This window comes from Paenisporosarcina sp. P4_B8 (assembly GCF_056402175.1).
Genome location: NZ_JBFUHX010000002.1, coordinates 1 through 356,886, shown reverse-complemented (window position 1 = coordinate 356,886; position 356,886 = coordinate 1). Strand labels below are relative to the sequence as shown.

The following is a 356,886-nucleotide window of genomic DNA, read 5'->3' as shown; positions in this document are numbered from 1 at the left end:
CCAATTCGAACATCCCACACTTCAAAATCCCTTAATCTAATTTTACGTTCAAAATAATCAATCAAACTTATACGTCCCCTTTCAATTTTTTTAACTGCTGATAATCAATCAAATTACATATTCTTATTCAACTATTCTGCCCCGTTAGTTGAAGAAGAATTACTCTAACCTTCGTTAATTAAACCGTATCGATTTTGTTTAAGCAGCTCAGTGAACAGCATCCGTTGAGGATTTTGTTAGAAGGCCTGAACAAAAGGGTATTATATAATTGGATAAAATAACGCATTTTATGTTCCCAATAGAAGAATAAAATAAGTAATTCCGTAAATAGGAAGTGCAATTGTAGTAATTATATACATTGTCATTTCGCCTTTAGAAAGTTTTCTTTTCCACTTAGTTAGCTTAAGTTGCCTATGATAAATAATGCTGGAAATGAATATTAATATAAAAGTTAAATCCTTTATGTTTTCTAAAACGGTAATCAAATAATCTGCTCCTTTAGGGATTTGCAATAATTTGCCCTTTATGTTAAATTACGAAATAACATAAAAAAGAATCTCGTATTTAGATAGCAAAATATGAGGATCCTGAACACCTTCCCCTTTTGTTCAAAAATTTACATATATTAACTTATTCAACAACATTCCAAAAAAGCCTTCTTATTGAACTGACCTGCCCCGTTAGTTTAATAAGAAAAAAGGCTTCACTCCTTATTGAAGTAAAGCACCGGTTAGTTAAAAAGTATTTAGTAGGATTTATTGTTAAAACAATCTTCACAAATGAACTTACCTTCGTTGCTTAAATATGCTTTTATTTCCGTAAAACCTTTTCGCTTTGGGTAACGCATTTTCACAAAAACAACGTCGTCTTCCTTAATCTCTTTATCACAAATAGTACATCTGGGTTTATCCCACAACATCTAAATCACCTCTAAGTAATGTTAATTCCTCTTCATATCTTTACGAATAACTTTTATAAAAGTTTCTTCAACTAACCTGCCCCTTTACTTTAATACGTTTGAAACGAATAAAAGCTCCAACTTTAAATAAATTTTCCATATAAAATTATCAAAAGTCCATTGTTTCTTATTGAACTAACCTGCCTCGTTAGTTCAATAAGAAAAAGGGCTGTTTAAACAGCCCAATGAACTTTAACTAAAGCACCCGTTAGTAAAAAAATTACTTTACTTCTAGAACAAATGCATAAAAAGCATCTCCATGAGATAAGTTCTCTTTCTTATCATCCATCCACCATACGCCATAAGAATAATAATAAACCCCTTTTCGAGTAGGTGCAGAAAAGCTATTTTCTTCCATCAATACTTCATTTTCATTACTTTCACTAACCTGCATAAGTTGGAATTCATTTGGTTTTGGTTCATATTCCATTAAAAAAGATAATTTCTCTCCTGGATTCACTTTAATAGGTACTTTCCCCTTCAATAGTTCAACAGGTCCAGCAGTATCAACACATCCATCTTTCCAACAATAAGTACCTAGCTTTGTTTCAAAATTTTCATTTCCAATATTTATATTGACTTCTGGAGGCTTTTCACCTGATATTCCCTCTTTTGAACAACCCATTATGCTAAAACTAATAAGAATTAACAGTATAAACAGACATTTTTTCATAAACCTTCCCCCTTTAATGTTAAAGACGAACTAGATTTACCCTAATGTTACACATATTTTATTAGTTATTAAGTAAGTTAGATACTTTTTTTGCTGGCTTATTGAGGGTTATAAATCAATTGAAGCCCAAAAATATCAGGCAATATGAAGATTAAAAATAGCCCTGTAAACGAGAAGGTTATAAATCTTTTTCTATCTAAACCAACTCTTAATTCCCAAAGTCCCAGACAAACTAAATACAAACCTAACAGTGTACTAATCATTGGTAAGATTAAGATATTAATATCCATTCCATTTCCCCCTTGATATAAAGCACTCCTTAGAACACCTTCCCCTTTTGTTCAAAAATTTACATATATTAACTTATTCAACGGCATTCCAAAAAAGCCTTCTTATTGAACTAACCTGCTCCGTTAGTTGAAATAGCAACGGGATGGATTCATCCGCAAAACATCGATTCAATCGCTGAATGGGCTTGTATGTTCCATACACAACCAGTTGACATAACCCCCTGAATGGGGGGTATTCAACTAGGTTCATTAAACAAGAGCTTGTAAATATTTCAACTCACATTGTCTCGGTTATTGAATCAATTGGAATTGAAGTAATTATGATTATAAATCCTTGTTCTTGTACCCCTTTATTAGTACCTGAAATATCTAGCTATGATTACTAAAAAAAAGGAAATATCATATCTTGTACAGAACAATATAATAAAGGAGTGGATGCAATTGGAAATTTTGATTTTAGGGGGTACACGTTTTTTAGGTCGATTTTTAGTAAATGCTGCACGAGAACGAGGACACCATGTCACGCTTTTTAATCGTGGAAACAACGGTGATATTTTTCCGGAAATCGAACAGTTAAAAGGAGATCGTGATGGGGATTTACAGGTGTTAAAAGGACGTAAATGGGATGCGGCTATTGACACGTCGGGTTTTATACCTAGAACTGTATCAAAATCATGTAAATTACTTAATCATGTCAATCATTATACTTACATTTCAAGTATTTCAGTTTACAAAGATCCCAGTAAACCAGGTATTGATGAACAGGCAGAGGTACATACATTGGATAGTGAAGAAGTAGAAAAAATTACTCATGGGACAGCTGGACCAATATATGGAGAATATTATGGTCCATTAAAAGCTTTGAGTGAAAAAGCTGCAGAAAAAGAATTGCCTGGGAAAATTTTAGTTGTTCGTTCTGGTCAAATTGTTGGACCCTATGACTATACGGATCGATTACCATATTGGATCAAAAGATTATCAGAAGGAGGAGAGGTTTTATCTCCAGGCCGTCCTAATCGCCCCATACAATTTATCGATGTAAAGGATTTAGCGAGATGGGTCATTCAGTTGATTGAACAAAATGTGACAGGTACGTTTAATGCTGTCGGACCAGATAAAACTCTAACGATGGAACAATTACTTAAAGAATGTAAAAGAGTAAGTAGAAGCGATGCTACTTTCACATGGGCATCTGAAAAGTTTTTACTAGACAACAATGTTGAGCCGTGGGGAGAAATGCCCTTATGGATACCCGAGGAATATCCTTTACCAGGGGCCGAGAAGCCATGGAACGGATTTTTGGCCGTTAATAATAAAAATGCGATGAATACCGGATTAACATTTCGTCCTCTTTCAGAAACCTTAAAAGATATTTTAGACTGGGAACAAAACCGTCCACAAGGGCATGAAAGAAAAACCGGTATAGATAGACAACGTGAAAATAAACTTCTTAAAGAATGGCACGAAACAAATAAATGAACTCAACAGTCCGTAGTGTACTTTTACGGACTGTTCTAAAGCGCCCTTATTGAGGAGCAGAATCGAATGGAATTAAAGATCAGGTACATTCAATTATAAACACCAATGTAACAAAACTTAGGAGTTAATGAACACCCTATATTTACAGTGTTTTGTGAGGGTTAACTCTTTTATTAATGTTCAAGAACTCGTTCAATAATCTAAGTTCAGTAACCTATACGCAACTAAGTATAGGTACACGATTGATTATATTAGATTATTATAAAATATCAATTTTATTTCTACTTTACTATAATAGAGAGATGAGGAGCGTTAAGAGTCTATTTTGAAAAGGAGAGTGATTTTTTGATTGAATTAGGAACATTAGGTGCTTTTGCTCTAGTATCGTTAGGGATGGTCTGTTCACCTGGTCCTAATATGATTTATTTAATATCTAGGACAATTACGCAAGGTAAAAGGGACGGAATTATTTCTCTTTTAGGAGTAATCACGGGTTTTTTGATTTATATAATCGCTACAATGTTGGGCTTATCCTTCTTGTTCGAATTAGTCCCAGTAATGTATGACATTATTAAATGGTTAGGTGTTATCTACTTGTTGTGGTTAGCATGGAATGCAATAAAACCAGGGGCAAGTTCAATTCTGGAGCCACAGCATTTAGCTGTAGAGTCACCAAAAAAACTATATGTTATGGGACTTATGACAAATTTGTTAAATCCTAAAATTGCAATCTTGTATGTTTCACTTTTACCTCAATTTATGGATCCTAATAGTGGTTCACTGCTTCTTCAAACTGCTCAATTAGGAGCAGTGCAAATTTCTGTTAGTTTTGCTATAAATTTACTAATTATTTTATTTGCTGGGCAGGTCTCGGATTGGGTTGGAAGAAGACCTTTTTGGGTTAAAGTTCAAAGCTGGTTCATGGCATCTGTTTTAGGTGCCTTAGCAGTAAACTTAGCTTTTAATGAAAAAAAATAATCCTTTGAAGAGTGTTTTTTTAGCTACTCTTGCTTTTATCACGAAATAAATTTTTTTATTCAACCTAACCTCAATCAGACAAGTAATAGCTTTGGTGAACTTGAAAATACACTTGCCTATCCTAGGGATAAGCAGGTTTTTTTATTTACTAGTGTAAACTTCCTTTTTTATGTATTTCAAATACAAAGTAGGTTGACATAACATCCGGATGAGGAAGTTAATCAACTTCAGATCCATAAGAAAAAGCCGCCTTAAGGCAGCCGGTTGTTCAACTAAAGCACCCGTTAGTTTAATAACAATCTTGCGATTAATACTTTCCAAATGTGGTGATACCACGATGGGTACAATAATTTCGATGACTTAAATCTTCTATCCACTTTTTTAAATTTAATTGATATAAACCATAAATATCTCGGTATGTATAACTTCCCACATTTACTTCAATTGGCTCAGGATTTTCTTGCATATTTTGTTTGTACTTTTCAAATGCGTGTTGATTCGGTACTTCGTAAATTTCTAAGACATCACCTATATCCATATAGTTTTCAATGTATTTTAGAAACAATTTATTACCTACTCCATTTGCCTCGTAGATATAGGGCAAAGAAAACAAACCGTCAACCTCTTTCTCCCAATAATCTCCTATCTCTTCAACATAGAAAGATATAACATCTTCTTCACGTTCAAAAATTGTTCGATTATTGTGATCTTCAATTTCATCAGGTATTTCAAATGGCTTGGATGAAGCTAAAAATGTGATTTCTGTCATCTTTATAAATCCTCCTTTTTGAAAGCTACTAGGAATATTCCGTTAAAATTAATCATTTATATGAATTATTTCTTTAGGGAGATTGATAAATACCTGCAAAAAGCTAGGACGTATATTTCTACTTTCATTTCTCATACTAAAGAAAAAAAGGAGTGATATCTATGGCGAAACGGACTAAGAAAAATGACGCAGAACAAAAGAATAAACAAGGGTTTGACTCCAGCAAAACAGATTCTGAATTCTCCAAAGAATTTGGCAGTGCAAATGCTAATCGAGCGAAAAAAGAAAAGGCGAAAAAAGAAAAAGCATCCAAAAACCAAGGGGAATGGAAAGGAATGCATTGATTGTTTTATCAAGATTTGAAAGAACACCCCTCCCTCATAGGATGTATGGCGTTTCCAAAGAACAGGATATAACTCTTTTGATTTACAGCGTGGATTTTTTTATAAACTTTCCACCACATCATCTCCACTCTCAAAATCTGATAAATCTATCATTTCTTCAAAGAAAACCAATATAATGAACTGCACCTCTAATTGTTAGTTGTGTCTAACGATTGAAGGTGCAGTTTTTTGACCCCCGCAAGTTCAATAAAAAATGGTTTTACTCCTTTTTGAAGTAAGCACCTGTTAGTTTAATAAGGAAATTACAGATGATGAATATTTATTGCATCTATAACGTTCTCAGGCTTGATTGACTATTCTTTGCACTGCACCTTTCTTCTTCAATCGGTTTAGAAAGTCTTAATCCGTTCATAAGCTTCCGCATGTCTTATCTAAGCGCAAATTTCCGGTTAATTATTTTGGGTTCGGATGCTTTTCAACTATTCGAACCTAAAAATCATGTGGTATAATTAGCCATTAATAATGAGAGGGGAATTATAATGGACACAGGCGGTAAAGTAACCATAACGGTAGAAACAATAGTTCATGCACCAGTTGAAAAAGTGTGGGAATTTTGGACAGAACCACAGCATATAACGAAATGGACGTTTGCTTCTGAAGACTGGCACGCACCAATTGCCGAAAATGATTTAAGGGTTGGCGGTAGATTTCATACAAGAATGGAAGCAAAGGATGGAAGCTTTGGATTTGATTTTGGTGGAGTTTATGATGAAATTAGAATAAATGAATTTATTTCTTACACTCTTGGAGATGGTAGGAAAGTTACGATCACGTTTGTTAGTCAAGAAAACGACACTAAGGTAATTGAAGTTTTTGAAGGAGAAGCCACTCATTCCATTGAGCAGCAAAAAGCAGGCTGGCAGGCGATTCTAGAAAATTTCAAAAGATATAGCGAACTTTCTAAAGAAAATTAAAAATAATTTGTACTTGAGATTGAATAAAAATTATACAAAAGTTAATTGTTACCTTCCTTTGGGAAGGTTTTTTTATGTTAACCATTTTTAAACTTACTAAGAGGAATAACGTCTGGGAACGTATCATAAACCTCTATTTTCCTTTCTTATTCTTCAACTAACCTGTCCCTTTAGTTGAACAAGAAGAAGAGCCGTCTATACTGCTCATTGTTCTTCTACTAAAGCCCCCGTTTGCCATCCATGAAGCTCAAAATTAGCGCTTCACCACAGAAAATGAAACTGTGTACAACTGAACAATACCCATCCCCTCAAGGATTGAGGGGTTGATTGAAGGGGGTCTGGGAAAGGGTCTTCCAGTGGATTTAGACAAAGCACAAGGTCTTTATTGGGCTTGCCGAATCCTGGATAGGCTACACTTAGTTGGACAATCAAATTAAGGGCAAGTAAAACAAGTTGAGGAGAATCTACTATGTCCCAAAAAAGAAGAACGTTTTCAACAGAGTTCAAGAAACAAGTGGTAGCTCTATATGAAAACGGAAAAAGCCGCCAAGAAATTGCCCGCGAATATGATCTAACAGCTTCTGCATTAGATAGATGGATTACACAATTCCGTCAGTCTGGATCTTTTAAAGAAAAGGACAACAGACTACCAGAAGAACAGGAATTAATCGAGTTACGTAAAAGAAATAAGCAGCTAGAAATGGAAGTAGATATTTTAAAGCAAGCCGCGCTGATCATGGGACGAAAATAGATGTAATTCAGAAAAATCGCCACACCTATTCGGTATCAGCAATGTGTAAAGTCCTGAAAATAGCTCGCAGTACCTTTTAMTATGAAACGGAAATATCGGCCAAAAAAGCGCAAGAAAAAGTCGATGAGGAACAAGAAATAAAAGAGAAGATTCTAACGATCTTCAATCAGAATCGCTACGTGTATGGTACCCGGRAAATAAAAGAAGAACTTCGAAAAACGGGACTTACCGTGTCTAGACGCCGTGTTGGACGTCTGATGGCGGAGCTTGACATCCAGTCAAAATACGCACAACCATCTTATAAACCAATGACCTCTGCGCCAAACGAAGAATCCTATCGCAATGTACTCAATCGTGACTTCAGAGTTGARGAAGAGCTTTCAGTTTTAGTGAGCGATCTTACATATGTGAAAGTAGGTCAACGCTGGAATTACATCTGTTTCTTAATCGATTTATACAACCGTGAAATTGTTGGGTACAGCGTCGGAGAGCGCAAAGACTCAGCGCTAGTTCAACGTGCTTTCAAATCGGTCAATCGAGATTTAGGAGCTGTGAAAATCTTTCATACRGACAGAGGTTCAGAGTTTAAGAATGTAGCAATCGACGAGCTRTTACTTACACACAAGATCGAAAGATCCTTAAGTCGAAAAGGTAACCCCTATGACAATGCCGTGGCAGAAACCACATTTAAGATTTTAAAGACAGAGCTCATCAACGGGATGCACTTTCCCACCCTTTCCCAGCTCGCACTTGAACTATTTGATTACGTGAATTGGTACAACAATAAACGGTCGCATAGCTCATTAAGCTATTTAAGTCCAGTTGCATACAGAAACTTAGCCCTTAAAAAAATTGTATGATTTAGTGTTGACGTACCATCCCCCGTAGGGGCAAGGGGGAGTTCACTAACTACAACATTAAAAAACGTCAAACCTTCTTCGATCAACAAACCGATGCGAAGCTAATTTTTAACATCTTACATGTTTTCGTTTAAAACCCAGCCTCCCTTTATCAATTTCTTTTTGAATACTTTCGTAAGCGTTTAGGATACTGCTTTTTTTCTTGTCCCGTTTGACTTCTACTTTACCTACTGCCTTTGCGGTCTCGACTGCCTTTTCATGGTGAGGCAAATATGAAATCCCCACAGTGTATAGAAAATTATTCATAGCTGATTTCGTTCGTTCCGGGGAATCGTGAATCTTATCTTTTACAAGATCAAGCATATTGGATATCTTGCTTTCGGAAAATTCATTGTCTATGCGATTACCTAAAAGCCAGCAGTAGCAGCTCCAGCCCGCTGACATTCTTAGCTCTTCACCGCTTGCGATCCATTTATCAGCAACTTCTTGTGCAATATCTGACTCTGATAAAGTTACGGCCACTACAAAATCGGACAGCATATAAAAATATGCTGCATCGATCCAACGATCAAAATCCGCCTCAGTCATGGCTTTTGGGTCTGCAATAATGCCTCCAAAGTACATTGCATCGTAGTTACCTGTGGAATAAAGCTCTTCAGCTAAACGTTGATTTATTCTTATCTTCTTTGCAATTGGTTTCATAGCGCCTGTAGCTACACCAAAAAGAGGCTCGTGCGCACCATTAGATAAGTATATTTTTTTAGTTCGTTCCTTGCCTAAGGCTTCAAGCTCCTGCATAACTGTTTTGAAATCCATAGTTTTGCACTTCCTTCCTTATTAATAATTTCATTGTAACAACTATTTACTGAAATATTAAATCATATAAAAATAAGGTCAACCTTTAAAAACTGGTTGACCTTATAATACGAAAGCACCTTTTAGTTTGTACAATACTTCACAATCTTGCATCCTTGGATAAATCACTATTACTGTTTGATATGTAAAAAAAAGGAACCCTACTAACCAGGTGGTTCCCTTTTTTATTCGTGAGATAAAAATACAACATAACGTTTGGAAAAAAACAGGCTGAGGTTTGGGTTTCAAGCTTTTTTCAACCGACAATTGTTACATTACCTATATGAGTGCATTGAAAGAATATTGTTGGTAACCAGTATCTAAAACAAAAAATGTAGGAGTACTAAAACAGCAGAATTACAAAAACACTCCAGAATTAATAATAGATCCTAGACAACTTAACCCCTATATACACTATCACATGATCCAGCTGCTGGTTCGTAATAACAATGATTTTTATATTGACCAGCGAAAGGTTGATCGTACCATGTTGGAGGGCAAGGGGCATATGGATTAAAATACCATAGTGCATATTTCCCTGGGTGTTGACTCCAATAATCCAAATTCTTTTTTGCTAATCTTTTTTCAACAGATCTCGCTCTTTCATAAAATAAATTACCTTTTTGAACAGCTTCAAAAGAATAATTTCCTCCTTGTACATGAAAAATGACATCTGAAATTGTTCTTAAATCTCTAAAGTCTAAACAATCGGCTTTAAGACGATTAACAATTACATTTCCAACATATAACATTCCTTGCTGTCCTTCACCTTCGGCTTCTGCCCTCATCATCCTTGCCATTAAGTCAACGTCTGAACTTTTGTATTTTACTCTTGGCATTTATTCACCCCAACAATATTGTATGAAAAAAAGCCAACATTGTGTCATTGTTTACTTAGTTTTAATGCTTACAGTTTCTAAGTAATATGAAAACTAAGACAAACCTTTTCACAATGTTTGTAAAATACCCATTCAGCTTGGCGGATTTTCCCATTATAAATACGATGAAATTCGATATATTCAATTCTTCTGGCAATGCCGGTTTAGTTTTCCTCTTTAATGCAGGAAGGTGGCAAAAAAGGGTATGTTCAGAAATCACTTTGAACATACCCTTTTTGATAATTTRTCATTTTATTTGATGGATATCGCTTTATGCAAATCTATTCTTCCAGCAGTTTAATTTCTACCAGTAATCTTTTTAGCATGACTGCTGTTTCTGCCCTTGTTGCAGATTCTTTTGGTTGCAATTCATTTGCMWTGTTTCCTTGAATTACRCCAAGTTGTATAGCTAATGCTACGTCTGCTCTGGACCATGCACTGATAGATTTACGATCGMTATATTTYGCCAATACTTGATCCACATCCACTKTTGGTGCTTGTTTCTCTATGATTTTGTATGCACGACCCATTAATGCAGCCATTTGTTCACGTGTGATGTACATACTTGGTTTAAATGTATTATCTTCGTAACCATTGATTAATCCTGCTTCAACAGCTGATTGTAGTTCCGAAACATACCAATCCGTTGGTCGGACATCTGAAAAGTTTTCTTGCTCCGTTGCTTTTGGCAAGTCGAGAGCACGCGCAAGTAGGGCTGTGAATTCTGCACGTGTAATATCTTTTTCGGGTGCAAATAAACCATTTTTCAGTCCATTAATAATGCCTTTTGTTGCTAATAATTCAATATCCTCTTTTGCCCAATGTTCTGAGATATCAGCAAATGTTATTGGCTCTGGAGTTGGTGTTGGGTTTGGTTCTGGATTTGGCGTTGACCCGTTAATCTTAATGACTTCTCTCTCGACAAGATTGCTTTCTGTAGTTACTTGAACTGTAAAGGATACATTGTTGGTCAATGCTTCTTTTGTTTTATACGTATTCGAATACTTTCCTGCTTCGTCAGCTGTGAATTCATCGATATACATCAAATTTTCGGATGTAAGAACATTTCCTTTGAAAACTGTAATCGTCATTACTTTATTGGCATATTTTGCATCATGTCCACTAGTTGTAAATGTGCCATCTTCATTATTAGTTGTTGCAGCAAGTGTTAATAATGGGATACATAGGCTTATTACAACTGTTGCGATGAACATACATATTAATTTTTTCATCCTTAACCTCCATCTAACTTCATTCGTACTTTGAAAGTTATCAGCGAGAAGATTACTTCCCGCTGAACAGAACAATTGATTATTTTAATACAGGACGTTTTATTGTTTCATCCCATTTCCAAACCGTTTCAAAATCCCAACCTAATAACTCCCTGTACGTCTCAATCGTTTCTATTTCTTCTTTTGTTTTACTTAATCCTGACACACTGGATCCAGCATTTTCTTTTGTTTTTTCCACATCAACAATCGTTCCATTATAGGCAAAGTTATTTTCCAATATTGCCGTATGTCCGCTTAATATACGACCTACGACTCTATTCGCATAAGGAGATGTTACAGTTCCATTTAATGCAATCGTATTTTTCACAGCTGTATTGTTGTAACCATATCCGGAAATACCACCTGCATTACTCTTAGAGGCACTCACTTTACCAGTAGCATACACATTCTCTGTCAAACTTCCAGAATTCGTGATACCTACCAGTCCACCAGCTTGACTCCCAGTTGCCGATACATCTGCGTTGGAGTAACTATTTCGTATTACAGCATTTGAGTACCCAACTAATCCCCCTACTGTATTGGCCCCAGTAACTTTACCTGTCGAATAACTATTTTCGATTGTTCCATTGTTAAGATTCACTAGTACACCAGTTTGAGAAGCGCCGATTTCTCCGGTTACATCTACATTCACCATCGCGATGTTATGGATAGTTCCACCATTTAAATGAATAAGCGCACCTGAAGTTGATTTGAAATTGATCAGCTTTTTCCCGTTACCATCAAGTGTTCCCATAAATGGTGCATCAACAGCAAATGGTGTTAATACTTCTCCTGTTAAATCAATATCATTTTCCAAAGTATACTTTTCATTTAAATGATCATCTATTTGCTTAAGGTCTTCCACCGTTCTGATCATGTAGAATCCATTTTCATCCTGATCCAACGATGGTTTTCCTGCCCCATTGTTTTCCGTAAGTTCTTTATTCCCTATTAATATAGGTCGATCTGCGTTTTCATCCCACGTCCATACGTGATTAAAATCCCAGTCAAGATCTTCAAACGTTGCTTGATCTTTAATGGCATCTTCACTCTTACCAAGACCTTTTTCATTATTTGGATCTTCCTGAGTGATTGCCTCTTTGCTGACAATCATCTTCTCTTTTGCGATGTTATTTTCTAATTCCGCCTTTTCACCAGCCAACACTCTTCCTACAATTCTATTAGCTGCGGTAGTCGTAATTACTGAAGTATTCAATGCAGCACTGTTCTGTATCACTGTATCACCATAGGCGTAACCACTCAGTCCACCTGCATTGCTTGCTCCTGCTGTTACAGTACCAGTTGCATATACATTTTCTGTAATACTTCCACGGTTTGTAATCCCAACCAAACCACCCGCTTGTTTTTCATTTGCTTTTACATTGGCGGTTGAATAACTGTTTCTAATTATTCCGTTTGAATAGCCAACCAGGCCACCGACAGTCGACTGTCCCTTGATAGCACCTGTCGTGTAGGAGTTTTCAATCGTCCCATTATTTACATCTACCAGAATTCCTACATCATTCGTTCCTGTAGCAATGTTCACATTCAAAACAGCGATATTTTTGATCGTGCCGTTATTGATCCGGAATAATCCAGCACCATTTGTTGAAATATCAACACCTGTTATAAAATGTCCATTTCCATCAAAAACTCCACTGAATGGGGTGGCATCGGATCCAATTGCAGTAATTACATCCTGGTTTCCAATGATATCTTTTGTCAGGATAAAATGTTTATCCGGATAATATTGGATTTTCTCCAAGTCTTGCACTGTATCAACTTTATATGGATTTTCTGCAGTACCTTCTCCATCCATCGCTTCTCTTACAATTCTAGAAGGGAAAATAGGATTTTGATTCGTCAAATTGTCCCAAACAAAAAGTTTTACCGTATTTTGATCATTATAAACAAGCGGTTTGTCGAAATTAATGATTTGTTCACGGCCAAGTCCCTCTAATGCTACCTCTTTAATCTGTGCATCGATAAGCTTTGTTCCTGTTGCATCATAGGTAGCACCAATCACAGTAACTTGATTACTTGAATTCGGATAGTTTAATAATCCAACTCCATTAAACTCTCCATTCTCCACATCTACACTTGATAATTCCATATGGCTTTCCGGCGGCGTCAATGTAAATTCATCAATAACAGTTCCGGCATTATTGTAGGCTTTAATCGTTAAGGAATCTTCATTAGCTTCCAGAATCACGCCAGTCTGAACATTTTCATCGTAAACTACGTTATCCCAATCATAGACTTCATTGTCATAGAATTTAGGACCAGATGAACCCATTGTAATAAACGTAGTCCCTAAGTTCATCGCGTCTTGGTTATTATTCATGACACCGTCTCTAATGGTTGTACGTTTATATACATGGTCATGCCCGCCAATATAAAGGCTTACTCCCAATTGTTGAAGTTTCTTAGATATTTGTGCTCTACCTGTACTCATCCCAGCATCATCGCTATGTGAACCACCATAATACGGGAAATGCCCCATCACAATTTTCCATTTCTTATTGGTTGCTCTCATGTCTTGCTCAAGCCACTTTAATTGCTTATCCGTGAAGTCCATCGAGTTTAATACAGCGATGTGTGCGTCTCCATAGTCAAACGAATAATTCCCTTCTTTTTTCGTACCTTTCCCATTTTCAGGTAAGTTGAAGAAATTCGTGTATGAGCTTGCATCAACATCTTGTATGACTTCATGATTCCCAATCATGTTTGCTGATAACAAATTCAGGTCTTTGTAGATATACTTCATTACATCCGTCCAAGCATCAGTCATACCAGCTGAATTCACCAAGTCACCAACTTGGATCATTAGCTTGCCGTCTGCATTTTTTTGTTTCAATACATCCAGCATGTCAGTATAAAGCTTAAAGCTTTCTGGATTTCGGTCCGGAACTTGGAGATCCCCCATAAGATAAATCGTTGTATCCTCTGATTCAGGAGCTGTTTCAAATGAATACGCTTGTCCCCATGGACCTTCCGGAGTCAGGCCATATCGGTATTGATAAGTTGTCTCTCTTTTTAAATCCGCTAAATCTGCCTCATGTGAAGCTAGTACTCTATAACTACTATTGTCTATATTTTCCCCATATGCAGATTCAAAATAAGAAACCTTTGTTTCAATGACACTTGCATTGCTCCAATCTTTTTCGGAAGTAGGCATATACTGAACATGGGCTTCCTTCAGAACACTGTCCGTAACCAGTGTTATGCCTACTTCTTCTTCCGTTGCCCCAACATTTACAGTTGGTGTAAATTCATTTAAAATTTTGTCTCCATCTAGACTAGTATCATCAACCAATATTCTGACTGTGTTAACCCGTGAATTTCCCGCTGAATCCGTCGTATAGTATCTAACAAAGTATTCGCCGTATTCCTCTACCACGAAATGATTATCCACTATTTCCGCCATGCCTTTAGAATCGAAAACTTCTGCTTTCACATTAGGAGTATCACCACTATCATCAATTGATGTTGCAGCAGGAATTTCCACTGTATCCCCTAACTGAACAGTAGAAGGCAATTCCCCGTTTATGACGATATCAGGAGCGTAGTCAGTTCCTTTCGTTACCTCACCAACCCAGATCGGTGCACTAAGTATTTCATCTCCATCTTTCTGGAAAGTTCGAACGAAGAAATACTCCCCATCACTGGATGGAATCGACTCATCTATTTCAAACTCATTGTTATTAATATCCTTATATTCTTTTACAATCTCACCGTTGTTAGTATAGATGGTGACATTGTCAATAAAATCCTCTGGGTCTGGATCTTTCAATAAAACATTAAGATTAAGTTCTTTTGTGTCTCCAGAGAGTATAGAACCCATTATATTTCCATTAGCTGAGTAACCTAATTCAAAATTTTCATCGAAAGTAACATACGTACGGCGGTTCGCCATTGCATCGTAAATACTTTCTCTCGTTAATTCATCTGTCCAAACACCTGTTAAAGCAGGATTTCCGCTTCCCCAATTGGCACTGTGTTCATCCCCTCCATAGGAAGGAGAAAGGTGCCACCCATTATCCAAAGCTTGGACGAATGTGTCAAAATAACGTGAAACTTTATATTCAAACAACGTAACGTTATCATCTATGTCTTTATTTAAATGACCAAAGCCATTGAAATTGCCTTTACTATTTGGATCGGGATGATTGAATTGTGCAATTGCACCTTCTTCTTCTGCAAGACGACCATAAAATGTTGGAAGATCATACATTAATTCGCCCATTCCAAATTGTCCTGTTGCCCCTTTTCCATATGTTCTAGGAAACCATTCTGTATTGAACAAATTGATATGCCCCGCATCGTCATACCAAGTTACTTCAACACCAGGTATTGTTACAAGACTGTCAGAATTCAATCTATCAAGCTCTGATCGAGAAAACTTGTATTCATCCGAGTAAGAATCTGTGTAGCTTTCCAGATAGTCATTACCAGTAGTTATATCAAACGTTACATCATGTTCCGACGTACTGTAAAAATCAAGATTCGTATTTTCCGCCACATGATTAACAGCATCCTCCGGGAACAACACACCATCACTAATGGAAGTATGCGAATGCAACTCCCCCGTATATAACTTCAGATCTAAATACTCTGCCCGTTCACTGTCCTGTGCACTCTCATCCCCTGCAGCATAGGCAGGAATCGTTTGCAACATCAAAGCTAACGGCATTAACAAAGCTATGCCCTTTCCCATTAGAACACTACTCTTCTTTCTCACTTGTAAACCCCTTTCTTTTGGTCGTGCAATCACTCACGCAATTCTCACACAATCTAATATTTATCATATTAATGCTTTCATTTTCCATATTTCGGATAATTCTTAACGAAATTTACTATAAGTTAACAATACTTAGTATGTTTTCAACAAAATCATTTATCCAAACCCAATAATAAAAACACTCCTTCTAGCTTTTCAGGCGGAAGGAGTGTTTTGTGATTTTCTATCATGTGCTGTACAATTGAGAAAAATTATTCTAGTCTTTCGGTAACTCCGGGCTGATCGGATCATTCACATTGGTATGCGACTGATTGATTAAATCAATCCTTTTGAAAAGAAAAGGATGTATCGGAAAACTTGGATTCGATTAATTGTATTAAATCCTGAATGTCCTGCTTGGTGGCTGGTTGTTTATTAGCGTTCAACTTATAACCAAGTTCTCCATTAACCTCTATTGTTCCCCACTCAAGATCACCTATTGTGTAAATTCCAACTTGGCGTAATCGCATTTCAAGATTGTCAGTAGTAAGTCGCATTTTTTTCATGTTTTCTTCATTTATGGTTCCATTTTCAATTACTAATACTGATTTTCCTGTAAGAAGTGTTTCTACCCCTGCAAACTTTATTTTAAGATACTGGATAACAAACACTGTAAATATGAGAACAAAAGCAACACCAAATGTGTTCCAAAGCCCTTGGTTCTCGATAGGGCGACTAAGTAAAGGTCCAATCGTAATCATTATAACAAGTTCGGAGACAGTCATTTGAGAAATGGAATTTCTTCCAGCTAGTCTTAATATGAGCATTCCCACTGCAACAATGAGAACTGCATCCCAAATCAAATTTAATTGCATATTACCAACCCTTTTTTGATTAGTTTGCCCAAAGGTCTATATAATATACATTTAATATAGAGGGTGTAGGGATTAAAACGAGAATTTCCATTTGGAACGGAAGATGCTGTAAATCCTGGAATTCCCAGATTTTGTGGTGAAACCCATAAAAATGGAACAGCTAAAGATTAACAAACCAAATAATTGATCCGATCCTTATTGAAGTAAAGCACCCGTTAGCTTAAGTATATTTGTTCACAAAGCATGTGTTATGAATCATGTTTTCTGAGGCGATAATTAGAATATTTTACGAATTAAATTTTTCTCCAAACGGAATATCCGACCTTTTCAAAAGCATTCCTCATTGGTAAGTTGTTAATATCTGTATCAGAAAATATTCGCCACACACCAATAGATTTTAGAGTTTCAGTCGCTTCTTATAGAAGGTCAATTATATATCCTTGACCTCTATGTTCAGGCAATACTCCAATGTAGTGGATTGTCCCTTCCACCAATCCATCTCTTTCGCTACCTTTATAGACTACTGGTTGAGTAATTCCGACCACGGTACCTTCCAAGTATGCTATCTTCCACCATTCCTCCTTATATACGAAGTGATTCTCATCCACTGACCAATATTCATCCACTAATTCTTCAATTGTTGCTTGTTTATCAACCAATCTTTGGTCCATAGAATCTAAAGATCCTATTATAATCTTTCCGATATTTTCTTTAAATTCTCCCTCTAAATCTTTAGTTACCTTCTTAAACTGTAATCTGCTTGTTGTATGTTTTATAGGTTCTTGTCCCTCTAGAAAATATGGGATTTTTTTATAATCTCTTTCCATTTAACCATCCTTTTCTATTAACAATGTTTTAGCTTGGTACATATAGTAATTCTTCTCTACTCCCTAGGAAAAAACCCCTATCAATGTGTACAGATTATTAATTAATCTGCCCCTTTAGTTCAATAAGAAAAAGGCTTTACCCCTTCTTGAGATAAAGCACCAGTTAGTTGAATAATGTATACAATTAATAACTAATATTTTCACACTTTTCCGAGTTTAGAACCTTAGGCCTAGCCTAGGGTTTTCATTTCTACAACAAAAGCAGAAACAGTTTTTAAACTGCTTCCGCTTTTTTCACTTTCTTACTTTTTCTTATTGATAAATAGTTTACCAGTCGCTATTTTTCTTGTTTCATTTCCATAACCATCTGAAACCATTACTTCTACTTCTGCTCCGGCTACCTTCACATTGGAAGTTGCCGTGTAATAGCCCACATAATGACCAGGGGATGTTTCCATCATTGGAAATTCAGTTGAAGCACTTGACAATTTATTTGTTGTATTTTTTGTGGTCGTTAACATTCTAAGCGCGAATACAGGTTTTAAGCCAGCCTCACTGTCAAATTCCACCTTTACTTTTTCACCTGATTTCAAGTACTTGTCTGTTGCTGGTTGTAAATTTTCTATAGAAGGAGCAGATAGTTTGGCATCCACCAATACCGATTTTTTCGTTTCATTACCTGCTTTATCATGGGCAATGACATGAATTGTATTTACTCCTTCTGATAAAAGGACTCGATGAGAGTATTTGCCGTTTGTAACTTCTGCTTGTTGACCATTTACTTTCACCCAGTCAAGGTGTTGATCTGATACTATTCCTTCTACCGTCACAGCCTCTTTATTGGTTTTTACATTGTTAACTGGCTTGTCAATAGAAAGCTCTGGTTTCGTTTTGTCATAGACTACTTTAACAGGAGCCGACGCATCCGTAGTACCACTTTCAGATGACGCTTTAGCAGTAATAGTGTTCTCTCCTTCATTTAATTGGAGTTCTGCTGAGAAGCTGCCATTTTCAGTTGTTTGCACAGATGTAGATTCCACTTCCTTATTATAAATCTTAACTGTAGTAGTCGGGGCTGATTTTCCTTCAACGATGACTGAACCTTGATTTGTAAAGAATCCATCAGCAGGTGATGTAATGACTGGTGCTTTAACTTCGTAATTAACCGTCGCCCGAATCATGTAGTTTCCTTCATCCTCAGGTGTTGGAGTAAATTCACCTCCAAAATAAGACCAGCTGCGACCAGAAAACTCACCATTCTCATCTGTTGCAAGTCCAGGAATATTCGGACTATCCCCACTTTGAATATAAACCATGTAGAAATCGCCACTGACCATAATTCCTTTTGAACTTAAATCTACATGTGTCCACTCACCATTTCTTTTGGCGGTTCCATTAAATGGTCCTGCTATTTTTTTACCAGGTCCACCATCTTTCCCACTGGCGTCATAAACAGCCACCTTGAAATCCGTTCCACCAGGCTGCGGCCAATCATCTCCCCAAAATCTGAATAATCCTCCTGTTACCATTGCACTTGTTTCGCCTTCAACTAAAGACATCTTGACAGCCCAACCATTACCGCCGGTATAGAACCCTTGTGCGTTTTCAAGCGTACCATCATCGTAGCCAATTTCTCCCGGATACCCGATAAAAGGTTTTAACTGCATGTCTTGTTTGAAAGATCCCGCGTTTACTTTAACGGTTAATTCTTTACCATAGTAGGATGGGGATGCCACTTTTAAAGTATAACTTCCTTCGTAAGCAGTAATGCTATATTCCCCTTTTTCATTTGTTTGGACAGGTTGAATCTGAGCATCTTCCATTAAAAACAGTGTAGCATTTGAAACTGGTGCTCCCGTCACTTCATTTGTGACTAATCCTGAAATCGTTCCTTTTGGAATTTCCTCCAAAACCAAGTTCGCTGTTACATCTTCGTTAGCTGAAACTGTAACAGACTGCGATGCTGAACGATGCCCGTATGCCTCTGCCTGAACTGTGAATGTTCCTGTTGCATTAGTTAATTGGTAACTGCCATTTTGCGGGTTTGTAAAGGTTGATCTACCTGTTTCCAGTACACTTACCTCTGCATCAAGCGGTAAGATTGACGGAGAAGCTCCCTGTTCTAAGTTATCTTTAGAAATCTCCTGCTTAACCGGAGTTATTTTGCTTGGATCCACTTTTACCTTTGTAGCCATTGTTACGGAATCTTTTTGATTATGGTCTTTAACAACCCCTAATGAGGCCTTGTTAGTTGCTTGAATAGGTTGATTAGATAGACGAACGTCGTCTATATACCATCCTCGATCATTAAAAAGTATGTCTGAAGTTGCATTAAAAGCAACAAAAATTCTTTGACCAGCATACTCACTTAAATCAACTTCTCCATCAATATAACTACTGGACTCTTGACCAGTGACGCGGAATTTTTGCGTCCAGTTTTCCATATCTGTTGAAACTAATACATGGCCAAAATCATAATTTGTTTCAAAATCATACCATTGTTTAAATTGTAAGTATGCCTGCCCATCTGGAAGGTCGATTGGCGGCATCAGTAACGTCATATTTGACCCATCTGGATAAAGTCCATCCAATTTTGTCGCATAAACTTTCTCACCTGATACGGCTTTTTGAGGTCCCGAAGTTGGTACTCCCCATTCCCAAACATTATTTACCCCGAAGGAACGCCAACCATCAGGCTTTGTTTCAAAGTCTTCTAAATAACCGATGCCAATTCCTGGTTTTACAAAGATGTTATACGAATCAGTTATAACTTGATTTCCAACATAATCGGTTATTTTCCATTTGTAAGTGAGAGTAGGTTCTTTAATGTCTTTTCCTGAAATTGTTACCATATATGAGCCATTTTTATGGTCTCCTGAGACTCTTTTAGCTTGAAGTGTATCCCAATTCCCATCTACTTTTAAGTAGTGTAGTTCAACATTCGTTACGCTGATATTATCTGTTGCCTGAATATCTAAATCTAAATCCATGCCCGAGAATGTTTTTTGTGGAGCACTATGCTCATACTTTGGTTGCTCTGCGTCCTCTCCTTCTACACTAACTTGTCCTTTTATTTTGCCAAGTCCGGTAGTAATGGAAGCCACAGCTTCATACGCATTAACTAGTCCGTATCCGTACCCATTATTAGGGGTATCCGGGAATGTTGAGTCCGTTAAAGGTGTAGAGGTTGATAATAATATTCCCTCTAATTCGTCTACTGTTAAGCTTGAATCCACTTGACGAAGAAGGGCCACAACCCCAGCAACATGCGGTGCTGCCATTGACGTCCCATTATTAGATGCATAACCACTGCCTGAAACGGCTGATCGGATAGCAACTCCGGGTGCTGCAACATCTGGTTTCACCTCATCATATGGGGAAGGCCCTTGAAGTGAAAATGAAGCTAATTTATTATTAATATCAACCGCGCCTGTTGCAAATGATTCTGGATAATTGGATGGACTGGCAGCTGATCCGGGTCCACCAGGATTCCAGAAATTTATATTTCCTACAGCAAACTCAGGGAAAATTTCTGCCGCACGCCAAGCTTCCACCATTGGACGGTACCATTCATCAAGCCCAGGACCTCCGCCCCATGAATTATTGACAACGTCAGGTGCTTTTTCAGGGTGAGGATTTCCATTTTTATCTTTTGGAGCTAAAATCCATTCACCGGCTGCTAATAAACCTACATCCTCTCCACCTTCTTCAGAGAATGCCTTAACAGAAATCCATTTTGCTCCCGGTGCAACACCAATTTGATTTTCACCGTTTGGTTCAGCACCAACCATTGTTCCTGTTACATGGGTTCCATGGCCAACATCATCATAAGGCGTCGATTCATTTGATACTGGATCATACCAATTGAATCCATGGTCTACATTATTCGGATTAGCTGGATCATATCCTCGGTATTTTTCTTTTAAAGCGGGATGATCCCACTGTACTCCTGTATCAATGGAAGCTACGACTGTCCCGGAGCCATCAATCCCCGATTTCCATACAGAAGGGACACCGATATTTTTAAGATTCCATTCTATAGAATCCTTTTGGTTATTTACACTAGCCTTCGCCTGGGAAGTTTCTTGTGATTTTACCGCTTTATGAAGCTGCCTCGTTTCATTTGGTAGAATCTTTTCAACTTCAGGAAATGCTGCGATTTGTTCCATGACCTCTTCCGTAGCTGTTACGGCCATTGCATTAACAATATAAAAGGATTTAGTATTTTTTGCTTTACCGGCTTTTTCTTGTTTCTTCAAATAATCTTTAACATTTACTTGTGTTTCGCTTGCTGTTGACCTTAAAGAAGAAACAACAGCAGATCTTTTCATATACTTTGCCTTTGCAGGAGAAGCCTTTTGACTAATTGCATTTTTCCCTGCTTCCGTAGCTATTTCAAGTGTATTTGCTTGTTGCTTAAATTTAATTAAGAAGGTTACTTCTTTCTGTTTATCAAATTGTTTAGTTAGCTTACTATTAATCTTACTTTTATTGGATGTTAAAGCAGCTTCTTTAACAGACGTGTAAGGCTTATTATTTGTTTCTGCCATACCCATTCTAGGCAACATTAATGAAAGGACTAAAAATGTACTTAAAATTACATACAACCATTTGAAGCGAGCACTCATTTTTCTTCTCAAAACTTCTCCTCCTTAGTTCATTCAGTTGAAATAGTGATGCAATTCATCCAATTACCAAAAGATCAAATCACCTCCTAAAATTGAAATCTCTTAGATGAGTAAATTTTCCAGTTAATGTAACCATAGCAAAAAAATAGATCATCAGATATCGGAATGTGTAGAAAATGAATGCGCTTTCATAAAATAATACTTTCGAATTAGGATAAATACTACATACGCTTGTAACCATTTATCCAGCATGGAGAACACCAAACACCTACTTGCATATTTAAACATAATCATTTATGTTTTTACGCTTTTCCTCTCCGTCCTCACTCTTGCATCCACCTCCTTTGTTGAATAATTACATTCATTTTCTTTTGATTTACGTATTTGAATCTATTGAATATTCACTTTATTCCTCTTAAACCCAGTGTAGTATACGCACATTTTTTTGGCAATGTTTGTTAAGGAAAATCATTCCATATGCTCATTTGTTATTTTTTGTATATGATTTATGTAGTATAAGCACATTTTTTTGGCAATGTTTGTTAAGGAAAATAGTTCCATATACTCATTCTTCATTTTTGCTATGAGTTATTTAATGATAAATCACTCCATAGAATTGACTATCATTCACCCTTTGCTGGAAACCGATAGCTTAAGTACAAACCATTCATCTCTTCTGATCATCACCATAACTTCCACTATATCTCGTAAGTATGTTTTTCTAACTACTCAACCATTTCTATGAATAAGAAGTGTATATTAAGATCAATACTCAATCCTTTTCTCTAGTTTCTCAAACTATTTTTCCTTGGATCACCTCTCTATCTAATCAGCTATTATCCTACTTTCATAAAGAAAGAATCCCCCTCACAATAAGAACTTTCGTTCTCAGCGTGAGGGGGATTCGATTAGTAAAAGATAGAGGTGAGATGATATTAATCAAACTTTTTTAGAAATGATCAAACTATTTTAGAAATTATCGAACTTTGTTTTAAATGATCAAACTTTATTTCAAAGCTACATTTACTGCAGAAAAAAATGCTAATTCACATTCTTTAGCGGTCTATTATTTTGAAATAACGATATATTTTGTTTAATTTCTCGTCATGCTTTCCCTTCAGATTTTCCATATTCCCAAATTCAAAAAACTTCACTTTTTTTATCCCAACATAATTAAACAAGGCTTTCTTCATTAATACTTTGTGCGCATTATTCAACCAGAACAAAGGATAAAGCGTTGGCCCCTTCATCGTTGAAATACAAACAACAGACTTCCCCTTCAAAAGTCCTTCTGGCAGAAGTCCGCCCTTGTCTTTGTAGGCAAATTCTGAAGCAAACATTTGGTCAATATACCCCAAAAGCATAGCTGGAGGCCGTCCCCACCAGATCGGATATATGAAAACTATTTTATCGGCCCAAATAATTTGTTCTCTATACTTTTCAAGTTGGGGATCGGAGTGCATATCCCTTCTGCGTTTTTTCTCATTGAAAACTAGGATCGGATTAAACTCCTCATCATATAAATCCAGCACCTTTATCTCCGCTTTATTGGGGTTTTCACTGCTTCCTTGAATAACCTTTTGAAAAAATGCATAACTTAGGCTCTGATGATTTGGATGCGTATATATAACAAGCGTTTTCATTGTGCCACCTCTTTACTTATCATTTGACAAACAAATCGTAGCACATTCTTTTTTAGTTATCAAATGATAATTGTATTTTAACAACTATTTTGTTATATTATCATTAAGAGGTGATCCTTTTGGAAAAAAAAGCTTTATTTCATAAATTTGTGGCCTTTACTACTTCTGTACATCAAGTGACGCATGAAATTACAAAAGATGTTAAATCCGATACCATTACCCCCGTTCAACATAGTATTCTTGAATATATAGCGGTTAGTCAGCCCGTTACCCTTAGTCAAATTAGTGATTGTCAGAATATGTCCATGCCTAACACGAGCCGTGAACTGAAAAAACTAAGCGAAAAAAATCTATGCGAAAAATTTGCCGTTGCCGAAGATCGACGAAAGCAATATATCCGTCTTTCCAAAGAAGGCGAAGTCATGATGAACGAAGCCTTTAACCATATAGAAGCCCGTTTCCTGCAACGGATAAAGGAAGCGTCCAATGATGATTTGGAAGAAATTAATCGGTCGCTGGATGTGCTTCACACAAAAGTATTTTATTCAATTAAATCCTTGTGAAGGTGAAATGCTGTTCCTAAACTTATACGTTGATTGGCTTGTGCTACCCCTAGAACAGAAAAAGGCTAAATCATAAGATTTAACCTTCTCCCTATTAGGAATTTATTTTTATCAAATAACTTAATCCTACTCAGTCCATTGCTATTAAAAATTATAAAAAGCAAAAGACGATTTAACCTTTTTAGAGGCTAAATCGTCTTTTTTTATTAAATCGCCCCGAAGTTTTTTAAAAATAAGAAGTCATTCCAATTATCGAATCCACTTCTAGAGCAGCGTCGGTTCCGCAAAGGGCAACGATTTTTGATCGTATTTATTTATTTTTGAGCCCCATCATACTTAAATTCCCACTTTAAAGTCATTGGTTCATAGAACTTTTCAACATCTTCAGCGTGACGAGATAAATCAGGTTCGCTGATTTGAAAAGTTAATTCGTAATTTCCAGGTTCAGGTAATAAAACATTAGACGCATAATGTGGGTCACCTGCTACCATTTGATACAATTGCCCTTGATCTACATCTTCATCTGTATCAAGATTATGTATCTTATAGCCAATTGTTAGATATGGAATCCATTCACCTTCATGAAATCCAAAAGAATTGTCTTTTGCTGCATGAATGTCGGCTTCTAAGTGAATGTTTCCTTCTTTTCCTCCACGCTCAACAGGAGCTACTTCAACTGAATGGGGCAGATAAACAGCATTAATCTCCATTCCATTTTTAATTACCTGACCAATCATTACATCTTCTCCAGCTTGACCTTCATGTTCAGAACCATGTTCTTTCTGATTAGTGCAAGCCGATAATACTAGAATTACTAATGATGCCAAAAATAAGATAAGTATCTTTTCACAAGCTATCCCTCCCCATATCGATTTTATTTATCATTTCTAAACTTTGTTCGAACTGCTCATTTTAATTCCAGAGTTTTTTCAGCGGAACTCGGAATTTCGTATGTCTAAGTCTGTTAATAGTTAAGGAAAATAAATGATCTATTTTGAAGTATTGATCCAAGCTTAAACTATAAATCTGTCTTTCTCTTAGTAACAAGCAAAATGCGCTTGTATAAAGGGTAAGGCTCATTACATTGATATTACCTGAGAGAAGAAAATTTATATGCATAAAGAGACAAGTCAGAATCGATGGAAGTATCATAAATCCTGCGATGAGGAACAAACCAAGCATCATTTGAGCGATGGGAATGGAATAATTTAAACCCATCACGTGCTTTAAAGCTACCTCGTCAATAAGAAATTTGTAAAAATCTGGTACATTAGGTTTATCTAATGCTTTTACCAGATAATCACTAAGAAATACCCCGGGTTGAGCAAACCACGAATGCCCTGTGGAACCTCCTTTTCCCAAAATCTTCGTAACTCCCGCTAAAAGCCAACCTAACCCAAATAGAATACGCATTAAAACGACTAAAGATTGAAACACGTGTTTTCCAAGTTTGTTTTGATCTGTAGTATGGAATATATCTTTAGCAACTACTTCATTTTGCATCATAAAGTCCTCCTGAATATTTTTAGAACGAAGTAGAATCAGTACTGATAATCATAAGAAAAGTTCATCGACAATCCGAAACTATTTTTTGTAAAACAACCGATTAATAAACCTATACCTACCAATAGTTTCCCCAAGGTACTAAAAAGTTAAATGTGTGATTTGGAATAGCTAAATTTTTCAGAAATATCACCCGCCAACCATGAAACATGTTTACTCGAGTTACACACGTAACACAGCTTCGATACCATGTTTTCCTCCTATTTTTCAATATAAAAAGCACAAAAGATATCATAACATAATTGATAATGATTTTCATTGTCAATTAATGTGTAAAAAATCTCTTGCAACAAACAGAGGAAACATAGTCCCTGTTTTGAAAATAGGTTACCGAAAACCTTGCATTATTCTGGAAACACTTGATCTAAAATCGTGTGAAACTGTAGCTTAGCCTCCATTTACATATTCGTGACAATCTTCTGTTGTCTCGAAAGATTTCTAAGATTTAAGAGTTGGATTGCTCTGTTTTTATGAGGTTCAAAAGCTCCTACCCTGGCTACTGATATCTTAAATCCAATAAAAATAAGGTCAACCAGTAAAAACTGGTTGACCTTATAATACGAAAGCATCCGTTAGTTTAAGTGCAATCCTTCACAATCTTATATCCTGACCATTTAATGACAAAAATACTGCCTAAATGACGCACTAGGTCTTTAACTCAAGCACTCTTAATTTGCAGTTGAAAGACCTCTCTTAGTTATTAATTATCTCAATAATTTTTTGTTGAGCATCTTTAGCTTCAGGGATTGGCATTACAACAAACGCATGGTTCATTTTTGGATAAACAAATGTATTGTTCTCAATTCCTTGCTCTGTTAGTTTTTCATCAAGTTTTATAGCATCTGGATATAAACCTTCGTGTGTTCCAATAAAGTGAGTGATTTTCCCAAGTCCTTTAAAGTTACCGTAGATTGGACTAATTAATGGGTCATCTATTTTCTTATCAGCTGCCCAAATCTTTGTAATCACTTCCATTCCTCCAATAGCCAACATTGGGTCCTTTTTTTCATATTCAGGTATAAGAGGGTTATCAAGTCCCATATCAACACATGCAGATAGCAAAATGATATCTTTTGGTTGAGGTATATTATTCGTCATTAAAAGATGTGCCAAACCAAGTGATATATTTCCGCCTGCCGAATCCCCCATAATGGTCAATTGTTTAGGACTTTCGACGGTTCCAAGGATTTCTTTATATAGGTTTAAGAGTTTTGGGTAGGTGTGCTGATAATTAAAATTAGGTACTTTAGGATAAATAGGAGCAATAATTTTTGCATTTAATGATTGAGCCATTTTATCCATGAACCTCCAATGAAAAATTAAAGGTTGATTAGTCCAGGCCCCTCCATGTATATAAAGAATTACTTTTTGTTCCAAAGATTTTTGGTCATTTAATGTGAAAACCTTTATGTCCTCTATCACTTGCTCCTTAATATCACTGGAAAATTTAGCATTCCCTATAACATATGGCTTAATATTTTCAGTTCCCCTTTGTTTTACGAACTTCGAGGTGTTTTCAATAGTGGAAAACCCCTTTTTTGTATTTCGCAAAGTTAGATATTTTTCAAAGAGATAACTTTGTATGGAACGTTTTTTGCTGTAAATTTGTAAACTCATTTTTATATCCCCTTTCATAAACCTCTTTTTTATTGATCATTCTGTTCAGTTTATGAAATAACGGTTATAGTTATTTTTCTCTTCATCAGAAGTTTTTAACAAATTTGAAAGCATGTTTTGAATAGAACGTAGGATTCTAATCTTCTTTTCAAGTTGTTATTCACAACACCCTTTAAAACGCCAATCCTCATTTTAATTTACATATATTAACTTATTCAATACCATTTCAAAATACTACTTCTTGAAGTAAAGCACCCGTTATTTGAATAAGAGTAAGACAATTATCCAACTGAATACGGTAATACCTAAAATTGGATTTCTAATTTTACTTCGTGTTTCTTTAGTACAACTATTTAAGTATCGACGAGTTCCTAACCCAATCGACCAAGCAACTATAAGCATTAAAGACAAAATAATGATAAATTTTGCATTAGGGAATGTATCGTTTAATACAGCTACAATTAAACCATTCAAACCAAAATATAAAAGTGAAATAAGTGCTAAACCATAACCACATAAAAACCACGTACTATTTTATTCATCTTGTCCCTCCTATTAACTACAATAAAACTCCATTTCCTTGTTCAACTAAACTGCCCCTTTAATTGAATAAGAAAAAAGAGCTGTCTAGGCAGCTCTCTCTTATCGTTCGTAACTCTATTCTATAGCACCAGTTCTCGACGCTTTATTTTTTTTTATTCTCCAAAAAAGTGAAAAAACAAGGAGAATAAATCCAACAACAACTCCTACAATTTGATCTAACAAAAGTTCTTCAGTTCTAAAGTAACGAAGAATAAAAGTTCCACCAAAAATTAAGAGAATCATACAAGCCAATTGAATAAGATAAGTGTTAATTTTCATCAGCTACCCCCTCACCCTCAATAAGTTATATAAATTAAAATTAAAATAAAACCAGAAACAGCTACCCTCAAAGGATAGCTGTTTTTCAACACAAGCCCCCGTTACTTCGTATATTACCTTGAACGAAAAGAATCCGGATTAAATGGGTTAAACTTTTTGTTTTTTTGTTTTATCCAATAAATAGAAGGCTATCGCTGCTATGAATAAACCCGTACTTAGCCATAAAGCTATTCCATTCCAATTCCCATTAAAAAGGGTGATATTGGTAAGCGTGATGAGATGCATTAAAACAATTAGAATTAATAAACCAGTTGACGTTTTCAAATTACCACTCCATTCTGTGTACTAATTCATTTCTTACTTAGACTTTTAATTCCAACATCGAGATATAAAAAGTAAAAACTCATCTTATTAAGCTACAAGTAATGTTTTTATTAGTTGATTTAAATTACTTCAGTTTAAAAGTTCAGCAAATTCATACTCAAAACATAGCATAAGCTTAACATTAAAAATCCCTTAGTTGGATATATTTAGAATAATTTCTTTTGAACTAACCTGCCCCGTTAGTTGAATAAGGAAAAATCCATCCCCATCAACTTAGATACAGCTTTACTACTCATTTGTTGAATATTGGAGCACCCATGCAAGTCATTCAATGTCTTCTTGGACTCGGGAAGAACGCGGAAGACTAAGGAAAGAGTATTATCAGAAGTACTTTTAAATGTAAAAAGGGCAACGACTTAATTGACATTGCCCAAATTGACTAAAGCACCCTTTAGTTGAAGAAGGAATATTAGCATGCTCTAGTTACATAGGTTAATTTTAGTAATAGTAATAAAAAATTGAACGATTTATCTTCTTATAACAGCTTTAATCGATTATTTAAATATCGAATTACATTGGAGAGTGAAACATGGGGGCTATTAATGGAGAAGATTATATTAACCGATTAAACCAGCTTAACAATGATATTTGGTACGACGGTGAAAATATTGAGGGGTTGCTCTCGGAACATCCTGCATTCAAAGGACTTATTCAGTCAAAAGCGGCTCTTTATGATTTGCAACATGACCCAGAAATAAAAGATGAGATGACTTTTATTTCCCCAGTATCGGGTGAACGTATTGGTCTTTCCTTTTTGCAACCAAAAACGAAAGAGGACTTAATAAGAAGAAGAAAGATGATTGAACATTGGGCTAGGTATTCAGGTGGTATCATGGGAAGAACCCCAGATTATTTGAACACAGTTTTAATGAGCTTTGCCTCTTCGGTATCCTTTTTAAAAAATAAGGACAAATGTTTTCCGAATAATCTGCAAGCATTTTATGAACTGGCTAGGGAAAATGACCTGTCGTTTACACATACCTTTGTTTCACCACAAGTGAATCGTTCTGAAATCTACTTTGAAGATACCGATGAGCCACCAATCGCCGCAAAAGTTATTGATACAAATGAAGAAGGAATCATCATTAAAGGAGCCCGTCTTCTTGCTACGCAAGGTGGTTTAACAGATGAGTTATTAGTATTTAGCGTTGGTAAATTTCTATTTAATGAAGATGAAGCTTTTGCTTTTTCGATCCCTTCTAATACGAAAGGAATAAAGTTTATTTGTAGGGATTCATTCATCGGAGGACAATCTTCTTTTAATCATCCATTAAGCTCGCGGTTCGAAGAAATGGATTCTATTGTTGTCTTTGACAATGTATTAGTACCTTGGAATAGGGTATTTTATTACAACAATGCGGAAGTAGCCGAAGAATTCCCAATTCACAGCTCTTTCAGTCCCTTTACTAAGCACCAAGTTTTGATTAGACAAATTGTAAAAACAGAGTTCGTCTTAGGTATTGCTGAGCTTCTTATCGAAACGATTAATATTAACGGATATCAACATATTCAAGAAAAGATGTCAGAAATCATCATTGGTCTAGAAACGATGAAAGCGTTGTTAGAAAAATCGGAGAATAACGCAAAATTAGATGAGTGGGGATATATGCGTCCAGATATTTTCCCGCTTCAAGTTGCTGGTAACATTTTTCCTAAAATTTATCCTCGTTTCACTGAAATTATCCAGTTAATCGGAGCTAGTGGAATGATTACATTACCTACTGAAAGAGCATTTCATTCTATTATAAGAAAGGACTTAGATATTTATCTTCAAGGAGCAAATAAGACCGCAGAGGAACGTGTAAAAATATTTCGTTTAGCTTGGGATCTAACAATGAGTTCATTTGGAACTAGACAAACCCAATATGAGCGATACTTTTTTGGTGACCCAATTCGATTATCAAGCGATTTATATAAGAAATATCCAAAAAATGAATATGTAGAGGTAATTAGTAATTTCTTAAATCTATAATAAGAAGAAGAAGTTTAAATATTCCTTTTAGGATCAAAATAGAACGCCCAATCTTTTTATAGATTGAGCGTTCTGTTATTTTTTTCTGGGATTCCATGAACTTTTAACCATATTTTTTCCGATGATAAGGATGCATAAATAAATCGTATTGAATTCTACGTTCCTCATGAGATTTTCTTAAATAATTTATATCTGTTCCTCTTTCAAAAACCTCTCTTTTACTCCTTCTCATCAACTCGGTTTCTCCATCCGTATATAAGTAAACTTTTAGATTGAACAAATTGGGATCTGTAAAGGCCACGCTCATGCCTTCAACCTGCCCCTTTAGTTCAATAAGAAAAAAGGCTTTACCCCTTCTTGAGGTAAAGCACCCGTTAGTTGAACAAGACTTTTATGTGAAGTGAATAAAAGAGACGTCTAGTAGTATAGAACGTCTCTCTTTCAAAAATTATTTGGGTAAGGGACTTAAATGCTCGTGAATTAAAAGCCAGATATCGGATTCTTTGACGAATCTACTCTTCTGTTTCATTCAATCTTGATTTAGTTAAGTTTTACTTGACATACACTTTACCAGCGGCTGTTCGACGAGATTCATTTCCATAAGCATCTCTCATCACCACTTCGATCACAGCACCGTTGATCCTGTCTTTTGGTGCCTTCCAGGTACCAACATAGTGACCTTTTCCTTGTTCTGTTAATGGTATTTCAACAGAAGCGGCGGTTGCGGATGAAAAGGCTGAAGGTACGCTTAACGAGAAGAAACCACTAATTCCTGGCTCACTATCTAGTTCGACGGTCAACGTCGTACCCCTTTTTATCACCACATCTTGAGCTGGTTTCAGATTTGTGATTTCAGGTGCATTAAACTTGGCGTTAACAGTGACTTCCTTGCTAGTTTCGTTTCCAGCACGGTCCTTTGCAGTGACAGTAAATTTATTTTCTCCATTATTGAGCAGTACATCTAGGGAGAAGGAGCCATCTTCTGTGACATTCACTTTTTGACCATTTATAGTGACTTCTGTTAGATATGGATCGGTCGCTTTTCCTTCGATCGTAACCGCTTTCTGATTTGTCTTGAAGCCTTCAGCAGGTTTGGTGATTAGTTCTGGTTTTGCTTGGTCAAGGGTGATCTTCACTGGCTCGGACAGATCCGTACTGCCTCGATCAGTTGAAGAGGAAGCTGTCAGCACGTTTTCACCATCTTGAAGGGTAACATCTACAGAGAAGGTACCATCCTTTTTAGCTGTTGTGGTAGCTACTTCTTCGCCTTTATTGAAAAGATGAACTTGAGTAGTTGGTGAAGCTTTCCCTTCTACTGTGAAAGTAGATTGATTGGTGTGGTCTGCATCTTTAGGCGTTGTGATCACTGGAGCCGACGCTTCATATTTTACCCGTGCCCGAATCATTACGTTTTCGTAACGGTCTGGGGAGAAAACTCCGTCAACCAGTTGCCAGCTGTGAAGAGTGCTTGGACTGCTTTTATCAACACCGAGTCCTGGTGTATTCGGGTAGGAGCCTACTTGGATATAGACCATATAGAAGGTGTCGGTTACCACTACTCCTTCGCTTTCCAGATCGACAACCGTCCATTCTCCATTACGCAGAGCAGTCGCATCAAATGGACCCGCAATTTTTTTACCAGGAGTATTATTCGGTCCATTATCATAGATGGCAACCTTAAAGTCTGTTCTACCTGGATCCGGCCAGCTTTCATCCCAGAAGCGGAAGAGACCAGCGGTGACTAAGGCGCTTTTTTTACCTTCAGGTAAAAACATTTTTACAGCCCAACCATCTCCAGCAGTAAACGAAGCATTATGATTTTCTGCTGTCCCATCATCATAGCCGATCTCATCAGGATAGCCGACAAATGGTTGTAACGGAACATTTTGTTCGATATTTCCGTTTGCTGGGATGGTGATCGTGATATCTTGGCTATGATAGAAAGGCGCGGATACATGCAAGGAATAGGTTCCTTCATAGCCAGTGATGGAAAAGTGTCCGTTTTCATCTGTTTGTACAGGTTGAATGAGCGCGTCTTCGATCAGAGAGAGTGTTGCGTTAGCTAGCGGCTGACCTGTTTGCTTATTTGTGACAGTTCCGCTAACCGTTCCTTTCTGGATCGGGTTTAAGGTAAAGTTGGATTCTACTGTACCATTTTTAGGAATCGTCACTCGTTGATCTGCAGATTCATATCCATATGTTTCAGCACGTAAGGTGAACTCACCAGAAGGATGACTATTAATAACATAGCTACCATCAATTGGGTTGGTAGTAACAGAACGTCCTGATTCGAGCACGCTTACTGTAGCTCCAAGCGGCAGGGACATAGGTTGGACTGCTGTCGGCGTGATCGTTGCGGTGGGTGCCATCACGTTTTGTATTTTTGTTGGTTGGATGGTATCCGGGTTGACTGCTTTTTTATTGGTTTGTGGCTCATTTTCCAGTTGTTTAGCTAACAGTTTTTGTTGTTGTACTTCTTCTAGTTCTACATTGGCTGTGGTATGTGGTGTATTGCTTAAGGCGACATCATCGATATACCAACCTGCGCTCCCATAAGCAGCGTCTGTAGTGACGTTAAAGGCGATATAGATTTGTTGACCAGCATATGCGGATAGATCGATTTGGCGCTCCGTCCATGTGTCAGATTTACCAGTGAAGCGGGACAGCTGTTGCCAATTTTGTTTGTCTGTCGACACAAGCACATGACCATAGTCGGCGAAGCCGTCCGCTGTGTCGTTGTCAAGTCGATACCAGTCTTTAAACTGTAGATAGGCGTTACCTTCAGGCAAGTCGATTGGAGGCATCATCAAGTTCATATTGGCATAGTTGGCATAGTTGCCATTTAATTTGGTTCCGTATACTTTTTCACCAGAAGCGGCCATTCCTGGTCCACCGGTAGGTACTCCCCACTCCCAGCTGTTGTTGGTACCGTAGGAGATCCAACCACTTGGTTGAGATTCAAAATCTTGATTGTACCCGGTGCTGATTCCAGATTTGACTGGTACTGCGTAATTGTCAGAAGTAACCACATGTTGCCCATAGTCCGTGATGCGCCAATGATAGGTAAGGGTTGGGACCTGTACGTCATCAGCCGGAATCACGGCTTGGTACGTTCCGCTCTTATAGTCACCTGCTGTACGAGTTGCCGCTACAGTTTGCCATTCGGCAGATTCGCTTGCACGATATTGTAGCTCAACACTTCTTACATTGACATTGTCTTGTACTTGAACAGTAAGAGGTAATGTCATATTCGAAAATATTTCAGTTGGAGCGGTATGCTGATAAGTTGGAGTCTCTGTATCTTGACCTTCACGAACCACTTGCCCCTGAACTCGGCCTATTCCGTTGACAATGGTGGAGACAGCGTTATAGGCGTTTACTAGACCATAACCATAACCATTGTTTGGTGAAGTTGGATAAATGGAGTCAGTTAATGGTAGTGCCGAATTCATTAAAATTGTTTCCATTTCATCAACGGTAAGAGAGGCATTCGCCTGCTTCATCAAAGCAACGACTCCAGCAACGGCTGGTGCAGCCATCGAAGTTCCTTGCATGCCTTGATATTTACTACCTGGTACGGAAGATCGGATGGCCACACCTGGAGCGGAAATGTCTGGCTTCCCTTCTCCATATGGCGAAGGACCGCGTGAGGAGAAACCAGCAATCCGATTCCCACTATCCGTTGCGCCAACAGCGAATGATTCCGGATAGTTGGCTGGGACGGAGATACTTCCATCAAGCGGACCGGTATTTCCAGCAGAGAAATTAGGGAAAATATCAGCTGCACGCCAGTTTTGCACCATTAGGCGGTACCATTCATCTATTCCCTTTCCACCGCCCCAGGAGTTGTTCACCACGTCAGGTGCTTTTTCTGGATGTGGGTTGCCTTCTGCATCTTTTGGAGCTAGAATCCATTCTCCAGCTTTCAGTAGATCTTCGCCGGTTCCACCAGCCGAGGTAAAGGCTTTCACCGCGATCCATTTTGCACCTGGAGCGACACCGATTTGGTTCGTGCCATTAGGCTCAGAACCCACCATCGTACCCACGGTGTGAGTTCCGTGACCAAGATCATCAAAAGGTGCAGATTTTCCAGTAATAGCGTCATACCAGTTGTAAGTGTTATCAGGTTGATTTGGATTGGCTGGGTTGTAACCCCGATACTTTTCTTTTAAAGCAGGGTGATTCCACTGGACTCCTGTATCGATACTAGCGACTACAGTTCCCGTACCATCAAAGCCCATATTCCAGGCTTGTGGTGCGTCGATTTTTGCAATATTCCATTCGATTGAAGTGGTGTCTGCTTGGGTATCAGCTGTTGGTTGGCTGGATGTTTTACTGCTTTCATTTGAGATCAGCTGTACCGTTTCGTTGGGCTGGATTTTTTCGACTTCAGGGAAGGCAGCAAGCTTCTCCATCACTCCTTTGGTTCCTGTTACCGACATACCATTGACGATATAGAAGGATTGAAACTCTTTGACATTTCCCTTCTTTTTTTCTTGATCCAGATAGGTTTTAATCGAGTATTGAGTTTCGCTAGCTTTAGCGCGAAGGGAAGAAACGACAGCAGAGCGTTTCATCAATTCGGTTTTGGCAGCCGTTTGTTTTTGAGCTTTAGCCTTTTTAGCTGTTTCGGTGGCAACTTCTTTTGTATCCACTTGATCTTTTAATTTTACTAAAAAGGTAACCGTATTATTCTCACTAAACTGATCATTCAGTTTTTTATCTACCTTTGCTTTCACGTTTTCAGATGCTACATCCGAACTTTCAAGAAGAGAAATACTTTCTTTGGAGTTGGAATTAGCAAAGGTGAGTTGAGGTAGAAAGGTAGAGAGCAACAATAATGCACATAAAATAAAACTAAATGCGACGCGGTTATGTCTGTTCCTTTTTATCAATTTGATTCCCCCCTAAAATTTGCTTGCATTAAGACTTCATTTTAGAATCATCTTTCACCTTTCGCTTAAAGGGTAAGTGAAAGATGATTCTATTGTCTTCATTCAATCTATCAATCTATGATTTAGTTAGGTTTTACGTTGACATACACTTTACCAGCGGCTGTTTGACGAGATTCGTTTCCATAATCATCTCTCATCACCACTTCGATCACAGCACCGTTGATCTTGTCTTTTGGAGCCGTCCAGGTACCAACATAGTGACCTTCTCCTTGTTCTGTTAATGGTATTTCAACAGAAGTTGCGGCTACCGTTGCGGTTGCATAGGTTGAAGGTAATCGGACCAAGAAGAAGCCATTAAATCCTGGCTCACTATCTAGTTCGACGGTCAACGTTTTACCCGTTTTTATCACCACATTTTGAGCTGGTTTTAAGTTTTCGATCGCAGGTGGATTAAACTTGGCGTAAACAGTGACTTCCTTGCTAGTTTCGTTTCCACCACGGTCCTTTGCAGTGACAGTAAATTTATTTTCTCCATTATTGAGTAGTACGCTTAGGGAGTAGGAGCCATCTTCTGTGACATTCACATTTTGACCATTTATAGTGACTTCTGCTAGATATGGATCGGTCACTTTTCCTTCGATCGTAACCGCTTTCTGATTTGTCTTGAAACCTTCAGCAGGGTTGGTGATGGTTAGTTCTGGTTTTGCTTGGTCAAGGATGATCTTCACTGGCTCGGACGGATCTGTACTACCTGCGACTTGATCAGTAGAAGAGGTAGCTGTCAGCACATTTTCGCCATCTTGAAGGGTAACATCTACAGAGAAGGTACCATCCTTTCTAGCTGTTGTAGTAGCTACTTCTTCGCCTTTATTGAAAAGATGAACTTGAGTAGTTGGTGAAGCTTTCCCTTCTACTGTGAAAGTAGATTGATTGGTGTGTGCTGCATCTTTAGGCGTTGTGATCACTGGAGTCATCGCTTCAAAGTTTATCCGTGCTCGAATCATAAAGTTTCCGCTCGTTGTACCCCATGGTCCATTCACCTTTTGCCAGCTGCGACCCGCGCTTGGACTGCTTTGATCAATAGCAAGTCCGGGTGTTTTCGGGGTGACGCCTACTTGGATATAGACCATATAGAAGTCGCCGTTTACTTCAACTCTTTCGTTTGCCAGATCGACAACCGTCCATTCTCCATTACGCAGAGCAGTCGCATCCAATGGACCCGCCAATTTCCTACCAGGAGCACCATTCGGTCCACTGGCATCATAGATGGCAACCTTAAAGGCTGTTCCACCTGGATCCGGCCAACTTTCATCCCAGAAGCGGAAGAGACCAGCGGTGACGTAGGCGCTATTTTGGCCTTTAGGTAGAGACATTTTTACAGCCGCAACGTTGTCTTCTGCATTAGGAGCAACGAAAGTGCGAGCGTTTTCCGCTGTCCCATCATCATAGCCGATATCACCGGGATAGCCGATAAATGGTTGTAACGGAACATTTTTTTCGATATTTCCATTTGCTGGGATGGTGATCGCGATATCTTGGCTGTAATAGAAAGGCTCAGATACATGTAAGGTATAGGTTCCTTCATACGCAGTCATAGAGAAGTGTCCGTTTTCATCTGTTTGTACAGGTTGAATGAGCGCGTCTTCGATCAGTGAGAGTGTTGCGTTAGCTAGTGGCTGACCTGTTTGCTTGTTTGTGACAGTTCCGCTAACCGTTCCTTTTGGGATCGGGTTTAAGATAAAGTTGGCTTCTACTGTACCATTTTTAGGAATCTTCACTCGTTGATCTGCAGATTCATATCCATATGTTTCAGCACGTAAGGTGAACTCACCAGCAGGATGAGTCATACCATAGCTACCATCAATTGGGTTGGTGGTAACAGAACGTCCTGATTCGAGCACGCTCACTGTAGCTCCAAGTGGCAGGGACATGGGTTGGACTGCTGTCGGCGTGATCGTGGCGGTAGGTGCCATCACGTTTTGTATTTTGGTTGGTTGGATGGTATCCGGGTTGACTGCTTTTTTATTGGTTTGTGGCTCATTTTCCAGTTGTTTAGCTAACAGTTTTTGTTTTTGTACATCTTCTAGTTCTACATTGGCCGTGGTAAGTGGTGCATTGCTTAAGGCGACATCATCGATATACCAACCCGCTCTCTCGCCAATCTGGTCTGTGGTGATGTTAAAGGCGACATAGATTTGTTGACCAGCATAGGCGGATAGATCGATTTGGCGCTCCGTCCATGTCAGAGAGTTACCAGTGAAGCTCGACAGCTGTTGCCAGTTTTGTTTGTCTGTCGACACAAGCACATAACCATAATCGTAGCCGCTTTCAATTTGATACCAGTCTTTAAACTGCAGATAGGTGTTACCTTCAGGCAGGACGATTGGAGGCATCATCAAGCTCATATTGGCATCGTTGTTATAGTTACCATCTAAATTGGATCCGTACACTTTTTCACCAGAAGCGGCCTTTTCCGGTCCATTGTCAAAGGCAGGCACTCCCCACTCCCAAGTGTTTTTGGTACCGTAGGAGATCCAACCAATTGGTTGAGATTCGAAATCTTGATGGTACCCGGTGCTGATTCCAGATTTGACTGGTACTGCGTAATTGTCAGAAGTAACCACGTGTTGCCCATGGTCCGTGATGCGCCAATGATAGGTAAGGGTTGGGACCTGTACGGCATCAGCCGGAATCACGGCTTGGTACGTTCCGCTCTTATAGTCACCTGCGGTACGAGTTGCCGCTACGGTTTGCCATTCGGCAGTTTCGCTTGCACGGTATTGTAGCTCTACACTTCTTAAACTGACATTGTCTTGTACTTGAACAGTAAGAGGTAATGTCATATTCGAATATGTTTCAGATGGAGCGGTATGCTGATAAGTTGGATCCTCAGTATCTTGACCTTCCCGAACCACTTGGCCCTGAACTCGGCCTATTCCACTGACAATGGAGGAGACTGCGTTATAGGCGTTTACTAGACCATAACCATAACCATTGTTTGGTGAAGTTGGAAATTCGGAATCAGTTAATGGCATTGCCGTATCATGTAAAATTTGTTCAATTTTATCAACAGTAAGAGATGGATTCGCCTGCTTCATCAAGGCAACGACTCCAGAAATGTGTGCTCCACCCGGACTAGTCGCAGTCACTCCTTGATAGCTGCTACCTGGCCAGGAAGAGCGGACGTTCACACCTGGAGCGGAAATATCTGGCTTCATTTCTCCATATGGCGAAGGACCACGTGGGGAGGAAACACCACGCTTATTATTACTATCCGTATAGCCAACAGTGAACGATTCTGGATAGTTGGCTGGGTTCCAGATGCGTCCCCCACTCAAACCTGCTCCATTTCCAGCAGAGAACACAGGGAAAATCTCAGCTGCACGCCAGTTTTGCACCATTGGACGGAACCATTCATCGATTTCTGCTAGATACTTCCCCCAGGAGTTGTTCACTACGTCTGGTGCTTTTTCTGGATGTGGGTTGCCTTGGGCATCTTTTGGAGCTAGAATCCATTCTCCAGCTTCCAGTAGATTGACTTGGGTTCCGGTTGAACCTAAACTACCGTTAAAGGCTTTCACAGAGATCCATTTTGCACCTGGAGCAACCCCAATTTGATTTGAACCATTAGGTTCAGAACCTACCATGATTCCTGTGACGTGGGTACCTTGTGAACCGTCATCATATGGAGCCGACTTCCCATTAACAGCATCAAACCAGTTGAAGGTATTGTCAGGTTGATCTGGATTGGCTGGGTTGTAACCCCGATACTTTTCTTTTAAAGTAGGGTGATTCCACTGGACTCCTGTATCGATACTAGCGACTACAGTTCCCGTACCATCAAAGCCCATATTCCAGGCTTGTGGTGCGTCGATTTTTGCAATATTCCATTCGATTGAAGTGGTGTCTGCTTGGGTATCAGCTGTTGGTTGGATATCAGCTTTTGGTTGGATATCAGCTTTTGGTTGGATATCAACTGTTGGTTGGTTGGATGTTTCACTGCCTTCATTTGAGGTCAGCTGTACCGTTTCGTTTGGAAGGATTTTTTCGACTTCAGGGAAGGCAGCAAGCTTCTCCATCACTTCTTTGGTTCCTGTTACCGCCATGGCATTGACGATATAGAAGGATTGAAACTCTTTGACATTTCCCTTCTTTTTTTCTTGATCCAGATAGGTCTTGATCGAGTATTGAGTTTCGCTAGCTTTAGCGCGAAGAGAAGAAACGACAGCAGAGCGTTTCATCAATTCGGTTTTGGCAGCCGTTTGTTTTTGAGCTTTAGCTTTTTTAGCTGTTTCAATGGCAACTTCTTTTGTATCCACTTGATCTTTAAATTTCAATAAAAAAGTAACCGTTTCATTCTTACTAAACTGATCATTCAGTTTTTTATCTACCTTTGCTTTCATGTTTTTAGATGCTACATCAGAACTTTCAAGCATAGAAATACTTGCTTTGGAGTTGGAATTAGCAAATGTGAGTTGAGGTAGAAAGGTAGTGAGCAACAATAATGCACATAAAATAAAACTAAATGCGACGCGGTCATGTCTGTTCCTTTTCATCAATTCGACTCCTCTCTGAAATCGCTTACATTAAGACTTGCGTTACAAGGATATTTTTTATTGTTGTAGATGACCACCGACTTTCTATGGATAAATTTGATCTTTTTCCTTTGCTCTCTTTTCCCCCCCTTGCATGATAATGAATACAATTCGAAGTGTACATCCGCCTTAAAAAATAGTAAATTGGGGGATTTCACTTGAAACTATTAATATATTTTTTGAAGATTCAATAATAAAAAATGTTATTTAAGTCCTTATTTCAAAAGAATTTTCAGTTATTTTGTAGAAGAATGTTGTGAATATTGTCTGAAATTTAAGTTTTTTTAATGAGCTTAGTTTTAAAATTTGGGGGAATATAGAAATTTCTCGTAATTTTTTAGAAATACATTTAACAATAATATATTAAAACAGGAAAAAAGTTCTATTTGTTGATATTCCAGACAAATAAAAAAACCTTGATAACATATTGTTTACCAAGGCTCTGTATATAGTGGTTCACCCACATGTTAATTAGAAAAATCAAAGTAATTTCGCTTTAATAATTTTGGCAAGCTCATTAAATCTTCAAATGAAATCTTTTTCCCAATTTTCTTCGTATCAATTAGGAATAATTGGTCTTCAATTTCTTTCGTGATTTGTTCACTTTGGTAGCTCATTTCACAATCCACGCATTTGACAGAAGGTGTTCTCTCTATTTGCATGGCTCTCGATCCGTCTGGAAGTTCCCAATAAACATCATCATAATCCTCTTCAACTTGAATCGCAGATATGAAAAACCTTAATAGAATGTTTCATGACGGAACTTATGGATCACCTTTCGATATGATTGGAGTTACTCATAAATCAGCTGGCGAAAATATTGCTCAATGTCAAACAACCCCTGCAGCAGTCATGAAAGCTTGGATGAATTCTCCTGGTCATAAAGCTAACATCTTGAGTAAAAATTTTACGCATATCGGAGTTGGCCATGTAGCGAGTGGAAACTATTGGACTCAACAATTTATAGGAAAATAAGAGAAAGAAGTGTGGTTTATTCCATGCTTCTTTTTTTATCTGCCTTATTATATTGTCAAAACATTTTAAATAATTTTATCCTTTGAGGGTAGCGTTTTCTTATTGCTTATAAGAGTTCGTAAAAGTGGCGTTAAAAAGTGAACGTTCATTAAAAGGGATTATAGTATTGCGAACTATGAAATGACTATATAGGAGCAATTCAAAGCAGTTCGTAAAAGTGTACTTTTGCGAACAGTTATACTTGAAAAGAACTGACTTCCATCCTGAAACACCCGTGTTTATTATCTTCTTTTTGAAACACAAAAAAAGACCGGATTATCCCGATCTTTTTTATATGATACTAAAACTTACTTATTCAATATCTGATTTTGGAACAAAAGTACTTACCCTAACTGGCGTTTAAATACTTTAATGGCGAAGAAGTAAGCGATGACCATGATGCCGACGCACCAGGCAAGCGCGATCCAGATATCGTTGCCAACAGACCCTTCATACAAGAGGGCACGAATCGCATTTACGATTGAAGTCACGGGCTGGTTCTCAGCGAACGCACGGACAATTTTAGGCATGGTTTCGGTGGGGACAAAGGCCGAACTGATAAACGGCAGGAAAATCAGCGGGTACGAGTAGGCTGTCGCCCCTTCCATAGACCCCGCTGTCAATCCGGGAATGACCGCCAGCCATGTCAGCGCCAGCGTAAACAGCCCGAGTATCCCAGCTACCGCGAGCCAATCCAGGATATCAGCGCTGGAACGGAAGCCCATCAAGAGCGCGACGAGGATAACCACCACGATAGTAAGCGCATTGGAAACAAGCGAGGTCAACACGTGAGCCCACAATACCGACGAGCGCTTGATGGGCATGGTAATGAAACGCGCCATCAGCCCGCTCTTTACGTCCGTAAATAGCCGTACCGAAGTGTAAGCGACGCCGGATGCGATAGCCATCAGCAAGATTCCCGGCAATAAATAATTGACGTAGTTGTCCGTGCCTGTCTCTATGGCGCCGCCAAATACGTAGACAAACAGCAGCAGCATCATAATCGGCGTAATCGCCACCGTGATAATCGTATCCGGGCTGCGCATGATGTTGCGCATTAAACGCCCTAGTAATACCCCTGTTTTGCTTTTCATTTACATCTCCTCCTTTTTGCCGATGATCGCGAGGAAAATTTCTTCCAATGTCGGCTGCTTCTCGATGTACTCCACTTTCGCTGGCGGGAACATCTCCTTGAGTTCGGTAAGGGTACCGGTCGTGATGATTTTTCCGTCATGCAGGATGGCGATACGGTCCGCCAATTGTTCGGCTTCCTCCAGGTACTGGGTCGTCAGCAAGATGGTCGTGCCGCCGCCGGCAAGCTCCTTGACGGTATCCCAAACTTCAATCCGCGCTTCGGGGTCAAGCCCTGTCGTCGGTTCGTCGAGAAAAATGACTGCTGGCGTCCCGATCAGGCTCATGGCGATGTCAAGCCGGCGCTTCATCCCGCCGGAATATTTGTCCGCCCGGCGGTTGGCCGCATCGGTCAGGCTGAATCTTGCTAGCAGATTGTCGGCGACTTGAGCGGGATTGGAAACTCCCCGCAATTTGGCGATCATCATCAGGTTTTCCCGCCCGGTGAGCATGCCGTCTAAAGCTGCGAACTGCCCTGTCAGGCTGATGCTCTGGCGAACATGATCCGGTTGACGCTGGACGTCAAAGCCGCAAATACCTACTTCGCCGCCATCGGCCTTCATCAGTGTCGAGAGGATGTTGACTATCGTCGTCTTGCCCGCTCCATTTGAGCCCAGCAGTGCGAAAATTTCGCCACGCCGTACCTCAAAGTCCACCCCCTTTAAGACTTCCTTGTCTTTAAAGGATTTTTTTAACCCTTTTACAGAAATCGCTGCAATGCTCATACTTTTTTCCTCCTTATAAAATTCTCTTCTATTTAGTCTGACTGATAATCTGTATAACTTATTACTAAGTGAAAATATAACTGAATAGCGAAGGTGGTAATTCACATTTGTAACCAGCTATTCAGTCGGTATTATCTATTGAATTTATTTTTTCCCAATCGCTTCATGATACTCTGATTCAAATCTTCACGATACTTGGCGACATAGGTTTTAGCGTTTGCCACTAGTTCGTCGGCAAAGGACGCCACGTCGTCCCCAGTGATCTCCAGCACTTGTCTGCCTTCCGCCGCACCGGCTTCGAACAACTCGATTAATTCATACTGTATGTGCAGCATATCCATCCCGTTGCCCGCTGAGAAATTCCACATGTAGTTTTGAATTTTCTTAAATATAAACTGGTAGTCCTCCGGCAGGGCTTCAACCCGTGCCATCATCATCTTGTATTCTTTTTTATCACCAATCATTTTTTTGAACATTTCCATCATGTTATTTTTCCTCCTTTTTTCTTAACTGAATAAGACACTCCAAAATATTGTACGGAATATCTTATGAAGCTAGATTGACTTTAAGACGTTGATTTTTGATGATACAAAATCCCATTTTTTCCAAAACAATTCAAGTTCCTAGCGGCCAGACTCATTAAGTGAGTAAAGCTTGCAGGGCGACCCCATATCTGACGGCTAGATTGCCTATACTCTCCTATTTAGTCTGACTGATAATCTGTATAACTTATTACCGAGTGAAAATATAACTGAATAGCGAAGCTGGTAATTCACATTTGTAACCAGCTATTCAGTCGGTATTATCTATTGAATTTATTTTTTTCCCAATCGCTTCATGATACTCTGATTCAAATCTTCACGATACTTGGCGACATAGGTTTTAGCGTTTGCCACTAGTTCGTCGGCAAAAGACGCCACGTCGTCCCCAGTGATTTCCAGCACTTGTCTGCCTTCCGCCGCACCGGCTTCGAACAACTCGATTAATTCATACTGCATGTGCAGCATATCCATCCCGTTGCCCGCTGAGAAATTCCACATGTAGTTTTGAATTTTCTTAAATACAAACTGGTAGTCCTCTGGCAGGGCTTCAGCCCGTGCCATCATCATCTTGTATTCTTTTTTATCACCAATCATTTTTTTGAACATTTCCGTCATGTTATTTTTCCTCCTTTTTTATAAAGCTGAACAAGATACTCCAAAAAAATCGTAAGGAATATCTTATGAAGCTAGATTGACTTTAAGACGTTGATTTTTGATGATACAAAATCCCATTTTTTCCAAAACAATTCAAGTTCCTGGCGGCCAGACTCATTAAGTGAGTAAAACTTGCGGGGCGGTCCCATATCTGACGGTTTCTTTTCTATGCACACCAGTTTTTTCTTTTCTAATCGCACGAGGATGGTGTAGACCGTCCCTTCCACGACTTCAGTAAACCCAAGCTCGTTCAGGCGGCGGGTAATCTCGTAACCATAGGTTTCATGGCGGCTGATGATTTCCAGCACGCAGCCTTCCAGCGAACCCTTCAGCATTTCAGTTAAATTTTCCATGTTCAGATCCTCCTCTATTTTGTCTGACTTATATTCAGTATAACTTAGTACTAAGGAAAATTTTTACTGAATAGCTTTTGGGAAATCATGCTATTCAGTATTGCTTATTACATGTATATCGTAACACCGAGTAGCAGAGGTGTCAACTATTTTCCTTCATAATATTTTTGCAACCTCACTATTCAGTGATGTCGGTATCCAGTGTGACCTACTACAGGTATATCGTAACACGTAGTAGATGGACTGTCAAACGGATTTTCTAAATATTTATAAAACCAGCTATCCCCATTGGATACAGCCGATTTTCTTTATTTTAAGCGTAATAACTAAAGTGTAACCAATGACGTTGTGCAAGTTCTCAGAGTCGTCTACATTCTCACGATTGAAAAGAGAAATGGTGACTTTGTATTTAAAATGGCTTCGAAATGTAGCTTTTTAAAAAAGTTTGATCAAAAACACTTCGCAAACCCATATTTCACGACAGACATAAAGAAGCCATTTTGAAAAAAGTTTGATCATGTGCTCTCACCTTTAGGTGAATTTATAAATATTATTCAAAAATTTAAGGTTCTTATTCAACTAACCTGCCTCGTTAGTTGAATAAGAAAGAAGAGCTTTTCATTGCAACCCAATTATCTTTAACTAAAGCACCCGTTTGATTCCACATAATAATTATTTATTCGGTGTAATGTTTTACACTTTTCCAAAAGGACTCTGAATCATCTATTTTTTCCAAACTTGCCCTTTTTAACATGTTTTTTACAAGTGTAAAAAAACCGGAAAATAATTTTTAAAATTCGTTTACATGAATATGACTTCGAAAGACAAACTAATACGAAACTATATTAAGAAAGGATGATGTAATGTGGGCAGAGATGATAATAAAGCTACAAGTAATAACAAAAACAGTTTACCTCAAACGCCAAAAAGCTTAAAAATCCCACAAGGTCTTGTAAAAGAAGAAACAGCTAGTGAATTTGCAGAAATAGGTTCCAAAGCGTTGAAAGTTCTAAACACATCCACTCATCAAAAAATTGCACCAGATCGTATTAGAGCAGAACTCGCTAGTGAATTTGCAGAAATAGGTACCCGAGCGTTAAGAGGTAAAAACACATCCATCCTATACACAACAAAGAAAGAGTAGCCTTGAGGTAGTAATACTCCAAAAATTTGTCGTGGTGTAAACCTATTATTAATTAACGATAAATAAACCTTTTTCCTTTAATATTCTCATTTAAAAAGCGACCGAATATGTAAATTCGGTCGCTTTCTGATTCTTCTATGTCATTATTTAGTGTTCCTTTAAACAACATCATTAGTAAATCGATCAATATCACTACATAACGCGTTTGAACATTTTTTCAATTTCGTACGTAGAGAAATGAACAATTACAGGGCGGCCGTGCGGACATGTAAATGGATGCTCGGCTTGTTTAAGATCTTCCATCAGTTTAACCATATCTTCTCTCGTCAAATAGTGATTGGCTTTAATGGAACGTTTGCAACTCATCATAATGGCTGCATCTTCGCGTAATTTCTTGATGTCTGTTTTACGGGTTGTCAGTACTTGTTCAACGAGTTCTTTTACAATCTCTTCTTCGAACCCTTTCGGAAACCATACGGGGTACTCCCGCACAATAAACGTTGTCGGGCCGAACTCTTCGAGAAAAATCCCAACTTCTTCAAGTTCATTTGCCGATTCTTTTAATCGAAGTGCTTCGTCAGCAGAATAATGCATGGACAGAGGGATGAGCAGAGATTGTCTTTCATTCGCCTGCACATCGCCTACCTTCTCACGGAAAAATTCATATTTAATCCGTTCCTGTGCCGCATGTTGATCGATTAAGTAAAAACCATCAGCGCTTTGGGCGACTATATATGTTCCGTGGATTTGTCCGACGATATCAAGCTCTGGAAAAGGTTCCTTGTGTGATACTGGCTCAAGATAATTAATCGATGACTCTGATGATGATTGTACTGGTTCCGATGGTTCTTTCACCATTAACGATTCTGGACTTTTATTGAAAGTCTGCATCGGTTGGAATGGAGCAGACGTTGTTGGTGTTGGTCTTGATTTCCACAAATCCATTTGTTCGCTTGGCGCAACCATCTTTTTCGGTTTTTCCGCAATTTCAGGTGCCCGCATAACGGATCTCAAACTCTTCCGAATCGTTTCTTCGACTAACTGTTGCAACTCTTTTTCTTTGCTCAAACGAATTTGTTGTTTCGAAGGATGAACGTTAACATCTGTTAAATATGGATCGCCTTCTATATGAAGGATAACCAGTGGAAACCGTTCAATCGGTAAAAACGTGTGGTAGGCATTGACGATTGATTGTTGGACACTATAATGTTTTACCCATCGTCCATTGACAAATAGAGTCAGGTAATTTTTCGACGCGCGTGTGATTTCCGGTAATGAAGCATAGCCATGGATTCGGTAATCTGCTGATTCCCCTTCAAAAGGAATCATTTTTTTAGCGATGGCCATGCCATAAATAGCTGCAACGACTTGTTGCAAATCACCCCGACCATTTGTATGAAGAAGCACTTGTTCTCCATGTGTCAGTTTAAAAGCGATAGACGGATAACATAGTGCAAGTCGATTAAGCAAATCAATGATATGCCCCAGTTCCGTCTGGATTGTTTTCATATATTTCAAACGGGCCGGAGTATTAAAAAACAACTGCGACACTTTAATATCTGTACCTTTACGAAGTGCGCCTGCCTGGTGTTTTTTTAAGTGACCCCCTTCTATCTCGATGCTTGTCCCAGTGGAAACACCGTCTGAAGTCCATAAAGACACTTTGGATACCGATGAAATACTGGCCAGTGCTTCTCCACGGAATCCGAGTGTTCGAATTCGGAACAGGTCATGTTCATTTGAGATTTTGCTCGTCGCATGTCGTGAGAATGAAAGAAGTGCATCCTCTCCATCCATCCCGCTTCCGTTATCCGTTATTTGAATGGTCTGCAGTCCCGCTTCTTCCAAATACACATCAATGGAAGTGCTGCCAGCATCAATTGCGTTCTCAACGAGTTCTTTCACGACGGAAGCAGGTCGTTCCACCACTTCTCCCGCAGCGATTTTATTTGATAAAGGTTCGTCCATTAATCGTATTTGTCCCATAGGGTCCGCTCCTTTCTGAATCGTTTATTTACCGATTTTTTGTTGCAATTCATATAAGAACTGAAGTGCCTTCATCGGTGTTGTTCCGGAAATATCCAAATCTCTTATGGTTGTCAGGACATCCTCTTGCTGAGGTTCTTTTGAAATATTCTCAGCATCTTTCTTCGTTTCTTGGAAGAATGTTAATTGTTCATTTACAGAAGACTGTGTATCTTTAAGATTATGTTCCTTACCAGTTTCGAGCTCTTGAAGAATGTCTCTTGCCCTAGCAAGAATCGGTTCAGGTAACTGAGCCAGTTCCGCCACATGGATCCCGTAACTCTTATCTGCTGGACCATTTTTCACCTTGTGTAAAAAGACCACTTTGCCACTCTGCTCGACCGCAGCTACATGAACATTGCGTAATTTATCCAGCTGTTTTTCGAGCTGCGTCAATTCATGGTAGTGTGTTGAAAATAAGGTATTTGCACGAATTTCATGATGAATGTATTCCATCATTGCTTGAGCGAGAGCCATCCCATCGTAAGTGGACGTACCCCTACCAATTTCATCGAACAGCAAGAGGCTGCGTTCAGTCGCATGTGTTATTGCGTATGTGGATTCTAACATTTCGACCATGAAGGTACTTTGACCAGCTGCTAAATCATCTGCTGCACCAATACGCGTAAATATTTGATCGGTCACTGGCAGCAAGGCTTGTTCTGCCGGCACGTAGCAACCCATTTGCCCCATAATGACCGTAATAGCCACTTGTCGCATGAATGTACTTTTACCCGACATATTGGGCCCAGTAATGAGCAACATATTCTCTTCGGATGTCAGGGCACAATCATTCGGTACATAATGCTGTTTGTTCATCATTTTTTCAACTACAGGATGACGTCCGTTGACGATATTCAGTTCCAAACCGTCATGAAACTTCGGTTTAGTCAGTCGATATTGGTCAGACACTTCAGCAAAACTCGTAAATACATCGAGTTCACTTACCTTGGCTGCCAGTTGCTGAACTTGTGGAATGTATTGTTTCACTTGTTCACGTATGTCGACGAAAAGAGAATACTCCAATGCTAAACTTTCTTCTTCTGCTGTTAAAATCAAAGACTCTTTTTCTTTCAGTTCATCTGTAATATATCGTTCCGCATTAGCTAACGTTTGTTTTCTTTCGTAGCGTGCCATATCAGCCAAATGAATATTTGATTTCGTGATTTCAATGAAATACCCAAAGATACGGTTATAGCCTATTTTAAGCCCTTTGATACCAGTCCGTTCCCGTTCCTTCAACTCGAGAGCAGCAATCCAGTCTTTGCCGTTCTTCTTCGCATAGCGGAGCTCATCCAAGCGTTCGTGAAAACCGTCACGGATGATATCCCCTTCTTTAACAGAAAGAGGTGGATGATCAGCGATTGCTTCTTGCAGCAAACTCAGAAGCTCTCCACACTCATCTAACTGATCAGCCGCTTTTTTAAGCGCAGGTTTACCACTTTCAATCAATTGGGTTTTAATCAATGGAATTTGAAGAATCGATTGTCTTAATTGACTTAAGTCCCGGCCACTAGCAGTGCCAAAAGAAATGCGACCAATCAAACGTTCCAGATCATATACTTCTTTTAAGCTTTCTCGAATATCCGCTCGGGAGAAATAGGCTTCAAGCATTTCAGTGACGATATCCAAGCGTTCTTCGATTTTCATACGATTTGCTAAAGGTTGGTGCAACCACTGCTTTAATTTGCGTCCACCCATAGCGGTCATTGTTTCATCGAGCAACCAATATAGTGAACCTTTTTGATCGCCACCACGAATGGATTGAACCAGCTCTAAATTGCGTTTGGAATGAAAATCTATCGTCAAAAGCTCCTCGCGTTCCTGGAATTGGAATGCTTGAATATGCTCAAGTGAACGTTTTTGTGTGCGGTGTAAATAGTTCACCAATCGTCGACAAGCTCCACGCACCTCGATTGGATTATGTTCCGTAAAGGATTCATCAGCTTGTGCTTCGAGTTGGGTCTCTTCGATGGATAATAAAATGGAATGCACGTCAGCCAAATCTGACAAAAGCACAAACAGTTGCTCGGGTACAACGAGTTCCCGGATGGATAACGTTTGCAACTCTTGTATTAAATTCTTTTCAGTGCCTGTTAGTATCGCGCTAGTACCTTCGCCTGTCGATAAATCCAAATAAGCATAAGCAAAGCGATTTTCATCCAGTTCTTCTGCCGAAGCGATAAAATGATTGCTTTTGCCATCCATATTTTTACCTTCAATAATCGTACCAGGTGTAATTAAACGAACAACTTCACGCTTTACGACTCCTTTGGCTTGTTTAGGATCTTCCGTTTGCTCACAAATTGCCACGCGGTGCCCTTTTTGAATGAGTGTTTCTATATAATTTTGCGCTGCGTGATGTGGCACGCCACACATAGGAATGCGGTCTTTACTTCCTCCATCACGACTCGTCAGAGTGATTTCAAGTATTTGTGATGCATTGATGGCATCATCGAAAAATAATTCATAAAAATCGCCTAATCGGAAAAACAAAAAGGCGTCTGTATATTCGGATTTAACTTGTAAGTATTGTTGAATCATAGGTGTATAGGTGTTCATGTCAAAACCTCTTTCAAATACTAGCGATTCTTTCATTATAACTTAACTTTCACAGTGGTTAAACAACCATGATCTTACAAAGGAACGTGCATATGTATAAAGTGAAGAAAAAATTATCGGCAATCTCTAAAAAGTGCAATCAAGTTGTGAATTTAAAATTAATAGCGAAGTGACTGCGTCACCTCGCTAATGTTTTATTTCTTATGTTCAACGGAAAGTAGATGAAGTCCAAAAGGTCATAAAAAAAAGCCGGATTTCGTGCCCCGGCTTAAGAGAATGATGAGGACTCTTTAGCATCACTAAATGTTGAAGTTGAAGATGACGATGAACTTTCGTCTTTATATGACCATTCTTCCTCGTAATCGCCTGGTTGAACTTGAATAACAACAGTTGTTTCACCAACAACTTCTGCATGCAATTCTCTTTCTACTGTTACTTTAAATTGCTCGCCATCCGGTGTAATGATGGCTTCCGTGCAATTCGGTTGTTGTATGACACGTACATGTACGTCCTCAACACCTTGTGAATCATCTTCACGATAATGAAGTTTAATACGCTCTCTGTATGGAACTGTTTCTGAAAATACAGAGGTTTTAGAATGTTCGTGATGTGCATACCACACATTGATGTCGTACTTTCCAGACACTTCCACAAATTTACCCTGTTTCTTCGCCTGGTGAGTGTGATTAATAACCCAACACCCTAAAATGCTAGAAGGGTTATTTGGTGGACGTAACGTTTCACTAGCTTCTGCTCTCTTTTTACCTTTCGCCACGACTGCTTTCGTCACGATTTGACGGGTATATTTCAAAGCCATCCTCCTTCGTTCGATTCCTTTTCATCATATGCAGGCTGTGCCCATTAGGTGATAGGAATTGTGGAAAGCGCCAATTTTCTCGATACCGCTTGTTTCTGCTTGAAGGCTTGAAGCTTAGGAGCGTGCTGGCGCTTCGCTTGGAACTAGACATTATGAAAGGATGATTAAATAATGATTGAAACCATCGATGGAAAAGAAAAACTGCTCCCTCTTATATAGAAGGAACAGTTTATTTGCTTTTTATGAGCAGCTGCCTGGTTTAGTATTGTGTACTCTTGAACCTGTTTCTCCGCGAAGTAAATCGCCTTCCGTTGATTCGATGATTTGGTTTGTTACATTGTTGGCAATAGTATTTGCCACTAATTGAAGTAAATCATTTACATCCCCTTGTGATTGCTTGAATTCTTGAACAATTGGGATTTCATCAATTTCTTCTTCGATTTTCTCGATTTTACCTTCAATTAATGTTAATGCTTTTTCTTTACCGTAATGTTGGAAATTAACTGCTTGTTTTTGAAGACTCTTCAAACTCGCAATTTTTTCACGGATTTTTTGATTTTCATTAATTTGCGCTTCCGCACGTTTGAAGAAATCCACTTCTTCTGTTTGTGCAATCATATCTGCGATTTCTTTAGCTTTTGCAATAATATCATCTTTTGTATATTTCGTTGTCATAAGACACCCACTTCTTGGCCTGATAGAACTTCGATTAATTCGCCTTCTAGAGACCATGTTTTTGTATTTGTAATCTTCACGTGAACCAATTTACCGATAATATCATTCGGACCTTCAAAATTCACTAGCTTGCTTGTTCTTGTATAACCCGCAAGTACCGCTGAATTTTTCTTACTTTCACCTTCAACCAATACTTCAACAATTTGGCCATCATAAGCCTGCATTGTCTCTGCTGATAATTTGTTGACAAGATTGTTTAACCTTTGCAAACGTTGTTTCTTCACATCCATCGGAACATTGTCTTCCATTTTGGCAGCCGGTGTCCCTTCACGAGGTGAATAGATATACGTATAGGCATGTTCAAATCCAACTTCTTCATATAAAGACATGGTTTCCTCAAACTGCTCGTCCGTTTCGTTTGGGAATCCGACAATAATATCCGTAGTCAATGCCGCATCAGGAATCGCGACTTTAATTTTGCGGACCAATTCCAAATATTGTTCACGGTTATATTTACGGGCCATTAGTTTTAGCATACTGGAGGAACCTGATTGGACAGGTAAATGAATATGTTCCACTAGATTTCCACGCTTCGCGAGCACTTCAATCAAGTGATCGTCAAAATCTCGTGGATGGCTTGTTGTAAAACGAATGCGTGGCATATCGATTTGACGAAGATCATTCATTAGATCACCCAGTCGATATGTAAGATCGTCGAAATCTTTCCCATATGCATTCACATTTTGCCCAAGTAAAGTGACTTCTTTATATCCTTGTGCCGCTAATTGTCTGATTTCCTGTATGATATCTTCAGGTCTGCGGCTCCGTTCTTTTCCTCTTGTATATGGAACAATACAGTACGTACAGAATTTGTCGCATCCATACATAATATTGACCCACGCTTTAATTTCGCCACGTCGGACTTTAGGCAAACTTTCGATGACGTCTCCTTCTTTTGACCACACCTCAATGACCATTTCTTTTGACAGATATGCTTCATTTAAAATGTGCGGCAAACGATGAATATTGTGAGTACCGAAAATCATGTCGACTTGATTATAAGTTTTTAATATTTTATTGACAACTGATTCCTCTTGAGACATGCAACCACAAACACCGATCAACACATCTGGATTATCACGTTTAATCTTTTTGTAGTGGCCAAGTTCACCAAACACCTTATTCTCGGCATTCTCACGGATGGCACATGTGTTCAGCAAGATGACATTTGCTTCTTGTACACTCTGAGTTGGCGTATAGCCCAATTGCAGGAATATACCTGCCATTACTTCTGTATCGTGTTCATTCATTTGACATCCGAATGTCCGAATGAAAAACTTACGACCTTGTCCCATTCCCAAAAATTCAGGTTGAATCGCAAAATCTTTATGGTAAGTTACTTCTTCTTTTCCACGTTTCTTTGCTTCTTTCAAAGATGGTGCCACATAAACTGATTGGAAATACTGACTGTAGTCTTTTTCAGTTTTATTCGTTTCTTTTACTTGTGAATTATGTAAGCGTTGCTCTTCGTTCATAAAATTGCTCCTTTCATCCTGTACACCCATCAGACGAAAACTTCATTCCTCTATTATACTGATACGGCATGTGTTCCTACAAGATGTCAGCTGCAATTGTCGGTGTTTCGACAAAAAAACTGCCGATTTTCACCGGCAGTTCAATTCTTACATAAATTCTTTTACAAGTTCATCGAAATCTCTTTGGCTCATCATTAAATCTTCTGTTGATAATGGCGTTTCAGCGTAGCCTGACACCATTTCCTGATAAGAAGGTTGTTCGTTGTTTTGATAGATGATGCCTGTTACAAGGCTATCATGTTCCATTAACGTTGCCATTGCTTGTGGACGGTTGGATGAATCGTATCCTTCGACAGTTGAAAGTTTTGTGATACGTTCCTTGAACCAATCATATGTGTTTATTTTGTTGTAAGTAACACATGGACTGAACACGTTGATGAACGAAAATCCTTTATGGTTAATTCCCGCTTCAATGATACTTGTCAATTCTTTTAAATCGGAAGAGAATCCTTGTGCTACAAATGTTGCACCGGACGTTAAAGCCATTTCCAGTGGAGCAAGAGAAGGTTCAATCGCACCTCCAGGCGTAGATTTCGTTTTGAAACCTGCAGCTGAACGAGGAGATGTTTGCCCTTTTGTCAGACCGTAAATCTGATTATCCATGACGATATATGTGATATCGATATTTCGGCGAATCGCGTGAATTGTATGTCCCATCCCGATCGCAAAACCATCTCCATCTCCACCTGAAGCAATGACGTTCAAATCACGATTAGCCATTTTCAAACCTTGAGCAATCGGAAGTGCACGACCATGAATCCCGTGGAATCCGTATGAATGTATATAACCAGAAATTCGACCTGAGCAACCAATTCCGGAAATAACCGCTAAATCTGTTGGTTCAATCCCTACATTAGCTGCTGCACGTTGAATAGATGCCTGTACGGAAAAGTCGCCACAGCCTGGACACCAGTTGGGTTTTACATTATTGCGAAAATCTTTAAATGTTACCATCTGACAGCAACTCCTTTACGCTATTCGTTAATTCTCTTGGCAAGAAAGGTGTTCCATCATATTTTAATACGTTCACGATCTTGTCATGTGCGCCAACATTCATTTTAATAATATTTGCCAGTTGACCAGTTGCATTATTTTCAACGACCAGTACTTTTTTCGCAGCCTCAATAAGTGGTGAAACATGTGCAGTCGGGAAAGGCTGGATTAAACGGATATGTGCATGATTAGCACGAATACCTTGTGCATTTAAATTCGCCTGAACTTCTTCTAGTACTCCTCGAGTCGAATTGAAGCCCACTAACAGGACATCCGCTTCTTCATGAGGTGCATATACATGAACAGGGTTCGGGAAATTGACATGCTCCATTTTTCTCATACGCTTGTCCATTTGCAGTTGACGATTTGCAGCCGATTCAGAAGGCTTGCCAGTTTCGTCATGTTCAACACCAGTAACGTGGTGAATTCCATTTTTCATTCCAGGAATGACACGAGGAGACACACCGTCTTCCGTCACTTCGTAGCGTTTAAAGTATGATTTATCTTCGGCAGCTACTAATTCTTCTTCCACTTGTAGACGGCCTCTGCGAAGTGCCACTTTGCTGTAATCAAATGGTTCCACCGTTTGTTTACCTAACGAGAGCTGTAAATCGGATAAAATAATAACCGGCAGTTGTAATTCTTCCGCAATATTAAACGCTTCAATTGTATCGAAAAATGCTTCTTTGCCCGTACTTGGAGCGATGACCACTTTCGGGATCTCCCCGTGTGTACCATAAATCATCTGCATTAAATCGGATTGTTCTTGTTTCGTCGGTAACCCTGTTGATGGGCCACCACGTTGTGTATCAACAATGACGAGCGGCTGCTCGGTCATACCTGACAAACCGATTGCTTCCATCATTAAAGATAAACCAGGACCCGCAGAAGCAGTAAATGAACGAACCCCACCGTAGTTTGCGCCAATCGCCATGGTTGCTGCGGCAATTTCATCCTCAGTTTGAATTACTGCCCCACCAAATTTTGGCAATTTCTTAATCAAGTATTCCATTATTTCAGATGCAGGAGTAATTGGATAGGCTGCCATAAATCTTACACCAGCAGCAAGTGCACCTAAAGCGATAGCATCGTTTCCAATCATAAACAAACGATGTTTCCCATCTGCCGGCTCAAGTTCCCACTCACCAATCCGATCGCCCAAATGTTGCGCCATCACTTCATAACCTTGTTGGATAGCTTGCATGTTTTTTTCAACAATTGCCTCGCCTTTGCGGCCGAAAATTTCATCGACTACGCTTTGGAAAACAGTTTTATCCAAATTTAACAAAGCGGATGTAGCACCAATTGCCACCATGTTTTTCATTAAAGACGTGCCGAGTTCAGATGCAATTTCCGTAAACGGAACGCTGTACATGGTCGCAACACAATCTTCTGGGTGTTCGGGATTGAATTTCGTATCAGCCAAAATGACGCTTGAAGCTGTCAGTTCTTTATAGTTTACATCAATTGTTTCTTGGTCAAATGCAACTAAAATATCTAAATCATCTGGTATTGTGCGAACTTCTGTCGTTCGTACACAGATTTTATTATTCGTGTGTCCACCTTTAATACGTGAAGAAAAGTGACGATAGCCGTACAAGAAATACCCTAAGCGATTCATCGCCATTGAGAAAATTTCTCCGGTACTTTCGATTCCTTCCCCTTGTTGCCCACCGACTTTCCATGAAAGCTGATGTAACATTTGCAAACAACTCCTTAATAAATCAGGTATTATCCTCTATTTTCCTACATAAGTTTATCACTTAATTGCTTCATTCACTATAAAAATTGCGGTAGTTTTTTGAAATTCAGTCCTTTGGAGGAACCCAAATTAGTAATTTGTCCTGAAAATACGTAAAAACCCAACCTCTTTTGAGATTGGGTTCGTTTACAATTAAGTAAGAATAGCGCTTTACGCTTTTCTTATTGTGCTCTTGTACGTTTTTCAACTAAAAGCTTAATAGCTGTCCGGTCTTCCCCAGAGATCACAATATCTGTAAATGCCGGAGAACAAATTAAATCGGTGCCACTCGGCGCGACAAAGCCACGTGCAATTGCAACTGCTTTTACCGCTTGATTAAGTGCTCCTGCTCCAACTGCTTGCATTTCTGCATACCCTTTTTCACGGATGACTGCAACTAATGCACCTGCAACTGAGTTTGGATTAGATCTTGAAGATACTTTTAATGATTCCACTACGATTCCTCCTTGTCCTTGCTGACCGTTGGACGATTAAGATGTCCTTAAGTCACTGTATGCAAGATAAGAGAAAGATAGAAGAAGTTATCCTCTGAAAGGATAATCTTCGTTGATATAAATACGTTCAAACGAAGTGGCTTTTCCTGTTTGGTTATCCAACTCTACGAAAAATGCGCTGAGTACAGATCTTCCTGACTTTGGTACTTCAAAACGAGCGGGCATATTCGTCTGGAAACGATACAGTACATCTTCTTTCTTCATCCCAAGTACGCCGTCATAAGGACCTGTCATCCCGACGTCCGTGATGTACGCTGTTCCATTTGGATAGATGCGGGCATCTGCTGTCTGGACATGCGTATGCGTACCAACAACGGCGGAAACTTCCCCATCTAAATGCCAACCCATCGCTATTTTTTCACTCGTTGCTTCTGCATGAAAATCAACAAAAATCAGTGGAGATATTTGCTTTGCTTCATTTACAAGCTCAGTCGCTTTTTTGAATGGATCATCATGTGGCGGTAAAAATGTACGGCCATGCAAATTAATCACAGATAACGTTTGACCGTTTTTTGTAATAGTCGTCATGCCCTTACCCGGTGCTTCATCTGAAAAGTTTGCCGGTCGAATTAAATAATCCGTATCATCAATGAAATCAAAAATTTCTTTTTGATCCCATGTATGGTTCCCCATCGTCACAACGTCGACTCCCATATAAAGCAAATCTTGAAATATCTTTTGAGTTATTCCTCGACCTGCTGCAGCATTTTCGCCATTTGCAATGACCACGTCTGGTTGATATTTTCTTTTCAATCTTGGTAAATAATCTTCTACTGCATCGCGACCAATCGATCCAACGATGTCTCCAATAAATAATACTTTCATTTTCATTCCTTCTTTCATTTCCATTGGCTCTGCTGTTGGTTGTTGATATTCCACAAAACAGCTACTATCATAAAAAGTAAAAAAAGGCTTCAGATCGAAGCCCTTTTTACTTATTTAGCGTATTCAACGGCGCGAGTTTCTCGAATGACCGTTACTTTAATATGACCAGGGTAATCCAGTTCTTCTTCAATTCGTTTACGGATATCACGCGCCAAACGATGTGCTGTAATATCATCAATTTGTTCCGGACGAACCATAATACGAATTTCGCGACCTGCTTGAATGGCAAATGATTTCTCAACACCATCATAAGACTCTGAAATTTCTTCCAGCTTCTCAAGACGACGAATGTAATTTTCTAACGTTTCACTACGTGCACCAGGACGTGCTGCTGACAATGCATCGGCTGCGGCTACTAACACCGCAATGACAGATGTTGCTTCTGTATCCCCATGATGGGAAGCGATACTGTTAATGACGACTGGATGCTCTTTATACTTCGTAGCAAGTTCCACACCGATTTCAACGTGGCTACCTTCCACTTCGTGGTCGATTGCTTTCCCGATATCGTGTAGAAGTCCTGCACGACGTGCAAGCGTTACATCCTCGCCAAGTTCAGCTGCAAGCAATCCAGCTAAAAATGCCACTTCTTTTGAATGCTTCAGGACGTTTTGACCATAACTCGTGCGGTAACGCATCCGACCCATGATTTTAATTAAATCTGGATGTAAATTATGAATGCCAATATCAAATGTCGTTTGTTCACCGATTTCACGAATTTGTTCATCAACTTCTCGTCTTGATTTTTCGACCATTTCTTCAATACGTGCCGGGTGAATACGTCCATCTTGCACTAATTTTTCAAGTGCGAGACGTGCTGTTTCACGACGGATCGGATCAAAACCAGAAAGAATAACTGCTTCAGGTGTGTCATCGATTATTAAATCGATACCTGTCAATGTTTCGAGAGTTCGAATATTTCGACCTTCTCGTCCAATGATGCGGCCTTTCATTTCATCATTTGGCAAGTTTACGACTGATACAGTCGTTTCTGCTACATGGTCTGCCGCGAAGCGTTGTAGAGCTATTGACAAGATTTCACGTGCTTTTTTGTCTGACTCTTCTTTCGCACGCGTTTCGGATTCTTTCGTCATAACTGCGATGTCCGTTGCTAATTCATTTTCTACTTGCTGTAGAATGATGCCTTTCGCTTCTTCACGTGTTAATGCAGAAATGCGTTCAAGTTCTGTTTGTTGTTTGGCAACTAATTCTGCCACTCTGCTTTCCATCTGCTCGATATGCTGTTGTCTCTCAGTCAGAGCGTCATCTTTACGCTCTAGACCCGCTTCTCTTTTGTTAAGAGCATCATCCTTACGGTCAAGGTTTTCTTCTCTTTGCAAGTACCGATTTTCCTGTTTTTGCAGTTCAGATCGGCGTTCACGGATGTCAGATTCTGCTTCAGATCTCAATTTGTGAGTTTCATCTTTTGCTTCTAGTAATGCCTCTTTTTTAAGAGCTTCCGCTTCTCGCTTCGCTTCGTCTACGATAAGCACCGCAGACTGCTTCGCACCAGTCACTTTTGAATCGTTCACATTTTTAATTAAAATATAGCTAACAACGGCACCGACGATAAGACCAAGCAAAGCGGAGATGAGTACTGTTTCAATCATTTGAACACCTCCTCTTGCTATTTCATTTTCATGTTCAGTCGGCTCATATATGGAGTCATCCACAATACTGCCAAATGGTTTCATTTAAGAGATTATACAAGTTTAATTGTATAGATGTAAAAATACTCTGTCAAGGATTCACGAGTGTCCTTAAAGGAAAATAGCCTGCCGATTATTACGGCAGGCTACTACTTAAATCTTATTTTTCATCTAGTAATAACTCAAACTCTTCATCTTCTTCTTCCTCATGAGCTGCAATTGTGTAAGCTGTGGCCATCATGCCATAAGCTGCACGGATTTTTTGAGCAATCTCATTACGTGTTGAAGGATTATCTTTAAGGAATTGTTTTGCATTTTCGCGTCCTTGACCTAAACGATCATCGTTATATGCATACCAAGAACCGCTCTTGTTCACGATATCCATTTCGACTCCTAAATCAACGATTTCACCTTCACGTGAAATCCCTTGTCCATACATAACATCGACTTCCGCAGTACGGAATGGAGGTGCTACTTTGTTTTTAACGACTTTAATTTTCGTTTTGTTCCCCATGAAATCGTTACCCGACTTGATGGCTTCTGCACGACGGACTTCTAGACGCACTGAACTATAGAATTTAAGTGCGCGCCCACCAGGTGTTACCTCCGGGTTACCGAACATAACGCCGACTTTTTCACGAATTTGGTTGATGAAGATTGCCGTAGTTTTTGACTTGCTGATTGCACCAGACAATTTACGTAAAGCTTGTGACATCAAGCGCGCTTGAAGACCTACGTGAGAGTCACCCATATCGCCTTCAATTTCAGCTTTAGGTACAAGTGCAGCAACTGAGTCAATAACAACGATATCAACTGCACCACTACGTACAAGTGCTTCACAAATTTCTAATGCCTGTTCACCTGTATCTGGTTGTGATAATAATAATTCATCTATGTTTACGCCTAAATTTTGTGCATAAATTGGATCAAGCGCATGTTCAGCATCGATGAAAGCTGCTTGTCCACCAGCTGCTTGTGCTTCTGCAATCGCATGAAGTGCCACAGTTGTTTTACCTGAGCTTTCAGGTCCATAAATTTCGATAATACGTCCTCTTGGATATCCGCCCACACCAAGTGCCACGTCAAGTGCAAGAGATCCGCTGGAAGTAGTCAATACTTCACGATCAGTTTTTTCGCCAAGTTTCATAATAGAACCTTTGCCGAATTGTTTCTCAATTTGTTTTAACGCCATGTCTAACGCTGCTTTACGATCGCTCAAGAATGGTTCCTCCTTTAATTTAAACGCTAATTTAACTTCTGTCTCTACTATACTTGGTTTATGAGAAATATACAAGAAAAAAGCGAACGTTTATTCGGTTTATTTTTTTATCATATTTAATGACAAGCTCATCATTATTCAATAGGCTCTATAAAACTATTAGTGTAGATTATTAAAAAATATAGAAGGAATCGGTTCCCTTTTCGTGTACGAGCATTGAGTCCAACATGCCGCTAAAGCGTGAAGCTGGAGATCCACATGTATGTGGTTTTCATACTTGTTGGCTAGTGAGGAACAATCTTTTTACAATGCCAATCAAAAAAGGAGCAATCTTTATGAGAATGATTGCTCCTTTACAAATCTATTATTGTGCTTGATTGTTTGATAGCAATTGAATCAAATAATGGAACGTCCTCATCACTGCTCTCAGACGATTGGTATTACGCATATCGCTTAAATGCAGTTCGTGAGTCACCACATCATCATTCGGAAGGTTAATTGCGATCCACACAGTGCCTGCTGGCTTATTATCATGAGAGTTAGGACCAGCTGCACCAGTCAGTCCGACGCCTATATCCGTCTGGAACATTGCTTTCACCCTACTGGCCATGGCAGTCGCACATTCAGCACTCACAACTCCGTATTGGTCGATGATGTCTTTTGAGACTCCGAGCTGATTCATTTTCGACTCCGCTGTGTATGTAACCACACCACCAACCAATGTTTGACTTACACCCGGGATGGCAGCCAGTTCTGATTGGAATAATCCGGCAGTCAAACTTTCAGCTGCCGATATCGTCAATCCTTGCTCTATTAATAATCTGCTTGCACTTGATGCAAGCGAGTCATCGTTGTAGCCGTATAAATAATCTCCTACGCGGGAAAGTAATACTTGTTCAGTTTCTTGAATCAATTTTAGTGCTTCTTCTTCGGTAGAAGTTTTGGCGGTAATCCGCAAAGTGACTTCCCCATCGGAAGCTAGCGGCGCAATAGTTGGATTAGTTTGGGCATCCAGTAAATCCATAATCCGTGTTTCAAGCTCCGCCTCACCGATTCCATAAAAACGAAGGACGTGTGAAATAATCACTTCTCCTTGATTCAGCCATCTTGCCAAAACGGGCTTTGCTTCTAATTGAAACATTGGTTCCATTTCTTTAGGTGGTCCAGGCAGAAGGATATACACATGGTTTCCTTTTGAATAGAACATCCCCGGAGCCATACCGTTATGATTAGCCAACACTTCACAGCCATCAAGTACAAGAGCCTGCTTCTTGTTGTTTTCAGTCATCGGACGGTTTATACGGTTAAAGAATGCTTCAATGGAAATCAGTGCGGTCTCGTCCATAACGAGGTCGGTTCCTACGTGCCTTGCAATAGTTTCTTTCGTCAAGTCGTCCTTGGTTGGACCAAGTCCTCCAGAGAATACAATTAGATCCGCTCGTGTTTCAGCCAATTCAATCGCTTGTTTTAAACGCTCCGCGTTATCACCAACTACCGTATGATAATAGACATTGACACCCAGTTCAGCCAGTTGACTCGAAATATAGCGTGCATTTGTATTTGTGATTTGTCCAAGTAACAGTTCAGATCCTACTGCAATAATTTCAGCATTCATCTTCATTCACGCCCCTATTTTGAGTCGAGTAACACACGGCGGTTTGCATAGAAGTAATCCCATCCAGACCAAACCGTAAAGAACAATGACACATACAACATGATTGAAGCGAATGGAATAGAGAACATTTCAAAGATAATATTGTGAAGTAGCAATGCGGAAATCGCGACAATTTGAGTCCACATCTTGATTTTCCCCAATTGTTTCGCTGCCACAACTTCACCTTCTTCTGCAAGAATTAAACGAAGTCCCGTAACAGCAAATTCGCGGCTGATTATTATGATAACAATCCAAGCAGGTGCGAATCCAAGTTCTACAAGGATGATCAAGGCTGCAGAAACCAATAATTTATCAGCGAGTGGATCCAGGAACTTACCCATATTCGTTACCAAGTTATGTTTACGCGCATAATATCCATCAATAAAGTCCGTTACTGATGCAAAAATAAAAATGATTGCGCCAATTAAATGTTCAACTGGTATAGTTGATCCTAAAAATGTAACATCACCCCAGCCAAAATCAACTAACATGAAAACAACAAATATAGGGATCATGATGATTCTTGAAACCGTAATTTGATTTGGTATATTCATTTTTGTCTCCTCTCGATTCAAAGAAAATAGCCATCTTGTTAGAGATGACTATTGCTGTTTTGAAAATTGAATCATCATATTTTGAACAACTTTTTCTGCTGGTGAAATTCCATACTCCACTTTTTCGTCATTGACAAAGACATCTATTTGCGATGCTGATCCAACTCGAATACGCGCCGAAGGTAAATCACTTAGATCTAGGTTAACCGTTTCTCCCACGGCTAATTCACGACCCAGCATTTCTACACCGGATGGATTTTTAACACCAACCCATGTTCTGCCTCGTGCAACAATTTTCACTGAAAATGTTTCGGCTCCTGTAACCGTATAATTAGTTGTTTCACCATCAATTGCACCCATTTCAATTTTCTGAGTCGGTACTGGCTCCACATCTTCTGGTTCTTCCGGCTCTTCTTCAACCGGAGTTTCATCTTCTGTCGGAGTTTCATCTTCGGTCGGAGGTTCAATAGACACTTCGTCCTTGACAGCGTCCTCAGATGGGTCATCATTTTTCGCTAAATTTTGATAGGAAAACCAAAAAATTACGATACCAATAATAATGAATAGTGCCACTACGATCATCGGAATCATCTCGTTCATACTATTTGATGATCTTCCAATCGGTCGGCGTCTAGAAGGTGCAGACGTCATCGTTTGACGCACTTCTTCACTCGTGGAAGAAGGTACTTCCTGCTTATACGACTCTAGCAATTCATCAGAATTCAATCCAACTGCATCAGCATATTGCTTAATAAATGCTCGAACATAAAACGGACCCGGCATCATGCTGTAGTTGCCTTCTTCGATACCGGCAAGATAACGTTTTTGTATTTTCGTCATTTCCTGCAAGTCGTCCAAACTATATCCTTTTGCCGTTCTCGCCTCTTTAAGACGAGTTCCTAATTCAGTCAACTAAAACACCTGCCTGTTAAAAGTTAAAACCACCGAAGCCGTCCAAGTTACCTCTTTCAGACATCATCTGGTTTTTTTCCATCATTTCGTATGTTATTTCTTCATCTGGTTCGTGTCGCAATTCAATAATGTAATCAAAGTCTTCAATCGTGTAATCTGATTGTTGAACGAACATATCAGGATGTTCAACTACTTTAATTGACGGGAGGCGCATCATTTCACGCACCAACTGTAAATGACGTTCATCTGTAGATTGTCTCGTCACGATTCCGTCCAGGATAAAAATATTGTTATCACTGAATTCGTCTCCTGCCAATTGGCTTCGGACGGTTTGTTTAATCATGGTTGAAGATAAGAACACCCATTTTTTATTTGCACTGACGCTAGCAGCAACAACTGATTCGGTTTTTCCTACTCGAGGCATTCCACGAATCCCGATTAATTTATGTCCTTCTTGCTTAAACAATTCTGCCATAAAATCGACGAGTAGACCTAATTCATCCCGAACAAAACGAAATGTTTTGCGATCATCCGCATCTCGTTGTATGTATCGACCGTGTCTGACTGCTAAAATGTCACGTAGTTTCGGTTCCCGGAACTTTGTAACTTTAATCGTCTCCATCGTTGAAACAATCAATTCAAAACGTTCAATTTGCTCATCATTCTCTGCACGAAGCAACAACCCTCGTCTGCCCTGGTCTACACCGTTAATTGTCACAATGTTAACACGAAGCATACCGAGTAAAGAGGCAATATCCCCGAGCAATCCTGGACGGTTTATTTGTATTTCATATTCAAAATACCATTCGCGCATAATGTAACGACCTTTCCGCCTAACTTATTGAAGGAGCAAGTCTTTTTCAACAAAAATCCTCCTAATGCGACACCTTTCAAGTCTTTCTCAATAGATGACGTTTCCAAACTACTCTAGGTTCTATCATAGCTGATTTATGTACGTAAGAAAAGGAAAAAAGAAAAGAAGGAACAATGTCCTTCTTTTCTTTTACTGTACAGTTTTTTGTTGAACTAATTTGACGACCATGTTCGCCAATGCATGTTGTTCATCTTCAGTAGCAACTGACCATAAATCCGACAAAACACGCTCTTGTTCGTTCTTAGGATCCACATTTTTGGCTAAGTAATCGCCGATTTCATAAGCTGTTGATTGGATGGCTTTTTTAGTCATCCCAGTTGATTCGGCGTTCATTACATTTACACCCAGAAAGTGTGTCCATTTTTGCCAGTTTTCAAGTAAGGCCATGTCCATTCCTCCTTTTCACAAACAGTATGTGCAAAAAAAGAAATTATATGTACCAACCGCCATTTACCCGGAGCACTTGACCCGTTATATAATCCGCATTTCCACTGGTTAAAAAAGTTACAAGATTAGCTACGTCCTGCGGTTTACCAAAAGTTTGAAGAGGAATCTCATCTTCAAGCGCTATTCTTTCTCCCGCATCGAATGCTTCATTCATTTTCGTATCAATGATTCCTGGGGCAATGACATTGACTCGAACTCCAGACGACCCTGATTCCTTTGCATAAGCTTTTACGAAAGCATGCTGCGCACCTTTGACGGCTGAATAAACAGTTTCTCCAGCCGCTCCAGTTTCTCCCCATATCGAGCCGATAAAGTTGATATAAGACCGGTCATGCCGTCTTAATTTAGGAGCTAGCTGACCGATGATTGTCATAGGTGCTTGCACATGCGTTCGCCACACCATTTCCATTTCTTGAGGTGTGGTCTCTTCAAGTAATTTATACAAAGCCTGACCAGATGCAAAGACAATCGTTTGAACTTCAAAAAGTTGTGTACAAATAAAATGGATTGCTTTATTGTCAGCAAGGTCTCCTTGAATGACATGAAATTCTTGGTTCGGATAAAGATCTTGTAAATGTGATATTAATTGATCAATGGACTGTTTGTTTTCATTGAAATGTAAATACAAACTCCAGCCATGTTTGGACATGTCATATGCAATGGCTTGCCCGATTTCACCCGATGCCCCAAAAATGCAGGCAAATTTCTTCATGATGCCGATTGCTCTTTCTTCGGAAGAACAGAAAATACAGTCTGTTGTTCTTCACCTTGTATGGATTCGAAAGCTTGTTGCAAGTCCTCAACAGTCATCTTCTCAAGAGAAGGAACAGCATCAAATAAATCCATATCATTAAATGCGTAACGAGTAAATTGGTTCGCAATAAATTCCACTGAGTTTAAGGCACGAAGGAAATATCCAATTTTTTTCTTGCGGACACGGTCTAAATCGCTTTGTCCAAATGGCCATTTCTCTTCAACTTTTTTCAGTTCTTTTTTAATTGCTTCAATTAATTCTTTCGGCATTGAAGTGTCTGATCCAATCAAAGCAAAGCCATAGCCTTTTTCCAATGTGAAATCAAAAGCATACGATTCATCGATCCAGCCTTTTTCATAGGCTTCCACATAGAAGTCCGAAGATCGGCCAAAAATCAATTCCAATGCAAGTTGAATCCCCAGCTCGTGTTTCATCATGGCATCGCCTTGCAGAGAAGTTTCTTTCGCTTTTAGTCCAATATATACTTTTGGTTTCTGAACATCCATTAACAATTTATTTTCATGTTTTGCAACTTCCAACGGTTCTTCAGGAAAAGCGCGTTGGATCGGTTGTGGTTCGGCAAATTCTTTTTTAGACTGATTTACTCTGATATAAGTCATCATTTTTTCCGGATCTACTGCGCCAACAACGAACAATAACATATTTGACGGATGGTAGAACGTTTCATAACAAGTATATAAATGCTCAGCAGTAATTTTATCGATCGAATCGATTGTTCCAGCAATATCGATTTTCACGGGATGATCTTTGTACATATTTTCAATAGTGCCAAAATACAATCGCCAGTCAGGTTGATCATCATACATCGTGATTTCTTGACCGATAATCCCTTTTTCTTTTTCAACAGTTGCTTGTGTGAAGTAAGGCTCCTGCACAAAATTCAAGAGGGTTTCCGTGTTTTCATACAAGTGATCCGTTGAGGAAAATAAATACGCTGTACGGGTAAAGGATGTAAATGCATTGGCAGATGCCCCATATCCACTAAATTTCTGGAATACGTCGCCGTCTTCTTTTTCAAACATTTTATGTTCCAGGAAATGAGCAATTCCATCCGGGACAGTAATAGGCTCTGACTCTCCTAACGGCACGAAAGTACGATCAATTGCCCCATACTTTGTTGTAAAGGTCACAAATGTTTTCGAGAAGCCTTTTTTAGGCAAGATATATACTTCCAGACCATTATTCATTTTTTCATGGTACATTTTTTCATCCAATTGTTTAAAGTGAAGCTCCTTCATGCGACAGCTCCTCCTTTCCAGACAAGAAATAAACAAGTTCTTTATTAATTGATTTTGCCATGTCCTGAATATCCTCTTTCGTGACTGATGTCCACTTTTCAACCCATGAATCAACTGAGAATTTTTCATCAAGGTCTTTGTATTGATCATAAATCTCGATTTGTCCTCGAGCAGAATCAAGCGCTTCTTTTAATTGATTCTTCAACATGGCAACAGTTTGATCGATTTCATTTTTTGAAATCTCCCCATTTTTCATTGCCTCCAATTGTTCATCAATTAAACGCACCGCTTTTTCTTGTTTACTCGCATCAATTCCAGCAAGAACAAATAATAATCCATATGCTGAAGAGAATGTACTTGACACATAATAAGCCATGCTCTCTTTTTCACGAACGTTCAGGAACAACTTCGCATGAGGATATCCACCGAAAATGCCATTCGTAATTTGCATTTTTGGAAAATCAGGATGCGTAAACGTAACGGGTGTACTGTAACCAATATGCAATTTCCCTTGCTTCATTTCTTGTTGTTCGTTGACCTTATTTTTCTCAGCGGTTTTATGCTCAATGTTTTCATGAACATTTTTTTGCTTTTTCGATCGTGCTTTGAAAGGAAATGCTTGTTTCAGCTTGGCAGTCATTTCTTCTACATCCACGTCACCCACAACATAAATATCCAACTCATCTTCTTCAAGCATTTTCTTGTAGGCATTAAATAAGGATTCCTTGGTAATCGCATTAACATCATTGATGGTCCCGTTTGCACCAATAGAAGCTGGGTGATTTGGTCGCATTAATTCAACCAGTCGCTGTTGTGCATATCGTGTTTTATCATCGTATATTGACTCAATACGTTGAATGACTGTATCTTTTTCACGTGTTACAATCGATTCTTTGAACGTTCCCTGCTCCAGATTTGGACGGAAAAGAACCGTTTGCATAAGATTAATTACTTGATCCAACACTCCGCCAGTAGACAAATATTGATCATTGACAGACTCAGCAAGCAAAGTGACAGAATGATCACTCCCCTTTTTGCTTGAGTCTAAATACATAATCGTCCCGTAAAGCTCATCTAAATGGCTTCGGAAAGCTGAATTGGATGGGAAAAGCTCATTACTATGCATCAATACATTTGAAAGTACTGAACGTTCTGAAGCAGATTGATTAGTCAATAATTGTTTGAATTTAAATGAAAAGTTTACAGTTTTAAATTGATCTGTAGGCCTAATATGTAGATGGATGCCTGGTTGTAACTCGATTGTTTGAAACATCGAAATCCCTCCTATTTCATTAATATGCCATACCATATCTTTCACTATACATGGTGCTGGTAAATGATTGCAAATAGCTCGTGAAAAAATATAAGTCTTACGTCCCATAAATACCTCTTGCTAGGGATTCAAATATCTGTTGTCAATTAATTCCTGAATCTTAATCACCGGTGAACAAAAGAATTATTCTTTGTAAAAAATGTAAATCCAGTGAAACTTTCCTATTAGCTATTCGTAGTTAAATTAGGAGGTGTTTTATTATGGAGTTTCATTCAAAAATAGATAAATTTTTCGTTGGCATCATATCAATCACAGTATTTATTATCCTTAGCGTATTTTTGATTCCTCTGCTTTTAGATTATGATAGAACGAGTATTGATACCATTACTGTACTTTCCTTATGTGTGTTATCAATTGGGATATTATTGTGGTCTGCTTTTTCTATTAAATACGTCCTATATAATGACCATTTGTTTGTAAAAGGTGGGTTATTTAAAAGTCGAATCCCATATGAAGATATAACAAGGATTTCACCCACAACAGAAATCTTTACAGGTTACCGCTTGTTATCATCAAAACAAGGTATTGAATTATTTTATAAATCAGCAACTTTAGGAAGTGTGAAGATTTCACCTAAAGACATTGACCTTTTCATTTTCGAATTAGAGAAACGTGCGCCAAATATACAAATTGATAAAATAACTCAGTAAATTATTATTAACTAAATGTGTAAACAAAAAAAGAAAGGACCAGGCAAAATGCCCGGTCCTTTTAAGATCAATTTTATCGTTTCCCTTTTATATAAGGTGTTCCTATAGCCTTTGGTGCATTTGCTTTACCAATGAATCCTGCTAAAGCAAGGATTGTTAAGACATAAGGTAAAATTAACAAGAAGACACTAGGAATTTCACTAATATACGGCAATGATCCACCGACAATACTTAACGCTTGAGCAAACCCAAAGAACAGAGCTGCCCCCATCGCACCCAGGGGATGCCACTTACCAAAGATCATTGCAGCAAGTGCCATAAATCCTTGTCCATTGATTGTTGAATGACTGAAGTCCAATGAAATCGACTGTGAATAAATCGCGCCACCGATACCGGCTAAACCACCTGAAATCATGACAGCAATATAACGCATACGTGTTACATTTATTCCCATTGTATCAGCGGCCATTGGATGTTCACCTACAGCACGAAGGCGCAGACCGAATGGAGTGTAATACAGGACAACCCATGCTAGAATAGCAATCCCAATTGCTAAAACAGAAGTCCAATAGACGTTCTGGAAAAACATAGGGCCTAAAATCGGAATATCTTTTAAGAACGGAATATCGTCACGCAAGAATCGCTCTTGAACAAAATCAGTTTGACCTTTTCCGTAAATCATTTTTACTAGGAACAAACATAGCGCCACTGCCAATAAGTTAATCGCTACACCAGAAACGACTTGATCCGCACGGAACGATACAGAAGCCACGGCATGCAGTAATGAAAATAATGAAGCAACAACCATAGCAGCAAGAAGAGCCATCCACTCTGTACCTTGTCCAAATATATGAACGAAAGATAAGTTAAATAGAATACCAATGAAAGCACCCATGACCATGAGTCCTTCCAATCCAATGTTTACTACACCAGAACGCTCAGAGAAAACCCCACCAATAGCGGTTAAAATTAGAGGCGCTGCATAAGCAATGGCTGCAGGGATTAGAAAATATAATACTTCCAAGAAACTCATGTTACTTCGCCTCCTTTTTCTTGCTGAAGCGTTCAACAAATAATCGAATGATGTAGCCTGAAGCTACGAAGAAAATGATAATCGCAATAACAATAGATACGATTTCGGTAGGAATACCCGCTTCATTTGGCATATTTAAAGCTCCATATTTTAATGAACCAAATAATGCTGCCCCGAAAATAACGCCAAGTGGCGTATTAGCACCAAGTAGTGCAACCGCAATACCATCAAAACCAATACCTGTAAAGCCGCCTTTAACAGAAGCATATTCAAACGTACCTAATGCTTCCATCGCTCCACCTAGACCAGCAAAGGCACCAGAAATGACCATTGCTAGAATGATATTTTTATTGACGTTCATTCCCGCATATTCTGAAGCATTTTGGTTTAAACCAACTGCTTTCAATTCAAATCCGCGAGTTGTTTTCTCTAAAATTAACCACATTACTAAAACCATGGCTAGTGCAATTAGAATTCCGTAATGAAGACGTGAGTAATCTGTCATGTTTTCAAGGAATTCTGAACGAAGTGACGCCGTTGGGTGAATTGCACCCGTATTGTCTCCTCCATTAGAAAACGTTTTCACTAATGCGTTTGTTGTGTGAAGAGCTATATAGTTCATCATGATTGTGACAATTACTTCATGGACTTTAAAGCGAGCTTTAAGAAGTCCAGGAATGAAGCCCCATAATGCTCCCGCTCCAGCTGCAGCAATTAACGCAAGTGGCAAGTGAATGTATTTTGGTAAATCAAAGGCAACTCCTACATACGCCGCTGCAAACCAGCCAACGATTAATTGTCCTTCAACACCAATGTTAAATAGTCCTGTACGGAATGCAAATGCAACCGCTAAACCAGCAAGAATGTATGGTGTAATTTGTCGGACGGTTTCACCCATCGTATAAACATCACCAAAAATTCCGTTCCATAATGCTGCATAGCCAGCGACTGGATCGTATCCACTAACTAACATAACAATTGCCCCTACAAGTAATCCCAGAATAACGGAAATGACAGGAACAAGAATATTAACTAAACGATTAGACATGGGAGCTGCCCTCCTCTTTCACTTGATTTGTCATAGCGCCTTTTTTCGATTGACCCGCCATTAACAATCCAAGTTCTTGTTCGTTTGTTTGAAGAGGATCCAATGTATCCACGATTTGCCCATCATATATGACCGCAATACGATCAGATACGTTCATGACTTCATCTAATTCAAATGAAATTAACAAGACAGCTTTTCCTTTATCGCGTTGTTCGATTAAACGCTGATGAATAAATTCAATCGCACCGACGTCCAATCCGCGGGTAGGCAGAGCGGCAATCAGTAAATCCGGATCCCTATCAATTTCACGGCCGATGATGGCTTTTTGTTGATTACCACCTGATAATGCACGTGCAGGTTCATGATCTCCCTGAGTACGCACATCGTATTTTTGAATGATTTCATTCGCTTTTTTCGAAATGGTCGAATAATTCATAAAGCCATTTTTTGAATTTGGGCTTGTATAATACGTTTGCAAAGCAATGTTATGACCAATTGGGAAATCAAGGACAAGACCATGTTTATGACGATCTTGAGGAATATGACCAACACCAGATTCCGTAATCTTGCGTGGTCGTTTACCTGTAATATCTTGACCATTCATGAAAACTTGTCCGCTTTTCACTTTACGTAAACCAGTGATTGCTTCAATCAATTCCGATTGACCATTTCCGTCAATACCGGCAATTCCGACAATTTCACCTTTACGAACATTTAAGTTAAGGCCTCTTACTTTTTCAATCCCACGGTAATCAGTAACCACTAAATCTTTCACGTCCAGAACATCTGTCGTAGGGTTAGCAGGACCTTTGACTGTTTTAAATTCCACTTGGCGTCCAACCATCAGGGAAGCAAGTTCATTTGGGTTTGTCTCAGCAGTCACCACTGTACCGATGCCTTGCCCTTTTCGAATAACCGTCACACGGTCCGAAACATCCATAATCTCTTTTAATTTATGAGTAATTAAGATAATAGATTTTCCTTCTTCGATTAAGCGACGCATAATCTGAATTAATTCCGTAATTTCTTGTGGAGTCAGGGATGCAGTCGGTTCATCAAAAATTAATATTTCAGCGCCACGATACAATGTTTTCAAAATCTCAACACGTTGTTGCATACCAACAGAAATGTCTTCAATTTTTGCATACGGGTCGACGTCTAATCCATAAAGTTCAGACAGCTCTTGTACTTTTTTGGCAGCAGTTTTCACAGAAATCATACCAAACTTAGTTGGCTCACTACCTAAAATGATGTTTTCTGTAACAGAAAAATCTTCAACTAACATGAAATGTTGGTGAACCATCCCGATTCCGAGGTTATTCGCAACATTTGGATCCGTAATCTTAACTTCTTGACCACGAACACGGATTTCTCCGCCCTCTGGCTGGTAAAGGCCGAAGAGTACGTTCATCAACGTCGATTTCCCTGCACCATTCTCACCGAGAAGGGCATGAATTTCGCCTTGTTTAAGTTGAAGGGTAATGTTGTCATTTGCAACAAAATTTCCGAACTCTTTTCGGATATTCAGCATTTCAATAACGTGTTCCAATATATTCACTCCCTTAGGCACTTTTTAAATGAAAATTAAATTAACACAGGAAAGGCTTTATCTATAAAACCTTTCATCTATTAATTTATAAAGAGCAATAAAAACATCATAAAGACCGGAAATCCGGTCTTTATGATGACTTATTCAAGTGTTAAATTACTCTACAGTTTCAGGAACTGTTACTTCGCCATCAGCGATTTTCTTAGCATACTCATCGATTTGAGCTAAAACATCATCTGGAATTGCTCCACGAGAATCCGCTAAGCCAACTCCATCTTCAGCTAAACCGTAAACTGTTGTTTCGCCACCTGGGAATTTATCTTCTGCAGCCAATTTAGAAATGTTTTGTACAGCTACGTCAACGCGTTTTAACATTGAAGTTAATGTTATGTTATCGTCGCCAACAGCACCTTCGTCATATTGGTCAGAGTCAACACCAATTACCCACACGTAAGCATCTGGATCTTTAGTTTTCAATTCTTTAGCTTCTGCGAATACACCGTTACCAGTACCACCTGCAGCGTGGAAAATAATATCTACGCCTGAAGAGTACATACGGTTAGCAGTTGTTTTACCAAGTTCAGCTTTGTCAAACGCACCTGTGTACTGAACATCAACTTTGATGCTTGGATCGACAGCTTTTACGCCTTCAAGGAATCCAGCTTCAAAACGTTCGATTACAGGGATATCCATACCACCAACGAAACCGATTTTTTTCGATTTAGTCATTAATGCTGCAGCAACACCTGCAAGGTAAGAACCTTCTTGCTCTTTGAATAATACTGAAGCAACATTTGGTTGATCTACTACTGCATCAATAATAGCAAGATTATTATCAGGTTTTTGAGTTGCGATTTCATTTACTGATTTCTCCATTAAGAAACCAATTCCGAATACTAAATCAAAGTTACGACGTACTAAGAGATTTAAGTTTGTGTTGTAGTCAGCGTCCGATTGTGATTGTAAATAATCGATTCCACCGTCGCCTTTTTCAAGACCATTGTCTGCACCAAATGCTTGTAAACCTTCCCAAGCTGATTGGTTGAATGATTTATCGTCTACTCCACCAACGTCAGTTACCATTGCTACTGAGAAATCAATTGCTTCTTTTTCTCCAGCAGAACCGTTACCTTCATTCTTATCTTTGTCAGTACCACATGCTCCTAGAATTGTGCTAGCAGCTAATACCATCGATAAAGCTAAACCAAATTTACGCTTTGTCAATTTGAGACCCCCCAAAAAATGTTTTTTCTTATTAGCAGGAAGTTTGATGTTTTACACCCTTTTACGGACTACATGGAAACTGAATTTGTCAGCTCTAAAATAGTTTTTTGAATATAATACTACTTGATCTTTGTCATTATAATGTAATTGCTTCAGAACTAGTAACGCCGTTTCAGGTTCACACTCTAAAATCGGAGATGCCACTTCGTGGTAGCCTGTTGGGTCGATAAAAGTAACAGCATAAGTTACCCGGATTTCCCCGGATTCTTCAATTGCTGTGAAAATCGATCCTTCTTGCCTACTTAAAAAATCAGAAGGCAAATACTTTGCGGGAACTTTGTCCACACAATACACAACTGGTTCACCATTTGCTGTCCTTACACGTTCAATTGTAATGACTGATTCGTCTATTTCGCAATGAAAGCGTTTTATATCATCTTCAGACGGAAGCGCTTCCATAGAACTCAAATAAATAGTACCTGGTTCCATGCCTGCTTTCCGTATCATAGAGGAGATACTTGTTAAATGTTCGATACCAGAAGTGAAAACTGGTTTCGAATTAACAAATGTACCTACACCATGACGTCTTACGATAACATTTTCTTCTTCCAACAGTCTAAGTGCTTCACGAAGTGTCGCACGACTGATTCCAAGTGATTTGGCGAGTTCAAATTCTGAAGGCAATTTTTCCTTCTCTTTGAATACACCGTTTGCTATATCGTCTTTAATACGATCGATCACTTGAAGATACAAATGACGATGATCTGTTTTTATTGACATACATTTCACCACCAACAGCAGAGATCAGACATCTGATGTAAAACTTTCCTACTAATCAGACATACTATACCACTTTTATTTGTGTAAATAAATAGATTTTTGGGTATTAACGAAAAGTTTCGTAAAAAACTTAATTTTTTTGTAATGCTTTTGTCATATAAAAAGATCTTATGTTATGTCATCTTGCTTGGATTGGAGAACTTGTCTTGGCTTGCTACCTTCATAAGGCCCAATCACTCCGCGCATTTCCATCTGATCGATAATTCGTGCCGCTCTTGAATAGCCGACTCGGAATCTTCGTTGCAATAAAGAAACCGATGCTGTTTGCATATCCGTAACGAGTTGCACAGCTTCATCATATAAATCATCCGTCTGCTCATCCACTGATACTTCTTCAATTTCGGTTGGAATCATTTCTTCTTGATATTGTGCTTTTTGCTGAGCAATTGCAAAATCAACTACTTTTTCTACTTCCTGGTCCGATAAGAAAGCGCCCTGTACGCGGACTGGTTTCGATGCACCGGCTGCTAAAAATAACATATCTCCACGGCCCAGTAGTTTCTCTGCTCCCCCCATATCCAAAATCGTACGGGAATCAATGGAAGAAGAAACAGCAAACGCAATTCGTGAAGGGATATTCGCTTTAATTACCCCTGTAATAACATCCACACTTGGACGTTGCGTCGCAATAATTAAATGTATCCCAGCCGCCCGAGCCATTTGTGCAAGTCTTGTAATTGAATCTTCCACGTCATTGGACGCGACCATCATCAAATCTGCCAATTCGTCTACAATGACAACAATATAAGGTAACTGGGGATGTTTTTCATCGTTCTCTTCATTCCACTTACGAATGTGATCGTTATATCCTTCTATATTGCGTGTACCTGTATGAGAAAATAAATCATATCGACGTTCCATTTCTGACACCACTTTTTTAAGTGCCTGAGATGCTTTTCGAGGATCTGTTACGACAGGTGCCAACAAATGAGGGATTCCGTTATAAACATTCAACTCGACCATTTTCGGGTCAATCATCATCATTTTCACTTCGTGAGGTTTCGCACGCATAATGATACTAACAATAATGCCGTTAATACATACACTTTTCCCGCTTCCGGTCGAACCGGCAACAAGTAGATGAGGCATTTTATTTAATTCCGCAAGAACAGCTTGTCCGGTAATATCACGTCCAAGTCCGATCATCAATTTCGCATCTGGTTTATTGTTTTCTTTTGCTTCCAGCACTTCACGTAAACTTACGATGGCTACTTCCTGATTCGGTACTTCTATTCCGATTGCGGATTTCCCAGGAATCGGGGCCTCAATTCGGATATCCCGAGCTGCAAGAGCTAATGCCAGGTCATCACTGAGACTGACAATCTTACTTACTTTCACACCAGTGTCAGGCAAAACTTCATATTTTGTAACTGCAGGACCTAAATGCACTTGCGTCACACGAGCTTTGACACCAAAGCTGTTAAACGTCTGCTCCAGTTTTTTTGCATTGGCTTGAATGATTGTATATTCACCGCTTTGGTCACTATGTGGTGGTGCATTCAAAAGAGAAGCAGCAGGAAGTTGGTAATCTTTATTTTCCATCACTGCTTCAGATACGGAATCGAATACTTTTTCATTTAATTCTTCATTTTGCTCTATTTCTGGCTCCGGCTTTATTTCAACAACTTTCTCTGCACGTTCGGAAAAGGCAGATATAATTGGCGAAGTATGAACGGGTTCAGGTTCTCTGAGGGTTGTAGCGACTTCTAGATCTTGTGCAACTGGAGGTGTACTCTCGGATTTTTTCCGTTTGTCACTTCTTCGTTGCACTTTTGGAGCAGCAGCTTTTGTTTTTCTCTTTTGTGTCATCATGGCCGACCAATTCTTTTTCCAAATCGGTGCCTTGCTGGCTAAATAAGGAACGAGTGCTTTACCAGACAGCAGAATAAAGCCAATCATGACTAGCAGCCATGCGGCAATAGTCGCCCCACCAGAATCAAACAGGACATGGAATGTGGCAAAAAGAAATGCCCCCAATATCCCCCCGCCCAACGATTGGTCACGGTTAACAATTCCTTCGCTTTCAATCAATATTCGCCATGTTTCACGAAGAACAGAATCGCTTATAAGTGCGCCACCTTGATACAATTGTTCAAATAATGCTAAGTGGCTGAAAAGTGTCAAGCTACCTAAGATACTGAATAGTCCTAAAACAATTCGATTATTCATTCCAGGTACGGCTCGGTTAATCATCATCATGAGTGCAATGACAATACATAATAATGGAACTGCAAAATGCCAATTTCCAAAGAAAAACCTGGCGATTGACGAAAAAATGAAGCCAACAGCTCCTAATTCAAAAAAAGTAATGATGCCGAGTCCGATTATCAGTAAGCCAGCAATTTCATACATGAGTGGATGTATAGAAGTGGGCTTTTTCTTTTTAACAACCTTTTTCTTTCTTCTTGTCACTTCGATCACCTTCTTTGGTTAGTTAATTAGTGAAAAGCATTTAAAGCGATATACATATGAAGACTACTCCACTGTTCAAAGCTCGGTCGTCTTAAGTGCTTTCATCTTTATGTGAAAGAAAAAGGATTTCCTGCCGCTACAAATAGCGAGGAAATCCTTCCGTTTTTTCACCTTAATATTCCATAATAATCGGGATGATCATCGGACGTCTTTTCGTTTTTTGGTATAAGTACGAATTTAAGGTATCACGTATTTCTTGTTTTATGTTTGTCCATTCGAACGTTTCTTTGCTGACATATTTCTCAACGATTTTCTTCACTAACTCAGCAGATTCATCCATAAGCTGTTCAGACTCACGCACGTAGACAAATCCACGGGATAAGATTTCTGGACCAGATGCAATTTTCTTTTGTGCGCGGTTTAAGGTAACGACTACGATAAAGATACCGTCTTGTGACAGAAGTTTTCGGTCACGTAGAACAATGTTCCCAACGTCTCCTATGCCAATACCATCGATTAACACGTTACCTGCCTGAACGCGTCCGCTCATTCGCATTTTACCAGCTTTATATTCGACAATATCCCCTTTATCTGCAATAAAGATTTGTGACTTGGCCAAACCAGTAGCCTGGGCAAGTTTTGAGTGAGCCATCAGCATGCGGTATTCACCTTGAATCGGGATAAAGAATTTAGGTTTCATCAAGTTCAGCATCATTTTTAAATCTTCTTGACTGCCATGTCCGGAAACATGCACTTTTTTACTGGCAGTTAAAACTTTTGCGCCAGTTTTTGCTAAGTGATTCATTGTTTTAAACATCGCAACTTCCATACCTGGTGACGGAGTGAATGTAATTAACACTGTGTCTGTATCTTTGATTTTCACATCTTTATGATGTTTTCTAACCATTTTTTCAAGCGCTTCAAGAGGTTCCCCTTGGTTACCCGAAACGATAATAACTACTTCATCATCTGCATAATTGCCGATTTCTTTGATTGAAATTAATGTTTCTTCATCAATTTTCAAGTATTCGAGACGTTTACCAACATCAAAGACGTTTTCCAATGTTTTACCTACAACCGCTACTTTGCGTTTTGACTCAATTGCTGTGTCAAACACTTGTTGGATACGAATGAAGTTAGAAGAATACAAGGAAACTAGAATACGGCCTTTTGCACCGTGGAAAGTTTCCGAAAGTTGTTCTTCAATCACCGATTCAGGTGTTGTGTACCCAGGTCGCTCCGCTTCAGTAGAATCAGACATTAAAATAAATACCCCTTCTTCACCAAGACCAGCCATTTTAGCGATGTCTGGACGGTAGCTCCCTTTAGCAGATTGGTCGAATTTAAATTCTCCCGTATGCACAATCGCGCCCTCAGATGTATGAAAGACAATCCCTAAAGAATCGGGAATACTATGTGTTGTATGGAAAAATGTAACATGAGTCGATTTGAAGTTCATGCGACTTTTGTTAGTCACTTCAAAGAATTTTACAGGCTGTGCAGCCGGCAATTCTTTCAGATGCTCTTTTGCTAAGGCAATCGTCAAACGAGAACCGTAGACTGGTGCATGAATCTTGTTCAACAAATACGAAATTGAGCCGATTGCATCTTCATGTCCGTGTGTTAAAAAGATTCCTTTTACGCGCGCTTTATTTTCTTCTAAGTATGTTACGTCCGGAATGACAATATCAATTCCAAGCATTTCGTCTTCAGGGAACATGAGTCCACTGTCTACGACAAAGATTTCTTCATCTATTTCTACTACGTACATTGCTTTTCCGATTTCCCCAACTCCACCGAGGGGGATAATACGGATGGTTTCATTTATTGTTTTAGTCACTTGCTTTCCTCCTAAAAATTACCCGATCAATACCCACTAGTAATCATTATACGGGACGTATGACAACAGTACAAACAAAAAAAGGTCAGTTGAACACTGACCTTTCAAAATTTATTTAAAACTTTTTCTTTTTGCTTCATATTTCGCCCAAGCTTGATCGAAATCTTGCTTCTCATCGCTCGTCATATCAACAAGCGGAAGTCGAACTGATCCAACATCTAAACCCAGTTTAGATAATGCATATTTCACTGGCACGGGATTCGGTTTTGCAAAGAGTGCACGAATGAGTGGTAACATCGCATGGTGTATTTCCGCTGCATCAGTGTGTCTGCCTTCTTCAAAAGCACGAATTAACTTTTGCATATCTTCGCCTACAATATGAGAAGCTACAGACACTACACCTGCACCTCCGATTGAAAGCAATGGCAATGTTAATCCATCATCCCCACTATAAACTGCGAAATCTGCCTGGCATTCTGAAATAATATCAGACATTTGCTCCAAATTCCCGCCAGCCTCTTTGATTGCTTTGATGTTTGAAATCTTACTTAATGCCAGAACAGTCTCTGGCAACATATTAACTACTGAACGACCCGGTATATTATAAAGTAGTACAGGCAATTTCGTTTCATTCGCGATCGTTTTAAAATGCTCATACATCCCTCGTTGATCCGGCTTATTGTAATACGGAGTAACGAGCATAATGCCATCCACTCCAGCGTCTTCAGCGAGTTTGGTCAGTTCGATTGAAGCTCTCGTGCTATTGCTACCGGTACCTGCATAGACTGGGATTCGTTTGTTAACTGACTCTACAGTAAAACGGATTAAGTCTGCTTTTTCTTGATTCGTTAATGTAGGAGATTCTCCCGTTGTTCCACAGACCACAATCGAGTCTGTGCCAGTTGCGATTAAATGTTCGATAAGTTTTGCGACCATTTCAAAATGTATGGAGCCATCTGGTAAGAATGGTGTGACCATCGCAGTAGATACGCGACCGATATTCATTAGAATCTCCCCTTTTAAATAATTCCGTCTTCAATCATTGCTTCAGCTATTTGGATTGAGTTCAATGCTGCACCTTTTAATAAATTATCTGCAACAATCCACATGTGGAACCCTTTGTCATTTGACAGATCTTTTCGTATGCGACCAACGAAAACTGCATCTTGACCTTCTGCAAACAAAGGCATAGGGTATTGTTGATTCGCAGGATTATCAAGTACTTCAATCCCCTTTGCCGCTTCTAAAATGGACCTTATTTCAGCAACGCTTACGCCCTCTTTATCGACTTCAATAAAAACAGACTCAGAGTGGCCAGATACAACCGGCAATCGTACACATGTAGCTGCAACCGATAATTCCGGAGCATGCATGATTTTCTTCGTTTCATTAATCATTTTCATTTCTTCCAGCGTAAAGCCATTATCATCAAATGTATCTATTTGAGGAATAGCATTGAACGCGATTGGATAATGTGTCTCAGCACTTTTAACTGGTAATACTTGAGCCACTGCATTTTTAGTTTCCCCAAATGTAGCACTTTGGGCTTCGAGCTCATTAATCGCAACAGCTCCAGCACCTGAAACAGCTTGATACGTGGAGACGATCACATTATTTAAACCAAACGCTTCTTTAATTGGTTGCAATGCACAAACCATTTGAATCGTCGAACAGTTTGGGTTGGCTATGATGCCATTGTGCAATTTAAGATCTTGACGATTTACTTCAGGCACCACGAGTGGAATATCTTTTTCCATTCGGAATGCACTTGTGTTGTCGATAACGACTGCCCCACGTTTAGCCGCTTCTGGCGCAAGGACTTTCGAAACTGAACCTCCTGCGCTGAATAATGCAATATCAACACCCTCAAATGCCTCAGGTGTCGCTTCTTCAATCGTATAAGATTTTCCTTTGAATTCAATGTTTTTTCCGGCTGAACGTTTTGAAGCCAGGAACTTTATATGTTGAATTGGAAAATTTCGTTTTTCGAGTTGTTCCATCATTTTCTCTCCAACTGCACCGGTTGCACCGACAACAGCTACTGTGTAACTTTTAGCCATGACACTCACTCCCTCTAGCCAACTAATTGGTCATAATGACGGTATTGTATCATAAACTTGCGTGATTGTGCATGAAAATTAATCCGATTGCCCGTGTTGGATAAGTAAGGGTTGAAGTTGTTGATGTTCTAGAGCTTTGACAATCGTTGGTAGAATCTGATTGAAATCGGAGATGAGGGAGTTCGGTTTTTTATATGGATCATCCTGACCGAATGGAATGAAGTAAATATGTTTGGCATTTATTAATCTCATGACGTTTACGCCATTTAATCCAAGTGCATCATTAGTTGAAATGCCAAGGACGACAGGTCGACCGATTCGCATGGTTGCTTTGGCAGCCATCAAAACAGGTGAATCCGTTATTGCATTAGCTAAGCGACTGATTGAATTGCCCGTTATTGGTGCAATGACCATGCAATCAAGTGGCGCTTTTGGTCCGAGTGGTTCTGCATCGGCAATTGTGGAAATTACTTTTGCCCCAGCAGCATCCTCTATTTTTCTTACCCATTCATCCCCTGTGCCAAAGCGAGTGGCAGCTACTAGCACGGAATGTGAAACGACTGGTACAACCACTGCACCCTGTTCTCTCAAAATAGTGATTTTCGGAACTACTTCTTCATACGTACAATGTGATGCTGTTATACCGAAACCAATTCGTTTACCTGTTAGCACACCGTTCCTCCTTAGATATCTTTAGCTGATTCTGTCAAACATTTAAACAATATTTTTGATGCATCTTCTTTCAAAAATTGCCCTGGCAAAGAAGTACAGAGTCGATAGCATTTAGAATAATCGCCCTCCAACTCTAAGCAGCCAGGAGCAGATGCAATATCATAAAACCGTTTGCTGGTTTTTAGTAACGATTGATAATCTTCTGTTAACCATTTTGCAGGAATTGTGTTGATGAATATTGACTGTTCACACGAAATTCCTTTTTCTAATTTTTTCACTTCGTAGCCCATCGCCTGAGCTTCAGCCAATTGGACTGGTGAGCGTACGACTATCAGTGGATATGCATCCATCCGTTTAAGCTGTGTCGCCAGCAATTTTGCTACTCGCCCGAAACCGGATATCATAAATTGTTTGCCTGCAACGGTTTCATGTTCTTCTAGATAATAGGCAGCAATAAATCCTTCTGCCGTTAACTTTGCATTCAACCAAATAAATTGTTCATCTTCAAGGTAGGCTACGGTATTCAGTTCACTTGCTTCAAAAAAGCGTGTCCACTCTGGAGATAATTTTCCGATGAAACATTTTTTTACGTTTTGAAAAAATTCCATTCCAATCGTATCGGTTACAATTTCAAGTGGCTGAATAGGTAAGACCATGATTTCTGGTTGAAAAGACAACAAATCCCGTTCCACTTGATAACTCCATGCTTTGGATGGGATATATAATACTTGCTCGTCAATGTTTTTCAACAAAGTAGCAAGCTTTTCCATGCGAGGATCCGTACCTATGACACACCACTTTCGGTTCGTCATATGGATTGATCCGCATGTAGATGAGACGTCTTAGTGAAGAGTATCCGATGTTCACCGATAAGGACGATATCTTCCCAAGCAATGTAGACATTTTGACTGGTTGATTTTGATTTAAAGGGCCGATTGCCTTGTTCTTTTAATACGAGAAATCCAATGATTTTTCCACTCGTTGGCTCAAATAGTAATTCAGTATCAGCAAGCAATCCAAATCGTTTGCCGTCCTCAACTTGGATTAATTCTTTTACCGCCAATTCTGATAGCAACATATGACTCCTCCTCCATGTTCATCTCCTTAAATATATGCAAAAAAAGACCACATGTTCACAAGAAAAGCAGAAAGCGCTACTTTAGCTCGACTCCGACGGTGGAAGAATCGAATCGGAAACCTGTTTCCGAATGAGGTTCTGAAGCGGAGGTGCGAGTTGGCGCTTGGAGCTAGACATCACGAAATGTGAAGAAGGCCGATTTAGACCGACGCCGGCGCAGTAAGGGCCGATTTGAAAGCTTGCTTTCGAAAGAGGACCTGAAGCTTAGGTGCGGTCTGGCCTTCGGAACTAGACATCAAGAATAAGTACGAAGGCTAAATTCCCGACATCGTGTCGGAACGCCTTCATGATCCACATCCTGTGGACCCAAGCGCTACTTTAGCTCGAATCCGGCGGTGGAAGAAACGAATCGGAAACCTGTTTCCGAATGATTTTTAGGAGGGCAGGCGAAAGCGCGACATCGTGTCGCTCCGCCTTCATGACCCACATCCTGTGGGCCCAAGCGGAGGTGCGAGCTGGCGCATGGAGCTAGACATCAAGAATAAGTACGAAGGCTAAATTCCCGACATCGTGTCGGAACGCCTTAGTGATCCACATCCTGTGGACCCAGCGCTACTTTAATCTTTCCTACAAAGCAGTGCAGCAATGTAGGAGCACGGGTTTTAGCAAATTCCCTACATATTTCATATCTAAATCAAATTAAAAAGACTGCAAACAAACTCAAAAATAAGAGTTAGTCTACAGTCTGAGACAATTACAAAGGATTAGTCTTTTGGCGTAATGATTGAGATGGCTGGTTGAATGGTGAAAATATCCGTTACGAGTTTCTGTACTTGATGGATATGCACTTCATCAATCGACTGCAATACTTCATCATACGTTTTATGTTCATTGAAAATTAATTCATTTTTCCCATTGCGATTCATTCGAGCGTTCGTGCTCTCTAAACCGAGCATTAAATTTCCTTTTAATTGCTCTTTTGCATTGTTCACTTCTGTATCGGTAACCCCTTCATCCACCACTTTTTGAATGGTTTCATAAATGGTTTCCTGGAGTTTCTGCAATTGATTGCTGGAAGTGCCTCCATAAATAGCAACGGATCCTGCATCTTCATATGAAGAATGATACGAATAGATGGAGTAGGCCAACGCTTTTTCTTCACGGACTTCTTGGAACAGACGGGAAGACATATTTCCACCCAGAATATTATTCAATACAACAAGATCATAAATATGCTTATCTTTCACGCTTAGTCCAGGATAGCCAAGACATATATGCCCTTGTTCCGTTTCGCGTGATTTACGTGATTCACCCGGTTGGAAAACTGGTGTGTCAAACGATGGACGAGCAGACATTGCAGTACTTGATCTGAATTGACCGAATAAGGAATCAGTGTAATCGATCAAGCCATCCGGAATATTCCCCGCGATAGAAATCACAATATGTTCAGGTCGATAATGATGATCCATAAATTGATGGATGGAATCTTTGTTGAACGTTTCGAGTGATTCTTTAGTACCCAAAATCGATGCACCTAGCGTCTGGTTCGGATACATCACATTCCATAATTGTTCATGGACATCATCATCAGGTGTATCTTCTACCATCAGTATTTCTTCCAATACCACTTGGCGTTCTTTCTCTAATTCCTGTTCATCAAACTGAGAATGGAAAAACATATCTGCCAATACCGAAATGGCATGCTTCGCATGATGGTCTAATACTTTTGCATAATAGCAGGTTTGTTCTTTTGATGTAAATGCATTGACATGACCACCAATACGATCGAACTCTTCAGCAATCTGACGAGCAGACCGAGTAGCAGTTCCTTTAAAAAGCATATGTTCGATAAAATGAGTTAAGCCATTTTCTTCAGGTTTTTCATGTCTAGATCCAACATCAACCCATACTCCGACAGCAACTGATCGGACATGTGGGATGTGTTCATAGACAACACGCACACCGTTTTGACTTGTTCTTTTTTGTAACACACTAAAAGCCCCCAAACTTTAGAAAAAAGGTTGCCATTCACTGATTGGCAACCTTTTTTCTTTGTTTACTATTAAGAAAGAATAAACTTTTTTTCAGTTGTTTTCTTTTTTCAAGTTTAGCTATATCTAAGCTCCAAACGTCTGTCAGGATTACGTGACGTTTCTCGCTTTTCTTATATTATGCTTGCTCTTTTTCTGCCGCTTCTTTTTCTTCTTTTACGACAATTTTACGCGACAAGTTCACGCGACCTTGGTTATCAATTTCAATAACTTTGACGAACATTTCATCGCCAAGTTTTAAAACATCTTCAACTGCTTTCGTACGTTCTTCCTGGATTTCAGAAATATGAAGTAGTCCATCTTTACCAGGGAAGATTTCTAGGAATGCACCGAATTTTTCAATACGTTTCACTTTAGCCATATAGTATTCACCAACAGCTGCTTCGCGCACGATATTTTCAATGATTTCTTTTGCACGTGCATTCATTTCCTGGTCAATAGAAGAAATGTAAATCGTACCATCTTGCTCTGTATCGATTTTCACGCCAGTTTCATCGATGATTTTGTTGATTTGCTTACCACCCGGTCCAATAACGTCACGGATCTTATCAGGATTGATTTTTATCATGATAATTTTCGGAGCATATTGAGACAAATTCGTGCGTGGTTCAGAGATTGTTGCCATCATACTATCTAAAATATGCATACGGCCGATTTTTGCTTGTGTCAATGCCTCTTCTAAAATGCTGCGAGACAAGCCATCAATTTTAATATCCATTTGTAGTGCCGTAACACCTTTAGCAGTACCGGCTACTTTGAAGTCCATATCACCTAAGTGATCTTCCATTCCTTGAATATCCGAAAGAACAGAATAATGCTCACCGCGCTTGATAAGACCCATAGCAATACCTGCAACTGGTGCTTTAATTGGAACACCCGCATCCATCATGGCAAGAGTTGATGCACAAATACTTGCTTGAGAAGTAGAACCGTTTGATTCCAATACTTCAGAAACTAAACGAATTGTGTATGGGAAATCTTTTTCATCAGGAATAACAGCAACAAGTGCACGCTCACCTAAAGCACCATGACCGATTTCGCGACGACCTGGTCCACGGATAGGTCCTGTTTCCCCAACACTGAATTGAGGGAAATTATAATGATGCATGAAACGTTTCGATTCTTCGATTCCCAAACCATCGATGATTTGAACATCGCCTAATGCACCTAAAGTAGCAATACTAAGTGCTTGCGTTTGCCCACGAGTAAACAATCCAGAACCATGAGTACGAGGCAAAATCCCTGTCTCAGATGATAATGGACGGATCTCATCTAATTTACGGCCATCGGGACGAACTTTATCTTCTGTAATTAAACGGCGAACTTCTTCTTTCACCATTTTATCTAAAATTTGGCGAACTTGTTTTAGTGTTGCTTCATCAGCTTCACGTTCAACGTAGATCGCTACAACTTCTTCTTTAACTTCAGTGATTGCTAATTCGCGAGCATGTTTTTCATACACTTGAATGGCACTGTTTAATTTTGTTTCGCACATTTCACTAATTTCGGCAGAAAGTTCAGCATCAAGCTCGTAAAGTTTGATGTCCGTTTTCTCTTTACCCATAACCGCGACTACTTCTTCTTGGAATGCGATTAATTTTTTGATTTCTTCATGGCCGAACATAATCGCTTCCAACATTACTTCCTCAGGAACTTCAAGTGCCCCTGCCTCAACCATGTTGATTGCCTCTTTTGTACCAGCAACAATTAAATCAATTGTACTAACTGCCAATTGTGCTTGATTAGGGTTAATGATAAATTGACCCTCAATCAATCCTACTTGTACGCCTGCAATCGGGCCATCGAAAGGAATATCAGAAACAGATAATGCTAAAGAAGAACCTAACATCGCAGCCATTTCAGTCGTGCAATCTTGATCTTTAGACATAACGATTGAAATAACTTGAACTTCATTACGGAATCCATCAGGGAATAACGGACGGATTGGACGGTCAATTAGGCGACTCGTCAATACTGCGTTTTCTGATGGGCGTCCTTCACGTTTAATGAAACCACCTGGAATTTTCCCTGCTGCGTAAAGACGCTCTTCATAGTTACATGTAAGAGGGAAGAAATCTAATGGCTTCGGATGTTTTGAAGCAGTAGCTGTTGAAAGAACTGTAGAATCTCCGTAACGAACCATAACAGCACCGTTAGCTTGTTTTGCATATTTGCCTACTTCTACTTGCAATGGACGACCTGCCCATTCGAAATTAAAAATTTGTTTTTCTGTCATTGAATGAACTCCTCTCGCACTAAAAATCCTATTAAATTTAGTTGTATGTATCATTAGTAGTGTATCAAAAAAGCGTTTATCATGCGATAAATTATAAAATTGTCATTGAGAGTTGGTTCTATACAAAGAAATCTTTTTGAACATAAAGAAAAAGCGGGACGAATCCCGCTTTCACTAAAATGCATCTTATCGACGTAAACCAAGTTTAGCGATCAAGTCACGGTAACGTGATACTTCGTTTTCACGTAAGTATTTTAACAAGTTACGACGACGTCCTACCATTTTGAATAGGCCACGACGTGAGTGGTGATCTTTCTTGTGTGTACGTAAATGCTCGTTCAAGTTATTAATCTCTTCTGTTAACACAGCGATTTGAATGTCTGCAGAACCAGTGTCGCTTTCATGAGTACGATACTCAGCGATAAGTTCATTTTTACGTTCTTGTGTAATTGCCATCCGGTTCACCTCCAATACTCTCATAATATCCCCAATTACCGAGCAAGCGTTGGTGAATCGCCTTGCCAAGCAACGGTTAAGCATATCTCTATGCACTTAAAAATAGTAGCACAGTTTAGATGGATATGCAACTGTTACTTCAACTCTTGAAAAAACGAAATGGCCGTTTGTTTATCCTTTTCAATTTGTTGTTTCAAGGAGTCAATACCATCAAATTTGCGTTCATCCCGGATATGATGATACCAATCCAAGGATACTTCTTCTCCATAGATGTTCTTATCAAAATTAAACAAATGGACTTCAATCGTTAATTTTTTTTCATCCGGGTTTTTAAAAGTCGGTTTATATCCTACATTACAAACGCCATCCACCCATTCGTCTTGAATGAACATGCGTACGGCGTAAACACCCGTTGCTGGAATGTACGACCCTTCTTTTGCCTGTATATTCGCTGTTGGAAAACCGATTGTACGACCTCGTTTATCCCCATGAACGACGACACCCGGAATTTGGAATGGTCTACCGAGTAATTCATGGACTTTTTCCATATCTCCCTCGGTCAAGGCTTGGCGAATTCGTGTGGAACTGATTTTTTCCTGTTCATCCGATTTTTTCTCCACAACCGAAACGTCAAAATCATCATTCGCCAATTGAGTCATCACATTCATATCACCTTTTCCGAATGCACCGAATGTGAAATCAAAACCTGCGGTGACGTGTTTTACATGCAATTGACGAATGAACGTTTGAACGAATTTTTCTGGAGTCAGCTGAGCGAAATCTGAAGTGAACCGAACAACGAATGCTGTATCGACCCCCATGGATTCAAGCAATTCCATTTTTTGATCCAAGGGCGTTATATAAAATACTTTCTCATTACGCTTACCTAGAACAATGGAAGGATGCGGGTCGAACGTCATGACCGCTAATTTAAGTCCCCGTTCAGTTGCGATTTTCTGAGCATGTCCAATCACTTCTCGGTGACCTAAATGAACGCCATCAAAAAAGCCAATCGCTAATGAAAAAGGACCAGTTATTACTGAATCATTGAGATGATGTGGATATGATAAGTGCACAATGTTCATTCTGTATCTCCTCCGAATCGATTAAACATTTTTTCTGGTTTCATCTTGCCTTCTTTGGTCGGATGGTTGACATAAACAGCAACAGCCTTTTCCTCCACGGTAAAGACAATACGGTCATGATTCTTCAGTGCATCAATGGCATCCAATACCTGACCATTCTGAACCGATTTCATCAAAAACGGTGGTACTTCAAATTTCGGCATATCTTGAAGTGCATAATCCAAGTCATACAATTTCTCAGTCAATATGTTGTTTTCGACCAGTTCCTGTACTTGATTCAGCGTTAGACAATCTTCAGCGGTGAATGTACCAGAAGCCGTGCGAACTAGTTTTGACATATGTGCTGGATAGCCTAGTTTTTCACCAATTTGTACAGCCAGCGTTCGTATATACGTACCTTTGCTGCATGATACACGAATATTGAAGGTAACAAGTTCTCCAGAAAAAACATCCTCTTCACTAAGCAGAGATAATTCATAAATCTTTACTTGTCTGCTAGGTCGTTCAACGGATTGACCGGCTCTAGCATATTCATATAGTTTTTTTCCATTCACTTTTACTGCCGAGTACATCGGTGGCGTTTGCTCAATCGTACCAGTCAAGGAAAGTAAAGAATCAAGGATTTGCTGTCGTGAGAAATGCTTGCTGGATTCATCCGCCTCTACCACTTCACCGTCTGCGTCCTCTGTGGTGGTTGACGTACCAATTGTCACTTCTGCTTCGTATATTTTCCCTGCATTTGTAAGATACTCCGCTACTTTGGTTGATTCCCCTAAACAAATGGGCAGGACTCCTTCCACACTTGGATCGAGAGTTCCTGTATGACCGATGCGTTTCATTTTTAAAATTTTTCGTAACTTAAAGACGCAATCGTGTGACGTCATCCCTTGTTCTTTCCATAGCGGAAGAATGCCGTTTTGCATTCGTTCCCACTCCTTTAATTATGTAATTTAGAAAAAGCCTGCTTATAAAAAGCAGACTTCTTTTTGTTACTCAGTTTCTTCAGTTGTATCATTAATCTGTCTAAGTAAAGTGTCAATTTTGTTTCCGTAAGCAGATGACTCGTCAAATTCAAACATAAGTTCAGGTGTCTTACGTAATCGAATTCGTTGGCCAATTTCAGTACGGATAAATCCTTTAGCTTTAGCTAAACCTTTTAATGTTTCTTGACGTTTTCTATCGTCACCTAGAACAGTAATATAGACCGTCGCTTGTTGTAAATCACCAGTAACTTCTACGTCAGTTACAGTAACAAACCCAATGCGGGGATCTTTAAGTCTACGAGCAATAATTTCGCCTAATTCTTTCTTCATTTGTTCTGCTACTCGATTTGAGCGATTCGCCATGATGGCTTCACCTCTGTTCTATCTATAAATGTTCACGGATGGTTTCCGTTCGTTCCCATTCTGGATTTGACTCCAAGTAATGTATGGCGTGGGTCAACTCACGGTCGCTTGCATCAATTGATGAAGCTACACAAACAATCGCAATACGCGTTCTTTGCCATTTATCTTGATGATCTACTTCAGAAATAGATACGTTAAACTTTTGCTTCGTTCGAGTAAGCATGCGCTGTAGAACAGCGCGCTTCTCTTTTAACGAGTGCGACGTCGGAATGATGAACTCGCATTCCGCGTAGGCAATCATTTGCGTTTAATTTCTTCCATTACGAATGCTTCAATAATGTCGCCTTCTTTAACATCATTGTAGTTTTTCACAGTGATCCCACATTCATACCCACGAGCGACTTCTTTTACATCATCTTTGAAGCGTTTTAGTGACTCTAACTCACCTTCAAATACAACGATGCTGTCACGAATGACACGAACGCCACTATCTCGGCTGATTTTTCCTTCTGTTACATAACTTCCGGCAATCGTACCGATTTTCGTAACTTTGAACGTTTCACGAACTTCAGCCTGACCGATAATTTTTTCTTGGAATTCAGGATCAAGTAAGCCAGTCATTGCTGCTTCAATTTCCTCAATTACTTTATAAATTACACGGTGCAGACGAATGTCTACGCCTTCAGCCTCAGCTGCACGTTTTGCATTGGTATCAGGTCGTACGTTGAAACCAATAACAATTGCATTGGAAGCTGCAGCAAGTGAAATATCTGATTCAGTAATTGCACCAGCACCAGTATGGATGATGCGAACGTTAACGCCTTCAACGTCAAGCTTCATCAAAGATGCGGCCATTGCTTCAACAGATCCTTGTACGTCTGCTTTCACAATCAGATTTAATTCTTTCATTTCACCTTGTTTCATTTGGTCAAATAAGTTATCAAGCGTCACACGTGTTTTTTCAGAGCGTTGAGCTTGAAGCGCAGTGGATGCACGTGATTCCCCTACTTGACGTGCTGTTTTCTCGTCTTCGAATACTACAAAACGGTCACCAGCTTGAGGCACATCATTCAATCCTGTAATTTCAACAGGTGTACTTGGACCTGCTTCTTTCACACGACGACCTAAATCATTGACCATTGCACGTACGCGACCGAAAGTATGACCGACTACGATTGGGTCTCCAACTTTAAGCGTTCCATCTTGCACTAGAAGTGTAGCAACTGAACCGCGACCTTTATCAAGTTGAGCTTCAATTACTGTTCCAATTGCACGACGTTTAGAATCCGCTTTTAGTTCTGCAACTTCTGAAACTAATAAAACCATTTCAAGTAAGTTGTCAATTCCCTCACCTTTTAGTGCTGAGATTGGTGCGAAAATTGTATCGCCGCCCCATTCTTCAGATACTAAACCATGTTCAGTCAATTCTTGCATTACACGTTCAGGATTAGCAGATGGTTTATCCATTTTATTCACAGCAACGATAATTGGCACTTCAGCCGCCTTGGCATGATTGATTGCTTCAATCGTTTGAGGCATTACACCGTCATCTGCTGCAACTACTAAAATGGTAATATCGGTTACTTTGGCACCACGAGCACGCATTGTTGTGAAAGCCGCGTGACCAGGAGTATCCAGGAAAGTGATTTTCTTGCCGTTTTCAACAACTTGGTATGCACCAATATGTTGTGTAATCCCGCCAGCTTCGCCAGCTGTAACTTTTGTATTACGGATAGAATCTAGAAGTGTTGTTTTACCATGGTCAACGTGACCCATAATTGTTACAACTGGTGGACGTTCTTTTTGAACGCCTTGTTCTTCTGCTTCACCTTCGAAATAGCCTTCTAAATCCGAAATATCAACGCGGATTTCTTCTTCTACTTCAACACCATAATCGGTACAGATCAATTCAATTGCATCTTTATCTAATTCTTGGTTGATTGTTGCCATCACGCCAAGCAAGAATAATTTTTTGATAATTTCAGATGGCTCTCTGCCTAATTTTTTTGCCAGTTCAGCCACTGTCAATGATTCATAGAATGTGATTTTTTCAGGTAATTCTTTTTCTTTTCTTGGTACTGGAGGAGCAACTGGTTGACGGTTTTGTTTCCCTTTGTTTCTTCCAGCGCGATTACCAGTGCCTGGACGGTGATTTCCGCCGCCACCTGGACGTCCACCAAATCCTGAACCTGCAGGACGGTTTTGTCCAAAGACTTTCTTTTCTTTTGATTGAGTACCTTGTTCTTGTTTACGGCTATCCCCTGTAGAAGTTACTGCAGGTTTTTGCTTGTCACGTGAAGGTGTATTCGTCATTCCACGGCTTTGACCAGATGATGGTTTAGCTGGTGTACTTGGTTTATTTCCTTGATAACCACTTCCTGCAGGACGATCCCCTTGTGGACGATTTCCTTGATATCCACTACCTTGTGGGCGGCTGCCTTGTGAACCAGACCCTTGTGGACGATTGCCTTGAGGACGGTCACTTTGTGGACGGTTGCCTTGAGAACCTGAACCCTGTGGACGGCTACCTTGTGAACCTGAACCCTGTGGGCGATTTCCTTGATAACCAGAACTTTGGGGACGGCTGTTTTGAGAACCTGAACCCTGTGGACGATTGTTGCTTTGTGGTGCAGTTTTGTTAGCAGGAGCAGACGGTTTCTTGTAGACAGAGTCCAACTTCGAAACTGCGTCGCCTTCTAATGTCGACATATGATTCGTCACTTGTACGTTCAACTTACTTAATTGCTCAATAACTTCTTTACTCGTTTTATTTATTTGCTTTGCATATTCATGGACGCGTAATTTGGTCATTTGGTCACCCCCGGTTAAATTCGTTGAGAAGTCCGGACAGTTTTTTAGCAAAACCGTCGTCAGTAATTGCGAGTACCACGCGGGCCTCTTTTCCTGTAGCATGTCCGAGATCAGAACGATCACCGAAAACATGTAACTCAACGTTGTATGTGTTGCATTTATCTTGAATTTTTTTCATTGTATTGTCTGATGCATCTGATGAGATGATAACGAGTTTCGCACGGTTAGTACGAATATCTTTGACTACAAGCTCTTCTCCAGATATCAACATTCTTGCACGCACTGCCAGACCAATCAATTGTAAGATTCGTTGCTGTGTATTCATGTAATTTGCTCTCTTTCTATCACAGTTAACAATTCTTCAAAAATGCTTTCTGGTATTTTTGCTTCCAATTGACTATCCAGCACTTTGCGTTTTTTAGCGATTTCTACTGCCTGCTTGGTTTTGGAGACATACGCTCCACGACCAGACTTTTTGCCAGTTAGATCGACTGAAACTTCGCCTTCTTTTGATCGTACAACTCGAATCATTTCTTTTTTAGGAAACATTTCGCCTGTTGCCACGCATTTTCGTAAAGGTATTTTCTTTTGACTAGACATCAAAATTCACCCTCTTCGCTTATTCTTCGTCATCTTTATATAAATCAAAATTGTCATCGATATTTTCTTCATACTCTTCATCTTCAAGGTCGAAGTTTTCAGAAGCATGGGCAGATGGGTAAATGCCTAATTCGCGAGCATCTGTTTCACTCTTGATATCGATTTTCCATCCTGTCAATTTAGCTGCTAGACGTGCATTTTGTCCACGTTTACCAATGGCTAAAGATAATTGATAGTCAGGTACTACCACTGTTGTAGATTTCTCTTCTTCATGGACTTGAACATCTAATACTTTAGATGGGCTAAGTGCATTGGCAACAAATACCACTGGATCTTCAGACCATTCCACAATATCAATCTTCTCACCATTCAACTCATTAACGATTGTTTGAACGCGAGAACCTTTTGCACCTACGCAAGAACCTACTGGATCTACATCATCATTATGGGCAACAACTGATATTTTCGATCGATCGCCAGCTTCACGAGCGATTGATTTAATTTCTACGATGCCATCGTATATTTCAGGAACTTCCATTTCAAATAGACGACGAAGTAATCCAGGGTGTGTACGAGATACAAATACTTGTGGTCCACGAGTTGTACGTTCTACTTTCGTGATATACACTTTAATGCGCTCATGCGGACGGTATGTTTCCGTTTGAATTTGTTCATTCACCGGTAATACCGCTTCAACTTTACCAAGTCCTACATAAATATTACGAGCATCCAAACGCTCAACAACACCATTTACGATATCTTCTTCGCGATCAACATACTCTTCATATATCAATCCACGTTCTGCTTCACGAACACGTTGTGTAACCACTTGTTTAGCAGTCTGTGCCGCGATACGTCCGAAGTTTCTAGGTGTTACTTCTTGTTCCACAATATCTCCCAGTTCAAACGCAGGATTTACTTGTTTCGCGTCCTCTAATGAAATATGTAGACGGTCATCCAACACTTCTTCCATTACATCCTTGCGTGAGTAAACCTTCATCGAACCATTATCCAGATTCAAATCAACACGTACGTTTTGTGCTTGATTAAAATTGCGTTTATACGCTGTAACAAGCGCCGCTTCAATCGCTTCAATTAGTACATCTCGTGAAATTCCTTTTTGTTTTTCAAGAGCTATTAAAGCATCCAGCAACTCATTTGCCATTATTTTTCACTCCTACATTCACATTATGCAGAGAAATTAATCGCTAAACGCGCGAATGCAATTTTCTCTTTTGTAAGTTGAACTTTAATTTTTCTAGTTTTAATTCGAACTTCCATTTCTAAGCCTTGATCACTATAAGCAGTCAAAAAGCCTTCAAACTCTTTTTCTTTCAGGCCATTCACCAGTTCATATGTTTTCACATGAATGAATTGACCAACTGCACGTTCGAAGTCACTCTCTTTTTTCAATGGACGTTCTGCCCCAGGTGAAGAAACTTCTAAAAAGTAGTTTTGCTCAATTGGATCATTTGCATCCAACACTTCGCTGATACGCTCGCTTACAAGCGCACAATGCTCAATGTCAATGCCACCTTGAGGAGTATCTACATAAATACGTAAAAACCAATTACGACCTTCTTTTACGAACTCCGTATCAACGAGCTCCAAATTCAACTCTTCAACAATGGGCGTCACAAGCTTTTCTACTTCGGTTAATATTTTGCTCATATATGCCTCCCGCTGCAACTTATTTTCGACATAACAAACAGAAAAGAGCGGGAAATCCCACTCTTTTGCCGTAAATCTATCAACAACTTGTTATACAAATGATACCATACGAATGCTCGCAGTGCAAATCAGGCCTAGAATAGCGACAATTGATTCGCATCTGGCATACCTTCGAGACAACCAAGTTGATCCATGTATTCAATCAATGTTTTGGAAACACGTCCACGTTGTCCTAAATCTTCTTTCGATAGGAACTCGCCATTTTTGCGTGCTTCCACAATCGTTTTGGCTACGTTTGTTCCGAGTCCAGGAATCGCATCGAAAGGCGGAATCAATCCTTTGCCATCAATGACAAATTCAGCCGCCTTTGATTCGTAGAGATCCACTTTTTTAAAGTGGTAACCACGTTCACACATCTCCAAGGCAATTTCCAGAACCGTCAATAAGCTTTTTTCTTTCGGAGCGGCATCCAATCCTTTGGCATTGATCTCATCGATTTTTGCACGGATCGATGCAGAACCTTTCGTCATAGCATGCAAGTCAAAATCTGCTGCGCGTACTGTGAAATATGCTGCGTAGTAGAGGATCGGGAAATGTACTTTGAAATATGCAATTCGAACAGCCATTAATACATAAGCGGCAGCATGGGCTTTCGGGAACATGTATTTAATCTTTTTACACGCTTCGATATACCATGCAGGAACGCCATTTGACTTCATGTCTTCTTCAAATTCCGGAGTTAACCCTTTCCCTTTACGCACAGATTCCATGATTTTAAATGCCAGAGATGGTTCAAGACCCTGGTAAATTAAATACACCATGATATCATCTCGGCAACCAATTACATCCGAAAGCTGACAAGTCCCATTTTGAATAAGTTCCTGTGCATTTCCAAGCCACACGTCAGTACCATGAGATAGTCCTGAGATTTGAACAAGTTCAGAGAAAGTGGATGGTTTCGTTTCTTCCAACATTTGACGAACAAAACGTGTACCAAACTCAGGAATCCCGAGTGTACCCGTCTTACAGCCAATTTGTTCCTGTGTTACTCCAAGTGACTCCGTGCCACTGAAAATCTTCATTACTTCAGGGTCATCCGTTGGAATCGTTTTTGGATCGATACCAGACAAGTCCTGCAACATCCGGATAGCTGTCGGATCATCGTGTCCCAGGATATCAAGCTTCAATAAGTTATCATGGATGGAATGGAAGTCAAAGTGAGTTGTTTTCCACTCGGAGTCCTGTGCATCAGCAGGGAACTGAATCGGTGAAAAATCGAAAATATCCATGTAATCCGGGACAACAATGATTCCCCCTGGATGTTGTCCTGTCGAACGTTTAACTCCAGTACACCCTTGAACAAGCCGGTCGATTTCAGCGCCACGGATTGTTAAGTTGTGATCATTCGCATAGCCACGGACGTAGCCGTAAGCTGTTTTCTCAGCAACCGTTCCAATCGTACCTGCACGATAAACATTATCTTCACCAAAAAGTACTTTCGTGTAGTTATGTGCAATCGGCTGATATTCTCCACTAAAGTTCAAATCGATATCGGGTACTTTATCCCCTTTAAATCCAAGAAACGTTTCGAAAGGAATATCTTGTCCATCTTTTTTGTAAGGTATTTCACAGTGCGGGCAGACTTTGTTTGGCAAATCAAAGCCTGAACTGACGGAACCATCATCAAAGAATTCAGCATGCTGGCATGAAGGACATACATAATGTGGCGGCAATGGATTCACTTCCGTAATTTCCATTAACGTCGCTACAAGAGAAGATCCAACGGAACCACGGGAACCTACTAAGTAGCCGTCATCCAAAGATTTCTTTACTAGCTTGTGAGAAATCAAATAAATAACTGCAAATCCGTGTCCAATAATGGAAGTAAGTTCTTTTTCAATACGGGCTTCCACAATTTCCGGCAATGAATCTCCATAAATTTGCCTTGCCATCGCATAGCTCAATTCTCGAACTTCTTCATCAGAACCTTCGATTTTCGGCGTATACAAATCATCTTTAATCGGTTTGATGTCTCCGATTCTCTCCGAAATTTTATGGCTGTTTTCCACAACAATTTGTTTCGCGGTTTCTTCACCCAGGAAGGCGAAAGCGTCCAACATTTCATTTGTAGTACGGAAATGAACTTTCGGTAACTTGTGGCGGTTCAGTGGATTTGCTCCACCTTGCCCTCCAATTAGAATCTGTCTAAAAATCGCATCGTTCTCGTTTACATAATGGACATTTCCAGTTGCGACTACCGGACGTGCAATTTTTTTGCCCAGTTTAATCATTTTTCGAATGATGTCTTCAAGATTCCATTCATCTCTTACAAGCTCGAGTTCAATTAAATGTGCGTAAACTTCTTTCGGATGGACTTCCAAGTAATCATAGAATTTTGCAATTTCCTCGACTTCTTCAGGCGATTTTTGCATTAACCCTTCGAATACTTCCCCTTTATCACACCCGGAACCAATCAACAGCCCTTTACGATGCTTGACTAGAACGGAACGCGGGATCCTCGGAACGCGGAAAAATGTGTTCATATGGGAATACGAGACTAGTTTAAACAAGTTTTTCAATCCGTCTTCATCCGTGGCAAGAAGCGTGCAGTGAGATGGACGTGCCCTCTTGTACGACTCTCCATTACCTGTTTGATGGTTGAACTCATCGTGATAGTGAATACCTTTTTGTTCAGCTTCTTTCAACAAGTTCAACAGTAAGTAGCCCGTGGCTTCCGTATCATAGATTGCCCGGTGATGCTGGGTGAGCTCGATATTGAACTTTTTGGCCATCGTGTTTAATCGATGGTTTTTCATTTCCGGATGCAGGAAGCGTGATAATTCCAAAGTATCGATGACAGGGTGGACAGTTTGTTCCAGACCGACTTTCTTATAGCCTACGTACAGGAAACCCATATCGAATGACGCATTATGTGCAACCATAATGCTATCGCCGATCCAATCATGGAAGCGCTTGATGACGTCTTCAATATCCGGTGCATCACGCACCATATCATCGGTGATACCCGTCAAATCGATGGTAGTAGCAGACAATGGATGATGCGGATTGGCAAAACTTTCGAATTTGTCGATGACCTGACCATCTTTGATTTTCACAGCCGCAAGCTCAATAATGGTATCGTAAACCGCAGAAAGGCCTGTCGTTTCAACGTCGAATACGACATAGGTTGCATCCGCTAGTGCTCGATGCTCCTCTTCATAAGCAATGTTTACACCGTCATTGACCATGTAGATTTCCAATCCATAAATGATTTTAATACCATGTTTTTTTCCGGCTGCATAAGCATCCGGGAAGGATTGGACAACAGCATGATCCGTAATTGCGACAGCGGGATGTCCCCATTTTGCTGCCTGACTGACCAAGGCATCTACAGAAGAGACAGCGTCCATCTGACTCATTGGTGTGTGTAAATGAAGTTCAATCCTTTTTTCATCTTCTGGAGCAGTATCTTTTCTGGAATCCACTTTAATTTCCATAATATCCTGTGCCATTATGATCAAGTCTCGAACGAATGTATCGTTCTGTACTGAACCACGGACTTTTAGCCATGTACCTTTTTTCAGCAGACCCATAAGTTCTGCATCTTCTTTGTCCCGAGAAAACATTTTAACAAGAATCGAGTCTGTGTAATCCGTAACTTTGACTGTTAATAATGAGCGGCCGCTTCGAAGTTCTTTTACCTCAACATCAAAAACAAAGCCTTCAATCGTAATGCGTCTTTCTTCATCCTGAATTTGCTTGATTTCCATAATTGGCTCGTCCGCTTTAATCGGGGTACCCAGTTGAAAGGGTCCATTCAAGGTTGCCCCAGGATTTGATGCACGATCTTTTTCACGTTTCTGCATATCAGCCAATGCTTTCTTGCCCAGCTCTTCTTCTTCGATTCTTCGTTGCTCCATAAACGCTTGCTGTGCTTCTGCCAGTTCTGCCTCTTGTTCGATCAATTTAAAATCAATCGGTAAGATTGGGAAACCATACGAAGCATAAACATCAGCAATTTTAGACGCATATTTGCCTTTCAGTGTACGGAATTCAATTTCCTGTGCACACGTAAAATGGACGGTCTGACCATTGAAAGATGGAATTTGTACATGTAGAAGATTTCGTAGAGGAGGCGACATATCATCAATTTCCTGCAATACAAACGGCCAGTAAGAAGCGATTAACTCAGCATCGACTTGAGGTGATTCACAAGTAAGTGATAATTTTATATCCGCAATGCCAGCAAACTTTTCACGTAACCGCATATTAAATAGGTGAAACATGTTATAAGGCAATAGTTTCTCTACTTCTATAGTAAAACGCCATACACGCTCTTTTTTATGAACCGTCATACGACTTAGGGAAGCCGATTCAAAATGAGTCATGTATTCATCAGCGGTAAGTTCCAATTGTTGTAATAATAGTTGTAACCTTTTTTTGGCATCTTGTTCGTTACTCATACTCTATGCCTCCTTTCTTTCATAAGAAAAAGAAAGGAAGACCCGATTTCAAGGTCTTCCTTTTGATTAATCGTTTAATGACGAAAAGAAAGCTTGAAGATGGTCAACTACCTCTTCTTTTTTCCATTCAAATGTTTCGCCGGTTTTTCTTATTTTCACTTCAACTAAACCTTCGGCTGCTTTTTTACCGACTGTTATTCGGATCGGTAAACCGATTAAATCTGAATCGGCAAATTTCACACCCGCACGTTCAGCACGGTCATCATATAACACATCGTAGCGATATGATTTCATTAATTTATATAATTCATCAGAAAGAGCAACTTGTGCTTCTTCCTTTGTATTTACAGGTACTAAATGTACATTATATGGCGCGATTGCACTTGGCCAGATAAATCCTTTATCATCTTGGAACTGTTCCGCAACAGCAGCCATGACACGGGAAACTCCAATACCGTAACATCCCATAATATAAGGCTGTGAACGGCCATTATCATCAAGGAAAGTTCCGTTCATCGGTTCAGAGTAGGTTGTACCAAGTTTAAAGACGTGTCCTACTTCAATTCCTTTAGCGAAAACGATTGTTCCATTGCCGTCAGGAGAAGGGTCGCCTTCCATGATGAAACGTAAATCTTCATATTGGTCTACTGCAAAATCACGTTCTGGATTAACATTCGTTAAATGGAATCCAGCAACATTTGCTCCACATACGCCATTACGAATCGATTCTACAGCATTATCAGCTATGACTTTTACACCTAATGGAATTTTTACAGGACCTAGTGACCCAACTTCACATTGAAGCAAGTTTTGTACCTCTTCTTCAGTTGCAAACTCTACCACTTTTGCCTGCAATGCATTTTTTACTTTTATATCATTGATTTCGTGATCTCCGCGAGCGAGAACCAATACTAATTCCCCATCCACGTTAAACACCAACGTTTTGATACATTGTTGAGCATCTAGATTCAGGAAGCTCGCTACTTGCTCAATCGTTTTTTGGTCAGGGGTAGCTACTTTCTCGACCTCTTTTAGCTCATCTGTTGAAGCTTCATATGAAACTTTAACTTCAGCCATTTCAATATTAGCAGCAAAGTCAGATGCGTCAGAATATGCAATCGTATCTTCCCCGATTTCAGAAAGGACCATGAATTCATGCGTATCTTTCCCACCGATTGCTCCTGAATCCGCAATAACCGCACGGAAGTTCAATCCTAATCTAGAGAAAATATTTGAATAAGCTTTGACCATGTCTTCATAAGTCTGATCTAAACTCTCACGTGTAGCATGGAAAGAGTAAGCATCTTTCATAAGAAACTCACGGCCACGAAGCAAGCCAAAACGTGGGCGTTTTTCGTCACGGAATTTCGTTTGAATTTGGTATAGTGTCAAAGGTAATTTTTTATATGACTTGATTTCGTCACGAAGCAAAGAAGTAATGACTTCTTCATGTGTTGCCCCCAAAGCGAAATCACGATTGTGTCGATCTTTTAAACGCATTAATTCCGGACCATATGAATACCATCGTCCAGTTTCCTGCCAAAGTTCAGCTTGTTGCATCGCAGGCATTAATACTTCAACACCATTGATAGCATCCATTTCTTCCCGAACAATGCTCTCTACTTTTTGAAGAACGCGTTTTCCAAGAGGTAAGAAAGAATAAATGCCACTTGTATTTTGACGAATAAACCCTGCACGAAGTAGCAGCTGATGCGACTTAACGTCTGCATCAGCTGGAGTTTCACGAAGTGTAGGGATGAATGTAAGACTTTGTTTCATAAGTTAAAAGCTCCTCATACCATCCGTAGATTAAATTTTAAAAGAAAAATCTTTGTATATCATTCCATGTAACAACAACCATCAGCACCATCAATAACATTATGCCGACAAAATGGACCATTCCTTCTTTTTGTCGATCTATTGGTTTCCCTCGAATCGCTTCAAATAAGAAGAATAATAATCGTCCACCATCCAATGCCGGAAGTGGTAGTAAATTCATGATACCTAAGTTAATACTTAGAATAGCTGCCCAATTCATTAGATTGAAAACACCAGTTTGTGCCACTGCTTCGGTTGCTTTATAAATTCCTACCGGACCTGACAAAGCATCAATTGTAAACTGACCAGTTACCAACATGCCAAGGAGTTCAAAAATTTTCACAATCCAAGTGATGGTTTGATCAGCACCGAAAGCTAACGCCTTCAAAGGATTTTTTTCAACTGGACTTTCATATAAAACTCCAATTTGTCCAAACTTTTCACCGTCTTGTTCTACGGTTTTTGGTGTGATAGTTGAAGAAATGGTTTCACCATCTCGTACGTATTCAAACGTTAATTCTTCTCCTGCACTAGCTTGTACCTTTTCAGCGAGATCTTGCCATTTATTAATGGGCTGACCATCAATTTTAGTAACTAAATCTCCGTCCTGCATACCGGCTGCAAGGGCAGGGCTATCATCAGAGACTCCCGAAATGACAGGCTCGTAAGTCGGAACCCCTTGCAACAGACCAATTGCCAAGAAGATGAAGAAAGATAAAATAAAGTTAAATAAAGGACCAGCAAAAATGGTCATAGCACGCTTGCCAAGTGATTTCGAACCAAACTGGCGATCATAAGGTGCTATTAATGTTTCTTTGCCATTCTCTACGATTACGGCTTTGCGTGAAACATTATATCGTACTAAACGTTCATCTTCATCGTATCCTTCAATCCAGAGTTCTTTTTCCAAATCGGAACGTTCAGTTTCCAAAAACAACATGTCTTGTTGTTGTTTATTATGATTGAGGACGATTTTACGAACTTCTTCTTTTGAGTTTAACATGAGTCCGACACGGAATCCTGGCTGTAATTCAACCGAATCCATATCTTCTCCAGCCATTCGCACATATCCACCAAGAGGCAGAAGACGAAGGGTATAAAGAGTTTCCCCTTTTGTGATTCCAAGTATTTTTGGACCAAAGCCAATTGCAAATTCACGTACCATGATTCCGGCACGTTTGGCAAAAATAAAGTGACCTAGTTCATGAAAAAATACTAGTGAACCAAATATCAGGATAAAAGCAATGGTTGTCTCCATAAAGTCCCACCTTTTTTACAGCATTTCGCCGTCATCATTCTTTCATCATTTTATCATGTTTCTAACATCTTTTCTCGTAATTGCATCCACATGCAATATCGTTTCCAAATCTGGAGTACTAATAAGCGTATGTTTGTCCATAACTCGTTCAATACATTCTTCTATTTGGAGGAATCGAATCTCTCCATTTAAAAACAAGGCAACGGCTGCTTCATTTGCAGCATTCAAAACTGTGGTCATTGTACCACCCGCGCGGCCTGCATCGTATGCAAGTTTTAATGCATGAAAACGTTCCATATTCATTTCTTCAAAATGCAGTTTGCCTATTTCAACAAGATTTAAACGTTTTGCACTTTTTCTTGGAAGCCTGTCCGGATAAGAAAGAGCATATTGAATGGGAACACGCATATCTGGTGTCCCAAGTTGTGCCATTACACTTGTGTCATGGAATTCCACCATTGAATGAATGATACTCTCCCTATGCAAGACAACTTCAATATCATCATAAGGCATGTCGAAAAGCACTTGTGCTTCAATCACTTCTAAACCTTTGTTCATCATAGTTGCAGAATCAATCGTAATTTTAGCGCCCATGGACCAGTTAGGATGACTCAATGCATCCTGAACTGTTACGTTCTCCAATTCTTTCCGCGTACGGTCACGGAAGCTACCTCCGGATGCCGTTAAAATCAACCTGCTTACTTGGCTTCTCTTTTCACCATTCATCGATTGGAAAAGAGCTGAATGCTCGCTATCAACCGGTAAAATAGGTGCTTTGTATTTCTCTGCCGCATCCATCACCAAATGCCCCGCTGTAACCAGCGTTTCTTTGTTTGCGAGAGCAATTGTCTTTCGTTGTTTTATTGCCTCTAACGTCGCTTCAAGACCAACACTTCCCAGAACAGCATTTACTAAAATGGTCGCATCTGGGTGAGTCGCAACGTCGATCAACCCATTGCTACCATATGCAAGTTCAATGCTCGGAAATTCCTTTTTAAGTGAAATTGCATCTACTTCATCTAGAACAGATACAAGTGTAGGATTAAATTCACGAATTATTTCTCTAGTCTTTTCAAGATTGCGTCCAGCAGAAAAAGCCACTAGTTTAAATTGATGTGGATGTTCTCTTATGATGTCAATCGTTTGAATACCGATAGAGCCTGTTGCTCCCAATAAACTAATCAGCTTTGTCATAAACGTCAAATCCCCTTAACCAGCAAAATGCAAGAAATGTAAAAGTGGTAACACAAATAATAAGCTATCGAATCTGTCTAAAATTCCTCCGTGTCCAGGTAAGATATCACCTGAATCCTTAACGTTGTAGTGGCGCTTAAGCGCCGATTCAACCAAATCGCCCATTTGACCAAAAATGGAAGCTAATATCGTCACAATGACCAGAATCGTATAGGACGAACTGATTGGGTAAATCCATTGGAAAAGTAAAGCAAAAATAATAGCCGTCAAGATTCCTCCGATAAATCCTTCAATGGTTTTATTAGGAGAAATATCAGGCCACAATTTCTTTTTACCAAATTTTTTCCCAGTAAAATAAGCTCCTGAATCGGTTGTCCAAATAACCAGCAAGGCATAAATGACATATTCAATGCCATCCATACGCGTTTCAATGAAATAGAAAAATCCGATTCCAATATACAATACGCCCATAATAGAAAATGCAGCATCTTCAAAGGTGTAGCGATTCTTCACGACAACGGTGTAGATAAGTAATAAAAGTACAGCAATAAGTGCTAAATCTATTTTGGTATACCCCGTTGTTTCCATTAATGGTATCGACCATTGATTAGGCATTAGAAAAACAAATAATGCACTAAGAGCGATTGCTCCATGAACTGAAAAAATGGTATGACCTTTCATACGTAATAATTCAAATAATCCGATTGCCGCCATTGCGTAAACGAGAAGTGTAAAAGGAAGACCTCCTAGCCAAACAATCGGAATGAATAATGCAGCTCCAATTACTGCAGTGATGATGCGTTGTTTCAATTTGTTTCTTCTCCCTTCAATCCACCATAACGGCGATTTCGGTTTTGGTAACTATCCACTGCGTCGAGCAAGCAGCTTTCGTCAAAATCTGGCCACAGCGTTTCCGTAAACCAGAACTCTGTATAGGCCAATTGCCAAAGCATAAAGTTGCTGAGACGAACTTCTCCGCTTGTGCGGATAAGTAAATCAGGTTCGGGTAAATCACAGGTCATTAAATGCTGTGAAATCAAATCTTCCGTTACGTCGCTATAGCTAAGCGAACCTTCTTCAACGAGTTGTGCAATTTTTTGCATCGCTTGTGCAATCTCTGCACGACTTCCATAATTCAAAGCAAAATTCAATATTAGTCCCGTATTATCTTTAGTTGCTTCCATTGCTTTACGAACAGCATTATGTGTATGTCGAGGTAATGTTTCACTTTCACCCATCATGACCACACGCACATTTTGTTCGATCAGCTCGGGTAGATAAGTACCTAAAAACTCTTCGGGTAATCGCATAATAAAATCAACTTCAAGTTTTGGACGTTTCCAATTCTCGGTCGAAAATGCATATACGGTTAAAACGCCTACACCTAAATCATTGGCAAGTCGAGTAATTTTCCGAACCGTTTTCATGCCTTCATGATGACCGGCTACTCGTGGAAGAGCCCGTTTCTTCGCCCATCTCCCATTGCCATCCATAATTATTGCAATGTGTTCAGGTATTTGTTCTTTTTTAGAATGCGAAATACGCTCCGCCAGCGATTGATTTTGTCGTTCGGGTTTTCTCCGAATGAGTTTATGTAACATGCTGAATCCTCCACTTTACGCGCTTATCGGAATGTCGTCTTTCCTATCATATCAAAAATCGATGGAATTTTCTTCTTTCCCATAAAAAAAGACGTCCTATGAAATAGGAACGTCTTAATTGAAAAAAAGTTCAAAAGCTTAAACTTCCAAAATTTCTTTCTCTTTATCTTTGGCAACTTGATCAATTTGAACAATATAATCATCAGTTAGTTTTTGGACATTTTCAGAAAATCCGCGTAAATCGTCTTCTGTGATTTCGCTTTTCTTCTCTAATTTTTTCAATTCATCATTCGCATCACGGCGGATGTTACGAATGCCGACTTTTGCTTCTTCTGCTTCTTTTTTGACTAATTTCACTAAGTCTTTACGACGTTCTTCTGTCAAAGCTGGTATAGCAATACGGATTACTGTACCATCATTTGATGGGGAAATCCCTAAATCTGATTTTTGAATTGCTTTTTCGATGTCACCAAGAGCAGTCTTGTCATAAGGTTGAATTGTCAGCAAGCGTGCTTCAGGTGTCGCGATTCCGGCAATCTGGTTGATTGGCGTCGGTGCACCATAATAATCAACAAAGATTTTATCCAATAAAGAAGCACTCGCACGACCAGCACGAATGGTTGAAAGTTCACGACTTAAAGCTTGAATCGCTTTTGTCATTCTTTCTTTTGTTTGATCAATCACTTGTTTTGACATTACATATTCCTCCTAACGATCGTACCAATTGTTTCACCTAAAACGGCACGTTTAATATTTCCATTCTCCATAATTGAGAATACTATGAGCGGGATATCATTGTCCATACATAGTGTTGAAGCAGTCGAATCCATTACTTGCAAGCCTTGTTGAATGACATCGAGGAATGAAAGAGTGTCATACTTAATGGCATCGCTGTTTGTTTTCGGATCAGCTGAGTAGACGCCATCCACATTGTTTTTGCCCATTAAAATAACATCTGCCTCAATTTCTGCAGCACGAAGCGCAGCTGTCGTATCAGTAGAGAAGTAAGGATTCCCTGTTCCAGCAGCAAAAATAACGACTCTTTTTTTCTCTAAATGGCGGATTGCTTTTCTACGAATATAAGGTTCAGCTACTTGACGCATTTCAATTGATGATTGAACGCGTGTTTCAATGCCTGATTTTTCAAGTGAATCTTGCAGTGCTAAAGAATTCATAACAGTAGCTAACATGCCCATATAGTCCGCAGTTGCACGGTCCATACCCATTTCACTACCTACTTTACCACGCCAGATATTTCCGCCACCAACTACAACAGCAACTTCAACACCTAACTCTACAACTTCTTTCACTTGATCAGCTACGGATTTAATGATTTGAGGAGAAAGTCCAAAACCTTGTTCTCCAGCTAAAGCTTCTCCGCTTAATTTTAACACGACTCGATTGTATTTAGTCTCGCTCATGGGTAGCCTCCATTACACTTTTTTCTCGAAAAATAGGGAACACAAAATCGTGCTCCCCGGAGTAATAATATATTCGTTTAGTATTAACCTTTGTTAACTTGGCTCATTACTTCTTCAGCAAAGTTATCTTGGCGTTTTTCGATTCCTTCACCAACAGCGTAACGTACGAATTCAGTAACAGTACCGCCCGTAGATTTCACGAACTCACGAACTTTTTGATCTGAATTTTTAACGAATGATTGATCAAGCAAACAAACGTCTTCGAAATATTTACCAAGGCGGCCTTCAACCATTTTAGCTACGATGTTTTCTGGTTTGCCTTCGTTTAGAGCTTGCTCAGTCAAGATTTTGCGCTCGCGGTCAACTTCTTCTTCAGACACTTCGTCACGAGAAATATAAGTTGGGTTTAAAGCTGCAACGTGCATTGCAACATCTTTAGCTGCTTGAGCATCAGTAGATCCTTCAAGAGTTACAAGTACGCCAATGCGGCCACCCATGTGTAGGTAAGGACCAAAAGCATCGTTGTCTGTTTTTGTGCGAACAACAAAACGACGTAATGTAATTTTTTCACCGATTTTTGCAATCGCATTTGAAATGTGATCTGCAACAGTTAAACCGTTAGACATTGTAGAAGCATTTGCTACTTCAACTGTTTCTGGTTTAGTAGCAAGCAAGTGCTCAGCCAATTCTTTAACTAATGTTTGGAAACCTTCGTTTTTAGCAACGAAATCTGTTTCAGCATTAACTTCAAGAAGAACAGCGTCATTACCTTGCTCTAAAATGTAAGTAGTACCTTCTGCAGCGATACGGTCAGCTTTTTTAGCTGCGCTAGAAAGACCTTTTTCACGTAAAAAGTCTACTGCTGCATCGATATCTCCGTTTACTTCTACTAACGCTTTTTTACAGTCCATCATACCTGCGCCTGTTTTTTCGCGTAATTCTTTAACCATTTGTGCTGTAACTGCCATTGTTGTTTCCTCCTATTCAAGTATCAACTCTGTGTTATTTCTCAAAAAAAGGTGATAAGGGGTTTAGCCGCTTATCACCTGTAACATGCGTGGGGATTACTCAGCAGCTTCAGCTGGAGATAGATCTTCACCTTGTTTTGACTCAAGTAACGCATCAGCCATTTTACCAGTTAATAATTTAACGGCACGAATAGCATCGTCGTTTGCAGGAATTACATAGTCGATTTCATCTGGGTCACAGTTTGTATCAACGATTCCAACTAGAGGGATGTTTAATTTAATAGCTTCTGCTACAGCAATACGCTCTTTACGAGGGTCTACTACGAACATTACGTCCGGTACACCTTTCATGTCGCGAATACCGCCTAAGAATTTAACAAGACGTTCGTGTTCTTTTTTAAGTTGAACAACTTCTTTTTTAGGAAGCACAGTGAAAGTACCGTCTTCTTCCATTTTTTCGATCGCTTTCAAACGGTTTACACGTTTTTGGATCGTACCGAAGTTTGTTAATGTACCACCTAACCAACGTTGGTTAACATAGTACATACCTGAACGTTCTGCTTCTTCTTTGATAGCTTCTTGTGCTTGTTTTTTCGTACCAACGAAAAGAACTTTACCACCGTCTGCTCCAACTTGGCGCATGAAGTCATATGCTTCTTCTAACTTCTTAACCGTTTTTTGTAGATCGATGATGTAGATTCCGTTACGTTCCACAAAAATGTATTTCTTCATTTTCGGGTTCCAACGGCGAGTTTGGTGACCAAAGTGTACACCAGCTTCAAGTAATTGTTTCATAGAAATTACTGACATGTTTTGTTTCCTCCTGATATGGTTTTTTTCCTCCGCATTCTTCAACTAGAGCTCAAGACCTTAACTTTGTTAAGGACCACTTGTCACTATCCAAATGCGTGTGTGATAACACCATTTGATAATATACCATATCTAGACTAACCTCGCAAGTGTTTCTAACAAAAATCAACAAACAATAATGGTTTGGTTTACTAATCGCCTTTTTTGAATACAGTTAGAGTCTGACGTAGGCTTGATTTTAATCGATTCCAACTAAGTTCGCTATTTTCCCCTTCATATTTTCCAACTATGGCTCCAATTATTCCAATTAAACTTCTTCTCCCTTTAAAACTACAAAAAACGACCACAAAGGCTSAGCCTTTGTGGTCGTTTGGTTTTACTTATTTTAATTTTAATTGAGCTAATTCGTTCAAGAATTTATCATTCAATACTTTGATGTATGTTCCTTTCATTCCTAAAGAACGAGATTCAATAACACCAGCACTTTCCAATTTACGTAAAGCATTAACGATTACAGAACGAGTAATACCGACACGGTCAGCAATTTTTGATGCTACAAGCAAACCTTCATTTCCGTCAAGTTCTTCGAAAATATGTTCAATAGCTTCTAATTCACTGTATGACAAAGAGTTAATCGCCATTTGTACGACTGCTTTGCTGCGAGCTTCAACTTCAATTTGTTCTGATTTTTCACGTAGGATTTCCATCCCAACAACAGTTGCACCGTATTCACCAAGAATTAAATCATCATCATGGAATTCAGCTTTCAAACGTCCAAGAATTAATGTTCCAAGACGTTCCCCACCACCGATGATTGGAACGATTGTCGTTAAACCTTCTTTGAATAACTCACGATTCTCAACAGGGAATACTGTATGTTCGCTGTACACATCCAAGTTAGAAGATGTTTCATTTACGTTAAAAAGGTTTTTCGTATATTCTTCAGGGAATTGACGCTCTTCCATCATTTTGATCATGCGCTCGTTCTCAATTTGTTGATTGATGTCGAATCCTAGGAGCTTTCCTTTACGGCTAACGATAAACACGTTACATTCGATTACATTGCTAAGAGTTGTTGCCATTTCTTTAAAGTTTACTGGCTTACCAGCAGACGCTTGAAGCATCGAGTTAATTTTTCTTGTTTTTCCTAATAAATTCATTAATGTGGCCTCCTATATTGGGTACTGCTATTTATTAAATATTCTAAAGGTTTTTAATTGTTTTGGGAATAGATATAACTTACATTACAAAATAAATTGTGACAAATCTTTGTTTTTTACGATATTTCCAAGTTTTTGGTCGACATATGCAGGAGTAATGTCGATATGCGCGGGAGCAATATCAGAAGCCTCATAAGAAAGCTCTTCAAGTAACTTCTCCAAAATCGTATGCAATCGACGTGCACCTATATTATCGGACTCTTGATTCACTTCTGTTGCAATTTCAGCAATTCGCTCAATTGCACTGTCAGTAAATTCAAGCGTTACCCCTTCAGTTTCAAGCAAAGATTTGTACTGGCGTATCAATGAATGATCTGGTTCTTTCAAAATACGAACAAAATCATCTTTTGATAATTTTTCAAGTTCCACACGGACGGGGAAACGTCCTTGTAGTTCCGGTATTAAATCCGAAGGCTTTGCTGTGTGAAATGCTCCAGCAGCTATGAAAAGCATGTAGTCAGTTTTGACTGCACCATACTTCGTCTGAACGGTCGATCCTTCTACAATCGGTAATATATCACGTTGTACACCTTCACGCGAAACATCTGCAGATGAACCGTTGCCCCCCTTGCTAGCAATCTTATCGATTTCATCAATAAAAATGATTCCCGTTTGCTCGGCACGTTCGATGGATTTTTGAGCCACTTCTTCTGAGTCGATCAGCTTGTGAGCTTCTTCTAGAGTTAAAACTCGTCGTGCATCTTTCACTTGCAAGCGGCGCTTTTTCTTTTTCTTCGGCATCAGGTTGGATAATGCATCTTGCATATTCTGCCCCATACTTTCCATCCCAGAGCCTTGGAAAGCATCAAACATGGAAGGAGCTTGTTCTGTTACTTCCACGTTTACCCATTCATCTTCCAATTTCCCGTCTCTTAAGTCTTCGGCAATTTGGGAGCGTTTTAAACGAATGTCTGTATCGTCATTTGCAGGTTCTTCCTGTTCTGCTTTTTGACCAAATAACATTTCAAATGGATTTTGCGTATTATGTTTCTTTTTCAAGGATGGCACGAGAAGACGGACGATGGCATCATTCGCCAATCGCTCAGCTTGTGCTTTTACGCCTTCAGTCATTTCTTCTTTGACTATACGTACAGCCGCTTCTGTTAAATCACGAACCATTGATTCCACGTCACGGCCAACATAGCCAACTTCTGTAAACTTGGTGGCTTCTACTTTGATAAACGGTGCGTTCGTAAGTTTAGCTATTCTTCTCGCAATTTCCGTTTTACCGACACCAGTAGGACCAATCATCAGTATATTTTTCGGTATAACTTCATTTTTCATCTCATCAGACAACAAACTTCTACGATAGCGATTTCGCAACGCTACAGCTACTGATTTTTTAGCTTCTTTTTGTCCGACAATAAAACGGTCTAAGTGCTCGGTTATTTGTTTTGGTGTTAACTGTTGTTTATTCATTCACTTAACGCCTCCACAATAATTTGATGATTGGTAAATACACAAATATCAGCTGCAGTTGTAAGTGCTGCTTTGGCAATTTCGGCGGCATTCATTGTTTCACCAGCATATTGTTTCAGTGCACGCCCTGCTGCCAATGCAAAATTCCCACCAGAACCGATTGCTAAAATGCCATCATCGGGTTCAATTACTTCACCAGTACCTGAAACCAATAAAAGTGTTTCTTCATTCATCACGAGCAACATCGCTTCAAGTCTTCGTAACATTTTGTCGCCTCTCCATTGTTGGGCAAGTTCGACTGCAGCTCTTTGTAAGTTGCCATCGTATTCCATCAATTTCGCTTCAAACATTTCAAATAACGTAAAAGCGTCTGCCACTGATCCAGCAAAACCTGCAAGCACTCGACCGTTGTATAAGCGTCTTACTTTTTTTGCTGTATGCTTCATGACAACTTGATTTCCTAAAGTAACTTGACCATCGCCAGACATTGCAGATTTTCCTTTATGCTGAATCGCAAAAATCGTGGTTGCATGTATTTCTCCCATGAAGTTCACCTCTCGTATAGCTCATCCTTCATTATGCTCTAGGATGTGCATTCATATAAGTTCTTCGCAAATGTTCTTTTGTTACGTGTGTATAAACTTGTGTCGAAGACAAATGACTATGCCCAAGTAATTCTTGGACTGTACGCAAGTCGGCTCCATTGTTCAGTAAATGTGTTGCAAATGTATGCCGCAACATATGCGGATAGATTTTAGTATGCAATGCTGCTTTTTCCACTAAGTCGCTCAGTATATATCTAACACCACGCGGAGTCAAAGGCTGACCACGCATATTTGTGAATACAAAATTGTGTTTAGCTTGTTTCATTAATTTAGGACGCGCTTCGTCCATATAGAGTTCCAACGCATCTTGAGCAAACTGTCCAAATGGTACATATCTCTCTTTTCTGCCTTTACCCATTACGCGCATGATGCCGAGACGCTTATCAATATCGCGTTCTTCCAAAGATGTTAACTCACTTACCCGAATTCCGGTTGCATACAACATTTCAAGGATTGCCCGATTGCGAAGCACCATGGGTTCTTCGCCTTCAGTTGCCTGGAATAGTTGTTGTAATTCTTCTTCATAAAAAAAATGAGGAAGTCGTTCCTCTTTTTTTGGATGATATAACGAGCGAAATGCATCTTCTTTTAAACCGAATTCCCGGTTGCCAAACTTGAAGAAAGAACGGATCGCAGATATTTTTCTGGAAATCGAAGTACGTGAAAGTGATTCATCGTACAGTTTTGTCACAAACAGTCTAGCGTGAATATATTCGACATCATGTAAGCTTGTAATACCTTCTGATTGTAAAAAATCAAAAAAGTACAGTAAGTCCGATTCGTATTCTCGAACAGTGTGTTCTGAATAGTTCTTTTCAAGCTGGATATAGCTTTTAAATTGAGACAAAGCTTCTAACGGAGTCATAGGTGTCTGCACCTCCAAATAGTCAAAGCGCCAGGAACCGTCCCGTCTTGAAACAGCCGGAGCAGCTGGATGGCAAAACACGTGAAAAATGAATTGTATACGAATTTATAAATATGACAAAGTAAAAAGCCTCTAAATTATAACAATAATAAGAGGCTTTCAGCAATTAAATCGAATATGAATTCATAAAATTTTGAATTGTGCCGAGTGCACGTTCAGCTTGCTTCTCCCCACGCTTTTCTTTCGTTTTGTAACGTTGCGGCAAAGTAGGGAATAAACCAAAGTTGACGTTCATCGGTTGGAAGTTTTTCGGATCAGCTTCTGTAATATAGCGAGCCATACTGCCTAGTGCGGTAGCTTCAGGGAACACAAGCAATTCTTCCCCCAAAGCTAATCTTGCAGCGTTTATCCCTGCTATCAAGCCACTTCCGGCTGATTCAACATATCCTTCAACACCTGTCATTTGTCCCGCAAAGAACAATTGATCATTTGTCTTTAGTTGATATGTAGGTTTCAAAACTCTTGGTGAATTGATGAACGTATTACGGTGCATCACGCCGTAGCGGACGATTTCCACATCTTCCAAACCTGGAATTAACTGCAAAACTTGTTTTTGTGGACCCCATTTTAAATGTGTCTGAAATCCGACAATGTTGTACAAAGTGCCCGCTGCATCATCTTGTCTCAACTGGACAACGGCAAAAGGAACCTTGCCAGTTTTCGGATCTTCCAGTCCAACTGGCTTCATTGGACCGAATAATAAAGTCTTTTTCCCACGTTCAGCCATCACTTCAAACGGCATACAACCTTCAAAATAGATTTCTTTTTCAAATTCTTTTAAAGGAACTACTTCAGCAGAAATCAGAGCTTCATAAAAACGGTCAAACTCTTCTTCTGTCATCGGACAATTGATGTATGCTGCCTCCCCTTTATCATAACGGGATTTCACATAAACCTTGTCCATGTTAATACTGTCTTTTTCAACTATTGGGGCAGCTGCATCATAAAAGTATAAATAATCCTGACCAGTTAGTTGTTGTATCTTTTCAGCCAATGCCTGAGAAGTTAATGGTCCTGTAGCAATAATGGTAATGCCTTCAGGAATTTCAGTTACCTCCTCATTGATGACTTCAACAAGAGGATGATTTTTCACTTTTTCTGTTACATACCCCGCAAATTCATGACGATCTACCGCAAGAGCGCCGCCCGCAGGGACAGCACATTGATCTGCAGCACCCATAATAACGGAGTCCAGCATTCTCATTTCTTCTTTAATGACGCCGACAGCATTGGTTAATGTGTTCGCACGTAAAGAATTTGAACATACCAACTCTGCGAATTTATCCGTGTGATGAGCAGCTGTTTGTTTAACCGGGCGCATTTCGTACAATCGAACCCGTACACCTCTTTTGGCGATTTGCCACGCAGCTTCACTTCCTGCAAGACCTGCTCCAATTACATTGACGATTGTCAATTCCTACACCAACCTTTTCTATACAATCTGAGAAAATAGAAACTTTCACAGATTTTTATTTCTTTACTATGTACAGCTCCAAACATCAGTCCAGTTAGCCCAACTAAGGACCAACTGGACTGACACTTGTCGCTTATCTTTTTTATGCTTGTGTATCTTCCTTGTAATCACAAGAAGTACACTGGATTTGAATACCTTTTTTCAGTTTCTTCTCTACTAGCAATTCGCTACATTTCGGACATGGGCGGCTGATTGGCTTGTCCCATGAAACGAATTCACAAGTTGGATAGCGATCGCATCCATAAAAAATACGTTTCGTTTTACTTTTACGTTCAACGACTTCGCCTTCCTTACAGCTTGGGCACGTCACTCCGATATTTTTAACGATTGCTTTTGTATTACGGCAATCCGGGAAGTTGCTACATGCCATGAATTTTCCATATCTGCCTAATTTAAAGACCATTGGAGATTCACATTTTTCACAATCTTCTCCTGCAGGTTCATCCTTGATTACGACTTTCTCCATCTCTTTGTCTGCGTGTGTTACATGCTTCTCAAAGTCTCTGTAGAACTTATCAATGATGTGAACCCATTTTTCCTGTCCTTCTTCGACACTGTCCAAATCTTTTTCCATCTGGGCAGTAAACTCGATGTCAATAATGTCCGGGAAAAACTCCAACACAAGCTGGTGGACAATGCCACCAAGTTCAGTTGGCACAAAACGCTTTGCATCAAGTGATACATATCCGCGCTTTTGTATTGTATCAAGCGTAGGTGCATATGTCGAAGGACGGCCTATCCCAAGCTCTTCAAGCGTTTTTACAAGTCGGGCCTCCGAATAACGTGGAGGTGGTTGTGTGAAATGTTGCTTCGGCTCAATTTCAAGCTTCTTCACAAAATCGCCTTTTTCCATTTCCGGTAATATACGATCTTTTTCTTCTACTTGATCATCGTTGCCTTCTACATATAATTTCATGAAACCAGGGAATTTCACTTGTGAACCATTCGCACGGAATACAACATTTTCATTCGTTAAATCAACCGTCACAGTATCTAATACTGCTGAAGACATCTGGCTCGCCAAGAAACGTTCCCAAATCAACTTGTAGAGACGGAATAAATCTTTTGAAAGAATTGATTTCAGCTGATCAGGAGATCTCAATACGCTCGTAGGACGAATCGCTTCATGGGCATCCTGAGATTTGCTCGATTGTTTAGTCGGTCCTGTTGAAGTGGTGACATATTCCTTGCCATATTCCCCTTCTATAAAACTGTGTGCATCTTTCTTCGCTGTATCGGAAATCCGGGTAGAATCTGTACGCATATACGTAATCAAACCGACAGTACCTTCTTTTCCAACATTCAAACCTTCATATAGCTGTTGAGCAAGCATCATTGTTTTTCGTGCTCGGAAGTTTAACTTGCGTGCCGCTTCCTGTTGAAGGGATGATGTAGTGAACGATGGCGCTGGGTTGCGTTTACGTTCTTTTTTAACAACGCTTGTGACTTCGAACTTGTCACCTTTAAGTTGTTTCAAGATTTCTTTTACTTGGCCTTCGTTTGTCAACTTGACCTTTTCGTTTCCATTGCCGAAGTACATCGCGTCAAATGATTTTTTGCCTTTTTCAAAGCTACCTTCGATTGACCAGTATTCTTCAGGCTGGAAATTCTTAATCTCGTTCTCACGGTCAATGATTAGTCTTAACGCAACGGATTGCACGCGACCTGCAGATAGACCTTTTTTGACTTTCTTCCATAGAATCGGACTGATGTTATAACCAACCAACCTATCCAAAATACGACGGGCTTGTTGTGCATCTACTAAGTCCATATCGATGGGACGGGGGTTTTTAAACGATTCTTTAATTGCGTCTTTTGTAATTTCATTAAAAACGACGCGACAATCTGATTCAATATCAATGTTCAATGAATTCGCTAGATGCCAAGCAATTGCTTCGCCTTCGCGATCGGGGTCAGCCGCGAGATAAATTTTCTTCGCTTTTTTGGCTGCTGATTTCAGATCCTGCATAACTGGGCCTTTACCACGAATCGTGATGTACTTTGGTGTGTATTCATTTTCTACGTCTACACCCATTTGACTACGTGGCAAATCACGAACATGACCAAGTGATGCTTTTACTTTGTACTTTTTGCCAAGATAACGTTCAATCGTTTTCGCTTTGGCTGGCGATTCCACAATCACTAAAAAATCCGACATGTATGTGCCTCCTCATAGAGGTTCCTAATAAATCAATAAAAGAAATACCTGTTGCAAAATGTATAACAGATTTTACTATAATGCAACCATTTTTCATTACATTGTTCAATTTTGAATAGACAATCCTTGAAAATCTTCTACAATTTGATAGCCATTCCAGATTGGTTTAGCTCCATCTAATAGAGACCGGTTGGGTCCGAGTGACAGCATTGAGGTGATGGGACCAGGGACACAATAGACATCTTTTCCATTGTCCAAAGCATGTTGGAGGGTACTGACTGTTCCACTTTTTTCTTTTGCCTCTGTTACAACCAGCGCTTGAGAAATACCGCTGATTAGTCGGTTTCGCATAGGAAAATACCATTTTTGTGGGGTGACGTACGGTGGATACTCCGTCAAAGTTAAATGATGCTTTTCCATGATCGTATATAACTGGGCATTCTCTTTGGGATAGCGGGTGAAGTGACCATGACCAAGGATTCCGATGGTTTTTCCACCAAGATTATGAGTTGCCTGATGAGCCATTGCATCAGCACCTTTCGCCATGCCACTGACAATGACCATTTCATGCTCAATAAGTGGAGGAAGAATCAATGACATCGCAGCTCTCGAATAGTCCGTTGCGTCTCTCGCACCAACGACGGACACGTAATATTTCATCGTTAAATAATCAATATTGCCTTTCGCGTAAAGAATTGTTGGCGGGTCATAAAGTGTTCTTAATTGTTTGGGATAATTAGGATGGTTAAATGGGATTGGGGTAATGTTATTCGAGTTATATGCTTGTATAAGGGGGGTTTCAAGCACTTTTGCATATGCATCTTTAAATTTCCTGGCTCGTTCAGGTGTCAGTCTCAATAATTTCGAAAGCTGATAGATATCCATTCCCTCGCATGAGGCTAATTCAGAATCTACTTGAAGTAGGGGATCCAAGCGATTTAGAGGGATAGGCAAAACATAGTGAAGCGCCAATAAACGATGATGAAATGATAGATTGATCATGCATTTCCTCCTTTTTTATAGAAAAAGAAACGAAACATCCGACGATGCGTCGCTTCCTTTTATATTAATCTGTTATTTATAAATTGACCAGTTTTCGACTTCTTTCGACTTCTACTTTTCTGAGTTTCTTCTATATAAATTAGATGTTAGATTCCTAGTAGCTTGGTAAAATAGAATTATACTATTAGACAAATAAATAAAGCTCGAAACGTTGAATTAACAACATTTCGAGCTTTCATACTGTAGACAAAGAAAAAAATGAGTGAATATAACTGTATATTATTGAAAAAGAGCCTTTGCAAGAATATGTTGATTTCCATTGCGGCGGGCACGGCTTCAGTCGCCGCCTCCACTCCAATCAAAAGAAATTGCTTCTGTAAGCGTGTTTCTGCAAAATATTTAAGTTGGAAGGTGGTTGGCTATTTCTGAAGACTCCTGCGGAAAAACGAAAAAAGCTAGACCCCACAGGCTCAGCTGTCGTAAACAGCTGAACCGAGGAGGCTAGCGTTTCGTCCGCGGAAAGCGAAAGAAATAGCCGACCACAATCTTTTTCGATAGAGTGCAAAAAATAAGAACTCAATTTTTATACTTTTATATTAATTATTATCTCTTTTGTCAAAAAGCTGAAAGCTCGAAACGTTGAATTAACAACGTTTCGAGCTTTTATTTTAGATTAATGTGTTTTACATTGATCGTACAAGCCTTTTTCTTTAATCACTTTGATTAAAGTTTCACCAATAACAGATGGAGTAGCTGCAACTTCCATGCCAGCTTCATTCATCGCTTTGATTTTGTCAGCAGCTGTACCTTTACCACCAGAGATAATCGCACCGGCATGGCCCATACGTTTACCTTCAGGAGCTGTTTGTCCACCAATGAATCCTACTACAGGTTTAGTCATGTTAGCTTTGATCCACTCAGCAGCTTCTTCTTCAGCTGTTCCGCCGATCTCACCAATCATTACTACTGCATACGTATCTGGATCTTCATTGAATGCAGATAATGCATCGATGAAGTCAGTTCCGTTTACTGGGTCTCCACCAATACCTACAGCTGTACTTTGTCCAATACCTTCTTGAGAAAGTTGGTGTACTGCTTCATAAGTTAGTGTACCAGAACGAGAAACTACGCCTACATGGCCTTTTTTGTGAATGTATCCTGGCATAATACCAATTTTACATTCTTCAGGTGTAATAACACCTGGGCAGTTCGGTCCGACTAAACGAGTTTTCTTGCCTTCCATATAGCGTTTAACTTTTACCATATCAAGAACAGGAATGTGTTCAGTAATACAAATCGCCATATCCAAGTCAGCATCTACTGCTTCAAGAATAGCATCTGCAGCGAATGGAGCTGGAACATAAATAACGGACACGTTAGCGCCAGTTGCTTTCACAGCTTCTTCTACTGTATTGAAAACAGGTACGCCTTCAGCTTCAGTTCCGCCTTTACCTGGAGTTACACCAGCGACGATTTTTGTACCATATTCAAGCATTTGCTTTGTATGGAAAAGAGCTGTTGATCCCGTAATACCTTGCACGAGTACTTTCGTATCTTTGTTAATATAAACGCTCATCTTTTGTCCCTGCCTTTCTTAGCCTACAAGTTCAACAATTTTTTGCGCGCCATCAGCCATAGAGCCAGCCGCAATAATGTTTAAGCCAGATTCATTCAATAATTTCTTCCCAAGTTCTACGTTTGTACCTTCCAAACGAACAACTAAAGGTACTTGCAATCCAACTTCTTTCGCAGCTGTGATTACGCCTTCAGCGATAACGTCACATTTCATGATTCCGCCAAAGATGTTAACGAAGATCCCTTTAACATTTTTGTCTGAAAGAATGATTTTGAATGCTTCCGTTACCTTCTCAGCTGTCGCACCGCCCCCAACGTCAAGGAAGTTAGCGGGTGATCCGCCGTAGTAGCTGATTGTATCCATTGTTGCCATAGCTAGTCCAGCACCGTTAACCATACATCCGATGTTGCCATCCAATGAGATATAGCTTAAGTCATATTTAGAAGCTTCGATTTCTTTTGCATCTTCTTCGTCATAGTCGCGTAATTCCAAGATGTCTTTATGACGGTATAAAGCATTAGCGTCGAAGTTAAACTTCGCGTCAAGTGCCATAACGTCTCCTCCACCTGTTACAACTAGTGGATTGATTTCAACGATTGCCGCATCTTTTTCAACAAACACTTGGTAAAGACCAAGCATGAATTTCACAGCTTTGTTTACAAGCTTAGCTGGAATGTTCATGTTGAAAGCCATACGACGAGCTTGGAAGCCTGTTAATCCAATAACTGGATCAATTACTTCTTTGAAGATTTTTTCAGGAGTTGCTTCAGCAACTTCTTCAATGTCCATTCCGCCCTCTTCAGAACCCATAAGAGTTACACGTGAAGTTGCACGGTCAAGTACTAAACCTAAGTAGTACTCTTTCTTAATGTCGCAGCCTTCTTCAACTAGAAGACGCTTGATTTCTTTTCCTTCAGGACCTGTCTGATGAGTGACAAGGACTTTACCAAGAAGTTCCTTCGCGTATGTACGAACTTCATCCAAGTTCTTCGCGATTTTAACACCGCCAGCTTTACCACGACCACCTGCGTGGATTTGAGCTTTCACCACGACAACTTCAGTGCCTAGTTCTTTTGCAGCTTTTACTGCTTCTTCAGGAGAAAAAGCAACTAAACCGTTCGACACTGCGACACCATATTGTCTGAGGAGTTGTTTACCTTGATATTCATGGATATTCATTTTACATCCTCCAATCAAACTTCTGTCAAGTAATTTACTACCTTAACCATTGTATAAAACCTGTCATACAATGTCCACACTTGTCCTTAATATTACTGAAACATCGAATATTCTGTGCTTTTTTGTCGGAAAAAGAGTTTTTCTATTTATTCATGCCATGAGACTTATCAATCCGGTAAATAAATGCAAACACTTCTGCAACCGCTTGATACAACTCTTCAGGAATCGATTCATTAATATCCAATTGGCCAAGCAGCGACACTAAACTAGGATCTTCTTGTATGGGAATTTTATGTTCCTGTGCTTTTTTTATTAGATTTTCAGCAATTACACCTTTGCCTTTAGCTATGACTGTCGGGGCATTTTCTACATTCTGTTTATATGTCAATGCGACAGCTTCTTTGATGGTTTTGTTTTCTTCCCTCATATTAGAACATCCACTCCCCATTTGCTTACTTGCGCCTCTGTCAATATGGGATTGGGCTCCGGTTGCTTTATATAACTTTTCATAAATACGCCTGATAATTGATAATTTAACGAGCTAAGACCTTTTTTAAGCGCTTCTCTAAATTGTTCTGCATAAGGCATTAATGCATCACTTTCGTTAAAAATATTAATTGTGATGACACGATTTTGTATTTGCATATCAATTACAGTCTCATTCAAAGAAGCTAAGTCCAGATAAAACATGACCCGGGCATAATTTGAATCGAGTTTCCCATCCTCTTTCATTCGACCATTCCATTGCAGTGAGGCATCCATGCGTTTTCCGAGAAAATCCAGTGGAACTTGCATAAGAAACTGATGTTGAGGACCATTTTCACCCGATAATATTTGCATCCCATTCAACCGGGAAACAATCATTTCTGCTGTTTCTTTCAACGTGGCTGCAATCGCTTGATTTTGTAGTAATGCTAGCAATTGCGGTTTAAGTGAATCACTTAATTGGCTCAGATTCGCTCCTTTCGCTAATTTTGCTTCGTAAGCAAATCCGATATTGCCAAGTATTTGTTTCATTGCTTGTTCGATCGCTATGCTGTTTATGCCAGATTGAATTGTAGATTCTGCTGTAATATAAGCTTGCTGAACGGGTAGTTGATTGGATTTACTAGATAGCAGTGTTAATTGTTCAAATACCTTTGCGTCCAACTCTTTTCCGTTCAAGGAAGTTAATATGGACAACACATAATCCTTTGGTGTAAACAATTTCTGGTCAGTGTGAAATGGTTGGGATTGACTTGCTTCGGCAAATGCCTTTATTACTTCATTTATTAAAGACTTTATAGCCGCATTCCATTCTCGCGTTTGAGGTGCTATCTGCACTACTTTTTGAATCAGTTGTTGGATTTCATCTTTTCCTTCAACTGATAGAAGTTGGTTTTGTTGAATCATGTTTTGAAGAAATTTCAATAGTTCCTGAGCTCGTTCTGGATTTTGCAATTGAAGAAGTAGTTGTCCAACTTGCAAACTTTGCCCATCAACTGGCGATTCAATGGATGTTACTTGTGAACTTAACCAGTTGGCAAGTGTTGCTTGTTTTGGGACAAGTCCAACGTCTTTCAACAAATTCAACAATGCCAGCTTGTCATTTTCGCTTGTATTCTGTGATTGTAATCGTTCAATCACTTGTCCGAGTATTGCCCCGCCAAGTTCATTTGAGAAAGGTTGAGATATTTTCGCTAATGCTTTATCTAGGTTTCCCTTTTGACTGGATGGAATGGACGTATCATTTTGTAACGCTATTTTAAATGCATCCAATAGCTGGTGTAAGCCATTTTTATCTTGTCCGCTAATTAACGTGCGAAAGTTTTCATTCGTAAATAATAAATTGAGTTCACTCAGTTTCTGAATCGCCAACAAACCTTCTGCCATTTTAACCTGTGGTGGGATTTCTTTCAGCCATTGTTCTGCCAATAGTAACTGTTCTTTAGATAGAGGTATTTTCTCTTTGACCATCTGTTGCACAATACTCTGCATTTCGGTTGTTTTCGGCAACTGAAGGGAGTCCATTAACTGCTTCGTTTGACTGGATGTGGCTTTGGAAGAGTTTAGAGCATCTGTCACTACCTTTAATTGCAAAGCTGCTTTATCACCTACTACTTGAAAGTAATGAGTATCTCCGGCTTTTAAAGGAACTTCTAATATCGCCATCATTTTTTGATTTCCCACTTGAACTTCGGCTCTTTGGTCAGGAAATAATTTTTTCACACTCCCATGAACTACTTGACCGTGTTTTAACGAGAAAACCTGTTCACTTGTGACTGCGGTTCGTATAGAAGGCTGTATAGTGGATGACATGCTCAAACCTCCTTTATGAAGTCATGGATTTTATAGGTTCAAATGATTTTCTATGAATGGGCGTTGGACCAAACTCACTCAAAGCTTCCAAATGTAAAGCTGTTCCGTACCCGGCATTTTTCGCAAAATGATATTCTGGATAGATTTTATCAAACTTATCCATTATTTCATCACGCGTTGTTTTTGCTAATATCGATGCTGCAGCGATGGCCAGACTCTTGGCATCCCCTTTAATGATCGAATGTTGTGATGTTGTTGTAGGCAGCTTCATGGCGTCAACCAGTAAGACGTGCGGTTCAATCGACAAGTTGTCAACTGCTTGCATCATGGATAACCGTGTGGCTTCGTAGATATTTAACGTATCAATTTGTTCTACTTCTTGAATATGTATGGAATAACAATGTGCATGTTTTTTAATGACTTCTGCGAAACTCTGTCTTTTACTGCGTGACAGCTGTTTGGAGTCATTTATCCCAAAAAGTTCGCTCGGGTAATCCTTGAAAATGACAGCCGCAGTTACGACAGGACCAGCAAGAGGACCTCTCCCTGCTTCATCTATGCCAGCTACCAAATCATTCATCGATAGCTTGTGACTATTGTCAAAATGAATCTTTTCTTCATGTTCAAGTTGAACTTTTTTCTGCATTTCCAGTCGCTTTAGCCAGGACGCAACCAGCTTTTGAACACCCGTCCGTTGATCGTTCATGAGTTCATTCGTCCAGTCATTAGGTTCTGATGTGTTCCTAAGTTGTTCTGAAATTGCCTTTATTGTTAGCATTCCGCTTCACCTCTTTGTCTGTGTTTTGCTATATATGTATGAATGTTGATGATATTGAATATAAAACGAGAGCGCATTTGCTCATATCGTGCCGCAAGAAAGAATATGGTCAAAGGTAGTTTGACCATATTCTTTGCGACGAGTAACCGCAGGAGCAATCTTCTAGGCGGCGAGTAACCGCAGGAGCAGCACTTTTAAAACCTGAGACCCAAAAGTCTGCATTTTTCATACTTGTTGGCTCGTCCGGAACTTGTGGTTAACCGATAGATACAATAAACAACCAGATTATTTAACAACGCCTGTGTTTATAAAAAAACCTTTTTTACCCGAAGGTAAAAAAGGTTACTGTAACTGTTCAGGTTCTGATACCAATTCATCCACAATATCAAACGTCAATTTACCGAGATGTTGCCCACGGATATCACGTACAATAAGTTGCGCAACTTGATCATAATCGATTTCCCCACCACCTGCATAGGCACGTCTAAGTTTCCCGATATGGTCAAATGTGACAACTAAGTCCTCATTTACTTCAGATAATTTGTAACGTTCTTCCATACGTTTTGGATAATGTGCAGCTAAGAAATTCAGACCATATACGGCCAAGTCTTCCATATTGGTTATGGTGTCTTTGATTGCACCTGTCAATGCCAGTTTGTAACCTACAGCCTGGTCTTCAAACTTCGGCCACAGGATACCTGGTGTATCCAAAAGCTCTAGTTCTTTCCCTACTTTTATCCACTGTTGGGCTTTCGTGATACCAGGCGTATTGCCCGTTTTAGCTAGATTCTTCTTCGCGAGACGGTTGATTAACGTTGATTTACCAACGTTAGGAATCCCAACGATCATCGCACGAATAGCTCGTGGTTTGATTCCACGAAGGCGCATGCGCTCCCACTTTTCGAACAACAGCTCACTTGCTGCTTTGGTCACAACTTGTAACCCTTTGCCTTCAAGCGAATTGATGGCAACAGCACGGTGCCCACGTTCTTCAAAATATTGAATCCACTTTTTCGTTTGAAAATCATCAGCCATGTCCATTTTATTTAAAATCAAAAGACGTGTCTTCTGCCCGATCACTTCATCAATCATCGGATTTCGTGAAGACAGTGGCAATCTTGCATCAATTAATTCAAATATAATATCGACTAATTTTAATTTTTCCGTAACTTCACGACGAGCTTTCGCCATATGACCCGGAAACCATTGAATGGTCATCTTCTAATCTCCTCCTGTGTTACTCAACAAGTCCCATTTCAGTTGGTGGCCAGAAAATAACTTTCGTACTGCCTATTATTTCATCCATTGGCACCACACCGATAATTCGGCTGTCTTTACTGTATCTTCGGTTGTCCCCCATGACAAATACATGCCCTTCAGGAACAACTTCCATTTGAATCAGTTCTTCAAGTGTAAAATCTTCTGTTAATGTACCTTCAATAATCTCTTTTTTATAGGCGTCCAAATATGGTTCCGGTAGAGGTTCCCCATTAATATAAAGCTGATCATTTTTATAAGCGATATGATCTCCTGGTACACCGATGACACGTTTAATGTAATCCTTCTTCTCAGGTGCATGGAACACGACGATATCGAAACGGTCTGGTTCCCCCACTTCATAGCCGATTTTGTTGACAATCATCCGATCTCCGTCTTCAAGAGTCGGCATCATCGATTCCCCATCAACTACGATTGGTGTAAATAAAAAATAACGAATAAGCCAGGCTAGTCCAAATGCGATTAGCAAAGCTTTTGACCATTCCCATAACTCATTTTTCTCTTTTTTCGTCTGTTCCATTTTGTTGCCCCCTTGCGTCAATTACTTATATTGTACAAGTATTTATAAAGACAAGCAAAAAGAAAGAGAGCTTGATAGCCAAGCTCCCTTTCTGATTTGATAATTATCGAATTTCTTTAATACGAGCTGCTTTACCACGTAATTCACGTAGGTAGTACAATTTCGCACGACGTACTTTACCACGACGAAGAACTTCTAAACGAGCAATTTTTGGTGTGTGTACAGGGAATGTACGTTCAACACCTACACCGTAAGAAATTTTACGAACTGTGAAAGTCGAGCTTACACCGCCACCGCGACGTTTAATAACAATACCTTCATACATTTGAATACGTTCGCGAGTTCCCTCAACGACCTTAACGTGTACACGTACAGTGTCACCAGGACGGAATTCAGGAAGATCCGTACGAAGTTGTTCTTTAGTGATTTCAGTAATAATGTTTTGCATGGTTTTCTCTCCTTAGACAGATGCTCATGCCAGCGACAATGGCTGCAGCGGAACACCGTAATTCAGCACTTCACATAGAAGTACAGAATAGATGATACCACAATTCATCGAAGCTAGCAAGCCAAATTAATTGTTTTTTTCATTCTCCCACCGTGCGATGAGCTTTTGCTCAGCAGCTGTCAATTCATGATTGGACAACAAATCTGGCCGTCTGCTCCACGTACGATATAAAGACTGTTCACTGCGCCATTGATCAATGTGTGCATGATTTCCTGAAAGTAATACGTCTGGCACTTTCAGCCCTCTGAAATCGGCAGGACGTGTATATTGTGGATGTTCAAGAAATCCAGTTGAAAATGAATCCTGTACGGGTGACTCTCCATTTCCAAGTACGCCAGGTAGCAATCGCACAACACTATCGATGACAGTCATTGCACCAAGTTCTCCACCGGTCAATACAAAATCCCCAATCGAGATTTCATCCGTCACCAAGTGTTCGCGAATTCGTTCATCATAACCCTCATAATGTCCACACAAAAACACTAACTCTTCTTCAAGCGCCAATTCTTCAGCTTTCGCTTGAGTAAAGCGCTCCCCTTGAGGACACATCAAAATGATGCGAGGTTTCTTGGAGCTAGCGGTAATTGCCTCCACGGCTTGAAATAAAGGCTCTGGCTTTAACACCATGCCTGCACCGCCACCATATGGATAATCGTCCACCTGGTTATGTTTATTGCCCGAATACGTGCGGAAATCGGTTACTGCCAGTGAGACTGCCTGCTTTTCCTGTGCTTTTTTTAAAATCGAAGATCCGAAGACACCATTAAACATGTCTGGGAATAACGACAACACATGAATACGCATCATGACAATAAGCCGTCCAATACATCAATGACGATTTTCTTTTCATCGACATCAATTTCTTTTACTACATCTTCAATATAAGGAATGTAATGAGCTTTCCCTTTTGCAGGCGTTACGGTCCAAACATCATTTGCTCCCGTTTGCAAAATATCCGTCACCACTCCAATTTCCTGTCCATCCTGGCCAAACACAGTACAACCTAGGATTTCATGGAAATAATACTCGTCCCCTTCTAAATCGGACAACTGATTTTCAGACACTTTTAAAATGCCGTCGCGGAACTCTTGCACCATTTCAATCGTCAAATAGCCTTCGAACGTCAATAAATCAAAGTTCTTATGTTGACGGTGACTTGCAACAGTTAACACTAGAGGCGATTTTCCATCTCTGAACAAAGACAGCTTATTTCCTACTGCATAACGCTCTTCAGGAAAATCTGTACTTGAAATGACGCGCACTTCTCCACGAATTCCATGTGTATTAACAATTTTACCGACGTTATACCAATTCATTAAAATCACTCCCGATTTAAAGTGCAAAAAAGGAAGGAACCATGAGCTCCCTCCTTTTCGTCTTAATCTAAAATGTCGACATACGTCTTCTTTTTGTGGTGACTGCTTGCTGCTGAATAAACAATGGTACGGATCGCTTTCGCAACACGACCTTGCTTACCAATAACTTTCCCCATATCTTCAGCATGGACAGAAAGTTTGTAGACAATACGGTTTGCATTTTCGTCTAATTCAACACGAACTTCTTCCGGATAATCAACTAATGGTTTAACAATTGTTTCAATCAGCTGCTTCATTATGCTGCCCCCGATTACTTAGCGTTTTTTGCGTTATGGAATTTCTCCATGATGCCTTGTTCAGAGAACAAGTTACGTACTGTATCAGATGGTTTAGCACCAGTTGATAACCATTTCAACGCTAATTCTTCGTTGATTTTAACTTCAGCTGGTTTTGTTAATGGGTTGTAAGTACCAACTGTTTCGATTTGACGGCCGTCACGTGGAGCGCGAGCGTCAGCAACAACAATACGATAGAAAGGAGATTTTTTAGCTCCCATACGTTTTAAGCGAATTTTAACTGCCATGTTTAATAGCACCTCCGAATAGTTTCACACAAGATAGTATATTATCAAGGATTTATTTGTTTGTAAAGTGTTTTTTCTTAACACCTAATATTTTGCCTGAAAAATCACTTGAAAAGGGAATCCAAGCCAGGCATTTTCATCTTTTTCTTGCCTTTTTGTTGTTGCATGTTCGACATTTGCTTCATCATTTTCTTCATGTCTTCGAATTGCTTAAGCAAACGGTTCACGTCTTGAATAGACGTTCCAGATCCTTTTGCAATTCGTTTTTTCCGACTGGAGTTAATGATATCCGGTGTCGTTTTTTCTTGAGGTGTCATAGCGTAAATAATCGCTTCTACACGCCCCATTTGTTTTTCATCAACTTTGGCATTTTCTAGCCCTTTGATTTTACCTGCCCCAGGAAGCATTTTAATGATGTCCTCAAGAGGACCCATTTTCTTCACTTGGTTCAGTTGCTCAACAAAATCATCTAACGTAAAGCTTTGAGTTCTGAATTTCTCTTCCAACTCTTTCGCTTTTTCTTCATCTACGTTAGCTTGAGCTTTTTCAATCAGCGACAGCATGTCACCCATCCCTAAAATACGGGAAGCCATACGCTCAGGGTGGAAAGGTTCAAGGGCATCCATTTTTTCACCCATCCCGACAAATTTAATCGGTTTTTGAGCTACTGAACGAATGGAAAGTGCTGCACCACCACGTGTGTCCCCATCAAGTTTCGTTAGGACAACACCTGTAATGCCGATGCTTTCGTTGAAGCTTTGAGCAACGTTGACAGCATCTTGACCTGTCATTGAATCTACCACTAGGAACACTTCATCCGGTTCCTTCAATGCACGAATGTCTTTCAATTCTTGCATAAGGTCCTCGTCGATGTGTAAGCGTCCCGCAGTATCAATGATAATGACATCGTTGTGATCTTCTTTTGATTTCTCAAGAGCTTGACGGACGATTTCAACAGGAGAAACTTCTGTCCCTAATGAAAATACAGGCAACGATAACTGCTTACCAATTGTTTGCAATTGTTGGATGGCTGCTGGACGATAAATATCAGCTGCCACCAATAAAGGATTACGGTTATATTTTTTACGCAAAATATTCGCCAATTTCCCGGTAGTGGTCGTTTTACCAGCACCTTGCAAACCGACCATCATTATAACGGTAGGTGGTTTTTTCGCAAACTGAATCGGACTTTGTTCCCCACCCATCAATTCAGTCAATTCATCTTTTACGATTTTGATGACTTGTTGACCTGGAGTCAAACTCTTCATGACATCCACGCCAACTGCACGCTCACTTACTTTTTTGACGAATTCTTTGACTACTTTTAAGTTTACGTCTGCTTCGATTAAAGCAAAACGGACTTCTCTCATCATTTCTTTGACGTCTGCTTCGGAAACTTTACCTTTACCTTTAATGCGTTGGATGGTTCCTTGCAGCCGCTCGGCTAATCCTTCAAATGCCATGCATGCCGCCTCCTAATCCGATTCTTTTAGCATCTCAATCAATTCAGAAGCTAGTTCTTTATTGACTGATTCCGCTTGAATTACTTGTTGTAATTGATTCATTACAAGTTGGCGTTGCTGAAATTTTTCCAGTAATTTAAGTTTTTCTTCGTATTCTTCTAACATCGCTTCTGTGCGACGAATATTATCATAGACAGCTTGTCTTGAGATTTCGTATTCGTCAGCTATTTCACCCAGTGAGTGATCATCCAGATAATAAAGATGCATATAGCTTCGTTGTTTATCGGTCAGCAAAGACTGATAAAAATCATATAGAAAGTTCATACGTGTCGTTTTTTCAAGTAGCATTGTGATCTCTCCCACCTACAACTTCCTACATGTATCATATCGAGCATTACTTTGAGCGTCAAGTATTTTTACTTGTCTACTTAGTATCTTCCGCTTCTTCCTGCTCCAGACCTTCTGCAAATAAACCGTATACATATTTCTCCGTATCGAAAGGCTGTAAATCGTCCATTTTTTCTCCGAGCCCTACAAATTTAACCGGAATGTGCAATTTATTACGGATTGCCAGAACAATTCCGCCTTTTGCTGTTCCATCTAATTTTGTCAGAACAATTCCTGTTACATTTGTTGCTTCTTTGAATGCTTGTGCTTGGACTAATGCATTTTGACCTGTTGTCGCATCAAGTGCAAGCAACACTTCGTGTGGAGCACCTGGTACTTCACGTTCGATTACGCGATGAACTTTTTGCAATTCATTCATCAAGTTCACTTTGTTTTGCAATCGACCAGCCGTATCACAAATCAATACGTCAATCCCTTTGCTTTTCGCTGAACGTACCGCATCGTACATAACCGCTGCAGGATCTGACCCTTCGGATTGTTTAATTACTTCAACTCCTACGCGGTCTCCCCAAACTTGCAGTTGATCAATTGCACCCGCACGGAAAGTGTCTCCAGCTGCCAGCATGACAGTTTTTCCTTGTTGTTTCAGGCGATGTGCAAGTTTACCAATGGTTGTTGTTTTTCCAACGCCGTTTACCCCTACAAACAAAATAACCGTTAAGCCATCTTCCTGAATAAGGAGTTCGTTTGATTCTTCTTCACCAGATTCGTATATTTCTACTAACTTCTCAGAAATCACAGATTGAATACCAGCAGTGTCTTTCATGTTTTTACGTTGTACTTCAAATCTCAACGCATCCATCAATTCCATTACTGTTTCAACCCCAACATCGGCTTGAAGCAATAAATCTTCCAGTTCCTCAAAGAAATCCTCATCAACTTTACGGTACTTCGCCACTAAATCATTCACTTTGGAAGTAAATTGATTGCGTGTTTTAGATAATCCATCCTTGAATTTTTCGGATATAGATACCGATTCACTCGTTCCTGTTAATTTTTCTTTCATTTTTTTAAAGAAACTCAAGCTCTTTCGCTCCCTTGTGCGACAAGTGTCGGTTGATCTTCTTGCATTTTGACAGATACCAATTTAGAAATACCTGATTCCTGCATGGTAATTCCATATAAAACATCTGCACCTTCCATCGTACCTTTGCGATGGGTGATAACGATAAACTGTGTATCTTGACTAAATTTTTTCAAGTATTGACTGTAACGAATTACATTTGATTCATCCAGTGCCGCTTCAACTTCATCCAGAATACAGAATGGTACAGGGCGAATGTTCAGAATGGCAAACAATAAGGCGATTGCAGTTAGCGCACGCTCTCCACCTGAAAGCAAACTTAAATTTTGTCGCTTTTTCCCAGGTGGCTGGGCAACGATTTCGATGCCAGTTTCCAGCATATCTGAAGGATCGGTCAACACTAAATCTGCTTGGCCACCACCAAACAATTCTCGGAAGACGCGGCCGAATTGCGCCCGAATGGCGTAGAATGTATCACTGAAACGCAACGTCATTTCTTCATCCATTTCTTTAATAGCTTCATGCAATGTTTCTTTTGCATCCAATAAATCCTGACGTTGATCGGTCAGGAAAGCATGACGTTCAGAAACTCGTTCGAATTCTTCAATGGAGGCTACATTCACAGGACCCAACTCTTCAATGGACTGCTTCAGCAGTTTCACTTTTTTTCGTGAAACGTCTTCTTCAAATGTATCCATATCTGGCAGTTCCAATTCATCCAATGTTAGATGATAGTTTTCTTCCAGCTGGGTATGCAGCGTATGCTGTTCAACGTCAAAACGATTCAGCTTCACTTCGGCGGCTCTCAAAGCGTCCAACTGTTGTTTATGCAAATGTTGATTTTTCTTCAGTTGCAGTTCAACCTGTTGTAGTTGGACATGAATTTGTCCACGTTTTTCTTTGCCTATGGTAATACGATCAACAAGTGTTTGCTTTTTCTCTTTCCACTCAATCAGTTGCTGGTCAATTTCTTCCGGAGTTGGACCCATTTGATTGTCACCAGAAACATACCATTGCATTTCCTGTTTGGCGTGATCAAGCTTTTGCGAAACTTTTTGTTGTTTTTCCTGTAAATCGACAACTGCATCATTGGAAACATTCAATTGCTCGGTTAAAACCGCCTGTTTCGAACGAAGTTCAGCCATTTGTTCTGTTAATTGATCCCGTTCATTCAGCGTCTGTGATTTCAGATTGGTTAACCGATTGATTGTATCATTCAGTGTTTCCAGTTCATTCTTTAATTCATGAAGACGTTGCTGAGCTTGATTTTTCTTTTCTTTTGCTTGTTCATGTCGACTTGAAACATCTTTTGTTTCCGAATTGGAAATAAATGCTCGTTCATTAAGACGCTTGAAAGCGGTTTCGAGTTCACGAAGATTAGAACTTAGTTCCAATTCCTGCGCTCTGTGTTGTTCCCCTTCGGTACGCATACTTTCAAGTAATTCAACTTGTTGGTCAATTGACTTTTTCAGTGTGGCCACTTGAGATTCAGCTGTAAGAATGGACTGATCCATCGCTTTTAATTTCATTGAAAGTTCATCCAGCTCGGCTTTCCTTGAGAAGACAGAAGACTGTTGCTTAGTGAACCCTCCGGTCAATGAACCGCCTGCATTGATGATATCTCCATCCAGTGTAACAACTCGGTAGCGATATTGAATGGATTTGGCAATTTGGGAAGCCCCTTGCAAATCTTTGACCACAATGACATTTCCAAGTAAATTTTCGACAATGGATTTTGACGCTGGATCAAAGGAAACGAGTTCATCCGCTGTTTGAACGAAAGAAGGATGACCTCCAATGCTTCTCAATGTATCCGCTTGTATTTTTCTCGACTTCATGACCGTCTTCGGAAGGAATGTAGCACGGCCAGAGCGTTTGTTTTTCAAAAACGCAATAGCTTTTCGCGCATCTTGATCCGACTCGGTAACTATATGCTGCATAGCTCCACCAAGCGCTGTCTCGAGCGCTTTTGTATATTCAGGCTTTACTTGAATAAGCTCTGCTACCGCACCTGTAATGCCGGACAATTCGCCCTTTTCACGCGCAACCAATACTTCTTTGACCCCTTGGAAGAAACCAGAGAAATCCGCTTCCAGTGCTTCTAACGATTCTTTTCTTGCTTTCAACTGTTGCTGGTGTTGATAAGCTTGATATAGCATCGATTGCTTGGAATCAAGTTTCTCTTTTTCTTTTGAGAAAGCCTGTTGACGTTCTTTGTAATCAGTTAGGTTTTTGTCCAGTTCACTTCGAATTTGTGATAACTGCTTATCCACTTGCTTCTTTTGTATCTCGACAGTTGATAAGTCTGAAGTAATCTGTTCATATTCATTCGTCATTTTATCTTTGAATTCATGTTGTTGAAGAAGCTGTTGCTCCAAATGTTTCAGTTCATTTTTGATAGTCGCTTCTTCATTTAACAAATCAATATATGTTGACTTATGATCTTCGATTTCCACTTCAATCTCTGCACTGGATTGTTTCAACAAATGATCCAATTGTTTGACTTCCTGTTGGACATTTCGCAATTCCATTCTTGCTTTCGAGGTAGCGGCTTGCTTTAGTTCCAACTGGGTCGTTAACTGATTTTTCTCTTCTTCAAGTTCATCAATGGTTAAGCGAAGTTTATCGATTTGCTGGTCCATATTTTGACGCTTTTCAGCCATCAATTGTTTACGCCCATCCCAGCGCTCAAGCTCGGAACTGGCTTCAACAAGTGATTCCTGTGAATCATCAATTAATCGGTCCTGCTCTGTCAATTGCTCACGAACCGTATGTAACTCAGTTTCCATTTTAGCTATGAGGTCTTCCAGTTCCTTTTCTTGCTTTTCGAAGACTTCCACTTCCTGCTTAACTTCACCTAAGCGTTTTTCAACACGTACCAAATCAAAAGCAATTAACCCTAAGTCAACGTCCTTTAATTCTTCGGACATGCGTAAATAATCGGTGGCTGCTGACGCTTGCATTTGAAGCGGCTCCATCCGACTATCCAGTTCGTGTAAAATATCAAGCACTCTGTGTAAATTGTCATCGGTTTCAAACAATTTGTTCTCCGCTTTCTTTTTACGCAATTTATATTTTAGAACACCCGCCGCTTCTTCAAAGATAGAACGGCGGTCTTCTGGACGACTGTTGAGAATTTCATCCACTCGTCCTTGTGAAATAATCGAAAAGGCTTCTTTACCTAGCCCGGAATCCATAAATAAATCATTAATATCTTTTAATCTACAAGTTTGTTTATTTAATAAGTATTCACTATCGCCCGAACGAAACACGCGTCTCGTGACACTGATCTCGTTGTAATCCAATGGCAAGCGCTCATCTGAGTTATCAAGTATAAGAGTAACTTCTGCAAAATTAAGCGCTTTTCGTGAGTCGCTTCCTGCAAAAATGACATCTTCCATTTTGGCGCCGCGAAGTGATTTTGCGGACTGTTCTCCCAAAACCCACCGAATGGCATCCGTTACATTACTTTTCCCACTTCCATTTGGACCGACCACTGCGGTCACGCCTGGTACAAAATCAATGCCAATTCGATCCGCAAACGATTTAAATCCAATGACTTCAAGTCGCTTTAGGAACAAATTTAGCCCTCCTGTCTGCTTACAACTTGGCCTTGTATGCGAATAATCGCTACTTGGGCCGCTTTTTGTTCAGCTTCTTTTTTAGACTTGCCTTTACCTTCACCCAACTCGGTGTTGCCTAGTCTCACACTGGAGACAAACGTTCGATTGTGGGCAGGTCCCTTTTCTTCTACAATTTCATAGTTCAATGCACCATTGTTCATTTGCTGAACCATTTCTTGTAACTGACTCTTGTAATCCATCACATGCGAAAAAGCACCGATTTCGACTTTTGGAAACACAACTTGTTCCAAAAACTTCACAACAGGTTGTAAGCCTTGATCTAAATATAGTGCGCCGACAAATGACTCAAACACATCTGCAAGAAGTGCCGGTCTTTCGCGTCCACCTGTAATCTCTTCTCCCTTACCTAAAAGCACATACTTCCCAAAGTTTAATTCATTCGCAAATAAAACGAGTGACGGTTCGCAAACGATCGCCGCACGTAATTTGGTCAATTCACCTTCGCTCATTGCAGTAAACTTTTGAAATAAGTATTGAGAGACAGAGAGTTCAAGAACAGCGTCACCTAGAAATTCAAGTCGCTCATTGTCCGTGTAAAATTTCCGTCGATGCTCATTCACATAAGATGAATGGGTAAATGATTGATAAAGAAGTTCAGGGTTTTGAAATTGAACTCCTAATTCTTGCTGTAATACCGCAAATGATTGCTTGACTGTTTCGGAAAATGTTCCGTTTTTTTGAGGAGTTCCTCTACGTTTACCCGTCATCTATATAATCTGCCTTCCTTTAGTTTCTACGGTCTAGTTTACCCGTTTGTCCTGTAATGTGCAAAAAGAAATAGAGACGCGATAGACCATTCTTAAAGAATGTCTATCGCGTCTCGCAAGTGAATAATTGCTTATCCTTGTTTGCTTTCGATATAAGTAACTGCATTACCTACAGTACTGATCTGTTCAGCATCTTCATCTGAAATCTCCATGTCGAACTCATCTTCCAATTCCATTACAAGTTCAACTACATCTAGAGAGTCAGCACCTAAATCATCACGGAAAGAAGCTTCCATTTTCACTTCGCTCTCGTCTACACCTAAACGATCTACGATTACTTTTGTTACGCGCTCTACTACTGTTGCCACTAAAGTCACCTCCCCTCAATGATTATACAAAAAACCACGCTTACTTCATAGAGGATAATTACATTATCATACCGCCATCGACATGAAGCGTTTGGCCTGTAATGTAGTTCGAATCATCGGAAGCCAAAAATACAACCGCTTTTGCTACATCTTCAGGATTGCCTAGCTTCGCCAACGGAATTTGAGTCAGCATTTGCGATTTCATTTCTTCGGACAGTTCGTCTGTCATATCAGTAGTGATGAATCCTGGTGCAATAGCGTTGACATTAATGTTACGACTAGCCAATTCTTTCGCAGTTGTTTTCGTCAATCCAATAACACCCGCTTTAGCCGCTACATAGTTAGCTTGACCCGCATTACCCGAAACTCCTACAATCGATGCAATATTGACGATTCTGCCAGCACGTTGCTTCATCATTTGACGAGTAACGGCTTTCGTACACAAAAATACACCTTTTAGATTTGTGTTGATCACGTCGTCCCACTCATTTTCTTTCATTCGCATTAAGAGATTGTCGCGTGTAATCCCAGCATTGTTGACTAAAATATCGATACTGCCATAACGGCTCATTGTTTCAGCAATCATTGCAGATACACTTTCTGCATCGCTGACACTTGCCTGAATAGCGAAAGCTTCTCCACCATTTGCAAGTATGTCTTTCACAACTTCTTCAGCTTTTGCTTGGCTGCCGCTGTAGTTCACAGCAATGCGTGCGCCTTCTTTAGCTAAATACTTTGCGATTTCAGCACCAATTCCTCGTGAAGCTCCAGTGACGATTGCCGTTTTTCCCATTAATTTCCCCATTACGCCCACTCCTTTGCTGCCTCAATTACTTGCTCAACAGTTTCGTTATCAAAAGCTGCATAAACGACTGCCGATCGATCAATTTTTTTCACTAATCCACTCAGAACTTTACCAGGTCCACATTCAATGAATGTGTTTACGCCTAATTCCAATAATGCACGGATTGATTCTTCGAAACGTACAGGTGAATAAAGTTGTTCAACCAGTAGCTGTTTCATTTCCTCAGCCGATGTTACAGGTCCGGCAGTAACATTTGAAATGACAGGAACATCTGTATTATGCATGTCCAGTTCATTTAATGCATTCTCCAGTTTCGATGCTGCAGGTCTCATAAGCTCAGAGTGGAACGGTCCGCTGACAACCAGTGGAATCGCTCGTTTAGCTCCAGCTTCTTTTGCTTGCAGGCAGGCTTTTTCAACGCCGGCTTTTGTTCCTGATATGACGATTTGGCCAGGACAATTCAAGTTTGCGAGTTGGACAACTTCACCCTCAGCTGTCACTTGATCCGTTACCATTTTTAGAGCATCAGCTTCCATACCGAGAATAGCAGCCATAGCCCCTAGTCCAGCAGGTACCGCTTCATTCATAAATAACCCACGTTGATGGACAATTTTCACACCGTCTTCAAAAGACATGACGCCTGATGCGACAAGTGCTGAATATTCTCCAAGACTATGACCTATTGTATAATCTGGTTTTAAACCAGCAGCTTGCAGAAGTTCAGATACCATTGTGCTTGTTGTCAAAAGTGCGGGCTGTGCATTATAAGTGTACGTCAATTCTTCGGCCGGTCCTTCCAACATCAGCGTTGAAAGGGCGAACCCCAATTGCTCATCGGCTTTATCATAAAACGCCTTGTTACCTGTATTGGTCTGAACCAATTCATTCCCCATGCCAATCGCTTGAGATCCTTGTCCTGGAAAAATAAATGCAATTTTTGTCATTTAGTTTTACCTCCTTCAATAGTTGAATGGATTGTGCCACACACATCAAATCCAACCATTGTACGTGCCTGGCGGATTGCGTTCATTACGGCATTGGCATTGGAAGACCCATGTGCTTTGATGACAGGTGCTTTCAGACCAAATAATGCAGCGCCTCCGTATTCGGTATAATCCATTTTGTTTTTTAGACCACGTAAATCATCTTTGACTAGATAAGCGGATATTTTTGATTTCGTAGAAGCGCCAAATACTCCTTTTAACATACTGAAAAAGCTAGCTGCAGTTCCTTCTATTGACTTCAATACCATGTTGCCTGTAAAACCATCCGTCACAACAACGTCAGCGACATTCATCAGTAAATCTCGTGATTCCACGTTCCCAACGAAGTTAATCGGTGCTTGTTGTAATTGACTAAAAGCAGCCTTCGTTAATTCATTTCCTTTTGTTTCTTCCGTCCCAATGTTCAGCAATCCAACTCGTGGTGATTCGATCCCACGTACTTTTGCCGCATAAATACTCCCCATAATACCGAACTGAACCAAATGCTCAGGCTTCGCATCAGAATTTGCTCCCAAGTCGAGCATAACAAATCCTTGTCCATCGATTGTCGGCAATGTTGGAGCAAGCGCAGGGCGCTCAATTCCTTCAATTCGACCTACGATGAAAAGTCCAGCAGCCATTAATGCTCCCGTGTTCCCAGCAGATACACACGCATCGGCTTCCCCGGTTTTCACGGCTTCCGCCATGCGAACCATCGAAGCATCTTTTTTCCGACGAATCGCTCTTACAGGTTCATCGTCTGCTTCTATTTTTTCTTCTGTATGTATAAGAGTTAACCGTTCATGAGTTGAAAGAAACGGTTTCACCTTTTCTTCATGACCGTATAAAAGAATATGGATATCTTCGAATTGCTCCAGTGCTTTTAAAACACCTTCCACGATTTCTTTAGGTGCGTGGTCTCCACCCATTGCGTCTACTGCGATTCTCATGATACATCACCTTTACCATGCTCATTTGTTCGATACATTTCAAAATGTCCTTCAAAAACAATTTCATTTTCGACAGTTGAAGTGACTTCGACAAATGTGCGATTTTTATCTTGATCTTTTTTTGTCACTGCTGCTTTTGCAATAACGCGATCTCCAAGTTTGACTGGTTTAACAAAAGACAAATTCGATTTCACAGTCAACGCTAACTCATCATTAATGACAGCCACCGCCAACGAATTGGCCTGAGCGAATAAATGATGCCCACGTGCGATTCGATTTCGTTTGAATACATGTTCCGTTTTAACGTCAAACAATGAAATTGCTCGGACATCCAACTCAATGTCTACCATTTCACCGATTACTTCATTTAACGGCAATGAACGTACCTCATCTTCAAAAGATTTCGAAGCGACATGTTTTATGCGCTCGCGTAACTCGGGAATTGATAATTCCAATCGATCCAATCGTATTGTCTGGACACTTACGCTAAACTGGCCTGCCAGCTCTTCATCCGTGATGAAGGGATTATTTTTTATCGTATCTATTAACAGTTGTTGACGTTCTTTTTTTGAGCGTTTCATATGGTCACCATCCGATATTAGCACTTGGTACTAATATCAGTATATTAATACAACAAAAAGAATGCAAGGATTGTATGAAAGTTCATACTTCAAATGGAGCATCAAAAGAGTGCATTTTCAAAGGCGAGCAATTTTTCGGGCCTTCTAAGAAAAGAAGAAGTTAAAGAATATTTCATACAGACTAATTGATGCATAGCGTTTAATTTTTCTCTTGGTGGCATTGGTGCCATAATAGAGACAAGCAAAAGAAATCGTAACTAAACCAATAAAACACACGATCAACTGCATTGATAAACGTACTAAAGGGGAATGTGAAAAATGAACTGGATGCCGGATAGAAATGCCAAAAAAGCGATTTATAAACAGCTTGCGGAATATATCGAAGCAGGAATTGCGGATGGAACTTTTCCGCATGATGAACCACTTCCGTCGGAAAGGTTCTTGGCTAAGGAATATAACATTAACCGCAGTACAGTTGTGTCTGCATACGACGAATTGGAATCCAATGGGCTTATCCAAAGAAAAAGAGGAAGCGGTACAACAATAAATAAAGACATATGGGGGATTACGAAGAAACGGATTCCGAGTTGGAATCGATATATTGAGGCTGGCTCTATATTGCCTAATTTGGCCGTAACCCAAAAAATCCGAAAAGAAGTGGCTGATCATAAATTGATCAATTTAGCCAGTGGAGAATTGTCGGAAGACCTCTTCCCACAGGCCACACTGAGAAGCATTGCATCAAACAGATCATTTTTCGGAAGTTTGGGCTATGATCACCCTCAAGGGAATGTGATATTAAGAAATACAATTGCAAAACATGTGATTCATCAAAGGAAAATGGAGGGAACAGATCCGTCCTCAATCCTTATTACCTCTGGTGCACAACAGGCTTTGCATTTAGTCATCCAATGCCTGTTAAAGCCGGGTGATGCAGTAGCTATAGAGAATCCATCGTATTCTTACAGTCTCCCTATATTCAAATCTGCAGGCATCAGGACCTATTATTTGCCCATGGACACGGAAGGAATTAATCCGGATGACTTAGTATCCCTATATAAAAAGCATAAAATCAGAATGATTTTCTTGAATCCTGCTTTCCAAAACCCAACGGGAACATTTCTATCCCAGAGTAGAAGAAAAGCTGTTTTGGACATTTCATCTAAGTACGGAATTCCTATTGTGGAAGATGATCCATACAGTTTATCTTCCTTTAGGGGTGATGAAGTCACCACCTTAAAGTCGATGGACACCCAAGGGAATGTCCTGTATATAAGTTCATTATCAAAAATCGTGGCTTCCGGATTGAGGATTGGCTGGATCATAGGTCCAAAAGCGGTGATTGAACGATTGACAGATGCGAAGCAGCAGATTGATTTTGGACATTCGAGTTTCACTCAATGGATTGCAAATGATTTCCTGGAATCAGAAGACTTTCCTGCACATATAAAAATGTTAAACATGCAGTTGAAAAAGCGAAGAAATCAAATAGCCAAAAGCCTTGAATTTTTTCTTGGGAAACAAGTCGATTTTCATGCTCCCGAAGGAGGCATTCATATCTGGTGCAAGCTGAATATAGAATTTAATGAAATGAAACTGCTGGAAGAATCCATAAAAAGAGGGATTATATTTGTTCCTGGAACAACAATGGGTTCAGAAAAGGGATATGTCCGTTTTACATTTGCTAGAGAAAATGAAGGAAATATACATGAAGGAATAAAACGATTTGCAGAAGCCTTGCAAGTGGTTCAAGAGTAATTTATTTTTGAAAACAGCGCAAAAGTGGATGGTATAATTAATACCGAAATGGATGGTCATAAATTTAGTAAATCCTTTATAATTATATGCGATAGGGCAGTAGGAAAAGTAGAAATACATTTTTTATATCATGTGTAATCATTTCAATGTTTGAATGTAAGGATATATTCTAAACAACGTTTACGATAAAGATGACATTCAAGGAGGAAATATGAACATTCTCATTTTATTAATTATCGTTTCCATCATTTTGGTAATCGCTCTGGTAAGTACACTGTTAGTTACAAAAGAAAGAGACGCTGTTTATAGTAGTGAAAAAAGTATGACTAAACTTGGGTTGATGTATAGCGCCTTACTTCCACTAATAATTATTGTAGCGTTGATTTTTTGGTTTTAAAATAAATACCATTTGAATGGTTTGACTATTCAACATGGAGAAATCGCACAGGAAAATGCTCCTGTGCGATTTTTTACGTACAATATTGGTCGCCTCAAGTCACCACGCTAATAATTAATGGCTTTGGCGCATAGCAAGCCGCAAGAAAGAAAATGGTCAAAGGTAGTTTGACCATGCAGACTGTAGACAGAGAAAAARATGAGTGAATATAACTGTATACTAWTGAAAAAGAGCSTATGCAAGAAAATGTTGATTTCCATTGCGGCGGACGCATTTCGCGGGCAAGGCTTCAGTCTCCTCGTCACTACGTTCCTGCGGGGTCTTCAGCTCGTGCTATTCCCGCTGAAGTCGCCGCCTCCACTCCAATCAAAAGAAATTGCTTCTGTAAGCTGTCTCTGCAAAATATATAAGTTGGAAGGTGGTTGGCTTTTTCTGAAGACTCCTGCGGAAAAACGAAACAAGTTAGACCCCACAGGTTCAGCTGTCATAGACAGTTGAGCCGAGGAGGCTAGCGTTTCGTCCGCGGAAAGCGAAAGAAATAGCCGACCACAATCTATTTCGATAGAGTGCAAAAAATAAGAACTCAATTTTGATACTTTTATATTAATTATTATTTTCTTGTCAACAAGCTGCATGGTCAAAGATAGTTTGACCATGTTCTTTGCGACGAGTAACCGCAGGAGACACAAGTTTATCATTAATTAATGTTGTTGATATTAAAAACGAAGAGAGCATTTACGCATAGCAAGCCGCAAGTATGTGGTTTTCATACTTGTTGGCTCATGTGGTACGTGCGGCAAGCGCAAATATACGATAAACAACCATACCATTTAACAGAGGCTAATTAATTAATCAATCCGTTCTCCATCCATGGCACCAGATTGTTCCAAGTAGTTCCGCAAACACTTTGTCTCATCACTTGTCCAAAATTCATCTGAGGAAATAAATCTTTCAGCGTCTTGTCTAGCAGTTTCTAGTGCACGGTAGTCATGGACGAGGTCTGCGATTTTGAACTCAGGCATCCCGCTTTGTTTCCGACCGAAAAAATCACCTGCTCCACGAAGTTCCAGATCTTTTTCAGCAAGTTTGAATCCATCATTGGTTTCTGTCATCGACGTCATTCGTTCTTTACCTTCCTCGGATTTCGGATCAGCCAATAAAATACAATAGGACTGTTCAGAGCCACGCCCTACACGACCGCGAAGCTGATGAAGTTGAGCCAAACCAAAACGTTCTGCATCATAAATAACCATAAACGTCGCATTTGGTACATTCACCCCTACTTCTACTACCGTAGTGGATACGAGAACTTGAACTTCCCCATCACTGAATGCCCGCATGACTTCATCTTTTTCACTCGAATGCAAACGGCCATGCATCAGACCTACCTTATATTTCTGATGGAAAATGGAAGACAATTGTTCGTACACTTCCACTGCATTCTGCACATCCAGTTTATCCGATTCTTCAATGAGTGGGCAAATGACATAGGCTTGTCTACCAGCTTGAAGTTCTACAACCATTCGTTTAATGATTTGATCAAAAAGCTCCTTTTTAACCCAATGCGTTTCAATCTCTTTTCGCCCGGCTGGCATTTCATCAATAATGGATACATCCATTTCACCAAAAGCTGTAATCGCCAGCGTGCGGGGAATCGGTGTTGCCGTCATGAATAATACATCCGGGTTCATTCCTTTGTCCCGCAACACCCTACGCTGTTCCACACCAAATCTATGTTGTTCATCGGTAATGACGAGACCAAGTTTCTTAAATTCCACGTCTGGCTGAATAAGTGCGTGTGTTCCTATGAGCAAGTCAATCTCCCCATTTTGAAGTTGCTCCAGTAAAATTCTTCTTGCTTTTGTTTTGGTGGAACCGGTTAATAGTGCCATACGTATCCCCAGCGGAGACAACCAATCATGGAGTGACGCGGCATGTTGCTCTGCCAAAATTTCCGTTGGAGCCATCATGGCGCCTTGGTAGCCTGCGGTAATCACTGCATATAAACCAATCGCAGCAACAACCGTTTTACCCGAACCAACATCACCTTGAAGCAAGCGGTTCATACGATGTGGCTCTTTTAAATCTTTACATATTTCATTGACTACCCGCTTTTGAGCATTCGTCAGTTCGTAAGGAAGTGCAGAAATTAAGTCTTTTAATTTCTGGACATCATAGGCAATGGAGAGCCCTTTATTTTGTTCTTTACGCGCTTTTTTTATCGCTTGCATTTTCAATTGGAACTGCAATAATTCTTCATAAACAAATCGTCTGCGTGCCTGTTTCACATGTTCGGCAGATTTCGGGAAGTGTATCCCTTCCAGCGCTTCATGCACTGGTAAAAGTTTATAAGTTTCTCTTAAGCTATGTGGCAGACATTCTTCTAAATCATTTGCCACTCCCTGCAAAGCCAGATGCATAAATTTACGGAAAGTTTTTTGATGAAGAGATCCTTTCAGGCTATACATGGGCTCAAAATCCACATTGTCCGTTTTGGGTCCTGGCGAAAAATTGGATACGCTGATCGCCTGACGACCTCGATCCCATTTACCCGTTACCGTTATGATTTGACCGCTGGTTATTTTATTCTTCAAGTATGCCTGATTAAAAAAGACCACTTTAATTAAATGTGGTCCTACGAGAAGTCTAATTTGCATACGAGATTTGTTTTTCCCTAAAAAAAGAACGGAAGGTTCACTTTCGACCCTTCCCTCCACTGTTATCCGTTCATTATGTGGTGTTTCTGCGATGTTTTTTAAACGAAAATCTTCATGACGATACGGAAATGTCATGACTAAATCCAGTAAAGTAACAATGCCCATGTCATTCAGTGTTTTTTCTGTTTCGCCACCAATGCCTTTTAAACTACTGACTGCCTGAAGTGCTCTATCAGACACCTTTTACAAATTCAGCACCAAAGATTCTTTCTGCTAGTGCTCTTCCTGTAGGTGTCGCAGCTAAACCGCCCTGCGCAGTTTCTTTTAATGCAGTTGGCATTGTTTGACCAATTTTAAACATGGCATCAATAACTTCATCACAAGGAATACGGCTAGTCACGCCTGCTAGAGCCATATCTGCAGCAACCAATGCGTTTGCAGCTCCCATCGCATTGCGTTTAACACATGGAACTTCTACTAATCCCGCAACAGGATCACAGACTAGTCCTAGCATATTCTTCATCGTTATAGCAAAAGCTTCCGAACATTGCTGTGGAGTACCGCCGGACATTTCAACAATCGCTGCCGCTGCCATCGCCGCCGCTGATCCTACTTCCGCCTGACATCCTCCAGCAGCTCCTGAGATGGATGCATTGTTAGCTACCACGAATCCAAAAGCTCCTGAAGTGAACAAGTAACGTATCATTTCTTCACGTGTAGGATTCAATTGGTTTTGCACAGCGAATAAAGTACCTGGCACTACGCCCGCTGAACCTGCAGTCGGTGTTGCACAAATCGTTCCCATAGCCGCATTTACTTCGTTAGTTGCTACAGCTTTACTAACTGCATCAATTAATAATGTGCCAGAAAGCGTTTTGCCTTTTTTCATGTAATTTTGAAGTAGCACTGCGTCTCCTCCAGTTAACCCTGAAGTGGATTGAACGCCTTTCAATCCTTTTTCAACTGCTTCTTCCATGACCGTCAAGTTGCGGTCCATTTGATTCATGATGTCTTCACGACTTCTTCGTGTAACCAACATTTCCTGCTCAATCATCAACTCAGAAATCAATTTATTTTCACTGTTAGCCAAAGCGACCAATTCTTTTACATTACGAAATAGAACATTCATTTGTATAACTCCTTTAATCTGCGATTTTCGTTACTTGTGTGATATAAGGCAATTGTGAGATTTGCAATAACACATGATCTTCGATTGGCTCATCCACTTCAATAACCATTAACGCCCTCTGACCTTGCTCTTTTCTAGACACTTCCATATGTCCAATATTGATATTTTGTTCCGCCAGACAGCTTGCTACTTTTGCAATACTCCCCGGTTTATCATCATGTACAACTAAAATTGCAGAATGGTTTCCTGATAAGCGAAGCGGGAAACCATTTAATTCACTGATTTCGATTTTTCCGCCACCAATGGAAATGCCGATTAGTTCCATTTCGCCTGAATCGTCACCAATGACAATACGTGCTGTATTAGGATGCTCAGTATGACCGCTTTCTGGGATGAATTCAAATGTCATGCCAATATCTTTTGCCAGCTCAAACGAAGTTTTGATGCGTTCATCAAACGTGTCAAAACCAAGTAATCCACCAACAATGGCAATGTCTGTCCCGTGCCCTTTGTATGTTTCGGCAAAAGAGCCATATAAATAAATTTTTGCCCACTTCGGCTGTCTGCCAAATAATTCGCGGGTCACCAGACCAATTCTTGCTGCACCTGCTGTATGTGAAGATGAAGGGCCAATCATGACTGGACCAATAATATCAAAGACTGATTTAAACTTCATTTTACTAACCCCTTTGTTTCGAATTTCTACTAACAGTTTACAATATAAGTGCATATTAAACAAAAGTAATAGAATCCGCTTACATTTTTGTGTAATGCCATGTTAAATATTGCTGTTGATATTCCGCAAAACAGCTACGCTTTTCTAGGGCGAGCGTCAAGACTCTTCAGGCCAACAGGATGTTGGTCACGAAGGCGTTGCCACACCAAGTGGCGTACTTAGTCTTCGTTCCTATGTTCGCTTTTGCGGGGTCTCGATTGTCTCGCTATCCCTCAGGAGTCTTCGCTCTTTTGGATCCTGCGGTTACTCGCGCAAAGCGTCCGCCGGTAACCGAAATCAATAGTCTAGTTTAACAGAGCCTTGTAAAAAAAGCAGTGAACCGAATTGATTCACTGCTTTTGTGTATTATTCTACTGAGATGATGTATGGATATAACGGTTGTTTCCCATTATAAACTTCCACATCTGCATGAGAGAATTTCTCTTCTACAAATGCAGCCAACTCGTTGGCATCGACTTCCGTAACGTCTTCGCCGTAAATGATGGTAATGATTTCTGCATCTTCATCAACCATATCGTTGAGAAGTGTTTGCGAAACTTCTTCGAGTGAAGGTGTGGCAAGAATAATCTTCCCTTCTGAAATCGCCATGAAGTCATCCTTCTGGATTTCAACACCATCGATGGAAGTATCACGAACCGCAAACGTTACTTGGCCTGTTTTGACGTGTGCAAAAGCTTCAGTCATTGTTGCTTTGTTGTCTTCAACAGAAGCTTCCGGATTGAATGCTAACAATGCCGCCATTCCTTGAGGAACAGATTTTGTTGGTACTACTGCTGCTTCAATACCCATCACTTCTGCAGCTTGCTCAGCTGCCATGATTATATTTTTGTTGTTCGGCAAAATAAGAACCCTTTCAGCGCCAACAGCTTCAATAGCTTTGACGATATCTTCCGTAGAAGGGTTCATTGTTTGACCGCCTTCAATGACTGCACTTGCACCTACACTTTTCAGAAGTTCGGAAATTCCTTCACCCATCGCAACGGTAACCACTGCATACGGATGTTTTTTTGCAGGAGCGGCAGTCGGTTGATCTTTTTTGTAATCATCTCCAACAATTTCAGCATGCTGCTGACGCATGTTTTCAATCTTGATTTTGATAAGATCGCCGTATTTCTGACCATAGCTTAAACAATTACCAGGTTGTTCCGAGTGGATATGTACCTTTGCAATCTCGTCATCCGAAATAACCAGCAATGAATCACCGAATTGACTCAAACCTTCGCGGAAGTCATTTTCATTGAAAGGATGTTCTGCTACTTTTTCTGGCATGAATTTCACCATGAACTCCGTACAGTATCCAAATTCAATGTCCGATGTATCCATGAAGCCCTGAACATTTTTATGATGTTCCGCACTTACAAGATCATCCATTGAATAAGCAGAGGTCTTCTCAGGTAATTTCTCGCCTTTCATCGAAGCAATGAAACCTTCATAAACGAACACAAGACCTTGTCCACCAGAATCAACTACACCAACTTCCTTTAATACCGGAAGTAAATCAGGCGTACGTGCCAAAGACGCTTTTGCTTCTTTAAGCAACTCGTCCATCACAACAATGACATCGTCTTCATGTTCTGCAACTTCAACCGCTTTTTTAGCAGAATCTTTTGCTACAGTCAGAATAGTTCCTTCCACTGGTTTCATGACTGCTTTATAAGCCATATCCACACCATGTTGGAATGCGTGGGCAAACTCTTTTGCCGTCAAAGATGATTTAGTTTCAACATCTTTTCCGAATCCACGGAAAAGTTGGGATAAAATAACGCCCGAGTTCCCACGAGCCCCCATTAACAATCCTTTTGATAGTGCTTGTGCTGTTTTTCCGATATGAGCAACTGCATGTGCTTCTGTTTCTTTTGCTCCAGAAGACATGGATAAGTTCATGTTCGTTCCCGTGTCACCATCGGGAACAGGAAAGACGTTTAGCGCATCCACATAATCTGCATTCTGAAATAGATGATGGGCACCCATTTTCACCATTTCTGCAAATTGAATTCCGTCTAAAGACTTCATATCCTACTTCCTCCTCTTATGGGTTCGTAACACGAACTCCTTGAACGTAAATATTTACTGATTTCACTGCTAGTCCTAATGTCTTATTTAATGTGTATTTAACTTTCGATTGAACTTGATAAGCTACTTCTGACACTTTAGTGCCGTAGCTGATGATGATGTACATATCTATGTGAAGATCATTGCCATTTTGGCGCACAAGTACACCTTTAGCAAAATTTTCTTTACGTAAAATATCCGTTAAACCATCTCGAATTTGGTGTTTGGTAGCCATTCCTACAATTCCATAACACTCAATAGCTGCTCCACCTGCAATTTGGGCAACGACGTCATTTGAAATATCAATCTGACCGAATTCGTTTTTCAACTCAATTGACATAGAGTATGCCTCCTTATAAGTCCTTTTTGACTACCCATTATTGTACTACACAAAGTCCTTTAATAAAAGAAAACGTTAACATCTCCTGCATTTGTCTGTAAAGGCTTTTTTCTTGAAAGAGGGGTGAAAACTTGTTGCAAAGAAATTTACTATATGTTAAATTATTAAAGTATGTGAAATATCGAACTGAAAAAAATCTTTCAGCTTCTTTTTTGAGGAGGAAAATAGTATGCCAAAAGTATGTGTAATTTCAGGGCGCAAAGCTCGTGCTGGTAACGCTCGTTCTCACGCAATGAACTCAACAAAACGTACTTGGGGAGCTAACCTACAAAAAGTTCGTATTCTTGTAGACGGTAAACCAAAACGTGTATGGGTTTCTGCGAGAGCATTGAAATCAGGAAAAGTTGAGCGCGTTTAATCTTCGCGCCCATAAGTAATGCCAGACTGACATAAGTCAGTCTGGCATTTTTTCGTTCCTCTTCTTCGGTTTATCCTCGGTATTCATCCAACCTAAACACATTCTTACAAACCCACTTACAAATTTCGGTAATCTAAACGTATAAACACGCATGCTTTCACTCCTTCTTATTGATCTGAGCTACGTATTAATAAACATATGCCAGATGTAAAGGAGATAGACCCTTGTTCGTCCAATACTTCATTACTTGTAAACCGGGAAATGCCCATTTCAATCGTCTCATCACCGACATTATATTTCATACCTGCTAACGTCACGTGTTCCACGCTTCCTTGAAAGGCAAAAAAAGATACATATGGAAACTGTCGATCCTTCGTTAACTTGGTTATACCAGGAGTCAACAGCTTCATTTCATTCCATTTGTTGCGTATTGTAAATTGAATGGAGGGATTGTCCGTTTGAAAACGATAAACGCTGTTAAGTACAGCCATAAAGTGATCTAATCGACCACCCGTCACACCTGTCAGTACAATATGATCCGGTTCGAAAGTCAATGATTCATCGATTGCTAAATCGGTATCCGTTTCATTCTTTTCTGCAGGTGCAACTTTCACTGACGCCACTTGGTTTTTCAATTTCGAAAATTCTTCCGGTGACAATGAATCAAAATCACCTATAGCCACGTCCGGAAGAATTCCACTTTCGATTAAATAAATAGCACCTTTGTCTGCACCGATAAAAATAATTTCATCGTTATTTTTTAAGGTTGCAAAATCAGCTAATTCATCAGCTGGTCCACCTGCGCAAATTACGGCTGTCTTCATCCGCGGATTGCTCGTTCGCCTGCTTCTTTAATTTCCTGTAATGCAGCAGAACGATCCGTTTTACTGTAAATTGCTGAACCAGCTACAAAAATCGTCGCACCTGCCTCTGCACAAGGAATAATGGTCTCAGCATTAATACCACCATCAATTTCAATTTCAATATTTAATCCTTTTTCTTTAATTATGTCAGAAAGTTGTTGAACTTTCGGAACGACCGAATGAATGAACTTCTGTCCACCGAAACCTGGATTGACCGTCATGAACAACACCATATCGATGTCTTCAAGAATATGTTGGATGCTTTCAACCGGCGTATGTGGATTTAATACCACACCTGGTTTCACTCCAAACGAACGGATTAATTGAATGGTACGGTGAAGGTGAGTACACGCTTCAACATGAACCGTAATGTAATCAGCACCAGCTTTTGCAAATGACTCAATATACAAATCCGGATTTTCAATCATTAAATGAACGTCTAAAGGTAGATTCGTTACAGGTCTTAAAGCTTCCACCACAATTGGACCCATCGTTATGTTAGGCACGAAATGTCCGTCCATTACATCGATATGGATTAATTCCGCACCGGCTTTTTCGACTTCTATTACTTCTTCAGCCAATTTCGAAAAATTAGCAGCAAGGATAGATGGAGCAATTTTAATCATGTTAATACCTCGGCTTTCGATCGTTTATTTCATCTAAAAACTTCATGTAATGTTTATATCGATAATCTTTAATTTCTCCGGTTTCCAGTGCAGCAAGAACTGCACATTTCGGTTCACTTATGTGTAGGCACCCTCTGAATTTACATTGTTCTGACGCCTTGCGGAATTCAGGAAAACAATCGGATAACTGCTCTTTTTCAATCTCATCGAAATCAAAGGAACTGAATCCCGGAGTATCCGCTAGTAACCCCTCACATACTTCTAAAAGTTCTACATGGCGAGTCGTATGTTTCCCCCGTCCAAGGGCTTCCGAAATAATCCCTGTCTTTAAATTCAACGATGGCAGCACTGTATTTAACAGTGTAGATTTTCCTACACCGGACTGACCTGCCAAAACGCTGATTTTTCCTTTCAGGATCGGAGCGATATTGGACACCAGATCATCATCATCCTTATAGGTTTCAATTATTTCATATCCAATCGCACGATAATCATCCAAATAAGGCTGGATTTTACTCATCTCTTCTTCAGAAAGTAAATCTGTTTTTGTCAGACAAATAATTGGCTCTACATTAAATGACTCCACGACAACAAGAAAGCGATCCAGCAATAATGGATTGAAATCGGGTTCAGTCAGGGAAAACACCAGTAAGGCTTGGTCAATATTGGCAATAGGTGGGCGTACGAGTGCATTTTTACGTTCATGCACCACTGTTATCGTGCCGTCTGAACCGCTTTCCACTTCATAATCGACAAAGTCCCCAACTAGCGGGTTGACACCACGATTTCTGAATACACCGCGTCCACGGCATTGTATAAATTGTTCTCCGTCCTGAACATAGTAAAATCCACTAAGTGCTTTTCGTATTTGTCCTGTTGGCATTGTATACCTCCCTATTCGAAGCTGTCATACTCGATTATTTCATCTACGATGACTTTCGAGTCGACCATTATTCGATATGCTCCTTTTTGTCCTTCTTCAATTTTCAATTGAATTTGTTGCTTTTTGTTTTCTGTGAGTACATATTCCTCTACTGGTTCTGTCAGTGAGTGTGTTTGATCTTGCAGATAAATTCGTACGACCTGCTCAGTGCCCGGATCATCTGGTTCATATGGAATTTCTAATGTTGTCACAAACGTTTTAATTTGTTTGGCGGCAGGGCCTTTTGATAAAACGATTTCAATCGAACTGCCTAGTTCAAGTTTTGTGCCTGCAACTGGATTTTGTGAAATTACAAATCCTTCCGGTATATCTTCAGAATACTCTTCTTTTATGATACGAATATCAAACCCGGATGATCGAGCATAGTCATTCAATGTTTTCTCGTTGTATTGTCTTCTCAAATCAATCACACTTTGCAACTCCGGTCCTTTACTCACAGTGAAAACAAGTTCGGTCTCATCCGGAATGACTTTGGAGAATTCAGATGGGCTTTGAGAGATAATGCGCCCCTCAGGCTCATCCGAGAATACTTTGTCTTCTTTGATGGACTTGAATTTTTGCGAAGCCAGTAATTCTTTCACTACGTTGTATTCACGTCCGACATAGTCTGCAAGCGTCACTGACTCTTTCCCACTTGAAATAATGAATTCAATTTCAGTTGCTTCTTCCCGGATTTTTCCTGCTTGTGGGATTGTCCGAATAACTTGGCCTTCCTCAACTTCTTCCGACGATTCCTGCTTTTCATTTCCTGCAATGAATCCAACTTCTTCCACCTTATCGATTGCTTCACTTAATGGCAAATTCGCTACGTCCGGAACTTCGATTTTTTTGGGACCAAATATCCCTGGAAATGCCACTACAATCACTAAACCTGCAAGCAATAAAAATGCAAGAATGCCCACTATCCATGGCCATTTTTTCTTCTTCTTTTTTTCTTCCACAACGGGCGATACTACCACCGGTTCTTTTTTAAGATGTTTTGTCTTTGCTAATGAATCGTAACTAGCATCTTTGATGATCGGCATTGCTTTTGTAGCCCCATCATCATCTAAAGGAATCTCAAAAGCTTTCTCATTTGCGCGCTCTTCCGATAAAACATTTTGCAAATCTCGCTGCATTTCTTCTACATTCTGATAACGGTTACGTGGATCTTTCGCCGTCGCTTTCATGACAACATTTTCAAGGCTTTGTGGAATACTTGGTACTGCTGCCCGAACCGATGGTGTATCGGTTTGTAAATGTTTCAACGCAATGGATACTGCTGACTCTCCTGAAAAAGGAAGCTTGCCGATAAGTAATTCATACAACACAATACCAAGCGCATAAATGTCCGATTTTTTTGTTGCTGTACCACCACGAGCTTGTTCAGGTGATAAATAATGGACAGTGCCCAACACGGAATTGGTCTGGGTAAATGAAGTTGCACTCAAAGCCATCGCAATTCCAAAGTCCGTGATTTTAACATGATGGGTACCATCCATCAAAATATTTTGAGGCTTGATATCACGATGAATGATTTGATTTTGATGAGCATGTGCAATCGCAGACGTTAATTGCTTCATGATAGTTACAGCTTCATTCGGTGACAAAGGTGCTGCATCAGTAATATATTGCTTCAAGGTCTTGCCTTCAACAAATTCCATGACCAAATAGTGAATGTCCCCATCTTCACCTACATCGAAAATATTGACGATGTTCGGATGAGTCAAACTGGTAGCTGAAAGTGCTTCACGCTGGAATCTACGATGTAAATCATCTTCATTAGAGAAGTCGTATCGTAAGACTTTTATTGCGACATCCCGATCGAGAATCATGTCGTGTGCGAGGTAAACATTGGACATGCCCCCTCCACCGATCATTTCGAGAACTTTATATCGACCGCTGATTCTTTTGCCTAAGAGCATACTACACCTCCTCTTCCGTATTTGTAATTAAAACGAGAGAGATGTTATCTTCTCCACCTTTTTCATTGGCAAGATTCACTAAACGGGATCCTTTTTCACCAACTGAAAGATTGGTCTTTAAAATATTCGTCATGTCATCCATTGATAATTTGTTACTTAATCCATCAGAACATAATAATAAGTAAGAATATGTAGGAATCTGAATTGAAATAAAGTCCGGCTCGATGCTTTTTTGCGTTCCTAATGATTTCGTAATCAAATTTTTCCTCGGATGACTTTCTGCTTCTTCTTCGCTGATTTCTCCACTTTCCACTAAGACATTAACAAAAGAATGGTCTTTTGTTAATTGCTTCATTTTCCCCTCATGCCATTCATAGGCCCGACTATCTCCGATATGACAAAGAATTTTTTCGGCATCTGTTAATATAACTGCCAGGAAAGTAGTACCCATCCCTTGGCAATCCTCGTGTCTTAAGGAATAATCAAAAATGCTACTATTGATTTTCTTTACGGCCTGTAAAAACCACTCTTTGATGGATTCCTCAGTAGAAAATTGATTCAAGGCAGCGCTTTCAAAACTTTCTCCGATTTTTGTGATAGCCATCTCACTTGCGATATCACCAGCATTGTGTCCGCCCATGCCATCAGCAATGACGCCTAAACGGACAAAATCCGATCGCACGAAAACTGCCGCGCGATCTTCATTCACCGATCTTTTTTTACCAATATCACTTAATACCGTGTATTTCATCAATGGTCACTCCGTTTCTTGTTGACGCTTCTCGCAAGAAGTAGTCTGCAAGCCGCATCAATATCAGAGCCGTGTTCACGACGGTTTGTAACTGAAAGTCCGTTGGTGCATACGATTCATACTATAAAAATATGTTGTTATGCATCACTTTACTTCTTTATTTCACTTCTTTTGTAGATAACTCTTTTTTCCGAAAAGCGGCAACAAAGAAACCATCGCTATTGAAATCCTGAGGGAAAATATGAATCATACCATTGCTTGTCAGGTGATGATAGGCTTCTGGTAATACATTCAGTTCATCCAGCATCATGTCTGTGTGGTTAGCAAGAAAGGCTTGAACAGTTCCATTATTTTCAACCTCATCAATCGTACATGTACTGTAGACGATCAGTCCGTTGGGTTTGATTAACTTGTAAGCTTCATCAAGTAATCGAATCTGGATATTATGCAATGAAGCAAAATCTTCCTGCTTCTTTGTATACTTAATATCTGGTTTTCGACGGATGACACCTAAGCCACTGCACGGAGCATCGACAAGTATTCGGTCAAACGATTGTTCTTCATATTCATTTGTCAGTTCACGGCTGTCCCATGTACGGGTTTCAACGTTTTCAAAACCTAGTCTCGTAGCTTGATCGGCTATAAGTTTTACTTTATGTGGATGCAAATCCACAGATACCAGAGATCCTTGACCGTTCAACTTTTCAGCGATATGCATTGATTTCCCACCAGGAGCCGCACACATATCCAAAACTCTTTGCCCTGGTTCAATCTGAAGTGCATAAGTAGGGATCATGGAACTTTCATCTTGAATTGAAACAGCACCATATTGATAAGCTTTCGTTTTGGCAACTTGCCCTTTTTCAATGTGCAAGCATTCAGGAATCACTTCGCTTTGGTGTGCCACAATTCCTTCGTCAAGCAACATATCAATTGCCTCATCCACAGAAATGCGTGTGGTGTTTACGCGAACGGTATGTGCAGGAGGAATATTGTTTTCAAAAGCCATTGTCTCAGCTTGTTCGAAACCAAATTGTTTCACCCATCGTTCAATGAGCCATAATGGATGACTTGCTTCAATTGATAGTCGTTCAATTGGATCCGTAATATCCTCAGTCGAGCGAACTCCTTGTCGTAGAATGCCTCTTAAAATGCCATTAACCAATCCAGCTGTCCCTTTGTGACTGCGTTTCTTGGCAATTTCAACAGCTTCATTGACAGCAGCATGATTCGGAATTCGGTCCAAATAATGAATTTGATAAAGTGAAAGTCTTAATAACTGGCGAACCCAATCGTCCAGCTTTCCTTTGATGAACGGTTGTAGATAGTAATCAAGCGTCATCTTGTGTTGCAGAGTACCATAAGTAATTTCCGTTAATAATCCACGGTCTTTTGGTTCAATATCATATTTTTCTATGGTCTGATGAAGTAACAAATTACTGTACGCTTGATTTTTTTCAATTGCCATCAAGATTGATAAAGCGGCATCGCGTACATTTCCGTTCCACATTCTATAACTTTTTGAGCTCATTCAAACTGATCCCCAATCTGTAATTTAGAACCAGTGCCTCGTAGAAATTCTTCTGCAGACATTTTTTTCTTTCCTGCTGGTTGTAATTCGGTAATTTCAAAAGCTAGTTTATCGCCTGTTTGCACAATCACTCGATCAACTTTCAATTCAACGACTGTACCTACAGGTTCCGAGTAAGTTTGTTGACTCGGTTGACCCCACCATATTTTCACGTTTTCCTGTTTCAACGTGGTATAGGCAACTGGCCAAGGATTGAGACCACGTACCAAATTATAAATGTCCAGTGCCGACTGATTCCAATCAATTCGTTCTTGTTCTCTTGAAATATTTCGGGCAAATGTCACAAGGCTTTCATCCTGAACCAATCTTGCATTTGAGCCATTAATAATGGTCGGTAAAGTTTCTTTTAATAAGTCACGTCCAACGACACTCAATTTTTCAAAAAGATTTCCTGTTGTATCGGATTGTTCAATCGGTATCGATTTTTGTGAAATAATATCACCAGCGTCCAATTTTTGCGCCATATACATGATGGTTACACCTGTTTCTGTCTGACCATCAATCACAGCTTGATGTATCGGAGCACCCCCGCGATATGCAGGAAGCAAAGAAGCATGTACATTCAGACATCCATATTTAGGTGCTTCCAGAATTTCTTTAGGAAGTAACTGACCAAACGCAGCCGTTACCACAATATCCGGTTGTAAAGAAAGAATTTCATCTAGTTGTGGTGAACCTTTTAGTTTTTCAGGCTGAATGACAGGTAGTCCAAGACGTAACGCTTCTTTTTTAACAGGAGTTGGTGTCAATACTTTTTTACGACCTACAGGACGGTCTGGCTGAGTTACAACAGCTAAAATGGAATAGCCTTCTTCATGTAGCATGGTTAGAATCGGTACTGAGAACTCTGGAGTCCCCATAAATACTAAAGAGGTCAAATCAATTCCTCCTCATCAGCTTCAAGCTCAGATGGATCGACGACGCGAATTATTTTCGAATCAAACAATACGCCGTCCAAATGATCGATTTCATGTAGAATGGCTCTTGCTTCATAATCTTCAGCCTCGAGTTCATACCACGTGCCGTCTCTTTCCTGTGCTTTTATCTGTACGAAATATGGACGTTCAACTTCGCCATAAAGTTCTGGGAAACTGAGGCAACCTTCCACTTCTATGGCTTCCCCTTCCGTATCAACTACTAAAGGATTGATCATTTCAATGATGTCTTCCCCTTCTCCTAAGTCTACAATTGCAACGCGAAGCAACTCTCCCACTTGTGGGGCTGCTATTCCTATGCCATCTGACTCAAGCATGGTCTCATACATATCATCAAGTAATGTTGCAAGATTCTGATCGAACTCTGTCACTTCTTTTGTTGGAGTTGTTAATATTTCATTTGGATGTAATACGATTTTTCGAATCGTCAAAGATTATTCCTCATTTCATTTCCGCTCACATGATGGATGAAGGGTTTAAGTCAATGGACATTAAAATCCCTTTTTTTATCCAGTCCGTCCGGTAAATACGCGTTAATTGCTGCAATACTTCCGGGAGCGTCGGTTCTTTTTTGTATTTTATCAAACATTGATAGCGATATCTATTTTGCAAACGACTAATGGACGATGCCGTCGGGCCAATAATTTCAGATTGCGGAGATAAATTGTCACGGAGCCAGTTTGCTGCTTTATGTGCATATTCCGCAGTCATCAAAACATCTTCATGCGTGATTTGAATCAGCACGACATATGTGAATGGAGGATATAAAAATTGTTTCCGGTTCATCATTTCCTGATTGTAAAATGGGACAAAGTCGTGATATTGTGCGAATTGAATGGCATAGTGTTCGGGGGTGTAGGTTTGCACGATGACTTCCCCTGCTTTATCATGCCTTCCAGCTCTTCCACTGACTTGGGTTAATAATTGGAACGTTTTTTCGGCAGCTCTGAAATCCGCTAAATGAAGCGTTGTATCAGCTGACAAGACCCCTACTAATGTGATATTTGGGAAATCAAGACCCTTGGCAATCATTTGCGTGCCAAGCAGAATATCTGCTTTTCCTTCTCCGAACAGATTCAGAATGTGTTCATGTGATCCTTTTTTCCGAGTGGTATCCACATCCATACGCAGTACCCTTGCCGTTGGAAACAGTCGGGCAATTTCTTCTTCTACTTTTTGAGTACCTGTTCCAAAGAATCGGATATGCTCACTGCTGCATTCTGGACAAGTAGTAGGCACTTGGGACTCTTCGCCACAATAGTGACATTTAATCTTTTCCTGATGGCGATGATAAGTCATTGAAATATCACAGTTTGGACATTCCACCACGGTACCACAATCCCGACAGAGAACAAATGACGAGTGACCACGACGATTCAGAAACAACACCATCTGTTCCTGCTTGTCCAGTCTCACATTAATCGCTTCTGCCAGTTCCAGAGAAAACATGGAGCGGTTGCCGTTTTTCAATTGCTCTCGCATATCGACGACAGACACTTCAGGTAATGCCTGTTCTTTTGGTCTGTTGGCCAACGTCAACAAAGCATAATTCCCTTTTTTGGCACGTGCAAATGACTCAAGTGACGGCGTGGCACTTCCTAAAATAACTGGACAGTTGTGATATTCACTTCGCCAGATTGCAACATCTCGTGCATGATAACGAGGTGAATCGTCCTGCTTATAAGTTCCTTCATGTTCCTCATCCAAAATGATGATGCCGACATTTTGAAATGGAGCAAATATGGCTGAACGGGCACCCACGACCACTTTTACTTCGCCGCGTTTGATTTTTCGCCATTCATCGTATTTTTCCCCAGTCGATAATCCACTGTGTAATACAGCCACAAGTGAACCAAATCGTTCTTTAAAGCGATTGGTCATTTGTGGCGTAAGTGAAATCTCAGGTACTAGAACGATGGCTTCCTTATCGTCCATCAATGCACGCTCAATCGCCTGTAAATAGACTTCTGTCTTGCCACTGCCCGTAATGCCGTGGAGAAGAAAAGTTCTAGCATCCTGTTCGGCATATGAATGGATGATTTCACTCAGTGCGAGGTGTTGTTCATTTGTTAAAGCGAGTTTTGTTGTTACATCTATCGTTCTGTCCGCATACGGATCCCGGTAGATTTCTTCCATTTGCATTGATGCTGCGCCTTTTTCTAAAACCGCTTGTAAGACCGCATTTGTCGTACTGAGACGTTTCAATAAATCTGCTGAGACAATTCGTTCTCCTGCGTGATCCATCATCCATTTGACAACATCTTTTTGCTTCTTGGCTTGGTTGGAAATGCTGTCAAAAATCAGGTTCAAACGTTCCATATCAGATTCGATGTGAATCATTCTTACTTTTTTCACGGCTGTTTTTTGTTTGACCGATGTTTCCAGTGCCAAAATGTCTTCCTTCACCAATTTTTTGATGAGTGCAAGCAATTCTTTCGGTTCATCTACTTTTAACTCTACTTGATCTTTTTGCTGAAACAAGGCTTGTACACTTTGCGGAAGCTCCGCATGATGATCAACAATGCGCACTATCTTTTCATACTTCGCACGTAACGCCGAAGGCAACATGACTTGAAGGGCATCAATTTCGTAACATAAAGTATGTCGTTTCAACCATTTTGTCATTTCGAGCATTTCCTGCGTCAATATCGGTTCAATATCGAGCAGTTCACCAATCGGTTTTTGTTTTTCCGCAGGGACATCCGTGTCACTTTTTAGTGCCGTCACAAATCCAAGAACTTGCCGATTGCCAAAAGGAACTTTAACCCGACTGCCACTTTCAATCAGGTCTTGAAACTTTTCAGGGACCACGTAATCAAATGGTCGATCAATGGGATAAGCCGCTACGTCAACAATGACTTCAGCGTACATAATGTAAATCTTTCTCTCGGGCCAAAACGGTCTCGAACAATTTATTAGCCAATTGTTTTTTCGTCATATTGTCAAAATGCTGGACATAATTTTCTTTGCCAATCAGCACAACCGTATTGGTGTCTGTCCCAAAACCGCTATCCTCTTTTGTAACATCATTAGCTACAATATAATCCGCATTTTTCTTTGAAAGTTTTTCTTGTGCATACATCTCGACATCGTTTGTTTCAGCAGCGAAACCGATCAACAGTTGATGAGTTTTCTTTTGCCCAAGTGTCATGAGGATATCGGTAGTGCGTTCAAGTTCTAGGGTAGAGTCACCAGCTTGTTTCTTCATTTTTTGTCCAAATACAAACTTTGGACGATAATCTGCGACAGCTGCCGTTTTCACGACAATATCAGCATCATCAAAATGCTGTAACACGGCTTGCAGCATTTCTTCTGCACTTTCCACATTCTCAACAGCTACCCCTGAAGGAATTGGCAATGAAACGGGACCAGAGACAAGAACCGTTTCCGCTCCAAGTTTTGTCGCCGCTTCAGCCAGCGCATAGCCCATTTTCCCAGAGGAAAAGTTAGTCAAAAATCGTACGGGATCTATTCGCTCACGTGTTGGACCAGCAGTTATTACAACTTTTTTGCCTGTCAACGGCAATTCTTTCGGCTGAAAAAATGCGTCGACCAATGCCACGATTTTTTCTGGTTCTTCCAGTCTTCCTTTTCCTACATACCCACAAGCCAAAAAACCTTCTGACGGTTCAATGAATTCATAACCATCTGCTGCTAGAGTGGAAATATTTCGTTTCACTGCGGGGTGATCGTACATATGTACATTCATAGCTGGTGCAATCCAAACCTTGGCGGTGGTAGCTAACAGGGTCGTCGTCAGCATATCGTCACCAAGTCCATTGGCAAGTTTGCCGATGACGTTCGCTGTTGCAGGTGCCACGATGACTAAATCTGCCCAATCTGCCAGGTTGATATGAGCGATGACATTTGAATCTTTTTCATCAAATGTATCTGTATAAACATCATTACGAGACATTACTTGAAAGCTCAGTGGCTGCACAAACTTTGTGGCAGATTCGGTCATAATGACTTTGACATCCGCTCCTGCTTGCGACAATTTACTAACAAGGGCAACAGCTTTATAAACTGCAATACCACCAGCTACGCACAATAAGATTTTTTTGTTTGCTAGCATGAACAATCTTCCTTTCTCAAACAACAAACTCCCAAAGCATCTGACTGTCTTAGGGAGTTTTTTAAGTAAATACTATTTTTTAAATTTCGTCTTCGTAAATAGTTGCCTCGTCTTGAACTTCTTTTGTTAAAGCGCCTGATGCCACTTCTTCCAATGCTCTGCCTACATACTTCAGGGACACATATGACTCAAGACGCTCTCCGCCTTCTTCTTGTAATTGGCGAGCACGTTTTGAAGCCAAACTCACTAGTGAGTATTTTGAATCGATTTTGCTTTTTAATGAATCTACTGATGGATATAACATTAATATTCCCCTTCCAGCATAGCTAGGTATCTTTTTTCAACGCGTTCTCGACGGCAATGTTCGGCAGTGACAATGGCATTTACACGATCGCAAGCCAATTGCACTTCGTCATTTTCGACGACATAATCATACAAGTTCATCATTTCAAGTTCTTGTCGTGCTGCTAAAATTCGTGAAGCAATCACATCTTCTGTTTCTGTGCCACGACCTACCAGACGTTGTTGCAGTTCCGTTAAACTTGGTGGAGCCAGGAAAATAAATAAGCCGTCTGGTACTTTATCGCGAACTTGCGATGCACCTTGCACTTCAATTTCCAGAAATACATCCCGACCGGCATCCAATGTCTCGTTTACATAATCTAACGGAGTTCCATAATAGTTCCCAACATAAGAAGCGTATTCTAATAAACGGCCTTCTCCGATTAATTGTTCAAAATCCTCGTGGGATTTAAAAAAATAATCGACACCATCGACTTCGCCTTCACGCGGCTTTCTTGTCGTCATTGAAATCGAATATTCATAATTTGTGTCAGGCTGTGAAAACAATTCTTTTCGCACAGTACCTTTCCCGACACCTGATGGCCCTGAAAGGACGATTAATAATCCACGTTCTTTTCGCATTCAATCCCTCTTTTTATCTATTCGGCTTGATCTATCACACGTGTCACCATGGTTTCAGCATGGACTGCAGATAAAACCACATGTTCACTATCCATAACAAATATCGCGCGGGTTTTTTTACCATAAGTTGCGTCAATCAAAAACCCTTTGTCCCTTGCCTCTTGAACGAGACGCTTAATCGGCGCAGATTCAGGCTGCAAGATGGAGATGATTCGTTCAACTGCGACCACACTACCGTTTCCGATATTAATAAACTTAAGATTTGGCACAGTCGTTCCCCCTAAAGAGCTTCAACTTTCTTTGTTACACACTTAGGCAATTATATCACATTTCCTTTGTAAAATGATAAGATAGAGCAAAACGTTTTGAAAGAGGAATACTTATGGCATTTGATGGCTTATTTACAAAAGCAATGACGCACGAACTTCAACAATTGGTATCCGGAAGAATTTCGAAAATACACCAACCTAACTCACAAGAAATTGTGTTGCATATCCGTGCGGCCGGAAAAAACAGCCGCTTACTTATTTCCATCCACCCTTCCTACTCACGCATTCATGTCACGAACGAAGCGATTGATAACCCTTCAGAACCACCAATGTTTTGCATGTTATTACGAAAACATCTGGAAGGTGGATTCATTTCATCCATTTCCCAACTCGAAATGGATCGCGTGATTATTTTGCGTGTGGAAAGTAAAAATGAAATCGGGGACGACATGGTACGGGAACTCCATATCGAAATCATGGGCCGACACAGCAATGTCATTTTGGTGGATCCTGAACGAAATCTAATTTTGGACAGTTTAAAACATCTATCACCTTCTGTGAACAGCTATAGAACGATTTTGCCAGGTCAACCACATATCGCACCACCGAAACAAGATAAAGTGAACCCATATGAAGTGGACGAATCATTGTTGAACGAATTGCTGGATACAGACGATGTTTCCAAAGCCATTCTGTCTCAGCTTGCTGGCTTTTCTCCACTTCAGGCAAAAGAACTCGCTTATCGTCTAGCTGACAGCAACGAATCCAAATATGAAGTGTATCGCAAATTCCTCGATGAATTTAATAATGCCCAACCTAAAGGTACGTATGTGGAAAGTGGCAATAAAGCCATTTTCTCAAGTGTTGATCTTTCCCACATCGAAGGCAACAAAGTACACTATGATTCGCTTGGTTTATTACTAGATAAAGTGTACTTTGCACGCGCAGAACGCGATCGAGTTAAACAGCAAGCAGGCGATTTGGAACGCTGGTTGCAAAATGAACTCGACAAGTTGAAATTAAAAATGAAGAAACTCGCGAAAGAAAAATCAAACGCAGAAAAACTGGAAACGTTCCAACTCCATGGCGAACTTTTGATGGCCAACCTCTATACGCTCAAAAAAGGAATGACCGAAGCTCAAGTGATAAATTATTACGATGAAGAGAATGCCGTCATCACCATCCCATTGAGCCTTAGAAAAACGCCGGTTGAAAATGCACAAAGTTTTTTCACAAAATACAACAAAGCCAAAACTGCTTTATTGAAAACGCAACAACAAATGGATAAGACCAAAGACGATATCGATTATTTGGAAATGCTGCAACAACAAGTCATGCAAGCATCTCCACAGGATATTGAAGAGATTCGCGAAGAACTTGCCGAACAAGGCTGGATGAAAGCCCGCATTTCGAAAAAGAAAAAGAAAGTCGTGAAACCAACACCTGAAAATTTCGTATCCTCTACAGGATTGCCAATTTCGGTAGGAAAAAATAACAAGCAAAATGATTATTTAACATTTAAAATCGCTAATAAATCACAAACTTGGTTCCATACAAAAGATATTCCTGGATCCCATGTCGTCATTCATGACAATGAACCGGATGAAACGTCGATTTTGGAAGCAGCGGGACTGGCAGCTTATTTCAGTAAAGCACGTGACTCTTCTTCCGTGCCGGTGGATTATACAGAAGTACGCCATGTAAAAAAACCGAATGGCTCAAAACCCGGATTCGTTATTTATTTTGAACAAAAGACGGTTTTTGTGACACCAAGTGAAGATTTAGTGAGGAGCCTTCGAAAATAAGATACACGAAAGCCATCCAACAAATTGTTGGATGGCTTTTTCTGATAACTTTTAAAAGCAAAAAACACCATTCTGTAGTATATGATAAGAACGGTAAATTGGAACCAGTGAAAGTGGGAAGTACTCATGTTTCTAACAATATTTTTTATATAATGACCCCCTTGCATGCTATTAACTTTGCAAGAGTAGGAATTCATATGATAAATGGTAAATTTGTTGAGAAAGTAGAACAAACTTTAGAGAAGAATAGTAAACTTCGTTTGCTCAATACAATTTTCATTTTCGGGTTTTTTGTCATTCTTCTCAAAATGATTTCCCCTCTGAAAATGGCCAATATTTTAATAAAAATTATTTATTTCCCTTTGGGAATCTTATTCGTCATATTAGCGTTATTAATGATTACTGAAGGGAATTCAATTATTTCAGAAGTCAGAAAAGATATGTAAGATTAAAAATAGGATGCCTGTGTGCAACAAGTGCACTGGCATCCTATTTTTTAGGGATTTATTTATATGTAACTGAAATTCAGTCCGTCTTTATAGCTTCCCGTATTTCAGTTTTTCATGCCACTCCATCAGCTTAGGTTTGTCTTCGTCAGCGATTTGCTTCGCAAGTGATGCCTCTTCGATTAATGCATCAAAGTTTGTTAAGCTGACATATGGAATTCCTGCTTCTTCAAATAATTCGTCCGCTCGTTTTAAATGATATGTAAAGATACACACCACACCCAGAACTTCGCAGCCTTCCTGTTCCAGCGCACGAACGGCCTCGATGCTGCTGCCACCTGTCGAGATCAAATCTTCCACGACAATCACTTTTTGGCCTGGTACGATTTTTCCTTCAATTTGATTGCCACGTCCATGCTCTTTAGCTTTTGAACGGACATAGACCATAGGCAAATTTAGGACATCACTTACCCACGCAGCGTGTGGAATGCCCGCTGTCGCCGTCCCAGCTACTACTTCTGTTTGTGGGAAAAACTCACGGATATTTGCCGCTAAAGCTTCGGCAATTTGTTTACGTACAGTTGGACTCGACATGGTCAAACGGTTGTCACAATAAATCGGTGAAGATATTCCGGAAGTCCATGTAAATGGATCTTGAGGTCGTAATTCCACAGCACCTATCGACAATAATGCTCCTGCTATTTCATGTTGCTGACTTTTCATTGTAAAACCTCCCATTGTTGTTTCACCAAATGATATGTCTCTACTGGATTTTCCGATTGAGTGATGGCTCGGCCTACTACAATCAAGGAAGAACCTTCTTTACATGCCACATCAGGTGTCGCGATACGGATTTGGTCATGTTCTGAACCATCCGTCAATCGTATTCCCGGTGTTACCCGCAAGAAGTCTTCCCCGCAAACTCGTTTAATGTCTGCCGCTTCCAATACCGAACAAACGACTCCATCGAGACCAGCCTGTTTTGAAAGGCTTGCATAATGCCGAACAGATTCCTGTAAAGTTAAATTGATTTTCTGTTCATTTATCATTTGCTGTTCGCTTGTTGAGGTCAATTGTGTAACCCCGATAAGTAATGGTCGTTGTTTTCCTGTTGCAGTTCCCGCTTCTAGTCCTTCTAATGCACTCTCCATCATTTGCAACCCACCTGCTGCATGGACGTTCACCATATCTGCACCAAGCTTAGCAAGTCCGCGCATGGCGGATTTGACTGTATTCGGAATATCGTGCAGTTTCAAATCCAGGAAAACGTCGTGTCCCATTCCTTTTAAGTCCGTTACGATCGATGGTCCTTCTTGTAAATAAAGTTCCATACCAACTTTGACAAACAGTTTTTCATCGAACGGCTTCAAAAAGTGGATGACCTCATTTTTTGTTGAAAAATCAAGCGCTATTATAGGGTTTTGATTGTTCATCGGTGACTCCTCCCCACTAATTCTGAGATATGATTCAGACCTAACCAATCGAGTTTCTCAGGTAATTGATCAATGATCGTCGGACAAACAAATGGATCAACGAAGTTTGCTGTTCCTACAGCTACGGCACTTGCGCCTGCCGACATGAAATCAATGACATCGTCAACCGTCGCAACGCCCCCCATTCCGATGATTGGAATAGACACTTGTTTGGCAACTTCATACACCATACGCAAAGCTACCGGTTTGACTGCAGGACCCGATAATCCTCCAGTCCCGTTGGCAATGACTGGTCTCCCTGTTCTTGTATCCAATCGCATTCCAATGAGCGTATTAATCATCGTTATGCCATCAGCTCCTCCAGCTTCAACTGCTCGAGCAATTTCACCTATATCGGTTACATTTGGGGATAATTTTACATAAACCGGAACTTCCGAAACTTCTTTTACGGCTGCAGTCAGTTCTGCAGCAACCGACGGATCGGTTCCAAAAGTAATGCCTCCGCATTTTACGTTCGGACAAGAAATATTCAATTCCAAAGCATGGACATTTTTTGCTTTTGATATATGTTTCGCAACTTCCACATAATCTTCCGTCAACGTGCCGGCAACATTTGCAATTATAGGCACATCATATTGCTCCAGCCACTTCAGCTCTTCAGCAATCACTTTTTCCAGACCTGGATTTTGAAGTCCAATTGCATTCAGCATTCCGGATGAAGTTTCTGCAACACGTGGTGTAGGATTTCCTAAACGCGTCTCAAGTGTCGTTGCTTTGATCATAATCGCTCCAAGTTTTGATAAGTCATACAATCGAGCATATTCTTTGCCAAATCCGAAACACCCGGAAGCCGGCATAATTGGATTTTTCAATGATAATCCTGGTAATTCTATCGCTAATCGATTCATACGGACACCACCCCTGCAGGAAATACTGGACCATCCGAGCACACTTTTACATAGTCCACATCTGTTTGATCAGTGGTTTTGCAGACACAAGCGAAACAAGCTCCAAGTCCGCAACCCATGCGTTCTTCAAACGATAGAAACCCTTTTCGATCCGGATACATATTCTGAATAGCCGCAAGCATTCCAGTTGGACCACACGTAAAGTATGATGAAAATTCGGGTTGTAATTCAGATAGCACCGTCGTGACAAATCCTTGTTGACCGTGTGATCCATCTACTGTGACAATATGCGTTTCACCAAGTTCTCGGAAGAAATCTTCGTAAAAGACAGCTTCTTTTGACTGGAAGCCAAGTACATGAATCGGTTTGACACCTTTATCAACAAGTCTTTTAGATAGTTCATATAAAGGAGGAACACCGATTCCCCCTCCAATCAACACAACTGTTTCACCTGGTGATGCTTCCTCAACGGGAAAGCCGTTGCCAAGAGGACCCAAAACATCTATTTCTTCTCCAACCATTTTAAGCGCGAGCAATGAAGTTCCTCGGCCTTCAGCACGATAAATCATTGTGAACTCCAACACATCTCGGTCAATTGACGCAATGCTGATTGGTCTGCGGAGCAAAGGCTCATAGCTATCCGAAACACGGATGTGAACAAATTGACCCGGACTTGTCATGTCCTGTACAAGTTGGCCACTCACCGTCATTTCGAAAATATTTTGAGCGATCTCTTTATGTTTGACGATGCGCATGCGCTCTTGTCTAATCATGCAAAAACCCCCTGTGTCGGCATTTCCTCAGCTTGGAATGTCATCGATTCAATGACTCGTAACATCGCTTCTGCTGTGTCCAGCGATGTTAAGCAAGGAATTCCATTTTCTACAGACTCACGTCGGATTCGGAACCCATCACTCTCCGGCAATTTACCTTTTGTTAACGTGTTAATGACGAACTGGGCGTCACCTTTTTGGATGTAATCCAGTAAAGTCGGACCTTCACTGCCAATTTTATTAACTGTTGTAACAGGTATTCCCGCTTCTTTTAAGGCATTTGCTGTTCCTTCAGTAGCAAGAATTCTGTAACCGATCGACGTGAAGCGATTCGCAATCGATACTGCTTCTTCTTTATCCTTATCGGCGATCGTCATCAATACTGAACCGTGATCTTTGATTTCCATTCCTGCAGCCACTAAGCCTTTATAAAGCGCTTTTTCAAGCGTGATATCTTTCCCCATTACTTCCCCGGTCGATTTCATTTCAGGTCCCAATGTAATATCCACTCGGCGCAGTTTCGCAAAGCTGAATACTGGTACTTTCACGAAAACACCTCTAGGTGAAGGCGCAAGTCCATTTGCAATTCCTTGAGAAGGGAGCGATTGTCCCAAAATTGCTTTTGTCGCAATCTTCGCCATTGGAATATTCGTAATCTTACTTAGGAAAGGAACCGTTCGGCTTGAACGTGGATTCACTTCAATCACATAAACTTCGCCTTTCGAGATAACATATTGGATATTCAGTAAACCAATGATGTTCAGGCCTTTTGCAAGTCGAGTCGTGTAATCCACGAGCGTATTCACTTGTTCGCACGTTAAATTCTGTGGTGGGTAGACTGCAATCGAGTCACCCGAGTGAACACCCGCTCGTTCGATATGTTCCATAATTCCTGGAATGCACACATTTTCACCGTCTGAGATGGCATCGACTTCAATTTCGGTGCCAGTTAAGTAACGGTCGACCAATACTGGATGCTCCGGACTTGCCTGCACTGCATGTTCCATGTAATGAGCAAGTTCTTCTTGATTGTATACAATTTGCATAGCACGTCCGCCTAAGACGTATGAAGGACGGACTAATACCGGATAGCCGATTTCATTACCGATTGCCACTGCTTGTTCTGCTGAAACAGCTGTCTTGCCCATTGGTTGCGGAATACCGATTTCATGCAGTGCACGTTCAAATTTATCGCGATTTTCTGCACGGTCCAGATCTTCCAAAGTAGTTCCCAGGATTTGAACACCACGTTCCTGCAGTTTATCCGCTAAGTTGATGGCTGTTTGTCCTCCGAACTGAACGACAACGCCTTTCGGTTGTTCCAGATCCACTATGTGCATGACATCTTCAATTGTTAAAGGTTCAAAATAAAGCTTGTCCGAGATGGAGAAATCCGTTGATACTGTTTCTGGGTTGCTATTGATAATGATGGCTTCATAACCTGCTTCTTTGATTGCCCATACAGAATGCACGGTTGCATAGTCAAACTCGACCCCTTGTCCGATTCGGATTGGTCCTGATCCAAGCACGATGACACTTTCTTTATCTGTCTTGATTGATTCATTTTCATCTTCGTATGTTCCGTAGAAATAAGGTGTTTCAGATTCAAATTCTGCTGCACATGTATCCACCATTTTAAAGACTGGAATCAAGTTCAGTTCTTTTCTCCAGTTGTAGATGGTCAATTCATCGCTATTCCATAATGCTGCTAGCGTTGCATCTGCAAACCCCATGCGCTTCGCCTTTTTCGCCACTTCGAAATCAAACGGATGGCTAGAAACCACTTCTTCGTACTTCACGATATTTTGAAATTTATTAAGGAAGAATAAATCGATTTGACTCCACTCATGTATGGTGTCAATCGTAACTCCTCGTCTTAAAGCTTCCCCAATGAAGAACAGTCGTTCATCACCTGCACGTCGGATACGTTTTTCAATCCATTCATCTGACATGGCATCCGCATTTTTCAGATCTAAATGGAATTGTCCTGTCTCAAGTGAACGCACAGCTTTCAGAATAGATTCCTCGAACGTTCTTCCCATCGCCATTACTTCTCCTGTTGCTTTCATTTGTGTACCTAAATTGCGTTTAGCCGATTCGAATTTATCAAATGGCCAGCGCGGAATTTTAGTGACGACATAATCGAGCGCAGGCTCAAAGCATGCATAAGTTTTTCCTGTAACGGGATTCATCATTTCATCCAGTGTCAAACCAACTGCAATTTTAGCAGCCAGTTTGGCGATCGGGTATCCTGTCGCTTTTGACGCCAGAGCAGAAGAACGGCTGACCCTTGGATTAACTTCGATGATATAGTAGTTGAAGCTGTATGGATCCAGTGCTAACTGAACGTTACAGCCCCCTTCGATTTTTAGGGCGCGGATAATTTTAAGGGAGACATTGCGCAACATTTGATACTCACGGTCTGATAACGTCTGACTTGGCGCAACGACGATGGAATCTCCTGTATGAATACCTACCGGGTCAATGTTCTCCATATTGCAGACTACGATGGCATTGTCATTGGAGTCTCTCATAACCTCGTATTCTACTTCTTTGAAGCCAGCGATTGATTTTTCAAGTAGACACTGTGTAACAGGACTGTATTTTAGACCACTCGTCACTGTTTCAAGAAGCTCTTCGTCGTTGTGGCATATTCCTCCACCAGTTCCACCAAGCGTAAATGCAGGACGGACGATGACAGGGTAACCGATACGTTCAACGAATGCCTCGGCTTCCTGCATGTTATGAATGATGTCACTTTCCGGAACGGGTTCGTTCAAGTCGTTCATCAGCGTACGGAATAGATCACGATCTTCCGCTTTATGAATGGCTTCCAATTTCGTGCCTAGTATTTCAATGTTCAACTCTTGCAGAATTCCTGATTCGTCCAATTCAATCGCCATGTTCAAGCCTGTTTGTCCACCTAGAGTAGGCAGAAGGGCATCTGGACGTTCTTTGCGTAGAATTCGACTGACGAAATCCAATGTAATCGGTTCGATATAGACTTTGTCTGCAATTTCAGTATCGGTCATGATAGTTGCTGGATTTGAGTTGATGAGAATGACACGATAGCCTTCTTCTTTTAAAGCTAGACATGCTTGTGTTCCAGCATAGTCAAATTCAGCTGCTTGACCGATGACAATCGGACCGGATCCGATGACGAGAATGGTTTCTATATCTTTACGTTTAGGCATGTTTTTTTTCCCCTTTCACATTGGCGTTCATTAATTCGATGAATCGATCAAATAAGTGATTGGAATCTTCTGGTCCAGGTGATGCTTCAGGATGGTATTGCACTGTAAAAGCGGCAGCATCCAAATGTTTTAAGCCTTCCACTGTGCCGTCATTCAAAGCAGTGTGCGTAACTTTCAAACGCGTTACTTTCAATGATTCAGGATCCACTGCATAGCCATGGTTTTGGGAAGTAATTTCCGTTTTGCCAGACTCCAAATCTTTTACTGGATGATTTGCTCCACGGTGTCCAAATTTCAGTTTGAATGTATCTCCGCCACTAGCAAGGGCAAAGAGTTGATGACCGAGGCAAATTCCGAATAACGGAATCTTCCCGATTAAATTCTGTATCATCGTGATTGCTTCTGGAACGTCTTTTGGATCTCCAGGGCCATTTGAAAGCATAATGCCGTCGGGATAAATTGCCATGATTTCTTCAGCAGTTGTGTTATACGGTACAACGACCACATCACAGTCACGTTTGTTCAGTTCACGCAAAATCCCATGTTTCATTCCGAAATCGACGAGTACTACACGCTTACCTCGCCCAGGACTTGGATAAGGACGTTTCGTTGACACTTGTTTCACTTGATCCGTCGGGAATGTCGTATTCTTTAATCGTGCGACTACTTCTTCCACTTGTACATCAGCACCCGCTTCACTGATATGGCCTTTTACCGAACCAAATTCACGAATAATTCGCGTAAGTTTACGTGTATCCACTCCTTCAATGCCGGGAATGTTTTTCACTACGAACAAGTCATTGAGTGTCGCATCGCTTCTGAAGTTGGATGGTGTGTTTGCCAGTTCACGGACAACCATTCCTTTGATTGCCGGTTCAATTGATTCAAAATCATCTCGATTTATTCCGTAATTGCCGATCAAAGGATAAGTCATCGTAACAATTTGACCGCAGTAAGATGGATCCGATAGAGTTTCCTGGTAGCCTGTCATACCCGTCGTGAATACGACTTCTCCTTCACTGGCATTCAAACTTCCGAATGCAGTTCCATTAAATACATCTCCAGTTTCTAAAATGAGGCTTCTTTTCATCATTATTTCTCCTCCTGCCAAATTACATTGCCTTCAAACATCGTCATAACCGGCCAACCGGTACATGTCCAATTTTGGAACGGTGTATTTTTTCCTTTTGACACAAACGTTGCAGTTTCAATATCTTGTTCTCTCGACAAGTCAATGAATACTAAGTCCGCTGATTCGCCCATATGCAGACGACCATAAGGCAGTCCGAAAACATCGGCCGGTTTTCTCGTCATCCATTCAACCAATTGAGCTAACGTCCATTTTCCACTCTTCACAAAATGGGTATACAGCAATGGGAAAGCCGTTTCTAATCCGACGATTCCAAATGGTGCTTGTTCCATGCCGTTGCCTTTTTCCTGTTCTGTATGAGGGGCATGATCTGTGGCGATAAAATCAAGTGTCCCATCTTCCAATCCTTCGATTAATGCTTGCAAATCTTCTTTCGCTCGCAGTGGTGGATTCATTTTCCAGTTCGCATCGTTTCCTGGAATGTCGTCTTCACATAATAGTAGGTGGTGTGGACTGACTTCAGCAGTTACCCGAACCCCAGCCTTTTTGGCATCTCTGATTACTCGAACAGATTCTTTCGTACTTACGTGGCAAACATGATAGTGTGCCCCTGCTGCTTCAGCTAGTAAAATATCTCTCGCAATATGCACAGATTCCGCAATGGATGGAATCCCTTTAAGACCCAATTCTTTATTTTTCGTCCCTTCGTGCATGACGCCAGCGTAAATGAGTGTATTGTCTTCGCAATGGGCAACAATCGGCATATTCAGCTTCGCTGCGTCCTTCATTGCTTCAAACATCATGCCAGCCTGTTGTACACCTACTCCATCATCCGTAAAAGCAAATGCACCATGTTCTTTCAAGGCAGCCAGATCTGTTCGTTCCTTCCCTGCTTCTCGAATCGTAATCGAGGCATAAGGCAGTACGCGAATCACTGCATTCTCTTCAATCAGACGGTTGACATGACTCAGATTTTCTACCGTATCCGGTACTGGTCTAGTATTTGGCATTGCGCAAATGGTTGTGAAACCGCCTTTTGCCGCGGCATGTGTACCCGTTTGAATCGTTTCTTTTTGCTCGCCACCCGGCTCGCGTAAGTGGACATGGACATCGATGAATCCTGCAGAAACGAAATGTCCTTTGCCGTCTATGATTTCATCTGCTTCTGGCGTTACTTTCGGATTCATTTCTATAATGCGTCCATTGTCGATCAGGATGGATCCCTCCATCAATTCGTTATTGTCATTGAGCAATTTAATGTTTTGTAAGAATTTTTTCATCATGATCTCCCCTTCAAAACGGATTCCAGTATGGCCATGCGTATGAACACACCGTTATGCATTTGTTTAAATATGCGTGATTTTTCACTTTCCACTAGCTCGTCTGCTATTTCCACATCCCGGTTAATTGGCGCAGGATGCATAATGATGGCCGTCGGCTTCAATTTTTCATAACGTGATCGAGTCAAACCATAAGTTTGATGATAACTTTCTTTTGAAAAATCCGACTGGGCATCGTGCCGCTCATGTTGCACCCGTAAAAGCATCACTACATCCGCACTCGGCAGTATGTTGTCCCATGTGTTTGCTGCATCGAAGTTGCCTTGCCACTCAGGGGGACAAAGGAACGTGACATGAGCACCTAATCTTGTCAGCGCTTCTGCATTCGATTTGGCTACCCGGCTATGTCCAATATCCCCAACGATTGCTATTTGCAATCCTTCAAACTTTCCAAACTCTTGTTGGATGGTAAAAAGATCAAGCAAACATTGAGTAGGGTGCTGACCCGAGCCATCTCCACCATTGATGATCGCTACGTTTACTCCCGCTAGTAGTCCTTCATAGAAACCATCTTGTTCATGCCTTATGACCACAGCATCCACACCTATTGCTTCTAATGTTTTTACTGTGTCGTATAAAGTTTCACCTTTTAGTGTGCTCGATGTTCCTGCTTCGAATGGAAGTACGTTCAGTCCAAGTTTCCGCTCTGCCATCTCAAAACTCATTTTTGTTCGTGTACTCGGTTCAAAAAATAAATTCGCTACTGTGTATTGTTTAGTCCAATCAGCGGAAACTTGCTGTTGAAATTGTGATGCACGACTTAATATCGTTTGTATGTCCGTATTGTTTAGGTCTTTCATGCTCAATAGATGCTTCACTTTTATAGCCTCCCGTATTTCTTAAAGAAAACCTCTCAACAAGTGTTGAGAGGCTGTAGGGGCACCTTCAAGCAAAGATCCATGTTGTCACGGAACTCTACCAGTTGGTTTCCCTTTTCCTGCCTCTCTGGACTAGGTATTAAAAGGATGTTGTATTTGATTTATCTTCCAATGAATCGATGGCTTCTTGCGGTCTACCTGGAAGGACTAAGTTTAGTAGAACACCCACCAAGGCAGCCAATGCCATTCCACCGACTTCAAACGTTTCGGTGAAGTGTAATTTCGCTCCTCCAATCCCGATTACCAGGATGATGGATGAAATGACCAAGTTACGCTTGTCTCCAAAATCAATCTTGTTATCAACCAACATACGCAGACCTGAAGACGCAATAATCCCGAAGAGTAAAATCGAAATTCCGCCAAGCACTGGAGTTGGAATCGTAGCAATGAGTGCCATGACTTTGCCGAAGAATGAAAAGGCGATAGCAAGAATAGCCGCTCCCCCAATGACATACACGCTGTATACTCGAGTAATCGCTAGCACTCCGATGTTTTCACCGTAGGTTGTTTTCGGAGGTCCTCCCAACAGACCGCTGATGAAAGTACCAAGACCGTCACCGAGCAATGAACGATGAAGTCCTGGCTCTTTTATGTAATTGCGGTTTACGATTTTCCCTAAAACCAATTGATGACCGATATGTTCTGAAATGGTCACAATCGCGATTGGTACCATCAACCAAAGCAATGTCGGTGTGATGATAAATTCATAGTCTACTCCGGGAATCAGGAATTCAGGAGCTGACAACCAGTTTGCTTTTGTTACTGGTTCGAAGTTGACAATACCGATAATCAAGGAGTACACGTATCCAACGATGATTCCGATTAGAACCGGCATTAAGCTGATGATTCCTCTGAAGAACAATGTCGCGACAACAGCTGCAGCCAATGTCACCAAAGCAGCAGAGAAGTGCAACATGCTGTATTCTTTTATTCCGTCCAAATCCGGGTCGATGTTCATCGCCATATCGATGGCAACAGGAGATAATGCCAAGCCGATTACGATGATCACGGGCGCAACCACGATTGGTGGTAAAATTTTCATAATCCATTTATAGCCTGTTTTCCAAATTATCAAAGACACGATAAAGTAGACGATTGCGACGAATAGACTGCCAATCATGGCACTTCCGATTCCACCTTCCTTTGTAGCCATTTGAATCGGCAAGATGAAGGCAAATGAAGAACCTAGATAAGCTGGAACTTGAAATTTCGTTACAAACATAAAGATCAGTGTCGCAATACCGCTAGTCAATAGCGCAATCGCTGGACTTAGACCAACCAATTGTGGAACCAGTATGGTCGCCCCAAACATGGCGAACATATGTTGAATACTTAGTGTTGTCAGCTTACCTGCTGAAGGCCTATCATGTATGTCCAAAACTGTTTGTGTGTTTGCCATCCCATTCTCCCCCAATCACCTATTCGTAAATTGTTACACTGTCTTCATGATCTGTTTCCTGCAAACGGACCACGATTCTTTCCAAGCTTGCCGTCGGGATATTTTTCCCGACATAGTCTGCGCGTACTGGCAATTCCCGATGACCCCGATCGATTAAGACTGCCAATTGAATTTGTGATGGTCTTCCCAAATCCATTACCGCATCCATTGCGGCTCTTACTGTTCGGCCAGTATACAATACGTCATCAACCAAAATCACTTTCTGGTTGGTCACAACATGTTGAATATCCACTTGTTGAACGAGTGGCTCTTTGTTTTCAGTTTTCATGGATAGGTCGTCTCTGTATAATGTAATATCCAGCTCGCCTGCTTTGATTGACTTTCCTTCAATTTTTTCAATTTTGGCAGCCAGCCGATTCGCCAAATAAGCGCCTCTAGTTTTGATGCCGACGAGAATGCAATTCTCTATTCCTTTGTTGCGTTCAATAATTTCATGAGCTATCCGTGTCAATGCACGGTTAATTGCTTGTTCATCCAAAATATTCGCTTTTTCAACCATTTCAGATTCTCCTTTTATTAGAAAAGCGTAAAGCGTCATTCTCGGGCTGCCGCTTGTAGCTAGTCATTATTTTTCGCAAAATAAAAACCCTCTCGTCCGAAAATGGATGAGAGGGTGTGAATGCAGAAAATTAGGCGTATAGGAACACACAGCATGTGTTTTTATACGTTCACTGTTACCTTCTCAGCCTCTCTGGACTGTTTTTAAAGGTGTTCTATTAAATTTTGTATTGTTTAGGAATTTCGAGTATGAGCTTTGAATTGCGCTCTACACTTTTTATAAGTATAGATTTACTTTTCTTTGCTGTCAACATTTGATTTCATTTCTTCTAGCAAAGCCTGGAACTCTGCAGGCAACGGCGCTTCAAATTCCAAGTACTCTTCCGTACGAGGATGAATGAAACCTAGAACCCCGGCATGCAACGCTTGACCGTCAAAATCAATCGTTTTTTTCGGTCCATACTTAGGGTCACCTGCAAGCGGGAAACCAATGTATTTCATATGCACACGAATCTGATGTGTACGGCCTGTTTCCAGACGGCACTCAACCAATGTGAAGTTGCCAAAGCGTTCCAAAACACGGAAATGCGTTACGGCATGTTTACCTTTATCAATGACAGCCATGCTTTGACGATCACGTGCATCACGTCCGATTGGTGCATCAACAGTTCCTTTGTCATGTGGAATATGCCCATGGACTAAAGCTGTGTATTTTCGAGTAACTGTCTTTTTCACCAATTGATCTACTAATGATTCATGCGCTTTATCATTTTTTGCAACCATTAATAAGCCTGAAGTATCTTTATCGATACGGTGTACAATACCTGGACGCATAACACCATTAATACCCGACAAATCCTTCACTTGATACATCAAACCATTTACAAGTGTCCCTGAAGTATGGCCAGGAGCAGGATGTACGACCATGCCGCGTGGTTTATTCACTACTAAAACATCTTCATCTTCATAAACGATTTCAAGGTTTAAGTCTTCTGCTTCGATATCCAGAATTTCTGCATCCGGTACAGTAACATTAATAACATCATTTGGTTTTACTTTGTAATTCGATTTTGCTGATTCGCCGTTGACCAGAACCGCTCCATCTTTCAGCCAAATTTGAATTTGACTGCGAGACCAATCCGCTTCAAGCGTTGCCAATGCTTTATCGATTCGTTCACCTTTTTGTTGTTCTGAAATCTTATACGTAAAATCTTCCATCTATTCACCTTTTCTCTTTGCAGCTTTTTCTGCTTTTTCTTCAAAATACAATACGACGATGAGCATAATCACGCCGATAGTTAATGCTGCATCAGCAACGTTAAAAATCGGGAATTCATAATTAATGACCGGGATAAGAACGTCAGCAAAATCCACTACTTCACCACGGAACAAACGATCAATAAAATTCCCAAGAGTACCACCAAGTAAAACCATCAAACTTAATTGAAAGTATGGCTTTCCTTTTGCTTCTTTATGAAAGTAATACAAAATACCAATGACCACGACGATGGTGACGATTGTAAATAGCCACATCTGCCCTTCCAACATTCCCCACGCCGCTCCACGATTGCGATGGGAAAGTAAAGCAAATGTAGGGTCCATTAAGACAATTCGTTCACCTAGCTCCATATTTTTTACAACTAACCATTTTGTCCATTGATCAATCGCCACAACGGCAATTGCTACTAAATAAAAAATGTACACGTATGTTCCTCCGTTACGCAAGTATCTTAGCTAGTTTAACACATAACATGAACAGACAGAAAGAGCTGCCCGAAAAGGGCAGCTCTTTCAAATGGAGGATTACTTTGCCCGGCTATGTTCGAAAGCCAGCACCTCCTATATTTTATACGTAATATTTTTCTACTACATCTGCACATCGTGGACATAATGTTGGATGTTTTTCGTTTTCTCCCACATTGGAAGAAATCGTCCAGCATCGTTCACATTTTTCACCTTGTGCTTTAGTAACGACAACAGAAGAAACTTCAAGGTTTAAAGCATCCGCTGGTGCATCTTCTTTTGAACCTGCAAGTGTAAAGTCCGACACGATAAAGAATTGTGCAAAGTCCACTTTGCTTGCGTCAAATGCTTCCACTAATTCTTTTTTCACATAAAGCGTAACTTTTGCTTCAAGTGACTTACCGATAACTTTCGCATTACGCGCTTCTTCCAAAGCTTTCAATACATCGTCACGTACCAGCATCAATTGTTGATACTTCGTACGTAAACCTGCAAATGAATCATGAGTTGTCGCTTCAGGGAAGTCAGTCAGTTGTACACTTTCTTCTGTTTCTTGTGTCATGAAGACCCATAGCTCATCCGTCGTATGCGGTAAAATTGGTGTTGTCACTTTCAACAATGCGATCAAAGTATCGTACATGACAGTTTGCATCGCACGACGATGTGAATTGTCTTCACCTTCGATATAAACAACATCTTTTGCAATATCCAAGTAGAATGAGCTCAAATCAGACGATACAAAATTGTTTACAGCATGGTAAACGCTTGGGAAGTCATACTTGTCATAAGCTTTGCGAACTGTTTCGATCAAATCTTGCAGTTTCATGAACATGTATTGATCTACTTCACGTAAATCTTCATAAGCAACGCGATCGGTCTGTGGATTGAAGTCCGATACATTCCCATGAAGGAAACGGAAGGTATTACGGATTTTACGGTAAACTTCAGCAACTTGCTTGAAATTTGAGTCCGTTACGCGAACGTCTGCAGTGTAATCGACAGATGCTACCCATAGACGAAGAATGTCAGCACCTAGTTGATTCATGACTTTAGCAGGGTCGATTACGTTTCCGATCGACTTACTCATCTTGCGTCCTTCTCCATCAAGTGTGAAACCATGACTCAATAATCCTTTGTACGGGGCGTGGCCGCTGATGGCAACACTTGTCGTTAACGAGGAATTAAACCATCCACGATATTGATCCGATCCCTCCAAATATAAGTCAGCTGGATACGAAAGATCTTCACGCTCATCAAGTACAGCTTGGTGAGAAGATCCTGAATCAAACCAAACATCCATAATATCCGTTTCTTTTGTGAAGCGGCCGTTTGGACTATTTGGGTGTGTGAATCCTTCTGGAAGCAAGTCTTTCGCTTCACGTTCGAACCACACCGTTGAACCGTGTTCACGGAACAATTTTGAAACATGGGCAATCGTTTCTTCTGTTAAAATTGGTTCTCCATCTTCCGCATAGAAGACAGGGATTGGAACACCCCATACACGTTGTCGTGAGATACACCAGTCTCCACGGTCACGGACCATGTTGAAGAGACGAGTCTCACCCCATGCTGGAGTGAATGATGTCTCCTTAATTGCTTTTAATAATTGGTCGCGGAATGCTTCAACTGAAGCAAACCATTGAGCTGTTGCCCGGAAAATAACTGGCTTTTTAGTGCGCCAGTCATGAGGTGCAGAGTGTGTAAAGAATGTTAGTTTTTCTAATGCACCAGCAGCATCCAAAGCTTCTGTGATAACTTTATTGGCTTTATCATAGAATAACCCTTCGAAGCCAGGTGCTTCAGCAGTCAATACGCCACGGTCATCGATTGGTGAAAGTACTTCAAGTCCATACGCTTTACCAACTTGGAAGTCTTCTTCCCCGTGTCCAGGAGCTGTATGAACACATCCAGTACCGCCCTCGTCCGTTACATGGTCCCCGAGCATTACAAGCGAATCACGATCATATAAAGGGTGTTTGGCTACCATGCGATCCATTTGTTCACCTTTTAATGTCTGAACAATCTCATAAGAATCCCATTCAAGAGCAGTTACCACAGTCTCCAGTAATGCTTTTGCTACAAGATAGCGCGTTGATGCAACTTCCACAATTACATAGTCGAATTCAGGATTTACTGAAATTCCAAGATTAGCTGGAATTGTCCAAGGTGTAGTCGTCCAAATAATAATTTTAGTACCTTCAGCAACTACGCCTTTACCATCTGTCACTTCAAAACTTACGTAGATAGAAGGAGATTTTTTGTCCTGGTATTCGATTTCAGCTTCTGCTAAAGCAGATTCACTTGATGGAGACCAATAAACTGGTTTTAAACCTTTATAGATATAGCCTTTACGTGCCATTTCACCGAACACTTCAATTTGACGTGATTCATACGCTGGTTTCAATGTCACATATGGATTTTCCCAATCACCTTGCACACCAAGACGTTTAAATTGTTCACGTTGACGGTCAATTTGTTCATAAGCATATGTTTCACACAAGTTCCGGAATTCTGCTACAGTCATTTCTTTGCGATTGACACCTTTATTCGTTAAAGCTTGCTCAATCGGAAGACCGTGCGTATCCCAACCAGGAACATACGGTGCATAATAACCAGTCATAGATTTGTGTCGTACAATCATGTCTTTAAGCACTTTGTTCATAGCATGACCCATGTGAATATCGCCGTTCGCATATGGAGGACCATCATGTAAAATGAAACTCGGGCGGCCTTTGGTACGCTCCAGTACTTTTTCATAAAGTTTCATTTCATTCCATTTTTCTTGCATCGCCGGTTCACGTGTAGGTAAACCACCGCGCATTGGGAACTCAGTTTTTGGCATCAATAACGTATTTTTATATTCCAATTAAAAAACCTCCTCTTAATATGACAAGCGCAATGCTTGCAGGGACAATCAACTTAAACTAAACAAAAAAACTCCTCATCCCAATGAAGGGACGAGAAGTTATAACTCGCGGTACCACCCTAATTGCAACATGAAGAAGTTGCCAGCTTAGATCACGTTAACGGTGTGAATCCGAAATCACTTACAAAATCAAGTTCAGCGATTTTACTCAAGAGTGATTTTCATTTGATTGCCGCCTGTCCGGGCTTCCACCATCCCCGGATCGCTTTTCTGTGCTTTCAAACTACTGTCTCTTTCAGCGTATTAATATAAAATAATGTGTATAGTTTCACTATGTCTAGCTACAAACGCCTGCTATATAGACGTTCTTCGCTTTTCTTATAATATGTAGATATTATAGGGAATGATTCCATAATCGTCAAGCTGTGCTTAGTCTTCTTTTGAATCCATTCTTTCCAGCTGAGTTGTGTCCACTTCATATTGCATCAAGTGATCCCAATCATCAGTGTTAATTAAATCAAGTTGTGCTTCCACCAACATTTTGAAACGGTTACGGAAAACTTTTGATTGCTTCTTCAAATCTTCGATCTCGAGGGCAATGCGGCGAGCTTTCGTCAACGCTTCATTTACGATACGGTCCGCATTTTTCTCAGCTTCTTTAACAATTAACTTTGCTTCTTTTTGAGAGTTTCGACGTACTTCTTCTGCAGCTTCTTGTGCAACCACGATTGACTTCTGAAGTGTCATTTCAATAGTTGTGAAATGGCCAACTCGCTCACTTGACGACTTCAATTTCTCTTCCAATTCTTTTTTATCTTTGATTAGAAGTTCGAAATCTTTAATCACTTGGTCCAAAAATTCGTTGACTTCATCTTCATTATAGCCTCGGAACCCCCGACCAAACTCTTTGTTATGAATATCTAGTGGTGATAGCGGCATTTCAAAAATCTCCCCTTTACTTACTGCATCATTTCCCACTATTATACCGTTCATTGTGGTTGATGACATCAATAATTCGAATTTTCTTGAATATATTTCACGAATTTTGTTCGATTCGCCCTATTTGTAATCGTATTTTGTCTTTCTTTGTACGTCCTTCAATCATGCCAATCCGAATTCTCCCATAGCCCCTAATAGATAGCAAATCGGATTCATGCAGTTCGAATGATGGTTGTTCGCGAACAGTCCAGTTCACTTTCACTTTTCCGCCATGAACCAACAGCGATGCTTTCTGTCTGGAAACATTAAATAGAGAAGCGATGATGGTATCAATTCGCATTGAGCTTACCGTATGCGTTTCCTCCACCCAAACATCCTGGTTTTCTAAATAGGAATGATCAGGTTGCAGTTCTTCAACATGAACTTTGGCTTTGCCAATGGAGGTAAGATGCATCCGCACAAAATCTGCAACTTCCGAAGCTACCGCAAATTCAATTCGATTGTCGTCAACGCGAATATCTCCGAATTTTGATCGATCCAATCCTAATGACATAAGGGAGCCTAAAACATCGGGGTGCTCAATGTTGATGAATTTCGAAGGGTATTTAATCGAAAACATTGTGATGTCATAGTCATCATCAGTCGCAGCGAAATATGAAGGGGAAATAAGCATACGTTTTCTTTCAGCTTCCGGAAATTCACCAAAAGCCGTCGTTAACACATCTCCATTCTGACCGATAAGGGCATGTACGATAAATTGCTGTCTTGGATCTAAAAAATCAGTCAACTTTGGCGCATAGCGATCCTGTGTCTCCCTAAGCCATCCGCTGACTTGTTCGATAAATGATTGTTCGTCTTTACGGAAATGTTGCAAAACTTGTTCCATCTTTGCTCTTCCTTTCAATGGTCAAAAAAAGCCCCACGAAAGTGAGGCAATCTGTTAGACAAGTCCACTTAAAGTTGCCAATCCTCCACGTGCGAGGTTTAAAACAAGTATAGCCACAATTGGCGATACATCAATCATTCCAAAAGGTGGGATAAAGCGTCTGAACACTTCTAAGTACGGTTCGCATATTTTTTCAAACATCCGACCGATACTCGATTCTTTCACACTTGGTACCCAAGACATGAAAATATAGATGATCAGTAAAATTGAATACACATAAATTGCTTCATTAAGTATATAAATTACAAAATCCATAAGTACTAATTACACCTCAATTATTGTATGTCATCATAAAAGTAGTCGGAAATGGCTCCAGCCACTTCAACGGTATCGGGTGCACACAAGAAAATATCGGTGCCAATTCGCTGAATATCTCCGCCTAAAGCATACACGGTTCCACTTAAAAAATCCACAATCCGAATTCCCTGATCTTTATCGATACGTTGTAAATTGACTACAACTGCACGTTTGTTTTTCAAATGCTCCGAAATATCTTGTGCTTCAGCATACACCCGTGGTTCCACCAAGATTACTTTTGAAGATTTTTGTAAGTTTTGGAGGCTCACAATGTTTGGCGTTGTATTTGACTCTGCTTGCACAACTCTTCTTTCCTTTGTCGTTTTGCGAACAGTCGGTTGAGGCATTGGCTGAGACTCTTTTCTGCGTTCAATCGTTGTTGGAATTTCTTCTTCTTCATCTAAGTAAAAAAAGTTTTTGAATTTATTTTTCATACTCATGTAAGATCCTCACTTTCATCTCCGACTAGTGCTGTACCGATTCGGACGTATGTGGCGCCTTCTTCTATTGCGATTTCAAAATCATTCGACATACCCATAGATAATTCTGTACAAGGTGCATGTACATAGCCTTTGCTGGCTATATTCATTTGCATGTCCTTGAGAGATTTAAAGACATTGCGAATCACTTGTTCATCAGACGTATTTGGTGCCATAGTCATTAATCCAATGATGCGTATTTGATGATGGTCACTTAAAGATTCAATGAATGAATGAACATCCCTCAATTCAATTCCATGCTTAGCTTGTTCACCGGAAACATTGACCTGAACAAAGCAATCAATCTTTTGGGTTACCCTTTTTTGAATTTCGTCAGCTAGGCTCATTCGATCCAATGAGTGCAAAACCTGAACATTGTTTATGACTTGCTTAACTTTGCGTGTTTGTAATGAACCGATATAATGCCAGATTGCGGGCGTGTCAATTTCAGCTTGTTTTGCCAGCAAACCCTCCGGACGATTTTCTCCAAGATGATTAAGTCCTGCATATAGGGCTTCCTGCGTTCTCTCTACAGTAACAGATTTAGTGACTGCTATAATATGAACATCGTTGATAGAACGATTGGCACGGGCACATGCCTGACTGATTTGCTGTTGTATTTGTTGAAGTTTACGCTGTATTGGCATTTTTAGAAGTTCCTAACTTTTTGATATGGGTATTGTCTATATATTGTACCAATCAAGCGTTGAATATTCAATGCTTATCCCTGTTCAGAACCTCTGGACTGAACGATGACAACATCTTTACCAATGACTTTAATATCTGATAATCTGATAACAATTGTTGGACGATTGCCTGAAAACAATTCTAGCATCTTTTTCGGTTCTGCCAGGAAAAAAGATTCAATCGTTCCATTTTCTTTTGAAATTCTAGCGTCATTAACGAAGCCGAGCATGCGGCCATCACTTGCCTCAATAAATTCCTTCTGTTGGATATCAGTAAATTTCAACGGTCATTCCCCCTTTCTACAGTTTATGTTCATAAACAAAAAATAAAGCTTTTATTCCAGAAAAGGAATAAAAGCTTTATTGATTCATCTGTAATCAATGTTGTATTCTTCTTTTATGACACGGATGGCGTGTTTCTCCAACCTTGAAATCTGGGCCTGGGAAATTCCCAATTCTTTAGCGATTTCAGTTTGGGTTTCACCATAATAATAACGTTTAGCTAATATTTTTTGCTCCCGAATGTCTAGCTTGCTTATGCTTTCTTTCATAAAAACATAAGTGGACCAGGATTCTTCTGACACTTGCTCATCTTTTAACTGATCGAGCATGAATACCGGGTCTCCCCCGTCGTGATAAATAGGCTCCTGCAACGAAATGGGTTCTTGAATGGCATCCAAAGCAAATAGAATATCTTCATGGGGAATATCAATCATCTCTGACAACTGCTGTAAAGTGGGTTCATGTAAATGTTCTGCGATATACTGCTCTTTGGCTTTCATTGACTTATATGCAATATCTCGCAAAGACCTTGATACACGTACCGGATGATGATCACGCAAATGTCTTCTGATTTCTCCAATTATCATAGGCACTGCATACGTTGAAAAACGCACATTGTGTTTTAAATCAAAGTTTTCAATTGATTTGATCAGGCCTATACAGCCCACTTGAAACAAGTCATCAGCTTGTTCTCCTCTGTAGGCAAAACGCTGGACTAAACTGAGGACCAATCGTAAGTTACCCATCACAAGCTCTTCTCTTGCTAATTCATCTCCACTTTGAAACCTTATAAAAGTTTGTGTCATCACTTCGTTTGATAAAACAGGTAGCTTTGACGTATCTACACCACATAATTCGACTTTTGTACGTACCATCGCTTTTTCCTCCGAACTGTTTAACACTGTGATACATATCAGTGTGTCCGCCTCGTAAGAAACTATGCGTTTTGCAATACGTCCAATTTCATCCATTAAGCTGTTGGTTGATTTAATTCTTCTCTCAAATCATGAATAATTTTCTTTTCCAATCGGGAAATATAAGACTGAGATATCCCAAGCATATCTGCAACTTCTTTTTGAGTCATTTCTTCTTGACCATTTAATCCGAAACGACATTCCATAATATATTTTTCCCTCTTTTCTAATAAATCAATTGCAGAAAACATAAATTGACGTTCAATCTTTTTCTCAACGTCCTCTGCAATAATATGTTCGTCTGTGCCTAAAATATCCGAAAGTAACAATTCATTGCCATCAGCATCCGAGTTTAATGGTTCGTCAAAAGAAACTTCAGATTTTAATCTGCTCGTTTTTCGAAGATGCATCAGAATTTCATTTTCAATACAACGTGAAGCATATGTGGCAAGCTTAATTTTCTTTTCTGTATTGAATGTCTCAATCGCTTTAATAAGTCCAATCGAGCCAATGCTGATTAAATCTTCAATATGTGTACCAGTATTTTCGAAACGTCTTGCAATATAGACAACAAGCCTCAAATTACGCTCAATCAACGTGTCACGAGCAGAAAGACTGCCATTCATAAACGCATCAATCGTTTTTGCTTCTTCTTCACGATTCATAGGATGTGGTAATGACTCACTACCGCCAATATAGTATGTTCCTTTACTACGCCATCGACTCCATAGCTCGATCAGTCTGTTCCAAATTTTCATTAACATAGCATTCGCCCTCCCATGATTAGCTGAATAATGTTGAAGCATGCAAAATAACATCTGTTTGACGTGGAAAATGTTTGCTGTTTTTAGTCAGAACGATATAACACGGTGCCAATGATTGCTCAGTTTTTGCTTTCAAACGGATATGATCAACTTTAATGCCAATTGCCCATGTCGATTCATTTTGAACAGTCTGGAGACGAATCAATCGCAATTGAGAGCGAAATGATAAAGGAACATCTTTAAAATTTTCAGATGAACTTCCTTCAAAATCATAAAGATACTGCCACAAATCCATTGGGAGGTATGATTTCATTTTTTCTGCAGAAATAAAATGAACAGGATTGCCTGACAACGGTTCTATGCATTGGTTGCCAGTGTCTGAATATGAGGTGAGTTGAAATTCTTGTTGAAACAAGCGAATGGTCACTTGACCGACATACGAATCTTTCAAGGCCGTCAGATTGACACGGAACCAATTTTTTCTGACACCCATTAAACTAAACACCAACACACTACCTGCAACCATCAAAACTACATACCAGCTGGCATTGGCTAAAAGTGGCTGTATGACTGTCAGTAGACCACCGGCAAACAAAGCCCCAATTAAAGTATTTGTTGCTGCCAGTATCCAATTGGTGCGATTCATTCCAAAAGCAATTGTCGTCATAACTACAAAGGTTGCAACGATTGAAAGGAAACCACCACCAAACAGGACAACACTTACACCACCCATAAATGCACTGAGCCATAATCGCCAAGACTTTTGATGAAACGAACCCATTTTGTTTGAAAAGGAAAGCAATGAAAAATTAATGAGTGTATTAATCGAGATCAAGACTTCAGCATACATTTTCTCACCTCCTACAAATAAGGTATCACTTGTCCGTCGCAAAACATGTCAGTTCTTGTATCTCTATTAAAAAAATCTACGACAAAAAAAGCCCAACTTAAGTAGCAATTTAAGCTACTTAAGTTGGGCTTCTTTTGTTATGTCTAGTTACAAGCGCCAGCTCGCACTTCCGCTTGGGCCCACAGGATGTGGGTCAGGAAGGCGTCCCGACACGATGTCGGGCCATTAGCCTTCCTACCTAAAATCATGCGAAAACAGGTTTTCGATTCGGACTTTCCACCGTCAGCGTCGAGCTAGATTAGCGCTTTTCACTTTTCTAACTTAGTTTCTCTTTTGACGGTTACGCAAGAACGTAGGAATGTCTAACGTATCTTCTTGATGTGAAGTTTGTTGCTCTCTTCTTGGCGCTTCTTGTTGGTAAGAAGGTGCTTCCTCACGTCTAGATTCACGAGTTGGAACATGTTGTGGTTGTTGAGGAGCTTGAGCTTGTTGAGCACGCCCTGCACTAAATCCACCGCTTCTTGTTGTACGATGAGTAATTTGTTCTTCGTTAAATCCAGTAGCAATTACTGTTACGATAATTTCATCTTTCAAATTATCATTGATTACAGAACCGAAAATCATATTAACATCTTCATCAGACGCAGATGCAACGATATCAGCCGCTTCTTGAACTTCAAATAAGCTTAAGTTTGAACCACCAGTGATGTTCATTAAAACACCCTTAGCTCCGTCAATTGATGTTTCAAGAAGAGGACTTGAAATGGCCTTCTTAGCAGCTTCAGCAGCACGATTTTCACCAGAAGAAATACCGATACCCATAAGCGCAGAACCTTTGTTTGACATAATAGTTTTAACGTCAGCAAAGTCCAAGTTAATTAAACCAGGTACGGCAATCAAATCCGAAATACCTTGTACACCTTGACGAAGAACGTTATCCGCTTCACGGAATGCTTCCAACATCGGTGTGTTTTTATCAACAATTTCAAGTAATCGGTCATTAGGAATAACGATTAATGTATCAACCGCTTCCTTCATCGATCCGATACCGCCAATTGCCTGAGTAGAACGCTTACGACCTTCAAATGTGAATGGACGAGTTACAACACCCACTGTCAAAGCACCAATTTCACGTGCAATTTGTGCAATTACAGGTGCAGCACCTGTTCCAGTTCCGCCACCCATACCAGCCGTAACGAAAACCATATCAGCACCACGTAAAGCTTCTTCGATTTGTTCTTTGCTTTCTTCAGCAGCTTTTTTACCTACTTCAGGGTTCGCTCCTGCACCAAGTCCACGCGTCAATTTCGCGCCGATTTGTAACTTCACTTCTGCTTTTGATAAATTCAATGCTTGTGCATCAGTATTGACTGCAATAAATTCTACACCTTTAACTCCATGTTCAATCATACGGTTTACAGCGTTATTTCCGCCACCACCGACACCAATGACTTTGATGACGGCAAGTTGGTCTACACTTGTATCAAACTCCAACATCGCATTTCCTCCTTCAATTACAAATAGTCTCTAAGTTTATTATTCGAAAAATTTATCGAGGAATTTGCGAGCTTTCCCCATCACGCCTTCTTTGTCTTCTTCTTTTGTCTGTGTTTGCTGTTTTTGTTTTTTGGGAGCTGGTGAATGTTGTTCAGGTTTTTTTGGTTGCCCTAACGCACTGTTTCCACCGAATCGGTTAAAGAATTGATCTTCCATATAAGCGTAGCGTATTAACCCGACTGCTGTAGCGTAACCCGGTTCACGTACTCCGATATACTCAGGTGTATAAAGTCTGACGCGAGTTTGTAAAATATGGCGAGCCAATTGGGAAAGCCCTTCTAATTTTGCAACCCCACCCGTAATGACCACTCCACCAGGTAAATCTTGAAGACCCATACGATAGAATTCTTCTAAGACTAATTCAAATAACTCTTCTAAACGAACGCCAATAATCTCAGATATGTATCTTTGACTATATTGTTCTTTCATTTCTGCACCAATCACAGGAACTTCAAACAATTCGTCGTCAGATGCATCATCATAAAAGGCATGTCCATATTGATGTTTAATTTTTTCCGCTTGTTCAGTTGGTGTTTTCAAGACAATCGATAAATCTTTAGTTAAATGATCCCCACCGACCGGCAATACGGATGTGTGTGTTAAATGACCATCTTGGAAGACAGCAATCGTAGTTGAACCGCCACCAATATCAATGAATGCGGTTCCATGATTTTTTTCATCTTCTGATAATGCAAAATAGCCAGAAGCGAGTGGTTGCAAATATATTTCACGGATTTGAAGACCCGCACGCTCCACACAACGTAAAACATTATGTAAAATCGTTTTTGATGTCGTCATCATTGTTCCATCCATTTCTAGACGGATACCAATCATGCCGCGAGGATCTTTAATTTCATCCAGATGATCCACAATAAATTGTTTGGGTACTAAATTGACTAATTCTCTTTCAGGCGGAATCGACATCACTTGTGCTGAGTCTATCACGCGATCTAAATCATCATCGGTAATTTCACGATTCTCACTATTAACTGCCACCACGCCTTTAACTTGATGCAACATGGCTTGATTTGCAGGAATTCCTAACACGACTTCGTTTATAGACATTCCGATCATTCGTTCAGCTTGGTCGATTGCTTTTTTAATGGACTGCACGGTCGCATCAATATCGACAATTGCACCTTTTCTAATTCCATTTGATTTTACATTCCCAACACCAATAACGTTTAGGGAACCGTTCGTCATCTCTCCGATAAGGACCTTAATTGATGAAGAACCAATATCAAGAGAAACATATAATTCTGTCTGATTCAATCCGTGGCACCTCCTTCAACAACTCTTTACTCATCATTCTATTGCATTCTATCAAGCTTGTCTAAGCAAAATCGTCAAAAGTTGTAAATTTTCCTTCTATTCGACTGTTTTTTAGTCAATAGTCCCTTTTCTTTCCGTCCATCTTGTCAATAATATCCGTCGAATCACTGCTATATTTTGGAATAGTCTTACTCCGAAAGCGAAAATAGCTGCCAAATACAAGTCAACGCCTAAATGTACGCCAAGAAAAGCTAGTCCCGCAGCTAGCGCAATATTGAAGAAAAATCCAGATACGAACACTTTGTCATCATATACATGTTGAAGTTGTGCTCGAATACCTCCAAACAACGTATCAAGCGCTGCTAAAACTGCTATTGATAAATAGTTTTCATACACCGAAGGGATTTGAATATCAGTTAGTAATCCGAGAGATATACCCAAGATTAATCCTAGTAATGGTAGCCACATATGTTAGTCCCCTTTCGATGTATTTTTCAAGTAGTCATTTTCAATGGGCTGATCATAAGCTGGAATACTTATTTGCTCTTTTGGTTCGCCTATCTTTAAAGTCAGATTATCGATAAAGAAGTCGTCCGCAATCATAGAAGATTGTAGATGGTTGTATAGCATTTCAGCGTCTTCCATGGTCTCCGTTCCAATTCTAATTTTAAATGGCGGAGTTCTGACATTTAAACTATTAACTGTCGTCTGCCCATTAATATCCCTGATTGGTGAGGAATGAATAATGCGTTTCCCATCGATTGAAACAGCATGCCCGTTAAAACGGTTAATTTCATTAAGCAAGCGAACGAGTAAATCTGGTGAGATACCCGTTACATTGTCACCAAGTGCAATTCCTTCCAAAGAAGGTTCAATTACCAGTTCCAATCCAGGTCCTGTCACTACGGTCAAACCCGCTTTTGCTCTTAACGTTTCAAGCGTTTCGTTCAATGCTTGCGCAGGGCTCTCGGACTGCAAATTTTCATACTTTGTAATGGTTTCATTAACATCTCTAATTTCTGACAAAAGCTCTGAATGCAGTTGTTTTTCTGCCGACAGCTCTTTCCTGATTTCCCAAATATCTCGCGTATCCCGTGATTCTGGTTTTTGTACCGTATTGTATTGTACCGCAACCATAAAACCTACAATTAATAAGATAAACGTGAAGCGGACATAAACACCTTGTTTCATTGAACCGCTCCTTCCTTTCATGTAAAGAGGTTGTCCATGCCATTCTAAAAGTAGCGGTGGTGTGCTAGAGTGGCGCTTTCCGCTTTTCTAAGTCTAGCTCCAAGCGCCAGCCTGCTCCTAAGCTTCAGACCCTCATGCGAAAGCAAGCTTTCGAATCGGGTCTTCCAGCGCCGGAGTCAGGCTAGAGTGGCGCTTTCCGCTTTTCTATGTCTAGCTCCAAGCGCCAGCCTGCTCCTAAGCTTCAGACCCTCATGCGAAAGCAAGCTTTCGAATCGGGCCTTCCAGCGCCGGAGTCAGGCTAGAATGGCGCTTTCCGCTTTTCTTATAACGCTGGCATTTGTATTTTTGATTTTTCTTCGATTGTTACCACAATATTATCATTAAGCAATTGATCCAGCACACCACCAGTGAGTTTCAATGATGGCATTAATACAGTTGGATCACCTATTGCCTCAATAACGAATGGAGCAGGGAACTGTTTTCCATCAATCGTTATGACCGGACCGTTGCATTTTATGTACGAGTTGGCTTGCAATCTTTGTCCATTGATTGCTATTGCTTGTGCTCCAGATATTTTCAGTTCATTCAGCACCTGGAATACATGACTTTCGTGAACAATATAGTCATTTGGATTGACTGAAGCTGGATCGTACTCGGCATCTTCAAGGTGAACTATTACCCCTTCACCTGTGGAAGGAAGAATTCCTAGAAGTAATCGCAAATCTTCCGCTTCATCTATCAGACTCTCGTACTGCTCTTCACTTCCTGACAGTGATTTTTCAATCTCGCGAACTTGTTGTTGTCTCGCCACTAATTCTGTTTCCAACTCTTTATTTCGTTCTTTTTGCTGAATAAGGTCTTCCCTGTAGCGTTCCTCATGTTCAAAATACTTGCTGCTGGTAGGCTCTCCGCTCAACTTTTTACTGCTCGATAGACTGTAGGAATAGGCTAAAATGAAGCCTAGCACCAGGCACACTAAAGAAAAGATAATGCGTTTATTCACAACCGAACGATTAGGCTTATTCTGGAGTTTCTTCAACTTTCTCCTCCTCCTTTGGCTGTGGATTATACATATCTACATATGTCTGGAAGAAGGATCCCACTTCTATGTCAATGACACCTTTTTCAGATTCACCGATTTGCGCAATGATTGATGGATAATAATTCATTTTTTCGGCAAATGACGGAATTACGGCCCTAACTTCAAATCCGTCATTCATAAATAATCGAATGCGGTAAGGGTCTGCCTTAGATGGAACAGATTCTATCTGTGAAATCATGGACAAAACTTCACCGTTTAATTTGGCAAGTTCCTTCACCATACGAGTCATTGCTTTTGGATTATCAAACGCACTTAATACAGGGGCATCAACCGGCGCTAGGTTTTCCGAGGAATGAAATACAGTTCCATTTTCAAGTACCAAATCAAAGCCATCTTCTGTTTGAACATAGGCTGCTTTTTTCCACTCTTTTAGTTCAATTGTTACCGCCGTTAAACCGCTTCGCTTAACTGTGACATCTTGAATCCAATCATTTTTTTGTAAAATCTCTTCGGCATTCTTTGTCCGGATTTCCCACATGGATTGTCCTTTTTGAATACCACTTCGATCAATATATTCGTCACTTGTCGCTAAATTAGACCCTTTTACGACAATGGTTTGAACGTGACTATACGGAGATTGAAAATAGAGGAGACCAAGTAAAGTTATTAGGAAAATGACGAGCAATAACGTGAACTTGCGATTTGTTCTCTTTTTTCTGCGCTCTCTCAGCGTTGGTATACGGTCTTCAATGTCGATAATTTTATCCACGTTATTCACTCCTTCCTATCTATCAGTCTTTTGAAAATCGTAGAATTAGCCCGACAATGAGCCAGGTTGAAAGTAAAGATGAGCCACCGTAACTAATAAAGGGTAGTGTTACGCCTGTTACTGGGAATAAGCCAATGACCACCCCAATATTCAAAAATATTTGGAAACCAATCATCGATTGAATTCCTGCAATCGCATAAAAACCTTCTTTGGTTGGCGCCAATACGGCTAGTCTATATCCCGTGTACAAGAACAGGCAGAACAGCCCAATTAACAAGAAAGCACCGATAAAGCCCATTTCCTCCACAATGATCGAGAAAATGAAATCATTTTGAGGTTCGGGCAAATATAGGAACTTCTGTCGACTTTGGCCGAAGCCGTGACCAAACAATCCCGATGGTCCGATCGCCATTAAAGATTGGGTACCTTGAAAACCGCTATTCAATGCATCTTCCCATGGATCTAGGAAGGCATATATACGCTTTAATCTGTAAGGTGCTGAAATGATCAAGCCAATGAGTGCCAATACGCCAATGGACCCAATACCAACGAAGAAGCGCACCGGAAAACCCGCGATGAACAACAGGGAAAATCCACCTACAATTAACAGAAAAGCTGAACCAAAATCCGGCTGGACCAATATGATTCCAGCGGGAACCAAACAAATCAGTATGGGCTGAACATAACGTCTTTTGAGTCCAGTAGACTTTTGTGCCAGCATGCAAGCTAGAAATCCAATGACTGAAATCTTGACGAATTCAGCAGGTTGCAGGCTGAAACCGGCGATTTGAATCCAGCTTTGGGATCCATTCCTTACAATCCCTAGACCGGGGATGTAAACCGAAAAAAGCAGAAGAATGGATAAAATATAAGCAATCTTCCAGAATTTCTGATTGCTAAGGAACGTCATTTTCGACATAACAAGTGCACATACCATCCCCAATGTGCCAAACATTGCCTGTTTCCAGAAGAATGGCAAACTGTCTTGGTAATGCACTTTCCCCCAGTAAGATCCGGCAGAGTATACAAAAAAATAGCCAATGACAGTTAATAGTAAACTAGTAAACAGAAAAACATTTGTCGGTCTTTTCTGCAGTTTTGGCATCCCTTCGTCTGTTATTCTTATTAGTTGATTTGAAAGACTGCTTGGATGAAATCATCTCCACGCAACTCAAAGTTTGCATATTGATCCCAACTCGCACAAGCTGGTGAAAGCAAAATGACATCATGTGGTTTTGACAACTCAGTTGCGACATGAACGGCTTGTTGAATATTCTCGACTTTTTCCAAACCTTTAACTCCGCATGATTCGGCAAACTCAATGAGACGATCAGCCGTTTCTCCAAATGTCACGATAACTTTCACGTTCCCCATATACTCACGCATTTCCTCAAATGAATGTCCGCGATCTAATCCACCAGCAATTAATATGACAGGTTCCTTGAAGGCTGCGAGTGCACTCTTGGTTGCTAAAGTATTCGTTGCTTTCGAATCATTGAAGAACTTGCGTTGCTTCCATTCGCGTACGAATTGTGTGCGATGTTTTACTCCAGTAAAGGACGTCAAGACATGCTCAATTGTTTCTTTTGGACAAGACATTAAAATTGATGTAGCAACTGCAGCTAAAATGTTTTCTAGATTGTGTTCTCCAGGCAAAGCAATTGATTTTCTTTCAAGGAATGGTTCGCCGAGCCAATAGATACGTTCAGAATCCGCACTAATTCCATCTTGACGACGTCCTTTAGTTGAAAACGGCAAAAGTTTTGCTTTAGTTTTGCTTGCATAATTAACCACTGCTGGTTGATCTGCATTGTAAATGAAAATATCTTCAGACGTTTGATTTTTGGTAACTGCAAATTTTGCATCGCCATATTCTTCGAAAGATCCGTGATAATCCAAATGAGCTTCATATAAATTAGTCAAAATCGAGATTTTTGGTTTGAATTGATCAATACCCATCAATTGGAATGATGATAATTCTGTTACGATGATTTGGTCCGCCTGTGCCTCTTGAGCAACTGAACAAGCTACCGTACCGATATTGCCGGCGATTAATGGCTTTTGACCACCTTGATTCAATATATGGAAAAGTAAGGTAGTAGTGGTTGTTTTACCATTCGAACCTGTAATGCCGATAAATGGAGCCTCGCTTATTAAATAGGCAAGTTCAATTTCTGTCCAAACCGGTATTCCCCGGGAAATAGCGTCACTGACAATCGGGTTGTGATAAGGAATACCAGGGTTTTTAATTACATATTCGAATCCTTCGTCCAGCAAATCCTCAGGATGTCTTCCGCAAATGACGGTAATTCCTTTACTCAATAAATTCTGTGCATCTGGACTTTCCTCAAATGGTTTCGCGTCATTGACGGTAACAAAAGCACCTAATTGGTGGAGAAGCTCCGCAGCTGCGACACCACTTTTTGCAAGTCCAAGTACCAGCACTTTTTTAGATGTAAATTGTGTAATGCTTTTCATTTATAATACCTCCATCATAACGACAATAAAGGCTGCAAGGAATGCCGTTGACCAAAATACGACGACAACCTTCCATTCAGACCAGCCGGATAATTCAAAATGATGATGAAGTGGACTCATTTTAAATATTCGTTTTCCAGTCGTTTTAAAACTGATGACTTGTAAAATTACGGACAGCGTCTCTGCAACGAATATGATCCCAACAAGCAGCAACAAAAGCTCTTGCTTAACTAAAATCGAAACCATCGCCAGAGCTCCACCCAGTGCGAGCGAACCAGTATCCCCCATAAATAATTTAGCAGGATTTGCATTGAAAATTAAGAAACCAAGAAGTGCGCCTGTTACGGCAAACGCGAAAATCGCAATATCTTGTTGATTGTAATACATGGCCAATACGCCAAATGTCGTAAAAGCAATGGAGGCTGTTCCTGAAACTAAGCCGTCCAGTCCATCTGTCAAATTGACTGCATTCGAGAATCCTACCAGCCAAAACACCATGAATAATACATAGGCAAAGCCAAGATCAACTGACCAGTCCGTGAACGGTATACCTACTGTAGTTTCAAATGGACCTTGCTTTAACAAGAAGAAAGAGGCTACGGCAATAACGATTTGCCCAATCAATTTTTGTAAGGATGTTAATCCTAAATTTCTTTTTAATACAACTTTAATAAAGTCATCCAAAAAGCCAATGACGCCAAAACCGACAAACACGATGACTAAAACAATCGTTTGTGTGGTTAACATTTCCAAATAAAAAGCAACGCCTAGAGTCGTGAGGACAATGGAAACAATAAAAACAAGCCCTCCCATCGTAGGGGTGCCGGCTTTTTTCATATGGGATTGAGGGCCTTCCTCACGGATACTTTGACCAAACTTCATTCGCTTTAATGCCGGAATGAAAAGTGGAGTTAACAGTATCGTAAGGACAAAGCCAATCCCTACAATCATAAGTGTTGTTGCGAGTGTCATATGTATTCTCCTTCAAATAAACGATGGTTGTCGTTATTACTATTATTCACCTAAGTATAAATGAACCGTACCGTCTACAGACAGTAAACTGTCTGCTTTTGGAAGCTGGGAGATGATTTTATTTCCCGTCCCGTGCCATTCAATTCTGAAAGGCTCTTCCATTTTAATCACTTTATTTTTCTCGAGACCTACTAGTTCAGGTACTCGCAATTGCATTGCATCTCCCCAACGATACTCTTTTTCAAGTTGATCTTTGGCAGAATTCTTGAATCCAATAAAAGGAGCACTATCTTCAATGATTTGTCCTACAATCGGTGCAGCAATAACTCCACCGAACTGCAACACGTGTTTTGGATTATCTATGGCGATATATACCACGATTTCAGGGTCGTTAGCCGGTGCAAAGCCAATAAACGAAACAATGTATTGCCCTTCTACATAGCGACCGTTAACAGCCTTTTGAGCAGTCCCTGTTTTCCCTCCAATGCGCATCGTATCGCGGAATGCATTTCGGCCTGAGCCGTTCGCCACAACTGATTCCAATGCTTCACGAACTTGTTTGGATGTTTCTTCAGAAATAACCTGTCTTACTTTCGTTGGTTTGTTTTCCTTTATCACTTCGTTCGTTTGTTCATTGTAAATTCGATTTACAACATAGGGTTGAAACAAAGTACCGCCATTGACAGCAGCTGATACTGCCTGAACTTGTTGAATGGGTGTTGTTGAAATTCCTTGGCCGAACGATGTAGTCGCATGTTCGACAGGTCCATAACTTCCTTTAGAAAACAGAATTCCTGAGGATTCACCAGCAATGGATGATCCTGTTTTTTGCCCAAAACCAAAATCACGTATGTATTGCGACAGCTTGTCACGTCCAACACGTTGACCTAGTTCAATAAAGCCTGGGTTACAAGAGTTTTCAACCACTTCCAAAAAAGTCTGATGCTTATGACCTTCCCTTTTCCAGCATCGCAACCTTGCGCCTTCGACAATCGCATACCCCGGATCATAAAAAGCTTCTTTTTTTAAATCCACTTTCCCTTCTTCAAGAGCAGCTGCAAGCGTGATTATTTTGAAAGTTGAACCAGGTTCAAATGTCATCGACACCGGCAAGTTCTGATTATAAACGCTAGGACTCACTTTGTCATATTGTAAAGGATGGAAAGTCGGGAACGAAGCTAATCCCAGAATCGCTCCTGTTTTTGGATTCATGGCAATTCCCATCGCCTGATCAGCATCATATTTCTTCATTGCCTGGGATAATTCTCTTTCTATCACTTCTTGGACATCTAAATCAATCGTCAAATCGATCGTCGAACCATCCTTTCCTTTCCCCCATTCGTCATTTACATGGGGTAAGGAAGTGCCTTTTGCATCTGTAAATAATCTGAGCGTTGATTCTGTCGATGTCAAAAATTCATTGTATTGATATTCAATACCGGCTAGACCTTCATGATCGTATCCAGTGAACCCCAATAACCGAGACAATATTTCATCATGGGGATAATCTCGAACATAGTCAACCCCTGTATATAAACCAGGAATTTTTAAGGATTGGATTTCAATCGCTTTACCGAGCTCTATATTCTTTCCTGCAGGCGCCAATTTTATTAGGAATGTTTTTTTACTCATCTGCTCAACCAGTTTATTTTCGTCAATATTAAGAGCTTTGCTTAGTTTTGCAGCAGCACTCTCAACATCTTCATTTTGAGCAGGCATAAAATACAGCGTCGGTGAGAGCTTGCTTCCTACAATTAATTCACCATCACGATCGCGAATGTTGCCTCTTGTCTGTGAAAATGGAATTTCACGATCCCAATTCTCTTCTGCTTTCTCAGTAAGCCATTCATATTGAAAAAATTGCATGTAAATCAATTTCCCCAATGATGCAATACTTAAGCAAAAAAAGAGAAGAACCATTGACCGAACTCTGATTTTCAATTGCTGAGGCACTCCTGCCTTCATTTTAACCACACCTTGTTTTTTAACAACGTATGATAGGAATGGAGTGCCTATTCAATATTTAATCTTGCGGAAGTGTTTCTTCTCCATCTTTAACCGGCGGTGGTTCTATTTTTTTATTGGTTTCTTCCGGTGTTTCCAATTTAATAACGATCGGGGTCTGTTCGTTCGCGACCGACCCTTTGGAAACACTTTGACTTACGACATACCCTTCTCCGACGACTTCAATGTTTAATCCGGAAAGCTCTTGGTATACCCAAATATGACGTTTAGACCAATTCGTAAAGTCCGGTATCGTGATAGGACCTTGTGTTTTCAATAGGACCAGACTCCCTGGAAGAATTTCAGTACCAGCAGCTGGAAACTGCTCTTGAACTTTGCCATTTTCTCCGATAGTCACTGCATTCATTTTATGTTCAAGCATGGTACTTTGAGCCATCGCCAAATCTTTATCTTTCACATCCGGCAGTGTCACTGATGGAATGGATTTTACTTGCTGTGGTTTGATGTTCATGTATTTCAAACTATTTTCAGTCACGGATTTGAATATTTCCGAAACAGGAATGGATCCCACTTCACCATCTTTTAATTTCGGTTTGGAAACCGCTACATATACCACCAACTGTGGATCTTCTGCGGGAGCCATGCCAAGAAATGAATACAAATAGTTTTCATACCCTTTCTGATAGCGTCCAAACTCATCCGGAATTTCCGCAGTTCCCGTTTTTCCGGCCACCGTATAATCCGTCAGTTCAAATCTTTTAGCCGTCCCGTGTTCAGCCGTAACCGTAGAGGCCAATAACTCCCGCATTTTTTTTGCAGTTTCCGCAGAAATAGGTTTACCTGCTTGTTCCGGTTTTGAGTCATGCATGACCTCATTGGTAGAGGGGTTTACTATTTTTTCGATAACATACGGTTTCATCATGACTCCATCATTAGCAATGGCTGTTTCGGCTTGAATCAGTTGCATAGGGGTCACAGTGGATCCTTGACCAAACGTAGAAACCAGACGGTCGATCGGCCACTTACTGATAATTTCCCCGCTTGCTTCATTTGGCAGGTCAATGCCTGTTTTCTTGCCAAAGCCAAATTTGTCCAAGTATTCAAGGAAGACGGTGTCACCCAGTCTCTCTAGTAAATAAGCCATGGCAACGTTTGAGGATCGTTGGAATCCTTCTTCAAACGTAATCGTACCCCATCCTGTACGATTGTGGTCACGGATTGTTCGGTCGAGTAATGTATATTGTCCCGATTGGTACCAAGCGTTCGGATCCCATTTGCCTTCTTCCATGGCAGCAGCAACCGTAAACGTCTTCATCGTGGAACCTGGTTCTATCGTATTTTCAATAGTTTCATTCAACCAGTTTGTTGTCAGTCCTTCACGTGTTTCCGGATCGAAAGAGGGACGCTGGCTCATGGCCAGAATTTTCCCCGTCTTCGGATCTGCGACCATCGCTACTATTTTCTCAGGATTATACTGTTCCTCAACACGACTCATGGCATCTTCAAGGAAATTCTGGACTGTTTTATCCAGCGTCAGATGAATGTTATGCCCATCCTGTGCAGGCGTCACCATTTCTTCAGAATTCGGTAGTAGATACCCCCATAAATCACTTTCGTATTGCACTTTTCCATTTTTCCCAGTTAATTGCTTGTTATAAATCGATTCAAGACCCATTTTACCTACTGTCTGGAAAGTGCCATCTTTCTGTTCTTCTTTCACGGCAAAACCAATTAAATGAGAAGCAAATGTCCCATTTGGGTAAAAACGTTTTAAATCTTTGACAAAAACGAGACCAGGCAATTTATGCTCCGAAATTTTCGTCATGACTTCATGACTGATATCTCTGCCAGCAGAACCAAATTCAACTTGATAAACGCCTTCTTTCGATAAACGTTCCATTATTTTCTCTTTTGATAATGGAATGTATTCAGCAAGTACAGTTGCCGTTTTCTCCACATCATTTACATGTTGTGGATTTTTTGCATTTGACGTTGCTTCTGGACTGAGCACCGCTACTAATCGGTAGCTCAATGTATCTTCCGCAATAATTTCACCGTTTTTATCGAGAATTTTACCTCGACTCGAAGTAATCACTTGTTCTCTTTCATATTTGGCGGCTGCTTTTGCTGCAAGCGCTTGCCCATCCGCTTCTCCCGTGACCTGAATAAATATCATCCTTGACAACAATAGAAAAAAGAGCCCTCCGTAGAACAATAACATCAGAAAGGCTCCCCATTGAAATCGAAATTTCTTCTTCATTGTCCCGGTACGACCTTCACATTTTGCTCGTTCAGTTTCAAGCCAAGTGCTTTAGCTTTTTCCCAAACTCGCTCATACTTTGAGAGCTCACTAACTTGAATGGACAAATCTGTATTCTGTTTTTTCGTTTCATCGATTTGTTGTTCAATTGATCGAATGTCTTGAGCAGAAGCGTGAATGCTTGCTTGTGTCTGTAAAATCATCACACAAAACAATGCAATGACTGATACGAAGACTGCAAATAATATTTTCTCACCTTTAGTAAAAATTTTCCGTTCCGGCTTAGTCGACGGATGGATGGCAGGCTGTGGATTAACGACAGGCTGCTTAATGTAAGTTGTTTGTGTTTTTGCGTGCATTGCCATTTAGACACGTCCTTCATCCTTTATTTTTTCAGCGATTCGTAACTTCGCTGATCGAGAGCGATTATTGTGAAGTAATTCTTCTTCACTTGGTAATATCGGTTTTCTTGTTACTAATTTCAACATAGGTTCCATGCCTTCTGGGATGACAGGTAAATTTGGTGGTAGATCCGGGTATGAGGCTGCTTCTTTGAAAATGGTTTTCGTAATGCGGTCCTCCAGTGAGTGGAAAGTGATGACGCTGATACGTCCATTTAATGCAAGCAAATCGAGTGCATCTTGGAGTGATTGTTCAGCAGCTCCTAGTTCATCATTCACTGCAATCCGAATTGCTTGGAAAACGCGTTTCGCAGGATGTCCGCCTTTTCTTCTGGCAGGTGCTGGGATCCCATCTTTAATTAATTCTACAAGTTGTCCCGTTGTTTCGATTGGTGCATGTTTTCTGGCTTCTTCAATCTTGCGAGCGATCTGTTTTGAGAATTTTTCTTCACCATAGCGATAGAAAATGCGGACCAAATCATTGAATTCCCATTCGTTGACCACGTGATAGGCCGAAAGTGGCGCAGAAGTATCCATACGCATGTCCAAAGGTGCATCATGGTTGTAACTAAATCCACGTTCCGGGGTATCGAGTTGTGGTGATGATACACCCAGGTCATACAGGATCCCATCCACTTTTTCGATGCCAAGTTCGTGAAGCTTTTCTTTTATGAAGCGGAAATTCGCATGTACAAAGATTACTTTGTGCAAATGATCTGACAGACGAATTTTCGCATTTTCGATTGCGATTGTGTCTTGATCAAAGCAAATCAATCTTCCTTGATCGTTTAATTGTTGTACTAAATATTCACTATGTCCCGCTCCACCAAGGGTGCAGTCAACATATGTACCGTCTGGACGAATGTTCAATCCGTCAACGGTTTCATGAAGCAATACGGTTGTATGGTTGAACAACTGTTCGTCCTCCTAAATTTTGTTTTGACTAACTCCGAAGCCCAACTTACTCCTAAGCTACAGTCTCTCATGCGAAAGCAGACTTTCGCATCGAGCCTTCCAGCGCCGGAGTTGAGCTTACGTGGACTTCTCCGTTTTGGCCCACTGGATGTGGGTTATGAAGGCGTTGCGAAATTTCTTAGCACTATATTTTGCGACGAGTAACCGCAGGAGCACCACGACGACGCGTTCTTAGACTTCTTTCCCTAGATATCAAAGCCAATCATATTTTCAGCTAAATCGTTAAATGAGTCCTCGGATTCATCAAAATAGGATGTCCAAGAATCTTTTGCCCAAATCTCAATTCGATTTGAAACGCCAAGAACAATACATTCTTTTTCCACATTTGCATGGGATAATAATGTACTTGGGATATTGATTCGACCTTGCTTATCAATTTCAACTTCTGTTGCTCCAGAAAAGAAGAATCGCGTAAATGCACGGGCATCTTTTTTAGTTACAGGCAACGCCTTTAATTTTTCTTCAAGTTTTCGCCATTCATTCATAGGATAGCCGAATAAGCAGTTATCAAGACCTCTTGTAATTACAAATGTCTCTTCAAGGTGCTCACGAAATTTTGCCGGTATAATAAGACGGCCCTTCGCATCAACACTATGTTGATATTCTCCCATGAACATCCTACTCACCCCACTTATTGTCATTAATGTACCACATCCCCCCACTTTCCTCCACCATTTTTATATTTTTTTTTCATTACACGATGAAATGTGTAAATAGTACTTGCTGAAACAGCCTAAAAGCCTTTTACCCCATAGAAAAAAGCCGTCTCATTAACCGAGAAGGCTTCAGCATGTTGACGAAAGAATATTAATCAATATAAAAGTATAAAAATTCGCATTCTTATCTTTTGCACTCTATCGAAAAATATTATGGTCGGCTATTTCTTTCGCTTTCCGCGGACGAAACGCTAGCCTCCTCGGCTCAGCTTATTTCGTTTTTCCGCAGGAGTCTTCAGAAATTGCCGACCATCTTACTAATGAAATAATATGAAGAGATACGCAAACAGAAGCGAAATCCGTTGATTGAAGTATCTAATACATTTCAACATTAATAGTTAACAGACCATAAAAATTAATACGAAATGACTTTATGCTTTCCGTTAAATTCAAACGGTTGAGATAAAAGATCATCAATTAACGTTGGGCCCACTTCATTTAAGAACAATAATGGGCTAAACCAACGTTCCTGTAGCGTATATTCTGGGAAAAGAAACCCTTCAATATGATTGTACTTACGAAGCTTCACTTCATGACGCAACAAATTGGCATCTTCTATTTTACGGCTCAAGTAACTAAATTGGTTGTTATGAATCGCCAAATTTTTCTCCGTCAGAACGGAAAGCGAAGTAGATGATTGTGTTGTGGCTAAATGATTTGTTAGTTTTTCGTAATGCTCAACCAGTGTCTGCTGGATTTCCCGAATCATTTCTTCCGCCACATCATCTTTAACATCATCCATAAAGTCCTGTTTATGCATTTGCATTTGTCCGTTGAAAACACTTTCCAGTGGTAAATCAAGCTCATTCAAATACTGTTTGGACTTTCTGTCAATAATGGTCATAGATAAGCGAGGCACGATGACAGGTAATTCCATATCAAAATGTTCGAACATGGTTTTGAAAGTTGCCCAATACGCCAGTTCACCAGGGCCACCAATGAAAGCTAAGACAGGGAATACCATTTCCTGCATTAACGGACGTGTCACTACATTGTTGCTCAAGCGTTCTGGATAATTTTTTGCAATGTCCAGTAATTCTTTTTTAGTGAAAGAGAGACCCGCAGCTTCATTTTTAAACGTCCCATCGAAGTGCTTTAATAAAAATCGTTCTCCATTTTCTACGATGAATAAGTTACCACTGTCTACGGATGCTTGAATAGGTTGACCGTATCCCGCTTGCTGAAAACGATTTTCCTGTTCGACAACAAGTGATGCAATTTCTTGCGCTTGGTCTATCATCTTCTCAAAATAAGGAGATTCATATCGACGAAGGGGTTCGAATGCTGCATCAACCAGCAACAAGCCTTCATTGGCAAAAAAGTCATGCATCATTACGGTGAAAAATTGACTATAGGTTGAAGCTTGTTCGGCCACTTTCAAATACTTTTGAAGCAATACTTTCGTATAAGCCGTTTCCGTGAATTGTTTAAAGACGTCACGAATAAACGACTGTAATTTTCCGGTCTCTAGCATACTCTCAGATGCCATTTGTTTACGATTAGGTCGAACATTATAGGTTTGTTTTTGTAAAGTCCCCCGTAATGGCGTAAAAGTAGAGTTAATTTCGTCTAAGTCATGGTCTTCTCCCGCAATCCAAAAAACAGGTACGACTGGAACACCTAATGCTTCCCGTTGCTGTTTGGCCAACAGGACAATTGATATCGCTTTATGTACAGAATAAAGTGGTCCAGTAAGTAATCCCGCTTGTTGTCCTCCAATAACGACAAGGGCATTTTCTTCCAATTCTTTCAAATGAAAATCCACTTTTTCGCTATGAGGCAGATTCGACATATAGTCACGGATTACTTTTGTCAGTTGTGTTCGGTCTATACGGTGCGATTTTAATGTCTTCGCACGATTCACAAAAGATGTTTGGTTCGGTAAATTATGAAAATAAGCAGAAAGCTCTTCCTTTTGAGCATAAAAATCAGACATGAAAGAACTGCTATTTGGTTGATCAATTTGGTCAAATTTCATCGTGGTAACTCCTTTTGTTTCTAAATACAAATCGAGTATAACATTTGACGGCACGCCTGGAAAAACAAACGACTTATCAGCATTAATTCATGTATTCTATTACTTTTATCACAAGTCCTCCACACCAGATAATAAAGTAAGAAAAGCTGAGAACTAAAAACAAGAATCTCCAAATTTTACGGAGCAAGGTCATTAATTCTATTTCCTTCTTCGACTTCCATTCCAGTATTGTCAGCAAGACGCTCGTGATTAAGGCCAAACCAACTATAATACCCATCGTTTCAATATGAAACAAAGATTCGAGTGCTACAGGAATTGACATGAACAGAAGAAAGGTTGTTATATCTGCTGCATGGCCAAAAGCTCTGGACGTTTTCTTTGTCAATTTCAATGAAATGATATAAACCACAATGAACATGAATAGAGGCATAACGATAAGGAAACTGATTATTGCTTGAATAATATTAGTCATGAGATTGACCAATTTCATCAATCGCCAACACTAAATTGTATAGCGTTCGCAACACCGGCAAATCTCTATCTCTAGTTGCAGCCATTTGAAGTAGTGCCCCTACGATTGGTTCAATTTCAGTTGTTCGATGATTTAGTCGATCTTGTAACATGGAAGAATTATTTTTGGCTGTTTTTATACAAAGTGCTTTTACTTCCTCAAAAGTCAGCAGTTGCGATATCTCTGCAAAAACACTTTCAATTTCATAAAATATTGTTTTCATCAGGAAAAAGGCATGAGAATTTGTAAGCAGTTCACCATTCGTTATTTGTAAAACCGCAGTGATTGGGTTAATACAGGCGTTTAATATTGCTTTGCGTAATACAATTCCATAAGCATCTTCTGCTAGCTCAATGTGAAATAAAGGACTTTCAAATAAGGTGAAGTCCAAATGGTTTGTTTTCTTTATGTATGGAGCAATCTTTGTGACGCCGATTCCTTTATGGACAACTATAGACGAATCCTCTTTCATGGCGCCGTGTTCAATGGTCGCTATATAAACCGGGTGATTGTTAAATTGGTTAACCCACTGTAAGTGAGCAAGTCCATTTTGAGTAAATAACAATGCTGTTGACTCAGGCAAAGACTTCAAATGGGGTTCAATTGAAGATAAATGGTGGTATTTAACCGCAATTATCCATAAAGCATCTGTAGGAGCTTGGTTGAACTCTGTACTGGCAAACACTTTTGTATGCACAGTTTCACCATCAGGTTGAATGCGAGTAATCCCTTTGGTACAAAGAGTAACTGCTTGTTCATGAGTTCTTGTTATGTAGGTAATTTCATGTTTTTGTTCACTCAAGTATGAGCCAATCAGCAAACCGATTGCACCCGCTCCGACAATAACCACTTTCAATGCACATTCAACTCCCAAATGAAAAGCGCAATGCGCCATTCTAGCTAGTCTGTTTCTATTAACTATCAGAAAAGGCCTACCGACAAACGGCAGACCTTTCGTCTTTCTCATGATTATACTGGATAAACTGGATGTTTACGAGGTGGTTGTGGAATATGTTTCGTACTATAGGCACGGTAACGCATCGCCAGCACTTCACGTAAATTACTAGGCGCCACAATTTCATCAATAATCATTTCTGAAGCTAATTTGTAAATATCAATTTGCTCTTTATATTCCTGATGTTTTTCCTGAACAAATTTCAAACGCTCTTTCGGATCTTCAATGGCTTCTATCTTGTTTGAAAATACAGCATTCACTGCAGCCTCGGGACCCATTACTGCAATTTGAGCGGTTGGCAGTGCGATACACACATCCGGCTCAAATGCAGGGCCAGCCATTGCGTAGAGACCAGCTCCATAAGCTTTACGAACGATAACAGAAATTTTAGGTACTGTTGCTGAGCTCATGGCCATAATCAGTTTCGCACCATGTCGAATAATGCCTGCACGCTCAACTTTTGTACCAATCATAAATCCTGGTACGTCTGCCAGGAACAGCAATGGAATACCAAACGCATCACACAAATTGATGAATTTCGCTGCTTTGTCAGCCGAGTCCACGAATAATACGCCGCCTTTGGCTTTCGGTTGATTAGCGATAATCCCAACGGCCTGTCCCTCAATTCGTGCAAGTCCAGTGATGATTTCAGTCGCAAACAATTTCTTGATATCAAATAATGAACCTTCGTCAATTAATTGATCAATCGCTTCGTACATATCAAATGGTGCATTTTGATTTTCAGGGATTATTGCTTCCAGCGTGCGGCCATCTTTTACCGCTTTTGGTTCAACCACTTTTGGCATTTCCGTAAAATTCGCTGGGAAGTATGCTAAATAACGACGAGCTTCAGAAATGGCTTCTTGTTCTGATGATGCCAAAACGTCTCCGCATCCACTAACTGAACAGTGCATGCGTGCGCCGCCCATTTCCTCCAATGTCACTTTTTCCCCAATTACTTTTTCAGCCATACGCGGCGAACCTAAATACATGGATGCATTTCCTTCAACCATGATGACGATATCGCAAAACGCCGGGATGTACGCACCACCTGCAGCTGATGGACCGAATAGCAAACAAATTTGAGGTACAAAACCAGACATACGAACTTGATTGTGGAAAATCTTCCCTGCTCCACGACGATTTGGGAACATATCTAGTTGATCAGTAATTCGCGCTCCAGCAGAATCGACCAAATATAGCATCGGTACACGGTTTTTCTCTGCAATTTCCTGAATTCGAATGATTTTCTCAACTGTACGTGATCCCCATGAACCCGCTTTTACTGTCGAATCATTGGCCATTACACAAACTTGCTGACCTCCGACCTTACCTGTCGCCGTTACGACGCCATCTGCAGGCAAGTCACCTGCTTCACAATTTGCAAAGCGACCATCTTCTAAATACTCACCATCATCAAAAAGCAATGCTAAACGATCACGAACAAATAATTTATTTTGCTCTTTCATTTTTTCATGATATTTTGAATGGCCTCCCGCAAAAATACCAGTCAGTTTTTCTTCTAAGCGTTCGTTATAAGTTGTCTTAACCGTCATGTATGTTACCCCCTTTGTTTCAATCCCACTTGCCCCATGTAATTTTTATTCGAACGTTACTAGTACATCGCCTTCATTAACGAAATCGCCGATTTGCGCATCAATTTTCGCAATTTTACCTGCTGTTTCTGCTTCAACCGGAATTTCCATTTTCATTGATTCTAAAATCATAACCGTTTGTCCTGCAGTTACTTCGTCGCCTACTGCTACAGTAATATTGAAAACTGTACCGGCCATTGTTGATTGAATTTGTTTCATGTTATTTTTCCTCCTTTTGTTGTTCAAGCCATTGTGGTAACACCGCTGTTGTATATGCGCCGTTCATAAACGCTTCCGCTCCTAAAAATTCCTGGAACAATGCAACATTCGTTTTTACTCCTTCAATCGTAACCGATGAAAAGAATGTTTGCGCTTTTTTTACTGCCTGTTCACGAGATTCAGATTGAATGATGACTTTAGCAATCATTGGATCGTAAAAAGGAGTTACTGTGTTTCCTTCTTCATAACCTGCATCAATGCGAATGTCTTCTTTAGTTCCCCAATCCAGCTTGTTGATTTTTCCTGGTGAAGGGAAGAACGTTTTTGGGTCTTCTGCGTAAATCCGGAATTCTAAAGCATGCCCGGAGGAATGAATGTCTGCTTGATTAGGGATTGGTAAAGCCTCCCCTTGTGCCACTTGCAATTGCCATTCCACTAAATCAAGTCCAGTAACAGCTTCCGTCACCGGATGCTCCACTTGAAGTCGAGTGTTCATTTCCAAGAAGTAGAATTCATTGTTTTCATCCACGATGAATTCCACAGTTCCAGCATTACGATAATTCACCGCTTTTGCCGCATCAACTGCAGCTTGAAGCAGCCGTTCCCGTGCAGGCTGTGGGAAATTCGGTGATGGTGATTCTTCAATTACTTTCTGATTACGTCGTTGTACTGAACAATTGCGTTCAAACAAATGAACAATATTACCATGAGTGTCACCAAAAATCTGCACTTCAATGTGACGCCCGCCGGAAATGTATTTTTCCAAAAAGACCACGTCATCTCCGAAGTAAGCCTTCGCACGCGTTTTCACAGAAACGAAATTCTGACTGAGCGCTTGCTCATCATCACAGCGAATCATGCCAATTCCGCCACCACCACTGCTTGCTTTAAGCATAATCGGATAGCCAATTCTTTGCGCTTCTTCCAACGCCGCTTCCAAAGTAAGCACTCCTTCATCCGTCCCTGGTACTACTGGAACTCCTGCAGCTTGCATCGTTTGACGTGAGCCAATTTTATCGCCCATTTTATCGATAGTTTCTGGCTTGGGACCAATGAAAATCATGCCCTCTTCTTCAATCTTCCTTGCAAAACTTGCATTCTCTGAAAGCAGACCATAGCCTGGATGAATGGCGTCAACCCCTTCACGCTTAGCCAAGGCTAAAATATCATCCACTTTCAAGTAAGATTGTTGAACTTGGCTTGGACCGATCAAGAATGCTGAATCAGCTTCTTTTACATAAGGTAATTCCGCGTCCGCTTCTGCATAAATTGCCACTGTTTCAATATGTAACTTCTTACATGTTTCGATAATTCGTCGTGCAATTTCTCCCCTGTTTGCAATTAAAATTTTCTTCATATGTTGTCCCCCTATGATGTTCGAACATGAAACCCCATCTTTAATAGTCTATACGAAAAATGAAAACGATTTCAACCTTTGAATGAAGAAATATTCAAACTAGACAAACAAATTTAAAAAGACCGCCCCTTTAAAGATACAATCTTCAAAGAAACGGTCGATATTTTATTATTAATTCTTTTGACTAATAAATGGACTTTCCAGACAAACACGCTGAATTTGCTGGACGAATGTTTTAAGTTGCGCATGTTCCTTTTGTAGCCTATCATGCGCTTCCAGCAGTTCATCATAACTGGTCATCGCTTGTTTTAAGTGTGTATGCATTGGATGTTGATATTTTTGTTTTGCATGGTTCAAGTCCTGTCCATAAGTATGTCTCAGCGTTTTATTCCACCTGAAGCCGCAAGCCTGTTTCGTACGAGATAGTTTTTCAGCAGCCACTTCAAATGCATGAATTTGCGTGCCTCCATTTTTGACTATTTCCAAAACAGTAGATGCTAATTTATGGTCATCCTCAGCAGTCCATTGATCTTTTCTTTTAACTTGAGTCATAGATTCTTCACCTCGCGTTTTTTTCTACTATATGCGCAAATAGAAAGAATAGAAGTTGAGGTTTAAAAAGTACAAAAAATGTATCTTTAAAGTAACTTTGATGATCGCAACGATACATTCAATCAATACCATTTCTCAGAGCACAACCATAATGTGAAGTTATTTAAGAACAGGCTCTGTTTTGTTTCTAGTCTTTGCGACGAAGCTAGCGCAGCGATGCAACGTACTTTTATGTTTCGAAGCTAGCGCAGCGATGCAGAAACAGAAACAGGAGCACAGGCTTTTAGGTATTTCTGCAGGAAAGAAGCGGGCCATAGGTTTTGATATGGACCGATTCTTTGCGACGAGTAACCGCAGGAGCACAGGGATTTCCCTTACTATCAACACCATCGTATAACAGAACCTATGTATAAAAATCTAAGTAATACGTTATTTTTTCCGCGATAAGAATTTTTGAACAGCCACGTGATGCTCCTCCGCTTCCCAAAGTAGTGAACAGTTTTTAACTTCTTCATTAATTTGGCTCAGTAGATTTTGACCAATCCATTTACGGATTAACATTTGTTTATAAGCACGGTGAACAGAAGCATCTACTTTTTTCATCTCGGATAGAAAACTCTCCATAGCTTGTTCCTTATCACCTTCATAAACTTGTGTAGCCCACCCCTTAGCAAGTAACACAGCTGCTGAGTAAGGTTTTGATTCACACAGCATATGCATAGCTACATCTTGTCTTGCTAATTTTTCAAATAAATAGGTTCCTCCGCCCCAGCCGCTTGTAATAGCTAGAGAGCCTTGAATAAACCCTGCTTTGGCTTTTGATGAGATTAGCCGGAAATCACATGCGGTAGCAATCTCGCAACCACCTCCTACAGCGTGCCCATTGACAAGTGCGATGACAGGCACAGGAAGAGTGGCAACTCGATAAAGAACATTAGCCATCCGATCAAGCATTGGAAAGGCTTCTTGCGCTGTCTGGAGACCGTGAAAGATGGATAAATCTCCACCAGAACAAAACGCTTCATCCCCTTCACCGGTAATAACGACAAATTGTATAGTTGAATCATTATGTACATTTGAAACTAGTTTCTCAAGACCATCTATGACTTCATGATTGATTGCATTTCGAATTTCCGGGCGTTTAATAGTAAAACGTAGAATATTATCTTCTCGATTAATTGCAAATGTCATGTGAGCTCCTCCTTGAAAATAGAGAAAAAGGCCACCGGAGAGCCATGGTCTCTCTGGTAGCCTTTATAGAACAAATACTGAATTATTTGCTCAATACTTCTTTCCCTTTGTATTGTCCGCATGATTTACAAACATGGTGAGCCAATTTTGATTCACCACAGTTTGGGCAAGCTACCATTCCTGGTAGAGATAATTTGAAATGCGTACGACGTTTTCTTTTTACTGTTTTAGAAGTCTTTCTAAACGGTACAGCCATTGGTGGCACCTCCTTACAGATCGTTTATTCGTCTGTTTGATCAAAATACTTTGCTAAATCAGCAAGTCTAGGATCCGATTTTTTAGGTTCATTCTCTTCTTTAGCAGACAATTCCTCATCAGTTAAGTATGACCAGCTTTTTCCGCCCGGGATTGGTTGATGCTCTGCATCTTCCTTAAACACTTGCATCGGAATTTCGACAAGAATCAATTCTTCAAATACAGGGTCGACATTAACAACATCGCCTTCTACATAATGAATTTCTCCATCGTCTTCCTTATGTGCTTCCGACCAGCTGAAAATCTCATCTGTTTGAATATCAAACGGATACTCAACATCTTCCCACGTGCGAGCACATGGTAAGGTAAGGGTGCCTGTCAGTTGAAAATGACAAGTCATTTGCGCTGCACCAAATGTGCAGTGCCCTTTTACATGAACGGGTGAAATTTTCCGGATGTCCGGGTTACGTTCCATCACTTCATCCAATTGAATCGTTTCATCAATTGGCATCCCGTCATGGCGATATTTAGATAGTTGATGAATTGCCCATTTCATTCGTTTATCACCTCAAGACAACAAAGTTGATTATATAATGCAGAAAATTGGATGTCAAGATAATTTCTTGTCACTCCTTTTTTTGACCCGTATAATCTAGAGTAAATGATATAAGGGGGTCACAAGCTTGAAAGCAACTGGTGTAGTCGTCGAACATAATCCGTTTCATAACGGACACTTCTATCATATCAAAGAATCTCGCAAGAAGACAGCCGCAGATATTATTATTGCTGTTATGAGCGGGAATTTTTTGCAACGAGGAGAACCTGCCCTGGTGGATAAATGGTCCAGGACAGAAATGGCTCTGAAAGCTGGCGTAGATATCGTAATCGAGCTCCCATACGTTTTTGCGACTGCACAAGCCAGTGACTTTGCACGTGGATCAATTACACTGCTGGAAGCCCTTGAATGCGAAGCATTTTGTTTTGGAAGCGAGGAAGGGACAATTGAGCCTTTTACACGCTCATATGATGTCCTTACTACACAACAAGAGGCTTACCAAAATTTGATTAAACAATACATGCAACTTGGTTTAAGTTATCCAAAAGCATTAAACGAAGCTTATTCAGACATCACAACACACTTAAACTTGCCATTAGTTGACTTATCAAAACCAAATAATATTCTCGGTTATCACTATATTGAAGCAGCCTGTCAGATGCAGGCACATATCAAGCCTGTAACCATTCAACGAATCGTGGCGAATTATCATGATGATGTTGATCAAGACCAATCCATTGCAAGCGCTACAGGTATCCGTAAAGCTCTATTCGACGATGGCTCGATTGAAGCATTGGAAAAATTCATGCCACACTCCTCATTGGAACAACTATTGAAGTGGAAAGACTCTATAGGGGTATTTGGCAGTTGGCAACAGTTCTGGCCCCTTCTTCGGCATACGATTATCCGTTCCTCAACAAAAAACCTTGCTTCATATGCTGAAGTAACAGAAGGTATCGAGCATCTAATTCATGAAGCGGCAAGAGACTGCGAAACATTTGAAGATTTTATGGGCCGTGTAAAATCAAAGCGTTATACGTGGACACGCATACAACGAATGCTTACTCATATTTATACAGGCTTTACGTGGGAATCATTGAAAGAACATCAGAAGCCTACTTATTTACGGGTTCTTGGCATGACTCAAAATGGACAAAAGTATTTGAGTGAAAAGAAAAAGAATCTTTCATTGCCACTCGTCAGTCGAGTTGCTGCAACAAAAGATTCTTTATTGGATTTAGACATTCATGCATCTGATTTATATCAATTGGGATTGCAATCACCAAAAATCAAACAACCAGTTGGAATGGATTATCGCAAACCACCGATTATATTATAGTTTATTAATTTTCATAAACATTCGCAATTTATAACCGGGTGCGTTGGGCTTTACCCAACTGCACCATAGCCCTACGAAAAAAACTTGGTGAAGTGACTTTGTCACTTTACCAAGTTTTTAATTGTTCGGTTATGGTATTGCTATGTGCAGACTTATAGAGCAGTTGGAACCTATTCAACTTCACATTAGTGGAACTAGATTACTTTTTCTGTTCTAGCTTATCTAAATAAGCGAGTGCATCATCAACTGTTTTCACAGGCACGATTTTCATCGTCGAGCCTATTTTTTCTGCTGATTCTTTTGCATCCAAATAATTTGATCTCAGTGTAGGATTATTTTTCAATACTTCCTCTGGTAACTCATCGTCAGGTGCAAAGAAAATCTCGATATCTTCTTTATCGGCAGCAATGACTTTCAAGTCAATTCCACCGATCCGTCCCACCTCACCATTTTCCTGCATGGTTCCAGTTCCCGCGACTTTATAACCTTTTGTTAAATCCTCATCCAGTAACTGGTTCAAAATTTCCAATGTAAACATTAGTCCTGCAGATGGTCCTCCGATTTCGTCTGCCTTAATATTTACTTTCGGTGTGGTCGTGATTTCTTTATCATCAGTAAAAGTGATTCCTAAACCAGCTCGACTCTCATCAGTAGGAATCGGCTTCAATTCAACTTCAACTGAATCTTTTTCTCCGTCACGTTCAATATGCAGTGTGACAATATCGCCTAATTTTTTCTGTTTTAAATAATCGATAATCCCTTGTTGATTATCACTCTTGACGTCATCGATTTGCATGATTCGATCTCCCGGACTAAGTAAGCCGTCAGCCGCACCTTTCGGCAAGACATTTAAAACAAAGACACCTTTGGTTGTAATTTCATAAGGTTTACCGGCTTTTTTGAATGCCACTTCTATCGCATTAAATTGTGACTGCGACATAAGATGGAGTTGACGAACATTATATTCTTCGTCATCCTCGTCAGGATTTCTAACTTGATTGGTTTGTAATATCTCTTGTTGGTCGGACACTTTCGCCCATGCATAAGTAAGAGGCGTTGCTTTAGATAAAGCGATGGTCATTAAACTCATCGACCCAGTATCATCCTTATCTCCACCTTCTACATTTACAAGCGGTTCAAGAGGATACGCCCCTCCGGGTTTTGTGATGTAAGCATCGACGGGATAAACTGTCCCGCATATAAGTAAAATACAAACGATGAAAAAGCCAATTGTACTTTTCTTTGGCATGTACCCTCACCTCCATGATGACAAGCTTTCTTTTTGCATATACATAGTGTAGCACTTTCACTTTACTTCTGACAAAACGGTTGAAACGGGGAAATTTCACATGCTACATAAGACCAATTTATTCATTTGTTGGTTTCTCATGATTTTGTTTATCTTCATGCCTGGGATAGCTCATCAAGGTTCACAGCTCGGACTTCAGGTTTTTCTTAAACGTCTTTTACCATATTTATTACCTTACTTAGTCGTTTCTCAATGGCTACTGTATGAACTCTACAAAAAAAATAAATGGCAATCCCACGTTGGCAACAGCATCAAAGTATATGCGATAGGAGCGTTTGGTGGATTCCCTACCGGTGCGGCAACCATTTCGACCTTGTCGCAGGCAAGCATGATCAGTAAGCGTCATGCAAGTCACTTACTTGGAATTTGCCATGCGCCAAGCCCGATGTTTGTGGTAGGCGTGGTTGGGAGTCAATTTCTGTTATCCGCCAACACAGGTATTCTATTAATGGTACTTTTACATACGATCAATTTGTTATTTTTAGTTTTCCTTCATTTATTCATTCCACTTCCAAGCATCTCAAAAAATGATAACATAGCCAAACCAGTTACTTCCCCTTTAAGCGAAGGGATTCACCAAGCTGCCTCCATTTTGCTTTTGGTAGCTACTACGGTAGTCTTCTTCACTACTATCAGTACAGTTATCAGGGAAATCATGGGGGTCGTGTTTAATGGTATCCCTCATCAGGTAACAGTTTTTATTTATTCACTATTTGAGATGACTGCAGGGCTCGAAGTTGCACATCAATTATTTAATATGGCACCCTTTTTTCCTCTTCTGGCAGTAATCATTCTATCTTTCAATGGTTTAAGCATACATATGCAAATCATGGTGTTGGCGAAATCAGCCAAACTATCGTTAAGACCTTATGTCGTATATCGACTGATTCATTTTCTTCTATTTGTTGGGTGTTGTTATTTAATACTTTAAAAGAGAGGGCATTGGATGCAGATGCTCAAGTAAGCTTTCTCCTGAAATCTAAGCTTTATTGAAAAAAGGTGCTTGCAACAGGACATATGAAAAGAATCACGCAAAATCATTGCGTGATTCATTCTAATCCAAATTTCATTTTCAAGGCTTCTTCTACAGGTTTAGGTACCAATTCAGAAATATCGCCACCATATTTCGCCACTTCTTTAACAATGCTCGAACTTAAAAATGAATATTGATTATTCGTCATAATGAAAAATGTTTCGATATTGTCATTTAATACACGGTTCATGGACGTAATCTGCATTTCGTATTCGAAATCGGATACCGCCCTTAATCCACGTACAATGGCATGTGCATTGACACTTTTAGCGTACTCGACAAGTAAGCCAGAAAAAGAATCCACACGGACATTAGGCAAAGTTGCTGTCACTTCACTAATTAATGCCATACGTTCTTCAATCGTAAAAAGTGGTTTTTTAGAGGAGTTATTCAATACGACCACGTGTATTTCGTCAAATACGGAAGCACCTCGTTTGATGATATCTAAATGACCGAATGTAACAGGATCAAAACTCCCTGGTACGACTGCAATTTTAGTCATGGTGTTTTCCTTCTTCCTGTCGATAAATCGAAATGATGGTACTTCCATAAAGTTCTTGTCTTGTTAGAGTAAATGACCCATATGTATTTGGCAAATCTACACCTTTTTCGTGTTCACACAAAATGATTGCATCATCAGTCAATAAGTTTTTTTCCACAAACTGCTCAATCAATTCATAATAGCCAACTTTTTGATAGGGTGGATCTAAAAACAACAAATCCACTCGTACCTGTCTTTTCTCCAATGCTTTAATTGCACGTGTAGCATCTGCTTTGTATACTTCCGAGCGATTATCTAGTTTGCATTTCTTTAGATTCTCATGAATCGTTTGTATCGCACGCGGATCTTTTTCGATAAAAATGCACGTGTCTATGCCCCGACTGAGCGATTCGATACCGAGCCCCCCACTTCCTGCGAATAAATCCACAGCAAGCCCTCCTTCAAAATATGGACCGATCATATTGAAAATTGATTCTTTCACTTTATCAGTTGTTGGTCGTGTACCCGCACCAGGCACCGCTTTTAATGGGAGTCCTTTTTGTTCTCCGGAAATTACTCTCATGACGTTCCTCCTTGTCCGATTCATCGGTTATTGAAAAGCCATTTCTGACTTTATTTTCATATGCTTCATGGTACAAGCCATGATAAGATGGCTATTGAAAGGATGTGTTATTTTCTCATGATTCAACGCTTTATTGAACTAGGAGAAGGTTATAGCGATATTTATGAATGGATTGAATTATTAAAAACAAACGAGCACCGTTTTCATCGTGTATGTATTTTGACATCCGTATCGAAAGACGTCAAAAAATTGAGCATCGCTCTTATATTAAAACCTGTAGATGATAGTAAATTCACGCCGATTTACTTCTGTCGCGAAGGGATTGAATACTCGGAAGAAAAACCGAGCAAACGCATCCAACTAATTGAAAAAACGCTGCAGGAAAGAAATTATTCCCCACACCGTCTCGAAGTTAAGCATTCATCTTATTTTGCTGAGCCCGCTTTGTACCATCAATATTTAATCGGGTTGTTTAGATTGCATCACATTTTGCCGCCATTAAGCTAAGTTATAAGCCCGTTTTATAGTCATATTCTTTTGCTTTGTCCGGTTTAGAATTTTCATATTCAGTTTTGACAAACGGACGGTAGGAAGGACTGACTTCTTTTACAAACGGGAGTTTTTGTAATTTCGTTGAAATCGCTTCAATTTGATCGAGGTCGCAATACATTACGACATACTTTAATTTTCGGGAAATATATTGAACATGTCCATATTTCCTCAGCGACTTCGCTTGTTTTAAATGATGTACATATACAATTAATCCTTGTCGTTCATTCATGCGAGTTCCCTCTTTTCTTACTTAAAAGAATACCATATGAAAGAAAACGTTCGCAACCGCTTGAAGCTGACAGTTTGCTATACTTTCCTTTATAATGGGGAAAGCAAGTTTGCATGAGGAGGAATTAGACATGGGAAAGAAAACGAAAGTAGCATTCGCAATCGCCGCAGCTGGTGCTGCTGCCTGGGCAGGCTCTAAAGCCATCTCAAAACCTCAAAAACGCCCTGATAAAGAAGCACTTCAATATGAACATCCGATTATCTTAGCTCATCGTGGAGGTTCTCTGATTGCTCCAGAAAACTCCATGATAGCTTTCAAAAAAGCAGCTGAACTTGGAGTTCATGGATTTGAAATCGATATTCGCTTGACAAAAGATGAAGAAATCGTGGTTTTCCATGACGAATATGTAGATCGTACCACTGACGGTGCAGGACGTGTTGCAGATATGACACTTTCTGAACTTAAGGCTTTTGATCTGGGTTATCAGTTTATTAATGAGCAGCAAGAATATGAATATCGTGGACAAGGCTTAACTGCTATCACGCTACATGAGCTATTTGAAGCATTCCCACAAATGTTGATTAACATCGATATGAAGGATTCTCCTGAAACGTATGAAGGTAGCTTGATTCCTTCAAAATTATGGCGTTTGATAGAAGAACTTGGTGCTCAAAACCGTGTGGTTGTCACGAGCTTCCATGACGAGCAAATCGATCGTTTCAACTTGTATGCTCAAAATTCGGTGGCACTTGGTGCGGGAGAAAACGAAGTGCGTAAAGCGTATTCTGCCTACACAAGTCAGTTCGGACATTTGTATCATCCTCGTGTAGACGTCTTTCAAATTCCAGTGAAATCCGGTGTTTTCCCACTTGATGGAGAAGGGTTTATCAACTTTCTGAGTAAACTGAATGTTCCCGTTCACTACTGGACAATCAATGATCCTCAAGTAATGCAGCGTTTGTTGCAATCAGGTGCAAAAGGAATTGTTACAGATCGTCCAGATTTAGCCGTTGCGTTACTGGCTGAACATATTGCATAAGAAAATGTGTATAAGCTAAAACTTTCTTTAAGAATAAGAAAAAGGATGTGCACATTAAGCGCACATCCTTTTGTTATGTCCGGCTCAAGAGCAGTTACGCACCCAAGCTACAATCTTTTATTTAAGCTGAACAGCCACAAGAACCACCAGTTCCACAGCTTCCTGTACTACAAGAAGAGGCAGCAGAAGCGAAGAACGGATTGCTGACAGGGACCTTGACAGATTCAGATACAGTTTTTCCTATTAATAAGCTGACTTCATCCAACAAATCTTGCAATTCGTTTTCAGCCAGTCTTAAACTAGCGACACGTTCATTCATATCAAGTGCGCGTTTTTGTACTCGAATAGACTTCATCACGTGTTGATAGTCCGGATGATACTTTCCGAAGCGTTGAACATCTTCATATTGCTCTTTTAAACGAGAAAAAGAAGCAATCTGTCTATTTAATAATTCGTCTGTATAAACGGCGAAATATGCTTCTTTGAAGCGTTCTACTTGCTCGGAGGATAAAATCATCTGTGTTAAACTATCTCCTTCATCCATGATGTTTGCCCATTCTGATGTCATCATCATCGGACATTCCTCCAATCTATTTTAATCATAACAGATTGGACTCATAAAATAAAAGACCTGCATTTGCTAAAAGTTAGGAGAAACAACATGAAAAAATCAGTACATAATCAACTCGAAAACATATTAATTAATGCATCAGCCGAAGATATCTCAACTTTATCAAAATGGTTGGAAGGCTTTGAGAAGAAACAAAGTGGTGATCTTTCCACTTATTTAGGCGCCACTTTGCATATGGAGAAGAAATTAAGCGATGATTCTTGCACGATATCCATCCCAATAACTCCTTATATTCATAACACTCTTCATATCCCTCACGGTGGTATTCTGGCCGTTATGCTTGATACCGCGATGGGTGTCCTCGCAAATCATTCACTATCTGAAGAATTTGCCGCTGTAACCATGAACTTATCCATTAACTATTTGGCGACGGCCACGGAAGGTCATTTACATGCACATGCTACTTTTTCACATAAAGGACGCCAGACGATGGTGGTTACCGGTGAAATTACGGACGACAATGGCAAGAAGCTTGCGATTGGCAATGGATCATTTTTCGTGGTTCCCCGCCATCGGTAACGTCGATAATATTAGCAGAACGGTTTGTTCGTCTGAAAAAGGGATAACTTGATCGCCAATATGCTGAGTGGACTCATGACCCTTCCCTGCTATACAGAGTAAATCTCCAGGTTTGCAATACCGAAGCGCTTGTTGAATCGCAGCTGCTCGATCGACTTCGATATGGATTTTGGAAGTCTCCGGCAAATTTCCAACGATTTGCTGGCAGATTTTCAGAGGATCCTCTAATCGGGGGTTATCTGATGTCACCCACATGCTATGTGAGTAAAATGCTGCAATCTCTCCCATAGCACTTCGCTTCGCTTGGTCGCGATTTCCTCCGCATCCGAATACAACAAGTAATCGTCCTTCAGTAATTCTTGATGCTGAAGAAAGTAGATGTTGCAGAGCTTCTGGTGTATGCGCATAATCTATGACTACTTGAAAAGGTTTTTTTAAGATGAATTGAAATCTTCCAGGGGGTAAAGTAATGTTGGGGAGCAGCGGAATAATTGATGACATCGGAATATCCAATTGACGTATAGTCGCAATTGCAGCCGCTATATTTGAGATATTATAGAGTCCCGTAAAACCAACTTCCACGTCATAGCCATCACAATCTCCTTCATCGAATATTGTCACAATCGTTGATACTGGTTTTATTTCTTTCAGCTGAATGTATTCTTCGCCAAACCAATTCAGTTCTTTCGTGCATTCTTTTCCTTTTTCCAACCAAAAAGAATCGTCTTTATTCACAACAACTTTTCGGCTTATATCCATTAATTTGCATTTTGCTTTTTTATAGGACTCAATGCCTTCATGATCTTCAAGATGATCATGTCCTAGATTTAGAAATACCCCTTGTTGGATTGAACAATGGTCCAGTCGGTGCTGTGCTAATCCCATCGATGAAGCTTCAATGATGACATGTGTAATGTTCATTTTTAATAGTCGGGCAAAGGTTTGATGGAGATGTGAAGCAGACCATGTAGTGAGTGATGGAAAATTCTCATCAACTTTTTTTCCATTTATAAAAAGTCCTAATGTACCGATTACTGCTGTTTGATAGCCAAGCATCGTGAGCATTTGACCTAACATATGACTTACCGTTGTCTTGCCATTGGTTCCAGTCACCGCCACCACGTGCAATTGTTTTGATGGATCCCCATGAACACGGGCACAAGCATGAGAAAGAAAGGTCCTAGTGTTTGGCACGATGCCAAACGCCACCTCTCTACACATTTTTTCATGTTCTCGATCTTCCGCAATAATACAGACCGCCCCGTTTTCGATTGCCTCATTTATATAAGTAGCACCATTGGCATTTTTCCCTTTAATAACTACAAAGACATCACCGGCTTGAATTTCCTTGGAATTTTCTTTGACCCCACATATGATTTCATTAAAGGATCCGTGTAACCACGCACACGGCCAGTCTTTTAATAAATCGGCAATGACCAAAGTCATTGTACCCCTCCTACACAAAATGAAATTGACCGAATACATTACAGTCAAGGTACGTTCATCGTATGTAAGCATGCGGGAAAATGTCACTCATGATTAATAAGGAGCGGGTTTGATGATTGTGCAAAAATTCGGAGGCATAGCGGTGAGAGATGCCGCATCGCGGGCAGTATGTATTCAACATATTAAAGAAGGTTTAGCCAAATATAAATCGGTTCTGGTGGTTGTTTCAGCAATGGGGCGTCATGGGGATCCTTATTCCACCGATACACTGATTCGAATAACGGACGCATTTCAAATTGCACCAGAATCAAAAGATGTTGCCGCTATTTGCGGAGAGCTCCTGGCCTCTTCCGTTCTATCAGCAGAATGTTTAAAGCAACAGATTCCGTGTCAATTAGCGTATGGCGTACAGGCTGGTATCTACACGGATGACCATTTTGGAGATGCTTCAATTATTAAAACATCTAAAAAAGTAATTAAAGAATTGCTCCAACATGTACCATGTGTAATTGTACCAGGGTTTCAAGGAATTACGACAGATCTTCGCTTTACGACACTTGGACGCGGTGGCAGTGATTTAACTGCAATCGTGATGGCCAATTTATTCGATGCCGAGGCGGTTGAATTTTATAAAGATGTACCAGGTGTCATGTCCGGTGATCCAAAAAACTCGGAAAATGTATATAAATTACCGAAGGTTTCGTATGAAAAGCTTCAGCAGCTTTGTGAAACTGAGACACACCCACTGATACAAAAAAAAGCAGTGGACATGGCGGCTAAGCACCAAATTCCACTGCATATTCGTCCTTTCGGTTCTTCAGAAGAAGGAACATGGATAAACTCCGCTGCTCATTGACCTTATCTGACATTCATCTCGCGTTTTACAAAGTTTTGCGTATAATATTTGCCAAATGTTCCTACGCCCAGGTGGGTAAAATCTTCTTTTAGCAAAACTTCTCTATGATCTGAAGAATTTAACCAACCATTTACAACTTCTGCTGCATCATAATAATTTGCTGCAAGGTTTTCAGCTGCACTGTCATAAACAATAAGCGACTCTTCCAAACGGTTTTCCAAATCTCCAAAATCCGGTGACTCATGAGAAAAATAATTTTGCATCGCCATATCTTCACTATGTTTGCTTGCAACAAGTCCAAGAGCGTCATCTTCAATAACTGTATTAACGGAATGACGTGAACGATACACGTTCGTCAATTCAAATATTTGGCGTTCATTTGATGCATCAATAGATTTTTGTAATGTCGTTGAAGGTACTTTAGGTGCTAAGTAGTCACCTTTGTAACTCATTTCATAAGGCTGATGGAGCACAAGTGTCATTGGATCAGTAAAACGAATGGCTTCCACTTCTTGGTCTTCTTCATCCATATAAATTTGGGCAAAAAGCCCATCGAATTTAATTAATAATCGGTTCGTCATATCTTCGTCGTTGATGGTGAATGTATAAACATTCGAATCGATTTGCACGGTTATTTCCGACTCGATTATAGTAAAGCGGTATAAATCATCAATGGATTGCCCAACTTGATAGGGTGAGGCATCGAGGCTTTCTCCTGCAATATATAATTGAGTTATGGTGTCCCCGTTAACGCCTACCATCATATAAGAATCGAGTGACCTATTGTACACCCACCATTCATATCCGAAAGCTGAAGGCTCGATTCTGTTAGGTTCCCCAAATGATTCCACCATTTTTTTAGTATGTTGTCCAATAAGCGTAGATAGTCCTTTTTCTGGTCTTGGGACTGAGTCTTCCCCAGATGGGGGTAATAAGTTTTCCTGTGGCAAAGCTTGCCCTGTAGGACCAGGTGCTTCCAATAAATCATTTTCCTGAACAGTTTGGTCGGAATAAAAAATGACAGTCATGATAATAGCTAATAAAATTAAGATTCTAACCAATACTTTCAATAAGACAACTCCTCATAAGGAAAATGATGAGTCTATTATATCAGTGTAAAGCGTATTGACACAATGTTGTCATTGCAACAGATGCAAAATTGCACTATTATAAAATGGAACGCGTTACTTAGGGTAAAGCATGTATAAGGAGGACGATTTTATGTATTTTGAAAACACAGGTATTGAAAATACAGCAGCTGATTTACAATTATTAGATGATATTATGTTAAACCACGGTCTTGTACGTGAAGGTCAATGGGATTACGAACGTGTAACGTATGACAAAAAATACGAAATTAAAGAAGGCACATTCTATTTACGTATTTTCGGCTTCACAAAAGATGGCGATGTTGGCGCTCACGATGCAATCATTACCTTGATGAAACCAGTTGTAGGTAAACATTATTTCCCTCATGGTGTTGAATATGGAGACCAAGAAGTCTTCCCGGCACATTTGGTTAAATCATGTCAGCAAACATTGGCTGCTGTTAAAGCAGATATAAATGCATTTGAAATTCGCGCATAATGGAAACGCCGAGGAATAATATTCCTTCGGCGTTTTTTCAATTGCTTTTCAAATGTGACAATGTTGTCTATACTTATACAATATGGAAAAATGAGGTGCTGCTGATGCCAAAGTGGATTACCAAGAAATTTTTAATAATAGCTTTATTGATTGTATTGCTCATCCTTTTTTTAACCTTTGTACTCCCTCTCGCAGTTCCAATTCTTTTAGCTTTACTTACTGCTTTTTTCCTTGAACCAGTGGTTAGATGGTGTAAAGAAAAGTTTAAATGGAATCGAAAAACTGCCGTTATTACCGTTTTTATATTTTTTTTATTACTCATTACCGCGACCTTATATTTCACTATCACCCAATTAGTTGGTCAGATTATTCAATTGACTAAAATTGCACCCAATTATTTTAATACACTGTCATTGTCATGGATGAATGTCCAAAGCAAATTGTTCAGTTTTACGCAAGGCATGCCCATTGAAGTGGTAACTTCGATTAAAAATGAGTTAGATGAGTTTTTAAACACTATGCAAAAAGCCATTTTGGGGATTGTAAGCTACAATAGTATCAGCAAACTACTGACAGGCATACCAAATTTTTTAGTCAGTTTTATCGTTTACATTATCACGTTATTCCTGTTTATGTTGGACTTAACAGAACTGAAGAAAATGGTATTTCGTCATCTGACGCCTGCAACTGCTGAAAAAGTTCGTTTTATGACTTCCCGATTAAATTCTGTCATTTTTGGTTTTTTGAAAGCCCAATTGCTTGCCAGTTTATTTATTTTAGTAGGAAGCTTTATTGGATTATTATTCATTGCCCCAGAATATGCAATTATAATGTCTATAGTTATTTGGATTATCGATATTATTCCTATACTAGGTTCGATTGCCATTGTCGGACCATGGTCATTGTACCAATTCCTCATTGGTGACATTGCCATGGGAACAAAACTTGCCATACTGGCGTTAGTGTTGCTGGTCATTCGACGTGCTGTAGAACCTAAATTAATGGGATCTCAGATTGGTTTATCTCCTCTTGCCACATTAATTGCCATGTTTATCGGATTACAAATTTTCGGTTTCCTCGGATTAATCATCGGTCCATTTGTCGTCATCATTTTTACTACAGCAAAAGAAGCCGGTATTATCAAAACCAATTTCAAACTATAAAAAATGCCAATTACCTCAATAACAAGGTGATTGGCATTTTTTTATTATCTTTGATTTTTATAAAACGTTCTTAGCGTTCTTAGCCTTCGTTCCATTTTCCTCGCTGCGGGGTCTTGACAGCACGTTTTTCCACAGGAAAGATTAGGGCCAAAAGTTGTTTGGCGCTAATCTTTGCGACGAGTAACCGCAGGAGCAGTTCTAATCTTTGCGACGAGTAACCGCAGGAGCAGATGTTTTTAGCAGATTCTTCTACTACCAACAACATTGTTTAACAGGGTCTTTAATTAAAATCCTAATATCGCTTTAAAAACAGAAGTGGTTTCTCCACCTTCATAGATGATATAAAGCAATAAGTAGACCATTACGCCAGTAATGGCAGTGAAAAACCAAATTATACTTGTAATTGGTCCTAGTTTGCGGTGTCTTTTCAAATTGTCTTTATAGCCAGACCAAATGGTAAAGATACCAAATACCGCACCTGTCGTAGCCAATATAATATGAAAGACTAAAAAAGTAGTATAAAAGATTTTATATTCATCGGGTCCGCCAAAAGCTGTGTTTCCGATAAACAATGTTCGTGAAACATAAATAATAAAGAATGTCAGTGCTGCAATTGCAGCTGCAAACATGGTTTTCTTATGTGCTTCAATTTTTCTTTGTTTTATTAAAGCCCAACCAATCGCAACAAGGACGGCGCTTAACACAATAAAAAACGTACTAATAGTCGGCAATACAAGTGGATTCATCTCTTTTTCTCCTAACACTCACCAATTTATGAAGGTTGATTATTTGTTTGCTGCATATGCTTGTCGATCTTGTAATGCCTGTTGGGTAATTTCTTCTGCATTATCTTGTTCTGAACGATACCATTGGAAGAACACGATAGCCAATATGACTCCATAAATGATTTCTTGAATAATTTTCATAATGACACCACCTAATTGCTGGTCCTCCATTACTGGCATATTCGTAAACAGTTCTGGACCGGACAAAGTTAATCCGGACAATGTAGATGTAGGCACACAGAGTTCCATAGCTTTTAACCAAGCGTCACCATTTGAATAAGTCGCATACATTGGCTGACTTGCAAAGATAATCAGTGCACAGGCAGGCGTAATCAAAATGGCGCTCCCAATAATATAACCAATTTTACTTAATCCGTGTACTTGGTGTTCACCTTTTAATTTATTCATGATTGGCCACCAAAGAAATACGGCAGATATGAACAAAAAGAGATTGAATACAGAATGGTAAAGCTCGTTTTGTTTAATATTATCCAAAATAAGTGGGATATGATATATAGAGAACAAGCCACTGAACACGATTAAAGCCAACAAAGGTTTGGTAAGGAATCTGAAGATGGGTTTAATAAATCGATTGTTGATGATTTTATGCCATACCCATGTTGGAATCCCAACGATTAGCAATGGCGGAACTAACATTAACAATAAAGCCATTTGCGTCATGTGCATCGAAAATAAAATATGACTCAATAAATCAACAGGTGATCCTTTCACTACGTAAAGCAAAAGCATGGCACTGACAAAAGCTGTAATTTCTTTTTTAGTTACAGGTTGAGTCTCTTCAAACCAATGCTGTTTTTTTGAAGTTATATAAAAATAAAGCCCTATAACTACTAGCGTCAATAATAGGAAAAACGGACTCCATAACGCTTGAAATCCAAATATACTTAAAGGCATCGTTACTCGCTCCTTTTTTCTTCAGTACCCCCATTATAAATCCCATCTGCCATAACATCAATGAACGAACTATGAACAATGCGATTAAATAGACTGAAATAGAGTAGAAATCGGTTCACTTCGAAATCTATCTCGTAATTCTACTTATAAATAGGCTTAAATAAATTTTGATTTTGTAAAACAATTACATGGATTTTCTAAAATTTGTAAACACTCTGATTAGAATCTGCGACAAAAAATTGCCATAAAAAAAAGCAAGCAAGGAAAAACAAAACTTTCCTTGCTCGCTTCGATCGTTAATTCCACCAAATAAGTGTAACAAATGTCAATACGGTAATGAAACCTACAATTACCCCACTGTATAAAAACATGGATGCAGTTTCATGACCTTTATGGCTCATATGCATGAAGTAATACAATTGTAAAACAACCTGAATCGCTGCCAATAACAAAATGATTGGTGCAACTAAATTTGGAGAGAAATCAGCATAGACTGCCGTGAATGCGATCAAAGTTAAGAAAATCATAATCGCAAACGTTGTCAATTGTCCACGCATCTCATTTGCAGAACGTCGACGTTTATACTCATATTCGGTTTGAGATTTTACATGATTGTGTACATCGTGTGCCATCTTAACCCATCACTCCCATCAAGTATACTACCGTGAAGATAAATACCCACACTACGTCAATAAAGTGCCAGTAAAGAGAAGCTAAATAGAATTTAGGCGCGTTATAAAGATTCAAGCCACGCTTCGAATTTCGAACCATAAGAAGGGTAATCCATACTAGTCCAACCAAGACGTGAGCTCCGTGTGTTCCAACTAGTGTAAAGAAAGATGAACTGAAAGCACTTTGTCCGTAAGTAAATCCTTCATGTACATAATGTTTAAACTCATAAATTTCAAAGCCTAGGAATGCAGCACCCAGTAATACTGTTACCATTAACCATGCTTGCATTGCTTTGAAGTTATAGTTTTTCATGTGATACATCGCGTAAACACTTGTTAAAGATGAAGTCAAAAGTAACATTGTCATGATGAATACTAACGGTAATTCAAACAAACCTTGTGTCGTGAATTCCATTCCACTTGGACCTTTGTTTTTCAAAGCCAAATAAGTAGCAAACAAACTAGCGAATGTTACAGTTTCTCCACCAAGGAAAAGCCAAAATCCAACAAATTTATTTTTACCTTCCAAAGTGGAATTTTCCGGATGATCCGGCCAAGATTGTGGGGTGTACTTAGTATTTAAGTCCATTAGTGTTTACCCCCTTTTTCATTCAATAAATCTTCTTTATGAACATGATATCCATGGTCATCTTTCAATGAACGAACGATCATTGAACCGAATGTGATAGCTAATCCCAAGAACATCACAGGCACTGCCCAAGATTTTTCTCCATTGTATAAAGCACCAAATGCTCCTACGAATAGACCAAATGAAATAACAACAGGAATAAATGAATTGTTAGGCATATGGATATCGCCTACTGGCTCTGCGTAAGTCATTCCTTCTTTATTTCCTTCTTGTTTTTCAATCCAGAATGTATCCAGACCACGAACAAGTGGTGTTTGTTTAAAGTTGTAGAAAGGTACAGGTTGTGGAACAGCCCATTCTAAAGTACGACCATCCCCCCATGGATCACGGCCAACTTTTTCGTTTTTCACGATCGTCATGATGATGTTCACCACTAGAACAATAACTCCGGCTGCCATGAAAATAGCACCTAATGAACTGATGAGATTGTAAGTGTCCCATCCTTGGTTTGCACCATACGTGAACACACGACGTGGCATCCCAAGTAAACCTAGGAAATGTTGGATAAAGAACGTTAAGTGGAAACCAATGAAGAATAACCAGAAAGTTACTTTTCCAAGTGTTTCATTTAACATCGTGTTGAACATTAATGGCCAGTAGAAATGTAAACCAGCTAATAATCCAAGTACTACCCCACCAACAATAACATAGTGGAAATGAGCAACAATAAAGTATGAATCGTGCAATTGATAATCAAGAGGTGCAGCAGCTTGCATGATCCCCGTTACACCACCAGCAACGAAAGATGGGATAAACCCAATCGCGTAGAGCATAGGTGTTGTAAAGATGATACTTCCGCCCCACATTGTAAGCAACCAGTTAAAGATTTTTACTCCGGTAGGAACCGCGATTGCCATTGTCGCAACAGCAAAGATTGCGTTAGCAGTTGGTCCCATACCTACTGTAAACATATGATGTGCCCAAACCATGAATCCTAAGAAACCGATTAATACAGTTGCGAAGACCATAGCTGAATAACCAAACAAACGTTTACGTGAGAACGTAGGGAATATTTCTGAGAAGATACCGAAAGCAGGTAAAATCAAGATATATACTTCAGGATGTCCGAAGATCCAGAATAAATGCTCCCAAATAATAGTATTACCACCCATTGTATGATCAAAGAAGTTTCCTCCGAACATACGGTCAACGATCATGAAAATGATCCCAATCGTCAATGGTGGGAAAGCGAATAGAATTAATGCTGATGCAACAAAAGTTGTCCAAGTGAACAATGGCATACGCATGTAAGTCATACCTGGTGCACGCATGTTGATAATTGTAACTAGGAAGTTAATACCTCCGATTAATGTACCAAAACCGGAAATGAATAGACCTAAAGCATAAAAGTCAATCCCATGACCCGGTGAAGCTAATGAAAGCGATGCATATGAAGTCCATCCTGCATCAGGTGCTCCTCCCAAGAACCAAGATAAGTTAAGGAATACTCCTCCGAAGAAGAATAACCAGAAACCTAAAGAGTTTAGGAATGGGAAAGCAACGTCACGCGCACCGATTTGAAGTGGCATAACTGCATTCATAAAGCCTAATAACAATGGCATGGCAGCCAGGAAGATCATGGTTGTACCATGCATCGTGATAATTTGATTGAAAAGACCTGCACTCACAAAATCATTGTCAGGTTGTGCTAGTTGTATACGTATAAGCATAGCCTCGATACCGCCGACGATAAAGAAGAATCCACCGGTAATGAGGTAAAGGATGGCAATTTTCTTATGATCGACTGTTGTTAAATAGTCCCAAAGAGTGGCACCAACGCCTTTTTTCTGTGCGATTGAACTCACAACTTTAACCTCCTTCTTGTCATTCTGTAGAAGATTAATCTTCTACAGATAGTCCCATTAAGTATTCTGTCAGAGCTGTGAGCTCTTGATCTGTAAATTCTTTACCATTTCTATTAGGTAAATCTTCAGGTTGAGGCATCAAGTTACCTGGTTTATGCTCTTCAGGATCATTAATCCATGCCTTAACGTTTTCATCAGTTTGTTCCATGAAACCAGCTACTCGGTTGCGATCTCCAAAAGTTGCTAAGTTAGGACCTACACCACCAGTTGTGCCTGCACCTGATACAGCATGACAAGCAATACAGCTAGTGTTGAAGATTTCCTGACCTTGCTGAGCAACGTCACCTTCTGGCGTTTCTTCTGCTTTTGATGCTTTCATGTCTGCTACCCAAGCATCGAAATCATCACGATCTAAAGATCTTACTTTGAAGTCCATAAGGGCATGTGAAGGACCACAAAGTTCCGCACATTTACCATAAAACACACCATCTTCAAGACTATCTGAAGGATTGTCGAATTCTAAATAGAATGTGTTTAGGTTTTCAACGTTTGTATCCATTTTACCGCCCGCTGCAGGAATCCAGAATGAGTGTTTTACATCTGCTGCTTTAAGGTTAAAGTAAACTTTCTCTTGCGTCGGTACTACTAATTCTTGAGCTGTAACGATTCCTAAATCCGGATACTCAAATTCCCACCAGTAAAGATTTGCTTTAACGTTAACCGTTACTGCTGTCTTATTGCCTTTTGCATCGACTGTATCCATACCACTGACATCCGCCAATTTATATGTAGAGACTACAGTAGGAACTGTCAAAATCAATAGTAAAATAATCGGAACGATAGTCCAGATAAGTTCTAATTTGTGACTTCCTTCTACTTGCTTAGGAATTACATGTTCGCCCACTTTAGAACGACGGAACTTGACGATTGCAAGAATGTAAACAATCATTACTACAACAATAACAAGTACCATGATTCCTGTTGAAAGCAACATTAAATCCAATTGATCTCTACCGACTTGTCCTGCTGGAGTAAGTGTAGATAAGTGTTCTTCACCGCATCCAGACAAAAAGACCGTTAGAGCTGTCAGCAGAGAAAAGAGACGCCACTTTTTGAGCCCTTTCATCATAGCTTAATCAAACCCCTCTTTCGTAGTTGTATTCATGTGTAAATCGGACTGTGGTTCCATTCTATATGAATTCTAAATTCAAAGAAAGAATCCCAAAAGTTAGCTGAAAATCGAGAAAATAATCATCGAGACAAAAATGATGGTCATGTAATTTAAGGAATAGATAAACATGCCTTTTGCCCATTTTAAATCATCTTCCGCTTTAAAGCCTTTTAGTGCAAGTACGAGCCATCCAATATTAAGCACAGTAGCGAGGACGAGGAACCATGTTCCAAGTTCCATGAGTAAGAATGGAAGTGGGAAAAGAACTAAAATCCACAGAAGCATGGAGCGCTTCGTATGTGCAAATCCTTTAATAACCGGCAACATCGGAATGCCTGCCGCCCGGTATTCTTCCGTTCGTTTCATAGCAAGTGCATAAAAGTGTGGAGGCTGCCATGCGAACATGATGAGGAATAATGCAAGTGCACCCCATCCAAGTGTAGGTTCAACTGCTGCCCATCCGATTACTGGAGGAATAGCCCCTGATATACTCCCGACGATTGTATTGCTCACATGCCTTCTTTTTGACCACATGGTATAAAGGACAACGTAACTGATAATACCAGCAAGTCCCCATATACCAGCTGAAAACGATGCCATAAATAACAAAATCTCACCGACAACCATGAAGGACAGAGCAACGGACAATACGGCAGTTGGTTTAAATCGTCCCGTCACAGTCGGTCTGGATTTTGTTCTCGCCATAATTGGGTCTATATCCTGATCGATGTAGTTGTTCATTGCGGCTGAACCGGCAATAATCAATGCTGCACCGACAAGAGTATAAAACATGAGGTCCATCTCATCTAAGAAGTGACGGTTTGTAAATTGAAATGCCAACCATAATCCCGTAAACGTAGTCACAAGGTTTGAGTTTACAATTCCAATCTTAATCAATGCAAGAAAGTCTTTAACAAATGATGTTGTTTCAAGATCCGCATCAGTTCTTGCATTGATCGCGCGACCGTTTGACATGATAACTCCCCCTTTCAAAGTTGTAAGCATATTCCGCTACACTTACTATATCGAAAAACTTATGCTAATTCTATATTTAAGTTCAAATTCGATAAAAAGCCATAGCGGTTTCCTGTCAATTTGACACAACATATCTATAGTAAAGCATTTTCTAAAAAGTTTTGTGAATGGAAAGAGAATATTTTATGAACAATTTGTGAATTGGGTATCCTTACTGTTGTTGTTTCTCTGTTAAACATTGTTTTTTGTCATATTCTTAGCTATTATCAAACATGCAGGTATCGCATTTTCGCGATCAGTATAGACAAAGTAGGTGTCATTCATGCAACAAAGTAAATACTTAAAGTGGTTTGCTGTTGCTTCTACAATCGGCATGTTGCTCATAATTCTCGGTGGAGCACTTGTGACGAAAACAGAAAGTGGAATGGGTTGCGGCAGACACTGGCCGGGATGCAATGGAGAATTAATTCCCGACAAAATCACTACTGAAGTTTTAATTGAATTTTCTCACCGTCTCGTAACTGGTTCGGTAGGTTTTCTCATCTTGATCTTATCCGTTTGGTCATGGAAAGCAATGGGACATATACGCGAAACAAAATTTTTAGCTTTTATGGCAATGTTTTTCTTGATTTTACAAGCGCTAATTGGTGCAGCTCAAGTTCTATGGGGACAAGGTGACTTTATATTAGCCCTCCATTTTGGTATTTCCTTATTATCATTCGCCTCAGTTTTATTGTTAACACTTCTGATTTTTGAAGTCGATCGCAAATTTGATGCGGATAAGTTGCAGATTGGGAAAAAATTGAAATGGCATACAATAGGAGTTGCCCTATACTCCTATATAGTTGTTTACACAGGTGCCCTCGTTCGCCATACAGATTCAGGCTTAATCTGTGCGGATTGGCCAATGTGTCGTAACGGAGATTTCTCTTTACCAGCCAACCTTTATGAATGGGTGCAAATGGGACATCGTACAGCGGCCGGACTAATTTTCCTCTGGATTGGGTTCATAGCATGGCATGCATTCAAGAATTATAGAGACCAACGAGTTTTATCTTATGGGTGGATTATTGCGTTTGTTATCGTCTCACTTCAAGTCATATCAGGTATGCTAGTAGTGTTGACAAGGCTGAACTTATTCTTCGCTTTACTACATTCTCTACTCATCACACTACTATTTGGATTGCTATGTTATATGATTTTGCTCCTATCTCGTAGCCGTTCTAAAAAAACATCACTTTAAAAGCAGTTCCGCGTACATGCGGAACTGCTTTTTTCGATAGAAATGGAATTAGTATAGATAGATATAAGAAAAGGCATCAGCTTCGACAGTTAACGGTCGAAGCTGATACCCTTTTAATGTTGATTTTTATCAATGCTAGGGCAAATGTACGATAATCAACAGAATCGTGTTAAATCAACTCTTTTTCCATTTCAATCAACAAATCGCCCGTTGTAATAGAAGATCCGGTAGTGACGTGAATTTCTTTCACAACACCGTCATACGGAGCCTGGACAGTTGTTTCCATTTTCATCGCTTCAGTAATAAGCAAATGATCTCCACGCTTTACTCGACTACCCTTATCTATTACTACTTTTAATACAGTTCCTGGCATCGTAGCACCAATATGATCAGGGTTACCGACGTCCGCTTTCGGTTTTTGTGTAATATCCGATTCAATCGTCAAGTCCTGGATGATGACTTCCCTTGGCTGTCCATTCAATTCAAAATAAAGGACGCGATTTCCGTCCGAATGAGGTTGGCTGATCGATACTAGTTTTACGAGTAACGTTTTACCTTTCTCAATTTCCACTTGGATTTCTTCACCTAAGCGCATACCGTACAAGAAGGTTGGCGTATCCAATACGGAAACATCACCAAATTTCTTCACAATATCCGAGAATTCATCGAACACTTTTGGATACAACGCATATGCCAGTACTTCATGACTTGTAACCGGACGACTCAATTTATGGAAAAGCTCTTCTTTCAGCTTATCGAAATTGACTGGTTCCAACAATTCACCTGGGCGCACTGTAATCGCTTCTCGTCCTTTTAAGATTACCTGTTGCAGTTCTTTCGGGAACCCTCCGTAAGGCTGTCCAATATATCCTTGGAAGAACTCGATTACTGAATCAGGGAAATCAATCGTTTGTCCTCGGGTAAGTACCGTTTCTTCCGTTAAATCATTTTGAACCATGAAGAGCGCCATATCACCGACAACTTTTGATGAAGGCGTAACTTTGACAACATCACCAAACATCAAGTTAACGGTTGAATACATATCTTTTACTTCTTCAAAACGCTCACCCAAGCCAACTGCTTTCGCTTGTTGTTGCAAATTGGAATACTGACCACCCGGCATTTCATGGACATAAATTTCAGAATGTGGACTCATCATGCCAGACTCGAAATCCTGGTAGTATTTCCGTACATCTTCCCAGTAGTGAGAAAGTTTCTCCAAAGCTTTAATATCAGTTCGCACTTCGCGCTTACTGCCTTTTAATGCATACGCAAGCGTATTTGTGCTCGGTTGGGATGTCAGTCCTGCCATCGTTCCTAACGCTGTGTCAACGATGTCTACGCCAGCATCAATTGCTCTGCCGTACAAGTAAATCCCGTTGCCACTTGTATCATGTGTATGCAAATGAATCGGAAGTGAAACTGTGTCTTTTAATTCTGAAATTAATCGGTATGCTGCTTCGGGTTTCAGTAAACCAGCCATATCTTTAATGGCTAAAATATGTGCACCTGCTGCTTCCAATTCTTTTGCCATTTCTTTGTAATAAGCGACCGTATATTTGTCACGACTGTCATCTAAAATATCACCCGTATAACAAATTGCCGCCTCCGCTATTTTGCCTGATTGTCGAGCTGCATCAATGGCCACTTCCATCCCTTTGATCCAGTTTAAACTATCAAATACGCGGAAAACATCGATTCCCGCTTCTGCTGATGTCTGTACAAATTCACGGATAACATTGTCAGGGTAGTTTTTATAACCCACAGCATTTGCCCCACGAATCAGCATCTGCAACAACACATTTGGAATCATTTCACGCATTTTAATGAGTCGATCCCATGGATTTTCCTTAAGGAATCGATATGCAACGTCAAATGTGGCACCACCCCACATTTCAAATGAAAACGCATCATGCATGGCTCTTGCCGACTGCTCTGCAATTTCATACATATCATGAGAACGGACGCGTGTTGCAAGCAATGATTGGTGTGCATCACGGAACGTAGTGTCTGTCACCAAAACATCTTTTTGTTCATGTATCCACTTGACTAGTCCCTCTGCTCCACGTTCATTAAGAATTTGTTTAGTACCCGCAGTAGGCGGAACAAGCAAATCTATTTGTGGTTTTCTTGGCAAGACAAACACAGGTTTTGATGCTTTTTCGATACCGGGGAAACCATTCACTGTCACATTACCGATATAATTCAGTAGCTTTGTCCCTCTATCTTTTCGGGTTGCGAAGAGGAACAATTCCGGTGTGGAATCAATAAAGCTGGTATTGAAATTTCCTGTTAAGAAGTTTTTATGTTTTACTACATTTTCTAAAAAAGGAATATTCGTTTTTATACCTCTGATACGGAATTCCTGTAAGTTTCGATCCATTTTAGCGGCTGCTTCTTTAAACGTTTTTCCCCATGTCGATACTTTGACAAGTAGCGAGTCATAATATGGGGAAATCACAGCCCCTTGGTAACCATTCCCTGCATCGAGACGCACCCCAAATCCACCACCAGATCGGTATACCATCAATTTCCCGGTGTCGGGCATAAACTGATTTAAAGGATCTTCGGTTGTCACACGGGATTGAATAGCGAATCCGAAAAGTGGAATGTCTTGTTGCAACGGCATGCCAATTTCTTCTTCAAATAAAGATGATCCATCTGCTATGTGAATTTGGGTATGAACGATATCGATACCGGTAATCATTTCGGTAATCGTATGTTCTACTTGAATTCTCGGATTCACTTCGATGAAGTAAAACTCATCACCTGCAACTAAAAATTCAACTGTGCCTGCATTTATGTACTGAACATTATTCATTAATTGAACCGCGGCATCACAAATGCGGTCGCGCAATTCTTTTGTTATGGAATTGGATGGGGCGATTTCCACTACTTTTTGATGTCTTCGCTGAATCGAACAATCACGTTCATACAAGTGAACCAAATTGCCATGCTTATCCCCAAGAATTTGAACTTCTATGTGTTTCGGTTTATCTACAAATTTCTCTACATAGACTTCATCCGATCCAAACGCTGCTTTCGCCTCTGATTTTGCACGTTCGTAAGCCGACTCTAAGTCTTGTGCAGTGGGAACAACACGCATACCTCGACCGCCGCCACCTAAGGATGCTTTGATCATTAAAGGATAGCCATTTGCTTCACCGAAATCTTTTACTTCCTGAACGGATTGAACAGGTCCGTCACTTCCTGGTATTACTGGGATGCCAGCAAGAACAGCTTGTTCTCGTGCTTTGACTTTGTCGCCAAACATGTCCAAATGAGCTGAAGTAGGACCGATAAAAATAATCCCTTCTTCTTCACAACGTCTCGCAAATTCCACGTTCTCAGATAAAAATCCATATCCAGGATGAATCGCATCTGCTCCACTTGTTTTTGCAATCTGTAAAATGCCTTCGATGTCCAGATAGGCATCGATTGGTTTCTTTCCATCTCCTACTAAATACGATTCGTCTGCTTTGTATCGATGAAAAGAAACACTATCTTCTCTTGAATAAATCGATACGGTACGCAAGTTTAATTCGGTACAAGCACGGAAAATGCGAATAGCAATTTCTCCGCGGTTAGCTACTAATATCTTCTGAATCGTTTTCATAATGAGACGACACTCCTTAGCTTCGCGTTTTTTCGTATTTGACAAACATAGACACATTTAACAGTATGCCCATAGCTAACGATAACAAAATAACAGAAGTTCCGCCATAACTTATAAATGGTAATGGCACGCCTGTTAATGGAATGAGACCAAGCAAGCCACCTAAATTGATAAAAGTCTGGAATCCTATGATACTCGCAAAACCTGCGGCAATCATACGCGCATGCGGATCCTCTGCTCTTAAAGCAATAACCAATGCACGCAATACAATAAACCCAAGACCACCGATAACAATTAGCACGCCAACTAATCCAAGTTCCTCTGCAATGATGGCCATGATGAAGTCTGTCTGGGGCTCCGGTAAATAACCCAGTTTCTGTACCGACTGTCCAAGTCCGAGACCTTTCAGCCCCCCTGCACCGATAGCCAAATAACCATTTACCACTTGGTATCCAAAGCCTTGTTCATATTCAAAAGGATTCAGGAAAGCCTCAATACGTCCAAGTCGACGTTCAGTAATAAATTTATCACGTGCTAAATACAAAATTGGTGTAATCAAAGCAAGTGCGCCAACGATTATGCCACTAATTTTCACAAATGTCCGGATTCGAATACCACTTGCGGCCATGACAGAAATTGCCGTAAAAAAGATGATCATGGCTGAACCCATATCTACTTCACTCAATACCAAGGCAACGGCCATAACAAGTACTGTTACTGGCGGGGCAATAGATTGGTTAAAACTATCAATGGGACCTTTTCTCGCTTTATTTGCAAATACACCGGCAAAATATAGCACCATAATTATTTTTGCAAACTCGGAAGGCTGAATGTTCCCAAATCCAAGATCAATCCAGCTCTTAGAACCACCAGCAGCATAGCCGACAAAATGAACTGCCACCAATAAGGTGAACATAACAACCAGCATGGCAATCATCATCGGCTTCTTGCGGTAATGTTTGTATGGAAATAAAGCCCCTACTAAAAATACTGGGACCGATAAAACTAAGTTTAGTATTTGTTTCTTGTAAAAGTGATCCGGCTCGAAATCGTATCGATTGACGGCCCAAACCATGCTCGCGCTGTATATCATTACGAGACCGAACAGACATAAAAACATATATGTAATAAATAATGGATAATCGAAGTTTTTGGCATATCGCTTGATGTATGGGATCATTTTAAACCTCTTTTTCTTTTTTTCTAGCAAAAAAACTCAAACACATGTTGAGTTTGAGTTTTTTACTTATTTCTCTGTATAAGCATCGTGCAATACAGATAATTCTTTTTCAAGTGTCGAAAGAAGCAACTTTCCTTCTTCACGCTCAATAAGCCCTAATTTTACAGCGAAATCAATTTCTTTAGATAAACCATACATTTGGGTATCCAAGACTTCTTCGTAAAGTGGGCATTGCGGCATCGTCAAATGGTCCATTTGAACCTTAATTAATTTTGCTATTTTTTCTGCATCAGCTTTTAATAAATCCATAGCTTTCTGCTGGTACGATTGCTGAGATTTAGTATCCATGAGGACGCCCCCATCACCTAATATAGTCTTAATAAAGTGTATCTTTCTAGTGACAAAAATGCAAGTATCGCTTCCACAGTGAATCTTTCCGAACTTAATTCTTTTTTACCTATAGGCAAAGCGTTATACTAGTAGAAGAAACGCAGCATGCAAGGAGGCACCAATAGAATGGAAACGATAATACCTATTAAAGGGAATGTGGAATTTAAAATAACTTTAGACCCAAGTGTATGGATTTTTGATGATCGACGCATTGACTTAAAAACGTTTTTCACGGAACAGCAACTCGAAAAAAACGAGTTGGATGAATACACAAAAAAAATGTCAGCTCATTGGTCACGGGAAATCATGGAAGGTGCTACTTATCCTCCAACGTTGAAAACCGAGAAGAAATACGAGAAGACAAAAATCCTGACAGGAACTTTTGGTATATACTTAAAACATTTTCTGAAAAATGCTGAAGTGAATAAAAACGCAAAATCAGTAGTTATTGAAACTGAGAATGGCGAAGAACATTCTTTCACCTTAGAACAAGCAGATTCACTGATTTTCAAGTATAGCCAGGATGGCAAACCTTTAAATGAGGATGGCCCTGTTTATGTCCTTCTTGCAGATGGATCCAACTTGGAAAATCCCATCAAGCATGTACAAGCAGTACGAGTAGATTAGGAGGTCGTTTCGATGCGTGTAAAATGTGTCATTTGTGATACCATCAACCAATTGCCTGATGATTCACCACAAGCAAAAAAATTGCGCAATCGACCAATTCATACGTATATGTGTGATCCCTGCCACGAGCGTATAGAAGAAAAAACACAAGCTAGATTGGCAACTGGTGACTTTGTTTTTTATAAAAGCTCACGCAGAATTGAAGAAGATTTCTAATGCTCACCTTCCCTCGTTTCGTCAATTCTCTTTACATTGGCATATTAAGCGGGATATTATTGGGACTTTTAATGAAGTTTATTCAATCTGTAACGAATATTAATGTCTATACTTTATTACTGAATGTTGACTTCATTCCATTTATCGGTGAAGTACATTTGACTGAAACGATTGAATTCTTGTTTCATGTACTCATCTCTATTGTCATCGCGTTTGTCTTTGTTGGACTTGTGGATCGGTTCCATGTAGAAGTTAGTCTTCCAAAACTATGGTTACTCAGTTTTTCCCTTTGTTTACCGACCTTTGGCTTATATTTTCTACTAAGTGAACTTGCTATTAAAGACGTCCCTGAATGGGATGATTGGCATGCATTTGCGTATTGGACTCTCGCACATTTGTTTTATGTATGGATACTTCCCATGTTATATAAAAAAAAGAGAAGCACTAGCTTGCGCTAGCGCTTCTCTTTTTTTCATTATGCAAACGAATTTTATACAAAATTAATATCATTGCGGCGATAACTAATCCTTCTACTATTGGCAGGAAGAAAGCTAAAAAAGTAAGCATGATACATCCGATTAACAAGAATAAGTAAATCACGATGTTTTGACCAACTCTTAATTTTTTGGCAAATCCTAATTTGTATACTACCGCTGATAGCAAGAAGATGACAAGGTACAAAGCGTACCCTGCCACATCGTAGTTGGGAAGGATTTCATAAAGGAAACGCGCAACTGGGTACATATTGTCATAGACAAATTGCTGTTCTTCCAAGATTTCTCAACCTCTTTCCATTACGATTAATTATTTTCTGCTGTTTTAGCTTTTTTTGTAACACGTTCACGTTCGTTTTTATCAAGAACTTTTTTACGTAAACGAATTGATTGAGGTGTGATTTCACAGTACTCATCATCGTTTAGGTATTCAAGTGATTCTTCCAACGTCATGATACGTGGTTTTTTACGTGTAGTTGTCGCTTCTTTGTTTGCAGAACGGATGTTATTGGCAGCTTTCATTTTCGTAATATTAACAGTTAAGTCGTTATCACGAGTATGTTCTCCAACGATCATACCTTCATAAATATCAGTACCTGGTTCAACGAAAATTGTACCGCGGTCTTCAATTCCTAGAATTCCGTACTCAGATGCTTGTCCTGTAGCCATTGCCACAAGAACACCTTTACTACGTCCACCTACGCGACCTTTTTGCATCGGTTGGTAGCTATCGAATGTGTGGTTGATGATTCCGTATCCACGAGTTAACGTCATGAATTCAGTAGTGTATCCAATCAATCCACGAGCAGGAACCATAAAGATCAAGCGTACTTGACCAGAACCATTGTTGACCATATCAAGCATTTCGCCTTTACGTTCACCCATTGATTCAATAATTGAACCAACATGCTCTTCTGGGACATCAATTTGTACGCGTTCAACCGGCTCACAACGAACACCATCGATAACACGAACGATAACTTCTGGTTTAGAAACTTGTAATTCGAAACCTTCACGACGCATGTTTTCAATCAGGATTGATAAATGTAATTCCCCACGACCAGATACAACCCATGCATCAGGAGAGTCAGTTGGATCTACGCGAAGAGATACGTCTGTTTCAAGTTGAGATTGAAGACGCTCATCAATTTTACGAGATGTTACCCATTTACCTTCACGGCCAGCAAATGGACTGTTGTTCACTAGGAACGTCATTTGAAGAGTTGGCTCATCAATACGTAAAATTGGTAATGCTTCAGGATGCTCAGTAGGACAAACCGTCTCACCAACGTTAATGTCTTCCATACCAGAAACGGCAATCAAATCACCAGCAGAAGCCTTTTGGATTTCCACACGTTTCAGACCCATGAAACCAAACATTTTAGTAACACGGAAGTTTTTCATTTTGCCGTCAAGCTTCATTAGTGAAACTTGTTGTCCCACTTCCATCGTTCCACGGAATACACGACCGATACCGATACGGCCAACATAATCGTTGTAGTCAAGAAGAGATACTTGGAATTGAAGAGGCTCTTCTTTGTTATCTACTGGAGATGGGATGTGTTCGATGATTGCATCATAAAGTACTTGCATGTTTTCATCTTGCTCTGCAGCAACTGATGAAAGACTTGCAGTACCGTTCATACCTGATGCGAAAATAACAGGGAATTCCAATTGATCGTCGTTTGCTTCCAATTCAATGAAAAGTTCAAGAACTTCGTCCACTACTTCTTCAGGACGAGCAAAGTCACGGTCAATTTTGTTTACAACTACGATTGGTTGCAAGTTTTGTTCCAATGCTTTTTTCAATACGAAACGAGTTTGTGGCATACAACCTTCATAAGCATCCACAACAAGTAGAACACCGTCTACCATTTTCATGATACGTTCAACTTCTCCACCAAAGTCAGCGTGTCCAGGTGTATCAAGAATGTTGATTTTCACATCTTTATATTGAATCGCTGTGTTTTTAGCAAGAATTGTAATACCGCGTTCGCGCTCGATATCACCTGAATCCATTGCACGCTCGTCCACATGTTCATTTGAACGGAAAGTACCGGATTGTTTTAATAATTGGTCAACTAAAGTTGTTTTACCATGGTCAACGTGGGCAATAATTGCAATGTTTCTTAAGTCTTGACGTAAATTAGTCATTGTTTCACTCCATATTCTTTTTTCGAGTCCTTAACTGTGTTATTATAGCACATGTTGTTACTATTTGTCTGATTTAGAATTGTAAGAATATTATCGCTTTTGTGGAGGGTACTTTGTGAAAAATATAAAATGGGTATTTGTACTATATTCCCTACTAGCTTTATTATCGATGTTTGCAATTGGAATATCTGTTGGTTTACGCAGTGTAATCGGTATATTCGCCAGTATTGCAATATTGATCCTTGTTATGGGATTCGGTTTTAAAACCAAAAAGAAAATGCGTGACGAAGGAACATTATAAAAACACTACGTTGCGAATAATATTTAAAGGAAGGAAGGAATGGATTTACACCGTTCCTTCCTTTTTATTTGGCTATTTTAAGCAATGCTCCTAAATGCATTTTATTAAATAACCTTTATTTAAGCGTAATATAATTCTCAATTAATGAATCGTGCAAACTTTGGCGTGCAACAATAAATGTATCTTGTCCTAAAAACTTTAACGGTTGTCCTTTTAAATTAGTGGCAATCGCGCCAACTTCTTCAGCAATGACAACCCCTCCCGCAACATCCCACGGCGAGAGTCTCATGGACATGTATGCATCAATACGTCCTGTGGAAACATACGCAAGTTCTAGCGCTGCAGACCCATATGAACGGATTCCGCGTACATCTTTGACCAATCGTATAAGACCTTCATTGTCAACATGACGATTCGGTACTACCCAACTCGCATTCATTCCAATAATTGCTTTGGAAATCGTAGTGGCTCCCAACATCGGAAGCGGTTCATCATTTAAATAGGCTCCATGCCCTTTTTGTGCACTGTATAATTCGTCATGCATGACATCATATATGTAACCGAAAAGTCCGATGCCATCTTTATAAATCCCTAATGATATGGCAAAATTCCGTTGTTGATGAATAAAATTCATCGTTCCGTCTATAGGATCCAACATCCATACGTAGCCTTCCAATGATTGAAGGGCATCACCGAAACCTTCTTCCCCTAAAATAGAGTGGCCTGCGTAATCTTTTCGGATATGCTGAATGAAAAATTGTTCGATTTCTTTATCCATATTGGTTACCAAATCATTGGCATCCACTTTAGATTCTATAACCAATTCATTTGTCAATGAGTGACGAATCTTTCTGCCTGCTTCTTTTATTAATGCTTTTGCATAGCGATCGAGTTGTTGAAGTTCCAATGGATTAGCCGCCTTTCCAAATCATTCTCTTTCAATTATAAACAAAAAAAGACCTGATGTCAGAAATAGACGATCAGGTCTGCTTACGTATAAGGACTGGTTATTTCACTAATGTAAAGCATGGAGAGCCTTAAGTTGCTTATGAATTTCGCCAAGCCTTACTTTGCTCTTGTCGATTTCCGCTTGATTTTTTTCTTGCATCGCATCGTACAAAGAGGCAAGTTCATAGTCAAGCTCTAATTTTAATCCGAAAATCATTTTTTTCTCAACATCCTCTTTACGAATGATGTGGACAACTTGTTTCATGTCTTACACCCCTTTTCTTTTATCTAAATATTCAGAATGTTTTTTATACAATATGGCACGAAGCTGGTTTTGTCAACTTCAAAAAGCTTACTTACAAGATTTTTTCCCATTTTTTGATTAAACTAAACATACGAAGTACGAAAGGTGGAAAAAAAGATGAAATATAAGTGGGAAAGTGAAGATTTTGAGGTCTTTCAGATAGAAGGATTAGAACATCGTATGCAAGCTTTGATTGAAAAAGTCCGACCAAAGTTCGAAGCATTCGGTCATACATATGCATCATTCTTTTCAAGTAAAACGGGCGATGAATTCTATCCGCATGTCGCTAAACACGCCAGACGATCCGTTAATCCGCCCAAGGATTCATGGGTGGCATTCGCACCATATAAACGCGGTTATAAAGCTCTTCCCCATTTTCAAATCGGTTTATGGGGGACGCATGTGTTCATTATCTTGGCTATCATTTATGAAGCACCCGATAAAGTACAAATAGCCGAGAGATTATTGAAAAAGAAAAGTTTATTTAAAAAACTACCTCAGGACTTTATCATTTCCGGAGACCACATGTCGCCAGAAGCAATTCAACTCAAAGGTGCTCATAAAGAACAATTGCCCTCACTGTTGACGAGGTTGCATGATGTCAAAAAAGCTGAGTTTTTAGTCGGCCGCCACCTGCCTAGCGAAAAGGCAATTGAAATGTCAGCAGAAGAATTTGCTTCATTTGCAGAAGAAACGTTCGAAGCATTACTACCAATTTATCATGTGATGGTGAAAAAATAACTTAACATATTTACATATGTCCTTTTGCGGCTAGCTCGTATAGATAATAATCAATAGGATGATAGTTTAACAAAGCCTATAATAAATGAGGGAATCTGCTCCCTTTCCGCGGACGAACAGGCAAGCCTCCTCGGACCAACAGGATGTTGGTCACGAAGGCGTTGCGTACGATGAACAAGAGAATACTACGAGTAAATAAAGGAACAGGGGATTATTTCCCTGTTCCTTTCAGCTTGTTGACAAAAGAATAATAATTAATATAAAAGTATAAAAATTGAGTTCTTATTTTTTGCAATCTATCGAAATAGATTGTGGTCGGCTATTGCTTTCGCTTTCCGCGGACGAAACGCTAGCCTCCTCGGCTCAGCTGTCTATGACAGCTGAACCTGTGGGGTCTAACTTATTTCGTTTTTCCGCAGGAGTCTTCAGAAATAGCCAACCACCTTCTAACTTATATATTTTGCAGAGACAGCTTACAGAAGCAATTTCTTTTGATTGGAGTGGAGGCGGCGGAAAACAACTGCTCCTGCGCTTACTCGTCGCAAAGATTAGGACCAAATATGCCTTTGGTCCCAATCTTTTCAGCGGGAACAGCACGAGCTAAAGACCCCGCAGGAAACGGATAGTGCAAATGTAAGTTTGCACTATTCGTTTGCGACGAAGCTAGCGAAGCGATGCAACGCACTTTCATGTTTCGAAGCTAGCAGAGCGATGCAACGCACTTTCATGTTTCGAAGCTAGCAGAGCGATGCAGAAACAGGAGCACCGGTTTTTCTAGTGACGAGGAGACTGAAGCCGTGCCCGCGAAACGCGTCCGCCGTAATGGAAATCAACATTTTCTTGCATAGGCTCTTTTTCAATAGTATACAGTTATATTCACTCATTTTTTGTTTGACTACAGTCTGAAAGGAACAGGGGATTATTTCCCTGTTCCTTTTATAATTGCGCCTTTAGTTGTCTCTTTCATTTTTTTGATGATTGGATAACAAATATATCCGCTTTCTTTTTCGAATTCTCTGAAGTAGGTTTTCTCTTCTGCCATTGAAGGAACCACGTCTTTGAATCGTCTATATTTTTCCATCAATACTTCTCGGTTTACGCCTTGTTCATATGCGTATTCTATGACTTCAAAAAATTGAACAACGGCAATAATCTCTTCCGTCGACCAATCTTTTGAAAATGGATATGAAAAACTCATGTTTTTTTCACCCTTTCTTTAATTCCATTTTACGCGGAAGTCTTCCGCTTGTGAAATCATTCTAGAAATTAGTTGTTCCACAGATGGGACATCATCAATCAATCCGGATACTTGTCCAGCCCAACCAAAACCATGTGAAGCATCACCTTTATAAATATATTGTTTGTTTGCTTCGCCACTAATATACTCTTTTAAAGCCTCGTAAGTAGGAGTCACAGCTTCAATTTCACGGATTTTTTCCGTCCACGGATTGATCAATGCGCGAGCAGGTGCGCCTATCGAGCGTTTGATAACAGTCGTGCCAGTTTCAGAACTATCTACTAATGCTTGCTTATAAACATCTGAGGCATGTACGCATTCTTTGGTCGCAATGAACCGAGTACCCATTTCAATTCCTTCAGCTCCTAGAGCAAGTGCTGCCATTAAACCTCTGCCGTCCCCTATTCCACCTGAAGCGATGACAGGAATGGACACAGCATCCACAACACGCGGTACAAGCACCATTGTTCCAACATCATCGCGGCCCAAATGCCCTCCACCTTCCTGGCCCACAACCATTACAGCATCAGCACCGAGTTCTTCTGCTTTTTGTGCTTGTCTTGTAGCAGCAACCAGCACGAGTTTTTTTATATCGGTTCCCTTTAGTTGATCAAAAATCGGTGTCGGATTCCCTCCAGTCATTGACACGACAGGTACCTTCTCCTCTATGGCAACTTCAAGCATATGCGAAAACGGCCGTCCCTGTTCACCAATTGCAAAGTTTACACCGAATGGCTGATCGGTCATTGTTCGTACTTTATGTATTTCTTTTCTAAGTGCCTCTGGTGATTCCAGGCTCATTGCCGTTATCTGACCAAGGCCGCCAGCATTCGAAACAGCTGCTGCCAAATCTGCATAGGCAAGGTAGGCAAGTCCACCTTGAATGATTGGGTATTTAATATGTAATAAGTCCGTAATCCGTGTTTGCCAGTTCATTTTTCAATTCCCCCTAATTAATTAATTGTATTATATTCGATTTTATTGTCGAAATTCCTCTAATATTTATGGTCATCTGCAGTTCTAAATGCTATAATTCACTTGTTTTTCATTTTCAATCGGTGTTCAGGACTTCTTGGATGCTGTCATTAAGAAAGTTGAGGTGGTACGACCATTGTCTCAGTTAGAAACCCCTTTATTTGATGTCTTGCTGAAGCATCGCAACCGACATCCTATTCAATTTCACATTCCCGGTCATAAAAAAGGAAATGGTGTTGATCCTGCTTTTCGTGAATTCGTAGGCGATAACATTCTTTCCATAGACTTAATTAATATTGCTCCACTTGATGATTTGCATTCACCAAAAGGTGCGATTAAAAAAGCTCAGGAATTAGCTTCCGAAGCTTTTGGTGCCGACTTTACATTTTTCTCTGTTCAAGGAACCAGTGGTGCAATCATGACAATGATTTTAAGTGTTGTCGGTCCTGGCGATAAAATTCTGGTACCACGCAATGTTCACAAATCCATCATGTCTGCAATTGTCTTTGCAGGTGCAATTCCAGTATTCATCCACCCAGAAGTGGATCCAGAACTTGGCATTTCACACGGTATATCTGCTGAATCGGTTGAAAAAGCTTTGGATGCTCATCCAGATGCAAAAGCTGTACTTGTGATCAACCCAACTTATTTCGGCATTGCTGCTGATTTGGCACGCATTGTAGAAATATCCCACAATCGTAATATTCCGGTATTGGTGGATGAAGCACATGGTGTCCACATCCATTTCCATGAATCTTTACCTGTCTCAGCGATGGCTGCAGGTGCGGATATGGCTGCTACTTCCGTTCACAAACTGGGAGGTTCGATGACACAAAGCTCAGTATTGAATGTTCGGGAAGGTTTAGTTTCTCCTAAGCGTGTTCAATCCATTTTGTCTATGCTAACTACAACTTCTACATCGTATCCGATTTTGGCTTCTCTCGATACTGCGAGACGCCAATTAGCTATTCATGGTCATGACTTATTAACAACGACCATTCGATTGGCAAAAGATACACGTAAGCGAATCAATCAAATTCCAAACTTACGATGTGTGGGCGAAGAAATTTTACGCACTTCTGCAACATACGATATGGATCCTACAAAATTATTAATCAGTGTCAAAAATTTAGGGATTACAGGTCATCAAGCCGAAGAATGGTTGCGAGAGAAAGCAAACATTGAAGTTGAATTATCCGATTTATATAATATACTCTGCATTGTGACGATTGCAGATTCCAAAAAAGAATTGAACTTGCTCGTCAATGCTCTTCAGCGCATGTCCCAATCATTCGAAGATGAAGCTGAAATCGTGGAAGCTTTTGTAACCATGCCAGATATTCCACGTTTAGCCATGACGCCTCGAGATGCATTTTATGCAACAACTGAAGTTGTACCGTTTGCAGAATCTGTAGGACGTATTTCCGCTGAATTTATTATGGTATATCCACCTGGTATTCCTATTTTCATTCCTGGGGAAATTATTACGGAAGATAATATCGCCTATATTCATATGAATATCGAAGCGGGCTTACCAGTTCAAGGTCCTGAAGACGACGAATTGAAGTTGATTCGTGTCATTAAAGAACATAAAGCTTTCTATTAATGCAACAAGGCTGAGACTCCTCTGAATAGGAGCGCTCAGCCTTTTCTTATTTGTAGGTCATTATTGCCCTGTTACACCTTGAATTGTCGCAGGATCAATCATGCCGTATCCTTTTGCACGTAAACCTTCCACAATCCCACCAAGGGCCTCGGCGGTCCATACTCGGTCGTGCATTAATAAGTTCGCACCGTTCGTCAAATACTCCGAGTTGACCATTATATCTTTCAAAGCATTGGCATCCTGATATTTTGATTCCCAGTCGTAGCCGTATGTCCAATTCATCAAAAGCATGCCTTGTTCTTTTACCAAAGCTTTACTGAAATCAGTGTTTGATCCGAATGGGGCCCTGAAGAACTTAGGTTTCTCCCCGATAATAGCTTCGATAGTTTCACTTACTTGCATGATTTCTGCACGCTGTTCTTCTTCAGTGAGTTTTTTCAAATCTGCATGCGTTTGCGTATGATTTCCAATAGCAAAGCCCATGTTATGTATTTCTTTTAATACCGCCTTTTCTTCATCACTATCCAAAAAGTGTCCATTCACAAAGAAAATGGCAGGTGCATTCAAAGATTTTAATGTTTTTGCCATTTTAAGTGAACGCTTGTCTGGGGCGTCATCAATGGTCAAAAGTACAACTTTGGAAGGCGCATTAGCAATTGGTTTGAACGACCAATTGGCTTCATTCAATGTATAGAGCGGTTCTGCTGGTGCAGTTTCTTCCTCAGAAACTTCTGCTTCATTTGCTTCATTAACTTCTTCATTACCTTTATCTTCTTCAACTTCTCCAACTTCTTCATCGACTTCCTGTTGTGTAGGCGCTGAGGTAGGTGTCTTCGTTTCTTCGTCCCCACATGCTGCCAACATTAATACTAATAAACTCATACTCATTAATTTTGTGTATTTCATGCTGTATCACCGTGACCCTTTCGATTGTAATTTTAGCATGTTTTCCCACTATCTTTCCATAAACGACAAAAAAAGCCGTACAGGTTGCCCTGTACGACTCTAGTATTACCTTATTTCGTAATGATATGAATTGGATGACCCATTACTACTTCAGCAGCTTCCATTGAGATTTCGCCCAATGTTGGATGTGCATGAATAGTCATAGCAATGTCTTCTACCGTCATACCCGCTTCAATTGCCAAACCAAGTTCAGCAATCATATCAGAAGCGCCCTGACCTACGATTTGAGCACCTAACAACAAACCATCAGATTTACGGGAAACAAGTTTCACGAAACCGTCTGTTGCGTTCAATGCCAAAGCACGACCGTTAGCACCGAATGGGAATTTCCCAGCCGTTACTTCAAAGCCTTCTTTTTTAGCTTGTTCTTCATTTAAACCAACTGTTGCAAGTTCAGGATCTGTGAAACATACAGCAGGGATTGCTAAATAATCCACTACAGAAGTTTGCCCAGCGATAACTTCAGCTGCCACTTTACCTTCATAAGAAGCTTTGTGTGCAAGTTGAGGTCCTGAAACTACGTCTCCAATTGCAAAAATGTTTTCGATGTTTGTACGAACTTGCTTGTCAACTTCGATCAAGCCGCGTTCGCCCATTTTAAGGCCGATTTCTTCAAGACCCATTTCATCCGTGTTTGGACGACGGCCAACTGTTACCAATACATAATCAGCTTCGACTTTTTTCTCTTCTCCGCCTGCTTCGTACGTAACTGTTACGCCTGAATCTGATTCTTCAACGCCTTTTGCTGATGCTTTTACAACAACATTGACACCTTTTTTCTTCAAGCCTTTTTTAACGATTTGAGTCATTTGTTTTTCGAAACCAGCTAAAATATCGCCGCCACCTTCAATGATTGTTACTTCAGAACCTAGGTTTGCAAAAGCAGTTCCTAATTCAGTTCCGATATAACCGCCACCGATAACGACTAATTTACCAGGGATCTCTCCAAGAGCTAAAGCGCTTGTTGAACTTAACACACGTTTAGAGAACTTGAATGATGGAATCTCAACTGGGCGTGAGCCAGTTGCAATAATCGCATGTTTGAATTTATAAGTTTGTGCTGAGTTTTCGTCCATTACACGAACTGTGTTTGTATCAACAAAGTAAGCTTCACCGCGAACGATTTCAACTTTATTACCTTTTAATAAACCTTCAACGCCACCAGTTAATTTCTTAACGACACTGTCTTTGAAAGCTTGCGCTTTAGAGAAGTCTATTGTTACTTCAGAAGCCGTAATACCCATGTCATCTGAATGTTTTGCTTGTTCAAAACGATGACCGACTGAAATTAACGCCTTAGATGGGATACAACCAACGTTTAAACAAACGCCGCCTAAGTGTTCTTTTTCAACGATCGTTACTTTTTGACCAGTTTGTGCAGCACGGATGGCTGCAACATATCCGCCAGGGCCTGAGCCGATGACGAGCGTATCTGTTTCGATTGGGAAATCTCCTACTACCATGTTTTTACGCCTCCATTAATAAAAGTTCTGGATTGCTAAGCAAACGCTTAATGTTATTTAATGCGTGCTGAGCAGTCGCACCGTCGATCATGCGATGATCAAAGCTCAATGATAATGCTAACACAGGAGCGGCTACAATTTCACCATTTTTTATGACAGGTTTCTCTGCAATACGACCAATTCCTAGAATTGCAACTTCAGGATGATTGATAACTGGTGTGAACCATTGTCCACCAGCAGAGCCAATATTCGTGATTGAACAAGAAGCACCTTTCATTTCAGAAGGTGATAATTTTCCATCGCGAGCTTTACCTGCAAGTGAGTTGATTTCATCTGAAATCGCAAATACTGATTTACGGTCTGCATGTTTGATGACTGGTACTAACAAGCCTTTTTCAGTATCTGCTGCAATTCCGATATTGAAGTAATGTTTTTGAATGATTTCGCCAGCTTCGTCATCAAGTGAACGATTGAAGTCTGGGAATTCACGCAATGTGCTTACCAACGCTTTAACTACGTATGGTAAATACGTTAATTTCACATTCTTCTCAGCCGCTAAATCTTTGAATTTCTTACGATGTGCAACAAGTTCAGTTACATCTACTTCATCCATTAATGTAACGTGTGGAGCAGTATGTTTCGAGTGAACCATTGCTTTTGCAATTGCTTTACGGATTCCTGACATCTTCTCACGAGTTTCAGGGAATTCGCCTTCTAAAGCTGGAGCTGCAGGTTTCGCAACTTTTTCAGCTTTTTCAGTGCTTACTGTTTCTTCATTTGCAACAACTTCATCTTGTGGAGTTGCTTCAGAAGTTTGCCCACCATTCATATATGCTTCGATATCTTCTTTCATCACACGACCATTTTTACCTGAACCGTTGACTTTAGAAATTTCAACATCGTTATCTCGTGCAAATTTACGTACTGATGGCATTGCAATTACACGACCATTTGGATCTTTCTCAGCCTTAGGTGCAGCTTTCGTTGGTTCTGCAGATGCTTTTTCAGAAGCTTGATCTTTCGCTACAGGTGTAGCTTCTTTAGCTACAGCTTGTCCAGCTTCAGCAGTAGCTTGAACTTGAGCTTCTGTTTTCTCTTCTGCTTTCGGTTCGTCTTCGTGACCACCTTTAAACTGAAGATCTTCATAGCCAGGTGCGTCGATGCGAATCAAGACTTGACCTACAGTCGCTATTGTACTCTCTTCAATCAGCACTTCTTCCACTTTTCCTGCTACAGGAGAAGGGATTTCAACGACTGCTTTATCGTTTTGAACTTCACATAAAATATCATCTTCGCCAATGGTGTCGCCTGCTTTGACAAACCATTTCACTATTTCGCCTTCGTGTATACCTTCACCGATATCCGGTAATCGAAATTCAAATGCCACAAAATTCACCCTTTCAGTTGTGAGTGTCTATCATCTTCAATTCCAAAAGACGGTCAAGAAACTCTACTTGCTAACTTGTACCGACTTTTTGAACTTCTTATTAGAATGTAAGTACTTTTTTTGCTGTTAGTACAATATCCTTCGAGTTCGGTAACCAAACTGATTCCGCTTGAGCGAATGGGAAGATTGTATCAGGTGCAAATACTCGTAATACTGGTGCTTCTAGACTTAAGATTGCACGTTCGTTAATTTCAGCTACAACGTTAGCAGCAATACCTGCTTGTTTTTGTGCTTCTTGAACGACAACCGCACGACCTGTTTTTTCAACAGATGCAATGATTGTTTCAATATCCAAAGGTTGAACAGTACGTAAATCGATGACTTCTACTGAGTAGTTTTCTTTTTCAAGTTCTTCTGCAGCTTTCAAGCTATCGTGTACCATTGCACCATAAGCAATAATTGTTAAGTCTGTACCTTCACGTTTTACTTCCGCTTTACCCAAAGGAATTGTGTATTCTTCTTCAGGTACTTCTTCACGGAATGAACGGTATAATTTCATGTGCTCCAAGAAAATAACTGGGTCATTATCACGGATTGCAGAAATTAATAATCCTTTTGCATCGTAAGGAGAAGATGGAATAACTACTTTCAAACCAGGTTGAGAAGCAACTAGACCCTCTAAGCTGTCAGCATGCATTTCAGGAGTATGAACGCCTCCACCAAATGGAGAACGGATTGTTACCGGCGCACTGTATTTGCCTCCACTGCGGAAACGCATACGAGCCAATTGACCACTGATTGAATCCATTACTTCATAAACGAAACCGAAGAATTGGATTTCCGGTACTGGACGGAAGCCTTCAAGTGAAAGACCAACCGCTAAGCCACCGATTCCTGATTCAGCAAGTGGTGTATCAAATACACGGTCTTCACCGAACTCTTTTTGTAGACCTTCAGTTGCACGGAATACACCGCCGTTATTTCCAACGTCTTCACCGAAGACGAGGACGTTTTCATCATTCTTCAGCTCTGTACGGAGTGCATCCGTAATTGCTTGAATCATCGTCATTTGTGCCATCGGTTACTTCGACTCCTTCTCTTTGTAAAGTTCATATTGTTCTTTTAAGTGATATGGCATTTCTACGTTTGGATCGTACATAATTTCCATTAGATCCGTCACTTTTTGTTTTGGAGCAGCATCAGCTGTTTTAATGGCATCTTTGATTTCTTCTTTAGCTTGTTCGATCACTTCATTTTCTTTTTCTTCATTCCAAAGATCTTTTGCTTCTAAATAAGCACGGAATCGAACTAATGGATCTTTCTTTTCCCACTCTGAATCCGTATCAGATGTACGGTAACGTGTCGGGTCATCCCCAGCCATCGTATGTGGTCCATAACGGTAACATAATGTTTCAATTAATGTTGGGCCTTCACCATTTACTGCACGTTCACGAGCGTCGCGTGTTGCGACATAAACTGCCAATGGATCCATTCCATCAACTAGGATACTTGGAATACCTGCTGCAATCCCTTTTTGTGCGATTGTTTTAGCAGCAGTTTGCAATTCACGTGGAGTAGAGATTGCAAATTGGTTATTTTGAACAATGAAAATAGCTGGAGAGCGGAAAGCACCTGCAAAGTTAATACCTTCGTAGAAGTCACCTTGCGAAGAACCACCGTCACCTGTGTAAGTCACAGCAACTGATTTTTTCCCGCGTTTTTGCATTCCAAGAGCAACACCTGCAGCTTGGATGAATTGAGCACCAATAATGATTTGTGGTGGGAATACTTTCACGTTTTCAGGAATCTGATTCCCCATGAAGTGTCCTCTTGAGAATAGGAACGCTTGTGAAAGTGGCAATCCGTGCCAGATCATTTGAGGTACATCGCGGTACCCTGGTAGGATGAAATCTTCTTTTTCAAGAGCATAATGAGAAGCTAATTGAGAAGCTTCTTGCCCAGCTGTTGGTGCATAGAAACCTAAACGACCTTGTCTGTTTAAAGAAATAGAACGTTGGTCAAGAATACGTGTATACACCATGCGGCGCATTAACTCGACTAATTCATCATTTGATAAATTTGGATCTGCGTCTTTGTTAACAATTTCGCCTTCTTCATTCAAAATCTGAAACATTTCAAATTTTTCTTCGATCGCTTGAAGTGTTTCTACTGGTCCTAATTGCTTGGCATTTTTTGCAGCCATGTTAACACCTCTCCTTAAGTAACTGTATTAAAGCAAGTATAAAAATCGAGTGATACAATGTTCATTCTTTCCTAGTATACTCAACTTTATTTTCGTGGTCAATCATTGGAAACTCTAGTGAAATATGAGCTTACCAATGACGGACTATTCACATTCCTTAAATCTGTACTAGTACAAATAAAACTCTGTATTATAAAAAGGAATCGACTGTAAACCTCTACATCGCACAAAAAAACGACCTCAAATCGAGGTCGTTTTACTTTTCTTCTTGTAATGAGTCATACACAGACTCTTTCTGTTCATTTATTTGTTTTGTTGCATCATTGAAAGCATTAATCGCTGATTGAACAAGTTCGTTTTGCACATTGACTTTCGTTACATGTTCCTGAAGTTCTTCTTGTTGAGTTTCTTCATTCGCTAGCATTTCATATAACTCACTTTGTAAGTCAGTTAATTTTTGATATTCATCATTTACAACATCATGTGCTTCATATCGCGCATCCATTGCAGCTTGTAATTCAGATACCGAAGATTTGATTTGATCTTCTTTTGCCTCTTCTACTATTTTATCTAATGAAGAAAGTGATTTTTGAGCGCCTTTAATCGAATCATTCTCTTCTTTTAATAGAGTTAATCTTTCAGTTAATGATAATTTCATTTCTTCAACTTTTGCACCGACTTTTTCTTTCTGTTCTTGAGTAAGTTCCATCGTTTGGTTAAAAGTCAGTTGTTCTTTCTTTTCTAATTCAGCCAATTTTGCTTGTGCGTCACGATATCCTTGTTCTTCTTCATATACTTTAGTTAATGAATCGGATAATTGCTGCTCAACAGATGTTCCTATTGAACATGCAGAGAGTAATAGTGAAGTAGTCAAAACGGTACCAATTACAATTTTTTTCATTTCATAACCTCCCAAATCTTTTTTTACTATAGACCTTCAAGTGAAAAATTTCAACTTCACTAAATTCGTCATTTTCGTTTGCACAAGGGCTAACCTTCGCTATACTAATTAAAGACTGAAAGTAGGAAAGGAAGACCACGATGTTTGTAATGAAAGATATTATCCGCGAAGGACATCCAACTTTGCGAAAAAAAGCGCAGGAAGTAGATTTCCCTCTATGCACTGAAGACGCCAAATTGGCACAGGACTTATTGGACTATGTGAAAAACAGTCAAGATTCGGAAATGGTGGGACGATATGACTTGCGTCCTGGAATCGGAATAGCTGCACCCCAAGTCAATGTATCAAAGCGTATGTTTGCACTTCACTTACCGGACGATGAATTAAGTCTAGTTGCCATAAATCCAAAAATAATCAGTCACTCAGTTGAAAAAACGTATATTACTGTTGGAGAAGGTTGTTTATCTGTTGACCGTGCAATAGAAGGTTATGTTCCTAGATATGCACGCATAACCGCTAAAGGTATTTATCCAGATGGAAAAGAATTCAAACTGCGTTTAAAGGGTTTACCAGCAATCGCTTTTCAACACGAGTTGGATCACTTGAACGGGATTATGTTTTTCGATCACATAAACAAGAAAAATCCATTTGAAGAAATCCCTGATGCTGTTCCTTATGAACGAAAATAATAAAGGTTCCCAAAAATTTTGGGAACCTTTTTGCTGTCTATTTGAATTAAATAAGCTTTAAATATCTCATGGCATTTACTAAACCATCTTCGTCAACATGGGTGGTAACATATTTAGCACGTTTCAACGCTTCTTCATGTCCATTCCCCATACAAACGCCAAAACCTACCGCCTCCAACATTTCGATATCATTCAGTCCGTCTCCAAAAGCAATCGTGTCTTCAACTGCGATTTGAAGTTTTTCACATAAAAAATATACAGCGTTGGCTTTTGAAGCCCCTTTTGGCAAAATATCCGTGGATACACGATGCCATCTGACAAATTTCAAAAGCGGGAAATTTTCTTTGTATGCCTTTTCTTCTTCTAAAGAGCAAAATAAAAGCGCTTGATAAATTTTTTGATTAAGATAAAAATCTTTTTCGAAAGCAGGATGAGGAAACTTCAGGGTACTGATGCTTTCTTCCACATGAGGATGATATGTACTAGAGGCAATCATTTTTTCGGCATTCATATATACCATGGGATGATTTTTGATTTCCGCGTAGGCCGATACCGACTTGAGTAGTTCAAGATCAATTTGTGTTTTGGACACCACTTCACCTTTATAGACAATATATTGACCGTTAAAACATATGTACGAGTCAATCTCTAATTCTTTTAGAACATCCTGAATCATAAAAGGTGCTCGTCCAGTAGCGATAAAAACTTCATGCCCGTTTTTTCGAGCTTCGAATACTGCTTCTTTCGCTTTGATAGGTAATTTTTTATCGGAATTATATAAGGTTCCGTCAATATCAAAAAACAATACTTTTTTCAATACTTTCATCCTTTCTTTTGTCCTCCAGTCTACTAAAGACGTGAACCCTTTACAAAAGTTGCAATTTTCTGTATAATGATGTATAAGGAGTGATTTGCCATGTTAAAGCGTCTAAAAAAGAAATTATTGAGACGGTTGGGCGGCATACTCGGGAAAAAATCGATCGCTTAATTTTTTGCCCTGCTATTTATAGTAGGGCTTTTCTTTATTTTAAAAGGCGCTCGTGATAATATAAAGAGAATGTAATTATTTTGAACGTGAAAAAGGAGAGCAAAACATGATTTACAAAGTTTATTATCAAGAAAACGTGCTTGAAGTGCCAGTTCGCGAAAACACAAAAAGCCTTTATATCGAAGCATCCTCTGAACGTGAAGTTCGTTACGCTTTAAAGGATCGCAAGTATAATATCGAATTCGTTCAGCTACTAGAAGGTAATCATTTATCTTACGAACAAGCTAGCGAAAACTATAATGTGGAGAAACTTTAATCCACATGAAATTTGTTAAGAATGATCAAACAGCGGTTTTCGCACTCGGCGGACTGGGCGAAATCGGTAAAAACACTTATGGTGTTCAATTCCAAGATGAAATAATTTTAATTGATGCAGGTATTAAATTCCCTGAAGATGATTTACTCGGGATTGATTATGTTATTCCTGATTACACGTACCTTGTGAAAAATGTAGACAAGATTAAAGGTCTATTTATTACACACGGTCACGAAGATCACATCGGTGGAATTCCCTATTTGCTGAAACAATTAAATATCCCTGTTTACGGAGGCAAACTTGCACTAGGTTTACTGCGAAATAAATTAGAAGAACATGGTTTATTGCGTACAACTAAAATGCATGTAATCGCTGAAGAAGACGTGATTAAATTCAGAAAAACTTCAGTGAGTTTCTTCCGTACAACGCACAGTATTCCGGATGCATACGGCATCGTAGTTAAAACACCACCCGGCAATGTTGTACATACAGGAGATTTTAAATTCGATTTCACACCCGTTGGTGAACCAGCTAACTTAACCAAAATGGCTGAAATTGGCCGAGACGGCGTGCTGTGTTTGCTTTCTGATAGTACAAATGCAGAAGTACCAAATTTCACAATGTCAGAGCGTAAAGTTGGCGAAAGCTTGTCGGAAATTTTCCGTAAAGTTGATGGTCGCATCATTTTCGCAACTTTTGCGTCAAACATTCATCGCTTACAACAAGTAACGGAAGCGGCTGTCCATCACGGACGTAAAATTGCTGTTTTTGGACGTAGTATGGATAACGCCATTACAATCGGACGTGAACTTGGCTATATTACTGCACCGAAAGAAACATTCGTCGATGCGCAATCATTGAACCGTTTACCTGCGAATGAAGTCATGATTTTATGTACAGGTAGCCAAGGTGAACCGATGGCAGCGTTATCGAGAATTGCAAACGGTACACACCGACAAATTCAAATTCAACCAGCGGATACGGTAATTTTCTCTTCTTCACCGATTCCTGGTAATCGTACAAGCGTCAATCGAACAATCAACTTATTGTTCCGTGCAGGAGCAGATGTTATTCATGGTTCATTGAATAACATTCACACTTCAGGTCATGGTTCCCAAGAAGAACAGAAATTGATGTTACGTTTAATGAAACCTAAATTCTTTATGCCGATTCATGGTGAGTATCGTATGTTGAAAATGCATACGGAACTTGCTGTTGATTGTGACGTGGAGCCGGAAAATACTTTCATCATGGAAAACGGTGATGTATTGGCACTTAGCCAAAACCAAGCAGCAGTCGCTGGTCGCATTCCTTCAGGTGATGTTTATATCGATGGTAGCGGCATTGGTGATATCGGTAATATTGTTTTACGCGATCGCCGAATTCTTTCAGAAGAAGGCTTAGTCATTGTTGTTGTAAGCACAGATCAAGAACGTCAGAAAATTGTTTCTGGTCCAGATATTATTTCTCGTGGTTTCGTTTACATGCGTGAATCAGGTGCAATGATCAATGAAGCACAACATATGTTAAATCGCCATTTACAAAAAACAATTCAATCCAAGGCAACCCCTTGGTCAGAATTGAAAAATGAAATAACCGATGTATTAGGACCGTATTTATACGAAAAAACAAAACGTCGTCCAATGATTCTACCAATTATAATGGAAGTTTAATACTATTTAAAAAGCTGTGCCACCAACACATTATGTGTTAGTGGCACAGCTTTTGTTTTAGAAGGCTATTTTCTTCCAGCGCCTTCCGCTTTTCGTTATGTCTAGCTCCGGAGTCGAGCTAGCGCAGGCTTCTCCGCTTTTCTTTAATGCATTGCTTTCTTTTCAAAGCGGATAATATCTGCGTCTGCACCGATTACGATCAGTACATCATTGATTTTGATTTCTTCATCTGCTTGTGGAGAAACGAGAATATTAGCTCCCCGTTTAATCGCAACAATATTTATTCCATATTTCGCACGGATATCTAGATCAATTAAAGTAGAGCCAGCCAAGATTTCATTTGCTTTTATCTCCATAATTGAATGTTCTTCCGATAACTCCAAATAATCAAGTACATTATTTGTCATAATGTTGTTGGCAATTCGAATACCCATATCGCGTTCAGGATGGACCACTTGATCGGCACCGATTTTACGTAATACTTTTTCATGATAGTCATTTTGAGCTTTTACCGTGATTTTATTGACACCAATTTCCTTCAACATCAACGTTGTTAAAATACTGGATTGAATGTCCTCTCCAATCGCAACGATTACATGTTCAAAATTACGTATCCCAAGTGATTTCAAGACAGATTCATCTGTCGTATCTGCAACAATAGCTTGTGTCGCGATTGATGCAAATTCATCGACACGATCTGCAAACTTATCGATGGCCATAACATCTGCACCTTGTTCAATCAGCTCACGAACTATACTTCCACCAAATCGACCTAACCCAATAACTACGAATTCTTTCTTCATCTTTCAACCTCCGTTGCGGAACGAATGGTCATAGTGTATCACAACTTTAATAGACGCTCAAAATGTTTTTACGCTTCTCCAAATTGGGACATCACCAACTGGTGATAATGACCACGATCTTTCATTAAAGAATCATGATTCCCCGATTCCAAAACACGTCCATTTTCCAAAACAATAATCTGATTTGCTTCACGGATGGTAGAAAGTCGATGAGCAATCATGATCGCTGTCCGGTTTTTCAACAGCGTTCTTAACGCTTGTTGAATTTGAAGTTCTGTTTCCGTATCAATCGAAGCTGTTGCCTCATCCAGAATGATAATTCTTGGATTTGCAAGAAGTGCCCGTGCAAAAGATAACAATTGTCGTTCACCAACGGATAAAATATTTCCTCGCTCTTCCACTTCGGTATCATACCCATTCGATAAACGCTCGATGAAACGGTTTGCACCAACAGCTTCGGCTGCATTGATTACTTCTTCATCCGTAGCTTGTGGATTACCGAATCGAATATTATCCATGATGGAGCCTGAGAAAATAAACGTTTCCTGAAGCACAATGCTGATTTGTTCTCGCAATGCACTCAGTGATAAATCACGGATATCCATTCCATCCATTTTCACCACACCAGAAGTTGGATCGTAAAAACGTGAAACCAGATTGGCAATTGTTGTTTTACCAGATCCCGTATGACCAACCAGGGCAACCGTCTCCCCTGCCTTCATTTCAAGAGAAATTCCTTTTAAAGCTAAACGGTCTTTTTCATAACCGAATTGAACATTTTCAAATTCGATATGACCTTGTAATTGATTAATTTTAGTTGGATTTGCTTTTTCATGTACCAAAGGCTGCTCATCCAAGAATTCGAAAATTCGTTCAGAGGACGCCATCCCCATCAGTAATTGGTTATATATCTGCCCTAAACGTGAAATTGGCTCCCAGAACATGCCGAGGTAAAAGGCAAATGCGACGAATGCACCAAGGTCAAGCTGGTCATTTTGGATTAAATATGCACCATACAAAATCAGAACAACCGAACCAACGGCATTCGTCATTTCCACGAACGGTCGGAACATAGAATTCTTTTTAGTGGCTACACGCCAAGATTCAAAACTTTCTTCATTAATTCCATTAAAGAACGCCATGTTTTCATTTTCCTGTGTGAATGATTGAGTAATTCGCATTCCTTGAATGCTTTCATTCAGATGGGAATTGATTTTCGCTTGTTTCATCCGCACATCCTGCCATGAGCGACGGATGTTTTTACGCAGCGTCGTTGAGATGAAAAACATCAGGGGCAAGATGACCAGAACTGCTAAAGCAAGTGGTGGACTGAGCGTAAACAGGATGATAAGTACCCCTATAAGAAGTAGTAAATCCATCAATAGATTGATAACACCATTTGTAAACAACTCTTGCAGCGAGTTTATATCGTTCATTATTCTGACGAGTATTGAGCCGGCTGAACGTTGATCGAAGAAACGATGCGAGAGCCATTGAACATGCGTAAACAAATGTTTACGCAAATCGTATATTACATTTTGACCGAGTTCATTCATCCACCTTATTCTGAAACGATTCGCAACAGTGTTGACAATATATAATCCGGCAATAGTACTGACCACCACCCATAGCATTTGAGCATCTTTGTTTTCCAATGCTTGGTCAATGGCATACTCACCTATCAGAATAGGGATGATAAGCCGAATCAGCGTGGTAATTGTTACAGCAATAAAAGCCTTTGGCAATAATGTTTTTGCATAAGGTTTCACATACGTAAAGAGTCGAGCGAGTTGGGACCAGTTAAACGGTGCATCAATTACATCATCCGAAGAGTAGCGGAATCGTTTTAATACACTAGGATTGATTTGTTTAGTCATTGTGATTCCGCCTTTCTATGCATAAATATTTTCAAGTTGGTCTTTGTATTGAATTTCATAAATCCGTTTATACAAACCTTGTTGTTTTATCAATTGATCATGCGTACCTCTCTGAACAATCTTCCCATGCTCAAATACAATTAACTCATCCGCATGTTTCACAGATGAAATCCTGTGAGCAATAATAAACGTTGTACGACCTTTCATCACTTCTTCCATAGCCTTTTGAATGTGAAGTTCCGTTTTCATATCTACGGCACTTGTTGCATCATCTAGCACTAAAATTGCAGGATTTTGGCATAATGCCCGAGCGATAGCAATTCTTTGTTTTTGCCCGCCTGATAAACCGAGTCCCCGCTCCCCTAACATCGTGTCATAGGTTTCAGGTAGCTCCATTATAAAATCATGGGCATTGGCACGTTTAGCTGCATCGATGATTTCATCCATCGTTGCATCAGGACGACCATATGAAATATTGGCTTTAATCGAAGATGAAAATAAAAATGATTCTTGAAGAACAAAGCCAATGTTAGAGCGCAGTGAGGTAAGTGAATATTCATCGACAGCAATGCCATCAATTTTTACTGTTCCCGTTGTCGGTTCGTAAAAACGCGTTAACAGTTGTGTTAAACTCGTTTTGCCTGAACCCGTTGCACCTATTAACCCAACCCGTTTTCCAGCCTCCACTTTCAAATTCACTTCTTCAAGAGCTAATTGATCTTCTTCACGATATTGAAGTGTGACATTATCAAACGCTACATGTCCTTTCATTCTTGAACCATCGATTGCATTTTCTTTGGATGTAATCGGTTCGGGTGCTTCCAGCACTTCCAATAAACGCTCTCCGGATGCTTTAGATTGAGAGAAAAGATTGACCGTGAAACCTAAGTTCATAATCGGAAAAATAATGTAACCCAATAAGCTGTAGAATGCCACTAAACGTCCAACACTTAATTGACCTTCCATAACTAGGAAGCCCCCGTAGCCGAATAAGAAGACCACACTGATATTTCCGAGGAATTCCATCACAGGAAAGTACTTTGCCCAGATTTCAGTTGTAAATAAATATCGATCTTTATAGTCGCCGTTTGAATTGTTAAATTTGTTAATTTGGAACGATTCACGGGAAAGTGACTTCACTGTATGAATCCCGCTTATGTTTTCTTGAACATTCGTATTTAATTTACCGAATGATTTACGGATGTCCCTGAAAGCCGGATGCACCAATTTATCGAATCGTAGCACTGCTACAACTAATAAAGGCATGGCAGCCATCGACACAAATGTTAATGAAACTGAATAATAAAACATAACGCAAAGCGAAACGGATACTAAAAACACCAAACGGAACAACTCAACGAATCCGAACGATAAGAAGAACCTGAATCCTTCTACGTCAGCTGTCAGTCGGGACATCAAGTCTCCCGTTTTTGCATTATCGTAATACGAGAATGGCAAACGTTGCAATTTAGCATATAACGCATTTCGCAATTCATAGACCGAGCGAATTCCGAACATATCCCCCGTGTATTGCCCAATGTACGTGGCAATTCCTTTGATAATCATAAGACCCATGAAAATCCCAGCAAGTTTCCATGCCAAATCATATTCCTGCCCCTTAATTACACGGTCAATGGTTTGTTGCAAGATGATTGGATAGGCAACTGTAATTAACAAGGTGACCAAGAGCATGAACAAGGACCAAAAGAATAAATGTTTATTTGGCCAGTAATACTCTTTCAATTTTTTGAAAATTCCCAAGTTGTTTCCCCCTAATTCGAAAGACATAGTATTTAATATATCGGATTCCGAAATAAATGACTACCCCCTTTTGACTGATATTTTACAAAACTTTAAATTTTCTTTTTTATCGTCCGGATTATCATTATCAAATTTTCGGAATAGGACATCATTCCCAATAAAAAAAAGTGCTCAACATAAAAGAATTACCAGGATCTTTAAATCCCTGAATTCGATTATACTGAGCACTTCTTTATTCAATTAAAATGGATTAAGAATTACGCATTTCATCTAACACGCGGTTGACACGTTTTTCAAGCATTTTCATTCCACTACCACCCGCTTGGAAATGACGCAGTTGACCATCTTTATCAAATACGTAGTATGCAGGTACATATTGATTATCAAAAGCATCGGTTAATTTCATGTCACTGTCGACAAAAATTGGTTGTTTGATATCGTGTTCTGCAGCATTCTTCTTGATATCTGCTAGGTCCATATCTTTCTCTGAACGTGGCATATGGACTGCTAGTACATTCAATTCATCTTTATATTGATCACGGAAAGCATTTACTTCTGGCATTGCCTCTTTACATAGTCCACAGCTTACAGACCAGAAATGAATAAGTGTTGGCTTGTCGCCAATCAATTGTTTTTTATCAACTTTTCCATTGAGCCATGCAGTAGCACCTGTTAAGTCAGGCATTGGTGAACGTAATTTCATTGTATTTCCTCCTCAATGATACATGTAAAAATTCCCCACTGCGTATCGTATGCGTGGGGAATCGTGGGTGTCTAATTAATCTAGTGTATTGACAAAGGCAAAATTCATGAGCCCCATTCAATCAATTAAAGAGTTTTTTGTCCTGGACGCCAGTTTGCTGGGCAAAGACCACCAGTTTGAAGAGCTTGTAATACGCGAAGAGTTTCATCCACGTCGCGACCAATGTTATTGTGGAACACTGTTTGATATTGCATTTCACCTTCAGGGTTTACGATGAATAATCCACGAAGAGCAATACCTTCTTCTTCAATCAATACACCATATTCACGTGATACCACATGGTTAGTGTCTGCAGCCAATGGATATTTCAATTCGCCTAAGCCGTTGTCTTGACGAGCTGTGTTAATCCAAGCTAAATGAGTGTGGATAGTATCTGTAGAAACACCGATAATTTCAGCGTCTAAATCTTCAAATTCATCATAGCGGTCTGACATTGCTGTGATTTCAGTTGGACATACAAAAGTGAAATCCATTGGATAAAAGAACAAAACTGTCCATTTGTCTTGCTTCATGTTTTCTTCCAAGCTTACTTTACCGAAAGACTTATCTGCTAGCACTGCGTCCATTGTAAAATGGGGTGCTTGTTTACCTACCATACGTTCAGTCATGTGAAAACCTCCAAGAAGTATTTATCTGCTAACGAATTGTATTCGTTATTAGCACATTTTAAAGAATAACAAAGTCCCTGCTGCAAATCAATTTATCGGCTTTCAACTAGCAAAAGGAAAAATTTTTTACGTCTAATTCGTGACGAATGCTTAGTATGTTCACCTTGAGATAATCTATTCAAAGAAGAAAGTAGAAAACTTTAATCAGCTTGTTGACAAAAGAATAATAATTAATATAAAAGTATAAAAATTGAGTTCTTATTTTTTGCACTCTATCGAAAAAGATTGTGGCCGGCTTTTTCTTTCGCTTTCCGCGGACGAAACGCTAGTCTCCTCGGCTCAGCTGTCTATGACAGCTGAGCCTGTGGGGTCTAGCTTGWTTCGTTTTTCCGCAGGAGTCTTCAGAAATAGCCAACCACCTTCCAACTTTAAAATTTTGCAGAGACACGCTTACAGAAGCAATTTCTTTTGATTGGAGTGGAGGCGGCGACTTCAGCGGGAACAGCACGAGCTGAAGACCCCGCAGGAACGTAGTGACGAGGAGACTGAAGCCGTGCCCGCGAAACGCGTCCGCCGTAATGGAAATCAACATTTTCTTGCATAGGCTCTTTTTCAATAGTATTCAGTTATATTCACTCATTTTTTTGTTTGTCTACAGTCTGCTTTAATATCTTTATCTTAAATTAAGGATCTAAAATTATCCTGTTCTTTATCGTATATTTGTGCTTGCCGCATGTGAAACATGAGCCGACAAATATGAAATTTGTGATCTCATTCATCACACTTAATAGGCTTGCCTGGCGCAAGTGCGCTCTCTTTGGAGCAACTTTCGTGATTTTGGAGCAACTAACCTATTTTCTACTATATTGTATTTACACAGTACGAGTGAGGAGGCTTGCAAGTCCGTCCACGGAAATAGAGCCGATTCCATTCTTTCTTTATAGCATATACGGTTGTTATCCTATATTTGCGCTAGGTGCAAATGCACACTGCGTTTTTCATTCAAAGTATCAACAGGTTTAGTCAAAAAAAAGACCCTCAGCAACCTTATGTTAAAGGTCGTTTAGGTCGCAATTCACAATATTCACAAGTTGGATCTGTGCATGCTTCTTCTCTCCATGCATTGCAAGATTCGCAGTAACAAGCATCATATTCATCATGATAGGACAAAGGTTCAAAACAATCATTGCAATAATCTACGATTTCATCATTGGCAATAACACGGTTTTTCACCAATAGAAAGGTGCCTTCAATTTGTTTTTGTGATTTTTTATTTTGTCTTGCTTTAGGATCCAAAAATAACATCATGGTTCTTCCCATAAACGTCACTCCTTCCGTGTTTCATGTTAACATATATATATGAAAGAAAAAATAGTGGAGGTCTTGAAAATGGATTCAACTGCCAAAATACATCCTCTAACTTTGAAGCAGGCTTACATGTCTTTTCTTTTTCCATTTTCATTCCATGAAAAAGAGCGGGAAAATCTTGCGGATCATTTACGAAAAAACCATTTCACCTTCTTTTCATTAAATCAAAAAGACTTACAGAATGGGTTTTATGGTGAAGGTATTGAAGTAAAACATGAAGAACTGGATCAATATTTTTTACCGTTTCTTGAACGAAAACTATTTCCAAAGCGCACTGATCAACAAGGTTTTCTTCGATTCTCGAAGAAAATCAATGAATCGTTCAATTTGGATGTTCATGATACATCGTTTTCTTTTTTGGTGAACAGTATTGATGTCATGATCTGCCCTTTTGGCATAGGTCTCATAACCATTCGGACAGAGATGAATAACGAACTAGAAGAATTATGTGAAGTGCTAGATTATATGAATCATTTTCGAGTGTTGGAACCTAAGCTCGATGAAGAAAAAGGGGCTACAATTCGAAAAGGGGATCGTGAATTCAACACGACAAATGAATTTGTATTTAGTTACCTGTGTCCTTCCCTTAAAGCCTACATCATTCATGACGATAAACGGTCAGGATACTTTGGAAGCCTTCCCTTCTTTGAAGATGAACGAATGCTTTCTTCAGGTTTTTTCATTGCGGACGGTGAAGATCCGATAAGTGGGGACCACTTATTTCGAATGGGTCAGTTGGATGGAAAAAATCCGGAAGGGCGTCCCTTCATGTCGAGTACAAATGCCGAGTATATCGAGCGTTACGTACAAAATCATGTGCATGACCGTTGGGCACCCGATTCTTATACGGTTACTTCAGATCATGCCCAAATCACGATTTCAAATAAATCACGAGAACAACTGGCGAGACCACTATCCCAATTCATGGGAACGCATCACTATAATTTACTACTTCATTATTTTTACAAAATCATGTTGTTGCGTATGTCATTTGAGTATAGTGAGATACAGTGGGAACAGGACGGAGATTATGTGGAAGAGTTGATTGAACTGATATCAAAGTTCTCTTCTAGGTATTATTTCGGAGAAGTTTCTGCACGTACAGAAGGAAAAGAATTAACCAGGACATACCGTGATACGTTTCATTTGAATTCTTTATATGAAGAAGTTAAACAAACATTGCACGAGCTTTATCGTGCCCAAGAAAATCAATCAAATAAACGCCATAATATGTTGTTATTCATGCTTACCGTCTTTACAGTAGTTTCCGGTATTTACGGAATGAATTTGGTCATCGAAGATTGGAAAGGAAAAACAGATTGGTCGAAGGTCCCTGGCTACTCATTTTTCGAATGGATCTCACTCATTACCGCTTTGGCTGGTATTTCACTATCAGCAATCTTATTGGCTACAACAGGCGGAAAAGGTCTTTGGAAGAAATTCAGAAAATGGAAACGCGATCAATACAGATAACTCATTAATTCACTTCTCATCTTATGATGGGAAGTTTTTTTATAAATAGACTTGAAAAAATTGGTGGATTTTGTATAATAAAAGACGTTTATAGTAAACTTAAAGTATTGTGATAGTAAACTTACATAAACATTGGTTGCTATTAATCACACCTGCGAGGAGCATCTCTTTATGCAAATTGGAAACAAAATTAAGAGTTTGCGCATCAAGAAAAGGTTAACTCAGGAAGAATTAGGGGAACGTACCGATTTGAGTAAAGGCTACATTTCACAACTGGAGCGAAATTTGAATTCCCCATCAATTGAAACGCTTTTTACTTTACTGGAAGTGCTCGGATCTAAACCGAAAGATTTCTTTGATGATGAAAAAAATCAACGCGTTGTGTATTTGGAAGAAGACCAAACCGTTTATTGCGATGAAGACAAGAAGTATCAAATTCGGTGGCTTGTCCCTGAATCAAACGACAAAGAAATGGAACCGGTTCTCGTGAAATTTTTTGAAGAAGGGGAATATAAGCAATTCGAACCTTCTTTATCAGAAACTTTTATGTATGTCTTAACAGGCAATATACGTCTCGTTCTTGGATCGCATGAATTTTACGCAAAAGAAGGACAATCCCTATACTTTGAAGCTTCAGATCATCATCAATTATCCAATCACCACAACGGGGAATCAGAAATATTAATTGTTGTTACACATTCTTACTTATAAATCAGGAGGTCAATCATGACAGACACTACGATTATCCGCTTTGACAACGTCACAAAATCATACGACAGCGCGACACCTGTGTTAAACAATGTGAGCTTTGAGATTGAACGTGGAAAATTTTATACATTACTCGGTCCTTCCGGCTGTGGAAAAACGACGATATTGCGATTGATTGCCGGATTCATGGAACCGACCAGCGGCGAAATATATTTCAATGGCAAAAAAATCAACCATGTGCCTGCAAATGAACGACAAGTCAACACTGTTTTCCAAGACTATGCCCTCTTCCCTCACTTAAATGTATTTGAGAATGTGGCATTTGGATTACGTATCAAGAAGTTAAAAAAAGACGAGATTAATCGTCGAGTATTAGAAGCTCTTAAGTTTGTTAATTTAGTAGGATATGAGAACCGTGAAATTGTCGAAATGTCTGGCGGACAAAAACAACGTGTGGCAATCGCACGCGCTATTGTAAATGATCCGGAAGTTATCTTACTCGACGAACCATTGTCTGCACTTGATTTGAAGTTGAGAACGGAAATGCAATATGAACTTCGTGAATTGCAACAGCGGCTCGGCAAGACCTTTATATTTGTTACACATGATCAGGAAGAAGCCTTGGCTATGTCAGATGAAATTTTTGTTATGAACGCAGGAGTCATTCAACAAAGCGGTACACCCATGGATATTTATGATGAACCCATCAACAGATTCGTGGCAGATTTCATTGGAGAATCCAATATCGTTCCAGGAGTGATGATTTCCGATTACCGTGTACAATTTGGCGGAAAAGAATTTGAATGTGCGGACAAAGGTTTGTCGTCGAACGAGAAAGTAGATATCGTCATCCGTCCGGAAGACTTGGAAATTACTACTGTTGATCGAGGAAAAATGACCGTTAAAGTAGACACACAATTATTCCGGGGAGTTCACTATGAATTATCCACCTTCGATAAAGAAGGCAACGAATGGCTCGTCCATTCGACTAAAAAGGCTGCAGTAGGGGAAGAAATCGGCTTGGATTTTGAACCGGAAGCGATTCATGTCATGCGTTTGAACGAAACAGAAGAAGAATTCGACAAGCGTCTAGAATCGTATGGAGAAGAGCACCATGCAAAATAACACAAATCGTTCCTATTATTTAGTTCCTTATATTGGCTGGATGCTGCTCTTTGTCATTGCACCAATTGTACTTGTTGTTTATTTTTCGTTGTTTGATTTACATGGGAATTTTTCATTCGTCAATTATCAGAATTTCTTTACCTCTGTATATTTGAAAATGACCTTGAGCTCGTTTTGGTATGCTTTTCTTATTACTGCTTTCACTTTAGTTATTGCATATCCCACTGCTTACTGGTTGACCAAAACAAAACATAAACAATTATGGTTACTGCTTATCATTATTCCTTCATGGATTAATCTGTTATTAAAAACATATGCCTTTATTGGGATTTTTGGTGTAATTGGTCCTATAAATAAACTATTCGACACATTGGGGATTGGCACAAAACAAATTCTCTATACTGATTTCAGTTTCATTTTCGTTTCAGTCTATATTTTTATTCCATTCATGATTTTACCAATTTTTAACTCTCTCGATAAAATGAATCATACGCTGATAGATGCCGCCCGCGACCTAGGCTCATCTACATGGACAACATTTACGAAAGTGATTTTCCCATTAACAATCAATGGTGTGAAATCTGGAATTCAGGCTGTATTTATTCCTTCCCTATCGTTATTTATGATTACCAGACTGATTGCTGGTAACAAGGTCATTACGCTTGGCACAGCGATCGAACAACAATTTTTAGTGACTCAAAATTGGGGAATGGGTTCGACCATTGCCGTATTCTTGATTTTATTTATGGTTATCATCATGATTTTAACTGGTCAAAAAGATAAGGGGGCGCTTTCAAATGGACAGATCAAGTAAATTATCAAAAGTTTATTTAGCACTTGTTTTTGTCATTTTGTATACGCCTATCTTTTACTTGATCTTTTACTCATTTAATAGTGGTGGTACCATGTCAAGTTTTAAATCCTTTACCTTTGAACACTATAAGGCAGTTTTTGCCGATACACGACTCATCATGATTCTGATTAATACGGTTATTGTTGCATTATTATCTGCACTCCTTTCCACTGCAATTGGGGTAATCGGTGCTATCGGTATAATATTTTTAAAAAACCGTAAATCCCGTAATGCACTGTTGTCCCTTAACAATGTGCTGGTTGTCAGCCCTGACGTAATCATAGGGGCATCATTCTTGATCTTATTTACAATGGTCGGAGTGAAATTGGGCTTTGCTTCGGTATTGATATCACATATCGCGTTTAGTGTCCCAATAGTGGTCATTATGGTCTTGCCAAAATTACAGGAAATGAGCAGCACTTTAATTGACGCAGCACTAGATCTAGGCGCTTCAAAACGTGATGTATTGAGCCGTGTAATCATTCCATATATTAAACCCGGGATATTTGCGGGATTCTTTTTGGCCCTGACATATTCACTTGATGATTTTGCCGTGACCTTCTTTGTAACGGGGAATGGTTTTTCCACCCTGTCCGTTGAAATATATTCCATGGCACGTGCAGGAATCACATTAACGATTAATGCTTTATCGGGTCTTTTGTTTATCGTTACACTACTATTGGTACTAGGTTATTACTTCGTGACGAATCGCACAAAAAACCCGCTTAGAACGGGGGTTCCTAAATGAAAGATATCATTCGTGCAGTTATAGCGATACTCATCATTTGCACAGTTTTGTTTTATGTCAATAACCAACTGAACAAATCAACAGGAAGAGCTGGAAGCGATACAATCAGCGTTTTCAACTGGGGAGAATATATTGACCCTGAACTCATCGAACGATTTGAAAAAGAAACAGGTATCACAGTTGTTTATGAAACATTTGAATCGAACGAAGCGATGATGACAAAAATCGAACAAGGTGGTACTTCGTATGATGTGGCCATGCCTTCCGAATATACGATTGAAAAAATGAAAGAAAGCGATTTATTAATTCCAATAGATCATAGTAAAATACCTAATTTATCAAACATAGACCCTTACTTCCTTGACTTACCTTTTGATCCCGGCAATGAATATTCCATTCCTTATTTTTGGGGAACAGTTGGAATCGCCTTCAATCCAAAACTGTTGGATGGTCAAACATTTGAAAGTTGGGAAGATCTGTGGGATCCATCTTTAAAGCAGGAAGTCATTTTAGTTGACGGTGCACGTGAAGTAATGGGTATGGGTTTGAATACTTTGGGATATTCACTCAATACAAAAGATGAGCACCAACTTCAAGAAGCGACGGATAAATTAAAAACCCTATCTCCCAATATTAAAGCCATTCTTGGTGATGAAATTGTGGAAACGATGCGACGCAGTGAAGCAGCTGTAGCTCTGGTGTGGTCAGGACAGGCTGCTGACATTATGTATGTTAATGAAGATATTGACTATGCTGTTCCTAAAGAAGGATCAAACTTATGGTTTGATAATATGGTTATTCCGAAAACGGCAGCGAACGTAGAAGGTGCTCATAAATTTATAAATTTCATGCTTGATCCAGAAGTAGCTGCGCAAAATGCAGATTATGTAGGATACTCGACACCTAATGAAAATGCCATTCCACTAATGGATCCTGAAGTAACAGGGGATGAGCGTTTTTATCCAACTAAAGAGATGCGGGAGCGTTTGGAAGTCTATAAAAACCTGGGATTGGAAACTCTCGGTAGGTACAATGAGTTGTTCTTGGAATTTAAGATGGATGCCCAGTAATCATTAAATCAACTCCCTTTTATAGAGATAAAACCTCTATTTGCTATACGAAACCTGCTCATTTTTGGGCAGGTTTTTGTAATGGCTTTTTATTAATTGTGTGTTAAAATTTTAGATACTCGAAACAGTTTGAGCAAGAAAGTAGGATGTATAATGGCAGGTAAATCAAATCGCTTTGCACTTTTTGTGCTGATGTTTAATATGTTCATTGCCATGTCAGGAATTGGCTTAATTATTCCAATAATGCCAGATTACTTGGAAACCTTTGGTGTGGCTGGTCAGGCACTTGGATTTTTGATCGCCATGTTTGCCTTTTCCCAATTTTTATTTTCTCCTTTAGCCGGAGACTTATCAGATAAATATGGTCGTAAGTATTTAATTATTGTTGGACTTGTCATTTTCGGTTTGTCTCAACTGATGTTCGGATTAGCGTCAGATTTATGGATTTTGTATTTGGCAAGGTTCTTTAGCGGTGTCGGTTCGGCGTTTATCGTTCCGCCAATGATGGCATTCGTCGCGGATATTACGACTGAAGAAGAGCGTGGAAAAGGAATGGGATTGCTTGGTGCTTCAATGTCCCTTGGCTTTATGATTGGGCCAGCAATCGGTGGCTTATTGGCAGAAGTAAGCCTTCGTTTTCCTTTTTATGTGGCAACGAGCGCAGCATTAGTGGCAGCAGTCATATCAATGTTTGTGTTACCTAAGACAGCACCAGCTGTTCAAACTGGTAAGCCAACTAAACGAGAGAACTTATTCAAACAAATGAAACATTCAACGACCACACCGTATTTTGTCATGTTAATCGTAATGTTTGTATTTTCATTTGGTCTAGCAAATTTTCAGTCAACGATTGCTTTATATGTGGATAAAAAATATGCATTTACCCCAGGTGAAATTGCCGTATTAATTACAGCAGGCGGCTTTGTAGGTGTTATTGTTCAGACATTTGTCATCAATAAACTATTCATGAAGTATGGCGAATTGAAAGTGATTCTAGTGAATCTACTTGTGTCTGCTCTTGCTATGATTTCCGTGCTATTTGTTGATGGTTTCTGGCCGATTTTGATTGTGTCGAGTGTATTCTTTACAGCCGCTTCATTGTTGAGACCTGCATTGAATACACTGATTTCGAAACAGGCTGGAACTGAACAAGGTTTTGCAGCAGGTATGAATAATGCTTATATGAGCTTAGGAAATATGGTCGGTCCGGCCTTGGCTGGAATTTTGTTCGACATCAACATGAACTTCCCTTATATGGCCGGCACGCTTATATTGATTGTTTGCTTCTTCATCGCTTCTCTTACCCAGCGAAAATCGGCAGTTGTCATTTAATAAATTGGTTCTGTTTAACGATATTGTTAATCAGTAAGGGAATCATCTATAAACATCTGCTCCTGCATCGCTATGCTAGCTTCGTCGCAAAGATTATACCAATGCTCCTGTTTCTGCATCGCTGCGCTAACTTCGTCGCAAAGACTAGACCAATGCTCCTGCATCGCTGCGCTAGCTTCGTCGCAAAGACTAGACCAATGCTCCTGTTTCTGCATCGCTACGCTAGCTTCGAAACATGAAAGTACGTTGCATCGCTATGCTAGCTTCGTCGCAAAGATTAGACCAATGCTCCTGTTTCTGCATCGCTACGCTAGCTTCGAAACATGAAAGTACGTTGCATCGCTACGCTAACTTCTTCGCAAAGACTAGTGCCAAACTATTTTTGGCCCTAATCTTTCCTGCGGAAAAATGGATTGCCAAGACCCCGCAGCGAAGAACAGAGTCAGAATAATAAATAAGAAAAAGGTTGTTCCAGGAAGGCTTACCTTCCGAGAACAACCTTTTTCATTTATCATCTTGTAAAACTTGATATTCGAAGTAGGGCTCTTCTTGATTAGTGTCATCAAACCACTTCATTTCGATAAACTGAAATCCTGCTTTTTCGAGAATTTTAGTGGAACTGACATTGTGAGGATCAGCAGAGGCAAATATCGTGTCCACTCCATCGGTTTGCTTCGCAATTTCGATGCATGCTACTGCTGCTTCTGTCGCATACCCCTTCCCCCAGCTGTCTTTAGAAAGATGATAAATCAATTCAACTTTTTCCAAGCCGCTCGCTACATTGAAACCAGCTGCTCCAATTACTTCACTGGTCTCTTTTTCGACCACCGCATAAACAGAGAGCCCTTTTTTTTCATGGCATGCTTGATAGGACATTAGAACTTTTCCTAACATTTCATGTGGTGTAGGCCCCCCACAATGCACCATCACTTCGGCATTCCCCCAAAAATTCTTTGCCGCCTCTTCATCTTCAACCGAAAAAACCTTTAATGCCAATCGATCACTTTCATGGACGATCATTTTGTACTCCCCACTTTACCTTTAACGTTTCTTTTTCCCTTTCAGTAGTTGAGCAACATTCGTATCATTAGCTCGTGTAACGTTTTCAACTGTCGATTTTTTCAGATGAGAAGTCACTCCAGAAATCATACGCCAACCAAATCTTCTTAATGTGATATCAATGAAAAATAATAACATCGCGATTAGGACTAACCAATTTTGAATACTTTTACTTTCGAAGCTCTCAAATTGTATATCCCGCATCGCCTGTTCAGGACTGGTAATCACTTTTCCGCCTGTACGCTTGGCGATTTCCTCCATCAGCCCTTTATTAGGCGGCTGAATTTTGTATTCTTCACTGTAAGGAATTGAAATACCCGCCTGATACATGCTGTTTTGTTCATTTGATATTCTAAGGAAAATCAGCCCTGGATCCGCATCGAATGAAACACGGCTTTTGCCAGGTGAAATCGGTTCAGACAGACTTTCGATTTCTTCACCCGCTTCGTTCACCGCTACAATATCCAGAAAGGACGATTGACCGGATGGATCCGTAACCGAATAAGAACCATCTTGGGATTTTCGGATATCGAATGGAACTTCACTATATGATGGTAGCAATCTTGATACCGCAGTGTTCCAGAAATTTCCCCACTCGCTGAAGCGTGCAAAGTCTCCACTCCAAGCACCGGTTGAATCGGATGTGTACGCAATTGTTCTACCTAATCCATACATCCATTCCGCAATAACAGGATCTTCTTTCGTACTTTCAGCGACAACGGTCGCAGTTTGTTTCGCAGTCGTTGCAATATATGCATTTAGTTGTGGAACTCCATCCGAAAATAAACTAGTCCAGGCCGCATCGCCTCGGATAATCGGATAAAAGGGATTATCTTCAATATATGTCCTTGAAATCATCACGGTTTCCCGTGATAAAATGGCCGGAATCGTACTTTCATCACTGACATCATAGAAACGTCCTGTGCCGAATTGTGCCAATTCTTCTAGCAACGCTCGGTCTGCATCTTGCCCAATGGCTACTGTTGATAAAGTAATGTTTTTATCCCCAAGACCTTCTGTAATCAGTTCTTCATAGTCATTTTGAGTAGCAGATTGTCCATCCGTCAACAAAATGATATGTTTGCGTTGCAATTTTAAATCGGATAGTCGTTCGTAAGCAAGTTCGAGACCTGGGTAAATCTCGGTACCCCCGCCTACAGAAACGGACAAGATTTTTTCAAGTGCTTCTTTTTTATCAGTCAGTGTTTTCGCTTCAATGATTTCCCATGGACGATCATCAAAAGCAATAAAGCCTAGTGTGTCGTCATCCCGCAATAATTCAACTGATCGTGCTGCTGCTTCTTTTGCCAGTTCAAATTTATTGCCAGCCATACTACCCGAGCGGTCCATGACAATAATCAGTCCGAGAGAAGGCAATTGTTGCTTACCTTTCACTTCCATTTCAACGGGAAGCAATTTTTCTATCGGTGTTTTAAAATAGCCTCCCAGTCCATAACTATTATCTCCTCCGACCATCATAAAGCCGACACCGAAATTTTTTACCGCTTGTTCGATTACTGTCATTTTGGCTTCGCCTACTTGATAACCTGGAACATTGTCAAAAATAATAGCATCATACGCTAAATAATTCGACAAGTCGAATGGCAAGTCTGAAGCTTGAATTGCATCAACTTTTACCACTTGACCATCGATATAGGATGGTATGGGGGAAGTCAATTTATCACTACTCACTACCAGTAAATGCGGAGCGCTTTCAACCATCGTTACACTTGTTAACTGATTATTCTCAAGTAAAGCATCACCTGTGACATTTAATTGAACCTGATATTTCAACAATCCTTCTCCAACTGATGCATGGCGGAGTGTGAAAGTATTAGAACCAGGCTCGATCTGGACAGATTGTTTTGATAGAAACTGGTCATTTTGAGAAAGAATTAGTTCACCTTTTACGGCTTTCGTTGATTCCACTTGAACAAGCAGTTGTTGCTGTTCTCCTTCAAACGCTACAGGAGGTGTTTCAAAACTAGTGATGGCAACATCTTCCGATTCAGGACGATTTAATATATACGTATCTATTTCCACATTACCGCCTGTCATCCTCGATAGTTGATCGGATACAGATCCGGCATTTTCCAGTCCATCGGATAACAAAACGATGCGCGTCGCTTTTTGTTGATCCGCAAGATTGGTTGCAAGTTGTATACTTTCAGAAATATTGGTTTTGCTATCATTTTCAGAACCGATAAATTCTGGTACATCTTCTGTTAATAGAGATAAAGGTACCTGGGTTTGAAATTTACCGTCAAACGAATAGAGGCCGACCGCTTGATGATCTTTCTTTTCAGCAAGAGCTTTTACGAGAAACTCTGTGTACTGCTTATCAGTCCCTTTGGTCGAGGCCGACCTGTCTACTACAAACAGTAGTTGCTCTTCTTTAATCGGTAATAGTAAAGAAGGCATTGCCAATGCAAAAATCAGCAAACTTACTGCTACTACTCGGATGACAAAAATAAACTTATGCTCCCGAGTCATTCGGTTTTTACTTTTCCACCATGCAAACGCAAAATAGGCAGCTGGCAATATGAATAACAAAAGCCAGACAGGCGATTCAATTCGTAATCCCACGTCGTCGTTGCACCTCCCATTCAATCATTAGCAATAATACAATGAGAAGTAGGAACCACGGAACTAATGAAGTCTTGACGGTCTCCTGTACGTCTACTTGCGAAGCCGAGCCAATTGCAAAAGAAGTTCCTTTTTCAAGGTGTTTCTCTTGTTGTTCCAGTGCAACGGCAAAGTGCTTTTCAATATTTCCTGATTTCAAAACATAAAGTCCTGGTCGACTTGGCGCCGAGAATTGCCCGCCATTTTGTATTGTTTTGATATACTCATTGGATTTCGAAAAAACTTCCCATTCATTCTTCTCTTCATCCGCCACCAACGACAGTGATTTTCGTTCATTTGGTGAAAAAGTTCCGATTTCATTCTCGTTCGTTGCCATTTGTTCCCGTGCACTCCATAAAAACAATGGAAATGATGGATGTAGTGGCCAATCGGTCATCTGTATGTCTGCTAATATGATTAAATCTCCCCTGTCCGATCGTTGGATGAACGGCTGCTCTTCTACTCGGGCGATTGTCTCATATTCAGGAAACGGAGGGTACAAGCTGCTGACGAATATATCCGACATATCCGCATAGGCAAACACATCATCTCGCTCCGTCGCAATCGTGCCATTTACTTCTTTGGCATTTTCATCATTCCGTCCTATTAACAGGACAGGTGATTCAGAAATAGAGAGTTGGGAAGTTTGATTGGTCACCACAACTGCTTCCCCAGGCAAGTCACTTAATTGTTCAGTGGGAACAGAACTCACGGGAATATCCATGGCTTGAAAGGCTGCTGAAACGAGTTCATGGAGATTCCCATCTACGTAAGTTTGAGCCGATTGTTTCTGTAATAAAACGGATGACTCGTTATCAGTTGTGTAATCATCATCTACTAGCAGATTAGCTGTAAACCCTTCTGCATCAGGTAATTCTTTGAATGATAGAGACAGTGTGTCTTTTGCCGGAATTACAACTTCCCTTTTGAGTAAAACCTCTCCATTTTCCAGTGAGCTGATTTCCAATGTTCCCTTCTTATCATCTGCACTCTCATTTTCTAGCTGAATTAATGCTGCAACACCTTTATCGGAAGCGGTTGCACCAAAACGTAAGATGGAGACATTCTCCAAATTCTCTGGTGCTCCTTTTACAAACCACGTAAGGGTTTCGTTCTCCAAGGGGAGTTCGTTTCTTTCAACGTGATCCGTGAACAAGTATATTGCTGTTTCTTTTCCATTTAGAAGTGATTTTGTGAAATCCAGCATTTTAGGTAAGTTCTCTTGTTCATATTGCACTTCCAATTGATCAATCGTCGATTTGATCACATTTTCATTCGTTTCGTCACGCAATAAAATAGTCGGCTCTTCACCCGTCGTGATCATCGTTAAAGGTTTACCGGCCAATTGTTCAGACAGCGCATTCATTTCTTTTTTATGTTGTTCAAAGACCGTCTCCCCATTTGCTGTTGCAAGCATGGTGGCGGAAGTATCCACAACCCAAATAATGTGTTCCCCCGCAATCGCCTGTGATTTGAGATATGGCTGAAGTAATGCGAACATAAGCAATAACAGGGCGAGCATTTGCAAGTAAAATAAGGCATTGCGTTGCAAATATTGAAGATACGGAGAAACTTTTGTTTCTTTCATGACGGTTTCCCAGAACATTGTGGAAGAAATCTTTTTTTCTATATATTTTTTTCGGAAGAAATAATAGAGAAGTACAGTGATCGGGATGATCGCCGTCCATAAAAATACTAGTTGTCCAAAGCCCATAGACGGCTCACCTCAATTTATCCAGTTTGACCGAATCATTTGATGGAAAAGAATATGACTGATATCGTCCTTTGTCTCCACTTTTAAAGTGTGAATACCAAATCGGCGACACAGAATATCAAGTTCCTGAAAATGCTGATGTCTTTTCTTTCCGTAATCTTCCACTATTCTCGAAGAAACGGACACATTCAATCGTTCCTCTGTTTCGCGATCGACCAATTGTAAGTCCCCTGAGAATTGTGGCGCCACTTCATCACTCGATTGTACGAGAATCAACCGTATATCCTGAGAAAATCTTGGCATCGAACGTAAGCATCTTTCCCAGTCAGCAATTGGTTCGAGTCCATCCGTGATGATAAATAATACCGTGCAATCTTTAGCACTGTATTGCGCGGACTGATGAGTGAAAGAGGTGTTCATTGCAGGTTCGGAAAGATTGGTTATGTATGATGTAAAAGCCTTTCTGTACACGGCACCCTTTCGTCTGAAAGGGGCTATCTTCTCTTCAGTAGGCGTCGCAAACGATAACCGATCGTCTCTCCCCAATACAAGTTGTCCAAGTGAAATGGTCAGTTGTTTAGCCAAAAGCCACTTTTTTTCTTCTTGCATCGACTTTGTACTATCCAACAAAATATGCACACGCATTTCTTGCTCATCCAAAAACCGTTTGATGAAATATTTGTCTGTCCTTGCAAAGACATTCCAATCAATTTGCCTTACATCGTCACCCGGGTGATATTCCCTGAAGTCTGAAAAGTCGAGTGAAGAACCAAAACGCATCGAACGATGAGACCCTTTATGCTGACCACGCAATTTAGACTTTGTTGAAATTTGTAAGCGTCCAATTTTAGAGGACCAGTCCTCTGGTAAAATGGAATCTTTTTTCATGAAGTTTGTCCTTGTTTGATGGATTGAAGTAAATCACTGAGAATGGAATCGGCTGTTTTCCCTTCCGCTTCTCCTTCGTAATTTAAAAGCATGCGATGTCGAAGGGCGGGTATGGCAACTGATTTAATATCAGCAATCGACACGTGATAGCGTCCAGCAACGAGCGCCCGGGCTTTAGCCAATCGAATCAGACTTTGAAGGCCACGTGGTCCACTTCCATATTGAACATACTGTTTAACCTCATCTGTTGCCTCTTCATTTGGGTGTGTTGCAGAAGTCAAATCAATTGCGTATGCAAGCATATCGTCAGCGATCAACACTTCTCTGACCATATGTTGAGCAATCATTAATTCTTCAGCATTCATCACTTTTTGAAGTTGTATATTCTTCGCACCCGTTGTTCTTATAACAATCTCTTTTAATTCTTCTTTTGAAGGATAGGGAATTACTATTTTGCATAAAAATCGGTCCATTTGAGCTTCTGGCAGTGGATAGGTCCCTTCCATTTCAATTGGATTTTGTGTGGCCAGGACAAAAAACGGTTTAGCCATTTGTTTCGTATCGCCAAGTACTGTGACTGTTTTTTCACCCATCGCTTCAAGCAAAGCACTCTGTGTTTTCGGCGTAGCGCGGTTTATTTCATCTGCTAAAACGAGTTGGCTAAAAATAGGTCCTTGTTTAAATGAAAATGTTTGCTTGCCATCTTCCGATCGTTCGATTATGCTCGTTCCGGTAATATCTGAAGGCATCAAATCAGGAGTAAACTGGATTCTTGAGAATGATAAATCCAATACTTCAGAAATGGTTCTTATCAACATCGTTTTTCCGAGACCTGGCAAACCCTCCAGGAGGGCATGCCCATCTGCCAAGACCGAGTAAAGAGTAAAATCGACAGCCTCTTGCTGGCCAACGATATATTGACCGATTTCCTGTTTTACTTCGTTTAAACGCTGACTCATTTCTTCATAGTTTGTAGGTGTAAATGACATGGGAAACCTCCATTATTCGCTTGTTTCTAGTGATGAAAAGTAATCCTGTACAATTCGTTGTAAATCTGGTGGTAATTGAAGCCTTTCGGAACTCTTTAAGTACGAATTTCTGTATGAACCAACTACCGCATCATAAGGTTTGACTGTTCCTTTCTTTACTGGAACAGCACTATCTTGTTCTTCCGCTGAAGAACCTTCTCCAATTTTCCCACTATCGACAGTTGACTGGCTCGAACCACCTATTCTTGACGGAACCGACAATAAATTTCGACTTCCCGATCCGGATCCGCCTTTCAAACCACCTTGACCCGAACCTTGCCCTTGTCCTTGACCCTGTCCTTGCCCTTGCCCTTGCCCTTGCCCTTGTCCTTGCCCTTGTCCTTGCCCTTGGCCTTGGCCTTGCCCTTGTCCTTGACCTTGTCCCTGACCTTGTCCTTGTCCCTGACCTTGTCCTTGACCTTGATTTGAACTTTGACCAGGTGAGCCTTGAGTACCCGATGAAGTTTGACCCTGTCCTGTTCCTTGGGTACCTGTCTGGCCGTTACTTGAATTGGAGTTTGATGGATTTGTTTGCCCTGAAGCAGTTTGAACAGGAGTTCCACTCGGTTTCCCTAATTTACTTAAAGCTGTTTGTGTCTTACCTGCCTGTTCAGCAAGATTTTTTGTGGCTTTTTTCAGTGCAGCCAATTCCTCTTTTTCGGCAGACGTCAGTCCATCTTTCGGATCCTCACTTAATTTGGCAGCCTGTTGTTTGTCAGTAAGTTGTTGCTCACGTAACTGAAGTTCTTTTTGCTTTTTAATTAACTCACGCAACGCTTCTTCCGATGTTTCTGTTTTCTTTAAATCATTTTCTAATTTCTGAAGTTCTTTTTTAAGAGATTCAGGTGTTTTTTTCTTTATTGTTTTAGCTACTTCTTTCTTGATTTGTTTCACTAACTCTTTTTCAAGCTCAACGTCTTTCGCTTGAAGCTGTGTTGCAGATGGAAAGGCAATGAGGAAGAGCAATACCATTGACGCAATCCCAATGCCAATCAATGGCTTCATACGCCATAAATCCTTTTTTCTCAGCTTGAATAAATCAAAAGCTGTTTTTGTCATATTTGCTGTTTTTTCACGAAGAGATTGCAGTAACCCGGATTCATTCTCGTTGGAATGTAATGCGGTTATCAGTAAATTCTCCGGAAAATATTGATCAGACTGAAGGAGTGAGGACGAATAAGTTGGCTTTCTATAAACGCCCCAAGCCAACGCAATAGCAAAGCAAATACCTCCAGCCGCCATAGCCCACGATACGTAATAAGGGAATACAAATAACCGAGAAGCTAGAAACACAACCGCGACAACAAAGAGACCAAAACATAATGCAGTTTGTGTAACTCGAAATAAATGTTCGCTAATCAATCTTCTATGAACTTTTTTTACAAAGGCTAATAGTTGATCCCGGTTATTCATGGTGTGCATCTCCTCATTTTTGTTTCTTCATATTGACACGTAATTTCTTGATTGAGACGGTAATCGCAAGTGCAGCTAACAAGACATAAAAAATGGTGTATCCTGCCCAAACCGGGAAATCAACTTTCGTCGCTTCATTGACAAAGTCTCCCGTCATGGGATTTAACAAAGAGAAAATTAATATTCCTGGATTGATGCTCGCCCAGAAGTGAGCAAAAGGTGATGGACTTGGAGTAGCTCCCGAACCCAACATGTTTACTTGTATAGTAATCATGAAGAAAAAGGCTGTAACTCCTGCCAGGAAAATCATCGTCCCATATGTTGCAATCATGGAGACAATTGTCTTTTTGGTGATGGTTGAAAACATAACACCAATGCTCCCTACAGTTATCATGGTTAAAAAGAAGAAAAGGAAAATCAAACCTAATTGCCCCGGTGATATGCCACCGAATAAGAACACCAAACTATAAATTGGCAGTCCTGCAATAAGCATCAACACCAAAAATGCGATGGATGAAGATAATTTACCTAGAATGATTTGTAGGGAACTTTGTGATGTGGTCAACAAAATATTAAGCGTTTGTTTTTCACGTTCCGTACTGATGGTTCCTGCCGTTAAGCCAGGTGTAATAAACAAGATCAACCCTAACTGGATGAACGTTAGTAAGCCAAACAGGAAGAAACTCTCTTCTGGTCTGAAAAAGCCGGTACCAGTAAAAGCTGTCGTCAAAAAGATGAAACCAAATACAAAAATACTCATGGCAATCAAATAAAACAAAATACCGGTGAAACTTTTCAGCGATCGGAAGCGGAGCTTCACTTCTTTAACGAGAACCGGATTATTCACATTGAGTCTCATACTGTCTCCACTCCTTTCGTTATTTCCATAAAGACATCCTCTAAATCTGTTTCTTGCTCAGCAAATGACAAAATAGACAAGTTCTCTTCTATTGCATGCTTCAGTAAGCGCATCTGATCGTCTTCTGACCCGCGATATTTAAACTTAATTGTGTGTTCCTCAGGCAGTAGTTCAATTCCTGTAACAAATGGATCTTCTTCAAAGAACTTTTCTGCACGATCAGGTAACCCTTTAAGTTTTACCGTAATGAGACGTTCTCCTTTTAATTGAGCCTGAATATCTGAGACGGAGCCATGAGCAATCAGTTTGCCTCCATCAATCACACCGATTTCATCACACATTTCAGCAAGCTCAGGCAAGATATGTGATGAAATAAGGATGGTCTTCCCCATTCCTTTCAGTTGTCTTAAAATATCGCGCATTTCAACACGCGCCCTTGGATCCAATCCAGAGGCAGGTTCATCCAAAATCAATACTTTCGGATCATGAATCAATGCCCGTGCCAGACATAAACGTTGCTTCATCCCCCGTGAAAGCAAATCTACGTATTCATATCGTTTATGTGACAAATTCACAAGTTCCAATAACTGAGGAATAAGCTGTGCTCTCTCAGTTTCAGGAATGCCGTAACTTGCTCCATAAAAATCAAGATACTCATCTGCTTTTAATTGGTCATATACACCGAAAAAGTCAGGCATATAACCAATCTGTTTTCGAACTTCATGCGGTTCAGTTTTCACACTCTTCCCATTAATAAATGCATCCCCGGCAGTCGGTTGCAGAAGTGTAGCTAAAATAGAAAAGGTGGTGGATTTCCCTGCCCCATTGGCTCCAACAAATCCAAATACAGTACCTTCACTTAAAGTTAAATTTAAGTCGTTCAATGCGTAAAATGAGCCGTATTTTTTGGTAAGCCCTTTAATTTCAATCATTTTTGGACCTCCCCTTTTAAGCGTAATTCTGGCAAACGAGTATAATCGTCACCGTTTGAAGCTTGTTTATTCACTTTGAACTTAATTTTCCCATCAGCTGAAATATATTGGTCTATATTTTCTTTGATAGAAAACCGTCCGCTTGTAACTTCTTCAAATGCCTTTGTAGCAACATTATAAATTTCTACTGAAATCGAAGAAGTGTCAGTATTTGCCAATTGAAGTTCTTTCCATTTTACATCTTTCACCGGAACGTTACTTGGAATCGTCCATTCATATGAATACGAACCATTTGACATAAACCATTCGAACTTACTTTCACTCATTTGATTATAATAACCGGACGTTTCTTCTGTGTTCACAGCAATATCGAAAGCTGAAGACGGTAAAGTAAATTCACCAGAAAAGATGGTTTTTGGTGAGAATGTCTGGTAAATCATATTGATTGCTGACATTTCTGCACGCGCATCCTTCAAGGATACAGGTACGATTGCATCTTCTGTATGTGCAACAATTGCAGGTTGTGTCTTTTGAACACCTGTCATTTGCGACATGCGAATCAAACTATTTTTGCGTTCTTTAGGTAGGTCAGCCGCTTTCATTGCTGAACCAAATCCCATGGATTGTTGTGAACCGTTGCTCATAGCAATTGGTACCAATAATGCCGAACCTACTGGTTCATTCACCTCAACGGACTCATTTGATTCTAAATCTCCGAGGTTAATCATTTTTGTTCCTGACCAAATGGCAACATCCTTCAGAGCAAATGGGAATTCATTTTTCACAGTTCCCCGAACATTTCCACCCTCAACCGTCAAATCAATAGCAAATTGACCCACTTCTTGTATATTGGATTCTCCAATGACGGATGAAACAGACCAATAACCAACATCTCGTACGGTCAATTGATCCTTATCTGCCTGTTCATTTAAAATCGACATTGCTTGCACATTGCCGGAGTTACTTGTGAATGGATTCATTCGTTTTGAAGCAACCATGGTCGTTCCGTTTTCAGCCTCAAAAGTGAAGTTTCCACTGCGATTGGAAAGCAGTGACTCGACGTAATATCCAGAGAGACTGCCATCGGCTTGAACTTCATAAAAACTTGATTGTTGAATTTGAGGACGCACAAGGCGATCTTTAGCACCGTAAGCAAAAATGGCTAAAGAAGCCAAAATGGATATTGCCGGTATAATCCACCATGCGTGTTCCMGCTTATCTTTTCTTTTTAATAGGAAATACAATAATGGTCCAACCAGAATAATGTAAATGATGACAATTGTAATCATTAAGGGCGTAGATACTTGGAATGAAGGAAACAGTTCGTTCATCTGTCCCACTTCGTATGACATTTGTTCTTTTATATTTTGACCACCATAATTTTGATAAATTTGATTAACATTGGCTTTTTTGATTAGCTCCGTCAATAGGAATGAGTAATTGGCTTGTTTGGAAAGGGGTTCATCACCAAGTGAAAAAGCCGTCTGAATGATTGCACCTTTTCCGATGGAATTTATAGCAGCGATTGGTTCGTTATCAGACTTCATAACGACACGTGATCCCTCATTTGCTTTTGCTCCAAAAATTGCTATGTCTTCTGTAAACTCCTTATTATTGGCGAATACAGTTAATTTTTCTGCTTTTAGTGTTTTTCGTTCATCAGTCAAAGTTAGTGGCATCTTTTCAGATAATAAACCAAGTTCAGCACTTGTATTATCTGATGCCCCAACAAGAACAACCCCTCCGGTTTGAATCCAGTCAAGAATCGCTTGTTGCTGTTCCTGTTCCAAATCTCCCAATACGTACTCATCAATCACTAAATAATTGGCAAGGTCATACGCAGCATTGTCCGTCGGGAATTGGAAATCTTTCATCTGTCCTAAGTGGATAATTTGTGAGCCTCCCATACCCACCATTTTTACAGTGGATAAGGCACGCAAACGGTCTGCGCTCTCAGTTAACGTAAGGAAGAAAGTTGTATCTTGACCAAAAGAATTGGGGCGGATACTTTTATTCCCTTTATATGAAATTTCCTTTCCATTCTCCCAGTCACCTTCGTAAAAATAAAACATTTGATAGTCAGTGGTATAGGCCATATCTTCTGATAATCCTGGTAAAGCCAGATTTATTGTTTTGGTTTCACCTTTACCAATCGTAAATGGAATGGCTTTGGCTGAACCTATTCCGTAGGATTCAGAATAATCAATCACCAAATCACCTGAAAATTCATCCCCCGAATTAACTACGGTGACAGTCAGAGGCAATCCTTCTCCATATTTGATTTTATTTTGAAAGCCTGCAGTAGCTTTTACTTCCAGTTGTGGTGCTGCGTATGCTTCTGTAATCGGCATAAGACTAAGCAAAAATAATATGCTTAATGCAAAACACCACCGAATAGTTTGCTTCATTTTCTTTCCCCCTTATCTCTATATTGATTAGTACGAATTGTCCATCTATAAGTTCCTTAAAAAACTGGAAATATACATTTTTATCAACAAATGTCCATAAAATGGTTATTCTAACGATTTGAGACTTAAAAAAATCATGATAACTAATCGTTATCATGATTCGAAAGCGAACGTATATAAGATCCTGTAAATGGAACGAGATAATCCACTACTTTTTCATCAGGATTCAACTTGGCATTGTGTAGACCATACGATGAATCAACGCCTGCCCAAAATAGGAAGCCTGGAATTTCTTGAAGGAAATAGCCGAAGTCTTCCCCAGTCATAGCTGGGTCACAATGGATTGCATTTGTTGTATCATCATGATTGGCAAATGATAAAAAGTTTTGTGTAATTTCTTCTGAATTAAATACTTGATAGTAAGATGAGCCATAATCAATATGCACTTTACAATCAAAAGCAATTTCAGTCGATTTACAAAGTGCTTCAATTCGTTCTTTAACTGTTTGCATGGTTACTGCATCCATCGTACGGATTGTACCTTCTAAACGGGCATGACCCGAAATGATGTTTTGAACAGTACCGGATGTCATTTTCCCAATTGTCACCACTGCAGATTCCAACGGATTGATTGCTCGACTGACAATCGTCTGCAGTTGGAGCAATAGACTGGCTGCGGCAATCGTCATGTCTTTCGTACGATGTGGATACGCCGCATGTCCTTCGACACCATGTAAATCAATGAATAGCTCTGATGTATTCGCAAACAGTAGACCTGGACGAGTCGCAATCGTGCCGACAGGATACTCCGGGGCAATATGAAAAGCTAAGATCACATCAGGTAGAAATTCTGGATGTTTCTCTTTTAACCATTCCCGCATTGGCAGTGCTCCACCAGGACCTTCTTCTGCTGGTTGGAATAGGAATACCATATCATCATTTATAGGCGTTTGAATAAGCTGTCTTAACAGCCCAAGCGCGACCGTCATATGGATATCATGACCACATGCATGCATATAACCCATATGAGTTGATTGATAGGAAAACCCCGTTTGTTCATTGATTGGGAGTCCATCTATATCAGTTCTCCAACCTATTGTCTTTTTGGGATCAATCCCTTTAACATGGACAACAATCCCTGTTTTCCACTTCACGACAGTTAACCGTTCTTGATTCAGCAATTGAATTTCCTCTAATAAATAGGCTTGTGTTTTAAATTCTTGAAAACCGATTTCAGGAATTTGATGTAAATCACGTCGTATTTGTTGAAGAGTTTTCATCATCGCTTCCTACAATTGGCGAAGTTCGTGCATGATTTCTGTTTTTGATTTTGTTTTATCATCGATTTCTTTGATTACTTTCGCTGGCGTTCCCGCAACTACTGTATATGGAGGAACATCTTTTGTAACAATGGCTCCTGCTGCAACAACTGCACCTTTTCCAATTTTCACGCCTTCAAGTACAACTGCGTTTGCTCCAACCAGTACATCGTCTTCCACAATTACTGGCATTGCTGAAGGTGGCTCAATGACGCCTGCCAGCACAGCTCCTGCCCCAATGTGACAGTTTTTGCCGACAGTTGCACGTCCCCCAAGAATGGCACCCATATCAATCATAGAGCCATCACCAATTACCGCTCCAATATTAATAACTGCCCCCATCATAATGATACAGTTATTGCCGATATCCACTTGATCGCGAATAAACGCGCCAGGTTCAATACGGGAATTGATCCCCTTTAGATCCACTAATGGAATTGCTGAATTACGTCGATCATTTTCAACGACCACATCTGAAATTTGTTCTTTATGCATAGCCAAGGCAGCTTCAATTTCAGACCATTCTCCGAAAAGTACAAGTGAATTGCCTTCGCCAAATATTTTTGTGTTTTCTCCGAAAGAAAGATTCTGTAAGTTCTCACCATTTACATAAGCCTTTACCGGCGTTGATTTTTTAGCGTGTTGAATATAAGAAATAATTTCATATGCATCCATCTGTTTCATTCTTGTTGAACTCCTTTCAATCTTAAAATATGGACTAATTGTACAGGAAATCTGAAAATATTACATCTATTTAATTTGAATAATCATGCAATCTTTTTGCATGTTCTTCCACAACACTCACAAATGCTTCTACTTGTCTCAATTCAAAAGCTGATTCATAACCAATTAACCAAGTATCACGAGTCAATTCAAATTCTTCTGCTTGATTCGTTAAGGCAATTTTATTTACTTTTTCCAATCCACTTAACGTAATTGATGGCAGGATGGCATAGCCAATTCCATTCAATGCCATTTGTTTACATGTTTCTATCTGATCCACCGTAATCTGGCGCCTAGGACTCGAAGAGAAATGGCGTTGCCACCACGCCTGAATTTCTTGATAGTAATTGGAATCACTTTTGAACTGAATAAAAGGTCGGTCGGTTGACAAAACATCTTCTACTTCCTTTAGCTCTTGATCAACCAGATACAAAGTATCCCGGAAAAGATGAATTTTCGTACCTTTCCATTCCGTATGTCCTCTGACGATGCCGATGTGAGCCTCTCCATCGTAAAGAGATTTTACGATTTCTGAACTCCATCCTGTGATAAGGGATATTTTTGCTTCAGGATATTTCGTGACAAAGTCTTTCAAGACTATCGGCAACCAGTTCTGTCCTACAATTGAAGCACACGCAATTTTTAAAGTGCCGTGTACTTTTGATGTCATCGACTGTATGAGTTCAAATGTTTCTTCTTGTTTGGCAATCGTATCAATAGCAAATTGGATGACAATCTCGCCAGCAGGTGTCGCAGTCAAGCCTTTTTGGGAACGAAGAAAAAGTTGAGCCCCCCACTCTTTTTCAATGGATTGAAGGCGCTGGGATAATGCTGGTTGAGATAGGAAAAGTCGTTCCGCAGCTTTTCTCATATTGCGTTCTTCGGCCAGAATTTTGATGATTTGTGATTCATTTGTCGTCACGCGCTTCTCTCCTTTATTCAAAACTGCTTTCATCAAATAGATATATTAAAGTAAAAATTTTGTACAGACGAAAAAAGAAGACCTCCCATGGAGATCTTCTCTTATTTTTGCATATTACTGATTATTTTGATAGATATGTTTTTTCAATTGCTTCAATACAACTCGTCGAGTTAAAATACCTAAAAAAGTTTCTTCATCATCCACTACACATAAGAAAGGATGATTAATCAAAAGATCAAGTCCTTTTTTGAATTTTTCATTAATATGAATGGTTGGAACAGGTGATTGCATTACTTCATCCACTTTTATATCCGGTAGACGTTCGTATTCGATGTGATCAAGTCCCAAAATAGAATCTGTAATCATTTGTGTACTGACTAATCCTTTTAAACGGTACTTGAAATCTAAAACCGGTACGGATGAATAACCTGTTTTTGTTAATACTAATAGGGCATGTTCTGCACTATTTCCAACTTGCACATGTGCTACTTTTTCTGATGAGATGATGAATTCTTCGATTTGCATATCCAAAAAATCTCTGCTTGTAACCGAAATCATACACTTCTACTCCTTTATCTGCTCTACTTGCGAACAGCATACTACTCTTTTATCATATCATATTCTGTGAATGAACATAGACGTAAACGTTTTATCCATAATAAAACTTCTTCCCTGTTTAAGCGGAAGAAGCCATTACGTAATACATGATAATAACGAAGACAAAAGCGCCTGCAGCGACAAATACCCAGAAAATTGGATTAAACGAAATGGGATTATCTTTTACTGATTGTGCAATTGGCGTATCATTCACTTGCTGCCGTCTACTTTCAAGCGTCATAACGCGCCACGTCCCGTACAAACCAATCAAACTTATGATGACGATAACGAATAGCAAAGGCCAAGTCCATATATCCATACTCATCCTACCCTTTCAATGAAGTAAAGTTAGTATGGGTCAAATCATGGATTTTAAGCTTAAAAAGGAAACTTATTTAACCATTGACCACCATCAAGCGTAATGATTTCTCCATTCATATATGAAGCTTTATCGGAAAGCATAAATGATGCAAGATCTGCAATTTCTTCAGGACGTCCGAGTCGGCCAAGTGGAACAGATTTAAGCGTTCGTGCTGCAGCTTCTTCGGATTCCCAAAGTTTTTCAGCACCACCAGTACGTTCTATTGGACCAGGTGCGATACCATTTACCCGAATTCCATATTGTGTACCCCATTCGACAGCTAATGTACGTGTCAATGACATAACGCCCGCTTTAGCTGCTGCAGAATGAGCAACACCAGCACCGGCATTCCACGCATATGTTGCCAGCATATTTAGAATGGCTCCTTTTTGCTCTTTCTCAATCCAATAGTTACCAACTGCTTGCGAACAATAAAATGTTCCGTTCAAGACTATATCGATTACGGATTTCCAGCCGTTCGGTGAAAGCTTTTCCGCATGAACGATAAAATTGCCCGCAGCATTATTAACCAGTCCATCTATTTTCCCATATCTCTCGTCCGTGTACTGAACCATTGCCTTCACATGTTCTGGTTCGCGAACGTCCATTTGAAAAATACCTACACTCTTGGAATCATGTGAAATAGCTTTTTGAGCTGTTTCCAGACGCTCCATATCTCGTCCAGTAATGACAACGTTTGCACCTTCTTCTACGAAACGCTTAGCCATATAGAAACCCATACCACTAGAACCACCCGTAATAATTATGGTTTGATCTTTCAACAACATACTAGACACCCCTTTTATTCTGAATATTCTTTCTTAATCCCAATTATGCCATTACTATCGTAGAAAAGTATATATGTTTTATTATATATTCTTCATTCTTTATCGTCCGGGACCCGATAAGCTAACTTTAAGAGCTCTTCCTGGCTGTTCCAGACAGGTTCATCATTTTTCGGCAATCGGTGATGATACTCACCATATTGATCTTGCTCACGGGCCTTCGCTGTATCATCCATTTGAAATAAAATAAGGTTCATAATCCGTTTTTTTATTGTCTCTTCATAAACAGGAAAAAGAATCTCGACCCGTTTGATCATGTTTCTGGTCATCATATCCGCAGAAGATAGATAAACATGATTTTCACCATTATGATGAAACCAATAAATTCTCGAATGCTCCAGAAATCTTCCCACAATACTAATGACTCGGATATTTTCACTGATTCCCTTAATCTGCGGACGTAAACAACAGATACCACGTACGATTAAATCAATTTTCACCCCTGAAATAGAAGCATCATACATTTTCATAATCAGTTCTTTGTCAGTCAATGAATTCATTTTTGCACGGATATAACCATTCCCGTTTTTTTTATGGAATTCAATTTCCTGTTCAATCAGCTTGATAAACTCATCGCGAATATCATATGGAGCCACAATCAAATGATGAAATTTCGGTTTTTCTGTGTAGCCACTTAAAAAATTAAAGAAATTAGTCGCATCAATACCAAATTTCTTTTCCGTTGTAATAATTCCCATATCCGTATAAATTTTTGCCGTTTGATCATTGTAGTTTCCGGTACCTAAATGGACAAATCTTTCAATCCGTCCGTTTCGGCTACGTACAATCAATGTAATTTTGGAATGGGTCTTTAAATTATGCATTCCATAAATGACGAGGCAACCTGCCTGCTCCAGCTCTTTGGCCCAATGTACATTGTTTTCCTCATCAAATCTGGCTTTTAATTCAACTAATACCGTTACTTGTTTGCCATTTTCTGCTGCACGTTTCAGGGCATTTATCATAGGGGAATTACCACTGACCCTATATAACGTCTGTTTAATCGCAAGGACATTGGGATCTTCCGCTGCCTCAGAAACAAAATCTAAAATGGGGGCAAATGATTCATAAGGATGATGGAAAAATAAGTCCTGGTGTAATGCTTTTTCAAATAGGTCTTCCTCAGATTCCAGATCGTATGGCGGTTGAGGAATAAAGTTTTCAAATTCCAGATGTTCACGACCCTCTCTAATTTCTTTAATGAACGAAAAAAGAAAGGTTAAATCGATTGGGCAATCAATTTCATAAACATCGTCTTTATGAATCTCTAGTTCATCTAATAAATACGCTAAAATATCAGTGTTGATTTCATTTGACCGAACTTCCAGACGGCTTGCGGCTCCCCATTTCCTTTTCTTTAATTCCTTTTCTATTTCCACTAATAGATCTCGCGCGCCTTCTTCATGAATTGTTAAATCTGCATTTCGGGTCATACGAAATGTATTGACTGCTTTCAATTTATATCCATAAAACAATGTATCGATTTGATTGATAATCAAATCTTCCAAGTAAATGTATGAATCACTTTTATCCTTTGAAGGGATTTTTATCATCCTGGCTAGAACAGATGGAACCTGCACGATTGCCACTTTTTTATGAATTTCTTCTTCCCCTTTTTGTTCCAGCATGACAATAATATTCATGGTTTTACTCAACAAGGTTGGAAATGGACGATATGCATCTACTGCAATAGGCGTGAGTACCGGAAAAACATGTTCTTCAAAAAAATGTTGAGCGAAGATTTTTTGAGTTATAGATAACTCTGCAATCGATAAAACTTCCACATTTTCTTTTTTTAAATGAATACTAATTAATTGCTGATAAAGATCAGACTGTTTTTTTACAAGGGAATGCGTTTTCTTGGTAATTTCCTTTAGTTGCTCTTTAGGAGTCAAACCTGCTTTGTTTTCAGGTTTTTGAAAACCCGCCCTCACTTGATCTTGAAGACCTGCGATACGTACCATAAAAAATTCGTCCAAATTCGAACTGAAAATCGCTAAAAACTTCAATCGTTCTGCTAAAGGATTATGTTCATCCGCTGCTTCTTGTAAAACCCGATCATTGAAAGCAAGCCAGCTTAGTTCACGATTGTTATAGTAATCCGGTTGATCAATGTCTACCTTTGGATGTTGTTCAGCCATGAATATGACCATCCTTTTCTACAAATTCCAGTTCGACGTTGCATTTACATAATCGTTCAAGATGCTTCTTCTGTTTCCCTGCCTGATATTCTTCCGCCATTGCATTCCCATTGACATAAATTCTCATAATCAGTCCTTTGCTGGAAGACTCCATCAAAACTTTGTCTACCACCGAACGTTTTGAACCATTCAAACCATAAGCAAATTTTAATATTGCCCCCAAATCCCTTAAATGTTTTAGTTCATCTTTCGTCAGCCATTTTTCAAATGGAACCGCATAACGCTTGAGTGTTTCTTTATTTTTGTAGGATGCTACCAAGGCCAATTTAATTCGATCTAAGTGATCCAAACCATCAATCGACCGATTCGATAATATATAGAAGGTATGTTGACTTGCTGCATCTGCGTCAATGTATTCACCTAAATAAAATAACGCAGCCGCTCTTCTCAATAACTTTAAACTTTCCTGCGATCGTTCAATCATTTGGTGACTCACGCAAGCTTCATAAATTTGTTCTGCCAAAAATTGAAGGTGCTCTGCCTCATGTCGATTCATTTCGAATTCTGCTGCTAGTGCCCCGCTGCTATGGGTAAAAACATCGTACTTGTTCAGAGCATCCGGATGTATTTGCAGCACCCGATTTAACATAATCCCTTCCCTCAGACCTTTGCGACTGAACAGAAACTCCTCGGAATGGACAACTTTCATTAACGCTCTGAACACTTCAAGTGCCGGTAATATAATATCTGCCCTGTCACTCGACAACCCATCTATTTTGTTTAGTTCATTAACCGATAGGTCACCTAATGTATCACTTAAAGTGTATAAATCATGCACTTTCATTTGATATTGATGAACATTGGAAATCGGATATTCCTTCCGTTGTTGATCGATTTGTGCGATGTTCCGTGCACTTCCCCCGATTGCGATAACTGGTAAACTCAGCCCATTTAGCCAAGAAAGAGATCGGAATTGGGCTTCTGCAAACAAAGCTAACTGTTCTCTTTCGACGGGCGTCAACTTCTCATCTTTCATGAATTGTTGCTGCAAGGAAACAACCCCAAAAGGAAAACTATGTGTCTTTTGCAATTTTTTATCTACAAAGTACGTAATCTCGGTGCTGCCACCTCCGATATCAATCGTTACGGCAGATTCAGTCGATACAGAATGAACAACAGCTAAAAAACCAAAATATGCCTCATCTTCTTCACTTAAGACATCGAGATCAAATCCGGTTTCTTTCTTCATGCGTTCAACAATCTGTTGTTGATTGGTGGCTTGCCGAATAGCCGCAGTAGCTGTTGCAAGAACATCTTCGACATCATAGTCTTTAAGCATTTGTTTAAAAGATGTTAATACTTCCTGAAGAAGCAAAATCCCATCTTCAGACATTGACCCATCAGGTAGAATAAAAGTGCGTAAGCGTGCAACTGTTTTTATATTTTCAAATTCCCTAAGTCCTCTGACATCATCATAGGAATATATTACTAAACGAATTGTATTTGACCCGATATCTAAAATGGCTGTTTTCTTTTTTTCCATAATTTTATCACCTTTCCCATAATTTTTTGTTTTCAACTATACAGATTGGGAATGAATTGGTATGATAGTAGTTAATTGAATGCTCTGAATTTTTCTTGATTCTGGCTAATATTCTCAATTTTTCAAGATGTGAAGGGTGGGGTTTCATGAAACAAGATAGGACAGATGGACAACTTGCTTCTGCTATTTATTCAGTTAATCGTCATGCAAAAACTGCTACTGATAATAAATTTCTATATGAATTAAAAAGATTGACCATTGAAAAGATGATTGAAACCGGACGTGCTAAAAAATTGGGATTACACTTTGTGAAAAACCCTCGTTTTAGTCAACAACAATCTTCTGTCTTAGTTCAATGTGCTGATTACTACTTTCATTTATTACCCAAAAAAGAGGATTTTCAAAGCCTTCCACATTTGGGACATCTTGATGAGAACTATCGTAATCCACAAAGACGAATGAGTTTGAATCTTGCCAAACAGCTGTTAAGTGATTACACAGGCTTGCATCAAACGTTAATAAAGAAAAAACCCACACATGCCTCCACCCCACTGTCTCGAAAACAACCAGTTAAGAAACGTTCTTATACTTTTGGCAGCACTTATTTAGATTAAATTATTTTTTAAAAGCCGGAACCATTTTCATGGTTACCGGCTTTTTTTGTTCAGCAGTGTTTTAATCCACTGGAATGGTTGAATCATGCTTTAAGCGTAAATGAATGATTAAACCAATAATCGTCATCACAATTAAAGTAGACAAGGCAATGCGACTTGCAATTGTTCCATAATCCTGTAATTGATACGTAATGGTCCCATAAAGTGCAGGTCCAATAATAGAAGACACTTTCCCAGAAAAAGCAAACAATCCAAAGAATTGGCCTCGCTTATCTTCTGGAGTCAGTTCAATTATGAGTGTACGCGACGTTACCCACATGGAACCAAGTGAAACTCCGAACATACTTCCTGCAATCCAGAACATCCATTGCTCGACTGCAAAAACAGCAACAATGAGGGATACAATCATTAAGACAGCAACAATTGTCACCCCATTTTTTGCTCCTATCCTCTTTGTAATGTATCCAAATACAAATGACCCAATAACAGTGGAAATAGTTGAAATAAGATATAAAATAATGAATTGTCCAGAAGAAAAACCGACTATGACAGTTGCATAAATGGCCATCATGGCAATAGTTGTTGAGATAGCATCATTTATAAAGAAATACGCAATCATAAAAGTGAAAACTGATTTATGGGATTTCATATCTTTGAACGTATTTATTATTACTTTATAGCCATCAAAAAATGAACCTTTGACTCTTTGATTTTTAGGAATCGGTATATCTTTGTTTATGAAAAATAATGGCAGACTGAATAGTAAATATAAAATAGCGGTTGGAATGAATGCTTTATGAAACTCACCATCACTGACAAGAAGATACACAAGTAATCCGACAATCGTTCCAATATAACCGACAGCCACTCCAAATCCGGAAATTAATGGCATTTCTTCTTTAGTCCCCAAATCACTCATCATCGAATCATAAAAGACAAGACTGGAGTTGAAAAAGAATTTAGCTATAACGAAACTTATGACCACCAATGCATAAGTCATTGGCACGCCCCACATTAATGAATTCGATTCAAGCCCCCCGAATACCCCCATCATGAAAGTTGCTAGGATGGAAATAGAAGCGAACCAGACGATGAATCGTTTTTTGTATCCAGTTCGGTCAATCCATACGCCAAACAAAGGTGTAAACATGACCAAGAAAAAACTGGCGACAGCATTTGCATATGATACAAACGTACTGGCAACTTGCTGTCTAGCTACACTTGTGCCAATTACATCATCTGTGTAAAAAGGAAAGAATACCGTGTTGATATTAGACGAGAAAATCGTATTGGCAAAATCATAAAAAGCCCAGGTCAAAATCGGTAACGTTAAATAAAGAGCTATCGGACTCCTTGGAGTCGTTTGTTGTTGGCTCACTCTCAGCACCCCGTTATAATCTATTCTATTTTTTGTAAGCCTTTATTAAACTCTGTGTTCCTTCATTTTCAAATCCTTGATCAGCTAAAGATTGATACATGGCATACGCCATTTCTAAACCAGGTAACTTCAGGTTCATTTTTTTCGATTCATCGAGTGCAATGCCCATATCTTTGATAAAGTGTTTCATATAAAACCCGGCTTCAAAATCATCTTTCAGCATGCGCGGTGCAAGATTAGTCAAAGACCATGAACCTGCTGCTCCTTTTGTAATAGAGTTCAAGACCATTGCTGGATCGAGCTTCGCTTCCTTGGCATAAGTGATTGCTTCACATGCTGCAATCATAGAAGAGGCAATGGCAATTTGATTAGCCATTTTTGTATGCTGACCAGCGCCCGCTTTCCCTTGATAAATGATATGTTCACCAAATAACTCAAATATCGAAAACAGCTTATCGAAAACTTCTTTGTCGCCTCCTACCATAATTGATAATTTGCCTGATTTTGCACCAACATCCCCACCTGAGACCGGGGCATCAAGTGAACTCATGCCCAGTGTTTGGGACTTGTTATAAAGGTCAATCGCAAGTGTCGGAGTTGATGTTGTCAAATCGACTACAACCAATCCGTCTTTTCCATTTTCAAAGATTCCAGTTGCGCTATTATAAACTTCTGCTACGTCTGATGGATAACCGACCATAGTGAAAATAATATCCACTTGGGATGCAACTTCACCTGGAGAATGTGCCCACTTTGCACCCAAATCAAGTAAATCCTCCGCTTTTTCTTTCGTACGTGTATAAATAGTGACTTGATGGCCACCTGTCAGTAGATGTTTAACAATACTTTTACCCATTACTCCTGTGCCTACAAAACCGATATGTGCTTTTTCAATCATTATATGTAACCTCCAAGTTGGAAAATTTCTGTAATTGAATATAAGTTTATCAAAGTTCCTTGATTTAAGCATCGAAACATTTTGAAATAATGAACTATTTTTTGACTTCGAACTTCTTCAATAAACGGAGAGTCATTTCCGACCTGTATCACTTATTATTTGGCTATGTTAATTTTTACGGTATATAAGTAAGTGTTTGAAGACAAAAAAAAGTAGGACACATTCCTTTCGGAAATGTGTCCTATAAAAAGGGGGAAATGAGAATGTTGCTGTGTTCAAATATACTTTCCCCCAATATTTAAAAAGTTAAACCTCATTTTTAAAATATTTTTTCGAAAGATGATTTAATTCTTCAATAAACCATTTACCATCATGTTCATTCATCAACCCTTTACTATAACGGACGACATCGTAAACGTCATAGAAGCGTTCAGAGACGTGCCATCCTTCTCTGATGAACCAATCCCGTATTGTTTCGTTGTGATTGCGTGTATAACCATGTGAGCTTGCATCCATTTCATAAACTCGGTATGCGTCTCGCACTACATTGGTCTCCATTGAATAACTCCATGCCATATCCTTCTGTTCGCTTACTTGCATGGTGATGCTTTGAGTTCTTTCGTATTCCACTTGATTTTCTTTAAGTTCTACAACTTCCGCTCTATTTTTAGCTAATCGCCATACAATAATAATCAATATGATTAAAATAATAATACCCAGAATAGCCACCCAAGGTATATCCAGACCAAGATCAAGATCCTTAAGTTTATCTGCTTCCGTTTGTTCGAATTGCCCTTTTGGTTTTTCCTGGGAATCTCGAGAAATTGGAGGACTAATAAATTTACTAACAAGAGCACGTAACCCTTCCATTAATAATCCAAGCGGATATAAAATTAATTCAATCATATCCCCAAATAATAATACAATGGATACGCGAGCTTTACCTGCAAGACCAGCAATCACCGCAAAAGCAATTGCTGCAACACTTATGATCCCCACATAAAATAAAACAAGTTTATAAAAAGGCACACGATTTTCCTGTTTTGAGCGCTTCCATTGAACAATCATTCGATCCAACATAAATAATAGTAGGCCGATAATGGCCAATAATATTGATTCTCTTATAGCTTCAGGTTTTCTTAATATGGTAGCTAAGAAAAAAGATAATGAGAATAATACCAGAAGAAGCGTCATGAAGTATCCATCATGTGTGGCATCCTCTTGAATTTTAGAATATCGTTCCTGTATTCTCCAGACCGAAAATACAAGTATTGCAGCAAAAAACCACAATGGGGCACCGAAAAGAAATCCTAACAGACCGAAAACTACAGAAACAAATAACGATATTGCTATTTGGTATCCCGTCTTGTAGAAAAACAAATTAACCGCAATCGCTATCAGCAATAAAATACCAATCCATACAAATGGAGAGGAAATCGTCGTATCCACTCTAATAAATATGAAAAGAAAAGACATTAACCAAGCATCTTGCAAAAACTTTCCGATTGACTCAAATTGAACTAACGGCTTAGAAGTGACGGTTGTTGCCATTTCACATCACCTCCAAGACTATTGGATGATCGTACATCCACTTGAGTTTGTTTGGACCATTTCTTAATATATTTATCCAACTCTTGTGAGTCATGAGTGAATATAATGACTGTCATCGGCAGGTTTTCATGCGTATCCAGATGCATTAGCATACGGTTAAACGGTACGGTTAATTCATTATTAGATAGGACCGACAATAATTCCATTGCTTGTTGACGGTGTTTTTGGCCATCTCCAACAGGAAGATGCAAATATGGGACAGCCCCAAAGGATCTAACATTGACCGTCAACGAAAATGGTATGCCTTCTCTATAAAAATAATCCACAAAAGAGGCAACTTCCTCAATTCGTTCTTCCAAATCTGAAATAATTGAATAATGATTAACGACGTTCAATACTAGCAAGACTGATTCGTTTGCTACTTGTGTGAAAACTTTCGTTTGAAATTTTTGCATTCTCGCACTTGCTTTCCAGTGGATATGGTGAAATTGATCGCCTGCCTGATAATCTCTCGTACCTATCGGTGAAAACAAATCTTGAAACAACGAATGCTTATACTCATAATCCCCTGGTTTTAATGGGGAAGGCTTTCTGTTGTCTTTTAATGTATAAATATTTGGATAAACCATTTGTTCCATTAGTAGAAGAGGTTGATGAAGTAAAAAGACAGAGCCTTCACCAAAAAGATGTGGGATAGTCAATTCCAAATTTTTCAATCTGGATAAACCTCTCTTCTGTCCCTCAATCGGTACTTTCACCGTAACAATTTCCTTATATCCGATTGTCAGTGGAACAACGATCTCGATGAGCTTAGTATGACTCATGTCTTTATTATTAAGTGGTTTAACAGCATCGTGAAAATGTAATCTGAGTTGTCCGTTCCAAATCGGGAGCCCTGTATTTTCAAATGTCAGTTCCCATTCAGATTTTCCGCCTTTAAACATCCGACTTCTTTTTTTGTCATTCACTAGTGTCAATTTTTTTCCGACATTTTTTAGATAAAGAATTTGCATGGCAGTAACGACACCAAAGAAACCAAAAACGCCTGCTGCAACATATTGTGCAACTATGACTGACATTGTAAAGCAAAGGGCAATAATTGTAAGAAACCAATTTGTTTTCAAAGCACCATAATATTCCCGTCGCCAAATCATCTTGCCATAGCCTCTACAGGTGTTTGTACGGATTCAATGATATCCTTAAGAATTTGAGATGGTTCACGAATCAATAATCCTTCAGCAGATAAAATGAGACGATGTGTAGCGAGTGGTGCAACCATTTTTTTTACATCATCCGGATTTACATACGAACGTCCATTAATGTATGCATGTCCTTGCGCTGCATGCAATAACGCAAGAGAAGCACGTGAACTTAAGCCTAACTCCACTTGAACATGTTGCCTTGTCGCCTGAATAATCTGTAGAATATAGGTTTCAATATCTTCATGAACCGTTACTTTTCTGACTTCACTGCGCCATAGTTTAACATCTTCAATGTCTATGAGCGATGAAGTTTTAACTTCCCCTGGGTTCTGACTGAACTCTTTCAAAATTCTTCTTTCTTCTTCAAAGCTCGGGTAATTAATTTCAATTCGGAATAAGAAACGATCCAGTTGGGCTGCAGGTAATGAAAAAGTTCCTTGTTGCGATTCCACTGGATTTTGAGTGGCAATTACCATAAATGGTTCAGGAAGAGCAATCGTTTCTCCATCTATTGTTACTTGCTTTTCCTCCATGGCTTCAAGCAAACTCGATTGTGTTCTTGGTGTTGCACGGTTGATTTCATCAGCAAGCAATATGTTGGTGGCTACAGGCCCTGGGCGTAAGACAAATTCCTGAGCTTTCGGATCAAAATAACTGATACCGGTAACGTCAGATGGTAATACGTCAGGAGTAAACTGTAAACGTTTAAAGTTCCCTTTAAATGCATGTGCAAAAGATTTGGCCATCATCGTCTTCCCTGACCCTGGCACACTTTCAAGTAACACGTGCCCTCCCTGAATCAACGCAATCAGCATAAAATCAATTTCTTTTTCACGCCCCACAATTGATTCATTTAAATTCTTTCTCAACAGATTTAATTTGGACATTTTACTTCCCCCTTTAAGTTATATAAGTATACCAAATAAACCCATTATTCCGAAAAAACTTTACAATAAAAAAACTAAGCGAAAATCGCCTAGTTTTTGATTAATTCCTTATCGTTGGACGCTTTATTTGGGAAGTCTTTCAATTGATAAATATTTAACAGACGATCTAACTTTTTACTAAGTCGGATAGTATGAACGTTTCCAAAACCATTTTCAAGCGCTGACTTAATCATTTTCTCTCTCGTAAGTTCCACTTGCTCAAGAATTGATTCCGGCACGTGATACCTCCTTTACCAAACCCATATTATCCATTATTATACACGAAAATCTTCTCGCAAACATAAGTTTATTCCGACAAAATACGACATTCTTGTTAACTTCGTGCATCAAGATCATAAGTATAGATAACAATTCCGCCCTGTTTAGCAGTTCCTCTTATATGTTTAAAGTCTGCTCTTTGAACCAGCACTTCACGAAATGTCAAAAAATCTTCTTTTTCGATTGTAATGGAGGTTAGCTTACCTGCTCTTAAATCCTCTAACTGCTGTTCATATGTATTCATGGAAAGTCTCCCTTTTATTAAAAATTTGAAATGATTTAAATATGTTTTCAGAAAATACTTTACGTCAGAAAAATTATCATGCACACTATTGAATATGAGCGCATTAAGGAGCTGAGTGTCTGTGGAAATAGCAACTGTTGGATCAATAATTGAATTCAAAGATGGCTTGCAAGGGATTGTTGAAAAAGTTAATGAAAACTCCGTAATAGCGAATCTTTCCATTATGGAAAATTTCGAAGAACTCGGAATTGAAGAAAAAACAGTTATCAATCATAAACGGTATAAAATAGTATACCTTAAAGAGGAAGAGTCTTCACCCATTACTGATGAAGAAGAATGAACACTAAATGCTAAAGTACTGGAGGTGTGCAAGTTGAATATTATGGCTTCTCATCTAAGATGGACTCTCAGTTTAGTTCTCGTCTATTTGCTACTTTTTTTCACTTTTTCATTTGAAGTAATTTTTTGGTATATGTACTCATTTACGATGATGTTATTTATGGCCTTATCATTTGTTCTTGGCAAGATGGAAGATGAAATACAAACATGGGAGTACTTAATTTTCGGAATTGGTTATGGTACACTCACTTATGGACTTATTGCAACTGCATATCGCTTCTTTTCCATATTTACGGATCAAGCAGCAATTTCAGTGGAGCAATTCTTAAGCGACTTTGGACCGACTACTGTTTGGCATTATATATTGTTGATGTTAATTATTGCCCCAGGAGAAGAATTGTTTTGGCGGGGCTTTATTCAGCAAAAATTAAAAACTTACATGAGCCCTTTCTTCGCTGTGTTGGTGGCCTCCTTACTTTTCGGGTTATCCATGGCTTTCAGCGGATTTTGGTTAGGAGTGCTTGCAGCAGTCACATCCGGTTTACTGTGGGGGCTTTTGTATGAATGGAAAAAAAGCATGCCGCTCATCATTATCGCTCATATTACAATGACGATTCTACTGTTTCTGGTTTTGCCTCTCAACTCTTGAAACATATGACAACCACATCACGTCTACTACATAAAGGAGGAAATATAACATGAAAAAATCTTGGCTACTATTTGCATCATTGTCTTTAGCAATTTCCATGCTTTCTGCATGTAACTCCACAGATGAATCTAATGGTTCTGAAAGTGATAAAACTACTGTCGCGGATTCTGAAGAAACAACGGTAGAAGAAACAGCTGATGAAGATGAAGCAAAAGAGGATACAGAAGAACCAGCACCTGCTACTGAAATAAGAGGACCTGAAAAGTCACTGTCATATTCGATAAATGACGAAAAGAAAGAAGAAACCGCAAAGTTGACGGATAGTGATGAACAGAACTATTCGATCTATAAATTAGATAGCTATTCATTAACTGGGGAAGAACCTAATAAAGATTCAGTATACTATGACGAAAATCCTGCCGTCTTCATGCGAGTAGAAACGATCTCCAAAGATGAAGCAGACTATGAAATTATTAGAGATACGATGATTGAAAGTATTGCAGCTGTGAGCATTGGCAAAGAACCTGTGAAGATTGACAAACAAGAGAAATTACCTCAAGGCGAAGGGATTTCGAATCAGATTGGATATGAAACTACTTTTGAATTAGGTACTGTTTCAGGAATGGTATTTGAACAAGGCAATCTGATTGTTCGCTTGACAATCTTTGATCAAAACAGTGTGAACTTAACGGATGCATTTTTGAAAATGGGCGAAACAATCGCTGCAAAACAATAAAAAATTCCGGCTCACTTAGTGAGCCGGAATTTTTTTAATATGATAAATCTTTAATTGATAATCCTAATTTTTTCAATAATGTAATCGCTTGCTCTTTCTCATCATTATCCAAAGCACCCATCATTTCATGCAATTGTTTCTCATGCTCTGGGAACAATTGAGCCATGAAAGCCTCTCCTTCAGGAGTGATTTCAGCAAATGTCACCCGGCGATCCGAAGGACATGAAACGCGGTGTATGAAGCCTCTTTTTTCCAGCTTATCAATGACATAGGTAATCGAACCACTGGCAAGCAGTATTTTATTTCCTATTTTCTGCAGCGGTTGTCGCCCCTTGTGGAATAACAATTCCAAAACTGCAAATTCAGTAGGGTTTAGTCCATTTGCTTGAAAAAATTGATTCGTACATTCATGCAATGTTTTATATGCTCTAGAAAGCACGATAAATAATTTTAACGACTGTGTCAGTTCTTCGGATTTCATCTCTATCACCTGTATTCCATTCTCTCTAATTAAAACTAGTATATAGGGAATAGAAGAACTTTGTCAAAATGGTTTGGAATTGATGTGTTTTTGCTCTAAATCGAGCAGATATTGTTTAATCGGTGTAAGAGAACCCGCATAACCTTTCAATGATTTGTCTTTTCCTATAACACGATGGCAGGGTATGACTATCGGTAATGGATTTTTTCGATTTGCTTGTCCTACCGCACGACAGGCTTTTGTGTTGCCAATTCTATTTGCCAACTCTTGATAACTGATTGTTTCTCCATAGGAAATACCAGGCAATTGACGCCACACACTCTGTTGAAATAAAGTTCCTCTTGCAGACAGTGGCAAATCAAATTGTATTCTCTCTCCCTGAAAATATTCGTTTAATTGCTTCTTTACATTTTCATAAACTGATTCATCTTGCTGGATTGCTACCGTCCCCAAATGCATTAGTGGTTCATTAAAATAAATAGCTGTTAATTTTCCATCATCAATTTGAAGATATAACTTCCCTATAGGACTTTCCAAAGCTTTTATCATATACCGAATGTCCCCCTTTAGCCTCCAAATTATAAACTGGAAGGATAATATGAAAAGTAGTACCGTGACTTAACTCACTCTCTACCTCTATACTTCCCCCATGATCTTCGATTGTTTGAATTGCATGGGCAAGTCCAAGCCCAGTCCCTTGTTCTTTCGATGTATAAAAAGGTAAAAAAATCTTCTGCATCTGCTCCTGAGTCATCCCCCCACCTTGATCTTTTACGGACACACAAACTTGATTGTTATCACGTAAGGATTGAGTTATGGACACTTTCCCTCCATTAGGCATGACTTCCATTGAATTTTTTAAAACGTTCATAAATACTTTTTTTAATTCGTGTGCGTCACCAAGAATCCAATCCGAGTCATTTTCACATGGTACCATTTCAAGTTCAATATTTTGTATGATACCTTGTGGGTGCATAAAATCAACTACTTGTGAAATGATGGAAGAGACAGAAACAAATTGAAGTGATCGAGAAGGCGGTTTAGATAAAACTAAAAACTCATTGAGTGTGGATTCCATTCTAATGAGTTCACTATTGATAATGTCTAGATATTCGTATCCTTTTTCAGTTACTTGAGATGTTAGTAATTGTGTAAATCCTTTCAAAGAGGTCAAAGGATTGCGAATTTCATGCGCAATACTTGCAGCCATCTGACCGAGAGTCGATAACGAACGTGAGTGTTCAATTTGCTTTTTCAATTGAACATTTTCGGTATCATCTCGAATGACCGTCACGTACATGTCCAAGTTATTATTGAACACAGATGTAAAATGATAAAACTTTGGTTCACCAATTGTATCTAGTTTAGATACAATCATTTCGGCAGAACCTTTTAGTGAAAGTGTTTTGAAAAATTGTTCGGAATCAGGTTTTGAATGAGGTAACATGTCAAAAATGATGTGTGCTTTTTTGCCTTTTAATTCATGTGGAGCTACGTCAAATAAGATTGTGGCTTTCTGATTGAAGTCGATAATGGTTCCTTCAGTGTTGGTCAATATCATACCATGCGGAGCATATTTAAAGAGAAATTCATATTTCATTAAGCCATTTACTAAATTATGGCTTAGAACTTCATGCGGGAGTTGTTTGAAGCGGATCAGATATTGGGATGATGATTGATTATAATTGCCCTGGACTTCGATAAATCTTTTGCCTTTCACATTATCCGTTAAACATATTTGACATTTAGCTTTATTTGAAAATGTCGCTTCCTTTAAAAAATTTCTCCAGGTTTTAGAGGAAGACTTGTCCATTTGTGTGATCATCTGTTCAACTGTGTTGTGTGAAAAAAATTCCTTCGCCATTCTATTTAACTTAATAATCCCCTTACCATTCTCGATTAGAATGACTGATTCTTTATCATCCCAAAATAAATAATCGAACATCTCTGTGATTTTTTCGCCAAACATGTCATCCACCGGACCTTTCTCGTTCTTTTTATACAAATTATGCGGTGAAATGCCTTTATATTCTGGATAGCTAAAAAAACAAAGATTAAAATTAATTCAGATTATTTCATATAGATTTTTCTAATATTGACTTATATTGTTTGAATCAACTTTCCTTGTTAAAATAGAATGATGTAAAGAAGGAGAATGCTTAATGAACATCGTCTTAGCAACGCTAAATGCAAAATATATTCATACCAACTTGGCACTAAGGTGTCTTAAAGCAAGTGCACAACCTGAATTTAACCCAACCATTGCTGAATATACAATAAAGGATCCCGCTTTTAATATTGTTTCTGATATATATTTAAAGAAACCTAAAGTTGTCGGTTTCAGCTGTTACATTTGGAACATTGAGGAGACTTTAAAAGTTGTTCGTCTATTAAAAAGAGTGAGCCCAGATACAATTATTGTACTTGGCGGACCTGAAGTATCCTATGACTCAAACTACTGGTTGAGACGCATGAAAGAAATCGACTTTATTGTCATGGGTGAGGGCGAAGTATCGTTCAAACAGTTGCTTCATTTTGTCGAAGGAACCCTTCCTTTAAAAGAAGTACCTGGTATTTGTTATATGCAGGATGAAAAATTTATGATTCACCCGCAAGGACCTAAAATTGATTTACGTGAAATGCCAACACCGTTTCGCTTTGAAGAAGATATTCCTCACTTGTCCAAACGAATTACTTATATTGAAACCAGCCGTGGCTGTCCCTTCTCCTGCCAATTTTGCTTGTCTTCCATCGAAGTCGGTGTCCGTTATTTCAATAGGGAAAAAGTGAAAGAAGATATTCGTTATTTGATGGATAATAATGCGAAAATCATTAAATTTGTAGACCGGACATTTAATATTAGCCGCAGCTATGCGATGGAAATGTTTCAATTTTTGATTGACGAACATCGCCCTGGTGTTGTTTTTCAATTCGAAATTACAGCTGATATTATGCGACCTGAAGTCATTCAGTTTTTAAATGAAAATGCACCTGCTGGATTATTCCGTTTTGAAATCGGCGTTCAGTCAACGAATGAATTGACGAATGAACTCGTAAAAAGAAAACAAAACTTTGCCAAATTAACACGTACTGTGACAATGGTAAAAGAAGGTGGAAAAATTGCGCAGCATTTAGACTTGATTGCCGGGTTACCTGAAGAAGATTATGCTTCATTCAAACAAACGTTTAATGATGTATTTGCAATGGGGCCTGAAGAATTGCAATTAGGCTTCTTAAAACTGTTACGTGGAACAGGGTTGCGTGTTCAAGCTGAAGAATATGGCTACGTATACGTCGATCAAGCCCCATATGAGATCTTCGCCAATAATGTTCTGTCATTTGATGATATGCTCAGAATCAAACAAGCTGAAGATGTTCTTGAAAAATATTGGAATGCGCATAGACTCGATCGTACAGTTGGCTATTTAGTTTCTGAAACGTTTGAAACGCCTTTTGATTTCTTCCAGGACTTTGGCAGCTATTGGGAAGAAAAAGGTTGGTCCCGAATTGGCCACCAACTTGAAGACTTATTTAAACGACTAGAAGAATTTTTACTTCAGGACGGCCGTGCTGACATGGCAGTCGTTAGAAGTTTGATGAAGATTGATTACTTGGTACATCATCAATTCCAACCGCGCAAGCCATGGTGGGAAAAAGAAATGAAAAAAGAATCTCAGTCTGCAATTTATCGAAAAATCATTGAAAATCCAAGTCTAGCCGGTCAAACTTTTGCAGAACTCAATCTTCATGAACGTGAAGTTTACAAACAGACGCTCCTTGTTCCCTTCTCACTTGATTTACAACTGCTTGACCAAGAGCAAGTCGTATCGAAGGATGGCTATTTACTAACTTTCTTCAAATCCGGACAAGCACCACAATTTTCATTTATAGCAAAAGAGCAGGTATCCTGATTTACAGGACCTGCTCTTTTTTTCAGCCTATGATAACACGTTCTTTTGGATAATGGAATTTGGTTTTGGTTGTGCGACCACCGATTGTAAATAGGAAGGAAATTAAACCAACGCGCCCTACAAACATCAAGAGCATAATCAAGATTTTACCGAAAGTCGATAATTTATCCGTGATGCCTAAAGACATCCCGCAAGTTCCAAAAGCTGAGGTAATTTCAAAAATGATTGCCGTCATTGACAATGTGGGTTCTGAAATTGATAAGGCGATGGTTGCAACTAAAACTATGAAAATCGCCAGGATAATAACTGCGTATGAACGGAACACATCAATTAGCTGAATTTCCCGGTTAAATATTTGTATTTCATTTTTCCCACGCGCGAAATTAATCAGGAATAGGATAGCAATTGCTAAAGTGGTCGTTCGAATCCCCCCACCGACTGAACTTGGTGACGCGCCGATAAACATCAATGCACTAATAAATATATTTGTTCCTTGTGCAAACTCTGTGATATCAACCGTAACAAGACCAGCAGAACGTGATGAGACAGAGTGAAACATTGCGGTAAATAATGCTTCATGCCAAGACATTCCACGAAAAGAGTTGAACATTTCCAATGCAAGAATGACAACAGTTCCTACGACCAGCAATACACCAAATGTAACAGTAGTAATTTTCGTAAACAGCGAGAATCGGAAATTTTTATTTTTATTCGATAAAAAGGCTTTAATTTCGATTAAAACAGGGAAACCGATTGCCCCTAAAATGATTAAGATCATGTTTATGATTTGTACAAAATAATCATCATGATACGGGATCATGGATTCGCCCGTAATATCAAAGCCACCATTCGTTGTCGCTGAAACAGAGGCAAACAAACCATGTAGAAAAGCTTCTGACAGTGTTTCATAAAATTGAGTAAAGTAGAACGAAAGAATAAGTGCGCCCATCAACTCGATAAGCAATAAAATCTTTATGATTTCAATAATTAGATGTACCACGCCAGATAGTGAATGCTGGTTATGGTCCATCATAATCAACTGACGCTCGCGCAAGCCGATTTTCTTCCCAACAAGTAACCACACGAATGTACCAAGGGACATGATACCGATACCACCAAGCTGGAGGATAACCATTAACATCACAATTCCAAAAGTCGAGTATGTTTCTGAAACATTCAACACACTTAATCCAGTAACGCTTACACCACTTACTGCTGTAAATAGACTATCAATAAAAGATACTTTGACTCCTTGTTGATGTACGCCCGGTAAACTTAGTAACCCTACTGACATGCCAATAGCGAAAAAATAATAAGAAACGATCGCTTGAGCGGGCGTTAAATTTCGTATGCGGCTAATAATTGGATTCATAACACGGTCAAGTCCTTTCAATAGACACGAATAGGTCATCTTCCTATTCTAAAAAACATTACGTAAAAAAGAAAGAACAAGTCTTTATTCTTTTAAAAAAAGTGCTTCTCGATTGAGAAGCACCCGGATTAATGATTTTTATGATTGTTATTTTTGCCTTATTCTGATTGTTCTTTACCACTTTAGTTTTTCTCTTTTTTTCTTTTTTGATTATTATCTTTTCTTTCATGATCTTTATTTTTCCCTTTTTTATCTTGGTGAGTGTTATCGTGCTGTTGATCAGAATTCGTTTTTTTTTCAGAAGGATGTTTGCCACTTGTTTTTGACTGTCCGTTATCTTTTCCTTCTCTATTCGAATCATTTTGTTGATTCGTCTGATTTTGATGACTTTGAGTCTTTTCTTCTGATTTTGCTGGCTTATCCCACTTCTTGTTAGGCTTAACTTGTTTAGATTCTTGTTTTTGGTGTTGAGGATTTTGTTTACTTTTATTATGAGTGTTCTTGTGATCTTTCATGTCAACAGCAGGTATTTGCGATTCTTTTTTGTTTTCTTTCTGCAATTTATTGTTGTCTTCGTGTTTCTTATTTTCATCTTTTTTCTTTATTTCCTGTTGTTTTTCATCTTTTTTCTTTTTCTTCTGCTGTTGCTTTTCTACCTTATTGTCTTTGAATTGTGCCTTGTATTTCTGTACGGAAATACCTTCATTGTTAGCAGCTTGACGATCCTCTAAAGAGGCTTCATTAACATTTACGGAGTATTTCTGCATCATACTTTTACTGTTGGAATTTGACACTGCCGAAACAATTACTTTTTCCAGCTTTGCATGGTTTTCTTTATTTTCATAGATGGTGGTAATCTCAATCTCCTCTTGTGTCTCGATGGTTGTTTCCGTACGATCTACAATTTGAAGTAAAACCCATGTTAAAGGCTTTCCTTTCCAGAAAGCAATATCTCTCTTAAGTGCCTCTCCATCGTCATTGAGTCCCTTAAAAGAATACACTTTCCCTTCCTGATCAAGACCCAGTTCAACACTCGGATTGATATCAATCTGTACATATGCAGACACTGGAGATTGTGAAGGCAGCAATATTGAAAATAGCAATACAAGTGTCGCCACCATCGAAAGTACCGGCGCTGTCCATGAAGAATTAAATGTTGTTTTATAGCTTCTCTTGTTTAATAAAGGTTTATAAAATGCTTCGTCACCTATTTCAACAGATGCAGAAAGTGGTATGCCTTTTTCAAATACTCCATCTTCCGTGAAGAAAATGCTATATGAAGATGTTGTCTCAAACACGATCCCTCTTCGCGTGTTCATCATGACATCCGTCCTTTTAAATAATCTTTTATGTAGTGCAGGTCACTTTTTAGGAGAATAGCAATTGCTATTATAAATTTTCGTTGTCTCTCCAAGGTTTTACGTGAAACTTTAACTAATTCTTCCAATTCTTTTATTGGCAATTTCTTTTTTGTTTGAAGAACTTCGTAAAACTCGTCCGTTTCCACAATGAGTTGTGCTATTTGGATAGCAGTCTTTCTTGAGTCTTCATGCGATGGAGAAACTTTAACAAGTTCCTGAAAGCTTAGTCCAAATGGTTTTAGCAAAGATTCGTATACAGCAATTTGATGTTTTCTTTCATCTGCCTGCTGCGTCGCTGTAAATTGTTCAAATGAATGAGAAGATTCTAGGATTGAAAAAGAACTTGATTCAATCTCAGAATCAGAAGTCATTTGACCTAGACTAATTTCTTTTCTTCTTGCTTCTTTTCGAATAAAGTCAATCAGTTTACGCCGAATCAGCAAATGAGCAAATGTTAAGAATGATGCATTTTTATCATGTTCAAAATGAACGATGGCTTCATGGAATGCGGACATTGCAATACTGTACTCATCATCTTGCTCTCCAATATATCGTTTGCATATAAACGAAGCAGTTTTTTTCATAAAAGGAGTGTAGGAAGAAAGAAGTTCATGTAGAACTTCTTCATTCCCTTCTTTTGCTTGAATTACTAGCAATTCAAGATCGTTTTTTGATTGTTTCTTAGGAAAAAGTCCTTGAATCGTTACTAGTATCACAAGCTCACCCCATTTCCGCACAATAGTTAAGTCCTATCGATTGTAACGGGTTCTTGATAAAATGAAAAGATGCATTGTATTTCATTTTCTTAACAATTAACCCAAGTGTTATTTGTTTTTATGATCTTCATTATGTTTTTCGCCTTCATGACGATGCTCTTTTTTTGCATGATGCGATGCTTTACGCTCTTCTTTTTTAGCGTGATGTGTATTTTTGTGTTCTTGTTTTTTTGCATTGTGAGCATCTTTACGTTCTTGCTTTTCTACTGCTTTTTCAGCTTTTTTTACTTCTTTAGCAGCTTTATCTGCTGCTTTTACTACTTCTGAATCTTTTTCAGTTTCAGTTTTTTCTTTATCATTCTCTACAGTGTCTTCATCAGTTAGGGCAGGTTCAGTTGCCTCGTCAGATGGTGTGGTTTCAGTAGTTGGAATTTCTTCTTTATCTTCTTCTTTGTTTTTCTCTTCCCATTTGGCAATAGCTTTATCAATATTTCTCTGAAGAGCCGCTTTTGCAGTTGGGTTATTTATTTTTTCAATATTCAGGGAAAGTGCAAAAATATTATTTGCAAGGTAACCCAAAGGAATATTTGTTGAAATAGTTTGCAAATCTTCAACTGAAGTCGTTTGTTCTTTCAAATTGTTCAATGCATCTTGTAAATTTACTGTTTCAAAATTGGATGAATCTACTTTTACGGTGTCGTTGGCAAATGCCGGAAAAGAAGCAGAAGCTACTAATCCTGTTGCTAGCAATGCTGCACTTATTTTTTGGAATTTTTTCAATGTGTGCCACCCCTTGTAAAATGTGTACGCTTTCACGTCATCAAACTATTCGATGCCATATCTAATTTTTTAGGGGGTACAAAAAAAGCTACGTAAAATCTTTTCGATTTTACGCAGCTTACTGTTAAATCCTGAAATTATTGCTTACTATTTTTGTATCGTCCGGCCATTACTACTCCAACCGTCACCAATGCAATCATAATCCAGCCTACGTACGGGTAAGCATCAAAGAAATCGTGTAAGAACGGTTCATGTGTAATCATTCTTGCTGCCGTGAATGCCAAAACAGCAGATCCGATATAAATGATAATTGGGTATTTATCAATCAGTTTCACGAAGAGCGTACTTCCCCAGACCATAATTGGAATACTGATAATCAAACCAATTACAACTAATAAAAAGCTATGGTTTGAAGCATTTGCCGCACCAGCAACTGCTAATACATTGTCTAACCCCATAATTGTATCTGCAACGATTATTGTACCGATAGCTGACATTAAGGTCTTAGATGCTTTATGATCACCAGCATCCCCATCTTCAACTAACAATTTATAAGCTATCCAGATTAAAATAAGTCCCCCTACAAGTTGTAAGCCAGGAATTTTCAAAATCCATACAATGGCAAGTGTCGCAAGAACTCGAATCACTACAGCTCCAGCTGTTCCCCACATGATGGCTTTTCTTCGGTGATGAATGGGCAAGTTTTTCGCAGACATCCCAATAACAATGGCATTGTCTCCTGCTAAAACTAAGTCAATCATAATGATTGATAATAGGGCTACTAAAAATTCAACTGTAAAAATATCCATAACGATCTCCTTTAATTAATATTTTTGAAAACAAAAAAGACCCCTGCCTTATAAAAAGGCAAAGGTCTTGCTAAGCACATTATGTAAATGGCTATCATAACCGATGGTGTATACCATGTAATGACGACTATGAAATAGGTTTCCCTATAGCTACTCCCCTTTGACAACAGTCAAAAGTATATTAAGTTTTCATGTACAATAATTATAACATATTGAAAGGAGTTGTAAACTAAACACTACTTTATCTGAATATGATAGGACTGATCTTTTTTATGAAGCTGATAAAAAGCAATCATACTTGGCAGGGATTCGATAAAATCCGCACATCGAATTCCACTGTCCTTCAAGACAACCTTCGCTACTGTCGAATCGAACTGAGCGTTCCAAGTCAAGTAGTCCAATGTTTCTTTTTCAACACCCAATCTTTTTCTCAGTACCTTCAATTGCATACCCATTTTTGCAAGCGTCAGAGGTATTCGTCCTTTTGGCCATTTTCCGGTTACATGCCAAACCATCTGTCGGTATACTTCTTCCACTGGATGAGGTTTTGGATCCGTTAAATGAATGGTCTTACCTATAGCACCTACATCCTCACTGCAATATACCACTGCTTTAATAACAAAATCGATTGGTACAACATTTATCAATGATTGAGACTTGCCGATGTAAGGGATCACTGGAAGCTTCCTTAGGTTATCAATCATATTGATGAAGAAATAGGGACCGTCGAATTTTATTGTTTCCCCTGAAACGGAATGTCCCCGTACGATGCCTGGGCGGATAATCGTTGTCGGGACTAAAGACTTCATTTTTTCAACAAGAACTTCCGCTTCAAATTTCGTTTCTTCATAATAATTTTTAAACGCCTTAGGACGAATCAATTCATCTTCACGTAGTAGACCTTCTCTGGTCCCCGCTACATATGCCGTACTGAAATATATATACCTCGTTAAGTTCGGTAACGTTTTTACAAAATCATTTACGTGGTACGTACCGTGGACATTTACTTTCCACGCGGTATCTCTAGCAACAGCCAAGTCATAGATTGCGGCTAAATGCCACACCGTGTTGACTTCTCTACAAAGTGTTTCAAGTTCCTCGGTAGCAATATCCAAACCTGGATATGTAATATCCCCTTCTACTAATTTTATCAATACATTAGGAGAATCTTTCATAATTTCCTGGGAAATTTCTATAGCGAGTTTCATTTGAGAAGATAAGACCAATGCGTAAATCGTCTCTACTTTGTTTTGGTCAATCAACTCTTGCATAATCTGCCGTGCAATGAATCCAGGAAATCCAGTAAATAATGGAATCTGCATATATTCTCCTCCGAAACTCTTAATAATTGAATAGTACGAAAATTAACAACAAAAAACAACGTCTATTTATAAATAGACGTTGTCTGTTCAAGATATCGGTTCTTTTGCACTTCGACGTGTTTCACGATCAAATAAACTATAAATCACTGGAATGACATACAGCGTCAGCAATGTCGAACTGATCAGACCACCAATTACGACAATACCCATAGGTTGATTAATCTCAGTTCCTTCACCTATCCCAATCGCTAGTGGCAACAAACCAAGAATCGTGGTTAGCGCGGTCATTAATATCGGTCTCACTCGATCACGTGCTGAGGAAATAATTGAATCATAAGAATTATATCCTTCTTTTTTGCGTTGATTGATAAAATCGACCAGCATAATCCCGTTATTAACTACAATACCTACAAGCACTAATAAGCCAATTACTGCTGTAATACTGATTGGAGTCTGAGTGATAAACAAGCCCAGTGCTACTCCGATAATCATCAGTGGGACTGAGAACATGATGACAAATGGATATTTGAACGATTCAAACTGTGCAGCCATAACAATATAGACAAGTACAATTGCAAGAATGACTGCCAGCAACATATCATTAATGGCATTCTCGAATAATTCACGGTCACCACCGAACTTAATATCAACCTCTTCTGGCAAGTTTAATTTTTCAATTGCCTCGTCAACTTGATCGGACATTTCACCTAAAGTATAAGACGATTCATATTTTAACTTAAAGCTGACCGAAGCTGCTTGGTCAATTCGACGAATGGAAACAGGACCTTCGGCAATTTCTATTTCTGCCACTTCCTGCAATTCAATAAATTGACCTGAAGGTGTTCGCAATTTCAGTTTCTTCAATTGCTGAATGCTGCTAGAGTATTTTTCATCATATTTTACATATACACCATAAACATCTTCATTTTCTGAAATAATTTGTGTAGCAAAATCGCCTCTCGTCACACTGTTCACCGTTTGGGCAATTTGTGCAGGAGCTAGTCCATATTCGGTTGCTGCATCTTTGTTCACGGACACTTGCACTTCATCTATTCTCTCTTCTAAATCGTTCGTGATTTCTGTAATTGAATCAAATTCACTTAAAGAGCCTTGAATATCAGAAACTGCTTTTTCTAAACGTTTGTCATCCGTATCTGTTACGGAAAATGATAATGAATTTGGTGTGGAGCCAGCAGCAGTTTGCAAATTAAAACTTACTTCTGCCTCTTCCCCTACGTCTTTCAATACTTTTGGTTGTACTTCATCAACAAATTCAAATACAGAACGCTCACGTTTATCTAAAGGAATGAGCTTGATATATATTTCCGCTCTATTCGATTCTGAAGTTCCTCGAGATTGGCCTTGTTGTGTTCCACCAACGAGACTCACATATACATCCACATCTTTTTCTTTGTTTAATTGATTTTCTATTTTTTTCACTACTGCTTTTGTTGCTTTTACAGAAGATCCATTATCTAACTCGACATTGACACTAACGAATCCTTCATCAGTAGCCGGTAAAAACTCGGTTCCCACTTGGAACAACCCATATGTTGCAATTATTAGCATGATTGAAGTGATAATCAATACCATTAATCGATGTCCTAGAGCCCATTTAACCGAGCGTTCAAAATTATTATATGATTTTGAACGTCGACGTTTTGCTTCGAAGTCACCTCTAGGTTTTTTCATCATTCTACTTGCAAGCATCGGAATGACGGTCAGTGCCACTACCAAAGAAGCAATTAAACTAAAGGAAATGGTTAAGGCAAACTCAGTGAAAATTTGTCCAATTAAACCTGTGATAAAGATAACAGGAACGAACACAGCAACAGTTGTTAAAGTTGATGCTATAATTGCCCCTGCTACTTCCTTTGTTCCCTCAGAAGCAGCAGTTTTAGAGTCTTTCCCCATACCGAGATGACGTTCGATGTTTTCGATGACCACTATTGCATTATCTACCAACATCCCAATACCAAGTGCAAGTGCACCCAACGTCATGATATTTAGAGCAAAATCAGCAAAATACATTAACACGAACGTTACGATGACTGAATACGGAATAGCAATTCCAATGATAATTGGACTCTTTATTCCGCGTAAAAAAACAAAAAGTACAAGCATGGCGAAGAGTCCACCAAATATGAGCGAAGAACCAATGTTTCCGATGGCTAACTTCACATAATCACCTTGGTCAAACAAAATATCCGCTTCTACCCCTTTATACTCATCCTTCTTTAAAAGTTCATCTAAAGATTCTTTTAACGAAGTTGAAACATCTGCTGTATTGGCTCCAGATTCTTGCAGTACTGACATCAAAACCGCGGGTTCATCATTCGCACGAGTTTCAGTTGAGGTTTCTTGTTCTGCCAACTCAACCGTTGCTACGTCTGCAACGGTTATGTTCTTACCGTCCATAGGATTGACAGTCACCACTAAATTTTTTATATCTTCGACATTTGTCAGTGTACTGACAATACGTGTAGTCAGTTGCTTTCCATCTTGTGTTTCGATTGGATCACCAGGAAACGAAACATTATTTGCTTGAATCAACTGCACGATGTCAGATTGCGCTAGTCCTTTAGCTTCAAGCTTTTGTTGATCCAGTAAAATTTGTACTTCTTCCACTAACGCCCCTGAAACATTGACACTCGCTACGCCGTCTGTGCGTCGCAGTTCTTTTTCCAGTTGTTCTGCGATGATTCGGACGTCTCCCTCATTTTCAGGAGCACGAAGTGATAACTGAATGATCGGGAACTGTGCTGGGTCAAATTTCAAAAAGCGAGGTTTTTGAGAATCGTCAGGTACTGGAGTTTGATCGATACGCTGCATGATATCGTTTTGTATATCATCAATATTGGTTGACCAATCAAATTGCAATACAATAATATTGACGCCTTCTTGCGAAGTAGATTGCAATGTTTTTATCCCCGGCAAAGTTGACAAACTTGATTCAAGTGGCTTTGTCACTTTTTCACTGACTTCAGTCGGGCTCGCCCCTGGATAACTTGTAACTACCACACCAATAGGAGGGTTCAATTCAGGAATTAACGTAACTGGTATTTTGAAGTACGATACCAAACCTAAGATAATAACCAAAAACATAATGACTGTTGTAAAAACGGGACGTTTTATTGAAAAATCGCTGATTTTCATTTCATAATTTCCTCTCCTACAAAAACTTCTCTCTCTATCATATTCGTTACGCCCACTTACTTCAAACGTGAATCGTGTGAAACTTTATTCGGAAACGTGATTGACAATATTTCTGTATTAATTCACGAGGCACGAGTGAGGAGGCTTGCCTGTTCGTCCGCGGAAAGGGAGCAAATTCCCTCTAATTTATATAAAACAGCATTAAAAATTAACATAGCCAACAAAATAAAAAACCTGTCAAAAGACAGGTTTTCTCTTTATAACAAACTATACAGCTCGATATTTTCGTTTTTATCTTGGAACCATCGCATTGCAAAATCATTTTCAAATAAGAACACATATCGATCATAACGATCACGAACAAGCATACTTCGAGGACTTGACATAGATTCTTGAACTTCACTTTCATTCTGAATCCAACGGGCAATTTTATTACCGATAGATTCCATTCGAACCTCTACGTTGTACTCATTTTTCATTCGGTGTTCAAATACTTCAAATTGAAGCTGCCCTACCGCTCCTAAAATGACGTCTTCCGTATGAAGAGTTTTATAATATTGAATGGCACCTTCTTGCACCAATTGCATGATGCCTTTGTGGAAATGCTTTGATTTCATTACATTTTTGGCTGTAACACGAACAAATAATTCTGGTGTGAATTGAGGAAGTCTCTCATAATTAAAGGTCTTTTTACCACCAACAATGGTATCCCCAATTTGATAACTGCCGGTATCATGTAAACCGATAATATCTCCTGCAACTGCGAAGTCCACTGTTTCACGATCGTCCGCTAAAAACTGAGTCGATTGAGTCAGTTTAAACGTTTTACCAGTACGGGATAAAGTCACAGTCATACCACGTTCAAATTTACCTGATACGATACGCACAAACGCAATACGGTCACGGTGAGCAGGATTCATATTGGCTTGAATTTTAAAGATAAACCCTGAGAATTCCTCTGATACTGGATTAATCACTTCTTCAGCATCAGTTTTTCGAGGTTGTGGAGTCGGCGCAAATTGTAAGTAAGTTTCCAAGAATGTTTGGACACCAAAATTCGTTAAGGCACTGCCAAAGAATACAGGTGTCATTTTTCCATTTTTTAATTTCTCAAGGTCAAAGTCATTACCCGCTTCATTTAACAACAAAATATCATCTAAAGCTTGTTTGTAATAAGAAGTTTGTTTCATTGAATGATCGACAGCTAATCCACCATCTTCGTCTAATGGCAAAAAGCGTTCCTTCTCATCGGTACGGAACTGTTCAATACGATTATTGAATCGGTCATAAATCCCTAAAAATTCTTTCCCCATACCAATTGGCCAGTTCATTGCATACGACTCAATTCCCAGCACTTCTTCAAGTTCTTCCATTAGTTCCAGAGGTTCTTTACCTTGGCGATCCAATTTATTGATGAACGTGAAAATAGGAATCCCACGTAAACGACAAACTTTAAATAATTTTATTGTCTGAGCTTCAATTCCTTTTGCAGCATCAACAATCATCACCGCGCTATCTACCGCCATTAATGTACGGTATGTGTCCTCACTGAAATCTTGGTGACCTGGTGTATCTAGAATATTGATACGGCAATTGTCGTAATCGAATTGCATAACTGAAGAAGTTACAGAAATACCACGTTGCTTTTCGATTTCCATCCAGTCCGATGTAGCGAACTTACCGGTTTTTTTAGCCTTTACCGTCCCTGCATCACGAATGGCTCCACCAAAAAACAGCAATTTTTCTGTCATTGTTGTTTTACCGGCATCGGGATGGGAAATAATCGCGAATGTTCTTCTTGCTTGTATTTGGTCTTGAACTTGATTAGTCATTATTAGGTATTCTCCTTCTTTTTTTCCTTTATCATCATATGGAGTTTTTCAAAAAATTACAAGTGAACAAAAAGTCGAAAGAACCGATCGGCAAATGTGATCGGTTCTTTGTTACGATTTCCAGCACTAAGCTCCAGCCCGATTTCTCGCTTCAGTGTAAACTTCTGCTATTTCAAGAACGAGAGGGAGAATCCTGGAATTTCAATTTACCAGCAGCCAATGCTATATCTCCATCGCTATGCGGGAACTTAGTACGTCCAATGATTTGATAATCTTCATGTCCTTTACCTGCAAAAATGATAATATCACCTGGCTCAGCAATCTCGATTGCATGTTTTACAGCCGCTTCACGATTACCAATACACGCATAATTCTTATGCAACATTCCTTTTTCCAAGTCAGTAAGAATTGATTCGTATGGCTCGTCGCGTGGATCGTCCGTCGTTAAAATCACATAATCAGCGACCGAAGCCATTTGTGCCATTGCAGGACGTTTTGATCGGTCTCTATTACCACCCGTTCCGACTAAGAAGATGAGACGATTTGTCTGATACGGTAGGACTGATGAAATCGCTTTTTCAATCGCGTCCGGTGTATGAGCATAATCAATAAAGATGGATATGGGCAACTCACTATCCAACTTTTCCATTCGTCCTTTAACTGGCGGAATTTTTTCAAGTTGTTCAATGATTTGTGGAATTGTATATCCTTGTGTATACAAAGCCGTTGTTGCAGCCAATGCATTATATACATTGAACTCCCCAAGAAGATTCATACGTACAGGAAAAATCCCTTCAGGGGTCTTCATCTCAAATTTTGTACAATTTGATTGCAACAGAATATTACGCCCCTGGAAATGTGCATCCGAATGAATCGCATATGACCATACAGGATAACCCGTCATTTCTTTCAATCGGTTAGACCAGAGATCATCTCCATTAACAATTGCATGTTTTGTACGTTGTAAATCTTGACCCAATTGTGAGAACAATAAACCTTTTGCTTGTCCATATTGTTCCATTGTTCCATGGAAATCCAGATGGTCGTGCGTTAAATTTGTAAAGATAGCAATATCAAAATCTACACCAGTTAGACGCCCTAGTACCAATCCGTGAGAAGAGACTTCCATAATCATTGTCTGACAGCCTTCGCTTTTCGCACGATGAATCATTAATTGTGTGCTTAATGCGTCACTCGTCGTATTCGCAGAATCATACAAAACTCCATTTAAATTAAAACCGATTGTACCAGTCAAGGCAGATTTCACAGCAAGTCCTTGAAGCATATTTTGAATGATGCCACTTACACTTGTTTTACCATTTGTACCGGTTACACCAATCATTGTTAAATCTTTGGATGGATATCCATAAAACTTGGAGGCCAGCAACGCGCCTGCTCGCGTTGTATCATCAACGACTACACAGGCGACTCGGGAATAGTCCAGTTCCAGTTGTTTTTCTGAAACAATTATTTTTGCCCCACTTTCAATTGCTTGTAAGGCATAATCATGGCCATCTACGGTATATCCCTTAACACAGATAAAAATACTTTCTGGTTGAACACTACGTGAATCAACCGCTATATCAAACACTTCGGCTGGAAGTGATCCGTGAATTTCTTTAACCGGCAAGCAACTGATTAAGTCAATTGACTGCATTTGCTTTCCTCCTATTCTGTCTCCATTGGAGAGAGCACATATGCTTCTAGCAGTGCTGAAGTGTTTTTCAATGAATCAATATGTGTCCGTTCGTATGCATGTGATGCTTCAATACCTGGACCGAATAAGGCATGTTTGACGTCGAATCCAGCGCGAATTGCAGCCGAGGCGTCAGAACCATAATACGGGTAAATATCCAGCTTATATTCAATGCCTTGCTGTTTAGCCAACTCAACCAAATGGCGTGTAAGTTCGTAATGGTAGGGACCTGAAGAATCCTTCGCACAAATGGAGACCGTGTATTCATCGGATGTTTGCCCATCACCAATTGCACCCATGTCGACAGCGATATACTCCACTACTTCGTCAGGAATATTCGAATTACCACCATAGCCAATCTCTTCATTGTTCGAAATGTAGAAATGAGTGGTATAAGGAAGTTTCAAATCATTTTCTTTTATGGAAGCAATCAATTGTAATAATAAAGCTGTACTAGCCTTATCGTCCAAGTGGCGTGATTTGATAAAGCCTGATTCTACTTGCTCAAATCTAGGATCAAATGATACAAAGTCACCCACTTCTATTCCAAGTGCTTTTGTTTCCTCTGCGTTCGTCACTTTCTCGTCTATACGTACTTCGATATTTTCAACATTGCGTTCTGCAGAACCGGCATTCTTATRGACATGTACAGTCGTTTGATGCATCAAAATCGTTCCGCGGACTTTTTTACCAGAGGCTGTATGTATGTGACAATATTCGCCTTCTACCGCATTCCAATTAAATCCACCAATCATCGATAGTTTAATTCGTCCACTACCTTTGATTTCTTTGACCATCGCACCGAGCGTATCTGTATGTGCAGTTAACAATCTATGTTTAGAATTATCTTTTCCCTCAATCGTGGCAATTAATGCCCCTTTGTTTGATTGTTGGTATGATACATGCATGTTATCTAAAAGCGAAGCCATAAAACTCATGATTTCTTTCGTATATCCCGAAGGACTTGGAATCTCTACAAGTTTTTTAAGTAATTGAACTGTTTCTTTCTCTTTAAACACACTTGACATGATTAACCCCCTGTATGATAAATATCATATCAAAATTCAGCATGTTCGCACACCGCTAAATCATGTATGATATAGGAATAAATACTTATTAACGAGGTGAAAAATGGACAAATCCATGCTCCTGACAAAACGCAATCGATTGTTCATAAATTTATTTGCAATTGGATTACTTTTACATACATTATCAAGTCTTTTTATCCATTACCAAAATCCAGTTTCCATCCCACTTTTCGCTATCCTATATTGTATCCTGTTATATATTCTTCGTAGAATGAACATAAATAATTATGTGATGCAAACCCTGATTCTGGGCGGAATGAATGGATATATTTTATATCTAATTATTGATACACCTTATTACATACATATTTTACTTTTTGTATATCCACTATTCATCGCTTCATTATACCATTCAATCATTTCAAGTTTAATTCTTTTACCAATTACTGCACTGGAAGTCATTTATATTTTCCAAAAAAACTATATAGATTTTGAAAGTACCATTGAATTCGGTAATCTATATGTTGTCCTTTTGTTTTTGATTTTAATAAGTTTGACGGCTGTTGTCCATTCACTCTTTATGCGCAACACATGGCATCGAATGGAAGAACAGCATTCGACACTGGAAAGAGCCCTAGATTCCAGGGAAGGCTATTTACATATGTTTTTTGAGAATGCCAAGGATGGCATTGCAGTATTTGATTTAGATGCCCGCATTATTGCACTGAATCCAGCTTTTGAGCTGCTCTATGGCTGGAGTCGAGAGGAATGTATCGGCAACCAAATTCCGCTTGTACCACCTGAGAATGTGGCAGCAGCAAACGAAAGAATCGAAAAAGTTTTAAAAGGAGAAAGTTTTTACTCATTCGAAACAATAGATATGAAAAAAAATGGCACTTTCTTTGATGCGCAATTGACGTTAAGTCCCATTTACAACAAAAGTGGAGATATAGTAGCAATGTCCGTTATTACACGGGATATTTCTTATCGTAAAGAAGCAGAAAAACTGATTGTCCAGACTGAAAAGCTGAAACTGGCAGGAGAAATTGCTGCAGGGGTTGCGCATGAAATCCGTAATCCAATGACTGTGATTTCAGGTTTCATTCAAATGATGAATACAGATGATCAACACCCCTATCAAACTTATACAAAGTTAATAGCTTCAGAACTTGAGCGAATCAACTTAATCATCAGTGAGTTTTTAATTCTCGCAAAACCTCATGTCACAAAGGCAAAAGAATTTCATCTTGATAGAATCATTCAAGATGTCGTGCTTCTATTTAGTCCAGAGCTTAATTTAAGAGGTATATTACTGAAAGAATCTTGGAATGCCCAAAATGCAATAGTTATTGGTGAACAGAATCAAATTAAACAGGTAATAATCAATATTGTTAAAAATGCAATTGAAGCACTGACCAATGAAGGCTCCCTAGAAATCTCTACAGATTTGGTGACAGATGGATTCGTCAGTATTCATATTCGTGATAATGGTGCTGGGATGACGCCGGAAGTTGTGAATCAAATATTTGAACCCTTCTTCACGACGAAAACCACAGGTACTGGACTTGGAATGATGATTTCCGAAAAAATCATTCAGGAGCATGCCGGGAAAATTACTATTAATAGCCAACTCAATAAAGGCACTACCGTATCAATCTTACTCCCTTATAATAAAGCAGAAAAATCAGCGACTTCCAATTAGATGAAGGTCGCTGATTTTTTAGTATTAGTATCTTTTTTATTTAGCTTTGTAAAACTGTACTGTTCAAGGTTCGAAGGCTAAGAATATCATAACCCTCTATTTAAGAAGAGTTTTCACAAGTTTCACTTTGTTTTTATATGGTGGAAATACAATATTCACTGGAAATTTGGTACTCTTTTTCAAAATTGATTTGGCATGAGTAAATGCTTCAAAACTATATTTCCCATGATAAGCGTTCAGACCGGATGACCCCACACCGCCAAACGGCAAATGAGCACTCCCTACATGGGTCACTGTATCATTAATACACCCTCCACCGAAAGGCAGTTCATCCAAAAAGTACTGAATGGCATTTTCATTTTCAGAAAATAAATATGCAGACAATGGTTTTGGTAACTTTCTAATTTGTCTTATTGCACTTTCCAATCGATCATAAGTCATGATTGGTAAAATTGGTCCAAAAATCTCATCTTCCATAGAAGGGCTATTCCAAGAAACCCCGTCTAGAATGGTTGGTTCAATATATAAGTCACTTTCATCCATATTTCCACCGGATACAATGTGGGCACCTTCATGTCTGATTAACTGTTTTAATCGATCGAACTGTTTTTGATTAATAATACGACCATAATCCGGACTCTTTTGTAGGTCTTTCCCGTAAAAGTCTTTTATTGTTTTCCTTAATAACTGAATAAATTGGTCTTTCACTTTGTGATGCACCAGTAAATAATCAGGAGCCACGCAAGTTTGTCCGGCATTGACGAATTTACCCCAGACGATACGCTTCGCAGCGACTTCTAAATTTGCGGTATGATCGATGATTGCAGGACTTTTCCCGCCAAGTTCTAACGTCACAGGAGTCAATCTTTCAGCTGCAGCTTTCATGACGATTTTCCCGACTTGAACACTTCCGGTGAAGAAAATTTTATCGAACGGTGCATGAATAAGAATGGATGTCTCATCCCGTTCGCCCTCAACCACACGAATATATTCTGGTGGAAATGTTGATTCAATGATTTTCTTGATAACGACAGCCGTATGAGTAGCCGATTCCGAAGGTTTGACGATAGCACAATTCCCTCCAATCATCGCACCAATCAGTGGTTCCATGACCAGTTGAAATGGGTAGTTGAATGGACCAATAATCAAGACAGAGCCATAAGGTTCACGAATAATGAAACTTTTTGCTGGTTGTAAATGAAGAGCCGTTTTAACTGCTTCCGGTTTCATCCATTCCTCTAGATGTTTCACCATATATCCGATACTATCTAATACAAACCCTACTTCTGTGGCATATGCTTCAAATTCACTTTTATGTAAATCATCATAAAGTGCCCGTACGATTTCTTGTTCATGAAGTTGTATCGCCTGCTTCAGTTTAGTTAATTGCTGCTTTCGAAATGCTGCTGATTTTGTGGCGCCTGTATAGTAAAAATCATGTTGAGATTGAATCATATGGTCAACGTCCTGCACTGTGAAATTCATTCTATCACTCCCGTCATCTATCACTTTATTGTAACGTGTAGTGTGATTGCACGCAAAAAAGACACCTTCAAAAAAGGTGTCTACAGCTTGATGACAAAAGAATAATAATTAAAATAAAAGTATAAAAATTGAGTTCTTATTTTTTGCACTCTATCGAAAAAAACTGTGGTCGGCTATTTCTTCGCTTTCCGCGGACGAAACGCTAGCCTCCTCGGCTCAGCTGTCTATGACAGCTAAGCCTGTGGGGTCTAGCTTGTGTCGTTTTTCCGCAGGAGTCTTCAGAAATAGCCAACCACCTTCCAACTTAAACATTTTGCAGAGATACGCTTATAGAAACAATTTCTTTTGATTGGAGTGGAGGCGGCGGAAAACAACTGCTCCTGCGGTTACTCGTCGCAAAGATTAGGACCAAATTGCCTTTGGTCCCAATCTTTTCAGCGGGAACAGCACGAGCTGAAGACCCTGCAGGAAACGAATAGTGCAAATGTAAGTTTGCACTATTCGTTTCCGACGAAGCTAGCGAAGCGATACAGGAGCACCGGTTTTTCTAGTGACGAGGAGACTGAAGCCGTGCCTGCGAAACGCGTCCGCCGCAAAATGGAAATGAACATATTCTTGCATAAGCTCTTTTTCAATAGTATACAGTTATATTCACTCATCTTTTTCTTTGTCTACAGTCTGAAGACACCTTCAAAAAAGGTGTCTTCATATGTATTCCACTTGCCTAAAAGGAATTTACTTAAGTCAATAATTCATCAATCCAACGCTGTACGATTAACCCTTCTTCAAAGGACACAAGAGAAGCTTCTTTTCCACTTCTCGCATCATGACAAGCATCCCACAAAGATTTGGTTGTTTTATTGATTTCGACTTTCTTCTCCGGCTCATCCTTTTCGCTTATCCATAGTTCTGACCAATTTCTAATTGTCATCACTTTCTTTGTTCCAAACACTTTGAATTCCAAAAGTTCTTCCTGTCCTACTCCACTTAAGCCATTGATTAGAATCGGAATTCCACTGTGAGTTTGACCGAATGCAGAAGTTCCTGTTTCAGATAGACTTTGATCTTCAGGATATTTTGTGTGATGTACTGAAAATGTAAATTCCCCAAAAAGTCGATACATGATTTGCAGATAATGTGGAAATACTTCTCTTATAAACCCACCTTGAGCACGAGAACCAATCCATGGATTCTGTTGCCATTTTCTTGGCCAATGCGGGAAATATGTTTGAAGTTCAACGCGAAGTATTTCTCCAAATGTATTGTCTTCAACTTCATTCATTAACGTTTGAATTGCCGGACTATACATAAGAGGAAAATGCATCGCCGTTAAGACATTTGCTTGTTTAGCACTTTCAACCATTAATTTCCCACTTTCCACATCGTGAGCGAGAGGCTTTTCAGATAACACCAAACAGCCTTTTTCAGCTGCTTGTAAAGCAATTGAGGCATGACTATTAGGAGGTGTACCTATATACACCCAGTGTGGTTTCGTCTCAAATAATTCTTCAATGGAATTTGCTATTGGCAACTCGTATTTACTTTTCATTTCTTGTAATCGTTGTGCATTCTCATCAAACGCACTGACAATTTTGCAATTAGGATTAGCTAAAAGTTGATTGATAATACGTTCTCCTACAATACCAGTACCAATAACCGCAAATGTTGTTTGATTCATATCGCTCACTCCTTCGTATAGTTTTTGCTTCAATTTAAGGTCTTAAGAAGTATTTATCAAAAAAGTTGTTTATATGTGTAACTTTTTAGGGTAAAGAACTAACAAATAATTTAAGACAATCAAAGGAGGAAATAACATGTTAAAAACAGAAACTTGGTGGGAACCTATCTTTTCAGGAAACTTAAGCTTAGGTATCAATAAGGATCGTTTAGCTGAATTAGAAGAAGAATCCTTCATCTACTTCAATGAAATTGAACAAATTGAAACGACGGAACAATAAATTTGAATATAGAATTTCGATTCCAACCTACATAAGACCGCTTCCCCCTCAAGAAGATGATGGAGAAGCTGTCTTTTTTTGTTCGAATAAATAGAACATGCCGTAATATACAAAAGCGCTTACTACAGCTAGTATCGCAATGATGGTAAATGTCCAAAAGAAGCCGAACCAAACTGTTAGTGGAATGGATAATGGGGCAATCATTCGGCCAATTGTGTAACGTAGACTAGCAGCCGCAAAATACTGGCCTCGCATATGTTCTGGTGCCAATTTTGAAATAAAGCTTTGCTGCAAGCCTACAATCATTAACTCACCAAATGTAAAGATTGCCATCGCCAAAAGAAAAATCCAAAATAAATCAAACAACGAAAAAACAATCATGGCCAATGCATACAAAATGGATGAGATGAAGAAAATGTTTTTCTCTTTAAACGACGCAACAAACCGTGTAACAGCAACTGTCAACAAAGCTACAAGTAATCCATTCTCTGAAATAAGTACACTAAAGGCAAGTTCACCTGTAAGCTTTACATCTGTTCCAAACCAAGTTCCTAAAGATTGATGTCCGATTACTTCCTTTATATATACCGGCAGCAATAAATCCAATTGCATAAACGTTTGTGCACTTAGTATTCCTGCAATAATGAAAAGCAGAAACAATTTGTCGTTCAGAATCACACCGTAATCTTTCACTTGTTTTTGAATGGCATGCATAAATCCACGAGGTACCCCTTGTGCCTCATCATCTGAACGAACTGGTTTCGTCTCTTCAGTAAATTTAATGAGGATCCATGCCAGTAATAAACATACGAGACCTGCGGTTACCATCAACCCGAATCTATAGCTGAAAAAGAAAATTCCTCCAAGAATCGGTCCAATAACAACGGCAATATTTATGGAAGTATAAAAAACGGCAAAGACATCACTACGGTGCTCTTCTGGTACTACATCTGCTACCATAGCCTGACTTGCTGGCCAATAGAGAGAGCCAAACATACTTGCGATAGTGAATGCGATAAATCCTAAGCTAGGTGAATCTAAAATAGGTGAATTTGCAAATGCAAACAGGAAAAACGCACCCCCTTGACCAAACGAGGATATGACCATCATCGTTCTTCGACCAAACTGATCAGCACAATAGCCTCCCGCTAAATTGGCTCCTACTGAAAATACTTGCGATAAGATAAGCAATAAACCGGCAGTAGTTTTACCAAACTCCTCTGCAAAATAAATGGCAAGGAAAGGGAAAAACATCCAAAACGTAATGTTCATAAACGCTTCTCCTATTAACCTTGCTTTCAAACTTCGATCCCAATCTCTAATTCTCATGTTGTCTACTCCCCAAGATCATTATCTGATATTTCATAAAATTATTGTATCATTGGGACCCATTAATTAGACATACATAATTCGACTGAATGACAGAATTTACTCAATACTTCTCCATAAATAAAGCGATGCGTAGCTTAAATAAGGAGACCATTCCGGAAAATGTGAAGAAATTTCCGCAGCTTTCGGTTTATCTGCTGTTCCCCAAATTTTTTTCAATGCATTTTGCAAACCGATATCTGCAAGTGGAAATAAATTGGGTCTGCCCAATCCGAAAAGCAAAAAACTTCCCGCTGTCCATGGACCGATTCCACGATATTTCACTAGAGTCTCAATAATTTTTTCATCATCTTGATAAGAAAGTGATTCAAGATCCAGTTCTCCGTTTGCAATAGCTTTTGAAACACCGATTACATATTCTGCTTTTCTCGTACTGAATTGCAATTTCCGCAGATTTTCAACTTGAAGTTCCCCTACTGCAGCAGGATCAGGATACACCCATACTCCTTCCACTTGTTCGCCGAATGTATGAACAAATCGCTCTGTTAATGTATGTGCAAAGGATAAATTCAACTGCTGGTGAATAATGCTTTTCATTAAGGTCGCATACAACGAAAATTCCCGAATGATGGGTGTCCCCCGGTGTTCTTCAAATAGTAAAGCAAGGTTCGTTTTTGCAAAGTGTTCATGAATAGGTTCTAGGGAACGGTCGAAATGAAAAATTTCTTTGATTTTTTGGATTTCTTTATCGTCTTCAGGTCCTATTATTTTGAATGCAGGCTCAACGGTTGTCCCAAAGGCTTGAACCTTATATATTTTGCGCTCTTCAGTTGGCACCATTACATATCGCTTTTCTTTGTTTAAAGAAATTAATGGATCCATTGATAATCGATCGAGCACACGCTCGAAATTATAAGGGAAATCTAAATGAATAGTTTCTGTCATAGTCGTTTCCTTCCTGTTCGGTTATATTTAGTACATACATTTAGACAGTAAAAATCGAGGGATATAAATGAAAAAATGGTTGTGGCTCCTTCTCGTTCCAGTTCTCTTCGCAGGCTGTGATGTGAGTTCGAATTCTACTGATAAATAAACCAGTGCAAACGATACGATTCCAGTCGAATTGATTGCTGTCATTGATGGAGATACCATTAAAGTAAAGTATAACGGAAAGATAGAAACTGTTAGGTATTTATTAATCGATACTCCCGAAGTAAGACACCAAACACTTGGGAATCAGCCTTTTGGTGACGAAGATAGTGAACGGAATGAACAGTTGCTGAAGAATGTTGCTGTGTCTCTCAAATTTGATGAAGGAGACCGCTATGATGATTACGAGCGTCTTTTGGCATATGTTTATGCAGATGGACAATCCGTCCAAGAAATGTTGCTATCAGAAGGGCTTGCTCGTGTTGCCTATGTTTTCCCTCCAAATGATCGTTATGTAGATGCTTACAAAGAAGCTGAAGCAATTGTCCGTAAAAACAATTTGGGAGTATGGGAATATAAAAACTATGTAACTAAAAGAGGATTCGATGAAACAAAAGTTGAAGAAGAAAAAACAGAAGTAAATAAACAGCCGAGCGAATGCTTAATTAAAGGCAATATCAATCGTGAAAAAAAGAAAATTTATCACATACCAACAGGAAAATATTATGATCAAACAAAACCAGAAAAATGGTTTTGTTCAGAGCAGCAAGCATTGGATGCAGGATTTAAAAAATCTGGGGAATAACTAAAGGAGAAATGAATATGCAAGTACTTGTCTTAAGGTTTGATTACAAACTTTCCACAAAATTAGAGCATGATAGCAAAGACTTACACTTAGCTTCAAGACGGGGCAATGAAACGCAAATGCCTCCACATATCAGCCTGTTTTCTTTTGAAAAGATCAATCCGGCGACATTAAAAGAACAAGTAAACAAATGGATAGAACAACAAAAACAACTAGACATTTCTTTTTCTTCATTAGGTTTCTTCAAACAGAATGGTACTTTTTTTGCGGCTCCCGTCGTTACAAAAGAATTGGAGACGTTTCATCGGGAATTATTTTCATTAATTTCGCATTTACATACGAATGAAATATCTCCCTACCTGCCAGGTAAATGGGTTCCTCATTCTTCACTAATTAACAAAGTTCCTCTCACCGCGTGGGGTCCGCTTTTCCAGAGAGCCAGCTTAGCGTTTGAACCGCAATCAGGCAAGGCGGTCGCGATAGAATGCTGGTCGATTGTAAATGGACATGCACAAACTGAATGGACATATTTTTTAAAGTAATTTATTCGCAAATTTCTTCACTAGGTCATTGACTATTAGCCTATGAACGATATAATAGAATTTGTCCTAGTAAAAACGATCTTGTAGCTCAGCTGGGAGAGCGCCACCTTGACAGGGTGGAGGTCGCTGGTTCGAGCCCAGTCGGGATCATTGGGTGCCAAACCCGCAGGAAACCTTTAGGAACAAGGGTTTCTCCAAAAAAGCATCATCTCTTAGGAGGTGGTGCTTTTTCTATTTCTAAAGATATGGGTTGTAATATGGGTTGCGATTTTCAAAAAAAGTACACTCAGAAGAACGTGCTTTTATATTGTTTTCAACTCTTCTTTTCCTTAATGACCTTCACACTGCCAGTGTGAGTGCCAAGTAAGTCTAAATTTGATGATTACCGATATAATAAGGTTTATTTAGTATTCCTTTCGGTTTCATTCGGTATTTACCAAATCCTGCTGGTTTCTTTGAATTCATCTAATTCCTCCAATTTCCCAATTTTCTTCTTCAACTAACCTGCCCCGTTAGTACAATAAAAAAGATGATTTTCAGTTAGTTGAAGAAGAAATGCGTTCAGTAACATATCTATTCTATCGCTGAACGAGTGTGCTGCATTAACAGTAGGTTGACATAACACCAGGATCAGGAAGTGATCATTTTCGGTCAAAAACCATTAGTCTTCCATATTGGGGAATCATAAGCATTTTCTCTTAAGAATTTTACAAACATAAAAAGAAGTCGCCCAAAACAATACAGGTAATGAATTAGAAGCAAATGCATGTTCTCTTAAGAATCCTACAAACATAAAATACCTCCTATATAAAAATATGCAAGAAAATCCGAGCTTATTTCCTTGAAGAAAAAAAGTTTCCTTAATGCAACTATAGAATAACATATGCATTTTCCCTTGAGAATTCTACAAACATAAAAATACTTCCTGGAGGTAGTAAAAAAATGAACTGGCTTGAATGGTGTATGCACAACGCGTTGACATAACATCCGGATGAGGAAGTATTCGACTTCATTACTCCATAAGAAAAAGCCGCCTGTAAAGGCAGCTGGTTATTCAACTAAAGCACCCGTTAGTTGAATACAACATTATTTCTTCTGGACATATCTTAATCTTCATTCTTAACTATATACAACAAATACAGAGATTTTTTCAGCAATCTTTTCATCTGCTTCTTGATTTTCTAACCATACTTCCACGTTGTCTCCCACTTCTAATTTGTCGAAGCTATTTCTTGTACCTTCAAATTCTGTATCATCATTAATAAAAATTTCATAAACAGGATACTCAGCTTCTGGGTCATCTCCAAATACTTCAATTTTTATGCTATTTTCTCCGATCTCATAAATACTGCCTTCGATATCGTTTGAATTAACCGGGTTACAACCACCCAATGCAAATAACGTAATTAAAAGAGTGATAACATGCCTTTTCATCCAAGAAATCTTCTTCAATTCACATCTCCCCCTGTTTTATCATATTATTTTCTTTATTSAACTAACCTCCCTCTATAAATATTGATGTATCAACGGTTTGCACCACTTCATAATGTAGAAAAAATATTTTTCATCTAATTTATAAACATTATCTTGAATTTCTTGTTTTTATTACCAAATAGAGCGTACGCTTCGCTAAAACTAATGGAAATCATTAGCTTTTTTCTCCACTATGTGATGCACAATGGATCTCTGCGAAACTTATGATGACGGACCCTCCYATGTCTCTTAGCGTCAATTGCGCTTACATTCCTTCGTTCGGTCTATTCATAAGGCAGAGGCCTGCTTAGCTGCCCCGGGGACTCGTGGTCTTAGTTTAGTTATGATGCTGGCTTCTCCGTGTCATCCTTCTGGTTATAGGTCTCGATGATAAGAAATGTTTACGCTGTCTCTGCGAGACAGTAGAGATCCTTCATCATATATTGCTCATTAAAATGGACTTTCTTTTTACAAATACCATGCAATACTTTTAGTAATTTACCGCAYAGGACCACCATCGACTGCTTACCCCGCAAGGGATTTTGTTGGCGTGTTGTGTAGTATTCATGAAGCCGTTTAAACGCTTCGTWATGACGWATGAGTGGGACGATTACTTTGAAAAGAATATATCTAAGTCTCYWTCTTCCTCGTTTGGAGATATGTTTTTGCCCMTTATGTTGACCAGATGAGTTTTCACGTAATGTCAATCCCGCTAGTTTAATCAATTGGCGTGGATTTTCATAAAGCGAAAAGCTTCCTACTTYTGAAAKTAAATCAACAATTGTTGCATCTCCTAAACCAGGAACAGAAGAGAGAAACTCAWATTCCATAGTTGTTTGTGCCATTTCGGCTAATTGACTATTCACAGATTCAATTTCGTTTTCTAATAAGCGATACTGACSTAGAAGCRTGGCGATTTCATGTCGGGCCATCTGTTCTCCTTCTGTCAGTCCGATTGAGTTCGTCGATGCTTCAATGAGAAGCTTTGCTTTCGGCAACTGTGGTGTCCTCATACCCTCTACCTCACGGTATAAAAAGACCAACTCCTCAGCTGTCTTCCCTTCAATATCCTGTGGAAATGGCGTCATTTCCAATGCCGCCAGCGCCATCTTTCCAAAAGACGGAAAGACTCGAGTAAACTCTGGAAAATAGCGATCAAGCCAACGGATGATTCGATTTTTAATACTTGCTAAATCTTCCGTTAACTTTGAACGGAGAGTAGATCCGATACGCAGTTCAGCTTCTACGTCTTTTAACAAACGTGGATAGCTAAAACGTCCATCTTTCAATAAGCGTGCGATGACCAACGCATCTTTTTTGTCGTTCTTTGTTTGTAAATTATCGTCCAGTTCCTTCGAACGTTTGACGTGCATTGGATTCACCATGACAAGTGGAATGCCGTAGTGGTCTAAGAAATTAGCTAAGTTCATCCAGTAGTGGCCTGTTGGCTCAATTCCGACTATAACGTCTGTTTTCTTAGCTTCTTTCATCGTTTGACGAATCTTTTCATACAAACTATCAAAGCCTTTTTTTGATTGATGTACCGGAAAGGCCTTTTTAATCACGCGCCCTCTTTCATCGACAAAGCACGCGTAATGAACACGCTTGGCAATATCTATTCCGACAACAAGTGTATTTTCAGTCACTTGATTAATTTTTACATTGCATTTAAACTGCATAGAGAAGTCCTCCTTGTTTGATGATGGGTCAATGGTCGTTGACACTCATGCATCATACTAGAGGGCTCTTTTTCTTTCAAGACCTCGAACATCCTTCAAACAGGAATGCTGCCCCGTTAGTTGAATAAGTTCAACAATTATGAGAATTAATCCTTCTGTAATTGCCATAATAAATGAAAGGAGGGTTCTGCTTTGAATAAAAGGTTCATTTCGGTTTTAATTATACTGGTTGTCATTACTTCGACCATTGTGGTTCAAGCTCATAAAGTAAACCAACTTCCGGATAAATTAGAACGCGATAAAATGTATTATGCACTTATGATGAGTCTTTCTCCCTCAATTGATAAGGCTTTATTAGAGATTTATAAAGATGCACCAAAGGGCGTTCCTCAATGGGCAGGATGGGATACAACTATTTTAAAAATTGACCAACTACAAGGTGTGGGAGGTTCTTATGATGTTACTTTACAAGTACGACCATATTATGGAGCACATAATGTTGGGGATTGGATTGACGTTATAAAAATTAGGGTTGAGTCAGGTAGGCAAACAATAATCAGTTTTAAACATTCTGATATGTAGTACTCTTACTTAGCTAGAAACTCCAAACCAAAAACACCGAACCTTATGGTTTGGTGTTTTTGGGGATGAAAGAATTCAAATACGTAGTGAAAAAATAAAATGAGCTGAACACGCAGCTACTTGATCTTGAACTAAAGCACCCGTTAGTTGAATAAGCCTAATCCTCTATTTCAAGAGTTATCATATAAACTTTTGGTATATAAATCTCACAATCATCCATTGTTTTTGATGCTAGAAATTCGTTTGGAAGTTCCAGCCATTTTGATGCTATTTTATTAAGTATAGTTTTTACGTTTGGATTTGAGGATTTATTAATATCCAGACAAACACTAAACATATCATCAATTTTCCAATACTTTTCTATTTCAGTAACAATCATTAAGACATCATTTTTCGTACCAAACTCCTTAAAACCGTCTAAAAGTTCATTAGTTTCCTCTAAACTTTTTGCTTCAAAAAACACTTTAATTTTCATTTGCAACACTCCTTAAATTCAGAAAAAGTTCAGCTGATGATGAATTATATTCTTTAGCTAACCTGCCCCGTTAGTTCAATAAGTTCAACAAAAAAAGCGTTAATCCTTCTTTCTATAGCCTTTACACCTAAACAAAAAACGCCTAAAACCTTTATATATCAAGGGTTTTGGGCGTTACAAGAATGGTGGGATATTTGCGTTAAAACGATACATGCGGAGCATACCTGTAAATCCCGAAAGCTAACGTCTTTTCTCAGACGTTAGCTTTTTTCTTTTTTCTTATTCAACTAAAGCACCCGTTAGTTGAATAAGAAATTTTAAGTTAATTCAAAATCAAGAGAGTTAGCTATTTCTACTAAGGTCTCAGGCGTATAAACTCATTATGATTGAGTTTATCTACTGAATAAATGAACCCACTTCTGTTCTTTTTGTAGCTAAGTTGATAAGTTGATAAGTTAATCTCTTATCACTTCCACTTTTTCGGCTGTTAGTGTGAGAATTGAAGGCTCTCCGTGCATTTTTCCTGGATCCCACCAAACGTTCACTTGTTCCCCATTTTCAATCCCTTGAAAATGGTTTTCGTCGCTTACAAACCAAATGATATTCTCGTGGTCTTCACTTCCAGTTAATTCATAGAATGTCGCTTCTAATGCTTCCTTTTGAGTGATTCCCTTCACTACTAATACTTTTTCGCTTTCGCCTTCCGTTACTTTTTCTACAACTACCTGCCCCGTTAGTTGAATAAGAAAAAAAGCTGCCAAGGCAGCCTAATGATCTTTAACTAAAGCACCCGTTAGTTGAATTAGAACAGGGACGCTTATTAAACAATCGCGCCCGATTGCTTCAAACTTTTATTTATGAGATACATCATAAAAAACGGTGGTATAGTAATCAAAACCTGCCCAGAAATCTCCTTGTAAATTACCTAACATCCTTTGCAAATCACTTCTCGAAAATTTTTTTCCGTTTCTTATAAATCTAATACTTTCTTCTAAGTTAAGGAAATTATTTATGCTGTCAACCAGGTGTACTCTTTCTTCTCTGGAATAATCTCCTTCAGAAACAAGATCTAACAGGGTATTTCTTGCCTGTTGTACATCGAAAAGCATTCTATCCAGTTTATCTTTATCAATTGTTTTGGAGTCCGTGCCGATCAGCCATTCTTGTTCAAAAATCGGAAGAATAAATTGAGTTCGATTTACCGTAGGATTGTAATTATCACTTTCTAAAACCTTTTTTAGATCCTTCTCATAGGCAACTTTAAACTCGCCAATCTCTTCTTCGTAGGTTTTGCCATTATGGATTTCCGAACCAGGATGATATGTAAAGCTTTGATGGATGCTAAAAGGCGATAATGGATAATACCAAGATATGAAAGCTATAACAAGTACAATAAATACTCCTGAACCTATCCCCCAGACCTTCCTTTTACGTTTTGTATTCATATAAATCCCCTTTACCTTCAGACTAATCCGCTTGTTTATTCAGATGGTTATATAACAATCTGGCCCGATTGTTGAACACAAGTTAAACAATACTCTTCAACTAACCTGCCCCGTTAGTTCAATAAGAAAAAAGGCTCCACTCCTACTTGAAGTAAGGCACCCGTTAGCCATCCATGAAGCCCTGCTTCACCACAGAATATGGAATTAAATTACGTTCTTCCATGGTAGTTGAATAAGCAAGATCTCCACTCCTCATCTAAGAGTGCGTAATAATACTCATCCCACCATTCGTTTCCTTGCGGTATACACTTCTTGAAAAAACCTTCTCTTCTCATACCAATTTTCTCCATAACTCGATATGATGGAATATTCTCAGGCTGACAAGTCGCTATAATCCTATGTAATTTCATTGTCTCAAAACCATATTTCAATATAGAATGTGCTGCTTCAGATGCATACCCTTTATTATAATATTTTGGATTGAACACCCAACCTATCTCATACGTATGTTCACCAAAATACTTATGGAACACAATGTGACCAATCAATGTTTGGTCCTTCTTTAACAACACAGGGAAACTCTTAGCATTTTCACTACTGTTTTTAATTACAAATTCCTTTGAATCTTCGTCAGAAAAAACACCTTCTGGCATATATTTCATAACATTAATATCAGATGTATACTCATATACACATCGCCAATCGTCATATGTAAATTTACGTATTATTAATCTTTCCGTTGCTATGTTCATTTGCTTTCCCCCCGTAAATTCCCATTTTCTATCTTTGTCTATTAATGTACTATTCAACTAAACTGCTGCGTTAGTTCAATAAGAAAAAGGGCTGTTTAATCAGCCCGATGACCTTTAACTAAAGCACCCGTTAGTTGAAGAAAAAATGTGATCGAAGAGTTTCCCTTCTCGTATTGGAACTATCCCAATGGTTTCCAATCTCTATCTTTTATGTCTGTATGATTTTAGCTATCCTCACTGCGTCTAAACTTTCCTTATCACAAGCTCTAAATTTCATGAAGTTTTGTTGGGCTTGTCTTAAAGAAACTTCATTCGCCCCTCCCTCAAAATCAGGATCTTGGAATTGTATATCATCATCTTCCCAATAACAAATCTCACATATCTCAAAAGTTCCAGGTGGTTCTTCTTCTAAAGTTTTATAGCCACAACATGGACAAGTAAATTCCATAAAAATTTCTCCTTTAAAGAACTGATATTTATTGTCTATAAAATATTTGATTCCTGCTGAAGGTTTAAAAATCGATGGTTTTTTATTTATCCTTTTTTACTTTAAGTCGATTTACTTTAATTATTGTATTTCATGGACACCTAAAGAGATAAAATATCACTTAATAATAAATATGTATAAATTATATAACGCTCTGCCTTTTGTTTATTATTAAATAGATCCCTTTTAATTTTTAATTTTGGTAATTAAACTTGTTTTTACAATCCTACCCGGTGCTGTCTGGATAACTTCTCCATACCAATAGATTTTCACCTTATCTCCTTGTTTGAAGTTTGTATTAGCAACTTGATTGAATAAGGGTATTCTATAAAAAGATCCTTGAGATACAGAAGCTTTATCTTCTAATATATTTTTAATTTCTGCTTGATTTTTTCCTTTAATATCTTCATCACCGATCTTAATTACCCAAATTTCTGATTCATCAGATGAAAATACGTAACCTTCGCTCTTACTTTGATTCGTCATCCAGAAAGTTGTTCCTATAATAATTAAACAGAATATAACAAAACAAACTTTTTTTATCATTTTACGCCTCCGTTTTATAGGTTAGTAACCAACTATTCATTATACTTAACTTGATTTATAATCATATAGATTTTCTTTATTATTATTGAATTAAGGTTAATTTGAAATTAGTAAAGTACTTTGTTGTCACACCACACCTAACACATCTTCACGGAAGTTACCACTACCTAAACAACCCATATCAACCCTCACTTCTTCCTCTTTTCACCGATCCATCTCATGTTCACCGAATATACATCGTTGATTTGACGGGCTTTTGGCGGTTTCGCTTTCCCAGTCCCATGAATAAATATCCAATCTGACTTGGGGCTTTAGCCAAACAAAAAAGACCGTCTCTGACGATCTTCTGTTCTTCAACTAAAGCAGCCGTTAGTTGAATAAGAAATTACCAGTCTGGTCCATCATCACTATCAGCCACTTTAAGTTTAAATGCATTAGAATCTAAGTTATTCTTTTTAACTATTTCAAAKAAAATTGATTTTACCGTTTCTTGTTCGGATTCAATAGCGTCTTTATTGTTTAAGATAAATTTCACTTGAACGTCATCCACAGAATTTGCCATAACCAACATCTGAAATTTATAACCTTTTTTCACTAATTCATCATTTACTTGTTTTATGATTCCACTTTCTCCATAGAGGAAATTTTCAATCTCAGCCATTTTTTTTTCGTTTTCTGCTTGCTCTTGGGGACTTATCGTAGGTGGAACTTCGGATATATTTCCTTTTGACGAGGCGTTATTGATAAATAAAATGGTTATAACAAATAAAATTACAATGGTCCCAATTAAAGTGACTTTACTCTTTTTCAGTTAGTACACTTCCTTTTTAATTTATATGCCTGTATAAGAGTTCTAAAACGACTTAATACGTTGAACAACCTACTTTGTTACTTTAAGTGTAGTATTTCACATTGATTGCCAAATCCTACTTAATGTTTTGGACGTAAAAATAGACCATCGAAACGATAGTCTTGTTTAACTAAAGCACCCGTTAGTTGAAGAAGGATATGATTATGTAAATCGGTATATTATTCTACAATCAATTACAACAGTTTAAGCCAATCAATTTATCATCTCGAATTATCCAACCATATTTTTTATAATTAATCTTATTCCCACATTGGCTACACTGTTCTTGCCAACCCTCTTTTCGCCATATCGCCAACACACTTAAACTGGCCCCATGACAAAACGCAGTCCATTCGTAACTGTCCATGTTAAGTTCTTCTCTAGGCTGTTTACTTATTTTACCTTCATGAAAGTCTTCGGTAATTTCATCCACAATGTCGTACGCTACATCTTCACTAAATTTTCCATCATTAATCATTTGAAGTATGTCTTTCAAGATTAATCACCATCCTATAAACTTTTTACCTTAAATTATTTAACTAACCTGCCCCGTTAGTTCAATAAGAAAAAGGGCCGCTGATCAGCCCGATGATCTTTAACTAAAGCACCCATTAGTTAAATTAACTTACTCTAATTTTATTATTTCAGATATACAATTTATCTCGTCTCCTGAGTTCAATAAAACTATGGTCTTAATATGCCTATCCGAAAACTCATCAAATTCGATTGAGTTAACGTAAAATCCACTTCCCCAAGGTTCTTTCATTGTAATGTTAAAGTCGTATACCTCTTTAAAAACCCAGAAAATTTGATTCGAATTAACTTCTGGAGTTACGGCTGTAACAAACTGTACTTGTATTTCTTTATTCATATAATCAACCTGTATATTGTGGAGTTCACTATCGTGTAAATTAAGGTTTTTTAATTTCAAGTAATTGTTTATCGAAAAAATAGTCACTTGTAAAGCCACCCCTCACCAACATTCTTCTTAAAAAAATGATAACAATATCTATTTCTTCTTCAATTCAACTGCTGCGTTAGTTCAATAAGAAAAAAGGCTTCACTCCTTATTGAACGTTAATTGAATAAAGAGTTGGCTTAATCAGCCCAAGGCTCTTCAACTAAAGGACCCGTATAAGATTTATTTGATTTTTTGTAACAATAATTCAGAATCATATTTCAAGTTACTTCTTGTTTCTTCATCAAGCTCTCCTGAAACTTTTTTCACAGGGTATTTCTGCTTATTAATTATATAATGCTTCAGTTTAAGGAAGGTACTCAAGGGGAAATCAAAATCATACCATTGTTCTCTGTAGCCAATAATTCCGTGTCTTTTAATTAAGGCATCTAACTCAATTAAAACAATTCTTAAGAATTCATCATATGGATATTCAGTTTTAATTAGTGTTTGAGAGTTATCTTTGCTGCCTAATTCTTCATAATGCACTACCTCAATAAAAAGTATTTGGTTTTCTTTTAATTCAAAAGACCAAACAATTCCCTCTGGCTCACCTTCCCATTCACACTTAGTTTTTTTCATTACCTCATCTTTTGGGACACAAAAAGAGTTTAAATACATTAATGACTTAAGAAAATCATCTAAACAATTAGTTAAATAACTTGTGGTGAATTCTAATTTTTGTGCATTTACTTCAACAATACAAGTAGCCCACCCAATTCCACTAAGATAATATTTGAACTCCATTTCGATCTCACCTTTCCYCATACTTATAACTTCGTTTATCCTTGTTCCACAATCCGTTAGGATAGATATTGTTTATAGCTTATTAAACTAACCTGCCCCGTTAGTTGAAGAAGAAAGAAGTTATAACTGTTCAAAAACAGTGATGAAAAGTTGTTCGTCATATTCTTCAAATACCTCAATTACAATATTTCTGTTAGGATAGTTCAGTTTAAATGTCATTGACCAAAAATGTTTAAGAACTTCCCCTAATGCCCTTAATTGAATTTCTTCTTCATCATCTTTCCTGTTAATGTGAAAGAAATCATTGAGTTCATATAAATTCATCATTTTTTCTATTTCAGTTTTGTTACCTTGGCAATCTTCCATCCAGCTGTTAAACAGGCCATCTTCATATCTATCTTTTAATATTAAACAGTCTTCTTTTTCAATAAGTTCAGGAGAAAAGAATTTAGCAAATGCCAAAGCAGTTTGTAAATCAGCTTTTAGATTAACGTAACTCCACCAATTAAATGAATTTGGATTTGCTAATTTCCATTCTTGGTATTCCTTGATTAAATCATCTTCGAATAGGTTCATCTTTCTCTCCCTCAATTACGTTTAATTTTGTTCATCTTGAACTAACCTGCTCCGTTAGTTAAACAAGAAGTTATGACTGATTATAAATATTTAGGTCTTTCCAGTCTTTAAATGTCCTTCTGAAATTACTGGTAATATTTGTATCTTTACTAAGAAGCAGAATTAATGATGAGTCCCATAATATCAACTCAGCAACGGCTTTTGGATGTTGGATTTCTGGGTTATCGACCCAAAATTTCGGATTTCCGTCAGCATATGGTTCTACTTGAATGCTATCTAAATCAAGACTCTCATTCATTTTGAATGCAGAAAATACACCCCAAATAAAATAAACATCTTCTTGATTAGCAAGTTTTGTTAGATTTTCACCTGTAATCCAGAAATTATTAAGTCGGTCATCGTTATCGTCAAAAATCCGATAATCTTGAAAGTATTCTAGGTGATTTTCAGACCATTCTAAGTCAGTTAATAGCCAATTATAATCTTTTTCTAATCCATTGAACGAGTTCAATATTTCTTTCAAACTTAAGAAATGCTTCAAAATAGTGTTCATTTCTTCCCGCCTTATAACTAATTTTGTATTATCATTTGTTGTTATTGAACTAACCTGCCTCGTTAGTCATTGTTATGGTGTTGTAGGTTGATCCAAATCATACAAGACACCACATTCGTCGAATAATAGTGATAGTCTGTCCAGTTCACTTTCCAACCATATCCATAAGTTTTGCCATTCCTGTAATGGTGTTAATTTATCCCCTTCACACCTTAAAACTTTATGCTGACTGCAATCGTAAATCATTAGCGATCCATCCCAATTGTAACTACCAAAAATAACGGTACTATATGACAATTTAGACTCCTCTTCTTTATGTGCTTGATATAAATCATATGGTTGAAACGAATCTTCTATTGTTCTCAAATACGAGTCTCTAATTCCCCAAACACTAAGACTGTCAGAAAAGATATTAATTCCATTAGCGTAAGAAAAAAATTCTTTCAAGTCCTTAGGTAGGGGCATTCCTAAAGACTGTTCCAAAGCTTGTATCTCTTGAAACTTTTTGGGTGCATAGATTCTGTGTAACCATGCCTGCTCTGCCACATGAGGCACTTTACAGATGACTCTCGCTCCATTTTCCATAGTTTTGAAACCACAATTTTCCCATTTCGTTAACTTTTTATATATCAGATTAAAATCCATAGTCTACTCCAATCTTTATATTCTAGTAATTAACTGTCCATGTATTGAATGTTGAATTTCAAAATCCTCCATAAGTTAATTAAATATGCTTTTGATGCACTTTAACAAACCAAACATACTTATTTAACTAACCTGCCCCGTTAGTTCAATAAGAAAAAAAGCTGCCTAAGCAGCCCGATGATTTTTACTAAAGCACCCGTTAGTTGAAGAAGAACTAAGTTGTTATTTTTTTACTGAAGTTATCTTTACAAGGAAGAAAGAAATTACCAAAGAAATGAATCCAAATATAAAGACATTTAGCCAAGATATTTCTAGATTGAAAGGAGATATTTCCTCCATATTAAAAGTGTATAAGGACCACCATTCATCCCCTGTCGACAGAAAGACAGAAGCAAACAACCAAACACCAAATAACATAACAGCATTTACAAGCCAAAGGATTATATTCATGTTTCACTCCCCAATTTAGCCGCTTTACAATTAATTCATTTTAGCATTCTTATAGAACTAACCTGCCCCTTTAGTTCAATAAGAAAAAAGGCTTCACTCCTTATTGAAGTAAAGCACCCGTTAGTTGAATTAAAATAATCTTCCTACTAAGTTATAAGGATTTACCTCCCAAGTTTCATAAGGGATAAAGTTTTTGGCTTTTATACAATCAATTGTGCGAGACTTCATATGCGGGCGAGTTATGTAATTATCTATATTTTCCTCGGTAAGTTTAATGAATTTAGCCTCTTTAATTTCTTCTGGTTGAATTTTTATTTCTCCACTAACATATTTCGCCTTAAACACCACAGATAATAAATGTTTTGTAGCATTGTAATACACTCCTGTTATTCCAATAGGTGAGATAACTATCCCTGTTTCCTCTAATATTTCTCTACATACAGCTTTATCAAGAGGTTCTCCTTCTTCCACCTGTCCTCCTGGAGCTTCCCAAGTATCAGACCGCCAGTGTGTCTTGACTAATAGAGCTTCTCCATTTTCATTAGTAACATAAGCTGAAACTGCAATTATATGTTTTGGTGTCGTATGCATAATACATCCCCCCATATTTTGTTAATAACATTTTCTTGATAAACCATGTACAATCCTTGTTTTTTTTCATTTCTTCTTCAACTAAACTGCTCCGTTAGTTTAAGTGAAACATTTCACAATGGATGGCCGAAATCTACTTGATGTTTTGGACGTAAAAATAGACCATCGAAATGATGGTCTTGTTTAACTAAAGCACCCGTCTAATCTCCAAGTGTTCTGAAAAAAATTACTCTAATATTAGTCTCAAGAGAGCGAACCTATCAAGTAAATCATGCTCTAATATGTACTATTCAACATAAAAAACTTGTGAACTCCCAACCTCCAGACAATACAACCTTCCACCATAAGCACAGCCGCCATCAATTCCAATGATATTATTATCCCCAAAGTATACTTCGCTGCTTTCGTGCAAATACTTTGTCGGTGTATGTCCGAATACAACGGTCTTTACTCCCTTGTATCCCTTGTGGAACTCCTCACGAATCCACACTAATGTATGAGGTTCTGACGACTTTATTGGTGTTTCTGGATCAACTCCTGCATGAACAAAGATGTGGGTTTCTGTTTCATAGTAGTATGGAAACTCTTTTAGTATTTCAATATGTGTGCGGATGTCATCATTCATTTGAATAGGCTCAGGCATTTCGTCGGTCGTATACCAATACTCAGCATCGTCCTTTTCAATGTCATAGTAGTAATTTTGAAGCGTTTTTATTCCGCCATTGTAATACCATCTTTTCAAGTTCATCAGATCACCATGAAAAGCATCTATCATCATCTTTTCATGATTGCCAATTAAAGCAATCGCTCCCTCGCACTTCAGCTGAATGACTTTATCTAAAACAGCTTTTGAATGGGACCCCCGATCCACAAAATCACCTAATAAAAGTAACTGGTCTCTGTCTTTGTCATATTGAACAAGCTCCAAAAGTCTCTCGAACTTTTCTATATCACCATGAATATCACTTATGGCAAGCATTCGTTTCAACTGCCTCACATCCTTATTAACTGTTAGAATAGTTTGTTTTTATTATTCTATCATATTTATAAATGGACTAAAATTTATTCTCATGTGAAGATATTCATGAGTATATAAACATTACATAGAAATTAATTGATACTGTTATATACTGTTTCACTTAAGGAAGTAATACAGACCACCTGTTTACTCTCTTGTCTGCAATTTGTCCGCAAAATTAATTTTCTGTACTGAACTTAAATAGCTGAATTGATTAACTCAGTCAATTAAACCTTTTTAAATCAGACTTATTTAACCTTAATGAACTCCGTTTAACCAGGTAATTTAAGGGATACAAAATTGACAGGGTGGAGGTCGCTGGTTCGAGCCCAGTCGGGATCATCATCTGAAAGTGCCTTCAAACATTGATATATCAATGTTTGAAGGCTTTTTCTTTTTGTAATTCAGAAAAACATATTTCATTTTTTTATTGATTTGACCGCATTTTGTCCGCAGGATTTTTCAAAAATCATAACTCTTCATTTTGCACAGCATGGTGAAAAATGTCTGCAATATTATTATCGCTGTTTGGTAGTAAGTGTGCATAAAATTCTAATTTGGTTTTAGGACTTGTGTGACCCAATCGATTAGAAATTTTACCAATATCTACACCCTCAGATATGAGAATTGATGCATGTGTATACCGAATATCATGAAATCGAATGTTAGTAACCTCTATGCTTTTTACAATGCGTTTCATAACCCGTATGACATTACGTGGATCTTGAACAGAACCCGTATTCGTGCAGATTACTAAGTCTTGATTCTCGAATAATTCACCCACTCTTCATGTCCCTTCTTAACAACCCGTAATTCATTTAGAACAAATTCTAGGAATTCGTCGAATAGAATGTTTCGTCTTTGGAGTAGTAAAAAGATAACCCACTTTAGGAACTCTACCGAGGGAACGATTAACATGAATCGTTTTTTTATGGAAATCAATATCGCTCCATTTTAATCCTAAAATTTCCCAAGGTCGCAATTATTAAATATCACTCTTAACACTTCTGGTTATAAGTCCATTTTCTGTGATCTGATTAATATTAGACACGATTATTTCACTTCCCTCTTCTAGTTTCCTCTCCCACTCCTCTATTAATGCTAAAGCTTCTTTATGTTTCTGTTCTAAGTCGCGTTTATATTCCAATAAAAAACCTCCTAAAGAATTTTCTTCTTTAGGAGGCTTTCTAAACTATCCATTTCCTTCGGGCACTTTTTTGTCCAAAGAAAATAAAATTTCAACAGTACCAATGTCATAGGTCCCAATAACCATAATTTACAAAATAGTAACATAATTATACATTTTCTTAATTTAGTTTCTATAAAAACCATAAATTCCTTTTGTATGATTAAAGTAGAAATACATAAATCGATTAGGAGGATTCATTATGATGACAAAATATCAAAGACGAAAAGCGGTATCGTTCATGTTAGCTGTTACTTGTGCCATTGTTGCTCTTTCTGGTTTCGGACAAAACTCCTTTGCCGATGAAACCGAGTTCCCACGCGGAGAATCGGTTGACGTTAAGGTAATGTCTTATAACATTCATCACGGTGAAGGGACAGATAGGGTTTTGGATTTGGAACGGATTGCTCAGGTTATTGAAAACTCGGAGGCAGATATCATTGGCTTGCAGGAAGTGGACAATCATTGGTCTAGTCGCAGCAACTTCGAAGACCAGGCTAATTGGCTGGCAAAACGGCTTGGCATGTTTTATGTGTATGGAGCAAACCTTGATAATGCACCATTAATCGAAGGGGAACCGCGCCGCCAGTATGGGACAGCGATTTTAAGCAAATATCCAATCTTAGATTCTGAAAACCACAAACTTACGAAAATTGGAAACACGGAGCAGAGAGGTCTGCTTGAGGCGACAATCAATGTTAAAGGAAATCAAGTTCACTTTTATAATACTCACCTAGCGCTGACTTCCGCAGAACGCGAAATCCAGATTCGGGAAGTCAATGAACTTGCTGGGCAAGTTAAAGGACCTAAAATTATCATGGGAGATCTAAACGCAAAACCGGAAAGCTCGGAAATGCAGCTGATGATTTCCAATTATAGTGATGCTTTTGCTGATCAACCTACAGCTTACACTTATTCTTCAATAAACCCTAATGTGAGAATCGACTATCTTTTCACAACCGATAATATCGAAACAGTCAATGCCGAGGTGATTCGAACTTTAGCTTCTGATCATCTCCCGGTGACCGCTGTTTTCAAACTTGAACGAAACGATCCATTTAATAATGGACAAAAGTAGATGGGTGACAGCTTACTATTTCCGGTAAGAATTTTGGATTTTTGAGCATAGGAAACACTTTATGCACTTAAGAGCTAAATATTCACAATAAGCCAGACAGGAATACTATGAATGAATTCTCTCTTCTCGGATCTGAATTGGAATAAATACCTTGCATTAAAGACACCAGCACCTGCCGATTTTCCCTGATTCCAGAAGAGAGATACATTATTTTTTTGGTTTTGCAGCTAAAGCGCTGTCATAGGTATTGGGATGACGCAGCTTTTTCTTTAAATGAAGTTGCTGACTCATAAGAGACGGAGAATAAGAAAAGGAAAATTTACTAGATTGAAGGGTGTGTAGAGGTGAGAAAGTTCGTTTTATGGAATATGATGCTCTTATTCATTATTACGATAACGTTGTGTCCTGTTAACGCTTCAGCTCACACAGATAACAGCGAGGGATATTCAAACATCACGCTGGATCGAGACACGCTGAATGTAGAGCTTTATATCGACTACTTTGAGCTTGGAAGGTTGATAGATTTCGAGGTTAATCCAGGCTCCTCTAAGGACCAATTGACAAAGGCATTGGAAGATAAACAGGATGCTGTAACGGAATACCTGGCCTCCCATTTTCAGCTATTCACGGATGGAGCTAAATCAGAAGGAATGATAAAGGCAACAGAGGTTGTAAAAAGAACGAACCGAGATTATGCCAAAATCATGCTTGAGTTCCCCCGCTTTGCCAAAGAGAAATCGATCCAAATTCAGTACAGCGTCTTTTTTGACGATAATGACCCCATGCACAGGAACATCGCAACCTATAACTTGGATAAAGCAAAAGGACAATTTGTTTTTCATGGGGGTGAACGGGAACTGCAAATCGGCAAGGAAACCATCATCGGCCAAATCATCCGGTTTATTCAACTCGGATTCCACCATATTATGATCGGGTATGACCATATCCTGTTTGTGATCGCTCTTTTACTTGGTACGCGCCAATTTTCAGATATTCTCAAAATTATTACTGTGTTTACTTTGGCCCACAGTATTACACTAGGTCTCACTGCCTTAAAGCTAATCAATCTCCCTTCCGAGATTATAGAGCCTCTCATTGCGTTAAGTATTGCATTCGTCGCCCTGGAACATTTCTTCGGATTCTCTACGAAGCTCCGTTTTGCCGTCGTATTTGGCTTCGGACTGATCCATGGGGTGGGATTTGCCGGTGCATTACAGCTGTCAAATGATGTAACCTGGCGTTCGCTTTTGTCCATTTTATCTTTTAACGTTGGTGTTGAAGTAGGACAAGCACTGATCATCATTCTGCTATTTCCCATTCTTCTTTATATCCGCCGATTCAAATGGTCAACTGTCGTCTACGGATCGGCAACCGCTGGTATTTTTGGAATGGGATTATTCTGGTATTTTGAGCGATTTCTAGCCTAATGCTGAATTTCTTTCCTTTTCTTATAGGAGGTGGTTTAAAAAGAGTAGCTTAAGGGTGTTAAAAATACGAGATTAATAGGAGGAAGAAGAATGAAGCCTTTAAATGAAAAAGGGAGAACGGTGAAGGAAAAACTTAAACCGATTACCGTAGCCGTGATGTGTAGCCTTGCTTTGGCGGCTGTCGTCAAACCGGTTGTCGCAGATAATCCTAATGCTACTGTTACAGGAATAGTATTCGCAGACAAAAATGAAAATGGAGTCCGCGATAACAACGAACAGGGAATTCCAAATGTGTCTGTCTCAGATGGGAAGAGCATTTCCGTGACCGATGATTCAGGAAAGTATTCACTGACAGCAAACATTGAAAGACGCGAGTCAGATATTGTCTTTGTGACCGTTCCTAGCGGGTATAGCGTCCCAACAGACGAAAACAAAACACCCCAGTTCTATAAGCAACTTGGCAACCTCGAGGCAGGTGAAACACGAGAACAAAACTTCGGACTGCTACTTAAGCCTGAAAGCAATAATCCTAACTTTTCCTTTGCCAACGTGGCCGATGTTCACGTGGAAGCAGGGTCAAATAATAACCGTGAACGATTCACATCACAGCTAGCGCAAATTAACGAATCGACAGGAAACCCGGCCTTTATCGCCGTTAGTGGCGACTTGACCAACCGGGCGACCGATGCAGAATATCAGGATTATACAGCGAGCACAGCTACATCTACTGTTCCTGTCTACCCAGCTGTCGGAAACCATGACTTTGCCCCAGGTTCTAGCTATCAAACAAGAGTGGACCGTTACCGCAAGTATCTCGGACCTGAGTGGTATTCATTCGATTATGGCAACAGGCATTTTGTCACATTGGAAAATACATTGGGCTTCAATGAAACTGACCAATTGGAATGGTTAAAACAGGATCTCGCCCAAAATGCAAAAGACAAAGAAGTAGTAGTATTCGTCCATAAGCCTTTGAATACACCGGAAACCCCGTCACCTGATAACACGAAGAAGTTTATTGAACTTCTTAGCCAGTATCAGACACGACTGGTGATGGTTGGACATACCCATGTTAACGATGTGGCACAAGATACGATTCCAGGTGCTAACCATGTAACGACTGTTTCAAGTGCTTATACGATCGATCAGTCACCGAACGGATTCCGGATGGTTTCTTTCCAGGGCGACCAAAAGAATGCAAAGTATAAGATGTATGACGTTAAACAAAGCGCAGCGATTGTCCATCCAGCGGCCGGAAGCGATGTTCCAAAGGGCAAAGTGGACATATTGGTAAATGCCTATAATACGTCAAGCAATGTCTCTAAAGTGGAATACAGAGTAGATGGCGGCTCATGGAAAAAACTGAAACAAAGCAGCGGAATGGCCTGGTTTAACCAATGGAATGCTAAAGAAGCATCAATAGGCAAGCATGCCATAGAAGTTAGGGTAACCGACGATGCAGGAAAGGTTTGGGTTAAAAACAACACGTTCAACATCGTAGACTCTAAGCGTATCTCACCTAAGGGCGGTTCTGACTGGACGATGTTCCACGGCAATTCCCAGCATACCGGAGAGGCAAAAGATACACTCGAAGCGGGTATGCGATTAGGTTGGACCTACCGGACACCAGGTACGATTCTTACCTCCTCCCCTGCCATTGCAAATGGAATGGTTTATATCGGAACACGTGATGAAAATGGCACGGACCAAAATGCAATCCATGCGGTTGACCTGGAAACCGGCCTAAAGAAATGGGCAGTAAAAGCAGATGCCCAGGTCCAAGCATCCCCAGCAGTAGCAGACGGAGTCGTTTACGCGAATTCGATTCGCGGCACACTTTATGCGATGAATGCAAAAACCGGGGAAAGGATTTGGGAAAAATCCGTTGGCAAGGATCAAGTACAGAGATCCTGGATGTATTATTCTCCAACAGTAGCCGATGGAGTCCTATACCAGGCATACAGCACAGGCAGCGGTGGTGCAATCATGGCGCTTGATGCCAAAACCGGCGAACAATTATGGAATGCTCCTTTAGCAGGCGGCTGGATCGTTGAATCCACACCTGTAGTACAAGATGGCAAGGTATTTGTTGGTGCAGACGGCGGCTGGCTGATCTCTCTTGACGCTGCTACAGGCAAGGAAATCTGGCGCAAAAAACCAGCAGGCGGCTGGATGCACTCCATGCCTTCCATCTCAGATGGCCGTGTGTTTATGGGGTACCAGGGCGGGTTAATCGTCTCACTTGACGCCTCTACAGGCAACGAGCTATGGCGCTATAAGAGCTCCGATAAATCCTACATTCATGGTCAGGCAACTGGTTCCTCCCCTGCTGTAGCGGATGGAGTCGTCTACATGGGATTCCCTGACGGAAACGTTGCTGCAATAGACGCGGGCACAGGTTCCTTAAAATGGAAATATCGTACGGATGGCGGAATCATTTCATCAGCAGCCGTTAGTGGAGAAACCATCTTTATCGGTTCCAACGACGGAAAGCTTTATGCGCTTGACCGAATAACAGGACAGCCATTATGGCATCATGAAATTGGAGCTTGGGTGGCATCTTCCCCTGCGATTTCAGGAAATACGCTTGTTGTTGGTGCTCATGATGGAAACCTTTATGCATACACACCTGGAGGAAAATCTGCCCAAAGATGGCCGCGAGTAACCGGTAAGGTGACGGATGCTGATACCGGAAAACCGGTAGCCGGTGCGACCGTTGTAGTGACCGATACCGCGGGGAACCGCCAGACTTCAGTAGCCAATGCTGATGGCCAATACCTAATCGGATTAAAGCCAGGCAAATATACTCTTTCTACAAAACGAAGAGGGTTTCATTCAGACACTTCTCTTTCTGTCACGATGGTAGAGGGGAAAAATGAAACGAAGGAACTAAAGCTAAACGCTATCACCAAGCCGATTGCAGGAGAATCTCAGGAAGCTCCAGATTTTCATGCAGGAAGCACCCGCTTAGACGCAACAATAGGCAACCCGTACCATTACATCATCAATAACAAGGTAGAGGCGACCATCTCTACACAAGTGGCTGCCAATAATCAGGCAGGTACTTTCCAGCCAGGGTGGCTAGGTGATCTTGCCCTACAGGATGATAATGCCATGGAAACCTTGGATTGGAGCGAGTTAATCCTTTCACCTACAATGAATGATCCGAAAGTTCCATGGAACCGTTCTGGAGAATGGCTCTCTCTTGCTGAAATTAAGACTGTAGGAAACGCGGTAAAGGCTTCAGGAGAAGCACAAATTAATCCGTCAATCAAGACGTCAGTCACTTACCAATTGCTTCCGGATGCACCGGTGGCCATGCTAACCTTGGAATTAGAAAATACCGGAACAAAAGATTTCAAAGGATACTTCCAATATTTACTCGATCCAGACAGTTCTGATGACACGGCAATAGTTCCAGGTTTTGCAAACGTTAATCCCGGCTTCAAGACTTCCGGATGGACGGGGAATTATGTGTATGACGGGCCTAAAACCGCTATAAACAGCCCGGCACATGGGATTGCCTGGGTCAAAGACAAACCAACTGGGATCAGTGCCTTCGGTTATATTTTCGGTGCCTCCTTTGATGCAAGTGTAGCAGCAGGTGAAAAACGGACAATCAGCTGGTACCACATCACCGACTATCCTGCCGAAGGAACGAACCCGGCAGCTAATATTGAGCGGTGGGCAACACAGCTGGAAACATTGGATCCAAATGCAGCAGAGTAATCTCTACATCCACTTTCACTTGACTGTTTTATAGTTTGATAGAATACTCATTAAATTGACCCTAATGAAAGGAGTGCCGGAGTTATCGGCACTCCTTTTTTAAGTGAATGTTAGGCGGTAATTGTTTTATTTGAAAGGGGTTGCCCTTTCGTTCTACATAATGGAATCAATCTGCATTAACTATCAAATGCAACTATAGTGAAGTCATTAACTTCATTACCATTAAGAAAAAGCTCCGTGTACAGGCAGCTTAAACTAAGCAGTTAGCCATCCATGTAGCGCAAAACCAGGCTACTACACAAATGCTGTTTTTAAATAAAGTCATGGTGTTTTTATAGTGAAAAGTGAAAAGAAGATCTGAACGGAAAGCGCGGATTAAGGAGCTATTGAGTAGCAATAAAGTTACTCAACTAAAGAGCCATTTAATTGAATAAATCTAACCGTTTCTAGAGGAAACGGTTAGATTTACGAGAGAAAGTTTATTCACTCGTATTTTTTTAAAACAATAGCCGCATTATGACCTCCAAAACCAAATGAGTTAGATAGCCCCATATTTATTTTCACTTGTCGAGCAACAGACGGTACATAATCTAAATCACATAATGGATCCGGATTTTCTAAGTTAATTGTTGGAGGAACTATCTCTTCCTTTATGCTCATTGCTAAAGCAATTGCTTCAACTCCACCAGCTGCCCCTAACATATGACCAAGCATAGATTTATTAGCTGTTATTGGAATCTGATAAGCTAGCTTTCCAAATAGCTGCTTAATAGCCATCGTTTCAGAGATGTCCCCCACTTTTGTACTTGTTGCATGGGCACTAATAACATCAATTTCCTCAGGAGATATATTGGCATTTTTTAAAGCTGATCTCATTGCAAGATAGGCCCCTCTACCTTCTGGGTGTGTAGCTACCATATGGTGTGCATCTGAACTTGCACCATATCCAATTACTTCTGCATAAATCTTTGCCTCTCTACGTAAAGCATGAGATAAGGATTCTAAGATTAGAATTCCAGCTCCTTCTGACATGACAAATCCATCTCGATTTTCATCAAATGGACGACTAGCTTTAGTTGGATCGTCGTTTCTTGTTGATAATGCTGTAGCATTACCAAAGCTTGCTATTGATAAGTCTGTTATAGCTGCCTCTGTTCCACCTGCAAACATAACGTCAACTTCTCCAGAACGGATTAGTCTAAAGGCTTCTCCGATAGCTGTATTTCCAATTGCACATGCGGAAACAGGAGACATAGAAGGTCCCATGGCGTTCCATTTGATACTAATTTGTGCAGCAGCAGCATTAGAAATCATGGCAGGTACTAGAGTTGGGCTGACTCTTCTTGGTCCCTTCTGTCTAAGCGCATCAATATTTTCAATTAAGGTTTCAAGTCCCCCTATACCTGAACCTACGTATACGCCTAACCTTTCTCCGTCTATACGTTTGAGGTCCAACTCAGAGTCTGTCCAAGCTTGTTCGGCTGCAGCCAAAGAAAATTGAGAAAAGCGATCTAAACGTCTTGCTTCATTCTTTCCAAAAATTTCATCTGCATCAAAATCTCGTATGACACCTGCAATTTTTGCCTTATGATTAGTAACATCAAATGTATCAATAAGGGATATACCAGACTCTCCGTTAATTAGATTGTTCCAAAATGTCTTGAGGTTGTTTCCTATAGGAGAGACTACTCCCATACCTGTAATCACAACTCTTTCCACTGTTCATCACTCCAAATCAATAATATACTTGTATTTTACAGTCACTTTATCCTATTACAAGTGATTGTTTATCCTGGTATAATTACCACTAGGTTAAATTGGTATGATGAGGAGTTTTAAAAATGAATGATAAAACTAGGCTTGAAGCTTTGTCGACATTCTTAAAAGCTAAGCGTGCTCAAATTAAGCCAGAGTCAATTGGTTTGCCTGTCGGAACCCGGAGGAGGACACCTGGGTTACGAAGAGAAGAGGTTGCACAACTAGCAGGTGTAAGTACCACTTGGTATACATGGCTAGAGCAGGGAAGAGATATAAAAGTTTCTTCAATCGTATTTGATTGTATTTCTACAGCTTTGCAATTAAATAATGATGAAAGAGACTACTTATATGACCTGGCATTAGAAGCAAAATCGGAAATTACACATCCAAAAAAGGATCAATCAGAGCTAAGCCCTTCTTTAAAACGAATACTAGCTGAATTAACATATTGTCCGACTATCATTACGGATCGACATTGCCATATTGTGGGCTGGAATCCTGCAGCTGCTCATGTTTTTTTAGATTTTGAACAAATACCGAATGATCAAAGAAATTTGATTCGTTTAGTGTTCACCAGAAAAGAATTCAAAGCATTGGCCGTCAATTGGGAACATTTTGCGAAAGGTTTTCTTGCCATTTTCCGTACCTATTATGGACACTATTTAGGCGATGAATGGTACAACCAATTTATTAAAGAAATGAGTCATTCACATCCAGAATTCCAAGATTTATGGCTAGAAAGTCAAGTGAGTAAGGCTCCAGAAATGATAATTGAATTCAGACATGCTAAAGCAGGCAAAATGTTGTTTAATTTAACTTCTCTCCAAGTTCAAGGTGATATGGATTTACGGTGCAGTATCTATACACCAGTAGAGGAAACAGATACAGAAAATAAATTAAAGCGATTAATGAAGAGGGTTTCCGTTGAAAATTAATAAAGTAATTTCGTTATTCCATTATAGGTCGCGATTGTTGAGCAAACACAGGTAGAAAATGATCAAACTTTTTTATAAAAAATTATTCACTAGCAACAAACAACCCAAGCATTTTGACCAAACTTTTTTCAAAATGTTTGGGTTTCTTCTGTTGAAAAATCAATTTTTGTAGCATGCTTTTGATCAAACTTTATTACAAACCTACACAAGAGAGGATTCGTTTTTAATGAATCCAGATTGGATAGCTTCAGCAACTTCTTTTGCAATCTCTATAATAGTTGAGTTCTTACAAAGCTTTTTGTGCCAAATATGTGCTGATGGTCCTTCTGAATTGAAATCTTTAATTAATAGGAGTTCATAGAATGTACCTTCTTGTTTACACGTAACTATGTATACTGAAAAATTTAATGCTTCAAAAATTTTTTGCTTAATGATATATTGCTTGTCAATTTCTTTAATATTTAGGGTCATTGGTAGCACTTCATTATTATTTTCAGACAACGTTAACATTGTAAGCCCCCCTAAATTTATAATTGACCACCCAATTTTATTAGTAACGAAAGAAACGAACAAAAAAATAAAACGAAAAATAAAAAGGTATTGGCTCCTCCTTCGCCAAATACCATGATAGCCACTCAAGCTATCCCCACTAATATATATATTAAAGCTGTATTGTTAATAAAATACATCTTAGATGTTATAGATTTGTAAATGATCTATTATTAAACATTAAAGACCATAAACCTTTCATTCACAGTAGGTTGACATTACATCCGGATTATAAAGTAATCAATTTCATTTCTCCATAAGAAAAAGCTGCCCTGTAAAGGCAGCCAGTTATTCAACTAAGGGTACCAGTTAGTTGAAGAAGCTAATAGGAATAATGTCATTCACATTCATCTTCTCCCTTAATTTCATCCGAAACATTCCATATTAATTAACCCTACAATTAAGTTTGGTATAGTTCGCTCAGAATTGACGACTTTTATTTTTTTCAATCATTATGCTCGTGATCTGGGTTTTCTTAAAATCAAAACGATTATTATTACTAATAGGCTAACTACAATCGTCTCATATGCATTCTCTCTAATACTAGATCCTACCACCATTAACTCAGGATTAAATAATAGTAAAAGGATACCTATGCCAATCGCTTCTGCAAATTTGTTTATAAACGTTTTCATAAGAGTTATTTCCTCCCTTCTTCTTTTCTCTTTCATATAGCAACGCAAGAAATAACCCTATTACATATTTTATTTTATATACTGTATCTACTATTTGATAAGTTTAAGGACAAATCTATTAATAAAACTATTAATTCAATAATGAAGAAATTGGGTCATTTGCTTATATTATTAGCAACTAACTTGACTTTTATACATACTTTCAAAAAAATTGTAACGAAATACAGTTAGATACATTCATGCCCTTTTCTTCATCCAAGAAATTGTTTCTTGTATTCCTTTTATAAATGGGGGTCAATAGTTAATTTCTTTTTCATTCTTTTCTCCACTTAATTGAACTGGATTTTCTGTTAAATACATCATTTCAACCGCGTTTCCTTCTCTTGATGAAAGAGAAAAGTGAAATAGTATAAGGCAATCAGGTATCTATAAAATGAGCTAAGAATGTTTATACTTTCCTTAGCTCATAAAAACAAGGCCAATCCTCAGAAAGGATTGACCTTGTTTTTTGTGAATTTATTGTACTTAATGTCTAGTAGTACCTGAAGTTATGTGTAATTCATTGTTAACGAATGAATCCGTTTTTCTGGCATTCGGATCTAACAATGCGAGCAGCTTTCCATCTTTAACATCCCGTTCGTATTGATCTGCCTCATCTTCCGGAATGCCCATCCCAATTAATGCTCCAGCTAGTCTGCCTGTACCTGCACCGACTGCAGCTCCCCGTTAGTTGAAGAACGATTAAATTTACAATAATACTATTTTGCCCCTCACTCTTTTGATTCATTTTCATTTGCAACTTTATTTATTCTTTCTAGCATTGTCGGATGTGAATATCGGAACCATTTTACGAGTAGTGGAGGATTCACTTCATTTAATCCAGACTTCGTAAGTTCTTGAAAAGTTTTGACAGCTGCCTCCGGGTCGTCCATTAGTTCTATTGCATACTGATCAGCTCTTGTTTCCTGATATCTAGAAATATAATTTGAAATTGGACTTGAAACGAATAATAGAAAAGATGTAATAAGTAAAAATAATGGCAAAGAATGAATAGCGTTTACTCGTTTAATTTTTAATACACGTCCAAAGCGATGGATAACCCAAGGCATTATTTTAGCGGTTAACCAGAGCCCGACAAGCATCATTAGGATATAACGAGCGATTCCGAAGTATATATGTTTCTCCACATAATGCCCCATCTCATGAGCCATAATGAAGAGAATTTCATCTTCTGATAAGCGGTTTAAAGTCGTATCCCATAATACTATTCTTGAATTATTCCCAATACCCGTAACATAGGCATTAAGAGCATTTGTCTTTTCCGCCATGTTAACTTCATACACATGTTCTGTTGGAATATTTGCTTGCTCAGCCAAGGTGAGAATTTTCGTCTCTAATTCTTTATTTGTTAGTGGATAAAAATCATTATATAAGGGGTCGATCATTACCGGTTGAATAAACATGAGGAAAATGGAGAAAGGAATCATTAGTAACCAGGCATTGAACCACCATCTCTTTGTGCTTTTATTTATAAGCCAATAAAGAACCGTTACAATCACTACAGTCGTTCCTAAGTTAACCCAAAAATCAATGACATTATCACGCATCCAAGAATTGAAACCCTGGGTACTAATCCCATATTTTTTACTTAAGGAATATCTGTAATAGTCTAAAGGAAATAAAACAATAAACGTAAGAACAGACAGTAAAAATACATATACTGCATTTTGCAAAATTGCCCATTTTTTTTGCAAAGGAATCCATCTTTCAAACGCTTGTGAAAGTCCAGTAATCAGTATAAATAAATAGACAAGCCATTCAAATGGGATTGATACAAAAAAGAGAAAATTCTTTATTCTTGAATACTCCTCACTAAGGTACAATTCTCGATCCGACATAAAAACGTGCGGATCTGCAACAGTTCCTTTCAAAGTTGCAGGTATACCCCCACTGCCACTATGGAAGATATAAACATACATCAGGAAAGCATATACCCCAAATAAGAAAAGAGCATTAATTCCCCATTTTTTCGCCAAATCCACTTCACCTCCACTCACTCTTTCTTATATACATTTAGTGTAATCAAAAACGGAAAAGATAGAACCATATTCTAACAAATATGCTTTATTTCCAACTATTCTATTAAGAAAAGCCCACTTTGGGCGGACTTAGAGATATCATCACAGAGTATTTATTAAAATGAAAGGCATGCTGTATTAAAGCCAATATCTAATCCAAACCTAACGAACAATTGGCATGCACATCCGAGTGGACAGATTCTTTTGGTTACTGGCGGAAGAGGCTGGTATTAGGAAAAAGGAACACCTGCTCAAGAATTACATCCAGGAGATGTAGTGGAAATACTTCCAAATGTAAACACTGGCATGGGCTGCAGCTGATAGTTGGTTTGTTCATCTTGCCATTGATCCAGATACAACAGTAGGTCCTCCTGAATGGTTCGAAAAATGCGTTAATCCTTCTTTCTATAACCTTAACACCTAAACAAAAAACGCCTAAAACCTTTATATATTAAGGGTTTTGAGCGTTACAAGAATGGTGGGTTATTTGCGTTAAACGATACCCTGCGGAGCATACCTGTAAATACCGAAAGCTAACGTCTTTTCTCAGACGTTAGCTTTTTTCTTTTTTCTTATTCAACTAAAGCACCCGTTAGTTCAAGAAGGAATATTAATTCTTCAATTGTTTTTCCGTAAGGAACACTTTAGCCATTAAATAAGCATGGGCTGTAAAAAGTTGTGTGTTTATCTGTTTTGTCCTAATTAAATTTCCCATATCCTCAAAATCAATCAATTTAATATTTATCTCTTCTGTATCATCCAAGTCTTGTTCAAATTCTTTAAAGGCATCGAGCATGAGAAATGTAATCACTTTGTTATTTTGTGTGGCTGGATTAACCATGAATTCTCCCAAAAGAATAGGTTTTCTCAAGGAAATAAAGCCTGTTTCTTCCCTTATCTCTCTAATTAACCCTTCCTCGTGTGTTTCATTTCCCTCTTTTTTTCCAGCAGGAACTTCGAAGAAAAAGTCTTTTCCTGCGTAACGATACTGTTTAACAAGAACAATTTGGTTTTCTTTTGTTATAACTACTGCATTTACCCAATCAGAATATTCGTTTACATAATAATCGTCAATCACAATTCCATTTGGAAGCTCGCATTTATCTTTTCTTATATTCCCAAATGGACTTTTATGTATATATTCTGATTTTGAAGTTTTCCATTTATCCATAATATACCTCCACCATTTTTGTTACTTGATTGAACCACCCTATATTTTTATAAATTCTCTAATAAAGGGGGTTTGTCCTTATTTAACTAAACTGCCCCGTTAGTTCAATAATAAAAAAGGCTTCACTCCTTATTGTAGTAAAGCACTTATTCCTTTTTTATCAATATTGTCCTTGAATCTACCCTTATTATTAATTGCCATATTAAAACAACAACTGCCACAAATATAACGGCTACATCTCTACCTACTGGATTAAACCAACCATCATTATGGATAAAATACATAGCCAAAAATATTGATAATAACCCTGTAATAATAT

324 protein-coding genes, 1 tRNA gene, 5 pseudogenes and 1 other annotated feature are annotated in these 356,886 nt (G+C 39.4%); of the genes and pseudogenes, 55 read left to right on the top strand and 275 right to left on the bottom strand.

The features are described from left to right. Positions 1-745: 745 nt before the first annotated feature. The 3 genes from AC1DSK_RS03720 to AC1DSK_RS03710 form a co-directional block, all read right to left on the bottom strand. Positions 746-919, bottom strand: coding sequence for a Fe3+ hydroxamate ABC transporter substrate-binding protein (locus AC1DSK_RS03720; RefSeq protein WP_477548799.1), 174 nt, complete (start codon positions 917-919; stop codon positions 746-748). 259 nt (positions 920-1,178) lie between these two features. Continuing rightward, positions 1,179-1,631 (bottom strand): hypothetical protein, encoded by a 453-nt coding sequence (locus tag AC1DSK_RS03715; protein WP_477548798.1) that lies wholly within the window; start codon positions 1,629-1,631, stop codon positions 1,179-1,181. A gap of 98 nt (positions 1,632-1,729) precedes the next feature. Next, positions 1,730-1,921, bottom strand: a complete 192-nt coding sequence (locus AC1DSK_RS03710; RefSeq protein WP_016427023.1) for a hypothetical protein — start codon at positions 1,919-1,921, stop codon at positions 1,730-1,732. A gap of 435 nt (positions 1,922-2,356) precedes the next feature. Between AC1DSK_RS03710 and AC1DSK_RS03705 the strand changes: the two genes are divergently transcribed. Together AC1DSK_RS03705 and AC1DSK_RS03700 are read left to right on the top strand one after the other, a co-directional pair. Beyond that, the gene (locus AC1DSK_RS03705) at positions 2,357-3,400 is read left to right on the top strand and encodes an NAD-dependent epimerase/dehydratase family protein (protein WP_477598067.1); all 1,044 of its coding nucleotides are present in this window, start codon (positions 2,357-2,359) and stop codon (positions 3,398-3,400) included. A gap of 345 nt (positions 3,401-3,745) precedes the next feature. Continuing rightward, the gene (locus AC1DSK_RS03700) at positions 3,746-4,378 is read left to right on the top strand and encodes a LysE family translocator (RefSeq protein ID WP_477548796.1); all 633 of its coding nucleotides are present in this window, start codon (positions 3,746-3,748) and stop codon (positions 4,376-4,378) included. Positions 4,379-4,685: 307 nt separating this feature from the next. Here AC1DSK_RS03700 and AC1DSK_RS03695 read toward each other — a convergent pair whose 3' ends face one another. After that, positions 4,686-5,147, bottom strand: coding sequence for a hypothetical protein (locus AC1DSK_RS03695; RefSeq protein ID WP_477598059.1), 462 nt, complete (start codon positions 5,145-5,147; stop codon positions 4,686-4,688). A 161-nt stretch (positions 5,148-5,308) separates the two neighbouring features. On the opposite strand from AC1DSK_RS03695, the gene AC1DSK_RS03690 reads away from it, so the two are divergent. From AC1DSK_RS03690 to AC1DSK_RS03680, 3 genes are all read left to right on the top strand, one after another. After that, on the top strand, positions 5,309-5,491 hold the full coding sequence (locus AC1DSK_RS03690; protein ID WP_016427518.1) for a hypothetical protein: 183 nt from the start codon (positions 5,309-5,311) through the stop codon (positions 5,489-5,491). Positions 5,492-6,030: 539 nt separating this feature from the next. Then, positions 6,031-6,465 carry an SRPBCC family protein gene (locus AC1DSK_RS03685; protein ID WP_477548817.1) on the top strand — a complete coding sequence of 145 codons (435 nt, stop codon included), beginning with the start codon at positions 6,031-6,033 and terminating at the stop codon, positions 6,463-6,465. A 469-nt stretch (positions 6,466-6,934) separates the two neighbouring features. Next, a protein-coding gene (locus AC1DSK_RS03680) for an IS3 family transposase (protein WP_477547788.1) occupies positions 6,935-8,076 on the top strand; the annotation gives its coding sequence in 2 pieces (ribosomal slippage) (positions 6,935-7,181 and positions 7,181-8,076; 1,143 coding nt in all). A 108-nt stretch (positions 8,077-8,184) separates the two neighbouring features. Here the strand turns inward: AC1DSK_RS03680 and AC1DSK_RS03675 are convergent. The 8 genes from AC1DSK_RS03675 to AC1DSK_RS03640 all read right to left on the bottom strand — a co-directional run bounded on the left by AC1DSK_RS03675 (position 8,185) and on the right by AC1DSK_RS03640 (position 23,773). Continuing rightward, complete coding sequence (locus AC1DSK_RS03675; RefSeq protein ID WP_477546471.1) at positions 8,185-8,892, bottom strand: DNA alkylation repair protein; 708 nt, start codon at positions 8,890-8,892, stop codon at positions 8,185-8,187. A gap of 437 nt (positions 8,893-9,329) precedes the next feature. Then, positions 9,330-9,770 (bottom strand): cell wall hydrolase, encoded by a 441-nt coding sequence (locus AC1DSK_RS03670; RefSeq protein WP_477546472.1) that lies wholly within the window; start codon positions 9,768-9,770, stop codon positions 9,330-9,332. 320 nt (positions 9,771-10,090) lie between these two features. Next, positions 10,091-11,041 (bottom strand): S-layer homology domain-containing protein, encoded by a 951-nt coding sequence (locus tag AC1DSK_RS03665; protein WP_477598057.1) that lies wholly within the window; start codon positions 11,039-11,041, stop codon positions 10,091-10,093. A 79-nt stretch (positions 11,042-11,120) separates the two neighbouring features. Further along, complete coding sequence (locus AC1DSK_RS03660) at positions 11,121-15,797, bottom strand: CehA/McbA family metallohydrolase (RefSeq protein WP_477546474.1); 4,677 nt, start codon at positions 15,795-15,797, stop codon at positions 11,121-11,123. A 344-nt stretch (positions 15,798-16,141) separates the two neighbouring features. Then, positions 16,142-16,675, bottom strand: a complete 534-nt coding sequence (locus tag AC1DSK_RS03655; RefSeq protein ID WP_477546475.1) for a DUF421 domain-containing protein — start codon at positions 16,673-16,675, stop codon at positions 16,142-16,144. 416 nt (positions 16,676-17,091) lie between these two features. After that, a complete protein-coding gene (locus AC1DSK_RS03650; protein ID WP_477546476.1) occupies positions 17,092-17,502 on the bottom strand; it encodes a hypothetical protein in 411 nt (136 codons plus the stop codon). Between the two features lie 302 nt (positions 17,503-17,804). Next, on the bottom strand, positions 17,805-22,142 hold the full coding sequence (locus AC1DSK_RS03645) for a S8 family serine peptidase (protein ID WP_477598055.1): 4,338 nt from the start codon (positions 22,140-22,142) through the stop codon (positions 17,805-17,807). Between the two features lie 1,043 nt (positions 22,143-23,185). Then, complete coding sequence (locus AC1DSK_RS03640; RefSeq protein WP_477546478.1) at positions 23,186-23,773, bottom strand: NAD(P)H-dependent oxidoreductase; 588 nt, start codon at positions 23,771-23,773, stop codon at positions 23,186-23,188. Between the two features lie 119 nt (positions 23,774-23,892). Here AC1DSK_RS03640 and AC1DSK_RS03635 point away from each other — a divergent pair, with 119 nt between their 5' ends. Beyond that, positions 23,893-24,336: a MarR family winged helix-turn-helix transcriptional regulator gene (locus AC1DSK_RS03635; RefSeq protein WP_477546479.1), complete on the top strand. Its 444-nt coding sequence runs from the start codon at positions 23,893-23,895 to the stop codon at positions 24,334-24,336. A 314-nt stretch (positions 24,337-24,650) separates the two neighbouring features. Here the strand turns inward: AC1DSK_RS03635 and AC1DSK_RS03630 are convergent, their stop codons facing one another. From AC1DSK_RS03630 to AC1DSK_RS03615, 4 genes are all read right to left on the bottom strand, one after another. Continuing rightward, positions 24,651-25,163 (bottom strand): iron transporter, encoded by a 513-nt coding sequence (locus AC1DSK_RS03630; protein ID WP_477546480.1) that lies wholly within the window; start codon positions 25,161-25,163, stop codon positions 24,651-24,653. A gap of 85 nt (positions 25,164-25,248) precedes the next feature. Next, positions 25,249-25,842 (bottom strand): hypothetical protein, encoded by a 594-nt coding sequence (locus AC1DSK_RS03625; protein WP_477598053.1) that lies wholly within the window; start codon positions 25,840-25,842, stop codon positions 25,249-25,251. 750 nt (positions 25,843-26,592) lie between these two features. Further along, positions 26,593-27,516: an alpha/beta hydrolase fold domain-containing protein gene (locus AC1DSK_RS03620; protein WP_477546482.1), complete on the bottom strand. Its 924-nt coding sequence runs from the start codon at positions 27,514-27,516 to the stop codon at positions 26,593-26,595. Positions 27,517-28,173: 657 nt separating this feature from the next. Then, on the bottom strand, positions 28,174-28,377 hold the full coding sequence (locus AC1DSK_RS03615) for a hypothetical protein (protein ID WP_477546483.1): 204 nt from the start codon (positions 28,375-28,377) through the stop codon (positions 28,174-28,176). Positions 28,378-28,997: 620 nt separating this feature from the next. On the opposite strand from AC1DSK_RS03615, the gene AC1DSK_RS03610 reads away from it, so the two are divergent. Together AC1DSK_RS03610 and hpaB are read left to right on the top strand one after the other, a co-directional pair. Next, a complete protein-coding gene (locus AC1DSK_RS03610) occupies positions 28,998-29,069 on the top strand; it encodes a hypothetical protein (RefSeq protein ID WP_477546657.1) in 72 nt (23 codons plus the stop codon). A gap of 221 nt (positions 29,070-29,290) precedes the next feature. Further along, entirely contained in the window at positions 29,291-30,733 is a 1,443-nt protein-coding gene (hpaB, locus tag AC1DSK_RS03605; RefSeq protein ID WP_477546484.1) for a 4-hydroxyphenylacetate 3-monooxygenase, oxygenase component, read from the top strand. Between the two features lie 103 nt (positions 30,734-30,836). Here the strand turns inward: hpaB and AC1DSK_RS03600 are convergent. From AC1DSK_RS03600 to AC1DSK_RS03585, 4 genes and pseudogenes are all read right to left on the bottom strand, one after another. Continuing rightward, positions 30,837-31,049, bottom strand: a pseudogene (locus AC1DSK_RS03600) (phosphoribulokinase); the annotation flags it as partial. A gap of 235 nt (positions 31,050-31,284) precedes the next feature. Next, complete coding sequence (locus AC1DSK_RS03595) at positions 31,285-35,625, bottom strand: S8 family serine peptidase (protein WP_477546658.1); 4,341 nt, start codon at positions 35,623-35,625, stop codon at positions 31,285-31,287. 125 nt (positions 35,626-35,750) lie between these two features. After that, positions 35,751-40,184 carry a S8 family serine peptidase gene (locus AC1DSK_RS03590; protein WP_477546485.1) on the bottom strand — a complete coding sequence of 1,478 codons (4,434 nt, stop codon included), beginning with the start codon at positions 40,182-40,184 and terminating at the stop codon, positions 35,751-35,753. A 506-nt stretch (positions 40,185-40,690) separates the two neighbouring features. Then, entirely contained in the window at positions 40,691-40,972 is a 282-nt protein-coding gene (locus tag AC1DSK_RS03585; protein WP_477546659.1) for a YokU family protein, read from the bottom strand. Here AC1DSK_RS03585 and AC1DSK_RS03580 point away from each other — a divergent pair. Beyond that, positions 40,950-41,198 (top strand): annotated as a pseudogene (locus AC1DSK_RS03580) (CAP domain-containing protein); the annotation flags it as partial. The gene AC1DSK_RS03585 and the pseudogene AC1DSK_RS03580 sit on opposite strands and share 23 nt — an antisense overlap. A 383-nt stretch (positions 41,199-41,581) precedes the next feature. Here AC1DSK_RS03580 and AC1DSK_RS03575 read toward each other — a convergent pair. The 6 genes and pseudogenes from AC1DSK_RS03575 to AC1DSK_RS03550 all read right to left on the bottom strand — a co-directional run bounded on the left by AC1DSK_RS03575 (position 41,582) and on the right by AC1DSK_RS03550 (position 44,642). Further along, on the bottom strand, positions 41,582-42,331 hold the full coding sequence (locus AC1DSK_RS03575) for an ABC transporter permease (RefSeq protein ID WP_477546486.1): 750 nt from the start codon (positions 42,329-42,331) through the stop codon (positions 41,582-41,584). Next, positions 42,332-43,093 (bottom strand): ABC transporter ATP-binding protein, encoded by a 762-nt coding sequence (locus AC1DSK_RS03570; RefSeq protein WP_477546487.1) that lies wholly within the window; start codon positions 43,091-43,093, stop codon positions 42,332-42,334. A gap of 131 nt (positions 43,094-43,224) precedes the next feature. Further along, complete coding sequence (locus AC1DSK_RS03565) at positions 43,225-43,578, bottom strand: DUF1048 domain-containing protein (protein ID WP_477546488.1); 354 nt, start codon at positions 43,576-43,578, stop codon at positions 43,225-43,227. Between the two features lie 69 nt (positions 43,579-43,647). Further along, positions 43,648-43,773 (bottom strand): annotated as a pseudogene (locus AC1DSK_RS03560) (PadR family transcriptional regulator); the annotation flags it as partial. A gap of 135 nt (positions 43,774-43,908) precedes the next feature. After that, the gene (locus AC1DSK_RS03555; protein ID WP_477546489.1) at positions 43,909-44,250 is read right to left on the bottom strand and encodes a DUF1048 domain-containing protein; all 342 of its coding nucleotides are present in this window, start codon (positions 44,248-44,250) and stop codon (positions 43,909-43,911) included. Positions 44,251-44,321: 71 nt separating this feature from the next. Next, entirely contained in the window at positions 44,322-44,642 is a 321-nt protein-coding gene (locus AC1DSK_RS03550; RefSeq protein ID WP_477546490.1) for a PadR family transcriptional regulator, read from the bottom strand. Positions 44,643-45,507: 865 nt separating this feature from the next. Between AC1DSK_RS03550 and AC1DSK_RS03545 the strand changes: the two genes are divergently transcribed. Next, positions 45,508-45,786, top strand: a complete 279-nt coding sequence (locus AC1DSK_RS03545) for a hypothetical protein (RefSeq protein WP_477546491.1) — start codon at positions 45,508-45,510, stop codon at positions 45,784-45,786. A gap of 192 nt (positions 45,787-45,978) precedes the next feature. Here AC1DSK_RS03545 and mutL read toward each other — a convergent pair whose 3' ends face one another. The 19 genes from mutL to yfmF form a co-directional block, all read right to left on the bottom strand. Next, positions 45,979-47,772 (bottom strand): DNA mismatch repair endonuclease MutL, encoded by a 1,794-nt coding sequence (gene mutL, locus AC1DSK_RS03540; RefSeq protein WP_477546492.1) that lies wholly within the window; start codon positions 47,770-47,772, stop codon positions 45,979-45,981. A gap of 24 nt (positions 47,773-47,796) precedes the next feature. Beyond that, positions 47,797-50,373: a DNA mismatch repair protein MutS gene (mutS, locus tag AC1DSK_RS03535; RefSeq protein ID WP_477546493.1), complete on the bottom strand. Its 2,577-nt coding sequence runs from the start codon at positions 50,371-50,373 to the stop codon at positions 47,797-47,799. Positions 50,374-50,641: 268 nt separating this feature from the next. Next, on the bottom strand, positions 50,642-51,184 hold the full coding sequence (gene cotE / locus AC1DSK_RS03530; RefSeq protein ID WP_477546494.1) for an outer spore coat protein CotE: 543 nt from the start codon (positions 51,182-51,184) through the stop codon (positions 50,642-50,644). A gap of 246 nt (positions 51,185-51,430) precedes the next feature. Continuing rightward, positions 51,431-51,865, bottom strand: coding sequence for a YlbF/YmcA family competence regulator (locus tag AC1DSK_RS03525; RefSeq protein WP_477546495.1), 435 nt, complete (start codon positions 51,863-51,865; stop codon positions 51,431-51,433). Next, positions 51,862-53,400, bottom strand: a complete 1,539-nt coding sequence (miaB, locus tag AC1DSK_RS03520; RefSeq protein ID WP_477546496.1) for a tRNA (N6-isopentenyl adenosine(37)-C2)-methylthiotransferase MiaB — start codon at positions 53,398-53,400, stop codon at positions 51,862-51,864. Before miaB ends, AC1DSK_RS03525 begins: the two co-directional genes overlap by 4 nt. 147 nt (positions 53,401-53,547) lie before the next feature. Beyond that, on the bottom strand, positions 53,548-54,414 hold the full coding sequence (locus AC1DSK_RS03515) for a 2-oxoacid:ferredoxin oxidoreductase subunit beta (protein ID WP_477546497.1): 867 nt from the start codon (positions 54,412-54,414) through the stop codon (positions 53,548-53,550). Continuing rightward, a complete protein-coding gene (locus tag AC1DSK_RS03510; protein WP_477546498.1) occupies positions 54,401-56,155 on the bottom strand; it encodes a 2-oxoacid:acceptor oxidoreductase subunit alpha in 1,755 nt (584 codons plus the stop codon). The genes AC1DSK_RS03515 and AC1DSK_RS03510 overlap by 14 nt, the downstream gene beginning before the upstream one ends. Before the next feature lie 221 nt (positions 56,156-56,376). Further along, on the bottom strand, positions 56,377-56,649 hold the full coding sequence (locus AC1DSK_RS03505; protein ID WP_016427565.1) for a stage V sporulation protein S: 273 nt from the start codon (positions 56,647-56,649) through the stop codon (positions 56,377-56,379). Between the two features lie 87 nt (positions 56,650-56,736). Next, complete coding sequence (locus tag AC1DSK_RS03500; protein WP_477546660.1) at positions 56,737-57,534, bottom strand: TIGR00282 family metallophosphoesterase; 798 nt, start codon at positions 57,532-57,534, stop codon at positions 56,737-56,739. Positions 57,535-57,644: 110 nt separating this feature from the next. After that, complete coding sequence (rny, locus tag AC1DSK_RS03495; RefSeq protein ID WP_016427567.1) at positions 57,645-59,204, bottom strand: ribonuclease Y; 1,560 nt, start codon at positions 59,202-59,204, stop codon at positions 57,645-57,647. Between the two features lie 199 nt (positions 59,205-59,403). Next, complete coding sequence (recA, locus tag AC1DSK_RS03490; protein WP_016427568.1) at positions 59,404-60,462, bottom strand: recombinase RecA; 1,059 nt, start codon at positions 60,460-60,462, stop codon at positions 59,404-59,406. Between the two features lie 364 nt (positions 60,463-60,826). Beyond that, positions 60,827-62,077 carry a competence/damage-inducible protein A gene (locus tag AC1DSK_RS03485; RefSeq protein ID WP_477546499.1) on the bottom strand — a complete coding sequence of 417 codons (1,251 nt, stop codon included), beginning with the start codon at positions 62,075-62,077 and terminating at the stop codon, positions 60,827-60,829. Positions 62,078-62,091: 14 nt separating this feature from the next. Then, entirely contained in the window at positions 62,092-62,670 is a 579-nt protein-coding gene (gene pgsA / locus AC1DSK_RS03480; RefSeq protein WP_016427570.1) for a CDP-diacylglycerol--glycerol-3-phosphate 3-phosphatidyltransferase, read from the bottom strand. Between the two features lie 48 nt (positions 62,671-62,718). Beyond that, the gene (locus AC1DSK_RS03475) at positions 62,719-63,582 is read right to left on the bottom strand and encodes a helix-turn-helix domain-containing protein (RefSeq protein WP_477546500.1); all 864 of its coding nucleotides are present in this window, start codon (positions 63,580-63,582) and stop codon (positions 62,719-62,721) included. Positions 63,583-63,598: 16 nt separating this feature from the next. Further along, complete coding sequence (locus AC1DSK_RS03470; RefSeq protein WP_016427572.1) at positions 63,599-64,396, bottom strand: DUF3388 domain-containing protein; 798 nt, start codon at positions 64,394-64,396, stop codon at positions 63,599-63,601. Positions 64,397-64,585: 189 nt separating this feature from the next. Further along, a complete protein-coding gene (locus AC1DSK_RS03465; RefSeq protein ID WP_016427573.1) occupies positions 64,586-64,843 on the bottom strand; it encodes a DUF3243 domain-containing protein in 258 nt (85 codons plus the stop codon). Positions 64,844-64,886: 43 nt separating this feature from the next. Further along, positions 64,887-65,615 (bottom strand): elongation factor P 5-aminopentanone reductase, encoded by a 729-nt coding sequence (gene ymfI / locus AC1DSK_RS03460; RefSeq protein WP_477546501.1) that lies wholly within the window; start codon positions 65,613-65,615, stop codon positions 64,887-64,889. Continuing rightward, positions 65,612-66,916: an EF-P 5-aminopentanol modification-associated protein YfmH gene (gene yfmH / locus AC1DSK_RS03455; RefSeq protein WP_477546502.1), complete on the bottom strand. Its 1,305-nt coding sequence runs from the start codon at positions 66,914-66,916 to the stop codon at positions 65,612-65,614. Before yfmH ends, ymfI begins: the two co-directional genes overlap by 4 nt. Continuing rightward, a complete protein-coding gene (yfmF, locus tag AC1DSK_RS03450; protein WP_477546503.1) occupies positions 66,897-68,189 on the bottom strand; it encodes an EF-P 5-aminopentanol modification-associated protein YfmF in 1,293 nt (430 codons plus the stop codon). Before yfmF ends, yfmH begins: the two co-directional genes overlap by 20 nt. Positions 68,190-68,449: 260 nt before the next feature. On the opposite strand from yfmF, the gene AC1DSK_RS03445 reads away from it, so the two are divergent. Beyond that, positions 68,450-68,899 (top strand): PH domain-containing protein, encoded by a 450-nt coding sequence (locus tag AC1DSK_RS03445; RefSeq protein WP_477546504.1) that lies wholly within the window; start codon positions 68,450-68,452, stop codon positions 68,897-68,899. A 73-nt stretch (positions 68,900-68,972) separates the two neighbouring features. Here the strand turns inward: AC1DSK_RS03445 and AC1DSK_RS03440 are convergent, their stop codons facing one another. From AC1DSK_RS03440 to fapR, 63 genes are all read right to left on the bottom strand, one after another. Next, positions 68,973-69,932, bottom strand: a complete 960-nt coding sequence (locus tag AC1DSK_RS03440) for an ABC transporter permease (protein WP_477546505.1) — start codon at positions 69,930-69,932, stop codon at positions 68,973-68,975. A gap of 1 nt (position 69,933) precedes the next feature. Beyond that, positions 69,934-70,980, bottom strand: coding sequence for an ABC transporter permease (locus AC1DSK_RS03435; RefSeq protein WP_477546506.1), 1,047 nt, complete (start codon positions 70,978-70,980; stop codon positions 69,934-69,936). After that, on the bottom strand, positions 70,973-72,529 hold the full coding sequence (locus AC1DSK_RS03430; RefSeq protein ID WP_016427580.1) for an ABC transporter ATP-binding protein: 1,557 nt from the start codon (positions 72,527-72,529) through the stop codon (positions 70,973-70,975). The genes AC1DSK_RS03435 and AC1DSK_RS03430 overlap by 8 nt, the downstream gene beginning before the upstream one ends. Before the next feature lie 156 nt (positions 72,530-72,685). Continuing rightward, positions 72,686-73,753 (bottom strand): BMP family lipoprotein, encoded by a 1,068-nt coding sequence (locus AC1DSK_RS03425; protein WP_477546507.1) that lies wholly within the window; start codon positions 73,751-73,753, stop codon positions 72,686-72,688. 51 nt (positions 73,754-73,804) lie between these two features. Then, positions 73,805-74,533, bottom strand: a complete 729-nt coding sequence (locus AC1DSK_RS03420; RefSeq protein ID WP_477546508.1) for a GntR family transcriptional regulator — start codon at positions 74,531-74,533, stop codon at positions 73,805-73,807. A gap of 168 nt (positions 74,534-74,701) precedes the next feature. Further along, on the bottom strand, positions 74,702-77,005 hold the full coding sequence (locus AC1DSK_RS03415; protein WP_477546509.1) for an FtsK/SpoIIIE family DNA translocase: 2,304 nt from the start codon (positions 77,003-77,005) through the stop codon (positions 74,702-74,704). Positions 77,006-77,177: 172 nt separating this feature from the next. After that, positions 77,178-78,845 carry a ribonuclease J gene (locus AC1DSK_RS03410; protein ID WP_016427584.1) on the bottom strand — a complete coding sequence of 556 codons (1,668 nt, stop codon included), beginning with the start codon at positions 78,843-78,845 and terminating at the stop codon, positions 77,178-77,180. Between the two features lie 111 nt (positions 78,846-78,956). Next, the gene (gene dapA / locus AC1DSK_RS03405) at positions 78,957-79,850 is read right to left on the bottom strand and encodes a 4-hydroxy-tetrahydrodipicolinate synthase (RefSeq protein WP_477546510.1); all 894 of its coding nucleotides are present in this window, start codon (positions 79,848-79,850) and stop codon (positions 78,957-78,959) included. 14 nt (positions 79,851-79,864) lie between these two features. Further along, a complete protein-coding gene (locus AC1DSK_RS03400; RefSeq protein ID WP_477546511.1) occupies positions 79,865-80,905 on the bottom strand; it encodes an aspartate-semialdehyde dehydrogenase in 1,041 nt (346 codons plus the stop codon). Between the two features lie 78 nt (positions 80,906-80,983). Further along, positions 80,984-81,577 (bottom strand): dipicolinate synthase subunit B, encoded by a 594-nt coding sequence (locus AC1DSK_RS03395; protein ID WP_016427587.1) that lies wholly within the window; start codon positions 81,575-81,577, stop codon positions 80,984-80,986. Positions 81,578-81,588: 11 nt separating this feature from the next. Beyond that, positions 81,589-82,389 carry a hypothetical protein gene (locus AC1DSK_RS03390; protein ID WP_477546512.1) on the bottom strand — a complete coding sequence of 267 codons (801 nt, stop codon included), beginning with the start codon at positions 82,387-82,389 and terminating at the stop codon, positions 81,589-81,591. After that, entirely contained in the window at positions 82,386-82,655 is a 270-nt protein-coding gene (locus AC1DSK_RS03385; protein WP_016427589.1) for a YlmC/YmxH family sporulation protein, read from the bottom strand. Before AC1DSK_RS03385 ends, AC1DSK_RS03390 begins: the two co-directional genes overlap by 4 nt. Positions 82,656-83,419: 764 nt before the next feature. Further along, the gene (locus AC1DSK_RS03380) at positions 83,420-84,646 is read right to left on the bottom strand and encodes a M16 family metallopeptidase (RefSeq protein ID WP_477546513.1); all 1,227 of its coding nucleotides are present in this window, start codon (positions 84,644-84,646) and stop codon (positions 83,420-83,422) included. A 178-nt stretch (positions 84,647-84,824) separates the two neighbouring features. Next, entirely contained in the window at positions 84,825-86,942 is a 2,118-nt protein-coding gene (gene pnp / locus AC1DSK_RS03375; RefSeq protein WP_342541805.1) for a polyribonucleotide nucleotidyltransferase, read from the bottom strand. A 186-nt stretch (positions 86,943-87,128) separates the two neighbouring features. Then, on the bottom strand, positions 87,129-87,398 hold the full coding sequence (gene rpsO, locus AC1DSK_RS03370) for a 30S ribosomal protein S15 (protein ID WP_016427593.1): 270 nt from the start codon (positions 87,396-87,398) through the stop codon (positions 87,129-87,131). 134 nt (positions 87,399-87,532) lie between these two features. Further along, positions 87,533-88,483, bottom strand: a complete 951-nt coding sequence (gene ribF, locus AC1DSK_RS03365; RefSeq protein ID WP_477546514.1) for a riboflavin biosynthesis protein RibF — start codon at positions 88,481-88,483, stop codon at positions 87,533-87,535. Continuing rightward, positions 88,480-89,406 carry a tRNA pseudouridine(55) synthase TruB gene (gene truB, locus AC1DSK_RS03360; protein WP_477546515.1) on the bottom strand — a complete coding sequence of 309 codons (927 nt, stop codon included), beginning with the start codon at positions 89,404-89,406 and terminating at the stop codon, positions 88,480-88,482. Before truB ends, ribF begins: the two co-directional genes overlap by 4 nt. 66 nt (positions 89,407-89,472) lie before the next feature. Beyond that, complete coding sequence (gene rbfA / locus AC1DSK_RS03355; RefSeq protein WP_269924776.1) at positions 89,473-89,829, bottom strand: 30S ribosome-binding factor RbfA; 357 nt, start codon at positions 89,827-89,829, stop codon at positions 89,473-89,475. A 22-nt stretch (positions 89,830-89,851) separates the two neighbouring features. After that, positions 89,852-90,130, bottom strand: coding sequence for a DUF503 domain-containing protein (locus AC1DSK_RS03350; protein WP_016427597.1), 279 nt, complete (start codon positions 90,128-90,130; stop codon positions 89,852-89,854). Beyond that, complete coding sequence (gene infB, locus AC1DSK_RS03345) at positions 90,127-92,640, bottom strand: translation initiation factor IF-2 (RefSeq protein WP_477546516.1); 2,514 nt, start codon at positions 92,638-92,640, stop codon at positions 90,127-90,129. The genes AC1DSK_RS03350 and infB overlap by 4 nt, the downstream gene beginning before the upstream one ends. Before the next feature lie 4 nt (positions 92,641-92,644). Further along, on the bottom strand, positions 92,645-92,965 hold the full coding sequence (locus tag AC1DSK_RS03340; RefSeq protein ID WP_016427599.1) for a YlxQ family RNA-binding protein: 321 nt from the start codon (positions 92,963-92,965) through the stop codon (positions 92,645-92,647). After that, on the bottom strand, positions 92,962-93,240 hold the full coding sequence (rnpM, locus tag AC1DSK_RS03335) for an RNase P modulator RnpM (protein ID WP_477546517.1): 279 nt from the start codon (positions 93,238-93,240) through the stop codon (positions 92,962-92,964). Before rnpM ends, AC1DSK_RS03340 begins: the two co-directional genes overlap by 4 nt. A 19-nt stretch (positions 93,241-93,259) precedes the next feature. Continuing rightward, entirely contained in the window at positions 93,260-94,405 is a 1,146-nt protein-coding gene (gene nusA / locus AC1DSK_RS03330) for a transcription termination factor NusA (RefSeq protein WP_016427601.1), read from the bottom strand. 23 nt (positions 94,406-94,428) lie between these two features. Next, entirely contained in the window at positions 94,429-94,911 is a 483-nt protein-coding gene (gene rimP, locus AC1DSK_RS03325; RefSeq protein ID WP_477546518.1) for a ribosome maturation factor RimP, read from the bottom strand. 134 nt (positions 94,912-95,045) lie between these two features. After that, positions 95,046-99,374, bottom strand: a complete 4,329-nt coding sequence (locus AC1DSK_RS03320; RefSeq protein WP_477546519.1) for a PolC-type DNA polymerase III — start codon at positions 99,372-99,374, stop codon at positions 95,046-95,048. A gap of 66 nt (positions 99,375-99,440) precedes the next feature. After that, positions 99,441-101,153: a proline--tRNA ligase gene (locus AC1DSK_RS03315; protein ID WP_477546520.1), complete on the bottom strand. Its 1,713-nt coding sequence runs from the start codon at positions 101,151-101,153 to the stop codon at positions 99,441-99,443. Positions 101,154-101,190: 37 nt separating this feature from the next. Beyond that, the gene (gene rseP / locus AC1DSK_RS03310; protein WP_477546521.1) at positions 101,191-102,450 is read right to left on the bottom strand and encodes an RIP metalloprotease RseP; all 1,260 of its coding nucleotides are present in this window, start codon (positions 102,448-102,450) and stop codon (positions 101,191-101,193) included. 45 nt (positions 102,451-102,495) lie between these two features. Continuing rightward, on the bottom strand, positions 102,496-103,644 hold the full coding sequence (dxr, locus tag AC1DSK_RS03305; RefSeq protein ID WP_477546522.1) for a 1-deoxy-D-xylulose-5-phosphate reductoisomerase: 1,149 nt from the start codon (positions 103,642-103,644) through the stop codon (positions 102,496-102,498). Positions 103,645-103,659: 15 nt separating this feature from the next. Then, positions 103,660-104,454, bottom strand: a complete 795-nt coding sequence (locus tag AC1DSK_RS03300; RefSeq protein WP_477546523.1) for a phosphatidate cytidylyltransferase — start codon at positions 104,452-104,454, stop codon at positions 103,660-103,662. Continuing rightward, positions 104,451-105,245, bottom strand: a complete 795-nt coding sequence (locus AC1DSK_RS03295; RefSeq protein ID WP_477546524.1) for an isoprenyl transferase — start codon at positions 105,243-105,245, stop codon at positions 104,451-104,453. The genes AC1DSK_RS03300 and AC1DSK_RS03295 overlap by 4 nt, the downstream gene beginning before the upstream one ends. A gap of 138 nt (positions 105,246-105,383) precedes the next feature. Further along, positions 105,384-105,941 carry a ribosome recycling factor gene (frr, locus tag AC1DSK_RS03290; protein WP_477546525.1) on the bottom strand — a complete coding sequence of 186 codons (558 nt, stop codon included), beginning with the start codon at positions 105,939-105,941 and terminating at the stop codon, positions 105,384-105,386. Next, positions 105,941-106,666 (bottom strand): UMP kinase, encoded by a 726-nt coding sequence (pyrH, locus tag AC1DSK_RS03285; RefSeq protein ID WP_477546526.1) that lies wholly within the window; start codon positions 106,664-106,666, stop codon positions 105,941-105,943. The genes frr and pyrH overlap by 1 nt, the downstream gene beginning before the upstream one ends. 83 nt (positions 106,667-106,749) lie before the next feature. After that, entirely contained in the window at positions 106,750-107,634 is an 885-nt protein-coding gene (tsf, locus tag AC1DSK_RS03280) for a translation elongation factor Ts (RefSeq protein ID WP_016427611.1), read from the bottom strand. Between the two features lie 96 nt (positions 107,635-107,730). After that, on the bottom strand, positions 107,731-108,444 hold the full coding sequence (gene rpsB, locus AC1DSK_RS03275; protein WP_427444597.1) for a 30S ribosomal protein S2: 714 nt from the start codon (positions 108,442-108,444) through the stop codon (positions 107,731-107,733). Positions 108,445-108,824: 380 nt separating this feature from the next. Then, a complete protein-coding gene (gene codY / locus AC1DSK_RS03270) occupies positions 108,825-109,604 on the bottom strand; it encodes a GTP-sensing pleiotropic transcriptional regulator CodY (protein ID WP_016427613.1) in 780 nt (259 codons plus the stop codon). A gap of 84 nt (positions 109,605-109,688) precedes the next feature. Beyond that, entirely contained in the window at positions 109,689-111,083 is a 1,395-nt protein-coding gene (gene hslU, locus AC1DSK_RS03265; protein ID WP_477546527.1) for an HslU--HslV peptidase ATPase subunit, read from the bottom strand. Continuing rightward, a complete protein-coding gene (gene hslV, locus AC1DSK_RS03260) occupies positions 111,080-111,628 on the bottom strand; it encodes an ATP-dependent protease subunit HslV (RefSeq protein ID WP_477546528.1) in 549 nt (182 codons plus the stop codon). Before hslV ends, hslU begins: the two co-directional genes overlap by 4 nt. Before the next feature lie 31 nt (positions 111,629-111,659). After that, a complete protein-coding gene (xerC, locus tag AC1DSK_RS03255; RefSeq protein ID WP_477546529.1) occupies positions 111,660-112,553 on the bottom strand; it encodes a tyrosine recombinase XerC in 894 nt (297 codons plus the stop codon). 166 nt (positions 112,554-112,719) lie between these two features. Further along, a complete protein-coding gene (trmFO, locus tag AC1DSK_RS03250) occupies positions 112,720-114,027 on the bottom strand; it encodes an FADH(2)-oxidizing methylenetetrahydrofolate--tRNA-(uracil(54)-C(5))-methyltransferase TrmFO (RefSeq protein WP_477546530.1) in 1,308 nt (435 codons plus the stop codon). Positions 114,028-114,169: 142 nt separating this feature from the next. Continuing rightward, positions 114,170-116,245 carry a type I DNA topoisomerase gene (gene topA / locus AC1DSK_RS03245; RefSeq protein WP_477546531.1) on the bottom strand — a complete coding sequence of 692 codons (2,076 nt, stop codon included), beginning with the start codon at positions 116,243-116,245 and terminating at the stop codon, positions 114,170-114,172. A 105-nt stretch (positions 116,246-116,350) separates the two neighbouring features. Then, positions 116,351-117,247, bottom strand: a complete 897-nt coding sequence (gene dprA, locus AC1DSK_RS03240) for a DNA-processing protein DprA (RefSeq protein ID WP_477546532.1) — start codon at positions 117,245-117,247, stop codon at positions 116,351-116,353. A 673-nt stretch (positions 117,248-117,920) separates the two neighbouring features. Beyond that, on the bottom strand, positions 117,921-118,823 hold the full coding sequence (gene sucD, locus AC1DSK_RS03235) for a succinate--CoA ligase subunit alpha (protein WP_427444579.1): 903 nt from the start codon (positions 118,821-118,823) through the stop codon (positions 117,921-117,923). A gap of 18 nt (positions 118,824-118,841) precedes the next feature. Further along, on the bottom strand, positions 118,842-120,002 hold the full coding sequence (gene sucC, locus AC1DSK_RS03230) for an ADP-forming succinate--CoA ligase subunit beta (protein ID WP_016427698.1): 1,161 nt from the start codon (positions 120,000-120,002) through the stop codon (positions 118,842-118,844). 142 nt (positions 120,003-120,144) lie between these two features. Then, complete coding sequence (locus AC1DSK_RS03225; protein ID WP_477546533.1) at positions 120,145-120,429, bottom strand: EscU/YscU/HrcU family type III secretion system export apparatus switch protein; 285 nt, start codon at positions 120,427-120,429, stop codon at positions 120,145-120,147. Continuing rightward, the gene (locus tag AC1DSK_RS03220; protein ID WP_477546534.1) at positions 120,426-122,300 is read right to left on the bottom strand and encodes a hypothetical protein; all 1,875 of its coding nucleotides are present in this window, start codon (positions 122,298-122,300) and stop codon (positions 120,426-120,428) included. Before AC1DSK_RS03220 ends, AC1DSK_RS03225 begins: the two co-directional genes overlap by 4 nt. A gap of 13 nt (positions 122,301-122,313) precedes the next feature. Beyond that, the gene (locus AC1DSK_RS03215; RefSeq protein ID WP_477546535.1) at positions 122,314-123,078 is read right to left on the bottom strand and encodes a ribonuclease HII; all 765 of its coding nucleotides are present in this window, start codon (positions 123,076-123,078) and stop codon (positions 122,314-122,316) included. A 342-nt stretch (positions 123,079-123,420) separates the two neighbouring features. Beyond that, positions 123,421-124,296 carry a ribosome biogenesis GTPase YlqF gene (gene ylqF, locus AC1DSK_RS03210; RefSeq protein ID WP_477546536.1) on the bottom strand — a complete coding sequence of 292 codons (876 nt, stop codon included), beginning with the start codon at positions 124,294-124,296 and terminating at the stop codon, positions 123,421-123,423. A 19-nt stretch (positions 124,297-124,315) separates the two neighbouring features. Beyond that, entirely contained in the window at positions 124,316-124,876 is a 561-nt protein-coding gene (gene lepB / locus AC1DSK_RS03205) for a signal peptidase I (protein ID WP_477546537.1), read from the bottom strand. Between the two features lie 103 nt (positions 124,877-124,979). Then, positions 124,980-125,324: a 50S ribosomal protein L19 gene (gene rplS, locus AC1DSK_RS03200; RefSeq protein WP_016427704.1), complete on the bottom strand. Its 345-nt coding sequence runs from the start codon at positions 125,322-125,324 to the stop codon at positions 124,980-124,982. Positions 125,325-125,450: 126 nt separating this feature from the next. Further along, complete coding sequence (gene trmD / locus AC1DSK_RS03195) at positions 125,451-126,188, bottom strand: tRNA (guanosine(37)-N1)-methyltransferase TrmD (RefSeq protein WP_477546661.1); 738 nt, start codon at positions 126,186-126,188, stop codon at positions 125,451-125,453. Next, the gene (rimM, locus tag AC1DSK_RS03190; protein WP_477546538.1) at positions 126,188-126,700 is read right to left on the bottom strand and encodes a ribosome maturation factor RimM; all 513 of its coding nucleotides are present in this window, start codon (positions 126,698-126,700) and stop codon (positions 126,188-126,190) included. Before rimM ends, trmD begins: the two co-directional genes overlap by 1 nt. A gap of 62 nt (positions 126,701-126,762) precedes the next feature. Beyond that, a complete protein-coding gene (locus AC1DSK_RS03185; RefSeq protein WP_016427707.1) occupies positions 126,763-126,996 on the bottom strand; it encodes a KH domain-containing protein in 234 nt (77 codons plus the stop codon). 14 nt (positions 126,997-127,010) lie between these two features. Beyond that, a complete protein-coding gene (gene rpsP, locus AC1DSK_RS03180; protein ID WP_016427708.1) occupies positions 127,011-127,283 on the bottom strand; it encodes a 30S ribosomal protein S16 in 273 nt (90 codons plus the stop codon). 104 nt (positions 127,284-127,387) lie between these two features. Next, a complete protein-coding gene (gene ffh, locus AC1DSK_RS03175) occupies positions 127,388-128,746 on the bottom strand; it encodes a signal recognition particle protein (protein ID WP_016427709.1) in 1,359 nt (452 codons plus the stop codon). A 12-nt stretch (positions 128,747-128,758) separates the two neighbouring features. Continuing rightward, positions 128,759-129,094, bottom strand: coding sequence for a putative DNA-binding protein (locus tag AC1DSK_RS03170; protein ID WP_016427710.1), 336 nt, complete (start codon positions 129,092-129,094; stop codon positions 128,759-128,761). A 76-nt stretch (positions 129,095-129,170) separates the two neighbouring features. Then, positions 129,171-130,178, bottom strand: coding sequence for a signal recognition particle-docking protein FtsY (gene ftsY / locus AC1DSK_RS03165; protein WP_477546539.1), 1,008 nt, complete (start codon positions 130,176-130,178; stop codon positions 129,171-129,173). Continuing rightward, positions 130,175-133,759 carry a chromosome segregation protein SMC gene (gene smc / locus AC1DSK_RS03160; protein WP_477546540.1) on the bottom strand — a complete coding sequence of 1,195 codons (3,585 nt, stop codon included), beginning with the start codon at positions 133,757-133,759 and terminating at the stop codon, positions 130,175-130,177. Before smc ends, ftsY begins: the two co-directional genes overlap by 4 nt. Positions 133,760-133,761: 2 nt before the next feature. Further along, positions 133,762-134,529, bottom strand: coding sequence for a ribonuclease III (gene rnc / locus AC1DSK_RS03155; RefSeq protein WP_477546541.1), 768 nt, complete (start codon positions 134,527-134,529; stop codon positions 133,762-133,764). 131 nt (positions 134,530-134,660) lie between these two features. Then, a complete protein-coding gene (gene acpP / locus AC1DSK_RS03150; RefSeq protein WP_016427714.1) occupies positions 134,661-134,897 on the bottom strand; it encodes an acyl carrier protein in 237 nt (78 codons plus the stop codon). 58 nt (positions 134,898-134,955) lie between these two features. After that, a complete protein-coding gene (gene fabG, locus AC1DSK_RS03145) occupies positions 134,956-135,702 on the bottom strand; it encodes a 3-oxoacyl-[acyl-carrier-protein] reductase (RefSeq protein WP_477546542.1) in 747 nt (248 codons plus the stop codon). Beyond that, complete coding sequence (gene fabD, locus AC1DSK_RS03140) at positions 135,702-136,646, bottom strand: ACP S-malonyltransferase (RefSeq protein ID WP_477546543.1); 945 nt, start codon at positions 136,644-136,646, stop codon at positions 135,702-135,704. The genes fabG and fabD overlap by 1 nt, the downstream gene beginning before the upstream one ends. Beyond that, a complete protein-coding gene (gene plsX / locus AC1DSK_RS03135; protein ID WP_477546544.1) occupies positions 136,643-137,635 on the bottom strand; it encodes a phosphate acyltransferase PlsX in 993 nt (330 codons plus the stop codon). Before plsX ends, fabD begins: the two co-directional genes overlap by 4 nt. Beyond that, positions 137,632-138,216 (bottom strand): transcription factor FapR, encoded by a 585-nt coding sequence (fapR, locus tag AC1DSK_RS03130; RefSeq protein WP_016427718.1) that lies wholly within the window; start codon positions 138,214-138,216, stop codon positions 137,632-137,634. Before fapR ends, plsX begins: the two co-directional genes overlap by 4 nt. Before the next feature lie 318 nt (positions 138,217-138,534). On the opposite strand from fapR, the gene pdxR reads away from it, so the two are divergent. Further along, entirely contained in the window at positions 138,535-139,974 is a 1,440-nt protein-coding gene (gene pdxR, locus AC1DSK_RS03125; protein WP_477598050.1) for a MocR-like pyridoxine biosynthesis transcription factor PdxR, read from the top strand. 1,245 nt (positions 139,975-141,219) lie between these two features. Here the strand turns inward: pdxR and recG are convergent. From recG to AC1DSK_RS03100, 5 genes are all read right to left on the bottom strand, one after another. Next, a complete protein-coding gene (recG, locus tag AC1DSK_RS03120) occupies positions 141,220-143,268 on the bottom strand; it encodes an ATP-dependent DNA helicase RecG (protein WP_477546546.1) in 2,049 nt (682 codons plus the stop codon). After that, positions 143,261-144,157, bottom strand: a complete 897-nt coding sequence (gene sdaAA, locus AC1DSK_RS03115) for an L-serine ammonia-lyase, iron-sulfur-dependent, subunit alpha (RefSeq protein ID WP_016427722.1) — start codon at positions 144,155-144,157, stop codon at positions 143,261-143,263. The genes recG and sdaAA overlap by 8 nt, the downstream gene beginning before the upstream one ends. Before the next feature lie 13 nt (positions 144,158-144,170). Then, positions 144,171-144,833: an L-serine ammonia-lyase, iron-sulfur-dependent subunit beta gene (sdaAB, locus tag AC1DSK_RS03110; RefSeq protein WP_016427723.1), complete on the bottom strand. Its 663-nt coding sequence runs from the start codon at positions 144,831-144,833 to the stop codon at positions 144,171-144,173. 405 nt (positions 144,834-145,238) lie between these two features. Further along, positions 145,239-146,906, bottom strand: a complete 1,668-nt coding sequence (locus tag AC1DSK_RS03105) for a DAK2 domain-containing protein (protein ID WP_477546547.1) — start codon at positions 146,904-146,906, stop codon at positions 145,239-145,241. 16 nt (positions 146,907-146,922) lie between these two features. Beyond that, a complete protein-coding gene (locus tag AC1DSK_RS03100; RefSeq protein WP_477546548.1) occupies positions 146,923-147,285 on the bottom strand; it encodes an Asp23/Gls24 family envelope stress response protein in 363 nt (120 codons plus the stop codon). A gap of 229 nt (positions 147,286-147,514) precedes the next feature. On the opposite strand from AC1DSK_RS03100, the gene rpmB reads away from it, so the two are divergent. Continuing rightward, positions 147,515-147,703 (top strand): 50S ribosomal protein L28, encoded by a 189-nt coding sequence (rpmB, locus tag AC1DSK_RS03095; RefSeq protein WP_016427726.1) that lies wholly within the window; start codon positions 147,515-147,517, stop codon positions 147,701-147,703. A gap of 36 nt (positions 147,704-147,739) precedes the next feature. On the opposite strand, the gene spoVM is transcribed toward rpmB, so the two are convergent. The 14 genes from spoVM to AC1DSK_RS03025 all read right to left on the bottom strand — a co-directional run bounded on the left by spoVM (position 147,740) and on the right by AC1DSK_RS03025 (position 160,584). After that, positions 147,740-147,856 carry a stage V sporulation protein SpoVM gene (gene spoVM, locus AC1DSK_RS03090; protein WP_016427727.1) on the bottom strand — a complete coding sequence of 39 codons (117 nt, stop codon included), beginning with the start codon at positions 147,854-147,856 and terminating at the stop codon, positions 147,740-147,742. A 14-nt stretch (positions 147,857-147,870) separates the two neighbouring features. Further along, a complete protein-coding gene (locus tag AC1DSK_RS03085; protein WP_477546549.1) occupies positions 147,871-148,527 on the bottom strand; it encodes a thiamine diphosphokinase in 657 nt (218 codons plus the stop codon). Continuing rightward, positions 148,524-149,192, bottom strand: a complete 669-nt coding sequence (gene rpe, locus AC1DSK_RS03080) for a ribulose-phosphate 3-epimerase (RefSeq protein ID WP_477546550.1) — start codon at positions 149,190-149,192, stop codon at positions 148,524-148,526. The genes AC1DSK_RS03085 and rpe overlap by 4 nt, the downstream gene beginning before the upstream one ends. 1 nt (position 149,193) lies before the next feature. After that, on the bottom strand, positions 149,194-150,075 hold the full coding sequence (gene rsgA / locus AC1DSK_RS03075; protein WP_477546551.1) for a ribosome small subunit-dependent GTPase A: 882 nt from the start codon (positions 150,073-150,075) through the stop codon (positions 149,194-149,196). An 11-nt stretch (positions 150,076-150,086) separates the two neighbouring features. After that, the gene (gene pknB / locus AC1DSK_RS03070; RefSeq protein WP_477546552.1) at positions 150,087-152,039 is read right to left on the bottom strand and encodes a Stk1 family PASTA domain-containing Ser/Thr kinase; all 1,953 of its coding nucleotides are present in this window, start codon (positions 152,037-152,039) and stop codon (positions 150,087-150,089) included. Between the two features lies 1 nt (position 152,040). Further along, positions 152,041-152,790: a Stp1/IreP family PP2C-type Ser/Thr phosphatase gene (locus AC1DSK_RS03065; protein WP_477546553.1), complete on the bottom strand. Its 750-nt coding sequence runs from the start codon at positions 152,788-152,790 to the stop codon at positions 152,041-152,043. 157 nt (positions 152,791-152,947) lie between these two features. After that, on the bottom strand, positions 152,948-154,321 hold the full coding sequence (rsmB, locus tag AC1DSK_RS03060; protein ID WP_477546554.1) for a 16S rRNA (cytosine(967)-C(5))-methyltransferase RsmB: 1,374 nt from the start codon (positions 154,319-154,321) through the stop codon (positions 152,948-152,950). Next, entirely contained in the window at positions 154,318-155,259 is a 942-nt protein-coding gene (fmt, locus tag AC1DSK_RS03055) for a methionyl-tRNA formyltransferase (RefSeq protein ID WP_477546555.1), read from the bottom strand. Before fmt ends, rsmB begins: the two co-directional genes overlap by 4 nt. Then, positions 155,256-155,747 carry a peptide deformylase gene (def, locus tag AC1DSK_RS03050; protein ID WP_477546556.1) on the bottom strand — a complete coding sequence of 164 codons (492 nt, stop codon included), beginning with the start codon at positions 155,745-155,747 and terminating at the stop codon, positions 155,256-155,258. Before def (AC1DSK_RS03050) ends, fmt begins: the two co-directional genes overlap by 4 nt. Positions 155,748-155,772: 25 nt before the next feature. Beyond that, the gene (gene priA / locus AC1DSK_RS03045) at positions 155,773-158,187 is read right to left on the bottom strand and encodes a primosomal protein N' (RefSeq protein WP_477546557.1); all 2,415 of its coding nucleotides are present in this window, start codon (positions 158,185-158,187) and stop codon (positions 155,773-155,775) included. Next, positions 158,177-159,391 carry a bifunctional phosphopantothenoylcysteine decarboxylase/phosphopantothenate--cysteine ligase CoaBC gene (gene coaBC / locus AC1DSK_RS03040; protein ID WP_477546558.1) on the bottom strand — a complete coding sequence of 405 codons (1,215 nt, stop codon included), beginning with the start codon at positions 159,389-159,391 and terminating at the stop codon, positions 158,177-158,179. The genes priA and coaBC overlap by 11 nt, the downstream gene beginning before the upstream one ends. Before the next feature lie 79 nt (positions 159,392-159,470). After that, positions 159,471-159,695, bottom strand: a complete 225-nt coding sequence (rpoZ, locus tag AC1DSK_RS03035) for a DNA-directed RNA polymerase subunit omega (RefSeq protein WP_016427738.1) — start codon at positions 159,693-159,695, stop codon at positions 159,471-159,473. Next, entirely contained in the window at positions 159,695-160,315 is a 621-nt protein-coding gene (gene gmk, locus AC1DSK_RS03030) for a guanylate kinase (RefSeq protein WP_016427739.1), read from the bottom strand. The genes rpoZ and gmk overlap by 1 nt, the downstream gene beginning before the upstream one ends. A 17-nt stretch (positions 160,316-160,332) precedes the next feature. Further along, positions 160,333-160,584, bottom strand: a complete 252-nt coding sequence (locus AC1DSK_RS03025) for a DUF370 domain-containing protein (protein ID WP_477546559.1) — start codon at positions 160,582-160,584, stop codon at positions 160,333-160,335. Between the two features lie 113 nt (positions 160,585-160,697). Here AC1DSK_RS03025 and AC1DSK_RS03020 point away from each other — a divergent pair, with 113 nt between their 5' ends. Then, complete coding sequence (locus AC1DSK_RS03020; protein WP_477546560.1) at positions 160,698-162,389, top strand: Rqc2 family fibronectin-binding protein; 1,692 nt, start codon at positions 160,698-160,700, stop codon at positions 162,387-162,389. Between the two features lie 197 nt (positions 162,390-162,586). Then, positions 162,587-162,835 (top strand): hypothetical protein, encoded by a 249-nt coding sequence (locus AC1DSK_RS03015; RefSeq protein WP_477598047.1) that lies wholly within the window; start codon positions 162,587-162,589, stop codon positions 162,833-162,835. A 90-nt stretch (positions 162,836-162,925) separates the two neighbouring features. Here AC1DSK_RS03015 and pyrE read toward each other — a convergent pair whose 3' ends face one another. The 46 genes from pyrE to AC1DSK_RS02785 form a co-directional block, all read right to left on the bottom strand. Further along, entirely contained in the window at positions 162,926-163,558 is a 633-nt protein-coding gene (gene pyrE, locus AC1DSK_RS03010; protein ID WP_477546562.1) for an orotate phosphoribosyltransferase, read from the bottom strand. Continuing rightward, positions 163,555-164,268 (bottom strand): orotidine-5'-phosphate decarboxylase, encoded by a 714-nt coding sequence (pyrF, locus tag AC1DSK_RS03005; protein ID WP_477546563.1) that lies wholly within the window; start codon positions 164,266-164,268, stop codon positions 163,555-163,557. The genes pyrE and pyrF overlap by 4 nt, the downstream gene beginning before the upstream one ends. Beyond that, the gene (locus AC1DSK_RS03000; RefSeq protein ID WP_477531334.1) at positions 164,265-165,176 is read right to left on the bottom strand and encodes a dihydroorotate dehydrogenase; all 912 of its coding nucleotides are present in this window, start codon (positions 165,174-165,176) and stop codon (positions 164,265-164,267) included. The genes pyrF and AC1DSK_RS03000 overlap by 4 nt, the downstream gene beginning before the upstream one ends. Continuing rightward, a complete protein-coding gene (locus tag AC1DSK_RS02995; protein ID WP_477546564.1) occupies positions 165,173-165,949 on the bottom strand; it encodes a dihydroorotate dehydrogenase electron transfer subunit in 777 nt (258 codons plus the stop codon). The genes AC1DSK_RS03000 and AC1DSK_RS02995 overlap by 4 nt, the downstream gene beginning before the upstream one ends. Continuing rightward, positions 165,946-169,143, bottom strand: a complete 3,198-nt coding sequence (gene carB / locus AC1DSK_RS02990) for a carbamoyl-phosphate synthase large subunit (protein WP_477546565.1) — start codon at positions 169,141-169,143, stop codon at positions 165,946-165,948. The genes AC1DSK_RS02995 and carB overlap by 4 nt, the downstream gene beginning before the upstream one ends. Next, positions 169,136-170,236 (bottom strand): carbamoyl phosphate synthase small subunit, encoded by a 1,101-nt coding sequence (locus AC1DSK_RS02985; protein WP_477546566.1) that lies wholly within the window; start codon positions 170,234-170,236, stop codon positions 169,136-169,138. Before AC1DSK_RS02985 ends, carB begins: the two co-directional genes overlap by 8 nt. After that, positions 170,236-171,513, bottom strand: coding sequence for a dihydroorotase (locus AC1DSK_RS02980; protein ID WP_477546567.1), 1,278 nt, complete (start codon positions 171,511-171,513; stop codon positions 170,236-170,238). Before AC1DSK_RS02980 ends, AC1DSK_RS02985 begins: the two co-directional genes overlap by 1 nt. Continuing rightward, positions 171,513-172,391 (bottom strand): aspartate carbamoyltransferase catalytic subunit, encoded by an 879-nt coding sequence (locus AC1DSK_RS02975; RefSeq protein WP_477546568.1) that lies wholly within the window; start codon positions 172,389-172,391, stop codon positions 171,513-171,515. The genes AC1DSK_RS02980 and AC1DSK_RS02975 overlap by 1 nt, the downstream gene beginning before the upstream one ends. Before the next feature lie 139 nt (positions 172,392-172,530). After that, positions 172,531-173,850, bottom strand: coding sequence for a solute carrier family 23 protein (locus AC1DSK_RS02970; RefSeq protein ID WP_477546569.1), 1,320 nt, complete (start codon positions 173,848-173,850; stop codon positions 172,531-172,533). 19 nt (positions 173,851-173,869) lie between these two features. Next, positions 173,870-174,409 (bottom strand): bifunctional pyr operon transcriptional regulator/uracil phosphoribosyltransferase PyrR, encoded by a 540-nt coding sequence (pyrR, locus tag AC1DSK_RS02965; RefSeq protein WP_016427752.1) that lies wholly within the window; start codon positions 174,407-174,409, stop codon positions 173,870-173,872. A gap of 290 nt (positions 174,410-174,699) precedes the next feature. Next, positions 174,700-175,626 carry an RluA family pseudouridine synthase gene (locus AC1DSK_RS02960; RefSeq protein WP_477546570.1) on the bottom strand — a complete coding sequence of 309 codons (927 nt, stop codon included), beginning with the start codon at positions 175,624-175,626 and terminating at the stop codon, positions 174,700-174,702. Then, the gene (gene lspA, locus AC1DSK_RS02955) at positions 175,627-176,112 is read right to left on the bottom strand and encodes a signal peptidase II (protein ID WP_477546571.1); all 486 of its coding nucleotides are present in this window, start codon (positions 176,110-176,112) and stop codon (positions 175,627-175,629) included. A gap of 142 nt (positions 176,113-176,254) precedes the next feature. Beyond that, a complete protein-coding gene (gene ileS / locus AC1DSK_RS02950; RefSeq protein ID WP_477546572.1) occupies positions 176,255-179,017 on the bottom strand; it encodes an isoleucine--tRNA ligase in 2,763 nt (920 codons plus the stop codon). An 84-nt stretch (positions 179,018-179,101) separates the two neighbouring features. Continuing rightward, positions 179,102-179,325: a binding site (T-box leader), on the bottom strand. Between the two features lie 121 nt (positions 179,326-179,446). Continuing rightward, positions 179,447-179,956, bottom strand: a complete 510-nt coding sequence (locus AC1DSK_RS02945) for a DivIVA domain-containing protein (RefSeq protein ID WP_016427756.1) — start codon at positions 179,954-179,956, stop codon at positions 179,447-179,449. Between the two features lie 97 nt (positions 179,957-180,053). Beyond that, positions 180,054-180,842, bottom strand: coding sequence for a YlmH family RNA-binding protein (locus AC1DSK_RS02940; protein WP_016427757.1), 789 nt, complete (start codon positions 180,840-180,842; stop codon positions 180,054-180,056). Positions 180,843-180,896: 54 nt separating this feature from the next. Further along, complete coding sequence (locus AC1DSK_RS02935; RefSeq protein ID WP_016427758.1) at positions 180,897-181,157, bottom strand: YggT family protein; 261 nt, start codon at positions 181,155-181,157, stop codon at positions 180,897-180,899. 20 nt (positions 181,158-181,177) lie between these two features. Further along, on the bottom strand, positions 181,178-181,639 hold the full coding sequence (locus tag AC1DSK_RS02930) for a cell division protein SepF (RefSeq protein ID WP_477546573.1): 462 nt from the start codon (positions 181,637-181,639) through the stop codon (positions 181,178-181,180). Then, positions 181,636-182,325 carry a YggS family pyridoxal phosphate-dependent enzyme gene (locus AC1DSK_RS02925; protein ID WP_016427760.1) on the bottom strand — a complete coding sequence of 230 codons (690 nt, stop codon included), beginning with the start codon at positions 182,323-182,325 and terminating at the stop codon, positions 181,636-181,638. The genes AC1DSK_RS02930 and AC1DSK_RS02925 overlap by 4 nt, the downstream gene beginning before the upstream one ends. 74 nt (positions 182,326-182,399) lie before the next feature. Continuing rightward, positions 182,400-182,648 carry a YlmC/YmxH family sporulation protein gene (locus AC1DSK_RS02920; protein WP_016427761.1) on the bottom strand — a complete coding sequence of 83 codons (249 nt, stop codon included), beginning with the start codon at positions 182,646-182,648 and terminating at the stop codon, positions 182,400-182,402. 84 nt (positions 182,649-182,732) lie between these two features. Then, the gene (sigG, locus tag AC1DSK_RS02915; RefSeq protein ID WP_036659758.1) at positions 182,733-183,521 is read right to left on the bottom strand and encodes an RNA polymerase sporulation sigma factor SigG; all 789 of its coding nucleotides are present in this window, start codon (positions 183,519-183,521) and stop codon (positions 182,733-182,735) included. A gap of 95 nt (positions 183,522-183,616) precedes the next feature. After that, complete coding sequence (gene sigE / locus AC1DSK_RS02910) at positions 183,617-184,324, bottom strand: RNA polymerase sporulation sigma factor SigE (protein WP_016427763.1); 708 nt, start codon at positions 184,322-184,324, stop codon at positions 183,617-183,619. 19 nt (positions 184,325-184,343) lie between these two features. Beyond that, a complete protein-coding gene (locus tag AC1DSK_RS02905) occupies positions 184,344-185,174 on the bottom strand; it encodes a sigma-E processing peptidase SpoIIGA (protein ID WP_477546574.1) in 831 nt (276 codons plus the stop codon). 321 nt (positions 185,175-185,495) lie between these two features. Beyond that, complete coding sequence (gene ftsZ, locus AC1DSK_RS02900) at positions 185,496-186,671, bottom strand: cell division protein FtsZ (protein WP_477546575.1); 1,176 nt, start codon at positions 186,669-186,671, stop codon at positions 185,496-185,498. 39 nt (positions 186,672-186,710) lie between these two features. Continuing rightward, complete coding sequence (gene ftsA / locus AC1DSK_RS02895) at positions 186,711-188,003, bottom strand: cell division protein FtsA (RefSeq protein ID WP_016427766.1); 1,293 nt, start codon at positions 188,001-188,003, stop codon at positions 186,711-186,713. A gap of 111 nt (positions 188,004-188,114) precedes the next feature. Next, positions 188,115-188,471: a small basic family protein gene (locus tag AC1DSK_RS02890; protein WP_016427767.1), complete on the bottom strand. Its 357-nt coding sequence runs from the start codon at positions 188,469-188,471 to the stop codon at positions 188,115-188,117. 3 nt (positions 188,472-188,474) lie between these two features. Beyond that, positions 188,475-189,194 (bottom strand): DUF881 domain-containing protein, encoded by a 720-nt coding sequence (locus AC1DSK_RS02885; RefSeq protein ID WP_477546576.1) that lies wholly within the window; start codon positions 189,192-189,194, stop codon positions 188,475-188,477. A 322-nt stretch (positions 189,195-189,516) separates the two neighbouring features. Continuing rightward, entirely contained in the window at positions 189,517-190,233 is a 717-nt protein-coding gene (locus AC1DSK_RS02880) for a DUF881 domain-containing protein (RefSeq protein WP_477546577.1), read from the bottom strand. After that, entirely contained in the window at positions 190,214-191,005 is a 792-nt protein-coding gene (locus AC1DSK_RS02875) for a cell division protein FtsQ/DivIB (protein ID WP_477546578.1), read from the bottom strand. Before AC1DSK_RS02875 ends, AC1DSK_RS02880 begins: the two co-directional genes overlap by 20 nt. Before the next feature lie 22 nt (positions 191,006-191,027). Beyond that, entirely contained in the window at positions 191,028-192,110 is a 1,083-nt protein-coding gene (gene ftsW, locus AC1DSK_RS02870) for a putative lipid II flippase FtsW (RefSeq protein WP_477546579.1), read from the bottom strand. 20 nt (positions 192,111-192,130) lie between these two features. Beyond that, on the bottom strand, positions 192,131-193,483 hold the full coding sequence (gene murD, locus AC1DSK_RS02865; protein WP_477546580.1) for a UDP-N-acetylmuramoyl-L-alanine--D-glutamate ligase: 1,353 nt from the start codon (positions 193,481-193,483) through the stop codon (positions 192,131-192,133). Further along, positions 193,484-194,455 (bottom strand): phospho-N-acetylmuramoyl-pentapeptide-transferase, encoded by a 972-nt coding sequence (gene mraY / locus AC1DSK_RS02860; RefSeq protein ID WP_477531322.1) that lies wholly within the window; start codon positions 194,453-194,455, stop codon positions 193,484-193,486. Between the two features lie 42 nt (positions 194,456-194,497). Continuing rightward, positions 194,498-196,420 (bottom strand): penicillin-binding transpeptidase domain-containing protein, encoded by a 1,923-nt coding sequence (locus AC1DSK_RS02855; protein ID WP_477546581.1) that lies wholly within the window; start codon positions 196,418-196,420, stop codon positions 194,498-194,500. 58 nt (positions 196,421-196,478) lie between these two features. Beyond that, complete coding sequence (locus AC1DSK_RS02850) at positions 196,479-198,680, bottom strand: penicillin-binding protein (protein ID WP_477546582.1); 2,202 nt, start codon at positions 198,678-198,680, stop codon at positions 196,479-196,481. Next, the gene (gene ftsL / locus AC1DSK_RS02845) at positions 198,677-199,045 is read right to left on the bottom strand and encodes a cell division protein FtsL (RefSeq protein ID WP_477598045.1); all 369 of its coding nucleotides are present in this window, start codon (positions 199,043-199,045) and stop codon (positions 198,677-198,679) included. Before ftsL ends, AC1DSK_RS02850 begins: the two co-directional genes overlap by 4 nt. Next, positions 199,046-199,996, bottom strand: a complete 951-nt coding sequence (gene rsmH / locus AC1DSK_RS02840) for a 16S rRNA (cytosine(1402)-N(4))-methyltransferase RsmH (protein WP_477531318.1) — start codon at positions 199,994-199,996, stop codon at positions 199,046-199,048. It lies immediately after the preceding gene. Positions 199,997-200,241: 245 nt separating this feature from the next. Further along, complete coding sequence (mraZ, locus tag AC1DSK_RS02835) at positions 200,242-200,673, bottom strand: division/cell wall cluster transcriptional repressor MraZ (RefSeq protein ID WP_036659407.1); 432 nt, start codon at positions 200,671-200,673, stop codon at positions 200,242-200,244. A 454-nt stretch (positions 200,674-201,127) separates the two neighbouring features. Next, complete coding sequence (bshC, locus tag AC1DSK_RS02830) at positions 201,128-202,750, bottom strand: bacillithiol biosynthesis cysteine-adding enzyme BshC (RefSeq protein ID WP_477546584.1); 1,623 nt, start codon at positions 202,748-202,750, stop codon at positions 201,128-201,130. 82 nt (positions 202,751-202,832) lie between these two features. Further along, positions 202,833-203,222, bottom strand: coding sequence for a DUF3397 domain-containing protein (locus tag AC1DSK_RS02825; protein WP_477546585.1), 390 nt, complete (start codon positions 203,220-203,222; stop codon positions 202,833-202,835). Continuing rightward, on the bottom strand, positions 203,215-204,111 hold the full coding sequence (locus AC1DSK_RS02820; protein ID WP_477598064.1) for a 2-dehydropantoate 2-reductase: 897 nt from the start codon (positions 204,109-204,111) through the stop codon (positions 203,215-203,217). Before AC1DSK_RS02820 ends, AC1DSK_RS02825 begins: the two co-directional genes overlap by 8 nt. Before the next feature lie 119 nt (positions 204,112-204,230). Then, positions 204,231-205,772: an acyl-CoA carboxylase subunit beta gene (locus tag AC1DSK_RS02815; RefSeq protein WP_477531315.1), complete on the bottom strand. Its 1,542-nt coding sequence runs from the start codon at positions 205,770-205,772 to the stop codon at positions 204,231-204,233. A gap of 45 nt (positions 205,773-205,817) precedes the next feature. Next, a complete protein-coding gene (locus AC1DSK_RS02810) occupies positions 205,818-206,030 on the bottom strand; it encodes an acetyl-CoA carboxylase biotin carboxyl carrier protein subunit (RefSeq protein WP_477546586.1) in 213 nt (70 codons plus the stop codon). Between the two features lies 1 nt (position 206,031). Continuing rightward, entirely contained in the window at positions 206,032-207,387 is a 1,356-nt protein-coding gene (locus tag AC1DSK_RS02805; RefSeq protein WP_477546587.1) for an acetyl-CoA carboxylase biotin carboxylase subunit, read from the bottom strand. Between the two features lie 171 nt (positions 207,388-207,558). Next, a complete protein-coding gene (locus tag AC1DSK_RS02800; protein WP_016427785.1) occupies positions 207,559-207,939 on the bottom strand; it encodes an RsfA family transcription factor in 381 nt (126 codons plus the stop codon). 429 nt (positions 207,940-208,368) lie between these two features. After that, positions 208,369-209,130, bottom strand: a complete 762-nt coding sequence (locus tag AC1DSK_RS02795) for an enoyl-CoA hydratase/isomerase family protein (RefSeq protein ID WP_477546588.1) — start codon at positions 209,128-209,130, stop codon at positions 208,369-208,371. An 82-nt stretch (positions 209,131-209,212) separates the two neighbouring features. Continuing rightward, positions 209,213-209,386 carry a 50S ribosomal protein L32 gene (gene rpmF, locus AC1DSK_RS02790; protein ID WP_016427787.1) on the bottom strand — a complete coding sequence of 58 codons (174 nt, stop codon included), beginning with the start codon at positions 209,384-209,386 and terminating at the stop codon, positions 209,213-209,215. Between the two features lie 24 nt (positions 209,387-209,410). After that, complete coding sequence (locus tag AC1DSK_RS02785; protein ID WP_477546589.1) at positions 209,411-209,941, bottom strand: YceD family protein; 531 nt, start codon at positions 209,939-209,941, stop codon at positions 209,411-209,413. Between the two features lie 127 nt (positions 209,942-210,068). Here AC1DSK_RS02785 and AC1DSK_RS02780 point away from each other — a divergent pair, with 127 nt between their 5' ends. Continuing rightward, positions 210,069-211,280 (top strand): nucleotidyltransferase, encoded by a 1,212-nt coding sequence (locus tag AC1DSK_RS02780; RefSeq protein ID WP_477546590.1) that lies wholly within the window; start codon positions 210,069-210,071, stop codon positions 211,278-211,280. A 199-nt stretch (positions 211,281-211,479) separates the two neighbouring features. On the opposite strand, the gene AC1DSK_RS02775 is transcribed toward AC1DSK_RS02780, so the two are convergent. Beyond that, the gene (locus AC1DSK_RS02775; protein WP_477546591.1) at positions 211,480-212,529 is read right to left on the bottom strand and encodes a SepM family pheromone-processing serine protease; all 1,050 of its coding nucleotides are present in this window, start codon (positions 212,527-212,529) and stop codon (positions 211,480-211,482) included. Positions 212,530-212,629: 100 nt separating this feature from the next. Here AC1DSK_RS02775 and AC1DSK_RS02770 point away from each other — a divergent pair, with 100 nt between their 5' ends. Beyond that, a complete protein-coding gene (locus AC1DSK_RS02770) occupies positions 212,630-213,520 on the top strand; it encodes a hypothetical protein (RefSeq protein WP_477546592.1) in 891 nt (296 codons plus the stop codon). A 118-nt stretch (positions 213,521-213,638) separates the two neighbouring features. Here the strand turns inward: AC1DSK_RS02770 and coaD are convergent, their stop codons facing one another. Together coaD and rsmD are read right to left on the bottom strand one after the other, a co-directional pair. Further along, a complete protein-coding gene (gene coaD / locus AC1DSK_RS02765) occupies positions 213,639-214,124 on the bottom strand; it encodes a pantetheine-phosphate adenylyltransferase (protein WP_016427792.1) in 486 nt (161 codons plus the stop codon). Then, on the bottom strand, positions 214,117-214,686 hold the full coding sequence (gene rsmD / locus AC1DSK_RS02760; RefSeq protein WP_477546593.1) for a 16S rRNA (guanine(966)-N(2))-methyltransferase RsmD: 570 nt from the start codon (positions 214,684-214,686) through the stop codon (positions 214,117-214,119). Before rsmD ends, coaD begins: the two co-directional genes overlap by 8 nt. A 117-nt stretch (positions 214,687-214,803) precedes the next feature. Between rsmD and AC1DSK_RS02755 the strand changes: the two genes are divergently transcribed. Then, complete coding sequence (locus tag AC1DSK_RS02755; RefSeq protein WP_016427794.1) at positions 214,804-215,193, top strand: DUF7147 family protein; 390 nt, start codon at positions 214,804-214,806, stop codon at positions 215,191-215,193. A gap of 1 nt (position 215,194) precedes the next feature. On the opposite strand, the gene AC1DSK_RS02750 is transcribed toward AC1DSK_RS02755, so the two are convergent. Further along, complete coding sequence (locus AC1DSK_RS02750; protein ID WP_016427795.1) at positions 215,195-215,467, bottom strand: YlbG family protein; 273 nt, start codon at positions 215,465-215,467, stop codon at positions 215,195-215,197. Between the two features lie 130 nt (positions 215,468-215,597). On the opposite strand from AC1DSK_RS02750, the gene AC1DSK_RS02745 reads away from it, so the two are divergent. Next, complete coding sequence (locus AC1DSK_RS02745) at positions 215,598-216,506, top strand: glycerophosphodiester phosphodiesterase family protein (protein WP_477546594.1); 909 nt, start codon at positions 215,598-215,600, stop codon at positions 216,504-216,506. A 121-nt stretch (positions 216,507-216,627) separates the two neighbouring features. Here the strand turns inward: AC1DSK_RS02745 and AC1DSK_RS02740 are convergent, their stop codons facing one another. Continuing rightward, positions 216,628-217,080, bottom strand: a complete 453-nt coding sequence (locus AC1DSK_RS02740; protein WP_477546595.1) for a YlbF/YmcA family competence regulator — start codon at positions 217,078-217,080, stop codon at positions 216,628-216,630. An 87-nt stretch (positions 217,081-217,167) separates the two neighbouring features. Here AC1DSK_RS02740 and AC1DSK_RS02735 point away from each other — a divergent pair, with 87 nt between their 5' ends. After that, positions 217,168-217,656, top strand: a complete 489-nt coding sequence (locus AC1DSK_RS02735; RefSeq protein ID WP_477546596.1) for a PaaI family thioesterase — start codon at positions 217,168-217,170, stop codon at positions 217,654-217,656. Here AC1DSK_RS02735 and AC1DSK_RS02730 read toward each other — a convergent pair. Beyond that, positions 217,627-219,102 carry a UDP-N-acetylmuramoyl-L-alanyl-D-glutamate--2,6-diaminopimelate ligase gene (locus AC1DSK_RS02730; RefSeq protein ID WP_477546597.1) on the bottom strand — a complete coding sequence of 492 codons (1,476 nt, stop codon included), beginning with the start codon at positions 219,100-219,102 and terminating at the stop codon, positions 217,627-217,629. The two genes, AC1DSK_RS02735 and AC1DSK_RS02730, sit on opposite strands and share 30 nt — an antisense overlap. 112 nt (positions 219,103-219,214) lie before the next feature. Here AC1DSK_RS02730 and AC1DSK_RS02725 point away from each other — a divergent pair, with 112 nt between their 5' ends. Continuing rightward, positions 219,215-219,958, top strand: a complete 744-nt coding sequence (locus tag AC1DSK_RS02725) for an amino acid kinase family protein (protein ID WP_477546598.1) — start codon at positions 219,215-219,217, stop codon at positions 219,956-219,958. A 2-nt stretch (positions 219,959-219,960) separates the two neighbouring features. Here AC1DSK_RS02725 and AC1DSK_RS02720 read toward each other — a convergent pair whose 3' ends face one another. Then, a complete protein-coding gene (locus AC1DSK_RS02720; RefSeq protein WP_477546599.1) occupies positions 219,961-221,028 on the bottom strand; it encodes a CAP domain-containing protein in 1,068 nt (355 codons plus the stop codon). A 151-nt stretch (positions 221,029-221,179) separates the two neighbouring features. Between AC1DSK_RS02720 and AC1DSK_RS02715 the strand changes: the two genes are divergently transcribed. After that, complete coding sequence (locus AC1DSK_RS02715) at positions 221,180-221,545, top strand: YugN family protein (RefSeq protein ID WP_016427802.1); 366 nt, start codon at positions 221,180-221,182, stop codon at positions 221,543-221,545. 104 nt (positions 221,546-221,649) lie between these two features. Next, positions 221,650-222,708 carry a sporulation integral membrane protein YtvI gene (ytvI, locus tag AC1DSK_RS02710; protein WP_477546600.1) on the top strand — a complete coding sequence of 353 codons (1,059 nt, stop codon included), beginning with the start codon at positions 221,650-221,652 and terminating at the stop codon, positions 222,706-222,708. A 284-nt stretch (positions 222,709-222,992) separates the two neighbouring features. Here ytvI and AC1DSK_RS02705 read toward each other — a convergent pair whose 3' ends face one another. The 7 genes from AC1DSK_RS02705 to cyoE all read right to left on the bottom strand — a co-directional run bounded on the left by AC1DSK_RS02705 (position 222,993) and on the right by cyoE (position 229,679). Next, positions 222,993-223,454, bottom strand: coding sequence for a DUF420 domain-containing protein (locus tag AC1DSK_RS02705; RefSeq protein WP_477546601.1), 462 nt, complete (start codon positions 223,452-223,454; stop codon positions 222,993-222,995). Between the two features lie 39 nt (positions 223,455-223,493). Continuing rightward, the gene (gene ctaG, locus AC1DSK_RS02700) at positions 223,494-224,408 is read right to left on the bottom strand and encodes a cytochrome c oxidase assembly factor CtaG (protein ID WP_477546602.1); all 915 of its coding nucleotides are present in this window, start codon (positions 224,406-224,408) and stop codon (positions 223,494-223,496) included. 296 nt (positions 224,409-224,704) lie between these two features. Beyond that, positions 224,705-225,040: a cytochrome c oxidase subunit IVB gene (ctaF, locus tag AC1DSK_RS02695; RefSeq protein WP_477546603.1), complete on the bottom strand. Its 336-nt coding sequence runs from the start codon at positions 225,038-225,040 to the stop codon at positions 224,705-224,707. A gap of 1 nt (position 225,041) precedes the next feature. Beyond that, positions 225,042-225,668 carry a cytochrome (ubi)quinol oxidase subunit III gene (locus tag AC1DSK_RS02690; RefSeq protein ID WP_016427807.1) on the bottom strand — a complete coding sequence of 209 codons (627 nt, stop codon included), beginning with the start codon at positions 225,666-225,668 and terminating at the stop codon, positions 225,042-225,044. Next, positions 225,668-227,533, bottom strand: coding sequence for a cytochrome c oxidase subunit I (ctaD, locus tag AC1DSK_RS02685; protein ID WP_477546604.1), 1,866 nt, complete (start codon positions 227,531-227,533; stop codon positions 225,668-225,670). The genes AC1DSK_RS02690 and ctaD overlap by 1 nt, the downstream gene beginning before the upstream one ends. Positions 227,534-227,567: 34 nt before the next feature. Continuing rightward, positions 227,568-228,662 carry a cytochrome c oxidase subunit II gene (gene coxB / locus AC1DSK_RS02680; protein ID WP_477546605.1) on the bottom strand — a complete coding sequence of 365 codons (1,095 nt, stop codon included), beginning with the start codon at positions 228,660-228,662 and terminating at the stop codon, positions 227,568-227,570. Positions 228,663-228,761: 99 nt separating this feature from the next. Beyond that, positions 228,762-229,679, bottom strand: coding sequence for a heme o synthase (gene cyoE, locus AC1DSK_RS02675; RefSeq protein ID WP_477546606.1), 918 nt, complete (start codon positions 229,677-229,679; stop codon positions 228,762-228,764). A 322-nt stretch (positions 229,680-230,001) separates the two neighbouring features. Here cyoE and AC1DSK_RS02670 point away from each other — a divergent pair, with 322 nt between their 5' ends. After that, positions 230,002-230,922 (top strand): COX15/CtaA family protein, encoded by a 921-nt coding sequence (locus AC1DSK_RS02670; protein ID WP_477546607.1) that lies wholly within the window; start codon positions 230,002-230,004, stop codon positions 230,920-230,922. 169 nt (positions 230,923-231,091) lie between these two features. Here AC1DSK_RS02670 and pyc read toward each other — a convergent pair whose 3' ends face one another. From pyc to AC1DSK_RS02655, 3 genes are all read right to left on the bottom strand, one after another. Next, entirely contained in the window at positions 231,092-234,538 is a 3,447-nt protein-coding gene (pyc, locus tag AC1DSK_RS02665) for a pyruvate carboxylase (RefSeq protein ID WP_477546608.1), read from the bottom strand. Between the two features lie 16 nt (positions 234,539-234,554). Beyond that, on the bottom strand, positions 234,555-235,718 hold the full coding sequence (locus tag AC1DSK_RS02660; protein ID WP_477546609.1) for an FtsW/RodA/SpoVE family cell cycle protein: 1,164 nt from the start codon (positions 235,716-235,718) through the stop codon (positions 234,555-234,557). 66 nt (positions 235,719-235,784) lie between these two features. Then, entirely contained in the window at positions 235,785-236,066 is a 282-nt protein-coding gene (locus tag AC1DSK_RS02655; RefSeq protein WP_016427814.1) for an Fpa/YlaN family protein, read from the bottom strand. Positions 236,067-236,234: 168 nt separating this feature from the next. Between AC1DSK_RS02655 and AC1DSK_RS02650 the strand changes: the two genes are divergently transcribed. The 3 genes from AC1DSK_RS02650 (at position 236,235) to AC1DSK_RS02640 (ending at position 237,409) form a co-directional block, all read left to right on the top strand. Beyond that, entirely contained in the window at positions 236,235-236,735 is a 501-nt protein-coding gene (locus AC1DSK_RS02650; RefSeq protein WP_477546610.1) for a peptidyl-prolyl cis-trans isomerase, read from the top strand. A gap of 12 nt (positions 236,736-236,747) precedes the next feature. Then, the gene (locus AC1DSK_RS02645; RefSeq protein WP_016427816.1) at positions 236,748-236,951 is read left to right on the top strand and encodes a YlaI family protein; all 204 of its coding nucleotides are present in this window, start codon (positions 236,748-236,750) and stop codon (positions 236,949-236,951) included. A 71-nt stretch (positions 236,952-237,022) separates the two neighbouring features. Next, positions 237,023-237,409: a hypothetical protein gene (locus AC1DSK_RS02640; RefSeq protein ID WP_477546611.1), complete on the top strand. Its 387-nt coding sequence runs from the start codon at positions 237,023-237,025 to the stop codon at positions 237,407-237,409. Here AC1DSK_RS02640 and AC1DSK_RS02635 read toward each other — a convergent pair. Both AC1DSK_RS02635 and typA read right to left on the bottom strand, forming a co-directional pair. Continuing rightward, positions 237,396-237,725, bottom strand: a complete 330-nt coding sequence (locus AC1DSK_RS02635; RefSeq protein WP_016427818.1) for a YlaH-like family protein — start codon at positions 237,723-237,725, stop codon at positions 237,396-237,398. The two genes, AC1DSK_RS02640 and AC1DSK_RS02635, sit on opposite strands and share 14 nt — an antisense overlap. 26 nt (positions 237,726-237,751) lie before the next feature. Next, positions 237,752-239,599, bottom strand: a complete 1,848-nt coding sequence (gene typA, locus AC1DSK_RS02630) for a translational GTPase TypA (RefSeq protein WP_016427819.1) — start codon at positions 239,597-239,599, stop codon at positions 237,752-237,754. 115 nt (positions 239,600-239,714) lie between these two features. Here typA and AC1DSK_RS02625 point away from each other — a divergent pair, with 115 nt between their 5' ends. Continuing rightward, positions 239,715-239,900 carry a YlaF family protein gene (locus AC1DSK_RS02625; protein WP_477546612.1) on the top strand — a complete coding sequence of 62 codons (186 nt, stop codon included), beginning with the start codon at positions 239,715-239,717 and terminating at the stop codon, positions 239,898-239,900. 115 nt (positions 239,901-240,015) lie between these two features. Here the strand turns inward: AC1DSK_RS02625 and AC1DSK_RS02620 are convergent, their stop codons facing one another. Both AC1DSK_RS02620 and AC1DSK_RS02615 read right to left on the bottom strand, forming a co-directional pair. Then, positions 240,016-240,807, bottom strand: coding sequence for an inositol monophosphatase family protein (locus AC1DSK_RS02620; protein ID WP_477546613.1), 792 nt, complete (start codon positions 240,805-240,807; stop codon positions 240,016-240,018). A gap of 108 nt (positions 240,808-240,915) precedes the next feature. Then, positions 240,916-241,113: a hypothetical protein gene (locus AC1DSK_RS02615; protein WP_477546614.1), complete on the bottom strand. Its 198-nt coding sequence runs from the start codon at positions 241,111-241,113 to the stop codon at positions 240,916-240,918. 156 nt (positions 241,114-241,269) lie between these two features. Between AC1DSK_RS02615 and AC1DSK_RS02610 the strand changes: the two genes are divergently transcribed. Then, on the top strand, positions 241,270-241,893 hold the full coding sequence (locus AC1DSK_RS02610; RefSeq protein WP_477546615.1) for a YktB family protein: 624 nt from the start codon (positions 241,270-241,272) through the stop codon (positions 241,891-241,893). 919 nt (positions 241,894-242,812) lie between these two features. On the opposite strand, the gene AC1DSK_RS02605 is transcribed toward AC1DSK_RS02610, so the two are convergent. Both AC1DSK_RS02605 and AC1DSK_RS02600 read right to left on the bottom strand, forming a co-directional pair. Beyond that, positions 242,813-243,091: a UPF0223 family protein gene (locus tag AC1DSK_RS02605; protein WP_016427824.1), complete on the bottom strand. Its 279-nt coding sequence runs from the start codon at positions 243,089-243,091 to the stop codon at positions 242,813-242,815. An 18-nt stretch (positions 243,092-243,109) separates the two neighbouring features. Then, positions 243,110-244,066, bottom strand: a complete 957-nt coding sequence (locus AC1DSK_RS02600; RefSeq protein ID WP_477546616.1) for an NAD(P)H-dependent flavin oxidoreductase — start codon at positions 244,064-244,066, stop codon at positions 243,110-243,112. Between the two features lie 175 nt (positions 244,067-244,241). Here AC1DSK_RS02600 and AC1DSK_RS02595 point away from each other — a divergent pair, with 175 nt between their 5' ends. Continuing rightward, positions 244,242-245,711 (top strand): aminotransferase class I/II-fold pyridoxal phosphate-dependent enzyme, encoded by a 1,470-nt coding sequence (locus AC1DSK_RS02595; RefSeq protein ID WP_477546617.1) that lies wholly within the window; start codon positions 244,242-244,244, stop codon positions 245,709-245,711. A gap of 60 nt (positions 245,712-245,771) precedes the next feature. On the opposite strand, the gene AC1DSK_RS02590 is transcribed toward AC1DSK_RS02595, so the two are convergent. The 6 genes from AC1DSK_RS02590 to AC1DSK_RS02565 form a co-directional block, all read right to left on the bottom strand. After that, positions 245,772-246,617, bottom strand: coding sequence for a polysaccharide deacetylase family protein (locus AC1DSK_RS02590; protein ID WP_477546618.1), 846 nt, complete (start codon positions 246,615-246,617; stop codon positions 245,772-245,774). 110 nt (positions 246,618-246,727) lie between these two features. Continuing rightward, entirely contained in the window at positions 246,728-248,140 is a 1,413-nt protein-coding gene (lpdA, locus tag AC1DSK_RS02585) for a dihydrolipoyl dehydrogenase (protein ID WP_477532527.1), read from the bottom strand. A gap of 4 nt (positions 248,141-248,144) precedes the next feature. Further along, positions 248,145-249,527 carry a dihydrolipoamide acetyltransferase family protein gene (locus AC1DSK_RS02580; protein ID WP_477546619.1) on the bottom strand — a complete coding sequence of 461 codons (1,383 nt, stop codon included), beginning with the start codon at positions 249,525-249,527 and terminating at the stop codon, positions 248,145-248,147. 100 nt (positions 249,528-249,627) lie between these two features. Next, positions 249,628-250,605, bottom strand: a complete 978-nt coding sequence (locus tag AC1DSK_RS02575) for an alpha-ketoacid dehydrogenase subunit beta (RefSeq protein WP_477546620.1) — start codon at positions 250,603-250,605, stop codon at positions 249,628-249,630. 3 nt (positions 250,606-250,608) lie between these two features. Next, positions 250,609-251,730, bottom strand: coding sequence for a pyruvate dehydrogenase (acetyl-transferring) E1 component subunit alpha (gene pdhA / locus AC1DSK_RS02570; protein ID WP_477546621.1), 1,122 nt, complete (start codon positions 251,728-251,730; stop codon positions 250,609-250,611). A 256-nt stretch (positions 251,731-251,986) separates the two neighbouring features. After that, positions 251,987-252,631 carry a YkyA family protein gene (locus AC1DSK_RS02565; protein WP_477546622.1) on the bottom strand — a complete coding sequence of 215 codons (645 nt, stop codon included), beginning with the start codon at positions 252,629-252,631 and terminating at the stop codon, positions 251,987-251,989. Between the two features lie 140 nt (positions 252,632-252,771). On the opposite strand from AC1DSK_RS02565, the gene def (AC1DSK_RS02560) reads away from it, so the two are divergent. Beyond that, positions 252,772-253,320: a peptide deformylase gene (gene def, locus AC1DSK_RS02560; protein WP_342541865.1), complete on the top strand. Its 549-nt coding sequence runs from the start codon at positions 252,772-252,774 to the stop codon at positions 253,318-253,320. Between the two features lie 46 nt (positions 253,321-253,366). Here the strand turns inward: def (AC1DSK_RS02560) and AC1DSK_RS02555 are convergent, their stop codons facing one another. Then, positions 253,367-254,137, bottom strand: a complete 771-nt coding sequence (locus AC1DSK_RS02555) for a Cof-type HAD-IIB family hydrolase (protein ID WP_477546663.1) — start codon at positions 254,135-254,137, stop codon at positions 253,367-253,369. Between the two features lie 277 nt (positions 254,138-254,414). Here AC1DSK_RS02555 and AC1DSK_RS02550 point away from each other — a divergent pair, with 277 nt between their 5' ends. After that, the gene (locus AC1DSK_RS02550; RefSeq protein WP_477546623.1) at positions 254,415-254,624 is read left to right on the top strand and encodes a DNA-dependent RNA polymerase subunit epsilon; all 210 of its coding nucleotides are present in this window, start codon (positions 254,415-254,417) and stop codon (positions 254,622-254,624) included. Positions 254,625-254,629: 5 nt separating this feature from the next. After that, positions 254,630-256,297 carry a ribonuclease J1 gene (gene rnjA / locus AC1DSK_RS02545; RefSeq protein WP_016427836.1) on the top strand — a complete coding sequence of 556 codons (1,668 nt, stop codon included), beginning with the start codon at positions 254,630-254,632 and terminating at the stop codon, positions 256,295-256,297. 143 nt (positions 256,298-256,440) lie between these two features. Here the strand turns inward: rnjA and AC1DSK_RS02540 are convergent, their stop codons facing one another. From AC1DSK_RS02540 to AC1DSK_RS02515, 6 genes are all read right to left on the bottom strand, one after another. Continuing rightward, positions 256,441-257,100, bottom strand: a complete 660-nt coding sequence (locus tag AC1DSK_RS02540; RefSeq protein WP_477546624.1) for a potassium channel family protein — start codon at positions 257,098-257,100, stop codon at positions 256,441-256,443. Between the two features lie 68 nt (positions 257,101-257,168). After that, complete coding sequence (locus tag AC1DSK_RS02535) at positions 257,169-258,977, bottom strand: ABC transporter ATP-binding protein (protein WP_477546625.1); 1,809 nt, start codon at positions 258,975-258,977, stop codon at positions 257,169-257,171. Positions 258,978-258,992: 15 nt separating this feature from the next. Continuing rightward, positions 258,993-260,738: an ABC transporter ATP-binding protein gene (locus AC1DSK_RS02530; RefSeq protein ID WP_477546626.1), complete on the bottom strand. Its 1,746-nt coding sequence runs from the start codon at positions 260,736-260,738 to the stop codon at positions 258,993-258,995. Between the two features lie 250 nt (positions 260,739-260,988). Then, positions 260,989-261,441 (bottom strand): TlpA family protein disulfide reductase, encoded by a 453-nt coding sequence (locus AC1DSK_RS02525; RefSeq protein WP_477546627.1) that lies wholly within the window; start codon positions 261,439-261,441, stop codon positions 260,989-260,991. 125 nt (positions 261,442-261,566) lie between these two features. Beyond that, a complete protein-coding gene (locus AC1DSK_RS02520) occupies positions 261,567-262,109 on the bottom strand; it encodes a peroxiredoxin (protein ID WP_016427841.1) in 543 nt (180 codons plus the stop codon). Between the two features lie 1,047 nt (positions 262,110-263,156). Further along, entirely contained in the window at positions 263,157-263,429 is a 273-nt protein-coding gene (locus tag AC1DSK_RS02515; RefSeq protein ID WP_016427842.1) for a hypothetical protein, read from the bottom strand. 69 nt (positions 263,430-263,498) lie between these two features. Between AC1DSK_RS02515 and AC1DSK_RS02510 the strand changes: the two genes are divergently transcribed. From AC1DSK_RS02510 to AC1DSK_RS02480, 7 genes are all read left to right on the top strand, one after another. Beyond that, positions 263,499-264,950, top strand: a complete 1,452-nt coding sequence (locus AC1DSK_RS02510) for a magnesium transporter CorA family protein (protein WP_477546628.1) — start codon at positions 263,499-263,501, stop codon at positions 264,948-264,950. Positions 264,951-265,121: 171 nt separating this feature from the next. After that, positions 265,122-265,661, top strand: coding sequence for a helix-turn-helix domain-containing protein (locus AC1DSK_RS02505; protein ID WP_477546629.1), 540 nt, complete (start codon positions 265,122-265,124; stop codon positions 265,659-265,661). Positions 265,662-265,676: 15 nt separating this feature from the next. After that, the gene (locus AC1DSK_RS02500; RefSeq protein WP_477532070.1) at positions 265,677-266,783 is read left to right on the top strand and encodes an ABC transporter ATP-binding protein; all 1,107 of its coding nucleotides are present in this window, start codon (positions 265,677-265,679) and stop codon (positions 266,781-266,783) included. Then, complete coding sequence (locus AC1DSK_RS02495; protein WP_477546630.1) at positions 266,773-267,597, top strand: ABC transporter permease; 825 nt, start codon at positions 266,773-266,775, stop codon at positions 267,595-267,597. The genes AC1DSK_RS02500 and AC1DSK_RS02495 overlap by 11 nt, the downstream gene beginning before the upstream one ends. Beyond that, positions 267,581-268,384, top strand: a complete 804-nt coding sequence (locus AC1DSK_RS02490; protein WP_477546631.1) for an ABC transporter permease — start codon at positions 267,581-267,583, stop codon at positions 268,382-268,384. Before AC1DSK_RS02495 ends, AC1DSK_RS02490 begins: the two co-directional genes overlap by 17 nt. Continuing rightward, a complete protein-coding gene (locus tag AC1DSK_RS02485) occupies positions 268,381-269,454 on the top strand; it encodes an ABC transporter substrate-binding protein (protein ID WP_477546632.1) in 1,074 nt (357 codons plus the stop codon). Before AC1DSK_RS02490 ends, AC1DSK_RS02485 begins: the two co-directional genes overlap by 4 nt. A gap of 153 nt (positions 269,455-269,607) precedes the next feature. Continuing rightward, positions 269,608-270,786 carry an MFS transporter gene (locus AC1DSK_RS02480; RefSeq protein ID WP_477546633.1) on the top strand — a complete coding sequence of 393 codons (1,179 nt, stop codon included), beginning with the start codon at positions 269,608-269,610 and terminating at the stop codon, positions 270,784-270,786. Between the two features lie 504 nt (positions 270,787-271,290). Here AC1DSK_RS02480 and AC1DSK_RS02475 read toward each other — a convergent pair. From AC1DSK_RS02475 to AC1DSK_RS02395, 17 genes are all read right to left on the bottom strand, one after another. Continuing rightward, complete coding sequence (locus tag AC1DSK_RS02475; RefSeq protein ID WP_477546634.1) at positions 271,291-271,806, bottom strand: GNAT family N-acetyltransferase; 516 nt, start codon at positions 271,804-271,806, stop codon at positions 271,291-271,293. A gap of 21 nt (positions 271,807-271,827) precedes the next feature. Beyond that, positions 271,828-274,431, bottom strand: a complete 2,604-nt coding sequence (locus AC1DSK_RS02470) for a VWA domain-containing protein (protein WP_477546635.1) — start codon at positions 274,429-274,431, stop codon at positions 271,828-271,830. Further along, entirely contained in the window at positions 274,415-276,184 is a 1,770-nt protein-coding gene (locus AC1DSK_RS02465) for a vWA domain-containing protein (protein ID WP_477546636.1), read from the bottom strand. The genes AC1DSK_RS02470 and AC1DSK_RS02465 overlap by 17 nt, the downstream gene beginning before the upstream one ends. A gap of 12 nt (positions 276,185-276,196) precedes the next feature. Beyond that, positions 276,197-277,072 (bottom strand): DUF58 domain-containing protein, encoded by an 876-nt coding sequence (locus tag AC1DSK_RS02460; protein WP_477546637.1) that lies wholly within the window; start codon positions 277,070-277,072, stop codon positions 276,197-276,199. Then, complete coding sequence (locus tag AC1DSK_RS02455) at positions 277,069-278,061, bottom strand: AAA family ATPase (RefSeq protein WP_342541877.1); 993 nt, start codon at positions 278,059-278,061, stop codon at positions 277,069-277,071. Before AC1DSK_RS02455 ends, AC1DSK_RS02460 begins: the two co-directional genes overlap by 4 nt. 12 nt (positions 278,062-278,073) lie before the next feature. Further along, on the bottom strand, positions 278,074-279,513 hold the full coding sequence (locus AC1DSK_RS02450) for a hypothetical protein (RefSeq protein WP_477546638.1): 1,440 nt from the start codon (positions 279,511-279,513) through the stop codon (positions 278,074-278,076). A 13-nt stretch (positions 279,514-279,526) separates the two neighbouring features. Next, positions 279,527-280,372: an ABC transporter permease gene (locus AC1DSK_RS02445; RefSeq protein ID WP_477546639.1), complete on the bottom strand. Its 846-nt coding sequence runs from the start codon at positions 280,370-280,372 to the stop codon at positions 279,527-279,529. Beyond that, positions 280,369-281,304 carry an ABC transporter ATP-binding protein gene (locus tag AC1DSK_RS02440; protein WP_477546640.1) on the bottom strand — a complete coding sequence of 312 codons (936 nt, stop codon included), beginning with the start codon at positions 281,302-281,304 and terminating at the stop codon, positions 280,369-280,371. The genes AC1DSK_RS02445 and AC1DSK_RS02440 overlap by 4 nt, the downstream gene beginning before the upstream one ends. Then, positions 281,301-283,712 carry a hypothetical protein gene (locus AC1DSK_RS02435; protein ID WP_477598042.1) on the bottom strand — a complete coding sequence of 804 codons (2,412 nt, stop codon included), beginning with the start codon at positions 283,710-283,712 and terminating at the stop codon, positions 281,301-281,303. Before AC1DSK_RS02435 ends, AC1DSK_RS02440 begins: the two co-directional genes overlap by 4 nt. Positions 283,713-283,855: 143 nt before the next feature. After that, positions 283,856-284,992: an N-acetyldiaminopimelate deacetylase gene (locus tag AC1DSK_RS02430; protein ID WP_477546642.1), complete on the bottom strand. Its 1,137-nt coding sequence runs from the start codon at positions 284,990-284,992 to the stop codon at positions 283,856-283,858. 9 nt (positions 284,993-285,001) lie between these two features. Continuing rightward, positions 285,002-285,715: a 2,3,4,5-tetrahydropyridine-2,6-dicarboxylate N-acetyltransferase gene (gene dapD, locus AC1DSK_RS02425; protein WP_016427860.1), complete on the bottom strand. Its 714-nt coding sequence runs from the start codon at positions 285,713-285,715 to the stop codon at positions 285,002-285,004. 70 nt (positions 285,716-285,785) lie between these two features. After that, a complete protein-coding gene (locus tag AC1DSK_RS02420; RefSeq protein ID WP_477546664.1) occupies positions 285,786-286,709 on the bottom strand; it encodes a LysR family transcriptional regulator in 924 nt (307 codons plus the stop codon). An 81-nt stretch (positions 286,710-286,790) separates the two neighbouring features. Beyond that, positions 286,791-287,234 (bottom strand): cyclic-di-AMP-binding protein CbpB, encoded by a 444-nt coding sequence (gene cbpB, locus AC1DSK_RS02415; RefSeq protein WP_016427862.1) that lies wholly within the window; start codon positions 287,232-287,234, stop codon positions 286,791-286,793. Between the two features lie 118 nt (positions 287,235-287,352). Then, positions 287,353-287,592: a hypothetical protein gene (locus tag AC1DSK_RS02410; protein WP_016427863.1), complete on the bottom strand. Its 240-nt coding sequence runs from the start codon at positions 287,590-287,592 to the stop codon at positions 287,353-287,355. Positions 287,593-287,651: 59 nt separating this feature from the next. Continuing rightward, the gene (gene fadH / locus AC1DSK_RS02405) at positions 287,652-288,422 is read right to left on the bottom strand and encodes a 2,4-dienoyl-CoA reductase (RefSeq protein WP_477546643.1); all 771 of its coding nucleotides are present in this window, start codon (positions 288,420-288,422) and stop codon (positions 287,652-287,654) included. 92 nt (positions 288,423-288,514) lie between these two features. Then, on the bottom strand, positions 288,515-290,620 hold the full coding sequence (locus tag AC1DSK_RS02400) for an RNA degradosome polyphosphate kinase (RefSeq protein WP_477546644.1): 2,106 nt from the start codon (positions 290,618-290,620) through the stop codon (positions 288,515-288,517). After that, positions 290,613-292,163 (bottom strand): Ppx/GppA phosphatase family protein, encoded by a 1,551-nt coding sequence (locus AC1DSK_RS02395; protein WP_477546645.1) that lies wholly within the window; start codon positions 292,161-292,163, stop codon positions 290,613-290,615. The genes AC1DSK_RS02400 and AC1DSK_RS02395 overlap by 8 nt, the downstream gene beginning before the upstream one ends. A 146-nt stretch (positions 292,164-292,309) precedes the next feature. On the opposite strand from AC1DSK_RS02395, the gene AC1DSK_RS02390 reads away from it, so the two are divergent. Beyond that, positions 292,310-292,777 carry a YkyB family protein gene (locus AC1DSK_RS02390; RefSeq protein ID WP_477546646.1) on the top strand — a complete coding sequence of 156 codons (468 nt, stop codon included), beginning with the start codon at positions 292,310-292,312 and terminating at the stop codon, positions 292,775-292,777. Positions 292,778-292,838: 61 nt separating this feature from the next. On the opposite strand, the gene AC1DSK_RS02385 is transcribed toward AC1DSK_RS02390, so the two are convergent. The 7 genes from AC1DSK_RS02385 to AC1DSK_RS02355 form a co-directional block, all read right to left on the bottom strand. After that, a complete protein-coding gene (locus AC1DSK_RS02385) occupies positions 292,839-294,155 on the bottom strand; it encodes an MFS transporter (protein WP_477546647.1) in 1,317 nt (438 codons plus the stop codon). Between the two features lie 25 nt (positions 294,156-294,180). Next, positions 294,181-295,053, bottom strand: coding sequence for an NAD(P)-dependent oxidoreductase (locus AC1DSK_RS02380; protein ID WP_477546648.1), 873 nt, complete (start codon positions 295,051-295,053; stop codon positions 294,181-294,183). Between the two features lie 306 nt (positions 295,054-295,359). Continuing rightward, complete coding sequence (locus AC1DSK_RS02375; protein WP_477546649.1) at positions 295,360-296,604, bottom strand: hypothetical protein; 1,245 nt, start codon at positions 296,602-296,604, stop codon at positions 295,360-295,362. Continuing rightward, complete coding sequence (locus AC1DSK_RS02370) at positions 296,574-297,758, bottom strand: DUF58 domain-containing protein (RefSeq protein WP_477546650.1); 1,185 nt, start codon at positions 297,756-297,758, stop codon at positions 296,574-296,576. Before AC1DSK_RS02370 ends, AC1DSK_RS02375 begins: the two co-directional genes overlap by 31 nt. After that, positions 297,755-298,693, bottom strand: coding sequence for an AAA family ATPase (locus tag AC1DSK_RS02365; RefSeq protein ID WP_477546651.1), 939 nt, complete (start codon positions 298,691-298,693; stop codon positions 297,755-297,757). The genes AC1DSK_RS02370 and AC1DSK_RS02365 overlap by 4 nt, the downstream gene beginning before the upstream one ends. Before the next feature lie 89 nt (positions 298,694-298,782). Then, positions 298,783-298,971 carry an aspartyl-phosphate phosphatase Spo0E family protein gene (locus AC1DSK_RS02360; RefSeq protein ID WP_016427873.1) on the bottom strand — a complete coding sequence of 63 codons (189 nt, stop codon included), beginning with the start codon at positions 298,969-298,971 and terminating at the stop codon, positions 298,783-298,785. 95 nt (positions 298,972-299,066) lie between these two features. Further along, complete coding sequence (locus AC1DSK_RS02355) at positions 299,067-299,255, bottom strand: hypothetical protein (RefSeq protein WP_016427874.1); 189 nt, start codon at positions 299,253-299,255, stop codon at positions 299,067-299,069. A 121-nt stretch (positions 299,256-299,376) separates the two neighbouring features. Here AC1DSK_RS02355 and AC1DSK_RS02350 point away from each other — a divergent pair, with 121 nt between their 5' ends. From AC1DSK_RS02350 to AC1DSK_RS02340, 3 genes are read left to right on the top strand one after another with little or no spacing between them, the layout of a single operon-like run. Next, entirely contained in the window at positions 299,377-299,595 is a 219-nt protein-coding gene (locus AC1DSK_RS02350) for a YkvS family protein (RefSeq protein ID WP_477546652.1), read from the top strand. Positions 299,596-299,628: 33 nt separating this feature from the next. Beyond that, positions 299,629-300,243, top strand: coding sequence for a lysostaphin resistance A-like protein (locus tag AC1DSK_RS02345; protein ID WP_477546653.1), 615 nt, complete (start codon positions 299,629-299,631; stop codon positions 300,241-300,243). 49 nt (positions 300,244-300,292) lie between these two features. Continuing rightward, positions 300,293-300,979, top strand: a complete 687-nt coding sequence (locus tag AC1DSK_RS02340) for a hypothetical protein (protein ID WP_477546654.1) — start codon at positions 300,293-300,295, stop codon at positions 300,977-300,979. A gap of 34 nt (positions 300,980-301,013) precedes the next feature. Here the strand turns inward: AC1DSK_RS02340 and AC1DSK_RS02335 are convergent, their stop codons facing one another. The 3 genes from AC1DSK_RS02335 to AC1DSK_RS02325 all read right to left on the bottom strand — a co-directional run bounded on the left by AC1DSK_RS02335 (position 301,014) and on the right by AC1DSK_RS02325 (position 303,429). Next, entirely contained in the window at positions 301,014-301,460 is a 447-nt protein-coding gene (locus AC1DSK_RS02335) for a MarR family winged helix-turn-helix transcriptional regulator (RefSeq protein ID WP_016427878.1), read from the bottom strand. A 63-nt stretch (positions 301,461-301,523) separates the two neighbouring features. Continuing rightward, positions 301,524-302,009 (bottom strand): methylated-DNA--[protein]-cysteine S-methyltransferase, encoded by a 486-nt coding sequence (locus AC1DSK_RS02330; protein ID WP_477546655.1) that lies wholly within the window; start codon positions 302,007-302,009, stop codon positions 301,524-301,526. Further along, the gene (locus AC1DSK_RS02325; protein WP_477598062.1) at positions 301,960-303,429 is read right to left on the bottom strand and encodes an ATP-binding protein; all 1,470 of its coding nucleotides are present in this window, start codon (positions 303,427-303,429) and stop codon (positions 301,960-301,962) included. The genes AC1DSK_RS02330 and AC1DSK_RS02325 overlap by 50 nt, the downstream gene beginning before the upstream one ends. A 193-nt stretch (positions 303,430-303,622) precedes the next feature. Between AC1DSK_RS02325 and AC1DSK_RS02320 the strand changes: the two genes are divergently transcribed. Next, entirely contained in the window at positions 303,623-305,371 is a 1,749-nt protein-coding gene (locus AC1DSK_RS02320; RefSeq protein ID WP_477598039.1) for a B12-binding domain-containing radical SAM protein, read from the top strand. 22 nt (positions 305,372-305,393) lie between these two features. On the opposite strand, the gene AC1DSK_RS02315 is transcribed toward AC1DSK_RS02320, so the two are convergent. The 11 genes and pseudogenes from AC1DSK_RS02315 to AC1DSK_RS02265 all read right to left on the bottom strand — a co-directional run bounded on the left by AC1DSK_RS02315 (position 305,394) and on the right by AC1DSK_RS02265 (position 319,443). After that, on the bottom strand, positions 305,394-306,743 hold the full coding sequence (locus tag AC1DSK_RS02315; RefSeq protein WP_477548622.1) for a TrkH family potassium uptake protein: 1,350 nt from the start codon (positions 306,741-306,743) through the stop codon (positions 305,394-305,396). Between the two features lie 182 nt (positions 306,744-306,925). Further along, positions 306,926-307,846 (bottom strand): anti-sigma-I factor RsgI family protein, encoded by a 921-nt coding sequence (locus AC1DSK_RS02310; protein ID WP_477548624.1) that lies wholly within the window; start codon positions 307,844-307,846, stop codon positions 306,926-306,928. 99 nt (positions 307,847-307,945) lie between these two features. Continuing rightward, positions 307,946-308,062 (bottom strand): annotated as a pseudogene (locus AC1DSK_RS02305) (anti-sigma factor domain-containing protein); the annotation flags it as partial. After that, entirely contained in the window at positions 308,062-308,820 is a 759-nt protein-coding gene (gene sigI, locus AC1DSK_RS02300) for an RNA polymerase sigma-I factor (protein WP_477548621.1), read from the bottom strand. The gene sigI and the pseudogene AC1DSK_RS02305, both read right to left, overlap by 1 nt. A 108-nt stretch (positions 308,821-308,928) precedes the next feature. Further along, the gene (locus tag AC1DSK_RS02295; RefSeq protein WP_477548620.1) at positions 308,929-309,600 is read right to left on the bottom strand and encodes a hypothetical protein; all 672 of its coding nucleotides are present in this window, start codon (positions 309,598-309,600) and stop codon (positions 308,929-308,931) included. A gap of 137 nt (positions 309,601-309,737) precedes the next feature. Further along, on the bottom strand, positions 309,738-310,409 hold the full coding sequence (locus AC1DSK_RS02290) for a TerC family protein (protein WP_477548619.1): 672 nt from the start codon (positions 310,407-310,409) through the stop codon (positions 309,738-309,740). Between the two features lie 236 nt (positions 310,410-310,645). Then, positions 310,646-311,731: an SDR family oxidoreductase gene (locus AC1DSK_RS02285; protein ID WP_477548618.1), complete on the bottom strand. Its 1,086-nt coding sequence runs from the start codon at positions 311,729-311,731 to the stop codon at positions 310,646-310,648. An 87-nt stretch (positions 311,732-311,818) separates the two neighbouring features. Then, positions 311,819-314,887 carry an efflux RND transporter permease subunit gene (locus AC1DSK_RS02280; protein ID WP_477548617.1) on the bottom strand — a complete coding sequence of 1,023 codons (3,069 nt, stop codon included), beginning with the start codon at positions 314,885-314,887 and terminating at the stop codon, positions 311,819-311,821. A gap of 257 nt (positions 314,888-315,144) precedes the next feature. Further along, positions 315,145-316,719 carry a peptide chain release factor 3 gene (locus tag AC1DSK_RS02275; protein ID WP_477548616.1) on the bottom strand — a complete coding sequence of 525 codons (1,575 nt, stop codon included), beginning with the start codon at positions 316,717-316,719 and terminating at the stop codon, positions 315,145-315,147. Between the two features lie 172 nt (positions 316,720-316,891). Beyond that, positions 316,892-318,376 carry a UDP-N-acetylmuramoyl-L-alanyl-D-glutamate--2,6-diaminopimelate ligase gene (locus AC1DSK_RS02270; protein WP_477548615.1) on the bottom strand — a complete coding sequence of 495 codons (1,485 nt, stop codon included), beginning with the start codon at positions 318,374-318,376 and terminating at the stop codon, positions 316,892-316,894. Between the two features lie 11 nt (positions 318,377-318,387). After that, a complete protein-coding gene (locus AC1DSK_RS02265; protein WP_477598037.1) occupies positions 318,388-319,443 on the bottom strand; it encodes a M42 family metallopeptidase in 1,056 nt (351 codons plus the stop codon). A 103-nt stretch (positions 319,444-319,546) separates the two neighbouring features. On the opposite strand from AC1DSK_RS02265, the gene AC1DSK_RS02260 reads away from it, so the two are divergent. Then, complete coding sequence (locus AC1DSK_RS02260) at positions 319,547-321,145, top strand: ATP-binding protein (protein ID WP_477548613.1); 1,599 nt, start codon at positions 319,547-319,549, stop codon at positions 321,143-321,145. 96 nt (positions 321,146-321,241) lie between these two features. Here the strand turns inward: AC1DSK_RS02260 and AC1DSK_RS02255 are convergent, their stop codons facing one another. Both AC1DSK_RS02255 and AC1DSK_RS02250 read right to left on the bottom strand, forming a co-directional pair. Continuing rightward, positions 321,242-322,630: an aldehyde dehydrogenase gene (locus AC1DSK_RS02255; RefSeq protein ID WP_477548612.1), complete on the bottom strand. Its 1,389-nt coding sequence runs from the start codon at positions 322,628-322,630 to the stop codon at positions 321,242-321,244. A gap of 739 nt (positions 322,631-323,369) precedes the next feature. Then, positions 323,370-324,308 carry a Gfo/Idh/MocA family protein gene (locus AC1DSK_RS02250; RefSeq protein WP_477548611.1) on the bottom strand — a complete coding sequence of 313 codons (939 nt, stop codon included), beginning with the start codon at positions 324,306-324,308 and terminating at the stop codon, positions 323,370-323,372. Positions 324,309-324,444: 136 nt separating this feature from the next. Between AC1DSK_RS02250 and AC1DSK_RS02245 the strand changes: the two genes are divergently transcribed. Further along, the gene (locus tag AC1DSK_RS02245; protein ID WP_477548610.1) at positions 324,445-324,588 is read left to right on the top strand and encodes a hypothetical protein; all 144 of its coding nucleotides are present in this window, start codon (positions 324,445-324,447) and stop codon (positions 324,586-324,588) included. A gap of 48 nt (positions 324,589-324,636) precedes the next feature. Here AC1DSK_RS02245 and AC1DSK_RS02240 read toward each other — a convergent pair whose 3' ends face one another. Both AC1DSK_RS02240 and AC1DSK_RS02235 read right to left on the bottom strand, forming a co-directional pair. After that, the gene (locus tag AC1DSK_RS02240; protein ID WP_477548609.1) at positions 324,637-325,917 is read right to left on the bottom strand and encodes an MDR family MFS transporter; all 1,281 of its coding nucleotides are present in this window, start codon (positions 325,915-325,917) and stop codon (positions 324,637-324,639) included. A gap of 99 nt (positions 325,918-326,016) precedes the next feature. After that, a complete protein-coding gene (locus AC1DSK_RS02235; protein WP_477548608.1) occupies positions 326,017-326,862 on the bottom strand; it encodes a DNA-3-methyladenine glycosylase family protein in 846 nt (281 codons plus the stop codon). Positions 326,863-327,040: 178 nt separating this feature from the next. Here AC1DSK_RS02235 and AC1DSK_RS02230 point away from each other — a divergent pair, with 178 nt between their 5' ends. The 3 genes from AC1DSK_RS02230 (at position 327,041) to AC1DSK_RS02220 (ending at position 328,344) form a co-directional block, all read left to right on the top strand. After that, the gene (locus tag AC1DSK_RS02230; protein ID WP_477548607.1) at positions 327,041-327,652 is read left to right on the top strand and encodes a thermonuclease family protein; all 612 of its coding nucleotides are present in this window, start codon (positions 327,041-327,043) and stop codon (positions 327,650-327,652) included. 17 nt (positions 327,653-327,669) lie between these two features. After that, positions 327,670-328,194: a 2'-5' RNA ligase family protein gene (locus AC1DSK_RS02225; RefSeq protein ID WP_477548606.1), complete on the top strand. Its 525-nt coding sequence runs from the start codon at positions 327,670-327,672 to the stop codon at positions 328,192-328,194. Between the two features lie 77 nt (positions 328,195-328,271). Further along, positions 328,272-328,344 (top strand) — tRNA-Val (locus AC1DSK_RS02220). A 969-nt stretch (positions 328,345-329,313) separates the two neighbouring features. On the opposite strand, the gene AC1DSK_RS02215 is transcribed toward AC1DSK_RS02220, so the two are convergent. Then, positions 329,314-329,646 (bottom strand): DUF5666 domain-containing protein, encoded by a 333-nt coding sequence (locus AC1DSK_RS02215; RefSeq protein WP_477548605.1) that lies wholly within the window; start codon positions 329,644-329,646, stop codon positions 329,314-329,316. Between the two features lie 422 nt (positions 329,647-330,068). Next, on the bottom strand, positions 330,069-331,346 hold the full coding sequence (locus tag AC1DSK_RS02210) for an IS110 family RNA-guided transposase (RefSeq protein ID WP_477598034.1): 1,278 nt from the start codon (positions 331,344-331,346) through the stop codon (positions 330,069-330,071). 192 nt (positions 331,347-331,538) lie between these two features. Between AC1DSK_RS02210 and AC1DSK_RS02205 the strand changes: the two genes are divergently transcribed. Beyond that, positions 331,539-331,928 carry a DUF3888 domain-containing protein gene (locus AC1DSK_RS02205; RefSeq protein WP_477548602.1) on the top strand — a complete coding sequence of 130 codons (390 nt, stop codon included), beginning with the start codon at positions 331,539-331,541 and terminating at the stop codon, positions 331,926-331,928. 157 nt (positions 331,929-332,085) lie between these two features. On the opposite strand, the gene AC1DSK_RS02200 is transcribed toward AC1DSK_RS02205, so the two are convergent. From AC1DSK_RS02200 to AC1DSK_RS02120, 17 genes and pseudogenes are all read right to left on the bottom strand, one after another. Further along, positions 332,086-332,403: a hypothetical protein gene (locus AC1DSK_RS02200; protein ID WP_477548601.1), complete on the bottom strand. Its 318-nt coding sequence runs from the start codon at positions 332,401-332,403 to the stop codon at positions 332,086-332,088. A gap of 455 nt (positions 332,404-332,858) precedes the next feature. Continuing rightward, on the bottom strand, positions 332,859-333,164 hold the full coding sequence (locus AC1DSK_RS02195; protein ID WP_477548600.1) for a DUF3221 domain-containing protein: 306 nt from the start codon (positions 333,162-333,164) through the stop codon (positions 332,859-332,861). 90 nt (positions 333,165-333,254) lie between these two features. Beyond that, positions 333,255-333,848, bottom strand: coding sequence for a hypothetical protein (locus AC1DSK_RS02190; RefSeq protein WP_477548599.1), 594 nt, complete (start codon positions 333,846-333,848; stop codon positions 333,255-333,257). A 209-nt stretch (positions 333,849-334,057) separates the two neighbouring features. After that, a complete protein-coding gene (locus AC1DSK_RS02185; protein WP_477548598.1) occupies positions 334,058-334,600 on the bottom strand; it encodes a GNAT family N-acetyltransferase in 543 nt (180 codons plus the stop codon). A gap of 179 nt (positions 334,601-334,779) precedes the next feature. After that, a pseudogene (locus AC1DSK_RS02180) lies at positions 334,780-335,048 on the bottom strand (CPCC family cysteine-rich protein). A gap of 225 nt (positions 335,049-335,273) precedes the next feature. After that, complete coding sequence (locus AC1DSK_RS02175; RefSeq protein WP_477548597.1) at positions 335,274-335,633, bottom strand: hypothetical protein; 360 nt, start codon at positions 335,631-335,633, stop codon at positions 335,274-335,276. 385 nt (positions 335,634-336,018) lie between these two features. After that, positions 336,019-336,294 (bottom strand): hypothetical protein, encoded by a 276-nt coding sequence (locus AC1DSK_RS02170; protein ID WP_477598032.1) that lies wholly within the window; start codon positions 336,292-336,294, stop codon positions 336,019-336,021. Positions 336,295-336,673: 379 nt separating this feature from the next. Next, positions 336,674-336,979, bottom strand: a complete 306-nt coding sequence (locus AC1DSK_RS02165; protein WP_477548595.1) for a hypothetical protein — start codon at positions 336,977-336,979, stop codon at positions 336,674-336,676. A gap of 129 nt (positions 336,980-337,108) precedes the next feature. Beyond that, positions 337,109-337,441: a hypothetical protein gene (locus tag AC1DSK_RS02160; protein WP_477548594.1), complete on the bottom strand. Its 333-nt coding sequence runs from the start codon at positions 337,439-337,441 to the stop codon at positions 337,109-337,111. Between the two features lie 183 nt (positions 337,442-337,624). Then, a complete protein-coding gene (locus AC1DSK_RS02155; RefSeq protein ID WP_477548593.1) occupies positions 337,625-338,188 on the bottom strand; it encodes a hypothetical protein in 564 nt (187 codons plus the stop codon). Positions 338,189-338,308: 120 nt separating this feature from the next. Continuing rightward, positions 338,309-338,764, bottom strand: a complete 456-nt coding sequence (locus AC1DSK_RS02150) for a hypothetical protein (RefSeq protein WP_477548592.1) — start codon at positions 338,762-338,764, stop codon at positions 338,309-338,311. Positions 338,765-338,834: 70 nt separating this feature from the next. Next, positions 338,835-339,317 carry a hypothetical protein gene (locus tag AC1DSK_RS02145; RefSeq protein ID WP_477548591.1) on the bottom strand — a complete coding sequence of 161 codons (483 nt, stop codon included), beginning with the start codon at positions 339,315-339,317 and terminating at the stop codon, positions 338,835-338,837. Between the two features lie 72 nt (positions 339,318-339,389). Continuing rightward, positions 339,390-339,962, bottom strand: a complete 573-nt coding sequence (locus tag AC1DSK_RS02140; RefSeq protein ID WP_477548590.1) for an SMI1/KNR4 family protein — start codon at positions 339,960-339,962, stop codon at positions 339,390-339,392. A gap of 579 nt (positions 339,963-340,541) precedes the next feature. Continuing rightward, positions 340,542-341,006, bottom strand: coding sequence for an NUDIX hydrolase (locus tag AC1DSK_RS02135; protein ID WP_477548604.1), 465 nt, complete (start codon positions 341,004-341,006; stop codon positions 340,542-340,544). A gap of 283 nt (positions 341,007-341,289) precedes the next feature. Beyond that, entirely contained in the window at positions 341,290-341,991 is a 702-nt protein-coding gene (locus AC1DSK_RS02130) for a metallophosphoesterase family protein (protein ID WP_477548589.1), read from the bottom strand. Positions 341,992-342,490: 499 nt separating this feature from the next. Next, positions 342,491-342,805: a tyrosine-type recombinase/integrase gene (locus tag AC1DSK_RS02125; protein WP_477548588.1), complete on the bottom strand. Its 315-nt coding sequence runs from the start codon at positions 342,803-342,805 to the stop codon at positions 342,491-342,493. 201 nt (positions 342,806-343,006) lie between these two features. Next, the gene (locus AC1DSK_RS02120; RefSeq protein ID WP_477548587.1) at positions 343,007-343,168 is read right to left on the bottom strand and encodes a hypothetical protein; all 162 of its coding nucleotides are present in this window, start codon (positions 343,166-343,168) and stop codon (positions 343,007-343,009) included. Between the two features lie 241 nt (positions 343,169-343,409). On the opposite strand from AC1DSK_RS02120, the gene AC1DSK_RS02115 reads away from it, so the two are divergent. From AC1DSK_RS02115 to AC1DSK_RS02105, 3 genes are all read left to right on the top strand, one after another. Next, a complete protein-coding gene (locus AC1DSK_RS02115; RefSeq protein WP_477598030.1) occupies positions 343,410-344,285 on the top strand; it encodes an endonuclease/exonuclease/phosphatase family protein in 876 nt (291 codons plus the stop codon). A 344-nt stretch (positions 344,286-344,629) separates the two neighbouring features. Next, positions 344,630-345,712 carry a HupE/UreJ family protein gene (locus AC1DSK_RS02110; protein ID WP_477548585.1) on the top strand — a complete coding sequence of 361 codons (1,083 nt, stop codon included), beginning with the start codon at positions 344,630-344,632 and terminating at the stop codon, positions 345,710-345,712. Positions 345,713-345,802: 90 nt separating this feature from the next. Continuing rightward, entirely contained in the window at positions 345,803-349,441 is a 3,639-nt protein-coding gene (locus AC1DSK_RS02105) for an outer membrane protein assembly factor BamB family protein (protein WP_477548584.1), read from the top strand. Positions 349,442-349,924: 483 nt separating this feature from the next. On the opposite strand, the gene fabF is transcribed toward AC1DSK_RS02105, so the two are convergent. Next, on the bottom strand, positions 349,925-351,160 hold the full coding sequence (gene fabF, locus AC1DSK_RS02100; RefSeq protein ID WP_477548583.1) for a beta-ketoacyl-ACP synthase II: 1,236 nt from the start codon (positions 351,158-351,160) through the stop codon (positions 349,925-349,927). 122 nt (positions 351,161-351,282) lie between these two features. Between fabF and AC1DSK_RS02095 the strand changes: the two genes are divergently transcribed. Beyond that, complete coding sequence (locus AC1DSK_RS02095) at positions 351,283-352,134, top strand: helix-turn-helix transcriptional regulator (protein ID WP_477548582.1); 852 nt, start codon at positions 351,283-351,285, stop codon at positions 352,132-352,134. A 201-nt stretch (positions 352,135-352,335) separates the two neighbouring features. Here AC1DSK_RS02095 and AC1DSK_RS02090 read toward each other — a convergent pair whose 3' ends face one another. From AC1DSK_RS02090 to AC1DSK_RS02075, 4 genes are all read right to left on the bottom strand, one after another. Continuing rightward, on the bottom strand, positions 352,336-352,644 hold the full coding sequence (locus tag AC1DSK_RS02090) for a hypothetical protein (RefSeq protein WP_477548581.1): 309 nt from the start codon (positions 352,642-352,644) through the stop codon (positions 352,336-352,338). 1,199 nt (positions 352,645-353,843) lie between these two features. Then, complete coding sequence (locus AC1DSK_RS02085; RefSeq protein ID WP_477548579.1) at positions 353,844-353,990, bottom strand: hypothetical protein; 147 nt, start codon at positions 353,988-353,990, stop codon at positions 353,844-353,846. A gap of 98 nt (positions 353,991-354,088) precedes the next feature. Beyond that, positions 354,089-355,354: a M48 family metallopeptidase gene (locus AC1DSK_RS02080; protein ID WP_477548578.1), complete on the bottom strand. Its 1,266-nt coding sequence runs from the start codon at positions 355,352-355,354 to the stop codon at positions 354,089-354,091. A gap of 652 nt (positions 355,355-356,006) precedes the next feature. Next, the gene (locus AC1DSK_RS02075; protein WP_477548577.1) at positions 356,007-356,567 is read right to left on the bottom strand and encodes an NUDIX hydrolase; all 561 of its coding nucleotides are present in this window, start codon (positions 356,565-356,567) and stop codon (positions 356,007-356,009) included. Between the last annotated feature and the right edge of the window lie 319 nt (positions 356,568-356,886).

Bases quoted from the DNA above. Each gene is read 5' to 3' on its own strand.
- AC1DSK_RS02155 (WP_477548593.1), bottom strand. From the start codon at position 338,188: ATGGAGTTCAAATATTATCTTAGTGGAATTGGGTGGGCTACTTGTATT.
- fapR (WP_016427718.1), bottom strand. From the start codon at position 138,216: ATGAAACGCTCAAAAAAAGAACGTCAACAACTGTTAATAGATACGATA.
- rny (WP_016427567.1), bottom strand. From the start codon at position 59,204: ATGATTGAAACAGTACTCATCTCCGCTTTGCTTGGTCTTATCGTCGGT.
- AC1DSK_RS02280 (WP_477548617.1), bottom strand. From the start codon at position 314,887: ATGAAAATCAGCGATTTTTCAATAAAACGTCCCGTTTTTACAACAGTC.
- AC1DSK_RS02270 (WP_477548615.1), bottom strand. From the start codon at position 318,376: ATGCAGTCAATTGACTTAATCAGTTGCTTGCCGGTTAAAGAAATTCAC.
- pknB (WP_477546552.1), bottom strand. From the start codon at position 152,039: ATGCTCTTAGGCAAAAGAATCAGCGGTCGATATAAAGTTCTCGAAATG.
- mutS (WP_477546493.1), bottom strand. From the start codon at position 50,373: ATGAACACCTATACACCTATGATTCAACAATACTTACAAGTTAAATCC.
- AC1DSK_RS02355 (WP_016427874.1), bottom strand. From the start codon at position 299,255: ATGAATACATATGAACAGCAGTTAGAGGATTTAAGAGCAGGTAAGCTA.
- fabG (WP_477546542.1), bottom strand. From the start codon at position 135,702: ATGGGGAAATTAATGGGAAAAACGGCAATCGTCACTGGAGCTTCACGA.
- fabD (WP_477546543.1), bottom strand. From the start codon at position 136,646: ATGACAAAAATTGCATTTATTTTTCCAGGACAAGGATCTCAAGCGATT.
- AC1DSK_RS03710 (WP_016427023.1), bottom strand. From the start codon at position 1,921: ATGGATATTAATATCTTAATCTTACCAATGATTAGTACACTGTTAGGT.
- AC1DSK_RS03705 (WP_477598067.1), top strand. From the start codon at position 2,357: ATGCAATTGGAAATTTTGATTTTAGGGGGTACACGTTTTTTAGGTCGA.
- AC1DSK_RS02655 (WP_016427814.1), bottom strand. From the start codon at position 236,066: ATGGATACTAAATCTCAGCAATCGTACCAGCAGAAAGCTATGGATTTA.
- coaD (WP_016427792.1), bottom strand. From the start codon at position 214,124: ATGACTAAAATTGCAGTCGTACCAGGGAGTTTTGATCCTGTTACATTC.
- AC1DSK_RS02485 (WP_477546632.1), top strand. From the start codon at position 268,381: ATGAAAGATATCATTCGTGCAGTTATAGCGATACTCATCATTTGCACA.
- AC1DSK_RS03465 (WP_016427573.1), bottom strand. From the start codon at position 64,843: ATGGCCTTACTTGAAAACTGGCAAAAATGGACACACTTTCTGGGTGTA.
- AC1DSK_RS02450 (WP_477546638.1), bottom strand. From the start codon at position 279,513: ATGAATAACCGGGATCAACTATTAGCCTTTGTAAAAAAAGTTCATAGA.
- coaBC (WP_477546558.1), bottom strand. From the start codon at position 159,391: ATGCTAGCAAACAAAAAAATCTTATTGTGCGTAGCTGGTGGTATTGCA.
- plsX (WP_477546544.1), bottom strand. From the start codon at position 137,635: ATGAGAATCGCAGTAGACGCAATGGGTGGAGACCACGCACCTAAAGAA.
- AC1DSK_RS02285 (WP_477548618.1), bottom strand. From the start codon at position 311,731: ATGCAGATTCCATTATTTACTGGATTTCCTGGATTCATTGCACGGCAG.
- AC1DSK_RS02365 (WP_477546651.1), bottom strand. From the start codon at position 298,693: ATGTCCAAATTAAATCTGTTGAGAAAGAATTTAAATGAATCAATTGTG.
- AC1DSK_RS02395 (WP_477546645.1), bottom strand. From the start codon at position 292,163: ATGGAAAAAAAGAAAACAGCCATTTTAGATATCGGGTCAAATACAATT.
- AC1DSK_RS03655 (WP_477546475.1), bottom strand. From the start codon at position 16,675: ATGCAATTAAATTTGATTTGGGATGCAGTTCTCATTGTTGCAGTGGGA.
- rnpM (WP_477546517.1), bottom strand. From the start codon at position 93,240: ATGTCTAGTCAAAAGAAAATACCTTTACGAAAATGCGTGGCAACAGGC.
- AC1DSK_RS02520 (WP_016427841.1), bottom strand. From the start codon at position 262,109: ATGACTGAACGTATGGTAGGTAAACAAGCACCCCATTTTACAATGGAC.
- AC1DSK_RS02610 (WP_477546615.1), top strand. From the start codon at position 241,270: ATGAAATATAAGTGGGAAAGTGAAGATTTTGAGGTCTTTCAGATAGAA.
- AC1DSK_RS03185 (WP_016427707.1), bottom strand. From the start codon at position 126,996: ATGAAGCAGCTGATTGAAACAATTGTTAAACCATTAGTTGATTATCCG.
- xerC (WP_477546529.1), bottom strand. From the start codon at position 112,553: ATGACTCCGTTAGAAGCTTTGTCTCAATTTAAAAGCTATATCCAGCTT.
- AC1DSK_RS02410 (WP_016427863.1), bottom strand. From the start codon at position 287,592: ATGGATATATGGACTTGGCCTTTGCTATTCGTTATCGTCATCATAAGT.
- AC1DSK_RS02225 (WP_477548606.1), top strand. From the start codon at position 327,670: ATGCAAGTACTTGTCTTAAGGTTTGATTACAAACTTTCCACAAAATTA.
- AC1DSK_RS03515 (WP_477546497.1), bottom strand. From the start codon at position 54,414: ATGGTAACATTTAAAGATTTTCGCAATAATGTAAAACCCAACTGGTGT.
- AC1DSK_RS02670 (WP_477546607.1), top strand. From the start codon at position 230,002: ATGCAACAAAGTAAATACTTAAAGTGGTTTGCTGTTGCTTCTACAATC.
- pgsA (WP_016427570.1), bottom strand. From the start codon at position 62,670: ATGAATATACCAAATCAAATTACGGTTTCAAGAATCATCATGATCCCT.
- AC1DSK_RS02375 (WP_477546649.1), bottom strand. From the start codon at position 296,604: ATGGCAACAACCGTCACTTCTAAGCCGTTAGTTCAATTTGAGTCAATC.
- AC1DSK_RS02465 (WP_477546636.1), bottom strand. From the start codon at position 276,184: ATGGGCTTTGGACAACTAGTATTTTTATGGACGGCGATCATCCCGATC.
- AC1DSK_RS03440 (WP_477546505.1), bottom strand. From the start codon at position 69,932: ATGAGTTTCTTGGAAGTATTATATTTTCTAATCCCTGCAGCCATTGCT.
- AC1DSK_RS02105 (WP_477548584.1), top strand. From the start codon at position 345,803: ATGAAGCCTTTAAATGAAAAAGGGAGAACGGTGAAGGAAAAACTTAAA.
- rseP (WP_477546521.1), bottom strand. From the start codon at position 102,450: ATGGAGACAACCATTGCTTTTATCCTGATATTTGGTTCACTAGTATTT.
- AC1DSK_RS03085 (WP_477546549.1), bottom strand. From the start codon at position 148,527: ATGAAGACAGCCGTAATTTGCGCAGGTGGACCAGCTGATGAATTAGCT.
- AC1DSK_RS03675 (WP_477546471.1), bottom strand. From the start codon at position 8,892: ATGGATTTCAAAACAGTTATGCAGGAGCTTGAAGCCTTAGGCAAGGAA.
- AC1DSK_RS02605 (WP_016427824.1), bottom strand. From the start codon at position 243,091: ATGAGTTTTTCATATCCATTTTCAAAAGATTGGTCGACGGAAGAGATT.
- AC1DSK_RS02590 (WP_477546618.1), bottom strand. From the start codon at position 246,617: ATGAAATACACAAAATTAATGAGTATGAGTTTATTAGTATTAATGTTG.
- dapD (WP_016427860.1), bottom strand. From the start codon at position 285,715: ATGAAACAGATGGATGCATATGAAATTATTTCTTATATTCAACACGCT.
- rpe (WP_477546550.1), bottom strand. From the start codon at position 149,192: ATGATTAAAATTGCTCCATCTATCCTTGCTGCTAATTTTTCGAAATTG.
- lpdA (WP_477532527.1), bottom strand. From the start codon at position 248,140: ATGGTAGTAGGAGATTTCCCAATCGAAACAGATACGCTCGTCATCGGC.
- pdhA (WP_477546621.1), bottom strand. From the start codon at position 251,730: ATGGCTGCAAAAAATGCCAAGCAATTAGGACCAGTAGAAACACTTCAA.
- AC1DSK_RS03555 (WP_477546489.1), bottom strand. From the start codon at position 44,250: ATGACGGAAATGTTCAAAAAAATGATTGGTGATAAAAAAGAATACAAG.
- topA (WP_477546531.1), bottom strand. From the start codon at position 116,245: ATGTCGGATTTTTTAGTGATTGTGGAATCGCCAGCCAAAGCGAAAACG.
- sucC (WP_016427698.1), bottom strand. From the start codon at position 120,002: ATGAATATCCATGAATATCAAGGTAAACAACTCCTCAGACAATATGGT.
- AC1DSK_RS02185 (WP_477548598.1), bottom strand. From the start codon at position 334,600: ATGAACATAGCAACGGAAAGATTAATAATACGTAAATTTACATATGAC.
- AC1DSK_RS03670 (WP_477546472.1), bottom strand. From the start codon at position 9,770: ATGCCAAGAGTAAAATACAAAAGTTCAGACGTTGACTTAATGGCAAGG.
- AC1DSK_RS03315 (WP_477546520.1), bottom strand. From the start codon at position 101,153: ATGAAACAAAGTCTTACATTCATCCCTACACTTCGTGAAACTCCAGCT.
- AC1DSK_RS02640 (WP_477546611.1), top strand. From the start codon at position 237,023: ATGAAGTTTATTCAATCTGTAACGAATATTAATGTCTATACTTTATTA.
- ylqF (WP_477546536.1), bottom strand. From the start codon at position 124,296: ATGACCATTCAATGGTTTCCGGGTCATATGGCGAAAGCTCGTCGTGAA.
- AC1DSK_RS02815 (WP_477531315.1), bottom strand. From the start codon at position 205,772: ATGACGGTTAAGACAACTTATAACGAACGCTTAGAAGAAAAACTGACT.
- AC1DSK_RS03625 (WP_477598053.1), bottom strand. From the start codon at position 25,842: ATGATGCAAAATGAAGTAGTTGCTAAAGATATATTCCATACTACAGAT.
- AC1DSK_RS02090 (WP_477548581.1), bottom strand. From the start codon at position 352,644: ATGTTAACGTTGTCTGAAAATAATAATGAAGTGCTACCAATGACCCTA.
- AC1DSK_RS03000 (WP_477531334.1), bottom strand. From the start codon at position 165,176: ATGAATCGATTAGCGATAGAATTACCAGGATTATCATTGAAAAATCCA.
- rsmD (WP_477546593.1), bottom strand. From the start codon at position 214,686: ATGAGAGTAATTTCCGGAGAACAAAAAGGACTCCCATTAAAAGCGGTG.
- AC1DSK_RS02970 (WP_477546569.1), bottom strand. From the start codon at position 173,850: ATGGCAAACACACAAACAGTTTTGGACATACATGATAGGCCTTCAGCA.
- dapA (WP_477546510.1), bottom strand. From the start codon at position 79,850: ATGAATATCGGTCGCGTATCTACTGCGATGGTCACACCATTCTTACCA.
- rpsB (WP_427444597.1), bottom strand. From the start codon at position 108,444: ATGTCAGTAATTTCTATGAAACAATTACTTGAAGCTGGTGTACACTTT.
- AC1DSK_RS02515 (WP_016427842.1), bottom strand. From the start codon at position 263,429: ATGGGAAGAACCATGATGTTATTTTTGGATCCTAAAGCAAGACAAAAT.
- gmk (WP_016427739.1), bottom strand. From the start codon at position 160,315: ATGCGAAAAGAACGTGGATTATTAATCGTCCTTTCAGGGCCATCAGGT.
- yfmF (WP_477546503.1), bottom strand. From the start codon at position 68,189: ATGTTTCAAACAATCGAGTTACAACCAGGCATCCATCTACATATTAGG.
- rnc (WP_477546541.1), bottom strand. From the start codon at position 134,529: ATGACGGGTAAACGTAGAGGAACTCCTCAAAAAAACGGAACATTTTCC.
- rpsO (WP_016427593.1), bottom strand. From the start codon at position 87,398: ATGGCAATTACACAAGAACGTAAAAATGAACTTATCGCTGAGTATCGT.
- cyoE (WP_477546606.1), bottom strand. From the start codon at position 229,679: ATGTCAAACGGTCGCGCGATCAATGCAAGAACTGATGCGGATCTTGAA.
- AC1DSK_RS02690 (WP_016427807.1), bottom strand. From the start codon at position 225,668: ATGGACTTAAATACTAAGTACACCCCACAATCTTGGCCGGATCATCCG.
- AC1DSK_RS02320 (WP_477598039.1), top strand. From the start codon at position 303,623: ATGAACATCGTCTTAGCAACGCTAAATGCAAAATATATTCATACCAAC.
- AC1DSK_RS02575 (WP_477546620.1), bottom strand. From the start codon at position 250,605: ATGGCACAAATGACGATGATTCAAGCAATTACGGATGCACTCCGTACA.
- AC1DSK_RS02275 (WP_477548616.1), bottom strand. From the start codon at position 316,719: ATGACTAATCAAGTTCAAGACCAAATACAAGCAAGAAGAACATTCGCG.
- AC1DSK_RS03220 (WP_477546534.1), bottom strand. From the start codon at position 122,300: ATGTCATCCACTATACAGCCTTCTATACGAACCGCAGTCACAAGTGAA.
- AC1DSK_RS02190 (WP_477548599.1), bottom strand. From the start codon at position 333,848: ATGAATACAAAACGTAAAAGGAAGGTCTGGGGGATAGGTTCAGGAGTA.
- AC1DSK_RS02650 (WP_477546610.1), top strand. From the start codon at position 236,235: ATGGAAACGATAATACCTATTAAAGGGAATGTGGAATTTAAAATAACT.
- AC1DSK_RS02805 (WP_477546587.1), bottom strand. From the start codon at position 207,387: ATGAAGAAAATTTTAATTGCAAACAGGGGAGAAATTGCACGACGAATT.
- AC1DSK_RS02325 (WP_477598062.1), bottom strand. From the start codon at position 303,429: ATGTTTGGCGAAAAAATCACAGAGATGTTCGATTATTTATTTTGGGAT.
- AC1DSK_RS03020 (WP_477546560.1), top strand. From the start codon at position 160,698: ATGGCATTTGATGGCTTATTTACAAAAGCAATGACGCACGAACTTCAA.
- AC1DSK_RS02945 (WP_016427756.1), bottom strand. From the start codon at position 179,956: ATGCCGCTATCACCACTAGATATTCATAACAAAGAGTTTGGTCGGGGG.
- rimM (WP_477546538.1), bottom strand. From the start codon at position 126,700: ATGAATTGGTATAACGTCGGTAAAATTGTTAATACACATGGAATTCGT.
- AC1DSK_RS02430 (WP_477546642.1), bottom strand. From the start codon at position 284,992: ATGAAAACTCTTCAACAAATACGACGTGATTTACATCAAATTCCTGAA.
- AC1DSK_RS02985 (WP_477546566.1), bottom strand. From the start codon at position 170,236: ATGATGAAAAGAAGCCTCATTTTAGAAACTGGAGATGTATTTAATGGA.
- pnp (WP_342541805.1), bottom strand. From the start codon at position 86,942: ATGACAGAAAAACAAATTTTTAATTTCGAATGGGCAGGTCGTCCATTG.
- carB (WP_477546565.1), bottom strand. From the start codon at position 169,143: ATGCCTAAACGTAAAGATATAGAAACCATTCTCGTCATCGGATCCGGT.
- ftsL (WP_477598045.1), bottom strand. From the start codon at position 199,045: ATGGCAATGCACGCAAAAACACAAACAACTTACATTAAGCAGCCTGTC.
- sigG (WP_036659758.1), bottom strand. From the start codon at position 183,521: ATGGTACGTACAAAAGTCGAATTATGTGGTGTAGATACGTCAAAGCTA.
- AC1DSK_RS03390 (WP_477546512.1), bottom strand. From the start codon at position 82,389: ATGACGAACCGAAAGTGGTGTGTCATAGGTACGGATCCTCGCATGGAA.
- AC1DSK_RS02890 (WP_016427767.1), bottom strand. From the start codon at position 188,471: ATGTGGCTACCATTACTAGGATTAATCTTGGGTATATCTCTCGGATTA.
- AC1DSK_RS02335 (WP_016427878.1), bottom strand. From the start codon at position 301,460: ATGAAATCCGAAGAACTGACACAGTCGTTAAAATTATTTATCGTGCTT.
- rsgA (WP_477546551.1), bottom strand. From the start codon at position 150,075: ATGCCAACAGGACAAATACGAAAAGCACTTAGTGGATTTTACTATGTT.
- AC1DSK_RS02330 (WP_477546655.1), bottom strand. From the start codon at position 302,009: ATGATAAAAGCTTTGGAAAGTCCTATAGGGAAGTTATATCTTCAAATT.
- AC1DSK_RS02715 (WP_016427802.1), top strand. From the start codon at position 221,180: ATGTATTTTGAAAACACAGGTATTGAAAATACAGCAGCTGATTTACAA.
- AC1DSK_RS02085 (WP_477548579.1), bottom strand. From the start codon at position 353,990: ATGGGCATTCCGGAAGATGAGGCAGATCAATACGAACGGGATGTTAAA.
- lepB (WP_477546537.1), bottom strand. From the start codon at position 124,876: ATGGAACAGACGAAAAAAGAGAAAAATGAGTTATGGGAATGGTCAAAA.
- frr (WP_477546525.1), bottom strand. From the start codon at position 105,941: ATGTCAAAACAAGTGATTGATCAAACAAAAGAAAGAATGACAAAAGCG.
- ribF (WP_477546514.1), bottom strand. From the start codon at position 88,483: ATGAACATTGTGCACTTATCATATCCACATCATCTCAATGATTCAGTA.
- AC1DSK_RS02290 (WP_477548619.1), bottom strand. From the start codon at position 310,409: ATGGATATTTTTACAGTTGAATTTTTAGTAGCCCTATTATCAATCATT.
- AC1DSK_RS03320 (WP_477546519.1), bottom strand. From the start codon at position 99,374: ATGAGTAACGAACAAGATGCCAAAAAAAGGTTACAACTATTATTACAA.
- ctaG (WP_477546602.1), bottom strand. From the start codon at position 224,408: ATGCCTTTAAGTATATTTGGATTTCAAGCGTTATGGAGTCCGTTTTTC.
- tsf (WP_016427611.1), bottom strand. From the start codon at position 107,634: ATGGCAGTTACAGCACAAATGGTTAAAGAATTACGCGAAAAAACAGGC.
- AC1DSK_RS02525 (WP_477546627.1), bottom strand. From the start codon at position 261,441: ATGAAATTACGTTCACCAATGCCTGACTTAACAGGTGCTACTGCATGG.
- AC1DSK_RS03720 (WP_477548799.1), bottom strand. From the start codon at position 919: ATGTTGTGGGATAAACCCAGATGTACTATTTGTGATAAAGAGATTAAG.
- AC1DSK_RS02725 (WP_477546598.1), top strand. From the start codon at position 219,215: ATGATTGTGCAAAAATTCGGAGGCATAGCGGTGAGAGATGCCGCATCG.
- pdxR (WP_477598050.1), top strand. From the start codon at position 138,535: ATGAACTGGATGCCGGATAGAAATGCCAAAAAAGCGATTTATAAACAG.
- AC1DSK_RS02145 (WP_477548591.1), bottom strand. From the start codon at position 339,317: ATGAACACTATTTTGAAGCATTTCTTAAGTTTGAAAGAAATATTGAAC.
- AC1DSK_RS02885 (WP_477546576.1), bottom strand. From the start codon at position 189,194: ATGAAACAAGGTGTTTATGTCCGCTTCACGTTTATCTTATTAATTGTA.
- AC1DSK_RS03295 (WP_477546524.1), bottom strand. From the start codon at position 105,245: ATGTTACATAAACTCATTCGGAGAAAACCCGAACGACAAAATCAATCG.
- AC1DSK_RS02095 (WP_477548582.1), top strand. From the start codon at position 351,283: ATGAATGATAAAACTAGGCTTGAAGCTTTGTCGACATTCTTAAAAGCT.
- AC1DSK_RS02785 (WP_477546589.1), bottom strand. From the start codon at position 209,941: ATGAAATGGGCAATTCATCAACTATCTAAATATCGCCATGACGGGATG.
- AC1DSK_RS03485 (WP_477546499.1), bottom strand. From the start codon at position 62,077: ATGAATGCTGAAATTATTGCAGTAGGATCTGAACTGTTACTTGGACAA.
- pyrE (WP_477546562.1), bottom strand. From the start codon at position 163,558: ATGAAAAGTCAGCAACATGAAATAGCAGGAGCATTATTGTCGATAGGT.
- AC1DSK_RS02370 (WP_477546650.1), bottom strand. From the start codon at position 297,758: ATGATTTGGCGACGGGAATATTATGGTGCTTTGAAAACAAATTGGTTT.
- AC1DSK_RS02940 (WP_016427757.1), bottom strand. From the start codon at position 180,842: ATGGAACAAGTTTTGCAACATTTCCGTAAAGACGAACAATCATTTATC.
- AC1DSK_RS02735 (WP_477546596.1), top strand. From the start codon at position 217,168: ATGAAAAAATCAGTACATAATCAACTCGAAAACATATTAATTAATGCA.
- AC1DSK_RS02115 (WP_477598030.1), top strand. From the start codon at position 343,410: ATGATGACAAAATATCAAAGACGAAAAGCGGTATCGTTCATGTTAGCT.
- AC1DSK_RS02245 (WP_477548610.1), top strand. From the start codon at position 324,445: ATGTTAAAAACAGAAACTTGGTGGGAACCTATCTTTTCAGGAAACTTA.
- AC1DSK_RS03565 (WP_477546488.1), bottom strand. From the start codon at position 43,578: ATGATGGAAATGTTCAAAAAAATGATTGGTGATAAAAAAGAATACAAG.
- def (WP_342541865.1), top strand. From the start codon at position 252,772: ATGTTTGTAATGAAAGATATTATCCGCGAAGGACATCCAACTTTGCGA.
- AC1DSK_RS02550 (WP_477546623.1), top strand. From the start codon at position 254,415: ATGATTTACAAAGTTTATTATCAAGAAAACGTGCTTGAAGTGCCAGTT.
- AC1DSK_RS02855 (WP_477546581.1), bottom strand. From the start codon at position 196,420: ATGAAGGCAGGAGTGCCTCAGCAATTGAAAATCAGAGTTCGGTCAATG.
- AC1DSK_RS02495 (WP_477546630.1), top strand. From the start codon at position 266,773: ATGCAAAATAACACAAATCGTTCCTATTATTTAGTTCCTTATATTGGC.
- rpmB (WP_016427726.1), top strand. From the start codon at position 147,515: ATGCCAAAAGTATGTGTAATTTCAGGGCGCAAAGCTCGTGCTGGTAAC.
- AC1DSK_RS02460 (WP_477546637.1), bottom strand. From the start codon at position 277,072: ATGAAAAAAGATTCCATTTTACCAGAGGACTGGTCCTCTAAAATTGGA.
- AC1DSK_RS03420 (WP_477546508.1), bottom strand. From the start codon at position 74,533: ATGTCAATAAAAACAGATCATCGTCATTTGTATCTTCAAGTGATCGAT.
- truB (WP_477546515.1), bottom strand. From the start codon at position 89,406: ATGCAAAACGGCATTCTTCCGCTATGGAAAGAACAAGGGATGACGTCA.
- AC1DSK_RS02535 (WP_477546625.1), bottom strand. From the start codon at position 258,977: ATGACTAAACAAATCAATCCTAGTGTATTAAAACGATTCCGCTACTCT.
- dprA (WP_477546532.1), bottom strand. From the start codon at position 117,247: ATGATCAATCTATCATTTCATCATCGTTTATTGGCGCTTCACTATGTT.
- AC1DSK_RS03470 (WP_016427572.1), bottom strand. From the start codon at position 64,396: ATGCGCGAATGGTATTTTGAATATGAAATACAAATAAACCGTCCAGGA.
- ftsZ (WP_477546575.1), bottom strand. From the start codon at position 186,671: ATGTTGGAGTTTGATACAAGTGTAGACCAACTTGCCGTCATCAAAGTC.
- ctaF (WP_477546603.1), bottom strand. From the start codon at position 225,040: ATGGCACACGATGTACACAATCATGTAAAATCTCAAACCGAATATGAG.
- AC1DSK_RS03100 (WP_477546548.1), bottom strand. From the start codon at position 147,285: ATGTCAATTGAGTTGAAAAACGAATTCGGTCAGATTGATATTTCAAAT.
- AC1DSK_RS02445 (WP_477546639.1), bottom strand. From the start codon at position 280,372: ATGAGACTCAATGTGAATAATCCGGTTCTCGTTAAAGAAGTGAAGCTC.
- AC1DSK_RS03340 (WP_016427599.1), bottom strand. From the start codon at position 92,965: ATGAATACACAGCAACGAATCTTACAATTGATTGGTCTGGCAGTGCGT.
- AC1DSK_RS02600 (WP_477546616.1), bottom strand. From the start codon at position 244,066: ATGAACTGGCAAACACGGATTACGGACTTATTACATATTAAATACCCA.
- AC1DSK_RS02730 (WP_477546597.1), bottom strand. From the start codon at position 219,102: ATGACTTTGGTCATTGCCGATTTATTAAAAGACTGGCCGTGTGCGTGG.
- AC1DSK_RS02510 (WP_477546628.1), top strand. From the start codon at position 263,499: ATGGATTCAACTGCCAAAATACATCCTCTAACTTTGAAGCAGGCTTAC.
- AC1DSK_RS03015 (WP_477598047.1), top strand. From the start codon at position 162,587: ATGATAAATGGTAAATTTGTTGAGAAAGTAGAACAAACTTTAGAGAAG.
- AC1DSK_RS02480 (WP_477546633.1), top strand. From the start codon at position 269,608: ATGGCAGGTAAATCAAATCGCTTTGCACTTTTTGTGCTGATGTTTAAT.
- AC1DSK_RS02505 (WP_477546629.1), top strand. From the start codon at position 265,122: ATGCAAATTGGAAACAAAATTAAGAGTTTGCGCATCAAGAAAAGGTTA.
- AC1DSK_RS02075 (WP_477548577.1), bottom strand. From the start codon at position 356,567: ATGGATAAATGGAAAACTTCAAAATCAGAATATATACATAAAAGTCCA.
- yfmH (WP_477546502.1), bottom strand. From the start codon at position 66,916: ATGAAGGAGCTTCACTTTAAACAATTGGATGAAAAAATGTACCATGAA.
- bshC (WP_477546584.1), bottom strand. From the start codon at position 202,750: ATGAAATTTGACCAAATTGATCAACCAAATAGCAGTTCTTTCATGTCT.
- rnjA (WP_016427836.1), top strand. From the start codon at position 254,630: ATGAAATTTGTTAAGAATGATCAAACAGCGGTTTTCGCACTCGGCGGA.
- mutL (WP_477546492.1), bottom strand. From the start codon at position 47,772: ATGGGACAAATACGATTAATGGACGAACCTTTATCAAATAAAATCGCT.
- pyrR (WP_016427752.1), bottom strand. From the start codon at position 174,409: ATGGTTGAAAAAGCGAATATTTTGGATGAACAAGCAATTAACCGTGCA.
- AC1DSK_RS02440 (WP_477546640.1), bottom strand. From the start codon at position 281,304: ATGATTGAAATTAAAGGGCTTACCAAAAAATACGGCTCATTTTACGCA.
- AC1DSK_RS02260 (WP_477548613.1), top strand. From the start codon at position 319,547: ATGGACAAATCCATGCTCCTGACAAAACGCAATCGATTGTTCATAAAT.
- AC1DSK_RS03525 (WP_477546495.1), bottom strand. From the start codon at position 51,865: ATGACAACGAAATATACAAAAGATGATATTATTGCAAAAGCTAAAGAA.
- AC1DSK_RS02400 (WP_477546644.1), bottom strand. From the start codon at position 290,620: ATGGCTGAACAACATCCAAAGGTAGACATTGATCAACCGGATTACTAT.
- miaB (WP_477546496.1), bottom strand. From the start codon at position 53,400: ATGAACGAAGAGCAACGCTTACATAATTCACAAGTAAAAGAAACGAAT.
- sdaAB (WP_016427723.1), bottom strand. From the start codon at position 144,833: ATGAAGTTTAAATCAGTCTTTGATATTATTGGTCCAGTCATGATTGGC.
- codY (WP_016427613.1), bottom strand. From the start codon at position 109,604: ATGAATTTATTAGGAAAAACAAGAAAAATTAACTCGATGCTTCAAGCG.
- murD (WP_477546580.1), bottom strand. From the start codon at position 193,483: ATGAAAAGCATTACACAATTTACATCTAAAAAAGTGCTGGTACTTGGA.
- AC1DSK_RS02490 (WP_477546631.1), top strand. From the start codon at position 267,581: ATGGACAGATCAAGTAAATTATCAAAAGTTTATTTAGCACTTGTTTTT.
- mraZ (WP_036659407.1), bottom strand. From the start codon at position 200,673: ATGTTCATGGGAGAATATCAACATAGTGTTGATGCGAAGGGCCGTCTT.
- pyrH (WP_477546526.1), bottom strand. From the start codon at position 106,666: ATGAGCGAGACTAAATACAATCGAGTCGTGTTAAAATTAAGCGGAGAA.
- AC1DSK_RS02200 (WP_477548601.1), bottom strand. From the start codon at position 332,403: ATGAAAATTAAAGTGTTTTTTGAAGCAAAAAGTTTAGAGGAAACTAAT.
- AC1DSK_RS02540 (WP_477546624.1), bottom strand. From the start codon at position 257,100: ATGAAGAAAGAATTCGTAGTTATTGGGTTAGGTCGATTTGGTGGAAGT.
- AC1DSK_RS03615 (WP_477546483.1), bottom strand. From the start codon at position 28,377: ATGAAAATTAACACTTATCTTATTCAATTGGCTTGTATGATTCTCTTA.
- AC1DSK_RS02705 (WP_477546601.1), bottom strand. From the start codon at position 223,454: ATGAATCCACTTGTATTGCCGACTATTAGTACGTTTTTTATTGTGTTA.
- AC1DSK_RS03715 (WP_477548798.1), bottom strand. From the start codon at position 1,631: ATGAAAAAATGTCTGTTTATACTGTTAATTCTTATTAGTTTTAGCATA.
- AC1DSK_RS02740 (WP_477546595.1), bottom strand. From the start codon at position 217,080: ATGATGATGACATCAGAATGGGCAAACATCATGGATGAAGGAGATAGT.
- pyc (WP_477546608.1), bottom strand. From the start codon at position 234,538: ATGAAAACGATTCAGAAGATATTAGTAGCTAACCGCGGAGAAATTGCT.
- AC1DSK_RS03685 (WP_477548817.1), top strand. From the start codon at position 6,031: ATGGACACAGGCGGTAAAGTAACCATAACGGTAGAAACAATAGTTCAT.
- AC1DSK_RS03170 (WP_016427710.1), bottom strand. From the start codon at position 129,094: ATGCTACTTGAAAAAACGACACGTATGAACTTTCTATATGATTTTTAT.
- rimP (WP_477546518.1), bottom strand. From the start codon at position 94,911: ATGAGCAAAATATTAACCGAAGTAGAAAAGCTTGTGACGCCCATTGTT.
- AC1DSK_RS02455 (WP_342541877.1), bottom strand. From the start codon at position 278,061: ATGTCATTTACACCTACAAACTATGAAGAAATGAGTCAGCGTTTAAAC.
- AC1DSK_RS02420 (WP_477546664.1), bottom strand. From the start codon at position 286,709: ATGAAAGCAGTTTTGAATAAAGGAGAGAAGCGCGTGACGACAAATGAA.
- AC1DSK_RS02645 (WP_016427816.1), top strand. From the start codon at position 236,748: ATGCGTGTAAAATGTGTCATTTGTGATACCATCAACCAATTGCCTGAT.
- hslU (WP_477546527.1), bottom strand. From the start codon at position 111,083: ATGAATAAACAACAGTTAACACCAAAACAAATAACCGAGCACTTAGAC.
- AC1DSK_RS02250 (WP_477548611.1), bottom strand. From the start codon at position 324,308: ATGAATCAAACAACATTTGCGGTTATTGGTACTGGTATTGTAGGAGAA.
- rsmB (WP_477546554.1), bottom strand. From the start codon at position 154,321: ATGAGCTCAAAAAGTTATAGAATGTGGAACGGAAATGTACGCGATGCC.
- AC1DSK_RS03500 (WP_477546660.1), bottom strand. From the start codon at position 57,534: ATGAAAGTATTATTTATTGGAGACATCGTTGGATCGATTGGTCGCGAT.
- AC1DSK_RS02795 (WP_477546588.1), bottom strand. From the start codon at position 209,130: ATGACATTTGCAATTAATCGAGAAGATAATATTCTACGTTTTACTATT.
- AC1DSK_RS02340 (WP_477546654.1), top strand. From the start codon at position 300,293: ATGAAAAAATCTTGGCTACTATTTGCATCATTGTCTTTAGCAATTTCC.
- AC1DSK_RS03640 (WP_477546478.1), bottom strand. From the start codon at position 23,773: ATGAAAACGCTTGTTATATATACGCATCCAAATCATCAGAGCCTAAGT.
- AC1DSK_RS03570 (WP_477546487.1), bottom strand. From the start codon at position 43,093: ATGAGCATTGCAGCGATTTCTGTAAAAGGGTTAAAAAAATCCTTTAAA.
- AC1DSK_RS02240 (WP_477548609.1), bottom strand. From the start codon at position 325,917: ATGAGAATTAGAGATTGGGATCGAAGTTTGAAAGCAAGGTTAATAGGA.
- rplS (WP_016427704.1), bottom strand. From the start codon at position 125,324: ATGCAAAACATTATTACTGAAATCACTAAAGAACAACTTCGTACGGAT.
- AC1DSK_RS03435 (WP_477546506.1), bottom strand. From the start codon at position 70,980: ATGTCTAATCGTTTAGTTAATATTCTTGTTCCTGTCATTTCCGTTATT.
- sucD (WP_427444579.1), bottom strand. From the start codon at position 118,823: ATGAGCGTTTATATTAACAAAGATACGAAAGTACTCGTGCAAGGTATT.
- AC1DSK_RS03590 (WP_477546485.1), bottom strand. From the start codon at position 40,184: ATGAAAAGGAACAGACATGACCGCGTCGCATTTAGTTTTATTTTATGT.
- AC1DSK_RS02255 (WP_477548612.1), bottom strand. From the start codon at position 322,630: ATGAATTTCACAGTGCAGGACGTTGACCATATGATTCAATCTCAACAT.
- AC1DSK_RS02850 (WP_477546582.1), bottom strand. From the start codon at position 198,680: ATGAAGAAGAAATTTCGATTTCAATGGGGAGCCTTTCTGATGTTATTG.
- AC1DSK_RS02825 (WP_477546585.1), bottom strand. From the start codon at position 203,222: ATGACTAATATTATTCAAGCAATAATCAGTTTCCTTATCGTTATGCCT.
- AC1DSK_RS02315 (WP_477548622.1), bottom strand. From the start codon at position 306,743: ATGAATCCAATTATTAGCCGCATACGAAATTTAACGCCCGCTCAAGCG.
- priA (WP_477546557.1), bottom strand. From the start codon at position 158,187: ATGTACGCTGAAGTCATTGTTGACGTAGCGGCTTATCCCATTGATCGA.
- AC1DSK_RS02500 (WP_477532070.1), top strand. From the start codon at position 265,677: ATGACAGACACTACGATTATCCGCTTTGACAACGTCACAAAATCATAC.
- AC1DSK_RS02960 (WP_477546570.1), bottom strand. From the start codon at position 175,626: ATGGAAGATTTTACGTATAAGATTTCAGAACAACAAAAAGGTGAACGA.
- AC1DSK_RS03385 (WP_016427589.1), bottom strand. From the start codon at position 82,655: ATGTTGCTATCAGAATTGGCGGTAAAAGAATTAATCCAAGTTGAGGAC.
- AC1DSK_RS03350 (WP_016427597.1), bottom strand. From the start codon at position 90,130: ATGATTGCCTACGCGGAATGCGAGTTCATCATTCCGACGTCGCACTCG.
- rbfA (WP_269924776.1), bottom strand. From the start codon at position 89,829: ATGGCGAATCGCTCAAATCGAGTAGCAGAACAAATGAAGAAAGAATTA.
- AC1DSK_RS02390 (WP_477546646.1), top strand. From the start codon at position 292,310: ATGAAACAAGATAGGACAGATGGACAACTTGCTTCTGCTATTTATTCA.
- AC1DSK_RS02810 (WP_477546586.1), bottom strand. From the start codon at position 206,030: ATGAAACAAATTCAATCAACAATGGCCGGTACAGTTTTCAATATTACT.
- coxB (WP_477546605.1), bottom strand. From the start codon at position 228,662: ATGATGAAAGGGCTCAAAAAGTGGCGTCTCTTTTCTCTGCTGACAGCT.
- sdaAA (WP_016427722.1), bottom strand. From the start codon at position 144,157: ATGAATGTTCTATTTCGTAATGTAAAAGAATTGGTCGCTTTGGCTAAC.
- hpaB (WP_477546484.1), top strand. From the start codon at position 29,291: ATGGGGGCTATTAATGGAGAAGATTATATTAACCGATTAAACCAGCTT.
- AC1DSK_RS02750 (WP_016427795.1), bottom strand. From the start codon at position 215,467: ATGAATGAACGACAAGGATTAATTGTATATGTACATCATTTAAAACAA.
- dxr (WP_477546522.1), bottom strand. From the start codon at position 103,644: ATGACAAAGCTGATTAGTTTATTGGGAGCAACAGGCTCTATCGGTATT.
- AC1DSK_RS03225 (WP_477546533.1), bottom strand. From the start codon at position 120,429: ATGAGGGAAGAAAACAAAACCATCAAAGAAGCTGTCGCATTGACATAT.
- AC1DSK_RS02775 (WP_477546591.1), bottom strand. From the start codon at position 212,529: ATGCCAAAGAAAAGTACAATTGGCTTTTTCATCGTTTGTATTTTACTT.
- AC1DSK_RS03215 (WP_477546535.1), bottom strand. From the start codon at position 123,078: ATGCTAACAATAAAGGCAATTTCAGAACAACTTAGGAACACATCAGAA.
- AC1DSK_RS02175 (WP_477548597.1), bottom strand. From the start codon at position 335,633: ATGATAAAAAAAGTTTGTTTTGTTATATTCTGTTTAATTATTATAGGA.
- typA (WP_016427819.1), bottom strand. From the start codon at position 239,599: ATGACTAATTTACGTCAAGACTTAAGAAACATTGCAATTATTGCCCAC.
- AC1DSK_RS03065 (WP_477546553.1), bottom strand. From the start codon at position 152,790: ATGAAATACACGGTATTAAGTGATATTGGTAAAAAAAGATCGGTGAAT.
- spoVM (WP_016427727.1), bottom strand. From the start codon at position 147,856: ATGCGTGTTTATACGTTTAGATTACCGAAATTTGTAAGTGGGTTTGTA.
- AC1DSK_RS03400 (WP_477546511.1), bottom strand. From the start codon at position 80,905: ATGGCTAAAAGTTACACAGTAGCTGTTGTCGGTGCAACCGGTGCAGTT.
- AC1DSK_RS02475 (WP_477546634.1), bottom strand. From the start codon at position 271,806: ATGATCGTCCATGAAAGTGATCGATTGGCATTAAAGGTTTTTTCGGTT.
- ymfI (WP_477546501.1), bottom strand. From the start codon at position 65,615: ATGAAGAAATTTGCCTGCATTTTTGGGGCATCGGGTGAAATCGGGCAA.
- ftsW (WP_477546579.1), bottom strand. From the start codon at position 192,110: ATGCCAAAACTGCAGAAAAGACCGACAAATGTTTTTCTGTTTACTAGT.
- AC1DSK_RS03695 (WP_477598059.1), bottom strand. From the start codon at position 5,147: ATGACAGAAATCACATTTTTAGCTTCATCCAAGCCATTTGAAATACCT.
- trmD (WP_477546661.1), bottom strand. From the start codon at position 126,188: ATGCGTATTCATGTGTTGTCGTTATTCCCAGACATGTTTAATGGTGTC.
- ffh (WP_016427709.1), bottom strand. From the start codon at position 128,746: ATGGCATTTGAAGGATTAGCCGAGCGGCTGCAAGGAACCATCCAACGC.
- fadH (WP_477546643.1), bottom strand. From the start codon at position 288,422: ATGTTGTTGAAAGATCAAACCATAATTATTACGGGTGGTTCTAGTGGT.
- AC1DSK_RS03105 (WP_477546547.1), bottom strand. From the start codon at position 146,906: ATGAAGTCTTTAGACGGAATTCAATTTGCAGAAATGGTGAAAATGGGT.
- sigE (WP_016427763.1), bottom strand. From the start codon at position 184,324: ATGTTAATGAAAATTTGGAACAGACTGATCGAGCTATGGAGTCGATGG.
- rpsP (WP_016427708.1), bottom strand. From the start codon at position 127,283: ATGGCAGTTAAAATTCGCTTAAAACGTATGGGAGCTAAAAAATCTCCT.
- AC1DSK_RS02980 (WP_477546567.1), bottom strand. From the start codon at position 171,513: ATGAAAAAATTCTTACAAAACATTAAATTGCTCAATGACAATAACGAA.
- AC1DSK_RS02380 (WP_477546648.1), bottom strand. From the start codon at position 295,053: ATGATTGAAAAAGCACATATCGGTTTTGTAGGCACAGGAGTAATGGGT.
- mraY (WP_477531322.1), bottom strand. From the start codon at position 194,455: ATGACACTCGCAACAACACTTATGATTGTAGGGATTGGCTTTGTCCTT.
- AC1DSK_RS03690 (WP_016427518.1), top strand. From the start codon at position 5,309: ATGGCGAAACGGACTAAGAAAAATGACGCAGAACAAAAGAATAAACAA.
- AC1DSK_RS02615 (WP_477546614.1), bottom strand. From the start codon at position 241,113: ATGAAACAAGTTGTCCACATCATTCGTAAAGAGGATGTTGAGAAAAAA.
- AC1DSK_RS03650 (WP_477546476.1), bottom strand. From the start codon at position 17,502: ATGGAAAGAGATTATAAAAAAATCCCATATTTTCTAGAGGGACAAGAA.
- AC1DSK_RS02905 (WP_477546574.1), bottom strand. From the start codon at position 185,174: ATGTATGCTGAAGTCTTGATCTCGATTAATACACTCATTAATTTTTCA.
- AC1DSK_RS02745 (WP_477546594.1), top strand. From the start codon at position 215,598: ATGGGAAAGAAAACGAAAGTAGCATTCGCAATCGCCGCAGCTGGTGCT.
- AC1DSK_RS02660 (WP_477546609.1), bottom strand. From the start codon at position 235,718: ATGATCCCATACATCAAGCGATATGCCAAAAACTTCGATTATCCATTA.
- AC1DSK_RS02930 (WP_477546573.1), bottom strand. From the start codon at position 181,639: ATGAGTATGAAAAATAAATTCAAAAACTTTTTTTACTTAGATGAAGAA.
- AC1DSK_RS02925 (WP_016427760.1), bottom strand. From the start codon at position 182,325: ATGCCAATACAGCGTAAACTTCAACAAATACAACAGCAAATCAGTCAG.
- hslV (WP_477546528.1), bottom strand. From the start codon at position 111,628: ATGGGAGAAATACATGCAACCACGATTTTTGCGATTCAGCATAAAGGA.
- pyrF (WP_477546563.1), bottom strand. From the start codon at position 164,268: ATGAACAATCAAAACCCTATAATAGCGCTTGATTTTTCAACAAAAAAT.
- AC1DSK_RS02235 (WP_477548608.1), bottom strand. From the start codon at position 326,862: ATGACAGAAACTATTCATTTAGATTTCCCTTATAATTTCGAGCGTGTG.
- rpmF (WP_016427787.1), bottom strand. From the start codon at position 209,386: ATGGCTGTACCGTTTAGAAAGACTTCTAAAACAGTAAAAAGAAAACGT.
- cbpB (WP_016427862.1), bottom strand. From the start codon at position 287,234: ATGATTTCGGTTACAAGCAGAGATTTTTTGGATATGCAAATCGAAGAA.
- AC1DSK_RS03575 (WP_477546486.1), bottom strand. From the start codon at position 42,331: ATGAAAAGCAAAACAGGGGTATTACTAGGGCGTTTAATGCGCAACATC.
- AC1DSK_RS02755 (WP_016427794.1), top strand. From the start codon at position 214,804: ATGATTCAACGCTTTATTGAACTAGGAGAAGGTTATAGCGATATTTAT.
- AC1DSK_RS02935 (WP_016427758.1), bottom strand. From the start codon at position 181,157: ATGGATTTTGTAATTTATATACTTAATGAAGCAATTTATGTGTATTCA.
- AC1DSK_RS02800 (WP_016427785.1), bottom strand. From the start codon at position 207,939: ATGACTCAAGTTAAAAGAAAAGATCAATGGACTGCTGAGGATGACCAT.
- AC1DSK_RS03445 (WP_477546504.1), top strand. From the start codon at position 68,450: ATGGAGTTTCATTCAAAAATAGATAAATTTTTCGTTGGCATCATATCA.
- ytvI (WP_477546600.1), top strand. From the start codon at position 221,650: ATGCCAAAGTGGATTACCAAGAAATTTTTAATAATAGCTTTATTGATT.
- AC1DSK_RS02565 (WP_477546622.1), bottom strand. From the start codon at position 252,631: ATGAAAAAAATTGTAATTGGTACCGTTTTGACTACTTCACTATTACTC.
- AC1DSK_RS03550 (WP_477546490.1), bottom strand. From the start codon at position 44,642: ATGGAAAATTTAACTGAAATGCTGAAGGGTTCGCTGGAAGGCTGCGTG.
- nusA (WP_016427601.1), bottom strand. From the start codon at position 94,405: ATGGCAAATGAGTTGCTGGATGCTTTAATAGCTCTTGAAAAACAAAAA.
- AC1DSK_RS03510 (WP_477546498.1), bottom strand. From the start codon at position 56,155: ATGTTACATCAGCTTTCATGGAAAGTCGGTGGGCAACAAGGGGAAGGA.
- infB (WP_477546516.1), bottom strand. From the start codon at position 92,640: ATGACCAAATTACGCGTCCATGAATATGCAAAGCAAATAAATAAAACG.
- AC1DSK_RS02770 (WP_477546592.1), top strand. From the start codon at position 212,630: ATGCTACATAAGACCAATTTATTCATTTGTTGGTTTCTCATGATTTTG.
- AC1DSK_RS03660 (WP_477546474.1), bottom strand. From the start codon at position 15,797: ATGGGAAAGGGCATAGCTTTGTTAATGCCGTTAGCTTTGATGTTGCAA.
- AC1DSK_RS02150 (WP_477548592.1), bottom strand. From the start codon at position 338,764: ATGAACCTATTCGAAGATGATTTAATCAAGGAATACCAAGAATGGAAA.
- AC1DSK_RS02995 (WP_477546564.1), bottom strand. From the start codon at position 165,949: ATGATTAGACAAGAGCGCATGCGCATCGTCAAACATAAAGAGATCGCT.
- rpoZ (WP_016427738.1), bottom strand. From the start codon at position 159,695: ATGTTATATCCATCAGTAGATTCATTAAAAAGCAAAATCGATTCAAAA.
- AC1DSK_RS02140 (WP_477548590.1), bottom strand. From the start codon at position 339,962: ATGGATTTTAATCTGATATATAAAAAGTTAACGAAATGGGAAAATTGT.
- AC1DSK_RS03620 (WP_477546482.1), bottom strand. From the start codon at position 27,516: ATGAGTTTACAAATTTACAGCAAAAAACGTTCCATACAAAGTTATCTC.